Raw genomic sequence first — 412,953 nt, forward strand, 5'->3', positions numbered from 1 at the left:
TGGCCCAGACGGCCCAGCGGAATCTGGGTCAGCAAAGCTTCACGCTGAGCTTCCGGCAGTTCGCGGGTCATATCGGTGTCGATGAACCCTGGGGCCACCGAGTTGACCGTAATCGAACGCGAACCGACTTCACGGGCCAATGCACGGCTGAAACCTTCCAGACCGGCCTTGGCCGCGGCATAGTTTACTTGGCCTGCGTTGCCCATGGCACCCACTACGGAGCCAATATTGATAATTCGGCCCCAACGCGCCTTGGTCATGCCGCGCAAAACGCCCTTGGACAGGCGAAACAGACTGTTCAAGTTGGTATCGACCACGTCGTACCACTCGTCGTCTTTCATGCGCATCATCAGGTTGTCACGGGTGATACCGGCGTTGTTCACCAGAATAGCCGGTGCGCCGAACTGTGCAGTAATTTCAGCCAGCACAGCAGCAACAGACTCGTCGCTGGTCACATTCAGCTCAAGACCGGTGCCCTGTACGCCGTTTTCCTTCAAGGTGGCAGCAATACGCTCAGCGCCCGAAGCGGAAGTGGCGGTGCCGATCACAACGGCGCCTTGACGGCCCAGTTCCAGGGCGATCGCCTGGCCAATGCCACGGCTTGCGCCAGTAACCAGTGCAACTTTACCTTGCAGACTCATGCAGGCTTCTCCTAAAGGGTTTCAGGCCAGTGCCGCGCGCGCGGCAGCGAAGGCATCCGGGGTATTGAGGTTGGCAGTCGACACGCCATCGGCGCAGCGCTTGTTCAGGCCGGCCAGGACTTTGCCCGGGCCGCACTCGACCAACTCAGTGGCACCATTGGCAGCCAGGGTCTGTACCGACTCAACCCAGCGTACCGGCTTGTAAAGCTGCTCCAGCAGGTCGCGCTTGAGGGTGTCGAGGTCGGCGGCAACGGCCGCACTGACGTTCTGCACCAGCGGGATCTGCGGCGCTTGCCAATTGATGGCGGCGATGGACTCGGCAAAACGCTCGGCAGCCGGGCGCATCAGCTCGCAGTGGGACGGCACGCTCACCGGCAACGGCAAGGCGCGCTTGGCACCACGGGCCTTGCAGCCTTCAATGGCGCGCTCGACAGCGGCCTTGGCGCCAGCGATGACCACCTGGCCAGGGGAGTTGAAGTTCACCGCGCTGACCACTTCGCCCTGGGCCGCTTCGGCACAGGCTTCGATCACTACAGCGTCTTCCAGGCCGAGGATAGCGGCCATGCCGCCCTGCCCGGCCGGAACAGCTTCTTGCATCAGCTGACCACGACGCTCGACCAGCTTGACCGCTTCAGAGAGGGTCAGGCTGCCGGCGGCCACCAAGGCGCTGTACTCGCCCAGGCTGTGACCGGCGACGTAGGCCGGGCGCGCACCGCCTTCGGCCAGCCACAAGCGCCACAGGGCGATCGAGGCGGTCAGGATCGCAGGCTGGGTTTTATCGGTTTGATTGAGTTGCTCTTCCGGCCCTTGCTGGGTCAGTGCCCACAGGTCGTAACCCAGGGCATCGGAAGCTTCCTTGAAAGTTTCCAGGATCAGTGGATGTTGCGCGCCCAGCTCGGCCAACATACCGAGGGACTGCGAACCCTGCCCTGGAAAGACGAATGCGAGGGATGTAGACATGTAACAAGCCCCTAATGATCTGGTCGTCAAAAATGCTCGCACCGAAGGTGGGCGCGAACGAAACTGACAGATTGGATGGTCAATTGAACTGGCCGGTCACATTTAAGCACTCCCGGGCCGATTCGCCTAAGGCAACAGATCCTCAAGACGCCCGTGCAAGCGTTGCGGCAGGTTTTCCTGGATCTCGATCAATGCCCGCGCAATCGCACTTTGAAAGCCCTGCACACCTGCAGAGCCGTGGCTTTTTACCACAATGCCCTGCAGCCCCAGAAAACTCGCGCCATTATGCCGTGCCGGTGCCAGGTCGGCCTGCAGGCGGCGCATCAACGGTAACGCCAGCGCGCCGACCATGCGTGAGGCCAGGTTCTGCTTGAACAAGGCCTCGATACGCGTGGCAATCATGGTCGCCAGGCCTTCGCTGGACTTAAGCAGGATATTGCCGACAAAACCGTCGCACACCACTACATCCGCCTCGCCTCGGTACAAGCCGTCACCTTCGACAAAACCGATATAGTTCAAGCCCCGTGCGCCCTGCAACAAAGTCGCAGCCAGCTTGACCTGCTGATTGCCCTTGATGTCCTCGGTGCCGATATTGAGTAACGCCACACGTGGCCGGACCACACCCAACGCCTCAGCGGCCACCGAGCCCATCACCGCGAACTGGAGCAGGTGCTCGGCACTGCAATCGACGTTTGCACCCAGGTCCAGCAGCTGGCAATAGCCTTTCTGCGTCGGAATCGCCGCCACCATCGCTGGCCGATCAATCCCCGGCAACGTCTTGAGCAAATGCCGCGACAACGCCATCAACGCCCCGGTATTGCCGGCACTGACACAGGCTTGCACCTTGCCATCACGCAACAACTCAAGGGCCACCCGCATTGAAGAGTCGGGCTTGCCACGCAAGGCCGCCGCGGGCTTTTCATCCATGCTGATGGTTTCGCTGGCCGCAGTAACTGTCAGGCGCGCGCGATCCACCGCCGGATGGCTGGCAATCAGTTCTTCAAGTAGGGAATGTTGACCGACGAGGGTCAGGTGCAGCGAGGGCGTAGCGGACAGGCTGGCAATGCAGGCCTGAACAATGCTGCGGGGACCGAAGTCCCCGCCCATTGCGTCAATCGCGATGACTTGAGCAGACAAGTGATTACTCGTCAGCGCCCTTGTCGATCACTTTACGGCCACGGTATACGCCTTCTGGCGATACGTGGTGACGCAGGTGAACTTCACCGGTGGTTTTTTCTACGGACAGAGTGCTTGCCGTCAGGGCATCGTGCGAACGACGCATGTCACGGGCAGAGCGGGATTTTTTGTTCTGCTGAACAGCCATAATTGATTAACTCCTAAACGTTTGGGTCACGCTTTAACTGCGCCAATACACTGAACGGGTTGGACCGCGTTACCTCGTCCTCGCTCGGCTCGGCCTCGTCATCAAGGCCCTCCGGCTGCTGGCATTCTTCCGGATGATGAGCAGGCACAATGGGCAAGGCGAGCAAAAGCTCCTCCTCGATCAGTGCATGCAGATCCAAAGGATCTTCGCCCAGTTCCAGCACGTCATAACCTTTCGGCAACGACTGGGTATTCGCACCCTCTTTCACCACAGCATAACTGCATTCGCTGTGGATCGGCAGGGTGACCAGCTCAAGACAACGCTGGCAAACCATTTTGACTTCGGTGTCGATAAAGCTGTGGATTACCACAGACTTACGTTCATCTCGTTCAAAAACGAATTTAGCCTGCACCGTACCGACAGTGTCGGAAAGCGGGTCGCAGAGTCTCTCCAAATCGGCCAGCAGCACTTCACCTTGAAGGGTGGTGCCACGATCAGCCAATTTGCGCGGGTCAACGTGAGGTGGAATCGGGTCATTCAACATAGGCGCAGCATTATAGGGATGCACCCAGCCATGTCAAAGGAAATTCAGCCCTGTGCGTCAGCTGGTCGCCCCGCTAGAATCGGCGGATGCCTCGAGGAGACACCCATGCTGCCTTTATTACTCGCTTCCAGCTCGGTTTATCGCCGGGAATTGCTGGCCCGCCTGCACCTACCGTTCATCTGCAGCTCGCCGGATATCGACGAAAGCCATCGCGCAAATGAATCGGCCATTGAGCTGGTCAAGCGCCTGGCGCAAGAGAAAGCCCGCGCCCTCGCCGCCAGTCATCCAGGGCACCTGATTATCGGCTCGGATCAGGTGGCCGCGCTCGATGGCCGCATTATCGGCAAACCTCATACCTTTGAAAACGCCCGCGAGCAATTGCTGGCAGCCAGCGGCAAACGCGTGAGTTTTTTAACTGGCCTGGCGCTGCTCAACAGTGAGACGGGCCACTGCCAGGTAGATTGCGTGCCGTTTACCGTGCAGATGCGCGAACTGAATGTAGAACGCATCGAGCGTTATTTGCGTGTGGAACAGCCTTATGACTGCGCAGGCAGCTTCAAGGCCGAAGGGCTGGGTGTGAGCCTGTTTCAGAGTACCGAAGGGCCGGATGCGACCAGCCTGATCGGCCTGCCGCTGATTCGACTGGTGGATATGTTGCTGGCTGAAGGCGTGCAAATCCCCTAGGCCCACCCCAAAACCACTGTGGGAGCTGGCTTGCCTGCGATAGCGGTGGGCCAGTCACTTTCAATGTCGACTGACCCGGCGCTATCGCGGGCAAGCCCGCTCCCACATTTTGAACTACCACAAAGCTGATATTTCAGCGCAGCGTCGGGCCCTGGAAGCCCATGTAGTAGGCCAGCTTCTGCGCCACACTGGCGCCGAGTTTCTTGGAGAAGCGATCAAACGGCGATTCCTGAACAGTGAAGTCCACCAGCTCCTTCTCACCAATCACATCGCGCGCCACCGAACTGGCACTGCCCAAGCCATCGATCAAACCCAATGGCAACGCTTGCTCACCGGACCACACCAGGCCGGAGAACAGCTCCGGATGGTCTTTGTCTTTCAGACGATCGCCGCGCCCCTGCTTCACGCTGGCAATGAACTGACGATGGGTGGTGTCGAGCACGCCCTGCCAGAACTGGGTTTCATCGGCCTTTTGTGGCTGGAACGGGTCCAGGAAAGACTTGTGCTCACCCGAGGTGTAGGTGCGACGCTCCACCCCCAACTTCTCCATGGTGCCGACAAAGCCGTAACCGGCCGCTGTCACACCAATGGAACCGACGAGGCTGGCCTTGTCGGCATAAATCTGGTCAGCGGCGCTGGCGATGTAATAGGCACCCGAGGCGCCCAGATCGGAAATCACCGCGTACAGTTTGATGTCCGGGTGCAGCCCGCGCAGGCGGCGAATCTCGTCATACACATAGCCAGACTGCACAGGGCTACCGCCTGGGCTATTGATGCGCAGGATCACGCCCTTGACCTTGGGATCTTCGAAGGCTGCACGCAGGCCGCCGACGATATTATCGGCGCTGGCGGACTCCTTATCGGCAATCACCCCATTCACGTCGATTAAGGCGGTGTAGTTGTTGCCACGGGTGGCGCTTTTTTCCATGTCCATCAGCGGGCTGAACAACGCCAGCATGGCGATAAGCCAGATAAACGTCAGCAGCTTGAAGAAAATCCCCCAACGCCGTGCACGGCGCTGTTCCTGAACACTGGCCAGCAGGGTCTTCTCCAACAACTTCCAGCTTTTATCATCACCGCTTTCGGCCTTTTCGGGCGCTTTCCACTCGTCACTCATGCCATTAACCCCAGCAAAGACTTATCAGGCCCGGCTGAGCCAGGCTTGCAGTTCAGAAAAATGATCAATCGTCAGCCTGGGCTCGTATGCCTGCAAGGCTTCGGCTGCCTGAGCACCGTAGCTGACCGCCACGCTGTCCATGCCAGCATTGCGTGCCATCATCAGGTCGAAGGAAGCGTCACCCACCATCAACGCCTGACGCGGCGCTACGCCGCAATGCGCCAGGATCTGCTCCAGCATCAGAGGGTGAGGTTTGCTGGCGGTTTCATCCGCTGCACGGGTGATACTGAAATAATCTTCAAACCCGTGGGCCTTGAGCACCCGATCCAACCCGCGACGGGCCTTGCCGGTGGCCACGGCCAAGTGATAACCCTCGGCGCGAAACGCTTCCAGGGATTGCCTTACGCCGTCAAACAGCGGCGAAGGCGTGGCCTCCAGCGCGATGTAGTGATCAGCGTAATGATCACGAAAGGTCACCAGTTGCGCATCGCTGATCCGGGGGTACAAGGTACGGATCGCCTCGGGCAGGCCCAGGCCGATAATGCCTTTTACCGCCAGATCAGTGCATAACTCGAAACCCGAACGGGTCGACGCCGCGTGCATTGAGTCGACGATGCGCCCAATGGAATTGCACAGCGTGCCGTCCCAATCAAAAATCAGCAGCTTGTAGTCAGGGTGCGACACTCAAACGCTCCACGGTCTTGGCCCACATCTCATCGACCGGCGCCTGCAACTTCAGCTCGCCGCCATCGGGCAGCGGTACGGTGAGCATGTAGGCGTGCAGGAACAGGCGCTTGCCGCCCAGGTCACGAATTTCCCTGGAGAAATCCTCATCGCCGTACTTGGTGTCACCGGCGATGCAGTGGCCCGCGTGCAGGGTGTGCACGCGAATCTGGTGGGTACGCCCGGTCACCGGCTTGGCCTCGACCATAGTGGCGAAGTCACCGAAGCGGCGCAGCACCTTGAACAGGGTCAGGGCTTCTTTGCCCTCCTCGTCCACTTCGACCATGCGCTCGCCGGAGCGCAGGTTGCTCTTCTGCAGCGGCGCACGCACGCTCTTGATGGAGCTGGCCCAGTTACCACGCACCAATGCCATGTAGCGCTTGTCCACGCCATCGCCACGCAAGGCGGTGTGCAGGTGACGCAACATGCTGCGTTTCTTGGCGATCATCAGCAGGCCGGAGGTGTCGCGGTCCAGGCGGTGGACCAGTTCCAGCTCCTTGGCATCGGGTCGCAACTGACGAAAGGCTTCGATCACCCCGAACGTCAGGCCACTGCCGCCGTGAACCGCAATGCCGCAAGGCTTGTTGATCACGATCAGCTTGTTGTCTTCGAAGACAATCGACGCTTCCAGGCGCTGCAACAGGCCCTGGGCCAATGGCACCGGCTCGTCACGCTCAGGCACGCGCACCGGCGGCACACGGACGATATCGCCCGCCTGCAGCTTGTACTCGGGCTTGATCCGGCCTTTGTTCACGCGCACTTCACCTTTACGCAAGATGCGGTAAATCAAGGTCTTGGGCACGCCTTTGAGCCTGGCCAGGAGGAAATTGTCGATGCGTTGGCCGGCATATTCCGGCGAGACCTCGAGCAGCTGGACGCTGGGGGTCTGGGGGGCGGTATTCGTCATGGCGGCGATGATAACAATTTTTTATGGAATTGAAGCACTTAATCATTGCTGCTATAGTCGCGAACGCCGCCAAAAGCGGCCTGGACAGAGGACTTGCGGCAAACTGCCGGCCCTGACCATCGCAATTCATCAGGACGCGAGGCCGTCCTACGGGGCTTTTGCCACCCTGGAAGGCTCAGGATTGTAACAAGCGCAGGTGACATGAGGCCTGAAGCGAGTGCAGAAAGCAGAGTGAATACTCGCGTTCTGCGCCGATATTTACGGCCAGTTCACAAAGTGCAGTCAGTCTTGAGCCAGACCACGGCGAATGCTTCGGAAACAAAGCCTGTTAAGAGCTGAGTGAGAGCGCAGTCGCCCACACCTAGTCTTGTTTAGCCATGAGCGTGGACTCCCCATTGGAGTACACGGTAAATGCCAACCCGCTGCGGATTCTGCGCGCGGCAGCACCCGAATTATCAGGGATACGTGTAGGGTGGAGATGCACAACCGTCGGACCGTGTAGCATTAGGCTTATAAGACGCTTCATCTCGTCCACAGTCGCCGGTTGATTCCTCCTCCTGACCTTAGCTTTTGTTGAAGTGGTGCCTTTGTCACCACCGCTAACAAGCAGGACGCGTCCGTCGCGATACCGGCCCAATTGGCTCGTTATTGCTGGACACTGGAGTGGCCAACCACTCTTGACGCACCTGACACCGACCGTGAGAAGTCGTGTGTGCCGAACGCCGTTTCCGGCAGCCCGGAAACCGACGGTACAACATGAAAAGAATGCTGATTAACGCAACTCAACCCGAAGAGTTGCGTGTTGCACTGGTAGATGGCCAACGCCTCTATGACCTGGACATCGAATCCGGTGCACGCGAGCAAAAGAAGGCCAACATCTATAAAGGCCGTATTACTCGCATCGAACCAAGCCTTGAGGCTGCCTTTGTCGATTTCGGCTCCGAGCGCCACGGCTTCCTGCCCCTCAAAGAAATCTCCCGCGAATACTTCAAGAAAGCCCCCGAAGGCCGCGTGAACATCAAGGACGTCCTGAGCGAAGGCCAGGAAGTCATCGTTCAGGTCGAAAAAGAAGAACGTGGCAACAAGGGCGCTGCCCTGACCACCTTCATCTCCCTGGCCGGCCGTTACCTGGTGCTGATGCCGAACAACCCACGTGCCGGCGGCATTTCCCGTCGCATCGAAGGCGAAGAACGCAACGAACTGCGTGAAGCGCTGAACGGCTTGATTGCTCCTGCCGACATGGGCCTGATCGTGCGCACTGCAGGCCTGGGCCGCAGCAGCGAAGAAATGCAGTGGGACCTCGACTACCTGCTGCAACTCTGGACCGCCATCAAAGAAGCCTCCCTGGATCGTTCCGCGCCGTTCCTGATCTACCAGGAAAGCAACGTGATCATCCGCGCCATCCGCGATTACCTGCGCCAGGACATCGGCGAAGTGCTGATCGACAGCGTTGAAGCCCAGGACGAAGCCCTGACCTTCATTCGCCAGGTGATGCCGCAGTACGCCAGCAAGATCAAGCTGTACGAAGACAGCGTTCCGCTGTTCAACCGTTTCCAGATCGAAAGCCAGATCGAGACCGCCTTCCAGCGCGTGGTCGAACTGCCTTCCGGCGGCTCCATCGTGATCGACCCGACCGAAGCCCTGGTGTCAATCGACATCAACTCGGCGCGCGCCACCAAAGGCAGCGACATCGAAGAAACCGCCCTGCAGACCAACCTGGAAGCGGCTGAAGAAATCGCCCGCCAGTTGCGCCTGCGTGACATCGGCGGCCTGATCGTGATCGACTTCATCGACATGACCCCGGCCAAGAACCAGCGCGCCGTGGAAGAAAAAGTCCGCGAATGCCTGGAAGCTGACCGTGCCCGCGTACAGGTCGGCCGTATCTCGCGCTTCGGCCTGCTGGAAATGTCCCGTCAGCGCCTGCGTCCCTCCCTGGGCGAGAGCAGCGGCATCGTCTGCCCGCGTTGCAACGGCACCGGCATCATCCGTGACGTTGAATCGCTGTCGCTGGCGATCCTGCGCCTGATCGAAGAAGAAGCCCTGAAAGACCGCACCGCCGAAGTTCGCGCGCAAGTGCCGATCCCGGTGGCCGCTTTCCTGCTTAACGAAAAACGCAACTCGATCACCAAGATCGAACTGCGCACCCGTGCCCGCATCGTCATCCTGCCGAACGATCACCTCGAGACGCCGCACTTCGAAGTGCAACGCCTGCGTGATGACAGCCCGGAAGCCCACAGCGGCCAGTCCAGCTACGAAATCGCTGCTGCCGCTGCCGAAGTGGAAGAAGTCCAGCCAGCCGCCGCGACCCGCACCCTGGTTCGCCAGGAAGCGGCCGTTAAGACCGCACCGGCACGTGCCAACGCTCCGGTACCGACCGAAGTGGCTGCACCGGTTGCCGCGCCGGCCGCCATGCCTGAGCCAAGCCTGTTCAAAGGCCTGGTGAAGTCACTGGTCAGCCTGTTCGCCAGTAAAGAAGAGCCTGCTGCGCCGGTTGTGGTTGAAAAACCGGCCACCGAGCGCCCGGCCCGCAACGAAGAACGTCGCAACGGCCGTCAACAGAGCCGTAACCGCAACGGTCGCCGTGACGAAGAGCGCAAGCCCCGCGAAGAACGTGCACCGCGTGAAGAACGCGCACCACGTGAAGAGCGTGCACCTCGCGAAGCCCGTGAAGAGACCCCGACTGTAGCCCGTGAAGAACGTGCACCGCGCGAAGAGCGCGCGCCACGTACTCCGCGCGCCCCACGTGAAGACCGCAAGCCACGTGGCGAGCGTGAAGAACGTGTGCGTGAACTGCGCGAGCCGCTGGACGCCGCACCAGCGGTAGCTGCCGTCGCTGCCGAAGCCGCCAGCGAAGAACGCCCGGCTCGCCAGCCGCGTGAAGAACGCGCCCCACGTGAAGAGCGCCAGCCGCGCCCACCGCGTGAAGAGCGTCAACCACGTGCCGAGCAAGCCGCTGCCACCAGCGAAGAAGAAGTGCTGACCGGTGAAGAGCAACTGCAGGAAGACGGTCAGGACAACGCCGAAGGCGATCGTCCACGCCGCCGCTCCCGTGGCCAGCGTCGCCGCAGCAACCGTCGTGAGCGTCAGCGTGATGCCAACGGCAATGTGATCGAAGGCTCGGAAGAGACCGGCGAGAACGGCGAAGCTTCAACCGCAGAACCGACGGGCGCCGAACTGGCTGCCGGCCTGGCTGTGACCGCCGCAGTTGCCAGCACCGTGATCAGCGCACCGGCTGAAGCCCAGGCGCATGAGCAAGCTGAACGCGCTACCGCTGCTGTTGAAGAAACGGCTGCTGCAGAAGCACCGGTTGCCGAGACGCCAGTGGTTGAAGCTCCGGTTGTTGAAGCGCCAGTCGTCGAAGCCACTGCCCCGATCGAAGCCCCAGTGGTTCCGGAAGTGGAAGTTGCCTCGCCAGTGCGCGACGTTCAACCAGAAGTCGAAGTGACTGCTGTCGAGCCTGCACCGGTAGTCGAGCCTCAGCCAGTGGTTGAAGCCGTCGTTGAAGCGCCGGTTGTCGAGGAAGCCGCCCCGGCAGTGCGTGAAGTTCGCGAAGAACAGACCGCCTTCCAGTGGACTGCCGAACCAGCTGCACCGGTTGAAGCGCCAGCACCTGCTCCTGTGGTGGAAGAAGCGCCTGCACCGGTTGCCGAAGTGGTTGCCGAGCCCGCCCCAGTCGTTGAGCCTGCACCCGTGGTTGAAGCGCCAGTGGTTGCCGAAGTCGCAGCGCCCGTGGTTGAAGCCGCGCCTGCCAGCGCCCTGACCGAAAACGGCCGTGCGCCGAACGACCCACGTGAAGTGCGTCGTCGCCGCAAGGAAGCTGAAGCCGCCGCTGCTGCAGCCGCTGCCGCACCGGCTGCCGAAGCGATCGAGGCTCCAGCCCCGGTTGAGCACAAGGCCTTGGAAACAGAGCACGAGCCTAAACCCCTCGTCTGATTCCATCCGCTACTAAAAAGCCCCGCCTGAGTGATCAGGCGGGGCTTTTTTATGGGCGTTCAACTTTTGCCTTGTGGAGATCAAAGGTGGGAGCTGGCTTGCCTGCGATAGCATCACCGCAGCGTGTCTGACACACCGAGGTGCCTGCATCGCGGGCAAGCCCGCTCCCACAGTTAGTCCGCGCTGAAACTCAATGCTTGCGGCAGGTCCACATCCCACAGCACACCGGGATCTTCCACTCGCACCTCCTGCACACTCGCCTGGGCGAATAACGGCTTTGCGCCACGATCACCGCTCAATGCCATCATTCGCGGCCCAAGCGCCCGGCCAAAAGCCACCGGATGCCCGTATTTACCCGCCTGCACCGGCACACTGATGCCATCGTCCTGGACCGCATCAACCACCCGCTCAATGGTCGACGGCTGAATAAACGGCATATCCCCCAACACCACCAACCAGCCATCGGTCTCACCACTGGCTGCGACAGCCGCCGCGATGCTGTCACCCATACCGGCCGATTCGAGCAGCAAGACTTCACAGCCATACGCCTTGGCCAAGCGAATAACGGCCAGGCGGTCCGGCGAAGTGACCAGCCAACGCCTTACAACGCGCCCTGGCAAACTCATCAACACCTGCTCAATCACTGGCCGCGTTACGCCGTCAAGCCCGATGCAATCAGCCAGCAGCTTGTCTTGATCAGCTCCGGCCGCAGCGCGAAAGCGACTGCCCTGCCCCGCCGCCAGCACAATCGCCGTCACCATTACTCAGCCTCCACCGGCAACGGTTTCTTCTGCATCGGTGCCACGCCATTCTTGATCGCGACAATTTCCGCCATCAATGACAGAGCAATTTCGGCCGGCGTATGACTACCGATATGCAGACCGATCGGCCCATGCAGACGCGCGATCGCCTCCGCCGACAATCCCAGCGCCGCCAGGGTTTCCCGGCGCTTCTGCGTATTGACCCGCGAACCGAGGGCGCCAATGTAGAACGCCGATGAGTTCAGCGCCGTCAGCAGCGCCATATCGTCCAATCGAGGGTCGTGCGTCAGGCAGACGATGGCCGTGCGCTCATCCGTCTGGATATTCAGCACCGCCTCATCCGGCATGCCGGGCACAAAGCGGCCATGCTGCTCTTCCCAGCCGTAGACGAATTCTTCGCGCGGGTCGCAGATCAGCACTTCGAAATCCAGCAGGCGCGCCATTTCAGCCACGTAGCGCGACAGCTGCCCGGCGCCGATCAGCAGCAAACGCCAACGCGGGCCGTAGATAGCCCGCAGGCGCTCGCCATCAAAGGTCACAATGTCGGTCTTGGCCGCGCCGCTCAGGGTCACCGTGCCACTGCTCAGGTCCAGTTCACGCGCGACGATCTGATGGTCTTCGCAGCGCGCCAGTAGCTGTGAGACCCAGCCAAATTCATCCACGCGTTCCTCAGTCAGGCGCAACGTGCCGCCGCACGGCAGGCCGAAACGCGCCGCCTCATCGCGGGTGACGCCATAGGTCACCAACTGCACCGGCGGGCCATCCTCCGGCAAGCGGCCATCCTGCAAGCGCGCGATCAAGTCGTCCTCGATGCAACCACCCGACACGGAGCCGATCACCACGCCATCGCCACGCAAGGCCAACATCGCCCCCGGCGGGCGTGGGGCACTGCCCCAGGTCTGGACCACGCTGTACAAAACTACTCGGTGCCCGGCACGGCGCCATTCGAGCACGCTGCGCAGGACATTCAGATCCACACTGTCCATCAGGTCTCCTACGGCGAATGAAGTATTCACTTACTGTAAAGCAAGCAAAACCCAAAGCGCCACGCCAGAAACGCAAACGCCCCGAACCAGTCGGGGCGTTTGCAGGCTTTGGGTGTTGTTCACACCTTGGGCAATTTTTTACTTGATAGCAGGAGCAGGGCCTTCAGCCACGCCCAGGTCATCTTCCGGGCGGGTGTCGGAGATACCGGTGCCGCCGGACGCCAGCTCGCTGTGCAGCTTGTCGGTGTCCAGCTCTTTAACCCACTTGGCCACAACGATGGTGGCAACGGCGTTACCGACCAGGTTGGTCAGTGCGCGGGCTTCGGACATGAAGCGGTCGATACCCAGGATCAGCGCCAGGCCGGCAACCGGCAGGTGGCCTACGGCCGACAGGGTCGCAGCCAGCACGATGAAGCCCGAACCGGTCACGCCTGCAGCGCCTTTGGAGGACAGCAGCAGCACCAGCAGCAAGGTAATCTGGTGGGTGATGTCCATGTGGGTGTCAGTCGCCTGGGCGATGAACACGGCAGCCATGGTCAGGTAGATCGAAGTACCGTCGAGGTTGAAGGAGTAGCCGGTCGGGATCACCAGGCCTACTACGGATTTCTTCGCGCCCAGACGCTCCATCTTGATCAGCATGCGTGGCAGTGCGGATTCGGAGGAGGAAGTACCCAGAACGATCAGCAGCTCTTCACGGATGTAGCGAACCAGCTTCAACACGCTGAAACCGTGCGCACGGCAGATGGCGCCCAGCACCACCACCACAAACAGGATGCAGGTGATGTAGAAGCAGATCATCAGTTGGCCCAACTGCACCAGGGAACCTACGCCGTAGGCACCGATGGTGAACGCCATGGCGCCCAGGGCACCGATTGGCGCGAGCTTCATGATCATGTTGATGATGTTGAACATCACGTGGGCGAAGCGATCGATAAAGTCCAGCACCGGCTTGCCGTAGGCACCCAGGCGATGCAGGGCAAAACCAAAGATCACCGAGAACATCAGCACTTGCAGGATGTCGCCGTTGGCGAAGGCACCGACGATGGTGTTCGGGATCACATTAAGGATAAAGCCAACCACGCTCTGGTCTGCACCAGCGGTCACGTAGGCCGCGACTTTAGAGGCGTCCAGGGTTGCCACGTCGATGTGCATGCCGGCGCCCGGTTGCACAACGTTAACGACGATCAGGCCGATCAGCAGAGCAATGGTGGAAACAACTTCGAAGTACAGCAGCGCGTAGCCGCCGGTTTTGCCCACCGATTTCATGCTTTGCATGCCAGCGATGCCGCTGACAACGGTGCAGAAGATGATCGGGGCGATGACCATTTTGATCAGCTTGATAAAGCCGTCACCCAGTGGCTTGAGGGCCACACCGGTCTGCGGGTAGAAGTGACCGAGCAAAATACCGATAACGATTGCGACGATCACCTGGAAATACAGGGATTTGTAGATTGGCTGACGAGTCGTCATTGCAAAGTTCCTCAATCGCACCGTGTGACAAAGATCCGCCATTGCCCACGACACTTGAATTGCGAACCCTCCTGCACTGGAGGGATTTGTTGTTTGCGAGGTCTGTAGGAATAAACCTGCGCTGTAATCCTTATCGCAAACGCCGTGCCACTTTGCTCAAACTGTCTGAAGGCCTTTAGACATCAGGGCCGAGGTCCATGGCCACGCCATCGACGCCGTCGGTGAGGTGGCGGAATTCCGCCCACTCATCCCCTCTCGTCCTACAATTTGGCGGATATCCGCCTTGTCGCCCCACCCGGTGATGGCTAACATCCGCCACTCCATGGACGAGGCCCTCACATGCGTGAACGTACCATCGCCAGTCACTATGCCCGCGCCGCCCTGGGCGGTGCGCGCCGCGCGGGTTACGACTATTCGGGCCTGCTGCTGCAAGTGGGCATCACCCCGGAACTGCTGAGCGAACCCCGCGCCCGCATCGCCCCCGAGCAATTTACCCGGCTGTTGCAAATGCTGTGGCTGGGGCTGGACGACGAATACCTGGGGTTTGCCGAAGGCCCGAGCAAGCGCGGCACCTTCGCCATGATGTGCCACGCGCTGATTCACTGCCGCACCCTGGAGAAGGCTCTGGAACGCGGCTTATTATTTTATAGCCTATTCCCGCAGGGTCCGCGCTGGCAGCTGACCAGAGAAGGCGATTTGGCCCGCTTGAGCCTGGACGATTCGCAGCTGTGGGACCCTGACCACTTTCTCAGCGAGTGCCTGCTGGTGATCTGGCATCGCCTGGGCAGCTGGTTGATCGGCCAGCGCATCCGGCTACAGCAAGCCACGTTCAGCTATCCGATTCCGGTCCATGCGGGCGAATATGACCTGCTGTTCCCCTGCCCTCAGGTATTTGGCGCGCCGAACAGCAGCCTGGTGTTTCCCGCCCGTTACCTGAGCCTGCCGTTGTTGCAGGACGAGCGCACCCTCAAGCACTTTCTCGAGCGCTCGCCCGCTGACCTGTTGTCGCGACCGGATGAGGGCGACAGTTTAAGCAGCCAGCTGCGCCGCTTGCTCAGCCGCGACCGCACGCCCTGGCCGGACCTGGAGGCCGTCGCCCAGCACCTGCACATCAGCCCACAAACCCTGCGCCGGCATTTGCGTGAGGAAGGCACCAGTTTTCAGGCGCTCAAGGATGAGTTGCGGCGGGACATCGCCATTTACCACTTGGGGCGGGCGGATTTGTCGTTACAGGAAATTGCCGAGCAGTTGGGGTTTTCTGAGCCGTCGGCGTTTCATCGGGCGTTCAAGAAGTGGACCGGATTGACGCCGGGGGCTTACCGGGCACAGGAGAGTTAGAGGTGCAGTGCTTGGGCGGGCCTCATCGCGGGCAAGCCCGACTCCCACAGTTGATCGGATTCACACAATCAAAAAGGTGGGAGCTGGCTTGCCTGCGATGGGGCCTGTAAGGACAATAAAGATCAAGCCGCCGGAAAGTGAATCTTGAACGCCGCGCCACCCAAAGGCGAATCCCCAAGGGTCAACCGCGCGCTGTAGCTTTCAATGATGTCCTTGACCACCGCCAGGCCAATGCCCTGCCCCGGATGCTGGCGGTCCAGCCGCTCGCCCCTTTGCAGAATCCGCGCACGCTGATCGGGCGGTACGCCAGGGCCGTCATCTTCGATGCACAGCTCAGTGCCTTCAAGGTTCTCCGTCAGGCTGATGCGCACTTCACTCAGGCACAGGCGATAGGCGTTTTCCAGCAGGTTGCCAAGCATTTCCAGCAAGGCGCCCTTCTCGATCGGCACATCGCAATCGGGCGGCAATTCAAAGGTCACGGTCACGCGCTTGTCGCGGTAAACCTTGTCCAACGTGTCGCACAGGCTTTGCAACACCGGTTCCAGGCGCACCTGGTGCCGCACCAGGCCACTTTTACGCAGGCTGGCGCGCTGCAATTGGTAGCCGATCTGCTGGCTCATGCGTTCGATCTGCGATTGCAGCACCCAGGCCTGGCCGCGTTCTTCCGGGCGCTGGGCCATGTCTTCGCTCACGCCCTGCAACACCGCCAGCGGGGTTTTCAGGCTGTGGGCCAGGTCGTCGAGGGAATCGCGGTAGCGCGCCCGTTGCTCGCGTTCGCTGTGGAGCAAACGGTTGAGCGAGCCGGTCAGGCGCAACAGTTCACGTGGGTGTTCCTCGGTGAGGCTTTCGCGGGTGCCGCCTTCGATCTGGTCTAGCTCCTGGCTCAAGCGCCGCAAGGCTTGCAGGCCCCAGGTCAGGCCCAGCCACAACAGCGTCAACAATACGAGCAAGGCCGCGCCGAAGCCCAGGTAGAGGTTTTCCTGCAGGCCTTCGAGGGTCAGTTGGTATTCACGCACAGGTTGCAGCGCCACGATACTGAACGCCGCGCTCTTGCCGCCCAGCAACTTGACCTCGACGTCGTACACGAAAAACTCCTGGCCATTGGCTTCGCGAATCCGCGCAAATTCATTACCGCGCCCGTCGTAGCGCGGCTTGTAGTTGATGTTTTCTTCCTGGGTCGCCCGCGAGCGCCACACCAGATGCCCCTCACGGTCGTAGATGTAACCGAGCAGGCGACTGTCAGTGAGGTTGAAGCGTTCGTCCGGCAACTGCGCAGGCATCAGCAGGCGGTTGTTTTCGACCCGCGCGGCGGAAATCAGCGTGGTGACATCCGAGGCCAGGCGCTGCTCGATGGAATCCTGCAGCGCCAGGCTGAACGCGCCTTGCATGGCGGGCAACAAGCCCAGCATAAACAGCACGGCCAGGGTGGTGGCCGCGAGCATCAAGCGCACACGTAGCGAGCGAATCAACGGCAGCGCTCATTGAACAGGTAGCCCAGGCCACGCACGGTGTCGATCGGTTTGAACCCGGCCGGGCCTTCCAGCTTGCGGCGCAGGCGACCCACCAACACTTCGATCACGTTCGGATCCCGCTCGTCGTCATCAGGGTAGAGCTGTTCCATCAAGCGGTCTTTGGCGACCACCTGCTGATGGTGACGCATCAGGTATTCGAGAATCCGGTACTCGTAGGCCGTCAGCGCCAACGGTTGCTCATCCAGCGACGCCTGCTTGCGATTGAGGTCGAGCAGCAAAGGCCCGGCGACGATGGTCGACTGGGTGAACCCGCTGGAGCGGCGCAGCAAGGCGTTCATGCGCGCCTCCAGCTCTTCGAACTGGAACGGCTTGACCACGTAATCGTCGGCACCGGCAGCCAGGCCTTCGACCTTGTCTTGCCAGTTGCCGCGCGCGGTGAGGATCAGGATCGGGAAAGTCTTGGCCTGGCTGCGCAGTTGGCGGATCAGGTCCAGGCCGCCCATGCCGGGCAGGCCCAGGTCGATAATCGCCAGGTCATGGTTGAATTGGCCGGTCTGGTAAAGGGCTTCCTCGGCATTGGCCACGGCTTCGACCACGTGGCCGCTGTCGGTCAGGCGGGTGAACAGGTGATGACGCAGCAGCGCCTCATCTTCCACGACCAGCAATTTCATAAGGCTCTCCAAGGCGATTCAACTGTCCGACAGGGGGATATCATAGCGGCCCTGCAAGTCTTGCGGGCGCAGTTTAATGCCATTGTATTGGCCCGTCAGGTGTTCGTAGCCGGTGCGGTAGGCCGGTTGCGGCGTGGTCATGCCCAAAGACTGGCCCCACGGCGCCGCCTGGCCAGCCACCTCTTCGAAGCTCACACGCTGGATCAGGTTGCTGGATTTCCTGGTTTTCTCGCTGCCGAAAGCGGCAAACGCACCGTCCGAAGCCTGAACCCCGGCAGTGGCGCCGAGCATGCTCAAGGCGAGAATCAGCTTTTTGATCGCAGTCATGGGGCTTACCTCTACGCGTTTTGGCTGTTGAAGCCAGACTACGCAGGCGCCCCTGAACTCCCCCTGAACGGGCTCTGAACCAGGCCTGAACCGTTACGGACTATCCACCGGCGCGCCAACTGACGCAAAATACCGCGCATGACGCCTCTACCCGCTTGTTGCACCCCGCTCGATGCCCATTGGCCACTGCCCATCCCGCTGCCGGGCACGGTGTTCTTGAGCACGCGATTCGACCCGGCCTTGTTGCTCGCCGATGACTTCCAGCGCAGCGCCGTGCCGCCTCCGGCCAGCATCCAGCGCTCGGTGGCCAAACGCCAGGCGGAGTTCCTTGCCGGTCGCCTGTGCGCACGGGCGGCGTTGCAACAGCTTGATCAGCTCGATTGCGTACCGGCCATCGGTGACGACCGTGCGCCGGTATGGCCTGGGCATATCAGCGGTTCCATTACCCACAGCACCGGGCACGCGGCGGCCATTGTCGGGCACAAGGCGCAATGGCGCGGTTTGGGGATGGACCTCGAAAATCTGCTGTCACGGGAGCGAGCGGAACGTTTGGCGGGAGAGATTCTGACCGCCGACGAATTGCAGCGCATGTCACTGGGGCCGCGCGAGCAGAATGCCCTGCTGGTGACGCTGACGTTTTCGGTCAAGGAGAGCCTGTTCAAAGCGCTGTATCCGATTGTGCACAAGCGTTTCTACTTTGAGCACGCCGAGGTGCTTGAGTGGTCGCAGGCAGGCCATGTGCGGTTGCGGTTGCTGACGGAGCTGTCTGCTGAGTGGTGTTATGGCACTGAGTTGGAGGGGCAGTTTGCGGTGGAGGGGGAGCAGTTGTTGAGTCTGGTGGCTGTCGGCGCCTGATAGATCGCTATCGCGGGCAAGCCCGGCTCCCACCTTTGATGTGCGAATACATCCAAAATGTGGGAGCTGGCTTGCCTGCGATAGCGGTCTTAAGTCTTGTCCTGATCCCTGGGCCAACTCAAGCTGAAACACGCCCCACCCAGGTTGTTGCTCTTGCTGATCAACGCCCGCCCGCCGTGCCAATAGATAATCCGCCGCACAATCGACAAACCCAGGCCATGCCCGCCTGAAGCTCGCGTGCGACTATCGTCCAGACGCAAAAATGGCGTGAAAATCCGCTCCCAGGCGCTTTCCGGCACGCCCGGCCCGTCATCTTCCACATCGATGCGGCAACGCACCTGCCCCACTTGATAGCTGATCAGCACCCGGCCCTGGGCATGGCGCATGGCATTGCCCACCAGATTTTGCAGGGCGCGGTGCAAGTAGCGCGGCTCGGCGTCGACCCAGGCATCATCCCAGTGTGTCGAAGACAGGCAGATGCCACGGGCAACACTGACCTGCGGGCGCAGTGGCGATAATTCGCCGATCACCTGATCGAGCAAGGCGCTGAGGTCTACCCGCTGGAAATTCAGTTCCGGCGCGCCTTGCTCCAGGCGGGCGTAAGTGAGCATTTCGTCGACCAGGCCGTCGAGGTCCTGGATATCGCTGTCCATGCCGTCCATATATTTACGCCGCGCCTCTGGGGTGGCGGCGTCGCCGATCATCTCCAGGCCGAAACGCAGGCGCGCCACCGGGGTGCGCAATTCGTGGGAGACGGCGCGCACCAGTTCGCGCTGGATCGCCAGCAATTGCTGCAAGTGCTCGGCCATGCCATTAAAGGCGGCGGCCAAACGCCCCACCGAATCGGCGCCCCGGGCCGGTACGCGCACTTCCAGGTTGCCTTTGGCAATGCGCGTGGCCGCCGCCTCCAGGCCTTTGAGGCGGCGCTCAAGCTGGCGCACCAATAAATAGACGATCAAACCGATCAGCGTGAGGCTGATCAACGCGATCAGGATCAGCCACTGCGGCGGGTACGGGTTCATTTGATACAAGGGGCCGATTTCCAGCACCCACGGCGTGCCGACCATGCCGGCGAATACGCGGATGGAGTCGCCGCCCTTGCCCAGGGCCATCACCGTGTCGCCTTCCGCAACCCGGCGGCGCTGGTCATCATCCATATCCGCCTGATCCAGCGTCATCAGGTGCATCTCAAAGCCAAAGCCCTTGGCCTCTTTTATGTCCGCCAGGCGTTGCGGCTGCTCGGCCACCGGAAAACGCACCAGTTCGTCAGCCAACAGGTAAATCGTCGCACGCGCCAGCTGCTCGCTGATCTGCTGCACTTCACCGGTGAGCACAAGCTGCGACTGTTCACTGACCAGGCGCAGCACGCGCGCGGCATGCGGGCCGGTCTGCTCCACCAGCACCTGGCCACGCTGCAGGCGGTTGCGCTGGGTCAGGTCCAACTGCGCGTCCGCCAACGGACGCAGTTCCAGGGGAATGCCGAGCAAGCGCTCCCACACCGCCAGGGCGCGCTGGCGCTCGATCGCGCTCATCGGTTGCAGGTTGTCGCCCATCAGCGCAAAGGTGCCGTGGGCCAGGCGCTCACGGTACTGGCCGCTGCGCACTTCATTGAGCAGGTGCAGGGCCAGCACGCCAAGCAACGCCACCAGGATCAGCGCCGCGCACATGCCGCCGTAGATGCGCAGGAAGATCGAGTTCACAGCGGCATGTCGGCGGCAGCTTCGGGGACGAACAAGTAGCCTTTGCTGCGAATGGTTTTGATCAGGCGCGGGTGAATCGGGTCGTCGCCGATCTTGGGTCGAATACGCGAGATGCGCACATCAATGGAGCGGTCCTGGCCGTCGTAGCCAATCCCGCGCAAGGCAATAAAGATTTCTTCGCGGGACAGGATACGCCCGGCATTCGCCACCAGCAGCCACAGCAGGTCGAACTCGGCACTGGTCAGCTCGATGCCGCCCTCATGCAGCCAGGCTTCGCGCAGGGCGTTGTCCACCACCAGCGGGCCGAATTGCAGGCGCCGCTGGCTTTCCACGGCGGCGGGTAGTACCGGCTCGCTGCGCCGTAACAATGCCTGAATACGCGCCAGCAACAAGCGCGGGCGCACGGGTTTGCACACGTAGTCGTCGGCGCCCATGTCCAGGCCCTGCACCTGGTCCATGTCATCGGTGCGGGCGGTGAGCATCAGGATCACGCCGTCGTAGCGTTCGCGGACTTTGCGGCAGATGCTCAGGCCGTCTTCGCCGGGCAGCATCAGGTCGAGGATCACGAGGTCCGGTTGTTCGGCGACAATGCGCGCCGCCGCCTGGGCGCCGTCGCTCTCCACCGACACCTGCAAACCGTTGCTCTCCAGGTAATCACGGGTCAACTCGGCCAGTCGCTCGTCGTCCTCGACGATCAATATCTGCCAGGCTTCTTGCTCCATGCGCTACCTCGGTTCTCATTATTGTCATGTGCAGCAAACACACTGCTGCCTCTATATGAAGGCCGATTGTAGCCATGGGCCAACCCTTAAACACAAGCCGGGAAATCCATTCGGTGATCGCGTTTTTTTGTGATAGGGTTCGCGCCCTCAAAAAACCAACAGACGGTTTTTGCCTTGGAATATTCGGTGACAAACGGCGTAATCCAGCAGTACTGCGGCCTACACGGGTGTTCCACGTTTCATACACATTTTACCCACAGCGTTATCCACAGGTAGTGCGTTGCTAAGCCCCCCAAAACGCATTATCTTGTACCTCGGCGCTAAAAAAACCCTACATGTAGGGTTTTAAGCAAAAAACCAAACACAAATCAGACAAGAAACTCAAGCGCTTTCTTGCTCCTGTTTGGTTGAACCAAAGCATTTTTTAAAAGCCCAAACCGCGCACGCGGATGGCAACCGTTTTCCAGCCCGATTGGCAGAAAACGGTACGGGTGTTGCAGTGCTTGCAGCGAGCAACTGTCACCCGGCAGGAATACGGCCAAGGGCTCTTTCAAGCCCCGAACCGAAGACTTCGGCATGGAAGCGGCGCGAATAGCTCCCTTCCTCCTGTCCCGAAGTTGTTATGCCAGGCCCAGGCCTGTTGTAAGTGCTTCAGGACGGAACGGTGGGCACCGTGATGGTGCCCAAATAAATATAGAATGTGGAGACAACCCCCCATGCAAACCGACACAACTCGCGAGAACCCGCAAGGCTCCGTGCCGCAGGCCGCTGATTCGAACCTGGATCTGTCCGCCACTGCACCTGGCCAACTGCGTGTGATCAAGCGTAACGGCACTGTCGTTCCTTATACCGATGACAAAATCACCGTCGCCATCACCAAAGCGTTTCTTGCAGTTGAAGGCGGCACCGCTGCTGCCTCGTCGCGCATCCACGACACCGTTGCCCGCCTGACCGAACAGGTTACCGCGACCTTCAAACGTCGCATGCCGTCGGGCGGCACCATCCACATCGAAGAAATCCAGGACCAGGTCGAACTGGCCCTGATGCGTGCCGGCGAGCAGAAAGTGGCACGCGACTACGTGATCTACCGTGACGCCCGTTCCAAGGAACGTGCCGTGCGCTCCCCGGCTGAAGAATCGGCCGTGCAAGCTCACCCATCGATCCGCATCACCCTGGCCGACGGCAGCTTTGCTCCGCTGGACCTGGGCCGCCTGAACACCATCATCACCGAGGCCTGCGAAGGCCTGGAAGAAGTCGACGGTGACCTGATCCAGCGCGAAACCCTGAAGAACCTGTACGACGGCGTGGCCCTGACCGACGTCAACACCGCGCTGGTGATGACTGCCCGTACCCTGGTTGAGCGTGAGCCGAACTACTCGTTCGTGACCGCGCGCCTGCTGATGGACACCCTGCGTGCCGAAGGCCTGGGCTTCCTGGGCGTGGCCGACAGCGCCACCCACCACGAAATGGCTGACCTGTACGCCAAGGCCCTGCCGGCCTACATCGCCAAGGGTATCGAATTCGAATTGCTGAACCCGATCCTGGCCACCTTCGACCTTGAAAAACTCGGCAAGGCGATCAACCACGAGCGCGACCAGCAGTTCACCTACCTGGGCCTGCAAACCCTGTACGACCGTTACTTCATCCACAAGGACGGTATCCGCTTCGAATTGCCGCAAGTGTTCTTCATGCGTGTGGCCATGGGCCTGGCGATTGAAGAGAAGCAAAAAGAAGACCGCGCGATTGAGTTCTACAACCTGTTGTCGTCCTTCGACTACATGTCGTCGACCCCAACCCTGTTCAACGCCGGCACCCTGCGTCCACAGCTGTCGAGCTGCTACCTGACCACCGTGCCGGATGACCTGTCGGGCATCTACCACGCGATCCACGACAACGCCATGTTGTCCAAATTCGCCGGCGGCCTGGGTAACGACTGGACGCCGGTGCGTGCACTGGGTTCGTACATCAAGGGCACCAACGGCAAGTCCCAAGGCGTTGTACCGTTCCTCAAAGTAGTGAACGACACCGCTGTAGCCGTGAACCAGGGTGGCAAGCGCAAAGGCGCTGTATGTGCCTACCTGGAAACCTGGCACATGGACATTGAAGAGTTCATCGAGCTGCGCAAGAACACCGGTGATGACCGTCGTCGTACCCACGACATGAACACCGCCAACTGGATCCCTGACCTGTTCATGAAGCGCGTCTTCGATGACGGCCCGTGGACCCTGTTCTCGCCGTCCGAAGTGCCGGACCTGCACGACCTGACCGGCAAGGCCTTCGAAGAACGTTACGAGTACTACGAAGCCCTGTCCCAGTACCCAGGCAAGATCAAGCTGTTCAAGACCATCCAGGCCAAAGACCTGTGGCGCAAAATGCTGTCCATGCTGTTTGAAACCGGCCACCCATGGCTGACCTTCAAAGACCCGTGCAACCTGCGCAGCCCGCAGCAGCACGTGGGTGTGGTCCACAGCTCGAACCTGTGCACCGAGATCACCTTGAACACCAACAAGGACGAGATCGCCGTTTGCAACCTGGGCTCGATCAACCTGCCGAACCACATCGTCAACGGCAAGCTGGACACCGCCAAGCTGGAACGCACCGTCAACACCGCCGTTCGCATGCTCGATAACGTTATCGACATCAACTACTACTCGGTGCCACAGGCGCAGAACTCCAACTTCAAGCACCGTCCGGTCGGCCTGGGCATCATGGGCTTCCAGGACGCGCTGTACCTGCAGCACATTCCTTACGGTTCGGACGCTGCCGTCGAGTTCGCCGACAAGTCCATGGAAGCGGTCAGCTACTACGCGATCCAGGCTTCCTGCGACCTGGCCGACGAGCGCGGCGCCTACGAGACGTTCCAGGGCTCGCTGTGGTCCAAAGGCATCCTGCCGCTGGATTCGCAACAGATCCTGATTGAGCAGCGTGGCCAGAAGTACATCGACGTTGACCTGAACGAAACCCTGGACTGGGCGCCGGTACGTGCCCGTGTGCAGAAAGGCATTCGTAACTCCAACATCATGGCCATCGCACCGACCGCAACCATCGCCAACATCACTGGCGTGTCGCAGTCGATCGAACCGACCTACCAGAACCTGTATGTGAAATCGAACCTGTCGGGCGAATTCACCGTGATCAACCCGTACCTGGTTCGTGACCTCAAGGCCCGCGGCCTGTGGGACTCGGTCATGATCAACGACCTGAAGTACTACGACGGTTCGGTGCAGCAGATCGAGCGCATCCCGCAAGAACTCAAAGAGCTCTACGCGACCGCCTTCGAAGTGGACACCAAGTGGATCGTCGACGCCGCCAGTCGTCGCCAGAAGTGGATTGACCAGGCTCAGTCGCTGAACCTGTACATCGCCGGTGCATCGGGCAAGAAGCTCGACGTGACCTACCGCATGGCCTGGTACCGTGGCCTGAAAACCACTTACTACCTCCGTGCCCTGGCCGCGACCAGCACCGAGAAGTCGACCATCAACACCGGTAAGCTCAACGCTGTTTCCAGCGGCAACCACGGTGATGATTCGGTGCTGGCTGCTCCAGCCGGCCCGGCACCCGTGCCAAAGGCTTGCGCGATTGATGAGCCGGATTGCGAAGCTTGCCAATAAGCTGAGTGAGTCCCGGGCTTGAACGCCCGGGATGTAAAAAACCGATAAACCTGAATGCATTTGGGTTTATCGGTTTTTTTTGCGCTACACGAATGCGTAGGCGTTGCCTTCCTGGGGCCCTTCACCGCGCCCACCCCACAATTCAATGCGCCCGCCAATCACCGCCATTGAATGGTGGCCATAATCCACAACACCCAGCTTGCCACTTGCCAGCTCGGAACTCGAAGACCGCCTATAGAGGTCTTTCAGGCCAAGCCGGTCCAGCGCTTCCCAACCCATTTCGCCATTGTTCAAACTTTGCATCGCATGAGCGAAACTCTGTTTTGCAGCATTGGGGTTGTCATCGTAGCCATTGCCCTCCATTTGAGCCCGCTTGGCGCTCGCGGCATACATGAAGTTTGCGTCGGTAATCATGCCCGGATTATCGCCCTTGAACTGCGCGTAAGCGGCTGCATGCCTTAACTCACCCTTAGATAAAGTAAGCTCGAAACCGTCTCGCATTTTTACGTAGTAACCCCCTCCCGTCTCCTTCACATCCTTGAAGACGTCGGTAGGTTTTTGACCAAACTTCATCATCGCTCCCTTTATCGCGGAAACGGTGACGCAATTGCCGTCAGGGCCTTGGCTGAAACCACTCCAGATATTGTCCGGCTTTTTACCTGGGTTGCTTGCATCTGGCTTGTAGTTGAAATGCTTGGAACCGTCGGTAATCGGTAGATTACTCATGGGTTCGCTACCGCCGAAATTCTTCGGATTTACCCTGCCACCACCACCACCACCACCACCACCACCACCACCACCACCACCACCACCTGGTGACGGTCCAGGAGCTGGCGCTGGAGACGGCTCATCCGCAAATAAATCCGGAAACAGCCTCTTCAACAACGCGAGCAAATCGGTGGACGCGTCCTTCTTCAACTGCTCAAGGATCTCCTTGAACTTCTCCTCCCCCAGCGCTTTGCGCTTTTCATTGAGCTTGTCCCGCAAGTCCTGGGCGGTTTGGTTTTTGTTGCCCTTTTCGGCGTCATCCAGCTGTTTGAGCATTTGGGCGACGGTTTTTTTATCGGCCTCTATGTCATCCTTTTTTTCCTCTGTAGGGTTAGCGCCCCACAGGTTTTGCCCCGCGCCACTGACGTCATAACGCACACTTCCAGCCCCAGGGCCAGACACCGACAAATTCCACATACCCCGCCCCCTAAGATCCAGCACCTTTAAGTCCGATAAGTGGAAAGAACGGCGAGGTCGGTTCCACAAAGGCCTGTCAGCTCGCAACTGAGCAAAGGGTGGGAATGGTTGCTGATCCAAATAGCAGGCAAAAAAAAGCCCCTCGCTAGAGGGGCTTTCATTCACAGCAGTGTCAGGCCAACCGCATCAGGTCATCTGAATAATGGTCTGCATGATGGTGCTCTGGGTGGAGATGGTCTTGGCGTTCGCCTGGTAGTTGCTCTGGGCCTTGATCAGGTCCACCAGCTCGTTGGTCAGGTTGACGTTGGAGTTTTCCAGGGACTTGGACACGATCGAACCCAAGGTGCCGGATTGCGGGGCGTCATAACCCGGCTGGCCCGAGGCGAAGGTCTCTTTCCAAGTGGTGCCACCCGACGGCTGCAGCCCCTGTTCGTTGTTGAAGCTGGCCAGGGAGAGCTGACCGATGGCCTTGCTCTGCTGGTTGCTGAAGGTGGCGAACAGCACGCCGTTACCGTCGATATTCAGACCGGTGATCTGGCCGGTTGCGTAGCCATCGGTGACCGGTGGGTTACGGTAGGTGGCCGAGTTGTACTGGGTGATGTTGCCCATGTTGATGGCAATACCGCCAGGGTTGGCATTCGCGCCGTTTTTGGTCCACACGCCATTGGTCACTGTACCCGGCACCCAGCCAGTCAGCTGCAAGGTAGTGCTGGAGGTGCCCCCGGTGACAATCCCGGTGAGCTTGCCGGCACCGTCAAAGCTCAACGTCGATGCCACCGGTGGCGTCGAGCCTGTGCCGGTAGGCGCCGAACCGTCTGGGTTACGGCCGTCGATCAGGGTGTAGGACTTCCAGGTATTGGAATCCGTTTTGACCAGGTACTGCACCATCGGGTGCGCGTTACCCTGGGTGTCGTACAGCGTAGTGTTGTACTGGGTGCTGAACGAGCTGGACTCGGTTGGATCGAACGGGTGCGCCGCCTGATCGATCACCGGCGAGGAAGAGTTCAGGTTACTGGTGGAGTCCACTTTGGTGGACGCCTTGGGCGGCAGGTTCGACAGGTTCAATTGCAGGTCGGTCAGCGCGCCCTTGATGATGTTGCCATCGGCGTCCGCGGCGTAGCCTTGCAGGCGCGAGGTGCCGGTGTTGTTGGTGATGTAGCCGTCTTTGTCCGAACGGAAGGTGCCGCTACGGGTGTATTCCAGCGAACCGTCACTGCCCTTCTGCACGAAGAAGCCACCGCCCTGGATCGCCATGTCCAGCAAGCCGCCGGTGTTGTTGACGTCACCTTGGGTGAATTGCTGGGACACCGCCGCCAGGTTCACGCCGCTGCCGACACTGTTCTGGCCAGTGCCCAGTTTGGACGCCGCGTAGATGTCGGAAAACTCCGCACGGGACGATTTGAAACCGGTGGTCGCAACGTTGGCAATGTTGTTGCCCGTCACGTCCAGTTGTTTGTTGGCCGCATAGAGGCCGCTAAGGCCGATGTTAAAAGACATGTTTCTCTCCTTCTGCCGTATTTAGCCGGCTCTATGTACCGATAGTCTGAATTTGCGACAGCTTGACGCTGCCCATGCCGCCTGCAAGGTTGAGCAGCATTTCGCCGCCGGTCTTGCTCAACGTCACGCTGGTGACCGTTGCCGGCAGCGACGTCAACAGGGCAACCGAGTCGCCTTTGTCATTCTTGGTGCTGGCCGCGAAGGTATAAGTGCCGGCGGGGGCGACTTCACCTTTGTCGTTCTTGCCATCCCATATAAAGCTTGAATTGCCGGCGCTTTGGGCGCCCATGTCGATAGTGCGCACCACGTTGCCGTCTTTGTCGGTGATTTTTACCGAGACGTTACCTGTCGCTGCCGTCACCGCCACCGAGCCGGTCATGCTCTTGCTGGTATCAACCATGGCCTTGTCGGTCTGGGTGATGATCGAACGCCCGACCAGTGACGAGGCCTGCAACGCTTGCGAAGAGCTGAAGTTGCTGGAGATCGCATTCACCGAGTCGTTCAGGGTGTTGATGCCTTCCAGGCTGCTGAACTGCGCCAGCTGCGCCACGAACGCGCCGTTGTCTTGAGGCGACAGCGGATTCTGGTTTTTCAGCTGGGTCACCAGCAGTTGCAGGAACGCATCCTTGCCCAGCGCCTGGTTGCCCGTGGCCGCCTTGGCGGCACCATCAAGGCCGCTGTTGTCTGTGGCAGTCTTGACCTTGGAGTTGAACAGGTCCTGAACCGCCGTGTTGGGTGTAGAAGTGGTATCAACAATGGCCATTATTTGGCGCCCCTTATCACTGACCCAGGGTCAGGACCTTCTGCATCATGGTTTTGGCGGTGTTCATCATTTCCGCGTTGGTCTGGAACGAGCGGCTGGCGGAAATCATGTCGGCCATTTCCTCGACCACGTTGACGTTGGGGTAGTACACGTAACCCTTTTCGTTCGCGGCCGGATGGTTAGGCTCGTAGCGGGCTTCCAGGTTGCTCTGGTCTTCGACCACGCCGAGCACCTGCACGCCTTGGCCCGCCGCATCCTGGTTCTGGAACAGCGAATCACCGCTGCCGCTCTGGCCGGCCTGGCCACCCTGGAACATGGTGGCGAACACCGGGTGACGGGCGCGGTAGGTCTGGTCAATGCTCGAAGACACGGTCTCGGCGTTGGCGATGTTACTGGCGACGGTGTTCAAACGCGTGGTCTGCGCGCTCATGCCACTGCCGGCAATATTGAAAACACTGGCGAGGGACATGGCTTACTCTCCGCGCAGGGCTGACATCAGCCCTTTGAATTTGCTGTTAAGCAGGGTGAAGCTGGCCTGAAAGTTCACCGAGTTCTCGGCGTAGGCCGATTGCTCCAGCTGGGCGTCGACGGTGTTCTGATCGATCGACGGCTGCATCGGCGTGCGATACAGCAGCGACTCGTCACCATTGCCCAGGCCTTGCGCTTCGATATGACGGCTGTTGGTCATGTTCAAGGCAAAGGTGCCGTTCTTGGTCTTGTCCTGCTGTGCGGCGAGCACGGCGGAGAAGTCCAAATCCCGAGCCTTGTAGTTCGGGGTGTCGGCGTTGGCAATGTTGTTGGCCAGGACTTCGGCACGTTGGGCGCGAAAGCCCAGGGCTTGTTCGTGGATACCGAGCGCTTTATCGAAGCTGATGCTCATGGCGGAAACCTTTAGGCTGACCTGCTTTTCGTATCTGGGTTATAGCAAGGCCCATGCCAATTCGCCGAAGGCCCGTATTACAAGGGTTTGCGCAAGGTTTGCCGGCGGCAATGCCAGAAAAGCGGCAATGGGCTTCCGCGTGGCGCCAGTAAAGCGGCAATGGCGGTTGCCGCTTTTACACCCGGCGGCAATCCTTCAACAGGCTGCCCCAATGCGCCAGATACCTTGACCGCTCGTCTGCACTGTCATTTCTGACAGTTGTTGCACCTACGTCTTTGCGTGCCTCATCGGGTGACCCCCCACATGCATAAAGCAGAGGCACACCATGCTGACTATTCCCCCCCTCAGATTCGTCCTGCAGGACAACGCGCTACCCATTCCAAACCTCTCGACCAGACTGCTGATCGGCAATGCGGTTGAATTGGTTTGCCCCTTTGCCGTCATGCAGGGTGATTTCGTCAACGCAAATTTGATCGGCGAAAGAGGCAGAACGTACAACCTGAGCTTTGAGGTGGAGAAAGACGAGGCCGAGCTCAACTTTTTGACTCACCGTTCAATCATTGTCGGTAAGTCAGGCACCAATGTTGTTTTAATACTACGCGTTCGACGTGGCAGCGACGTGTACTTTGCGCCGAACGCAACCGTGTCCATCGATGCCGGCGGCATCGTTGTGCCTGTTCCTGGCACAGTGTGGGATTTCGCCGATGGCACCTTCCAGGGCTGGGTACCTCAGTCAGTTTATGCAGGCAGGGTGCTGCACATCGTCAACGGCAGCGTGGTCGTTGACCTGCCCAGCAGCCAGGTAACCAAGGCTCACATCATCACCCAACCCGTATCGGTCATCGCTGGGCGCATCTACGATGTCAGCTTTGACGTCCTGGGTGGTACAGCCGCCGGAGATGGCTCGACGCTGTACCTGACGGTTAACGGCAGCCGAATCGGCGCCAACGTACAAAACATAACCAACGCATCAACACAAACCGGAACCGGGACATTTACCGCAAGCAGTACCGGCACCGTGCATTTGGGTATTTTCAACGAGACCATCCCCAGCAGGAACCATCTTCTATTCTTGGGCAATATCCGAATGACACCCAAACCCTGACCACCGCCCGTAAAAAACTGGCGCTTGGCGCGCATGAAAAACGGGAAGCCTTTGCGGGGCTTCCCGTTTTTTTTATGCTCAAGCCACCTTTATTTGGCCTGATAAATGATCCCGGGGCTGCACTGCACCATCTGGTAATGATCCGGCAAGCCGTTGAGCGCTTCGGATGCACCCAGGAACAAATAACCACCACGCTTGAGCGTACCGTGAATGCGCAACAGGATGTCTTTCTTCACCTCTGCCGAGAAGTAGATCAACACATTGCGGCAGAACACCATGTCGAACTTGCCCAGGCTGGCATAGCTGTCGAGCAGGTTGAACGAGCGAAATTCCACCCGGCTCTTGATCGGCGCCTTGACCGCCCAGCGTCCTGCCCCTTTGGGGTCGAAGAAACGTTGCAAGCGTTCCTGGGACAAACCGCGGCCCAGGGCCAGGCTGTCGTACTCGCCGGTCTTGCAGTTGGTGAGCATGGTGCCGGACAAATCGGTGGCGACAATTTGCGCGCCGGCCTTCAATTGGCCCATGTTCGTGCGCTCGAACTCATCGATGGACATCGAGATCGAGTACGGCTCCTGCCCCGACGAACAGGCGGCCGACCAAATACGCAAGCGCTGGCCCGGACTGGCCTTGATGGCCTCCGGCAGCACTTTGTTCTTGAGCACTTCAAAGGGGTAAGTATCACGAAACCACAAGGTTTCGTTGGTGGTCATGGCATCCACCACCATTTCCTTGAGCCCGCTGCGCGGCTGGCCCTGGATGCGCTGGACCAACTCACCCAGGGATTTAATGCCCTGCTGTTCCATCAGTTTGTTGAGACGGCTGGATACCAGGTACTGCTTGTTTTCACCGAGCAATATGCCACAGGCTTTTTCCAGGAAGACCCGGAACTGTTCGAAATCCAAATTACCCGTAGACAATGATACCGCCTCTTAAATCGTGTGACCGCCAGGAGGAAATCCCCCTAGCCGTGATCTGCTGCCTTGATCCGGTCGACTACCCGGGATGCCAGGTCATCAGGGCGGAATTTGGCCAGGAAGTCATCAGCACCGACCTTCTTGACCATCGCCTGATTGAATACGCCCGACAAGGAAGTATGCAGGATGATATGCAATTTTTGCATGCGTGGATCGTTACGTATCTCGGCCGTGAGGGTATAGCCGTCCATTTCCGGCATTTCAATGTCGGAGATCATCATCAGGAACTCTTCTTCCGGCTTCTTGCCTTCGTCCACCAGTTTGCGCAGGTAATCCAGGGCTTGGCGACCATCGTTCAAGGCCACCACTTCCACGCCGACCGTTTGCAGGCAGCGGCTGACTTGCTTGCGCGCCACCGAGGAGTCATCCACCGTCAGCACACGCAGCGACACCGCCTTGTGTGCGGTTTCGGCGTCTACCACGCCAACCGAAATGGTTTCCGAGGTGGGTGCGACTTCGGCGAGGATCTTTTCCACGTCGATGATTTCGACCAACTGGTTGTCGACCCGCGTCACCGCCGTGAGGTAGTGATCGCGCCCGGTGCCCTTGGGCGGCGGATGGATCTCCTCCCAGTTCATATTGACGATGCGCTCCACCGAGCGCACCAGGAAACCCTGGGTCTTGGTGTTGTATTCGGTGATGATCACAAAGGGGCTTTCGCGGTCCTGCAACCCCGAGGAACCGGTGGCCATGGCCAGGTCGAGAATCGGGATGGTCGCGCCTCGGATATTCGCTACGCCGCAGACCACCGGGCTGGATTTAGGCAATATGGTCAGCTTGGGGCACTGCAGCACTTCCCGCACTTTAAACACATTGATGCCGTACAGCTGCTTGCCGTCCAGGCGGAAAAGCAACAGTTCCAGGCGATTCTGCCCTACCAGCTGTGTGCGCTGGTTTACTGAGTCCATTACTCCTGCCATGCCTTGACTCCTACGCTAAAACCTTTGGCTATACCTACAAGGGCAACGACGCTCACCCAACACTAAACGGCACGGGCTTTGCTATTTATTGGTCTATGAACCTTAAAACGACAGTTTTCCGACGCATCCCACGGTATCGCAGATTGCTCTGCGCAACGATAGCTTTGCTTGCCTTGGGCTCGGGCACCACGGCTCGCGCAGATAATGTCACCTTGCCTGATCTCCTTATCGGCGTCACCCAAGGCTTTCTTGAGTTCACTGTAGAAGATTATCTGGCGACCACCCAAACGCCGGGGCGTTACGAAATCCAGGTCAACCAACTGGACCCGCGCCTGCGCATGCCTATGTGCGACAAGGAATTGACGGCCAGCCTCGAAAGCCCGGCCCAGCCCATCGGCCGCGTGACGGTAAAAGTGCGCTGCGAGGGCGCCTCACCCTGGACCGTGTTTGTGCCGGCGCAGGTCAAACTGTTCCGCGATGTGGTTGTGGTCACACGCCCGCTCAAACGCACCGGCATCATTGGTTTTGAAGACGTGGCCCTGCGTGAACGCGACATCAGCCTGATCAATCAGGGCTACCTCACCGCTGTGGACCAAGCGATCGGGCAGAAACTGACCCGACCAATGGTCACCGACCAGGTCATTACGCTGGTGCATCTGGAACAGGCTGAGGTGATTCGCAAGGGCGACCAGGTGGTGATTTCCGCCAGCAGCGGCGGGCTGATGGTAAAAATGCCGGGGGAGGCGCTGTCCAACGGCGGGATGAGCGAGCAGATCCGGGTCAAGAACCTCAATTCCAACCGTGTGATCAAGGCGCAGGTGACCGCGCCGGGCCAGGTTGAGGTGGCGCTATAGAAGATCACCGCTGTGAGATCACTGGTGTGAAACCCCAGGTTTTCCTACACTGTGCGTGGGATGTCGACCTGTACAGGTTTATTGTCAATCGGGCCTAAAGTTTGTCCGGGTATGGCCGAAAACATGGCAAGCGTCCAAATACCCAGAGGTTTTTTTAACATGGTCATTGATTTCAGTCGTTTAAATAACACCCAGGCTTTGCCGGGCAATACGCGCACCAGCGGGGCAAAGGACGGCGTAGAAGCCAAGTCCCAGCCAGCACCTGCCGCCAAGGCAGAACAGGCCAGCGCCAGCCAGAGCGGGGAATCGGTACACCTGAGCAATGAGGCTCAACAGTTGCAGAAGGTCACTGACTCGCTGCGCGATCAACCGGTTGTCAATAAAGCCCGCGTGGCCGAATTGAAACAGGCAATCGCTGATGGCAGCTATAAGGTCGACAGCAACCGTGTAGCCAGCAAGCTGCTTAACTTCGAAGCCGAGCGCTAGGCAAAGGCCTGCGCAGGGCTTGTGGACGCTTAAAACCCAAGGCCAGCCATGCACCACGACGAACATTTGCTTGAACTGATCATTGATGATCTGGCGCCGACGCAACTTCTGCTCGAGCTGCTCAAAGAAGAATCCCTGGCCCTCTATGGCCGGGACATGCGCTTGCTGGAGGAAATCCTGGCGCGCAAACAGTCGCTGATCGTGCTGCTGGAGCAGCATGGCAAGAAGCGCAGCGAAATTCTCATCAGCCTGGGCCTGCCGGCTGATCATGATGGCCTGGCACAACTGGCCAGCCACTCCTCGGTAGGCGATCAGTTGCTGGCGCAGAGCACCGCACTCAATCAATTGCTGGCCCAGTGCCAGGAAGCCAACCTGCTCAACGGCCAGTCGATCCAGCTGCAGCAGGCTACGACCGCCAACCAGTTGCGCATACTCCACGGCGGAGAGCCTCCGGCGCTGTACAACGCCCAAGGGTCGACCTCGCGCCTGGTCAAGCCAAGCACCCGCAGCCAAGCCTGACACCGGTTTACAGCGCGCCCTATCCAAGGCGCGCTACATGCTGGCAAAATGCCGGTTCTTGCGTGTAGTCGTATTTTGCCTGGAGATGGAAGAACCGTGTTCAACGCCCTTAATGCGGAAGATGCTCCGCAGCCACCCAAGGTGCTCACCACGCCTCTGGAAATCGCCAGCACGTTGCGAATGCTGCAAGAAAGCCATGACCCGCTGATCATCACTTTCCATGAACGCAGCCAGCGGTTCCAAAGCTATCTGGTGGATATAGATCGGGACAGCAAAACGCTCGCCTTGGACGAAATGATCCCCCGCGACGGTGAACGCTACCTTGAGAACGGCGAACCGTTCCGCATTGAAGGTTTCCATGACGGTGTGCGTGTCGCCTGGGAAAGCAACGGCACACTGACCATCAGTGAAAAAGGCGGCCACCGCATCTACACCGGCAGCATGCCCGACGAGGTGGTCTACCATCAGCGTCGCAATGCCTTTCGGGCAGCGTTGAAGCTGGCCCAACTGGTAAGCATCGAGCTGGGTGGCGAAAAGCTCAAGGCACCGATCAGCGGCAAACTGCTGGACATCTCCGCCACCGGCTGCAAGCTGCGTTTTGAAGGCGACATTTCCGATCGCCTGCAGCTGGGCCAGGTCTATGACCGCTTTATCGCCGCCCTGCCCTTTGGCAGCATGACCACCTCGGTGGAGCTGCGTTACCTGCACGTCGAAGACAAGATCAACACCACCTTCGCCGGCGTGCGCTTCCATAACATGAGCGGCTTGGTTCAGCGCCAGGTTGAACGTTTTGTGTATCAGTTGCAGCGTGAAGCGCGGCGCTTTGACAAAGACGACGACCTTTAAGCCTTAAAGGCCGTATGAATAAAAACGGGCAGATCCTGATGGGATCTGCCCGTTTTTGCTTTCAGGGGCGTGCCCTGCTCAAGTCGTGGGGATGCTCGTCCGGCCCCAGAGGCTCCGGCGGCCCTTCAAAAGCCGGTTCATCCGCGGGTTGTTGCGGGTCAGTTTCGATTTCAGGTTCCGGGTCGGGCACCACGCTCTGCATTTGCTCCTGCACCACCGCTTCATCCACCCGCGGGTCAAGGCAGGCCACCAGCGGCGAGCTGGACATGCTGTCGGGCATCGCCACGTGATGCAGCGGCGCATCGTCCACCTGATGCAGGTTAGTCACCGCCTTCGGCCGGATCCGCCACACCAGGACCAATGCACACAGGCTGAAAAAGGCGTACAGCATGTGGCTGCCGAACAGCTTCATCACCACACCCGCCAACAGCGGCCCGACACTCGCGCCGATGCCGTAGGTCACCAGCAACATGGCCGTCAGCGACACGCGGCGATCACCTTCCACATGGTCATTGGAGAACGCCACAGCCAACGGATACAGGCAGAACTGCACCAGGGAACACAGGAAGCCAGCCACGAACAGCACTTCCAGCGGCACTTGGGTCATCACGGCCAATGGCAACGCCGCCACCGCCAGGCACAAGGCAAAGCAGCGAATCAGCAAGGCACGATCATAGCGGTCCGACAACCAACCCAATGGCCACTGCACCAACAGACCGGCAAAGATGCAGCTACCCATAAACAGACCGACCTGCTCGGTGCTCAAGCCTTGCTGCGAGGCATACAACGGCGCCAGGCCGTAGAACGAGCCAACGATCAGCCCCGCGCCCAGCACCGTACTCAGCGACTGCGGCACACGCTTGATAAAGAAGCGTGGCTCCATAGGTGCAGGGTGCAGAGGCGCCGGGTGAATGCGTCGGGTCATGGCCACCGGCACCAGGCATAAGGCAAAGCACAGCGCCACCAGCATGAGCAATTCGAGGCCAAGCTGCGGGTGCATGACCAGAATCAACTGACCCAATACCAGCCCAAGGTAGGAGGCGATCATATAGCCGCTGAATACCACGCCACGCTGCTTGGCGTCCGCCTGCTCATTGAGCCAGCTTTCGATAACCATGTACTGGCACATCATCCCCAGGCCCACGATCATCCGCAGCACAATCCAGGCCGGCAGCCAGTTGATGAGGCCGTGGCCCAACACCGCCGCGCCGACAATCCCGGCACAGGTGGCATACGCGCGAATATGCCCGACGCGGGCAATCAGGCGATGCCCGATCTTGCCGCCCAGCACCAGGCCGAAGTAGTTGGCCGCCATCAGCGCCCCCACCCACAGGCTGTCGACGTGGTCGGCTGCCAGACGCAAGGCAAGGTAAGTGCTGAGCAGGCCGGACCCGATCAACATCATCAAGGAGGCGAAATAAAGGGCTCGAAAAGATTTCCAGATCTGGCGCATCGGCGTTCCGAGCGGCTCCTTGCAGTGAGGGACAGGGCTATCAGCATGATAGTCCGGGGTTGCCGGGAGCGGACAGACGCAGCGGGCCGTTTTCCGGGGAATATTTTGCTTAATCGTTCAGACGCTGCCTGGCCGCATGCAAGGTACATATGCAACGTACAAAAGCGACGAGAAACACACTGCGCACCTGCTGTGAACCCTGATAGGTGGCAAGGTTCGACCGGTGTTGCAGGCACGCACAAAAAAGCCCTGCCAGGACAACCTGTGCAGGGCTTTTGAAGATGGTGTCCCAGGGCCGGTTCGAACGGCCAACCTTCCCCTTAGGAGGGGGATGCTCTATCCAATTGAGCTACTGGGACAAATGACAGCCATCGGGCACGGGGCACAGCGACGGACGGCGTGCATGTTAACGGCCAAGGTGGGTTTTGTCATGTCGTCCGTGGGCTTTTTGAGTGTAGGCCGATCCTTTTCGACCGAGGCCCGCGTTGCCCCGCAGCCACGGGGCCTGGATGCTGTCGTGCAAAATGCACTACCCCAAAATGCCATCATTGCAAATTGCAACCCGACGCCACTTTAAAGTAGACTCAAGTCATTGATTTTAATGAAATAATAGATTGGCACGGGACCTGCAATACTTCTCCTACAAACCCATCCAGCCACGGCGTTTAGCGGAGAACATGACCATGAACAGTGCCCTTCTGTTAGCCCTCAACACCATAGCCTTGGCTGCACTGGTGATGTTTCATTTCCAATCCACCGGCAGTAATGATCCTGCGCAACTTAGCCAGGCCGTGCCGCACCATCTGCAACAACGCCCGCAATTGGCGGTGATGACGCCCAACGCGCAATCGCCGGTACGCCTGACCCAAGGCACCCAGACTGCACCGGCATCCGAACATTGGGTTTTCTAAGGACGCCATTCATGAGCAAATCCGCCTGGCTGTTTTTGTGCCTGACTGTCGCCACTGGCCTCCTGGGCCTGGGCGCCACCTCTGAAGATGGACAAACTGCTGCAATGGTCGCAGCCGGCGTGTTCACGAGCCTGCTTGTGCTGACGCTTTTCATGGGCCGAAAAATCAAATTCGACCCCGTTTTGCGGTAATCTCTGCGCCACCTCCCTCCCTCGACCTTATGTCGCCCCACCCTAGCAAATCGGCAAATTGCCACTAGTCTTAAAGATAAGGGCAAAAGGCCACTTTGCTTTAGGATATGCGGCCTCAATCCCTGCGCGAGCCTGGACTTACGGGAAGTTCCCCTGAGGAATGACGCGTTGAAAAGTTTTCCAACCAGTCCGCAAAAATGCAAATGAGTGCTGGCATTAAGCCTTTAGTCAGTTCAATATTTGTCACAGAATTGACGCCAAGGAAATGTCAAATCTGAGGCATGATGCGGCCTCTTTGCAATTCGGGTTGAACTTTGGTCGTGAGCCTTGTCTTAACACTCATCTTGCGGCCAATTCCAAAAACCGCTCCCCTGAACTAACCGGTTAAATATATGCGCCCATTGAAACAGGCAATTTATTCCAGCCGTACGGCTGACAAGTTCGTCGTACGTCTGCCAGACGGAATGCGGGAACGCATTGCCGAGGTGGCTCGCAATCATCACCGCAGCATGAACTCCGAAATCATCGCGCGCCTGGAGCAGAGCCTTATTCAGGAAGGTGCGTTGGGCGAAGAGTTGAGCATGCGCCTGGACAGCCCTGAGCTGTCACTGCACGAACGCGAACTGCTGCAGCGTTTTCGTCAGCTCTCCCACCGCCAGCAAAATGCTCTCGTCTCGCTTATCGCGCACGACGTTGAGGCGGCCGCAGAAGCCAATTGATCTGCAACTGAAAGCCGAAGCCAGCGCTATGCTGGCTTTTTTTTGCGTGAAATTTGAGGGCACCGCAGAGGGCTTGTGTGGGAGCGAGCTTGCATTTGCTAGCAAGCCCGCCCCCACAGGGGATCAGAGCAGAAAGATCGTCGCCAGGCCCAGGAAGATGAAGAAGCCACCGCTGTCGGTCATGGCCGTGATCATCACACTGGCACCCATGGCCGGGTCGCGCCCCAGGCGTGCCAGTGTCATGGGGATCAACACGCCCATCAACGCCGCCAACAGCAGGTTGAGGGTCATGGCAGCCGTCATCACCACGCCCAGCGACCAACTGCCATACAGCAAGTAAGCCACCACGCCGATGACCCCGCCCCACACCAAGCCATTGATCAGGCCCACAGCCAATTCTTTGCGCAACAGGCGCGAGGAGTTGGCCGTACTCACCTGGTCCAGTGCCATGGCACGCACAATCATGGTGATGGTCTGGTTACCGGAGTTACCCCCAATACCTGCCACGATCGGCATCAGCGCCGCGAGGGCGACAAGCTTCTCGATGGAACCTTCGAACAACCCGATCACGCGCGAAGCGATGAACGCCGTGATCAGGTTGATCGCAAGCCACGCCCAACGGTTATGCAGGGAGCGCCAGACTGACGCAAAAATATCTTCCTCTTCACGCAGACCCGCCATGTTGAGGACTTCGGTTTCACTCTCTTCACGAATCAGGTCGACCATTTCATCGATGGTCAAACGGCCAATCAGCTTGCCGTTCTTGTCGACCACAGGCGCCGAGATCAAGTCATAACGCTCAAATGCCTGGGCAGCCTCGTAGGCGTCTTCATCCGGGTGAAAACTCACCGTATCGCTGGCCATCAGATCCGCTACTTTCTTTTCCGGATCATTGACCAGCAGGCGCTTGATCGGCAACACGCCCTTGAGAATGCCTTCGTAGTCGACCACGAACAGTTTGTCAGTATGGCCCGGCAGCTCTTTGAGCCGACGCAGGTAACGCAAGACCACTTCCAGGCTGACGTCTTCGCGGATGGTGACCATCTCGAAGTCCATCAATGCGCCGACCTGATCCTCGTCATAAGACAACGCGGAGCGCACACGCTCACGCTGCTGGCTGTCGAGGGCCTCCATCAACTCATGGACAACATCACGCGGCAGCTCAGGCGCCAGGTCAGCCAGTTCGTCGGCGTCCATCTCCTTGGCAGCGGCAAGGAGCTCGTGATCGTCCATGTCGGCGATCAGGGTTTCACGGACCGAGTCGGATACTTCAAGGAGGATGTCGCCGTCGCGGTCAGCCTTGACCAACTGCCAAAGGGTCAGTCGATCATCGAGTGGCAAGGCTTCAAGAATATAAGCGACGTCGGCGGAGTGCAGGTCATCGAGCTTGCGTTGCAGCTCAACGAGGTTTTGCCGGTGAACCAGGTTTTCGACGCGGTCGTGGTGCGGACCTTCCTGGCGGTGCGTGAGGTCTTCGACCACGCGCTGACGCTGCAGCAGCTCGATGACTTGAGCAAGGCGATCCTGCAGGCTGTCTTGTGTTTTCTTTACTTCTACTTCGGTCATAGGCGAACTCCACTCCCAGCAGCGGGGCACGCCGGAAGGATCAATCAGTCAATTCATGATTGGTAAAACGGGGTACTGAGCAACTACTGGGTAAGTCCATGGAGGTATTCCACAAGCCCCGGCGGGGCTGACGGGCGCAATGATACACGCTGCGCGCGCTTTAAACGTTAAAAAACTGGAAAGAACAAGCGCTTGCGAGCCAAAGCTGAGCATTGGCTGCATCTATGAACTGCGACGACACAGCCCGAAAGGAAAACACATGAGACAGGAGAAAGAGTTGAAATCCTACACAAACCCCAGACGGCAAAAAGCCCGCACTAGGCGGGCTTTTTGTTTGTATGGTGCACTCGACAGGATTCGAACCTGTGACCGCTCGGTTCGTAGCCGAGTACTCTATCCAGCTGAGCTACGAGTGCAGATTGTGTTTTTAGACCAGATCACAACTGGCTGAAGCCAAGTCACCTGCATTGCTGCAACTGACTCTTAAATGGTGCACTCGACAGGATTCGAACCTGTGACCGCTCGGTTCGTAGCCGAGTACTCTATCCAGCTGAGCTACGAGTGCATTTGTTGCCGCGCATTATAGGCCGTTCAATCTCTATGTAAAGCTATTTTTTCGTTTAATTTCAACAACTTAGCGAAAAAACCAGATTGCAACGTACTAAGCAAATAATGGCGGAGAACGGGGGATTCGAACCCCCGACACCCTTTTGAGGTGTACTCCCTTAGCAGGGGAGCGCCTTCGGCCACTCGGCCAGCTCTCCGCAACACGGGGCGTATATTAACCACGTTCATCCCCGTTTGCAAACATAAAAAACGATAAAAATTAAAGGCTTGGTTCTTCGTCCTTCTCTTTCTTGATCCGCAGGTAGATTTCCTCGCGGTGGACAGCTACCTCTTTCGGAGCGTTAACCCCGATACGTACTTGATTGCCTTTGACGCCGAGCACGGTCACGGTGATTTCGCCATCACCGATAATCAGGCTTTCTGCGCACCGACGAGTCAGAATCAGCATAGCTTTCACCTCACGCATTTCAGTTCAGGAACAACAGTCTGCAAAAAAAAGGCGTTCGACCTACAACCTGATGGCCATAGCCCTAACGACCTAAGTATTGTCGAGCGCACGCAAAAGACCATGCGCTCCACAAAAAATGAAAGGCGCGGTATACCGCGCCTTCCTGGTATCGCATCACTCGCCCGGTCGGGCCGGAGCGTCCAGCTCAAAAGCGGTGTGCAGTGCGCGCACTGCCAGCTCCAGGTACTTCTCTTCGATCACCACCGAGACTTTGATTTCCGAGGTGGAGATCATCTGGATGTTGATGCTTTCCTTGGCCAACGCCTCGAACATGCGGCTGGCAACGCCGGCATGGGAACGCATGCCCACGCCCACGATCGACACCTTGGCAATCTTGGTATCCCCGACCACTTCACGGGCGCCAATCTCGCTCGCGGTGTTCTGCAGGATACGCTCGGCAGCATCGTACTCGTTGCGGTGCACAGTGAAGGTGAAATCGGTGGTGTTATCGTGCGAAACGTTCTGCACGATCATGTCGACTTCAATGTTCGCGCCACTGATAGGGCCGAGGATCTTGAACGCCACGCCCGGGGTGTCTGGCACGCCACGGATCGTCAGCTTGGCTTCATCGCGGTTGAAAGCGATGCCGGAAATGATCGGCTGTTCCATGGATTCCTCTTCATCAATAGTAATGAGGGTGCCCGGACCCTCTTTGAAGCTGTGCAATACGCGCAGCGGAACGTTGTACTTGCCGGCGAACTCCACCGCGCGGATCTGCAACACCTTGGAACCGAGACTGGCCATTTCCAGCATCTCTTCAAAGGTGATCTTGTCCAGGCGCTGGGCCACGGACACCACACGTGGGTCGGTGGTGTACACGCCGTCCACGTCAGTATAGATCTGGCATTCATCGGCCTTGAGCGCCGCTGCCAGCGCCACGCCGGTGGTATCCGAACCACCACGCCCGAGGGTGGTGATGTTGCCCTGCTCGTCCACACCCTGGAAGCCTGCTACAACTACCACGCGGCCGGCTTTCAGATCTGTGCGGATTTTCTGATCGTCAATCTGCAGGATGCGTGCCTTGGTATGCGCGCTGTCGGTGAGGATGCGCACCTGGCTGCCCGTGTAGGACACTGCCGGCACACCACGCTTGTTCAGTGCCATGGCCAGCAAGGCAATGGTTACCTGCTCGCCGGTGGACACGATCACATCCAGCTCACGCGGCAGCGGCTGTTGGTCACCACTGATTGCCTTGGCCAGATCGATCAGGCGATTGGTTTCGCCGCTCATGGCCGACAGCACCACCACCAGGTCATCGCCGGCGTCGCGGAATTTCTTAACCTTGTCGGCGACCTGCTCGATTCTTTCGACAGAACCGACCGAGGTGCCTCCAAATTTCTGTACGATCAAAGCCATTTCTAAGCCGCCTCAGCCCGTAAAGGGGCGCCCAATAAACAAATCGTCCAGCACCCAAACGAGCCCATGACTAGACCATGGGCTCATTAACAGTGCCTTAAATGCCGGCCTCGACAAACGGCACGGTCAGGGCCAGGGCCGCGTCCAGGGAGCCTGCGTCTACACCACCGCCTTGCGCCATGTCCGGACGACCACCGCCCTTCCCGCCCACTGCCGCAGCGGCTTGCTTCATCAAATCACCAGCCTTGAGTTGGCCAGTCAGGTCTTTGGTTACACCGGCAACCAGAACGACCTTTTCCTCATGGACACCGCCGAGCAGGATCACTGCGCGGCCGAGCTTGTTCTTCAACTGATCGACCAAGGCCAACAGCGCCTTGCCGTCCTGGCCGTCCAGGCGCACAGCCAGTACTTTCACGCCCTTGACGTCCAGCGCGGAGGCCGACAGATCGTCGCCCGCTGCGCTCGCCGCCTTGGCTTGCAACTGCTCCAGCTGTTTTTCCAGTGCGCGGTTGCGCTCCAGCACGGCCGACAGCTTGTCGATCAGGTTGTCGCGGCTGCCCTTGACCAGGCCGGCCGCTTCCTTGAGTTGTTCTTCAGCCGCATTGAGGTAAGCCAGGGCCGCAGCACCGGTGACCGCTTCAATACGCCGTACACCAGAGGCCACGCCGCCTTCGCTGATGATTTTCAACAGGCCGATATCGCCCGTACGGTTAGCGTGGATACCGCCACACAGTTCCACCGAGAAGCTGCCGCCCATGCTCAGTACGCGCACTTCGTCGCCGTACTTCTCGCCAAACAGCGCCATGGCGCCTTTCTTCTTGGCGGTTTCAATGTCGGTTTCTTCGGTTTCAACCGGGGTATTCTTGCGAATCTCGGCGTTGACGATGTCTTCCAGCGCCTTGATCTGCTCAGGCTTGATCGCTTCAAAGTGGCTGAAGTCGAAACGCAGGCGCTGGCTATCGACCAACGAACCCTTCTGCTGCACATGCTCACCCAGCACTTGGCGCAACGCAGCGTGCAGCAAGTGAGTGGCAGAATGGTTCAAAGCAGTTGCATGCCGCACGTCGGCATCGACTTGAGTGTCGACCGGCGCACCGACCGTCAGGTTGCCCAACACCAGCACACCGTGGTGCAGGAACGCGCCGCCGGTCTTGGTGGTGTCACGCACTTCAAAACGCCCGGAGGTCGAGCTCAGGAAACCACAGTCACCCACCTGGCCACCGGATTCGGCGTAGAACGGCGTCTGGTCGAGGACCACCACCGCTTCGTCGCCTTCGCTCAATACGTCGACCGACTTGCCATCTTTGTAGATGGCCACGATCTTGGCCGCGCCAACGGTCGCCGCGTAACCGGTGAACTCGGTGGGCACGTCAACCTTGACCAGGGTGTTGTAGTCCAGGCCAAAGGAGCTGGCGGAACGGGCACGCACGCGCTGGGCTTCCATCTCACGCTCAAAACCCGCCTCATCGATGGTCAGCTCGCGCTCACGGGCGATGTCGGCGGTCAGGTCCATCGGAAAACCGTAGGTGTCATACAACTTGAACACTACATCGCCCGGCACCACGGTGCCTTTAAGTTCAGCCAGGTCCTGCTCGAGGATCTTCAGGCCGTGCTCCAGGGTCTTGGAGAACTGCTCTTCTTCAGCCTTGAGCACGCGCTCTATGTTGGCCTGCTGCTGCTTGAGTTCCGGGAAGGCATCGCCCATCTCGGCGACCAGCGCGGCCACGATCTTGTAGAAGAAGCTGCCGGTGGCGCCCAGCTTGTTACCGTGACGGCAAGCGCGTCGAATGATGCGGCGCAGCACATAGCCGCGGCCTTCGTTGGACGGCAGCACACCGTCAGCGATCAGGAAACCGCACGAACGGATGTGGTCCGACACCACCTTGAGCGAAGACTGGTTGTCATTGGCGCAGCCAATGGCGGCCGCCGACGCGCTCAGCAGGTTGGTGAACAGGTCGATTTCGTAGTTGGAATGCACGTGCTGCATCACCGCACTGATCCGCTCCAGGCCCATGCCGGTGTCCACCGACGGCGCCGGCAGCGGATGCAACACGCCATCGGCGGTGCGGTTGAACTGCATGAAAACGTTGTTCCAGATCTCGATGTAACGGTCGCCGTCTTCTTCCGGCGAGCCCGGTGGGCCGCCCCAGATGTCGGCGCCGTGATCATAGAAAATCTCGGTGCACGGGCCGCACGGGCCGGTATCGCCCATGGTCCAGAAGTTGTCGGAAGCGTAAGGCGCGCCCTTGTTGTCGCCGATGCGAATCATGCGCTCGACGGGCACACCGATTTGCTGGGTCCAGATGTCATAGGCTTCGTCGTCGGTCGCGTAGACCGTGACCCAGAGCTTTTCCTTGGGCAGCTTCAACACGCCGGTCAGGAAGGTCCAGGCGAAGGTAATCGCATCTTTCTTGAAATAGTCGCCGAAGCTGAAGTTACCCAGCATCTCGAAGAAGGTGTGGTGGCGAGCGGTATAGCCAACGTTTTCCAGGTCGCTGTTCTTGCCGCCGGCGCGTACGCACTTCTGGCTGCTGGTGGCGCGGGTGTAAGCGCGCTTTTCCTGGCCCAGGAAGCAGTCCTTGAACTGGTTCATCCCCGCGTTGGTGAACAGCAGGGTTGGGTCATTGCCTGGGATCAAGGAGCTGGAGGCTACACGGGTGTGGCCTTGCTCTTCGAAGAAGCGAAGGAAGGCTTCACGGATTTCTGCGCTTTTCATTAGGTTCTTCCACGGAGTCTGCGGCCAAAGGCCAGTGCGCAACATCATCAGACGGAGCGACGGCAAAGGGCCGCATTATATCGGCCCTTTGCCGGTGGTACAGCGTGTTTATGCGATAGAAACAGTCAATTAGACGGTCTGCACGATCATTTTCGGGAAAACTCGACAAATGTCTGCACCACCTGCTCCATCTGCACTCGGCTGACATCCAGGTGAGTGACCATGCGCAGACGCGGCGCGGCGCTCAACTTGATCCCGCGTTCGGCGGCAAAGGCCTTCAGCGCCTGGGCCTGATCGCCAATCTGCACGTACACCATGTTGGTTTGCACCGGCTCCACTTCAAAGCCTGCTTCGCGCAGTGCATCGCCCAGCCATTGGGCGTTGGCGTGGTCATCCGCCAAGCGCTGGACCTGATGATCCAGGGCATACAAGCCCGCCGCCGCCAGCGAGCCGGCCTGGCGCATGCCGCCACCGACCATCTTGCGCAGGCGCCGCGCCTTGGCGATCAGCGCGGTGGAGCCGCACAGCACCGAGCCGATCGGCGCGCCGAGGCCTTTGGACAGGCACACCGACACCGAGTCGAAATGCTGGGCAATCTCCCGCGCATCCACACCGAGCTTCACCGCCGCGTTGTAGAGTCGCGCGCCGTCCAAGTGCAAGGCCAGGCCATGTTCACGGGTAAACGCCCGCGCTTTCGCCAGGTACGCCAGCGGCAGCACTTTGCCCTGCATGGTGTTTTCCAACGCCAACAGGCGGGTGCGGGCGAAGTGGAAATCATCGGGCTTGATCGCCGCCAGTACGTGGTCCAGGTCCAGCGAACCGTCGGCTTGCACCTCCAACGGCTGCGGCTGGATCGAGCCAAGCACCGCCGCGCCACCGCCTTCGTATTTGTAGGTGTGGGCCTGCTGGCCGACGATGTATTCCTCGCCACGCTCACAGTGGGCCATCAAGGCAAGCAGGTTGCTCATGGTGCCGGTGGGCACGAACAGCGCGGCAGCGAAGCCCAGGCGCTTGGCCAGTTCGGCTTCCAGATGGTTGACGCTCGGGTCTTCGCCGTAGACGTCATCACCGCTGACGGCAGTGGCCATCGCGTCGAGCATGCCGGCGGTGGGTTGGGTCACGGTGTCGCTGCGCAGGTCTATGACGGTCATCCGGGGGCCTCTGAATAGGGTTGTCGTATTGACGATTACTGCGGGCAAAGCCACGCAATATCAAGCCCCACGTGCATTCAATCGAATACCAACCAAACAAACCGATATAGGTTATCGATACGGCGATCGTGCAGTTTCTGAAAAAGCATGTTAAAAACTCTCCGCCGCCAGGGTTCTGGCGGCAACGTTCTCAGGGCGGGGTGTAATTCCCCACCGGCGGTAATTGCACGCAATGTGCATAGCCCGCGAGCGCTTGGCGCCTTGAACTGCTCACGCAGGACGGCGACAAGGTCAGCAGACCCGGTGTGATCCCGGGGCCGACGGTCATAGTCCGGATGAAGAGAGAACGGGATTGGCACCCAAGGGCCGCGCGATGAACTCATGCCTGCATGATGCCGCTGTTCGTACCCTTGAAATCCCATTCGATTCATAACGCCCTGTTTTTTTCTTAAACAGGAGTCAGAACATGCAACCCACCGCAATCGACAGCAAAAGCAAAAACCACCACGGCGAGCGCGTCGCGTTTATCCAGGCCTGCTGGCACAAGGATATTGTCGACCAATCGCGCAAAGGCTTCCTCGCCGAAATGATCGCCCAGGGCTACCAGGAATCGGACATCGATTTCTTCGAAGTCGGCGGCGCCTTCGAAATGCCCCTGCACGCCAAGCTGCTGGCCAAGACCGGCCGTTACGCCGGTATCGTTGCCGCGGCATTGGTGGTGGACGGTGGCATCTACCGCCACGAATTCGTCGCCCAATCGGTGGTCAGCGGCCTGATGCAGGTTCAGCTGGAAACCGAAGTGCCGGTATTCTCCGTGTCCCTGACCCCGCACCACTTCCACGCGGGCAGCGAGCACCACACCTTCTTCTACGAGCACTTCGTGCACAAGGGCCAGGAAGCCGCGCGCACGTGCGCCGACACGCTGCACAAGGTGCGTGCGATCCGTCGCAGCGAGCCGCGTGCTGTAGCCGTTTAAGCAACAACACAAAACCCGGCCTCAGAGCCGGGTTTTTTGTGGGCGCTTGCTTGTGTGGGAGCTGGCTTGCCTGCGATAGCGGCAGGTCAGTCAACATCACTGTTGCCTGTGCCTCCGCCATCGCAGGCAAGCCAGCTCCCACATTTGACCGCGGCTGTCTTGGGACCTATATCAGGCCAGCATCCGTGGTCGGCACGATCAATATCCCCGCCCGCAAACCATTCTTGACCTTCGGGTTCGGGAAGATGATGCGCGCGCCCTCCTCCTCGATCACCCAGCGGGTCTTGGCCACGTCTTCGGCCAACAGGTAGCCCTTGGCCAATGGCGAAAAGTTTTCTACATCCGCCGGCAGGTGCAGCAGGAAGGCATCACTGTGCTTGATCACTTCGCGAGAGACGGCAAACAGTTGCAGGCCATCGAGGCTCTCGGTTTCGGGCTCATCACCTTCGATGATCTGCTTCAACCGTGTCTCCAGGCGTGACACATCCACGCCCTGGTTCTGCCCGAACGGTCGGGCCTTGCCCAATTCCAGGGTGAAGGCTTCGGCGTCGAGTTGCTCGTAGGTGAACGCGGTGAACGTGATCGAGGTTTTGTTCTGCAACAACACCGCCTGCATACCGGCAGCGTTCAGGCGCGCCAGCTCGTGGCGCGAATGTTGGCGCCCGTCCTTGAACGGGTACAGCGCGAACTGCTCGATCTTCGAGCCGCGAATGGCCGTGTGCAGGTCGTAATGCAGGCGCGAACGGCCCGGCAGGCTGAAGAAGCTGCGAGCCAGTTGCTCAAGCTCGGCGGCGCGCATGGCCTCCGGGCCGATGTTTTGTTCGTGACGGCCGTTGAACAGCCGGTTGACGTCCAGCTCAAGGTAACGCTCGCCGCGGCGCATGGCCTCGGGGTTGCCGAACAGGAACAGAATACGATTGCGGGGTTTGATCTCCCCACGGGCAATGCCATGCAACAGGCGGTCGAGCAATTCGATCGGCGCGGTTTCGTTGCCATGGATGCCGGACGACAACAGCAGGTCGCCGCCGTTGTCCAAGGCCTGCGGAGGGCGCACTTCAAGCGCGCCTTCGCTGAGCCAGCGCATCTGCACGCCGTCGACAGTCAGTTGAATTTTTTGCGCCGGTTCGCGACCGGCGAGGGTCAGTTCAAGCAGTTTGCCGAGGGCGAGCATAAGCAGCTTCCTTAGTGGTTGCAGCCAGGACCGTGAACGTGATCGTCGTCATCGCCTTCAACGTCGGCCGGTTCCATTTCCAATTGCAGGCTCATCAGGTTGGTGGCCAGTGGGCGCATCAGCAGGTTGGCGTATTCAGCGTCACCTTCTTCCACGTCCACGCCGATCAGCAGTTGGCCACGGCCATCGTGCTGGATCCAGATTTCCTTGCCCTGCCACACCACGGCGACGCGGGTGCAGGAGGTTTCCAACTGGGTGCCGTCGGTGTCTTCAAGGATCAGTTTGAGGGTGTCGGTGGTCATAAATTGTTCTCAGCATAGGGTGTAAAAAGAGGCAGATTTAATTGATCTGGAAAGGATAAACCGAGCCCAGTTTAAGGATTTGCGTCAGTTCATCCAGTGCCGTCCGGCACTCAAGCAGCAATTGCGGGTCAGCCAGGTCGCTTTCACGCAGGCTGTCGCGGTAGTGCTTGTCGACCCATTGGGTCAGCGTTTCGTACAACGGCGCGGTCATGATAACGCCTGGGTTCACCGCCGCCAGTTCCGATTCATTCAAGGCCACGCGCAAGCGCAGGCACGCCGGGCCACCGCCGTTCTGCATGCTTTGCTTGAGGTCGAAGACCTTGACTTCGCGGATCAGCCCACCGGAGGCCGTCAGGCCTTGCAGGTACTGCCAGACGCGCTCGTTGGCGCGGCATTCTTCCGGCACGATCAGCAGCATCGAGCCGTCGGCGCGGGTCAGCAACTGGCTGTTGAACAGGTAGGAACGCACCGCGTCCTCGACGCTGACCTCGGCGCGTGGCACACACACCGACTGGAAGTTGCCACCCAGCTTGCCCAACTTGCCTTGCAGTTCGGCGAGCATCTGCTCGGTATTGAGGAACGCGTCCTCGTGGTAAAACAACACCTCGCCGTTGCCCACCGCGATCACGTCATTGTGGAACACACCGGCATCGATTACCGCCGGGTTCTGCTGGCCGTACACCACGCCGTCATCTTTCAAGCCGTGCAGGCGCGCAACCGCCTGGGAAGCTTCAAGGGTCTGGCGCGCCGGGTATTTTTGCGGCGCCGGGTAACGGGTGTCGAACGCACTGCGCCCGAACACGAAAAACTCAACCCCGGCCTCGCCATAGTCACGGCAAAAACGCGTGTGGTTGGCCGCGCCCTCATCGCCGAACTGCGCCACCGCCGGCAACGCGGCGTGGTGGGCAAAGTGCTTCTGGTCGGCAAACATCGCCCCCAGCACACGGCTGGTGGTCGGGTGCTCGATGCTGCGGTGGTATTTGCAGTTGAGGTTGGCGGCGGTGAAGTGCACGCGGCCATCCGCCGTATCGGCACTCGGGCTGACTGTGGCGGCGTTGGCCACCCACATGCTCGACGCCGAGCAGCTGGCCACCAGCAATGGCATCGCCTGCTTGGCGGCCTGCTGGATCACTTGGGCGTCAGTGCCGCTGAAACCGAGGCTGCGCAAGGCGGCCACATCCGGGCGCTCTTGCGGCGCCAGCACGCCTTGCACAAAGCCCATGTCCATCAGGGCTTTCATTTTCTGCAGGCCCTGCAACGCCGCAACCTTGGGGTTCGAAGACTGCTGGCTGTTGCTCTGGGACGCGACGTTGCCATAGGACAAACCGCCGTAGTTATGGGTCGGCCCCACTAGACCGTCAAAATTGACTTCACAGGATTTCATCGGCGAGGCTCCACGAACATCTGTTTTTATAGGCATCAAGTTACTTGAACACACCACTGACCTTGTGTGGGAGCTGGCTTGCCTGCGATGGCATCACCTCGGTTTTACTGAAAAACCGAGGCGCCTGCATCGCAGGCAAGCCAGCTCCCACATTTAGATCAGCGTTACCCCTGGCGTCAGTGTCGCTGGCAATACCAAACTCGGGGTCTCCAGCGACGCCACCGGGTACGCGCAATAATCCGCCGCGTAATACGCACTGGCGCGATGGTTGCCCGAAGCACCCACACCACCGAACGGTGCGGTACTGGCAGCGCCGGTCAGCTGTTTGTTCCAGTTGACGATACCGGCGCGGCTTTCCAGCCAGAACTGCTGGTAGCGCGCTTCGGAGTCCGACAACAGACCCGCAGCCAAGCCATATTGAGTGTTGTTGGCCTCGGCAATCGCCCCGGCAAAATCAGCGTAGCGGATCACTTGCAGCAATGGGCCGAACAGCTCTTCATCCTCACGCTCGGTCACGCCGGTTACATCAATGATGCCTGGGGTCAGCAAGGCGGCCTGAGCCTGCGGCTGAGTCATTTCCAACAGCGCCACCGCGCCATTGGCCAGCATCCACTCCTGGGCATCCATCAAGGCTTTGGCCGCGCCGAGGGAAATCACCGACCCCATGAACGGTGCCGGCTGCTGGTCGAATGCACCGACTTCAATCGTCGCACTGACCGCCACCAGACGCGCCAGCAAGGCATCGCCCCAGGCGCCTTCGGGCACCAGCAAACGCCGGGCGCACGTGCAGCGCTGGCCAGCCGAAATGAATGCCGACTGAATAATGGTGTAGACCGCCGCATCCACATCGGCCACTTCATCGACCACCAATGGGTTGTTGCCACCCATTTCCAGGGCCAGGATCTTGTCCGGGCGCCCGGAGAACTGCTGGTGCAGATGGTTGCCGGTGCGGCTGGAGCCAGTGAAGAACAACCCGTCAATGCCAGGGTTGGCCGCCAGGGCGATACCGGTTTCCCGCGCACCTTGCAGCAGGTTCAACACGCCCGCCGGCAAACCGGCTTCAACCCAGCATTGCACGGTCAGCTCGGCGACTTTGGGGGTCAGTTCGCTCGGTTTGAACAACACCGTGTTACCCGCCAGCAATGCCGGGACGATATGCCCGTTCGGCAAATGGCCCGGGAAGTTGTACGGGCCGAACACCGCCACCACACCGTGGGGCTTGTGGCGCAATACGGCCGTGGCGTCGCCCAACGGGCCGCTCTTTTCGCCGGTACGTTCGCGGTAGCTTTGCACCGAGATGGCAATCTTGTTGGCCATGCTGGTGACTTCGGTGGCCGATTCCCACAGCGGCTTGCCGGTTTCCTCGCCGATGCAGCGAGCGATTTCATCGGCGCGCGTTTTCAGCGCGGCGGCAAAGGTTTCCAGCACGCTGATGCGTTCTTCCAGCGGGCGGCGAGCCCAGCCTGGAAATGCCTGACGCGCCGCCTGCACGGCCGACTCGACCTGCTCGGCAGTGGCGCCATTACCAGTCCACAGCACCTGCTGGGTCACCGGGTTGCGCGACTCAAACAGCTCACCCTGGCCGGCCAGCCAGCTACCTGCGATATACAGCGAATTCATTATTTCGACTCCCGAGCAGCAGACAACGCAACAGCGCGCACTTGATCACCCACCACCAGTTGCAGGCGTTTGGCGGTTTGCGGATCGACCACCAACGTGCCTGCCGCCAGCCGGGCCGGAGCGGCAGTAATGCGGCACTCCTCGCGCTTGCGGTTATGGATCAGGAACGGCGTAGCGTCGTCCCCCGGCGTGCCGATGGCCAACACCAGCGACTGGCTGTCGCGCACCGCACGGATTTTGCTGGTTTCACATTCCACCGCCGGGCCGGCGTCGAAGATATCGACATAACCCTGGTAGCTGAAGCCCTCACTCTTGAGCATGCTCAATGCAGGCTCGGTGTCCGGGTGGACCTTGCCGATCACATTACGCGCGTCTTCAGACAAGAAGCAGCTGTACAGCGGAAACTTCGGCATCAGCTCGGCGATAAACGCCTTGTTGCCCACGCCGGTGAGGTAATCGGCCTGGCTGAACTCCATCTTGAAGAAGTGCCGGCCCAGGCTTTCCCAGAACGGTGAGCGCCCGGCGTCGTTGGACACGCCACGCATCTCGGCAATGATCTTGTTGCCGAACAGTTGCGGGAACTCGGCGATAAACAGCAGGCGCGCCTTGGCCAGCATGCGGCCGTTGAGGCCGGTGCGGTAATCGGCGTGCAGGAACAACGAGCACAACTCGGAATTGCCGGTAAGGTCGTTAGCCAGGAACAGCGTCGGAATCTCGCGGTAAATGTTCAGCTCCTGGGAAGCGCTGACCGTGAGGCCGACCCGGAAGTTGTACCAAGGCTCACGCAGGCCGACGGCACCGGCAATGGCAGAAATGCCCACCACACGGCCTTCGTCGTTTTCCAGCACGAACAGGTAGTCGGCATCACCCCGCCCGGCTTCACCGCGAAAGGTTTTTTCCGCCCAGCCAACTCGATGAGTCAGGCGCTCCTCGTTGGCCGGCAAGGTGGTGAGGCCGGTGCCGGTGCTGCGCGCCAGATCAATCAGGGCCGGTAAATCGCTGCTGCGTACGGGACGAACGATCATGCTATCTCCTCAGACGGGCCGCTTTGCAGCCACCCGCGAAACTCTCTTTTTAAACCGCTACCAGACGCACACTTGCGCCTTCGCCAACGCCCAGGGCTTCAGCCGCTTCCAGGTCCAGGGTCACCGGCTTGCCGGGCGCGTAGTCCAGTTCCAGCATCACCGCGCGGTAATCCTGCAACTGCGCGTTGCTCACCAGGTACTGGCGGCCGACACCTTTGGCCATCTCGCCGATTTTTACCGGCACCACGCGGCTCTGGGCGATCGAGCGAATGCCCGAAACCCGTGCGTGCAACGTTGGGCCGCCGTCGAAGATGTCGATGTAGTGGTCGGTCTCAAAACCTTCGCGCATGAGGATGTCGAAGGTGATTTGCGCACGCGGGTGCACCTGGCCCATGGCTTCCTGGGCTTCATCCGGCAACAGCGGCACGTAGATCGGGTAATGCGGCATCAGCTCGGCGAGGAAGGTGCGGCTTTTAAGCCCGCACAGGCGCTCGGCGGCGGCGTAATTGAGGTCGAAGAAGTTGCGACCGATGGCGTCCCAGAACGGCGAATCACCGTTCTCGTCGCTGTAGCCGACAATCTCGGTCACCACCGAGTCGGCAAAGCGCTCGGGGTGGCTGGCCACGAACAGCAAGCGGCCACGGGAATTGAGTTCCGACCACGGCGAACCAACCAGCGCAGGCTGCACGTAGAAACTGGTGAGCAGGCTGTTGCCAGTGAGGTCATGGCACTGGGAAAGCACGTGGATCTTGTTGTGGATCTTCAGCTCGCGGGAAGCGTGCACGAAGGTCTCGTTACGAAAGCTGTAGAACGGTTCGGAGTAACCGGCCGACGCGACGATGGCCGAGCAGCCGGCGAGCTTGCCGGTCTCAGTGTCTTCGAGCACGAAGAAATAGCTTTCTTCACCGTTGAAACTCACCTCGGCCGCGAAAGACGCTTCGCTGGCAGCGATTTTATCGCTCAAGCGTTCCACATCGTCCGGCAAGGAGGTGACACCAATCGGGCTATCCGCAGCCAGACGCTGTACCTCGCCCAGATCAGCCATTTGCGCGGGGCGCATCACCAGCATGGTGTCACTCCTTAACTCGAAAAACTCATAGGGGGAAAAATGCCGGACAGGTTTTCAATCAGAGAGGGCTTGTGTGGCGAGGGAGCTTGCTCCCGCTGGGCTGCGTAGCGGCCCCAAGATTTTGGGAGCGCTTCGCACTCCAGCGGGAGCAAGCTCCCTCGCCACACAAGCGGCTCCCACATTTGATCCGGTCCGGCCTTTAGAATTTTTGTTCGACGCCCGGATCACCAGGCGCCAAGCGGTCCATCAAGCTTGCGTCAACGTCTTCACAGCACGCTCGAAGCGGTCCAGGCCTTCGTTGATATCCGCCTCTTCCACCACCAGGCTTGGGGCGAAACGCACCACGTCCGGGCCGGCTTGCAGGATCATCAGGTTTTCTTTTTCGGCCGCGTTGAACACGTCCTTGGCACGGCCTTTGAACGCGTCGCTCAGCACGCAACCAATCAGCAGGCCCATGCCGCGCACTTCGGTGAAGATCCCGTATTGCTTGCCGATCTGCGTAAGACGCGCCTTGAACAGGTCGTGCTTGGCGTTCACACCGGCCAGTACTTCTGGGGTGTTGATCACGTCGATCACCGCCTCGGCGACCGCACAGGCCAGCGGGTTGCCGCCGTAAGTAGTGCCGTGGGTGCCGACCACCAGGTGCTTGGCCAGGTCTTCACGGGTCAGCATGGCTGCGATCGGGAAACCACCGCCCAGGCTCTTGGCGCTGGTGAGGATGTCCGGCGTCACGCCGTAATGCTGGTAGGCGAACAGGTGGCCGCTGCGGCCCATGCCGGTTTGCACTTCGTCGAACACCAGCAGCGCATTATTGGCGTCGCACAGTTCGCGGGCGCCTTGCAGGTAAGCCAGTTCGGCTGGCAATACGCCGCCTTCGCCCTGGATCGGCTCCAGCACCACGGCGCAAGTTTTATCCGACACGGCCGCTTTGAGCGCGTCCAGGTCGTTATAAGGCACGTGGGTAATGCCGGTGATTTTAGGCCCGAACCCATCGGAGTACTTGGACTGGCCACCGACGTTGACGGTGAACAGAGTACGGCCGTGGAAGCTGTTCAACGCGGCGATGATCTCGTACTTCTCGGTGCCGAAACGGTCGAACGCAACGCGACGGGCCAGCTTGAATGCGGCCTCGTTGGCCTCGGCGCCGGAGTTGCAGAAGAACACGCGCTCGGCAAAGGTGGCGTCGATCAGCTTATGGGCCAGGCGCAGAGCCGGCTCATTGGTGAACACGTTGGAGACGTGCCACAGCTTGTTGGCCTGTTCGGTCAGTGCACCGACCAGCGCCGGGTGGGCATGGCCCAATACGTTAACCGCGATGCCGCCGGCAAAGTCGATCAGCTCGCGACCGGCCTGGTCCCAAACGCGCGAACCTGCGCCACGCACGGGAATGAAGGCGGCAGGTGCGTAGTTGGGCACCATCACCTGGTCGAAATCGGCACGTTGCACCGGGGCTTGCTCAACGGACATCGGAGTCTCCTGAAGAGGAACGCCTGCCTGGAACTGGCGGGCGATGCAGGGATTGTAAGGACAGTTTTCAGCGCGGCCTTGCCGCCAAGCGACAACTTCTTATAGCGCCAACCCGCGTTTTTGGCGGGTTTACGCCAATGCGACAAATAGCGTCGCAATGGCGCAGTTTAAACGTTGCATCGTTTGAGAGGCAGGGGCATCGCCTGCTGATTTCGAAGGTTGTATTAACTATCTGCCCCCTGTACGCCAATCAGACTTGCTGTGATGACGGTGACTCAACCCACTGAAGGATCAGCCACGTGCCTCCCCTGACTCAAACCACGCTCACCCAACACCTGACACTCACCGCCAGCAGGGTGCCCGCCGGGGCTCACACCCGCCTGCCGCAATGGCTGGGCAACGCCTCAAGCGCGCGGCGCGAGACTTTGAAAAACACCCGGCTTGAGTTTGCCGATTGGCAGGCCGACACCCGCCGCCAGCAACAAGCCCCCCTCCAGCAAGCCATGGCCGAGAGCTGGGCCACGCAAAACCAGCTCGACACCGCCCTGGCAGCGCTGCAAGCGCCCCAAGCGTTCGCGGCACCCTTGCTGCAACAGGGTCTTACTTCCCGCTTTGGCATTGAGCTGGATGTCACCGCCACTTACCTGCGCCTTTACGCCCCCGTGACGGTTCCGCTGTTCCCTGTGGACTTGGGAGGCGTCAAGGCCTGGACCGTGTCGCTGGTGGATGCAGCGCTGCACAATTTCGACGCCGCCGAAGGCGAAAAAGCCGCTTACACCACCGACTCCACCTTCATCACCCAACCCTCAGCCGCTGGGCAATTCGACACCCTGCCCGCTGTGACCGAAAAAATCAGCATCGCGCAATTCGTCGGACTGTGCCGCGAGCTGGACATCGGCGCGCAGTACCAACGCTACCTCAAAGGCTTTTTCGGCTTCCAGAACGCCACGCTGCAGGCATCGCTGCGCAGCAAGGTGATCGCCAATCTCAAAGCCGAGGCGCAAACCTGCGTGCACATGGCGCGCCTGAAAAAAGACGCGAGCGAATCGACGCTGCGCACACTCCAGGCGCAGCTCGACGGCCTCAGAGGCTTGACACTCCAGGGCAAGGTACTGCTCAACCACGACCTGAGCCTGATGGGCGCACCGCTGACCGGCATAGTGCTGTTCGCCGCCGACCTGGAGCAGCACCGAAGCGCAGTCCCCATAGTGGCGTACATTCCCGGCGACCCACTGGCGCCCCTCAAGTATTACCCCGACGGCACAGCATTCATGCGCGACCTGGCCGACAAGCTGCGCGACGCCGACTACCAGGCGTTTTTCAGCCGCTTCGTCAACCAAGAATACCGCGGCTACTTCTTTGCAGACCTCAACAGCCGGCTATCCAAAGTCGTCTGGCACTCGCCGCAGCCCGGCGACTCACGCCCCGCCTGGCGCGACGAACCGGTGGTCAACCCGAACCTGCAATTCTATGCAACGAAAATCACCGGTGATCTTTACGAACACCTGTACGAGACCAAGCTCGACAAGCTGCTCAATGACGCTCGGGTAACCGCCATCTCCACCGCAGACGCCGACAGCAAGGCACGCTGGCAACGCTGGGACATTGTGCAGAAGGTTGCTAACGCCATTCTCGAAGTCGCCGCCTTCATCGTGACCCCTTTCCTTCCACCACTGGGCGCGCTGATGCTGGGCTACACCGCTTACCAACTGCTCGACGACGTATTCGAGGGCATCATCGATTGGGCTGAGGGCCTCAAGCGTGAAGCCTTCGGGCACCTGATGTCGATCCTCGAGCAAATGGTGCAACTGGGTATGTTCGCAGTCGGCGCACCGATTGCCGAAGGTTTGCTGCGACAGGCACTGCCCAACGAACTGTGGCGCTTTTTTGAGCGGCTCACCCCGGTCACAACTGACGGCAAGACCCGCCTGTGGAAGCCCGACCTGGCGCCCTACACCCATGACATTCAACTACCGCCCGAGTCACGCCCCAATCACGAAGGGCTATATGCCCATGCGGATAAACAGATCCTGACACTCAATGGACAACACTTCTCCATCAAGAAGAAATTGGGTAACACTTTCCTTGCCCACCCTACCCGCGCGCACGCTTACCGCCCGCAAATCATCAGCAACGGCAAGGGCGCCTGGCTGACAGCAACAGATCGCCCGCTGACCTGGGATCGCAGCACCTTGCTGCGTCGACTCGGCCCACCGGCTGACACACTCAGTGAGACGCGCCTGGAATGGGCGCATCGCATCAGCGGCGCCGACGATGCCGCCCTGCGCAAGCTGCATATGGACCGCCAACCACCGCCTCCACTATTGGCCGACACCCTCAAGCGCGTCGCCATTGATCAGCAACTGCAAGACTTTATCGACCAGATGAACAGTGACGACCCTGCGCAGTATCAAAAAGCCGACCCGCAAACCCAGCTTTGGCTGTTGAGTCAGACCGGCCTGTGGCCCGAGTCCAAGACCTTGCGCTTTCTCAACGCGAAAGGTGAGACCGTCTGGGAGCATAAAGGCCAGGAAAACTCGGCGGTGGCGCAGATACATGAAGCCCAGATGAAAAATGGTGATTTTCTCAAAACGCTGCTGGAAACCCTGGACGAATCAGAACGCAAAATCCTGCTTGAGGAAGAATTCGGCACCCCCGCCACCCAACTGCACGTGCGCGCGGCCAAATTGCGTAAACAGCTGGCACGCCAAGCCCAGGCCAAGCGCGCTTCATTGTTTGACTCCCGCTACCGAGGGCTGGAAACCACCGATGACCCGCGCCTGCAAAAAATCATCGACAGTGCGCCCGGCCTGCCCACCAGTGCGGCGCACGAGGTGCTGTTCGGCGCCAGCGGCCAAGACCTGTTGGCCATGGATCAAGGTAGTCTGCCACCCCACCTGGTGGAGCGCGCACGCTGGGCTGCGCATCAGGTCAGGATCAGTCGAGCGTATGAAGGGTTGTACATGGATGCCCTGGAAAGCAACGACACAGAACAACTCGCGTTGCATTCCCTGGAAAAGCTGCCGGGGTGGTCGCCGCAGGTACGCCTGGAAGTGCGCGACTTCAGCCGCACCGGTACGGTACGGGACACCATCGGCCCGCTGCAGGCACCGATCCAACGCACCTTGGTGCGCGCCATTGATGGCGGTTACGTTCCCGAAGACGGCAAGGGCACCCTATTCGGCGAAACCGACCTCTATACCGCTGTGCTCCAGGCACTGCCCGACGCGCAACGCGACGCGCTGGGTATCCACATTGGCCAAGGCCCACTGCTGAAACAGACCTTGCGCCAGTACGCGCTGGCCCGTGAGCCGCTGGGGGAGCTGCTGGCAACTGCGCCAGTGCGCAAGCCCTTTTACGACCCCAAGCTGATGCGCTTGCCAGGCGGCATGGAGGGTTACGACGCGAGTGCCCCTGGCAACACAAATAACCTTGAGGCGCTGTTAGTACACGAACTGTATCCCCGCCTCGCCCCAGCAGAAGTGGACCATGTACTGAACGCCATGCGAAGCCACCCTGGCTCGCCCTTACAGACGCTTCATTATTTGAAGGCTGAATTTTCACGACTGGAAACCGACCTCGCGACCTGGCGCTCCAACCTCTCTCAAACCTTCCTCAACACCGAAGTACCGCTTTTCTCCTCAACCGTTGCCGAAGAGAAACTTAATCGCTGGATCTGGACCCACCAATTGCTCCGTGCCTGGCGGCACGAGACCCCGGAGGACAGCGAGTTTTCTCTTGGCCGCCAACTGCACCTCGACGCCCCCTTGCAAAGCGAACTGCCCACCATCAGTGCCAACTTCGACCACATCTGCAACCTGAGATTGAAGGGTTATCCCACCACCCAAGGCGTACCCGCCTTTTTGGCCCACTTCCCCAACCTGCGCACGCTGGATATCAGCGACATAGCACTCAACACACTGCCTCCCGAGGTCATGGCGCGCACCCAGCTCAATCGGCTGACGCTGAGCAATTGCAACCTTAACCTGACCACACAAAGCCGTGCACAGCTTGCCACTTTGAGCCAATTGAGAAGCCTGGACCTTTCCCGCAACTACCAGCTGTCACTTTCTCCCAACCTTGGGCAAATGCCTGAGTTGCAGACGCTGAACCTTAGCCAGACGCATATTTCGCTATTCCCCGAACACCTGATCAATCGCCCTCAGCTCACGAGCGCCGACCTCAGCGGCAACTACCTGAGCAGGCTACCCGACGCGCTGTTCAGCCTGCCCGCCGAACGGGCTAGAGCGTTTGATTTGTCGGGCAACCCCCTTTCACGCGCCACCCTGGAAAAGATCAAACGTTACTGCCAGAGAACCGGCGAACACTTCGGCGCAGACGCCAACCCATTCGAGCGTCGCTTGGTTCATGAGCTTTACCCCACCTTCACTGAGGACGAGGCGAATAATTTTATCTTCAGGTTGCCCGGTGAGCTGAATGACTCAATGCCCGCACTCCTGCGCTTGAAAACCGACTACGAGCGACTGCAAACAGACTTGCAGGAGTGGGCATTGGATATACCTGAACGGTACCCGTTCATAGACACGCCCATGGACGAAGGCGTACGAGCGCAACAGCAACTGCTTCGCCACCAGCTCAAGGCCTTGCTGGAGGAAAGCTGGCGACGGGAGACCGGTCTGGATTCAAGCCAGGAGCCGCCGACCACCGATCATGAAATGGCGCTGAAACTGCCTTTACTCGGCGATTTACCGGTGCTGAATATGGACTTTAAACATGTGTCGAAACTGGAGTTGAGCGCAGAGCAAGCCACCTCAATTCCCGAAGGCTTTCTTGTGCGTTTTCCCAACCTGGAAACCCTGCATATTCATCGTTATGCCCTGCCGGACATTCCTGCCGATGTGTTCAAGCTGACCAAACTCAAGACACTGATCCTGTCCCATAGCCGTATGCGGTTGACCGCAACCAGCGCCGACGCCTTGAGCGACCTGCAAAACCTTGAGTACCTGGACCTCAGTGGTAACCCCCTGGGAATCACGCCCGACGTCAGCAAGATGTCCGGGTTATCCACCCTGATCATCGAAAATGCCGACCTTACCGAGGTACCCAACGGGACGTTCAACCTGCCATCCCTCGATCAACTGGACCTGAGAAACAACCGGATAACCGAACTTCCCACTGACCTGCTTGAGGTGGCGCCGGACAGGGCCGATGGTTTCGTTCTGGGCGGCAACACGTTCTCGCCTGAAACGATCACCCTGCTGGTGCCGTATTACAACCGCACCGCAGTGGACTTTGGCATCCCGGAGGTCAGGCAGCGCGCGCAACTCAGCCCAACGTCGTCAACCGACGTATCAGAAGAAGAAACCGAACAATAAAAGCCACTCAACCACGCTCGGACGGCACCGACGACAATTCAAACGGGCTGCTGCTACGCCGCTGGTTACGGTCTTCACGCGGGGTGGCGCCAAAGAAGTTGCGGTAAGCGCTGGAGAAGTGCGGCCCCGAGGAGAAGCCGCACGACAGGCCGATCTGGATGATCGACTTGCTGGTTTGCATCAGCATCTGGCGGGCCTTGTTCAGGCGCAGTTCCAGGTAATACTGGCTGGGAACGCGGTTGAGGTATTGCTTGAAGATGCGCTCGAGTTGTCGTCGTGACACGCACACATGCTGGGCGATTTCGTCGGTGGTCAGCGGCTCTTCGATATTGGCTTCCATCAGCAGCACGGCCTGGGTCAGCTTCGGATGGCTGGAACCCAGGCGGTTTTGCAGTGGGATGCGCTGGCGCTCGCCGCCTTCGCGAATGCGCTCCACCACCAGTTCTTCGGAGACCGCACCGGCCAGTTCGGCGCCGTGATCACGGGCCAACACCGCCAGCAGCAGATCGAGTACCGACATGCCGCCACAGGCGGTCAGGCGGTCGCGGTCCCAGTCAAACAGATGGCTGGTGGCGATTACCTTGGGGAAGCGCTCGGCGAAGTCGTCCTGCCAGCGCCAGTGCACGGCGGCGCGGTAGCCGTCGAGCAGACCCAACTGAGCCAAGGGATACACACCGGCCGACAACCCGCCGATCACGCACCCGGCGCGCACCAACTGCTTGAGTGCAGTACTGAGTTGGGACGCAATGACGGTAGGTGGTTCGTCCGCCAGCAGGAACAGCTTCTGAAAGCCTTCAAGCTTGCCGGCCCACGGTTCGCCCGGTAATTGCCAGGCACCTTCGGTGCGCGGCTCGGCCTGCAAGAACGACAGTTCGTACACCACGTCCGGATGCACCCGCTGAGCAACGCGCAAAGCCTCCTCAGCCAGCGCAAGCGTGAGTGCTTTTGTGCTGGGCCAAATTAGGAAACCAATTTTATGGGCGGTCATTTAGGGGCTATCCGAAGCGAGTAACAGTAATGAAGACAAGGGCCAATGCTAGCCGGTAAACGAACACAAATCTCAAAACATATGGAGAACCAATGTGGGAGCTGGCTTGCCTGCGATGGCGGTGGGTCAGTTGCCACACTGGTTACTGATATATCGCTATCGCAGGCAAGCCAGCTCCCACAGGGAACGAGGCGACCTCAAGGCTGCGAAATATGCACTATTTGAGTGCACAAAAGCAGTCTTGATTATTTCAAGCTACCGGAAAGAAACTGCTGCAACCGCTCGGACTGCGGGTTCACCAGCACTTCACGCGGGTTGCCACGTTCTTCGACGATGCCTTTGTGCAAAAACACCAACTGGTTCGAGACTTCACGGGCAAAGCCCATTTCGTGGGTCACCACCACCATGGTGCGGCCTTCCTGGGCCAGGTCCTGCATCACCTTGAGCACTTCGCCGACCAGCTCCGGGTCGAGGGCCGAGGTCGGCTCGTCGAACAGCATCACCTCCGGCTCCATTGCCAGGGCGCGGGCGATGGCCACGCGCTGCTGCTCGCCGCCGGACATGTGGCCGGGGAACGCATCCTTACGATGGCCCACACCAACTTTGGCCAGGTAGTGCTCGGCCTTTTCACGCGCGTCTTTTTTCGACATGCCCAGCACGTGCACCGGCGCTTCCATCACGTTTTCAAGCGCAGTCATGTGCGACCACAGGTTGAAATGCTGGAACACCATGGACAGGCGCGAACGCATGCGCTGCAGCTGTTTCGGGTCGGCGGCCTTCATGGCGCCGTCCTTGTTGGCCACCAGTTTCAGCTCTTCGTTATTGAGCAGAATCTTGCCGGCGTGGGGTTGCTCCAGCAGGTTGATGCAGCGCAAAAAGGTACTTTTGCCCGAACCACTGGAACCGATGATGCTGATCACATCACCGGCCGCGGCGGCCAGGGACACGCCTTTGAGCACTTCATGACTGCCATAGCGTTTATGCAGGTCTTGGACTTCAAGTTTGTACATGCGGTCGGTTCTCACAAAAACAGGTGGTCAGTCGTTGAGCAAGCGCCCGTGGCGCAGCGCTTCGCGCCCCGCCACCTTGGCCAGCCAGAAACCCGCTTGGGCATAACGTAGCCGTTCAACGGCAAACAACACCCCGGACGTCCCCGCGCAAACAATGCTGACGCGGTCGGTCAGAGGGTCAATCACTTCAAAAATCTCATCGCCCGCTTCTACCCGATCACCGGCTTTACGCAGGTAACTGATCACCCCGGCATGGGGCGCAAACAGCAACTCGGTGCCTTCGAAGGGCAAGCCTTCGCACGCGTCGTATTGCGGCGCCGGCCATTGGCCGGTGATCAAGCCTTGCTCGGCGAGGAACGCGAGGATGCCTTCGGCGTGGAAAATCGCTTCATCACGGCCGGTGTCGGCCTGGCCGCCCAATTCCAGGGTAGTCGCCAGGCACGCCAGCGGAACCTGTGCCTCGGGGAACGCCTGTGACAGACGCAACCACGGCAGCGAGCAGGCTTCATCAAACGAACTGCCGCCCGAGTCTTCCGCCAGCAGGCCGACTTTCACACCCAGGTGCGCCGACAACGAGCGCCACTGCGGCCAGTGCTGGGGCAACGCATACATGTGCAACGCGGCTTCGGCGTCGCAATGCAGGTCCAGGACGATATCGGCGGTGCAGGCGTGGCTCAGCAAGATGCGCTGCATGCCTTGCAGCTGGCTGCTCGGCGCGGGCAATGCATTGAGTGCGTCGGTCATCGCCTGGCGGATCATGCGCACATTCGCGTGCGGGTCATCGCCCAGCTTGCCCTTGAGCAACTCGGCAACCGGCGCGCTCAGCTCGACGAAATCACGGTTGAAATTCTTGCCGCTGCCGACTTCGAAACGCCCCTGGTGGCTGCCTTGCAGCAATTGGCCCAGGCCCATCGGGTTGGCCACCGGCACCAGCTCGATCACCCCGTTGAGGGCGCCTTGCTGTTCCAGTTCAGTGAGGCGCTTTTTCAGCTCCCACGCGGCGCGCATCCCCGGCAATTCGTCGGCGTGCAGGCTGGCCTGGATATAGGCCTTGCGCTCGCCACTGCCGAAGCGAAATACGCTCAGCTGACGCTCACAACCCAGGTGGCCCCAGGGCAACAGGTGATCGATACGTTCCATATCAATGCTTCCGTGGAGCCAGGTAGCTCAGCCAGCGGCGCTCGGCCAACTTGAACAGGCGCACCAGGATAAAGGTCAGGCACAGGTAGAACACGCCGGCGGTGATATAGGCTTCGAACGGCAAGTAATACTGGGCGTTCACGGTGCGTGCAGCACCGGTGATGTCGATCAAGGTGACGATGGACGCCAGACTGGTGGTCTGCAGCATCATGATCACTTCGTTGCTGTACTGCGGCAGCGCGCGGCGCAAGGCCGACGGCAGCAGGATGCGGCGGTACAGCTTGTAGCGCGACATGCCCATGGCCTTGGCCGCCTCGATCTCCCCATTCGGCGTGGCCTTGAGGCTACCGGCGATGATTTCGGCGGTGTAGGCGCTGGTGTTGATCGCAAACGCCAGGCACGCGCAGAACGTGGCGCTCGACAGCAGCGGCCACAGGAAGCTTTCGCGCACGGCTTCGAATTGCGCCAGGCCGTAGTAGATCAAAAACAGCTGCACCAGCATCGGCGTGCCGCGGATCACGTAGGTGTAGAGCCAGGCCGCACCGTTGATGACCGGCTGCTTGGACACGCGCATCAAGCCCAGGGGCAAGGCGGCGAGCAGGCCGAAGAACAGCGAAATGGCCAGCAGTTTCAGGGTGGTTGCCAGGCCGCCAAGGTACAGCGGCATGGCTTCCCAGATGACGTTGTAGTCGAAGATCATAGATCAGCCGCCCTTACGCCTACCGAGTAGCGCTTCTCAAGATAACGCAGGGCCAGCAACGACACGCTGGTGATCACCAGGTACATCGCCGCCACTGCGAGGAAGAAGGTAAAAGGCTCACGGGTGGCGTCTGCCGCCTGTTTGGCCTTGAACATCATGTCTTGCAGGCCCACCACCGAGATCAGCGCGGTGGCCTTGGTGAGTACCAGCCAGTTGTTGGTGAAACCGGGGATCGCCAGCCGAATCATCTGCGGCACCATCACCCGGAAAAACACCTGGAAACTGCTCATGCCATACGCAAGGCCGGCCTCGGCCTGGCCCTTGGGGATGGCCATGAAGGCGCCACGGAAGGTTTCCGAGAGGTAGGCGCCAAAGATGAAACCCAGGGTGCCAATACCGGCGGCCAAGGGGTTCAAGTCGATATAGTCGTCATAGCCAAGCATCGGCGCGACGCGGTTTAACAAGTCCTGGCCGCCGTAGAAAATCAGCAGAATCAGCACCAGGTCGGGGATCCCGCGGATCACCGTGGAGTACAAGTCACCCAGCCAAGCCAACCAGCGCACCGGCGACAGGCGTAACGCGACCCCGATCAGACCCAGAACAATGGCCAAGGCCATGGACGACAAGGCGAGCTGAAGCGTCAACCATGCGCCATCGAGGATGACAGCCCCGTAGCCGTTCAACATGATTCAGGTCCTCGAAAAGGGGGATGAAAAAATGGCGCAAACTTCAGAATCTTCTGTTGCTTGCGCCATTTAGGACAGACAGCTGCGACGAGTTACTTAGGGTCAGCGCCGTAAATATCGAAGTCGAAGTACTTGTCCTGGATTTTCTTGTATTCGCCGTTGGCACGGATCGCGGCAATCGCAGCGTTGATCTTGTCCAGCTCGGCCTTGTCGCCTTTACGCACAGCGATACCGATGCCGTCACCGAAGTACTTGGCGTCGGTGAACTGTGGGCCCACGAACGCGTAGCCTTTACCGGCAGGGGTTTTCAGGAAACCGTCTTGCAGCAGGGTGGCGTCGGCCACGGTGCCGTCAAGGCGACCGGCTTCCACGTCCAGGTAGATTTCGTTCTGCGAGCTGTAAGGCACAACCGTGACACCTTTAGGGGCCAGGACTTCCTTGGCGAAACGATCGTGGATCGAACCGCGTTGCACGCCGATTTTCTTGCCTTTGAGTTCATCCAGGCTGTCGCTGACAGTGGTGCCTTCCTTCATCACCAGCTGCGCTGGGCTCAGGTAGTAGCGGTTGGTGAAATCCACAGACTTCTTGCGGTCTTCAGTGATGGACATGGACGACAGGATCGCATCGATCTTGCGCACTTTGAGCGCAGGGATCAGGCCGTCGAATTCCTGCTCGACCCATACGCACTTGACCTTCATCTCTGCGCACAGCGCGTTACCGATGTCGTAGTCAAAACCAACGATGCTGCCATCCGGCGCCTTCGAGGCAAACGGAGGGTAAGCCGCTTCGATACCAATCTTCAGGGGCTTTTCATCAGCGAAGGCCTGCATGGACAGCACGGACAGCGCCAGGGCGCCCAACAGCACAAGTTTCTTCATCTTGGGACTCCATCGGTATAGGGCAAAAAGCAGAATGAGCCGTGGCCCACGATGCGACTTAAGTGAAACCGAATAGCGGTGCTGCGTCCTACCCTGAATTGATACAGGAGACGACGAGCGAGTGATCGGCATTCTAACGACAGGCCGGAAGCCGATATTTCCTCAATGCGACAACAATTTACAGAAGCACTGAGAAAGCGGTTCCAGCACATTGACAGCCTCTGGATTTTATGCAGAGACAAAAGATATTAAACCTGTTGATGCTGCAAATTGCGGGCCTATTATTCGCAAACCCTTCTAGCACGGCAAGTCTGGCGTTTAATCTTATTTCTGAGGGTGTCTAAAACGCGGGTTTTCGGGGCGCAGGCGTAGCACATTGCCTCAGGATTGGGCGTGGGGTTACACATTTAGGCTGGACGGTAACATTCAGAAACCTCCTACGAAAGAAACCGATATTTATTGGCCTACACACAGATCGTTCCCACGCTCCGCGTGGGGATGCATCCTGTGACGCTCTGCGTCACGCCTCAAGAGCAGACGCGGAGCGTGGGAACGATCAGACTCCGGCCATGAAACACATTCCAAATGTGGGAGCTGGCTTGCCTGCGATAGCGGCCTGTCAGCTAACCCACCTGTGCCTGATACGCCCTCATCGCGGGCAAGCCAGCTCCCACAGTGATCCGGTTTCGCCAGTGCTATCGAAATCAAACCCCACAAAAAAGCCCCACCCGGCTCACGCCGAATGGGGCTTTATCCTACCCAGCCCGCCTTACGCGACGTTCATGGTCTTGTGCGTCTCAATCAAATGCGCCACCACACCTGGGTCAGCCAGGGTGGAGATATCCCCCAACCCGTCATACTCAGCCGTAGCAATCTTGCGCAGAATCCGGCGCATGATTTTCCCCGAACGCGTCTTCGGCAAGCCCGGCGCCCACTGGATCACATCCGGCGAGGCAATCGGTCCGATCTCTTTGCGCACCCAGTTTTTCAGTTCCAGGCGCAGCGCTTCGTTAGGTTCTTCGCCATTCTTGAGCGTGACATACACATAGATGCCCTGCCCCTTGATGTCATGCGGTACACCCACCACCGCCGCTTCAGCAACTTTCGGGTGCGCAACCATAGCGCTTTCAATCTCGGCGGTGCCCATACGGTGGCCGGAGACGTTCAACACGTCGTCCACCCGCCCGGTGATCCACCAGTAGCCGTCTTCATCGCGGCGCGCACCGTCGCCGGTGAAGTACATGCCACGGAAGGTCTTGAAGTAAGTGTCGACAAAACGGTCATGGTCGCCATACAGCGTGCGCGCCTGGCCCGGCCATGAATCGAGGATCACCAGGTTGCCTTCGGCAGCGCCCTCGATGATGTTACCGAGGTTGTCCACCAGCGCCGGCACCACACCAAAGAACGGGCGCGCCGCCGAACCCGGCTTGAGCGCGTGGGCACCCGGCAGCGGGCTCATCAAGGTGGCGCCGGTTTCGGTCTGCCACCAGGTATCGACAATCGGGCAACGGGATTGGCCGACATTCTTGTAGTACCAATCCCAGGCTTCCGGGTTGATCGGCTCACCCACCGACCCGAGCAGACGCAGGCTGCTGCCATCCACACCTTCGCAGGCAGCAGTGCCCGAGGCCATCATCGCGCGGATCGCGGTCGGCGCGGTGTAGAGGATATTGACCTTGTGCTTGTCGACGATCTTGCCGACCCGCGTGATATCCGGGTAGTTCGGCACACCTTCAAACAACAGCGTGGTCGCGCCATTGGCCAACGGGCCGTAGACGATATAGGTGTGGCCGGTGACCCAGCCGACGTCGGCGGTGCACCAATAGATTTCGCCTGGGCGGTAGTCGAACACACGCTCGTGAGTCAGGGCTGCGTACAACAAGTAGCCGCCAGTGGTGTGCTGCACGCCTTTAGGCTTGCCGGTGGAACCCGAGGTATAAAGGATGAACAGCGCTTCTTCGGCGCCCATCTCCTTAGGCGCACACACAGTGCCCGCCACTTTCATCAAATCTTCGTACCAAATGTCGCGATGCTGGTTCCACTTGATGTTGCCATTGGTACGCTTGCACACGATGACTTTCTGGATGCTGCTGGTTTCCGGGTTGGTCAGCGCGTCGTCGACGTTGGCCTTCAGCGGAATTTTCTTACCGGCGCGAATGCCTTCGTCGGCGGTGATCACCACCTTCGACTTACAGTCGATAATGCGACCGGCCAGGGCTTCCGGTGAAAAACCGCCAAACACCACGGAGTGAATCGCACCGATGCGGGTACAGGCCAACATGGCGACCACGGCTTCGGGGATCATCGGCATATAGATAGTCACCACGTCGCCGCGATGCACATCCTGGCCGCGCAGGGCGTTGGCGAACTTGCAGACTTCTTCATGCAGCTCGCGGTAGGTGATGGTGCGGCTTTCGGAAGGGTCATCGCCCTCCCAGATGATCGCAGCCTGATCACCACGCTCGGCGAGGTGGCGGTCCAGGCAGTTGTAGGAAACGTTGAGGGTGCCGTCGGCAAACCATTTGATGTCGACATGGTGGTCGTCGAAAGAGGTCTGCTTGACCGCAGTGAAAGGCTTGACCCAGTCAAGGCGCTTGGCTTGCTCGCGCCAGAAGCCATCGGGGTTGACCACCGACTGCTGGTACATGGCCTTGTAGGTCGCCTCGTCGGTCAGCGTGTTGGCTGCTACTTCGGGGCGAACGGGGTACAGGGAAGCCGCACTCATCTTTCTTACCTCGGTGACAATAGTTGTTTTTGTATGCCCTGTTGTAGCCGGGGCGCCCCCATAGAACCATTCGACGATGGTAGTAACAAGCCCCTACAAAATGCCCTGCTATGCCCTTTCAGGGCTCTGGCCCACGGCCTGCGCGGCTTTGGCGCCTGATGAAAAAACCTTTACCACGGGATTGTTACAAAAACCGCCAATAGTGTTTATCAAAAGCACGGGTATATGAATAAAACCCACAGGCCTAAAATCAACTCCGCCAACAAGGCAACGTGATTAACACCGTAACAGCCCCCACGAAGGCAACGTTAATCCGAACTTCCCAACTCTTAAGTTACACACGCGGCCTCATAAGGGCCCCGTGACCCCTTTCGCCCTGAAGAAGGTAAATACAGTAATGAAAGCTCTCGTAGTTATGGCCCTCAGCAGCTTGTGCGCCACCGCCGCCCTGGCCGATGAGGCCCCGACCGAGCTGGCCGGCCAGAACGCCCCGATTGTTGAAGATTACACCTACAGCACACACTTGGATGTGGCCAAAGTATTGTCCATGAGCAACATCCCTGATGTCTGCAACGTTGTACCGGTACAAATGGAATATGAAGACTCGCAAGGTCAGCGTCATATTCTTAATTATCAAGTGATGGGCAATGGTTGCTCTAACGGGTAATAACTTTTTCAGTAAGATTTAAACCCGGATCTTGGTCGCCGCAAGAAATCGTTCTTGCGGCCAAGAACCGCCCTCTGGCCCACCGCCCACCCAATGTGGGAGCTGGCTTGCCTGCGATGGCGATCCCAGCCAAACACACCCCATACAGCCCTCCACCACTCCCCCTCTCTGGCCCTACAAAAACTATCCCACCGCCCGTCAAAAAATTCCTACCCCAGCAAAGCCTTGCAAACACACGCTCTGGCCGAAAACCACAGCATTTTGGCCCTCCATCGTGACCATCGGCCGCAACACAAAGCCGATTTTTTCCCTATAATGCGCGGGTAAATCGGGCCTGCAATATCCCTTTACACCGGGATGAAGAGCCAGACCTGAGGCCTTCGCGCAAGCACGCACCTGTCGCTGCGCACCTCAAGCCTCAAGCAGAACCCGTAACCCTATTCCGTTTAATTGCCTGCGCGAGCTGTTGCAACAAACGATTCCTTAAGATCCACCGCGGCCTCTGGGCCGTGTGAACACCCAACCATCCGGTTTCACACGGGCACCTTTGAGCCCTCACGCAGGAGACGACACGTCATGCTGAGCTGGGACGAATTCGACAAAGAAGAAGAAGGCGAAGTAGCCGCCAAAGGCGCCAACGCCGGCCACGCCACCGAAGCCAACATGGACCGCCTCGACGGTGCCGGCGCTGCCGCCGCCATCGAAGCCCGCGCCGTCACCGCCAATGACTCCGCCGCCATCGTGCGCGCCAAGGCCGCCCTGGACAAACTCGACGTCGCCGAAGGCCTCGCCGAACTCGAAGGCTCCGCCGCCCGCGTCGCCGTTGACGAAAAGCGCATGATCAACTGCCGCGCAGACCTCAACCAACTCGTACCCTTCAAGTACGACTGGGCCTGGCAGAAGTACCTCGACGGCTGCGCCAACCACTGGATGCCGCAAGAGGTCAACATGACCGCCGACATCGCCCTGTGGAAAAACCCCGAAGGCCTCACCGACGACGAACGCCGCATCGTCATGCGCAACTTGGGCTTCTTCTCCACCGCCGACTCCCTGGTTGCCAACAACCTGGTACTGGCCGTGTACCGCCTGATCACCAACCCGGAGTGCCGCCAGTACATCCTGCGCCAGGCCTTCGAAGAAGCGATCCACACCCACGCCTACCAGTACTGCATCGAATCCCTGGCCATGGATGAAGGCGAGATCTTCAACATGTACCACGAGATTCCATCGGTCGCTAAAAAAGCCGCCTGGGGCCTCAAATACACCCGTTCGATCTCCGATCCGAAGTTCGAAACCGGCACCGTCGAAACCGACAAAGAACTGCTGCGCAACCTGGTCGCCTACTACTGCGTCCTGGAAGGCATCTTCTTCTACTGCGGCTTCACCCAGATTTTGTCCATGGGCCGCCGCAACAAAATGACCGGCGTGGCCGAACAGTTCCAGTACATCCTGCGCGACGAGTCGATGCACCTGAACTTCGGTATTGATGTGATCAACCAGATCAAAATCGAAAACCCGCACTTGTGGGATGCTGAAATGAAGGAAGAAGCGACCCAGATGATTTTGCAGGGGACGCAGCTGGAGATTGAATATGCGCGAGATACCATGCCGCGTGGGGTGTTGGGGATGAATGCGGCGATGATGGAGGATTATCTGAAGTTTATTGCTAACCGTCGTCTGTCGCAGATTGGCTTGAAAGAAGAGTATCCAGGCACCACCAACCCGTTCCCGTGGATGAGTGAGATCATGGACTTGAAGAAAGAGAAGAATTTCTTCGAAACCCGCGTGATCGAGTATCAAACCGGCGGCGCGTTGAGCTGGGATTGATTCCTAAGCCAAGCAACATTAAGAAGCCCTGAATTATTCAGGGCTTTTTTATGCCCCCTTGATCTGTATAGGAGCCGTCTTACACCAAAATCATCCATAGAAAGGTTGATACGAATTTCGATGCTGAATAGTCTCGTCTACCGGTGCCTAAGAAACGCCCAACGTAGCTGCTAGCCTCACTCACACAGTCAAAAAATCGCATGGCTAATCATGCGGAATGAATACTGTATCGAGGCCAAGCAAGTTGGAGTTTTTTAAAACCCGCTCTCTACGTTGGGTTCCCACCCTTCTGTAAATCACGTAGAGGTCATAGGAAGTGTCTAGCCAATATCTACTCAACTTGCCTAACGCTGAAGGTATGCTCACATCCGAGCTTTCAATCGCCTTAGTTTTTACTCGTCATAATCTTCAATTACATGCCCTCCTTCTAGAAAACCAAGCGTGGTTCTGTGCGCGTGACCTTGGACGTTTGATGGGGTGGTTCTTAGACGAGCGCACGACTCGCAAGCTCGATGAAGACCAACGAAGAACTCTAAAACTGCTGTTCCACGGTCAGCCCGAAGAAATGCTGATGATCAGCGAATCCGGTGCTTACGCGCTGTTGGTCTATCACTACACACCCGGAAACCGCCTGCTGCGTAGTTGGCTCACTCATGAAGTGGTTCCAATGTTGAGGGACGAGCGTCAGCCACGAACGGTGGAACGACCGTTGTTGAGCATGTTGGATTGGCCGGAGATGTCGTTGAACCTGTTGCATTGGCAAGATGAAGGCTGGATAAGGCTTCGGGATATGCCGTATCTACTGGTTAACCGGACGTACCGGAGGGAGACCATAAAGACTCCATGGTGGCGAAAGCTCACCCAAGTTTTCCGAATAAAGCAGCGAATGTACTGACGCAAACGAACGGCAAGTCCCACCGACTCGTAGGAAATTTCGTAGACGCAATAATGGCTACTCAGTATCGTCCGAGGGTTTTCTACCCTCGGCGGCTGTATGGATACGAAAAAAAGTAATACCGGATGGAGCGATCAGGAGCTTGAAGCGTCCGTCGATGCCTATCTGAAAATGTGGACCCTTGAACGAAGTGGTCAAGCCTTTAAAAAATCAGATGAGAACCGGTTACTGCGAGAGGGGCCACTCAACCTGCGCAGCGCTTCGTCAATTGAATATCGCATGCAGAATATCTCTGCGGTATTTGAACAGCTGGGTTTGCAACGTATCACTGGCTATATGCCTGCGAAAAACATCGGTGCCGGAGTGAGTGAGCGTATTCGCAAGGTGCTAGCAACAAAACCTGGCCTGCACGCTGAGCTTGGTCTGGCAGCCGTAGATAAGCCACTGCCCGGCGAGCGCCCGACTTTTTCGAAGCCTTTCCTTGTAATCGAGCCACAAGGCATTCTGAATCCACGGCAGTTGTTTACTGTCAGTCTTTCTTACGCACGCGCAGAGCATGTACGAAAGCTGGTTCTACAGTTTGCGAATGGGATCTGCGAAGGTTGCGACTTGCCAGCACCTTTCGCTGGAGTTGATGGCCAGCCATTTCTTGAAGTACATCACGTCAAGCACCTCGCCCAGAAGGGTTCGGATCGCACGACCAATGCTGTAGCCTTGTGCCCCAATTGCCATCAGCGTTGTCACCGGTCGAGTGACCGGGAGGCTTTCACTGAGGGGCTTTACTCCAAAGTCGGAAGATTGGCACGGGAGTAAACTCCAGTGGTCACACCTGATGAACGCTCAAAAAACACTAGATAGGACCGAGGCCAACCCGTGAACCCAGACATGCTCGAAGCCGGCCCCATCGACGCCAAAGTACTCTCCGTCTTTGACTTCGACGGCACCCTCACCCACCACGACAGTTTCGTGCCCTTCCTCAAATTCGCCTTCGGCCCCGGCGAGTTCTATGGCCGGATGGTCAAACTCGCCGTGCCTGGGCTGCGTTTTTTGCTGCAGCAAATCAGCCGGGATGAGTTGAAGGCGCAGTTGATCCGCACCTTTATGACGGGCGTGGAGAAGGCGTGGGTGCAGCAGCAGGCTGAGGCGTATTGCCAGCGTTATTGGACCAAGTTGATGCGCCCCAAGGGCTTGCAGTCGGTGGAAGATGAGGTGAAGTCCGGGGCGGTGGTGACGCTGTGTTCGGCGTCGCCGGCGTTGGTGTTGCAGCCGTTTGCGAATCGGCTGGGGATCAAATTGATTGGCACTGAGCTTGAGGTGGTCGACGGCGTGTTGACGGGCAAGCTCACGGGGAATAATTGCCGTTGTGAGAACAAGGTGCTGCGGCTTGAGGCGGTGTATGGGGATTTGGGCGAGTATCGGCTAAGGGCCTGGGGCGATACGCGTGGGGATCGGGAGTTGTTGGCGGCGGCGCAGGATGCGCATTTTCGGCATTTTCATTCGAAGAAGAAGCGCGCCAAGTTGCAGCGGTGATGCGGGTGGGTGGGGTCGGCGGGTGGACCGAGGCGATCCTATCGCTGCCTCGCTGGGGCTCGAGAGCTCCCACAGGTTGATCGGCGTCAGGCTGGACGCACTTAGCATGGGTGCCAAGAGGTCAGCTCACACCCAATCTTCTACCCGCAATCCTGGCACGCGGTCGAACTCGCGTCGATTATTCGTGACCAAAATCAGACCCTGCGAACGGGCATGCCCGGCGATCATCTGGTCATAGGGACCTATCGGAGTACCCGCTCTAGCCAGCTCTGCGCGAAGCTGCCCAGTATGTATCGCGGCGTCTTGGTCGTATTTTAAAACCTCCAGGCGCGCAGCAAACCCTTCTACGTCGGCGAGGTTTCGCTCCGGGTTAGCTGATTTTTCAGCACCGTAAATCAACTCCATCAGGGTCACTGTACTAATACCCAGTTGGCCATGGTGCCTTTTGAAGGTTTCACGCACCTGTTGGGGTTTGTTTTTGATGGTGAAGATGCAAATGTTGGTATCTAGCATGAACTTGAGCATTAAAAAGATTCCCGCTCTTGTTCCGCTGGTTGCTCGCGGTCGGTCATGAAGTCAGGCGTGACCCCCTCGCCATCAAACCAGCTGTCCCATGACTCACCGGCTGGGGTGATGATTCTGGCTCTTCCGATAGAGATGACATCTACGCGCTTTACATCGTCCGGCATGGCAGCAGCTTTTGGCAAACGTACCGCTTGGCTGCGGTTGCTTTGGAATACAGAACCTTGGTCCATGATGGCCTACCTCTAGTGATCGTTTAATATCGCAACGCTACACCACAGCCTGGATATGTCAACGGGATATACATTTCGTTACGGGTCGAACCGCTGGTAATACCCTGCATTCACGAAAACACCAAAGAGCATTTGAATTTTATAAAAAATCCACTCTTCGCGCCAAAAACGTTAATGGCTTACTGAGAGGTGACGCAGGTAAATGGGTTTGGCAGGTTGACCGAGTCGATCCGTTCGCTGTCTCGCTGGGGCTCGAGAGCTCCCACATTTGAACATTGTTGAGGCTTAGGCCGGCGTCTTCAGGTCCACGCCCAGCGCTGTTGCAAAGGCTTTCACCATCGGGCTTCTCGGCGCGTTGTGGCGCAGGATCAGGTTGAACGCGGTGCTCAGGTGAACCTGTTCCGGGCACAGTGCGCGCAGGCGCCCGTCCCTTATCAATGGCGCGGCGTAGTGTTCCGGCAAAAAGCCCAGGAAGCGCCCGGTGAGGATCAGGATGGCGACGGCTTCCACCTGTGAGGCCGAGGCAGACTGACTGTCGTAGGTGACGAAGTTGGCTTTGTCGCGATGGATCGCGTACCGGTGGTTGACCACTTCGTATTGGCGCAGCACGTCTGGGGTGATGTCACTCGCGTTGAACAGCGGGTGTCCTACGGCGCAGTAAGCGTGGGCTTTTTCTTCGTAGAGGGGGAAGTAGTCGAATTCTTCACGGCGCTGGTACACCGGCACGATACCGACGATCAGCCGCCCCTCCACCACGCCGCGTTCAACTTCGTCGAGTTGCGAGGCATGTAGGCGCAATCTAATTTTTGGCGATTCGCTGTGTAATTTCCCCAGCGCGGTAATTAGCGGCGAATTAACGTCGGACACGGTGTTATCAATTACACCGACACTAAGGTCACCAATAAGCTCGTTTTGCGCCGAACTAAGCTTGTCGCGAAAACTGTCCACCGAGGTAAATAGCTCGATGGATGCTTGATACACCAACTTGCCTTCTTCGGTCAGGCCGAACCCTTCGCGGCCCCGCGTACACAAGCGCATGCCGATGCGAATTTCAAGGTCGGAGATCTGTTTGCTGATGGCCGCCAGGCCCACGTTCAGCTCGTTTTGCGCGGCACTGAAGCCGCCGGCTTCGACCACGGCCATGAACACGCGCAGCAGTTTGAAGTCCAGCCCGCTCAGTTGCAGCGGCGGTCGTGTGCCGGGTTTTGGCGGCATGTTTCCAGAAGTGGAAAGTGGGGTTTCCATAATACGCGTTGACCTCAAGTGCCATATTCAACAGGCTTCAACCCAATCCTTGAACATAGCCAGGCGGCGATAATGAACATAAACATCCGCCCTTGGCAACCTTGAATACGGCGCGTCAGACGCTGGTTCAGTCTAGTTGAAATCTTATTTTTACTGCCTCCGACTCTTCTAAAAACAAGCGTGAGGAATACCGATGTCCCAGCCCACCGATCGCCTTTGGGGCGCTCGTTTCAAGACCGGCCCGTCTGCTGCTTTGGCCGCGTTGTCGCGTTGCCCTGAGCGCTATTTCCGCCTGACGCCCTACGACCTGGCCGGTTCGCGTGCCCATGCCCGTGAGTTGCAGCGCGCCGGTTTGCTGGATGAGTCGGAGACCTTGCGTACCCTTGAGGCCCTGGACCGTATCGGTGACGATTTCGCCGCCGGGCGCCTGCATCCGACCCTGGACGACGAGGACGTACACACCTTTATCGAACGCGTATTGACCGAGCGCCTGGGCGCCTTGGGCGGCAAGTTGCGCGCCGGGCGTTCGCGTAACGATCAGACCGCCAATGACCTGCGCCTTTTCCTGCGCGACCATGCGCGCACCATCACCACCGAGGTGTTGAGTTTGCAGCAGGCGTTGGTGGCGCAGGCCGAGCAACACATCGAAAGCATTTGCCCAGGGTTCACCCATTTGCAGCAGGCGCAACCGATTGTGTTTGCCCATCACTTGTTGGCCCACGCCCAGTCGATGTTGCGTGATGTGCAACGGTTGGTGGATTGGGATGCGCGTACGGCGTTGTCGCCGTTGGGTGCGGCGGCGATGGCCGGTTCCGCAATTGCGCGCCAGCCGGAGCATTCGGCCAAGGAAATGGGTTACACCGGGCCATGCGAAAACTCCATTGATGCTGTCGCCAGCCGTGACCATGTGGCGGAGTTTCTGTTTGTGGCGGGCATGCTCGGGGTGAATATTTCGCGGCTGTCGGAGGAGTTTTGCCTGTGGTCGTCGCGCCAGTTTCGCTGGGTGGTGCTGGACGATGCCTACGCCACCGGCAGCTCGATCATGCCGCAGAAAAAGAACCCGGACATTGCCGAACTGGCGCGGGGCAAGGCTGGGCGTTTGATTGGCAACCTGACCGGGTTGATGTCGACGCTCAAGTCGTTGCCGCTGTCGTACAACCGCGATTTGAGTGAAGACAAGCACAGCGTGTTGGACAGCGTCGACACCTTGCTGCTGGTACTGCCGGCGATGGCCGGGATGGTGGCGACCATGAAGGTGCAGGTGGAGGAGCTGCGCAGGCAAGCGCCGATGGGTTTCACCTTGGCAACTGAGGTGGCGGATTGGCTGGCTACCCGTGGCGTGCCGTTTAAAGAGGCGCATGAGATTACCGGCGCGTTGGTGCAAGCCTGTGAGCAGCATGAGATTGAGTTGTGGGAAGCCTCGCCGGCGATGTTGGCGCAGGTGGATGCGAGGTTGCTGCCTGAAGTACGTGAGTGCCTGACCCTGGAGGCCGCGATTGCGGCGCGCAGTGGGTGGGGTGGCACGGCGCCGGAGCGGGTGCGGGAGCAGATTGGGCGGTTGAAGCTGGCGTTGGCGGCTCAGCAAAAATGGGCTGAGAGTTACACCGGATTCCGAATCTGATCGTTCCCACGCTCTGCGTGGGAATGCCGCCCAGGACGCTCCGCGTCCCGTTACATGGCTCCAATTCTGCGCAATGGTGACGCGGAGCGTCACGGGATGCATTCCCACGCAGAGCGTGGGAACGATCGTGCAACACCTATATTTTTTGGAGTAGCACCATGAACCAAACCCCGGCGGAGCGCTTGGAAGCCGAGCGCAAGTTGTCCGAGAACCAGTTCGATATTACGCAGTACGAGCATGTGCCGCGGCGGTATTACGGGCGGATGTTTTTTGCCACGTTGATCGTGATCGCATTGGCCGCGCTACTGCGCGCATTTGCCAATGGCCAGATCGAATGGTCCTACATCGGCCAGTTCCTCACGTCTGAGGCCATCCTCTGGGGGCTGGTGAATACCATTGTCATGTCGATTTTGGCGATGGCGCTGGGTGTGGTGATCGGGGTGATCACAGCGATCATGCGCATGTCGGCCAACCCGATCCTGCGTTATGTGGCCATCACTTACACCTGGCTGTTCCGCGGTACGCCGCTGATTTTGCAGCTGCTGCTGTGGTTCAACCTGGCGCTGATTTTCCCGGTGATCGCGATTCCCGGCCTGTTCAGCATCGACACCGTCGACCTGATGACGCCGTTCGTGGCCGCCCTGCTCGGCCTCAGCATCAACCAGGGCGCCTACACCGCCGAAGTGGTGCGCGCCGGCTTACTGTCGGTCGACACTGGCCAATATGAAGCGGCCAAGTCTATCGGTATGCCGAGCCTGCAAGCACTGCGTAGGGTGATTCTGCCGCAGGCCATGCGCGTAATCATTCCACCGGTAGGCAACGAGTTCATCAGCATGGTGAAAATGACCAGCCTGGCCAGCGTGATCCAGTACTCGGAGCTGCTGCACAACGCGCAAAACATCTACTACGCCAACGCGCGGGTCATGGAGCTGCTGATTGTGGCCGGCATCTGGTACCTGGCGGTGGTGACTGTTCTTTCATTTGGTCAGAGCCGCCTCGAGCGTCGTTTTGCCCGCGGCGCCGGCAAGCGTTCGTAAGTTTGGGTTGAGGAGATTTGCCCCATGAGAAGCATCGTCAAGGCCGTCAACCTGAACAAGTATTACGACCAGTATCACGCGCTGCGCGACATCAATATTGAGGTCGAGCAAGGCGAAGTGATGTGCATCATCGGCCCGTCCGGCTCGGGTAAAAGTACGCTGCTGCGTTGCGTCAACCAGCTGGAAAAAATCGACAAGGGCGGCCTGTGGGTCGACGGCGAGCTGGTCGGCTACCGGGTGGTCGGCAACAAGCTGCATGAGATGAATGAATCGCAGATTGCCCGCCAGCGCCTGGCCACCGGCATGGTGTTCCAGCGTTTCAATTTGTTCCCGCATATGACCGTGTTGCAGAACATCATCGAAGGCCCGGTGCAGGTGCTCAAGCGCTCGCCCAAGGAAGCCATCGAAGATGCGCTGGAGTTGCTGGCCCGCGTGGGTCTGGCGGACAAGCGCAATGCATACCCGGTGGAATTGTCCGGCGGTCAGCAACAACGTGTGGCTATTGCTCGCGCCTTGGCGATGCGCCCCAAGTTGATGTTATTCGACGAACCCACGTCAGCCCTCGACCCGGAGCTTGTGGGAGAAGTGCTGTCGGTGATGCGTGATTTGGCCACCACCGGCATGACCATGATCGTGGTCACCCATGAGTTGGGCTTCGCCCGCGAAGTCTCCAACCGCATGGTGTTTATGGATGCTGGCCAGATTGTGGAAGCCGGCAGCCCCGAAGAAATTCTAATAAGCCCACAAAACCCGCGTACCCAAAGCTTTATTTCTGCCGTTCGCACTTAACTAAAAAACTAACGAGAACGCCCCCATGAAAAAATTGTTTATCCCCACGTTGCTCGCAGGCCTGATGGCCTCCACCTGTGTATTGGCGGCATTGCCGGCAGCAATCAAGGAAAAAGGCGAGATCAGCGCGGCCATCGTGCCGAACTACCCGCCGATGGATTTCAAGGACACCGCCACCAATAAACTCACCGGCCTGGACTTTGACCTGGGCAATGCCCTGGCTGAGCGCCTGGGTGTGAAGATCAAATGGCAGGAAACCGGCTTCGAGCAGATGCTCAGCGGCCTGACCACCAAGCGCGTCGACATTGTGCTGTCGGGCATGAGCGACACCGCCGAACGCCAAAAGGCCGTGACCTTCATCGACTACTTCACCAGTGGCCCGCAGCTGTACACCCTGGCCAAGCGTGAAGACCTTCAGGCATTGACTGACCTGTGCGGTAAAAAAGTCGGCACCAGCCGCCGTACCACCTGGCCGTCGGAGATTGCCGCATGGAGCAAAGAAAACTGCGAAGCGGCCGGTAAGCCAGCCATTGTGGTGATCGGCACCGAAGGCTCGGCAGATGCGCGCGCGCAGTTGCAGCAGAACCGTCTGGATGCGGCGATGCAGGGCAGCGAGACCATTCCTTATCTGATGGCGCTGGACAAGGGTAAGTACAAGCCGGTGGGCCTGGCGATTTCCAAGCAGTTCACGGGGCTGGGGATTGAGAAGAGCAACACTGAGCTGGTGACGGCGATCAGTGAGGCGCTGCAGGGCATGATTGAGGATGGCACCTACGGCAAGATCCTCAAGAAGTGGGATCTGGAGCAGGGTGCGGTGGAAAAAATCTCCATCAATGCGGGCCAGTAAATACACGATCTAGAATGTGGGAGCTGGCTTGCCTGCGATAGCGGTGGGCCAGTAAGAAATATTCAAGCTGACCCACCGCTATCGCAGGCAAGCCAGCTCCCACATTAACTCTGTATTCACATTGGCTCTGTGTTCACTGTTGAGCTGTTTTCACCGTAGATCTGTGTTGTCTTGAAGCAATAACAAGGACGCTCGCCCCCACCGTGGCCACCTATTCCCTGGTAATTCGCCGCCTGATGATCTGCTCGGTGACCATCGTGGTCAGCCGCGCCATGACCAGCCCATTGCTGGCCTTGCTCTTGAGTACCCGACTGGGCCTCAACCAGCAGGACATCGGCCTGTTGATGGGCATTGCCGTGTTTATCGCCACGTTGCTGGGCCTGTATGGCGGCTACATCATCGACCGCCTGGAAAAGCGCAAGCTGCTGATCCTGGCCATGCTCTCCAGCTCCATCGGTTTTCTATTGCTGACGTTCGCCAGCAACCTCTATCTCACCACCCTGACCCTGGTCATTACCGAAGCCGCCTCGGCGCTGTTCCTGATCGGCTCCAAAGCCATCATCAGCGAGAACCTGCCGGTGGGTGATCGCGCCAAGGTGTTTTCCCTGCGTTACACCCTGACCAATGTTGGCTACGCCACTGGGCCGATGATCGGTGTAGTGATTGCCGGGCATATGCAACTGGCGCCGTTCTTGATCGCCAGCGCCATTGCGTTTGGCAGCCTGTTCCTGATGATCGGCATCCCACCGACCCAGCGCGATGACAGCCACAAACCCTTGAGCTTCCTCAGCACGCTGCGCACGTTGCGCAGCGACCGCACGCTGATCCTGTTCACCAGTGGCAGCCTGTTGAGCACCATTGTCCACGGGCGCTACACCCTGTATCTGTCGCAGTTTTTGCTGGTGGCCTACAAACCCGCCGAGGCGCTGAAGATTCTGTCGGCAGTGCTGGCCTGCAACGCCATTACGGTGATTGTGATGCAGTACCAGATTGGCCGGTTTCTCAAGCGCGAACAGTTGCGTTACTGGATCGTGCTGGGCACGTTGCTGTTCATAGCCGGGCTGGTCGGTTTCAGCCAGGCTCACAGTCTGCTCACGTGGTGCCTGGCGATGTTCGTGTTTACCCTGGGCGAGATGATCATTTACCCGTCGGAATTCCTGTTTATCGACACCATCGCCCCCGACGCATTGCGCGGCAGTTATTACGGCGCACAAAACCTGGCGGCGTTTGGCGGAGCGATGAGCCCGGTTATTTGCGGCTATTTGCTGATCAACGCTGCGCCGACCAGCATGTTCTATGCGTTGGGTGCACTGACTGCGATGGGCGGCACTTTGTGTTTCTTGAGCGGCCGCCGTGTAGCTGGCACACCGCTTATCTAAGGTGGGAGCTGGCAAGCCAGCTCCCACATTTTGCTCTCCGTAATGTCTGGTATTTGCGTAGTATCCAGCCATTCATCTCACGGACCCGAGCCCCATGAAATTCGACACGGCCTACAGCCTGAGTCTCGACGACAAGCTGTCGATCTACGACGTTCGAGACCTGAATTTCGACGAAACCGCCGACTTCGACTCCGATAAGGACAGCTTCCTGTGCCCCAACGATGAATGCCGCGCAGCATTCGAAACGGGCAATACGCTGAGCACGTTCAACGCGAAAAACGTCAATTATCAGCGCACGCCGCATTTCAAGAACAAGACCAGCACCCGGCATATCGACGGCTGCCGCTATGCCAGCACGCATAAGACGGCAACCGGTGAAAGTGACGACGAGCGCGAAGACAATTTCCCATCGGAATTTGTACTGACCCGGCGTCAGTACCCGCGCAACACTGCGCTTGTCGGCAGCGAGGGAAGAGCCCCACAAGATTCGGCGAAGGCGCCTTCGACAAGTACCCGTTCATCCCACATCAGCAGCGACACAACCCCGGACAAAACCAGCGTCTTCGCACACCCGGTCGAGTGCTATGTGTCGAATATCGACGACAAGGACAAGCTCAAGTCCATGCCGCTGAAGGTTGGCGAACACTCCGCGAATTACTGGACGTTCTTCAAGAAAATCGAATACCTGCAAGACAATAAAGGCCTGATCTACTGGGGCAAGATCAAAGCGATCAAGGATTACACCAGCAGCTTTCGCATCGACTTCGAAAAAAAGGTGTGGCTCGACAAAAAGCCCTACTCGGTGAACGTCTACCTGAGTAAAAAACTCATCGAAAACTACCGCAAGCGCACCGCATTCCTGGAGCAGATCAAGGCGGCAGCGAGTAGCGAACGGGCCTTGTATTGCTTCTTTTACGGGGTGACGCCGGAGCTCAAACAGGTGCCGAGCAAGAAGAACCCCGAGCAGACATTCGGGGTGTTCAGCGCCAATATCGAGAACCTGGACCACTTGATCATTCGTGAGGCACCGGGAATGCAGGAGCATTAGGCAAGGGCGCGTGATCGCTGAGCTTGCCGGTATTGTTCGCGTGCAGCTCGGGCGGTGGCCGCGTCTATCCCGCCAAATGCTGTCAGCCAGTGAATCAGCATTTCTTCCTCTGGCCAACCATAGCCCTTTATCCCGGGAATGGTTCTGGGTGTACGATTGATGGCTTCGTCATAGCGTCTCGCACTCCACGGCTGCTTCACAAAGTCGAAACCTTCAGCGTCCCATTTAAACACGCGCAGGATTTCATTGATTTGGCCCTGGCTGCTGCGGTCGCTGCGCTGGTACAAGCAATAAGTGCTCCCCAAGCCGCTCAGCAGCGGATCACAAACGGACGGCGAGAGTATGTCCAGCACGCCACACTTCAGCGCTACATTCATCACGCCATCGATCCAGCGATGGGCAAATGTCTTCACAAAACCCGCGTCATCGGCCTTTTTCATATCGAAGAACAGCATGCTATAGCGCGTCTTCAAATGCGTCGCCACCAGCACATGCTTACGCTTAACTATTGCCGCATGGACCAGCCACTGGTTAGGGTCTGTGTGCAGCGCAAGACCCTCGGCGCTCGGTATCGGTGGTTTTTCAACTGGGGTAATTTTCTTACCCTTGTGAATACGGCTGAAAAAGTCGCTGCCGGCTTGTGAGCAATTAAATGTCAGCACACTGTGTTCCTGCGCAAAGTGATCAACGCCAAGTGTGCCCTATTTACTCGCCGGGCAATTGCTCCTCAACCCACTCAAGTTCATAAGGCTGCCTGACGGCATAGCTGATGGCATCAAGCGTTTCTTCGCTGAGTATTGCCAACTCGGCGTCGGTCAACAGGTCATGGTGCACCATCAATGCCAAGCACGGATAGGTTGATGAGCGACTGTAATAGTCGAACATATCGGCCATATCCTTGTTGCGGGCATGAATCACGCCATACAGCATTCCGTACCGGGCGTGAGCGGACAAGGCACCGTGCTCACTGATAGTCCTGGCATCCGCCAGGACACCGAGGCAAAACCGATCAAGGGCCAATGCCCTCAAGCCTTTGAATTTCTTCCAATCACTTTCGGAAATAGACATAGCGTCGTTCTCTCGTCAGCTCAATCGGTCCGCAGATCTTGCTATCGGCGTGCGAGCTTTGCAACGTCCACTGTCCTTCTGGATAGGGCAAGTGAACCCCCGATAAAAAATCCAGTTGATGAACGGCGCAAACAACTGTACAAAAACACAGTATAGTTTGCCTTCCCCCGTCGAACCTGGAGAAACCCCATGTCCTCTCTGGCAATGAGCTCTTTCGTAGAACAGCAGATCGTCCTGCACCAATTCACCGCCAAACACAGCGCACAGGCCCGTGTGATGCTGGGCTGGAGCCGTGAAGACCTGGCCCGCCAGGCCGGGCTGGCGGTGGAGGTGGTTCAGCGTTTTGAAAGCCTGGGTGAGGTGGAGGATGAAGCTCGGTTAGCCCTCGCGTTCCGGCTGGAGGCTGAAGGCCTGGTGTTTTTTCCAGGGTTTGCCCCGGGCTGGGGGATGAGCGCACGCAAGTTTGCAGCCGCCCCTGCCGAGCTCGCGGCACCTGGCCTCATCTCGCGGTTGATGGGCTCAGCAGCGGCATCAAATGACTCACCAACGCCTCAGCCGAATGGTGCGTAGAGTCCAACCGAAGCACCGGGCAGGTCAGCGGTTTCAACCAGCTTTCATGCCGACGCAGGCTGCGTAGGCTGTGGTTGCCGCCGTCGTAACGGGCGGCCCAGGCCAGGAATGCGATGCTGTTGGCGTGGCGGCTGCCGCCCTCCAGGATCTGTTCGCCGTAGCGTTGCACTTCGCGCAGTTGCAAGCGGTGCAGGCGCACATGTGGGTCCAACCGCAGGAAGACTACATGGGTGAACTGCGGGATCATCGCATCGCCCCAACCGCACAGTGAGCCGGACAGTACCCAGCCCTCAAGGCCGGCACTCTGTTCCTGCAACAGGCGGATGCGTTCATCCTTGGGCCGGGCGACCGTGAAAGGCTCTGACGTTTGTTGCCAGTAGAAATAGTCAGAGTCGAAATAGGCGACGCCCAAGCGTTTGGCCAGAGCCTGGCCCAAGGTCGAGGTACCGGCACCTGCAGCGCCGATAATGTGTATTTTGTAGGCCATGCTTGCTCTCCATGGCTTTGAGTGTAATACGCGAGATTTGCAGCACGCAGCGCGTCATTTAAAGCTCGGGTTTTACACCGGCTTGGGCCGCCTGCTCGTACCCATAAGCCACTGCCAGCAAGGTGGGTTCCGACCAGCGAGTACCGAAGAAGTAGGCACTGGTAGGCAGGCCGTCCTCACTCGTCCCAGAAGGTACGGTGACCCCTGGGTAACCTGCTGCGGCAACCCCGAAGTAACTGTTGGTATCGTAGTCCGACACTATGGCATGCAGGTTTTTCTCCTTGATCGGGTCATCCACGCTGCTGCGAAAATCCTGGATAAGCGCGTCCCACAGCGTTTTGCGTTGCTGCGGTGTGAGAGTGGCTGCGTTGACCTTCTTGAGTACAGATTGGTGATCCGTCTCAGTACCATCACGGGTTTCATTGAATGTTATCAACTCGGCCAATGATGTGACCGGCAGGCCCGGACGCTTGGCCAAGTAGGCATTCAGTTCTTCCCTTACATCCGAGAGCAACAGTTCGTCGTAGCGTGAAGCATCTGCCAGCCGCAGGTTGATCGGTAACAACGTAGCGCCTTGCTCACGAAGTACTTGCAGTGTCTTGCTAAATTGCGGGCTGTTGTCCACCGGCAAACTTTCACCGTTGAACGTAAAGGTCGCGGGATAACCGATACGCTTGCCCTTCAAGGCGCCTGGCACCAGCAGTTTGGTGTAGTCGATGCCTTGAGGGGCGCCCAGGCTTTCGGGATCGCCAGGGTCACTGCCGGACATGGCATTGAGCATCAACGCAACGTCATACACCGAACGAGCCATGGGGCCGGGTGTGTCTTGTCGGCGGCTGGCGGGAATAATCCCGTTGCGATCCAACAAGCCAACGCTGGGTTTGAGCCCCACCACACCATTGAGCGCCGCCGGTACGATGATCGAACCATTGGTTTCTGCACCGACCGCCAGGGGTGCCAGCCCGGCCGCTATCGCTGCGGCAGACCCCGAACTGGAGCCACCGACGTCGGCACCCGCACGGTGAGGGTTAAGGGTTTGCCCTCCCCGGCTACTCCAGCCATCGGGGCCACCGCGAAAGCCAGCCAGTTCGCTCATGTTGGTTTTACCCAGGATCACCACCCCTTGCTGGATGAGGTAATCGACAAGAGCAGCATTCTTGCCGGCAGCCGCCCCCACAAGACCAAACGCACCTGCACTGGTTTGCATGCCAGTCGTTTCGATGGTGTCCTTGAGCAAAATGGGTACGCCATGCAACGGGCCACGCACCTTGCCACTGGCGCGTTCACGGTCCAGTTCGCACGCGACCTCGAGTGCCTCAGGGTTGAGTTCGATGACGGAGCACAGTTGAGGGTCCAGCGTGCGGATACGCTCTTGCAGGAAGTTCACCAGATCAACCGACGTAAGCCCGTGCGGCCGAGCCATTTGTTCGCCCAGCTCGCGAACGCTTGCGTATGCAGTCTCTGGCGCCACGGGCTTTGCAGCCGTTGGTGTTTCTACTACAGGCGAGGTCTGCGCCGGCAAGGTTTGCGCAGCCTGGCGGATCATCGAATAGATGCCGTAAGCAACCGTCATAAAGGTCTCTCCTGAGTTCAGAATTCATGCGGGATCAAGTCCGCCATTCTAAAAACCCCAGGTGTTAAAGACCCTCAGGCAGTCTCTGCTCACATCGTAGGAGGGTTCAGCACTTCCTGTAGTTGTTACGAGTTCTTTGACGCGCAGGCGCTGACCTGGCGATAGGCATGCAACAACAGCGGCAATGCATCACGCGACCATTGTGCGCCGTAAAACCACAGTTTCGCCCCATCTCCCAACGGTTCGCAAAGCGACGGATAGCCGCTGATGCAGGCACGATGAAACGCGACGCTCTCGCTGCCAGAAACCAGCGCATCCAGGCGATGCGCGGTCATGAGGTCGTCGATTTCATTGCTTTGCAGGGAAAATTGCAGGCTGCTGTCTTCACGACGCGCGTCCACTGGCACCAAGTGCGCACCGGCCTGGCGCAGAAGGTCGAAGGCTGCACACAAGGCTTCGCTGTGTTCGACGGCCTCGCGATGACCGCCTTGCACATAGCGGTCAGCGAACCCGATACGCCAACCCGATAGCATCTGTGAAGCGGTGAAGCTGGTGTTGTTCAGTACCAGGGGGACTTCCACCATGACCGGCCCAGTAGGGTCGATACCGCTTAAAGCTGCGAGTGATAACGCGGGATCCCGCGCAGGTCTTGCCGGTAGGGCCGGCGCGTTGTAGCCAGGAATGGGCGCCGCGCCAACCACTTGCGCCGCGCCGAAGACGATACCTGCGCGGCTCAGATTCTCGGGTTTAGCATAAACGGACTCGGCCGCGGGCTCTACGCTGCCCGCCTCCTCCGTCACAGGCAAGGAAAGCCCTGGGCGACACGGCATCCCTGATCGCCAATGCGCCCTACAGTTTTTTTCCATCAAAACCCGACCTCCGACAATTGATTGCGCGGGATCATCGCACTCTCATCTGGCGTTTGTCGCAGTCCTGAAACACCCTGAAAATCCTTTTTCCAGGTGGCAACGTTTCAACCCGCTGCGTGTTCTTTTACACCTTGAGTTTCCACCTCCAGCCACCACGCATGCCCGCGCTCCGGCTGGTTCAGGCTGAACGCCTGCCCCATCGCCGGCGTGGTAATCGCCACGTTGCGCTCCCAGGCCAGGGCCATGATGCGATCGAACGGTTCGTGCCAGGCGTGGAAGGCCAGGTCGAAAGTGCCGTTGTGAATCGGTAGCAGCCAACGGCCTTTGAGGTCGATGTGTGCCTGCAGGGTTTGCTCAGGCTGCATATGCACATGGGGCCAGTCGACGTTGTAAGCACCTGTTTCCATCAGCGTCAGATCAAACGGGCCGTATTGTTCGCCGATGCGTGTGAAGCCGTCGAAATAACCGGTGTCGCCGCTGAAAAAGATCCGCCGCGCGCCGTCGATCATCACCCAGGAACACCACAAGGTCTGGTTGCCATCAAACAGGCCACGCCCGGAAAAATGCTGGGCCGGTGTGGCGATAAACCGGATGCCCTCGACTTCGGTGCCTGCCCACCAATCCAGTTGCCGGACTTTGCTGGCATCCACACCCCACTTGACCAGCGTGTCGCCCACGCCCAGCGGCGCAAGAAAATAGCGGGTCTTGTCGGCCAGTTGGATCACCGCGTTGCGGTCAAGATGGTCGTAGTGATTGTGGGAAAGAATCACCGCTTCCAGAGGCGGTAACTCTTCAAGGCTGATCGGCGGCTGATGAAAGCGCTTTGGCCCAGCCCAACTGAAAGGCGAGGCACGTTCGGCAAATACCGGGTCGGTGACCCAGAACTTGCCGCGCATTTTCAGCAGCACAGTGGAATGCCCCAGGCGAAACACACTGTGATCGGGTGCTGCCAACAACTGCTCACGCGTCAGCGGTTGCACCGGGATCTTGCCTACCGGGCGTGTGCTGCGTGGTTTGTTGAACAGCATGTTCCAGAAAATGCGCAAGGTTTTGCCAAAACCACCGTGCTGCACTGGAGCATCGTTGCTGAATTGCCCTGGCGTATGCTCGGCAGCCTTTGGCGCAGCCGGCGCGGGGTCGAGACGGGTTGAAATCGTGGCCATTGCAGAGTGACTCCGGGGTCGGCTCATAAAAGACACTGCGAAGACTAACTACACTGCACAGTGTAGTTTCTAGATTGCAACAAAACCCTGAGCAAGTAAACTACCGAGTGTAATTTCCTTTTAGAGCCTTAGAGCCGACCATGACTGCACCTCTGCGCCTCACCGATCGTAAACGCGAAGCCATTGTGGCTGCCGCTATTACCGAGTTTCGCGCGAATGGATTCGAGGTCACCAGCATGGACAAAATCGCCGCCACCGCCAGCGTTTCCAAGCGCACGGTGTACAACCACTTCCCCAGCAAGGAAGAGTTGTTTGCCGAAATCCTCCACCAGTTGTGGGCCAGCAGCGTTGCCCAACTGGACGTGAGCTACGCCAGCGACCGCCCGCTGCGCGAGCAATTGCGCGGGCTACTGGAGGCCAAGATGCTGATGATGTCGGACGCCAACTTCCTCGACCTGGCCCGTGTCGCGATTGCCGCCACCATCCATTCGCCGGAACGCGCACAAGACATGGTCAACCGCCTGAGCAAGCGCGAAGAAGGCTTCACCCAGTGGGTGCGCGCCGCGCAGGAAGACGGCCGGCTGTCCTGCACCGACCCCGCCTTCGCCGCCCACCAGATACAAAGCCTGCTCAAGGCATTCGCGTTCTGGCCGCAGATCACCCTGGGCCAACCTGTGCTCGACGCCGCCTGCCAGGCCAGCGTGATCGAGTCAGCCATCGACCTGTTCCTGGCCGGTTACGAAGTGCGCACACCAAGGCCGCAGTAAACCCTGTTACAGACGCGACATTCCAGGTCGCTTTTGGCGTATTCCCACGCTGTGCTGCGCAAATGGCCTGGAAGGACACTGATTATTCCCACGCGAATAACTGACAATATTCACCGTTAATATCCGATCAACGGTTCTACCCGCTGACGCACGTTGTCGTACCCGCAAAACAGAGCTGACCCGGAACACTATGGAAAACAGACGAGGCAAAGGGCTTTCATTTGCCAGACGTATCTACAAGCCAAGGATCATCGGCCTGGGTATCGGTTGTATCAGTGTGGCCGGCGCCCTTTATCCCCTGGCGATGCCGGGCTGGGTGTGGGCGTTCCTGCTGTTCAATGGCTATGCCTGGGCGCATGTGGCGTATCAGCTCTCGACCCGTTCGCAGTTTCCCTATCAGGCTGAACAGCGCAACCTGCTCTATGACTCGTTGTTCGGTGGTTTCTGGGCCGCCGCCACCCAGTTCACGCCCCTGACGGCCGTGACCGTGCTGTCGATGATGACCATGAACAATGTCGCGGCCGGCGGCAAACGCCTGTTTCTGCGCGGGCTGCTGGCGCAAGCGGCAGGTACCGCGGTGGCGTGGGGTTTGTTCGGGGTCAAGTTCAACCCCAATGTCAGCCTAAGCCAGGTCTACACCTGCCTGCCGATGCTGACGCTCTACCCGATGGCCATCGGTATGGTCTGCTACCAACTGGCGATCAAGCTCTCGGAACACAAACGCGCCCTCAGCGCCCTGAGCCGTATCGACAGCCTCACCGGCCTGCTCAACCATGGCTCGTGGAAAGACCTGTTGAACCTCAAGTTCCATAAGTGCCAGCAGCAAAGCAGCCACGCCACTATCGCGCTGATCGACATCGACCACTTCAAGCAGATCAATGACACCTACGGCCATATCGTCGGTGATGCGGTGTTGCGCCAACTCAGCCAAGAGTTGCGCCTGCACCTGCGGGAAAACGACTTGGCCGGCCGCTATGGCGGCGATGAGTTCTGTGTGATTTTGCCGCAAATGCCGCTGGAAGAAGCCGCAAAAGTCATGGAACGCATGCGCGAAACATTCGGCAACTATCGTAATGCCCAGATCCCGGAGCTGCGCGTGAGCCTGAGCATTGGCCTGGCCGACTTCCAGCCACTGTTCAGCGATGCCGCGATGTGGCTCAACGCGGCGGACCGTGCACTGTACACAGCCAAGGAAACCGGGCGTAACCGGGTTAATGTCAGCGATTACGTGGTCGCCCATTCCGCTTGAGTTGTCCGATAACACCTCGTCTGAATCTTCCACCCGCGCCTCGCAGCGATAGCATAATGCCGCCACTGGTCGCCTGCCCAAAAATGGTCCTGCCCTAACGGCGAACTTCTTGGCAGGCTGATCACTCTGAACCCCTTGTTCCGCCCCCTCTGTCAGCACCAGGAAGCTGACAATGAGCAAGTCAACCGTAAGGCCCAGGGCCATACGGGGTCAGGCGCCTATTCATGGATACCTCTGACGCGTGCTTCCCCGAGCTCTCGAACATGCTATTTAACGCCCATAAAAAAACCATCAGTACCCTGCAATACACCAATGCCCAGCAGGCCAGCCTTCTCGACGCGATTGAGCGCTCCATGGCCGTTATCGAGTTTGACCTGCAAGGCAGCGTGCTGCGTGCCAATGACAACTTCCTCAAGACCATGGGCTACCGCGCCGAGCAGATCCTGGGCCAGTCACACCGGATGTTCTGCACACCCGCGTTCGCCCGCAGCGCCGAGTACAACCAGTTGTGGACGCACTTGCGCAATGGCCAATTCCAGTCCGGCACCTTTGAGCGGCTGGCCGGCAATGGCCAGTCAGTATGGTTGGAAGCGAGCTATAACCCGGTGCGCGATGACACGGGCCAAGTGATCAAAGTGGTGAAGTACGCCATGGATGTCACCCCGCGCCTGCAGGCCGAAAGCGAAGCCAACGCCAAGCTGGGCGCCATCGACCGTGCCATGGCAGTGATCGAATTCAACCTCGACGGCACCATCATCACCGCCAATGACAATTTTCTGCAGCGCATGGGCTACAGCCTGGCGCAGATCCAGGGCAAACATCACCGCATGTTCTGCACACCGGAGCTGGCCAACAGCGCGGCGTATACCGAGTTCTGGAAACGCTTGAACCAGGGCGAGCTGTTCAACGGCCAGTTCGAGCGCGTTGATAAACACGGCCAGACCCTGTGGCTCGAAGCCAACTACAACCCGGTGTACGACGCCAGCGGGCGCCTGTGCAAAGTGGTCAAGTTCGCCTCTGACGTCACCGCCAGGGTGCAACAGCACGCTGCCGACGCCGCCAGCGCGGCCCAGGCTTATCATATTTCCCTGAACACCCGGGATGTGGCGGAAAAAGGCGCCGACGTGATTCAGCAAACCGCCAGCGGCATGCGCGAAATTGCCGCCGACATCGACACCTCCTCGCAACTGATCGCCAAGCTGGGTGAGCGTTCGCAGCAGATCACCGCCATCGTCAACACCATTCGCGGGATCGCCGACCAGACCAACCTGCTGGCCCTCAACGCCGCCATCGAGGCGGCACGCGCGGGTGAGCAAGGCCGTGGTTTTGCCGTGGTGGCTGACGAAGTGCGGCAACTGGCAGCCCGCACCAGCGGCTCGACGGCGGAAATCTCCAGCATGATCGCGATGATCCAGGACGAGACCCGCCAAGCCATCGAGAGCATGGACAGCACCCGCGACCGCGCGGCGCTGGGGGTCGACCTGGCCAACCGCGCAGGCACGGTGATCCTGCAGATTCGCGAAGGCACCACCGAGGCGGTGCAAGCGGTGAGCGCGTTCGCCAACGAGCGCGGCAACACCTGACCGGTTCTTCATGTGTGTGTGTCGGGGGGCGCGGTCTATAGTGCTAGCTTGTCTTAACGCTTAGGATTCGAGCCCGCCATGACCCCCGACAAGCCAGACGCCGTACCTGTCGATCACCTGCGCTTCCACCGCGGCCACGCCCATCTGGCGCCGACCTTTGGCAACGACACCTTTGCCCTCAAGGCCGAAGCCTTCGCACGCTTCTTTGGCACGCCGACCTTTCTCGGCGCGCAAACCGCGATCGTGGTGGTGTGGGTGGTGCTGAACATCACCGGCGTCACGCATTTTGACGTGTACCCGTTCATCCTGCTCAACCTGGCGTTCAGCCTGCAGTCGGCTTACGCCGCGCCGCTGATCCTGCTGGCCCAGACACGCCAGGCCGCCCGCGACAAAGCCCAGTCCGACGCCGATGCGCAACACCGCGAAGCCCTGGCCATTGCCAATACCGAACGCCAGGCCCAGGCCGCGCAAACCACCAAACAGTTACTGGAGTTGCTGGAGCAGAATACCCGGCTGACGGAAATGACCAAGCAACTGACCGAGCGTATCGAGACGTTGACGTGCGAAATGCATGAGCAGTTTGTGCGAAAACCCTAAAGGCAGACCAAAGAACCCTTGTGGCGAGGGAGCTTGCTCCCGCTGGACTGCGTAGCAGGCCCGCTCTTTAAAACCAAAAGCAGGGCCGCTGCGCGCCCCAGCGGGAGCAAGCTCCCTCGCCACAGTTACCGTCTCGCCCTTGGTTGATAGCCCAGCTCAAGGCAGCCGAATATGCCGCCCCAACTCATCAAACAAGGTCACCACCGAGCGCAGTGCCCGGCAGTCCGGGCGTGTCAGCAGCCATAGCGCCGTATCACGCCCCGCCAGCGCGGGGCCGAGTGGTTGCAAACCGTCCTCCAACAGAAAGTCCGGCAGCGCCGCCACGCCCAACCCTGCCCGCACCAGTTCGGCGACCGACAACATGCTGTTACAGCGATAACTGGGACGCACACCCGGCAGGTGTTCACGCCGCCAGGCTACGGTGGAGTGATCGGGCAAGAAGTCATCCGGCGCGATCCACGCCAGCTCGGCCAACTCACGCCCCTGGTTTTGGCGGGCATAACCCGCGCTCGCGCACACCTGATAGGCCACGGTGCCCAGTCGACGGCCAACCAGATGCTCCGGCGGCGTCTTGGTCAGGCGCAGCGCAATGTCCGCGTCGCGGCGGCTGAGGTTGGCAAAATCATTGGACGTGCTCAACTCCAGGATCAACGCCGGGTAGGCCGGCATGAACTGCGCCAGCGCCGGTAGCAGCAACCCCTGTAGCACCGAGTCGGTGCAGGTCAGGCGCACGGTGCCGCTGATTACTTCACCACCCTGCTCCACCCCGATGCGCGCCGCTTCCAGCGCTTGCTCGGCCTGTTCGGCCTGCTGCGCCAGGTGGCTGGCCAAACTGGTGGGCAGGTAGCCGGCACGGCTTTTTTCGAACAGGGTCTGGCCCAGGGCCGTCTCCAGTCGTCGCACGGCACGGAACACCGTGGACACATCCACCCGCAGCAGCGTCGCCGCCCGCGCCAAGGTGCCGCCACGCACCAGCGCGAGAATCAGCGACAGGTCCGGGTAATCGAGCTGATAGTGCGTGGCTGCATGGAGCATGTGGGCAAACGCCAATTTTGATTGCGTGAGCGCCAATCTATAGTGCGCCTCAGGACACCACAAGCCATGGGAAGTACACAATGAAAACCACCCCTCTGCACCTCGCCCTGATCGGTGATTACAACCCCGACGTAACGGCCCACCAGGCCATCCCCGTGGCGCTGCAACAGGCTGCCGACGCCTTGGGCCTGAACGTGCAGTTGCACTGGCTGGAGACCGACTCGATCACCCCGGCCACCGAACTGCATGCCTTCGACGGCTTCTGGTGCGTGCCCGCCAGCCCCTACCGTGATGCCGACGGCGCACTGCGGGCGATTCGTTTTGCCCGCGAGCAAAAACGCCCATTCCTGGGCACCTGCGGTGGTTTTCAACACGCGGTCATCGAATATGCCCGCAACGTGCTGGGCTGGGCGGATGCGGAGCATGGCGAACTGGCGCCCGAGGCCAGGCGCGCGGTTATCACGCCGCTTGCGTGTTCCCTGGTCGAAGCCACCGGCAGCATCCGCCTGGCGCCCTACACACGTATCGCCGAGGCTTACCCCAGCCTGGAAACGGAGGAAGGCTACCGTTGCAGCTACGGCATCAACCCCGAGTTCGCCCAGGCATTACTCGAGGGCGACCTGATCCCCAGCGGCCACGATTCGGCGGGCGATCTGCGTGCCGTCGAACTGCTGGGCCATCCGTTTTTCGTCGCCACCCTGTTTCAGCCCGAACGCGCGGCACTTAAAGGAATTACGCCGCCACTGGCGGTTGCCCTGCTCAAAGCCTGCCAGGCGCAATCGGTATGATCGCCACCACACCCGCCCCGCCCTATTACGCCGTGATTTTCAGCTCGTTGCGTACCGAAGGCGATCAAGGTTATAGCCAGGCCGCCAACCGTATGTTGGAACTGGCGCGCGGACAACCGGGGTTTCTGGGTGTTGAGTCGGCGCGGGAAGACGGCTTGGGCATCACCGTTTCCTACTGGGAAAGCGAAGCAGCGATTTTGGCCTGGAAGCAACAAACCGAACACAGCCAAGTGCGCGAGCAAGGCCGCGCCAGTTGGTATTCGGCGTTTCACACCCGCGTGTGCAAGGTCGAGCGGGCTTACAGCTTCGAGCGTTGAAACACAGCCTCAAGCCCCCTGCAAAAACCTGTGGGAGCTGGCTTGCCTGCGATAGCATCAACTCTGTGTGCCTGATACACCAAGGTGTCTGCATCGCAGGCAAGCCAGCTCCCACAATTAGACCGAAGTGTCTCAGGACAATGGTGATCGAGCAGGTGGCCGCCTTAGCGAGCAAGCCCCACAGGTTGCTCTCCACTTGCCTGGACCTAGCTCACCAAACTGCGCAACGCACTGATCTGCGGGATCTCCACCCGGCGCATATACACGCGCAACGGCTCGGTGATGTTGATACGGTCATCGATATTCTGGTCCAGCAGCAACTGCAGGCGTTCGCGCGACAGGGTCATAGTGTGGTCGGCGGCCGGCAGCCAGACAAATTCGGCAGTGGGGATGATGCCGTCATCGGCCACGTCCATGCCGAAGGCGTCTTCGCTGAAACGCACGATGTAGTAGCCGGTTTTGCGGTTAAGGCCGACAAAACCCTGGAGTTGGTCGGCGGCCTGGCAGATAAGCTCGGAAGTGATGCGCATGGTAAACCTCACTGAAAAGTCCCACAGGGACTGGAAAGATGGTTTACACGCGTGGCAGAAATTACTGCCCTCTAACGGGGCAGCTTTGGCCAAGAATACTGCAACGCAGCACAAAAAAACCCACAAAAATGCCTCGTGAGTACCTTAATGTCGGTTTGGTGATAGCGCCTTTCGCAATCAATTGTTAAAAAGGACGCCTTCTCAAAGTTACCTCCACGAAAGGACTTCGCATATGCCTGTCACGTTTACCAAGAGCGCCCTGCTGCTCGCTCTGATGCTCGGCCTTGGTCAGGCACAGGCTGCCGACCCGATCAGCCCGGCTGAATTGGCGACAAACGAAGGCATTCCGTACCCGGCTGTCATTGCTCACCGTGGCGCATCCTACGACGCCCCCGAATCCACCGCGGCGTCCTACAAGCTCGCCCGCGACCTGGGTGCCGACTACCTGGAAATGGACCTGCAGCGCAGTAAAGACGGCGTACTGTTCGCCCTGCACGACAACAACCTGCAACGCACCACCGACGTGGCCACCAAGTTCCCCGAGCGCAAAGACGCTCCGGCCAACGAGTTCACCTGGGCCGAACTGCGCACCCTGGACGCCGGCAGCTGGTTCAACGCCGCTTACCCGGACCGTGCCCGCCCGGCGTTTGTTGGCCTGAAAATCCAGAGCCTGGACGAGATCATCAAGATCGCCGAAGGCAACCCGCAGCACAAACCAGGCCTGTACATCGAGACCAAGGAGCCCAAGCAGTTCCCGGGCATCGAAGCCGACCTGAAAAACAAGCTGCTGGATAAAGGCTGGTTGAGCTCCGCCGGTTCCAAGCTGGGCAAGAGCAACACCGGCGTGGGCCAGGGCAAAGGCCGCGTGGTGCTGCAGACGTTTGAAAAAGACAGCTTGAAAGAGCTGCAGAAAGAAATGCCCAACACCCCGAAAATCCTGCTGTTGTGGGTTGGCCCAGGCAGCATCGAGCCTAAATCGGCACAAACCTTCGCTGAGTCCGGCGAAACCACCAAGGCCGCCTACTACGCCAAGCAAGAGCCAAAAGACGCCGCCGAGTTCGAAAAGTGGGTGGACGAAGCCAAGAGCCTCGGCGCCATCGGCACCGGCCCTTCGGCCGAGCTGACCAACCACGGCGACCAGAGCTACACCGACCTGGTGAAGCCTGAGATGAACAAGCTGACCCACGACAAAGGCCTGCTGGTGCACGTCTACACCGTCGATGAGCCCGTGGACTTCGAAAAAGTCATGAAAGCCGGCGTTGACGGCATCTTCACCAACCGCGCCGCCGAACTGCTGAAGTTCTACAAGCGCTGGCCTTCGTCGAGCGTGCAGGACCTGCTCAAGGACAACGGCTACTGAGTAATTGGTGGGTGTCATTGCGCCATTAAGGATGAATTAAGTTGCGCTGGTTAATCTGGCGCCACTTAAACAGCTCACCGAAGAAGGACACACACCATGAAAACCCTGACCGCCCTGTTCGCCGCTACCGCCTTGACCCTGACTGCCGGGTTGGCCCAGGCGGATGTTCGCCCGGACCACATTGAAGGTTTGCTCAAGTCCGGCGCCGTGATGCCGTTCGAAAAACTCAACGCCGCCGCCGTGGCCAAACACGCCGGTGCCAGCATCACTGACACCGAGCTGGACCACAAAAATGGTGTACTGGTCTACGAAGTTGACCTGACCGACACCGCCGGCAAACGGTTTGAAGTGAAGCTCGACGCCAAGACCGGCGCCGTGCTGGAAGACAAACTGGACACCTGAGTCATCGTTTAAAAAAACCGCGCCACGTTTAAAGTGGCGCGGTTTTTTTATGCCTGCTCGCCAGCCATCACGGAGGGTTGATCAAATTACACCGACAAAGCGCAGGCCTGCGCCTGGAAACCCGCTGAGCGAGTTTTCAAACTGTCACAAAATCGTCATCCCGCCTTGCAATGATTCGCCCACGCGAACCTGTGAAACGTCCTACAGGCGCTTTCTCTGCGAGCCTCCATGAACCACAGCATCGACCACAGCCACCAGGATCCCGATCTGTTTGGCTTGCTTTACGGTTTTCGTTTTCGGCCCGGTGAAAAGGGCGAGCAAATTGATTCAGCGACCGCGCTGGCCGCGCTAAAAGCGCCGCAAGACCCGGAAGAATTCCTGTGGCTGCACCTGAACCTGGCCCACGCCGCCTGCGAGCGCTGGATGCAGGCCAACCTGTCATTGCCCGACGAGTTTTTCGAAGCCCTGCACGAAGGCTCGCGCTCCACGCGTATCGAACACGTCGACTCGGCCTTGCTCGCAGTGGTCAACGACGTGGTGTTCAACTTCAGCAGCATGGTTTCGTCGGATATCTCCACGCTGTGGGTCTGCGCCCGCAGCCGTTTGCTGGTGAGTGCACGCCTGCAACCGCTGCACTCGGTGGATAAATTGCGCTCGTCGGTGAAGGCCGGTGAACGCTTTCGTTCGCCCCTGGAACTGCTGGTGCATCTGTTGCGCGACCAGGGTGAGGTGCTCACGCAGATCGTGCGTAAAACCAGTATCAGCGTCGACCATATCGAAGACCAGTTACTGTCCTCGCGCCTGTCCACCAACCGCGCCGAACTGGGTGCCGCACGCCGGGTGCTGGTGCGCCTGCAACGTCTGCTGGCACTGGAGCCGGGCTCGCTCCTGCGCCTGCTCAACCGCCCGCCGCAGTGGCTGCAAAAGGAAGACGTGAAGGAGTTGCGCAAATCCACCGAGGAGTTTGCGCTGATCATCAACGACCTCACGGCCCTGGGCGAACGCATCAAGCTGTTGCAGGAAGAAATCGCCGCCAACCTCAACGAACAAAGCAACCGCACGCTGTTTACCCTCACCGTGGTGACGGTGCTGGCGCTGCCGATCAATATCATCGCCGGTTTTTTTGGCATGAACGTGGGCGGCGTGCCGCTTTCCACCGACCCGGAAGGGTTCTGGATCCTGGTGGCGCTGGTGGCAACGTTTACCTTGATTGCCGGGCGCTGGGCGTTCCGTAAACGCAAAGACTATTGAATTGCAATACAGTCAAATTGTGGGAGCTGGCTTGCCTGCGATGGCTATCTATCAGCCAACTGTTCATTGCCTGATGCACCGCTATCGCAGGCAAGCCAGCTCCCACATTGATTGCACTCTGACATTAGCTTTGCGGGGGTTTATAGATCAACGGTAGGCTCAATTCCTTAAACACTGACCTACCGCAGCATCTCTGTAACATTCTGCAATGATCATCAAGACCATCCTCCCCACACTGGATGCTCCGGCATGGCCACCCCTTCCCTGACCGCTTCCAACACCGCCACACACGCAGACCCCAAACCCCGGCTGGATACAAAACCCGGCCTGCTCACCGTGATCATTTTCTTCGCCGTGCTCGCCATGGGCTTGTTGTTTACCGCCTACAGCCTGATGCACGACATGACCGAACTGGGCACCGTGGTCACCACCTGGACGCCGTTCCTGCTGCTGGGCGTGGCGCTGTTGATTGCCCTGGGCTTTGAGTTCGTCAATGGTTTCCACGACACCGCCAACGCCGTGGCGACGGTGATCTACACCAACTCGCTGCCGCCGCACTTTGCGGTGGTATGGTCGGGCTTTTTCAACTTCCTCGGCGTGCTGCTGTCCAGCGGTGCGGTGGCGTTCGGCATCATCGCCTTGCTGCCGGTCGAGCTGATTTTGCAGGTCGGTTCCTCGGCTGGCTTCGCCATGATTTTTGCGCTGCTGATCGCGGCGATCCTGTGGAACCTCGGCACTTGGTGGCTGGGCTTGCCAGCCTCGTCATCGCACACCCTGATCGGCTCGATCATCGGCGTCGGCGTCGCCAACGCCCTGATGCACGGGCGTGATGGCACCAGCGGTGTGGATTGGAGCCAAGCCACCAAGATCGGTTATGCCCTGCTGCTGTCGCCGCTGATCGGTTTTGCGTTTGCCGCCCTGCTGTTGCTGGCGCTGCGCGCCTTTGTCAAAAACCGCTCGCTGTACAAGGCCCCCAAGGGCGACACCCCGCCGCCATGGTGGATTCGCGGTGCGTTGATCGCCACCTGCACTGGTGTGTCGTTCGCCCACGGCTCCAACGACGGGCAAAAAGGCATGGGCCTGATCATGCTGATCCTGGTGGGGACGCTGCCGATGGCGTACGCGCTGAACCGCACCATGCCGGCCGAGCAGTCCTTGCAGTTTGCTGCGGTGGCTGAAGTGACCCAAGTGGCACTGGTGAAAAGCGCACCGCAAGTATTGCCAGGCGACCCACGGCCGATTCTCTCGACCTATGTACGCACCAAGGAAGCCACCCCGGAACTGGTGCCGGCCCTCGCCGCCCTCGCCGGCCAGATTGGTGACGAAGTAAAAGGCTACGGCTCCCTGGCCAAAGTCCCCGCTGAAGCCGTCGGCAACGTGCGCAACGACATGTACCTGACCAGTGAAACCATTCGCTTGATGGACAAGGGCAAGGTCGGCAACTTCGACGCCGACACCCAAGGCAAGCTGAAACTGTTCAAAGACCAGATCGACGCGTCCACACGCTTTATCCCGCTGTGGGTGAAGATCGCCGTGGCCATCGCGCTCGGGCTGGGCACCATGGTCGGCTGGAAACGCATCGTGGTCACGGTGGGCGAAAAAATCGGCAAGACGCACCTGACTTACGCCCAAGGCGCCTCGGCCGAGACGGTGGCCATGCTGACCATCGGTGCGGCGGATATGTTCGGGCTACCGGTGTCGACGACCCATGTGTTGTCGTCGGGTGTGGCAGGCACCATGGTGGCCAATGGCGGTGGCTTGCAGATGAAGACCATCCGCAATCTGCTGATGGCCTGGGGGCTGACGTTGCCGGCGGCGATTTTGCTGTCGGGCAGCCTGTACTGGCTGTTCACCAAGCTGTTCTGACCTCGATGGGAGCTGGCTTGCCTGCGATGGCATCACCTCGGTTCAACTGACAGACCGAGGCGCTTGCATCGCAGGCAAGCCAGCTCCCACACAAACCTGTTCCCACATGGGTTTTAGGGTGTGTCAGTGATTGAACAATCCAGCCATGGCCTTCAAGCGCTTTTTGTAGATTCGCCGCGCCTCCAGTGCTTCCTCCAGTGTCACCGCCACAAACCCCGCCCGCTGGTTGGGCTGCATCTGCCCGATCAAGTCCAGGTCGGCACTGATCACTGTGCCGATCATCGCGTAGCCGCCACCCGACACAGCATCGCGGTGCAGCACAATCGGCTCCAACCCCGCCGGCACCTGAATCGAACCGATCGGGTAGCAACTGTCGACGATATTCGAGGGGTCCGAGCCAGCACCAAACGGTTGTTCGCGTGGTTGAAAACTCAAGGCGCTGCCGCCCTTGAAGCGATAGCCGATGCGATCCGCCTCGGAGCCCACCGTCCACGGCTCAGCAAAAAAACTGCTTTTTGCCGCATCCGTCAGGCGCTCGTAATACAGCCCTGGCACCACGCGCAGGGTCACGTCGCCACCGACCGAACGGCGCAAGGCCATCGGTAAGCTATTGCCCGCGCGGCCTGTTCCACTGGCCTCGCCGATCGGCAGCTCATCGCCTTCCTGCAAGCGCCGCCCTTCAAACCCACCGAGCGCACCAAGGGTGTACGTCGAGCGGCTGCCGAGCACCCGCGGCACGTTGATGCCACCGGCCACCGCCAGGTACGTGCGCGCGCCGGCCTTGGGAAACTCAAAGCGCAGCACTTGCCCGGCGCGGACCTGAAAGGCGGTGTCCTGATGCACCACTTCACCATCCAGACGCGGCGACATCAGCGCACCACTGAGCGCCACCAATGCGTCCTGGCGAAACTCCAGTTCAGGGCCGATCAGTGTGCACTCCAGGCCCGCCGCACCGGCTGGGTTGCCGACCAAGTGGTTGGCCGCACTCAATGCGTACTGGTCCAGGGCGCCCGAAGGCGGAATGCCCAAGTGGTAATAACCTTCACGACCCAGGTCTTGCACAGAAGTGGCGAGGCCGGGTTTGAGGACCTTGATCATGCCAGCGCCTCCTGCAGGGTTTTCGGGTAGCCGATGGGGTCGGCGAGAAACGCATCCAGGGAAAATTCCACCGGGCGGATACGCAAATCAAAACGCCCTGCCTCCACTTCGGCCACCGCCAAATCGTAGGCGTCGCGGTCCATCGGTTTGAACTGCACGATGTCACCCGGGCGGAAAAACACCATGTGTTCCTTGAGGTACGCCAACTGCTGCGCCGGGTCGTAGATCGGCGCCGGGGTTACGCCAAACATCTGGTAACCACCCGCGCCGCGCACTGAGTAAATGCAACCGAAACAGCCGCCATGGCCGAGGGTCAGTTTGGGCGTGTCGGTGCGCGGGCGCAGGTACTTGGGCACCTGCAATTGCCGCTCGCGCTCGACCATCTGGAACATGAACGGCAAGCCCGCAACAAACCCGACCATCGACACAAACCACGGCGCGCCACTGTGGGCGGCGATAAACGCGTCCACATCGGCCAGGCCGTTGATGCGTGCGGCGTATTCCAGATCGGTGCCGCTGGGGTCTTGGTGGCGGTCGCGAAAGCGCATCAGGGTTTCGTGGGTCCAGGGGTCGTTGTAGAGCACCGGGATTTCGATGATGCGCGTGTGCAAGGTGCGTTCGGCCACCGCCTGGGCTTCGGCACTTTGCACCGCGTCGAGCAGCACATGCGGCGCGATACGGTCGGGGTCGAAGCGAATCTGGAACGATGCATTGGCCAGGCACACATCCAGCACGCCCTCCAACGCCAGGCGCTCCACGGCGCGGGTCACGGCCATGCCTGTGAAAAAGGCTTCCAGGGACATGCTGTCGCTGACCTCGGCAAACAGGTGTTCATCACCGCCGAAGCTGTAGCGGATGGGGGTGGTTTCAGCCATGTCTGTTCCTCTTGGAATCATTGTAGAAAGGCAGGCAAAAAGTGCTGTTGCGATATTTTTATTGGGGTGCTTATTGAGGTGATCTGACTTCAATCCCAGCCTGGTCCAGGGCTTCGCGGGTGGCTTCCACCAGTTCCAGCGCGCCAGGCGTGTCGCTGTGCAGGCAGATGGAGTCGAATTCGATCAACAGGTCTTCGCCTTCTACGGTTCGCACCCGGCCAGTCTGACAAGCACGCAGGACGCGCGCCGCAACGGTTGCAGGGTCCAGTGCACGCACATTGCGGGTAAACACAATGGACCCGCTCAGGTCGTACTCACGGTCGGCGTAAAACTCGCGCACCACCGGTTGCCCCAGTTCCTTGGCCACGCGCCAGATCACCGAGTTGGGCATGCAATACAGCAACAGCGTCGGCTCGATGATTTGCAGGTTCTGCACCAGCAGCCGAGCGGCTTCTTCGTCGCGGGCCAGGTGCATATAAAGCGCGCCGTGGGGCTTGATATGTTGCAATGTCAAACCTTGGGCACGCGCGATTTCGCGCAGCGCGCCGAGTTGGTAGAGGATGTCATCCACCAGTTCCTGGGCCGGTGCGTTGATGTGCCGACGGCCGAACCCCACCAAGTCACGAAAGCCCGGATGCGCGCCGATGCCCACACCCAGTTGCTTGGCGCGTTCGACGGTGCGGCGCATGGTGCCGGGGTCGCCGGCGTGGAAGCCGGTGGCGATATTGGCCGAGCTGATGTAGGCCATCAGGTCAAAGTCGACGCCATCGCCGATGGTCCAGGGGCCGAAGCCTTCGCCCATGTCCGAATTGAAATCCACTGCCTGCATCGAGGTCGCTCCGCCAAAAGAAGATGACTGAAAGTAGGCTGGGGCTTGACCCCTTGGGAAGATCTATTATCAGATGGCCCATCTTCTGAAAATCAGATACCCAAAGATCGTTCCCACGCTCCGCGTGGGAATGCAGCCCAGGACGCTCCGCGTCCCAAAGCGTGACGCAGAGCGTCACAAGAGGCGTTACCACGCAGAGCGTGGGAACGATCGGAGAAAGCCATGTCCCTGACCTTGCGCCAAGTGCGCTACTTCGTCGCCACCGCCGAAATCGGCCAGATTTCCCAGGCCGCCATTCACCTGAACATCTCCCAGTCGGCGGTGACCACCGCGATCAAGGAACTGGAGGCGATGCTCGGCGTGCAGTTGTTCGTGCGCTCGGCCCAGGGCATGAACCTCACTGACGCCGGGCGGCATTTTCTCAACCGCGCCTATGTGATCGTGCGCAGCGTGGACGACGCCCTCAACAGCCCACTGCCCGACTACCGCGCCAGCGGCGTATTGCGGGTAGCGGCCAGCTACACAGTGTTGGGTTACTTCCTGCCGCATCACTTGCAACGCATGGAACACTGGCACCCGGACGTGACCATCGACGTCTTCGAGCAGGAGCGCCAGGCCATTGAACACGGCCTGCTCGACGGCCAGTTCGACATGGCCGTGGTGCTCACCGCCAACCTGACTCACGCGGATATCGTCTCGGAAATCCTGTTCAACTCCGAACGCCGCCTGTGGCTGCCCAGCCATCACCCGCTGTGCGAGCGCGGCGCCGTGAGCCTGGCGGATGTGGCACAAGAGCCTTACATCCTGCTGACCGTCGACGAAGCCGAGCACAGTGCCATGCGCTACTGGGAACAGGCCGGGCAAACGCCGAACGTGCGGCTGCGCACCAGTTCGGTGGAGGCGGTGCGCAGCATGGTCGCCAATGGCAGCGGCGTGGCGATCCTGTCAGACCTGGTGCACCGGCCGTGGTCGCTGGAAGGCAAGCGCATCGAAACCCTGACCGTCACCGACCCGGTCACGCCCATGAGCGTCGGCCTGGCCTGGCACCGCGAGCGCGCATTCACCCCGGCGATGCAGGCGTTCCGCGATTACTTCCACGACGCCTTCCTGGCGCCGCAGCAGTTGTCAGCGCGGCGTTAAATACGCGCCTGCAAGGTCGCCGCCAGCCACTCCATGAACACCCGCACCCGCAACGGCAAATGCCGCTGGCCGGCGTAGAGCATGGAGACATCCAGGGGCGGTGCGAGGTAGTCCCCCAACACCGAAACCAACTCGCCACTGGCCAATAAATCGCGAACGCCGAGCAACGGCACCTGGATAATCCCCAAGCCGCCAAGACACGCCGCCTGGTAGGCATCGGTGCTGCTGACGGTCACGCGCCCGGCCATGGCCACGCGCTGCACCTTGTTACCCAGTAGGTATTCAAACCCGGCCGAGCGCGCACCGAGCGGGCGCACGTAGTGCACCAGTTGATGCTGCGCCAGATCGGCAATGGTTTCGGGCACGCCATAACGTTGCAGGTACGCGGGGCTTACGCAGTTGACCATCGGCATGCTGCACACCTTGCGCGCAACCACGCTTTGATCGGGTTGCGCGCCCACGCGCACCACGCAATCAAAGCCTTCAGCAATCACGTCGACCTGGCGATCCGAACTGCTGATTTCCATCTCCACCAGCGGGTGGCGCGCCATGAACGAGGGCAGCTGCGGCATCACCAGGCCGCGCGCCATGGCGTTGGGCATATCCACCCGAATGCGCCCGGCCAATTGCGCTTCATCCTGGCGAAACAGGCCTTCGAGCTCTTCCATGTGTGCGAGCAAATCCTTGCTGCGCTCATACAACACGCGGCCGTCCTGGGTGGCTTGCACGGTGCGCGTGGTGCGCTGCAACAGGCGCGCACCCAGCAATGCTTCCAGCGCCTGCACGTGCTCGGACACGGTGGAGCGTGGCAGGCCCAGGCTCTCGCCGGCCTGGGTGAAACTCGACAGCTCGGTGACGCGCACGAAGGTGCGCAGTAGCTCAAGTTTGTTCATGGGATTGTTCGCCTTATCCGGCCAGTGATTCCGATATCAGCCTGTTTATCACGTTATAGGCGGACAAATACACTCAGTCCCACTGATCACCCATGAGGACTACCGCATGACTCGTAAAATCGCACTCATCACCGGCGCCAGCCGTGGCCTTGGTAAAAGCGCCGCTTTGCACCTTGCCGCACAAGGCGTGGATATCATCGGCACCTACCACAGCGCCGCCACTGAGGCCCAAGCGGTGGTGGCACAGGTTGAAGCACTGGGCGGCCGCGCCGCCATGCTGCAACTGGACGTCAGCCAGAGCGGCAGCTTCGATGCTTTTGTCGGGCAAATCGCTACGGTGCTCAAAGACGTTTTCGCCCAGCAACATTTTAATTTCCTGATCAACAACGCGGGCATCGGCGCTCACGCAAGCTTTGCCGAAACCACCGAAGAGCAGTTCGACAAACTGGTGGCCATTCACTTCAAGGCGCCGTTTTTCCTCACCCAAAAACTGCTGCCGCTGATCAGCGATGGCGGGCGCATCATCAACATCTCCAGCGGCCTGGCGCGGTTCAGCCTGCCGGGCTACGCCGCCTATGCGTCGATGAAAGGCGCCGTGGAAGTGCTGTCGCGTTATCAGGCCAAAGAACTCGGCCCGCGTGGCATCACCGTCAACACCCTGGCACCCGGCGCGATTGCCACCGACTTCAGCGGCGGCGCAGTGCGCGATAACCCACAGGTGAATGCGATGGTGGCCGACAACACCGCCCTGGGCCGTGCCGGTTTGCCGGACGATATTGGCGGCGCGATTTCGATTCTGCTGGCCGATGGTAGCCACTGGATCACCGGGCAGCGTATCGAAGCGTCGGGCGGCATGTTTCTGTAAGCATTCTGCGCTAGCATCAATACCTTCAGATCACTGACGGGCAATCACCGATGAGTTTTGATCCAGGCTTGGCCGGCGGCATGGGCGTATTGGCCGCCGTAGTCGACAGCGGCAGCTTTGCCCGCGCCGCCAACAGCCTGGAGATGACGCCTTCGGGGGTCAGCCGGGCGATTTCCCGCCTGGAAAAACGCCTCGGCATTCGCCTGTTCGACCGCACCACCCGCTCGGTGCAATTGACCGACGAAGGGCGACGTTTCTACCAGCAAATCGCCCCGCTGTTGGCCGGGCTGCAAGAGGCTGCCGATTCGGCGGCCGACAGCGCCCTTACCGTGCGCGGGCGTTTACGGGTGAACATCGACCCGTATTTTTCGCGGCTGGTCCTTGGCCCTGTACTCGGCGACTTCATGCGCCAATACCCGCAACTGCAACTCGACCTGCACACCCGTGACCAACTCGGCGACCTGGTGGCCGACGGCTTTGACTTGGCCATTCGCTTCGGCATCCCACAGTCCTCCTCGCTGATCGCCCGCAAACTGATGGAAGTGCGCGTGCTCACCGTGGCCTCCCCCACTTACCTTGAACAATACGGCCGACCAGCGATCCCGCAAGACCTGGAAACCGGGCATATGTGCCTGGATTTTCGCGACTCGCAAACCGGTCGCCCGTTTGCCTGGGAATTCCACCGGCCCGGCGAGCAAGTGATTGTGCGCACCAGCGGCCGCTTGGTGGTCAACGACGCCAGCACCTTATACAGCGTGTGTGAACACGGGCATGCCGTGGCGCAGATGCTCGACCTCGGCCTGGACTCGGCGATCCAGGCCGGCAGCCTGGTGGAGCTGTTCCCCGATTGGCCGGACGAGCGTTTCCCGTTGTACGCCTATTACCCGTCGCGGCACTTGCCCGCCGCCAAGGTGCGGGCATTTCTGGAGTTTGTGGCCTCGCTCAAGCTTGGCTAGGTACACGGGACTGTACGATTTTTTCCCGCAGCACGTCATAACCCCAGTGGTACACGTAGGTGTACGGCAGGAAGAACAACAGCACGCCGATGTCGAGGATGAAGGCTTCCAGCAGGCTGATCTTCATCAACGCGGCAATTAATGGCACCGCCAGGATGATCAGGCCGCCTTCGAACAACAGCGCATGCACCACGCGGGTCCAGCCGCCGCTGGTCAGTTGCAGGCGGGCTTTGAGACGGTCGAACAGGCTGTTGAAAATGACGTTCCAGCTCAGTGCCAACAGGCTGATGCCCAGGGTCACCGCGCCCATTTCCAGGGCCGGCCGGCCGGTGATCCAGACCAGCAGCGGCGTACAGATCAATAAGGCCAGCCCTTCAAAACCAATGGCCTGGCAAACACGTTCAGTAATCGACTTGGTAGGGTTCATGACCCGGCTCCTTGAGTGACGATGGTTGCCATGATTACCCTTTGACTCGATACTTCATAACTAATAACCATCGATAAAGGCGATAGTCATGGCCTCCAATGAAGTGCTGCAGGCGTTTGTGCAGGCGGCTACCCAAGGCTCGTTTTCGGCGGCGGCGCGCAAGCTGGGTAAAAGCCAGTCCACCGTCAGCGCGGCGGTGGCGAGCCTGGAGATTGATCTGGATGTGGTGCTGTTTGATCGCAGCAGCCGCAAGCCGACGCTTACGCCAGCCGGCCATGTGTTATTGCAACGCGCCGAGCAGGTGCTGGAGGCCAGCAGCCGCCTGGAGTTGGCAGCGAGCCAGTTGTCACAGGGTTTGGAACCCAAGCTGACCATCGCCATGTCCGATACTTACCAGTCCGACCGCTTTGAAATCGCCCTCAAGGCCTTTGAACAGCGCCACCCGGACCTTGAGCTGGAATGCCTGATCGCCGAATGCGAAGACCTGATCGCCCTGGTGCAAAGCGGCCGGGCGCAGATTGCGTTTATCGAAAAACAAGACACTTACCCGCCCGACCTGACCGGCGCGCCGGTCGAAGAACGTACCGAAATTGCCCTGTTCGCGGCGCCCACGCACCCGCTGGCCAAGCTGAAGAACATCCCGGCGCAGACCTTGCAGCAACACCGCGAATTGCGCCTGGCCAGCATCATCAACCCGACTGAAACCCGCCCCAGCGGGCGGGTGTGGTCAGCGCCCAGTTACTTGATGTTGATGGAGATGGCACAGCTGGGGTTTGGCTGGGCACCGATTCCGCGCTGGTTGGTGGAGCGTTTTGGTGGCGACCACTTGGTCGAACTCAAGGCGCGCAGTTGGCCGCGCTCGGTGGCGGTGGATGCGCTCTGGTCAAGGCACCACCCACCGGGGCCGGCGGGGAGTTGGTTGCTGGGCAAGATGCTGGAATGATCCTGTCCAGACACTGAGGTTCCAGGTGGGAGCTGGCTTGCCTGCGATGGCGGTGAGTCAGTCTAGAATCTGGCGACTGACACACCGCTATCGCAGGCAAGCCAGCTCCCACAGTTTTGATTTTCACTGTATGGGAAGTTTGAGTTCGGCGAGGCGGCGTTCGAGGAAGCGTTTTTCTGGGGTTTGCTGGGTGAGTGAGAGCGCTTTTTCATAGGCTTCCCGAGCCTCTTCCACCCGCTCCAACTGCCGACAAAACTCCCCGCGCGCCGAATGCGCCAAGTGATAATCGCGCAACTCCCCACGCTGCAAAATGCCCTCCACCAACTGCAACCCCGCCAATGGCCCCTGCCCCATCGCCACCGCCACAGCGCGGTTCAGCTCGATCACCGGCGACGGCACTTCGCGCAACAACACATCGTAAAGCCCGACAATCTGCAGCCAGTCCGTGTCCTCTGCCTGGGGCGCTTCGGCATGCACCGCCGCGATCGCCGCCTGCAGGCAATACGGGCCAAAACGTCGTGTGTTCAACGCCTGCTCCACCAGTGCGCAGCCTTCAGCAATCAAGGAGGCGTCCCACACTGCGCGGTTCTGTTCATGCAATAACACCAACTCACCGTCGGCCGAGGTGCGCGTTGCTCGGCGCGACTCATGCAGCAGCATCAGCGCCAGCAAGCCCATGACCTCCGGCTCTGGCAGCAACTCCAGCAGCAAACGCCCCAAACGAATGGCTTCGCGGGTCAGGTCTTCGCGGGTGAGGTCGGCGCCCATGGACGCCGAATAGCCTTCGTTGAACACCAGGTAAACCACGCGCAGCACGCTGTCCAGACGCTCGGGCAACGCGTCCAGGGTAGGCACCTGGTAGGGGATTTTTGCTTCGCGGATCTTGCCCTTGGCGCGCACGATGCGCTGGGCGATGGTGGTGGGCGTGGCCAGAAAGGCGCGGGCGATTTCTTCGGTGGTGAGGTCGCAGATCTCACGCAAGGTCAACGCCGCCTGGGCGTCGGGTGCCAACGCCGGGTGGCAGCAGGTGAAGATCAGGCGCAGGCGGTCGTCTTCCACGTCTTCCTCACTCCAGTCAGCCGCTTCCAGCGCGTCGGCCTGCTCCTGCAGTAACGGGGTAAAACGTGCCTGTCGGCGTAGGCGGTCGATGGCTTTGAAGCGGCCGGTGGAGACCAGCCAGGCCCGTGGGTTATCCGGAACGCCGTCTTGCGGCCAGCGCTGCAGCGCAATAAAAAACGCCTCGTGCAGCGCCTCTTCAGCCATGTCGAAATCACCCAGCAGGCGAATCAGCGTCGCCAGTACGCGGCGTGATTCGCTGCGGTAAATCGCCTCGACCTGCGGGGTCAATCGGGCATGCCCTGGGTCACCAAAGCCACCAGGCGGTCGAGGCTCTGGCCCCAGCCGTCATGGAAACCCATGGCTTCGTGGGCCTGCTTGTCAGCTTCGCTCCAATGCATGGCGCGGGCGGTGTACTGGGTCTTGCCGTCGACGGCTTCGAAGGTCACTTCGGCGGTCATGAACGGCTTGCCCGACGGTACCCAGCCCGGCGCAAAGGCATCGGTAAACACCAGCCGGTTCGGCGCCTTGATTTCCAGGAATACGCCGGAGGTCGGGTATTCGGCGCCATCCGGCGCGCGCATCAAGGTACGAAACAGACCACCGACCCACAGGTTCATTTCGCACTCCGGCGTGGTCATGCCGTGTGGCCCCCACCATTGCTGTAACAGCTCGGGCGTGGTCCAGGCGCGAAACACCTTGCTTGGCGGTGCGTCGATCAAACGGCTGATGGACAGTTCAAATTCAGCGGGTTGGGTATTCATGGGTAAACCTCCTTAAAATCTTGTGGTTGTTGTGTTCAGAGATTCAATTCACGCACGGGGCGCACTTCCACACTGCCGACCCGGGCTGCCGGTATGCCGCCCGCCACCTGGATCGCTTCGTTCAGGTCTTTGGCCTCGATCAGGTAAAACCCGGCGAGCTGTTCCTTGGTTTCGGCAAACGGCCCGTCGGTGATCGACAGCTTGCCATTGCGCATGCGCACGGTGGTGGCGGTGCTCACCGACTCCAACGGCTCGGCGGCGAGCATTCGGCCGCTGGCCTGGATGGCCTCGGCGTAGGCAAAACACTCCGGGTCCGCCGGGCTGTCGGGCGAGGTGTGCAACACCTCTTCGTTGCTGTAGATCAGGCAGAGGTATTTCATGGCGGTCTCCGTTTTCGGACTACTGACTATAGTTCGTGGCGGTCAAGGTTTCAGGTCGAACAATGCCGTGCCGCTTTCCATGTCGAAGGGCGCCGACCAGTGCTCATGCACCACCTTCCACTGCCCGTTGATGCGCTGGTAGCCGGCAGTCACGCGCATCCAGCACGCCTTCACCACGCCATCCGGCCCGGCGCCGCCGCAGTGGGCCAGCCAGTGGGCAAACGCGCTGTCGGGCGCCTCAACGATATGCAGCTCATGAAATTCGAAAATGCCCGGGCCAGGGCAATGCTTCATGCATTCGTCCCAATGGGCGCGGTAGGCGGCCTTGCCCTTGAATTGCAGCGCAGTGACAGCGTCGAACGAGACGATATCGTCGGCGTAATAGCTGACAATTTTGTCGATATCACGATCAAGTACGGCTTGTTTCCATTGCTCGATCAGGGTGTTGATTGCAGTGCTCATGGCGATACTCCTGGGGGTTGGAAAATCACAAAGGACACTCCTGGTCGAATGGCCTTGAATGAAATCGACACGCCACTGAAAAATAATTTCGCGTGCATCAAACCCGCTAGAATCCACGCCTCTTTGTAGGATTTCGGATGCGCCCCCGATGGAAACCCGCCTCGTCGCCTATGAGACGCTGAGCCTTGTGCAAAAACAGCACCTCGACACCCTGCAAGTGCACCCCGAGCAACTGGCGTATTCCGGCGATATCTACTGCGCGCTCAACAGCCTGCTGGTCAACCCCAAGCCCGGCGCAATCAAAGGCTTTGCACTACTGGCCGACGAAATGCCCGTGGCCTTCCTGCTGCTCAAACGCCCACCCTGCCTGCCCCATTGGGCCGATGAACACAGCGCCACGCTGCACGCGTTACAGGTGGACCGGCACCAGCAAGGGCACGGGTTTGGCAAAGCGTGTTTACAGGCATTGCCGGCGGCGGCCCTGCAGGCGTGGCCGCAGATCAGGGCGCTGGAGTTGTCGGTGGACACGGACAATGTGGCGGCGATGGGGTTGTATCTGGCGGCTGGGTGGGTGGACAGCGGGGAGGCGTATAAGGGGCGGGTTGGGTATGAGCGCAGGTTGAGTTGGGTGTTTGGTCGGGATGGCATTGACAGCTTAAAAATGTAACGTATATATGACTTAAATAATCAAAAGTAATGAATACGTGACATGGACACTTCTATTATCACCCAACGCTTAGGCCAACAAGTTCGCTCCATGCGCCTCAACCGTGGCTATACACAAGCGGACCTGGCGAAACTTGCGGGCGTTACCCGGCAAAAACTGATCGAAATCGAGAAGGGCAGCCTCTCTGTTTCCATGAATGCCTATGCTCGCGTGATTGCCGCCCTGGGCAGTGAGGTCAAATTAGTGCCAGTGACTCTGCCGACACTTGAAGAGTTAGAGGACTTGTTCAATGAATAGCCCCGCTCTTAGCGTTCATACGCCTCAGGGCGACAGCGGCAGCGTCTTGGTGGGCGCTGATGATTACCTGTTTCGCTACGACGCTAAGGCACAGGCCCAAAGCGCCATCAGCCTTACCATGCCCGTGCGCGCAGAAGAATATCGCCGCCGCGAATTGCATCCAATCTTTCAAATGAATTTGCCCGAAGGCTACGTACTGGAACAATTGCGTAACCGTCTGGCTAAAACGGTAAAAGTGGACCCGATGCTGTTACTGGCCTTATCAGGTAGCAGTGCACCGATTGGCCGGGTTTTCGTGATTTCCGATCAGATAAACGAATTGATCCAACGCAACGGTCCGCCCGCAAACGGAGAGAACCTGGCAGAAATTCTCGCGTGGGATGGAGCAGAAGACCTGTTCGCCGACTTGGTGGACCGTTACATTCTGCGAGCGGGCATTTCTGGCGTACAGCCCAAAGTGCTGGTGCCAGAAAAACCTCAAACTCCCGAGCAAAAATTCACCTCAAAAACCAACGACCTGATTATCAAAAGCGGGCGCGATGAGTTTCCGGGCTTGGCCATCAATGAATACCTGTGCATGTCCATTGCGCGGGATGCAGGCCTGCCCGTGCCGCCGTTTTATCTGTCGCAGAACCATAAGCTATTCATCATGCGGCGCTTTGATCGCGACGCGCAGCTCAACCCGCTGGGTTTCGAAGACATGACCACACTGATGGGCCTGTCTGCCGAACAGAAATACACCAAGAGCTATGCCGCCATCGCCAAGGCTGTACGCGCGTTTTGCTCACCAGAAAACCAACGCAGCTCGTTGGACCAATTGTTCGATAGCGTGGCTTTGAGTTGCATCGTGGGAAATGGCGATGCTCACCTGAAAAACTTCGGTGTGCTCTACAGTGACCCGATTAAATTTGACGCGCGCCTGGCCCCGGCTTACGACATCGTGAATACCACCGCCTATATACCTGAAGACACACTTGCGCTGGATCTGTCCGGCATCAAATCAATGTTTGCCTCACGCTTGGGCATCCTTGAGTTTGCAAGAACCTGCGAAATTGCAGAACCTCAGGCGCGTATTCAGGCGCTGCTTCAAACCCTTGAGGTCGTGCTCAAGCGCGAAGACGAATACTGTCGGTTAGCGCCTGACGTTGCAAAAGCCATTCGACAATCCGCCCAGAGCTACCAGCAGAGCTTCGGTGGCTGAACGCTTCTGTACTCATCCAAGGACAAGGTGGTGAATATGCTGACAACCCTCGAACAACTCGAAACCCTCTACGGCCTCCCCCACGAGCGGGCGGTGCGCAAGGAGATCGCGTTTCTCAACGAGGACTACCAGGCCATGGTGCGGGCGTCGCCCCTGGTGGTGGTGAGTTCATCCGGGCCGGACGGCATTGATGGCTCGCCACGTGGTGATGTGCCGGGGTTTGTACGGATTGTGGATGAGCGCACCCTGGCGATCCCGGACCGGCCGGGCAATAACCGGCTCGACACCCTGCGCAATCTGCTGCAAGACCCACGCATTGCCTTACTGTTCATCATCCCGGGCATTGGCGAGACATTGCGCGTGAACGGCCGCGCACAGATTTCCATCGAGCCCGAGCTGCTGGAGAGTTTTGCGGTGAATGGCAAACCGGCGCGTTCGGTGATTCTGGTGCAGGTGGAGGCCGCATATTTCCACTGCTCCAAAGCCTTTGTGCGCTCGGATTGCTGGAACCCCGAGAAGCACTTGGACCGCTCGGCACTGCCGTCGGCCGGAGCGTTTCACAAGCGGCTCAATGCTGGGCAGTTTGATGCCGAGGCCTATGACCGAGAGATGCCGGAGCGGGTCAAAAACACGCTGTATTGATACGTCTGTCGGCGCCGGCTTGCCGGCGCTGACAGCACCGCCGTCAGCCCTTTTCGCCAACCGGCAGCCAGATCTCCACCGTCCCCGTACCCTTGCGCGCGTCGAAATCGGCGCTGTAGCGTTCGAAATCCGCGCCCATCACCTTGTAGCCCGAGTGCGGCAACCACTCGAACATGATGCGTTCGTAGGTTTGCTCAAGTGCCTGCACCGGCCCGTAATGTGGGAACACGGCATAGTTGAGCGGTGCAATTTCGATGAACTCGAAGTTGCTCGGCACGTCGCTTTTAGTCGGGACTTCAACCCCGGCCATGTAGTCGAATTCGCCATGGTGGGGGTTATGGCACACACCATAGGTCACGCCACCGACGTGCTGCTTGATTTCTTTGCGGCAGGTATCGAACAACTCCCACAACTTTGGGATATCGCCGATGGTGGCCTTTGAATAACGCCCTTGTACCCCAGCGATTACCAAGGCTTTACCGGCTTCCATGCGTGGCTCTAACGGTTGTTTTGTCTGCTGATCCATACGAACAGTCTCCTTCTTATGAGGGAACAAACCCGCATCGAGTATAGGGGCATATCCAGGCTTCACTCCAAGTAGAAATTTTTCCTACACATCTGGACAACTGGCCATCATCGACCGTATTGTCTGCCCCGCAGGCCACCGCAGTGGCCGACGTCGCTCGGACGGTTCCGGGCGCTTACGTACTTCGAGGCAACAATGGCAGACCAAGGTTCGCCGCGCCGCTTTGCGCGCATAGATCGACTCCCCCCTTACGTTTTTAATATCACTGCCGAGCTGAAGATGGCTGCGCGTCGGCGCGGCGAAGACATCATCGACTTGAGCATGGGTAACCCTGACGGCGCCACGCCTCCCCACATCGTGGAAAAAATGGTCACCGTCGCCCAGCGTGAAGATACCCACGGCTACTCCACTTCCAAAGGCATTCCGCGGCTGCGCCGGGCGATTTCGCGCTGGTATAAAGACCGCTACGAAGTGGATATCGACCCGGAAACCGAAGCCATCGTGACCATCGGTTCCAAGGAAGGCCTGGCGCATTTGATGCTGGCCACCCTCGACCAGGGCGACACCGTGCTGGTGCCCAACCCCAGCTACCCGATTCACATCTACGGTGCCGTGATTGCCGGCGCACAGGTGCGTTCGGTGCCGCTGGTGCCGGGCGTGGACTTCTTCGCCGAGCTGGAGCGGGCGATTCGTGGCTCGATCCCCAAGCCGAAAATGATGATTCTGGGCTTCCCGTCCAACCCCACCGCGCAGTGCGTGGAACTGGATTTCTTCGAACGTGTGATCGCCCTGGCCAAGCAGTACGACGTGCTTGTTGTCCACGACCTGGCCTACGCCGACATCGTCTACGACGGCTGGAAAGCGCCGTCGATCATGCAAGTGCCGGGCGCCAAGGACATTGCGGTGGAGTTTTTCACCCTGTCCAAGAGTTACAACATGGCCGGCTGGCGCATCGGCTTTATGGTCGGTAACCCGGAACTGGTCAACGCCCTGGCGCGGATCAAGAGCTACCACGACTACGGCACCTTCACCCCGCTGCAAGTGGCCGCGATTGCGGCGCTGGAAGGTGATCAGCAGTGCGTGAAGGACATTGCCGAGCAGTACCGCCAGCGCCGTAACGTGCTGGTCAAAGGCCTGCATGAGCTGGGTTGGATGGTCGAGAATCCCAAGGCGTCGATGTACGTCTGGGCAAAAATCCCCGAGCAGTATGCCGCCATGGGTTCGCTGGAATTTGCCAAGAAGCTGCTGCTGGAGGCGAAGGTGTGCGTGTCGCCGGGTATCGGCTTTGGTGAGTACGGGGATGATCATGTGCGCTTTGCGCTGATCGAGAACCAGGACCGGATTCGCCAGGCGGTACGCGGGATTCGCGGGATGTTCCGGGCGGATAAAGCCTGATCCTGAACGACCTGAAGAAACCGAATCAATGTGGGAGCTGGCTTGCCTGCGATGGCGATGGTAAATCCAACACCGCCATCGCAGGCAAGCCAGCTCCCACATTTGATTGGGTTACCACATAGGTTTTGTGGTGCGCCTGTTACACCACCAACGACAGCAACATGATAAAGATCAGCGCCACCACCGACAGAATGGTCTCCATCGCCGTCCAGGTCTTGAACGTCTCGACCACGGTCATATTGAAGTACTGCTTCACCAGCCAGAACCCCGCATCGTTGACGTGAGACAACACCAACGAGCCCGCCCCCGTCGCCAACACCAGCAGCTCACGGTTAACGCCTGGAATCATCCCGACCACCGGCACCACAATGCCTGCGCCGGTAATGGTCGCGACCGTCGCGGAGCCTGTGGCCACACGAATCACCGCCGCCACCAGCCACGCCAGCAAAATCGGGTTGATCTGCGCGTTCACCGCCATGTGGCCGATCACGTCGCCCACGCCGCTGGTCACCAGCATCTGCTTGAAACCACCACCGGCGCCGATGATCAGGATGATCGCAGCGGTCGGCGCGAGGCTGGCGTCGAGCAGCTTGAGGATTTGCTTGGAGTGAATGCCCTGGCGATGGCCAAAGGTGTACAGCGACAGCAGCAACGCCAGCAGCAGCGCAGTGATCGGGTGACCGATCATGTCCATCCAGTTGCGGATGGCATGGCCGTCCGGCAGCGCGACGTCGGCGAAGGTTTTGAGCAGCATCAGGAACACCGGCAGCAGCACGGTGATCAGGGTGATGCTGAAGCTAGGCAGGCTTTTTGACTCTGGCTCGCGGGCCAGTTGGTCGACCAGTTCCTGGGACGGGTTGCCCGGAATGTACTTGGCGATAAACGTGCCGAAAATCGGCCCGGCAATGATGGCGGTCGGCAGTGCGACGATCAGGCCGTACAGGATGGTCTTGCCGATGTCTGCGCCAAACACGCCAATGGCCAGCAGCGGGCCAGGGTGCGGTGGCACCAGGCCGTGTACTGCCGAAAGGCCAGCAAGCAGCGGAATGCCGATCTTGATCAGCGACACGCCGGTGCGGCGCGCGACGATAAATACCAGCGGGATCAGCAGTACAAAACCGATCTCGAAGAACAGCGGGATGCCCACCAGGAACGCAGCGAACATCATCGCCCACTGGACTTTGTCTTTGCCGAAGGCACGGATCAGTGTCTGTGCGATCTGATCGGCGCCGCCGGACTCAGCCATCATCTTGCCGAGCATGGTGCCCAGCGCGAGGATAATGCCGACAAAACCAAGCACACCGCCAAAACCGTCCTGGAATGCCTTGATGATCTTGTCCACGGGCATGCCCGAGGTCAGGCCGAGGAAGCCGGCCGCGATGATCAGTGCAATGAACGGGTGCACCTTGAACTGGGTGATCAGAACGATCAACCCGATGATTGTGACCACTGCGTCTAGCAGCAGGTAGGACTCGTGGGACATGCCAAACATGGGGGGTCTCTCCTGTTTGTTGTTGTTATTAAAGCGGGTATTGAATCTTTCGCCGGGGGTAGCGCTACCTTTTCCGGCAAAAAATTAATGAGTAGGTTCAAAGCCGTGTTGCAGCCACCAGGCATTGGTTTGCTTGGCCAAGTCCTCAACGCTGTCTTCGCTGGCATTGAGCGCCAGGGTCAGCGGCTCGCCCACGGGCGATTCGAGGGTGGCGAACTGGCTGTCGATCAGGCTTGCCGGCATGAAATGGCCGGGGCGATGGGACACGCGGTCAGCAGCCACGGCGCGGGTCAGCTCCAGGAACACAAACCCCAGGCCCGGCGCGGCTTCGCGCAGGTGGTCACGGTATTTCTTTTTGAGGGCTGAGCAGGTGAGCACCGGATGCTCGCCCGCTTTGAGCGAGCGGCGCAGTTCATCGCAGAGGATATCGAGCCAGCCGGCGCGGTCGTCGTCGTTGAGGGGGTGGCCGGCGCTCATCTTTTCGATATTGGCGGCAGGGTGAAAGCTGTCGCCTTCAATGGCGGTGGCGCCGTTCAGGCGGCACAGGGCTTCGCTGACGCTGGACTTGCCACAGCCGGAAACACCCATGATGACCAGGGCGGTAACAGGTTGACTCATGAAACACCTCAGGACGCAGATAGCGCTACCTTTGCACGCTGTAAGGCTAGTGCAAAAACAGGCTTTTCCCGCGCCGACTTGTCATTTTTATGGAGTGACGCGTGCATCCTCTCCAACTGTTTGAACAGGATCAGGCAACCCAACGTTCAATAATTTGCAGCCATTTGGAGACAGCGCTACCTTAGTGCCTCGATTTTTGTTTGGCAACAGCCTGATGACCTCCAAGAACGATAAAAAATTGCGCACCACCGGTCGCCCGACCCTCAATGAAGTGGCCCGCCTGGCGGGTGTCAGCCCCATTACCGCCTCCCGCGCACTGCGTGGCGTCAGCACGGTTGCTACCGAGCTGGTGGAAAAAGTGCAACTGGCCGCTGCCGAACTGAATTACGTCGTCAACCCCGCCGCTCGCGCCCTGGCCTCGGCGCAAAGCCATTCGGTGGTGGTCATCGTGCCGTCGCTGTCCAACCTGTTGTTTATCGAAACCCTCGAAGCCATCCACGCAGTGCTACGGCCCAAGGGCTTTGAAGTACTGATCGGCAACTCGCACTATTCGCGTGATGAAGAAGAAAACCTGCTGCGCAACTACATGGCCTACCAGCCACGCGGTTTGCTGCTGACCGGGTTTGATCGCACCGAAAGCGCACGACGGATGGTCGAGGCCAGCAATGTGCCCTGTGTGTACATGATGGATCTGGACCCGAACGCGGGCGTGAATTGCGTGGGGTTTTCGCAATTGAGCGCAGGCGAAACAGCCGCAGCGCATTTGCTCTCCCGTGGGCGCAAGCGCCTGGCGTATATCGGCGCGCAGTTGGACCAGCGCACGTTGCTGCGCGGTGAAGGGTTCCGCCGCGCCCTGCAGCAGGCGGGTATGTACGACCCGGCGCTGGAACTGCTGACGCCACGCCCCTCCTCCGTGGGCTTGGGTGGTGAGTTGTTTTTGCAGCTGCTGGCGGCGCATCCGGACGTGGATGCGATTTTCTTCGGTAACGACGACCTGGCCCAGGGCGCACTGCTGGAGGCCATGCGACACGGCATCAACGTCCCGGAGCGCGTGGCGGTGCTGGGCTTTAACGACTTGCCGGCATCGTCTTTTATGGTGCCGCGTTTGAGCAGCATCAGCACGCCACGGGAAGCGATCGGGCGGCGCTCGGCGGAGCATTTGTTGACGATCATGGCAGGCAACAAGATTGCCAAGCCGGTGGTGGACATGGGGTTTGAGTTGCAGGTGCGCGAAAGCACGTAACTTTCAAAGCCCAAACACAATCAAACTGTGGGAGCTGGCTTGCCTGCGATGGCGGTAGACCTGTCGGCACATCGTTGCCTGACACACCGCTATCGCAGGCAAGCCAGCTCCCACATTTTTTTACCGTGCTCGCTTGAGATGTAGGAAGGCTGTAGGACGCGGCTGACATTGCCGTAAGCGCCTTGCCCGGTTGCCTACGCTTACGTCAGAATCCGCCGGCTTGTGCGCTTGGGGGGTGGTCTCTAAGGTGGGTCGGTCACTGAATTTCTCGGTGATCGGGTTTAGTAGCCCGAACTTCCCAACACAATATGCACAAGCCAATTATGGCGGCTGTGCGTAGGGCGCCTTCGGGCGCGCCGGGTTTGTGTGGGATTACCGGTCTACTAACCTGCGCACAGCTGCCACCCAACTTGTTTAGTAGCGATGCGGGTGTTGGCACAAACCAGGTACTTCAACCATGCAAAGCGTCAATCCCCCAACTACGCTCTTCACTCTCACACCCGACATACCCATCGAATCCCTACTGATCAACAGCTACGAAACCGTGTGCTCCGTCAGCACCTTGTTGCTCGACCTGTCCAATGACCTCACCGGCAAACACCGCGACGTGGCACTCGCCATTCATCAACTGAGCGAGTTGTCAGTGCTGATGGTAGGCAAAGCCATGGACCAGCAAACACCACGCACCTAAAGCCTTACTCGGTTAAAAATGTGGGAGCTGGCTTGCCTGCGATGGCGGTAGACCTGTCGGCACATCATTGCCCGACATACCGCTATCGCAGGCAAGCCAGCTCCCACATGTTGTCCGTGCCCACTTAAGATATCGCCGTAAAGTCCTGCCCCTGCTAGATTGACCGCTCGCCATCGTCAGGGAAGCACCATGGGACACTCACTGAAAATCCTCGGCCGCACGTCCTCCATCAACGTGCGCAAAGTGCTCTGGACCTGCCAGGAACTGGGCATCGACTACGTACGTGAAGACTGGGGCATCGGCTTCAAGCCCACCCAGTCAGCCGAATTCCTGGCCCTGAACCCCAACGCCCAGGTGCCGGTGCTGATCGACGACCACGGTGTGTTGTGGGAATCCAACACCATCTGCCGCTACCTGATCGGCCTCTACCAACGCACCGACCTGCTCCCCGCCGAACCCGCGCCACGTGCGCGGGTCGAGCAATGGGTGGACTGGCAAGCCGTGGAACTCAACCGCGCCTGGGGCGACGCCTTCACCGCGCTGGTGCGCAACAACCCCGACGGCCTCGACACAACGCAGATTGCCGCCGCCGTGCAGCGCTGGAATGACAAGATGGGCCTGCTGGAACAACAGTTGGCCAAAACCTGCGCCTATGTGGCCGGAGATGAATTCACCCTCGCCGATATCCTGATCGGCCTCTCGGTGCACCGTTGGCAGAACACGCCCATGGAGCGCCCGCCCTACCCTGCCATTGCGGCGTATTACCAACGCCTGAGCCAACGCCAGGGCTTCAAGACCTTCGCCCTCGACGGCCATCACTAAAACAAGGACTCACTGTGAAAGGACTCAACGTACTGCTTACCGGCGCCTGCGGCAGAATCGGCAAGACATTTTTCGAAGCCTCAAAAGAGCGCTACCGCTTCACCCTCACGGACCGCATCGCGCCGGCGTTCGACCTGGGCGAGCACCGTTTTGTCCATGCCGACCTCAGCGACAAAGCCAGCCTGGCTGCGCTGCTTGATGGCATCGACGTGGTCGTGCACCTGTCGGGCATCCCCCACGCCAGCGCGTCGTTCGACGAGTTGCTACCGAACAATATCCTTGCTACGACTTACCTGTTCGAAGCCGCCGTGGCCGCCGGCGTGAAGCGTTTGGTATTCGCCAGCAGCGCACAAACCATCGAAGGCTACCCGGTAGACCGGCAGATCACGCCCGGCATGCAGGTAATGCCCGCCAACCTGTATGGCGTGAGCAAATGCTACGGCGAGGCGTTGTGCGGCTACTACGCAGCCAAGACGCCACTGTCGACCATTGCCCTGCGCATCGGCGCCTTTGAGTTCCCCGAAACCCACGACCTCAACAACGCCCGCGACCTCAGCGCCTGGCTCAGCCCACGGGACGCGGTGCAATTGCTGCAACGCTCGGTGGAGGCCGAGGGCGTGAAGCACCTGATCGCCCATGGCATTTCCAATAACCGTTTCAAGCGCCTGGACCTGAGCGAAACCACGCGGGTGTTGGGTTACCATCCGGTCGATGATGCATTCCAAGCATTTGAAATCCCGATTACTTATTGAGTTCTGCCCATGCCTGCACTCTCCACCGCCGACGGCATCGACCCGATCCGTGCTGCCCACATCAGCGCGCGCATTGACCGCCTGCCCGCCGTCGCCACCGTCTGGCGCCTGGTGGCGCTGCTGTCGATCGGTGGTTTTTTTGAGCTGTATGACCTGTTCCAGACCGCCTATATCAGCCCCGGCTTGATCAGCGACGGTATTTTCCACACCGGCAGCGAGGGCGTGTTCGGCTTCTCGGACCAGGCCGCGTTCGCCTCGGCAACCTTTCTGGGCCTATTCCTCGGCGCCAGCCTGCTCAGCCCTATCGCCGACCGTTTCGGGCGCCGGGCGATCTTTACCTTTGCGTTGATCTGGTACACGGTCGCCACGGTGTTGATGGGCATTCAAACCTCGGCGCTGGGCATTATCGGCATGCGTTTTCTGGTGGGTATTGGCCTGGGGATCGAGCTGGTAACCATCGACGCCTACCTGTCGGAACTGGTGCCCAAGCGCATGCGCAGTTCAGCGTTCGCCTTTGCGTTTTTCATCCAGTTTCTGTCGGTGCCGGCGGTAGCATTGATGTCGTGGTGGCTGGTGCCCCAGGCGCCATTCGGGGTGTCCGGCTGGCGCTGGGTGGTGCTCAGCAGTGCAGTGTTTGCGCTGTTTATCTGGCAACTGCGCAAGCGCCTGCCGGAATCACCGCGCTGGCTGGCGCAAAAAGGTCGCTTTGATGAAGCCGGGCAGATCATGGACAACCTGGAGGCGCGCTGCCAAAAGGATCACGGCAAACCGCTGGAAGAACCTGAACCGCAGGCCGTCAGCGTGCAAGGCAGCGGCCGTTTTGCCGATATCTGGCAACCGCCGTACCGGCGCCGTGCGTTGATGCTGATTGTGTTTCACGTGTTCCAGGCTATCGGCTTTTTCGGCTTCGGCAATTGGTTGCCGGCGTTGCTGTCGGGCCAGGGCGTGAGCGTGACCCACAGCCTGATGTACGCCTTTATCATCACCCTCGCCTACCCGCTGGGCCCGTTGTTGTTTGTAAAAGTGGCCAACCGTTTCGAAAATAAATGGCAGATTGTCGGCTCAGCCATGGGCGCAATGATCTTCGGCAGCCTGTTCGCCCTGCAAACCACGGCGGTGGGGCTGGTGATCTGCGGGGTGATGATCACCTTCTGCAACGCCTGGCTGAGCTTCAGTTATCACTCGTACCAGAGCGAGTTGTTCCCGACCAATATCCGCGCACGGGCGGTGGGGTTCTGCTATTCGTTCAGCCGCTTGTCCACGGTGTTCAGCAGCTTGTTGATCGGTTTTATCCTGGAGCACCTGGGCACGCCGGGCGTGCTGGCGTTTATTGCCAGCAGCATGTTGATTGTGATGATCACCATCAGTTGGTTCGGGCCGCGCACGCGCAATTTGGCGTTGGAGAATATTGCGCACTGACGGCAACAGTTGGCCGCCTGCGGGACAATGATTGCCGCGACGCCCGCGCCATCCCCAACAAAACCGGGGGTGGTGCACTCGGCATGCTATTTGCTCCAGCTGTCGCACCGAACATTTCCACAGGTGACCGATCATGCTGGTTAATAACAACGCCCAAGCCGTATCGACCGTGCAACAGCTCAAGCGTCCCGACATGGACCCGGCCAACGCTGCCGCCAGCACGCTTTACAGTGGTGCCCTGCAAGCGGCGCAGCAAAGTGTGACCGTGCCGGCCGCGCAGAAGGACCTGGACAAAGCCAACGACCGCATCGACGAAGCCTTCGCCAAGACCCGAGTGCAGCTGCAAGCCACCACCGCCGCCCCTACCGCATCGACGGATGTGCCGGCAGCCGGTTCGAGCACCAGCACCGCACGCGCCGACTTCACCGACTACATGAACAAATCCCCCGCCGAACGCATCCGCGAGCAGTTGCTCAAGGAGCAGGGTTTGACCGAGGCGCAAGTGCAAGCAATGCCGCAGGAAAAACAGGACGCGATTGCCAAGCAAGTGGCTGAACGCGTGAAGCAGCAGCAAGATCAGCAGGTAGCGGCGAAGGCCACTGATCCGGCGCAGGCGGTTAAAGAAACCCTGGCCGCGATCTGACCGACACCACTGATGATCGGATGATCGTTCCCACGCTCCGCGTGGGAATGCAGCCAAGGACGCTCCGCGTCCCAAGAGCGGACGCGGAGCGTCCAGTGAGGCATTCCCACGCGGAGCGTGGGAACGATCTTGAGCCCCCAGCCTTACTGCAGTTGCAACGTTGAGTTGAACTGGCTGATCGCATCCACCACATGCCGCGAGCCTTCCTGAATCTCCAGGATCACCTGCCCCGCTTCATTCGCCAATTCCACACCCAGCCCAGTACGGCTCAGGCTCGACTGCATGCTCGACACCGCGCTCAGCGACAGGTCGTGGTTCTTGCGCACTACATCCACAATCTCCACTGTCGCCTGACTGGTGCGTGCGGCAAGGCTGCGCACTTCATCGGCCACCACCGCAAAACCACGCCCATGCTCACCCGCCCGCGCCGCTTCAATGGCTGCGTTAAGCGCGAGCATATTGGTCTGCTCGGCAATGCTGCGGATGGTCTGCACGATGGAGCCGATGATGTCCGATTGCTTGCTCACCGCATCGATACTCTGGGCCGCCTGATTCAAGTCGCTGGAAATCTCTTCAATGATCTGCACGGTTTGCTGCACCACCTCCGAACCTTTGCGCGCACAGGCATCGTTTTGTACCGAGGTGGCATGCGCCGAATCGGCGGCGGTGCGCAGGGTGGTGACCTGGTCGGTGATGTCACTGGCGAATTTCACCACTTTGTACAGGCGCCCGTTGGTGTCGAAAATCGGGTTGTAGGACGCTTCCAGAAACAGGGTCTTGCCGGATTTGTTCTTACGCTCGAAGCGATGGGAATGATATTCCCCACGGTTGAGCGAGGCCCAGAACGCCTTGTAGGCCGGCGACTCAACCTCGGCACGGTGGCAGAACATGCTGTGGTGCTGGCCGATGATTTCTTCGCGTGAGTACTGCACGGTGCGCAGGAAATTGTCGTTGGCGTTGAAAATCTGGCCCTGGGGCGTGAACTCGATCACCGCCATTGAACGGCTGATGGCGTCGATCAGGCTCTGGTTCTCGTGTTCATGATGGACCCGCGCCGAAATATCCGAAGCCACTTTGATCACGCTCTGCACCTGGTTGTTGCTGTCGAGCACCGGCATATAACTGGCTTCGAGCCACACTTCTTCGCCACGCTTGTTCAGGCGCATAAAGGTGCCGCTGAGGGCTTCGCCCCGCGCCAGGTCACGCCATAGCTTGGTGTAGGCCTCGGTGTGGGTGTAGGCATCCTCGCAAAAAATGCGGTGATGCTTGCCGCGAATTTCCTCCACGTTGTAGCCCATGGCTTGGCAGAAGTTGTCGTTGGCATCGAGGATGATGCCGTTGCGGTCGAACTCGATCATTGCCATGGAACGGCTGATGGCGGCGAGTTTGGCGTTGGCTTCGGTGAGGGCACAGGAGAAACGTTCGATTTCTTGCAGGTCGGATTTGTGATGGCGGTTGAACATGGTCAGATCACCCTTGATTCCCGGCGCCTGAAAGGCGCATTCCATTCATTTTTTGGATAGTGCTGGCTAACCTTCATGGGGAAATAACCATCCGAAACGCTTTATATGCCAAACGTCATCAACGGTTCTGGGTGAGCATAGACAGGGCTTGGCGCTATGCAAGGCCACTAGTCAGCCAGCATTTTTAACAATGCGCTTGCCGCGGCTGAAGGCGGCCGGGCGGGCGAGCCGACTAAGGCAAATTCGCGATACAGCGGGACGGTCAGCGGCATCACGCGCAAGCCATTGCGCTTTACCGGCAAGGCCATTTCAGGTACCAGCGTGACGCCGACGCCTTCGCGTACCAGGCTGTAGGCGCTGTTCCACTCGCGTACTTCCACGCGAATATCGCGCAGGGTAAGCCCCGCAGCGCCCGCCAAGCTGCGGGCACTGGCGGTGCAACCGCCGGTGGCAAGTACAAAGGGTTGCTCCAGCAGTTCCTCAAACGACACGCTGGCGTTGGCCGGGCGCTGCGCCAAGGGATGATCGGTCGGCAACACGGCCATCCAGCAATCTCGCCCCAATACGCTGGCGTTGCGCTCGGGCCTGGGGTTGAGCACCACGCCCAGGTCGATCAGGCCGGCGTCAAGCAAGGTGAGCACTTCGCTGTCCGTGACATCCAGCGTGGTCACTTCAATACCGGGGTTCAGCTGACGAAAACGCTGCAGCAGCGGCGTCAGAAAAGTCGCCATCACCATCGGGAAACTGGCGATGCGAATACTCCCACGCAGCAGCGGCCGAGCGTCGTCGACCGTTGTACGAATCGCCTGCAACGCCCCCATCATCACGCGCGCTTGTTCGATCACACTCAACCCGAGCGCGGTGGGCAAGGTCTTGCGCGGCTCGCGCGTGAACAATTGCGCCCCCAAAGTCGCCTCCATGTTGGCCATGGCCTGGCTGGCGGCGGACTGGGTCATGCCCACTTGCTCGGCAGCCGCCGTAATGCTGCCTTGATCGGCCACGGCCACCAGCAAGCGCCAGTGCATCAGGTTCATCATGGCAGTAGCTGTCCTTATGGGTGGGGTCTGAAGGTTTAATTTTACCCACGGTGCCATGCCCGTGAGACTGGCGCAAATTCAACCGAGTAGCCCCACATGAAATTGTATTTCTCCCCGAATGCCTGTTCCCTCGCCCCCCATATCGTGCTGCGCGAATTGGCGCTGCCGTTCGACTTGGTAAGGGTCGATAACAAGGCCAAAACCACTGCCGATGGCGCAGACTTCCTGCAAATAAACCCCAAGGGCTATGTGGCGGCGCTGCAACTGGATAACGGCCAGGTGCTGACCGAAGCCAGTGCGATCCTGCAATACCTGGCCGACCTGAAACCCGCCGCCCGGTTGGCCCCGGCCAATGGCAGTTGGGAGCGTGTGCGTTTGCAGGAATGGCTGAACTTCATCGCCAGCGAGATTCACGGCGGGCTGGGGATTTTCTTCAACCCGGCGATCCAAGGCGAAGTGCGAGCCACGTTTGTGGCCAAGTTGTTCAAGCGCTTTGAGTTTCTGGTGCAGACGCTGGAGCGTCAGGATTATTTGCTGGGCGAGCAGTACTCGGTAGCGGATGCGTATTTGTTTGTGCTGCTGCGCTGGGCGGCGGTTCATGACATTGATCTGCAGCCGTGGCCGGCACTGACGGCGTTTCAACAACGCGTTGGCGCACGGCCTGCCGTGACTGCGGCGCTGGCCGCTGAAAATCCATGACCTGAAATGCAATCCACTGTGGGAGCTGGCTTGCCTGCGATGACTGTGTGTCAGGCAATGATGTGCTGTCTGGGCCAGCGCTATCGCAGGCAAGCCAGCTCCCACAGTTGATGTTCATTGGTTTAGAGCCTTGAAGACTATTTGCTGCACATCGACCTTTTTCGGGATCAGGCCGTTGGCGAAGAACAGGTCGGCGGTGCGCTGCTGATTGGCGATGTCGATGGCCTGCAGCGGCCGAATCGGCTCCGGCGAGCGGTGTTCGAAGTAGCTTTTGACCACCGCCGGCTGCAGGCCCAGGGTCTTGGCCATCAAGGCGATGCTTTCTTCGGGCTGGTCCAGGGACAGGCGCTGGGCCTTGCCGAGCGTCTTGATGATGGTGGCGACGGCGTGCGGGTACTGTTTGGCAAATGGGCTGTTGACCACAAAGAAACTGCCGGCCGGGTTAAGGCCCTGGCCGTCGCCCAATACGCGGGCGGAGCCATCGACCACAGCCGCCGAGTAGTACGGGTCCCACACCACCCAGGCGTCGACTTTGCCTTGTTCAAACGCGGCGCGGCCGTCGGACGGCGACAGGTACACCACATTCACATCCTTCCACTGCAAGCCCGCGCGCAGCAGGCTTTTGAGGAACAGGTTGTGTGCGCTGGAGCCCTTGAGCAGCGCCACGCGCTTGCCCTTGAGTTCGGCCACGCTTTGGATGCTGCTGGCTGTGGGCACCAGCACCGCTTCGGTTTTGCCTTCATTGGGCTCGACAGCGAAGTACTGCAAGTCGATGCCGGCGGCCTGGGCGAAGATCGGCGGGATGTCGCCGATATTGCCAATGTCCAGGCTGCCGGCGTTCAGCGCTTCGATCAGTGGCGGGCCGCCGAGGAATTCAGTCCACTGCACCTGGGTGCCGGGCAGCGCCTCTTCGAACAGTTTGTGCTCACGGGCCAGTACCATGCTCACCGAGCTTTTCTGGTAGCCGATGCGCAAGGTGGACGGTTCGGCCGCAGACACCGCTGCCGAAAACACAAGTGAAGCCAGAACCACACTGAAAAACTTAACCATCTCTACCACCTCGATCGTTCCCACGCTCTGCGTGGGTATGCATCCTGTGACGCTCTGCGTCACGGCGTAAAAACAGGACGCAGAGCGTCCTGGGCGGCATTCCCACGCGGAGCGTGGGAACGATCAGCTACAGGCCAGCTTTGACCTTGGCCGCGACATCCGCAGGCACCCATTGCTGCCACACTTGCGGCTGCTCTTTGAGGAACGCCAGCGCGACCTGGCGCGGCTGTTCACGTTTCTCGCTCATTTGCGCAAGGATGCCGTTGAGCAGGTCGATCGGCAGGTCGACTTTTTCAAAGAAGGTGACTAACTGTGGGTACTGCGCCTTGAACGGCGCCGACACACCAATCGCCAAGTGTGCAGGCATCGAACGGGTGCCAATGGGGTGCGGGTTGTTGGCGTCGGCCAGGGTTTTCCAGGCGTCGGCGTTGAACGGCGGTTCTTCGAGCTTGATCAGCTTGAAGCGGCCCAGCAGTGGCGTCGGCGACCAGTAGTAGAACAACACCGGTTTGCCACGGCGGATCGAGGAGGCCACTTCAGCATCCAGCGCCGCGCCGGAACCGGTGCGGAAGTTGACGAAGGTATCGGTCAGGCCATAGGCCTTGAGCTTCTGGCTATTGACGATTTCCGAGGTCCAGCCGGTGGGGCTGTTGAGGAAGCGGCCTTTGCTCGGGTCTTCAGGGTCGCGAAATACGTCCTTGTAGCGCGCCAGGTCAGCCACTGACTTAAGCTGCGGCGCCAGCGGTTTGATGCCGCGTTCGGCCTCACCCTTGATCACGTATTCAGGCACCCACCAGCCTTCGGTGGCACCTTTGACCGTGTCGCCCAGGCCGAACACTTTGCCTTCGGCCTCGGCCTTGACCCACGCCGGACTGCGCCCGGCCCATTCTTCGCCGATCACCTGAATGTCGTCCTTGGCCAGGGCGGCTTCCAGGCTCACGGTGCTGCCTGGCAAGGTGTCGGTGGGCAGGCCGTAACCTTTCTCGACGATCAGGCGCAGCACTTCGGTGATCAGGCTGCCGCTTTCCCAGGTGATGTCGCCGAAGTGGATGGGTTTGATGGCCTCGGCGGCCTGGGTTGGCTGCGTCAGGACAGCGAGAGCCAGCAGCGAGGCACCGAGCAGGTTTTTAATTGTTTTCATGCAGAACCTCATTTTCCGGAACACAGGAGATCAACGGTGGGAGCTGGCTTGCCTGCGATGGCGATGGTGGCTTCAACATCGCTATCGCAGGCAAGCCAGCTCCCACACTGGATCGGTGTGCCACTCAAGTTGTTTAAAAGTCATAACTGAGCCGCGTGTAGCTGTATGGCTGGCCGGGCGTCTGGCGCAGGCAACGGTTGAGGGCGCGGGCCATGTAGCCGCTGACCGAGCGTTGGGAAATCCCCAGTTCGGCGGCGATCTCGGGATACGTCAGGCCATTGAGCTGCGAAAGCAAAAAGGTCGCCTTGACCTTGGCCGGCAAGCCGTCGAGCAATTGGTCGATGGCCTGCAGGGCTTCGAGCATTTGCGCGAGGTCTTCAGGCGACGGTGCGTTGCAGGTTTCGTCGTTGTCCAGGGCGCCGAGATAAGCGCGTTCCAGGTCACGGCGACGCCACAGTTGGTACATCAAACGCTGAGCGATGGTGGTGAGCAAGGCACGGGGCTGACGAATCGGCAGCACGCCGGGCGAACTCAGCAGTTGGACGAAGGTGTCGGCGGCGATGTCTTCGGCGTGTGCGCGGGAATCGAGGTGGCGGTGCAAACGGCTGCACAGCCAGTCGTAATGACTGCGGAACAATCCGCCCACGTAATCGCTGTGAGAAGTGTCGGCGCCGGACATAGTGGCTCCATCTGAGAAGGTTGCGCGTTATGTCCGGTGTTCCGGTGGAGCGATCCTAGCAAGGCCGCTTATTCTTTAATAATATTTAAAATGCATTCTTATATAACCGATTGTTCGCACGCTGATCGTTCCCACGCGGAGCGTGGGAACGATCAGCGTCGATCAGCGTAGGTGCGGGTAGCCGGCAGTGGCGGCGGCTTGTTGATAGTTCAGCAGGACTTGATAGTCGTCTTCGCTGGCAGGCAGAACTGCCTGGATGCCCAGGGTTGCGACCACGTGCGGTAAATCCTGCAACGCCTGATTCATCACCCCACGAATGTGCGCCACTTGCTCATCGCTCAAGTGCAGCGGGCCGATAAAGGGCAAGGTCGGGCTCGGCGCGCTGCGGGTGACGGTGCGCAGCCCCGCCACTTCTTCGGGGGCGAAACGGGCGAGGTAGTCGTAGGTCACGCTGTCGACGGCGGCAAGGTCGGCGCGGCCTTCGCGCAGCCAGCGCAGGCTTTCGCGGTGGGCGCCGCTGATGCCGACGCTGGCGAAGAAACGGCCGTCGCGTTGCAGCGGGGCCAGGCGTTCACGCAGCAGGTTCATGCCGCTGTTGGAGTCGTGGCCGTTGATCACGCCGCGACTGTCGTAGAAGTCCGCCAGTTCGTTAAGCGAGTTGTCCTCGCGGGTCAGCAGCAGGCTGCAATGTTCGCCCTGGCTGCTGTGGGCCAGCTCATAGCGCGGGCGGCCGATCACGCGCACTTTGCCGCGCAGTTGGGTCATCAGCGGGTAGCCACAGGTTTGCGTCACCAGCAGCTCGGGCGCGAGCCACAGGCCGTGCAGGTCGAGGTGGTCGGCGTTGCGGCGCGTCAGGTTCAGGCGCTCAAAAATACGCGTCAGCCACGCTTGGTTGGCCTGTTGCACCGCTGCGGGCGCGACGTACATCCGCAGCTCGGCGTAGTGGTCACTCATGGTCGTCTCTCACGCAAAAGGGTGCCTTGGGCTGTCGATGGCCTTGAGGCCGTGGCGGCTGATCAACTGGCCATAACCCTGCACCAGAAAGCCGCCACTGCGCGCGACCCATTGTTCACGTCGCGCCCGGTAGACCGTGGGCAGCAGATACCAGGGCAACTTGGGCAAGTCGTGGTGCACCAGGTGCAGGTTGTTATTGAGGAACAGCCAGGTCCACGGCCAGGACGCTTCGTTGAGCACCGTACGCTGTTCCGGCTGCGGGTGCGGGCGGTGTTCATAGTAGGAACGGATCGACGCCAGGGACAAGGCTGGCGCGGTCACCAGCAGCAGGTAATGCCATACCGGGATGGCGCTGGAGTGGGCGATAAAGCTCAGCATCAGGATTGTCACGCCGCCGTGGGCCAGCCACATTGGCCACACCTGGGGCAGGCATCGGAGTTGATGACGCGCCAATCGGGCGATGGCCAGCGGCGATGCCAGCAGAAAACGCCCCAGTAGGGTTTTGGTCAGCCAGTGAACGCCGCGCTTGAGCAACGAGCTGTTATCCCACTGGTGTTGATTGAGGTAGCGGCTTTCCGGGTCGATGCCCGGCAGGGTCAGGTCTTCGTCGTTATGGTGCAACAGGTGACTGTCGCGGTACAGCGTGTAGGGATACCACACGGCAAACGGCGCGTAGCCGAGCAGTTTGTTGATCAGGAGCGAACGGGTGGGATGGCCATGCAGCAATTCGTGTTGCACCGACAGCCAGAGTGTCACCAGCGGGATCAGCAACACCGTGCTCAGCCACAGGCCCAGCCAGTGGCTGGCGAGGATCACGGCGAACCAGCCGATATATACGCCGATCAGCAACAGCCAGGTCGGCCATTCGGTGACTGCGGTAAAACTGCGTGCCAGGGCTTCGATTTCCCGGCGTTGGGTCAGATCAAGGTAGTTGGCCATCGGCAGCTCAGAGCAGGTGTTTCCTGCTCTGTGCAGTGAGGCGCAAAAATCTTGCAGATCGTTTGGTTCTAAGCTTGTAACTCAGTGACCGAACAGGCCGGTTTCAGTCTTCTTGGCTTTTTTGTCGGCGCGTTTTTCATCGGCGGTCTTTGCCGGCTTTTTCTTCGCGGCTTTCTTTGAATCCATACCTTTGGCCATGATGCATGCTCCACGTGAAGGGGATGTAACACTGGGTATACCACCTATTGCCCGGCAGAAGGCGCTTATAATCGGCGGCCCTTGATTACGTTGCTCAAACACCATGCCCGAACTGCACATCCAACTGCTGGCAGAGCCACTGTGGCCGCTGCTGAACAAGTTTTACCGCCGCCATAATTCGCCGATGAAGGCCCTCAAGGGCGGGCGCTTGTGGGTGGCGCGTGACAGCGAGATTGTCGCCGGGTTGTGCCTTACGCCTGTGGTGGGAGGGCAATGGCTGACCGGCGTGTTTGTTGACCCGGCGTATCGCGGCCACGGGCTGGCGGCGCGGTTGATTGCTGCGGCAGTGGCCGATGTGGAAGGCACGGTGTGGTTGCTGTGTCATCCGCAGCTGGAAGGGCTCTATCAACGTATGGGTTTCACCCAGGAAACCACCCTGCCCCAATCGCTGGGTGAGCGCCTGGCGCGCTACAAACGCAACAAGCCAATGATCGCCATGGGCTTAGACCTTTTAGTGAGGTCCACTGCGGATAATGTGTGATCGGCCCGTGCAAGGCCCGTGCTAGCCTCGACAGCACAGTGGCCCCTTACAGGATGATCATGAAAACCACGCTTGCAGCGCTGTCTCTTACCGCCCTCCTCGCTCCGGCTTTAAGCCAGGCAGCGAATGCGCCGATTACCGCCGAGCAATACGCCAGCGTGCTGGCCGGCAGTTGGCGCGACCCGGCCAATAGCGCGCGTGACGGTTACCGCCACCCGCAGCAAACCCTGGAGTTCTTCGGCCTGAGCGCCACACAGAGCGTGATCGAAATCACCCCGGGTGGCGGTTGGTTCAGCGAAATTCTCGCGCCGCTGCTCAAGGACCACGGGCATTACATCGCCGCCGTGCAAGCTGCCAGCAGCAGTGCTTATGCTGCGACGTCCGAACAGAACCTGAAAAACAAATTCGCCGCCGACCCTGCGCGCTATGCGAAGGCCGAAGTCGTCGAGTTCAACCCCAAAGCCCCGGTGCTCGGCAAACCGGCTTCGGTGGACGCCGTGCTGACCTTTCGCAATGTGCATAACTGGGTAGACGCAGGCACCGCGCCAGCGACCTTCAGCGCGTTCTACACCGTGCTCAAACCAGGCGGTGTGCTGGGCGTGGAAGATCACCGGGCCAAAGACGGCGCGGACCTGGAAGCGATCAAGGACAGCGGCTACCTGACCACGGCGCAAGTGGTGAAGCTGGCGACGGACGCCGGGTTCAAGCTGGCCGGGCAGAGCGAGGTGAATGCCAACCCCAAGGACACCAAGGATTACCCGGGTGGCGTGTGGACGTTGCCGCCATCGCTGCGCTATGGGGAGCAGGATAAGGCCAAGTATGTCGCGATTGGCGAGTCGGATCGGATGACGTTGCGGTTCGTTAAACCCGCCCGATAACTCTGTTTGGAATGCATTCCAAATGTGGGAGCCAGCTCCCACATAAGCGCGCTCCGACATTTAGATATGAGTGTGCCTGAGGGTTACTCGTCAGCGTTTGGATCCATATCCGGGAACATCACTTCGATAAACCCGAACTTGCTAAAGTCGGTAATCCGCGAGGGGTATAACCGGCCGATCAGGTGATCGCATTCATGCTGCACCACCCGTGCATGGAAGCCGTCGGCAACGCGCACGATCGGCTCGCCCTTGGGATCGAAACCCTCGTAGCGAATCTGCTGGTAACGATCTACCGCGCCACGCAGGCCCGGCACCGACAGGCAACCTTCATAACCCTCTTCGAGCACCGGGCTGAGCGGCGTGATCAGCGGGTTGATCAGGATGGTCTGCGGCACCGGCGGCGCATCCGGGTAGCGTTCGCTGGCCTCGAAACCAAAGATAACAAGCTGCAGGTCCACACCAATCTGCGGCGCGGCCAGGCCGACACCGCCGACGTGCTCCATGGTCTGGAACATGTCATCAATCAACTGCCACAGCTCAGGGCTGTCGAACATTTCCGGCGGAACCGGTGGCGCGATGCGCAGCAGGCGCTCGTCGCCCATTTTCAGGATTTCACGGATCATCGATCAGACTTCATCGGTAGTGGGCTTGGAGTGGTCCCGGCCCAGGCCTGAGACGTGCTGTTTTTCATTCGTGTGGCTGTCTTCATCAAATTCCTTTTCACCTGGGTCCTTGCCTTCGGCCGACATGTGCTCGATCACGGCATTCATCTCCGCGCCGAGCAACAACACGGCGGCGGAAATATAGAAGTACAGAAGCAGGACGATGATCGCACCGATACTGCCATACATCGCGTTGTAGTCAGCAAAGGTTTTGACGTAATAACCAAAGCCCAGCGAGGCGATGATCCACACCACCACGGCCAGCACTGAGCCTGGGGTGATAAAGCGGAATTTTTGCTCAACATCGGGCATCACGTAGTACATGAGGGCCACGGCGAACATCAGCAGAATCACGATCAAGGGCCAGCGCAGGATGGTCCATAAGGTGACCACGAATTCCTGCATGCCGATCTGCCCGGCGAGCCATTCCATCACTTGCGGGCCGAGCACCATCAGTGCGGCAGCAGCGAGCAACATGCCGGCGATGCCGACAGTGTAGAAAATCGACAGCGGGAAGCGCTTCCAGATCGGCCGGCCTTCGACCACGTCATAGGCGGCGTTCATCGCGCTCATCATCAGGCGCACGCCGGCCGAGGCGGTCCACAGCGCGATCACGATACCCACCGAGAGCAAACCGCCCTTGGACTGCTGCAACTGGTCGATCACCGGGTTGACCTGCTCCAGCGCCTGGGGCGGCAACACCAGTTCCGACTGCATGCGCAGCCAGGTGAAAAAGTCCGGCAGGTGCAGGAAGCCGATCAGGGCAATGAGGAACAGCAGGAAGGGAAACAGCGAGAACAGCATCTGGTAGGCCAGTGCCGAGGCGTAGGTGGGCATTTCGTCATCGACGAATTCCTTGACGGTGCGCAGCAGCACTTTGTGGAGCTTGAGGCCGTCTAGTACCGGAAAAATCATAGCGTCTCCTTTCGCCGCAAAAGGGTGAGGTCGTGGGCGACTCAGGGGCCGTTTTCTACATCAAAGTAGCCCATTTGGCGACTTTGAAACAATTTCCAAACTTTAGTTGCACGCTTCACATAAAAACGGCCATCCGTAGATGGCCGTCGGGCTGCATGAATCCAGCCGGCGATTCAGTGTTACTTGACGGCTTTTTTTACCGCATCTTTGGTGTCGCCGACGGCTTTTTCGACCTGACCTTTCTTCTCCTGCAAAACGCCTTCAGCGTGCAGCTTGTCATTGCCGGTGACTTTGCCGACACCTTGCTTGATGTTGCCGACAAGTTCATCTTTCAAACCTTTTGCCTTATCCGATGTGCTGCTCATGGTATTTCTCCGAAAGAACAATCAAGGGTTTTGGTCATTACCTAAAGATTGACCCGAGGCCGTTCGGCAGAGTTTCAATTATTTTCAGCGCGCATTTCATCGCAGCGAACAGGTTTGGCTTTATGTTTTGCCGCTAACCCATGAGAATGCCCGGCACATTCAGGCTATAACGCTGAATAACAGATCCCGTAGGAAGGTTATGAAACTCAATAAAGCACAGGCTATCGCCCGCAGAAACCAGGAACTGGGCGGTGCCGTACTCGGCGTCAACAACTGCCACTTCACCGACCTGGACAGCAAACGCAACATCTGGTGGTTCGACCTGCCGCTGGTGCGCATTGGTGTGGGCCAGTACGAGTGGGTTCACTTGTTGATGCACAACGCCGAGACTGACCAGTTGCTGCACCTGAAAGTGCCGACGGCGTTCCTGCGCGAACACATCGAAGGGCTGGTGGTGCGCAACGCAGGCAAGCGCAAGCCGGAGATTACCCTGGAGCTGAGCGCGGATAAGGATTCGTTCTTGAAGGATGTGCGCCCGGCAGGTGCTGGCGTGGGCTTCGCGCAGTTTGCCTTGTAAGAACGCGGTAAAACAATGTGGGAGCTGGCTTGCCTGCGATGGCGGTATACCCATCACAGTTGGGCTAGCTGATCCACCGCTATCGCAGGCAAGCCAGCTCCCACATTGGACTGTATTCCAGCTCAAGCTATAAAAAACCCCGCATCAGCGGGGTTTTTTATCGGTTACTTTTTAAGGCCCAGCTTCTTCAGCTCTTCATCGCGCAACTCACGGCGCAGGATCTTGCCCACGTTGGTGGTCGGTAATGCATCACGGAACTCCACGGCCCTGGGCACCTTATAGCCGGTGACGTTGGCGCGCATGTGTTCCATGACCTGGTCCTTGGTCAGGGTCGCGCCTGGCTTGACCACAATAAAGATCTTGATGTGCTCACCGGATTTTTCATCCGGCACGCCGATGGCCGCACATTGCAGCACGCCCGGCAGGCTTGTCAGCACGTCTTCCAGTTCGTTGGGGTAGACGTTGAAACCGGAGACCAGAATCATGTCTTTCTTGCGGTCGACAATGCGGATGTAGCCGTCTTGCTGGATGATCGCGATGTCACCGGTCTTCAACCAGCCTTCACTGTCGAGCATTTCGGCGGTGGAGTCGTCGCGCAACCAGTAGCCCTTCATCACCTGCGGGCCTTTCACACACAGCTCGCCGGTTTCGCCCAGCGCCAACTCGGTGCCATCGTCGGCGATGACTTTGCACAGGGTGGAAGGCACCGGAATGCCGATGGTGCCGATCTGGATATGCTGGATCGGGTTGACGGTGGCCACCGGGCTGGTTTCGGTCATGCCGTAACCTTCACAGATGCCACAGCCGGTCACGGCTTTCCAGCGCTCAGCCGCAGCCAGTTGCAGGGCCATGCCGCCCGACAAGGTCACTTTGAGTGCGGAGAAGTCCAGCTTGCGGAACGCCTCGTTATTGCACAGCGCCACGAACAGCGTGTTCAAGCCGACAAAGCCGCTGAACTTCCACTTCGACAGTTCCTTGACCATCGCCGGCAGGTCGCGCGGGTTGCTGATCAGGATGTTGTGGTTGCCGATCAGCATCATCGCCATGCAATGAAAGGTGAACGCATAGATGTGGTACAGCGGCAGCGGCGTGATCAGGATCTCGCAGCCTTCATTGAGGTTGGAGCCCATCAGCGCCTTGCACTGCAACATGTTGGCAACCAGGTTGCGGTGGGTGAGCATCGCGCCCTTGGCCACGCCGGTGGTGCCACCGGTGTATTGCAGCACGGCCACATCGCCGCTGGCGGGGCTGGCGTCGTTAACCGGTTGGCCGTGCCCCTTGGCCAGCACGTCGTTGAACTTGATCGCCTTGGGCAAGTGATAGGCCGGGACCATTTTCTTCACGTACTTGATGACGCTGTTGATCAGCAGGCGCTTGAACGGCGACAGCAAGTCAGCGACTTCGGTGACGATCACGTGCTTGACGGCAGTCTTGGGCACGACTTTTTCAGCCAGGTGCGCCATGTTTGCCAGGCAGACCAGGGCCTTGGCCCCGGAATCATTGAATTGGTGTTCCATTTCCCGCGCGGTGTACAGCGGGTTGGTGTTGACCACGATCAGCCCGGCACGGATGGCACCGAACACGGCCACCGGGTATTGCAGGACGTTGGGCAGTTGCACGGCGATTCGATCGCCGGGCTTCAAATCGGTATGCTGTTGCAGGTAGGCGGCGAAGGCGCCGGACAATTCGTACAGTTCACCGTAGGTGATGGTCTTGCCCAGGTTGCTGAAAGCCGGTTTGTCGGCGAAGCGCTGGCAGGACTGTTTCAGTACCGCCTGAATATTCTGATACTCGTCTGGATTGATGTCTGCAGCAATCCCGGCGGGGTACTTATCCTTCCAAAAGTCTTCGTTCATGGAAGCCCACTCCTCAGCGACGCGAATTCATCATCGCATTTGATGCGATTATTATTGGTGTATGTTTTTTTAGGTGAATCTGGCGCTTTCAAGCAGGCCGAGAAGTCACAAAGCGCGCCGAGAGTAGCAGCTTTGCCAAGGGCCGCCTAGAGCCAAAAGAAGGCCCCACAGTCATAAACATGACTCAAGAATATCTAATGGTCATTTTTAGAGCAAAGATTCTATAATCCAGGAAATCGCTCTGGAATGGGCTTTACGGAGCGATAAACAGCAATGTGGGAGCTGGCTTGCCTGCGATAGCGGTGAATCAGTCGATAAATCGGGTGACTGATATATCGCTATCGCAGGCAAGCCAGCTCCCACATTTTTTATTGCATTTCACATCAGGCGATGTCGCGCAGCTCCCTGCGCAAAATCTTGCCCACCGGCGTCATCGGCAACGACTCACGCAACACAATGTGCTTGGGCACCTTGTACCCGGTGAAGTTGGTCTTGCAGTACGCCTTCAACTCATCAACGCTCACACCTTGGGCGCGCGCCACCACAAACAGCTTCACCGCCTCGCCGGTGCGTTCGTCCGGTACGCCGATCACCGCGCAGTTGGCCACTGCTGGATGCGCCATCACCACGTCTTCGATCTCGTTGGGGTACACATTGAAGCCCGAGACGATGATCAGGTCTTTCTTGCGATCGACGATGCTGACAAAACCATCGGTGTCGATCACCGCAATATCACCGGTTTTGAGCCAACCTTCGGCGTCTAGGGTCTCGGCAGTGGCCACGGGTTGCTGCCAGTAACCCTTCATCACCTGCGGGCCTTTGATGCACAGCTCGCCGCGCTCGCCCAGGGGCAGCTCGCGGCCTTCATCATCAATCACTTTCATCGCCGTGCCCGGCACCGGAATGCCCACGGTGCCCAGCCGCGACTGGCTGCCGTAGGGGTTGGTGCTGGCCACCGGCGAGGTTTCGGTGAGGCCGTAACCTTCGCCGATGGAGCAACCGGTGAGAGCCTTCCAGCGCTCGGCGGTGGCCTTGACCAGCGCAGTGCCACCCGAATTGGTGATCTTGAGATGGGAGAAATCCAGGGTCTTGAAGTCGGGGTGATCCATGAGCGCCACGAACAGCGTGTTCAACCCGAGCAAGCAGGAGAACCGCCACTTTTTCAGCTCCTTGATAAACCCGCCGATGTCACGCGGGTTGGTGATCAGCACGTTGTGGTTGCCGGTCACCATCATGCACATGCAGTTCGCGGTAAAAGCATAGATGTGGTACAGCGGCAGCGGCGCAATCATCACCTCCTGCCCTTCTTTCACCAGCGGCTGGCCGTCATCGGTGACCTGGGACATGCACGCCCGCGCCTGCTGCATATTCGCCACCAGGTTGCCGTGGGTGAGCATCGCGCCCTTGGCCAGGCCGGTGGTGCCGCCGGTGTATTGCAGCACGGCGATATCATCCAGCGTCACCGGGTGGCGAACCACCGCCTGGCCCGCGCCCATGCGCAAGGCGCGCTTGAACGACACCGCACGTGGCAGGCTGTAGGCCGGGACCATTTTCTTGACCTTGTCGACCACGGTGTTGACCAGCCAGCCTTTGGCGGCGGGCATGAAGTCGCCCATCCTGGCTTCGATCAGGTAGTCGATCTCGGTGTCGGTGCACACGTCCTGCACCCGCGAACCGAACAGGTTGAGATAGACCAGCGCGCGCACGCCGGCATCCTTGAACTGGTGGCGCATCTCACGCGGGGTGTACAGCGGGTTGGTGTTGACCACGATCAACCCGGCGCGCAGCGCGCCGAACACCGCAATCGGGTAATGCAGCACGTTGGGCATCTGCACCGCGATGCGCTCGCCAGGCTTGAGGTCGGTGTGGTTTTGCAGGTAGCCGGCGAACGCGGCACTCTGGCGCTCAAGCTCGGCGTAGGTCAAGGTGATGCCCATGTTGCTGAACGCCGGACGGTCGGCAAAGGCCTTGCAGGAGCGTTCAAAGACCTCGATCACCGATTTGTAGGTAGTGAGGTCGATATCATTGGGAACGCCCGCCGCGCGTTTGTCATTCCAGAAATCAGGTTGCATTATTCTTGTCCTCGTACCTGAGTGTGTCCGGCCGCTTTCTCATTGGTATAAAAAGCGGAGCTTTGGGGACGTTAGCAGCTATGGCCAAACAGGCAAATACGCGCAACTGTGTCATTTATTGTATGAATCTTGCCCCTAACGTGTAGGCAGATACACCAGCCCCGGCCAGATGAGCTATACACTGCAACGACCCTGAGCAAAGGAAGCGCTATGAATCACAGCACCTTCTGGCTGACCGCGAATGACCGCAGCCGCCTGTACGTCAATCAATGGCTGCCGGACGGGCCCGCCAAGGCCATGATCATGCTGTCCCACGGCATGGCCGAACACAGCGGGCGCTATGCACGCCTGGCCGAAGCGCTGTGCGCAGCCGGCTACGGCCTGTACGCGCCGGACCAGCGTGGCCATGGCCGCACCGCCGATGAAGGCACGCTGGGCCTGTACGCCGAAAAGGATGGCTGGAATAAAGTGGTGGGCGACCTCGCCAGCCTCAACCAGCACATCGGCCAGCAGCAGCCGGGCCTGCCGATCATCTTGCTGGGCCACAGCATGGGCAGCTATATCGCCCAGGCGTACCTGTTGCACCATAGCGCGAGCCTGAACGGGGCGATTCTCAGCGGTTCGAATTACCAGCCGGTGGCGCTTTACCGCGCCGCCGGCGTCATTGCCCGACTGGAGCGCGCACGCCAAGGCCTGCGCGGGCGCAGTGCATTGATCGACTTTTTGTCGTTCGGCTCATTCAACAAGGCATTCAAGCCCAACCGCACCGCGTTTGACTGGCTAAGCCGCGACCCGCTGGAGGTGGACAAGTACATCAATGACCCGCTGTGCGGCTTTCGCTGTACCAACCAGTTGTGGATCGACTTGCTCGGCGGCTTGCAGCAAATCAGCAAAGCGTCCAACCTCGCACAGATCGATCCGGGCCTGCCAATTATGATAATGGGCGGCGAATGTGATCCGGTAAGTGAAGGCAAACGTCTCAAAAGCCTGGCCCATGCCCTGCGTGAGGCTGGTTGCCAGAACCTGCAATTGAATATCTACCCGCAGGCGCGTCATGAAGTGTTCAACGAAACCAACCGCGATGACGTGACAGCGGATGTTCTGAAGTGGCTCGACCAGGCCTTGACGTTACGCAGGCCGGCGCGCTGCGAATAACTTTTTCCTTTAAAATCAATCTATTAAATTACCGATTAGCCACAGGATGCACCTTTAGATGACCCAGGTTACCAACACCCCATACGAAGCCCTCGAAGTCGGCCAGACCGCCAGCTACAGCAAGACCGTCGAAGAGCGCGATATCCAGCTGTTCGCGGCGATGTCCGGCGACCACAACCCGGTGCACCTGGATGCCGAGTACGCCAAGGCGACCATGTTCAAGGAGCGTATCGCCCACGGCATGTTCAGCGGCGCGTTGATCAGTGCAGCGGTAGCGTGCGAGCTGCCTGGGCCGGGCACTATCTACATCGGCCAGCAGATGAGCTTCCAGAAGCCGGTAAAAATCGGCGACACCTTGACCGTGCGCCTGGAGATCCTGGAGAAGTTGCCCAAGTTTCGTGTGCGCATCGCCACGCGCGTCTTCAACCAGCGCGATGAGCTGGTGGTGGACGGTGAGGCTGAAATTCTTGCGCCGCGCAAGCAACAGGTTGTTACGTTGACTGAGCTGCCGCCGATCAGCATTGGCTGATAAAAATCTCGAAATCAATACAAAGCAAATGTGGGAGCTGGCTAGCCTGCGATACACACACCTCGGCGTATCAGTTACACCGGGGTGATGCTATCGCAGGCAAGCCAGCTCCCACATTCAGTTACAGCTTAGGCAGTTACAACACAGGGCTTACGAGTTAGCGCGAGCCTGGTTACGCAGGGCTTTCACCTGGTCGTGGTTACGTTGTGCGCCGTGGAACTGACGCTCAACCAGGTCACGAATACCCAGCAGGTTGTGCTTGTTGATTTTCTCGATCGCTTCCTTGTAAGCCTTCAGGGCGTGGTCTTCACCGCGCTCGGCTTCGTTCAGTACTGCCTCTTCATCTTTACCGGTGACCAGCGACTTCACGTCGACCCAGCCACGGTGCAGAGCGCCGGCAACCGAACCGGATTCTTCCGGATCGCCACCCAGGGCACGCACGGCGGTTTGCAGCTCGGCTGCGGCAGTGGCGCAATCGGCGGAGCGTTTCTGGAACAGCGCCTTGAGCTCAGGATGCTTGATGTCTTCAGCACAAGTCGCGAAGCCTTTCTGGCCGTCTTTGCTGGTTTCGATCAGGTCGTTGAGTACGGAGATCGATTCTTTGTTGATGTCAGTCATTTTTCAATTCCTTGTGCAGGTTAGAAGGTTGTCTTAATGAGTGCAGCGCCCGTGCCAGGTTTTGAAAAATTAATTTATTGATATATATCAGCTACTTACAAAATATTGAACCATCTGTATGTACGTTATTTGCATGATCTGTCATTTGGCCTTCATGCAGAATGCCTGTATTTTCCAAGGACTCGACGCCAACCCTTGAAGCCCATGAACCCCGAAAAACTCGAATTGCTGATCACCCGCGAAATGCCCTTCGGCAAGTACAAGGGACGCATCATCGCCGACCTGCCCGGCCCCTACCTGAACTGGTTTGCCCGTGAAGGTTTTCCTCACGGCGAGCTGGGCGGTTTGCTCGCTTTGATGCAGGAAATCGACCACAACGGCCTGTCCGAACTGCTGGAGCCGCTGCGCGTAAAACACGGCAAACCTGCCCCCCGTCATTAAAGAGCGCCCGCTATGCCAAGGAATGCAGACAACGAACGTCACTGGCACGCCATCGCCCAGCGCTATGAGCTGGAGCCTGGCCCGATCAATCTGGAAAACGGCTACTTCGGGCGCATGAGCCGTGCTGTGCAGGCGCAGTATCTGGAGCATGTGGCCTTTATCAACCGCAGCAACTCGCTGTATGTGCGTCAGCGCTTTGAGCAAGGTGAAAATGTCGAGATCCGTCGGCAACTGGCCGGGCTGATCGATGCGGATCCGGAGGCGATCGCTTTCACCCGCAACGCCACCGAGGCTCTGCAATCGCTGATCCGCAACTACAACGGCCTGCAACCAGGCGATCAGGTGCTGATCAGTGATCTGGAGTACGACACGGTCAAAGGTGCCATGCGTTGGTTGGCTGGTGTTCGCGGTGTGGAGGTAGTCGAACTTGCCCACGCCCACCCGGCCAGTTTCGACAGCCTGGTGCAGACCTATCGCGATGCGTTCGTGCAGTACCCGCGCCTCAAGCTGATGGCGCTGACCCATGTCACCCACCGCACCGGCCTGGTGATGCCTGTCGCAGCCATCGCCAAGGCGGCGCGTGAGCATGGCGTGGACGTGATTCTTGATGGCGCCCATGCGTTGGGCCAGATTGACTTCAACCTCGCCGAACTGGGCATTCAGTTCGCCGGGTTCAACCTGCATAAATGGATCGGCGCGCCGCTGACCCTGGGTTTTCTGTACATCGCCCCAGAGCGCCTGGTCGATATCGACCCGGACATGGGTGAGTTTCACTACCCCGCCAGCGACGTGCGTGCGCGCACCTCCTACAGCACGCCGAATTTTCCGGCGTTGATGACCTTGCCGTTGGTGCTGGAGGAACATCGCAACCTCGGCGGCTCGGCGGCCAAGGGTGCGCGCGTCAATTACCTGCGTGATCGCTGGGTCAGCCAGGTGCGCGGGTTGCCGGGGATTGAGGTGCTGACACCGGATGATCCGCGGCTGTATTGCGCGATTACGGCGTTCAAGTTTACTGGGCGGGATCAGACGGCGATGGCGGATCGGTTGCTCAAGGAGTACGACCTGTTTACCACCACGCGCACAGGTGCGGCGTTTGGAACCTGTATTCGGGTGACGCCTGGGCTAGTGACGTCGGCGGCAGACATCGATGTGTTGGTCAACGCAATAACTGAGTTAAGCACGGACTAAAACTGTGGGAGCTGGCTTGCCTGCGATGGCGGTGTATCAGTAGAAACATCCTAACCTGACCCACCGCTATCGCAGGCAAGCCAGCTCCCACAGTTGATCGGAGTTGAATGTGAGTTTTTTGCAGGCAAAAAAAAGCGGTACACCGACCAAGTGCACCGCAAAAATGCCGTTAAGCACAGCAACAACGATTCGGTAAATCAGATCAGTCCAGCAGTGCCAGCGCCTGTGCGGTGACTTCCTGGATACGGGCCCAGTCGCCGTTCTTGACCCATTCAGGGTCCAGCATCCAGCTACCGCCCACGCACATCACGTTTTTCAACGCCATGTAGTTTTTGATGTTGGCCGGGCCAACGCCGCCGGTTGGGCAGAATTTAACTTCGCCGAACGGGCCGCCCAGGGCCTTGATTGCAGCCACGCCGCCGCTGACTTCGGCCGGGAACAGCTTGAAGCGGCGATAACCCAGGCCATAGCCTTCCATGATGCCGGAAGCATTGCTGATGCCAGGCAACAGCGGAATCGGGCTGTGCACCGAGGCTTCCAGCAGGTCACGGGTAATGCCGGGGGTGACGATGAACTGCGAACCGGCAACCTCGGCCGCTTCGAGCATGTGGCGGTCGAGTACGGTGCCGGCACCGGTGCACAGTTCAGGGCGTTGCTCGCGCAGTACCTGAATGGCCTTGAGGCCGAACTCGGAGCGCAGGGTCACTTCCAATGCGGTCAAACCGCCGGCTGCCAGGGCATCGGCCAGCGGCAGGATGTCCTGTTCGCGGGCGATGGTGATCACCGGCAGGATCCGCGCCTTGGCGCAGAGGCTGTCGATCAGGGCAACTTTGTCCGCCATGGACACGGTCGGTTGAGGGCTTTTCATAGCGGCTGATCCTTGGCTCATGGGCACCAGTAAATCTCTAAAGTAGGTTGCAAAAACGCGCGAATCGGCATGGCAGCAACGTCGTCACTGGCCAGCGCGGCGCTCAAGGTGGTCAATTTCGAACTGCCGGAAATCGACAGCACGGTGTAATGGGCCGTGGCCAGCAGCGCGCGACTCATGGTCAGGCGCTGGTGCGGCACAGTCGGCGCCAGCATCGGCCAGCAACGGCGCGTGCCGTCAGGCTTGAGCGCCTCGCCCAGGTTGGGGCTGTTGGGGAACAGCGATGCGGTGTGGCCGTCATCGCCCATGCCGAGTACCAGCACATCGATCGCGGGTAGCTCTGCCAACTGGCGATCGGCCAGTTCGGCGGCGTCTTCCAGGTTCGCGGCAACGTTGTACAGGCTGAGGAACTTGGCCTTGGCCGCCGGGCCCTGGAGCAAATACTTTTTCAACAGGCCGGCATTGCTGTCGGCATGTTCCACCGGCACCCAGCGCTCGTCGGCCAGGGTGATGGTGACCTTGGACCAGTCCAGGCCTTGTTTGGCCAGGTTCTGAAAAAACGCCACGGGGCTGCGGCCACCGGACACGACCAGGGTCGCTTCGCCACGGGCACTGATGGCCGCGCGCAGTTGCTCGGCCACGTCAGTGGCCAGGCCATCGGCCAGCAACACCGGCGTGCGGTACTCATGGGCTGTCACGCCCTGAGGCAGTTTCAATTCAGATATCGCCATACCACGACCTCCCATCCCGCGTGATCAGTGCAATTGAGCTCATCGGCCCCCAGGACCCCGCCGCATACGGCTTGGGTGCATCACCGGATTTTTTCCACCCGGCGATCAACTGGTCACACCACTTCCACGCGGCTTCGATTTCATCTTTGCGAACAAACAGGTTCTGATTGCCGCGCATTACTTCCAGCAACAGCCGCTCGTAGGCATCGGGAATCCGTGCGCTGCGATAGGTGTCGGAAAAATTCAGTTGCAGCGGGCCGCTGCGCAGTTGCATGCCCTTGTCCAGGCCTTGCTCTTTGGTCATCACGCGCAAGGAAATACCTTCGTCCGGCTGCAGGCGGATGATCAGTTTGTTGCTGATCTGCAGGCGCTGCTCGGGGGCGAAGATATAGTGGGACGGTTCCTTGAAGTGAATGACGATCTGCGACAGCTTTTGCGGCATGCGTTTGCCAGTACGCAGGTAGAACGGCACGCCAGCCCAACGCCAGTTGCGGATATCGGCACGCAGGGCGACGAACGTCTCGGTGTCGCTCTGGGTGTTGGAGTTCTCTTCTTCCAGGTAGCCCGGCACCGGCTTGCCGGCGCTGTAGCCGGCGATATACTGGCCGCGCACCACTTGGGTGGTCAGGCCTTCCGGGCTGATCGGCGCCAGGGCCTTGAGCACCTTGACCTTCTCGTCACGGATGCTGTCGGCGGACAGGTCGGCCGGTGGGTCCATGGCGATCAGGCACAGCAGCTGCAGCAAGTGATTCTGGATCATGTCACGCAGTTGGCCGGCCTTGTCGAAGTAACCCCAACGGCCTTCGATACCGACCTGCTCGGCCACGGTGATTTCCACGTGGGAAATGTAGTGCTGGTTCCACTGGGTTTCGAACAGGCTGTTGGCGAAACGCAGCGCAATCAGGTTCTGTACGGTTTCTTTGCCCAGGTAGTGGTCGATGCGGTAGGTGCGGTTTTCCGGGAAAAACTGCGCCACGGCGTCGTTGACCTTGCGCGAGGATTCCAGGTCCGAACCGATGGGTTTTTCCAGCACCACGCGGGTGTTGTCCGCCAGGCCGACCTTGGCGAGGTTCTCGCAGATCGCGCCATACACCGCCGCCGGGGTGGCGAAATAGGCGATCAGGCGTTGGTCGCTGCCGACTTTTTCGGCCAGAGCGACGTAGTCATCGGCTTTCATGAAGTCGACGTGCACGTAGGCCAGACGCGCCAGGAAGCGCGCGGCCACAGCTTCGTCGAGTTCCTTGCCGACGTAGTTACGCAGTTCTTTTTCGATATGGGCCAGGTGCTCCTGCTCGGAACCGGCTTCACGGGCCAGGCCCAGGATGCGCGTATCGTCGTGCAGCAGCCCGGCGCCATCGAGTTGGTAGAGGGCAGGAAATAACTTGCGCAGCGCCAGATCACCCAAGGCGCCAAACAGGGCAAAGGTGCAGGGTTCTACGGTTATCGAAGGCATGATGTTTGTTCTTTTATCAAGTTAAGCTACAAATACCTTTTTTCAAGGCATCACTCAAGGAAAAATGTAGTAATAACCACAACATTTTCCCGAAATACGCATTCCGAGTGGTGGTGTTCAGCTACCCTCAGTAGGATAGGCCACCGCAAAGGGCCACTCGTCGATGGGTTACCGCCCTTTATTTGCATCGTCGCCCGAAGGAAAGACTGAATGGACCGCGTGCGAAATCTTCTGGAACAGATCCGGAACCGCCTCGAAGAATTGAACAAGGCCGAGAAAAAAGTCGCCGAGGTCATCCTGCAAAACCCACAGCAGGCAACCCGCTTCTCGATCGCCGCCCTCGCCCAAGCCGCCTCGGTCAGTGAACCGACGGTCAACCGTTTCTGCCGTTCGTTCGGCGTCAGCGGTTACCCTGAACTTAAATTGCAGCTGGCGCAAAGTCTGGCCAGTGGTGCGGCGTATGTGAGCCGCGCCGTGGAGGCCGATGATAACCCTGAGGCCTACACCCAGAAGATCTTTGGCAGCGCCATTGCCTCTCTGGACAGCGCCTGCCAGGCCCTCGACCCGGCGCTGATCAGCAAGGCCGTGGATTTGTTGATCCAGGCGCGGCAGATCCACTTCTTTGGCCTGGGCGCTTCGGCACCGGTGGCCATGGATGCGCTGCACAAGTTCTTCCGTTTCAACCTGGCCGTGACCGCCCATGCCGACGTGCTGATGCAGCGCATGATCGCGTCTGTGGCGCATACGGGCGAGCTGTTTGTGATCATTTCCTACACCGGGCGTACGCGGGAGCTGGTGGAAGTGGCGCGTATCGCCCGGGAAAACGGTGCGTCGGTACTGGGCGTGACTGCCGAGAACTCGCCCTTGGCCAAGGCCAGTACGGTGAGCTTGAACATTCCATTGCCGGAAGACACTGACATCTACATGCCGATGACGTCGCGGATCATTCAGTTAACGGTGCTGGACGTGCTGGCAACCGGCATGACCTTGCGCCGCGGGGTGGATTTCCAGCCGCATCTGCGCAAGATCAAAGAGAGCTTGAATGACAGCCGGTATCCGGTGGGGGATGAGTTTAACTAGCAGCAATCTCCACCAGCAGTACCGACCCTATCGCAGGCAAGCCAGCTCCCACAGTGGACCGAGCTGCCCATTTGGAATGCATTCCCCTGTGGGAGCTGGCTTGCCTGCGATAGCGCCATAAGCTCCACCACTAAACCCCGGCCCGCGCCTGCAAACTCAAATGCGCCCGCTCCCCCGGCGCCAGACTGGCTGCCGCCATCGCCGACTCCACGCACACAAACCCCGACGCCTCGTTAAAGCTCACGCCCAACAACGGCCGACTGCCTGGATGCCATACCACGGTGTCGGCGCTGTCGCCGGTGTCGATGCACAGCTCACGTTGCCAGGCGTGGTCCTTGAGCTGCAGTTCACCCTCATGCTGGAACACCCGCTGGCATCCACCATCCACCCTTAGCTCGCCTTCCTGCTGGCAAACCTGGCGACTGAGCTGGTCATAACCTTGCGCGCCATCGAGCCCAGACAGCGCTATCTCGTCGACGTGACCAATACGCCAATAAGCGTGCAACGCATGGCTCAACTGGCACGGCAACTCGTCCTGGTGCTCGGTGCTCAGGCGCAGCTCCAGGGTCTCGCCCAGGTGCGCGTGCAGGTCGACCTGCCAGTCGCACAGCTGCAATTGCCAGTGCAGGCGCACGCCGTCGTCGTCGGTGCTGCTGTCGAGCAGTTTCCAGTCGATCAGCCGCGCCCAGCCATGGGACGGCCAGGCGTTTTCGCTCGGATGGCGCCCATACCAGGGCCAGCACACCGGCACGCCACCACGGATGGCGCCGACTTGTGGCCACTTGGCTGCGCACCACAGCCAGGGTTTCTGGCCTGTGGGCTGAAAGTGCAGCAATTGCGCACCCTGGCGGCTGAACACCGCCTGGCACAGCGGATGGTCGATCACCAATACATCGCGCATCTGAAAGCGCTCCCAGGCGAACACCGGTTGTTCACGCAGGGATTTGAAAAAGCGTTGCAGCGGATGCTCATGCATGTGCCACGGTCCTGGAGTTCATTGTTGCTCAAGCTTGGTTACCCTGTGGGAGCTGGCTTGCCTGCGATGGCATCGCCTCGGCCATCCAGGCAGACCGCGTCGTTTGCATCGCAGGCAAGCCAGCTCCCACATGGGTAGTGCAGCGCGCCCCAAAAAAAGCGGGTAGCCATGGCTACCCGCAAAATGCGCACAGAGAGAAGGAGCTTATCGCAACAGCGTTAGAACGTAGACTGAATTTTCAGGCCGGCTACCAACGCGTTGTCGACTTTATCGACGCCACCTGGGTGGGTAACGTATTGCAGGTTAGGACGCACGGTCAGCCAGTTGGTGACGTGGAAGCCGTAGTTGATTTCAGTGTTGTACTCGGTGTCACGCAGCGGCGCGTAGCCCACCTGATCGTAGTCGGTGAAACCACCGGCTGCGTTCAGCAACTCTGCGTTTTTCCTCACGTCCTGGTTGACATGGATGCGGGAGAAACCGATACCGACGTCATCTTTTGGACGCGCATCGAACGGGCCTTTGTAGACCAGCATCAACGACTGATAGTTGTCGACGAGGTTGGTGTCCTTGTCGTGGAAGGTGGCGTTGGCCGCGATGTTCAGGCCGCGCGACGCGTCGCCGTTATGGGTGGTAAGTTGCTGCTGCACAACGCCCCAATAGCCGCTTTTGCTGCTACGGGTACGGTAAGCCAAGCCTGAGGTGGCGGCATCGTTGCCGTTAACGTCTTCACGTACGTCGCTGGCATCCGCGGCGCTCTTGTAGTAACCCACGCGGTATTCGCCCGGCAGGCCATTGACCTTCGGCGACCAGACCAACTCCACCGGAATCACGGTGCCCTTGGTGCCGCTGCCGCTGAGTTTGAAGCCATTGCCGTGCTCAAGCTGCGACGGGTTCTGGTTGTACGCACCGATCTGCGCATACAGCTCAGGCGTGATGTTGTACTTCACGCGGATAGCGGCCTGGGCGACCGGCCAGTTGTACCAGGTGTTTACATAGTTACCCACCTGCGAGCCACAGAACGACAGGTTCTGGAAGTCGCATGGGAAGGTGTTGAAGTCTTCGCCTTCACCGAAGTAACCGAGTTTCACGTCCAGCTTGTTATCGAACATCTGGTGCTGAATCCAGAACTGGGTCAGACGCACCATGTGGCCACGACCATAGACTTCCATCGACGAACTCAGCGTGCCGGCACGCGGGTCACCGATACGGTCGTTGGAGATGTTTTGGCCATTACGGTTGGTCAACTGGATCTTGGCCTGGGTGTTGTCCCAGCCCCACAGCTTTTGCAGATCGAGCGCTACGCCCAACCCGAACTGGTCGGAGTAACGGCCGGTCTTGTCGTCGTTATAGCCGCCGTGCAGGTTGGCGCCCATTTCCCCTACGTAGTCAGCCTTGATGTCGATACCTTGCTCGATCAGCTTGGTACGCTCGCCACCCCAATCACCGGTCATCCACTTGGAATCGGCGCTGAATGCATCGGCCGCCATCGCATTGGCGGACAATACCAGGGCTGCTGCTGCTGACAGTTGGCAGATCAGCCGAGTGTTGTTGTGTTGCTTTTTCATCCCTACATCCTCGTCTTTATTGTTATTTAACTGTTTTTATCTAACGCGGGTTACTTTTTTTAACCAAAACAACAAGTTATCTGCTTCAGCGGCCTTTGAATTGGGCCACGTTGTCGGCATGCCCGTGTGCAGGCAATGAGGCAGCAGTGCCCAAGCGTTCTCCGGTTTTGGCGTCGAACAGCAATACCTTGGCCGGGTCGAATTGCAGGGTCAGGGTCTCACCGACCTGCGGTGCAACGTCCGGCGCGAGGCGGCAGCAGACTTTGGTGTCGTTGAGTTGCACAAACACCAACGTGTCCGGACCGGTTGGCTCAGTGACCTGGACTTCGGCACGAATGCTCGACGACCCATTCGCTTCACCCGTGGCCAGAACAATTTGCTCCGGGCGCAGACCCAGGATCACATCGCGATCTTCAAGCCCAGCATCACTCATACCCAGCGGCAGCTCGCAACGGGCCTGGCCGCTGTCGAGCAGTGCCACCAGGCGACCGTCCTTGCGTTGCAGGCGCAAAGGTATGAAGTTCATTGGAGGTGAACCGATAAAGCTTGCCACAAACAGGTTGGCCGGGTCGTTATAGATTTCTTTCGGCGTGCCAAATTGTTGAATGATGCCGTCCTTCATCACCGCCACTTTATCGCCCAGGGTCATTGCTTCGATCTGGTCGTGGGTGACGTACACGGTGGTGGTTTTCAGGCGCTGGTGCATCAGTTTCATTTCGGTGCGCATCTCGACACGCAGCTTGGCGTCGAGGTTGGACAGCGGTTCGTCGAACAGGTAGATCTTCGGCCGACGTGCCAGGGCGCGGCCCATGGCCACACGCTGTTGCTGGCCACCGGACAACTGACCTGGCTTGCGGTTAAGCAGGTGCTCGATCTGCAGCAGCTTGGCCACGCGCGCCACTTCGGCGTCGATATCCGCCTGGGGCATCTTGCGGATCTTGAGGCCGAACTCGATGTTCTCGCGCACGCTCATGGTCGGGTACAGCGCGTAGGACTGAAACACCATGGCGATGTCACGGTCCTTGGGGCTCATGCCGCTCACGTCCTGGTCGCCGATCATGATCGCGCCGCCGGTGATGGTCTCAAGGCCGGCGATGCAGTTCATCAGCGTGGATTTACCGCACCCCGAAGGGCCGACCAGAATCAGGAACTCACCCTCTTTGATCGACAGTTCGATGTTCTTCAAGGTGTCGGGCAGGCCGGCGCCATAGGTCTTGTTTACATTGCGAAGTTCGAGCGTAGCCATGATTACCCCTTGACCGCGCCGGCCGTGAGGCCGCGCACGAAATACTTGCCTGCGATCACATAGACCAGCAGGGTCGGCAGCCCGGCGATCATCGCCGCCGCCATATCCACGTTATATTCCTTGGCCCCGGTGCTGGTGTTGACCAGGTTGTTCAGCGCCACCGTAATGGGCTGCGAGTCGCCGCTGGAGAACACCACGCCAAACAGGAAGTCGTTCCAGATCTGGGTGAACTGCCAGATCAGGCAGACCATGATGATCGGCGTCGACATCGGCAGAATGATCAGCCGGAAGATGGTGAAGAAACCTGCACCGTCCAGTCGCGCCGCCTTGATCAGAGCATCCGGAATGCTCACGTAGTAATTACGGAAGAACAGCGTAGTAAACGCCAACCCGTAGACCACGTGCACAAACACCAGGCCCGTGGTGGTACTGGCCAGGCCCATCTTGCCGAGGGTGAACGAGGCCGGCAGCAGCACGGTCTGGAACGGCAGGAAGCAGCCGAACAGCAGCAAGCCGAAGAACAGCTGCGAACCTTTGAAGCGCCAGAACGACAGCACATAGCCGTTCAACGCGCCGATGGCGGTGGAGATCAGTACCGCCGGAACGGTGATCTTGATCGAGTTCCAGAAGTAACCGTCAACGGTGGCCCAGGCCTTGACCCAGCCGATGCCGGTCACGACGGTCGGCCAGCTCAGCAGGTTGCCGGTGCTGATATCTTCGGGGGTTTTGAAGCTGGTCAGCAGCATCACCACCAGCGGCACCAGGTACAGCAGCACGGCGAGGATCAGCACCGCGTAGATCGCGATGCGACTCAGGCTGATGGCAGGTTTGGAGGCGAGACTAGTCATTGCGCTTGGTCCTCAGCTCGGAATACAGGTAAGGCACGATGATCGCGAGGATCGCGCCGAGCATCAGGATTGCACTGGCCGAGCCCATGCCCATCTGGCCACGGCTGAAGGTGAACGAGTACATGAACATCGCAGGCAGGTCGGACGAGTAGCCCGGGCCGCCGGCGGTCATGGCCGCTACCAGGTCGAAGCTCTTGATCGCGATGTGCGCGAGGATCATCACCGCACTGAAGAACACCGGGCGCAGGCTTGGCAGCACCACGCTCCAATAGATGCGCGGCAGGCTGGCGCCATCGATTTGCGCGGCGCGCACGATCGACTGATCAACGCCACGCAGGCCGGCCAGGAACATCGCCATGATGAAGCCCGAGGCTTGCCACACGGCGGCAATCACCAGGCAGTACACCACGCGGTCGGGGTCGATCAGCCAGTCGAGACGGAAGCCTTCCCAGCCCCAGTCACGCAGAAGTTTGTCCAGGCCCATGCCCGGGTTGAGCAGCCATTTCCAGGCCGTACCGGTCACGATCATCGAGAGCGCCATCGGGTACAGGTAAATGGTGCGGATAAAGCCTTCGCGGCGGATTTTCTGGTCGAGGAAAATCGCCAGTGTCACGCCGATCACCAAGGTGATGCCGATAAACATCCCGCCGAACAGCGCCAGGTTCTTGCTCGCCACCCACCAACGGTCGTTGTCGAACAACCGCGCGTATTGTGCAAGACCGGCCCATTTGTAGCTGGGCAGGAACGTGGACGTGGTGAACGACAGCACGAATGTCCACAGGATGTAGCCGTAGAAGCCCACCAGCACGATGAACATGCTCGGCGCCAGCACCAGCTTAGGGAGCCAGCGCTGCAGCGCATCGAACGGCGAGGCCTTGCTGAACACAGCAACAGAACTCATGGGAAAATCCAGTACAGGGAAAAAGGACTACAGGAGCAAGCCTTGTGAGGGGTCAGGGGGTTTCCCCTCACAAGGACCAGCCGTGCTAACCGTTACTTGGCAGACTTGATCGCAGCGCCGAGTTTCTTGGCGGTGTCGGCCGGGTCGGCTTTCGGGTCGTTGATGTAGTTGGTCACGACATCAAAGAACGCACCTTGTACCGCCAGGGTAGTGGCCATGTTGTGGGCCATACTTGGCTGCAGGCCACCGGTCTTGGCGTCCGCCAGGAAGTCTTTGGCAGCGGTCTGGGCGCAGGAGTCGAAACCGAGCTTGTCCATTTCATTGAGCATGTCGGTACGAACCGGGATCGAGCCTTTGTTGATGCTGAAGACTTTCTGGAAGTTTTCACCCAGTACCACTTTGGCGATGTCCTTCTGACCTTCCTGAGTGCCCTTGTCTTTAACTTTGAACACCGCCAGGGAGTCGATGTTGTAGGTAAAGGCTTTGTCGGTACCTGGGAAAGCTACGCACTCGTAGTCTTTGCCGGCGACTTTCTTGGCGGCAGTCCACTCGGACTTGGCCCAGTCACCCATGATCTGCATGCCGGCCTTGCCGTTGATGACTTTGCCGGCTTCCAGGTTCCAGTCCTGGCCTTTGCCGTCGACGTCCATATAGGTCGCGACCTTTTTAAGCTCAGTCAGGGCCTTGACCATTTGCGGGCCGGTCAGCGCGTCGTTATCCAGGTCAACCAGGGCTTTCTTGTAGCCGTCGGCACCCATCACCGACAGTACGACCGCTTCAAATACGGTGCTGTCCTGCCAAGGCTGGCCACCGTGGGCGAGCGGGATGAAGCCTGCGGCCTTGAGCTTGTCGCCGGCTGCGTAGAATTCTTCGAGGGTGGTCGGGTTCTTGGTGATACCGGCTTTCTTGAAGACTTCCGGGTTGATCCACAGCCAGTTTACGCGGTGAATATTGACCGGCACGGCAACGTAGTTACCTTCGTACTTCACGGTATCGGAGACTTTCTTGTCGAGCAGCGAGTCCCACTTTTCTTCTTTGGCGACGTCTTTAAGCACCTCGGTGTCGAGCAAGCCAGTGGACGCCCATTCCTGAATGTCCGGGCCTTTGATCTGGGCAACGCCTGGCGGGTTGCCAGCGACTGCGCGGCTTTTCAGCACAGTCATTGCAGTGGCGCCACCGCCACCGGCTACGGCGCCGTCTTTCCAGACGAAGCCATCTTTCTCAACTTGAGCCTTCAGTACGTCTACTGCTGCTTTTTCACCGCCTGAGGTCCACCAATGCACAACTTCAACCGTCCCTTTCGAGTCGGCGGCAAATGCACTGAGGGGAAACAACGAGGCAATGGAAATAGCAACGGCGAGGCGATTAATCGCGTTCATCTGAATACCTTTTCTTGTTGTTATGCATGCAAGTCTAGAGCTTGCGCTGCACGGAGTTTAAACATGGATTTTTAGCGCGCAGGTAACAAAGGGACGCACAAATGTCACCACTTGGTGACATAACATCCTTGGCCCAATGCGCTGGTCATACTCGGTGACAAGGGTAGTGCAGGCAGTACGACCGCTTGCCAGGCATGGTACAGGTCCGGCTTGCCACCCCAGATCTTGCTGCTGGGTTGGTTGTGCGGGCTGAGTTCGTGGTGCCAGCTGCCGTTGATACGGTCGATAAAGTGGCTTTCGCAGAACTCCCAAAAGCGCCGATACCAGGTTTCGTAATGCAGCTCGCCGGTGCGTTTGAGCAAAGCCTGGGCCGCCGCGCTGGCTTCGGCGTGGGTCCAGTGCAGGCGCTCGCGCACCACTGGCTGGTGCTTCCAGTCCAGGGTGTAGACGATGCCGGGAGCGCCGTCCACGGCCCAGGCGTATTCGCAGGCGCTGGCGAACAGGCCGCGGGCGTCGCTCACCAGCCAGTCCGGCGTGGCCAGCCCGGCTTGCAGGCGTGCAGCTTCCAGGTGCAGCACCAAACGTGCCCATTCGAAACCGTGGCCGGGGGTGATGCCATACGGGCGGAAGCCATCGGCAGGGTTGTCTTCGTTGTAGCCGAGCAAGGGTTGCCAGTGCGTGTCGAAATGCTCGATCACCATGAACTGGTTGCCGGCAGCGTGAGTGTGGATAACGCGCTCGGCAATGCGCAGCGCGCGGTCCAGCCAGCGTGTTTCACCGGTGACATCGGCCAGTGCCAGGAAGGCTTCGGTGGCGTGCATGTTGCTGTTGGCGCCGCGATAGGCTTCGACGCCGCTCCAGTCCTGGGCGAAGGACTCGAGCATCACGCCCTCCTCCTCGCTCCAGAAGAACTGGTCGATGATATGCACGGCGTCGTTGAGCAGGTTCTGCGCACCGGGTGCGCCGGCCACTACGGCAGAGCTGGCAGCCAGGGCAACGAACGCGTGCAGGTAAGCGGCTTTGCCACGGTTGCCATCCAAGGCGTTGAGCGCGGCGAACCAGCCGCCGTGTTCGCTATCGTGCAAGGGGCCACTGAGGGCGGCAACGCCATGGGCAACCAGGTCGGCATAACCCGGCACCCCCATGGCATGGGCCATGGCAAAGCTGTGGGTCATGCGCGCCGTGTTCATGGTTTCGGCGTGGGCGTCGGCCGGCAGTTGGCCTGTATCGTCAAGGTTGCCGAAGCCGTCTGGCAGACGTGAGGCTTTGGCGAACGCCAGCAGGCGTTGGCCTTCGCTGGCGAGCCAGGCGTGATGGGCAGGTGCGTTCAGCCAACTGCTGGCAGGCAGTGGTTGCATGGTCATGGGTAGCCCTTTTTATTTTTTATGGGATGACCGGAGTCTAAACAAGGGCGAGACGAGGGCAAGTAACGAAGGGGATGGGAAATGTCACCACCTGGTGACATTTGATCGTTCCCACGCAGAGCCCGTCGATCGTTCCCACGCTCCGCGTGGGAATGCAGCCCGTGGCGCTCTGCGCCACCCCTGCACAACCCGGCAGCGGGACGCGGAGCGTCCATGGCGGCATTCCCACGCAGAGCGTGGGAACGATCATTGGGTTATTGGCCCAGTGGGGTGACCCGCGCTGGCGCGTTGAGCTGTTGGTTAAGGTTCTGCACCTGGCTCTGCAACGTGGTGATGTTGCGCGTGGTCTGGATGCGGAACACATCAAACTCTTTATTGGTTGGCGCATCACTATTGGCGGGCTGGTTCTCCTGCGCGCTTTTGAGCACCACCAGGTCCTGTTCCAGGCGGGCGATGGCCGCGCTCGGGTTGCCTTGCTTTTTAAGGGCCGCCACGTCGGCGGACAGATCCTTGACCTCACCCTGCGCCGCCTTAAGTGTGGCCACGGCATCGGTCAGCGCCTGCACCTGGCCTTGTAGCTTGGCATTCGCGTTCGACAGTTCAGTGGTGCTGGCACTCATCTGTGCCAGGCGCTGGTCGAGTTCGGTTGCCTGCCCGGCCACGCCGACTTGCTGCTTGCCTTGCTCCAGCAATTGGGTTTCCAACTGCTTGATCTGCAACTTGAGGGCTTCGCTGCCGTTGTTGACGTTGGCCTCGCTGGCCACCACCTTGCCGGAAATGTCTTGCAGGCGCCCCGCCGCTTCTTCGCTGATGCGTGCAAAGCTTTCCTGGGTGGCGACCAACTGCTGGCCCATCAGGGAAATCTGCTGGAAGCTCCACCAGGCAAGGCCGGCGAAGGCGATCAGCAGCGCGCCGACCAAGGCCCACAGGGGGCCGGTGCTGGCGCTCTTGACCTTGACCACCTTGGTTGTGCGCGAGCGCACGGAGGTGGCGGGAGTCGGCTCGAAATCATCATCGTCCCCGATGTCGGCCCGCAGGCTGGGAACGTTGTCGAAATCGTCTTTGGCATCGTTACGCATGAATCAACCCTGAATCGGTGAGATGGCGACCGGAAAAGCCGAGCGAGCGGAGTATAAACCCCGTTGGCGCCGCATTGATCGACCCGGAAGCCTGAATTCGGTTCCCGATGTGTTGCTGGTTGTGAGCTTATTTCAGCCCCGGCTCCTGAGCTTTCCACCAACTGCAGAACTCATCGAGCGCCGTCCACAGGCTGACCTTGGGCTCGTAGTCGAGATAATGCCTGGCACGGCTGATGTCCAGGGTGAAATCTTTGTTCATGACCTGCATGCCCAGGCGCGACAACGACGGCTCCGGGCGACCCGGCCACATTGCGCAGAATGCCTCGTTCAACGCCGCCACGCTGTAGGACAAACCGTACGACCGATACCGGGTGACCTGGGGCATGTCCATCTGGCGCATTACATAATTGACCACATCCCACACTGGCACCGGCGCGCCATTACTGATGTTGTAGGCCTTGCCCAACGCCGAGCCGGTGGCGAGCAAGCTGCTGAGCAGTGCCTCATTGAGGTTGTGCACACTGGTGAAGTCGACCTTGTTCAAACCATCACCGACGATAGCCAGGCGGTTCTTGCGCTGCATTTTAAGCAGGCGCGGGAAGATGCTCATGTCGCCGGCCCCGGTGACAAAACGCGGGCGCAGCGCAAGTACTTCGAGGCCGAACTCCTGGGCGCCAAACACCTTCTGCTCCGCCAGGTATTTGGTGGCGGCGTAGGGATGCTTGAAGCGCTTGGGCACTTGCTCCTCGGTCAGCCCCAGGTGGTCGCGGCCATCAAAGTAGATCGACGGCGACGACAAGTGCACCAGGCGCCCGACACGCTCCTTGAGGCAGGCCTCGACGACGTTTTCGGTGACCAGCACATTGCCCTGGTGGAAGTCCTGGTACTTGCCCCACAACCCGACGGCGCCGGCGCAATGCACCACGGCTTCGACATCGCGGCACAGCTCGCGCACCAGGTCGGCATCATTGAGATCACCCTGGATAAACTCGGCGCCGCGCCTTACCAGGTGCTCCACACCTTCGGCGCGCCGCCCGTTGACCCGCACGTCCAGGCCCTGCTCCAGGGCGAAACGCGCAAAACGCCCGCCGATGAAGCCGCTTGCGCCGGTGACCAGAATTTTCATTTGTTACCCCATGCTCTTTCGTTTTTCATCGCTGTTGCCTTGACGCACGCCATCAGTCCAACGGCACCAACCATTGGCCACAGGCCTGGGCCAAGTGATCGGTCAGCAGCCCCAACAATTGCCCACCACTGCGCCAATGATGCCAGTACAACGGCACGTCGATGGGCTTATCTGGCAACAACTCGACTAAAGCGCCGCTTTGCAACTGGTCGCGCACCTGTAATTCCGGCACCAGGCCCCAACCCAGTCCGGCTTCGGTCAGGCGAATAAAACCTTCGGAGGACGGGCACAAATGGTGCTCGAAACCGCCGTCCACGCCCAGCGATGCCAGGTAGCGGTGCTGCAGGAAATCGTCCGGGCCGAACACCAGCGCCGGCGTGCGTGCCAACTGATCGGCACGCACGCCCTCGGGAAAATGCCGCGTTATAAATGCAGGGCTGGCCAACGCACGGTAGCGCATGGCACCGAGCAACAGACTGCGCGCCCCGGCCACCGGGCGTTCGCTGGCGCAGATACAGGCCGCCACTTCACCGGCGCGCATGCGCTTGAGGCCCACGGTCTGGTCTTCCACCACCAGGTCCAGCAACAAATGCTGCTCGGCGCAAAAGTCGCTGACGGCCTCGGCCCACCAGGTGGCGAGGCTGTCGGCGTTCAAGGCGATGCGCAGGCGCTCGGGCATGCCCTCCTCGTCCAGCGCTGGCACCTGGCTTTGCAGGTCGCGCTCGAGCAAGCGCACCTGTTGCACATGGTTGAGCAAACGTCGCCCGATGTCGGTGGGTGTAGGTGGCGTGGCCCGCACCAGCACCGGTTGGCCAATACGCGCCTCCAGTAACTTGATGCGCTGGGAAATCGCTGACTGAGAAAGCCCCAGTACCTGCGCGCCACGCTCGAAGCCGGCCTGCTCCACCACCGCCGCCAGGGCGGAAAGCAATTTATAGTCGAACATCAGTTTCTCTAATGAGCGATCAGCAATATTGGTTTTTCTTATACAGCGTGGGTCCGGAGAATGACCAGCATTGCTTCTCTTTATTAAAGGAATCCACACATGGCTGGCGAAACCGCCCTGGCAACCCTGCTGCGCAGCATGAGCCCTCATCTAAACGAAGGCGACTACGTGTTCTGCACTCTGCCCGACTCACGTATCCCGGCAGGTTGCGAGATCATCGGCAGCTTTCGCGAGCAGGAAGGTTTGACCCTGATTGTGGAGCGTGAGCAGGCGGAACACGCCGGGCTGGCCTTCGACTATGTGGCCGCCTGGATCACCCTGAATGTGCATTCGGCCCTTGAAGCCGTGGGCCTGACGGCGGCGTTCGCCAGTGCGCTGGGCAGCGCCGGTATCAGTTGCAACGTGATTGCCGGGTTTTATCACGACCACTTGTTCGTGGGCCGCGCCGATGCCGAGCGGGCCATGGATGTATTGCGCCAACTGGCAGCAAACGCGGAGTAATGGCTATGTGGCAAAGCTACGTAAACGGGCTGCTGGTGGCTCTCGGCCTGATCATGGCGATCGGCACCCAGAACGCGTTTGTATTGGCGCAAAGCCTGCGCCGTGAACATCACTTGCCGGTGGCGGCGCTGTGCATCGTGTGTGATGCAATTCTGGTCGCACTTGGGGTATTTGGCCTGGCTACCGTGCTGGCGCAAAACCCGCTGCTGCTGGCCATTGCCCGCTGGGGTGGTGCGGCATTCCTGCTGTGGTACGGCACCTTGGCGTTGCGTCGAGCGTGTTCCCGACAAAGCCTGGAACAGGGGGCACACCTCAAGGTGCGTTCATTGCGCGCCGTGTTGCTCAGTGCCTTGGCAGTAACGCTGCTCAATCCCCATGTGTACCTGGACACCGTGCTGCTGATCGGCTCATTGGGCGCGCAACAAACCGAGCCCGGCGCCTATGTGGCCGGCGCTGCCAGCGCCTCGTTCCTATGGTTCGCCACCCTGGCACTCGGCGCGGCGTGGTTGGCACCTTGGCTGGCGCGCCCGGCGACCTGGCGCCTGCTCGACCTTCTGGTCGCGGTGATGATGTTCAGCGTGGCCTACCAATTGATCAGTGCCGGATGAATATTCCAAAACGCTCTGGAACCTCTATCCCACACAGTTGTTGCGTGGTTTTGCCGCACCCCCGGTGCTATGATCCGGACCCTGCGCCGCAAAGAGTACAAACTCCCCGGCGCTTGTTTGGCCGCCCGTGATCGGCCTTGCGCTCACCGCAACTGACCTGATTAGGAGAATCATCATGGCTTTCGAATTGCCGCCGCTGCCCTACGCACACGATGCCCTGCAGCCGCACATCTCCAAGGAAACCTTGGAGTACCACCACGACAAGCACCACAACACCTATGTCGTGAACCTGAACAACCTGGTGCCTGGCACCGAGTTCGAAGGCAAGACCTTGGAAGAAATCGTCAAGTCTTCTTCGGGCGGCATCTTCAACAACGCCGCTCAGGTCTGGAACCACACTTTCTACTGGAACTGCCTGGCGCCAAACGCCGGTGGCCAACCGACCGGCGCACTGGCTGAAGCCATCAACGCAGCCTTCGGTTCGTTCGACAAGTTCAAGGAAGAGTTCACCAAGACGTCCGTCGGCACCTTCGGTTCCGGTTGGGGCTGGCTGGTGAAAAAAGCTGACGGTTCCCTGGCCCTGGCCAGCACCATCGGCGCCGGCAACCCGCTGACCAGCGGCGACACCCCGCTGCTGACCTGCGACGTGTGGGAACACGCCTACTACATCGACTACCGCAACGTGCGTCCAAAGTATGTGGAAGCGTTCTGGAATCTGGTCAACTGGAAATTCGTGGCTGAGCAGTTCGAAGGCAAAACCTTTACTGCCTAAGCAACGTTTGCAGTAGAAAGAGCCCGGCAATTGCCGGGCTTTTTTGTGGCCGACGAAAACTGGACGTAATGCAGAATGTGTGGAACTCACCGAGAGGAACAGGCCACCCAGCATGCGAGAGAAATAACTCTCTCATTTTATCCTGTAGGAGAGTCCGCAATGGATCCGTTATCGATGGGTATGTCAGCTGTGTCTTCAGTGTTGCCACTCGCAGGCAAAGGCATGGACCTGGTGAGCAAGGGCATGGACTTGCTGGGCACGCTGGTCAATTCAGCCAGTCAGGCCGCCGGCAGGGCGCAAGGTAAAATCGGCGGTGATGCCCACCAGAAGAACGAACATCAGATCACGTTCAACAACGTAAACGAAAACTCGATCAAATTATCTTAAGCCCGCAACACTCGATGTCGGGATGTCGAAGGCATTCCCTTCCTTTCCTGCGCGGTACCCGAGGGCGATGGATATCATCGCCCTCTTCCTTCCAGACACGCCCTTTACAGCCTCCAGAAGCCTTAGCAGCAATGTCCCTTTGACTGCCATCCCGAGATTGCCAATACTCATGGCATATTGAGGCTACCCGCACGGAACAAGGAATGACCCTTTGAAGCTGGAACTCAAAAACAGCTTGTCGGTGAAGTTGCTACGGGTTGTGCTGCTCTCGGCATTGATCGTGGGCGTGACGCTGAGCGTGGCGCAGATCGTGTTTGATGCCTACAAGACGCGTCAGGCCGTGGCCGGTGACGCGCAGCGGATCCTCGACATGTTTCGCGACCCCTCGACCCAGGCTGTCTACAGCCTGGACCGCGAGATGGGCATGCAGGTGATCGAGGGCCTGTTTCAGGACGACGCCGTGCGCATGGCCTCCATCGGCCACCCCAACGAAACCATGCTGGCGGAAAAAAGCCGCGCCTTGCAGCAATCACCCACCCGCTGGTTGACCGACCTGATTCTTGGCCAGGAACGCACCTTTACGACTGCACTGGTTGGCAAAGGCCCCTATAGCGAGTACTACGGCGACCTGAGCATTACCCTCGACACAGCCACCTACGGCAAAGGTTTTATTGTCAGCTCGGTGATCATCTTTATTTCCGGCGTGCTGCGCGCCCTGGCCATGGGCCTGGTGCTGTACCTGGTGTATCACTGGCTGCTGACCAAGCCGTTGTCGCGGATTATCGAGCACTTGACCTCAATCAACCCCGACCGCCCCAGCGAACACAAGATCCCCCAGCTCAAGGGCCATGAACGCAACGAGCTGGGGCTGTGGATCAACACTGCCAACCAGTTGCTCGAGTCCATCGAGCGCAATACGCACTTGCGGCATGAGGCGGAATCGAGCCTGTTGCGCATGGCCCAGTACGACTTCCTGACCGGGCTGCCGAACCGTCAGAAGCTGCAGGAGCAGTTGGACAAGATCCTCACCGATGCCGGCCGCCGACAGCGCCGGGTGGCGGTGCTGTGCGTGGGGCTGGATGACTTCAAAAGCGTCAACGAACAGTTCACCTACCAGGCCGGCGACAAATTACTGCTGGCCCTGGCCGACCGCCTGCGCGCCCACAGCGGCCGCCTCGGCGCCCTCGCCCGCTTGGGCGGCGACCAGTTTGCACTGGTGCAGGCCGATATCGACCAGCCTTACGAGGCCGCCGAGCTGGCGCAAAGTATCCTCGACGACCTGGAAGCCGAATTCGCCCTCGACCAGGACCAGATTCGCCTGCGCGCCACCATCGGCATCACCCTGTTCCCGGAGGACGGCGACAGCACCGAGAAGCTGCTGCAAAAAGCCGAACAGACCATGACCCTGGCCAAGAGCCGCTCGCGCAACCGCTATCAGTTCTATATCGCCAGTGTCGACAGCGAAATGCGCCGGCGCCGCGAACTGGAAAAAGACCTGCGCGATGCCCTGGGTCGCGAGCAGTTCCACTTGGTCTACCAACCGCAGATCAGCTACCTCGACCACCGCGTGGTGGGCGTAGAGGCATTGCTTCGCTGGCAGCACCCGGAACACGGCCTGGTGCCGCCGGACTTGTTCATCCCGCTGGCGGAGCAGAACGGCACCATTATTCCGATTGGTGAATGGGTGCTGGACCAGGCTTGCCGGCAGTTGCGCGAATGGCATGACCTGGGCTTCACCGAACTGCGCATGGCGGTCAACCTGTCCACCGTGCAGTTGCACCACACCGAGTTGCCACGGGTGGTCAACAACCTGATGCAGATCTATCGCCTGCCGCCACGCAGCCTGGAGCTGGAAGTGACCGAGACCGGCCTGATGGAGGACATCAGCACCGCCGCCCAGCACCTGCTGAGCCTGCGCCGCTCCGGTGCCTTGATCGCGATTGATGACTTCGGCACCGGCTATTCATCCTTGAGCTACCTCAAGAGCCTGCCGCTGGACAAGATCAAGATCGACAAGAGCTTCGTCCAGGACCTGCTGGATGACGACGACGATGCAACCATCGTGCGCGCCATTATCCAACTGGGCAAAAGCCTGGGCATGCAGGTGATTGCCGAAGGCGTGGAAACCGCCGAGCAGGAGGCCTATATCATTTCCGAAGGGTGCCATGAGGGCCAGGGCTACCACTACAGCAAACCGCTGCAGGCCCGTGAGCTGGCGGCGTTTTTGAAACAGTCCGAGCGCAACAACGCGGCGATTCTCTGAACCGACAAATCGATACCAAATATTTCCCTCGCATAAACCTTTACACAAAATGCAAATCTTTCGCATTATGTCGCAGTTTTTGCGCTTCCCCGCGCGCCCTATCAACAACCGAAGCAGGATGTTCGCCATGATTCGTATGCCCCTGGCCACCGCCAGTCTGCTGGCCATTGCCATTTCTCTCGCCGGTTGCGGCGAAGGTAAAGACAAGGCCGCCGCGCCGACCCCGGCAGTCAGCACCACCGCTCCAGCGGCTGCCACGCCTGCCGGCCAGGTCGACGAAGCAGCCGCCAAGGCCGTTGTCGCGCATTACGCCGACATGGTGTTCGCGGTGTACAGCGACGCCGAATCCACCGCGAAGACCCTGCAAACCGCAATCGACACCTTCCTCGCCAACCCGAGCGACGACACCCTGAAAGCAGCCCGCACCGCCTGGGTCGCCGCCCGTGTGCCGTACTTGCAAAGTGAAGTGTTCCGCTTCGGCAACACCATCATCGACGACTGGGAAGGCCAAGTGAACGCCTGGCCCCTGGACGAAGGCCTGATCGACTACGTAGACAAATCCTACGAGCACGCGCTGGGTAACCCGGGCGCCAACGCCAACATCATCGCCAACACAGAGATCCAGGTGGGCGAAGACAAGGTCGACGTCAAGGAAATCACCCCGGAAAAACTCGCCAGCCTCAATGAACTGGGCGGTTCCGAAGCCAACGTCGCCACCGGCTACCACGCCATCGAGTTCCTGCTCTGGGGCCAGGACCTCAACGGCACCGGCCCAGGCGCAGGCAACCGCCCGGCATCCGACTACATGACCGGCGACGGTGCCACCGGCGGTAACAACGAGCGCCGTCGCACTTACCTGCGCGCTGTGACCCAACTGCTGGTCAGCGACCTGGAAGAAATGGTCGGCAACTGGAAACCCAAGGTCGACGACAACTACCGCGCCACCCTGGAAGCAGAACCTGCCACCGACGGCCTGCGCAAAATGCTGTTCGGCATGGGCAGCCTGTCCCTGGGCGAACTGGCCGGTGAGCGCATGAAGGTTTCCCTGGAAGCCAACTCGCCGGAAGACGAACAGGATTGCTTCAGCGACAACACCCACAACTCGCACTTCTACGACGCCAAGGGCATCCGCAACGTCTACCTGGGCGAGTACACCCGCACCGACGGCACCAAAATGACCGGCGCAAGCCTCTCGTCGCTGGTGGCCAAGGCCGATCCAGCCGCCGACTCGGCGCTCAAGGCCGACCTGGCGTCGACCGAAGCGAAGATCCAGGTCATGGTTGACCAGGCCAACGCCGGTGAGCACTACGACCAACTGATCGCGGCCGGTAACGACAAGGGCAACCAGATCGTGCGTGACGCGATTGCGGCACTGGTCAAGCAGACCGGCGCGATCGAAACCGCCGCGGGCAAGCTGGGCATCAGTGATTTGAACCCGGATAACGCTGATCACGAGTTCTGATTGATCCTGCGCTGAATAAGGCGACCTTCGGGTCGCCTTTTTTGTGCGCGTTCCCCCCTTCCCATATCCACTGTGGGAGCTGGCTTGCCTGCGATAGCGATGGGTCTGCTACGTATGGGTGGCTGACAGGTCGCCATCCCAGGCAAGCCAGCTCCCACAGTCGAACTGCTTCGCCTCGTACACCCCGGTTTACAAGACCCGCACCGCAGGTAGAATGGCGCCACTCTCTCAAACCCGAGCTTTCTTCATGGCGTTGCCGACCCTGCGTATCATCGGTTTCATCATCGGCATCTTCCTGATCACCCTCGCGATCGCCATGGTCATCCCGATGGCCACCCTGGTGATCTTCGAACGCACCAGCGACCTGCCCTCGTTCCTGTGGGCCAGCATGATCACCTTCCTTGCGGGTTTGGCCCTGGTTATCCCCGGCCGCCCCGAACACGTGCACCTGCGCCCCCGGGACATGTACCTGCTGACCGTCACCAGCTGGCTGGTGGTGTGCATCTTCGCCGCGCTGCCGTTTCTGCTGACCCAGCACATCAGCTACACCGATTCGTTCTTTGAAAGCATGTCGGGCATCACCGCCACCGGCTCCACCGTCCTGAGCGGTTTGGACAGCATGTCCCCTGGCATCCTGATGTGGCGTTCAATGTTGCACTGGCTGGGCGGCATCGGCTTTATCGGCATGGCGGTGGCGATCCTGCCGCTGCTGCGCATTGGTGGCATGCGCCTGTTCCAGACCGAATCCTCGGACCGCTCAGAAAAAGTCATGCCGCGCTCGCACATGGTGGCGCGCCTGATCGTGGCAGCGTATGTGGGCATCACCATCCTGGGCAGCCTGGCGTTCTGGTGGGCCGGCATGGGCTTGTTTGATGCGATCAACCACGCGATGTCAGCAATTTCCACCGGCGGGTTTTCCACCTCCGATGAATCCCTGGCCCACTGGAAACAACCGGCGGTGCACTGGGTAGCGGTGGTGGTGATGATCCTCGGCAGCTTGCCGTTCACCCTGTATGTGGCCACATTGCGCGGCAACCGCCGGGCGCTGATCAAGGATCAGCAAGTGCAAGGCTTGCTCGGTTTGCTGATCGTGACGTGGCTGGTACTCGGCACCTGGTACTGGTGGACGACCAACCTGCACTGGCTGGATGCCCTGCGCCATGTTGCCCTGAACGTTACGTCGGTGGTGACCACGACCGGCTTTGCGCTGGGGGACTACAGCCTGTGGGGCAATTTCTCGCTGATGCTGTTCTTCTACCTGGGTTTTATCGGCGGCTGTTCGGGCTCGACGGCGGGCGGGATCAAGATCTTCCGCTTCCAGGTCGCCTACATCCTGCTCAAGGCCAACCTGAACCAACTGATCCACCCACGCGCAGTGATCAAGCAGAAGTACAACGGCCACCGTCTCGACGAAGAGATCGTGCGCTCGATCCTGACCTTTTCGTTTTTCTTCGCTATCACCATCTGCGCCATCGCCCTGGCCCTGTCACTGCTGGGTCTGGACTGGATGACCGCACTGACCGGTGCCGCCAGCACCGTGTCCGGTGTTGGCCCGGGCCTGGGCGAAACCATCGGCCCGGCCGGTAACTTCGCCAGCCTGCCGGATGCGGCCAAGTGGATCTTGTCATTCGGCATGCTGCTGGGAAGGCTGGAGATTATTACCGTGTTTGTTCTGTGCATTCCGGCGTTTTGGCGCCACTGACCGTCGATGCCTGCAGCAGCCGCACCCGGTACTCGCCGGGCGTGACGTCGAACCAGCGGCGGAACGCGCGGAAGAAATTACTCGGGTCGGCAAAGCCCAACAGGTAGGCGATTTCCAGCAAGGTCATACTCGGCTGCGCCAGGTACTGTTCGGCAAGCTCGCGACGCGTATCGTCGAGCAACGTCTGGAAACTGGTGCCCTCCTCCTGCAAACGCCGCTGTAACGTGCGCTGAGACAAGTGCAGGGTCTGTGCCACCACTTCGCGCTTGGGCTCACCCTGGGGCAACAAGCGGCACAGCACCTGGCGCGCCTTGTGGGTCACGCGGCTCTCGGAAAACCGCGCCAGGTATTCACCGGCAAACCGATCATGCAGCAGCGCCATCGCCTCATTGGCGGTGGGCAACGGTGCATCCATGTCGGCCTGTTCGAAAATCAGCGCATCATAGGGCGCATTGAACTCCATAGGCGCATGGAATGCTTGCTTATAGGGCGCCAGATCGGCCGGTTGGTCACCTTGCAACATTACCTTGCGTGGCTGCAGGGTGCGGCCAGTCAGCCAGCCACATAATGCCAGGGCACTGGCCAACGAGGCTTCAGCGCTTTGCCGGGTCGGCGGCAGGTGATCGCCATGCACCGTCAGAATCAGCGCATAGCCTTCAGGTAACAGGCGAAAACTCAAGTCGGCGCTTTCGGCGATGATGCGTTGGTAACGCACCAGGCGCATAAAACCTTCGGCCAGGGTGTTGCTGGACATCAAGGCGTAACCCGCCACATGAAACGACGCCGGGCGCACCACCTTGCCCATGTTCAAGCCGATCGCGGGGTTGCCTGACAGCTCGACAGCGCGCTGCCACAGCCGGGTCATGGAGTCTTGCGCAAAACGTGCATCAGGGTCACTGAGCGCGGCGTAGTCCAGGCCCAGTTGCTTGAACAAGACACGGCAATCCAGGCCGTCCATTTCCAACGCTTTGACGATGCCCATTGCCCAGCTTGCAGAAGTTGTTCGTTCGCTCATGGCGTCTTCTTGAAAAAGGCAGGCTTAAACGGCAGCCAGGAAGCCAAGGATACTAAAGTGGCATCTATTGTCACTGGCTGTTACCACTGATCACTCTAGACTCAAATAAGCTCCCCGCCGAACATCTGTTGGGCGGCATCACCAGCCCAGGGCCGATCACTGTGGAAAACGTCAAGCAATTCAACAGCTTCGCTGAGTTCTACCCTTATTACCTGAGCGAGCACGCCAACAGCACCTGCCGGCGCCTGCACTTTATTGGCACCACCCTGGTGATTGGGATTCTGGCTTATGCCATTGGCCGTGGCTCGTTGGGGTTACTGCTCGCATTACCGGTCGCCGGCTACACCTTTGCCTGGATCGGGCACTTCTTCTTCGAAAAGAACCGGCCTGCAACGTTTCAACATCCCTTCTACAGTTTGCTGGGGGATTTTGTGATGTATCGCGACATGATTTTGGGGAAGGTGCCTTTTTGAGGTCTTTCCAAAAGTGACCCGCTGTAAGAGCGGAACCCTACTCAGCCATCACCCAAATAACGGATATGCCCCCAAACCCAACAGCCACCCAGCCACCCAGCCACCCAGCCACCCAGCCTGCGACCCCATGCCACTTGCGCAAAAAAATAAAAATTCGCACATCCGCCGACATAAAATTCTTTTTGTCATTTTCAGTGCTGTATCCTGCCAAGGCTTTTTGAGAGCGCGGAATCACCTGCGATTGATAAAACAGATCTTGCGAGGAGCGACGACGATGCACGAGATACCTAATCTCCCCTTCCCAAGCCTGCACCCAACTGAGCAGCCAACACCGCAGCAGGCCAGTGACAAACAGCCTGAAGCCAAAGAAGCAAAACCAGTCGACAGCAAACGCCAGGACTGACGCCGTACCAGACCGTGTGGAAAGCGCACTTCAAGCGCTTTCCACACTGCCTGAATCATCGAGACCCCCGCCATGACCGAATCCCTCCCCGACACCCCCGACGCCGCAGTACTGGACGCTGCCTTGCAGATGATCGAAGTCTGGAACCGCCTCAGCGCCGACAAACAAGCCCTGCTGCTCAAGCGTTTTGGCACCCAGGAAAACGCCTTGGCCGCCCTGGTGACCACGCAAATGCTGGCCCCGCCTCAAGCCTGATGTCTTTTTGAGCTGACGTTTTGCTTTTTACCGCCCTGCACAAGCCAAAGCATCGGTATCATTAGCAGCCTATCTTTACCTGCTGCGACGGTGGACCTCCCCCATGCCAGATACCCAGCGCCCCATGGCGGTCACGCTGCAAGTCGTTTCCATCGTGCTGTTTACCTTTATCGGCTACCTCAACATCGGTATTCCCCTGGCCGTATTGCCGGGCTATGTGCACAGCCAACTGGGCTACGGCGCAGTTATCGCGGGCTTGGTAATCAGCGTGCAATACCTGGCCACCCTGCTGAGCCGTCCGTATGCCGGCAAAATCATCGATAACCTGGGCAGCAAGCGCGCGGTGCTGATCGGCTTGGTCGGTTGCGGCCTGAGCGGCGTGTTCATGTTGCTGGCGGCGTGGTTTTCCAGCCTGCCAGGCATCAGCCTGATCAGCCTGCTGATTGGCCGACTGGTGCTGGGCAGCGCGGAAAGCCTGGTGGGCTCTGGCGCCATCGGCTGGGGCATCGGCCGGGTCGGCGCCGCCAACACGGCCAAGGTCATCTCGTGGAATGGCATCGCCAGCTACGGCGCGCTGGCCATCGGTGCGCCGCTGGGTGTGCTGCTGGTCAGCCACTTGGGGCTGTGGAGCATGGGCGTCAGCATCATCCTGCTGGCGGTGCTCGGCGTGCTGTTGGCCTGGAACAAGGAAGCCGCGCCAATTGTGGCCGGCGTGCGCCTGCCCTTCATGAATGTGCTCGGCCGCGTACTGCCACACGGCTGTGCCCTGGCGTTGGGTTCGATTGGTTTTGGCACCATCGCCACCTTTATCACCCTGTATTACACCACCCAGCATTGGGACAACGCGGTGTGGGCATTGAGCCTGTTCGGCGCCAGTTTTATCGGCGCGCGCCTGTTGTTCGGCAATTTGATCAACCGGATCGGCGGCTTTCGTGTGGCGATTGCCTGCCTGTCGGTAGAAGCCCTTGGCCTGTTGTTGCTGTGGCTGGCACCCGACGCGCAATGGGCGCTGGCCGGTGCGGCGTTGAGCGGGTTTGGCTTTTCGCTGGTGTTTCCAGCACTGGGCGTAGAAGCCGTCAACCTGGTGCCGGCCTCCAGCCGTGGGGCGGCGGTGGGGGCTTATTCGCTGTTTATCGACTTGTCATTGGGTATCACCGGCCCACTGGCCGGGGCAGTGGCGGCAGGCTTCGGCTTTGCGTCGATATTCCTGTTTGCCGCCCTCGCGTCGGTCGGTGGTCTGCTGCTGAGTGTTTACCTGTACCGGCAAGCCCCCAAGGCCCGCGAGGCGAGAGGCGCCTAGAAGTCGACCTTGCCGCGCCCGGCCTTGATGCTGCCGCGCTTGGTCTTGGATTCCAGGCGACGCTTTTTCGAACCCAGGGTGGGTTTGGTCGGGCGGCGCTTTTTTTCGACCTTGGTGGCGCTGAGGATCAACTCCACCAGGCGCTCCAGCGCATCGGCACGGTTCTGTTCCTGAGTGCGGTATTGCTGAGCCTTGAGCACCAACACACCTTCACTGGTGATACGACTGTCACGCAGCGCCAGCAAACGCTCCTTATAGAACGCCGGCAACGATGAAGCCGGGATATCAAACCGCAGGTGCACCGCGCTCGACACCTTGTTGACGTTCTGCCCACCGGCGCCCTGGGCGCGAATGGCGGTCAACTCGATCTCGGCATCGGGCAAGTGCACGTTGTTGGAAATTACCAGCATCAATCAAAAACCTTAGGCAACGAGCCACAACAACATAAACAACAAGGACGCAGGAATATGAAAAGGCTATTCATCACTGTGCTCGGCACTTTATCACTCATTCAAACGCCACTGTCCGTCGCGGACACTGCCAACGGCAAAAACCTGTATTCACAGCGATGCGCCATGTGCCACGGCCCGGACCTCAAGGCCTCCGGGCCATTGGCCAGGAAAAGCAGCCCGCCCACGCCCGACCTCACAACGCCTGCTTTCAAAAAACGGCTGGCGGATTATCCGGGCGTTATTGTGTCTTCGGTGATCCTTCGCCCCAATGGCAACCTGATCCCAAAAACCCTGCAAGACAATGGTGTGAAGGTTGCGCCGCATGCCTGGAGCGTCAAGGATTTTCGCGACTTGAACGCCTACATGAGTGGCGTTATTGCAAACAGCCGATGAATCGCATCGCAAAAAAATACCCCTCAATAGAGGGGTATTAATCGCCGATGGAGCGTCGCTTACTTCAGCGCTGCATTTGCCGTGGTCAATGCGGCTTCAGCACTGCGCTTGTTCTTGATCCAGTAACACACCGCCATGAACGCTACCCACACCGGGATTGCGTATACCGACACCTGAATCCCCGGAATCATCAGCATGATCACCAGGATAAACACCACGAACGCCAGGCAGATGTAATTGCCATACGGATACCACAGCGCCTTGAACAGCGGCACCTGGCCGGTGCGGTTCATGTGTTGGCGGAACTTGAAGTGCGAAAAGCTGATCATCGCCCAGTTGATTACCAGGGTGGCAACCACCAGCGACATCAACAACTCCAGCGCGTGTTGCGGGATGAAGTAGTTCATCAACACCGCCACCAGAGTGACCGCTGCCGAGGCGAGGATCGAGCGCACCGGCACGCCGCGCTTGTCGATTTTGGCCAATGCCTTGGGCGCATCACCCTGCTCAGCCATGCCCAGCAGCATGCGGCTGTTGCAGTAGGTGCCACTGTTGTACACCGACAATGCCGCCGTCAGCACCACGAAGTTGAGGATGTGCGCGGCGGTGTTGCTGCCCAGCATCGAGAACACCTGCACGAATGGGCTGCCGCTGTAGGCATCGCCGGACGCGTTAAGGGTCGCCAGCAGGCTGTCCCACGGCGTCAGCGACAACAGCACCACCAGGGCGCCGATGTAGAAAATCAGGATGCGGTAGATCACCTGATTGATCGCCTTGGGGATCACCGTACGTGGCTGATCGGCCTCGGCGGCGGTAAAACCGAGCATTTCCAGACCACCGAACGAGAACATGATGATCGCCATGGCCATCACCAAACCGCCGACGCCATGGGGGAAGAACCCACCGTGGTCCCACAGGTTGCTCACCGACGCTTGCGGACCGCCGCTGCCGCTGACCAGCAAATAGCTGCCCAGGGCAATCATGCCGACGATAGCCACGACTTTGATGATGGCGAACCAGAATTCGGCCTCACCGAAGACTTTGACGTTGGCCAGGTTGATCAGGTTGATCAATACGAAGAACGCCGCCGCCGAGACCCAGGTCGGGATCTCCGGCCACCAGTAGTGCACATACTTGCCGACCGCAGTCAGCTCCGACATGCCTACCAGGATGTACAAAATCCAGCAGTTCCAGCCCGACAGGAAGCCGGCGAAACCGCCCCAGTACTTATGGGCAAAGTGGCTGAAGGAACCGGCGACCGGCTCTTCGACGATCATTTCGCCGAGCTGGCGCATGATCATGAAGGCGATGAAGCCGCAGATGGCATAACCCAGGATCATCGAAGGGCCGGCGGATTTGAGCACGCCGGCCGAGCCCAGGAACAGGCCGGTGCCGATGGCGCCACCGAGGGCGATCAACTGGATATGCCGATTTTTCAGGCCGCGTTTCAGCTCGCCTGAAGAAGATTGGGGTCCACTCATGAAAAGGGTCTCACGCAAGGTTTGAGAATGTCGAATGCAGGTTGCTGCCTTGAATTACCGACTCAAGCAGCGCCGCTCAAACCCCAGCGCAGGCACCAGGAGTACAGCGTCTTTCTAACGGTCATGCGTCACCTGTTTGTTTTTATCTGTGACGAAATCGAACCCGTCCGACTCGTGGCCGCACGGAGTGATCAGGGTGGGTAAACCCTGAGGTCTTGGCCTTTTGCGTGGATACGCAAGGGGGTCACAGTAAAACGCGGCGCATTGTACACCGCTCGACAGCTTCAGCACGCCCCAACAGAGTGCACACACCAAACTGTAAGCTAATCCTTACAGCTGGACGACACTCAGTAACACCCGGACAAACTCGTAAATTAAACGTTACACCCCGGAAAATCAGCGTTACAGGCAGACTTTTTCGTCAGCTAACGGAAAACTGTCAGTGGGAAGTTTTTGAAAAATCGGTTCAGCCAATTTGCTGTTTTTTCTGGATAAAAAAACACACTGAAAAAACAGAAGAAAAAATTCAAATGAGACCGTGTCAATAAATATTTTGCATTTCCAAACACTCTCTCCTAGGTTCTTTCACTTGCCAGCGAAGCCCGTTGGCAAGCCGTTCTCAAACAACGTCCTCTAGGAGAAATACCATGCAAGCACTGGAAAACGACCTGGAAACCGAACTGCAACTCGACGATTGGTTTGAAGCGCCGACCCATGAGGCCGCCGTTGAAATGATGCAAGCCGATGCCGTCGTGCCCTTTGGCACTGCGATGTGGCCTTTCTAACACCCGGCAGGCATCCGGCAGGTGCTGTGCACGGCACCTGCCCCCTTACCCAAGGCACAGAAGGACACCCGTCATGGACAAGGCCCGCGCCGTCGAACACTTCCTCTACTACCTCGCACACCACCCGGCACTCAACGGCCTGAGCCGCCCGACGGTGTTGCTGGGCCATACCGAGCGCTACGACGCCATCGCCGAAGCAATCACCCACAGCAGCGCCGCACGCTTCAACTTCCAATGCCAGCGCCTGGACCTCACGCCCAGCGACACCCTGGCCCACGCCATCGAAGCCTGCGACCTGTACCTGTTTCTGTATGACTCTTCGACCCTGCCCAACCCACGTGCCGAAGGCCCGGATTTTATTCGCGCCCTGCAAGGCGTGATGGCCGAACACTGGAAGAAATCCCTGCTGTTCAAGGATTATGGCGACTATTTCTACGACACCTTCAGCGTCGAGCCGCAGCGCATCGCCGACCTCAACGCTACGCTGATCCGGCGCATGTCCCAGGCCAACGTGCTGAGCTTTACCGACAAGCACGGCTCCCGCCTTGAAGCGCCACTGAGCAGCATCAAGAAGTGGACCAATATCAACGGGGTCGGCAACCACGACCTGGCACCAGGCGAAATCGCCACCCACAGCGAAGCCATCAATGGCCAGGTGCGGTTTGTTGGCACCTTCCTCAGCACCATCCCGTTTGCGCGTAAGTACGGCGTGCTGCAATCACCGCTGGAGCTGTGGATCGAGAACTCGACGGTTTGCAGCGTGGCCAGCGAGGTGCCAGGGCTGGCGGACGACTTCAATAAATACCTGAATGCCAACCCGTCCAACCGCCGTGTGGAGGAATTGGGGATTGGCACCAACGAGGGCGTGAAAGACTTGTATGCACGCAATGCCGGCTTCGAGGAGCGCCATTGCGGGTTACACCTGGGCTTGGGTGGCGGGCAGAAAGGCAGCCATCACCTGGACCTGATCTTCGCCAGTGGCGTGTTGGCACTGGATGACAAGCCGGTGTTTGATGGCAGGTTTGCGTTCTAAACACACCTCGTTGAAACAAAGCGGATCCCTGTGGGAGCTGGCTTGCCTGCGATGCAGACACCTCGGTCCTTCAGTTGAACCGAGCTGATGTCATCGCAGGCAAGCCAGCTCCCACACTTGAAAGCATTTCAAATCAAGGTCCAAAAAAAACGCCAACCCGAGGGTTGGCGTTTTTTTATGCCGCAATCAAATCACTGCGGCTTCTTGCGACCAAAACCCGGACGCTGACCGGAACCGGCCGGCGCGCCACGGCGCTTGCCCGACGGCTCGTCGGCGACCAGTTTCGGACCAGGGCGCTTGTTCGCCGCGGGCTTGGCTGGGCGCTTGGTGCTGGCGTTGTCCGCTGGGCGGTCCGCTTCACCACGGTTGCTACGGCCGCCGCTTGGCGCTTCACCACGGGCAGGACGCGGGGTGCGTGGCGCACGCTCGCCTTCCTGACGCGATGGCGCGGTTGGGCGACGCTCGCCTTCGATGTGCGGCTCACGGGAGATACGCCCACCGGTCGCCGGTGCATTCAGCGCAGGGCGCAAGGTGCGTGCAACACGCTCGGTACGCGCAACAGGGCGCGAAGATTTACGCTGCATACGCTCAAGCTTGTCTTTGCTCTTGGCGTTCATCTGCGGCATGGCCACCGGCGTCAGGCCGACTTCGGCACTGAGGATGTCGACTTCGTACTGGCTCATTTCGCGCCAGCGGCCCATCGGCAGGTCGGAGTTGAGGAACACCGGGCCGAAACGCACGCGCTTCAGGCGGCTGACCACCAGGCCCTGGGATTCCCACAGGCGACGTACTTCACGGTTACGGCCTTCCATCACCACGCAGTGGTACCAGTGGTTGAAACCTTCGCCACCGGGCGCCTGCTTGATGTCGGTGAACTTGGCCGGGCCGTCTTCCAGCACCACGCCAGCCTTGAGGCGTTCGATCATCTCGTCATCGACTTCGCCGCGTACACGTACAGCGTACTCACGGTCCATCTCGTAGGACGGGTGCATCAAGCGGTTGGCCAGCTCACCGTCGGTGGTGAACATCAGCAAGCCAGTGGTGTTGATGTCCAGGCGGCCGATGTTGATCCAGCGGCCTTCTTTGGGCTTGGGCATCTTGTCGAACACGGTCGGACGGCCTTCCGGGTCGTCACGGGTGCAGATCTCGCCGTCGGGCTTGTTGTACATGATCACGCGGCGCACCGATTCGGCGGCCTCTTCACGCTTGATGACTTTGCCATCAATGGTGATTGCATCGTGCAGGTCGACGCGCTGGCCGAGGGTAGCCTCGACGCCATTGACCTTGATGCGCTTCTGGGTGATCCAGGCTTCGACGTCGCGGCGTGAGCCCACGCCGATACGCGCCAGCACCTTTTGCAGTTTTTCGCCTGCTGGGCCGATTTCCTGGCTGTCGTTCTGGTCTTGGTCGTTCATCTTAAGCACCTCCCGGTGGGTCGATTCAGGCGTGGCCTGAAGAGTATTGAAAGCGGGGCTTTGGCCGAATAGATCGGCAAAGGGTCGCGAATCATACGCGCATGGCGCGGGTTTCGCATCACAGACTAGTCGATAAGGCCCAAGTCATTTGCTTTTCCGCCGACCGGTGGCGCCCAGGGCCAGCAGGCGCAGCTCGGCTTCGGCCAGAACGGTGCGTTTGTCGGTTTTGTCGAGCTTCTTCCAGGCGCGGATTTCGCGCTTGCTGCGGCCACAGCCGACGCAGATGTCATCGGCGAATTTGCAGATGCTGATGCAAGGGTCTTTGGTGGAACTCATTTGAATCCTCCCAGTAAGCTGGCTTTTCTGTGGGAGCTGGCTTGCCTGCGATGCAGGCGCCACGGTTTTACTGTTACACCGTGGTGATGCCATCGCAGGCAAGCCAGCTCCCACAGGGTTTCCAGTGTCTGGCAGAGCGGGTCAGTCCTCGAACTGGCGGCGTTCGGCCTCGATGGCCTCAGCCAGCGCCCGGGCTTCGTCTTCTTCATCGCTCAAAGGCGGCTGTTCAAGGGCGGCAACAGCGGCCAGGAGCTTTTCACGGGCTTCGGCCACGCCGAGGATGTCTTCTCCGGGTTCAGGCTCAGGTTCCGGTTCGACTTGCGGCTCAACCTCAACGTTCACCTGGGTTTCAGGCTCAGCCGCGCCATCACGCAGCAAGTCATCAAAGTCAGTCTTGATGCCCTGCTCCATATCATCCAGTTCAAGCAGCAAGGTATGGAAACTGGTTTCGTCCTTCGGCTCTTCCGGCTCGGCGGTGGCGTCGGCCAGCTCCTGCAGGCTGGCCGGCACCGGCGCGTCGTCGAAGTCGAGCACCGGCTCGGCTTCCATCTCGCGCAGTTCGGCAAGCGGCGGCAGGTCGTCGAGGTTTTTCAGGTTGAAGTGGTCGAGAAACACCTTGGTGGTGGCAAACATCGCCGGTTTGCCGGGCACGTCGCGGTAGCCGACAATGCGGATCCACTCGCGCTCCAGCAGTGTCTTGACGATATGGCTGTTGACCGCCACACCCCGCACATCCTCAATCTCGCCCCGCGTGATGGGCTGGCGGTAGGCAATCAGTGCCATGGTCTCCAGCATCGCGCGGGAATAACGCTGCGGGCGCTCTTCCCACAAGCGGCCGACCCACGGGGAAAATTTCTCACGGATCTGCAAGCGATAACCTGACGCCACTTCGCGCAGTTCAAAGGCGCGGCCGTCGCAGGACTTGCGCAGAATCTCCAGCGCCTTCTTGAACACCGGTGGTTCAGGGCGCTCGGCCTCTTCAAACAACTCGAACAAGCGTTCCAGGGATTGCGGTTTACCCGAGGCCAGGAGAAAGGCTTCCAGCAAGGGCGCCAGTTCGCGGGGTTCAGTCAGATTCATCGATTCAGCTCTTTATTCGGCTCGCGCCCGCACGTGGATAGCCGCAAAAGGCTCATTCTGGACCAGCTCGACCAAGGATTCCTTGACCAGTTCGAGGATGGCCATAAAGGTCACCACCACCCCCAGGCGCCCTTCCTCTTTGGTAAACAGCTCGACAAACGGCACAAAGCCGCCGCCCTTGAGGCGCTCCAGCACATCGCTCATGCGCTCGCGGGTCGACAGCGCTTCGCGGCTGACCTGGTGGCTTTCAAACATGTCACCCCGGCGCAGCACCTCGGCCATGGACATCAGCAATTCTTCCAGGCTCACATCCGGCAACAGCTTGCGCGCCCGGGCTTCCGGGGCATCGAGCTTGGGCACCACCACATCACGGCCCACGCGGCTCAAGCCGTCGATGCCTTCGGCGGCGGCCTTGAAGCGTTCATATTCTTGCAGACGGCGGATCAGCTCGGCCCGCGGGTCGTCTTCTTCGGCCTCAATGGTCTCGGAACGCGGCAACAGCATGCGCGACTTGATCTCGGCGAGCATGGCGGCCATCACCAGGTACTCGGCGGCCAATTCCAGGCGTACCGACTGCATCAACTCGACATACCCCATGTACTGGCGAGTGATTTCTGCCACCGGGATGTCGAGGATATTGATGTTCTGCTTGCGAATCAGGTACAGCAGCAAATCCAGCGGGCCTTCGAAGGCCTCAAGAAAGACCTCCAGCGCATCCGGCGGAATATACAGGTCCAGCGGCATTTCCATGACCGCCTGGCCATACACCATGGCAAATGGCAGTTCCTGCTGGGCGCCCGCCTGGGGATCAGCGGTTTCCACGGCCGACATTCAGGCCTCGACCATAAACGGCGTCGGGTCGCCGCAGCCCACGCGCACCACTTCCGGCTCGCCGTCGGCCAGGTTGATCACAGTGGACGCCTTGTTGCCGCCGTAGCCGCCGTCAATGATCAGATCGACGTGTTTTTCCAGCAGGCGGCGCATCTCGTAAGGGTCGTACAGCGGCTCTTCTTCACCGGGCAAAATCAGCGACACGCTCATCAACGGCTCACCCAGTTCTGCCAGCAACGCCAGGGCAATCGGGTGCTCGGGCACACGCAGGCCGATGGTGCGCTTTTTGGGGTGCAGCAACAGGCGCGGCACTTCGCGGGTGGCATTCAGAATAAAGGTGTACGGCCCCGGCGTGTGCGCCTTGAGCAGACGGAAGGTGCCGGTGTCGACTTTGGCGAACAGCCCCAGTTGCGACAAGTCGCTGCAGATCAGCGCAAAGTTGTGGTTTTTGTCCAGGTCACGCAGGCGTCTGACCCGTTCAACTGCGCTCTTGTCGCCGATCTGGCAACCAATGGCGTAGGACGAATCCGTTGGGTAGATCACCACGCCACCGGCGCGAATGATCTCCACGGCCTGTTTAATCAGGCGCGCTTGAGGGTTTTCCGGATGAATCTGGAAGAATTGACTCACGTGTTCTACCTGTTCAGACGGTGGCAATAATGGGGTCATGCTTGAATCGCCCCCACAACAGCGGCAAGTCTTCCGGGACCTGGCGGTACTCGCCAATCTCGGACCAGCCGCCTGGGCCATGAAAATCACTGCCGGCGCTGACCAGCAAACCAAATTCGCGAGCAAGAATCGCCAGGCTGCCCACCTGCTCAGCGGGTTGATGCCCGTTGACCACTTCGATTGCGTGGCCGCCCGCTCCAATATAGTCGGCAATCAGCTTGCGGCGCTTGCTGCGGGTGAAATCGTAATGCCAGGGATGCGCCAGGCTCACCCAGGCTCCGGAGGCACGCAATGTGCCGACTGTATCTTCCAGCGTCGGCCAGTGTTGCTTCACATCACCCAACTTGCCGGCGCCCAGCCATTTGCGAAACGCTTCGGCGCGGTCCTTGACGAAACCTTCACGCACCATCCAGTCGGCAAAGTGCGGGCGGGCCGGCGCGTTGCCGCTGTCGCCCAGCTCTTGCTGGATGGCGCGGGCGCCGTCGAGCGCATTGGGCATGCCTTTAAGGCTGAGCTTGCGGCTTATTTCTTCGGACCTCAGCCAACGGCCATCGTGCAATTGGGCGATGGCCGCCACCAAAGGCGCGGCGTTTTGATCGAAGCCGTAGCCGAGCACATGAATGGTGGCGCCGCCCCAGGTACAGGACAATTCCACGCCGTTGACCAGTTGCATGCCCAAGGCATGCGCCGCCGTGCGGGCCTCGTCGAGGCCTTCGAGGGTGTCGTGGTCGGTCAACGACAAGACTCGCACGCCTTTTTCAAACGCACGCGCAACCAGTACCGCGGGCGCCAGGGCGCCATCGGAGGCCGTGCTGTGGCAGTGCAAATCAACATTCACGGGAGTGTGTAACCTCAAGTCAGCTGGCGCTTTCGCTACCAAGGATGTTTGTTATTATGCCGCCACATCCAGCTTCTGGCTCTTACTGTGAAACAATTCATCGACTTCATCCCGCTGTTGCTGTTTTTCATCGTTACCAAACTCGACCCCAGGGTCATCGATATCGCCGGTCATCCGCTCTCGTTCGGGGGCATCTACAGCGCCACTGCCGTGCTGATCGTCAGTTCTATCGTAGTCTACGGCGCCATTTTCATTTCCCAGCGCAAACTGGAAAAAAGCCAATGGCTCACCCTGGTTGCCTGCCTGGTGTTCGGCGGCCTGACCCTGGCCTTTCACAGCGAAACCTTCCTTAAATGGAAAGCCCCGGTAGTGAACTGGCTGTTCGCGCTGGTGTTTATCGGCAGCCACTTCATTGGTGACCGCTTGTTGATCAAGCGCATCATGGGCCACGCGCTGACCCTGCCGGAGCCGGTATGGACGCGTTTGAACGTGGCCTGGATCGTGTTTTTCCTGTTCTGCGGCGCCGCCAACCTGTTCGTGGCCTTTACCTTCCAGGATTACTGGGTCGACTTCAAAGTCTTCGGTAGCCTGGGCATGACCGTATTGTTCCTGATCGGCCAAGGTATCTACCTGTCGCGCCATCTGCATGACACCGCCCCTACCACGCCGAAAACCGAGGACTGACATGCTCTACGCCATCATTGCCACCGACGTTGCCGATTCGCTGGAAAAACGCCTGAGCGTGCGTCCGGCGCACGTTGAGCGCCTGAAAACCCTGCAAGCCGAAGGTCGCCTGGTGATCGCAGGCCCGCACCCGGCCGTCGACAGCAATGACCCAGGCGCCGCCGGCTTCACCGGCAGCCTGATCATTGCCGAGTTCGCCTCGCTGGCCGACGCCCAGGCCTGGGCCAACGCCGACCCGTACATCGCCGCAGGCGTCTACGCTGATGTAGTGATCAAGCCGTTCAAGCAAGTCCTGCCTTAAGCCCGGCTGCGCTGAACCTAATCGGTTCGGCGCGCTCCTAATTGCTCATTATTCTCGGTAACCTGCCGACAACGTTCTGAATATTCGTGTGGAATCAGGAGTTCCGATGCGCTTACGTCCGTTGTGTCTGTTGGCAGTGTTAATGATCGGGGCGAGCGCCCATGCGGAAGAAACCTCAAACACCGGCAGCTCCACGCCCTTGTCCCTGGGCGCCGGCAGCCAGATCACCGAGTTGCAGCAACGCTTGAAAGAAAGCGAACGGCTGCGTGAAGAATTGAGCAAACAACTGCAAAGCACCGAGAATGCACGTGAAAGCGCTCAACTGAGTCGCTTGCGCCAGGAGAACCAACGCCTGGTCCAGCAACTCAAAGAGACACAAGGCGGCGCCTTGACCCGCTGGCTGACCGAGCAACAACAGTGGTTTGTCACGGGCGCGGCCGTCGCACTGATCGCCCTGCTGTGCGGGATCTTCGCCAGTGGTGGGCACCGTCGCCGTCGACAATGGCTAAATTGAGTGAGTCATGAGCGAGCTGTTACTGATAGATGATGACCAGGAGCTCTGTGAGCTGCTGACCAGTTGGCTGAGCCAGGAAGGTTTCCAGGTGCGCGCCTGCCACGACGGCGTGAGCGCGCGCAAAGCCCTGGCCGAAGCCGCACCCGCCGCCGTCGTGCTTGACGTGATGCTGCCGGATGGCAGCGGCCTGGAGTTGCTCAAGCAATTGCGCAATGACCACCCGGAATTGCCGGTGGTGATGCTCTCGGCCCGTGGCGAACCGCTGGACCGTATCCTCGGCCTGGAACTGGGTGCCGACGATTACCTGGCCAAGCCCTGTGACCCGCGCGAGCTGACTGCGCGCCTGCGCGCCGTGCTGCGCCGCAGCCACCCGGCCGCCGTGTCGACGCAGATGGAACTGGGCGATTTGTGCTTCAGCCCGGTGCGCGGTGTGGTCAGCATCGACGAGCAGGAATTCACCCTCACCGTGTCCGAAAGCCGCCTGCTCGAAGCCTTGCTGCGCCAGCCCGGCGAGCCGCTGGACAAGCAGGAACTGGCGCAGATCGCCCTGGGCCGCAAGCTCACTCTGTACGACCGCAGCCTGGACATGCACGTGAGCAACCTGCGCAAAAAGATCGGCCCACACCCGGATGGTCGGCCACGGATCGTGGCGCTGCGCAGCCGCGGCTACTACTACAGCCTTTAAAGATCGTTTAAAGATCGTTCCCACGCTCCGCGTGGTAATGCCGCCGGGGACGCTCTGCGTCCCGCTGTGTACGCCGGTGACGCAGAGCGTCACGGTATGCATTCCCACGCAGAGCGTGGGAACGATCAATTGCCCAGTGGGAGCTGGCTTGCCTGCGATAGCGCAGGGTCAGCTTGCATCTATGTAGCTGACCCGCCGCATTCGCAGGCAAGCCAGCTCCCACACTTGATCGCATCAATCCGACAGTTTTGTCAGTTCACATCAAAACCCTCTTTACCCAAGCTTTACCCTCCCCTGACCGCCGCTGACCTTGCGCTGCGTAACCTACTCACATCCGGACTCACCGGAATAGAGACAGGAGAAACACCATGCGCAAGACCCTTATCGCTCTGATGTTCGCCGCTGCCCTGCCGACCGTTGCCATGGCCGCAATGCCAGAAGGCCCAGGCCCGATGGGCGGCCCAGAAGGCCACATGATGGGTGGCCCGGGCCACGGCGGTGAACACGGTCCGCGTGGCAAAGGCGGCCCCTTCAGCCAGCTGGACCTGACCAAGGAACAGCGCCAGCAAATCGGCAAATTGATGGGTGACCAATGGCACGCCCGCAAAGACCTGGTCAAAAAGTACCTGGACAAGCTGCCGGCTGCTGACCAGAAAGCCATGCAGGATGAAATCGCCGCCGGCAAACAGAAAACCCAGGCTGACATCCGTGCCGTGCTAAAACCCGATCAACAGAAGAAATTCGACGAGATCGTCAAGAAGCAAGCCGAGCGCCGCGCCGAGTGGAAGGAATTCCAGGCCTGGAAAGCGCAACAGCCGCAAAAAGCGCAATAATGCTCTAGCGTTACCTCCCCAGCCCAGTGGCTCACGCCGCTGGGCTTTTCCTGCTTGAGGGTTTCCTGTGCGTTCATTGTTCTGGCGCATCCTGGCCAGTTTCTGGCTGGCCATCGCCTTGGTTGCCGGGCTGTCGATCCTGCTTGGGCACATGCTCAACCAGGACGCCTGGATTCTCAGCCGCCATCCCGGCCTCAACAACCTGGCGCAAGAGTGGACGCAACTCTACGAAGCCCAAGGTGAGGACGCCGCCCAGGATTTGCTGCAACAACGCAAACGCCAGTACCACATCGACGTGCAGGTACTCAACGAAAGCGGCGACCCGGTGGTACGCGGCACGTTCCCACGTCGCGCCGCCGCCTTCGAAGCCCGCCAGAATGACAACCAGGACAGCCACTTGCCCTGGCGCCGCCTGACCGCCGAGTACACCAGTGAAAAAACCGGGGACACGTACCTGCTGATCTACCGCATCCCCAACCCGGAACTGGACGCCTGGCACCGCAGCAGCCTGCTGTGGCCGTTTAGCGCGCTGGCGATTGCCCTGGTGGTACTGACGTTGTTCAGCCTGCTGGTGACCTTGTCCATCACCCGCCCACTCAGCCGCCTGCGCGGTGCGGTGCATGACCTGGGCCAGACCACCTATCAGCAAAACAGCCTGGCGCAACTGGCCAACCGCCGCGATGAGTTCGGCGTGCTCGCCACCGACTTCAACCGCATGGGCGCGCGCCTGCAAAGCCTGATCGGCAGCCAGCGCCAGTTGCTGCGCGATGTGTCCCACGAACTGCGCTCACCGCTGGCCCGCCTGCGTATTGCCCTGGCCCTGGCCGAACGCGCCAGCCCGGAAGAACGCGAACGGCTGTGGCCGCGCCTGACCCGCGAGTGCGACCGCCTGGAAGCGCTGATCAGCGAGATTCTGGTGCTGGCCCGCGTGGATGCCGACAACGCCAGCGCCGAAGACGTCGACCTCACCCCACTGCTCAGGACCTTGCAAAAGGATGCCCAACTCAGTGCGCCGGAACAGATGGTGCAACTGAGCGCCGAGCCCGAGCTGCACCTCAAGGGCTGGCCGACCATGATCGAGCGCGCCGTGGACAACCTGCTGCGTAACGCCCAGCGCTTTAACCCCGTGGGCCAGCCGATCGAGCTAAGCGCCCGGCACCAGGGCGAGCGCATCCTGATCAGCGTGCGCGACCACGGCCCCGGCGTTGAAGCCGAACACCTGAGCCAGTTGGGCGAGCCGTTTTATCGCGCGCCTGGCCAGGCCGCACAAGGCCACGGGCTGGGCCTGGCGATTGCCCGTCGCGCCGCCGAACGCCATGGCGGCAGCCTGATCCTGGGCAATCACCCGGACGGCGGTTTTATCGCCAGCATCGACTTGCCGTTGGAGCCGGGAGTGGTCACAGCCGTGTGAGGATCTTCTATAGTGGCCCTTCTCTAACGGAGGGCCTTTGATGACTGACCTGCTGACACCCATCCAAGCCGCACTCGATCTACCGCAAACCCCGCTGACGTTTACCGAGGCCGGCGCCCTGCCCTCGACCTTTGCCGTGACCGAACTGGCCAGCGCCAGCCTCGGCGCTGCCGGCCAGGCGGTTGCTCAACTTATCCGGCAACAAACCGGGCGCTTGCCCAGCGTGAGCGTGGACCGGCGCCTCGCTTCCTTCTGGTTCTCCTCCTCGATTCGCCCGGTGGGCTGGCAAGTACCGCCGCTGTGGGACCCGGTAGCCGGCGACTACGCCAGCGTCGACGGCTGGATCCGTTTGCACACCAATGCGCCCCATCACCGTGCCGCCGCCGAGCGCGTACTGGGCAAGGTCAAGGACCGCGCCGAGATGGCCAGTAAAGTCGCGACCTGGAACGCCGCCGAACTGGAACAGGCGATCGTCGATGCCGGCGGTTGCGCGGCGCAGATGCGTACATGGCAGGCCTGGCAAACCCATCCGCAGGGGTTGGCGGTGAATGCCGAGGCATTGGTGCAGCGCCAGGCCTTCAACACCCCCTGCGACACCCCTTGGCTCGGCTCGGTGGCGCGCCCGCTGGCCGGCATCAAGGTGCTGGATTTGACCCGCGTGTTGGCCGGCCCCGTGGCCAGTCGTTTTCTCGCAGGTTTGGGCGCAGATGTACTGCGCATCGACTCGCCGACCTGGAACGAGCCCGGCGTAGTACCGGAAATGACCCTGGGCAAACGCTGCGCACGCCTGGACCTTAAAAGTGCTGAAGACCGCCAGGTGTTCGAAAGCTTGCTCAAGGACGCCGACATCCTGTTCCACGGCTACCGCGCCGACGCACTGGAGCAGTTGGGCTACACCGCCACTGAACTGCAAAACCTCGCCCCCGGCCTGATCGACGTGAGCCTCAACGCCTACGGCTGGAGCGGCCCGTGGCGTAACCGTCGCGGCTTCGACAGTTTGGTGCAGATGAGCAGCGGGATTGCCGACGCTGGCATGGCGTGGAAACAGGCAGATAAACCGGTGCCGCTGCCGTTGCAGGCGCTGGATCATGCGACCGGGTATTTGATGGCGGCCAGTGCGATTCAAGCGTTGAGTGAGCGGCTGAAAACCGGGCGCGGTGGTTCGGCGCGGTTGTCATTGGCGCGCACGGCGAAGTTGCTGGTGGAGGCCGGGCACGTGCCGGAGCAGCCGGCGTTGCGGGCTGAAGAACCGGGCGATCAGGGCTTGGTGGTGGAGCAGACGGCGTGGGGCCAGGCGCATCGTTTGCTGGCGCCGGTGACCATCAGTGGCACGCCGTTGCAGTGGGATTTGCCCGCCGGCGAATTGGGCTCACATCGGGCTCAGTGGTGACTTGAGATCGCTATCGCAGGCAAGCCAGCTCCCACATTGGATGTGTGAACACAGTCAAATGTGGGACCTGGCTCTCACACATTGAAAGTGTGGTCACAGTCAAATGTGGAAGCTGGCTCTCACACATTGAAAGTGTGGTCACAGTCAAATGTGGAAGCTGGCTCTCACACATTGAAAGTGTGGCCACAGTCAAATGTGGGAGCTGGCTTGCCTGCGATGAGGCCCTGACAGCCACCCTCAATCCCCCCGACTCAACGACGTCCACAAATGCTGCGCCGCATACGCCCTTAAAGGCCGCCACGCCTCGGCACGCGCCAACAACTGCCGCGCCGACACCGGCGCGCCTTCCAGTGCCGCCAGCGCATTGATCAAACCAATATCCCCCGACGCAAACGCATCCGGCTCACGCAACTGACGCATGGCGATGTACTGCGCGGTCCAGTCGCCGATTCCCGGCAAGGCCACCAGCCGCGCCACGCCGTCCTTGAGGTTGGCCTTGGGTGCAAATAACTGCGGATCTTCCAGCAACGCCTGAGCCACACCTGACAAAGTACGGCCCCGCGCCTTGGGCATGCCCAAGGTCGCGAGGTCCGCCGCCGCCAAGACTTCGGCAACAGGAAACACATGGGTAATACCGGCATAGGGCGTTTGCAGCGGCTGGCCATACTGCACCACCAATTTACCCGCCAGGCGAATGGCCGCGACCACCGTGATCTGCTGGCCCAGCACCGCACGAATCGCCAGTTCCAAACCGTCCCACGTCCCCGGCACTCGCAGGCCAGGGCGCGCAGCCACCAGTTGTGCCATCAACGGGTCGGCGGCCAGCTGCGCATTGATCAACCCAGGCCGGGCGTCCAGATCGAACATGGCCCGCAGGCGCCGCTCGATCTCGGGCAGCGCCGCCGCGTCGGGGAACTCAACACCCACTTCCAGCCAATCGCCCGCACCCGGTGCCACGCTGATGCAGCCGTGCTGCCCGTTCACGCTGATGCTGCGCCGATACACGCCGGCCTCAACGGTCTCCAGCCCGGTGATCGCCCGCGCCGATAAAAAACCCAGCATTGCCGCCCAGTCATAGGGCGGCTGATACGCCAATCTCACAACGACAACACCCCGCTATACAGCCCATAAGCCGCCAGCCCCGCGCCCGCGATCACGCAGCTGAAAATGCCCTTTTCCATGTGCGTAAACAAGGGCTGGCCCTGCTCGCGCTTGGCCAGGGCAAACAGGATCACGCCGGGCGCATACAACAGCGCCGAGAGCAGCAGGTACTTCAAGCCGCCGGCGTACAGCAGCCAGACGGCATAGCCGAGGGCGATCAGGCCGACCAGCAAATCCTTATAGCGCTGGCGCTGGGCACCGGCATAGGTTTCACCGCGCCCGCTCAACAGCACCGCGTAGGCCGCCGACCACAGGTACGGCACCAGGATCATCGACGAGGCCAGGTAGATCAGGGTGGTGTAGGTGCTGTGGGAAAACAGCGTGATCACCAGGAACACCTGGATCATCAGGTTGGTCAGCCACAGCGCGTTGACCGGCACCCGGTTGGGGTTTTCCTTTTTCAGGAAGGCCGGCATGGTCTTGTCATGGGCAGTGGCGTAGAGGATTTCCGCACACAGCAGCGCCCATGAGAGCAAGGCGCCGAGCAGTGACACGGCCAACCCGATGCTGATCGCCATCGCGCCCCACGGCCCGACGATATGCTCCAGCACACCCGCCAGTGAAGGGTTTTGCAATTGCGCCAGCTCCGGCTGGCTCATGATCCCCAGGGACAGCACATTCACCAGCACCAACAGTGCCAGCACGCCGAGAAAGCCGATCACGGTGGCGCGGCCCACGTCCGAGCGCTTCTCGGCGCGCGCCGAATACACGCTGGCGCCCTCGATGCCGATAAACACGAACACGGTGACCAGCATCATGTTGCGCACCTGATCGACCACGCTGCCAAATTGCGGGTTGCCCAGGCCCCAGATATCACGGGTGAAAATATCCGCCTTGAACGCCACGGCGGCGATCACGATAAACATCAGCAACGGCACGATCTTCGCCACTGTGGTGATCTGGTTGATGAACGCCGCCTCCTTGATGCCGCGCAGCACCAGAAAATGCACGGCCCACAGCAGCAGTGAGGCGCAGCCGATGGCGACTGGTGTATTGCCCTGGCCGAACACCGGGAAAAAGTAGCCGAGGGTGCTGAACAGCAACACGAAGTAACCGACGTTGCCCATCCACGCACTGATCCAGTAGCCCCAGGCCGACGAAAACCCCATGTAGTCACCGAACCCGGCCTTGGCGTAGGCGTACACGCCGGAATCCAGTTCAGGTTTGCGATTGGCCAGGGTCTGGAACACAAACGCCAGGGTGAGCATGCCGACGGCGGTGATGGCCCAGCCGATCAACACCGCGCCCACTTCGGCGCGTGCGGCCATGTTCTGCGGCAAAGAGAAAATCCCGCCGCCAATCATTGAGCCCACCACCAGGGCAATCAGCGCGCTGAGACGTAGTTTCTCGGCCGGTTGGGACATGCAAACTCCTGAAATAAAATAGTTTGAGAGAACAAGCGCGCACTCAACTAATTAAATCAGCGAGTGCAGCGTTTATTAAAGACAGCGATAAAACCGTCACGCTCATAACGCAACGGCATGACAGTTTATAAAGTTTAAGCTTATTTAGATTTTAAATAGAGCAGGCACTTGGCCAGTTTTTGCAGACTTAACCCGTTAATTGAGAAAAGTTTGCACATTCGACAAAGCGGGCCAGGGTCAAACGTCCACACCTCGGACTAAATGCTTGATCAAAACGCAGGAGCCGCTCTGGAAAGCGCCTTTGCGGGGCAAACTATTGCCCCGGGATCTTACCCCTAAGTCATTAATTCACAATGGAATGTGCCAATGACGTGATCTAAGTCAGCTGTTTGATCAGCGCACAGAATTATTCTGTGCTCTCTCTTCTCCTGCATTGGAGTCATGCAATGTCTGACACTCCCGGAAAACTTCGACTCGGCGCCCTGGTTGCGCTGGTCGTGGGCTCAATGATTGGCGGCGGGATCTTCTCACTGCCGCAAAACATGGCCGCCAGCGCCGATGTCGGCGCGGTGTTGATCGGCTGGGTCATTACCGCCATCGGCATGCTCACCCTGGCGTTTGTGTTCCAGACCCTGGCCAACCGCAAACCTGACCTCGACGGCGGCGTGTACGCCTACGCCAAGGCCGGCTTCGGCGACTACATGGGCTTCTCATCGGCGTGGGGTTACTGGATCAGCGCCTGGCTGGGTAACGTCGGTTACTTCGTGTTGCTGTTCAGCACCCTCGGTTACTTCTTCCCGATCTTTGGCGAAGGCAACACACCCGCTGCGGTGATTGGCGCCTCGGTGCTGCTGTGGGCCGTGCACTTTCTGGTACTGCGCGGCATCAAGGAAGCGGCGTTCATCAACCTGGTGACCACCGTCGCCAAAGTGGTGCCGCTGGTGCTGTTCGTGTTGATCGCTGTGTTCGCGTTCAAGCTGGACATTTTCACCGCCGACATCTGGGGCGTGAAAAACCCCGACCTGGGCAGCGTGATGAACCAGGTGCGCAACATGATGCTGGTCACCGTGTGGGTGTTTATCGGCATCGAAGGCGCGAGCATCTTCTCGTCCCGTGCGGAAAAACGCAGCGACGTCGGCAAGGCCACCGTAATCGGTTTTATCACCGTGCTGCTGTTTTTGATGCTGGTGAACGTGCTGTCCCTGGGCATCATGACCCAACCGGAACTGGCCAAACTGCAGAACCCTTCGATGGCTGCCGTGCTGGAGCATGTGGTGGGCCACTGGGGCGCGGTCTTGATCAGCGTCGGCTTGATCATCTCGCTGTTGGGTGCGCTGCTGTCGTGGGTGCTGCTGTGTGCGGAGATCATGTTCGCCGCCGCCAAGGACCACACCATGCCGGAGTTCCTGCGTAAGGAAAACGCCAACCACGTGCCGGTCAATGCCCTGTGGCTGACCAATGCGATGGTCCAGGTTTTCCTGGTCATCACGCTGTTTTCGGCCAGCACTTACCTGTCGCTGATCTACCTCGCCACCTCGATGATCCTGGTGCCTTACCTGTGGTCGGCGGCCTATGCACTGCTGCTGGCGGTGCGCGGCGAGACCTACGAAAACGCCCTGCGCGAGCGCAAGAAAGACCTGTTCATCGGCGCCATCGCGTTGATCTACGCGGTGTGGCTGCTCTACGCCGGTGGCACCAAGTACCTGCTGCTCTCCGCCCTGCTGTATGCCCCCGGCGTGATCCTGTTCGCCAAGGCCAAGCATGAACTGGGCAAACCGATTTTCACCAACGTCGAGAAGCTGATTTTCGCCGCGGTAGTCATTGGCGCCCTGGTGGCTGCTTATGGCCTCTACGCCGGCTTCCTGACTCTGTAACTTTTGTTCACTGGAGGATCTGTAATGACCACGGAAAAAGTGAAGTACGGCGTACATTCCGAAGCCGGCAAACTGCGTAAAGTCATGGTGTGCTCCCCAGGTTTGGCCCACCAGCGGCTGACCCCCAACAACTGCGATGAACTGCTGTTCGATGACGTGTTGTGGGTGGCCCAGGCCAAGCGCGACCACTTCGACTTCGTAACCAAGATGCGCGAGCGGGACATTGATGTGCTGGAAATGCACAACCTGCTGACCGATATCGTCGCCATCCCCGAAGCGTTGGACTGGATTCTGGAGCGCAAGATCACCGCCAATACGGTGGGCCTGGGCCTGGTCGATGAAGTCGGCTCATGGCTGCGCAGCCTGGAGCCGCGCAAAATCAGCGAGTTCCTGATTGGCGGCGTGTCGGCCGATGACCTGCCGAGCAGCTTCGGCGGCCGGACCATCGAGATGTTCCGCGACTTCCTCGGCCACTCAAGCTTCATCCTGCCGCCGCTGCCCAACACTCAGTTCACCCGCGACACCACCTGCTGGATCTACGGCGGTGTGACGCTCAACCCGATGTACTGGCCGGCGCGACGTCAGGAAACCCTGCTGGCCAGCGCCATCTATAAATTCCACCCCGAGTTCACCAACGCCGACTTCCAGATCTGGTACGGCGACCCCGACCAGGAACACGGGGCCGCCACACTGGAAGGCGGCGACGTGATGCCGATTGGCAATGGCGTGGTGTTGATCGGCATGGGCGAGCGTTCTTCGCACCAGGCGATTGGCCAACTGGCGCGCAACCTGTTCAAAAACAAAGCCGTGGAACGCGTGATCGTTGCCGGCCTGCCGAAGTCCCGCGCGGCGATGCACCTGGATACGGTGTTCAGCTTCTGCGACCGCGACCTGGTGACGATCTTCCCCGAAGTGGTCAACCAGATCGTGCCCTTCACCCTGCGCCCGGATGAAAGCAAACCACACGGCATCGACATCCAGCGGGAGAAAACCAACTTCCTCGAAACCGTGGCTGCAGCCCTCAACCTCAAGACGCTGCGAGTGGTCGAGACCGGCGGCAACAGCTTCGCCGCCGAACGCGAGCAATGGGATGACGGCAACAACGTGGTGGCCGTGGAGCCCGGCGTGGTGATCGGCTACGACCGCAACACCTACACCAACACCTTGCTACGCAAGGCCGGTGTGGAAGTCATCACCATCAGCGCCGGTGAACTCGGCCGAGGCCGTGGCGGCGGCCACTGCATGACCTGCCCGATCATCCGCGACCCCATCGACTATTGATTTTTTGGCCCTGGCCGCTGCTTATCCAGGAGCGGCCAGGGGGATAACCGAAACCTAAGGAGATCCATCATGGCTTTTAATATGCGCAACCGCAGCCTGCTCTCGCTGATGCACCACACTACCCGCGAGCTGAACTACCTGCTGGACCTGTCCCGCGACCTCAAACGCGCCAAGTATACCGGCACCGAGCGTCCGCACCTGCAAGGCAAGAACATCGCGCTGATCTTCGAAAAAACCTCGACTCGCACCCGTTGCGCGTTCGAAGTGGCGGCCCATGACCAGGGCGCCCACGTCACCTATATCGACCCGGTGTCGTCGCAGATCGGCCACAAAGAAAGCATGAAAGACACCGCCCGCGTCCTGGGCCGCATGTTCGATGCCATCGAGTACCGTGGCTTTGAACAGGAAATCGTCGAAGAGCTGGCCAAGTTCGCTGGTGTGCCGGTATTCAACGGCCTCACCGCCGAATTCCACCCGACCCAAATGATCGCCGACACCCTGACCATGCGCGAGCACAGCGACAAGCCGCTGCATGACATCAGCTACGCGTACCTGGGCGACGCGCGCTACAACATGGGCAATTCGTTGCTGATGATCGGCGCCAAACTGGGCATGGACGTGCGCATCGGCGCGCCGAAAGCCCTGTGGCCACACGAAGATTTCATCAAGCAGTGCCAGGCGTTTGCCGAGGAAAGCGGCGCACGCATCACCATCACCGAGGACCCGAAAGAGGCGGTCAAAGGCGTCGACTTCATCCACACCGATATCTGGGTGTCGATGGGTGAGCCGGTGGAAGCGTGGGACGAGCGTATCGAGCAACTGCTGCCGTACCAGGTCAACGCCAAGATGATGAAAGCCTCGGGCAACCCGCGCGTGAAGTTCATGCACTGCCTGCCGGCGTTCCATAACAGTGAGACCAAGGTGGGCAAGGACATCGCCGCGCGCTATCCGAACCTAGCCAATGGTGTGGAAGTGACTGAGGAAGTGTTCGAGTCGCCAGCCAACATCGCGTTTGAGCAGGCGGAAAACCGCATGCATACCATCAAGGCAATTCTGGTGTCGGCGCTGGCGGATATCTAACCCCACTCTGATCGTTCCCACGCTCTGCGTGGGAATGCAGCCAGTGACGCTCTGCGTCACAAGAGCGGACGCAGAGCGTCCAGTGAGGCATTCCCACGCAGAGCGTGGGAACGATCCTTCTAAAAGGAATGCATTATGCGCATCGTCGTAGCCCTGGGCGGTAACGCCCTGCTCCGCCGTGGTGAACCCATGACGGCGGACAACCAACGCGCCAATATCCGTATCGCCACCGAACAGATCGCCAAAATCCACCCCGGCAACGAATTGGTGATCGCCCACGGCAATGGCCCGCAAGTCGGCCTGCTGTCGTTGCAGGCGGCGGCTTACACCCAAGTTTCGCCGTACCCACTGGACGTGCTCGGCGCCGAGACCGAAGGCATGATCGGCTACATCATCGAACAGGAACTGGGCAACCTGCTGGACTTCGAGGTGCCGTTCGCCACCTTGCTCACCCAAGTGGAAGTCGACGCCAAAGACCCGGCCTTCCAGAACCCGACCAAGCCCATCGGCCCGGTGTACTCCAAAGCCGAAGCCGAAAAACTCGCCGCCGAAAAAGGCTGGGCCATCGCGCCCGATGGCGATAAATACCGTCGTGTGGTGGCCAGCCCACGCCCGAAACGCATCTTTGAAATCCGCCCGATCAAATGGCTGCTGGAAAAACGCGCCATTGTGATCTGCGCCGGTGGTGGCGGCATCCCGACCATGTATGGCGACGACGGCACGCTGCGCGGCATTGAAGCGGTGATCGACAAAGACCTGTGCTCATCCTTGCTGGCATCACAACTGGACGCGGATTTGCTGGTGATTGCCACCGACGTCAATGCGGCTTTTATCGACTTCGGCAAGCCGACCCAAAAGGCCATCGGCCAGGCCCATCCCGACGACATGGAGAAACTCGGCTTCGCCGCCGGCTCCATGGGGCCGAAGGTACAAGCGGCCTGCGAGTTCGCCCGCCAGACTGGCAAAACTGCCGTCATCGGTTCACTCTCGGATATCGAAGCCATCGTCCAGGGCAGCGCCGGCACGCGTATCAGCACGGCAAAACCTGGCATCACCTACCTGTGAAGTAGAGGAGAAACGCCTATGGCCACCTTTGAACCCGGTCACCTGCACATCGAACGTCACGCACTCAACAAGGATGACTACAGCTACAACCTGTGCATCGACTACGAGGTCAGCCAGGATCCAAAGGAAGGCAAGGGAATGCTCTTCAAGCTGCACGGCTCGGTGCAGGGCAAGGACCTCAAGGAGGAATTCTTTTTACCCAAGGATCAGGCCTTCGACTTTGCCCGGCATGCGATGAACATCGCGCAGAAATATGGAATGCCGAAGGTTGCGACGCTTAACGGCTCGATGCACAAGCAGTACGACTTGATGTTTGAAGATGTAAGGCATCAGCTGGATGTGAAATCCGGCGATCCGGTCAAACCGGAACACCTGGAGTAACAACACCGTAAGTCCAATGTGGGAGCTGGCTTGTGTGGGAGCTGGCTTGCCTGCGATGCGGTCACCTCGGTGTATCAGGTAGACCAAGGTGATGCTATCGCAGGCAAGCCAGCTCCCACATTTTGATCTCCCTGCGCTCCAAGGCATACTTGCCGCCTCCAGTTCCCCAGAATTGCCAGCCCCATGCGTATCCACGTCAGCTTCATCGACCGCGTCGGCATTACCCAGGAAGTCCTGGCCCTGCTCGGTGGGCGCAATCTCAACCTGGATGCGGTGGAGATGGTGCCGCCCAACGTGTACATCGACGCGCCGACGCTGAGCGCCGAGGTGCTCGAAGAGCTGCGCGACGCGCTGTTCAGCGTGCACGGCGTACAGGCGGTCACCGTGGTGGATATCCTCCCCGGCCAACGTCGCCACCTGCAACTCGACGCGTTGCTCGCGGCCATGACCGACCCGGTGCTGGCCCTGGACAGCGCGGGCAAGATCCTGCTGGCCAACCCGGCGCTGATCGCGCTGTATGGCCGCGAACCGGCGGGTGAAAGTATCAGCGCGTTGTTCAATGACCCGGCGTTGCTGGAAACCTTGCTCGAACAGGGCTTTCGTTTGCCGTTGCGCGAAATCAGCGTCAACGGCCAGACCTTTTTGCTCGACGCCACGCCGATCACTGACGCCGGCGCCCTGCTCACTCTGTACCAACCCAACCGCATCGGCGAACAGCTGTCGGCGCTGCACCATGACCATGCCGAAGGTTTTGATGCGCTGCTGGGCGAGTCACCGGTGATTCGCACGCTCAAGGCGCGGGCGCAACGGGTGGCGGCGCTGGATGCACCGCTGTTGATCCAGGGCGAAACCGGCACCGGCAAAGAGCTGGTCGCGCGTGCCTGCCATGCTATCAGCGCGCGGCACAGTGCACCGTTTTTGGCCTTGAACTGTGCGGCGTTGCCGGAGAACCTGGCCGAAAGTGAATTATTCGGTTATGCGCCTGGCGCCTTTACCGGCGCGCAGCGTGGCGGCAAGCCGGGGCTGATGGAGTTGGCCAACCAGGGCACGGTGTTCCTTGATGAGATCGGTGAGATGTCGCCGTATTTGCAGGCCAAGCTGCTGCGGTTTCTCAACGACGGCAGCTTTCGCCGGGTGGGCGGCGACCGCGAAGTGAAGGTCAATGTGCGCATTCTCAGCGCTACTCACCGCGACCTGGAAAAGATGGTCAGCGAGGGCACCTTCCGCGAAGACCTGTTCTACCGCCTTAATGTGCTCAACGTCGAAGTGCCGCCGCTGCGCGAGCGCGGCCAGGACATTCTGCTGCTGGCGCGCTACTTCATGCAGCAGGCCTGTGCGCAGATCCAGCGCCCGGTGTGCCGCCTGGCGCCTGGCACTTACCCGGCGCTGCTCGGCAACCGCTGGCCGGGTAATGTGCGCCAGCTGCAGAACGTGATCTTCCGCGCCGCCGCCATCTGCGAAAGCAGCCTGGTGGACATCGGAGACCTCGACATCGCCGGCACCTCAGTGGCGCGCCAGAGCGACGGTGAAGTCGACAGCCTGGAGCAAGCGGTGGAAGACTTCGAGCGCAACCTGCTGGAAACGCTCTACACCAGTTATCCCTCGACCCGCCAACTGGCCAGCCGCTTGCAAACATCGCACACGGCAATTGCCCATCGCTTGCGCAAGTACGGCATTCCCAATAAGCCCTGAAAATGTAGAGATCAAAATGTGGGGCTTGTGTGGGAGCTGGCTTGTGTGGGAGCTGGCTTGCCTGCGATAGCATCACCTTGGTCTACCTGATACACCGAGGTGCCTGCATCGCAGGCAAGCCAGCTCCCACACAAGCCCCCTCCCCCATGGAGGGCATCCAAGTTTTGGTCTGAGAACGACATCCGCTGTACTGAAAGCGCTACAGCGTAACGATATCGCTACAACCCTGTTTTTTGCGCGCCATGCAAGGCTTTGATCCGCATAGGCTTTTTTTGGTGTGCCCGAGTGTAGCGAAATCGCTACAGCTGAAAATCATATCGTCATAACCAAAATCGTTAAGTATCTGATTTATAACGACTTAATAACATTGGCCGCAATATTGCTAAGTAACTCCCCATTATTCCAATCCCGTCCACCAGACGAATCTGGCCCTGAGGAGTTTCCATGAGCGAGTTGCGTTTCACTGAAGATCACGAATGGCTGCGCGCCGAAGCCGATGGCAGCGTCACCGTGGGTATCACCGCTTTCGCGCAAAACGCACTGGGTGATGTGGTTTTCGTGCAACTGCCGGAGTTGCAGGCTTACGACAAGGGCGCCGAAGCCTCCACCGTGGAATCGGTCAAGGCAGCCAGCGGCGTGTACATGCCGCTGACCGGTGAAGTGCTCGAAGTGAACGAAGCACTCAGCGACAGCCCGGAACTGGTCAACGAAGACCCGATGGGCGAAGGTTGGTTCTTCCGCTTTAAACCCGCCGATGCCGATGCAGTGGCTAAGCTGTTGGATCAGGATGCGTACGACCGCCTGATCAAAGCCAACGCTGAAGCCTGAGGAGCGCGCCATGACCATCAATCTCAGCACCGCCAACGAATTCATCGCCCGCCACATCGGCCCGCGCCAGGAAGATGAGCAGCACATGCTCGCAAGCCTGGGCTTTGATTCCCTCGAAGCCCTCAGCGCCAGCGTGATCCCGGAAAGCATCAAGGGCACCAGCGTGCTCGGCCTGGAAGACGGCCTGAGCGAAGCCCAGGCCCTGGCCAAGATCAAGGCCATCGCCGGCAAGAACCAACTGTTCAAGACCTACATCGGCCAGGGCTATTACAACTGCCACACGCCGTCGCCGATCCTGCGCAACCTGCTGGAAAACCCGGCCTGGTACACCGCCTACACCCCGTATCAACCTGAAATTTCCCAAGGCCGCCTGGAAGCGCTGTTGAACTTCCAGACCCTGATCAGCGACCTCACCGGCCTGCCGATCGCCAACGCCTCCTTGCTCGACGAAGCCACCGCCGCCGCCGAAGCCATGACCTTCTGCAAGCGCCTGAGCAAGAACAAGGGCAGCAATGCCTTCTTCGCCTCCGTGCATAGCCACCCACAGACCCTCGACGTACTGCGCACCCGTGCCGAGCCGTTGGGCATCGACGTGGTGGTGGGCGATGAACGCGAGCTGAGCGACGTCAGCGCATTCTTCGGCGCCCTGCTGCAATACCCGGCCAGCAACGGTGATGTGTTTGATTACCGCGAACTGACCGAGCGTTTCCACGCTGCCAATGCCTTGGTCGCGGTCGCCGCCGACCTGCTGGCCCTGACCCTGCTGACCCCGCCGGGTGAGTTCGGCGCCGACGTGGCCATCGGCAGCGCGCAACGCTTCGGCGTGCCGCTGGGCTTTGGTGGCCCGCACGCGGCGTACTTCTCCACCAAGGATGCGTTCAAGCGCGACATGCCCGGCCGTCTGGTCGGTGTGTCGGTCGACCGTTTCGGCAAGCCGGCCCTGCGCCTGGCCATGCAGACCCGCGAGCAACATATCCGTCGCGAGAAAGCCACCAGCAACATCTGCACCGCGCAAGTGCTACTGGCTAACATCGCCAGCATGTACGCCGTGTACCACGGCCCTAAAGGCCTGACCCAGATCGCCCAGCGCATTCACCAACTGACCGCGATCCTGGCCAAAGGCTTGACCGCCCTGGGCCTTAAGGTTGAGCAGGCAAACTTCTTCGACACGATCACCCTCAACACGGGCGCCAACACCGCCGCCCTGCACGACAAGGCCCGCGCCCAGCGCATCAACCTGCGTGTGGTCGATGCTGAACGCGTTGGCCTGTCGGTCGACGAAACCACCACCCAGGCTGACATCGAAGCCCTGTGGTCGATCTTCGCCGACGGCAAGGCGCTGCCCGCCTTTGCTGCGACTGAAAGCACCTTGCCCGCCGCGCTGTTGCGCCAGTCGCCGATCCTCAGCCACCCGGTGTTCAACCGTTACCACTCCGAAACCGAGCTGATGCGCTACCTGCGCAAGCTGGCCGACAAGGACCTGGCGCTGGACCGCACCATGATCCCGCTGGGTTCGTGCACCATGAAACTCAACGCCGCCAGCGAAATGATCCCGGTAACCTGGGCCGAATTCGGTGCCCTGCACCCCTTCGCCCCGGCCGCACAAAGCGCCGGCTACCTGGAGCTGACTTCCGACCTGGAAGCCATGCTCTGCGCGGCCACCGGCTACGACGCGATCTCCCTGCAGCCGAACGCCGGTTCCCAAGGTGAATACGCAGGCCTGCTGGCCATTCGTGCTTACCACCAGAGCCGTGGCGAAGAACGCCGCGACATCTGCCTGATCCCGTCTTCGGCCCACGGCACCAACCCTGCGACCGCCAACATGGCCGGTATGCGCGTGGTGGTGACCGCATGCGACGCACGCGGCAACGTCGACATCGAAGACCTGCGCGCCAAAGCCATCGAGCACCGCGAGCACCTCGCTGCGCTGATGATCACCTACCCGTCCACCCACGGCGTGTTCGAAGAAGGCATCCGCGAAATCTGCGGGATCATTCATGACAACGGCGGCCAGGTGTACATCGACGGCGCCAACATGAACGCAATGGTCGGCCTGTGCGCACCGGGCAAGTTCGGTGGCGACGTGTCCCACCTGAACCTGCACAAAACCTTCTGCATTCCGCACGGCGGTGGCGGCCCGGGCGTTGGCCCGATTGGGGTTAAATCCCACCTCACGCCATTCCTGCCAGGCCACGCGGCCATGGAGCGCAAGGAAGGCGCGGTGTGCGCGGCGCCATTTGGCAGCGCGAGCATTTTGCCGATCACCTGGATGTACATCAGCATGATGGGCGGCGCGGGCCTCAAGCGCGCCTCGCAGCTGGCGATCCTGAACGCCAACTACATTTCCCGTCGCCTTGAAGAGCATTACCCCGTGCTCTACACCGGCAGCAACGGCCTGGTGGCACACGAGTGCATCCTGGACCTGCGCCCCTTGAAAGACAGCAGCGGCATCAGCGTGGATGACGTGGCCAAGCGTCTGATCGATTTTGGTTTCCATGCGCCGACCATGTCGTTCCCGGTGGCGGGCACCTTGATGATCGAGCCGACCGAAAGCGAATCCAAAGAAGAACTGGACCGTTTCTGTGACGCCATGATCGCCATCCGCGAGGAAATTCGCGCAGTGGAAAACGGCACCTTGGACAAGGACGACAACCCACTGAAAAACGCCCCGCACACGGCGGCTGAAATCGTCGGTGAATGGAGCCACCCGTACAGCCGTGAACAGGCGGTGTACCCGGTGGCATCGTTGATCGAAGGCAAATACTGGCCGCCGGTTGGCCGGGTCGACAACGTGTTTGGCGACCGTAACCTGGTGTGTGCGTGCCCGTCGATCGAGAGCTACGCGTAACCCTGACTGAACTCGGTCAATGTGGGAGCTGGCTTTTGTGGGAGCTGGCTTGCCTGCGATGCAGGCACCTCGGTCTATCAGGTAGACCAGGGTGATGCTATCGCAGGCAAGCCAGCTCCCACACAAGCCCGGTTTCTACACTGAGCGAGCAAGTCTTCCAAAATAATAAGAAACCGGAGAACAACCATGTCCCTTAGCGTGTTCGACCTGTTCAAGATTGGCATCGGCCCCTCCAGCTCCCATACCGTCGGCCCGATGCGCGCCGCCGCTCGATTCGTCGAAGGCCTCAAGCGCGACAACCTGCTGAGCGCCACCAGCGGCATCAAGGTGGAGCTCTATGGCTCGCTGGGCGCCACCGGCAAAGGTCACGGCAGCGACAAGGCCGTGTTGCTGGGCCTGGAAGGCGAACACCCAGACACCGTGAATACTGAAACCGTCGCCGCACGCCTTGCGCAAATGCGCGGTGACGGTCGCTTGAACCTGCTCGGTGAACACAGCATTGCGTTCAACGAGAAAGAACACCTGGCGATGATTCGCAAGCCTCTCGCCTACCACCCCAATGGCATGATTTTTCGTGCCTTCGACGCCGCCGGTATCCAGATCCGCAGCCGCGAGTATTACTCGGTCGGCGGTGGGTTTGTGGTGGATGAAGACGCTGCCGGCGCTGACCGGATTGTCGAAGACACCACGCCGCTGACCTTCCCTTTCAAGCACGCCAAGGACTTGCTTGGCCATTGCGCCACCTACGGACTGTCCATCAGCCAGGTGATGCTCACCAATGAAAGTGCCTGGCGCCCGGAGGCGGAGACTCGCGCCGGCTTGCTGAACATCTGGCAAGTGATGCAGGACTGCGTGGATGCCGGTTGTCGCAACGAAGGCATCTTGCCCGGCGGCTTGAAGGTCAAGCGCCGTGCAGCGGCGCTGCATCGGCAGCTGTGCAAGAACCCCGAATCGGCATTGCGCGACCCGTTGTCGGTGCTGGATTGGGTCAACCTGTATGCGCTGGCGGTCAACGAAGAAAACGCCAACGGCGGGCGCGTGGTCACCGCGCCCACCAACGGTGCGGCCGGGATCGTGCCAGCGGTGCTGCATTACTACATGCGCTTTATCCCCGGCGCGAACGAGGACGGCGTGGCGCGCTTTCTGCTCACCGCCGCCGCCATCGGTATTTTGTACAAGGAAAACGCCTCGATTTCCGGCGCCGAAGTTGGCTGCCAGGGCGAAGTCGGCGTGGCCTGTTCCATGGCCGCAGGCGCTTTGTGCGAAGTGTTGGGCGGCAGCGTGTCCCAAGTGGAAAACGCTGCCGAGATCGGCATGGAACACAACCTCGGCCTGACCTGCGACCCGATTGGCGGGCTGGTGCAGGTACCGTGCATCGAGCGCAACGCCATGGGCTCGGTCAAGGCGATCAATGCCGTGCGCATGGCCTTGCGTGGTGACGGGCAGCACTTTGTCTCACTCGACAAGGTCATCCGCACCATGCGCCAGACTGGCGCCGACATGAAAAGCAAATACAAGGAAACCGCCCGTGGCGGTTTGGCCGTCAACATTATCGAGTGCTGACGCCTACAAGCGCGTCCGCACGTTTTTCAGGAGCTGAACATGTCCACCGAAACCCTGTTGAAAACCCCATTGCACGCGCTGCACATCGAGTTGGGCGCGCGCATGGTGCCCTTCGCCGGCTACGACATGCCGGTGCAATACCCGCTGGGCGTGATGAAGGAACACCTGCACACCCGTGATCAAGCCGGGTTGTTCGACGTGTCCCACATGGGCCAGATCCGCCTGACCGGCGCCAACACCGCCAAGGCCCTGGAAACCCTGGTGCCGGTCGACATCATCGACCTGCCAGTCGGCATGCAGCGCTACGCCATGTTCACCAACGACCAGGGCGGCATCCTTGATGACCTGATGGTGGCCAACCTGGGCAACGACGAGCTGTTCCTGGTGGTCAACGCAGCCTGCAAGGATCAGGACCTGGCCCACCTGCGCAAACATATTGGCGAGCAGTGCAGCATTGAGCCGCTGTTCGAAGAGCGCGCCCTGCTGGCCTTGCAAGGCCCGGAGGCAGTGAAAGTGCTGGCGCGCCTGGCGCCGGAAGTGACCAAGATGACTTTCATGCAGTTCGCCACCCTGCGCCTGCTGGGCGTGGACTGCTACGTGAGCCGCTCGGGCTACACCGGTGAAGACGGTTTCGAGATTTCCGTACCGGCGGCCAATGCCGAGAGCCTGGCGCGCAGCCTGCTCGCCGAAACCGAAGTTCAAGCCATCGGCCTGGGCGCCCGCGATTCCCTGCGCCTGGAAGCCGGCCTGTGCCTGTATGGCCATGACATGAACACCGAAACCACGCCGATCGAAGCCAGCCTGCTCTGGGCGATCTCCAAGGCCCGTCGTGCCGATGGCGCGCGTGCTGGCGGCTTCCCGGGCGCTGACCGCATCTTCACCCAGCAACAAGCCGGCGTAAGCCGCAAGCGCGTGGGCCTGCTGCCACAGGAACGGACCCCGGTGCGTGAAGGCGCAGAAATCGTCGACGAACACGGCACGGTGATCGGCAGCGTGTGCAGCGGCGGTTTTGGCCCGACACTGGGCGGCCCATTGGCCATGGGTTACCTGGACAGCGCATTTGTCGCACTGGACACCGAAGTGTCTGCATTGGTACGTGGGAAAAAGGTGCCACTACGTGTAAGTAAAATGCCATTTGTACCGCAACGTTACTACCGTGGCTGATTGACTGTTCCTATAAGTAACGCGGTTGCGTTAACGCGCACTAATTTGTAACGCAACCGCCATAAAAGAGTGCATTGACGATAGTCATTTTAATAGGCGCAAACCTATAACAAGTGAGCAACGCTATCGAATATGTGGGATCCACTTTTAGTCAACGAAGTGTCATATGGCCGAGCAAAACCTGGGGATTCTCCGGGGCTTGTTTTTTCCATATTAGTTGACGTAGAGTTTAGCCACTGTGTTTGCATGGGTCGCTTTGAACCTGGACCTGGGCAGTAGCCATAAGTTTGCTACAACCCGTTCGACGTCTCTTACTTTCCTGCAACCCAGCCCAGTACTCTTTCATGTGAAAGGGGCTGTCATTAATTTTTAGCGTCAAAGGAAATAAGAAATGTCGAATCGTCAGAGCGGTACCGTCAAGTGGTTTAACGACGAGAAAGGGTTTGGTTTTATCACTCCAGAAAGCGGTCCGGATCTGTTCGTGCATTTCCGCGCTATTCAGGGCAATGGCTTCAAGAGCCTGAAAGAAGGCCAGAAAGTGTCTTTCATCGCCGTGCAAGGCCAGAAAGGCATGCAGGCTGACGAAGTACAAGCAGAAGGCTGATCCTTACTGCGACAAAAAGCCCCTGATGGTGACATCAGGGGCTTTTTTATGTGCGTTTGCTCGTAAAATGGCTTTTTTCTCAAGAGAGACGGCCATGCCCAAACCTTTGTTGAGCCCCCAAGGCGAATTCCCCGCCGTTGGCCTGGGCCGTCGTCTGGCAGCGATGTTCTATGACTTCCTGTTGTGCACCGCGCTGCTGATCGTCACCGCGTTTATCTACAAGCTGGTGTGGATGGCGTTTATCGGCGAAGCCAGGATGCGCACGCTCACCGAGTCCGGCGCGCTGGACGGCGACCCGCTGCTGTCGACGATCCTGTTTTTTGTGCTGTTTGGTTTCTTCGCCAAGTTCTGGACCCATTCGGGGCAGACATTGGGCATGCAGGTGTGGGGCGTGCGCGTGCAGAACGCCGACGGCTCGCGCATCAGCCTGTGGCAGGCGCTGCTGCGCTTTGTGGTGGCGATTGCATCGTGGTTGTGCGTGGGGCTGGGGTTTGTCTGGTCGGTGTTTGATAAGCGCAAGCGCAGCTGGCATGACATCTACTCGGATACGCAGCTGGTGCACATTCCAAAGCAGAAAAAGTAACCCAAGAACACTAGAGATCAAGTGTGGGAGCTGGCTTGTCTGCGATGGCGATCGTTCAGTCACAGCAGCATTGACTGATAAACCGCTATCGCAGGCAAGCCAGCTCCCACATTTTGTTTATGTGTTCAACTTCAGGTCAGGCGTTGCCAGCCAGCTTGAGGCGCGCAGCCTGGGTAAAGTCCAACATGCGTTTGAGCGGGCGCACGGCGTGCGGGATCACCGACGGCTCGACGAAGATCTCATTACTGCCCTCACGCAAACACTGCAGCGTGCGCTCCAGCGTATTCATCGCCATCCACGGGCAGTGCGCGCAACTGCGGCACGCCGCGCCGTTGCCGGCGGTCGGTGCCTCAACGAAGACTTTATCCGGGCACAACTGCTGCATCTTGTAGAAGATGCCGCGGTCGGTGGCGACGATAAAGGTCTTGTTCGGCAAGCGCTGGGCTGCGGCAATCAGTTGGCTGGTGGAACCCACCGCGTCAGCCAATTCAATCACCGCCGTCGGCGACTCCGGGTGCACCAGGATCGCAGCGTCCGGGTACAGCGCCTTCATGTCTTCAAGCTGCTTGGACTTGAACTCTTCGTGGACGATGCACGCGCCGTCCCAGAGCAACATGTCTGCGCCGGTCTGGCGCTGAATGTAAGTGCCCAGGTGCTTGTCCGGCCCCCAGATAATCGTCTCGCCGTTGTCCATCAGGCTTTCGACGATTTCCAGCGCGCAGCTGGAGGTAACAACCCAGTCGGCACGGGCTTTGACCGCCGCCGAAGTGTTGGCGTAAACCACCACCGTGCGCTCGGGGTGCTGGTCGCAGAACGCTGAAAACTCCTCCACCGGGCAGCCCAGGTCCAGGGAGCAGGTGGCTTCCAGGGTGGGCATGAGGATGCGTTTTTCGGGGGTGAGGATTTTGGCGGTCTCGCCCATGAAACGTACACCGGCCACCAACACAGTCTTGGCCGGGTGGGCAGCGCCAAAGCGGGCCATTTCCAGGGAGTCGGAGACACAGCCTCCGGTTTCTTCGGCCAGGGCCTGAATCACCGGGTCGCAATAGAAGTGGGCAACCAGCACCGCGTCCTGAGCCTTGAGCTCGGCGGCGATGGCGCTGCGCAGGCTCGCCTCTTCATCGGCGCTCAGGGCCTTGGGCTGCTTGGCGTCGAGGTGGGCTTGAACCAGTAGGCGTTCGGAAATTTGCGTCATGTTCGCAAGACCTGCAAGCGCAGTAAGCGCGAAAGTCGAGTGTACCACCGGCTCTGGAGCCCTTCGGGCGCCGCCGGACGAAGTGATTGTGTTCATCAAGCACGGTTGAAGCTGCGCAAGGCTACAGAATATCGAATCGATTCAAAAGCCAAATCTGGCATCCAGGCGCACGCCTGTCGGGCAAAAAAAACGGGAAGGCCCCGTGATGAGCCTTCCCGCTTTCATGGCGCGCAACCTCAGCGCATCAGTACAGCGGGATAGTCCTTTAGCAGCACCGAATCCTGCATGGCCGCCAGGGCGTCCTTCAAGGTTGATTGCTCCAGCGCGTCCTTGGACTTTTTAACCTCCTGGGCTGCGTGCTCCAGCAACGCCAGGTAGTCGCGTTTGGACGAGCCTTCTTTCGGCACCACCGTGTCTGACACCAACTGGGCCATCTCGTACTTCTGGGTCCGGGTGTTCTGCACCGCCGACTGCGACACAGAAGCACTCGTCAGTTGGCCATCCTTATAGGAGAAGCTCGCGGTGCTGCTGGCCTTGTCCTGCACTTGCACATACAGGTAGTTCTGCGATTCGCGGGTGCCATCCAACACCGGTGGCTCGCCACCGCTGAGGCTTTTGTGGAAGTTTGCCGACAGCACCGACTGCTGGTTCTGGGTCACGCTGCGGTCCGCGCTGCTGCGGCCATTGACCTGGGTCTTCTGCGACACGGTGTAGGAGAAGCTGTCGACTTCCGTAGGACGCATTGCGTTGAACGCACCGACGGCCTGCTTGATCGAAGCCTTGAAGTCCGCCAGCCCTGTCAGCAAACCTTTGTCGGTCGGGTTGTTGCTCAATGCATTCGTTGCGCCAGCGCCTTGGGGATAGTTGCTGTTCATGGCGCTGAACGCATCCTTGAATATCGCCATCAAATCAGCATTGGCACTACCGCGCTGTTGCACCCGGTCGAACTGGGCGAGGTAGGTTTTCATCGCATTGGCCTGCTGTTTGGAGTCACCCAGGATTGCGCGGTTTTTCAGGTCCACAGACAGGTCGACGTCGCCGGCCGGGCCACTCATACGTGTGGTGCGGCTTTGGCTGTCGGCGTGGAACGCCAGGCTCATGTCCTCGCCCCCCTGGGTTTTGACTTTGGCGTTGAGGTCCACCGACGCCAACACGCTGGTGTCGAACTGGGTCAGTTTGCTCAGGTCGAGTTTCGGCGGTACGGCGGTCAACCCATCGACCGAAGCCTGGAACGCCTTCCCCAATTGGCCGACGGCTTTGAGTTCATCCGCGGTCAAATCGCCGCCGTCGACGGTGGCCTGCACGCCCAAGCCGTCTTTCTGACTGAACAGGCTGAACGTCACCGTCTTACCGCTGGCGGTCTTGATGCTGAGGCTGATTTGGTTGTCGGCCTTGCTGTGCAACACCGCCTGGTCGGCCTTGATCCCGCCCGTATCACCGGCACGCTCTGCCGTGGTGTTGAGTACCGATTGTGAAATCCCCGCCCCGCCGCCCCCGGTGAACTGATCCACCAACGCAGCACCGAGGCCGCTGTAACGGCTGGTCGTGGAGATTGAACCGAAGCGTTGGCTGATCGCCTGGGTGACTGCGTCCTGATTATCGTTTTCCCAGGCCCACACGGTTTCGCGGCCGGGGAGCTGCCCGTTTTTGGAATAGAGATCGATAACGTCGGCCACGGGATTTCCGAGGCTGACCACGGAAGACGGCCGGGCCGGTGAGACGTCGAGGGTGTTCGCAAGCGCTGCCGGCGGTGAGGTCGTGGCGGCGCGAAGAATGAGGGGATTGGTCGCGATGATCGGCGTTAGCGTAGTCATGACAGTCCGTGTCCTAAAAGCTGATTAGCCTTCAATCTAACCAAGACACGCCGCGATTGACAGCATTGAGGTCAAAACTTACGGCAAAGGACCACGCCAAAAAACCGGCCCTTTGCCGTTATCCACAGGTCAGAAGCGGTAAGTCACCGAACCACCAAAACCATTGGCACTGTTTTCATACTTGGCGTCGTAGGTCAGCGCCAACTGAGGATTGTTGTCGCGCACCTTGATGGGCTCTTCCTTCAGGTAGGAATAGGCCACGTCAAAGGTCAGGTTATCCACAGGCGTCCAGCCGGCACCGAGGCTGAAGACGGTGCGGTCGCCCGTCGGAATACGCACCGAACGGTCGGTGTTGTTGGTTGGCGTCTGGTCCACCGAGAAGCCGGTACGCAGCACCAGCTGCTTGTTGAGCTGGTACGACAGGCCTATCGCGTGGGACCAGGTGTCGTGCCAATGCTGCTCTTCGGTGATGGAGCCCAGGCCGGCCAGCTCAGCGGTAATGTCCGACACGCCGGCGTTGTTGACCGTGATCTTCTTCAACTGGCTCCAGCGCGTGTAGGTGCTACCCACGTAGAGGGTCAAGGCGTCGGTCAGTTGGTGCGTGACCGAGAAGTCCACGGACGACGGCGTGGTGACATTCAGCTTGGCGTCATACTTCTGCGCCCCGCCGTCCAGCACATCGGAGAGCACGCCGGAGGCGTTGGTATGGCCGCTCAGGTGATAGACCACTTGCGAGTGGTAGGTGACGCCGACGCGGGTGCTGTCCAGAGCCTGCACCAGGATACCGGCGTTGAAGCCCATCGCGGTGTCGTCACCCTTGATCTTGGCCGTCTCGGTGCCCAAGCCAAACGCCGGGACTTTGGAGTCCAGCTCGCCGCTGATTTTGTTGAAGGTCGGGCCGAAACCTACCGAGACCTTGTCGTTGAACGCATAGCTGACCGTCGGCTGCACGGTGATGACCTGAATCTTGCTTTTGTTACCAAAGCCATTGCCCTGGAACCCGTGTTCATAGTCGGTCACCAGACCGAACGGCGCGTAGACCCCCAGGCCAAAGGCCCAGTGTTCATCGATCGGCGTCACCAGGTAACCCATCGGCACGGCAATGCCGGGGACCATATCGCCTTTGTTGGTGCCAGGATTGTCGACACCGCCTTGAGAGGAACTGGCGTCCTTGATGTTGGATTTGGCATCGAGGTAGGTGGCGCCGATGCTGACTTCATTGTGCTTGATGCGCGACATGCCGGCCGGGTTACCGAACACCGTACTGGCATCATCCGCCGAGGAAGAACGCCCGGCGTAGCCTGTACCCATTGAGCTGACACTTTGCTCATTGAGGGCAAAACCACCGGCGAACAGGTGTGTGGAGGCGAGCGAAATGGAGAGCGCCAAGGCGCTTTTAAGAGTTTTGTTATTCATTATTAGGACTCGAATTATTGGGCAGCGCTGGGGAAACTACCAACGTTCGAGCGAGGCGTTTATGAAGAGTTTTTCATGCTTTTGATTGTCGGACAATCTCAGGATTTTCAAAGACTTCGCCTGATTTTCCGTGTCTTTTTATGACTTTTTAACCGGATCGTGACTGCCTGGTTTCATCGTCGTAAAGCTGTCAATTTGAACGCAAATACCCCTCGATAGCCACGTTGACGACATGGGATGCGTGCATCTCTATAAACACGCCGATTAAGTCATCTTGCTGCAACAATCAAAACCCTCCCACATCGCCTGATCCACATACCCACCCCGTAAATTCAGGGACCTGATAGCCCCCATCAGTCAATTTGCACTGATTTTGTGCATTTATTTGCTGAATAACGCGGCATTCCTCACGTTTTATGTAATAAATCCTACAGACGATGTAACAATCCGTTTAATCATGACTCAAGAGCGGCAAGCCCCCCGAGCTCACGGTTTGGCTCCGGGGCATGAATCGTGTGTATTTCTACGTTAAGGATGTCGAGTGCCGAACCTGCCCTCACTCAAACGCTTGTGCCATCTCCACCCATTGGGTATCGCCCTGCTCTGCGTGTGCGCGCTGCCCGCGTCCGCCGCCGACGGCCCGCAGCCAGGCCAGGAAGCCCTGCGTTTGCAGCAACAGCAGCAGCGCGACCTGCAGCAATTACAGCTGGAGCAACGCCAGCGCCAGCTCCAGAAAGGCAGCTTCGGCACACCGACGGCCGCCCCCACTGTGCCAGCAGACAATGTCAAAGATGAACGCTGCTGGCCGCTGAGCGGCACACGCCTGGCCGGTGTCACGCTGTTCAGCAGGGCCGAGCTAAATAAACACATCGAGCCCTATGTCGCCCCGTGCATGGGCGTCACCCAGATCAACCGCCTGCTGGCCGAGATCACTCGCCTGTACGTCGAGGCCGGTTATATCGCCAGCCGCCCGTACCTGATCAGCACCCCGGCTGCCGGGCAACCGCTGGATATCCATGTCGAAGAAGGCTACCTGGAAGCCATCGAACTGGCCGACCAAAGCTTGCCCGTGTCCCTGGCCGGCGCCTTCCCCGGGCTGCTCGGCAAACCACTGAACCTGCGCGACCTGGAGCAAGGCCTGGACCAGCTCAACCGCCTGCGCTCGGTGGACCTCACCGCGGATATCGCCCCTGGCCGTGAACCTGGTGCCTCGCGCATCATCCTGCGTTCGCGCAGTAGCGCCTCACGTTGGGGGCTGGGCCTGGGAGTGGATAACCTTGGCAGCGCCGGCACCGGGCGTGATCGCAACGCCATCAGCCTGAGCCTGGACAGCCCGCTGCAGCTCAACGATTCACTCAACCTGAGCTTCAGCGACACGCTCAACCACGGCCCGCGTTACAGCCGCAGCAACAGCCTGTTTTATTCGATCCCCTACGGCTACTGGACCTACAGCCTGTTCGCCAGCCATGCCGAATACCGCTCACCGCTCAAGGTCAGCAGCACCACGCTGTACAACAGCGGCCGTACCGATCAGATCAGCCTGCGCACCGACCGCGTGTTGTGGCGCGACCAGGGCCATCAACTCAGCGCCAACCTGCAACTGGCCTACAAGGACGTCGACAGCTACTTGCAAAAGGTCCGCTTGGGCATCCAGAGCCCAACGCTGAGCGTGGCCGAGGCCGGTTTGAACCTGTTCTGGCTCAACAGCGCGGTGTGGAACCTGGACGTCAATTACGCCCAGGGCCTGACCTGGTTCGGCGCTGATCGCGACGCTGACCAAGTGCAGGAAAACCTGCCCCAGGCGCAGTTTCACAAGTACCGCGCCAACCTCACTCAATGGCGCAACGGCCAATGGCGCACGCAACCCTGGCAGTGGCAAAGCCAGCTGTCTGCGCAATACAGCCCGGACCGTTTGCCTGCCATTGAGCAACTGCTGGGCACCGACGATTCGGCTGTGCGTGGCTACCGCGAAAACAGTGCCTCGGGCGCCATCGGTGCGGTGTGGCGCAACACCTTGCGCCTGCCGCTCAACAGCGACCTGCCGGTAAAAATCACCCCGCGCCTGGGCCTGGACAACGGTTGGGTCAAGCGCGAACACGGCGCCCCGGGCCAACGCCTGAGCGGCGCGAGTGCCGGGCTCAACCTGAGCTGGAAGAACGTGCAGCTCGACGTCGATTACCAACGCAATTTGCACACGCCAACAGGCTTTGGCCAGGAGCCGGAGGTCTGGCTGACGCGCCTTAGCTTGCAGATATGAGCGTGCAGATATGAGTGTGCAGATTTAAACCAACACCCGATTAGCCTGAAACAACCGCCGTACCTGACCACCCCAGTAGCGTTGCAACGAACAACGCACGAGGCGGATCAGCCAACATAGAGCGAACTTACTTATGCCGACTGACACCCACACGTTTCACCTTTCACCCCAGGGCAAACTGCGCTGGGCCATCGCCAGCCTGTTCCTGCTGCCGCAACTGGTACTGGCCGCCGGCATCACCGTGGTCGAAGGGCCTGGCGGGATACCGCAACTGCAAAACCAGCAGGGCGTGCCCATCGTCAATATCGTCGCGCCGAATGCCGGCGGCCTGTCCCATAACCAGTTCCTGGATTACAACGTCGACCGCCAGGGCGTGGTGCTGAACAACGCCCTGCAGGCCGGCCAGTCGCAACTCGCCGGGCAACTGGCGGCGAACCCGCAGTTCCAGGGCCAGGCGGCGAGCGTGATCCTCAACGAAGTGATCAGCCGCAACGCCTCGACCTTAAACGGCGCCCAAGAGATTTTCGGTAAGGCGGCCGATTATGTGTTGGCCAACCCCAACGGTATTTCGGTGAATGGCGGGAGCTTCATCAACACCCCGAACGCCAACCTGGTGGTGGGCCGCCCCGAACTCAATGACGGCAAGCTGCAAGCCTTGGACACCCGCGACGCAAGCGGCCAACTGACGGTGCACGGCCAAGGCCTGCAAAACCGCGCGGGCTCGATCAACCTGATCGCGCCGCGCATCGACAGCGACGGGCGCTTGAGTGCCCGCGATCAACTGAACCTCACCGCAGGCCGCAACCAGGTCGACTTCGCCAGTGGGCAAGTGCGCCAGGTCGACCCCGCCAGCAAGACCCAGGACCAGCGCATCGACGCCAGCCTGTTTGGGGCGATGCAGGCCGGACGCATCAACATCATCAGCACGGCCGAAGGTGCTGGCGTGCGCGTAGGCGCGGTGCAGGTGGAAGGTCGTGACGGGGTCAACGTCAGCTCGGCCGGCGACCTCGACATCAGCGGCCAGGTCCACGCCAACAGCCTGGACGCCACCCGTGCCGGCGTGCGAAGCCAGCATGGCGATGTGGACTTGCACAGCGCCAAGGATTTGAACCTGGCCGCCACCGACGTCAGTGGGCGCAACGTCAAGCTCGACGCCGGTCGCAACCTGACCCTCAGTAGCCTGGAAAGCCGCAAACTCCAGGAAAAACGTGAACAGTGGGACAACAGCAACTTCCTGTTCACCTACGAAACCTACGACCGCACCACCACTGATAAAGACTCGCGCCAGCACGGTAACAAGGTCGTAGCGCAGCAGGATGCAACGCTGTCTTCCGGCGCCAAGGCCGAGATCAAGGCCAGCCAAGTCGAAGCGGGCAATGCCTTACGTGTCAACAGCGGCGCCGACCTGCTGGTGAACGCCGCGACTGAAACCCATGAAACCCGCGATCAGGGCAACCATCGCAAACATCTGTGGAAAGCCAACTGGGATAAATCTTCCAGCGAGCAACGCAGCGTCACCAGCAGCCTCAAGGCCGGCAAAACGCTGGAGCTGACCAGCCAGCAGAAACTGCAATTGCAAGGCGCCGAACTGAAAACACCCGGCGATATTCAATTGGCCGGCCGCCAAGTGGAGATCAGCAGCGCCAGCCGCACCCAGGTAAGCCGCGACAACGCTTACTCCGGCGACCTGACCGGCGGCAGCTTCTTTGGCAAGAGCGGCGACGGCGACAAGGGCAAAACCTTGAACACCGGCAGCAAGGTCAACGCCGACGGCAAACTGCTCGTCAAGGCCGACGACGTGCGCATCAGCGGCAGCCAGGCGCGTGGCGGCAAGCAGGCCAGCGTGATCAGCGACAAAGGCTCGCTGGTGATCGACGGCGTAAAAGACACCTCCCACGACAATAGCTACAGCAACGACAGCAAGTTCTTCGGCATTTCCAAGGATGAAAGCCGCAAGCAACTCAAGGACAGCACTGTCGTGGCCAGCAACCTGCGCTCGGACAGCAACCTCAAGCTGCAAAGCGCCAAGGACATTCAAGTCAGTGGCTCTCAGGTCTCGGCCGCCGGTAAATTACAGGCGGACGCCAAGGGCGATATCAAGATCGCTTCGGCTGACAACACCACACACGACACCACCACCACTCACACCCGTGGTTTCGATGGCTACGCCAAGGAAAACGCCGAAGGCACCCGCCAGTACCGCGCTGGCGTGAGCTTTGAGGACCAGCAGCAAACCAGCAAGACCGACACCACAAAACAACAAGCTTCCAGCCTCAGCGGCGCCAGCGTGGCGGTCACCGCCGATGGCAATGTGAGCATCAAGGGTTCCGGCGTCCAAGCCACCCAGGGCGATGCAATTTTGAGCGGCAAAAACGTCGAGTTGCTGGCGACCGATAACAGCACGCGCAACACCACCGACAAAACCACCACCGGCGGTGGCGTGTACTACACCGGCGGTCTGGACAAGGCTGGCAACGGCGCACAGTTCAGCCATCAAAGCAGCCACGACAACAGCAGCAACACCACCGCGCAAACCAGCAACGTGGCAGCGGCTGGCAAACTGACCATCAACGCCGGCAACACCCTCACCAGCCAGGGCGCGCAGGTCAAGGCAGGCTCCGAATTGCAGGTCAACGCCGGCACCGTCGATAACCAGGCGGCGCACAACAGCCAGACCAGTACCCACAAGGAAAACGGTTGGACCGCCGATGTCGGCGTCAATGTCGAATACAAAGGCATCACCCGACCAATCGAAAAAGCCGTCGAAGGTGTGGCCCAGGCCAAATTCCATCAACCCGGTTTGCTCGATGCTTTCGAGCAGCCGAATGTCGGGCTGGACGTGGAAGTCGGTCACACCAACAAGACCCGCACCCAGCAGGACAGCACGGCGGTGGTCAGCCAGTTCAATGGCGCCACGGTGCAGGTCAATGTCGCCGGTAAGTTGCAGGATGAAGGCACTCAGTACCGCGCCACCGATGGCGGGCTGAAGATCGATGCCGGCGAGCATATCGCCAGCGCCGCAGCCAACACCCACAGCAGCAGCGAACAAAGCGTGGACGCCAAGGCAGGCGTGCGGGTCTACACCACCACCGGTGAAGACGTGAACGTGCGCGGCAGCGGCGCAGGCGGCAGCAGCGATGTGGGCGAAGCCAGCAGCACGGCGGTGGTCGGCAGCTACGCGGGCACTCAGGGCGTGAACATCACGGCCAAGGGCGATGCGCGTTACGCGGGCAGCCAGTTCAACGGTGGCCTGGCGGGCGTCAACCTCAAGGCCGGTGGCGAGTTGGCGCTTGATCAGGCCAGCGACACGCAAAGCACAACCAGCAACAGCCTGCGCGGTAATGGTTCATTGACCGTGGGCACCGCACCGGGCACCAACGGTACCAACGTCAACCTCGGTGCTGGTGTGCAACTGGATAACAAGCAGCTGGCCACCCAAGACAGCCAGGCGCGGGTCGCGACGCTTCAAGGCAGCGGGCCGATCAAGCTCAGCAGCGGCGCCGACATGACCCTGCAAGGCACGCAGATCGCCAGCAACGGTGATATCAGCCTGAATGCCGGCGGCAAGCTGGACCTGCAAGCGGCCACCAATACGCATGTCAGCAATGGCAGCAACCTCGGCGGCGGCCTGAGCGTCGGTGCCGGAAAAACCAGTGGCGCCGACAGCAGCGCCAAGACTGGCAGCCTGAGTGCCAACTTCAATATCGGCAAGGTGGCGGAAAACGATCAGGGCGTGGTTGTCGGGCAGTTGCACAGCAAGGGCAACGTGAGCCTCTCCAGCGCCGATGATCTCCATCTGCAAGGTACGCAGATTGCCGCCAAAACGGTCACCCTCGATGCGCAAAACGGCGGCATCCTGCAAGAGTCGGCGCAATCCACCCAGGCTCACAACAGCTGGGGCGTGACCCTCGGCGCGGGTGGCAGCGGCGGTAAAACAACACGGGGCGACGCCGGTGAACACGACACACCCAAGACCCAGCTGGGCATCAATGCCCGCGCCAAGGTCGATGTGGACCACGTGCAAGGCACCACCCAGCACGACAGCCTGATCAAGGCCGATAGCGTAGCCATCAACAGTGCCGGTGATACCCATCTGGCGGGTGCGCGGATTGAGGCGGATCAGGTCAGCGGCAACGTCGGCGGGGATCTTGTGGTCGAGAGCCGCAAAGATCACGTCAGCAGCACTAAGGTCAACGTCGACGCCAAGCTTGATGTCGAAAAAAACCAACCCGGCGTGGTCAACAAGCTCGCCAAGACCACCGGCCCGCTCAAGGACAAGGTGCAAGCCAAGGCCGAGGGCGCGTTCGACAAGCATCGGGAGAAGTTGGAAAACGCCGTCGACAAAGGCACCGAGCACCTCGCTTCGGCCAAGGACAGCGTGATCAACGCCAAGGAGCGCCTGGGCGAAAAGCTCAGCCGCAGTGGCAGCTACGAGGTGAATCCTGAACCCCGTGGCGCCTTTGGCACCCGCGTGGACCAGGCCAAGACCTACCTCGCGGACAAGAAAGATGCACTGGGCACGCGCCTGTCCAGCTTCAAGGACAAAGTCTGGCCAAAAACCAGCGACAGCTACACCGTCAGCGGCAAGGACACCGCCGGCAGCAAGGTGGCCGATACCGCGCAAAACGTACTGTTCGGTGACAAGAGCGGCAACACCAGCTACACGCCGACGCTGAACCTGGACGTCAGCCACGTGGTGAAAGACAGCGTTAATCAGGCCTCGGGCATTCGCGGTGCTCAGGGCGTAAACCTTGAAGTGGCTGGCGACACACGGCTGACTGGCGCGCGGATCAGCGCCGAAAGCGGCAAGGTTGAGTTGGGCGGTTCCAAAGTGACGGCGACGACGTTGGCAGGCAGCGACTATCGCGCCGATGTCGGGCTGAACCTGTCGAAATCGCCGGTCAACCTGGCGCTGGGCGCCAAGGACGAACTGACCCAGAAACAGGACGACGCCACACGCAAGGATCAGGCTTTCAACCTTGGGCCGCTGCGGGTCGGCGGGCACAGTGACCAGCAGGAATTACAGGCGGGGATTGACCAGAAAGGCAGCTAAGTAGCATCGCCTGGGTGACAGCAGCCATGCTCGCTGCCACCCAGGCAAACATTTCTAAATGTTTCTTCATAAAGCCAAACCGTCATTAAACAGCAACATATCAGGAATTAAATCGTCACGTCTTAGACAGGTGGGCCTACCCACTTACCCCTTACCTTGAGGTGTTGTCGTGATGTTGCCGACTAAAAAAAGTCTGTCTGTATTGTTGAGCGCCCTGTGCCTGAGCGGCATGGCCCACGCCACCGACGTTACCGGTGCCGGCTCCAGCTTCGTCTACCCGGTGCTGTCCAAGTGGTCGCAGGACTACAGCAAGAACTCCAGCAACCGCATCAACTATCAGTCGATCGGCTCCGGCGGCGGCATCGCCCAGATCAAGGCAGCCACCGTTGACTTCGGCGCCTCTGACGCACCACTGTCGGCCGACGATCTCAAAGCCGGCGGCCTGGGTCAGTTTCCCAGCGTGATCGGCGGCATCGTGCCGGTGATGAACGTCGAAGGCGTGGCCGCAGGCCAGCTGAAACTCGACGGCGACACCCTGGCAAAGATCTTCCTCGGTGACATCAAGGCCTGGAACGACCCTGCCATCGCCGCGCTCAACCCTGGTGTGAAGTTGCCAAGCGCAAACATCACCGTGGTGCACCGTTCGGACGGCTCCGGCACCTCGTATAACTTCACCAACTACCTGGCCAAAGTCAGCGACAGCTGGAAAACCAAGATTGGTTTCGGCACCACCGTACCGTGGCCGGTCGGTGTGGGCGGCAAGGGCAACGAAGGCGTTTCGGCCTACGTGAAGCAGATCAAGAACTCGATCGGCTTTGTGGAATACGCCTACGCCCTGCAGAACAAAATGACCTTTGCCTCACTGAAGAACGCGTCCGGCAAGTTCGTCGAGCCTAACGCCAAGGCGTTCCAGGCCGCCGCCGACACCGCCGACTGGGCCAGTGCCAAAGACTTCAACCTGATCATGACCAACGCCCCAGGTGAAGGCGCATGGCCGATCACGGCCACCACCTGGATCATCATGTACAAGCAGCCCAAGAATGCCGAGCAAAGCCAGGCGGCGTTCAACTTCTTCAAGTGGTCGCTGGAAAAAGGCCAGGAACAGGCTGCGGCCCTGGACTACGTCGCATTGCCGGGCTCCCTGGTGTCGCGAATCGAAGATTACTGGAAGTCTGACTTCGCCCACTGATTCGCCCTACGACCGCCTTCCTCGATAACTGAGGAAGGCGCTGAGCACCTCTGATATGAACGACACGGTCCACACCCTGGTTATGACTACTCACGCGAGCGACACCGGGGGCGACCGCCGCGCCGCCCGCGATCAACGCCACGACCTGTGGTTCAAACGCTCGATGTTCGGTGCCGCCATGCTGGTACTGGCGCTGCTGGGCGCCATTGCCGCCTCGACCCTGTGGGGCGGCGGGCTGGCGTTCAAGACGTTTGGTTTCGGTTTCATCACCAGCACCGAGTGGGATGCCGTCAATAACCACTTTGGTGCCGTGGTGCCGATTTACGGCACCTTGGTCACCTCCTTTCTCGCCTTGCTGATTGCCGTTCCGGTGAGTTTCGGCATCGCGATTTTTCTGACTGAAGTTGCACCGCCCTGGCTGAAAATGCCGGTGGCCTCGGCGATTGAGCTGCTGGCCGGTATCCCGTCGATCATCTATGGCATGTGGGGTTTGTTTGTGTTCGGGCCTTTCATGGCCGAACACCTGTCGCCGTTGATCAATGACTACCTGGGCGCCCTGCCCTTTGTTGGCTCGCTGTTCCAGGGGCCGCCACTGGGAATCGGCATGCTCACCGCCGGCATTGTGCTGGCGGTGATGATCATGCCGTTTATCACCTCGGTGATGCATGAGGTGTTTCGCAGCGTGCCCACGCAGTTGAAAGAATCCGCCTACGCCTTGGGCAGCACGACGTGGGAAGTGGTGTGGGACATTGTTCTGCCTTACACCCGCTCGGCGGTGGTCGGCGGTATCTTCCTCGGCCTGGGCCGCGCCCTTGGCGAGACCATGGCGGTGACCTTCGTATTGGGTAACGCACAACAGTTTTCCGCCTCGTTGCTGATGCCCAGCAGTTCCATCGCCTCGGTCATCGCCAACGAATTCAGCGAGGCCTACACCGACCTGCATCGCTCTGCGCTGATTGCCTTGGGTTTCCTGCTGTTTATCGTGACCTTCGTCGTGCTCGCGCTCGCGCGACTGCTGCTGATGCGCCTGTCGCGCAAGGAAGGGTTATGAACGCCAACGAACGCCTGTATCGCAAACGCGCATTTAAAAATGGCGTGGCCATGTTCCTCAGTTGCGGCGCCACCGCCTTTGGCTTGCTGTGGCTGACGTGGATTCTGCTGACCACCATTATCAACGGGTTCCAGGCCCTGAACCTGCGCCTGTTTACCCAGATGACCCCACCGCCCGGCACCGAGGGCGGCCTGGCCAATGCGTTTTATGGCAGCGCGTTGATGTCGGGTATCGCGTTGCTGATCGGTACGCCCATCGGGCTGATGGCCGGCATCTGGCTGGCAGAGTTCGCACGCCACTCGCGCCTGGGGACTACGGTGCGTTTCATCAATGACATCCTGCTGTCCGCCCCCTCGATTGTGCTGGGTTTGTTCATCTACACCGGGGTCATCCTGCCGCTGAACCTGCTGACCAATCATCAGGTCGGCTTCTCTGCCATCGCCGGTGCGCTGGCGCTAGCGCTGCTGGTGATTCCGGTGGTGGTGCGCACCACCGATGAAATGCTCCAGCTACAACCCTCCACCATGCGCGAGGCGGCCCTGGCACTCGGTGTACCGCAGTGGAAGCTGACGCTGCAAATCGTGCTGCGGGCGGCCAAGGCCGGCGTAGTCACCGGCATCCTGCTTGCCCTGGCGCGCATCACCGGGGAAACCGCGCCGCTGCTGTTCACCGCCTTTGGCAATCAGTTCTGGAGCAGCAACCTGCTCAAGCCGATCGCCAGCGTGCCCGTGGTTATTTTCCAGTACGCCATGAGCCCGTTCGACGACTGGCATGCACTTGCCTGGGCCGGCGCATTGGTCCTGACGTTGTTCGTGCTGGTACTCAGCCTGGCATCCCGCCTGATTCTTTTACGCAATAGGTCTCACTGATGGACGCCACCGGCATTGCTCCCGACAAAACCAAAATCCAGGTGCGTGGGTTGGAGTTCTTCTACAACAACCAACGCTCGCTCAAATCCATCAACATGGATATTCCGGAAAAGCGCATTACCGCCATCATCGGGCCTTCGGGCTGCGGCAAGTCCACCATGCTGCGGGTGTTCAACCGCATCTACTCGATGTACCCCAAGCAGGAAGCGCGCGGCGAAGTGCTGCTCAACGGCGAAAACATCCTCGCCCCCGGCTACTCGATGAACCGCCTGCGCAGCCACGTAGGCATGGTGTTCCAGAAGCCGGTGCCGTTTCCGATGTCGATCTACGACAACATCGCCTACGCAGTGCGTCACCACGAAAAACTCTCGCGCCGCGAAATGAACGACCGCGTCGAACAGGCCCTGCGCGGCGGTGCGCTGTGGGATGAAGTCAAAGACAAACTCAACCAGAGCGCCCAGAGCCTCTCCGGCGGCCAGCAACAACGGCTGTGCATCGCCCGCACCATCGCGCTGCGCCCGCAGGTGCTGCTACTGGACGAACCAACCTCCGCCCTCGACCCGATTTCCACCGGGCGTATCGAACAGTTGATTACGGAATTGAAGGCGCAGTACACGGTGATCATCGTGACCCACAACATGCAACAGGCCGCGCGGGTTTCGGACAGCACCGCGTTTATGTTCATGGGGGAATTGATTGAGCATGGCAAGACCGATCAGATCTTTACCACGCCGAAGATGAAGCAGACGGAGGACTATATTACGGGGCGGTTTGGCTAAGGCCGGGCAACGAGCCGTCTCTTGGAGGCGGTTTTTTACCAGCGCCAAATTGCAGGCAAAAAAAAACCCGGAAATCCTCACTTACGTGGGCCTTCCGGATTTTCTAAACCGCCAAAAATGGTGGGTCGTGTGGGATTCGAACCTACGACCAATTGGTTAAAAGCCAACTGCTCTACCAACTGAGCTAACGACCCGCTGTGTGGTGGCGCGTATAATACTGATTTCTAAGGATTATTCAACACCTTATTTTAAATAAATCAGAAATAACGCGTTGGGTCCGCAATTGCGGCGTTTTTGAAGCCTTCTGCTCGCAGTCTGCAAGCGTCACATTTCCCACAGGCACGACCGGAATCGTCTGCCTGGTAGCAGGAAACTGTCAGCGCGTAATCGACGCCCAGTCCTACGCCAGCCTTCACGATGTCTGCCTTGCTCATGTTCTGCAGCGGCGCCTGAATGCGGAATCCCTGCCCTTCCACTCCGGCCTTGGTCGCCAGGTTGGCCATGCGTTCGAATGCCTCGACGTATTCCGGACGGCAGTCCGGGTAGCCGTTGTAGTCGAGGGCATTAACACCGATGAAGATGTCGCGGGCTTTCAATACTTCGGCCCAGCCAAGCGCGAGGGACAGGAATACGGTGTTGCGCGCCGGCACGTAGGTCAACGGAATGCCTTCGCTGGGCGCTTCAGGCACATTGATGCTGCTGTCCGTCAGGGCCGAGCCGCCGATGCCGTTGAGGTTGAGGCCGATCACCTTGTGCTCGACCACGCCCAGCTCACGGGCAACACGCTCGGCGGCGTGCAGCTCGGCGCGGTGGCGTTGGCCGTAGTCGAAACTCAGGGTGTAGCAGCTGTAGCCTTGGGCGCGGACCATGGCCACCAGCGTGGCGGAATCGAGACCGCCAGAGAGCAGAATGACCGCGCGCTTTTGCTCGGTCATGTCAGCGCCCCGGCTCGTCGTTCCACAGGTATTTGTGCAACTGCAATTGCAGGCGCACCGGCAGGTTGTCCGCCACGACCCAATCGGCCAGGTCGCGGGCGTTGAGGTCATGGTGGCTCGGCGAGAACAACACCTCACCGGCACGGCGGTCGAGGTTGTACTGGATCAGCTTGGAGGCCGCCCAGTCATAGTCATCCCGCGAACAAATCACGAACTTGACCTGATCGTTGGCCGTCAGCAAATCCATGTTGTCGTAGAGATTGCGGTGCGCTTCCTTGGAACCTGGGGTCTTGAGGTCGACCACCCGACTCACGCGCGCGTCGACCGCGGAGATATCCAGGGCGCCGCTGGTTTCCAGTGAAACCTCATAGCCAGCGTCACACAGCCGCTTGAGCAACGGGATGGCATTCGGCTGGGCCAGGGGCTCACCACCGGTCACACAGACGTAGCGCGGCTTGAAGCCGGCAACCTGCTCGATGATGTCGTCGAGGGTGCGCACGGTGCCGCCACTGAAGGCGTAGGCGCTGTCACAGTATTGGCAACGCAACGGGCAGCCGGTCAACCGTACAAATACGGTAGGCAGGCCAGCGGTACGCGTTTCACCCTGTAACGAGTAAAAAACTTCGGTAATACGTAATGTGTCTTGCATAGTCGCCACGGGCGTAACAGCTAAACAGGCTGTCCGCCTCCGTCAGGCACTTCAAGGAACCCCGCCAACGCGTAGGCCCCAAAAAGCGTGTTTCATAAAAGGGCGTGGATTCTAACGAAAAAACCCGCGCCAGGCGCGGGTTTCTTCTAAACGGGTTGCATCGCTTACAAGCGCTGCAGATCCCGCTGGGCCAACTGGGCTGCGGAGGTACCCGGATATTGGGCAACCACCTGTTGCAAAATGCCTTTGACCTTGTCGGTGTGACCCAGGCGGCGTTCTACATCAGCCAGTTTATACAGCGAGTCAGGCACCTTGGCATGCTTTGGGTACAGCTGGCTGACCTTGGCAAATGCCTGGCCTGCCGCTTGCAAATCACCCTTTGCCAGGTTCACCTCACCCAGCCAGTACTGGGCATTGCCCGCGTATTGGCTGTTAGGGTATTTGCGCAGGAATGCGGTAAAGGCCTGGCTGGCCTTATCGAAATCCTTGGCTTTGATCAGGTCAAAAGCTGCGTCGTAATACAGCTTTTCCTTGGCCGGATCACCCGGTTCGCTGCTGGCAGCAGGCGCTTGGCTAGCCGCTGCGCCTGCTGCTGCACCACCGGCGGCAGCGCTTGGCGCGCCACCGGCAGAAGAATTATCAGGAGTTGCGGCAGGTGTAACACCGGCTCCAATGCGTCGATCAAGATCCTGGTAACGTTCCAGGCCTTCTTGCTTCAGCTGGTTCACTTGGTTCTGCAAGATCTCAATGGTGCCTTGTTGCTGCGACAATTGATCCTGCATACGTTGCAGCTGGTTGAACAGTTCGCCCTGTGCCGAGGGAGCGGCAGTTGCCGGTCCCCCAGCATAGGCGCCGTTCGTGCCATAACCCGCTGGCGGATAACTGCTCCCGCTATTGTTATAGCCAGAGTTGCTATCTTCCACAGGAACCGCAGCCCACACCGCAAGCGGTGCGAGGCTGAGAGCCAATACAGTTAGAGCACGACGGCACGTTCGCATGACGAATTACTTACGCAGTTCGACGCGACGGTTTTGAGCCCACGACTGTTCGTCGTTGCCAGTTGCAACTGGACGCTCTTTACCGTAGGAAACCAGTTCCAGTTGGCCTGGAGCAACACCTTGCAGTACCAGGTAGCGTTGAACGGCTTTCGCACGACGTTCGCCCAGTGCCATGTTGTACTCACGAGTACCACGGGCGTCAGTGTTACCTTCCAGAACAACGCGAGCGCCGTTAGCTTTCAGGTCCTTCGCGTGAACGTCCAGAGCGCGCATGGCTTCTGGCTTCAGGTCAGAACTGTCGTATTCGAAGTAGAAAGTGGTGATAGCGCGCAGAGCAGCTTCTTCGCTCAGGGAGCCGTCAACTGCACCAGTGTTAGCGCCGTAACCAGCGTTTGGATCAACAGCTGCGCCTTCACCGGCATTGTCGCCGCCTTTAGACGAGCAACCAACGGCTACGGACAGAGCCAGAGCCAGAGCAGCAAACTTACCAAACTTCAGCATTTCCATCGTGAAACTCCTAATGAACCCCAGTGTGTTAAGCAATTCTTTTTGTAGCGCCGCGTCAGTTCAGGTAAGGGGACCAGGATGGTTCTCTGACTTCGCCTTGTGCGGTAGGAAGCGGGAGCCTTACGCGTCCATTAATGGACACGAGCATCAAGACTCCCCGGCCCTGCTGGCGGGTGGCGTAGATTACCATGGTGCCGTTGGGCGCAACAGTGGCTGACTCATCAAGGTTGGTATCTGTGAGGATTTTTACCGTTCCACGCTGCAAATCCTGGGCCGCAACCCGGAAATTAGTGAAACCATCCTGACGGTGAATCATCACCAACGTCTTTTCATCGGCCGAAAGCTTAGGGTTGGCATTGTAGTTACCAATAAAGGTCACGCGTTCCGCGCCACCGCCACCTACGCTTGTTTTGTAGATTTGAGGCTTGCCGCCACGGTCGGAGGTGAAGTAGATGGTCGAACCATCCTTACCCCAGAACGGTTCGGTATTGATGCCCGGGCCACTGGTTACACGGCTGATCTGGCGCGAAGCCATGTTCATCACGTAAATGTCCGGGTTGCCGTCCTTGGACAGTACGAACGCCAGGCGCGAACCATCCGGCGACCACGCAGGGGCACCGTTGAGGCCTTCAAAGTTGGTGATCTGCTCACGACGACCCGTATCGATGTGCTGCACGAAAATGCGCGGGCGGCGCTGTTCAAACGACACATAGGCAATACGCTTGCCGTCCGGCGCGAAGCGCGGCGACAGGATTGGCTCACGCGACTGCAGCAAGGTCACGGCGCGGGCGCCGTCGTAGTCCGAACGCTGCAAGGTGTAACGCGTGTTGTCTACGGAGAAACGCTCAGCCGTTACATAAAGCAGACGTGTCGAGAACGCACCCTTGATACCGGTGAGTTTTTCAAACGACTGGTCCGAGATGTAGTGCGCCATGTCCCGCAGTTGTTCGGCGGTGCCCGATACGCTGCCGGTCAAGACCTGCTGCTCGGTGGCCACGTTGAACAACGTGTACTGGATTTGCAGGCGACCGCCGGCCGGCGTAATGCTGCCGACCATCAGGTACTGGGCGCCTACCGCTTTCCAGTCACGGAAAATGACTTCGCTGGCCTGGGTCGGCTGGCTGATCATGTTGCCTTTTGGAATAGGCGCGTAGTAGCCGGAGTTGCGCAGGTCGTCGCTGACGATCTGGGCCATGTCGTCCGGCAGCACGCTGCCGCCCTGCCAACCGAACGGCACTACCGCGATCGGGGTGGCCCGATCGCTACCGCTGGTGACCAGAATGTTCTTTTCATCCGCCGCCGCTATCCCTGCCATACAGCAAATAACGACAAGCATTCCTCGAAGAAGGTTTCTCACAAGGCTAGATCCTCAGGTGTGAATGTCATCTTGAATGAACGATAGGGAGCGAAGTCGCTTGGTTTCATTCCCTGCATCTCGGTCAACCGGCCAATGTTCTTGACCGCGGCAACCGCCGAACTGTCGAACGAACCGTCACCACTGGACTTGGACACGCTGACCGAAGTCACCGTACCGTCCGGCAACATGCCGATCTGCAGCACTACTGTCATGCCTTTACGTGCCGAAGGTGGACGTGTCCAACCTTCCGCTGCCCGTGCCCGAATCAGGTCGTCGAAACTGCCCGCGACTTCATCGCCACGTTCATCGGCCAAGGCTTGCTGACGCTGCGGCGTGTCGGAGAGCAAATCTGCCAAGGCCTGGGCCTTTTTCTCTTCGGCGGATTTACGCGCTGCTTCCTGGGCCTTTTTCTTGCTGGCGTCGGCGGCAGCTTTCTTCTTCGCGTCGTCGGCGACTTTCTTCTTCGCCTCGTCTGCTTCAGCTTTTTTCTTGGCGTCTTCGGCGGCTTTCTTCTTCGCGTCTTCGACTATCTTCTTCTTGGCGTCTTCAGCGGCCTTTTTCTTGGCCTCTTCTTCGGCAGCTTTTTTGGCTTCTTCTTCAGACTTCTTCTTGGCTATATCAGCCAATTGTTTCTCTTCAGCCTTTTTAGCTTCGGCAGCTTTATCGGCTTTTTTGGCTTCATCAGCCTTTTTGGCCTCGTCAGCTTTCTTGGCTTCGTCAGCCTTTTTCGATTCCTCGGCCTTTTGAGCCGCCTCTTCTTTCTTTTGTTCCGCAGCAGCCTTCACCGCTTCCTGCTCGACCTTCTTCTGTTCCATCTGCTCGACTTCGGTCTGGCGCGCAGCCGACTTCTGGGCCTCACCCGCAATCTTTTGATTGGTCTGGGTGGTGGCCTGACTTTTCGATTTCAGCTGATACAGGGTCGCCTGCACGATCGGCTTGGCTGGCGGCAGGTCCGGGGTCATGGCAAAGCTGACGAACAGCATGCCAAACACCAGGACGTGCAGGGCAATTGCCCAGACGCTAGGCCAGAAGTAGCTTTCCGAGGCGGACGGCTCTCGCTGTTGCTGCATCAGGGCGCCTCGGTAATCAAGCCAACGTTACCCACGCCGGCCTTCTGCAGCCCGCCCATGGCGCCCATGACGGAACCATAGTCGACCACTTTGTCGCCGCGAATGAACACTTGCGTGTGCTTGCCGCCTTCGTTGCCGGACCGGATGATCTTGGTCACGGCGTCCGTCATCTGCGGCAAGGTCATGGCCTTGTCCTGCTGTTTCTGGGTGTCGACTTCGCTGCCAAGGTTCCAGTAATAGGTCTTGTCAGCCTTGATCGAAATGGTCAGGACCTGGGTGTTGTTGTCTTGCGGCAAGGCTTCGCTGGAAACCTTGGGCAGATCAACCTTCACGCCCTGATTGAGCATCGGCGCGGTCACCATGAAGATAACCAGCAGCACCAGCATCACGTCGATGTAAGGCACTACGTTCATCTCGGCGACCGGCTTGCGCTTTTTGCGAGCTCGAGCGATTAAAGCCATTGGAAATTACCTGCTTATTCTTCGCTGGTGTGCACTTTACGGTGCAGGATCGCCTGGAATTCATCGGCGAAGGTGTAGTAACGGCTGATCAAGGTTTCGCCACGAGCGGCAAAACGGTTGTAAGCAATTACTGCGGGAATAGCGGCGAACAGGCCGATCGCGGTGGCGATCAACGCCTCGGCGATACCCGGGGCCACGGTGGCCAGGGTCGCTTGTTGCGCCTGGGCCAGGCCACGGAAGGAGTTCATGATGCCCCACACGGTACCGAACAGGCCGATGTACGGGCTCACGGAACCGACGGTGGCGAGGAACGGCAAGCTTTGTTCAAGCTTTTCTTCTTCGCGGGAGATGGCAACGCGCATGGCACGGGCCACGCCTTCCATAACCGCTTCCGGGTCAACACCCGGTTGCTGGCGCAGGCGCGAGAATTCCTTGAAACCGGCGCGGAAGATCTGCTCTACGCCCGAATCCGGGTCCGGGTTGCTACCGGCCTGACGGTACAGCTTGGACAGGTCGATACCCGACCAGAAGCGCTCCTCGAAGCTCTCCAGGGCACGTCGACCGGCACGCAGCAGGTTGCTGCGCTGAAAAATCATGACCCAAGAGGTAACCGATGCGGCTACCAGGACCAGCATCACCAGTTGAACCACAACACTGGCATTGCTGACCAGGCTCCACATGGAGGAATGGTCGACGACGGTAGGTTCCACGCTAAATCTCCTGCTTTGATTGTTTACCCGCGCCGCTTACGTCGGCAAAGGCCGCACGTAGAGCTTCGGGAATGGCCCGGGGTTTCAAACTATTGGTGCGCACACAAGCCACCAGGAACTGCCCCTCACAGAGCAGCGTTGCATCCGTTGCCCGCCTGACCTGCTGTTTAAAGCGCAGGCTGACACGGTTCAATTCGATAACTTCAGCGCTGACCAGCAATTCGTCGTCCAGTCGCGCCGGTGCGTGGTAGCGCGCCTCGCTGGAATGCACGACGAATAACAGGTCCTCCCCTGCCAGCTGGGATTGGGCAAAGCCCAGCTCCCGTAGCCGCTCGGTTCGAGCCCGCTCCATGAACTTGAGGTAGTTAACGTAATAAACGATGCCGCCGGCATCGGTGTCCTCGTAATAAACGCGACAGCGATGTGCGAACGACTGATCCCCGTTTTGCGCGCGCATACTCTAGTGCTTACTCCTCAGGTTGCCAATCCGGCAGGGCAACTGTTTTTGCATTCTATTCAGCATTTCTAACGACTGAATGACGACACCAGCCACTAGGACAGCACAAACTTCAGATAAATCGTCTGGCGTGGTGTTTTTAATCGTCCACTGCATCGAGGAATTCGTCTACTACAGGCATCTCGCCCAATCGTGACGGAATGTTTAACCCGAAGTGCAAATAGGCGTGGCGCGTGACCACGCGCCCCCTTGGCGTACGCATGATGTAACCCTGTTGGATCAGGTACGGCTCCAGCACATCCTCAATGGTATGGCGCTCCTCACTGATCGCCGCTGCCAGGCTGTCCACACCGACCGGGCCGCCGTCGAACTTCTCGATCATGGTCAAGAGTAGACGTCGATCCTGGTGGTCGAAGCCGTGCTCGTCCACATCCAGCAGGTTCAAGGCCAAATCCGCCACGGCCTTGGTGATATGCCCCTTGGCCCGCACTTCGGCAAAATCGCGCACACGACGCAGCAAGCGATTGGCGATACGCGGCGTACCACGGGCGCGGCGGGCGATTTCGAACGCGCCTTCCGGGTCCAGTGGCAACCCCAGGATGCCCGCCGAACGGCTGACAATCGTCGCAAGATCGGCAGTGCTATAGAACTCTAGACGTTGAACAATGCCGAAACGGTCTCGCAGCGGATTGGTCAGCATCCCGGCGCGTGTGGTGGCGCCGACCAGCGTGAACGGCGGCAGGTCGAGCTTGATCGAGCGGGCCGCCGGGCCTTCACCGATCATGATGTCGAGCTGGAAGTCTTCCATGGCCGGGTACAGCACTTCCTCGACGATCGGCGACAGCCGGTGAATCTCGTCGATAAACAGCACGTCGTGCGGTTCAAGGTTGGTCAACAGCGCGGCCAGGTCACCCGGACGCTCCAGCACCGGGCCGGAGGTGGACTTGATCGACACGCCCATCTCCTGGGCGATGATCATGGCCAGGGTGGTCTTGCCCAGGCCTGGCGGGCCGAAGATCAACGTGTGATCGAGGGACTCATTGCGCCCACGCGCAGCCTGGATAAACAGCTCCATCTGCTCGCGCACGGTCGGCTGGCCGATATAGTCGGCAAGGCTGACGGGGCGGATGGCGCGGTCCTGGACTTCTTCACGGTCGCGCGGGCCGGTGGCCGCGATCAGACGATCAGCTTCAATCACTTAAATCATTCCCTTCAGGGCTCGGCGGATCATGTCTTCGCTGCTCAGGTTCTTGTCCTTGATGGCCGATACGGCTTTGCTCGCCTCCTGGGGCTTGTAGCCCAGGGAGATCAGCGCGCTCACGGCATCGCTTTCGGCACTGGCGACCTGGCCGGCCGGCATGTCCGGCTGATTCGGTACCAGCGCGAACATGTTCGGCACCACTTCCCAGGCCTTGAAACGGTCCTTGAGTTCGACCAGCAGGCGCTCGGCGGTTTTCTTGCCGACACCAGGCACCTTGGTTAACGCTGACGTGTCCTGGGCCGAAACTGCGCGTACCAACTCGTCCACTTCCAGGCTCGACATCAACGCCAGCGCCAGCTTTGGTCCCACGCCATTGAGGCGAATCAGCTCACGGAAGAAGTCGCGGTCGCGCTTGCCAATGAAACCATAGAGCAATTGCGCGTCTTCGCGCACCACCAAATGCGTGTGCAATGTTATCGGCTCACCGATCGACGGCAAGCGATACAAGGTGGTCATGGGCACTTCCAGCTCATACCCCAACCCATTTACATCCAGAATCAGGTGCGGCGGCTGTTTCTCAGCCAGGGTGCCGCGCAAGCGTCCAATCACGGTTCAGATCCTTAAAGCTTGGGGTCAGAGCACGGCCTGACCGGAAATAACGATTGCGCTGATGCTATCAGAGACGCAGCCGCCCGCCACGACTGCGTGCGGTGCCCAGGCCATGCGGCAAGAGGCTGGAACGCGTGTGTGCATGGCAAATGGCAATGGCCAGGGCGTCGGAGGCGTCGATTTGCGGCTTTGAGGTGAGCTTGAGCATGTGCATGACCATCATCTGCACCTGCTCTTTATTCGCCGCGCCGGTGCCGACCACGGCCTGTTTGACCTGGGTCGCGGTGTATTCGGCGATTTCCATGCCCTCCTCCGCACCGGCCACAATAGCAGCGCCACGGGCCTGGCCGAGCTTTAAGGCAGAATCGGCGTTTTTGGCCATGAAGACCTTTTCGATGCCCATGGTGACCGGCCCGTAGGTCTGGATCACTTCACGCACGCCGCGGTACACAATCTGCAGACGCTCGGCCAGTTCGCCCGCGCCGGTACGGATGCAGCCCGAAGCGACATAGACGCAGCCACGCGGGGTGTGTTGCACCACGCCAAAACCGGTGATGCGCGAACCGGGGTCGATACCAAGGATTAAAGTCATAACGCCTGCGGGTTGGGAAAAACATGATTCTTGCGGCCAACAACAATCAAATGTGGGAGCTGGCTTGCCTGCGATGCAGACACTTCGGTATTTCCGTCAAACCGAGGTGATGCTATCGCAGGCAAGCCAGCTCCCACAGGCGATTTTCATGGTGCTCAGGTGAGTTGTTCGGCTACGGATTCCGGGATGTCGGCATTCGAGTAGACGTTCTGCACATCATCCAGGTCTTCGAGCATATCCAGCATCTTCAGCACTTTCTGCGCGCCGTCCAGGTCCAGCTCGGCGCTGGTGGTCGGCAACATCACGATTTCTGCGTCGGTGCCTTTGAAACCCGCCGCTTCCAGCGCGTTACGCACGGCGTAGAAGCCGGCAAACGAGGTGAATACGTCGATGGAGCCGTCTTCGTTGGTCACCACATCGTCGGCGTCTGCCTCCATGGCCGCTTCCATCAGGGCGTCTTCATCGGTGCCGGGGGCGAACGTGATCTGCCCCTTGCGCTCGAACAGGTAAGCCACCGAGCCATCAGTACCCAGGTTGCCGCCGCACTTGCTGAAGGCATGGCGCACAGCAGCCGCGGTGCGGTTGCGGTTGTCGGTCATGCACTCAACCATCACCGCCACGCCGCCTGGGCCGTAGCCTTCGTAGCTCAGCTCGACCATGTCGTCGGTATCGGCAGCGCCGGCACCACGGGCCACCGCGCGATCAATGATGTCGCGGCTCATGTTCGCGCCCAAGGCCTTGTCCAGCGCCAGGCGCAGACGCGGGTTGGAACCTGGGTCACCACCGCCTTGACGGGCGGCGACGGTCAGTTCGCGAATCCACTTGGTGAAGATCTTGCCTTTCTTGGCATCCTGACGCTCTTTGCGGTGCTTGATGTTCGCCCACTTGGAATGGCCAGCCATAACACAACTCCGAAATTCTCTAGAAACCTTATCAATCCCGCCCCAGGCAGGAATTCCCTCTTTTAAACGCAAAGGCGCATCCGAAGATGCGCCTTTTTGACTGCGTAAAACCTTATTGCGCTTTCACGCCGCAGCCTTACTCAGCCTTCGGCGTCTCGCGCAGACGGATGTGCAGTTCGCGCAGCGCCTTGGCATCGACCACGCCCGGAGCCTGGGTCATGACGTCCGCAGCACTCTGGGTTTTCGGGAAGGCGATCACTTCGCGGATCGACTGGGCGCCGGTCATCAGCATCACCAGACGGTCCAGGCCAAACGCCAAACCACCGTGCGGCGGTGCGCCGTACTTCAGGGCGTCGAGCAGGAAGCCGAACTTCTCTTCCTGTTCCGCTTCGTTGATGCCCAACAGGCGGAACACCGCTTGTTGCATCTCTTTGCGGTGGATACGGATCGAACCGCCACCCAGCTCGGTGCCGTTGAGCACCATGTCGTAGGCGCGCGACAGAGCGCCCGCCGGGTTGGCTTCCAGCTCTTCAGGCGAGCACTTCGGCGCGGTGAACGGGTGGTGCAAGGCGCTGAAGCTGCCGTCTTCGTTTTCTTCGAACATCGGGAAGTCGACGACCCACATCGGCGCCCACTTGCAGGTCAGCAGGTCCAGGTCGTGACCGAGCTTGATGCGCAGCGCGCCCAAGGCTTCGCTGACGATCTTGGCCTTGTCGGCACCGAAGAACACGATGTCGCCATCGACTGCACCGACGCGGTCGAGGATCGCGTTCAGGTTGTCCAGCGGGATGTTTTTCACGATCGGCGATTGCAGGCCGTCAACGCCATTGGCGCGCTCGTTAACCTTGATGTACGCCAGGCCTTTGGCACCGTAGATGCCGACGAACTTGGTGTAGTCGTCGATCTGCTTGCGCGGCATGCTCGCGCCGCCAGGCACGCGCAGGGCGGCGATGCGGCATTTCGGGTCGTTGGCCGGGCCGCTGAACACCTTGAAGTCGACTGCTTTGAGCTGGTCGGCCACGTCCACCAGTTCCAGCGGGTTACGCAGGTCTGGCTTGTCGGAACCGTAGCGGCGCATGGCTTCTTCGAAGGTCATGTGCGGGAACTCGCCGAATTCCAGGTCCAGCACTTCCTTGAACAGGTTGCGGATCATTTGCTCGGTCAGGCCCATGATCTCTTTTTCATCGAGGAAGCTGGTCTCGATGTCGATCTGGGTGAATTCCGGCTGACGGTCAGCGCGCAGGTCTTCGTCGCGGAAGCACTTGGCGATCTGGTAGTAGCGGTCAAAGCCGGCGACCATCAGCAGTTGCTTGAACAGCTGCGGCGATTGCGGCAATGCGAAGAAGGAACCGGCGTGGGTACGGCTCGGCACCAGGTAGTCACGCGCACCTTCCGGGGTGGCCCGGGTCAGGATCGGCGTTTCGACGTCGAGGAAGCCGTTTTCGTCGAGGAAGCGGCGGATGCTGGTGGTCATGCGCGAACGCAGGCGCAGCTTCTCGGCCATTTCCGGACGACGCAGGTCCAGGAAACGGTAGCGCAGGCGGGTTTCTTCGCCCACGTCGGAGTATTCGTTGAGTGGGAACGGCGGGGTTTCCGACTCGTTCAGCACTTCCAGCTCATAGCCCAGCACTTCGATGGCGCCGGAGGCCATGTTGGCGTTTACAGCACCGGCCGGGCGTAGACGCACCTTGCCGGTGATTTTAACGACGTATTCGCTGCGCACGCGGTCGGCGGCGGCGAAGCTCTCGGCGCGGTCCGGGTCGAACACCACTTGGGCCAGACCATCACGATCACGGATATCGAGGAAGATCACCCCGCCGTGGTCGCGGCGACGGTGAACCCATCCGCAAAGGGTGATTTCCTGACCATCCAGGGTCTCGTTCAGTTGGCCGCAATAGTGGCTGCGCATCATGGTAGTGGTTTCACTTCTCGTAATTCGAAATTCGGTGGAGGCTCGCCTTGTCACCGTACAGTTAAGCAGGGGACGGATAATGCAGGAGCCTGCGCGTAGAGTTCAACTCAGTCTGCTTTGTCGCCGCCCGCCAGATTCTTCTTGGCGCCGGTCTTGAAGTCGGTCTCATACCAGCCGCCGCCGCTCAGGCGGAAGCCCGGCATGGACAACATCTTCTTCAGCTCAGGTGCCTGGCAGGCAGGGCAATCGACCAGCGGCGCAGCGCTGATCTTCTGAATGGCTTCCAACTGATGACCACAGGAAGCACATTGATAATCGTACATGGGCATGGAGATGTCTCGGCGATCAGATCGTAACTGCGCCACGCCCACCCTGTGGATAAGCCAGGGGCGCGCAGCAAAGCGCGGGATTATATCTGGTAAATCGACACAGCGCAGCCGGCTTTCTGCCCGAAGCCTGGCCCGCCTTGACGGTGGGCCTGCTTCGCAACCGGCGGTTTAATCCTGGCCCGTAGCGCTGGCACGATCTTTTAATACGTGGACCACGCACACCACCCGTACCAACCCGCTGAAGTTCTTCACTCCCCCGTAACGCAAATGCACTTCCCGATCGACATACGACAGCAACGCGCTGACTGAACAGGCATTGATCCTGGCTATCTCCGTGAGGATATTCCAGTAGATCTGCTCAAGACGCAGGCAGGTGGAAAACCCATTGAGCCTGACCGACCGGGACAATGGCTTGGCCAGTCCCATGTCGAACCCTTTGGCAAAGGGGTCGACCTTTATCTTGTGAAAACCGGCGGTTTCCATCACTCCATTACCCACTCCGCGTGACATACACCTGACACTCCATTGCCAAACAGCAGCCCATGGGTTTCTCCCATTGGGCAGTGGGCCTATAAAACAGCAGGGCGAGAGGGCCAGCCAGAAGACGCGGATTGGAAAGTTGTAGGACAACGCCAGGAAATGCGGAGAAACAAGCGAGCGGCGCCGGGAAGGCGCCGCTCAGGGGGTGTCTTTACTGGTTTTCAAGCAACGAACGCAGCATCCACGCGGTTTTCTCGTGAACCTGCATGCGCTGGGTCAACAGGTCGGCGGTCGGCTCATCGCTGACCTTGTCGAGCAGTGGGAAAATACCGCGCGCGGTGCGGGTGACGGCTTCCTGGCCGGCCACCAGTTGCTTGATCATCTCTTCGGCGCTGGGCACGCCCTCTTCTTCCTTGATCGAAGACAGCCGGGCATAGATCGAATAGGCACCCGGCGCCGGGAAGCCCAGGGCGCGGATACGCTCGGCAATGGAGTCCACCGCCAGCGCGAGTTCGTTGTACTGCTCCTCGAACATCAAGTGCAGCGTACGAAACATGGGACCCGTGACGTTCCAGTGGAAGTTGTGGGTTTTCAAATACAGTACATAGGTATCGGACAGCAGCCGTGAAAGCCCATCGACGATGGATTTACGATCTTCTTCACTGATACCAATATCGATTGCCATGTTTTTCCCCTTCAATTGACGAACATTCATTGATCAGGTGCAGGACCACTCTAGCAAGAGTGCCGGCGGTGTGCAGCCCGACACAGGCAGACAGCGTGCGACATATCGCCCCTCTCCACGGCTGTGCCTATGAGCGACGGGCCAACCTTTGTGACGAGTCGGAAAACTTTAAAATTACCGCTCGCAAACCCTGCCACTGTCTAGGACAAGGGTTTGACGCAGAAATGCCTTTGCCCTTGCAACGCCCCGAAATGCTTGATTTGAGTAGGCACAGCCTTTGCTGTTAAATAGGCGGCGTGTGGTTACCGTTCATTTCTGCGGTACGCCACATAGGCTGATACCCGCGCACGTGCTCAACGCCTCCCATTGTTCAGAAGCGAACCGTGCCAGTCAGCTCTTCCTTGTGATCCGTCTTAACGTGAGTTAATCAAAATGTTGAAAATCGTCCACCTCCTGACGGGCGTTGCAGCGTTGCTGCTGTCCTTTATTCCGAGTCTGCAGCCTGAAAGCCTGCCGTACCTGGAACAACACGACGCCCTGTACCTGGCCTTGTTCGGCCTTCTTAACCTGACGCTCGCACCGGTAATCCCTTACTGGAACAAAGGCACGCGTCATCAACTGCAAAACCTGGTCAGCGCGCTGTTGGTACTGACCGTTGTCGTGCAAACCCTCACCCTCCTGGCACCTATGCCTGAAGTGGGCGGCCACCCGGCCATCCTGCTCAGTCTGGTGATTGCTGTGGTCGCCATCGTTCTTCACCTGGCCATCAGCTTCTACCGTTCGTCGCCTGCCGCGGCGTCGCAAAACTACGACATGACCAACCGGGATACCGGGACCGTCAAGTGGTTCAACACCTCCAAAGGCTTCGGCTTTATTTCCCGCGATTCGGGCGACGATATCTTCGTCCACTTCCGGGCCATCCGTGGCGAAGGCCATCGCGTCCTGGTCGAAGGCCAGCGCGTGGAGTTCTCCGTCATGAACCGCGACAAAGGCCTGCAAGCCGAAGACGTGATTGCGGCCTTGCCGCGTCGCTGATTCCTACCCGCAGCGCATAAAAAAACCGCGATCCGGCTGAGCTGGATCGCGATTTTTTATGCGCGGCTGTTTAACGAAGGGCCGTTTAATAATGTGGCGGCGGTGCTTCTTCTTCGGAGGTCTCGAACTGCCCGCCCATTTCCTCCTGGCGCTTGAGCAGCGCCGTCATCTGCATTTGCAGGCGCTCAACCGCACGCTGCTGAGTGACCAGGATGTCATTGAGGGTTTCGATGGTGTCGTCCTGGAAGGCCAGGCGGCTTTCCAGATCGGTAACGCGGTCTTGCAGGTCCATGATTCAGTCCTGGCTAAAGATGAAGTCGGCAGGCAATAGCCCGCGCAATTGGCTGCGAATCGCCGCCACTTGCTCTTCGGTATAAGGCCGGGCCGGGTGCTTGCCCCAGACCGGTGCCGGCCAGGCCGCATCGTCACGTTTGCGCACAATCACATGCACGTGCAACTGACTGACGACATTCCCCAGCGCGCCGATGTTCATTTTGTCGGCGGCAAAGCCCGTGTTGAGCTGTTGCGCCAAGACTGTCGTTTCTTGCCACAGTATCTGTTGATCTGCGACATCCAGTTGAAACACTTCGCTGATACCGTTGATGCGCGGCACCAGGATGAACCAGGGGTAATTGGCGTCGTTGGACAGCAGCAGGCGGCAGAGCGGGAAGTCCCCAATGGCCAGTGTGTCTTGTTGCAGGCGTTGGTCTAAGGCGAACACGCGGCACTCCGTTCGGCAGGTCAATTTCAGGTGCCCAGCATACCTTCGAATGCCCGAGGCTTCACGGCGAATGCGGGAGCGTTCAGGCAACCGGGCAAAAAAGCACGCACCCTTTCGAGGCAGGCAAATATTTGAGCTACGCTAAATCGGGCCTCAGCGGGATGCACCAAAATGACCCACCCGTGCCTCAAAGGGATCCGCCAATTACCCACTCAAGGGGTGAACCGGTAACGCTTTACCCTGGCACAGGATTTTTGTACCTCCCAACAGGTGTTTCAGCGGGGCGTCAAGCCCAAACCAAACGACGTAAAAAGCCCGTGCTTATGCGGTTTTTACACGGCCGTAACGTTTTTCACGAAAAAATGACATTCGGTTACCGCTTTGTGCACGCTTGTTGCATTCACACCCGTATCGTCGGCAACGGCACCCGTATGGATACAGGTGTTACGCGATAAGAAACAGTAGCGTTCAGGTGCCTTTCAAGGATGAGTTCAAACTTCGCAAGGGGTATGAATACTGCACTTTAGTTGTCAGCCTGGTCACACTCGGGCTGTGAATTTGCGACAGGGAAATAGCAATTTACGACAGCCTCGTAAAGAAGCTGAAAGGATAGATGAGTAAGTATCGTCAATAGGGTCTGCGTGATATAACTTTGCGCCGACACAAAAAAGAAAGAGCCGCCCAGATAAAAATACAGGTGGGACGGCAGTACTCTTCCTAAAACCAAAGGAGCAAATCACGATGCGCGTGATGAAGTGGAGCATGATCGCCCTGGCTGTATCAGCCGGCGTTTCGCAGTACGCAATGGCGTCCGCCCAGGACGATTCCAAAGGCTTTGTTGAAGACAGCACTTTCGGCATCAATACTCGTATGTTGTATTTCAGCCGTGATTTCCGTAATGAGCCGGCTGGCGGCTACAAAATCATCAATGGCAAGGCTCAAAGCCGTGTCGAAGAAACTGGCCTGGGCTTCAACGCACTGTACCAATCGGGTTTCACCCAGGGCACCATCGGTGTCGGTGTTGACGTGATCGGCCTGCTGGGCGTGAAACTGGACAGCGGCAAGGGTCGCTCGGGCACTGGCCTGTTCCCTACCGGTGCCGACGGTCGCTCGCAAGACGACTACTCCAAAGGCGGCGGCGCCGTTAAGTTCCGCATCTCCGACACCGTGCTTAAAGTCGGCGACCAGTACACCACCGCGCCTGTGTTCGCGTCCGACGACAGCCGCTTGCTGCCAGAGCTGCCGCAAGGTATATCGATCACCAGCAACGAGATCAAGGGTCTGAAACTCGAAGGCGGTCACTTCACCTCGAGCGTGGCACAAGCACAGACATACCGTGACAGCCTGGGCCTGACCAAAACCGACTTTATCGGTGGTGTCTATGCCCTGACGCCGGAAGTCAGCGCCAGCCTCTACTACGCGAAGACCGAAGACTACTGGAAGAAGACCTACGCCAACCTGAACTGGACTCACGCGCTGAGCAACGATCAGTCCCTGGCCGTTGACTTCAACATCTACAGCACCAAAAGCGATGGCGCCGGCCTGCAGCGCGCAGAAAAAGACAACACCACCAAACTGGATAACCGTGCGTACAGCTTGCAAGGCGCGTACACCATCCAGGCTCACACGTTCACCCTGGCCTACCAGAAAGTCAGCGGTGACGGTGACTACGGCTACGGCGTAGACGGCGGCGGCACGATTTTCCTGGCCAACTCCATCGCCCGTTCCGACTTCAACGCTGAAGACGAAAAATCCTGGCAAGCTCGCTACGACCTGAACATGGCCACTTTCGGCGTGCCAGGCCTGAGCTTCATGACTCGTTATGTCAGCGGTAGCGGCGCCAACACTGGCACCACTTCGAACGGCAAAGAGTGGGAACGCGACATCGAAGCCAAGTACGTGGTTCAGAGCGGCCCGGCAAAAGACCTGAGCCTGCGCGTTCGTCAAGCGACCTATCGTTCGTCTGATGGCGTGTACTACGGTTCGGCGTCGATCGACGAACTGCGTCTGATCGCGCAATACCCGCTGAACATCTTGTAATTAGCTGTTTAATTACAATGATGACTTAAGGCGTAAGCCTTAACTAAAAAGCCGCTCCCCTGTTTTGCAAGGGAGCGGCTTTTTTATTTCAGTTTTATTACACAAGAAAAATAACTAGCAAGCTAAGTAACTACATTGGCCTTACGCATCAAACTTGACCTATCGGCCAAGTTCGACAACCCGCGCTTAGTTATTTGGCAAGCGGTTCTTGCATCACGCGAATAACTCGCTGTGGAAACGGAATATCTATACCCGCCCCTTTCAAACGATCACGCGCCAGTTCATTGAGCATAAACACCACATCCCAATAATCCGGGGTATTGGTCCAGCAACGCAGGGAGACAGTGATCGAACTGTCTCCCAAGGTCGACACCACTGCCACAGGCGCAGGGTCAGCCAGCACGCGTGGGTCTTTGGCCAGCTCCAACAGCACTTCACGGGCTTTCTGCAAATCGGCTTCGTAGTCGACCCCCACATCAAACACCACCTTGCGGGTCGGCTGACGGTTGGTGTTGGTGATGAGGCCGTTGGACAGGCTACCGTTAGGGATGATCACGGTTTTGTTGTCGCCGGTGCGCAACACGGTGTGGAAGATCTGGATGCTGTCGACGGTACCGGAAGTGCCTTGTGCTTCGATCCAGTCACCAATGCGAAACGGACGGAACAACAGGATCAGTACGCCACCGGCGAAGTTCGCCAGGCTGCCTTGCAATGCCAGGCCGATGGCCAGAGTAGCTGCACCAATCGCGGCCACGAACGAGGTCGTGGCCACGCCGATCATCGAGGCCACGTTGACCACCAGCATGACTTTGAGCGCGATGTTGGCAAGGTTAGTGATGAAATGTTGCAGCGCCAGGTCGGCATTACGCAGCGCCAGCAAACGCCCCACGCGGTGGGTCAACACGTTAATCAGCCACCAACCGATGGCCAGGGTGACCACGGCCAGCAAAAACCGGCTGCCGTATTCCATAATCATCGGGAGCCAAGACTCAGAGGTCTTGATCAGGTGATCCATTTCAACGTTTAAATCCATCTATCTTCTCCTGTTGCGCGGATGTGCGGCTTAATTGACTGCCTTAAAACGCAAATGAGCCCCGAAGGGCTCAAGTGTAGGCACTGTTTCTGGGGCGTGGGACGTCAAAAACGCCCACAGGTTCCCCAATGTGCCATCAGTCGCGGAAGTTATTGAACTGCAGCGGCATGTCAAAGGTCTTGGCGCGCAGGGCAGCAATGGCTTCCTGCAGGTCGTCACGCTTCTTGCCGGTGATACGTACCTGCTCGCCCTGGATGGCGGCCTGGACCTTTAGCTTGGCATCTTTGACGTGAGCGACGATCTTCTTCGCCAGCTCCTTGTCGATGCCTTCCTTCAGCACGGCTTCCTGCTTCATCAGTTTGCCGGAGGCGTAGGCGTCCTTGATTTCTAGGCATTGCGCGTCGATCTTGCGCTTGACCAACGACAGCTTGAGGATCTCGATCATCGCTTCCAGCTGGAAATCGGCTTCAGCGGTCAGGTTGACGGTCAGTTCCTTTTCCTTGAACTCGAAGCTGCCCTTGCCCTTCAAGTCATAGCGACGGTCCAGTTCCTTGACGGCGTTTTCGACGGCGTTGGTGACTTCGTGTTTGTCCAGTTCGGATACCACGTCGAACGAAGGCATGTCATTTCTCCAATATAAGGGGCGGGCTCAGTAGAGATGGAGCGCGCCCAAGCTAAAATGCCGAGGCATTATAGCGGTTCTTTCGCACCATTCATCGCAGGCGACCCTACGGAGCACAAACTGATGTCGACCACCTGGCATATTCTCGGCGCCGGCAGCCTGGGCACCCTCTGGGCCACACGATTGTCGCGCGCGGGCCTGCCCGTGCGGCTGATAGTGCGGGATGCCGCGCGCCTGGCCAGCTATCACCAGGCGGGCGGCCTGACCCTGGTGGAACACGGCGTAGAAAATACTTACCTGGTGATCGGCGAAACACCTGACAGCCCCGGGCCGATTCATCGCCTGCTGGTGGCGTGCAAAGCCTACGACGCCCAAAGAGCCATCGCACAGCTGCAACACCGATTGGCACCCGACGCTGAGCTGATCCTGCTGCAAAACGGCCTTGGCAGCCAGGATGCGGTGGCCGCGCAACTGCCCCAGGCCCGCTGTATCTTTGCCTCCAGCACCGAAGGCGCGTTTCGCGACGGCGATTGGCGCGTGGTCTTCGCCGGCCACGGCTACACCTGGCTGGGAGACGCGCGGCACCCCACTCCCCCGCTGTGGCTGGACGACCTGCACGCCGCCGGCATTCCCCATGAGTGGAGCACCGACATCCTGACGCGTTTATGGCGCAAGCTGGCGCTCAATTGCGCCATTAACCCATTGACCGTGCTTTACCAGTGCCGCAACGGCGGCCTGCAAGCCCACCAATGCGAAGTCGCGACCTTGTGCGCCGAACTCAGCGAGTTGCTCGAATGCTGCGGCCAACCCGCCGCCGCCCAGGACCTGCACAGCGAAGTGCAACGGGTGATCCAGGCCACCGCGGCCAATTATTCGTCCATGTATCAGGACGTGGCCTCCAGCCGTCGCACCGAAATCAGCTACCTGCTCGGTTATGCGTGCCAGGCGGCAGAGCGCCATCAATTGGTGCTGCCGCATCTGCAACAGTTGCGGGCGCGCCTGGTCGACTACTTGCACACACGCGGATTGGCCAGCGACTGAGGCACGCGCTACCCTGCCTACCTGTCTATCACCTGGAAAAAACCTGATGCCACTGCGCCAGCGTCTAGAAAATCTACCGGTAGGGCAGAAACTGCTGGCCGCCCTGCTGGTGCTGTTGACCACGGTATTACTGGTGGCCAACCTGACGTTTATCAGTGCCGCCTATTGGATCTCCCAGGAAAGCATGGCGCCCCAGGCGTTGCAGGCCATCGGTCGATTGGTGTCCAACCCGTCGCTGGCCGCCGAAGCCCTTGAATCCCCGGCGAAGGCCGACGCCCTGCTCAATGAGCTGACTAGCTATTCGCCATTACGCGCCGCCGCGCTGTACGACGGCGACGGCACCTTGCTGGCGCAGATGCAGCACGGCAACCGCCTGCACCTGCCGGAAAACTACCGGCATATCGAAGCCTGGCGCCTCACTGAGTTTCGCAGCAACCAGGTCATCACCCTGCCCCGCGCTGGCCAGCCGTCCGGGCATTTGCTGTTGGTGGCCAGCAGTGAGCTGCCTATGGCGTTCTATACCGGCACATTGACCGCCAGCCTCGGCATCCTGATTTTCAGCGTATTGCTGTGGCTGATCATCGCCCGCCAGATCAAACGCCTGATCACCCGCCCGATCCATGAGCTGGAAGAACTCTCACGCCAGGTGACGCGCGAAGAGAACTACGCCCTGCGCGCCGGGCGCGGCAACCATGATGAAATCGGCAGCCTGGCCGAAGCCTTCAACACCATGTTGTCGCGCATCGAAGCCCGCGAGCAGCAGCTCAAACGTGCGCGAGACGACTCTCAGGCCGCCTACGACCAAGCCCAGGGCCTGGCCGAAGAAACACGCCACACCAACCGCAAGCTCGAACTGGAAGTGCAGGTGCGCAGCAAGATCGAGAAAAAGCTCACCGGCTTCCAGAACTACCTCAACAGCATCATCGACTCGATGCCGTCGGCGCTGATCGCCCTGGATGAACAGCTTTACGTCACCCAATGGAACCAGGAAGCCACGGCGCTTTCCGGCACGCGCCTGGATGAAGCGCTGAACCAGCCGATCTTCCTCGCCTTCCAGCCGCTCAAACCGTACCTGCCGCAGATAAAAGCCACGGTGGAGCAGCACACGGTGGAGCGCATTGAGCGTGTCACCTGGATCAAGGATGACGAACCCAAGCATTACGCCCTGACCTTCTACCCGTTGATGGGCGGTGCCGGGCGCGGCGTGGTGATCCGTATCGACGACATCACCCAGCGTTTGTCCCTGGAAGAAATGATGGTGCAGTCGGAAAAAATGCTCTCCGTGGGCGGCCTGGCTGCGGGCATGGCCCATGAAATCAACAACCCGCTGGGGGCGATCCTGCATAACGTGCAGAACATCCGCCGGCGCCTGTCCCCCGACCTGCCGAAGAACCTGGAACACGCCGAACAGGCGGGTATCGAGCTGGAGACGGTCAACCACTACCTGCAAAGCCGCGAAGTCCCGCAATTGCTCGATGGCATCCAGCAAGCCGGCGCGCGGGCGGCGAAAATCGTCACCCATATGCTCAGCTTCAGCCGCCGCAGTAACCGCCAGATGGCGCCGTGCGACTTACCGGCACTGATCGACCAGGCCGTGGAAATTGCCGGTAACGACTTCGACCTGACCATCGGCTTCGACTTCAAGGGCCAGGCGATCATCCGCCAGTTCGACCCGCAACTGGGCCCGGTGCCCGGTACCGCCAACGAGCTGGAACAGGTGCTGCTCAATCTGCTGAAAAACGCTGCGCAAGCCATTCACCTGCGTGAAGACGACAGCGAGCCGGGGCGCATCATCTTGCGCACCCGCCTCAACCCGCCGTGGGCGGAGATCCAGGTGGAAGACAATGGCATCGGCATGAGCGAAAACGTGCGCAAACGCACGTTCGAGCCGTTCTTCACCACCAAGGAAATCGGCCAAGGCACCGGGCTTGGGCTGTCGGTGTCGTACTTCATCATCACCAACAACCATAAAGGCCAGATGGAAGTGCATTCCACCCTCGGCCAAGGCACCTGTTTTACCCTGCGCCTGCCGTTGGCCGGCAGCCAGATGCCACCCTATGAACTGACTCAACTGGAGCAATGACCATGGGCTTTCGCCTGTCGAAGATCTACACCCGCACCGGCGACAAGGGCGAGACGGGCCTGGGTGATGGCCGTCGCGTGCCCAAGGACCACCCTCGCGTGGAAGCCATTGGCGAGGTGGATACGCTGAACAGCCAGTTGGGTTTGCTGCTGGCCAACCTTGAAGAACAGAGCGGCCAGCACCCGCAACTCAAGGAGGTGATCGAGGTGCTTACGCCGTGCCAGCACCGCTTGTTCGACTTGGGCGGTGAGTTGGCGATGCCCGTGTACAAAGCGTTGAATGCCGCAGAAGTCGACCGGCTGGAAGCGGCGATTGACCGTTGGAATGAGGAAGTCGGGCCGCTGGAAAACTTCATCTTGCCCGGCGGTTCAGCGCTGATTGCCCAGGCCCATGTGTGCCGCAGCCTGGCGCGCAGTGCGGAGCGGCGGTGTCAGCAGTTGAATGCGATTGAGCCGTTGGAAGGCGTGGGGCTTGCGTATATCAATCGGTTGTCGGATGTGCTGTTTGTGGCGGCGCGGGTGATTGCCAAGCGTCAGGGTGTGGTGGAAGTATTGTGGCAGGCGGCGGCCAAGCCTCACTAAGTTCGTTCCCACGCTCTGCGTGGGAATGCAGCCCTGGACGCTCCGCGTCCCAAAGCGTGACGCGGAGCGTCACAAGAGGCATTCCCACGCAGAGCGTGGGAACGATCATCATGCCTCAGGCCAGAACGCGCGAATGCCTGCCACACCCTGAGCCCCGGCTTCCCAAGCCTGTTCCCGCTCAGCCGGCCCAAGCCCGCCCAGCAGAAACACCGGTTTACTGAACCCACGGATCAACTCTACCGCCTGCTCCCAACCCAACGGCTGGGCATCGGGATGAGTCTGGGTCGGCTGCACCGGCGACAGCGTGACGAAATCCACGTCCATCATCTCTGCCAGTGCCAGCTCTTCGGCGTTGTGGCAAGAAGCCGCCAACCAGCGATCCTTCGGCAGCGGGCGGCCTTTGCTCGCGTATTTACGCAACTGCGCCGAGGTCATGTGCCAGCCGGCGGCAGGGAAATCCCCCAGCCATTCGAACGGCCCTTTAAGCATCAGTTGCGCCTTGCCGGCACACAGGCCCACCGCGTCCACCGCCAGGTCACGGTATTTAGGGTCGTAACCGTTGGGCGCGCGCAGTTGAACCAGCTTGATGCCACCGGCAATGGCTTTCTGGACACCTCGCAACAAGGTGGGGGCTTCCAGTTCGCCTGGTGTGATCAAGTATTCAGCGGGCAAACGGGCAGCCGCAACAATCGGTGCATTCGCCGCCGGGAACTCATAGTTGAGCAAGTCCCGCGGCGTCACCCATTCCAACGGCTGCCCTTCGGCACCATGGGGCTCGCCGGTAAAGGCCGAGACTTCCCAGACATCCAGCAACACCTGCTTGTCCGGGTAGTCATGCTGCACCTTGATCAGCGGGCGCGCCGTGGTGACCTGGATGCCCAGTTCTTCCTGCAACTCGCGGGACAAAGCGCTTGCGACCGACTCATCAGCCTCCACCTTGCCGCCGGGAAACTCCCAGAGGCCGCCTTGGTGCTGGGTATCGGCACGGCGTGCCAGCAGGATCCTGCCGTCGACGCCACGGATCACCGCTGCTGCTACATGCACTCGTTTCACCAGGTTTTCCTCTTGGCTGTCAGGTGCGGTATTCCGCGTTGATCTTTACGTACTCGTGGGACAGGTCGGTGGTCCAGATGGTTTCGCTGCAGTCGCCGCGCCCCAACTCGATGCGGATGGTGATTTCTTCTTGCTGCATCACCGCCGAGCCCTGGGCTTCGGTGTAGGTTTCAGCGCGAGCGCCACGGCTGGCAATGCACACGTCGCCAAGGAACACGTCGATCTTGCTGACGTCCAGGTCCGGCACACCGGCACGGCCGACGGCAGCGAGGATGCGGCCCCAGTTCGGGTCGGAAGCAAACAGTGCAGTCTTGATCAGGGGCGAGTGGGCCACGGTGTAACCGACATCCAGGCATTCCTGGTGGTTAGCGCCGCCGTTCACTTCAACAGTGACGAACTTGGTTGCGCCCTCACCGTCACGCACGATGGCCTGGGCCACGTCCATGCACACCTCGAACACCGCCTGCTTCAATGCGGCGAACAGCGCGCCCTCGGTGGAGGTGATTTCCGGCAGGTTGGCCTGGCCGGTGGCGATCAGCATGCAGCAGTCGTTGGTCGAGGTGTCGCCATCGATGGTGATGCGGTTGAACGACTTGTTGGCGCCGTCGAGCATCAGGCGCTGCAGCACGTCGCGGGAGACTTTGGCGTCGGTGGCAATGTAGCCGAGCATGGTGGCCATGTTCGGGCGGATCATGCCCGCGCCCTTGCTGATGCCGGTCACGGTAACGGTCACGCCGTCGTGTACAAACTGGCGGCTAGCGCCTTTGGGCAGGGTGTCGGTGGTCATGATGCCGGTGGCCGCAGCCGCCCAGTTATCCACAGACAGGTCATCCAGTGCGGCTTGCAGCGCGCCTTCGATTTTTTCCACCGGCAGCGGCTCACCGATCACGCCGGTGGAGTACGGCAGCACTTGGCTGGCATCCACGCCGGTCAACTGGGCCAGCTTGGCGCAGGTGCGCGCAGCGGCAACCAGGCCTGGCTCGCCGGTACCGGCGTTGGCATTGCCGGTGTTGGTCAGCAGGTAACGGATCGAACCTGCCACGCGTTGCTTGGCCAGGATGACCGGTGCGGCGCAAAACGCGTTGAGCGTGAACACGCCCGCAACCGTCGAGCCTTCGGCACAGCGCATCACCACTACATCTTTGCGCCCCGGGCGCTTGATGCCGGCCGAAGCGATACCGAGTTCAAAACCGGCGACCGGGTACAAAGTGGGCAAAGGACCAAGACCAACAGCCATGAATGCGCTCCTTAAAGAATAGGTGATGTCTGTACCGTCGCGATCAACGGTGAAATTAATGGCAAAACGCCGCGACGGCAAAGGCCGGTCGCGGCGCAGGGTGTTGCAGCGTCAGGCAAAAATCTTAGTTGATTTCGCCGTGGCAGTGTTTGAACTTCTTGCCCGAACCGCACCAGCACAGCTCGTTGCGGCCCAGCTTCTGGTCATTGCGGACCGGGGCTTGAGCCAAGGCCACATCGACCTCTTCGCCCAAGGCTTCCGGCGCTTCCAGACCCGGTGCTTCGTCATGCTGGAACTGCATGCGCGCAGCGAGTGCCTCGGCTTCCTGACGCAGGCGGGCTTCTTCCTCGATCGGGTCTTCGCGACGCACCTGAACGTGGGAGAGCACACGGATCGAATCGCGCTTGATCGAATCCAGCAGCTCGGAGAACAGCGTGAACGACTCGCGCTTGTACTCCTGCTTCGGGTTCTTCTGGGCGTAGCCACGCAGGTGGATACCGTGACGCAGGTGGTCCATGGTCGACAGGTGGTCTTTCCACAGGTCGTCCAGCACGCGCAGTACGATTTGTTTCTCGAAGGTGCGCAGTGCTTCGGCACTCGCCTGCTCTTCTTTCTCGTTGTATGCGGCCAAAAGCTCGGTCATCAGCTTCTCGCGCAGGGTTTCTTCGTACAGGTGGTCGTCTTCGTCCAGCCACTGCTGAACCGGCAAGTCCACACCGAAGTCGCTCTTCAACGCAGCTTCCAGGCCGGCAACATCCCACTGCTCAGGCAGGGACTGTGGCGGGATGTGTGCGCTGACGGTAGCGTTGAGCACGTCCTGACGGAAATCGGCAATCGTCTCGCCAATGTTGTCGGCGGCCAGCAACGTGTTACGCATGTGATAAATCACTTTACGCTGTTCGTTGTTGACGTCATCGAACTCGAGCAGTTGCTTACGAATATCGAAGTTACGGCCTTCGACTTTGCGCTGGGCCTTCTCGATGGCGTTGGTCACCATGCGGTGCTCGATCGCTTCACCGGACTGCATGCCCAGGGCTTTCATGAAATTCTTCACCCGATCCGAGGCGAAGATACGCATCAGGCTGTCTTCCAGCGACAGGTAGAAGCGGCTGGAACCGGCGTCACCCTGACGGCCGGCACGACCACGCAGCTGGTTGTCGATACGACGCGATTCATGACGCTCGGAGGCGATTACCTGCAAACCACCGGATTCCAGCACAGCCTGGTGGCGTTTCTGCCAGTCGGCCTTGATCTGGGCGATTTGCTCAGGGCTTGGGTTTTCCAGTGCCGCAACTTCCACTTCCCAGTTGCCGCCCAACAGGATGTCGGTACCACGACCGGCCATGTTGGTAGCGATGGTCAGCGCGCCTGGGCGACCGGCCTGGGCAATGATCTCGGCTTCTTTTTCGTGGAACTTGGCGTTTAGAACCTTGTGCTCGATGCCTTCCTTGTTGAGCAGGTTGGACACGTGCTCGGAAGTCTCGATGGTGGCAGTACCCACCAGGATCGGACGCCCCTGGGCCATGCCGTCCTTGATGTCGTTGATGATTGCCGCGTATTTCTCTTCGGCCGTCAGGAACACCAGGTCGTTGAAGTCTTTACGCGCCAGCGGCTTGTTCGGTGGAATCACCATCACAGCCAGGTTGTAGATCTGATGGAATTCGAACGCTTCGGTGTCAGCTGTACCGGTCATGCCGGACAGTTTGTTGTACAGACGGAAGTAGTTCTGGAAGGTGGTGGAGGCCAACGTCTGGCTTTCGGCCTGGATGTTGAGCATTTCCTTGGCTTCGATGGCCTGGTGCAGGCCTTCGGACAGACGGCGACCCGGCATGGTACGGCCGGTGTGTTCGTCAACCAGTACGACCTGGCCGTCCTGGACGATGTATTCGACGTTGCGATGGAACAGCTTGTGGGCGCGCAGGCCGGCGTACACGTGGGTCAACAGGCCCAGGTTGTGCGCCGAGTAGAGGCTTTCGCCCTCGGCCAGCTCGCCGATCTGGGTCAGCATCTCTTCGACAAACTGGTGACCGGCTTCGTTGAGTTCAACCTGGCGGGTCTTCTCGTCGATGGTGAAGTGACCTTCTTTGGTCACCACGCCTTCCACTTCCTCAACGTGCTGCACCAGGCGCGGGATCAACTTGTTGATCTCGGTGTACAGGCGCGAGCTGTCTTCGGCCTGGCCGGAGATGATCAGCGGGGTACGCGCTTCGTCGATGAGGATGGAGTCGACTTCGTCGATCACGGCAAAGTTGAGTTCGCGCTGGAATTTTTCTTCCATGCTGAACGCCATGTTGTCGCGCAGGTAATCGAAACCGAATTCGTTGTTGGTGCCGTAGGTAATGTCACACGCATAGGCGGCGCGCTTTTCTTCCGGCGGCTGGAACGGCGTGACTACGCCGACGGTCAGGCCGAGGTATTCATACAGCGGGCGCATCCAGTTGGCGTCCCGGCGGGCCAGGTAGTCGTTCACCGTCACAACGTGCACGCCCTTGCCGGACAGTGCGTTGAGGTAAACGCCCAGGGTTGCCACCAGGGTCTTGCCTTCACCGGTACGCATCTCGGCAATCATGCCTTCATGCAAGGTCATGCCGCCGATCAACTGCACGTCGAAGTGGCGCATGCCCATGACACGCTTACCGGCTTCACGGGCGACCGCAAAGGCTTCAGGCAACAGCTTGTCGAGGGTTTCACCTTTGGCTATGCGGGCCTTGAACTCTTGGGTCTTGGCGCGCAATTGCTCGTCCGACAGGGCAACCATCTGCTCTTCGAAGGCATTGACCAGCTGCACCGTCTTGAGCATGCGTTTGACTTCGCGCTCATTCTTGCTTCCAAAAAGTTTCTTTAACAAAGGCGCAAACATATCGGCAGGTTCTTCCACACATAGGGATGGAGGGCGCACCGTGAGTGGCCCGAGCAGCCCTCACGGCCGCATGCGAACGCGCATTCTACCCGGAATCGTGGGTGAGGAAAGTGGCGTTATTCCCCGATGCTGGCATGGCGCTGTGAGAGGGCCTGTTTAAAATAAGGGCTTTTGCTGGAACTTCAACCCATCAAGCGCAGAAGTTACCTATTGATTTCACTCGCATTGCCCTGCTATCGCTTTGCCTGGGGCCGCACAGGCGCTTTCTGCTAAGATGGCGGCTCTGTTACTTAAGGTGTCTAAACATGGCGTTTCGCCCACTTACAGCCCGCGCGCCCAGCGTGTTGCTCCGCGAAGCCAAACCGTTGAAAGCCATCTTCGGCCACGCGCAACGCTTGGGCCATTTGCAACGCCTTGTAGAAAGCCAACTGCAACCTGCCGCCCGCGAACATTGTCATGTGGCGTCGTGGCGCGAAGGCAATTTACTGTTAATTGTCACCGACGGGCATTGGGCCACCCGCCTGCGCTACCAGCAAAAACGCTTGCAGCGGCAATTAATGGCATTTGAAGAGTTTGCCAGCCTGACCCGCATCCAGTTCAAGGTGCAGCCGCCCACCGTGCAGCAAGGTGCAGTGGGCCACACCATGGACCTGTCGCAGAACGCGGCCGAAACCATTCAAGCCACGGCCGACGGCATCAGCGATCCGGGCCTGCGCGCAGCGTTGGAGCGGTTGGCCGCCCACGCCAGGCCCAAGCCCTGAACCGCTACTTGCGTTTACTGCCGCCCAGCAACGAGCCCAACAACCCGCGCACCAACTGCCGTCCCATTTGATTGGCCGCCTGTTGCATGGCGGATTTGAGCGCCTTACCTGCTGTAGTCCCCAGGAACGCTCCGGCCTTGTCGGTAAAGCTCGGCTCTTCGGCGGCCGGTTTGGCCTCCTCGGTCGGGCCAAGCTCCTTGCGCGCCATCAGCACCTCGTAGGCCGACTCACGGTCAATTGGCTTGTCGTAGCGCCCCAATAAAGGCGAACTGGCGATGATCGCAGCACGCTCGGCTTCGCTGAGCGGCCCGATCCGCGATTGCGGCGGCGCCACCAGCACGCGCTGGACCACTTCCGGCGTGCCCTTTTCCTGCAACGCCCCCACCAATGCCTCACCGGTGCCCAACTCAGTCAGTACCGACAAGGTATCGAACGCCGGGTTGGGGCGAAAACCGTCCGCCACCGCACGCAGGGATTTCTGCTCTTTGGTGGTGAACGCCCGCAAGCCATGCTGGATACGCAAGCCCAGTTGCGCCAATACCGTGTCAGGCAAATCCCCTGGGGATTGAGTGACAAAGTACACACCCACGCCCTTGGAACGGATCAAACGCACCACTTGTTCCAGGCGATCCTGCAATGCCTTGGGCGTATCGGCGAACAATAAATGCGCCTCGTCGAAAAACAGCGCCAGCAACGGTTTATCGGCATCGCCACGCTCCGGCAGTTGTTCGAACAACTCGGCCAACAGCCACAGCAGGAAGGTCGCATAGACCTTGGGCGCCTCGTGCACCAAGCGGCTCGCGTCCAGCAGGTGAATGCGCCCACGACCATCGCCGGCAGGCTGCAAGATATCTTCAAGCTGCAGGGCAGGCTCGCCAAACAAGGCTTCGGCGCCCTGCTGCTCCAGCACCGCCAAACGCCGCAACAGCGCCTGGCTGGAACCGGTGGTCATCAGCGCCGCGTCGTCGCCCAGCAGTTCCGGGTGATAACGCAAGTGGTTGAGCAAGGCCTTGAGGTCTTTGAGGTCCAGCAGCAACAGGCCTTCGCGGTCGGCCACCTTGAAAGTCGCATAGAGCGCCGATTGCTGGCTGTCAGTGAGTTCCAGCAGGCTGCCAAGCAGCAACGGCCCCATTTCGCTGATGGTGGTGCGAAGCGGATGACCGGACTGCCCGTGGATATCCCACAGTGTTACCGGATACGCCTTCGCGCTGTAATTGAGGAAGGGCATGCCCGCAATGCGCTCGGCCACCTTGCCTTGAGGGTTGGCCGCAGCGCCAAGGCCGCACAAGTCACCCTTGATATCAGCGGCAAACACGGCCACACCCGCATCGCTGAAGGCTTCCGCCAAGCGCTGCAACGTGACGGTTTTACCTGTGCCGGTCGCGCCGGCAATCAACCCGTGACGGTTGGCCAAGCGCATGGCCTGGGCGATGGGCTGGCCGTCCAGGCCGGCGCCGATAAGGAGTTGCGAGGAATCAGGCATTTCGTCACCTTTGGTTAATCTTTAGTGCCGTCAGGTCGATACAGACAGAGGTAAGACCCACAAAGTCTAAAAATAGGTCAGATAGTTCTCACAGGGACCACCGGAATTATCACAAGCAGTATCACACCTTTTTTGACGCTGTCATTTTGCGCATCCTACAAGGACGCGCTTCGGATATTAAGACCTTAGCGGACCCTACAAGCCATGAATAAAAACCTGCGCTTCAGCCACAAAATCCTGCTTGCAGCCTCCCTTATCGTCATCGCCGCTTTTGCACTGTTTACCCTCTACAACGACTACCTGCAACGCAACGCGATTCGCGACGACCTCAATAATTACCTGCATGAAATGGGCGATGTCACCGCCAGCAACATTCAAACCTGGCTCACCGGGCGTATTGCCCTGGTCGAAAACGCCGCACAGAACATCGCGATCAACCCTGAACCCGCCGTAGTTGCTGGCCTGCTCGAGCAGAAAACCCTGACATCCTCGTTCATGGCCACCTACGTGGGCGACAGCAAAGGCGCCTTCACCATCCGCCCCGACACCAAGATGCCGGACGGTTTCGACCCACGGGTGCGCCCTTGGTACAAAGGCGCCCAAAGCAGTAACGGCTCAACCCTGACCGAACCTTACATCGACGCAGCGACCGGCCAGTTGATCATTTCCGTCGCTACCCCCAGCGCCAAGGCGGGGCAAAGCATCGGCGTGGTCGGCGGCGACCTGAGCCTGCAAACGCTGGTGGATAACATCGGCGCGCTGAACTTCGGCGGCATGGGCTACGCGTTCCTGGTCAGCGCTGACGGCAAAGTGCTGGTGCACCCGGACAAGAACCTGGTGATGAAGACGCTGGCCGACATGTACCCGAAAAACACCCCGAAGATCAGTGGTGATTTCAGCGAAGTCGAAGCCAATGGCAAAGACAACATCGTGACCTTCACCCCCATCAAAGGCCTGCCGTCGGTGAACTGGTACCTGGGTATTTCGGTGGATAAAGATAAATCCTTCGCCATGCTCAGCAAATTTCGCACCTCGGCCGTTATCGCCACGATCATTGCGGTTGTGATCATCATCGCGCTGCTCGGCATGCTGATCCGAGTACTGCTGCAACCCCTGCACGTGATGACCCGCGCCATGCAGGACATCGCCGATGGCGAAGGTGACCTGACCCGCCGCCTGAACATCCAGAATCACGACGAGTTCGGCACGCTGGGTAATGCTTTCAATCGCTTCGTGGAGCGCATTCACACCTCGATTCGCGAAGTGTCCTCGGCCACCGAGCAGGTCAATGAAGTGGCCCTGCGAGTGGTCAGCGCTTCCAACTCGTCGATGGTCAACTCTGACGAGCAGGCCAACCGCACCAACAGCGTGGCCGCCGCCATCAACGAACTGGGCGCTGCTGCGCAAGAAATTGCACGTAACGCCGCGCAGGCTTCCCATCAGGCCAGCGATGCCCGGCACTTGGCCGAGGACGGCCAGCAAGTGGTCGAGCGTAATATCAAGGCAATGAACCAACTGTCCGAGATGATCAGCGCCTCCAGCAGCAATATCGAAGCGCTCAACAGCAAGACCGTGAACATCGGGCAGATTCTGGAAGTGATCACCAGCATCTCCCAGCAAACCAACCTGCTGGCGCTGAACGCCGCCATCGAAGCGGCACGTGCAGGTGAAGCTGGTCGCGGGTTTGCGGTGGTGGCCGATGAGGTGCGCAACCTGGCACATCGCACTCAGGAATCGGCGCAACAAGTGCAAAAGATGATTGAAGAGTTGCAGGTCGGCGCCCGGGATTCGGTCAGCACCATGAGTGAAAGCCAACGCCATAGCCTGGAGAGCGTCGAGATCGCCAACCTGGCCGGCGAGCGTCTCAACAGCGTGACCCAACGCATTGGCGAGATCGACGGGATGAACCAGTCCGTGGCCACCGCCACCGAGGAACAGACTTCGGTGGTGGAGTCGATCAACATGGACATCACCGAGATCAACACCCTCAACCAGGAAGGTGTGGAAAACCTGCAATCAACCCTGCGCGCCTGTACCGACCTGGAACAACAGGCCGCACGCTTGAAACAGCTGGTGGGCAGCTTCCGGATCTGATCCCTGCGCCCGCCGAGCGTTAAGGCGGCGGACCGCTAGGCTTGCTCGGGATCGGTTTTAGTGTGCTCCTGCCGCCACAGCTCGGCGGCACCGGGAAACTCGGTGCCGTCCTCCGCGTCCAGGTCATCCGGGTCAAAACGGCTCAAACACCCTTCGCCCAGCGTCGCTGGGGCCTTGGAGGTGGCTTTATCGAGTGGATCGCTCATCGCTTAATCCTTCATGGCGGACAAAAAAAGGGCCTGGGACGATTTAACGCCCAGGCCCTTTTTTCTTCAACTTAAACGCGGCTGTCAGAACACCACAGTCTTGTTGCCGTGTACCAGCACGCGATCTTCCAAGTGGTAACGCAGGCCACGGGCCAGCACCATCTTCTCGACGTCACGGCCGAAACGCACCATGTCTTCAATGCTGTCGCTGTGGCTGACGCGCACTACGTCCTGCTCGATGATCGGGCCGGCGTCGAGCTCCTCGGTGACATAGTGGCACGTTGCGCCAATCAACTTCACACCGCGCAGGGAGGCCTGGTGATACGGCTTGGCACCCACAAACGATGGCAGGAAGCTGTGGTGAATGTTGATCACTCGACCGGCATATTCGCTGCACAGTTCCGGCGGCAGGATTTGCATGTAGCGCGCCAGCACGACTACATCGGCTTCGTGCTGCTTGACCAGGCGGGAGACTTCGGCGAATGCCGGTTCCTTGTCCTGTGGGTTGACCGGCACGTGGTAGTACGGGATGCCATGCCATTCGACCATGCTGCGCAGGTCATCATGGTTGGAAATCACACAGGCGATCTCACAGTCCAGCTCATCGCTGTGCCAACGGTGCAGCAAGTCGGCCAGGCAGTGGGATTCACGGCTGGCCATCAGCACGACACGTTTTTTCTGCTCGGTGTCGGTGATATGCCAGGTCATCGAAAACTCTTCAGCGATCGGCGCAAACGCCTCGCGAAACGCTTCGAGGCCGAAGGGCAGCGTGTCGGCACGTATCTCATGACGCATGAAAAACCAACCACTGAGATCGTCCGAGTGATGGCTCGCCTCGGTGATCCAGCCGTTGTGGGAGGCCAGAAAGTTACTGACTTTGGCAACGATACCAACCCGGTCCGGGCAAGCAATCACCAGCCGAAAAGTGCGCATTAGGGGGAAACTCCAGAACTTCGCAAAGGCCGCCATTCTAGCGATTACGCAGAAAAACTGCAGTACTCCTTGCACCTTATTCTGTCGCCCGGTCCTGGCGACACCCCTTAATAGCGTAAGGTTTTACCGCCGCTATATGAACGCCCTTCCGAGGCTCAGACAGTTATGCAAAATAAACAGAATTATTTTTACACCTACCACCTATTAATTAACTCGATTGCATAGCATTGCCACAAACATTCAACGTAATTCACATAAATGCCTTCTTAAATGTTTACTTGGGGAAATTGCCTGACTATTATTAGGCCACTCACTGTCAATCAGCGCTCTACATAAGGTAGTCCACATGTCCCTGATCAACGAATACCGCGCCACCGAAGAAGCTATCAAAGAACTGCAAGCCCGTTTGAAGAACCTGTCACAAGACGACAAGCTGCAAACCGAGCTGGAATTCGAAGGCAAACTGCGCACCCTGATGGGTGAGTACTCCAAATCCCTGCGTGACATCATCGCGCTGCTGGATCCGGAATCCAAAGTTAAAGCACCACGTGGCGCTGTGAAAACTACCGGCACCAAGCGTGCTCGCAAGGTCAAGCAGTACAAAAACCCGCACAACGGCGAAGTGATTGAAACCAAAGGTGGCAACCACAAGACTCTGAAAGAGTGGAAAGCCAAGTGGGGCGGCGACGTGGTAGAAGGTTGGGCTACCCTGCTGGGCTAAGCCTGATCGGGCTTCTGCCTGATATGCAACACAATAAAAACGCCAGCTTGCTGGCGTTTTTTATTGTCCGAATATTTTGCAAGTGCCTGACTACAAGCCCAGGCGAGCGGCTAAAGAGTCGGCATACTCTTGCCATTCATCGAGCACCTGGCGCTGAAACGCTGTAGCACTAACAGCCAACTCCTCACGTGCCTGCTTAAATGCCAACAGGGTATTGGGTGCGCCCCACTCCGGGCTCGACAAACGTTGCTGACAGAAAAGTTTCCAGCGTTGTTGCTCATCGTTGTCCAAGGTGTCAGGAAAGTTACGCGCACGGTAACGGAATAATAATTCCGGCAATCGATGATCATCGAAAGGCCACTGCTGACGTGCCAACTGTGACGGTTCAGCCACACGGACTTGTTCGCATAACCGTCGGTCGCGGTCACCGATAAAACCGTCATAGAGCTGCTGCTCCGGGTCTGTGCTCGGTGCAAAGTCTTCCTCGGCATAAATGGCTGCCAACTTGTCGCGCCAAACTTCCTGTGCGTCAGTTAGTCGCAGCGCCCGCGCCTGGCACACGTCCATATCGAAGTTCAGGCGTTCGCGATCCTGTGCGCGCAGCACATTCAATGGCGCGACCACCGGGCAGCGGTTGATATGCAACAACTTGAGCGGCACTGGCAACTCACCTTGCGCCAACTCATCACGGCGCGTGTAAAGCCGCTGGCGTAAGGTTTCGGCGTCCAGGTCGAGCAAACCCTGCGGGTCGAGACCAAGGTCACAGACAATCAACGCATTGCGATTGCGCGGGTGCCAGGCCAGGGGCAGTACCACACCCAGGTAATGACGCTCGGCGGAGAAACGCCCGGAAATATGCACCATGGGCTGCAACAGGCGGATCTGATCCATCACCCGCTGCTTGCTGCGCAGTTGAAACAGCCAGTCATACAACTTTGGCTGCTTGTCGCGGATCAGCCGCGCCAGGGCTATGGTGGCTCGCACGTCCGACAGGGCATCGTGAGCATGGCCATGGTCGATGCCATTGGCTTGGGTCAAACGCTCCAGCTTGAGGGTGACACGCCCGTCCTGCTGCGGCCACTCAATGCCTTCGGGGCGCAGTGCGTAAGCCGTGCGAACCACATCGATCAAGTCCCAACGACTATTGCCCCCCTGCCACTCACGGGCATACGGATCAAAAAAGTTGCGGTACAGGCTGTAGCGCGTCATTTCATCGTCAAAGCGCAACGTGTTGTAACCGGCACCACAGGTTCCAGGCGCAGCCAGCTCGGCGTGCACGCGGGTCATGAAGTCGGCTTCGGCCAGGCCTTTTTCCGCCAGAATGCCAGGGGTGATACCGGTTATGGCGCAGGCAGCCGGGTGCGGCAGGATATCGTCGCTTGGCTGGCAATAAAGGTTGACCGGCGGGCCGACCTCGTTGAGCTCGAGGTCGGTACGAATACCGGCAACCTGCAACGGGCGATCGCTGCGGGGGTTGATACCGGTAGTTTCATAGTCGTACCAGAAAATGGTAGTCACGGGCTGTTCCTGTGCTGAAGATCGACAAAGTCTAGGCGCTGCAAGGCACTCGGGGCCAGCGATAGATTACTGTACAAACATCCAGCAAAACCTTGAAAGGTTGCTTCCACCGTCGACACTGCTAGCATCCGTGTCTTCAAGCCGCCCGCACTGCCAAGGATCGCGATGCCATCAGTTCCATTGGATACCCACTACCCGATCGAGACCCCCGAGGGCATAGACTTGCCCTTGCGCCCGGCCGGCCTGATGCCACGCGCACTGGCTTTTGCTTTCGACCTGGGACTGCGCGGCCTGATCATGGGTATCCTGCTCGTGCCGCTGGCGTTGCTTGGCAATATCGGTATTGGCTTGGGCTCGCTGCTGCTGTTCCTGATCAGTTGGTGGTACATGGTGCTGTTCGAAGTCCTTAACCAGGGCTGCTCTCCGGGCAAGCAGGTCATGGGCTTGCGCGTCATTCAGGACGACGGCACACCCATTGGCTGGCCAGCTTCACTCATCCGCAACCTGCTGCGCTTTGTCGACATGCTGCCTTTGGGCTACTTCCTCGGCGCCATCAGTTGCCTGCAACACCCTCACTTCAAACGGCTCGGCGACCTCGCTGCGGGCACCCTGGTGGTCTACCGCGAACAGCCACTGGCGCGCCCCAAGGTGCCTCAAGCCGCCGCCCTGCGCCTGCCCTTCACGCTGGAGCTGAGCGAACAACGCGCCATACTGGGTTTCGCTGAACGCCAAAGTGAGTTGTCCGCCGATCGGGTGCACGAACTGGCGTCCATCCTGGCAACGCCGTTACACGTATCGCCGGCTCGCGCGGTAGAACAACTCAATGGCGTGGCGCGCGGCTTAGTGGGGCCAGCATGAAGCAGAGCCTGTTCGAGAGCCGCCATCAGCCGCAGTGGCAAGCCTTCACCGCACAACTCATACAGTTGGAGCAAGGCAAGGCCAAGGCCAGCGATATGTCTGACTTCCCCCACCATTATCGACGCCTGTGCCAGCACCTCGCCCTGGCCCAGGAGCGTGGCTACAGCAGCTATCTGATAGATCCCCTGCAACAACTGGCGTTGCGGGGCCACCAGCAGTTGTATCGCCACCGCAGCCAATTGGGCGCGAATGTACTGGGTTTCATCCTGGCGGGCTTCCCGCGCCTGGTGCGCGAACAATGGCGTTTCGTGTTAATCGCCGGCGTGCTGTTCTTCGGCAGCCTGGTGGGCGTTGCGTTGCTGGTCTACCTGTTTCCAGACCTTATCTACAGCATCGTGAGCCCCGCGCAGGTCGCCGAAATGCACAGCATGTATGACCCGGATGCTGGCCACCTGGGGCGTGCCGCCGACCGCGCTTCCAGTGAAGACTGGATGATGTTCGGCTACTACGTGATGCACAACATCGGGATTGCCTTCCAGACCTTTGCCGCCGGTTTGCTATTTGGTTTGGGCAGCGTGTTCTTTCTGATTTTCAACGGCCTGATCATCGGCGCCATCTCCGGCCACCTCACCGAGATCGGCTATGGCCAGACCTTCTGGTCGTTTGTCATCGGCCACGGTGCTTTCGAACTCACGGCCATCGCCCTGGCCGGGGCGGCAGGCTTGCAATTGGGCTGGGCGGTGATTGCTCCCGGGCACCTGACTCGCGGCGAATCCCTGCGGCTGGCGGCACGCACAAGCGTGCGGATGCTTTGCGGCGTCATGCTATTGCTGCTGATCGCGGCGTTTATTGAAGCCTATTGGTCTTCCTCCACCACGATCACGCCCTGGATCAAATACTCAACGGGCGCCGGGCTGTGGCTGCTGGTTGCCGCCTACCTCACGCTTGCTGGACGTACTCACCATGCGCCTGAGTGAGGCCAGCGTGGTAATTCGGCCCCGCACCTCCTGGGAAGCCATGGACCTGGGCGTACTGATGGCCCAGGAACATCGACTGCTGTTAATGAGCAGTTGGGCAATGGTGACGTTGCCGATATTCATTTTGCTGACCGTGCTGCTGTGGCGATACCCGTCCATGGCCATGTTTGTGTTCTGGTGGTTAAAACCGGCCTTTGACCGCTTGCCACTGTACATCCTCTCCAAGGCCTTGTTTGGCGAGACACCCAGCCTCAAGCAGGCTGTGCGCCAGTGGCCGCGCCTGCTCAAAGGCCAACTGCTGGCCAGCCTGACCTGGAGGCGACTGAGCCTGAGCCGCAGCTTTGTGATGCCGGTGAGCCAGCTTGAAGGCCTGGATGGCAATGCCCGTCAAATACGCCTGGGGGTGCTGCTGCAACGCAACGCCGGCGCCGCACGCTGGCTGACCACCATTGGCGTGCATATGGAAATCGGCCTGTGGTTCGGTTGCATGGCACTGTTTTACCTGTTCATCCCGCAGCAACTGGAACTCGATTGGGACTGGCAACGGCTGGCACTGGCAAGCGGCTCGGAAGGGTTGTGGCTGGAGCATTTGAGTAACGCCTTCTACGCACTGATTCTGGTGTTCTGGGAGCCCATTTATGTCGCTTGCGGCTTCAGCCTGTACCTCAACCGCCGCACCGTGCTGGAAGCCTGGGACCTTGAACTGGTGTTCCGCCGATTACGCCAACGCCTGAGCAGCGTCGCAACGTTGCTGCTGGTGGCTGGGCTGATGCTCGTGCCATTCAGCCGCCCCGTCATGGCGGACGAGCCCGGACCGGCCAAACAAGTCACCACCCAGGCCGCCAGCCAATCGATCAAGGCGCTGCTGGACAGCCCCCCGTTCAAGCACCCGGAAACCGTCACTCGCTACCGTTTTGGCGACGAAAAAAACGCCGCGCAACACAAGGTAAAGGGTGACGGTAAACTTCCGGCCTGGCTTCAGGCGCTACTGGACGGATTCAACAGCAATACCTTCAAAAACGCCGCCCTCGGCCTGGAGGTACTGCTCTGGGGCCTGCTGGCGACTGGCCTCGCGCTAGTTGTCTGGCGCTATCGGGAGTGGCTGCACACCTTCGTCAGTCGACGCGGGCCAGCCAAAGCCAAAACCGCCAAAGCGGCCCCTGCACAATTGTTCGGCCTGGCGTTGGGCAGCGAGACCTTGCCTGACGACATTGCCAGCACCGCCGAACAGCTGTGGTCCACCCACCCCAGGGAAGCTCTCGGCCTGCTGTATCGCGGCCTGCTCAACCGACTGCTGCACGACTTCAACCTGCCCCTGAAAAGCGCCGATACCGAAGGCCAGGTCCTGGAGCGCATCCACCAACTGCAACAGCCACAACTGCTGGCCTTCAGTGATGCACTGACACACCACTGGCAAAACCTCGCCTATGGCCACCGCCTGCCGCCGGCTTTGGTACAACAGCAACTGTGCCGCGATTGGCGCGCCCTGTTCAGTACGGGAGCCGCCCAATGAACCGCCCCATGCTGTGGGTCGGCCTGCTGCTGGCCTGTGTGCTTGGAGCAGGTGGGCTTTATGTTTGGCACAAGGCGATCCCCTACGACGAAATAGTCGATCGCGGCCCATCGCCACAAGCCATCGCCAACCCCTACCTGGCGGCTGAATACTTCCTGCGCCAGCAGGGCCTGGCCGTGGAACACGCCAACAGCCTTGAGCACCTGGCCGACCAGCCAGCCAAGGGGCATAGCCTGGTATTGCTGGGCGAGCGCAGCAACATGACCCCGCGCCAGGCTGAGCAACTGCTGGACTGGGCAAAATCCGGTGGCCATTTGCTGCTGGTTGCCGAAGCGCTTTGGGATGAGGAAACCGGTAAAAGCGGCGACCTGCTGCTGGATCAGTTGGGCTTCCACCAGACACTCAGCGAGGGCCTTGACGAGCCTGCTTCCCCACGCAAAAAGAAAGTACCGGACCTGACCAAGCTCTACGTCGACAATGAGACCGCCCCGACCTATTTCAGCTTCGATACCGACTTCAACCTCACCGACCCCAGACACCTGGCGCAGTTCTCCGCCAACAGCGGCAAGTCCAGCCATTTGATGCAACGCAACTTCGGTCAAGGCACCGTAACGGTTGTAACCGACAGCGACTTGTGGAAAACCCCAGGCATCGGCAAACACGATAACGCCTGGCTGTTGTGGTATCTCAACCGGGGGACGGATGTAACACTGCTGTTCAACAGCGACGTAGACGATCTGCTCACCCTGCTAATGCGCAACTTCCCCCAGGCGTTAGTGGCGCTCTGCGCACTGATTGCCCTGGCACTCTGGCACGCCGGCATGCGCCAGGGGCCGACCCAGGCGCCCGCGCCAAAGGCACGTCGCCAGTTACAGGAACATTTGAAGGCCAGTGCCGACTTCCTGCTGCGCCGCAGTGGCCAAGGCACGCTGCTGCACGCCTTGCAGCGTGATATCCAGCGGGCTGCACGACGACGCCACCCAGGCTTTGAACACCTCGACAGCGACGAACAATGGCAGGTCCTCGAACGCCTGACGCGCCAACCCTCCCACGTCATCCGCCAGGCCCTCGACCCACTCCCGGCAAAACGGCTCACCAGCGCCGATTTCAGCCGTCAGGTGGCGAGCCTGCAAACCCTCAGGAATGCCCTATGAGCGAATTTCCATCAGCCACCGCCCCGACTGCCGAAAGCCTTCAAAAGGCCAGCCAGCAGGCACAGGCTCTGCGTGTTGAACTGCGTAAGGCGGTGATTGGCCAGGACCAGGTGATCGACGACGTGCTGACCGCATTGATCGCAGGTGGCCACATACTGCTCGAAGGTGTACCGGGCCTAGGCAAAACCCTGTTGGTTCGCGCGTTGGCACGCTGTTTTGGTGGCGACTTTGCACGTATTCAGTTCACCCCGGACCTGATGCCCAGCGATGTCACCGGCCACGCGGTGTACGACCTGCACAGTGAGCAGTTCAAGCTGCGCAAGGGGCCGCTGTTCACCCACCTGTTGCTGGCCGATGAAATCAACCGCGCCCCCGCCAAGACCCAGGCCGCCCTGCTTGAGGCCATGCAGGAACGCCAAGTCACCCTCGAGGGCGAAGCGCTGCCCATTGGCCAACCGTTCATGGTGCTCGCGACCCAGAACCCCATCGAACAGGAAGGCACGTACCCCCTGCCCGAGGCCGAGCTGGACCGGTTCATGCTCAAAGTACGCATGGACTACCCCGATGCGCAGCAGGAGCTGGAGATGGTCCGCGAAGTCACCCGCTCCTCCAGGGCCGACATGCTGGATGTGCAGCCACTGCGCACGGTGCTGCAGGCAGAGGACGTGTTGCAGTTGCAGCAAATTGCCAGCGAACTGCCGCTGGATGAGCAAGTACTCGACTACGCCGTGCGCCTGGCCCGCGCCACTCGCAGTTGGCCGGGGCTGACCATCGGTGCAGGCCCGCGTGCCTCCATCGCCCTGGTTCGCGGCGCCCGCGCCCGGGCCTTGCTACGCGGCGGCGAGTTTATTACCCCGGACGATATCAAGGGCTGCGCCTTGGCGGTGCTGCGCCATCGCGTGCGTATTGCCCCCGAATTGGACATTGACGGGCTGGAAGTGGATCAGGTGCTCAAGCAACTGCTGGACCAGATTTCGGCACCTCGGCAATGACCCGACCATGAAGCCAACTCGTCTGCTGCTGATCTGGCTCGGCGTCCTCTCGGGTTTGAACATCCTCTTGGGCGCGGCTACAGCGCTCCAGCTCAAAGTGCCCGACACGCTGCATTCAGTGGCGTGGGGCCTGCTGCTGGCGCTGTTTCTATTGGCACTGCTGGACGCCCTGCGCCTGCGGCGCCTTCCCTGCCCACGGGTGCAACGGCAGATGCCCGGCAGCCTGGCCCTGGGCCGCTGGGGTGAGGTACGCCTGACCCTTGAACATGACTACCCGCAGCCGCTGACCGTGCAGGTATTTGACCACGCACCTGACGGCCTGAGCGTGGAGAATATGCCGCAGTCCATCGAGCTTCTCCCGGGCCAGCGAAGCGAACTGGGCTATCGAGTGCGGCCCTTGCGGCGCGGCCACTTCAGTTTCAGTCGCAGTGAGATTCACCTGCCCAGCCCTTTCGGGTTGTGGTCTGCGAGGCGTTTTGTTGCAGCCCGGGATACAACGCGGGTCTACCCTGACTTTGCCCGTTTGTACGGCGCACAACTGCTGGGCGTGGACAGTTGGTTGAGCCAATTAGGGGTTCGCCAGCACCCACGACGCGGGTTGGGGCTGGAGTTTCATCAGTTGCGCGAGTTTCGCGAAGGCGACAGCCTGCGACAGATCGACTGGAAGGCCACCGCGCGCCAGCGCACGCCCATCGCCCGGGAATATCAGGACGAACGCGACCAGCAGATAGTGCTCATGCTCGATTGCGGCCGGCGCATGCGCAGCCAGGACGCGGAGCTCGCTCACTTCGACCACGCCCTCAATGCCTGCCTGTTACTCAGTTACGTCGCCTTGCGCCAAGGCGATGCGGTGGGTCTGTGCACCTTTGCCTGTGACCAGCCACGCTACCTGGCACCCGTCAAAGGCAGCGGCCAACTGAACGTATTACTCAATGCCGTTTACGACCTCGACACCACCCGACGCACTGCCGATTATGCAGCCGCCGCCAGCCAATTACTGGCCCGACAGAAACGTCGGGCATTAGTGATCGTGGTGACCAATCTTCGCGATGAAGATGATGAGGAGTTACTCGCAGCCGTTAAGCGCATCAGCCGGCAACATCGGGTGCTGGTCGCCAGCCTGCGCGAAGACATACTCGACCAACTGCGCCAGGCCCCGGTTCAAACCTTGCCTGAAGCGCTGGCCTACTGCGGGACTGTCGACTATCTCAACAAGAGAAACGATCTGCATGAGCGCTTGAGTGCCCACGGTTTGTCGGTGCTGGATACGCCACCTTCGGGGCTGGGGGCTGCACTGGTGACGCGCTATCTGGGCTGGAAAAAGGCCGGTGTTTTATGACTCAAGCACACGACCACAAGCTCGGCTAACCACGTCCGAGCCGGGTCGACAGCGCGCAACGTCTAGGCGGAAGCCTGCAGAGGATCAAAGGTGAAGTAATGATACAAGGCACTTATCAAGTGCCCGTATGCCTCAGGCGCTTCGACCACGCGAAACCCTGAGTCATAGTGCTGCGGGTTAACATCTTCGTGGCTCCACAAGCACATCGCTGTGAGGTCAATTGCCTGGAAATCACCGTCTGCCAGAGGGATTTTCAAACGCAGTTCAAACGCCACGTCAACCATCATGGGTAATTGGCTGATCAACATCAGCCCATCTTCGGACACGTTCCCCAAGTAGCCAATAGGCTTATCCGTCAGCCGGTTGAACACTTTCAAGAAACCAGACAGCTGATGCCGCTCAATCCTTCGGTCGGTAAACATGATGAAATCGCCATCCATTGGCCAGATCAGTGGCCGCGCCAGTTATTCGGAACGAACACTGAATGTTCGCTCTCCCTGGAAATTGGTGCGAATCCAGCGTGCGCTTGATCGCCTTACAACTGCCAATCCCAAGCAATCCATCCGATTGAACATAAACTTGTACAAACAGACATTCAAAGAATAGCTTAAGACTGGCGACGGGCCAGCTATGGAATGACAAATATCATCAAAGTGATGCGGGCCGTGGCTGCGCGACACTCGCGCCGGAGTAATGGCCCAGTTGCTGCAGGGTGTCGAGCCGAGCACGGGCACGATAGGCGTACTCGCTGGACGGGTACTGATTGATGATGAACTGGTAGGTTTGCACCGCATCGACGAACAGCTTCTGGCGCTCCAGGCATTGCCCGCGCAGCATCGAAACTTCCGGTTGCACATACCGACGGGTACGGCTCTCGCGGTCTACCTGGGACAACTCCAGGGTGACACGCTCGCAGTCACCCACCCCATAGGCGCGGTAAGCGTTGTTCAAATGATGGTCCATCGACCAGCGGGTACAGCCGACAACACTGACGGCCAGGGCAGCAATGAGCAAAATTCGCATGGGGGTTCTCCTGTCTTGAGCAGTGTATCGACCCCGCGTCGAAAATCTTCAAGGATGTTCATCTATTCAATTGGAGCGAAAACAAGCGAATCTTCGATAAGTAGTGCAAACGAACAATGACTACAACCAAAGAGCATAGTAGCCTTCCCCAGCGCTTGAACTCAGGAGTCTGTGCATGTCCGTCCGTCGTACCAAAATCGTCGCCACCCTTGGCCCGGCCAGTAACTCGCCGGAAGTCCTCGAACAGCTGATTCTGGCTGGTTTGGACGTTGCCCGTCTGAACTTCTCCCACGGCACCCCGGACGAGCACAAGGCTCGCGCCAAGCTGGTGCGTGACCTGGCCGCCAAGCACGGCCGCTTTGTGGCACTGCTGGGTGACCTGCAAGGCCCGAAAATTCGTATCGCCAAATTCGCCAACAAGCGCATTGAGCTGAAGATCGGTGACAAGTTCACCTTCTCCACCAGCCATTCGCTGACCGAAGGCAACCAGGAAGTCGTCGGTATCGACTACCCGGACCTGGTCAAGGACTGCGGCGTCGGCGACGAACTGCTGCTGGACGACGGCCGCGTGGTGATGCGCGTCGACACGGCCACCTCGACGGAGCTGAACTGCACCGTGATCATCGGTGGCCCGTTGTCCGATCACAAAGGCATCAACCGTCGCGGCGGTGGCCTGACGGCGCCGGCCCTGACTGAGAAAGACAAGGCCGACATCAAGCTCGCCGCCGAAATGGAAGTGGACTACCTCGCCGTGTCCTTCCCACGCGACGCTGCCGACATGGAATATGCCCGTAAGCTGCGCGACGAAGCCGGCGGTACTGCCTGGCTGGTGGCGAAGATCGAACGTGCCGAAGCCGTGGCCGATGACGAAACCCTCGATGCCCTGATCAATGCATCCGACGCTGTGATGGTTGCCCGTGGCGACCTGGGCGTGGAAATCGGTGACGCCGAGCTGATCGGTATCCAGAAGAAGATCATCCTGCACGCACGCCGTCACAACAAGGCCGTGATCGTAGCGACCCAGATGATGGAGTCGATGATCCAGAACCCGATGCCAACCCGTGCCGAAGTGTCCGACGTGGCCAACGCCGTGCTCGACTACACCGACGCCGTGATGCTCTCGGCTGAAAGTGCTGCCGGCCCTTACCCGCTGGAAGCCGTACAGGCCATGGCGCGTATCTGCGTCGGTGCCGAAAAGCACCCGACCAGCAAGACCTCCAGCCACCGCATCGGCAAAGTGTTCGAAAGCTGCGACCAGAGCATCGCCCTGGCGGCCATGTACACCGCCAACCACTTCCCGGGCGTCAAGGCGATCATTGCCCTGACCGAAAGTGGCTACACCCCGCTGATCATGTCGCGTATCCGTTCGTCGGTACCGATCTACGCGTTCACCCCGCACCGCGAAGCCCAGGCCCGCGCAGCGTTGTTCCGTGGCGTGTACACCATTCCGTTCGATCCAGCTTCGTTGGCCCCTAACGAAGTGAGCCAGAAGGCAATCGACGAACTGGTCAAGCGTGGCGTCGTAGAGAAAGGCGACTGGGTCATCCTGACCAAGGGCGACAGCTACCACACCACCGGTGGCACCAATGGCATGAAGATCCTGCACGTGGGCGACCCGCAGTTCTGAGTGACACGCTGAAAAACAAAAGCCCTGCCATGTGAATGGCGGGGCTTTTTGTATTTAAAGGCCTGGAGATCTGTTGAATTAAAGGGCCTCATCGCAGGCAAGCCAGCTCCCACAGTTGACCGCATTCCAATGTGGGAGCTGGCTTGCCTGCGATGGCGTCATCAACGCCGGGCAATAAACCCCGACAACGCCGCAATCGCCTCCGGTGACTTCAAACGCTGCACAAACAACGCCCCCTCGACCTCAATCACCTGCCGCAACTGTTCACGGTCGACACTTTTCATCAACTGTTTGCTGACCTGCACCGCTCCCGGCGCCAGGGTTTCAAAGCGCTGCGCAACTTCCCGCGCCTTGACCAGCGCCGCTTCACCGCTACCCATCGCCTCAGTAGCAATGCCCCACGCCGCCGCCTGCTCGCCGGTAAAGCCTTCGCCCAACAGCAACAGTTCAGCCGCTTTCGCATGCCCCAGCAGCCGAGGCAGGATCAGGCTGGAGCCAAACTCCGGGCACAGCCCCAGGTTGACGAAAGGCATACGCAAGCGCGCATCGCGACTGATATAGACGAGATCGCAATGCAGCAACAGGGTCGTACCGATGCCGACCGCCGCACCCGCCACCGCCGCGATCACCGGCTTGCGGCAGTTGAGCAGGCTTTTCATGAAGTGAAACGGCGGGCTGTCCAGATCACTGGGCGGCTGTTCGAGGAAGTCGGCTATGTCGTTGCCGGCGGTAAAACACTCATTGCTGCCCTGGATCAGCACCGCACGGATACCTGAGTCCGCATCAGCCTGCTCCAACGCCTCGGCCAGTTGGGTGTACATGGCGCGGGTCAGGGCGTTTTTCTTGTCGGGGCGATTGAGCTGCAGGGTCAGCAGCCCGCCTTCGCGTTGCAGCAGGATGGCGTCGGTCATGGCGAATCTCGCGGCTGGAAAAGTCAGCGCTCAACCACGCGGCAGGAACATATCAGCCAGCAGTTGATTGCGCGGCAAGCCCGCCAGGAACAGGCGTTTGGAAAACGCTTCGACATTGGCGGGGTGCCCGCAGAGTAAGGCCAGAGTTTGCCGCGAAACAAGCCGCAGTTGCGCCAATGCCTGGGCCGACTCAGCCGCCGTCCACAGCTCCACAGTCAGGTTCGCGTGCAGCGCGGCCAATTGCGCCAAGGGTTCGGCCAGATAATGCCCATCGGCATCATGGGCCAGGTGAATCAGGCGGATGGCGCCTTGGTGATCCTGGCGCAGTGCCTCGCGCAGCACGCCCCATAACGGCCCAAGCCCCGTGCCGGATGCCAGCAGCCACAGCGGCCGCGATTGCCAGTCAGGATCGTATTGCAGTGCCCCGCCACGTAATTCGCCGAGGCGCAGGCTGTCGCCCACCTGTAATTGCCGAGCAATATCGCTGAATTCGCCGGGCAGGCGGCAATCGAGGTGAAACTCCAAAAACGGGTCTTCCTGCGGCAAGCTGGCCAACGAATACGGGCGCGCTACCTGACCTGCCCACAGCACCAGATGTTGCCCGGCCCGATAACGCAAGCCACGTTCGGGTTGCAGGCGCAGGCGCAGTACCTCGGGGCTCAACCAGTCGACGCCCACCACTTGCGCGGGCAAACCATCGTGCAGTGGGTCAAATGCTTCAACCTGTAAATCTGCGACAACTTCACACTGGCAGGCCAGACGCCAACCGTCCTGGCGTTGCGCCGGGCTCAGGGCATCGGGCTGCTTATCCACAACCTCACCCCGGCAACGCACCAGGCACGCATGGCAACTGCCCGCCCGGCAACTGTAGGGCACAGCCACACCCGCCAGATTCAAGGCATCCAGCAGGTTGCTGCCGGTGGCTACCGACCAGTGGCGTTCGCCGACGTGCAGTTCAGGCATATAAAGGCTCAATCAGAAGGGACCGGCACAGGGAATCATGCCTGCGACAGTTTGACCATAGTCGGGTGTATCGGCCACCGCGTCGGGTTATACTGCCGCGCCTTTTTAGCGTCGCGCCTTGCACCACTGTGGCGTGCCTTGGAAAGGTGGTTTCAGCCGACCGATGCAACACTGAAGCCACCTTTATTGAATGTTCCCTTATAGAGGAGCGCGACTCATGACCGTGATCAAGCAAGACGACCTGATTCAGAGCGTTGCCGACGCCCTGCAATTCATTTCCTACTACCACCCCGTTGACTTCATCCAGGCCATGCACGAAGCCTACCTGCGTGAAGAATCGCCGGCAGCCCGTGACTCCATCGCCCAGATCCTGATCAACTCGCGCATGTGCGCCACCGGCCATCGCCCGATCTGCCAGGACACCGGTATTGTTACCGTGTTCGTGCGCGTGGGCATGGACGTGCGTTGGGACGGCGCCACCATGGGCCTGGACGACATGATCAACGAAGGCGTGCGTCGCGCCTACAACCTGCCGGAAAACGTCCTGCGTGCTTCCATCCTGGCCGACCCGGCCGGTGCGCGTAAAAACACCAAGGACAACACTCCGGCCGTAATCCACTACTCCATCGTCCCGGGTAACACCGTGGAAGTGGACGTGGCCGCCAAGGGCGGCGGTTCCGAGAACAAGTCGAAAATGGCCATGCTCAACCCGTCCGACTCGATCGTCGACTGGGTGCTCAAGACCGTTCCGACCATGGGCGCCGGCTGGTGCCCACCGGGCATGCTCGGCATCGGCATCGGTGGCACCGCCGAGAAAGCTGCGGTAATGGCCAAGGAAGTGTTGATGGAGTCCATCGACATTCACGAGCTGAAAAAGCGCGGCCCGCAGAACCGTATCGAAGAGATGCGCCTGGAGCTGTTCGAGAAGGTCAACCAACTGGGCATCGGCGCCCAGGGCCTGGGTGGCCTGACCACCGTGCTCGACGTGAAAATCATGGACTACCCGACCCACGCAGCCTCGCTGCCGGTGTGCATGATCCCCAACTGCGCCGCCACCCGTCATGCACACTTTGTGCTCGATGGTTCAGGCCCGGCGTCGCTGGAAGCACCACCGCTGGACGCCTACCCGGAAATCGTCTGGGAAGCCGGCCCGTCGGCCCGCCGCGTCAACCTCGACACCCTGACCCCGGAAGAAGTACAAAGCTGGAAGCCGGGCGAAACCGTGTTGCTCAACGGCAAGATGCTCACCGGCCGCGACGCAGCTCACAAGCGTATGGTCGAGATGCTCAACAAGGGCGAAACCCTGCCGGTGGACCTCAAGGGTCGCTTCATCTACTACGTCGGCCCGGTTGATCCGGTGCGCGAAGAAGTGGTTGGCCCGGCTGGCCCGACCACGGCCACGCGGATGGACAAGTTCACCCGTCAGATCCTCGAGCAAACCGGCCTGTTGGGCATGATCGGCAAATCCGAGCGCGGCCCGACTGCGATCGAAGCGATCAAGGACCACAAGGCCGTGTACCTGATGGCCGTGGGCGGCGCTGCTTACCTGGTGGCGCAAGCCATCAAGAAGTCGCGCGTTGTCGCATTTGCCGAACTGGGCATGGAAGCGATCTACGAGTTCGACGTCAAAGACATGCCGGTCACCGTTGCGGTGGACAGCAAGGGCGAATCCGTACACATCACCGGTCCTGCCATCTGGCAGAAGAAGATCAGTGAAAGCCTGGCGGTCGAAGTGCAGTAAGCACTTCCCCGCAAGGAAAAAGGCGACTGCGGCCCCACGGCCCAGTCGCCTTTTTTATGGCGAACTCGGTCATGTGGGAGCTGGCTTGCCTGCTCCCACAGAAATTCCACGTGCCACAAGTTTGCGGCGGCTCATGCTATGGTGCTTGCCCCTTACCGCGCCTGTTCATCACCGTATGATCGTGATCCCTCGCCCCCTGCGACTGACTTTCTACTCGCTGTTGATCATCGCCGGCGCCGTGCTGGCCGCCGCCTTGGCCACCCGCCATGCCGAACGCCAGGCCTTGGTGGATGACGCCGCTCGCGCCAATCAACAACTGGCGCTCTATGCCAACTCACTGCATACCCTGATTGAACGTTACCGTGCCCTGCCCGCCGTACTGGCGCTGGATTCGGAAATGATCAGCGCCCTTAAAGCCCCGCTGGACACCGCCACCCAGGACTTGCTCAACCGCAAGCTGGAACGCATCAACGGTGCCGCGCAGTCTTCCACTCTGGAATTGATGGACCGTAACGGTCTGGCCGTGGCCGCCAGCAACTGGAACCTGCCCAGCAGTTATGTCGGGCACAACTACGCGTTTCGCCCGTATTTCAGCCAGACCTTGAGCCAGGGAACCGGGCGTTTTTATGCGGTGGGGGTGACCACCGGCATTCCGGGTTATTTCCTCTCCAGCGCCGTGGTCGATGAGCACGAACAGTTCCTCGGCGCCATGGTGGTGAAGCTGGAGTTCCCCGAACTTGAGCGCGAATGGGCCCAAGGTAATGACCTGCTGCTGGTCAGCGATGAGCGTGGCATCGTGTTTATCGCCAATCAGCCGGGCTGGCGTTTCCGCAACTTGCGTCCGTTGTCGGCGAGCGACCTTGCCGAACTCAAGGCAACTCGCCAATACGACAAAAAACAGCTGCAGCCGCTGGACACCCAGACATTGCAGCGTTTTGACGAAAACAGCCATCTGATGCGTGTCAACGGCCCCGACGGCAACGCCAATTACATCTGGGAATCCCTGCCGCTGAAAGCCGAAGGCTGGACCTTGCACTTGCTGCGCAAACCGCAATTCGCCTTTGAAGACCAACGCAACGCTGGCCTTGCCGCCGCCGGTTCATGGCTGGCGCTGGTGTTCCTGCTGCTGTTCCTGAACCAACGCTGGCGCCTGGCCCGTTTGCGCCAACGCAGCCGCGAGGAGCTTGAACAGCTTGTCGAAGAACGCACCCAGGCGTTGCGCACCGCGCAGGATGGCCTGGTGCAGTCGGCCAAGCTGGCGGCCTTGGGGCAAATGTCCGCTGCCCTCGCCCATGAGATCAATCAGCCGCTGACCACCCAGCGCATGCAATTGGCGACCTTGCGCCTGCTGCTCGATCACGGCCGCGTGGACGATGCCTATAAGGCGCTCACCCCGCTGGACGACATGCTCACGCGCATGGCGGCGCTCACCAGCCACCTTAAGACCTTCGCCCGCAAGAGCCCCAGCGGCCTGCGCGAACGGCTGGATTTGGCCACGGTGGTCGACCAATCCTTGCACCTGCTCGACGCCCGCCTGCGCGATGAAAGCATTGGTGTGGTGCTGGACCTGAGCCGCCCCGCCTGGGTGCGCGGTGACGCGATCCGCCTGGAGCAAGTGCTGATCAACCTGCTACGCAATGCGCTGGACGCCATGGCCGACAAACCGCGCAAACGCCTGGAAATCCGCCTGCACGCCGACCAACAGCTGTGGCAACTGAGCGTCAGCGACAGCGGCGGCGGGATTGCCGAAGCCCATTTGAACAGCGTGTTCGATCCATTTTTCACCACCAAACCCGTGGGCGACGGCCTTGGCTTGGGGTTGGCCGTGTCCTATGCCATCGTGCATGAACTGGGTGGGCGCCTGCTCGCCGGTAACCGTGGCGACGGCGCGGTATTTACCCTGACCTTGCCCATCGCGCTGGAGACACCCGACCTATGTTGAACGCAGTGATTGTGGTGGATGACGAGGCGAGTATTCGCACCGCCGTCGAGCAGTGGTTGAGCCTGTCGGGATTCGAAGTGCAGTTGTTCAGTCGCGCCGAAGAATGCCTGGCACAGCTGCCCAAAGACTTTCCTGGCGTCATTTTGAGCGACGTGCGCATGCCCGGCCTCAGCGGCCTGGAGCTGCTGGCCGAAGTGCAGCGGCGTGACGCCGACTTACCGGTGATTTTGCTCACCGGCCATGGCGATGTACCGATGGCCGTGGAAGCCATGCGCGACGGTGCCTACGACTTTCTGGAAAAACCCTTCAGCCCGGACGCACTGCTCAACAGCCTGCGCCGCGCCTTGGATAAACGCGGGTTGATCCTGGAGAACCGTCGCCTGCATCAACAGGCCGACCATCGGGCGCAGCTGGAATCGAGCCTGCTCGGCGTGTCTCGCGGTTTGCAGACCCTGCGCCGGCAAGTGCTGGACCTGGCCAGCTTGCCGGTCAATGTGCTGATCCGTGGCGAAACCGGCAGCGGCAAGGAACTGGTCGCCCGTTGCCTGCATGATTTTGGCCCACGGGCAAAAAAGCCGTTTGTCGCGCTCAACTGCGCGGCCATCCCCGAGCAGCTGTTTGAAGCCGAGCTGTTCGGCCACGAAAGCGGCGCGTTCACCGGCGCCCAGGGCAAGCGCATCGGCAAGCTGGAATATGCCCACGGCGGCACGCTGTTCCTGGATGAAATCGAAAGCATGCCGCTGGCCCAGCAGGTCAAATTGTTGCGGGTGCTGCAAGAGCAAAAACTGGAGCGGCTGGGCTCCAACCAAAGTATCCATGTGGACTTGCGCATCATTGCCGCCACCAAGCCCGACTTGCTCGAAGAGGCCCGCGCCGGGCGGTTTCGCGAAGACCTGGCGTACCGTTTGAACGTCGCACAACTGCGCCTGCCGCCGTTGCGTGAGCGCCGCGAAGATATCCCGCTGTTGTTCGACCACTTCGCCCAAAGCGCCGCCGAGCGCCTGGGCCGCAACGTCGAGCCGTTGAGCGGCGCGCAACTGGGGCGCCTGCTCAGCCACGACTGGCCGGGCAATGTGCGCGAGCTGGCCAACGTCGCCGAACGCCAAGTGCTGGGCCTGGGTGAACCTGAGCCGGAAGGCGTCGAGGCCGGGCAATCCCTGGCGGCGCAACAGGAAGCGTTCGAAGCGCATTGCCTCAAGGCTGCGTTGACGCGGCACAAAGGCGATATCAAGGCGGTGTTGGCCGAGCTGCAACTGCCGCGCCGTACCTTGAATGAAAAGATGCAGCGGCATCGGTTGGTGCGGGAGATGTTTCTTTAGCTATTTTCGATGGCGTTTTCGAAGACGCTATCGCAGGCAAGCCAGCTCCCACAGTTGGAATGCGCATTCCTGTGGGAGCTGGCTTGCCTGCGATGAGGCCAGCAGCCATAAGCGGATTTCCGCTCACCACCCAATAATCATCAGCGACTTTCCGCTCAAAAAAATCTTGTAACCCTTCTATTCCGGGCCTTCATCTGTTTGGCACAGCTCCTGCTATAGCCCAAACCAGGCTGCGTTAGTGCGGCTCCATAAAAACAACTAGATGAAGGATCCTTCAATGGATAACTCCAACGCCCTGCCTCTGGGGTCGGCGGCTGCGCCGGCTAAAGAGCGCACCACTACCAGCCGTATCAAATCGATCTTCAGTGGCTCCGTCGGCAATATGGTCGAATGGTACGACTGGTACGTCTACGCCGCTTTCTCGCTGTACTTCGCCAAGACCTTCTTCCCCGCCGGTGACTCCACCGCTCAGTTGATGAACACCGCTGCCATCTTTGCCGTGGGCTTTATCATGCGCCCGATCGGTGGCTGGCTGATGGGCCTGTATGCCGACTACAAAGGGCGCAAGGCTGCGCTGATGTTCTCGGTATTGCTGATGTGCTTCGGCTCGCTGCTGATCGCGCTGACGCCGGGCTACGACACCATCGGTATCGGCGCGCCGATCCTGCTGGTATTTGCACGTTTGCTTCAGGGCCTGTCGGTCGGTGGCGAGTACGGCACCTCGGCCACTTACCTGAGTGAGATGGCGACCAAGGAGCGTCGCGGTTTCTTCTCCAGCTTCCAGTACGTGACCCTGATCTCCGGCCAGCTCATCGCCCTTGCCGTGTTGATCGTGTTGCAACAAACCCTGACCACCGAGCAGCTGTATGCCTGGGGCTGGCGCATCCCGTTCGCCATCGGCGCGCTGTGCGCAGTGGTCGCGTTGTTCCTGCGTCGTGGCATGGAAGAAACCGAGTCGTTCACCAAAAAGGAAAAAGCCAAGGAAAGCGCAATGCGCACCTTGATGCGTCACCCCAAGGAAGTGATGACCGTGGTCGGCCTGACCATGGGCGGCACCCTGGCCTTCTACACCTACACCACCTACATGCAGAAATACCTGGTGAACACGGTGGGCATGAGCATCTCCGACTCCACCACCATTTCGGCCGCCACACTGTTCCTGTTCATGTGCCTGCAACCGCTGGTTGGCGGGCTGTCGGACAAGGTTGGCCGCCGGCCGATCCTGATCGCCTTCGGCATCCTCGGCACGCTGTTCACCGTGCCAATCCTTACCACCCTGCACACCATCCAAAGCTGGTGGGGTGCGTTCTTCCTGATCATGGCGGCGCTGATCATCGTCAGCGGCTATACCTCGATCAACGCGGTGGTGAAAGCTGAACTGTTCCCAACCGAGATCCGTGCGCTGGGCGTGGGCCTGCCGTATGCGCTGACCGTTTCGATCTTCGGCGGTACGGCTGAAGTGATTGCGCTGTGGTTCAAGAACATCGGCATGGAGACGGGTTACTACTGGTATGTGACCGCGTGTATCGCGGTGTCGCTGGTGGTTTACGTGACCATGAAAGACACCCGTAAACACTCGCGCATCACCACCGACTAAGGGTTTAGCGCGGTAAAAAATGTGGGAGCTGGCTTGCCCGCTCCCACATTTGGTTTCAGGAAACGTCCGCTAATGCGCTACGCCCATACCGACGCTGCGCATATGCCGCCCCGGCAATCATCACCACCAGCACTGCCGCCAGCACCGCCGATGAGCCAACGGTGCCGAAATCCAGCCCGCCTTTTTCAGAGGGTTTGGTCAGAAAATCGCCCAGGGTCGCACCAAACGGGCGGGTCAGTACAAATGCCACCCAGAACAGCAGCACTGACGATATCTGTGTGAAGTATTTGAGTGCGACCACCACCGCAATCGCCGAGCCGATCAGCAAGGCGCCACCGGCAAAGCCCAACCCCGAATCGTCCGCCAGGAAGTCGCCCAACGCGGTGCCCAAGGTGTTGGAAAACAGAATCGCCATCCAGTAAAACAGCTCGCCGCGAAAGGTCTGGACCTTGTTCACGTTCAGCGAGTCGCCGCTCAAGCGCCACAGTGCAAAGATGATCATCAGGATCACGATCAGGATCATCGACCCTGCCGCATAGCCCAGGCCCAACGTGCGGTCCATAAAGTCCGACATGGTGGTGCCGGCCGTGCTGGTGGACAGGATCACGATCCAGTACAGCACCGGGTTGTAGGTTTTCGACCAGAGCTGTGTCAGCAGCGTGACGAGAAACACGCTGATCAGGATCATCGAGCTGATGGCGTAGCCGACGTTAAGGGTCATCGAGAGCAAATCCCCGGCGGTTTCGCCCAGGGTCGTTGCGCAGATTTTCATGACCCAGAACGCCAGGGTGATCTGAGGAAGTTTGTTCATGTGCGAGAAGGCTCCGAAGCTCAGTCTTTCAATCAGCCGACTTAAAGGGGTGCCGACCTGGCGCGCAGACTGAACGCGGGGCTGTGAAAAATAGGTGGGCAATCAATGAAAATTCCATACGCGCGATGGAAATTCATCGCTCTGGATTGCACTATGACAGCCTCCTCCAACGCGCAGCAGGAACCCTGGCCCATGTCCGACGATATCCATTTCTACGAACCCGCCAACGGCCACGGCCTGCCCCATGATCCGTTCAATGCCATAGTCGGCCCACGGCCGATTGGCTGGATCTCGTCACACGACGCCGCTGGCCGCCTGAACCTGGCGCCCTACAGTTTCTTCAACGCGTTCAACTACATTCCGCCGATCATTGGGTTTTCCAGTGTCGGGCGCAAAGACAGCCTGAACAACATCGAACAGACCGGCGAGTTCGTGTGGAACCTGGCCACCCGCCCGCTGGCCGAGCAGATGAACCAGAGCTGCGCGGCCGTATCGCCGGACGTGAATGAATTCGAGTTATCCGGCCTGACGCCGGTGGCCTCGAAAATCGTCGGGGTGCCACGGGTGGGCGAAAGCCCGGTGTCGTTTGAATGCAAGGTGACGCAGATCATTCAACTGCAGCGTGCCGACAAGGGGTTGGTGCCTAGCTGGCTGGTGCTCGGTGAGGTGGTTGCCGTGCACATTGCCAAGTGGCTGCTCAAGGATGGGGTTTACGACACGGCGGCCGCTGAGCCGATTTTGCGCGGCGGTGGCCCGGCGGATTATTTCCAGTTGGGGCCGGAGGCGTTGTTCAAGATGTATCGCCCGCGCTGACCCGATACTGCCCAACACACACAACAGAACCCTGTGGGAGCCGGGCTTGCCCGCGATAGCGGTTTGTCAGCCACCTGATGAGTTGGCTGGCAAACCGCTATCGCGGGCAAGCCCGGCTCCCACATTTGATTTCTGTTGAGCGATATAAAGTGTTCGGCTTCAGCTTGCGGCCGTTGCCCAAGTCAACTGACCGTCTTCGTCCACATCAACCAGACATTCAAGTTGCAGCGTCGCTGCATCGTCGGCGTCGGAGGCGGTCTTGAAGGTCTGGCCATCCAGGATCTTATGAAACTGCGGGGCGCCCATGCCATCGAGCGCCTTGACGGCGACGGCGGCGCTGTAGCCACCCTCTTCTTCACGCACTAATGCAGAAACGGCTTCGTGATGGGCAAATTGTTTACGTGCCATGTTGCAGGTCCTGGCCAATGAAAAGTCGGCCATTCTAACCGCTAACCGGCCAATTGCAGGTACTCACCGTAAGCATGGGCGGCGGATGCGTCGGTGAAGGTCTGGAAGTCCATGCTGCGCACTACCATGTCGTTCAACAGCTCAGTAAAGAGCATCAAGGCAGGGGAACTGAAGTAGGCACTCATCGCCTGCTCGCTGCTCCAGAAGCCCGAGACCAGCCATACATCGGGATCGACCTGGGAATGCTGCAACGAGAATTGCAGGCAACCCTGAGCCTGACGGCCCGGTTCGATCAAACTGCTCAAGCGTGCACCGAGTTCGGTGCTGCACCCGGTACGGGCACGGATAAAGGCCATATGGCTCGCGGGAATGGGGGTGGACATGTTCGACTCTCCCGTTGAGAAGTGATGCTCGGCAAGCACTGTGAGGGCGTGTTGCCACAGGATCAAAGATAGCGGCGCGAAGATGGGCGCAGTTAGTCGATTCCTGCAGGCTTATTGCACAATCCTGCGAGAAGCGTAGATAAGACGTCTGGCCCCAGGGATTTATTCCAACCGCATACTCAGTGTTTCAGGCACATGACAGGCCCTGCACTTGCCTGATTCACGCCTTATCGCAGGATCAGGCAAGGATTGTGCAGAATCGAAGTAACACCTTTTGAAAAGCCGCCGCTAAGCTGGGCCCATCAAAGCAGTCAGTAGAGGACGCCCCATGTCGTCGCCCGAAACCAAGCCAATGCCCCTCGATGCCGAGATGGAAAAACAACGCGCCGAGCTGGCCAGCATTGTTCACCGTCATACCTGGGAAGATGGCTCCTACGGCACGGCAATTACCTCGCTGTATCTGAACCGCCACAACACCCCGCGCGATTTCATGCCGGTGCTGGTGGAACCCGCCCTGTGCATTCTGGCCAGCGGCAGCAAGGAAGTGCGCCTGGCCGACGAGATCTTTGCCTACGACCCGCTCAATTATCTGGTGTTTTCGGTGGCGATGCCGGTCGCCGGGCGGATCATCGACGCCACACCGCAAGACCCCAACCTGTCGGTGCGCATCAATATCGACCCGGCCCAGCTCACCGCATTGATCGCCGAGGCAGGCCCGATGGGCGTGCCCTCCAGGCCGACATCGCGTGGCATGTACGTTGACCGCATCGACAACCAACTGCTCGACGCCGTGTTGCGCCTGGCGCGCCTGCTGGACACACCGAAAGACATCGCCATGCTCGCGCCACTCATCAACCGCGAGATTCTCTATCGGTTGTTACGTGGCCCGCAGGGTTATCGACTGTATGAAATCGCCGTGGCCAACAGTCAGAGCCATCGCGTGAGTCAGGCCATCAAATGGTTGAACGGTAACTTCGAACAACCGCTGCGCATTGATGACCTGGCCAGGGAAGTGAACCTCAGTGTTTCGACCTTGCACCATCGCTTCAAGGCGATTACGGCGATGAGTCCGCTGCAATACCAGAAGCAGTTACGGTTGCAGGAGGCGCGGCGATTGATGATTGCCGAAGGGCTGGAGGCGTCGGCAGCGGGGTATCGGGTAGGGTATGAGAGCCCGTCGCAGTTCAGCCGGGAATACAGCCGGTTGTTCGGGGCACCGCCGCTGCGGGATTTGGCCCGGCTGCGCCAAAGTATCTGACTCAACCGGGATCAAAATGTGGGAGCGGGCTTGTGTGGGAGCTGGCTTGCCTGCGATAGCATCACCGCGGTCTGACTGAAAGAACAGGGTGCCTGCATCGCAGGCAAGCCAGCTCCCACATTAGTCCAGGGTTCGGGGCAACTGTAAGGTCACCCGCAACCCGCCTTCGCGCAAATTCTGCAAGCTCACTTCACCGCCATGGCTGTGGGCAATGTTGCGCGCGATGCCCAGGCCCAAGCCATACCCTTGCTGTTGGCCGGCCAGGCGAAAGTGCGGTTCGAAGACCTGTTCCAAACGCTGCTCCGGCACGCCCGGGCCTTCGTCATCCACATGCAGGATGAACTCCACGCCATCGTCCTCGATATGCAAATGCGCGTTCTGCCCGTACTTCAAGGCATTGTCGATCAGGTTGCCGATGCAGCGCTTGAGCGCCAGCGGTTTGCCCGGATAAGGGGTCAACGCCCGTCCGTGCTGGGTGATACGGCCGTTACCGTTCGGCGCCAGGTACGGTTCCACCAGGCAATCAAGCACGTGGTTAAGGTCGACCGGCTCGATGTTCTCGTGGATGTCGGTGTCTTTGACGCATTGCAGCGCCCCCTTGACCAGCAACTCCAACTCATCCAGGTCGCGACCGAATTTGGCTTGCAGGTTTTCGTCTTCCAGCAACTCCACGCGCAAGCGCAGACGCGTGATCGGCGTGCGCAAATCGTGGGAAATCGCGCTGAACAGTTGGCTGCGCTCGGTGAGGTAACGGCTGATGCGCTCGCGCATGGCGTTAAACGCACGGCCCACTTCCACCACTTCGCTGCCACCGCCTTCGGCCACCGGTTCCACATCGGCGCCCAGGGACATGTCCCGCGCTGCACGGGCCAGGCGCTTGAGCGGCCGGCTTTGCCAGTGCACCAGCAGGCCGATAAACAGCAACAGGAAACCGCTGGTCAGCACGATAAACCACACTTGCTGCGACGGCAGGCCTTGTTCTTCCAAACTGGTGTAGGGCTCGGGCAGCAGCGAGGCGATGTACAGCCATTCGCCGGGTGCCAGCTGGATTTGCGTGACCAGCACCGGCGGGTTCACCGGCTCCAGGGTCAGCGCGTAATGCGCCCAGGAACGCGGCAGTTCATCGAGTTTGAGGCCCGCGTTGAAAATACGCAGGTCCTCGGCGCTGACGAACTCCACCGAGATATGCACGTCGCTGCCCAGGGTCTGGCGCAGCACCTCGTCCACGGCTTGCAGCACCGCCTGCTTGCGCGGGGTCTGCGGCAGAATCTGCATGTCCAATGGGCGGTCGTTGAGGGTCACCACAAACCGCGTGCCGCCCATGCTGCGCAGTTGGTCGAGCACCAACGGGCGGTAGGCAACCGGCAGCGAGCGGAAGTAACTCACGCTGGCCGTCATCGAATGCGCCAGGCTGCGCGCGCTGGTCACCAGGCCTTCGAGCTGGGTGGCGCGCAGTTGCGAAACCCAGATCACGCTGGACAGCGCCTGGGCAAACAGCACCACAAGCAAGGTCAGCAGCAACATGCGCCCAAGCAGCGAACGCGGCACCGGAAAACGCCGGCGGCGCTCGGTCAGCGGCTCAGTGGGCATTGCCGGCAACCACGCTGGCTGCCAGTTGATAACCGCTGCCACGCACGGTGCGGATCAGCCTTGGAGGTTTTTCGGTATCGCGCAGGCGTTGGCGCAGGCGGCTGACGGCCATGTCGACGATACGGTCCAACGGCATCAGGTCGCGGCCACGGGTGGCGTTGCCAATGGTGTCGCGGTCGAGAATCTGTTGGGGGTGATCAAGAAACAGCTTGAGCAAGGCAAAGTCGGCGCCGGAGAGGATTACCTCTTCGCCGTCCACGTGAAACAGGCGATGACTGATCATGTCCAGGCGCCACTCATCGAACACCAGAACGTCGCCGCCACCCGTGCGCTCCTGGCCAAACTGGGCGCGACGCAACAAGGCTTTGATCCGCGCTTGCAGCTCGCGCGGGCTGAAGGGTTTGCCGATGTAGTCGTCGGCCCCCAGCTCCAGGCCGATCACACGGTCGGCTTCGTCGGAACTGGCGGTCAGCATGATGATCGGCACCTGCGCCTGGCGCGGGTGCTGGCGAATCCAGCGGCAAAGGCTGAAACCGTCTTCGTCCGGCAACATCACATCGAGGATGACCAGGTCGCACGGCGCCTCGTTCATCGCCTGGCGGAACCCCGCGCCATCCGGTACGCCACGTACCTGGAAGCCGGCGCGACTGAGGTAGGTCTGCAGCAATTCGCGGATTTCCTGGTCGTCGTCGACGAGGAGAATCGATTTACTGATTACGCTCACGGGGTCCTCCTTGTTGTTATGGCCAAGCTTAAATCATTTGTTGCGTTTGAGGCCCTATCGCAGGCAAGCCAGCTCCCACAGTTGACTGCATTCCAAGGTTGGAACCCGGTCAACTGTGGGAGCTGGCTTGCCTGCGATGAGGCCATCAGCCCCTACGCAAAAGCCTGTTCAAGCGCAACACCGGCCCCGGTCAACCCGGAATACGGCGCCGTCACCAACCACACAGGAATGCCTTTGAAGTAGTCGCTCATGCAGCCCTTGTCGCTGAAACTCTTGGCAAAACCGCTGTTGATAAAGAAGTCGGCAAACCTCGGAATCACCCCGCCCACGATGTACACACCACCACGCCCACCGGTGGTCAGCACGTTGTTACCGGCCACACGGCCCAGCCAGATGCTGAACTGGTTCAACACTTCCATGGCCACCGGGTCGCCGGCCAGGCCCGCTGCCGTGATGGCTTCGGGCGTGTCCAGCACCGGCGTGTGCCCGTCGACCGCACAAATGGCGCGGTACACACGGGGCAGGCCGCCGCCGCTCAGCGCGGTCTCGGCGCTCACATGCCCGATCTCGCTGTGAATGTGCTGCCACAACTGGGTTTCGCGCGGGCTGCTCAGCGGCAGGTCGACATGGCCGCCCTCCCCCGGCAGCGCCGCATAACGGCCTTCGCCCAAGTCCAGCAAGGTGCCCACACCCAGGCCAGTGCCCGGGCCGATCACCACGGCTGGGCGCAAGGGTTCCGGCGTGCCTTGGCACACCACGCGAAACTCATCGGGTTTGAGCCGCGTCATGCCCAGGGCCATGGCCGTGAAGTCATTGACCAGCAGCAGTTCATCAACCTGCAGGGTTTTGCAAAACGCAGTTTTACTCAGCCGCCAGTGATTGTTGGTGAATTTAAATTCATCGCCACTCACCGGCCCGGCGACCGACAGGCACACCGCGCCGATGTCCCCGATTTCCAGGCCTTCCTCCTTGAGGTAAACCTTGATGGCCTCCTCAGGGCTGTGGTGGTCCGCCGTGGCATGCACGCGGATCGAATGCAGTTCCTGATCCCGCCACAACGCAAAACGGGCGTTGGTACCACCAATGTCACCGACCAGCGCAAGCTTCACTTAAGCGTCTCCAAGGCAGAGGTAAAGGCGCTGGCGCCCTGCTCTGCGGAGCTTGCGGCCAAGCGCATAAATGCAAACAGCTCGCGACCGGCCCCCACGTTGTTGCCCAACAGGCCCGTGGCAGGCGTGCGCGCTGCAAATTCTTCGGCGTTCACCTTAAGCTCCAGGGTGCCCTTTACGCCATCGACGCGAATGATATCGCCATCCTTGACCCGCGCCAGCGGCCCGCCGCTCTGGGCTTCGGGGTTGACGTGAATCGCGGCGGGGATCTTACCCGACGCGCCAGACATACGCCCGTCTGTTACCAACGCAACTTTGAAGCCACGGTCCTGCAACACACCGAGGAACGGTGTCATCTTGTGCAGTTCCGGCATACCGTTGGAGCGCGGCCCCTGGAAGCGCATCACCGCGACAAAGTCTTTTTCCAGCTGGCCGGCCTTGAATGCATCGGCCAGATCCTGCTGATCCTGGAACACCACGGCCGGTGCTTCGACTATCTGATGCTCCGGCGCCACGGCCGAAACCTTCATCACACCACGCCCGAGGTTGCCTTCCATCACGCGCAAGCCGCCCTCGGGCGAGAACGCACGGGCTACGGGGCGCAGGATGGTTTCGTCGAGGCTTTCGATCGGGCCGTCGCGCCAGATCAGCTCGCCGTCGACCAGGAACGGTTCCTGGGTGTAACGGCTCAAGCCCTTGCCCGCCACGGTGTTCACATCCTCATGGAGCAAGCCGGCTTCGAGCAGTTCGCGGATCAGGAACGACATGCCGCCCGCTGCCTGGAAGTGGTTGATGTCGGCCTTGCCGTTTGGATACACGTGGGACAGGGTCGGCACCACCTCGGAGAGGTCGGCCATGTCCTGCCAGGTGAGGATGATGCCCGCCGACATGGCGATAGCCGGCATGTGCAGGGTGTGGTTGGTAGAACCGCCGGTAGCGTTTAGGGCGACGATGGAGTTGACGATGGACTTCTCGTCGACGATCTCGCCAATCGGCGTGAAGTCGCCACTGGCTTTGGTCAGGCGCGTGACCTGGTGCGCGGCCTCACGGGTCAGCGCGTCACGCAGCGGCGTGTACGGGTTGACGAACGAAGCGCCCGGCAGGTGCAGGCCCATCACTTCCATCAGCAACTGGTTGGTGTTGGCGGTGCCGTAGAAGGTGCAGGTGCCGGGGCTGTGGTAGGACTTCATCTCCGATTCCAGCAGTTCCTCACGGGTAGCCTTGCCTTCGGCATAACGCTGGCGCACGTCGGCTTTCTGCTTGTTGGAGATGCCCGACGGCATAGGGCCGCCCGGCACGAAGATCATCGGCAGGTGGCCGTAGCGCAGCGCACCCATCATCAGCCCCGGCACAATCTTGTCGCAGATGCCCAGCATCAGCGCGGCATCGAACATGTTGTGGGACAGCGCTACCGCCGTCGACATGGCGATGACTTCGCGGCTGAGCAAGCTTAGCTCCATGCCAGGCTCGCCTTGGGTCACGCCGTCGCACATGGCGGGCGTGCCACCGGCGAACTGGCCGACCGAGCCGACTTCGCGCAGGGCTTTCTTGATCTGTTCCGGGAAATGTTCGTACGGCTGGTGCGCCGAGAGCATGTCGTTATATGACGAAACAATTGCCACGTTGGCGGCATTCATCATGCGCAGACTATTTTTATCTTCAGTGCCGCAACCCGCCACGCCGTGGGCAAAGTTGGCGCATTGCAGCTTGCCGCGCATCGGGCCGTCGCTGGCCGCGCCACGAATGAGCGCAAGGTAAGCCTCGCGGGTTGCACGACTGCGGGCGATAAGCCGTTCGGTGACCTCAAGAACGCGGGGATGCATGTATAGAACTCCAGGCTAACGGATGTGGCGACCTGAGAGTCTATGCTGATCAAACGCCCGCAGCTCATGGGATGGCAGGGTGTCGTTTGAATCATCGGACCAGTTGATTCAGGTCACTCGTTGTAGATTGAACAAAATATTGCCACTAAAAAGGCTTGTTTTCTATTTTTATGCGAATAATCTTGTAATTCTTACAACAAATCGACGACAGGCACTTTCCAATGACTCTTCGTATCGCAATCAATGGTTTTGGCCGTATCGGCCGTAATGTCCTGCGCGCACTGTATACCCAAGGCTACCGCCAGGATTTGCAGATCGTCGCCATCAATGATCTGGGCGACAGCTCGATCAATGCCCACCTGCTCAAATACGACACCGTGCATGGCACTTTCGACGCAGAGGTCGCCCACGATCAGGAAAGCCTGACCGTCAATGGTGACCGGATTGCCGTCAGTGCCATTCGCAACCCGGCCGACCTGCCGTGGGCTGCGCACAAGATCGACGTGGTATTCGAATGCACCGGTCTGTTCACCGACCGCGACAAGGCTGCCGCCCATATTACCGCCGGTGCGCGCAAGGTAATCATCTCGGCCCCGGCCAAAGGCGCTGACGCCACCGTGGTTTACGGGGTAAACCATGACATTTTGCGTCAATCGCACCAGATCATCTCCAACGCGTCGTGCACCACCAACTGCCTGGCACCTGTGGCTCAGGTGCTGCATCGCGAGCTGGGCATCGAAAGCGGCCTGATGACCACCATTCACGCTTACACCAATGACCAGAACCTGACCGACGTGTACCACACCGACCCGTACCGCGCGCGTTCGGCCACCCAGAACATGATCCCGAGCAAGACCGGCGCCGCTGAAGCGGTCGGCCTGGTACTGCCGGAACTGGCAGGCAAGCTGACCGGCATGGCCGTGCGTGTGCCGGTGATCAACGTGTCGCTGGTGGACCTCACCGTGACGCTGAAAAAAGAAGCCACGGCCGAGCAAGTCAACGCACTGCTGAAAGAAGCCAGCCAGCATTCGAAAATCCTCGGCTACAACACCCTGCCGCTGGTTTCGAGCGACTTTAACCATAACCCGCTGTCGTCGATTTTCGATGCCAATCACACCAAGGTCAGTGGCAAGTTGCTCAAAGTGCTGGCGTGGTATGACAACGAATGGGGCTTCTCCAACCGTATGCTGGATAACTGCCTGGCGCTCTGCAACGCCGAGTAAACCGACCCGGTTGTTCCATTGTGTGGACTGGCTTGTGTGGGAGCTGGCTTGCCTGCGATAGCATCACCGCGGTCTGTCTGAAAGACCAGGGCGCCTGCATCGCAGGCAAGCCAGCTCCCACACAAGCCAGCTCCCACAGGAGTCGACGCAGCATCTCAAAGTGCCACTTGCCATTTTAGTTGATGATAAGCATTATCATTAACTGCAAACCGGTCTGGTATCACTGTGAGCCAATCTCGCTTCAACCAAGTCTTTCTCACCCAACGGGTGATTCTGCTACGCACTCTGCAGCGGATGGTGAATAACCACAGCACCGCCGAAGACCTGTTGCAGGAAACCTACCTGCGCGTCACGCGGGCGCTCAGCGAGCGGCCGATCGATCACCTTGAACCCTTCGTCTATCAAACCGCGCGCAACCTGGCGCTGGACCATCTGCGCTCGCGCCGCATCCAGGCCCGCACACTGCAAGAAGATGTGCCGCTGGACGTACTGCAGAGCGTCGCCGCGCCGATCAGCACGCCCGAGGACGCCACCCAGGCCGAGCAATTGCTCGAACACCTGAGCGTCAGCCTCGGCCAGCTGAGTACCCGCCAACAGCAGATTTTCATCCTCAGCCGCCTGCACGGTTGCAGCTACCAGGAGATTGCCGATCAGTTGCAAGTGTCCTTGAGCACGGTGCAAAAGGAACTGAAATTGATCATGGCTATCTGTGTAGGAGTGGCCGAACGGCTGGATCAGCCTTAAGCTTCACCCGACAGAGGTGTCGACCCAGGCTGTAGGAACGATGAATAGAACGTGGCGAAGACCCGAGGAACACCGTGACGGACCCGAATAAGCTGCGCCCCCATGAGCTGGCTCATGAGGTGCTGCAAGACGCGGCCATGGACCAAGCCCTCGATTGGCTGATTGCCTTGCAATGCCCGCAACCCGGGCAGCAAGCCGAGTTTGATGCCTGGCTTGCCAGCGACCCGGCGCACCTGCTCGCCTTCAGCAAGGCCCAGGCCGCCTGGGGCGGCGCGCCGGTTCACAGCGCCGCCGTGGCCTTGGCAGTGCCGCGCAAACCCAGCGCGTGGCGGCGTATCAAGCCGCATTGGAAACCCCTGGCCACCGCCGCTGTGCTGCTGATCGGTCTGTTCAGCTTCAGCAACCTGCCCGTGCGACTGCAGGCCGATCACCTCACTGTGGTCGGTGAACGCCAGCGCCTGCAATTGGATGACGGCTCCAAAGTGTTACTGAACACCAATTCGGCGTTTTCCAGCAGCATCAAGGACCACCAGCGCGTCGCCCGACTGTTCCAGGGCGAAGCTTTCTTTGAGGTGGCGCCCAGCCGTGGCCTGCCGCTGGAGATTGACGCCGGCCCCGTGCGCGCCAGCGTGCGCGACACCGACTTCGCCGTGCGCTACCTCAATGGCGAAGCCCAGGTGCAGGTGCAGCGCGGCGATGTGGACTTGAGCAACACCTTTGACGATGCCCGCGTGCGCTTGAGCGCCGGAGAGAGTATCCGCATCGGCCCCAAAGGCTTCGGCCAACCGGCCAAACTGGATGCGAGTAAAGACTTGGCGTGGGTCCAGGGCCGCCTGGTATTCGAAAACTGCCCGATGAGCGAAGTGCTCGCCGAGTTGCGCCGCTATTACCCCGGCTGGATCGTCAACACCAACGACAAGCTCGCAAGCGTGGCCGTCACCGGCAATTACCGCCTCGACCAACCGCTGGATGTGGTGCGCTCCCTGGCGCACATCACCTCGGCCAAGCTCTCGGAGTACCCGGCGCTGGTCATCTTGAACTAAATGAGAATTATTTTTACTCGATAGTAACCGGCGGTTCGTCTCGTTATAGCCAATGCAACTGATTCCTATTTGATCAGCTCGCAACTATAAGATTCGTATCCCCGGAGCGCTCTCGATGTCCTCTCGTTTCAACCGCCGGTCCTCTTCGCCCGTTCTGTCCTTGCTCACCGCCGCCATCCTGCTGGCCAGCGCGCCGGTGATGGCCGCCACTGCCGCCGAACCGGCCGCGCGCAGCCACGGCAATTACAGTTTCAGTATTGAACAGCAGCCCTTGGTGTCGGCGTTGAATGCCTTTACCAGCGTGACCGGCTGGCAAGTCGGCCTGCCGGCAGAGCTTGGCCAGGGTGTGTCGTCCCCCGGCGTGCGCGGCGCACTCTCGCCGGAAAAAGCCCTGGACCGGTTGTTGCTGGGCACCAACCTGAGCTACCGCAAACTGGGCAATAACAACATCGTGCTGGAAAAGCGCCCGGCCGGCAGCACGCTCAACCTGCAACAGGTGACCATCAGCGCCACCCGCAGTGAGCAGGACGTCAACAGCGTGCCAAGCACCGTTACTGTGCATGCGCGTGAGGAGCTGGACCGCCAGAACGTGAACACCATCCGTGAACTGGTGCGTTACGAGCCCAACGTGTCGGTCGGCGGCGCAGGCACCCGCGCCAGCAACGCCGGCTACAACATTCGCGGCATCGACGGCGACCGCATCCTCACTCAAGTGGACGGCGTGGAAGTGCCGGACAACTTCTTCAACGGCCCGTACGCCAAAACCCGCCGTAACTATGTCGACCCGGAAATCGTCAAGCGCGTCGAGATCCTGCGCGGCCCAGCCTCGGCCCTGTACGGCAGCAGCGCCATCGGCGGCGCGGTGAGCTACTTCACCCTCGACCCGGACGATATCATCAAGCCCGGCCAGGACGTCGGCGCCCGCCTCAAAACCGGCTACAGCTCCGCCGACGACAGCTGGCTGACCTCCGGCACCGTCGCCGGCCGCGTGCAGGACTTCGACGGTTTGCTGCACCTGAGCCAGCGCAATGGCCATGAAATGGAGTCCTACGACGGCAACAACGCCACCGGCCTGGCCCGTACCGGCGCTAACCCGGAAGATGCGCGCACCACCAATATCCTGGCGAAAATGGGTTGGAATTATGGCGATGACAATCGGCTGGGATTGACCTATGAGAAGTTCAAGGATGATCGCGATGTCAATCTGAAGAACGCCGTGGGCGGCCCCTTCGTCGGCGGGCGTGGCTTCAATTTCTACCGTGGGCGTTCGGGTAACGACACCATCACCCGTGAACGCTTCGGCATCGAAAACCGCTTTGCCCTCGACTCGCCGATAGCCGATCAGATCAAGACCAGCCTCAACTACCAGATCGCCAAGACTGACCAGAGCACCGCTGAAATCTACCAGCCATCGCGCCGCGTCATGCGCACCCGCGACACCCTGTACGAAGAGAAACAGTGGGTCTTCGACGCACAGCTGGACAAGGCGTTCAGCCTCGGTGAAACCGATCACCAAGTGACTTACGGCACCACCCTCAAGCAGCAGAAAGTCAGCGGCTCGCGCGAAGGCTCGGCCTACTGCCTCGCCGTCGGCTCAGGTTGCACGGCGATCGGCGCGCCCAGCCCGTCTGCCGGCGACAGCGTGAAAAAGTCCAGCGACTTCCCGGACCCGACCATCAACACTTACTCGCTGTTCGCCCAGGACCAGATCAGCTGGGACAAATGGACCTTCCTGCCCGCCGTACGTTACGACTACACCCGGCTCAAGCCCAAGCTGACCCAGGAATTCCTCAACACCGTCAACCCGACCGGCGCCTACCCGGTCAGCGACAAAGAAAAAACCTGGCACCGCGTCACGCCAAAATTCGGCCTGACCTACGCGCTAACCGATCAGTACACCTGGTTCGGCCAGTACGCCGAGGGCTTCCGCACCCCGTCGGCCAAGGCGCTGTATGGCCGCTTTGAAAACCTCAACCTGGGCTACACCGTCGAGCCAAACCCGAACCTCAAGCCGGAAACCAGCAAGGGTATCGAGACCGGAATTCGCGGCCAGTTCGATGAGGGCTCCTTCGACATCGCGGTGTTCTACAACAAGTACCGCGACTTTATCGACGAAGACGCCTCGGTCGCCGGCGGCGACATCCAAACTTTCGAAGCCAACAACATCAAGCACGCCACCATCAAGGGGGTTGAGGCCAAAGGCCGCCTGAACCTCGATGCGTTCGGAGCGCCACAAGGCCTCTACACCCAAGGTTCGGTGGGCTACACCTACGGCCGCAACGACGACAACGGCGAGCCGCTCAACAGCGTCAACCCGCTTAAAGGCGTATTCGGCCTGGGCTACGAGCAAGAGCAATACGGCGCGCTGGTCAGCTGGACGCTGGTGAAAAAACAGAACCGTGTCGACAGCACCACCTTCCACGCGCCGGATGGCAGCACCAGCGCTCCGTTCAAGACCCCAGGCTTTGGCATCGTCGACCTCACCGGTTTCTACAAAGTCACCAACGACGTGACCATCAACGGCGGCCTCTACAACCTCACCGACAAGAAGTACTGGAACTGGGATGACGTGCGCAGCTACGACGGCGTCGGCGAAGCCGGCGTGACCGCACCGGCCAACCTCGACCGCCTGACCCAGCCGGGTCGCAACTTCGCGATCAACCTGATCTGGGACATCTGACAGCCGCCCTCACCTTGCCGCCCTTTATCAGCAGCGAGGTGAGGTTTTTTTACTGTGCCGCGTCTTCTTGTTCGTCTAGTTGATAACAGCTCTCTTTAGAGCACCCAGGCGCGCCCCTTCTCAAGGATTTTTTCGATGACCGCTTCTCCTACCGCAGAACGCCCAAGCCTGCGCTCCCAGCGCCTGAACCAGATCACCCACGCGCCACACACCAAGCTCGACGCGCTGGTCAAAGCCCACGCGCCGTTTGAAACCCCAGCCAACTTCGCCCGTTTTGTAGTGGCGCAGTACCTGTTCCAGTCGGAACTGGTGGCGCTGTACAACGACCCCGAGCTGATCAAGATCGTCCCGGACCTGGCTGAGCGCTGCCGCGCCGACGCCGCCAAACTAGACCTGGCCGACCTGGAAACCGACGTGCCAGCACCGGTTGCCGGCGCCGTGAAAAACCCGAGCAAAGCCGAAGCCCTCGGCTGGTTGTTCGTGTCCGAAGGCTCCAAGCTGGGCGCTGCATTCTTGATCAAGCGCGCCGTGGGCCTGGGCCTGAGCGAAACCTTCGGTGCCCGTCACTTGGGCGAGCCGGCCGGTGGCCGCGCTGAAGGCTGGAAGCGCTTCACCCGCACCCTCGACGGCCTGGCGTTCAGCGCCGAAGAAGAAGCGGCGGTGGAGAAAGGTGCAATCGATGCGTTTGTGCGCTTCACCGTGCTGCTGGAACAGGCGTACGCTAGCGCCCCTGAACTGGCGTAACAGGCCACGATGGGCGCTGGCTTGTGTGGGAGCTGGCTTGCCTGCGATGCGGTCACCTCGGCCTACCTGTCAGACCGAGTCGATGCTATCGCAGGCAAGCCAGCTCCCACACAAGCCAGCTCCCACATTTGAGCGGATTTCAGTTCGAATAATGTGTAACCCCTCAACAGATAAACTTCAGCATGACCGGCAAAACCCAATCCACCTCAAAAATCGCCCAACTGCTCTTCGGCCTGCTGGCCTACGTCAGCCTGGGCATTGGGTTGGTGGCGATTGTCATACCGGGTTTGCCCACCACCGAATTCATCCTGCTGGCCGCCTGGGCGGCGACTAAAAGCTCGCCGCGCCTGAGCGCCTGGCTGGAAAACCACCGGCTGTTCGGACCGATTCTGTTCAACTGGCGCAATGGCAAGATCATCGCGCGCCGCGCCAAAGTCAGCGCCACCGTGAGCATGCTGCTGTGCGCCGTGTTGATGTTGGTGATGCTCGATCACGGCTGGCCGATCTACCTGGCGATTGCCGGCATGAGCCTGGGCAACCTGTGGATCTGGTCACGCCCGGAACGGCTTGCAGCCCCCGTATAACGCAGCGCGTAGTCCTTTTCCTACCGCTCATCGCCTTTCCCTCATGAAACATCCCGTTACGCCGATGTTCCGGACATAGCGCCGAATGGACTTGGCTCGCCCTGCTTGCCTTTCAACGAGTCCAATCGCGAGTGAACCTATGTTCGACACCCTCTCCATCCGCTTGAAAATCGTGCTGTTGTCCGGCCTTTGTCTGCTGGGGGTGATAGCGCTGATCATCAGTATCAACCTGTACGAGACCGGTCAGAATGACCATTTGATCAGCGATTCAAGCTCGCGAATGCTCACCCAAAGCGTTCAACACCTGCTGCAAGCCAAGGCCGCCGAACAAGCAGTGCAGTTACAGAAAACCTTTGGCGAAAACCTCGTGGTGGTCACCGCGCTGGCCGATCACGTCAAAGACCTGCGTGCCCTCGCCAACAAACGAGCGCTGGAGCCCGGCGCATTGCGAGAAGAGCTCAACCAGAGTGTCAAAACCGCCTTTGAGCGCAACAGCAAGGTACTGGGCATCTGGCTGTCATTCGAACCCAATGGCCTGGATGGCAAAGACAGCGACTTCGTCAACGACAAAACCCGCGTCTCCAATGAAAAAGGCCGTTTCTCCAGCTACTGGAGCCGCGCTGGCGGCGAAGGCCTGAACACCGTGATGGTCGAGGATGACCTGACCAAAACGACTCTCAACCTCAGCGGCACGCCCTACAACATCTGGTACACCTGCCCACGAGACACGCGCTCGGTGTGCCTGCTCGACCCGTATTCCGATGAAGTGGCCGGCAAGCAGGTGCTGATGACCACTATTTCGCTGCCGCTGATCGTAGACGGCAAAGTCATTGGTGTGGTCGGTATCGACCTGGCGCTCAATACGCTGCAGGCGATGACGGACGCGGCGCAAAAAGAACTGTTCGACGGCGCGGCGCACCTGGAGATTCTGTCCAGCACCGGTTTGATTGCGGCCTACAGCGGCCAGCCGGACAAAGTCGGCAAAAACCTGATCGACACCATCGGCGCGGAAGGCAAGGAAATCGTGCAACTGCTGGCCAACGATACACGCACGATCCGTGAGCAAGATGACACGATCCGCGCCGTGTACCCGGTCAAGCCGATTGCCGACGCCAAGGCCTGGGGCGTTGTGATCAAACTGCCCAAGAACGTGATGCTGGCCGACACCTTGAAACTGCAAGACGTGCTCGACAAAGCCCAAGCCTCGGGCACGCTCAAAGCCTTGCTGGTCGGCGCCGCCGCGGCCCTGCTCGGCCTGCTGCTGATCTGGTTGACCGCCACCGGCGTGACCCGCCCGATCAACACCGTTGCGGCCATGCTCAAGAACATCGCCAGCGGCGAAGGCGACCTCACGCAGCGCCTGACCTACGCCAAGAAGGACGAACTGGGCGAGTTGGCAAACTGGTTCAACCGCTTCCTCGACAAGCTGCAACCGACCATTGCGCAGATCAAGCAGAGCATCACTGAAGCGCGTGGCACGGCGGACCAGTCCTCAGCCATTGCCCGCCAGACCAGCGAAGGCATGCAGGTGCAGTTCCGCGAAATCGATCAGGTGGCCACTGCCTCCAATGAAATGAGCGCCACCGCCCATGATGTGGCCAACAGCGCCTCCAACGCTGCCAGCGCCGCCCGTGGCGCGGACCAATCGGCGCGCGACGGCATGTCGATCATCGAGCAGAGCACCCGCGACATCACTACCCTGGCCGAAGAAGTCAGCAAGGCCGTGACCGAAGTGGAAGCGTTGGCGGTCAACAGCGAGCAGATTGGTTCGGTGCTCGAAGTGATCCGCAGCATTGCCGAGCAAACCAACCTGCTGGCGCTGAACGCCGCCATCGAAGCCGCACGCGCAGGGGAAAGCGGGCGTGGGTTTGCGGTAGTGGCCGACGAGGTGCGCAACCTGGCCAAACGTACCCAGGACTCAGTAGAGGAAATTCGCCTGGTGATCGAGCGCATCCAGAGCGGCACCCGTGGCGTGGTGGCGACCATGCATTCCAGCCAGCACCAGGCCCAGAGCAATGCCGGGCAGATCCATCAAGCGGTGCAGGCGCTGGGCAAGATCAGTGACGCGGTAACAGTGATCAGCGACATGAACCTGCAGATCGCCAGCGCCGCCGAACAACAGAGCGCCGTGGCCGAAGAGGTCAACCGCAACGTTTCGGCGATCCGCACCGTGACCGAAACCCTCACCGGCCAGGCCACCGAGTCAGCGGCCATCAGCAGCCAACTGAATGCGCTGGCAACCCAGCAGATGAAGTTAATGGATCAGTTCAAGGTATAAACCCGATCTTCAAAACAATGAAGATCCGCTGTGGGAGCTGGCTTGCCTGCGATGGCGGTGGGTCAGTCAGTACATCCATGACTGACAGGCCATTATCGCAGGCAAGCCAGCTCCCACAATTAGACGCCGGTCCAGGCCTGAACAAACGCCGCTAAATCTTCTTTAGCCGCTGTACGCGGCGGGTTCTGCGGCGTGCCCAAATAGAGGAAGCCAATCACTTCCTCATCCGCCGTCAGCCCCAAGCCTTTAGCCACATGGGCCGAGTACGACAACTCACCGGTGCGCCACACCGCCCCGATCCCCTGCGCATAAGCCGCCAGCAAAATACCGTGTGCCGCACACGCAGCCGCCAGCAGTTGCTCGGATTTAGGCACTTTAAAGTGCTCTTGCAGACGCGCAATCACCACCACCACCAACGGCGCACGCAGCGGGCCGTTCTGGGCCTTGTCGATAGCGGCTTGCGGCGCGTCGGCGTCCTGCAGGCGTGCGGCTTCGGCCAGCAGCGTGCCCATCTGCTCACGGGCGGCGCCTTCTACGGTGAGAAAGCGCCATGGGCGCAGTTGACCATGGTCGGGCGCGCGCATGGCGGCGGCGAACAGCACATCGCGCTGCTCCTGGGTCGGCGCCGGCTCCAGCAAACGCGGCACGGAAACACGGTTGAGCAAAGCGTCGAGAGCCTGCATTGGCCACCTCCAGAAAAAATGTGCGGTCATTCTAGCGGGAATGAATCAAATACCACCAAACGATAATTGCTCTTATTCAATCCGCCCTGCCCTGTTAGACTTTGCGACCCTCTTTTTCGCCTTAGTCGCAGGAAACCCGATGGTCCGTTCGCCTCTTCGTCTGTGCGCAGCATTGATGGCCTTGAGCCTGACCGCCTGCGACGACGCCCCCAGGTTTACCAAGGCAGAGCCGGGTGAATCACGAGCGGGCGGCGCGACGACGGTGAACAAGCGCGACCAGAACGCGTTTTCCCTGCCTTCGGCCAACCTGGCGCCCACCCGTCGCCTGGATTTCAGCGTCGGCAACAGCTTCTTTCGCAGCCCCTGGGTGATTGCGCCGTCCACCACCACCGCGCGTGACGGTCTGGGCCCGTTGTTCAACACCAATGCTTGCCAGAACTGCCACATCAAGGACGGCCGTGGCCATCCGCCGCTGCCCGACGCGCCGAATGCGGTGTCGATGCTGGTGCGCCTGTCGATTCCGGCTGCACCTGTCGATGCCCGGCTCATCGAGCAGATCGGTGTGGTGCCTGAACCGGTTTACGGTGGGCAACTGCAGGACATGGCCGTGCCGGGCGTGGCACCTGAAGGCAAAGTGCGGGTCGACTACACGCCCGTCAACGTGACCTTCAAGGACGGCAGTGTGGTCGAGTTGCGCAAGCCAAACCTGCAAATCACCCAGTTGGGCTACGGCCCGATGCACCCCGAAACACTTTTCTCGGCGCGGATTGCGCCGCCGATGATCGGCCTGGGCCTGCTCGAAGCCATCAGCGATGCCGACATTCTGCGCAACACCGACGCGAAAACCGCCGACAAGGAAGCCCTCGTCGGTCGCGCCAATTGGGTCTGGGATGACGCGCAGCACCAAACCGTACTCGGGCGTTTTGGCTGGAAAGCCGGGCAACCCAACCTCAATCAACAAAATGTTCACGCGTTTTCTGGTGATATGGGCCTCACCACGTCCCTGAGACCCTTTGATGACTGCACCGACGCCCAAGTCGCCTGCAAACAGGCGCCCAATGGCAATGGCCCCGAGGGCGAGCCGGAAGTCAGCGATAACATCCTGCGCCTGGTGCTGTTCTACACCCGCAACCTCGCCGTGCCGGCACGCCGCGGCGTCAACACGCCGCAGGTGCTCGCCGGCAAAAACCTGTTCTACCAGGCCGGTTGCCAGGGTTGCCATAAGCCGACGTTCACCACGGCGGCCACAGCCGCCGAACCTGAATTGGCCAACCAGGTGATTCGCCCTTACAGCGACCTGCTGTTGCACGACATGGGCGAAGGCCTGGCCGACCACCGCAGCGAGTTCAAGGCCGGCGGCCGCGACTGGCGTACGCCGCCGTTGTGGGGCATTGGCCTGACGCAGGCCGTAAGTGGTCACACCCAGTTTTTGCATGATGGCCGCGCCCGTAACCTGCTCGAAGCCGTGCTCTGGCATGGCGGTGAAGCACAAGCGGCGCAGCAGCATGTGTTGTCCTTTAATGCCGAGCAGCGTGCTGCGTTGATGGCGTTCCTGAACTCTTTATAAGCATTGCCACAATTACAGTAGGGAGCTCGACATGTTCCGTCCCAAGTTGCTATTCACCAGCCTTGCCGCCCTCGCCCTCGGCGCCTGCTCGCCCCAGGACCCGCAAGCGGTGACCTCGGCGGCCATCGCCAAGCAAGTGATCCTGCCCACCTACAGCCGCTGGGTTGAAGCCGACCGCCAACTGGCCGTCAGCGCCCTCGCCTACTGCCAGGGCAAGGAAAGCCTGGAGACCGCCCGCGCCGACTTCCTGCATGCGCAAAAAGCCTGGGCTGAGCTGCAGCCGCTGCTGATCGGCCCGCTGGCCGAGGGCAACCGTTCGTGGCAAGTGCAGTTCTGGCCGGACAAGAAAAACCTTGTGGGCCGACAAGTCGAACAACTGGTCAGCGCCCAGCCGCAGATCGACGGCGCGGCCCTGGCCAAGTCCAGCGTGGTGGTGCAAGGCCTGTCGGCCTACGAATACATCCTCTACGACGCCAAGACCGACGTCGCCGACGAAGCCCAGAAAGCCCGTTACTGCCCACTGCTGGTGGCCATTGGTGAGCGTCAGAAAACCCTGGCCGAAGAGATCCTGGCAAGCTGGAACAGCACCGATGGCATGCTCGCGCAGATGACCAAGTTCCCGAACCAGCGCTACGCCGATTCCCACGAAGCCATCGCTGACCTGCTGCGCGTGCAAGTCACCGCACTGGATACCTTGAAGAAAAAACTCGGCACGCCGATGGGCCGCCAGACCAAGGGCATCCCGCAACCCTTCCAGGCCGATGCCTGGCGCAGCCAGTCGTCCCTGCAAAGCCTGCAAGCCAGCCTGGCGGCGGCGCAGACCGTGTGGGTCGGCGTCGACAACAAGGGCCTGCGCGGCCTGCTGCCGTCCGAGCAGAAGCCATTGGCCGACAAGATCGACGCCGCTTATGCAGCCTCGCTCAAGCTGTTCGCCAGCAACCAGCGCACGCTCAACGAATTGCTGGCCGACGATGCCGGGCGCCAACAGCTCAATGACATCTATGACAGCCTCAACGTGGTCCACCGCCTGCACGAAGGTGATTTGGCCAAGGCGCTGGGCATTCAACTGGGCTTTAACGCCAACGACGGTGACTGATGATGCTCAGGCGACAGGCTTTGGCGGTTGGCAGTGTGCTGCTCAGTGCACTCACTTTGGGTGGCTGGACGCTGTTCAAACAAAAGAAGCAGGCACCGCTGCTGCTGTCGGCACGCGATGATGCGGACGGCAAGCACTATGCCGTGGGTTTTCGCCTGGACGGCACGCAAGTGTTTGCCACCCAGGTCGGCCAGCGCTGCCATGACATCATCAACCACCCGATACTGCCGATTGCGCTGTTCGTCGCCCGTCGCCCGGGCACCGAGAGTTACCTGATCGACCTGCGTACTGGCACGCTGCTGCAAACCATCACCTCCAATGCCAATCGCCATTTCTATGGCCACGCGGTGATCCACAACAGCGGCGACTGGCTGTACGCCACCGAGAACGACACCTCCGACCCCGGCCGTGGCCTGCTCGGTGTGTACAGGTTCGAGGGCGAGCGGCTGGTGCACAGTGGCGAAATCTCCACCCATGGCATCGGCCCGCATCAAGTGTCATGGATGCCCGACGGCGAAACCCTGGTGGTGGCCAACGGCGGCATTCGCACCGAAGCCGAAAGTCGTGTGGAGATGAACCTCAACGCCATGGAACCGAGCCTGGTGCTGATGCACCGCGACGGCAGCCTGATCAGCAAGGAAACCCTGGACCAACAGATGAACAGCGTGCGGCATATGGGGATTGCCAGCGATGGCACAATCCTCACCGGGCAGCAGTTCATGGGGCCGTCCCAGGAGCGCTCCGAGTTGCTCGCGATCAAGCGCCCAGGGCAGCCGTTCGTGGCGTTCCCGGTGGCCGATGAGCAACTGCAAGCCATGGGGCATTACACCGCCAGCGTCGCCGTGCACAGCGAACTGCGTCTGGTCGCACTCACAGCGCCGCGGGGTAACAGGTTTTTTATCTGGGACATGGACAGCGGTGCGCTGCGCCTGGACGGACCGTTGCCCGATTGTGCCGGTGTAGGTGCGGTGACGGATGGCTTTGTCGTCACCTCAGGCCAGGGCCGTTGTCGCTTCTACGATTGCCGCCAGCCGCAGTTGGTGGCCAAGCCGCTGGAGCTGCCCTCGGGGCTTTGGGACAACCACTTGCACCTGATAATTTGAGAAAAAAAAGGGCCTCGCATCGCAAGGCCCTTTTGTCGGGGGGGGGTGGAATCTTTCAACTCTGCGGCCTCATCCCTTGGGACATCCCGAACATGAACAACAGCAAGTCATGATCCGGCTTGGCCGCCACACTCGTCTTGGCAACACGTGGCAGCAGGCATTGCCCGCTACCCTGTGCCGCACTGAGCACCTGTGTGCGAGGTTGTTCCCACACAGCCAGCGCCAGGGCTGCAATGCCCAACGCGCCGACCAGGAACACACCTCGTGCTATTTCTAGCTTCATCTAGTTAAGCCCTTGATAGCGCTGCCAAACGCCGTCTCGTAAAAGTAGCTGAGTTTTTCCCAGTCGGTACTGTTCCACGACGAATGGCGACGCAGTTGCAGCATGTCATGGGAAGCGGCCCGATAAGCGGTCAACCGCTGGCGGCACTTTTCAAAATCCAGCAGCGCCACTTCCACGTTGGCCGAGTCGCCTTCGCCGGTCACTCGTACAAAAATGTGCTTGATGTACAGGCAACCATGTTGCCAGCGGCCCTTGTGCATGCGCGCCAGGGTGCCCGCCAATTCCTTGAGCATGCGCTCATGGAGCAACTCGCCGTACTGCTCACGGCCGCCGGCGGCGTACCAGTTTTCGATCTCGTCGAAACCGTCCAGGGACGCCGTGACCAACAAGGCTTTCCATTGGTGCTCGGGGTCACGGCGTGCGCCGCAGAACACCAGTTCCGGTACGCGTACATCCAGCGAACGCAGGCCTTTGAGGGCGTCACGTTCGCGCAACACGGTCGGTCGTCCGAACGGGTGAAGCCAACTGCGGTAGATATGACCGGTCTGACGCTTGCTGTAGAGCAAGCGGCCATTTGGGCTGACCACCCGCTGCACACCGCTTTCACCACCGCGTCGGCGGTTGGGTTCCTCGACCCACTCGCCCTGCTGACGCCAGAAAAAATCAAATCGTTCTTCGGGAGCTACGTGACTGCCTGATACGCACTCAACTGCCATCCTGTTACCTCTTACGCAATACATAGACTCGCCACATGGCGTAGAGCGGCATGAAGTCCAGGGATTCCTGGACCCGGAAACCGGCCTGCTCAAATTCTGCCTCGACAGTAGCAGCCGGTAACACAAACCGGTTTTGGTAACCTTCCTGCTCACCTTTCTTGCGACGCTTGGCTTCGGCGCGCTTGCGTTTCCACGCCTTGAAATTGCCATCCACCCACAACGAAATAATCACGCTGTCGCGGGTAACCCGCTGAAATTCTTTCAGTATTGCCAGCCTGTGCACCGGATCACCAATGTGGTGCATCAAGCGCATGCAAAAAATACTGTCGACCGAGTTATCGGGCAAATCGATATCAAAGGCAGACGTTTGCAAAGGCCGTACCCGCTTCACCACCTCCGCCGGCTGGGCGACGGTGGCAACTTTCAACATCGACTCCGAATTGTCAGCGCCGATAATCACACGGTTGGGCTTCTCCGCCAACAATGGCCAGAACCGCCCGGCACCGCAAGGCAGGTCCAGCACCAGGCCCGGCTCACCCGCCAGGGCCAACGCACCGCGCGCCAATTGCTCGTCGCGTTTGTGGGACAGCCGGCGAGCCAGATTGTCCTGATGCTTGAGCAAATAATTCTGCGCGTGCTGATCGTCGTACTTTTCGGAAAAATCGAGCTTGATTGGGGTAGACATCAACGGATCTCCAGTAGCTGATGCTTACAACCTTAAGCAGCAAACTGTGATCAACAGGTCAACCCGTTGTGAAAAACTTGTCCTGTCCAACCCCATACATTTCAAGACTTTACAGATACAAGCAGTGGCATGGGGCCATCTTCGCCGAAAAGCGGGGTATCTGCCGCAGGATAGCGGCAGGGAAAGTACTCAGGGTTTGACCTGGCTCAACTCGACATGGAAACGGCAGCCATTGGGCTCCATAGTACTAAGGCTGACGCTCCAGCCCTGGCTCTCGCAGATGCGTTGCACCAGCGACAAGCCCAGGCCGAGGCCTTCTCCGCGCTTCTCGCTGCCGCGCACAAAGGGCTCGAACATCGCTTCACGCTTGTCCTCGGGAATGCCCACCCCAGAGTCTTCGACGATAAAGCCACTCGGTTCCAGCGTGAGGCGGATAAAGCCCTGCTCGGTGTAGTGCAACGCGTTGCGCAGCAAGTTGCCCATCACGGCGTGCAAGAAGGTGGTGTTGTAGCGGGTATCCAGGGGATTGCCCGGGTTATAGATCAACTCAAGGCCCTTTTGCTCGATAGGCCCTCGCCAGATGCCGAGTAAGTCCTCCGCCACCTGCGTGACGTTGACCTGCGGCGACATGGCGGCATCATCGTGTTTGGCACGCGCCAGCATGAGGAAGGTTTGCACCAGCTCGCGCATTTCTTCGCACGCACGGGCGATTCGCAGCACTTGGTTGCGGCCACGCGGGTCAATAGCCGGGTTTTCCAATAGCAGCTCGCAGGAACTGGCCAGTACCATCAACGGCGTGCGCAGTTCGTGGCTGACGTCGCTGGTGAACAGCTGCTCACGGGACAAGGCCGCGCGCAGGCGGCCCAGGGTGGCGTCGAACGCCACGGCCAACTCGCCGACTTCATCGGCGGCGTAGTCCGGCGCCAGCGGCGGCGCCAAGCCAAGCAATTGGTCACGATGGCGCACCTGGCGGGCCAGACGCACCACCGGCGCCATCACCTTGCGGGCCAGCACCCAACCAAGGAAAACCGCCAGTGCGAGGCTGAGCACAAAGCCCACCAGCACCACGGCAAACAGCACGCGCTCGCGCTCTTCGAAATCGCTTTGGTCTTGCAGCAACACATACCGTCGGCCATCCACCACTTCAACCATGGCGTGGTACGACAGCGATTCGCGGAATACTTCGTGAAAGCCCGGCTCCAGGTGCCGAAGGTCTTTGGGCAGCTCGAAATCCCCAGGGCCGCCGCTGAAGTAAAACAGCTGGTCGGGCTCGGGCCGGTGGCTCCAGTCCTCGACACTGTCCATCAGCAACAGGCGCTGCAGGTCGCCGCCCAGGCCGGCCGAAATCAGTTTTTCTTCCACCAGGTGCACGGTCGCAATGATGCCCATGGCGAAGGCCCCCGCCACCAACGCACTCATCAAGGCAAAGGCGATGATGATCCGCTGGGCAAGGCTTTGCTTAAACTCCATCACGGCCCTCGGCCAGGCGATAACCCACACCGTGTACCGTTTGCAGCAACGGCTTGGCGAACGGCTTATCGATCACCTGACGCAATTGGTGAACGTGGCTGCGCAGACTGTCGCTGTCCGGGCAATCATCGCCCCACAGGGCTTCTTCGAGGATTTCGCGGCGCAGTACGTGCGGGCTTTTTTGCATCAACACCGCGAGCAACTTCAATCCCACCGGGTTGAGCTTGAGCAGGCGCCCTTCGCGGGTGACTTCCAGGGTATCAAGGTCGTAGCTCAAGTCACCGACTTGCAGGGCACGGCGCCCGCCGCCCTGGGCACGGCGCAAAACGGCTTCGATGCGCGCGGCCAGCTCGGACAAGGCAAAGGGTTTGAGCAGGTAGTCATCGGCGCCGGACTTGAAGCCCTGCAGCCGGTCATCCAATTGGTCGCGGGCGGTGAGCATGATCACCGGCGTATCGCGGCGGGCGTCTTCACGCAGACGTTTGCACAGCGTGTAGCCATCGATACCGGGCAGCATGATGTCGAGCACGATCAGGTCGTAATGCTCGGTGGCGGCCAGGTGCAGGCCCGACAAACCGTCCTGCGCGCAGTCCACGGTGTAGCCTTTTAGCCCCAGGTAATCGGCCAGGTTGGCCAGAATATCGCGGTTGTCTTCAACCAATAGAATTCGCATGGGCAGTGTCTCCGTACGCGGTAACGGCCTTGTTGGCTCGCGCAGCTTAAGGCCAAGTGTGGCTCAGGGATAGACCTTGAGGTCACGTCGATAAAGGTTTTCAACCAATTACATATTCCAACAAGTTTTTCACTATAGCTTCACAAACTGATTACAGTGTCAGGTCGAACATCGCGCCCATCGATATAAGGAATATGGACATGGGGTTTTTCAAAACAGCGCCTATGCGCTTTCTGCTGCTCGTCACCGCCACCTGGCTGGTGATTTTCCTGCTGACCCGCAGCGTGCTGCTGATCACCCATCTGGATGAAGTCGGTGGCAATTTGCTGCCGGTGTTTGGCGTGGGTTTGCTCTATGACCTGAGCTTCCTGGTGTATGCCGCCTTGCCGCTGGGCCTGTATCTGCTGCTGTGCCCGCCCGCGTTGTGGCGCCGCCGCGGCCATCGCTGGTTCCTGCAAGCGGTGCTCACCGTCAGCGTGTTCGCCATGCTGTTCACTGCGGTCGCTGAATGGTTGTTCTGGGATGAGTTCGGTGTGCGCTTCAACTTCATTGCCGTCGACTACCTGGTGTATTCCAAGGAGGTGTTGAACAACCTGCTGGAGTCCTACCCGATCGGCAAGCTGCTCAGTTTGTTGGCGATGCTGGCGATAGTCGTGAGCCTTGCCCTGCGCAAGCCGTTCAATGCGGCGATGAACGCCCCGCTCCCTGCCATGCGCGGCCGCTTGCTGAATGCCCTGTGCCTGTTGGTAGCTGCCGGTCTGAGTGTGCAATTGATCAGCCAGAACAGCCCGCGTGCCCAAGGCGGCAATGCCTACATGAACGAATTGGCGAGCAACGGCCCCTACCAATTTTTTGCCGCCTTTCGCAATAACGAACTCGATTACACGCAGTTCTACAAAAGCCTGCCAACCGAAGTTGTCGCCAAACAGTTGCGCGCAGAACTCAGTGAACCCAATGCGCACTTTATCGGCACAGACCCGCTGGATATCCGCCGCACTATCGACAACCCAGGCACATTGCGTAAACCCAACATCGTGCTGGTGACCATCGAAAGCTTCAGCGCCAAATACATGGGCAGCAATGGCGATGAGAACAACCTGACGCCCAACCTCGATGCGCTGCGTAAACAAAGCCTGTACTTCAATAACTTCTATGCCACCGGCACCCGCACTGACCGTGGGCTGGAAGCGATCACCTTGGCGATTCCACCCACGCCCGGCCGCTCGATCGTCAAGCGCATTGGCCGTGAAAGCGGTTTCGCAAGCCTTGGCCAACAACTCGGTGCCGTCGGTTACGACAGCGTGTTCGTCTACGGCGGGCGCGGTTACTTCGACAATATGAACGCGTTTTTCAGCGGCAACGGTTATCGGGTCGTCGACCAGAGCAGTGTGCCGGAAGCGGAAATTTCGTTTAAGAACGCCTGGGGCATGGCTGATGAAGACCTCTACCGGCAAACCCTGAAACTCGCGGATGCCGACTACGCCAAGCAGCAGCCTTTCCTGCTGCAACTGATGACCACGTCCAACCACCGTCCCTACACCTACCCGGACGGGCGCATTGATATCAAGTCCGGTAAAGGCCGTGACGGCGCCGTCAAATACACCGACCACGCTATTGGCGAGTTCCTCGACGCGGCACGCCAGAAACCCTGGTTCGATAACACGATTTTCGTGTTCGTCGCCGACCACACCGCCGGCAGTGCAGGCAAGGAAGACTTGCCGATCACCAACTACCAGATCCCGCTGTTCATCTATGCCCCCAAGCTGATCGAAGCCCGGGAAAGCGCACAACTGGCCAGCCAGATCGACCTTGCGCCGACCTTGCTGGGCCTGATCAACCTGAGCTACGAGTCGACCTTCTTCGGCCGCAACCTGTTGCAGGACAACCCGTTGCCACCGCGCGTGGTGGTCGGCAACTACCAGTATCTGGGGCTGTTTGACGGCAAGGACCTGGCCATTCTAAGCCCACGCCAGGGCCTGCGTCGCCACGATCAAGCCCTGGGTGAAAGCCAGGAGCTGCGTGTAGGCAGTGATGATCCGTTGATCCAACGCGCAATCACCTACTACCAAGCGGCCAGCTATGGCTACACCCAACAATTGCTGAGCTGGAAGGGGCCGAAGGAAGTGCCCCCCGCAATCAGCGTACGCTGACAGCTGCGCTCTGGCCCTTGCCTACCACAGGGCAAGGGCGTGACACTTGCGCCATCCTCCGGCGATGGCGCCTTTGCATGTCCGACTCCCTGTTGCTGATTGAAGATGACCGCCCATTGGCCGCGCTGACGGCCGAGTTCCTGCGCGCGGAGGGTTTTACCGTCGCCGTGGAGCACCGTGGTGATCGCGCCGCACAGCGCATTCTTGATGAAAAACCGGCACTGTTGATCCTCGATGTCATGTTGCCGGGCGTCGACGGTTTTACCCTGTGCCGCCAGATTCGCGACAGCTACCCCGGGCTGATCCTGATGATGACCGCGCTGGATGAAAACGCCGAGCAATTAACCGGATTTGACGTGGGCGCCGACGACTACGTGGTCAAACCCGTCGACCCGCTGCTGTTGCTGGCCCGGGTGCGCTCGTTGCTGCGTCGTCACCGCCAGGCGCCCAATGCGTCTTATCAGTGGGGCGCGTTTCGGTTGGACCTTAATAGCCATTTCGCCTGGCTCGACGGTACGCCATTGCAATTCTCGGTGGCCGAGTTCGAACTGCTGGCGATTTTCGCCCGCCATAGCGGCGTGTTACTGACCCGCGAGAAACTCCTGCAAAGCTTACGCGGCCTGGAATACGACGGGCTTAACCGCTCCATTGATATGCGTGTGTCGCGCCTGCGCAAAAAGCTGATGACCCTGGCCTGCCCGGTGACCATCCAGACCATCACGGCCCAAGGCTACCTGTTTGTCGAAATCCCCCAGGCGGCCCAGCATGTTTAAACTGCGCCCCTGGATGGTGGCCGTGGCGGGCGCGGGCTGGACGAGCTTGACCCTTTATCTGTTGTGGCTGTGCACCAACGCCTCGGTGTTTGTCGGCGAGGACAGTTTTTTGCGTTTGATGGCCGGCCCAGGCTATTTGGTGGCCGAGCAGCTCAAAGGCTTGCCTGCCGAGAAACGTGAAGCGCGCATGGACATCCTGCGCGCGCACTTCCAGTACCCGGTAGAGCTGATCCCGTATGACGACGTCGAATTGCCGCCCGAAGCCATGGTCATGCTCGAACACCAGCAGCCAGCACTGAACAGCGACGAAGACATCAGCTACTTCCCGCTGGACGACGAAACCGTGATCCGATTCGGCCCTATGTGGGGCAGTGCCGAGGTCAAGGACCTGCTGAAATTTCCGATTTTCTGGATGACCGCCTGCGTCGCCGGCTTGCCGGTTTTGCTGTTGCTCGGCCTCGGTTTGCGTGCGTACCGACGGCATAACAAAGACCTGGCCACACTCAACACGTGCCTGGGCACGCTGGCACGCACGCCAAACGTGATGCTGCCCGCCCTGGGCAAGGAATGGACGCCGTTGCTGCTGACTTTGCAACAGCATGCGCGGGACATCAGCGCCATGAGCGAACGCCATCGCGAAGTCTCTCAAGCCGTCTCCCACGAACTGCGCACACCGCTGGCGCGCATGCGTTTCGCCCTTACGTTGCTGAGCAAGAGCGAAGACCCGCCGACCCGCGCACGCCTTCAGGAGCGCTTGCAAACCGATGTCGAAGAACTCGAAGCCCTGGTTCGCGCCAGCTTGGCCTTTGCGCGAATGGCCGGCGCGCCGACCGATTTGCAGCACGAACCCATCAACCTGCGTGATTGGCTGCACCAGGAGTTCGCCTTACTGGATGGGCACCACCGTCAATTAAGCCTGGAAACCGAGCCTGCACAGCTTGAACTGATCGGCGACCGTGCCCTGCTGCACTTGATCGTGCGCAACCTCTTGAGCAACGCCATCACCTATGCACGTGATCGAGTGTGCGTGAGCGCCACCTATCAGGGTGAGCAGCACTTGGTGCTGCATGTCGACGATGATGGCCCCGGTATATTGGCGGAGAACCGTGAAAAGATTTTCGAGCCTTTTGTGCGGCTTGCCATGGGCGGCGACGAACCCAGTGGCTTCGGCCTCGGCCTGGCGCTGGCCAAGCGCGCAACCCAGTGGCACCACGGTGAGTTGTCGGTAACCCGCAGCCCGCTGGGCGGCGCACGCATGAGCCTGATACTGCCGTTGCGCCCTCTTTAGAGCCATGCCTTTCAAGGTCTTTGGGCTGATGCGTTCAAGTAAGTCGAGTCAGAAATCGCACTGGAGAAAAGTAACCCGTGGCGAGCAGGCTTGCCCTGCGTTGGGCTGCGCAGCAGCCCCAGTCCGTTATAACTGGCTCACCGAGTCGCCTGATTTGGGGCGGCTTCGCCACCCAACGCAGGGCAAGCCTGCTCGCCACAGTGACAGTGTTCGTCCTTATTGAAGGGTATCGCCGGTTGTAGCGCTGTTACAGCCTGTGACAGCGCAGCCATCCCATCGCCCGTAACCTCGCCAACTGAATCCCGGTTGGAGAGCCCTGTCATGCATCCCCGTAAGAAGCATTTGCCCACCTTGATGCTGTCGCTGTGCATCGTTGCCGGCGTGTTCGTGCCCGGTAATGCGTCGGCCTCGCGCCTGGCGGTTACGGACAAGCCATCACCACGGATGGAAGACAAACACGCTGGCGATCACACCGCCAATACGGCACGTCGGCCAACGGCGCAGGATGCGCTCCTCACCCCGCCACCTCGGAGGTGGCCCCGAGCCGCCGGCGTTGAGAAACTCACGCACCTGCCTGTCCCTGGCCCACTCAACCAAGCTGCTGCACCGCAACCCGTGGCACTTATGCCGGCTGCCCAAGTAACCCTGGCAAGGGGCATGACCTTCAGGAAGCTGTTGCGACGTCGTACATTGGGTTGAGATCAACACAGGCGGCCATGTGGGAGCCGGGCTTGCCCGCGATGCAGGCGACTCGGTATGTCTGGTGCACCGAGGTGATGCCATCGCAGGCAAGCCAGTTCCCACATGGGTTCTCCTGCATTTTGAATACCGCACAAAAAAGCCCCGCCTGCATCACTGCAGGCGGGGCTTTTTAATAGCTGGGTAAGGCTGGCTTACATCATGCCGCCCATGCCACCCATGCCGCCCATGTCTGGCATACCGCCGCCAGCTGCGCCTTCAGCCTTTGGCTTGTCAGCGATTGCAGCTTCGGTAGTCAGGATCAGGCTACCGATCGAGGCTGCTGCTTGCAGCGCGGAACGAGTCACCTTGGTAGGGTCCAGGATGCCCATTTCGATCATGTCGCCGTATTCGCCAGTCGCAGCGTTGTAACCGTAGTTACCTTTGCCGTTCTTGACTTCGTTGACCACAACGCTTGGCTCGTCGCCGGAGTTGGCAGCGATCTGACGCAGCGGCGCTTCAACGGCGCGACGCAGAACAGCGATACCGACGTTCTGGTCAGCGTTGTCGCCGGTCAGATCAGCCAGTGCTTCCAGAGCGCGGATCAGCGCAACGCCACCGCCAGGTACCACGCCTTCTTCAACGGCTGCACGGGTTGCGTGCAGGGCGTCTTCAACGCGGGCTTTCTTCTCTTTCATTTCAACTTCGGAACCGGCGCCAACCTTGATCACTGCAACGCCGCCGGACAGCTTGGCCAGACGCTCTTGCAGTTTTTCACGGTCGTAGTCGGACGAAGTCTCGGCAACCTGGGCACGGATCTGAGTGATGCGAGCCTGGATATCCTGCTCAACGCCAGCACCGTCAACGATGATGGTGTTTTCTTTGGAGATGGTCACGCGCTTGGCGCTACCCAGGTTTTCCAGGGTGGCGCTTTCCAGGCTCAGGCCGATCTCTTCGGAGATAACGGTACCGCCGGTCAGAACGGCGATGTCCTGCAGCATGGCCTTGCGACGGTCGCCGAAGCCTGGCGCCTTGACGGCGGCGACTTTAACGATGCCACGCATGTTGTTCACAACCAGAGTCGCCAGGGCTTCGCCTTCAACGTCTTCGGAAACGATCAGCAGTGGGCGGCCGGCTTTGGCAACGGCTTCCAGCACTGGCAGCATTTCGCGGATGTTCGAGATCTTTTTGTCGACCAGCAGGATCAGCGGGCTGTCCAGCTCGGCAACCATGGTCTCAGGCTTGTTGACGAAGTAAGGGGACAGGTAGCCACGGTCGAACTGCATGCCTTCTACAACCGACAGTTCGTTTTCCAGGCCAGTGCCTTCTTCAACGGTGATCACGCCTTCTTTACCGACTTTTTCCATGGCTTCGGCAATGATGTCGCCGATGGAGTTGTCGGAGTTGGCGGAGATGGTGCCTACCTGAGCGATAGCCTTGGTGTCGGCGCATGGCTTGGACAGCTTTTTCAGCTCAGCAACGATGGCGATGGTCGCCTTGTCGATGCCGCGCTTGAGGTCCATCGGGTTCATGCCGGCAGCGACGGCCTTGTAGCCTTCGTTGACGATGGCCTGAGCCAGTACGGTAGCGGTGGTGGTGCCGTCGCCTGCGTCATCGTTGGCACGGGAGGCAACGTCTTTGACCAGCTGCGCGCCCATGTTTTCGAAACGGTCTTCCAGTTCGATTTCTTTGGCTACCGAAACGCCGTCCTTGGTGATGGTCGGAGCGCCGAAGCTCTTCTCGATAACCACGTTACGGCCTTTAGGACCCAGGGTCGCTTTTACCGCGTCGGCCAGGATGTTGATACCGGTGAGCATTTTCTTGCGGGCGGAATCGCCGAATTTAACTTCTTTAGCAGCCATGATCGATATTCCTTAAATACTTTGTAGTAACGGGAAAATGAGCGGGGAATCAGTCTTCCAGAACGGCGAGAATCTCGTTCTCAGCCATGACCAGCAGGTCTTCGCCGTCGACTTTCACAGTGTTGCTGCCGGAGTAAGGGCCGAAAACAACCTTGTCACCCACTTTTACGGCCAGCTCACGTACTTGACCGTTTTCCAGCGTCTTGCCCGGGCCTGCAGCGAGAATCACACCGTGGTTGGCTTTTTCAGCAGCCGAACCTGGCAGAACGATACCGCCAGCGGTTTTCTTTTCTTCTTCGCTGCGACGGATTACGACGCGGTCGTGCAGAGGACGAAGCTTGCTCATTGTCGATCTCTCCTAATTGTGTTTTTCATCGGCCGGTATCGATACCGGCAAGTTGTATTCCGGCGGTGCCGGTCGCGCCTCGCCAAGCAAGACGCGGAAGTCTGTCTGGTGTCGCCACCAGAAACCTTGCGGTGACCGTTACATAAGGGCGCATAAGCTTATTACAAGAGGCCGCGACGGAAATTTTTTACGAATGCCGGGCGGCAAAAGCAACACGGCACCCAAAGGCGCCGTGCAGGTCATGTGGTTATTTGCTGTCGCGGTGTTCGAACTCGCCTTCGATCACATCCCCTTCACGCCCCAACGGCTGGCGTGGCGCCGGGCCGCCACGGGGTTGCAGGTCATCGGCGAAGGCACGCTGGCGGATCGCCGCTTCTTCAGCACGCTGGCGCATCTTGCCGGCCAGCAGCTTGCGGGTGAACGGCAACAGCATGACCAGGCCGACCACGTCGCTGATAAAGCCCGGCAGGATCAACAGGCCACCGGCCAAGGCCATCATCAGGCCTTCCAGCATGGTCTGAGCAGGCAGTTCGCCGCGGTTCAGGCTTTCACGCGCACGCAGCGCCGTGGCCAGGCCGGCGACGCGCAGCACCAGGACGCCGAGCATCGAGCCGAGAATAATCAGCAACAGTGCCGGGAAAAACCCGATGGCACTGCTGACTTGAACAAATACGAACAGCTCCAACACCGGGAACAGCAGAAAGAGCAATAAAAAAGGGCGCATCAAATGGTTCCTCAACGCAAGAATGCCTTGCCAGTCCACCTTAAATGACGTCGCCGTTTCGTGAATTCAAGCGCTGACGGCTTCTTTTTTCGGCCAGACCTCAGCGTGAGCCAATGAAACCAGGGCTTCGCGCACTTGTGTCGGCGTGTTGCAAGGCTCGGCAAACGGCAGCCAATACAAGGACTGGCCGATGCGCAGGTGCATGCCCTCGCCGTCGATACCGGCCAATTGCGCAGGTTCGGTGGTCGGCAGGCCGGTCAGCTCGACATAGTGGGCGATGGCCTTGGTGTGGTCGCTGTTCATGTGCTCGATCATGCTGCGCTCGGCTTTGCCCGCAAACGGGTTGGCCAGGGTGAGCTGGTCGACCCAGTGAATCGCGCCAAAGCCGCCGATGTAACGGTGACGCACCGGTTTGAGCACCCAGAAGTCGAAATCGTGGGCCTTGTGGTAGTTGGCCGAATCCGGGAAGTAGCGGTAATAGCGCTCGGCGGCGGCTTCAATCGCAGCCTCATCCTCAAGTTTTTCGGCTTCGGCCAGATAGGTCAGGCGCCCTACCGCTTGCACGTCATCGGCTTCGCGCTCACCCACCAGCAGCGAGCACTTGGGGTCTTTCTGCAGGTTGTGGGTGTGCTGGGCGATGCGGCTGATCAGGATGATCGGCTGGCCCTGCGCGTCGAGGCAGTACGGCACCACTGAGCCGAAGGGAAAACCCGGCATGGCTTTGGACAATGTGGAGAGCGCTCCACGGTATTCCTTGAGCAACAGCTCTCGGGCGTTCTTGGCAACCTGCGTGCTCACGGTATGACTCCTCGGGTGTTCAGCCGCCCACAGCCTATGGCGTCTATGGGAATGAATCTCAACACAAGGTAATCAATATCGGCGCGGGTTGCCAGAGTGTCCGTTGCTGGTTTTACCGGGTTGCTTTACCAGGCGACGCCGAAGCCTGCGGTGTAACGGGTCTTGTCCAAGCTGCTTTGCGATTCGCCATTAATGATGTCGCGCTCGGCCTTGAGGTTGAGCGACGCCCACTCGGTGACTTTGTAGCGCAGGCCCATTTCCGCATCCAGGGAGTAATCGGACGGCCCGGCCAGCGGCTTGCCCACTTCACCGTTGGTGAAGAATTCCACGGTCTTGCCCACCAGGTAGCGGTTGTAGCTCCACTTCATGGCCAGGGAATAGAAGTTGCTCTTGCGATCGTCCGAATACTGGTAATCGGTGCGGTTGACCAGCGAGCCGAGGGAGAACGCGCCCAGCTCATCGTCCCAGAACTGGTAGCCAGGGCCAGTACCCACGGTGCGCTGGCGGGACAGGTCTTCAACCTTGTCACGCTTGTAGGTCAGGCGGCCCTGCCAGTACCAATGCTCGGTGATGAAGCGGTCCAGGTCATATTCGAGCGACCAGTTATCAGTGGTGGTCACGTCATCCTGGAACTCGCGGTTGTATTCGCCCTGGGCGGTATGCCGCCACTGGCCGTGACGGGCGGTGGTCTTGAAGTCGATGTCGTAGTCGTTGGTGTCCTTGTCGGCGCGTTTGTAGTCCAGCGCCAGGTCGACATTGCCCTTCCACACCAGGTCTTCGATCACAGGCTTTGGCTTGATGATCTGCTGGATGCTGGCCAAGTCCACGGTTTTCGGCGCTTCGCCATTGGTCAGGGTGACCTTGCCATCCTCCGCCGCTTTCAGGGATTTGGCCTTTTCACCGGTGTAAGCGTCCTGCTTGACCAGCAGTTCCTGATCGCTTTCCAGGGTCTTGACCTGCTTCCAATCCACCGGGATGGCCCCTGCGTAGTTGGTCTGAATCAGCAATTTGCCACCGTCGAAGACTTTGATCTTGCCGGTCAGGCGGTCACCGTTCTTCAACCAGATGGTGTCGGCGAGCAGGGGCGTGGAGGCGCTGAGAACAGCAAGGCAGAGCAGGGTTCTGGACAACATAAGCGAATTCGAGGCTCGAAAATGGCGAAAAAGGGGCGTTATCGTGTTAGATAGCTTGGACTGACTCAAGGATTTATATTGAGTTCAATTCTCAACGGCATGATTACAGACGTTTCTTACAAAAACACCTCTTTATAAAGACGCGGCGATGCCCACACCTCACTCACCCGAAGACGCCCCCCAAAGCCCCGCAGACATGCGCCGAACGGCCCTGTACCTGACCCTGGCGCAAGTGCCCGAAGGTTGCGTGGTGAGTTACGGCGAGTTGGCGCACCTGGCCGGCCTGGGCCGTGCTGCCCGCTGGGTCGGGCGCACGCTCAGCCAACTGCCGGAGGACACCCGTCTGCCCTGGCATCGGGTATTGGGTGCCGGTGGTCGGATAAGTCTGCCGGTGGGCAGCGCTTCAGGCGACGAACAACGTGCGCGTTTGCGCAGTGAAGGCGTCAGTATCCTGAACAATCGCGTTGATATTCAGCGTCATGGCTGGCGCCCGGTAGAGCACAGCGGTTAGAGTGCGCGCTTTGTTTCCGCAAATCTGAGGCAGACTCCAGCCCATGCCCCGTAAAACCTGGCGCGCCGCGCTCGCCGCCTATGCCAGCCCTTCGACGTTAGTCCTGTTGTTGCTCGGCTTCGCCGCCGGCTTGCCTTACATGTTGGTGTTTTCGACGCTATCTGTGTGGTTGCGCGAGGCCGGTGTGGCCCGCGAGACCATCGGCTATGCGAGCCTGATCGGCCTGGCCTATGCGTTTAAATGGGTCTGGTCGCCGCTGCTCGACCAATGGCGCCTGCCGCTGCTCGGCAAACTGGGACGACGTCGCTCCTGGCTGGTACTTGCCCAGACGCTGGTGATCCTCGGGTTGATCGGCATGGGTTTCTGCGACCCGCAAAAGCACTTGTCCTGGCTGATCGCCATTGCCGTTATCGTAGCCTTTGCCTCGGCCACCCAAGACATTGCGGTAGACGCCTATCGCCTGGAAATAGCCGATGACAGCCGCCAGGCCGCGCTGGCTGCCAGCTACATGTCCGGCTATCGCATCGCCGCACTGCTGGCCACCGCCGGCGCGCTGTTCTTTGCCGAAGGTTTCGGTTCCACCGGCTTCAACTATAAACACTCGGCCTGGACCGGCACTTACGTGCTGTTCGGCGTGCTGATGATCCCGGCACTGCTGACCACCTTCTTCATGCGTGAACCCGATGTGCCACTGCGCACCCAATTGCAGGCCGGGCGCTACAGCTTTGCGCATCAGCTTGTCTCGGTCTTTGTGCTGATCGTGCTGTTGGTGTCGGTCCCGGCGATGTTCACCCAGTTGTACAACACCGATTTCGCCAGCGTGCTGTTCCACGGCGTGAGCCTGTGGGAGCTGCTGATGGAAGATCGCGCGTTCCTGCGCGCCATCCTGTACATCATCCTCACCACCCTGTGCCTCTCGGCCATGGGCCGCCGGGGTTTGGCGCCGGTGCTGACGCCGGTCAACGACTTTATCCTGCGGTATCGCTGGCAGGCGCTGCTGCTGCTCGGGCTGATTGCGACCTATCGCATGTCCGACACGGTAATGGGCGTGATGGCCAACGTGTTCTACATCGACCAGGGCTTTACCAAGGACCAGATCGCCGGGGTCAGCAAGATCTTCGGCCTGATCATGACCCTGCTCGGCGCCGGTATGGGCGGCCTGTTGATTGTGCGCTTCGGCATCTTGCCGATCCTGTTTATCGGCGGCATTGCCTCGGCGGCCACCAACCTGCTGTTCGTGATGCTTGCCGACATGGGCCCGGACCTGCAGATGCTGATCTTCACCATCTCCCTGGATAACTTCAGTTCGGGGCTGGCCACTTCGGCGTTTGTCGCCTACCTGTCGAGCCTGACCAACCTCAAGTTCTCCGCCACCCAATACGCGCTGCTCAGCTCGATCATGCTGTTGCTGCCGCGCCTGATTGGTGGCTACTCGGGCGTGATGGTAGAGAAGTTCGGTTATCACAACTTCTTCATCATCACTTGCCTGCTGGGTGTGCCGACGCTGTTCCTGATTGCGCTGCACTGGTTTCAGGAAAGCCGACGGGCGCGGTTGAATCCTCCCGCAGAAGACTGACCCACCTCAGCCAATGTGGGAGCTGGCTTGTTGTGGCGAGCGAGCTTGCTTGCGCTGGGGTGCGAAGCGCCCCCAAAAAAGCCGGTGACTGCTGCGCAGTCAAACGGGAGCAAGCTCCCTCGCCACAGCAAGCGCCCTCTCCATAGCAAGCCAGCTCCCACACGCGCTCTACTCAACCAGAAACACCGCCACGACCTCACGCCTGTACTCCAGCGACAACCGCCCGTACAATCCCAAGTCATTTCAAGTCCAAGCAACCGACAACGGCCTACCATGCGTACCAGTCAATATTTGCTCGCCACACAGAAAGAAACGCCTTCCGACGCGGTTGTGATCAGCCATCAGCTGATGCTGCGCGCCGGTATGATCCGCAAACTGGCCTCCGGCCTGTACACCTGGCTGCCCATGGGCTTGAAGGTGATGCGCAAGGTCGAAGCCATCGTTCGCGAAGAAATGAACGCCGCCGGCTCTCTGGAAGTGTTGATGCCGAGCACCCAACCGGCTGAGCTGTGGCAGGAATCCGGGCGCTGGGAAGAGTACGGCCCTGAGTTGCTGCGCTTCAAGGATCGTCATGGCCGCGATTTCTGCGCCGGCCCGACCCATGAAGAAGTGATCACTGACCTGATGCGCAACGAGTTGAGCAGCTACAAGCAGCTGCCGTTGAACCTGTATCAGATCCAGACCAAGTTCCGTGACGAAATTCGCCCACGCTTCGGTTTGATGCGCGGCCGCGAATTCATCATGAAAGACGCCTACTCGTTCCACGCCGACCAGGCGTCCCTGCAGGCCACCTACGACCGCATGCACACCGCCTACTGCAACGTGTTCACGCGCCTGGGCCTGAAGTTCCGTCCGGTTGAAGCGGACAACGGCTCCATCGGCGGCGCCGGCTCCCACGAGTTCCACGTGCTGGCCGAGTCCGGCGAAGACGATATCGTGTTCAGCAACGGTTCCGACTACGCGGCGAACATCGAGAAAGCCGAAGCCGTGCCACGGGAAACGTCCCGCGCCGCACCGGCTGAAGAACTGCGCCTGGTGGACACGCCAGAGACCAAGACCATCGCGGCCCTGGTGGAAAAATTCAATCTGCCGATTGAAAAGACCATCAAGACCCTGATCGTGCGCGCCGAAGAAGAAGGCAAGCTGATCGCCCTGGTGATCCGTGGCGACCACGAACTCAACGAAATCAAGGCTGCCCAGCAACCTGGCGTGGCCAGCCCGCTGGTCATGGCCACCGATGCCGAACTGCGCGACGCCATTGGCGCCGGTGCTGGTTCGCTGGGCCCGCTGAACCTGCCGTTGCCGATCATCATCGACCGTTCGGTCGAGCTGATGAGCGACTTCGGTATCGGCGCCAACATTGATGACAAGCACTACTTCGGCGTGAACTGGGAGCGTGACTTGCCGGTTCCGACCGTGGCCGACCTGCGTAACGTGGTGGCCGGTGACCCAAGCCCGGATGGCAAGGGCACCCTGGAAATCAAGCGCGGCATCGAAGTCGGGCACATCTTCCAGCTGGGCAACAAGTACAGCAAGGCGATGAAGTGCGAAGTGCTGGGCGAGAACGGCAAGCCGATCACCCTGGACATGGGCTGCTACGGCATTGGCGTATCACGCGTGGTTGCCGCTGCCATCGAGCAGAACAACGACGAGAAAGGCATCATCTGGAGTGACGCCCTGGCACCGTTCCAGATCGCCCTGGTACCGCTGCGCTACGACAACGAGCAAGTACGCGAAGCCACCGACAAACTGTATGCCGAACTGACGGCTGCCGGTTTTGAAGTGCTGCTCGATGACCGGGACAAGAAAACCAGCCCGGGCATCAAGTTCGCCGACATGGAACTGATTGGCATCCCGCACCGTATCGTGGTCAGTGACCGCGGCCTGGCGGATGGCAATCTGGAATACAAGAGCCGGACCGAAGCCGAAGCCCAACCGTTGCCGGTGGCTGACGTGCTGTCTTTCCTTCAGGCGCGTATTCGTCGCTGAAAACCAGATCAAGAGAAGTCATGTTCAAGCGAAACACCAGAGCCCTGGGGGGCGCCGCCTTGTGCGGCGCCCTGCTGGTCAGCGGCTGCGCCAATCAAATGTCGCAACGCAGCGAGCACGAGGAGCGGGTCGAGCGAAAGTTGCTCGATCACAGCCTGCAAATCGATGTAGGCGAACCCAAAGTGCTGGAACTGCCGCAACGCCGGGTTCGCATTCACGAGCAGAAGACCTTTGAGGTCACCGAGTTCGAAGTCACCCGCCGTTACGATCGCTACACCCCCTACCAGCCCTGGCGCAAACTCTATGAGATGCCTTTGGGTGCTGTTGCACTGGTAGCGGGCGCGGGCGCCAACGTGGTGAATATCTTCGCCCTCGGCAACCTGCCCACCAGCATGACGCATGACTGGCTGAGCTACGGCGTGGACGGCATCAACCCGTTCATGAACGTGCAATCCCACGGCCGTGCGCAACAGAACCTGGCGGGTATCGATGAAGTGCAGCGCGACAAGCGCACGGAGTATTCGAGCCTGCCCTGGAGCGAGCGCCCGGTGCAAGTTACCGCCGGCAAGCAGACCCATGAGCTGACCACCGACCGCGATGGCGTACTGCGCCTGAACCTGTTGGACAGCCCATTTGCCGAGCAGGACCTGAACCGCGTCAGCACCTTGAAGATCAGCGTGGAAGATGGCCAGGACGATGTGCATTCCGACTCGACCCTGGCGATCAGCAACACCCTGCGCGGCAAGTTGCTCGAAGCCCATGGCCTGATCTACGACGACTTGGAAGATGACGAAGTGAACCAATGGGTGCACCGGGTCAAGCGCCTGTCGGAGCTGGGCCTGGAGGAAGAAGCCAGCGAGCTGGAACAAAGCCTGATCGAATTGACGCGCAATGATCCGGAGTTGCAGCAGGAGTTTCTGCAGGCGCTGACCAAGGATGCGGGAAGACTCGTCGCAGATCCTGGGGCACGCTGAGACTTCAGGCTGGATAAAAATCCAAATGTGGGAGCTGGCTTGCCTGCGATAGCGGTGTATTAGTCACAACATCAGTGACTGACACTGCGCTATCGCAGGCAAGCCAGCTCCCACATTTTTTTGATCCGGTTTCTACCAGGGAAATTGAAGCTGCTCGTTACCGCTGCTCAGGTCCAGCAACCGCACCCCAATCCCCAACAACCGCACCGGCTTCCCGCCCCGGTTAAACGCCTGGGTCAACAGCTGTTGATAACTCTCCAGATCCCGCCCTGCCCCGGCCTGCTCCAGCGTCGTCTGGGTAAAGTCATGAAACTTCACCTTAACGAACGGCTTGCCCGCGCGGTAGCTACTGTCTATACGCGCCATGCGCCCTGCCAGGGTTTCCATCAGCTCAGGCAGCTTCGCCAGGCAACTTGAGAGATCCGGCAGGTCCACGTCGTAGGTATTTTCCACACTGATCGATTGTCGGCGGCTGTCGTTCTGCACCACACGGTCATCAATCCCACGAGCCAGGCCCCAGAGCCGCTCGCCAAAACTGCCGAATTCACGCACCAGCGCCAGCTTGTTCCACTCGCGCAGTTGCAGGCAGTCTTCGATGCCCAGGCGCGCCAGCTTGTCGGCGGTGACCTTGCCGACACCGTGCAGCTTTTTCACTGGCAACTGCGACACAAAGTCTTCGACCTGATCCGGGGTGATCACAAACAGGCCGTTGGGTTTTTTCCAGTCGCTGGCGATCTTGGCCAGAAACTTGTTCGGCGCCACGCCGGCCGACACGGTGATGTGCAACTGGTTGGAGACGCGCCGGCGGATGTCCTGGGCGATGCGCGTGGCACTGCCGCCAAAATGCGGGCAGTCGGAGACATCCAGGTAGGCTTCGTCCAGCGACAACGGCTCGATCAGGTCGGTGTAGTCGCGAAAGATCGTCTGGATTTCCTTCGACGCTTCTTTATAAGCATCCATGCGCGGCTTGACGATGGTCAGGTCCGGGCACAGCTTCAAGGCGTGGCGCGATGACATGGCCGACCGCACGCCATAGGCCCGCGCCTCATAGTTGCAGGTTGCAATCACCCCGCGCCGGTCTGCCGAGCCGCCGACCGCCAGGGGCTTTTGCGCCAGGCTCGGGTCGTCGCGCATCTCGATGGCGGCGTAGAAGCAATCACAGTCGACGTGGATGATTTTGCGCTGCGTCATATAAACAGAGGGTGTAATCCAACGGGCGGCCAGTATCGCACTCACTCCTGTATATAGCACCAGTAGTTTGAATCTGCCGTTTGAGCGGTAGGAAATTTCCCAGATGAATTTATTTTCTCAATCGAAATCTACCCACCAATAGAGCCAAAACCCTTGGCCAGACTGGCCCCGAGGCCGTTTGAAGCCCACTTTGGAGAGCTAACCGCTTGAACCACAAGCGCTTTTCTTCAATTCACAGGTTGACACACCTGCGTTCCTCTGTAGAATGCCGACACACAGACGCGGGATGGAGCAGTCTGGTAGCTCGTCGGGCTCATAACCCGAAGGTCGTCGGTTCAAATCCGGCTCCCGCAACCAAACATCAAAAAAGGCTACTCGAAAGAGTGGCCTTTTTTGTGCGTGCCTGTTTTAGCCCTGTATGAAAATTGTAAGACAGAAAAAACGTTGCCCACCCTGCACTTACCGCACAAGGTGGCTGTGGAGTGACTAATTTCCACTTATTTGACCCATCAGACTATTAACGGTTGACACCTCGCCGTTGGGCTGTAGAATGCCGCCCACAGACGCGGGATGGAGCAGTCTGGTAGCTCGTCGGGCTCATAACCCGAAGGTCGTCGGTTCAAATCCGGCTCCCGCAACCAAACATCAAAAAAGGCTACTCGAAAGAGTGGCCTTTTTTGTATCCGGTGAAAAAGTTCTTCTGAAACAATGGTATGGCATCTTTCATGAAACCGTATTCGGTTTGCAGAGTCCATGTCATTGCAAGCTATGCTCAGTGCTCAAGCTCGACCCTCTACGACCAATGGCCGCTGTCGCCGCCCCCGACGATAAGCGTTAATATTTGTAATTATTTTGTCCATAGGGATTGGTAACTTGGCTGGATACCTCCATCCTGTCGCGCACAATCCACGAGGTGATTGATGCGCGCCAACTCGTCTGAACCACAAGACACCGTCACAGCGGAACAACCGATCACTCCCACCCGTTTGCGATGGCTGGATCTGTTGAGCAAATACCGTCAACCCATTGGGCTGGCCGTCACCCTGTTGCTGTTCGCTATCGCCCTGATCGCCTGCCGACACTTGCTGCTGGAACTGGACCTTTACGCGCTCCACGACTCGATCCTGGAAGTGCCCAAGCCTGCCTTGCTCGGCGCATTTGCCGCCGCGGTCGCAGGTTTCATCATTCTATTGGGCTACGAATTCTCCGGCGCACGTTATGCCGGCGTGAAGCTGCCGGCCAAGACCCTGGCCATGGGTGGCTTCACCGCCTTTGCCATCGGCAATGCCATTGGGTTGTCGATGCTTTCGGGCGGTTCAGTACGCTACCGTTTATATGCACGCCATGGCATCGGTGCCTCGGAAGTGGCGCACATGACCGTGTTTGCCAGCCTGGCCTTGGGCACCGCCCTGCCGCCGTTGGCCGCACTGGCCACCTTGAGCAACTTGCCCGCGGCCTCGACCTACCTGCATTTGTCCCAAGGTTTGCTCGGTGGCATCGCCGGCGCGGTATTGCTGCTGTCAGTCGCACTGTGCATCGGTATTTATCGCCGGCGCCTGCCGGAACAACCTTACCCGGACAACCTGCTGGTCAAGGCCGGGCGTCGCACGCTGCGCCTGCCGGGCCGCCGCCTGACCTTCCTGCAACTGATCATCACCGCGCTGGATGTGGCCGCTGCCGCCACCGTCCTTTATATGTTGCTGCCGGAAGCGCCGCCGTTCGGCCCGTTCCTGCTGGTGTATTTGCTGGCCCTGGCTGCCGGTGTACTCAGCCATGTGCCGGGTGGCGTGGGCGTGTTCGAGGCAATTCTGCTGGCCGCGTTTGCCGACAAACTCGGCGCCGCGCCATTGGCCGCCGCCCTGCTGTTGTACCGGATGATCTACGTGGTTCTGCCGCTGCTGATCGCCTGTATCTTCCTGTTGGTCAACGAAGCCCAGCGCCTGTTCCAGACCCAGCAAAGCCTGCGGGTTGCTTCGGGCCTGGCGGCGCCGGTGCTGGCCGTACTGGTTTTTTTGTCCGGCGTGGTCCTGCTGTTTTCCGGCGCCACGCCGGAAATCGACTCACGCCTGGAAAACATCGGCTTCCTGATTCCCCACCGCCTGATTGATGCCTCGCACTTCGGTGCCAGCCTGATCGGCGTGTTGTGCCTGCTGCTCGCCCAAGGCCTGCGTCGACGTTTGTCGGCGGCCTGGATGCTGACCATGGTGCTGCTGCTGACCGGCGCCCTGCTCTCGCTGCTCAAAGGCTTCGACTGGGAAGAAGCCAGCCTGATGATCATGACGGCGGTGCTGCTGGCGATCTTCCGTCGCTCGTTTTACCGTGCCAGCCGCCTGACTGAGCTGCCGTTCTCGCCCCTGTACCTGGTGGCCAGTGTCTGTGTGCTGGGCGCCTCGATCTGGCTGCTGCTGTTTGCCTATCAAGACGTGCCGTACAGCCATCAGCTATGGTGGCAGTTCACCCTGGACGCCAACGCTCCACGGGGCCTGCGTTCATTGCTGGGTGCGGCGGTGTTGCTGGTGATCGTGTCGTTGACCTGGCTGTTGCGCACTGCGCGCCCGGTCATTCACTTGCCGACACCGGATGAGCTGGAGCGTGCCACCAAGATCCTGATGGCCTCCTCGCAACCCGACGGCGGCCTGGCGCTGACCGGCGACAAGGCGTTGCTGTTCCACCCCAACGATGAAGCCTTCCTGATGTACGCCCGTCGCGGGCGCAGCCTGGTGGCCCTGTACGACCCGATCGGCCCGACTCAGCCCCGCGCGGAGATGATCTGGCAGTTCCGCGACCTGTGCGATATCCATCACGCGCGCCCAGTGTTCTATCAAGTACGCGCCGAGAACCTGCCGTACTACATGGACATTGGCCTCACCGCGATCAAGCTGGGCGAAGAAGCCCGCGTCGACCTCAAACGCTTTGACCTGGAAGCCAAGGGCAAAGAGATGAAGGACCTGCGCTACACCTGGAACCGTGGCACCCGGGACGGCCTGTCCCTGGAGATCTGCGACCCGGGCCAGGCGCCGATGGATGAGCTCAAAGTCATTTCCGATGCGTGGCTGACCGGCAAGAACGTGCGGGAAAAGGGCTTCTCCCTCGGACGTTTCAGTGACGACTACCTCAAGCACTTTCGCATCGCGATCATTCGCTTCGAAGGGCGCCCGGTAGCCTTCGCCAACCTGCTCGAGACCTACAACCATGACCTGGCCAGTCTCGACCTGATGCGTGCGCACCCGGACGCGCCGAAGCTGACCATGGAATTCATGATGGTTGGCCTGATTCAACATTATAAGAACCATGACTACGCCCGCTTCAGCCTCGGCATGGTGCCGTTGTCGGGCCTGCAACCGCGCCGTGGTGCGCCGCTGACCCAACGCCTGGGCTCGATGGTGTTCCGCCGCGGCGAGCAACTGTATAACTTCCAAGGTTTGCGCCGCTTCAAAGACAAGTTCCAGCCTGACTGGGAACCCCGTTATATGGCCGTGCCCGCAGGACTTGATCCGCTGGTGGCACTGGCCGATACCGCCGCCCTGATTGCGGGCGGCTTGACTGGATTGGTGAAACGCTGATGATTCGACGCTCCTGGCGGTATGTATTGGCCTTAGTAGTGCTGCTCGCGCTGATCGCGGCGGGTGGCTTTTGGTACTGGAACCGCCCTGCCCCGCAACCGATCCTGGAACAACTGCCCCAGGCCGACGGTTCGGTGATGACCCGCGTGACGCCTAACGGCTCGGCCAAGGCCCGCGTGGCCGTGGCTGTAATGGCCGATGAGACCTTGAGCGACAGCCAACTGATTGCCCTGAGCCAGGGCGGCTCGGCGCAAATCGTTCAAGTGATCCTGCCAAAAGATGACTGCAAGTTGCAGGAACAAGCCCTGCAAAGCGCCCTGGCCCAGCTTAAAGGCCCGGCGACGCTGGTCAGCGGCATCGGCCCTGGCGCCGCACTCGCCTGGCGCTGGCTGGCCACACAGAACGACGACAAGGCCAACGCCATCTCCGTCGGCTTCGCCCTGGTTCAGGAAGGTTGCAAGGACCCACTGCCGAAGACCTCTGCCCATGGCAATTGGCTGGTGGCGTGGAACGATAACCCTGACGATGAAAGCGCCAGTTTCGTACGCGATACACCGCGCGCGACGACCAGCATCAGCGACTACGACATTCACTACCCACAAGTACTGAACAACGAACTGCGCAAGCAATTGGTCGGTTCGGACAACGGCGGCCTGGCGATTCCGGTGGTCGAAGTACCGGCTGGCCAAGCCAAGGACACCGTTACCCTGTTCCTCTCCGGTGATGGCGGCTGGCGTGACCTGGACCGCGATGTGGCCGGTGAAATGGCCAAGATCGGCTACCCGGTGGTCGGCATCGACACCCTGCGCTACTACTGGCAGCACAAGACCCCGGAACAAAGCGCCAAAGACCTCACCGAGCTGATGCAGCACTACCGCCAGAAGTGGGGCACCAAGCGCTTCGTACTGACCGGCTATTCGTTCGGCGCCGACGTACTGCCAGCGATCTACAACCGCATGCCGGAAAGCGAACAGCAGCGTGTCGACGCCATTATCCTGCTCGCATTCGCACGCACTGGCAGCTTTGAAATCGAAGTGGAAGGCTGGCTGGGCAATGCCGGCAAAGAGGCCGCCACTGGCCCGGAAATGGCCAAGCTGCCAGCCGATAAAGTGGTGTGCATCTACGGAGCTGAAGAAGTCAACGAGAGTGGTTGCACCGACACCACTGCCGTAGGCGAGGCTGTGAAGCTGCCGGGCGGGCATCACTTTGATGAGAACTACCCGGCGCTGGCTCAGCGCTTGGTGGATATCATTGTGAAGCACCAGGCTAAAGACAAAGCTGAGTAATCCAAGGCTGCCCACAAAGCTGAACGTGGGCACCTCTGTGGGAGCTGGCTTGCCTGCGATAGCATCACCTCGGTCTGTCTGATAGACCGAGGCGTCCGCATCGCAGGCAAGCCAGCTCCCACAACAAGCCCGCTCCCACAGTTGTTTTGTGGTGTGGCCCAGACTCAGCGCGGTTCGATATGCGCAATCATCAACTGCACAGTCTCATTGCCACGAAACTCGTTCACATCCAGCTTGTAGGCCAATTCCACCCAACGCACCGTCGGGTTCGGCCACACCTCACGGTCCACACCAAACGCAATGCCGTCGAGCTTCACTGACCCGCATTCGCTCTTGAGCACCACTTTAAGGTGCCGCTCGCCAACCACACGCTGTTCAACCAACTGAAACACACCGTGAAACAACGGCTCGGGAAAGTGCTGGCCCCATGGCCCGGCATGGCGCAGTGCGCGCGCCAACTCGAGGTGAAACTCTTCCACCGCCAACGTGCCGTCAGTCAGCAGGCGACCGGTGAGGTCTTCTTCACACAGCTGCCGGCGCACTTCGGCATCAAAGGCTTCGGCAAACAGCGGGAAGTTTTCCTCGGGCAAGGTCAGGCCGGCGGCCATGGCGTGGCCGCCGTATTTGGCGATCAGGTTGGGATGCTGGCTGGCGACCACCGCCAGGGCATCACGGATGTGAAAACCCTGCACAGAACGCCCTGAGCCCTTGAGCAGGCCATCACCAGCGTCGGCGAAGGCGATGGTCGGACGGAAATACCGCTCTTTCATGCGTGACGCCAGAATACCGATCACACCTTGGTGCCATTCAGGGTCGAACAGGCACAAGCCGTAAGGCATCGACTCCACCGGCAAGTCCTTGAGCTGGGCCAGGGCCTCGCGCTGCATGCCTTGTTCGATGGATTTGCGGTCCTGGTTCATGCCGTCCAACTGCGCGGCCATTTCCCGCGCCGCCGCCACGTCGCTGGTGAGCAGGCATTCGATGCCCAGGCTCATATCATCCAGGCGCCCGGCTGCATTGAGGCGTGGCCCGAGGATAAAACCGAGGTCGGTGGAGGTGATACGCGCCGCATCGCGCTTGGCCACTTCGAGAATCGCCTTGATCCCCGGCCGCGCACGCCCGGCACGAATACGCTCCAGGCCCTGATGCACCAGAATGCGGTTGTTGGCATCCAGCGGCACCACGTCAGCGACGCTGCCCAAGGCGACCAGATCAAGCAGTTCGCCAATATTTGGCTGGGGTTTGTTGTCGTACCAGCCCAGGCTGCGCAACCGCGCGCGCAGGGCCATCAGCACGTAAAAGATCACACCCACGCCGGCCAACGCCTTGCTGGGGAACTCGCAGCCAGGCTGGTTCGGGTTGACAATGGCATCCGCCGCCGGCAATTCATCACCCGGCAAGTGGTGGTCAGTGACCAATACTTGCAACCCGGCGGCCTTCGCCGCCGCCACGCCTTCAACGCTGGAGATGCCGTTATCCACGGTGATCAGCAGCTGCGGCTCGCGCTGCAGCGCCACAGCGACGATTTCCGGGGTAAGCCCGTAGCCGTATTCGAAGCGGTTGGGCACCAGGTAATCGACATGCGCCGCGCCGAGCAAACGCAGGCCCAGCGTGCCCACGGTACTGGCCGTGGCGCCATCGGCGTCGAAGTCACCGACGATGAGGATACGCTGGCGCTGCTCCAGAGCCGTCACCAGCAGGTCTACCGCCGCGTCGATGCCCTTGAGTTGCTGGTAGGGAATCAACCGCGCCAGGCTCTTGTCCAGCTCAGCCTCCGACTGCACCCCGCGTGCGGCGTAGAGACGGGTCAACAGCGGTGGCAATTCACCGAGAAACGGCAGGACAGCGGGCAACGGGCGAGGATCGATACGCATGGGGTAACGGAAGCTTCTCTTCAGATACAACGGTTAAACGACAATTGAGCAATCAACACAGATCAACGCTGGAACCTGTTTGTGTAGCCAGCTCCCACAGAAGCCAGCTTTTCACAGTTTTACTTTTTAGCCGCGTTCGCCGACCAGCCACTCCAGCTGCACTTCATGCTGGCCACGGTCGTCAGTCACGAAAATAGTGCCTTCGCTGATCATCACGTCCCACTTGATCACGCGCGGCATGTCCTTGGCCAGGGTCTCGAGGACTTCCTGCGGCACGGCGGCGATGTGGACGTTCTTGAGGTTCTTGGCCACCGGCACCACTTTGCCTTCCCATACGCGCAGGCTGCCATAGGCCAGCAGGCTGGTGCGCTCGGTACGGCGTGAGCACCAGGTCAAGCGGTCGGCGTCGGGCTGGCCGACTTCAATCCAGTGCAGAACCCGATCATCCAGGCTTTTTTCCCACAGGGCTGGCTCGTCTACATCTGACAGGCCACGCCCGAACGCCAACTGCTCGTTGTACCAAAGGGCGTAGGCCAGCAGCCGCACGGTCATACGTTCTTCGGTTTCCGAAGGGTGGCGGGCGATGGTCTGCTTGACGCTCTCGTACACCGAGCGATCGAGGTCGGTGAGGTTCAGTTCAAATTTGTAGGTCGTGGACGGCTGGGCCATGAACGGGCTTCTAAAGACAGGGAAAGGTCGCCAGTCTAACCGATGGGGCAGCCATTGAACGAATACTGCGCTGCATCATGCTTATCCCTGGGCCGCTCGCCTATGTTAAAAGGCATGACACCACCGCCCCTGCTTGCTAAGGATCCTCATGTCGTTTAATGCCAAACCGCTCTCCGGCCTGAAAGTCATCGAACTGGGCACCCTGATCGCCGGACCGTTTGCCTCACGTATCTGCGCCGAATTCGGTGCCGAGGTGATCAAGGTCGAATCCCCCGATGGCGGCGACCCGCTGCGCAAGTGGCGCAAGCTGTACGAAGGCACGTCGCTGTGGTGGTTTGTGCAGGCGCGCAATAAAAAGTCGCTGACCCTGAACCTCAAGCACCCGGATGGCCTGGCGATTCTTAAACAGCTGCTGGCGGACGCCGACATCCTGATCGAAAACTTCCGCCCCGGTGTGCTGGAAAAACTCGGTTTGAGCTGGGAAACCCTGCACGCGCTGAACCCCAAGCTGGTGATGGTGCGCCTCTCCGGTTTCGGCCAGACCGGCCCGATGAAAGACCAGCCGGGCTTTGGCGCGGTGGGCGAGTCCATGGGCGGTCTGCGCTACATCACAGGCTTTGAAGATCGCCCGCCGGTGCGCACCGGGATTTCCATCGGCGACTCCATCGCGGCTCTGTGGGCGGTGATCGGCGCGCTGATGGCGTTGCGTCACCGTGAGGTCAACGGCGGGCTCGGCCAAGTGGTGGATGTGGCGCTGTACGAAGCCATCTTCGCGATGATGGAAAGCATGATCCCGGAGTTCGACGTGTTCGGGTTTATCCGCGAGCGCACCGGCAACATCATGCCCGGCATCACGCCTTCCTCGATTCATACCAGTGCTGACGGCAAGCATGTGCAGATCGGCGCCAATGGCGATGCCATCTTCAAGCGCTTCATGAGCGCCATCGGCCGCGACGATTTGGCCAATGACCCGGCCCTGGCCAGCAATGACGGGCGCGACAGCCGCCGTGACGAGCTTTACGGGGTGATTGATCGGTGGGTCAACTCGCTGCCGCTGGAGCAAGTGGTCGAGCAACTGAACAAGGCCGAAGTACCCGCCAGCCGTATCTACAGCGCCGAAGACATGCTCGGCGACCCGCAGTTTCTGGCCCGGGAAATGTTCCTCAAGGCGCAGCTGCCAGGTGGCAAGGACTTCAAGATGCCAGGCATCGTGCCCAAGCTCTCCGAGACGCCGGGCAGTTGCGAATGGGTTGGGCCGCAGTTAGGGGAGCACAACAGCACGGTGCTCAATGAGCTGGGTTACGACGCCGCCGCCATCACCCGTTTGCGTGAGGATGGCGCGATCTGATGGTTCGCCCGTACGTCCGCTTGCTCCTTGTAAGCACGCTGTTCGGCGGCTGGTCGCTCTCGGCTCAGGCCGAGGACACACTGACCTGGCTGCTGCGCGACCTGCCGCCAATGACCATCTTCGAAGGCCCGCAAAAAAACCAGGGCGCACTCGACCAACTGTTGCCGATGCTCAGGGAGCACCTGCCGGAGTATCGTCATCAAGTGATGCACGTCAACCGCGCGCGCGGCATTCAAATGTTGCGTGCTCAATCCCTGACCTGTGACCCATCGCTGCTGTGGACGCCGGAGCGCGCCCAGTACGTGGTATTTTCCGCCCAGGCATTCGTGACGGTCAGCAATGGGGTGACGATCCAGCGCAGCCACCAGGCGGCCATGGCGCCCTATATCGTCGAGGGTCAGTTTGACCTGCAAGCCTTTCTCAAATCCCATACGGCGCGCATTGGCGCCACTGCCGAACGCAGTTACGGCCCCGCCGTCGATGAACAGCTAAAGCACGCCGACCCGCACACCCTGGCCCTGCATTACGGCAATGACGCCCTTGGCAGCCTGTTGCAGATGCAGCGCCTGGGGCGGCTGGAGGCGGTGCTGGGTTACCCGCCGGAAATCCGCTATCACGCCCAGCAACAGGGAATTGCGGCCCACGACCTGCTGTTCTTTCCCATCAAGGGCTCAGCGCCTTACCAACGCACGCATATCGCTTGCTCCAACACGCCGCAAGGTCGCCAGGCCATGCAGCGAATCGATCAGGCATTGGGCGAGATTCCACTGGAGCAGGTGCAACAGTCCTACGCCTCGTGGTTAGACCCAGTGATGCGTGAACAGTATTTGTCGCACAACCCGAGTTTCTTCCTCGACTCTCCCGAGCCCTGAGCACCGAGACCTGACCCCCTGCGAGGCAAATCCCAGGCAAAAAGAAACCCCGAAGAGTGGGGAGACACTTCGGGGTTAAACGTGGCCTACAAAGACCAGTACAACAAGCCACAAACACCGGAGCACAATGTTTGCTCTTGCCGTTAAAAAATCTGACCGGGCATGGCGTAGGAAGTTTCGCCAATTAAACAATTCTTCATGCGATCACGCTGCCGCGAGTCTGTGCGGCGTTGCGCAAAGCGGCGATAACCGAGGGTTCCAGGCGCCCTTCGGCGATTTTAAGGTCGCGCAGCAGGCAATCGACCACATCCACCAGCACGCGCTTATCGGTCAATTGCGCGCGATCGACTTCCCGCTCGACGACAATAGCGCCAGCCGGGTTCTTCACGGTCACCAGGCACTCGCCCTGCACACCCGAGGTGGTCAACGTAACCTGATAAGGGCTCAGTGCTTCTTCGAGCAATAGGCTGATACTTTCCATCTCGATCACCACTCAATCATTCGAATAAAGTTCGAAAAACAAAAATGTCACCAAGGTGCTGACATTCAAGTGACCCGTGCCCGCAGCAGAAAGTTCGACCTTTTGTATCGTCGTCTGCCCGAGTCAACCGAGCATGCACGGCAAAGATGACAGAGAGAAAACAACCTCCAACAGGCTAGAATCCCTGGATTATCCTGGGAGCCTGCCTTGAAAGCCGCGTCTGAAGCGCCACTGCGCATCGTCCTCGCCGACGACCACCCGATTTTTCTGATTGGTTTGCGCGCCGTGTTGGAGCGTGACGAACGGGTACGCATCGTCGCCGAGGCCAATTCGCCCCAAGCCCTGATTGAACAGCTGAACACCTGTGCCTGTGATGTGCTGGTGACCGACTTCATGATGCCCGCCGAGCCTCAGGCCGACGGGCTGCGCCTGATAGAACAGCTGCGTCGGCACCATCCCGAACTGCCGATTGTGGTGGTGACCATGCTCAATAACGCCGGCTTGTTTCATTCCATTCTGAAACTGGGGGTCATGGGCCTGCTGAGCAAGGCCAGCTTGGCCGATGAGCTGCCGCAAGCAATTCACCACGTGCGGCAAGGGCGTCCTTATGTGGCCCACGCCATTCGCCAGGCACTGAGCCTTGCCGGCGAAGTCGGCGCTGACCACCTGCAGTCGCAGCAACAGCTGTCACCTCGGGAACTGGAGGTGATCCGCCTGTTGGCTGCCGGGTTGGCGGTGGGCGAGATCGCCGCGCAACTGCATCGCAGCAAGCAGACGGTCAGCGCGCACAAGGTCAGCGCCATGCGCAAGCTGGGCCTGGGCAACGATGCCGCGCTGTTTATCTATGTGCAGGAACACGGACTGGCATAGCCTGAAACGCGATCCATTGCTTGAGCGCCTCGACCTCCATTGGCCGCGCGATAAAACAGCCTTGCAACCAGGCCGCGCCCAATTCTCCGACGGCATGGTAATCGGCGGCGCTTTCCACCCCGGTCACCACCACGCCAATGCCCAAGTGCGCAGCCATGCTCATGGCACCCGCCACCACGGCAGCCTTGCGATCATCCTCGGCCATGCCACTGGCAAACACCGGAGGGATCTTCAGCTCAGTGAAGGGCAACGCCAGCAGGCTCTGCAGGCTGGTGCCACCGACGCCGAAATCACCAATGGACAACTTGCACCCCATCATCCGCAAGCGCAGCAGCCCGGTGAGGTGGGCACTGTCGGTTTTTAACCGTGAGGTCTCCACCAACTCCAGGGTCAGCCCATGGGCCGGCACGCCGTGCAGTTGCAGCAGGCCTTGCAGTACTTGGGGAAAGTGCGGTCGCTCCAGCATGCGCCCGGGAATATTCACCGCTACAGGCAGCAGTTGCCCGGTCTGGCCCATGACCTGGCCAGCCAGGCCCAGTGCCTGCTCCAGTACGTGCCAAGTGAAGGCCTCTTCCATGCCGGCAAACTCCAGCACCGGCAAAAAGTCGTCAGGCAACAGCAGCTCATTTTCATTAGATTGCCAACGGGCCAGGGCCTCGACCCGTTGCAGCACGCCGGCCTGGCTGACGATAGGCTGATACCAAACCCGGCCACAGCGCGCGATGCTGGCCTGGCTGACGTCCGCCGAGGGTGGCAACGGCTCGCGCTCGCTCAGGTCGAGCAGATGACGCACCCGCGCCCATGAGGTCACCGGCGGCCCCGCACGCAAGCGCGCCTGGCAGTCCATCAACACTTGCCCGACCAGCTTGGCCGACGCCGGCTTGGGCAAGCACGCCAGCACATTCAGCCCCTGTTGCCGCGCCATATTGGCCACGCCTTCGAGCACGTCCGGTTCGGCATTGCTGAGCAGGATCAGCACCTGGGCCAGGCTGCGCTCGGCCAGTTCGCGGATCAACTCCAGGCCATCGCCCTGCTCCAGGTACAGATCGCAAATGGCAATGTCCACCGGGCCGGCACTGTCCAGGGACTGGCGGGCGGCGTCGACCGTCTCGGCGGTGAGTACGTTGAACACGCCGTTGGCATTGAGCATCTGGTGCAGTGCCATCAGTTGAAACGGGTTGTCTTCAAGGATCAGCACTTTGAGGGAACGCATGGGCAACTCTGTCGGCAGCGGGCAAAGACCGGCACAGTAACCAAAAGCTGCCGGGCGCCCCATAGGACGTGTCCTAAACGTGAGCGTCCAGGTAGGGTTGCAGGTCGCGACGGAACACCATCAACGCCTGGGACAACCTTGACCACGGCGCCTCAAGTTCGCTGCCGCGCGCCTCACGTGCGCAGCTCTCCAGGGCCATGCACGCCTTGGCCAGCGGCAGCGCATCGACCAGCGAGCAAATACCCTTGAGCCGATGCAACGACGCATTCAGGCGCGCCATGTCTTGCTCGCCCAAGGCCAACCCCATCACTTCATGCTCGCGGTCCAGGCTCCTGGCCAACTCTTGCAGCATGCTGTGCAGCACCGGCCCTTCAGCCTGGGTCATGGTGCGCAGGGTCTGGATATCAAAAGAGCGTGGCGCCGCCCGTTCTGCCAGCACCTGAGCCCAGCGCTGCAACGTGATCGGCTTGACCAACAGCTCATCCATGCCGACTTCCTTGCCACGCTGTTGTTCATCCTGCATGGCATTCGCGGTGCAACCGATCACTGCGCAACGCGGTAACTGCTCAGTGGCTTCAATCCGTCGGATCGCCTGGCTCAGCTCATAGCCGGACATGCCCGGCATCTGGCAATCGGTGACCAGCACGTCAAAGCGTTGCTGCGACCATGCCTGCAACGCGCCCTGCGCTGAATCGACGGCGACCACTTGATGGCCGAGGAACTCCAACTGCTGCACCAGTACCAGACGGTTGGCCGCCAGATCATCGACCACCAGCACCGACAGGCTGCGACCGGCAGGCGGCAATGAAGCACCGACGGGTGCCGGTACGTCGTCAGTGCTGATCCGCGCCAGGTGCAGGTCGATGCACACCACCGTACCTGCGCCCACGACACTGTTGAGGTGAATGCTACCGCCCATCAACTCCACCAACTGCTGGCAGATACTCAAACCCAGGCCAGTGCCGCCATGCTCGGCCGCGGTCGAAGCGCTCATCTGCACAAACGGCTTGAACATCCTCGCTTGCTGATCGGCCCCAATCCCCGGACCGCTGTCTTCCACGCACAGGTGCAGGTATTCGGCGCCGGCCTCATCGTGCCGGCAATCGACACTGATACGCACCCCGCCGTGCTGAGTAAACTTGAGCGCATTGCCCAAAAGGTTGTGCATCACTTGGCGCAAGCGCAGCGGGTCAAACCAGTAATAACCCTGGGCTGCCGGGTCAAACGCCAGGGTCAGGTGCAGGCCCTTTTTTTGCGCCGTGGCCTCGAACAAGCGCTGGATACCTTCGAAAAAGCCCTTCAGCTCAGTCGATTGCGGTGCCAGTTGCATATGGCCCGACTCAATCTTGGCAAGGTCCAGGCTGTCGCCCATCAACGCAATCAGCTCACGTGCCGAGCGATGGGCTACCTGCAAGGCGTCGGACACAGGCTGGCCGGCTGCCAGGCAGCGTTCCTGCTCCAGTTCGAGCAAGCCGATGATGGCGTTCATCGGTGTACGAATCTCGTGGCTCAGGGTTGAGAGAAACGCACTTTTGGCGTAGTTCGCTTCGTCGGCGGCCTGACGCGCGTCCATTAATTGATGCTCCAGGACTTTGCGCTCGTTGATGTCGATCCAGCCACCCAGCAACCCCTGCAAACGGTTCTCGGCGTCAAAGAACGGCACAGTCCATTGGTACACGTGAACGCTGCCGCCGTTGAGTTCCAGCTCCCGGTCGACAAACAGCGGTTGTTGCGTGGCCAGTTGCACCATATGGCCTGCATGCAGGCGCGCGGCGGTGAGTTCGGGCATCACCGCGCTTTCCATCAAGGTCAGGCCCTGGATCTTTTCAAGGCGAGTTGCCAATTGCTGTTCATAACTTTTGTTGCAGGTCACCAGGCGCCCGGCCAGGTCGCGCACGAATAGCGGGTTGGGCATGCCGTCGAGCAAGGCGCGCTTGAAGGCCAATTGGTCATTGAGCCGACGTTCAGCCTCCAGCCGCTGGTGGATCTGGCGCTTGAGCCGGCTGTTCCACACCAGCGACACCAGCACAAACAGGATCGCCATGGCCACCGTCCAGTAAGCCCAGGCAGGGACACGCTGCCAGGCCGGCACCGGAATCGCCACCGCGCCGATCCAGCGCAGGCGCAAGGCGCTCAGCTCGGCGACCGGCAAGGCTTCCAGCGCCTTGTTCAGAATGCTCAACAGTTCAGGCTGGTCCTTGCGCACCGACAGGCTGTTGGCCGACCACTTGCCATCGACGCTGCGGCCAATGCGCAGGCCATCCTGTGGGTAACTCTGCACTTCCACTTCTGTCTGCAGCGTGGCAGCCGCTTCGCCGCGTCTTACCCAATCACGGGCCTGGGTGTAATCAGTGACCAAGCGTAGGTTGATCTGCGGGTACGCCTGGCGAATGTAGGGCTCAAGTACATGCCGTGCCGGCAGCACCAGCACCTTGCCGGCCAACTGATCCAGGCCGGTCAGCGGCGCCGCATCAGCAGGCTCGACAAACACCCAGCCAGAGCCACCGAAACTGTGGCTGAAGTTGAGCAGCGCCTGGCGCTCCTGATTCTCGGCCAAGGTGGTGTTCATGTCCGCCCTGCCCGTTTCCAGCCAGCTCAGGGTTTGCGCAGTGGAATGCGCCTCCTCGAAGACAAACTGTAAACCGGTCATGCGCGAAATCCGGTTGAGCAGGTCAACGTTCAAGCCCACCCAGCGGTCGTCCTTGTCCCTGAACACGTAAGGCGACATTTGCTGGGCCGCCACCACCACATGCGGGTGCTGCAACACCCACGCCCGCTCCGAGGCCGACAGCGCAATGCGCTCAACACCAAAACCGACACCCAGTCCGGTGGTCCAGCGCGCGAGAATTTCGCGCTGCACCGACTCATCGATGCTCGCCAGCGCGCTGTCCATCATGGCACCGAGCAACGGGTCGGCCTGGCGAGTGGCAAACGCGAAGCCGATCGGGGGCAAGCGACTTTCTTCTTTGATCTGCAACCTCAGGTAAGGCCGCAGCGACTTGTAGGCGCGCACGATGACTTCGTTGCCGATAAACGCATCGGCGTCGCCCTGATTGAGCGCCTCCAGCCCACTGTAGAGGTTGGGCGCAAGCATGATGTGGCTGCCGGGGTAGGCGGCATGCACGTTCTTGACGTTGGCATAGCCATCGAGCAACACCAGCTTCTTGCCCGTCAGATCGTCGCCCTGGCTATCGTCGCGACACAGTACTACTACCGACCGGTCGGGCATGTAGTCGCGGGTAAACTGCAAACCGGGTACATCACGCTCATAGCCATTGGCGCTGGTGAGAATGTCAATGGCACCGTTGCGCAACGCCTCGACCGCCTGGGCGCGTTCGGCAAAACCGAGCACCTGCATCGACACACCCAGGCGCGCACCGACCAGGCTCAGGTAATCGGCACTGATGCCCTGGTAGCGATTGCGGTCGCGGGTGATATCAATCGGCTGATAGTCATCAATGGAAATCCCCACCTTCAAGGTCCGATGGGCTGCCAGCCACTGCTGCTGCGCCGGCGCCAGCGGCAACGGCTCCAGCGGGATAAACGCCGGCACCAGTTTGAAAGGCAGGCTGACGGCGGCCAGGCCCATTGGCACTTGGCCAAGCAAGAGCACACACGCCAAACGCACCGTCCATTGGATTACTGCATGCACCGATTGGGTTTCCTTGAGTCTTCGGGTTAAGCGCCTGCGCAAGTATGGCCCGCCAGAATGAAAAAGCCCGTCACGAAGACGGGCTTGATCTGCCGCGCAGCCACTGATGAATCAGAGTGGCTTGCCGCGATTGCCATGCTGGCTGACAAACGCCTGCACAGCTTTCAGATCATTGTCCAGCACGGTGCAGCGCTCTTCGCGCTCGAACAGGTCAGCCAGGTGCGGCGGTAACTCCAGCGCCTTGCCAACGCCGGCCTTCTCCACCGCTTCCGGGAATTTGACCGGGTGGGCGGTGCCCAGAATCACCATCGGGATGTCCAGGCTGCGACGGCATTCGCGTGCGGCCTTCACACCGATAGCGGTGTGCGGGTCGAGCAGCTCGCCGGTCTGCGCATAGACTTCGGCGATGGTTTCGCAGGTTTGCGCATCGTCCACGGCCAGGGAGTCGAACAGCTTGCGGGTTTCGGTCCAGCGCTCTTCATCAACGCTGAAACCACCGCCGCTCTTGAAGGTGTCCATCAAACCGGCAATGGCTGCGCCGTTGCGACCATGCATGTCGAACAGCAGGCGTTCGAAGTTCGACGAGACCATGATGTCCATCGATGGCGACAGCGTGGCGTGCAGGGTTTCCTTGACGTACTGGTTGCCGCTCATGAAGCGGTGCAGGATGTCGTTGCGGTTGGTGGCGACGATCAACTGGTTGATCGGCAGGCCCATGTTGCGCGCCAGGTAACCGGCGAAGATGTCGCCAAAGTTGCCGGTCGGCACCGAGAACGACACCGAACGCGCCGGGCCGCCCAACTGCAGGGAGGCGTGGAAGTAGTAGACGATCTGGGCCATGATCCGCGCCCAGTTGATCGAGTTCACCGCCACCAAACGCGTACCTTTGAGGAAGCTCTGGTCAGCGAAGCTGTTCTTGACCATTTCCTGGCAGTCATCGAAGTTGCCTTCGATGGCGATGTTGTGGATGTTCTCACCGAAGATGGTGGTCATCTGGCGACGCTGCACCTCCGACACGCGCTTGTGCGGGTGCAGGATGAAGATGTCGACGTTCTCGCAGTGCTTGCAACCTTCGATGGCCGCCGAGCCGGTATCACCGGAGGTGGCACCGATGATCACCACGCGCTCGCCGCGCTTTTGCAGCACGTAATCGAGCAGGCGACCGAGCAGTTGCAGGGCGAAGTCCTTGAACGCCAGGGTCGGGCCGTGGAACAGCTCCAGTACCCACTCATTGCCGTTCAGTTGACGCAGGGGTGCGATGGCGTTGTGGGAAAACACGCCATACGTTTCTTCCAGAATCTTTTTGAAATCCGCATCGGGGATGCTGCCGGTAACAAACGGGCGCATCACCCGGAACGCCAGTTCGTGGTACGGCAGGCCGGCCCACGAGGCGATCTCTTCCTGAGTGAAACGTGGCAGGTTTTCCGGCACGTACAGGCCGCCGTCAGTGGCAAGGCCGGCGAGCAAAACGTCTTCGAAGTTCAGGGCCGGTGCCTGGCCGCGGGTGCTGATATAACGCATGACTGGCTCCTCTAGAGCATTCTGAACAAGGGCCGCCGAACGTGTGGGGCCCTTGCCGCTAAACGATTAGTTCAGGTGTTCAACACGGATGCGCACCACCGGCCCAACCACGCCCTGCAACGCTTCAAGCGCGGCAATGGCATCGTTGATGTGCTGCTCGAGCACGCGGTGCGTCAGCAGGATCATCGGCACCAGGCCGTCTTGTTCCTCGACTTCCTTCTGCATGATCGACTCGATGTTGATGCCACGCTCCGAGAGGATGCTGGCCACTTGGGCCAACACGCCTGGGTGATCCTTGGCCTGGATGCGCAGGTAGTAAGCGCTTTCACAGGCTTCGATCGGCAGGATCGGGTGGGCCGACAGTGAATCCGGCTGGAAGGCCAGGTGCGGCACGCGGTTTTCCGGGTCGCTGGTCATGGCGCGAACCACGTCCACCAGGTCGGCGATCACCGACGAAGCGGTCGGCTCCATGCCGGCGCCCGCGCCGTAGAACAGGGTGGAGCCGGCGGCGTCACCGTTGACCATCACGGCGTTCATCACGCCATTGACGTTAGCGATCAGGCGGTCAGCCGGGATCAGCGTCGGGTGTACACGCAATTCGATACCGGCCGGGGTGCTGCGCGCCACACCGAGGTGCTTGATGCGGTAGCCCAGGGCTTCGGCGTAGTTCACGTCGGCGGTGGTGAGCTTGGTGATGCCTTCGGTGTAGGCCTTGTCGAACTGCAGCGGAATGCCAAAGGCAATGGACGCCAAAATGGTCAGCTTGTGCGCCGCGTCGATGCCTTCTACGTCGAAGGTCGGGTCGGCTTCGGCGTAACCCAAGGCTTGAGCTTCGGCCAGCACGTCTTCGAAGGTGCGGCCCTTCTCGCGCATTTCGGTGAGGATGAAGTTGCCGGTGCCGTTGATGATGCCGGCCACCCAGTTGATACGGTTGGCAGACAGGCCTTCACGGATCGCCTTGATCACCGGGATGCCACCGGCCACGGCGGCTTCGAACGCGACAATCACACCCTTTTCACGCGCCTTGGCGAAGATCTCGTTGCCGTGTACGGCGATCAGCGCCTTGTTTGCGGTGACCACGTGCTTGCCGTTTTCGATGGCCAGCAGCACCAGCTCGCGGGCCACGGTATAACCGCCAACCAGCTCGATGACGATATCGATTTCAGGGTTGGTGGCCACGGCGAAGACATCGTTGGTAATCGCAATACCGGTCGTTTGGAACTGAGGCTTTGGCGTACGCGTGGCAATTTGCGCCACTTCAATCCCACGCCCTGCACGGCGGGAAATTTCTTCAGCATTACGCTGAAGTACGTTCAAGGTGCCGCCACCGACGGTCCCTAACCCACAGATGCCTACTTTGACCGGTTTCACTGAAGAACTCCCCATGAAACGGCCGACTCAAGGTCGGCCGTGGTAAACAGCCGCACAACTGCGGCTCTCAATTAATGCCCCGTCGACTGTTCGACGGGGCATGATCGTCAAAGGCTCGACGATGACTGCTTACTTCGCACCCAGTGCCAGTTTGGCAACTTGTGGCGCCGGCTGGTAGCCCGGAATCACTTGGCCGTCAGCCAAAACGATGGCCGGTGTACCGTTCACGCCAATCGACTGGCCGAGGGCGAACTGCTTGGAAACCGGGTTGGCACATTTGGCCGCCTTGATTTCCTTGCCATCGACCATTTTGTCCATGGCCGATTTCTTGTCGGCCGAACACCATACGGCTTGCAGTTGCTCGTCACCCGGCGAACCCAGGCCCTGGCGCGGAAACGCGACGTAGCGCACTTCGATACCGGCCTTGTTCAGCGCAGGCACCTCGGCGTGCAGCTTGTGGCAGTACGGGCACGTGGTGTCGGTGAACACGGTAATGTGGGTCTTGGTCTCGCCAATGGCTGGGTAAACCACGGTCTCAGCCACCGGAATGCCGTTGATCAGCTTGGACACGCCCAGGCGCTCGGCCTTCTCGGTCAGGTTGACCGGCTTGCCGTCTTTAAGCTGGAACAGGTAGCCCTGGACGATGTACTGGCCATCGGCACTGGCGTACAGCACACGGCTGCCCTTGAGCTTGACTTCATACAGGCCGGCCATGGGGCTGGCGCTGATGCTTTCGATCGGGGTGTCGAGCTTCAGGTCCGCCAAACTCTTGCGAATGGTTTGTTCGGCGGCGTCATCGGCGACAACAAAGGTGGAAACCAACGCAATCGCTGCGGCGGCAATAATCTGGGTCAAGCGCATGGGAACTCCTGAAGGCAGATGCAGGGACGGCTGTGGAACACCGCTTGGAAACGCGGGCAGTGGCCGTCCCCTTTGCTAACCGGCAAAGCCTACCACAGTTGGGCGCCAGGGCAGCCCGTGGCGGCATAAATTGGCGGCTTTCAACCGCGTGGGTGGTGCTTGGCGTGCATCTCCTGCAAGCGTGCGCGTGCCACATGGGTGTAGATCTGAGTTGTGGACAAGTCGCTGTGGCCCAGCAGCATTTGCACCACGCGCAAATCCGCGCCGTGGTTGAGCAAATGCGTGGCGAATGCATGGCGCAAGGTATGCGGCGACAGCGCCTTGCCGATCCCGGCGACCTTGGCCTGGTGCTTGATACGGTGCCAGAAGGTCTGGCGAGTCATCTGCTCGCCGCGCAGGCTGGGGAACAGCACATCGCTGGGTCGCCCACCAAGCAGCTCATTGCGGGCGTCACGCATATAGCGCTCCACCCACACAATCGCCTCCTCGCCCATCGGCACCAACCGCTCCTTGCTGCCTTTGCCCATCACGCGCAACACGCCCTGGCGCAGGTTGACTTGCTCCAGGGTCAGGCTGATCAGCTCGGTCACGCGCAAACCGCAGGCATACAAGACCTCAAGCATGGCGCGGTCGCGCTGGCCGATGGCTTCGCTCAGATCGGGGGCGGCGAGCAAGGCATCGACGTCAGCTTCCGACAAGGATTTAGGCAATGGCCTACCGAGCTGGGGCATGTCGATTTGTAGGGTCGGGTCGACAGCAATCAGCTTTTCCCGCAGCAAATAGCGATAAAACCCACGTACGCCCGAGAGAAATCGCGCCGTGGAACGCGGCTTGTAATTCTGCTCCAGGCGCCAGGCCAGGTGATCGAGGATCAACTCACGACCGGCATTGATCAGTTCAAGGTTTTTGTCCTGCAACCAGCCATTGAACAAAGCCAAGTCGCTGCGATAAGCCAGGCGGGTGTTGTCCGACAGTCCTTTTTCCAGCCACAGGGCGTCGAGGAAGCGGTCGATCAGGGGATGGTCAATGGCGGGCATGGGCACTCAAGCAGCGCAGCACAGGGCTTTGCGCAAATTATTTAGTGAACTGTTACAACGGGCACTAGTCTTTCATAGCCCGCTATTTCAAGGAACAGGAAGCTTCAATGAGCGAACAACAGATTCTGCTGGCATTTGGTGGCATTGGCGTGGCCGCGTTGGCCTGCCAATGGCTGGCATGGCGCCTGAAACTTCCCGCCATTCTGTTTCTGCTGGTCAGCGGAGTCCTGGCAGGGCCGGTGCTGGGCTGGCTGAACCCTCAGGAAATGTTCGGTCCGTTGCTGATGCCATTGGTATCCCTGGCCGTGGCACTGATCCTGTTTGAAGGCAGCCTCACGCTGCACCTTTCGGAATGGAAGGAGATCGGCAGCGTCGTGCATCGCCTTGTCACGGTCGGCGCCCTGTCGACATGGGCCGTCATTACCCTGGCTACCCACTGGCTGCTGGGTTTTGACTGGATGCTCGCCCTGCTTTTCGGCACCTTGACGCTGGTGACCGGGCCTACCGTGATTGTGCCCATGTTACGTGTCGTGCGGCCAAAAGCCTCGATCGCCAATATCTTACGCTGGGAAGGCATTGTCATTGACCCGATTGGTGCGTTGCTCGCCGTGGTGGTCTACAGCTTTATCATCGCTCGCGCGTCAGGCGACGGCTTGAGTCACAGCCTGCTGACCTTTGGCGGCGTGATCCTGTGCGGCAGCCTGTTCGGCGTCGCCGGTGGTTGGGTGTTGGGGCAGATCATGCGCCGGCAATGGCTGCCGGAATACCTGCATAACCTGGCTACGCTGGCTGGCGTTCTGGGAATCTTCATCGCCTCCAACGAGGTGATGCATGAGTCCGGCCTGTTGGCCGTGACGCTGATGGGCATGTGGATGGCCAATATGAAGGGCGTTGACGTACGCCACATCCTGCATTTCAAGGAAAACCTCAGCGTCCTGCTGATTTCCGGGTTATTCATTCTGCTGGCCGCGCGCCTGGACCTGAACGCCCTGATTGCCTTGGGGCCGTTCGTACTGATCCTGTTACTGATCATTCAATTTATTGCACGACCTTTGAACGTCGCGCTTTCGACCTTTGGTTCCGGCCTGAACTGGCGTGAACGTGCCCTGCTGTCCTGGATTGCACCACGCGGGATCGTGGCCGCAGCCGTGTCGGCGATTTTCGCCATTCGCCTGGATGAGGCCGGTCATGAAGGCGCACTGTTATTGGTGCCACTGACATTCGCGGTGATTATCGGCACCGTTGTCCTGCAAAGCGCCACGGCCCGCCCGCTGGCACGCCTGCTGAAAGTCGCCGAGCCTGCGCCCAGCGGCTTCCTGATCGTCGGCGCGAACGGCCCGGCGCGCATCCTGGGCAAAGCCTTGCAACAACTGGGCAGCCGAGTGCTGCTGACCGACTCCAGCTGGGAAAACATCCGCGCCAGCCGAATGGAAGGGCTACCCACTTACTTCGGCAACCCGGCATCACAGCATGCCGAATCGCATCTGGATCTGGTCGGCCTCGGGCATTTGCTGGCGCTCTCACCTTCGGGCGAACTGAACACTTTGGCCGCCATGCGCTTTCGCCACGATTTTGGGCATCGTCTGTTCGCCCTGGCCAGCAGCCAGGAAAGCCGTCGCACCGATAAGCACCGGGCCAGCCACGAGCACCGTGGCCATTTGCTGGGCAGCCAACCCCTGAGCTACACCAAACTTGCGAGCCTGCTGGGCCAAGGTGCAGAGCTGTATAGCACCAACCTGACCGAAGGCTTCAGCTGGGAACAGTACCAGGCGCTGCATGGTGACCGCGCGACGCTGCTGTTTGCCCGCGATACCGCAGGCTGGGTACACGTGGTGACCCCGGACAGCAGCTTGAAACCCGTAGCTGGCTGGACCTTGCTGGCCGTGATTCAACCAGAAAACAACACAGCCGAATAAGTCAGTCGGCAAAACCAGGCAATACCGGCACAGGGCGTTTGTCAGCATCAATCGCGACAAAACTGAACACGCCCTGGATCGCCTTTTCACGGCCATCGGCACTCATGCTCTCGACGAATACTTCAACCTCGACCTTGAGGCTGGTGTTACCCACTTTGATTACGCGGCCGATCAACTCGACGATGGAGCCGGCCGGGATCGCGTGGTTGAAGTCGATACGGTCGGTGGACACGGTCACCAGTGGCAAGCGGCAAAAGCGCGTGGCGGTGATGAACGACACTTCATCCATCCACGCCAGCGCAGTGCCGCCGAACAGGGTGTTGTGGTGGTTGGTGGTCGGCGGGAACACGGCTTTGGTCACGTGGGTGACGGACAGGTCGGTGCGACGCTGGATTTCTTCGAGGCGGGTGGTCATGGGCAAATACCGGTAAACAGACAAATTTCAGGCACAAAAAAGCAGCCCGTAGGCTGCTTTTTTCTGCATCGGGAAGCTGGACTTAAGCCAGTTTTTCCTTGATGCGAGCTGCTTTACCGGACAGGTCACGCAGGTAGTACAGCTTGGCTTTACGTACGTCACCGCGACGCTTAACGGCCATGCTGTCGATTTGCGGGCTGTAGGTCTGGAAAGTACGCTCTACGCCAACACCGTTGGAGATTTTACGAACAGTGAAAGCACTGTTCACACCACGGTTACGCTTGGCGATTACCACGCCTTCGAACGCTTGCAGACGCGAACGGTCGCCTTCCTTCACTTTCACCTGAACGACAATAGTGTCGCCCGGGGCAAAGGTAGGGATCTCTTTGGTCATCTGCTCTGCTTCGAGTGCAAGGATGATTTTGTTAGTCATGCTGTGCTCCTAAGGTAAGTCAATGGACCTACCATCGATACGTTGTTAACTATCGTCCCGCGCGAGGATGTATTCCTCGAGCAGCTTCTTCTCTTCTCCAGAAAGCGAGCGGCTTTCCAGAAGATCGGCGCGTCGTTCATAGGTCCGACCAAGGGACTGCTGTAAACGCCAACGCCGGATGTGTGCGTGATTGCCACTTAGCAATACGTCGGGAACACGCTGATCCGCATACACCTCCGGTCGGGTGTAGTGCGGGCAATCCAGCAAACCATCCGTGAAGGAATCTTCCTCCGCGGAGTCCGCATGCCCTAAAGCTCCAGGCAGCAGTCGTGTAACCGCATCTATCAGGACCATCGCCGGCAGCTCGCCGCCAGACAGGACATAGTCCCCAATCGACCACTCTTCATCGACATGCGCTTCAATAAAACGCTCGTCAATGCCTTCATAGCGACCGGCAATCAGGATTAAGGCCTCCTCATTCGCCAGTTCGCGCACGCCAGCCTGTTTCAGCTGACGGCCTTGAGGGGACAGGTAAATTACCTTCGCCTTCTCCCCGGCTGCTGCCTTGGCCTCGACCAACGCATCTTCCAGGGGCTTGATCTTCATCACCATGCCCGGGCCACCGCCAAATGGGCGATCGTCCACAGTGTGATGTCGATCTGTCGTGTAGTCTCGCGGGTTCCAACAGGTGAGCTGCAACAGCCCCTGTTTCACCGCCCGACTGGTGATGCCGTACTCGCTGATGGCGGAAAACATCTCGGGAAACAAACTGATCACTTCAATGCGCAAATTAGCCACGCTTAGAAGTCCGCATCCCATTCCACCTTCATCTCGCCCGCGGCCAGGTCGACGGCCAACACGCATTGCTCGGTATAGGGCAACAGGCGTTCGCGATCATCCAGGCTGCCAGCGCAAGGCTTGACCACCATTACATCATTGGCGCCGGTTTCCAGAAGATGATCGATTTTCCCGAGCAATTGCCCCAGTTGATCAATAACCTTCAGACCTTCCAGCTGGTACCAGTAGTACTCGCCGTCGGTCAATTCAGGGAACAGGTTGCGCGGCACGCAGATCTCATAACCGGCCAGAAGACGAGCTTCTTCACGGTCATCAAGACCCTTGAGCTTTGCGACCAGGAACTTATCGCTCCCGCGTCCACTGACCAGCTCGACCTGTTTCACACTACCTTCGCGCTTGAGCGTCCAGGTTTTGTACTGCAACAGGTTTTCAGTCGGATCAGTAAAGGAATACACCTTCACTTCGCCGCGAACGCCATGAACAGAGTAAATCTTGCCGATAACGATCAAATCATCAGCAACAGCTGGCGTCGCGTTCATATTGCTCAGGCTGCGGCCTTAGCCGAGTCCTTCAACAGTTTTGCAACGCGCTCGGATGGCTGTGCGCCAACGCTCAGCCAGTAGGCTACGCGCTCTTGGTTCACGGACAGACGAACTTCTTGACCACGAGCAACAGGGTTGAAGAAACCAACCTGTTCCTTGTGCGAACCGTCGCGCGGGTTGCGGCTGTCGGTTACGGTCAAGTGGTAAAACGGGCGCTTTTTGGAGCCGCCAAGGGCAAGACGGATTGTTAGCATGTGAACATCGTTCCTGTAGTCGGTGCTGCAAATCTAAATGCACAGCGGGCATAGGTGCCCGAAAGGCCGCATATTCTAAGGAATATCCGGACTTTTGCAAATGTCTTTTTCTGGCGCCTATCAGCGTGCCACTCAGATCTGCTATAGAGCCGTCGGTTAAAACGGCGAGTCAGCTCCCGCTAACCGCGGGTTTGCTGGAGATCCCACGTCCCTGTGGGTCGGAGCGCAAGCAAGCTTGCGCTCGAATACTTTTTACATTTTCGGCATGCCGCCGCCGGGCAACATACCGCCCATGCCGCGCATCATCTTGGCCATCCCGCCTTTGGCGGAGAATTTCTTCATCATCTTCTGCATCTGCTTGTGCTGCTTGATCAAGCGACCGATGTCCTGCACCTGGGTGCCGGAGCCCATGGCGATCCGACGTTTGCGCGAACCACTGATCAGCTCAGGGTCGCGGCGCTCGGCCGGGGTCATGGAGTTGATGATGGCTTCCATCTGCTTGAACTGCTTCTCTGCCGCGCCCTGGGCATTGCCCATTTGCGCCAGGTTCACACCGCCGATGTTCGGCAGCTTGTCCATCAGGCCGCCAAGGCCGCCCATGTTCTTCATTTGTTGCAGTTGGTCACGGAAGTCTTCGAGGTCGAAGCCCTTGCCCTTCTTCAGCTTTTTAGCAAGCTTGTCGGCTTTGTCTTTGTCCAGCGTGGCTTCGGCCTGCTCGATCAGGCTGAGCACGTCGCCCATGCCGAGGATGCGCGAGGCGATACGTTCAGGGTGGAACGGCTCGAGCGCATCGCTCTTCTCGCCCATACCGATGAATTTGATCGGCTTGCCGGTGATAGCGCGTACCGACAGCGCGGCACCGCCACGGGCGTCACCGTCGACCTTGGTCAGGATCACGCCGGTGAGCGGCAGTGCATCGCCGAAAGCCTTGGCGGTGTTGGCCGCATCCTGGCCGGTCATGGCGTCGACCACGAACAGCGTCTCGACCGGGTTGATCGCGGCATGCAACGCCTTGATCTCGCCCATCATCTCTTCGTCGATGTGCAGGCGACCGGCGGTATCGACGATGACCACGTCGATGAATTTGAGCTTGGCTTCTTTAATAGCCGCGTTGGCAATGTCGACCGGCTTCTGGCTCAGGTCGGACGGGAAGAAGGTCACACCGACTTCGCCTGCGAGCATTTCCAGCTGCTTGATCGCGGCCGGACGGTAGACGTCAGCCGATACCACCATGACCGACTTCTTCTTGCGCTCTTTAAGGAAGCGCGCCAGCTTGCCGGCGGTGGTGGTTTTACCCGCGCCCTGCAGACCGGCCATCAGCACAACGGCCGGTGGCACGGCGCTGAGGTTCAAATCTTCGTTGGCTGCGCCCATCAGGCTTTCGAGTTCGGCCTGGACGACCTTCACAAATGCCTGGCCCGGCGTCAGGCTGCGGGACACTTCGGTGCCCACTGCGCGCTCTTTGACCGAGTTGACGAAGTCCTTGACCACAGGCAAGGCCACGTCGGCTTCCAGCAACGCCATGCGCACTTCACGCAGGGTGTCTTTAATATTGTCCTCGGTCAGCTTGGCCTTGCCGGTGACATGGCGCAGCGTCTGCGAGAGACGGTCAGTCAAGTTTTCAAACATGCGCGATCCTTTCAGGCCCTATTCATCGAAATGCAGTGGTGACCGAGGTAATGGCGGCCCAGGCTGTGGTAAATCGCTATTAAAAACAGCGCTCAGCAAGCCTGCGGCGTGGGCAGGTCGCGGATTATAGCGAAGACTGCGCCGCTGCACACGCGCTGTCTGGCCCGGGAGTCTTTCGTGCAGCGCAGGTGTGTGCCAAACTCAGCGCCTTTCGGGCTTGTCTATCAGGATTTATGGTCCCCTTGTCACCCAGTTTGCTACCCAGCCTCGCCGCCGCCCTTTTGTATGCCGCTGCGACTCTCTATCAGGGCACTCGTCTGGCCCAAGGCACTAAAGCGGACAAACGTCTGCTGGTGGGCCTGGGCGTCGTCGCCCTGCTGGCTCACGCCGCGAGCCTGTTCACCCACCTAATGACGCCGGTCGGCTTGGGCCTGGACTTTTTCAGCGCCGCCAGCCTGATCGCCGCTGCCGTTATCGCGCTGACCTTGCTGGCCTGCTACCGCATCCCGGTCGAAAACCTGTTGGTGCTGCTATTCCCGCTGGGAATGCTGACCGTGCTGCTGGCGCAATTCACGCCAACAGGCACCGTGCAGGTCATCGACGAAGAGCCGGGCATCCTGGCGCACATCCTGTTGTCGATCCTGGCCTACGGCATGTTCACCATCGCGGTGTTCCAGGCCTTGCTCCTGCTGCTGCAAGATCACCAACTTAAAAACAAGCACCCGTCCGGGCTGATCAAGAACTTCCCGCCGCTGCAAACCATGGAAAGCCTGCTGTTTGGTTTCCTCTGGGCCGGCTGGACGCTGCTGTCGCTGTCACTGATCTCCGGCTGGCTGTTCGTCGAGAACCTGTTCGCCCAGCACCTGGTGCACAAAACCCTGCTGGCGTGCCTGGCCTGGGTGGTGTTCAGCGTGCTGTTGTGGGGGCGGAACCGTCTCGGCTGGCGCGGGCACAAGGCGATCCGCTGGACCCTGGCCGGTTTCTGCCTGCTGATGCTGGCCTACTTCGGCAGCAAGCTGGTTCGCGAATACATCCTGCATATCTGACGGGCAGCAATAATGGACAACTTGCCCCTTGGGCCGATGCTCGCGGTAATCGCCCTGCTGATCTTATGGGCGGCGCTGTTTACCGCCATCGAAGCCGCACAGCAACACCTGCTGGCCATACGCCCTGGCACACGCCAAGGCGACAAGGCCGCCGCCCGCCTGAACTTCCCACGTAACAGCCTGATCCTGTGCAACAGCCTGTGCCGGGCGGCCGTGGTGATCCTGTGCACGTTGCTGGCGATTTATGCCTGGGCGCAAAACGGCCCGTGGCTCGGCTGGCTGATCTCCTGCGCCATCCTGCTGATACTTGCCGACTATCTGCCCCGTGCGCTGGCCGTTCGTCACCCCCAAGCCGTGCTGGGTTTCGGTAATACGCTGCTGGGCGTCCCGCTGAAAATCCTTTATCCACTGGCCTGGCTGCTCAACGGCATCAGCCTGTTGCTGTTACGCCCCTTCGCGCGCAAATCCGGCGTGGTGAAAAAGAGCGACGAGCCGCTGCCCGAGCATGACGACGAACCGGAGCCCGAGGCCAACGACAATCGCACGCCCGGCCTGCCAGGCATCCACGCCCTGGACAACATCACGGTCAACGACATCCTGGTGCCGCGCAGTGAAGTGGATGGCATCAACCTGGATGACTCGGTCGAAGCCATCATCGAGCAACTGCGCACGTCCCAGCGCACGCGCCTGCCGGTGTTTCACAGCGACATCAACCAGGTCCAAGCAGTGCTCAACACTCGCCAGATCCAGCATTTGCTGCCCGACGCCAGCCTGACCAAAGAAGCCTTGCTCGCCGCCTGCCACGAACCCTACTTCGTGCCGGAAAGCACGCCACTGCAATTGCAGCTGCTGAACTTCCATAAACAGCAACGGCGCCTGGGCATGGTGGTGGACGAATACGGCGAAGTGCTGGGCATCGTCACCCTGGAAGATATCCTCGAAGAAATCGTCGGCGAATTCGAAAGCGATCAGGCGGTGGATAACCCGCACATCGAAGTCCAAGCCGATGGCCGCTACATCATCGACGGCGCCGCCTCGATCCGCGAACTGAACAAAAGCCTGGGCTGGCACTTGCCCAGTGACGGCCCCAAGACCCTCAATGGCCTGGTTACCGAGGCGCTGGAGACTATTCCGGACTGCGCGGTGTGCCTGAAAATCGGCCGCTACCGCCTGGAAATCCTCGAGACCGAGGACAACCGCGTGAGCAAGGTGCTGATCTGGCATACCAGCCGCGTGCCGGTAGCTGCATAACTTCCCCTGACACCACTCGATCCAATGTGGGAGCTGGCTTGCCTGCGATGCAGGCACCTCGGTCATTCAGTTGAACCGAGGTGATGCCATCGCAGGCAAGCCAGCTCCCACACAAGCCAATCCCCACACAAGCCAGCTCCCACATTTAGATTATTTGCCTGCCAACGCCCCCTTGTTGGATCTACAAACCCCTTTCTATAATCGGCTCGGCTTACCCAAGCCCCGCCCGACCGCGTGCTACCCGCACTCAGCGCGTCCAGGCACCGCCTTTTCCGTGTCTGACCGGTGTTTGCTCCCATCCCGAGCCGCTCCGCCTACGCCCCAGATCCATGGGTGTTCGACCAATAATAATCCGCGTCCAAACGCGCAATGACCGTCAGGGATACCGCCATGAGCACCACCTACAACGAGGCCGCACCCGCCGCCCCGCTCAACTCGACCGCACGGGTTGCCACTGCAAGCATCGTCGGCACTGCCATCGAGTTCTACGATTTCTATATCTACGCCACCGCTGCGGCACTGGTGATTGGCCCGGTGTTCTTCCCACAGACCTCCGGCACCGCGCAGATGCTGGCGTCGTTCCTGACCTTCGGTATCGCCTTTATTGCCCGCCCGCTGGGCTCGGCGCTGTTCGGCCACTTCGGCGACCGTATCGGGCGCAAATCCACCCTCGTCGCCTCGCTGCTGCTGATGGGCGTGTGTACCACGCTGATTGGCTTGCTGCCGGGCTATGACAGCATTGGCGCCTGGGCACCGATTCTTCTCTGTGTGTTGCGCTTTGGCCAAGGCCTGGGCCTTGGCGGCGAATGGGGCGGCGCGGCGCTGCTGGCCACCGAGAACGCCCCCAAGGGCAAGCGCGCCTGGTTCGGCATGTTCCCGCAACTGGGTCCGTCAATTGGTTTTCTGGCAGCCAATGGCCTGTTCCTGATCCTGGCCATGAGCCTCAACGACGAGCAGTTCCGCAGCTGGGGCTGGCGCATCCCGTTCATCCTCAGCGCAGCGCTGGTGATGGTCGGCCTGTATGCGCGGCTCAAGCTGCACGAAACGCCGGTATTCGCCAATGCCGTGGCCAAAGAGGCGCCGGTGAAAGTGCCGCTGGTAGAGCTGTTCAGCCAGCATTGGCTGCCGGTGCTGCTGGGCGCCGCGTCGATGGTGGTGTGCTATGCGCTGTTTTACATCACCACCGCGTTTTCCCTGAGCTACGGGGTTTCGACCTTGGGCTACAGCCGTGAGATGTTCCTCGGTTTACTGTGCTTTGCGGTGCTGTTCATGGGGTTGGCCACGCCGCTGGCAGCCTTGGCCAGTGATCGCTACGGGCGCAAGCCGGTGCTGATCGTCGGCGCGGTGCTGGCGATTTTGTCGGGTTTCACCATGGAGCCGCTGCTGACCCACGGTTCAACTTGGGCGGTGGCGTTGTTCCTGGCGCTGGAACTGTTCCTGATGGGCATCACGTTTGCCCCGATGGGCGCGATGCTGCCGGAACTGTTCCCGACCCGCGTGCGTTATACCGGCGCTTCGGCGGCGTATAACCTCGGTGGGATTGTCGGCGCGTCGGCCGCACCGTTTTTTGCAACCAAGCTGGTGGCGATGGGTGGGCTGAGTTATGTCGGCGGGTATGTGTCGGCGGCAGCGTTGCTCAGCTTGATTGCTGTGCTGTGCCTGAAAGAGACGCGGGATAATGATTTGAACAAGGTCGCCTGAAGCCAATCGTTCCCACGCTCCGCGTGGGAACGATCGGGTTGGGTTTACAGCTCTACAACAACAGCCTTCGAAGCACGGGTCGCTTTAGCTCGGGCAGCCTCAATCGACTCATCCCGCGCCAACGCCACACCCATGCGGCGCTGGCCATTCACTTCCGGCTTGCCAAACAGACGCAACGCCGTGTCCGGTTCGCTCAAGGCAGCACCGAGGTTGGCGAACGCTGTCTGAGTCGACTGCCCTTCCACCAGGATCACCGCCGAAGCCGAAGGCCCGAACTGGCGGATCAACGGAATCGGCAAGCCCAGGATGGCGCGCGCGTGCAGCGCAAACTGCGACAGGTCCTGGGAAATCAGGGTCACCAGACCGGTGTCATGCGGGCGTGGCGACACTTCGCTGAACCACACCTGATCGCCCTTGATGAACAACTCCACGCCAAACAGACCGCGGCCACCCAGCGCCTCGGTCACGGCTTTGGCTACACGCTCGGATTCAGCCAGGGCAATCGGGCTCATGGCTTGCGGCTGCCAGGATTCCTGATAATCGCCCTTCTCCTGACGGTGCCCCACTGGCGCACAGAAGGTGGTGCCACCGATGTGACGCACGGTCAGCAGGGTGATTTCGTAGTCGAAGTCGATAAAACCTTCGATGATCACGCGGCCTTTGCCGGCACGCCCGCCTTCCTGGGCGTAATCCCAGGCTTTTTGTACATCATCGGCGCCGCGCAGCAGGCTCTGGCCCTTGCCCGACGAACTCATCACCGGTTTGACCACACACGGGAAGCCCAGGTCTTGCACGGCCTTGCTGTAGTCTTCGAAGGTGTCGGCGAAGTGGTACGGCGAAGTCGGCAGGTCCAGCTCTTCAGCGGCCAGACGACGGATGCCTTCACGGTTCATAGTCAGCGACGTGGCACGCGCGGTCGGGATCACGGTAAAGCCTTCGGCTTCCAGTTCCACCAGCGTTGCAGTGGCGATGGCTTCGATTTCCGGCACGATGAAGTGCGGCTTTTCGGCCTCGATCACGGCGCGCAGGGCGGCGCCGTCGAGCATGTTGATCACGTGGCTGCGGTGCGCAACCTGCATGGCCGGCGCGTTGGCGTAGCGATCCACGGCAATCACTTCAACGCCCAGGCGTTGCAGTTCGATTACCACTTCCTTGCCCAGCTCACCGCAGCCACACAGCAAAACGCGGGTCGCGGTTGGCGACAATGGAGTTCCGATTCGGGTCATCTCAGGTCCTCAGGGGAGCGGATCATGGGGAGAAAGGCCGGCATTTTACATGAACTGTAAAAATTGGCCTCAGTTGGCGACAGCCCGTTTGCGCATACGCCAGGCCATGATCAGCCACACCACCGTGACCCCGGCAAATTTGGACACCAGCGCGGTGCCGGCCACTGCCGGTGTGAGCGCGCCGATCAAGCCGAAGAAGATAAAGGTATCGAGGGGAATGCTCAGCGCCGAACTTATCCACAGGCGGTCGTGCAGCGGGCGCTTGGTGATGCTGAACACCAGCCAGTCGATGCACTCGGACACCGCAAACGCCGTGGCGCTGGCCAGCGCGATGGACGGGTCAGAGGTGATATACGACAGCACCAGCGCTGCCAGCATGGCGATGATTGCGCCATGGCCGAAGCGGGTTTGCACCATGTCACGCAGGATAAACACCAGGCCACCCCAGGCGGACCAGATGACATCCAGGTGCGGGGCGGTGGAGAAAGCGAAGTTGATCAGCACGACGCTGCTGATGTAGGCGATCAGGAAGAGCATGGGGCGAGGACCTGTGGGCAAGGGGCACAGGGTACTTCACATTTTGAAATATGTCGTCTGGGCGGGCCTCATCGCAGGCAAGCCAGCTCCCACATTTGAATTGTGAATACCTTCAAATGTGGGAGCTGGCTTGTCGGGCCGCCGCATCGCTGCGATAGCGGTCGCTCAGGCCCCAGATTTACCCGGCATCATCCACACCAACCCACTCGCCTTCGCCCGCTCATGGCACAACCCCAGCACCACCCGGCGCTCGGCATTGTCCATGCGGCTCCAGCGCGTAATCTCATCCACGGTGCGCTGGCAGCCGGTACAAATATCGTCATCGTCCAGCGCACAAATACTCACGCACGGCGAGGCGACGGGGCGTTCAACCGGGTTCATTCTTCCTGCTCAACCAGGTCACGCGCATACCGCTGCGCGTTATGCACATAGTGCGCGGCGCTGGCTTCGAGCATGCGCTTTTGCGCCTCGGTCAGCTCACGTACCACCTTGCCCGGCGACCCCATCACCAGCGAGCCATCGGGGATTTCCTTGCCTTCGCCAATCAGCGAGTTGGCGCCGATGATGCAATGCTTGCCGATCCTGGCACCGTTGAGGATCACCGCGTTGATGCCGATCAGGCTGTAGTCGTCGACGGTGCAGCCGTGCAGCATGGCGTTATGGCCGATGGTCACGCCGGTGCCCAGGGTCAGCGGGTAGCCCATGTCGGTGTGCATCACGCTGCCGTCCTGCACATTGCTGTTCTTGCCGATCAGGATCAGCTCGTTATCGCCACGCAACACCGCGTTGAACCAGACGTTGGCGCCCTCTTCCAGCTTGACCTTGCCGACCAGCGTGGCATTCGGCGCCACCCAGCTGTGCGGGTGCGTCTCGACGCGGGCGTCGCCCAGGCGGTATTTCATGGTGTGTCCTCACGGCTGGCCATTCAAGCGATGGCTTAGATATTGATAAAGCTTTTAGGCGGCTGGTGCAGGCTGATCTGGGCGTCGTCATAGAGCAGGTTGATCAGCTCGACGATCATGATTGCCGTCAACCCCCAGATCTTGTATTCACCAAATCGGTAGCTGGGCACATACCAACTGCGGCCCTGGTAATCGATGCGGTGGGTGTGTTCGCGCGGGTCCTGGCGGAAAAACTCCAGCGGTACGCTGAACACGGCGGCGATCTCGGCATCGTTGGCCAGGTATTCGACGTAATCGGGGATCACACCGACGTAGGGCGTTACACGAATGCCATGCAGGGAAATCAACGGGCTTAACGGGCCGACCACTTCCACCAGACCGGGCGGCAGACCGATTTCCTCTTCGGCTTCGCGCAGTGCGGTAAAAATCAGGTCCGGGTCTTCGGGGTCGCGCCGCCCGCCAGGAAACGCCACTTCGCCACCGTGGGTCGACAGACCGCTGGCGCGCAGGGTCAGGATCAGCTCGGGTTCGTCGCTGCGGGTGATCGGCACCAACACGGCGGCCTCGGGGAAACGCCCGTCAGTTTCCAAGGTGTGGGGGGTGTGATTGGTTACCCGGCGAAGTAGCTCGTCCAGCATGAGTCATCTCGGTCTGTTGGCTACCTTGTATCATGCACCAAAGCAGGCAGGCGCCCAACCCCAAAACCACCGGCGTGTCGCTAAACGACAACTTGCAGCGCCCTGCCCGCCACGCCAAGATAGACGCACTTTCCAGGAACCCCAGCATGAATTTCTGCAGCCAGTGCGGTAAACCGGTTACCCAACGCATTCCCGAAGGCGACGGCCGCCTGCGCTACGTGTGTGATCACTGCTCGACCATTCATTACCAGAACCCCAATATCGTCGCCGGCACCGTGCCGGTGTGGGGCGATAAAGTGCTGCTGTGCCGCCGCGCCATCGAACCGCGCCTGGGTTACTGGACCCTGCCCGCAGGCTTTATGGAAAACGGCGAAACCGTAGAGCAGGCCGCCGCCCGCGAAACCCTGGAAGAAGCCTGCGCCCGCGTGCGCAACCTGAGCATCTATACCCTGATCGATGTACCGCACATCAGCCAGGTGCATATCTTCTACCGCGCCGAACTGGTCGACCTGGACTTCGCCGCAGGCCCCGAGAGCCTTGAAGTGAAGCTGTTTGATGAGGCCGACATCCCTTGGTCCGAGCTGGCTTTCCGCACGGTCGGGCGTACCTTAGAATGCTTCTTCGCTGACCGCAGGCAACAGCTGTTCCCGGTGCGCAGCGAGTCGGTGCCGCCGATGACGCGGCCGGCCAAATAACTCCAGGCAGCACCTTTTACAAGGGAAACCGTTTTAATGCGTTGGTTGCTCGCTCTGATCTGCCTGTCGTTCGCTAGCCTGTCTTCGGCCTCCACGGTGGAAACCCTCGGCGGCAAACCGGTCGAGAAAATCCTGGTGCTCAAGTCCGCCCATCAGTTGCAATTGATCAACGACGGCAAACCGCTCAAGAGCTACCGCATCTCGCTCGGTAAAAACCCCAAGGGCACCAAACTGATGGAAGGCGACCGCCGCACGCCAGAGGGCTTCTACTGGATCGACTGGCGCAAGACCAGCGACCGCTTCAACCTGGCCATGCACATCTCCTACCCCAATATCAGTGACTCGGCCCGCGCGCGCCGCGAAGGCGTGAAACCGGGCAGCATGATCATGATCCACGGCACGCCCGACACCGAGGAATACCCGGAACAGTGGTTTCACACCCTGGACTGGACCGACGGTTGCATCGGCATGCGCAACGTGGACATGCGCGAAGTCTGGAACCTGGTCAAAGACGGCACCCTGATCGAGATTCGTCCGTAATCGCCTACCGTTTGTAAAATAACTCAAAAATAATTAAAAAAAATCCCTGCCCATGGCAGCGCCTGCCGGTGAATACCAGTTCACTGCGCGGGCTGCGCAATTCTGCGCGCACTCAAGACCTCTCTAATACCACTTGATATCAGGCACCCTTAATGTGCGCTGAAACAGGCTACCGCACTGTTTTCGCTGCATTGACATGGTATTTAAGTGGTATTAATTTCCGGCCAATACCGGGCGACAACATTCCAATAACGCATCGGAAACCTGACAGATGAATCCCATACTGGCGCTGCGCCCCGACGACAAACAGTCCACGCCGCTGTACCTGCAATTGGCCCGCAAGCTCGAAGCGGCGATCCATGCCGGCGAGTGGAAATCCGAACAGGCGTTGCCGTCGGAACGGGTCCTGAGTGAGCAACTGAGCATTTCCCGCGTCACCGCGCGCAAAGCCCTGGAAGTGCTGTTTGCCCAAGGCTTGATTCGCCGTAGCCAGGGTTCCGGGACCTTTATCACCCCGCGTCTGGAGCAGCCGCTGTCGCGCCTGTCGGGGTTCAGCGAGATGTTGCGCCTCAAGGGCTTTGTGCCCACGTCCCAGTGGCTTGAGCGCGACATCACCCCGCCGACCCACGAAGAACTGATCCGCCTGGGCCTGTCGCCGACCGACAAAGTGGCGCGGCTCAAACGCCTGCGTAAGGCTGACGACACCGTAATGGCAATTGAAATGACCGCCATGCCCGCCTCCGTGCTGCCAAACCCGCAAGCCATCGGCAATTCGCTGTACGAATACCTGGAAAGCATCGGCAAACCGGTGGTGCGCGCACTGCAACATATCCAGGCGATCAATGCCTCCGATGAGTTCGCCAAGCTGGTCGGCATCGCCCCCGGCACCGCCATGCTGCTGATGACCCGAGTCGGCTACACCGCCGACAACACGCCGATTGAAATCACCGACACCTACTGCCGCAACGACTACTACGACTTCGTCGCAGAGCTGCGCCGCAATGACTACTCCGCTGAACCGCGAGTTTAGAGAACTGCCCATGTCCGAAGACAACATCCTCACGCCCGGCGGCTGGATTCGCGGCCGCCTGGTGCACGAACACGGCAAGGTGGTCGCCATCGACGGCACGCCGTGCGACCCGAACGACAATGACCTGCCCTACCTGCTGCCAGGCTTTATTGACCTGCACGTTCACGGCGGTGGCGGCAAAGACATCATGGAAGGCACCGACGCCTTCGAGACCATCACCCGCACCCACGTGCGCTTTGGTACGACCTCGCTGCTGGCTACCACCATGACCGCACCGGTGGATGAAATTTCCCGCGTGCTCGGCGAACTCGGCACGTTCTGCGAGCAGCGTCCTACAGGCAGCGCACGGGTTCTCGGCGTACACCTGGAAGGCCCCTACATCAATCCGGGAAAACTCGGCGCGCAGCCCAACTTTGCCCACACCGCATTGATGGCCGAAGTCGAAGCCTACCTGCGCCTGGCGCCGATCCGGGTGATCACCATTGCCCCGGAAATCGCCGGCCACGATGCCTTGATCCGAGCCCTCAGCGAACGCGGCGTGCGCATGCAAATCGGCCACACCCTGGGCAGCTACGAAGAAGGCGTCGCTGCCCTCGCCGCCGGCGCCACCAGCTTCACGCATTTGTATAACGCCATGAGCCCGCTGCATCACCGCGAACCCGGCATCGTCGGCGCCGCGTTGGCCCACGCCAAGTACGCCGAATTGATCCCGGATTTGCTGCATGTACACCCCGGCGCCATGCGCGTGGCGCTGCGCTCAATCCCGTGCCTGTACTGCGTCACCGATTCCACCGCCGCCGCCGGCATGCCCGACGGCGAATACAAGCTGGGCAGCCACACCGTCACCAAATGCCTGGGCGGCGTGCGCCTGGCCGACGGCACCTTGGCCGGCAGCACCCTGACCATGGACCAGGCACTGCGCAACCTGGTGAAAATCGGCCTGCCGATCAGCGAAGCCTCACAACGCCTGTCGCAATTTCCTGCGGACTATTTGGGCCTGGAAGAACGCGGGCGCCTGCAACCGGGCAGCTTTGCCGACTGCGTGCGCATGGACCGCTCCCTGACACTCACCGACGTAATGGTCGAAGGAGAAACCATTGACTTCAAAAATGCTTGAAGAGGCCCTGGCCTCCTGTGACGCCGTGGAGGCCCAACTGCAGCGCCTCAACCCGATACTGGAGGAAGTGGCCGGGCGCCTGCGCCGCCAGCCGCCGCAAGTGGCGATGACCATCGCCCGTGGCAGTTCAGACCATGCCGCCAGCTACTTCGCCTACCTGGCCATGCAGCATGTGGGTATTCCGGTGGCGTCGTTGCCAATGTCGGTGGTGACCTTGCTGCAAGCGCCGTTAAAGGTCAGCGGCCAAGTGGCGTTCGGTTTCTCCCAGTCGGGGCAAAGCCCGGATTTGGTCAACAGCCTGCGCCTGCTGCGCAAACGCGGGGTCTTGAGCATTTCGATGGTCAACGCCGAAGACTCACCACTGGAAGCCGCGTGTGAATTCCATGTGCCACTGTGTGCCGGGCCGGAGCAGAGTGTCGCAGCGACCAAAAGCTTTATCGCCACTTTAAGCGCCAGCGCGCAGTTGATCGGCCACTGGAACCAGGACCTGTTGCTGCTGCAAGCCTGCCAGGCCTTGCCCGACGGCTTGCGCGAAGCCGCCACCCAGGACTGGACGCCCGCCATCGAAGCCCTGCGCAGCAGCCAACGCCTGATTGTAATTGGCCGTGGCGCCGGTTTTGCCATCGCCCAGGAAGCCGCGCTCAAGCTCAAGGAAACCTCGGCAATCCAGGCCGAAGCCTTCAGCAGCGCCGAAGTGCGCCACGGGCCGATGGCCTTGATCGATGAAAACTACCCACTGCTGGTGTTCGCCCCACGCGGCGCCGAGCAAGCCGGGCTGTTGAGCCTGGCCGCCGATATGCGTCAACGCGGCGCCCGCGTCTTGCTGGCCGCGCCGGACGATATCAGCGAGCGCGACCTGACCCTGAGCCGCGCCGAACACCCGAGCCTGGACCCGATCCTGGCGATCCAAAGCTTCTACGTGATGGCCGCAGGCCTGGCGGAGGCCCGCGGCATGGACCCGGACCAGCCGCGCCACCTGAGCAAAGTTACCCGCACTCACTGAGTCGCGTTTTCCTGATGAGTACCGTGCCCATGTCCTACAACAATAATGAATTGACCCTAAGCGCCCCACTCAGTGGCCCGGTGCTGAGCCTGGGCAACGTTCCCGATGAAGTGTTCGCCAGTGGCGCCATGGGCGACGGTATTGCCATCGACCCACTGAACGATTGCCTGCACGCCCCCTGTGATGGCGTGATCATCCACGTCGCCCGCACCGGGCACGCACTGACGATTCGTGCCGACAACGGCGCCGAAGTGTTGATGCATGTGGGCATCGACACCGTGGAATTGAACGGCGAAGGCTTTGCCCTGCTGGTGAAGGAAGGCGCACGGGTGAGCCAGGGCCAGGCACTGGTGCAGTTTGATCTGGATCGCATTGCGCGCCAGTGCAAAAGCCTGGTCAGCCTGATTATCCTGACTAATGGCGAGGGTTTTGAGCTACGGCCGGTTGCAGGAAAAACCGTCAAGGTGGGTGAGCCGTTGCTGCACATTGCCGCGCGTTCGGTAGCGCCGTTGCAGGCGGCTGTGGATAACTCTGTCACCGAAGTGCGCGCCAGCGTGCGCATTACCCACCGTGGCGGTTTGCATGCACGCCCCGCCGCGCTGGTGCGTAAGACCGCGCAAGGTTTCAGCAGCCATGCAGAGTTGCACTTCGCCGGTAAGTCGGCGCCGTGCGATAGCCTGATTGGCTTGATGGGGTTGGGCATTGGTGAAGGTGATGAAGTGCGCATCACCTGTCGCGGCAAGGATTGTGAGGCGGCGTTGCAGGCGCTGGTGGCCGCACTGTCGGTTGCTGTGAGTGAAGAACACCACGCGCCGGTAGTCGTGACACCGCGTCGGGCGAACACCGAAGCCGGTGTGTTGCAAGGCGTGTGCGCCGCGCCCGGCCTGGTCTGCGGGCCGCTGTTTCGCCTCACCGGTATCGAACTGCCGCAAGACACGGGCAACCACATCGCCGACGAACAACTGCAACGCCTGGACACCGCGCTGGAGCACGTGCGCGGAGAAATCCGCAGCACCCTGGCACAGGCACGCCAACGCAAGAACGTCGAAGAAGAAGACATCTTCGCCGCCCACCTTGCGCTGTTGGAAGACCCCACGCTGCTGGATGCCGCCACCCGTGCCATCGAGCAAGGCAGCGCCGCTACCCACGCCTGGCGCGATGCGATCCAGGCGCAATGCGCGGTGTTGCTGGCCCTGGGTAAACCGCTGTTTGCCGAGCGCGCCAACGACCTGCGCGATCTGCAACAGCGAGTACTGCGTGCGCTGTTGGGGGAAGTCTGGCACTTCGAATTGCCGGCCGGCGCGATTGTCAGCGCCCATGAACTGACCCCCTCCGACCTGCTGCAACTGAGCGCACAAAACGCCGTGGGTATCTGCATGGCCGAAGGCGGCGCTACGTCTCACGTCGCGATTTTGGCCCGAGGCAAAGGCTTGCCGTGCGTGGTCGCGCTGGGCGCCGAAGTGCTCGACGTGCCCCAAGGCCAACGCGTGGTGCTGGACGCGGCCAACGGTCGCCTGGAACTGGCACCCAGCGAGGCGCGCCACGCCGAAGTGCAACAGATTCGCGATGCGCAGAAACTGCGCCGTCAGCAACAACAGGCCCAAGCCCAACAAGCGGCGCAAACCCGCGATGGCGTGAGCATTGAAGTGGCGGCGAATGTTGCCTCCAGTGCCGAGGCTAAAGTGGCGTTTGAGAACGGCGCCGATGGTGTGGGTTTGCTGCGCACCGAATTCCTGTTTGTCGACCGCCGCACCGCGCCGGATGAGCAAGAGCAACGCCAGGCCTACCAGGCCGTGCTGGATGCCATGGGTGACAAGTCGGTGATCATTCGCACCATCGACGTGGGCGGCGACAAACAGCTCGATTACCTGCCGTTGCCGGTTGAGGCCAACCCGGTGCTGGGCTTGCGCGGCATTCGCCTGGCGCAAGTACGCCCGGACGTGCTCGACCAACAACTGCGCGCCCTGCTGCAAGTGTCTCCGCTGGCGCGTTGCCGCATCCTGCTGCCGATGGTCAGCGAGGTGGATGAACTGCTGCAGATCCGCCAGCGCCTGGATGAACTCTGCGCGGAGCTGGAGCTGACCCAGCGTCCGGAACTGGGCGTGATGATCGAAGTGCCCGCCGCCGCGCTGATGGCTGAGCAACTCGCCAAACACGCGGACTTTTTATCCATCGGCACCAATGACCTGTCCCAGTACACCCTGGCCATGGACCGCGACCACGCGGGCCTCGCCGCACGGGTGGATGCCTTGCACCCGGCGCTGCTGCGCTTGATCGCGCAAACCTGCGCCGGTGCCGCCAAGCATGGGCGTTGGGTGGGTGTGTGCGGTGCCCTGGCGTCCGACCCGCTGGCCACGCCGGTGCTGGTTGGCCTGGGTGTGAGTGAACTGTCGGTCAGCCCGCCGCAAATCGGAGAAATCAAGGACCGCGTTCGCCACCTGGACGCGGCGCAATGCCGGCAATTGAGCCAAGGCCTGCTCGACCTGAGCAGCGCCAAGGCCGTTCGCCAAGCCTGTCAACACCACTGGCCGCTGAGCTGAAAACAACAAGAATAGGGAGACACGCCATGTACCAACATTTCATCGAAGGCCTGCAACGCCTCGGCCGCGCACTGATGCTGCCGATCGCGATTCTGCCGATCGCCGGCCTCTTGCTGCGTCTGGGCGACACCGACCTTTTGAACATCGCGGTGATGCACGATGCCGGGCAAGCAATCTTCGCCAACCTGGCGCTGATCTTCGCCATCGGTATTGCCGTCGGTTTTGCCCGCGACAATAACGGCACGGCGGGTTTGGCCGGGGCGATTGGTTACCTGGTGATGATTTCCACGCTCAAGGTGATGGACACCACCATCAACATGGGCATGCTCGCCGGTATCGCCAGCGGCTTGATGGCCGGTGGGCTGTATAACCGCTTCAAGGACATCAAGCTGCCGGAGTACCTGGCCTTCTTTGGTGGGCGACGGTTTGTGCCGATTGTCACCGGGTTTTCGGCGGTCGCTCTGGGCGTGATCTTCGGCCTGATCTGGCCGCCGATCCAGCACGGCATCAACAGTTTCGGCGTGCTGCTGATGGAAAGCGGCAGCTTTGGCGCATTCGTGTTTGGCGTGTTCAACCGCCTGCTGATCGTCACCGGCTTGCACCATATCCTCAACAACATGGCGTGGTTTGTGTTTGGCAGCTTTACCGACCCAACCACCGGCGCCATCGTCACCGGCGACCTGACCCGGTATTTTGCCGGCGACCCGAAAGGCGGCCAGTTCATGACCGGCATGTTCCCGGTGATGCTGTTCGGCCTGCCCGCCGCGTGTTTGGCGATGTACCGCAATGCACTGCCGGAACGCCGCAAGGTCATGGGCGGGATTTTCCTGTCGATGGCGCTGACCTCGTTCCTCACCGGCGTGACCGAGCCGATCGAGTTCGCATTCATGTTCCTTGCGCCATTTTTGTACCTGATCCACGCGGTGCTCACCGGCCTGTCGATGGCCGTGACCAATATGCTGAATATCCACCTCGGTTTTACCTTCTCCGGTGGCTTTATCGACATGGTGCTCGGTTGGGGCAAGTCCACCAACGGCTGGCTGGTATTCCCGGTCGGGTTGGCTTACGCGGTGATCTACTACAGCGTGTTCAACTATTGCATTCGTCGGTTCAACCTGAAGACACCGGGGCGTGAAGACATCCAGGTGGTGCAGGCTGAGGTGATGACCGATAACCAGCGGGCCAGTGCCTACATCAGTGCACTCGGCGGTGCAGAGAATTTGCTGAGTGTCGGCGCGTGCACGACTCGTCTGCGCCTGGACATGGTGGATCGTAACAAGGCGGTGGATGCGCAGTTGAAAGCACTGGGCGCCATGGCTGTGGTTCGGCCGGGTAACGGCGGGAGTTTGCAGGTGGTCGTAGGGCCGATGGCCGACAGCATTGCGGATGAGATCCGCCTGGCGATGCCGTCGTTTGTTGCCAGTGCGCCGGTGGCCGCCCAGCCTGTGGATAAACCGGTCGCGGTGAATGTGCAAGAGGCCGAGAAGTGGCTGAATGCTTTAGGCGGCCGCACGAATGTGCGCCAGCTGGAAGCGGTGGCGATGACCCGATTGCGGGTGGAACTGGGGGATGATTCGGTGCTGTCTGAAGCGGACCTGACTGCGCTGGGTTGCCAGGGTGTGAGCCAGCTGGACAGCGGGGTTTGGCATTTGTTGATTGGTGACAAGGCCACTGGATTGGGCGAGGCACTGGAGCGGCTGGTTACCCGACCAATCAACGCCTGACCGATCGTTCCCACGCTCTGCGTGGGAATGCCGCCCCGGACGCTCCGCGTCCAGGCCGTCGCCCTGCACAAGGGTGACGCGGAGCGTCACAGGATGCATTCCCACGCGGAGCGTGGGAACGATCAATGTGGGAGCTGGCTTGCCTGCGATTGGCCCTTACAACCAACAAAAAACCCGCTGACCAAACTGGCCCAGCGGGTTTCTTGTTTCTGCAATCTGCGAATCAAAAATCCGCCAACTGCCACACCTCATACGCCGGTGTCTCATAGGGATGGCTGAGTTTCAACGCGGCTACAACCGCCACGATCAACTCATCCGCCACCACCAGCTCAACCTTCCATTCCTCAACCACTTCAACCTGGCCCACTTGCCCGATAAACGGCTGGCTGCCGTCCATCGCGCGGAATTGGCCCTGGCCCAGCACTTGCCAGGCACAGCTGTCGTAGTTGCCGATGCGCCCGCCGCCGGCTGCGAAGACGGCGGTTTTCACCGTCTCCACATGGCTGGCGGGCACAAAGAAGGCAAGCTTGTACATTGCCTTAGTTCACCCACACGCGAGCGTTGCGGAACATGCGCATCCACGCGCCGTCTTCGTTCCACTCTTCAGGGCGCCACGAGTTTTGCACGGCGCGGAACACACGCTCCGGGTGCGGCATCATGATGGTCACGCGACCGTCGCGGCTGGTAAGGCCGGTGATCCCGCGCGGCGAGCCGTTCGGGTTGGCCGGGTAGCTCTCTGTGACCTTGCCGTGGTTGTCGACGAAACGCATCGCCACACAACCGGACAGGTCGGCTTCGAGCAGGGCTTCTTCGCTGGAGAATTCAGCGTGGCCTTCACCGTGGGCGATGGCGATTGGCATGCGCGAACCGGCCATGCCTTGCAGGAAGATCGAGTTGGATTCCTGCACCTGCACCATGGCGACACGGGCTTCGAACTGCTCGGAACGGTTACGCACAAAGTGCGGCCAGAACTCGCTGCCCGGGATCAACTCGTGCAGGTTGGACATCATCTGGCAACCGTTGCACACACCCAGGGTGAAGCTGTCGTTACGCTCGAAGAAGCCCTGGAACGCATCGCGCGCACGGCTGTTGAACAGGGCCGATTTGGCCCAGCCTTCACCGGCACCCAACACGTCACCGTAGGAGAAACCACCGCAAGCGACCAGGCCTTTGAACTCGTTGAGGTCAACGCGACCGGCGAGGATGTCGCTCATGTGCACGTCGATCGCATTAAAGCCGGCGCGGTCGAACGCGGCCGCCATTTCCACCTGGCCGTTGACGCCCTGCTCTCGCAGTACGGCAACTTGTGGGCGAATGCCTTTCTTGATGTAAGGCGCGGCGATGTCCTGGTTGACGTCGAAGCTGAGCTTGGTGCTCAGGCCCGGGTTGTCTTCTTCCAGGATCACGTCGAATTCCTGCTCGGCGCAGTCGGCGTTATCACGCAGGCGTTGGATCTGGTAGCTGGTCTCGGCCCACTGGCGTTGCAGCAAGCGGCGCTGGCCGGCAAACACGGTATCGCCATTGAAGGAGATATTGATTTCACCGTTATTGATCGGTTGACCGATCACCGCCACACAGTCGTCCAGGCCAGCGGCGCTGAATTGTGCGAGTACGTCCGGAGTGGCGTCCTGGCGAACCTGGATCACGGCGCCCAACTCTTCATTGAACAGGATGCCGTTGATTTCGGCAGCATCCTCGGCAACGCTGTCGAGCACAATGTTCAGGCCGCAGTGACCGGCAAATGCCATTTCGACAACGCTGGTCAGCAAACCGCCGTCGGAACGGTCGTGGTAAGCCAGCAGGTGGCCGTCGGCGTTCAGGCCCTGGATCACGGCGAAGAAGGCTTTGAGGTCTTCGGCGTCATCCACGTCCGGCGCGTGCTTGCCGAGCTTGCCGTGGGTTTGCGCGAGGATCGAGGCGCCCATGCGGTTCTGGCCACGGCCCAGGTCGATCAGGATCAGATCGGTGGTGCCCTTGTCCATGCGCAGTTGCGGGGTCAGGGTCTGGCGGATGTCGGTGACCGGTGCAAAACCGGTCACGATCAGCGACAGCGGCGAGGTCACGCTCTTGTCGGTGCCGTCTTCGTTCCAACGGGTGGCCATGGACATGGAGTCCTTGCCCACCGGAATGGTGATACCCAGTTCCGGGCACAGCTCCATGCCGACAGCCTTGACGGTGTCGTACAGGCGCGCATCTTCACCCGGGTGACCGGCAGCGGACATCCAGTTGGCCGACAGTTTGATGTCGGACAGCTTGCCAATGCGCGAAGCGGCGATGTTGGTGAGGGTTTCACCAATCGCCATACGGCCCGACGCCGGGGCGTCCAGCAGGGCCAGCGGCGTGCGCTCGCCCATGGCCATGGCTTCACCGGTGTACACGTCAAAGCTGGTGGCGGTGACGGCAACGTCGGCCACCGGCACTTGCCATGGGCCAACCATTTGGTCACGGGCAACCAGGCCGGTGATGGTGCGGTCGCCAATGGTGATCAGGAAGCTTTTGCTCGCCACGGCCGGGTGGTGCAGCACGCGTTCGATGCTGTCGGCCAGTTCCAGCGTGCTTGGGTCGAAGTCATCGCCCAGCTCGGTTTCACGCACGGCGGAGCGGTGCATGCGCGGGGCTTTGCCCAGCAGTACTTCCAGCGGCATGTCGACCGGGCTGTTGCCGAAGTGGCTGTCGGTGACCGTCAGCTGTGGTTCGGCAGTGGCTTCGCCGACCACGGCAAACGGGCAACGCTCACGTTCGCAGATGGCCTGGAAGCGCGCGAAGTCTTCAGGGCCAACGGCCAGTACGTAGCGTTCCTGGGATTCGTTACTCCAGATTTCGTGCGGGGCCATGCCCGGCTCGTCGTTTGGAATGTTGCGCAGTTCGAAACGGCCACCACGGTCGCCATCGTTGACCAGTTCCGGGAAGGCGTTGGACAAACCACCGGCGCCGACGTCGTGGATGAAGCTGATCGGGTTCTTGTCACCCAACTGCCAGCAACGGTCGATGACTTCCTGGCAGCGGCGTTCCATTTCCGGGTTTTCGCGCTGTACGGAAGCAAAGTCCAGGTCTGCCGAGCTGGTGCCGGTGTCCATGGAGGAGGCTGCACCGCCGCCCAGGCCGATCAGCATCGCCGGGCCGCCGAGCACGATCAGCTTGGAGCCGACCAGGATCTCGCCCTTCTTGACGTGTTCTTCACGGATGTTGCCCATGCCGCCGGCCAACATGATCGGCTTGTGGTAACCGCGCACTTCATCGCCACGCGGGGTGGTGATGGACTGTTCGAAGGTACGGAAGTAACCGGTCAGCGCCGGGCGCCCGAACTCGTTGTTGAACGCGGCGCCGCCCAGCGGGCCTTCGATCATGATGTCGAGTGCGGTGACGATGCGCTCAGGCTTGCCGTACGGCACTTCCCACGGCTGTTCGAAGCCCGGGATCTGCAGGTTGGACACGGTGAAACCGGTAAGGCCAGCCTTTGGCTTGGCGCCACGGCCGGTGGCGCCTTCGTCACGGATTTCGCCGCCCGAACCTGTCGCTGCGCCCGGGAACGGGGCAATCGCGGTCGGGTGGTTGTGGGTTTCAACCTTCATCAGGATGTGCACCGGCTCCTGCACCGCGCCGTACTGGCGGGTTTCAGGGTCCGGGAAGAAACGGCCGGCGACGGAGCCGACGATCACCGAAGCGTTGTCCTTATAAGCCGACAGAACGCCTTCGCTGTGCATCACGTAGGTGTTCTTGATCATGCCGAACAGGCTTTTTTCCTGGCTTTCGCCGTCAATGTCCCAACTGGCGTTGAAGATCTTGTGACGGCAGTGCTCGGAGTTGGCCTGCGCAAACATCATCAGCTCGATGTCGTGCGGGTTGCGCTTCAAGCCGTTGAAGGCGTCGACCAGGTAGTCGATCTCGTCTTCGGCGAGCGCCAGGCCCAGTTCGGTGTTGGCCTTCTCGAGGGCGGCGCGGCCACCGCCGAGCACGTCAATCGCGGTGAGCGGCTTGGGCTCGGCGTGGCTGAACAGGCCGGCAGCCTGTTCCAGCTGGCTGACGATGATCTGGGTCATGCGGTCGTGCAGGCTGCTGGCGATCAGCTCGGCTTCAGCGTCGCTGAACTGGCCAGCCACGTAGAAGGCGATGCCACGCTCAAGGCGCTGGATGCTCGACAGGCCGCAGTTACGGGCGATGTCGCTGGCCTTGCTCGACCAGGGCGAGATGGTGCCGAACCGCGGCAGAACCAGGAACAAGCGGCCGGTCGGCTCTTGAACGGGAACGCTGGGGCCGTACTTCAGAAGGCGTGCGAGCACTTGCTGTTCGTCGGCGGTCAAGACGCCGGTTACGTCGGCGAAGTGAGCAAATTCAGCATACAAGCCTGTAACAGCTGGAACCTTTTGGCTCAGTTGCTCAAGGAGTTTGCTGTGGCGAAAGGCAGAAAGGGCAGGAGCGCCGCGCAGGATCAACATCTTCGGGACAGCCTCGGGAAGGGGGTGTGCTTTGAGGCCGTGCATTCTAGCGTAAACCTGCGCCAACGGCACTCGAAACGGCACGGCTGGCCGCTGCCGAACGTCAGTTGGCAGCGATTGCACGCTTTCGGGGCGAAATCCTGGGGTTGGCGCGCAGTTATTTTAACCGTCACAAACCCTCGCCAACCCACGTTTCTGCGGGCTGCAGCCCGGTTTTGCGGGTGCTAGCAGACAAGTCCGCTGCTGTCGAGATATGGCGCCGAGGGCCGTTTGCGTATACTGCGCAGATGTTCTCCCCTACTGCTTTACGCCCGCGATGCGCCAAATGGCTGATCGCAACCGGACTCTTCCTGATGCTCAGCGCCTGTGTTGATAAGCCCAGCACGCTCGAGCGAATCAAGGAGGATGGCGTATTGCGGGTGATTACCCGGAACAGCCCGGCCACGTATTTCCAGGACCGCAACGGTGAAACCGGTTTCGAGTACGAACTGGTCAAGCGCTTTGCCGATGACCTGGGCGTGAAGCTGGAGATCGAGACCGCGGATAATCTCGATGACCTGTTCGGCCAGCTGGGCAAACCCAACGGTCCGGTTCTTGCGGCCGCCGGCCTGGTCAGCAGCGAGCAGCGCGCGCAACAGGTGCGTTTCTCCCATCCGTACCTGGAAGTCACGCCGCAGATCATCTACCGCAACGGCCAGTCGCGCCCCACCGGCCCGGCAGACCTGGTGGGCAAGAAGATCATGGTGCTCAAAGGCAGCACCCACGCCGAGCAATTGGCGGCACTTAAAAAGCAGAACCCAGCGATTGAATACGAAGAGTCCGACGCCGTGGAGGTGGTGGACCTGCTGCGCATGGTGGACGAGGGCCAGATCGACCTGACCCTGGTGGACTCCAACGAAGTGGCGATGAACCAGGTGTACTTCCCCAACGTGCGCGTGGCCTTCGACCTCGGCAATGCCAGCAACCAGAGCTGGGCCGTGGCGCCGGGGGAAGACAATAGCCTGCTCAACGAGATCAACAGCTACCTGGACAAGGTTGAGAAAAACGGCACCCTGCAGCGACTGAAAGACCGTTACTACGGGCATGTCGATGTACTCGGCTATGTCGGCGCCTACACCTTCGCCCAGCATTTGCAGCAACGCCTGCCCAAGTACGAGAAACACTTTCGCGCCTACGCCAAGGAAGAAAAGGTCGACTGGCGCCTACTGGCGGCCATCGGCTATCAGGAATCGCTGTGGCAACCGGCCGTCACCTCCAAGACCGGCGTGCGCGGCCTGATGATGCTGACCCAGAACACCGCCCAGGCCATGGGCGTGTCCAACCGCCTGGACGCCAAGCAAAGCATCATGGGCGGTGCCAAGTACCTGGCCAAGATCAAGGATGAGTTGGACGACAGCATTGCCGAGCCGGACCGCACCTGGTTCGCCCTCGCCGCCTATAACGTCGGCACCGGCCACCTGGAAGATGCGCGCACGCTGGCCAAGAAAGACGGCCTGAACCCGAACAAGTGGCTGGACGTGAAGAAGATGCTGCCGCGCCTGTCGCAGAAGCAGTGGTACAGCAAGACCCGCTACGGTTATGCCCGCGGTGGCGAGCCGGTGCATTTTGTCGCGAACATCCGCCGGTATTACGACATTCTCACCTGGGTGACCCAGCCGCAGTTGGAAGGCAACCAAGTGGTGGAAGGCAACTTGCACGTGCCGGGTATCGACAAGACCAAGCCGCCGGAAGATAACCCGCAGTTGTAAACCCAATCTCCCAAACGACCCATAACCCTGTGGGAGCCGGGCTTGCCCGCGATGGCGGCTAGCCAGTCAACATATTCGTTTCCTGACACACCGCTATCGCGGGCAAGCCCGGCTCCCACAGTTGATCCTCGTCGTTTTATAGGCCAGTGAGCAGATGCACGACCCCGCCCGTTAACACCATCACACCCGCAACACCCGCCGCCTTCAGCGCCTGCGCATCCAGCCGCCCTGCATCCTGCAACTGCACCCGCACCCGCGTCAGTGCCACGCGCTGTTGCGACTTGAGGTTATCCACACCGCCCAATGCGCTCAGTACCTCGGTCGACAACAGACCCTGCGCAGGCGCCACCACGGTTTCGGCAATCAAGTCCGGGGTGAGGGCCTTCCAGAATGCGCGCTGTAATTTCTCGAACATGCTCAGTGCTCCACGACAGGTGAGGTTTCAACAGTGGCCGCGTGGTACAGGCGCAGGGCCTCGCGTACTTGGGCGGCTTCTTCCAGGCCAAGCACCTGGCGGGCGATGATCTGGCAGTCGGCCATGTCCAGCTCGCGCACGGTGGCCTTGATGGTCGGGATCAGCGGTACGCTGACCGACAGTTCATCCACCCCCAGCCCGATCAACACCGGCACCGCCAGTGCTTCAGACGCCAACGCGCCGCACACGCCGACCCACTTGCCATGGGCGTGGGCGGCCTTGACCGTGGTGGCAATCAGGCGCAATACCGACGGATGGAAGCTGTCGGCCTGGCTTGCCAGGCGCGGGTGGTCGCGGTCCATGGCCAGGGTGTATTGGGTGAGGTCATTGGTGCCGATGGAGAAGAAATCCACATGCGGCGCGAAGACATCTGCCATCAAGGCCGCAGACGGCACCTCGATCATGATGCCCAGCTTTGGCAGCTCGGTCAGGCTCAGCGCCAGCGCTTCCTCTTCAAGGATCTTGCGCGCCAGATGCAGCTCCGACAGCAGGCTGACCATCGGTAGCATGATATGCAGCCGCGCAAATCCGGCACTCGCCAGGATCGCGCGGAACTGCTCGCGCAGCAATTCAGGGCGTTCCAGGCACAGGCGAATACCACGCAGGCCGAGGAACGGGTTGGTCTCGCGCTCCATCGGCACATAGGCCAAAGGTTTATCGCCGCCCACATCCAAAGTGCGCACCACCAGATTGCGTTCGCTGCCCAGAGCTCGGGCGATGGCGCTGTAGGTGCCGGCTTGCTCCTCGGGGCTGGGCGCGCGATTGCGGTCCAGGTAGAGAAACTCCGAACGCAACAGGCCAACGCCTTCACCGCCCAAGGCCAGGGATTGCTCGACCTCCTGCAACGAGGCGACATTGGCCGTGATCTCGACATGATGACCATCGCGCGTGATACCGGGCAAGGCGGCCTGCGCCACCTCACGCTCACGTCTCAGTATGTGTTGCTTGCGGGTAGCGGCCAGTTGCTCGACAGCGGCCAGGTCAGGCTCCAGGTGCAGCTCGCCTTTGTCGGCATCGAGCAGCACCTGCTTGCCGTTGGCCAGCGCCAGTGCCTGTGCCGGAACGCCGCACAACGACGGCAAACCAAGGGCACGCGCCAGGATCGCCACATGGCTGGTGGCGCCGCCGCCGACGGTGACGAACCCCAACACTTTGCGCGTATCGAGGCCAGCGGTTTGCGAGGGGGTCAGTTGCTCGGCAATCACGATCGCACGATCCGGCAACACCCAGGCGCTGTCCTCAATACCGAGGATCAACTTCAGCACACGCTGGCCAACATCGGCCAAATCCGCTGCGCGCTCAGCCAGCAACGCACTGCCCAGGCCGAGAAATAGCTTGGCGGTTGCGGCCGTGGCGCTGTTCCAGGCAAAGGCAGCACTCTTGCCTTCGGTGAGCAGGCGATGGGCTTGCTCCAACAGGGTCGGGTCTTCAAGCAGTTCCTGATGGGCGCGGAAGATTTCCGCCTGGGCGCTGCCAACCGCTTTGTCTTGCAACACTTGCAGCGCTTCGGTGGCTACCAGTAAGGCGCGGCTCAGCGCAGCGTGTTCAACAGATTCACCCGCGCCCTGTTCCTCGATGTGCAACTCGGGTTCCGCCACTTGAAACACCTGGCCAAACGCGGAGCCGGGCGAAGCACACACGCCGCGCAACAAGGTCGCCGATGACTCGGGTGACTGCGTTTCAACAGGCGCAACAGACTCTTCGACTGCCTCCCCGCAACCTTGCGCCAGCAGGGTTACCAATGCCTTGATGGCCGCATCGGCATCCTCTCCCGCCGCACTCACTTGCAAGGTATCGCCCTGCACGGTTTGCAGCGCCATGATCGCCACCAATGACTTGGCGTTGGCGCTCTGGGTTTGCTTGTGCAGGTAAATGCTGGCGTTGAAACCTTTGGCCGTTTGCGCCAGTACGGCGGCCGGGCGTGCGTGCAAACCGTTGGCATTGGGCAGCGTCAGCGGTTTGGAGAACAGTGCATCGCCTTCCTCCTCGCCCACGGTTTCAGCGGCCTGGCCGGGTGAGACGTGCAACAACGGCTGGCCCACCTCCACCGCGCCACTGCCCGATGCCAGCCACACAAACGGCTCGCCGCTGACCACCAGCATCAAGGTCAGCAAACTGCGCGCATTGAGCGCCACGTAGTCGGCATCAAACTCGATCAACGGCTGCCCGACCTCGACCCGCTGGCCTTCCTCGACCAGACGGGTGAAGCCCTTGCCAGCCAGGTGCACCGTGTCCAGGCCAATATGCATCAGCACCTGCACGCCGTTGTCGCCGGTGACGCTGACCGCATGCCCGGTGTCCTGGATATTGCTGATCACCCCGGCCAACGGCGCGCACAGGGTCTGCGAGGTGGGATCGATGCACAGGCCGTCGCCGATCATGCGGCTGGCGAACACCGGGTCAGGCACCTGGTCCAGCGCCAGCAGCACCCCGGACAAGGGCGCCAGCAGTTCCAGGGGTTGAGTTGTGGTCATGACTTCACCTGCTGTTTTGTTCTGTAAAAATCATAGGGCGAACGACGATCCACTGTGGGAGCTGGCTTGCCTGCGATGCCGGCGACTCGGTGTCTCAGTAAGACCGAGGGGTTGCTATCGCAGGCAAGCCAGCTCCCACCTAAAAAGCGTTCACTTAAAACCGAGCTATTTCCACCAATATTCGACTTGCACACCCACATTCGAGCCATGCCGCGCCGTGCCGTAGGCGCCGGTGTCGGACAACGCCGAGCCCGCCGCCAGTTCGTTCGCCGCGCGCTTGGCCGCTTCGTTCCAGGTTGCATAGGTGTAGTACAACCGCACTTCCGGCCGTGCCCAGAAATCCGGGCCGTTGGGCGACCAGGTCGGGGCGAAGGTGAATTTGCTCAGCTTGCGCGTACCGCCGGCGGCCTCGACTTGATCATGCCCAAGCTCGGTGACCAGTTTGAACTGTTCGCTGATGGCATACGCCGGGCGCACACCGATGGACATCCAGGTCTGGTCCTGGCTGCCCGGGCGAATGTCCTTTTGATACACCGCCTCGACCTGCCCGCCGAAACGCGGCGTCACCTGCCAGTCGAAAAACTCCACGGCGCGGTAGCTTTTGCTGCTCTTGTCCAAGGCGGTATCGCCGGTATATCCCAAACCCGTGCCGGGGCCTTCGCCGTACTGCAAGGCGAATTTGTTCTTGCCGCCAAGAAACGGTTTTTGCACATGCTGCGCGGTGATCGCCCAACCGCTGTTGGCCTCACGCCCGCCGGCTTTTTCTATATAGCTCAAGCCAAACTCCAGCTCACCGCCGGGGTTGGTCTTGAAGCCTGCCACGTTGAAGTCGTGACGGGTGGCGTATTCTTTCTGGTAGAGGTTGTCCTTGCGCGACAGCGCGTAGCTGTATTTGAGGTCGCCGATTTTGACGTCCTCGACACCGCCGCCCGTGGCGCTCTGGTTCCAGTAGTAGAAGTCGGAGATATGGATGTCATTACGCTTGTAGTAACGGCGTCCCGCCCACACCGAGCCACCATTGAGGCTGGGCAGGTTGGACCACTGCGCGTACATCTGCGGCATGCGCGCCGAGCCGTTGTCCTCACCCTGGAACTTCAGGGCTCGGTCGTATTTGTTGTACAGCGATGCCATGGCATCGACGCTCAGCACCGAGCCGTCGTCGAGGGTCAACAGGTCCTGGCGCAACTCGAGTTCGGCGTACTGCTCGCATTCGTTGCCCAGGCGGTATTTGGATTGCGCCCCCGGCAGTTGGAAACACTGTTGCTTGCCACTGCCTGTTGAAGTCCCCGCGCCGCTGCGCAAGTAGCCGGCAAACTCCAGGGCTTGAACGGCAAAAGGTGCGGTAAGACATGAAGCAATGAGGCCCAGCTTTATTGTTGTTTTCATGAAGCACTCCGATATTTTTATTATGTTTTTTGGTGAAGCGCCCCCGCACTCCCATACGGGGGATGCAGCGGGTCTCAGTCCTTGAGGTGCAGCACAAACGATTCATACGGGCGCAACACCACCGTGCTCGAACGCAACGGGCAGTCGGGGTAATTGCTGATCAGCAGGCGTTGCTCGTTCGCCGCACTGATGACGCCTTCCGGCAGTTGGATTTCGCAGGGTGTGCCGTAGAAGTTGTTGAGTACCAACAAGCGCTCGCCATCGCCTTCGCGCAGATACGCCCAGACCTGGAGGTGGTCTTGCAGCAGTTGGCGATAAACGCCCTCCTGGATCAGCGGCTCGTGACGACGCAACGCAATCAGCGCGCGGTAGTGATGCAGCACCGAATCGGGGTCATCCAGCTGGCTTTCGACGTTGATCTGCGCCGCGTTGGCCGGGATGCCGATCCACGGTTCACCGCTGCTGAAACCGGCATTGGCCTGGGTGTTCCATTGCATTGGCGTGCGGCTGTTGTCGCGCGACTTCTGCATGATCGCCGCCATGCTCGACGCCTCGGACTCACCGGCATCACGCTTTAGGCGGAAGATGTTCAGGGTCTCGACATCGCGGTACTGCTCAATCTTGTCGAAACCCGGGTTGGTCATGCCCAGCTCTTCGCCCTGGTACACATACGGCGTGCCCTGGAGAAAATGCAGTGCAGTGGCGAGCATCTTGGCCGAGACCACGCGGTACTCGCCGTCGTTACCAAAACGCGAGACCACTCGCGGCTGATCGTGGTTACACCAGAACAGCGCGTTCCAGCCGCCACCGGCCTGCATGCCCAGTTGCCAGTCGGAAAAAATCTGCTTGAGCTGCAGGAAGTCGAAGTCGGCCTTCACCCACTTTTGCAGGTTCGGGTAATCGACTTTCAAGTGATGAAAGTTGAAGGTCATCGACAGCTCTTTGGACGCCGGATTCGAATAACGAATGCAGTGCTCAAGGCTGGTGGACGACATCTCGCCGACGTTGATCAGGTCGTGCCCTTCGAAGACTTCACGGTGCATTTCCTGCAGGTACTCATGCACGTTCGGGCCGTCGGTGTAGAAGCGGCGGCCATCGGTGTTGTCTTCGGGGAAATCGGCAGGCTTGGAGATCAGGTTGATCACGTCCAGGCGGAAGCCACCCACGCCTTTGTCACGCCAGAAGCGCATCAACTGGTACACCTCGGCGCGCACGTTGGGGTTGTCCCAATTGAGGTCGGCCTGGGTATGGTCGAACAGGTGCAGGAAGTACTGGCCGGTTTGCGCCTCGTATTCCCAGGCCGAGCCGCCGAACTTGGATTGCCAGTTGTTCGGCTGGTCACGCCAGATGTAGAAGTCGCGGTACGGGTTGTCGAGGCTGCTGCGCGCCTGCTGGAACCACTCATGCTCGATGGAGGTGTGGTTGACCACAATGTCGAGCATCAGCTTGATGCCGCGCTTGGCCGCTTCGCTGATCAGCAGGTCGCAGTCGGCCATGGTCCCGTAGCTGGGGTCGATGGCGTAGTAGTCGCTGATGTCGTAGCCGTTGTCGCGTTGCGGCGAGCGCAGGAACGGGGTGATCCACAGGCAATCCACGCCCAGCCACTTGAGGTAATCGAGTTTGTCCACGATGCCCAGCAGGTCACCGGTGGCGTTACCCGCGTGGCTGTGGAAGCTTTTGGGGTAGATCTGGTAGATCACCGAGTCTTGCCAGTCTTGCATGGTGGGTTCCTTCAATTGAGTTGTGTGCTGGCTTTGAGGGCCTCATCGCGGGCGAGCCCGGCTCCCACTTTGATGTGTGAACACATTCAAATGTGGGAGCTGGCTTGCCTGCGATAGCGATCGATCAAGCGACGCGATACCCCGGCCGCACAATCTTCATGCTCAACGCACAGGTCAGAACAAACGGCACGACCATGGCGATGACCATCCCGATCACAAAACTGGGGATGAACTGCGGAATGATCGAAATAAACCCAGGCAAGCCACCCACGCCGATGGCCGAGGCCGTCACCTTGTTCAGCGACAGGAAAATGCTGCCCAGCGCCGAGCCGAGCAGTGCGGCATAGAACGGAAATTTGAAGCGCAGGTTCACGCCGAACATCGCCGGTTCCGTGATACCGAAGTAAGCGGAAATCGCCGAGGTCGAGGCCATGCTTTTGTCCCGCGCGTTGCGGGTCATGTAGAACACGCCCAGTGCGGCGCTGCCCTGGGCCAGGTTGGACATCACGATCATCGGCCAGATAAAGGTGCCGCCCTGGGTGGAGATAAGTTGCAGGTCCACGGCGAGGAACATGTGGTGCATGCCGGTGATCACCAGCGGCGCGTACAACAGGCCGAAAATCGCCCCGCCAACCATCGGCGCCAGGTCAAACAGGGTGACCACGCCTTCGGTAATCAGGATGCCGAGGTGACGGGTCACCGGGCCGATGATGGCCAGCGCCAGCACGCCGGTGACGACGATGGTGGTGATCGGCACCACGAGCAGTTGGATGGCGTTTGGCACGCGTGCCCGCAGCCACTTTTCAATCACGCTCATCACATAGGCCGCCATCAGGATCGGCAGGATCTGGCCCTGATAACCCACCTTCTCAATCTTGAACCAACCGAAAATATCGAAGTACGGCAGGCTCTGACCATCGAGCCCGGCCACCGCCTTGCCGTAGTTCCAGGCGTTGAGCAAGTCCGGGTGCACCAGCATCAGGCCGAGCACGATGCCGAGGATTTCGCTGCCGCCGAAGCGCTTGGCCGCCGACCAGCCCACCAGCGCCGGCAGGAACACAAACGAGGTGTTGGCCATAAGGTTGATCAGGCTCCACAGGCCATCCAGGTTCGGATACGCCTCCAGCAGCGTCTGGCCCTCAATGAACATGCCCTTGGCGCCCATCAGGTTGTTCACGCCCATCAGCAGGCCGGCGATGATCAGCGCGGGCAGGATCGGCATGAACACGTCGGAGAACACACGCACCAGACGCTGCATGGCGTTGGTCTTGTCGGCGCCCTTCTGCTTGACGTCAGCGATGGTCGAAGCCGCAAGACCCGTCTGCTCACGCAGGGCGGCATAGACCTTTTCCACTTCGCCGGGGCCGATCACCACTTGGAACAGGCCGCCGGTGAAGAACGAGCCCTTGACCAGATCGACCTGGTTCAACGCGCTGCTGTTGACCAGGCTCGGGTCCTTGAGCGCCAGGCGCAGGCGGGTCACGCAGTGGGCGGCTTGCTCAAGGTTGTCGCTGCCCCCGAGGTTCTCGAGAATCTCGCGGGCAATATTGGAATAGTCGTGGCTCATGCTTGGTTTCCACTTTGGTTTTTTTATTTGGGGGCAGTCATTGGCAGCACGCCGTGGGCAAAAGTACTCGTATGTACGAGTTAAATCAATAACTCGTCTGTACGAGTTACATAAAGTTTATTTTTCTGAATTTGAAGTCAGACATTTCCCTAATTCCACGCAGGTCCAATGGACAAAGCCCACCTCTGCCACTAAGGTTCCTGCCTTGAACCCGCCGTTCACTTTCATCAAGCCGGCACAGAGCCATCCCCATGAGCAAATACAACCAGATCTATACGGATCTGCTTGCCAGCATCACCACTGAACGCCTGCAACGCGGTACGCGCCTTCCCTCTGAAACCGAACTGATGGACGCCTACCAGGCCAGCCGTGGCACGGTGCGCCGCGCCATCGAGCAGTTGCAGGAGCGTGGTTTTGCGCAAAAAATCCACGGCAAGGGCACGTTTGTGTTGTCGCCCAACCCCATTGAGTTCCAACTGGGCGGCATCGTCAGCTTCCACGAAACCCACGCTGACCTGGGCGATGACGTACGCACCGAAGTAGTCGAATTCAGCCAGTTCCCGCTCGAAGGCTCGCTGCTGCAACACATCGAAGCCGCGCCCGGCGCTCTGATTACCCGCATCAAACGGGTACGGCGCATCGGCGGCAAACGCGTGATCCTGGACATCAACCACTTTGTGGCTGACCTGATCCCCGGCCTGGACCGCGACATCGCCGAGCAGTCGATCTATGCGTTTATCGAACAGACGCTGGAGCTGCAGATCAGTTATGCGCAGCGCACCATCGAAGCCCTGCCGCGCAGCAAGGACGACCAGGCGCATCTGGATCTGGATGGGCAAAGCCATGTGATTGTGGTGAGCAACCAGACGTTTTTGCAGGATGGCAGGCAGTTCGAGTACACCGAGTCGCGGCATACGCTGGATAAGTTTTACTTTTCGGATATTGCGCGGCGGTGAGATGCATACGCAGAGTGCTGGGGGATAAAAGGCCTGAGACTTGAAGCTGCCCTTTAATCGATGGTGTAACCTCGTCGCTGGTCGAAGTCCTGATATTTTTGGGAGATGGCAGGATCGTCGGAACGCCCCTCAACAGTGTCAGTCATCGCCAAGCCGTTGAGTCCCCTGACAGAATGAATAGCCGCTTCCCAGGCGCCAGGTTCCAGCGGCGGCTCAATGAAGTCTTTCAAGTACTCATCGAGGATGCCCTTGTCAGGGGTCTCGATCTCTTTACTCAGTGCTGAGAGATAGTCGGACTTATCAGTTCTGCTCCAGTTAATCGAAAACCCTGCGCGATGACAGAGGACTGAGTGAACCACCAGCATCGTTCGTCCATTACCATCAAGGAACGGGTGGCCGTAAGCGAAAAAGCCCATCACCAAGCCAGGCGACTTTCTCAGCAAAGCCTTACCCTGGCCGAGGCGAAGCCCCTCTTCAACTGCTCTTTTGGCCTCGTGAGGCAGGCAAAAGCAGGTGCCCGCTTTTGAGATGGCCAAGTCAGGAGAAGTCGTCATCCTGTCGCTACCCGCCCAAGGGTAAAGGTCACCAAACAAAAGCCCGTGAACCTGAAGAAAATCGCGATACGTGATCGTTCTTTTATTAGCCAGGTAATCCATCGCATCTGCAAGGTTGGCGGTGAACAGATCATGTTCCAGTTGCTTGACAATATTGAGGTCCTTTTCACCTACAACATTCCTGAGGTAGCCCCTCGTATCAAAATCCTTGAATGGATCAAACACGCTGCTTTTCCCTCAAGTAATTAGTCAGCAAATGAACCGCTTCAAGACCGGTCACTTTTTTCTCTTTCTTCAGCGCGATGACCAGGTTTTCGACGACATCGGTGCGGACATCGTCTCCGGCTAACCGGGAAACACTTTCCGCCCACTCGTCCGCGTAAGTTCTGACATAAGCCACCTGACACGCATCCGCCAGGTCCATTACATATCGCCGTAGGCCAGACGTTGGAATGATCAACGCGCCCGTTTTCGGGTGGCGCCTAACGGAGTTTTTTACTTTCCTAGGAGGCACAACCTCATTGACGTAAACCACCGAACGACCGTCCAGTGACAGCTTGCGACGAATTCGGCGGCGGCCTTTTACGCAGATTTTTGCGTCTTTTGACGCAATCGAATGCCCGGCTCCGGACTTGGCAATCTGCACCGAAGCGCTGACGCCCAGCCGCTGAAACACCTCAACGGCCAGAGCTTCAAGATCTGCGGCGGGGGTGACAACGCCTGTATGCGGGTTACGAGAAGCCTTTGCGTATATACCGATTCCCATTCGGACGATCACGCCCTTGCGCATAAGCTCATCGAGCGCAACAGAAACCTGTGAATGCCCCCCCAGCGCCGCAACGTCAATGCGAAGGACTACGTTTCCCTGCATGCCACGGATTGCGGCCTGCATACGCTTTTCCAACTTCATGTACAGGCCTCCGGCATCAACTCGTAAAAGGCGCACTGCTACTCAGATCGATTATGGGCAATAGCAGATTATTCTCCAACCCCTCCCTCTACTAAACGCAAAAATACAACTCCCCGGCATATGGCTGCTTTTTTGTTATCCGGCACTCATCTGCTACACCCCCTATTATTCTGGCGAAGCAGCTTGTTACGGTTGAGAGACACGACGACCTGACAAACAGCTGCAGCCTGACGTAGGATCTCCTCGTGGCTATGGAACACCTTCCTTCTAACCTCCTATGACCTAGGGGTTTCGCTCTCCACATTGCGCCTGCTTCTTGCAGGCGTTTTTACATCAGTTGTAGAACGATGCAGCAGCTCATCCACGTCGGTGGCCTAAGGAGAATTCAAGTATGAATCAGGACCTGTTCCTACGCCGCCGTAGCAAAGTTCACGTCCCGATAGGAACTGGCGGTGCCACGCGCGCCCAGGTCGCGTCGGCTGTCCGGGAAGTCGCGGCGTTTCGATGCGTACTGTCAGAGCCTTTGATTGAACAAATTGGCACGTTGTCAGCGACGGAGCTTCAGCAATGGCTGCGCGAAATTATCGGAGTTCTTCGACGGGCAACTGGCGCTCATGTACACCACAGGCCGTTCTACCCGGACTTTCCAGAGCAGGTTATGACAGCCTCAGAGGCACAGTTGTACCTTAACGCCGTCATACACTACCTCACGCTTTGGCGTTTACCCCCGACTGAACATGCTCGACCTGCAATACTTGATGGCAATTTAATATCCCGTGTAATCGAACCGGGAGACGTCTCTGAATTTGAATCACTGCTCGAACCGCTGGTTTCTTCGCGCACCTCGCTTTCCGAAGAGGAAACTGCCGATGTCCTCTGGTTTATCCGAAAATACAAAAGCGATACGTTCCGTCTGCTGCCTGAGGCCATTCCGTTCCGAGAGATCCGTGCACAGGTTGGCAGCGCACTAATCCTGCACGTGACCGGCGACGCACGAGTGGATGCATTCCTGGAGCGAAACGTCGAAACGGCAACTGACGTGCTACGACTCGCGGTTGCGCTGAATAGAGGAGACGTATCACTGACGACAGCTTTGACACGTTTCAAAGCTATGAAACGCTCGATCCGCCGTCTGCTATTGCGCCTCCTCAACCGCATACCCAACGCAGCAGAAGACGTAATGCGCCATGCTGAACGATGGAAACGCCTTGCCGAAGTACTGCATCCGGGCGACTACGCCGATAAGTACCCAAGAGCGCTAGCCGCCATCACCGCGGCTCGCCGCAACGATGCGCCAGAGTCGTTTGGATCACGTGTCGAAACATTGCTTGCTCAGCGTCATATCGCCACGCTTACATCCCTATTACAGAGCCGTCCTGGCGAGTTCGCACGACGGCTGGACGCGACACTGCGGCGCGCGGCAGAAACAGAGTCGGTTCTCGACGCGTTCGAGGCAGTTGCAACACAAGTGTCCTCGCCCGTCCTGCTGCAGTTGCTGGCCCAGATACGTGCACCACGCCCCCTCCCCCTGCGAGCCTTCACACCGAAAGGTTCGTTCGCCAAGGTTTATGGCATCAAGGATCGACGGGAACCTCTAGCTCCCGACGTGCTGGAGCGTGCCGCCAGAATCTGCGAGGACGCTCTCGTAAAGCGCTTTGCATCGCTGCCGCCACTAGGCCGCTGTTTTATCGATCCAGTATTACGCGAATACAGGGTGCCGCTGGCGCAGCGTGCTTCTTCGAAGTCGCTACGTACGCTAGTGCGGGGCAGTCGGCTGCCTATGCCTGACACTCGTTTCATTCGCCTGTTCCTATGGTGGAAGAACTGCCGTGGACGCACGGACATCGACTTGTCCGCTGCGTTTTTCGACGCCAACTTCGTGTTCATAGAAACGGTCGCGTATTACAACTTGAAGGGTTTCGGCGGCTATCACAGCGGCGACATCGTCGATGCACCCGATGGGGCTTCGGAGTTCATCGACCTTGACCTGGATGTTCTTGTCGAGAAGGGTATCCGGTATGTCGTTACGTCTATCAACTCATACACCGAGCAGCCGTACTGCGATCTTCCAGAATGCTTCGCTGGCTGGATGGCCCGTGCAGACACGGCGTCGGGTGAAGTATTCGAGCCGCGCTCTGTATTCGACCGTATCGATATCGCGTCCAACACAGGGATCTGTCTACCATTTGTGATGGACTTGCAGGAACGGCGCATGATTTGGGCCGATTTGGGACTCACATCATCCCCCTGGTGGAATAACGTCAAGAACAACCTCAGTGGAGTTTCGCTGATGCTACGGGCTTTGGTACATACACCCAGGCCAGATTTGGAAACCCTGTTCGATTTACACGTTCGAGCACGGGGGGAACGCGTAACGTCACCGCAGCAGGCACAATCGGTGTTTGCACCGGACCAAGGAATAACACCGTTCGATACGGATTTGATTCGATCACAGTTTCTATAACCCCTGTGCCTGCCTTTTCCGTTCATCGAAACGAGAGGTCTTGCTTCGAAGCTTTCGGCCCAAAAACAAAAATGCCAGTCAGCTTAACTGACTGGCATTGGCAAAACCCCTTACTGCGCTAGTACGAATCTAGCGCTGCACTCTAGTCAGTGCCCTGTGACTCATTATTCCCACTCAATCGTCGCCGGCGGCTTGCTCGACACGTCATACGTCACGCGCGAAATACCCTCGATCTCATTGATGATACGGCCGCTGACGGTCTCCAGCAGCTCGTACGGCAGGTGTGCCCAACGCGCGGTCATGAAGTCGATAGTCTCGACGGCACGCAGTGCAACAACCCACGCATAACGACGGCCATCGCCCACAACGCCCACCGATTTCACCGGCTGGAACACCACGAATGCCTGGCTGACCTTGTGGTACCAGTCGGCTTTGCGCAGTTCTTCGATGAAGATGTGGTCGGCGCGACGCAGCAGGTCGGCGTATTCCTTTTTCACTTCACCCAGGATGCGCACGCCCAGGCCCGGGCCTGGGAATGGGTGGCGGTAGACCATGTCGTACGGCAGGCCGAGTTCCAGGCCCAGGCGGCGGACTTCGTCTTTGAACAGTTCGCGCAGTGGTTCTACCAGCTTGAGGTTCATCTCCTCCGGCAGGCCACCCACGTTGTGGTGGGACTTGATCACGTGGGCCTTGCCGCTCTTGGCGCCAGCCGACTCGATCACGTCAGGGTAGATGGTGCCCTGGGCGAGGTACTTGATGTTGTCCAGTTTGTTGGACTGGGCATCAAACACGTCGATGAAGGTGCGGCCGATGATCTTGCGCTTCTTCTCTGGGTCGCTTTCGCCCGCCAGGTTGTTGAGGAACTGGTCCTCGGCGTTGGCGCGGATCACCTTGACGCCCATGTTCTCAGCGAACATGGCCATCACTTGCTCGCCTTCGTGCAGGCGCAGCAGGCCATTGTCGACGAACACGCACGTCAGCTGGTCGCCGATGGCTTTGTGCAGCAGCGCGGCAACCACGGAGGAGTCAACGCCGCCGGACAGGCCGAGCAATACGTTGTCGGTACCGACCTGGGCACGCACGTTGGCGATGGCGTCTTCAGCGATTTTCGACGGGGTCCACAGGGCTTCGCACTGGCAGATGTCGAGGATGAAGCGCGACAGGATGCGGCCGCCTTGCTTGGTGTGGGTCACTTCCGGGTGGAACTGCACGCCGTAGTAGCCGCGCTCGTCGTTGAACATGCCGGCAATCGGGCAGCTCGGGGTGCTGGCCAGGATGTGGAAGTCTTCCGGCATCTTGGTGACCTTGTCACCGTGGCTCATCCACACGTCGAGGCCGAACAGGCCGTCGGCGTCGATGTGGTCTTCGATGCCGTCCAGCAGGCGGCTCTTGCCGACCACGTCGACACGGGCATAACCGAATTCACGCAGTTCGGAACCTTCAACCTTGCCGCCCAGTTGCTCGGCCATGGTCTGCATGCCGTAGCAGATACCGAAGACGGGCACGCCCAGGTCGAATACGGCTTGCGGGCAACGCGGGCTGTTGGCTTCGTGCACGGACTCGGGGCCACCGGCAAGGATGACGCCTTTCGGTGCGAATTCGCGGATCGCTTCGTCGTCCATGTCGAACGGGTGCAGTTCGCAGTACACGCCGATTTCACGCACGCGGCGGGCGATCAGTTGGGTGTACTGGGAACCGAAGTCGAGGATCAGGATGCGGTGGGCGTGAATGTCGAGGGCCATGAAGTCAGTCTCGTCTAATGAATCAGAAACAACTCGGGGCTGAAAGAACAGCCCCGGTTACTTAACGTTTTGCTGGAAGCCTCAACCTACGCGGTAGTTCGGCGCTTCCTTGGTGATCTGCACGTCGTGGACATGGGATTCAGCCATGCCGGCGCCGGTGATCCGTACGAACTCTGGCTTGGTGCGCATTTCTTCGATGTCGGCGCTGCCGGTGTAGCCCATCGAGGAACGCAGGCCGCCCATCAATTGATGGATGATCGCGCTCAGGGTGCCTTTGTACGGCACACGGCCTTCGATGCCTTCCGGTACGAGCTTCTCGGCGCCTGCCGAGGAGTCCTGGAAGTAACGGTCGGAAGAGCCCTGCGCCTGGGACATGGCGCCCAGCGAACCCATGCCGCGGTAAGCCTTGTACGAACGGCCCTGGAACAGTTCGATTTCACCTGGTGCTTCTTCGGTACCGGCGAACATCGAGCCCATCATCACGCAGGAAGCACCGGCTACGATGGCCTTGGACAGGTCACCGGAGAAACGGATGCCGCCGTCGGCGATCAACGGAACGCCCGTGCCTTCAAGGGCAGCAGCAACGTTGGCGATGGCGCTGATTTGCGGCACGCCTACACCGGCGACGATACGCGTGGTGCAGATGGAGCCAGGGCCGATACCGACCTTGACCGCATCGGCGCCGGCTTCGGCCAGGGCCTTGGCGGCTGCGCCGGTGGCGATGTTGCCGCCGATAACCTGTACGTCAGGGAAATTCTGTTTGACCCAGCGAACGCGGTCGATCACGCCTTTGGAGTGGCCGTGGGCAGTGTCGACCACCACCACGTCAACACCGGCTGCCACGAGGGCCGAAACGCGATCACCGGTGTCTTTACCGGTGCCGACCGCAGCGCCGACGCGCAGACGACCTTGGTCATCCTTGCTGGCCAGCGGGTAAGCCTTGGCTTTTTCGATGTCGTTGACGGTCATCATGCCTTTGAGGGCGAATTTGTCGTCGACGATCAGCACGCGCTCGATGCGGTGCTTGTGCAGCAATTCGCGCACATCGTTCTTGTCGGCGCCTTCCTTGACAGTAACGAGGCGCTCTTTAGGCGTCATCACTTCACGGACGGTGACTTCAAGACGGTTCTCGAAACGCACGTCACGGGAAGTGACGATGCCGACCAGGTCGCCATCGTGCAGTACCGGAACGCCGGAGATGTTGTGCAGGCGGGTCAGGTCGAACAGATCACGCACGGTGGCGTCGGCTTCGATGGTGATTGGATCTTTCACCACACCGGCTTCGTAACGCTTGACCTTGCGCACTTCGGCAGCTTGCTGCTCGATGGTCATGTTCTTGTGGATGATGCCAATGCCGCCTTCCTGAGCCATGGCGATTGCCAAACGGGCTTCAGTGACGGTGTCCATGGCAGCGGAAACCAGAGGAATATTCAGCTCGATGCCACGGGTTAGGCGGGTCTTGAGACTGACTTCGTTAGGAAGCACCTCGGAATAACCGGGCACTAGGAGAATGTCGTCGAATGTCAGAGCTTCTTGGCTGATACGCAGCATCGCGGGGGCTCCCGAGCGGGAAAATGGAAGCGCGCCATTATATACATGCACCCTGTCGGGCTCAATGTAAAACTCTGACAAACTTGGTAATACTGATAGATGGATAAAACCTGCAGCGCTAGATCGTTCCCACGCTCCGCGTGGGAATGCCGCCAGGGACGCTCCGCGTCCGGGGTCTTGCGCAATGGTGACGCGGAGCGTCACGGGATGCATTCCCACGCAGGAGCGTGGGAACGATCAGGTTAAAGCTCGACTTTGACCCAACTCATCTTCTGGTCCAACCAGTCGGCAAATTCGTCGATAAAGCTCTGCTTGAACCCCGCTTCCGCCCAGTTGTTGAAGATGAAACCCAGGTTGGAGAAGCCGCATTCCTGCAGGAACAGAAACCCATTGATGTCATCTTCATGCCCACACAACGGGCAAGTGAAGTTATCGGTGTGGCCGGGCATCCAGTCTTCCAGGCTTTCGAACAGCGCCTCGCCGACTTCTTTAAGGCACTCCGGGCAGCCGGCCTCTTCGAGAAAGCCCTTGGCCGGCGTGTAGATGCAGCGCTTGTAGATGATCTCCAGGCCATTGATCGGCTCGTTGAACGGCAGCGCTTCGGGGTGCAGCACCACGGCGCGGGCGCCGTCGGCCAGGGCGTAGGCCATGCGGTTGCCGGTGCGCCCGCAGGTGGTCAGCTCTTCCTTGATGATGTTCTTGCGCACCAGCCAACGCACGATGGCCCGGGCGCGGGGTTCGTGGACGGGCAAGGTGGAGATTTTGGGGACAAGGATGCTTTGGGAGTTCATGGTGCTTGGGAGCCCTGCGGTGTGGCGACTGCCGACATCGCGGGCAAGCCCGGCTCCCACATTTGGAATGCATTCACCTGTGGGAGCTGGCTTGCCTGCGATGAGGCCTTGAAGCCTGGCAGCTTAATCCCTGCCCCACACAGGTCAAGCGCTCAAATACCGCCCAATCAATGCAATCCCACTGGCCAACACCAACCAAGTCACCAAGCGCACAAAGGCTTCGCGGGACATCCGCATCGTCAACCTGCGCCCACACCACAGCCCCAGGGCCATCGCCGGCAACAGGCACAGCGCCAACAACAGCAACGGCAAGTCCGCATACACCCCGGCAATCAGGAACAGACTCAAGCGCACCACCGTGCTGCAACTGATCAACGCACTTTGCGTGGCCCGCGCCGCATCCTTGGGCAAACGGCTGTTGAGGTAGATCGCATATAAAAAGCCGCCGCTGCCGAACAGCGCACCAAACAGGCCGCCGACGGTGCCCATTGGAATCGACCAACCTTTGGAAAGCTGAGTGGGCCGCGCCTTCACCGACAAGCTGTAGATCGCATAGGCGCTGATAAACACCCCCATCAGCAGCAACAGCAGATCCGAATGCAGGTTGAGCAGAAAGATCACACCCAGCGTACAACCGATGGCCATGCATGGCAGCAACCGCAGCAGCTCGGGCTTGTTCACGTCTCGCCGCGATTGCAGCAGATTGCCAAAGGCCGCGACAAAATCCAGCAGCACCAGCAGCGGGATGATCTTCGACAGCGGCATAAACACAATCAGGATCGGCCCCGCCACCAGCGCCGTGCCAAAGCCTGCAATACCGAAGACGATATAGGCCAGCACCACACCCAGGCCGATGACCAGCCAATCGACACCACTGAACGACCACTGGCTCATCAGCTCAACCGGGCTCATGTCGTATTCCTTGAAAGAGATAACCAACACTTTAGCCATCGCCGAGTGTTGCGACTAATATCTTCAAAGCCCTCCACTTATCTTGAAAAGGCATGACAAGTGATCTCGACCCGCCAACTGCGCTACTTCGTAGAGATCGCCGACAGCGGCAGCTTCAGCGCCGCCGCCGAGCGTTTGTTCGTGGCGCAATCGGCCCTGAGCCGCCAGATCAAGGCGCTGGAAACCCAGCTGCAAACTTCACTGTTCGAACGCACCGCGCGCCAGCCCCGGCTGACGGCGGCGGGCGAAGCCTTTTACCCGAGGGCGCGCAACCTGCTGAGCGAGCTGCTCAAGGCCAGCGAGATGGCCACCCTGGTTGGCAAGGGTCAGCTTGGCACCCTGCGCCTGAGCCATTCGAGCACCGTGCCGATGAGCGGGCCATTGCTGCACGGCATCAGCACCTGGCTGCAGCGTTGCCCCGGCGTATCGATGGATATCGTCAAACTGTCTTCCGAGGCGCAACTTGAAGAAATTGCCGACGGGCGCCTGGAAGTCGGCCTTTTACGGTTACCGGTGCTGCGACAGCGCGAAGGCGTGCGCGTGGTGCCTTTATATAGCGAACAACTGTTGCTGGCTGTGCCGCCCAATCACTCGCTGGCCCGCAGTAATAACCCGATCGAACTGGAGCAACTCAAGGACGAAGCGTTTATCTCGATCCCCCATCCCCAACGCGGCGGCCTGAGTTATCTGTCGGCCGAGCTGTGCATGCGTGCAGGATTTTTCCCCAAGGCGGCGCGAGTGATGTCGCGCAAAACCACGCAGTTGCAACTGATCCAGGCCGGATTCGGTATTGCCTTGTTACCAAAATCCATGCAGGACATTGCCCCCGCCAACCTGCACTTTTTGCCCCTGGCCGACCCGGACTGCCTCAGCACCGTGGCCTTGGCCTGTGCGCAGAAGCCAAGCGCGCTGGTGGAGCAATTCTGCCAAACCTTGCGCGAATGCCTATAAACTGCCGCCCATGATTAAAGATCCTTTTGCCCGCTTGGGCCTGGACCGCGAAGTCCTGACTGTCAGCCAGCTCAACGGTCGCGCGCGGGTGTTGCTGGAAGACGTGTTCACCAATATCTGGGTCGAAGGCGAGATCTCCAACCTCGCCCGCCCGGCTTCCGGCCATGTGTATTTCACCCTCAAGGACAGCGGCGCCCAAGTGCGTTGCGCGCTGTTTCGCAACAACGCCGCACGGGTGCGCCAGGCGTTGAAGGACGGCCTGGCGGTGAAGGTGCGCGGCAAGGTCTCGCTGTTCGAAGGCCGGGGCGACTACCAACTGATCCTCGACACCGTGGAACCTGCTGGCGATGGCGCGCTGCGTTTGGCCTTTGACGCGTTGAAGGAAAAGCTCAGCGCCGAAGGCCTGTTCAGCGCCGAGCGCAAGGTGCCGCTGCCGGCGCACCCTCGGCGCATTGGGATTATCAGCTCGCCGACGGGCGCGGTGATTCGCGACATCATCAGCGTGTTCCGTCGTCGTGCGCCGAACGTTGAACTGACACTGATCCCCACCGCCGTACAGGGCCGCGAAGCCATCCCGCAGATTGTGCGCGCGCTGAAAATGGCGGATGCGCGCGGTTTCGACGCGTTGATCCTGGCCCGAGGCGGCGGTTCGCTCGAAGACCTGTGGTGCTTCAACGAAGAAGCCGTGGCCCGCGCGGTGGATGCCTGCGTGACGCCCATCGTCAGCGCCGTCGGCCATGAAACCGACGTGTCGATCTGCGACTTTGTGGCCGACGTGCGCGCCCCCACGCCCTCCGCCGCCGCCGAATTGCTCGCGCCAGATGCCAGCCACTTGGTGCGCCAAGTCGAAAACCTGCACCGCCGCCTGGTGATGCTGATGCGCAACCGCCTGAGCCATGATCGCCTGCGCCTGGAAGGCATGGCCCGCCGCCTGCGTCACCCTGGCGAACGTCTGCGCCAGCAAGCCCAGCGTTTGGACGACCTGGACATGCGCCTGCGCCGCGCCTTCGAGCGCAGCCTCAATACCCGTCGCGAACGCCTGATCCGCCTCGAAACCCGCCTCGCAGGCCAACACCCCGGCCGTCAACTGGCGTTGCTGCGCCAGCGCCTCGATAGCCTCGCAGAACGCCTGCCCCGCGCCATGCGCGAAGGCCTTAAGGCACGCCGCCTGCAACTGCAAAGCCAGGTGCAGACGTTGCAGGTGGTCAGTCCGCTTGCGACTCTGGGCCGTGGCTACAGCATCCTGCTGGACGAGCGCGGCCAGGCGATCCGCAACGCCGCGCAAACCCACACCGGCCAACGCCTGACCGCGCGGCTCGGCGAAGGCCAATTGCAGGTGCGGGTGGAAGATAACCACCTGACGCCCGTCACCCTTTCGTTACTGGATTGATTGATGCCACGTTTATTTAGCCTGCTGATGCTCTTGTGCCTGACCTTCAACGCCCACGCCGACAGCTACATCACGCGGTTGCTGAACAAGCCGGTGCCGGGTGGCGTGGCGGTGGTCGACCTCGGCACTTCGGCCAGCGCGCCCAAAGCCACCTACCTGAACCGGCCGGTGCTTGTGGTCAAGGAACAGAACAACTGGCTGGCGATTGTCGGGATCCCGCTGACCGTCAAACCCGGTACCGAGCGCATCACCAGCGGCGGGCAGAACTTGCCGTTTGTGGTGGGCTTCAAGAAATACCCCGAACAGCACATCACCTTGAAGAACAAAAGCCAGGTGAACCCGGCCCCGGCGCAACTCAAGCGCATCGAGGGCGAACTGGCCGTGCAGCTCAAGGCTTACCGCAGCTTCAGCCCGAACACACCGAGCAACCTGCTGCTGGACAAACCGGTCAACGGGCCACTGTCGAGCAAATTCGGCGTGCGCCGCTTCTTTAATGGCGAGGAACGCAACCCGCATTCGGGCCTGGACTTTGCCGTGGGCGCGGGCACGCCGATCAAGACGCCGGCGGCGGGCAAGGTGATCCTCACCGGCAATTACTTCTTCAACGGCAACACCGTGTTCGTCGACCATGGCCAGGGCTTTATCAGCATGTTCTGCCATATGTCGAAGATCGACGTCAAAGTCGGCGACCAACTGGCACGCGGCGCAGTGGTGGGCAAGGTCGGTTCCACTGGCCGTGCAACCGGGCCGCATATGCATTGGAACATCAGCCTTAACGATGCGCGGGTTGACCCGGCGATCTTTATTGGCGCGTTCCAGCCCTGATAAAAATATTCAACCTACCGGCCTCATCGCGGCATAGGTATCTACGCAACTTTTAAAAGCAGCCTATTTCTCCTGTGGCGAGCAGGCTTGTCCTGCGTTGGGCTGCGAAGCGGCCCCAAAAACAGACGCTGAGTACTTTCAGCAAAATTGCCGTGCCTGTACTGGGGCCGCTTCGCAGCCCAACGCAGGACAAGCCTGCTCGCCACAACAGCCCACCTGCCACAGACTTCGTGTTAACCGGTTGTGTAGATACCTATGCTCATCGCGGGCAAGCCTGGCTCCCACAGGTGAACGCGATTCCCTGTGGGAGCCGGGCTTGCCCGCGATGACGCCAGGCCTGCCAGCCCAATTGCGCGCCCGATAATTACCGCGCAATAAAAAGAAACCCCACACTCAATAACCGACACAAAATATCGAATCCCAGCCAAATATCAGAACTTATCTCAATTTTTCCCGACTGCTTGCCATCTTTCACCCCTGCGGTTAGGGTTGAGCTTATGAAAACCTCTCACACCCTCATTCAGCTCCGCCAGCACCGCAGCCTGTGCCTCGTCAGCGCACGACTGCCAGGCTGAATCGATCTGCCTCGTCCCAAGCTTCGCCCCCAATAACAGTTTTACGGCAGGCCGCCTTTTCTCGGCCCCTACTACAAAGGATTTCCCGATGAGCATGCTCAAAGACCCGTCTTCGAAGTACCGCGCGTTCCCGACCATCGATATCCCGGACCGCACGTGGCCGTCGAAGACCATCACTGAAGCGCCGATCTGGTGCAGCTCCGACCTGCGTGATGGCAACCAGTCGCTGATCGAGCCGATGGACGCCGCGAAAAAGCTGCGTTTCTGGAAGACCCTGGTGTCTGTAGGCGTGAAGGAAATCGAGGCCTCGTTCCCAGCCGCGTCGCAAACCGACTTCGACTTCGTGCGCACCTTGATCGAAGACAACCACATCCCCGCGGACACCACCATCCAGGTGCTGACCCAGGGCCGTGAAGACCTGATCGCACGTACTTTCGAATCCCTGCGCGGCGCTAAAAAGGCCATCGTGCACTTGTACAACGCCACATCGCCGTCGTTCCGCCGCATCGTGTTCAACCAGGACAAAGATGGCATCAAGGCCATCGCGGTCAACGCGGCAAAGCTGTTCGTCAAATACGCCGCCCAGCAGCCGGAAACCCAGTGGACTTTCGAGTACTCCCCAGAGACCTTCAGCGCCACGGAGTTGGAGTTCGCCAAGGAAGTGTGTGATGCGGTGATCGAGGTATGGAACCCGACGCCAGAGCACAAGATGATCCTCAACCTGCCGGCCACGGTTGAATGCGCGACACCCAACATCTATGCCGACCAGATCGAGTGGTTCGGCCGCCATATCAACCGTCGTGACAGCGTGATCATCAGCCTGCACACCCACAACGACCGCGGCACCGGCGTGGCCGCCACCGAGCTGGGCCTGATGGCCGGCGCTGACCGTGTCGAAGGCTGCCTGTTCGGCAACGGCGAGCGTACCGGTAACGTCGATCTTGTGACCGTAGCCTTGAACATGTACACCCAAGGCCTCGACCCGCAGCTGGACTTTTCCGATATCGACGGCGTGCGCAAAGTCGTCGAGGAGTGCAACCAGATTCAGGTGCACCCACGTCACCCGTACGTCGGCGACCTGGTGCACACCGCATTCTCCGGCTCCCACCAGGACGCAATCCGCAAGGGCTTTACCCAGCAGAAAGCCGACGCACTGTGGGAAGTGCCGTACTTGCCGATCGACCCGGCGGATATCGGCCGCAGCTACGAGGCGGTGATCCGCGTAAACAGCCAGTCGGGCAAAGGCGGCATCGCCTACCTGCTGGAGCAGGAGTACGACATCAGCTTGCCACGCCGCATGCAAATCGAGTTCAGCCAAGTGGTACAGGCCGAGACCGACCGCGTGGGCCTGGAGATGACTGCACCACAGATCTACGCCTTGTTGCAGCGTGAATACCTGCAAGCCAACACCCCGTACGCGCTGGTCAGCCATCGCCTGCAGGAAGAAAACGGCAATAGCACCGTGGAAGTGGAAGTCTCGGGCAAGGGCCAGGGCGAAACCAACCTGCGCTGGAACGGCAAGGGCTACGGCACTTTGGAAGCGCTGGTTGCGGCGCTGCCGATCAAGGTTGAGATCATGGACTACAACGAACACGCGATCGGTGCCGGTACCCATGCCAAGGCGGCGGCTTACATCGAGCTGCGCGTGAACGGCGAGCGTCCGGTGCATGGTGTGGGGATCGATGAAAACATCACCACGGCGAGCTTCAAGGCGGTGTTCAGTGCGCTGAACCGCTCGTTGAGCCAGCTGGAAGCGAAGGCGGCGTAAGCACTGTCGCGGTAATGCAAAAGGCCCCTGGGTGAGAATCCAGGGGCCTGATCGTTCCCACGCTCTGCGTGGGAATGCCTGCGGTGACGCTCTGCGTCACAACTCTGAAAGCGGACGCAGAGCGTCCGGGGCTGCATTCCCACGCGGAGCGTGGGAACGATCTGTAGGGCCCCATCGCGGGCAAGCCCGGCTCCCACATTGGAATGCATTCACCTGTGGGAGCGGGCTTGCCCGCGATAGCGGTCTGTCAGACAAACTGAAATCTATCGGCATCCAGATTCGCTGGAAATTTTTCGCGATACATCGCCAACTCTGCCGCATTCAGGCACACCTGAAACACCCCGTCCGCCTCCCCCGCACTCAGCAAGGTCTCACCCTGGAAGTCCAGCACCTGGCTGTCCCCGGTGTAGGCAAAGCCCTTGCCATCGGTACCCACCCGATTGACTGCCGCCACGTAACACAGGTTCTCGATAGCACGCGCCGGCAGCAAGCGGTTCCAGTGCTGACGGCGCGCACCTGGCCAGTTCGCGGTGTACAGCAGCAGGTCAGTGTCCTGGGCATCACGGCTCCACACCGGGAAGCGCAAGTCGTAGCAAATCAACGGGCGTATACGCCACCCCTTCAACTCGAACTGTACCTGGCGCTCGCCGGGCGTGTAATGGTCGTGCTCGCCAGCCATACGGAACAGGTGACGCTTGTCATAGTGCAACACTTCCCCGTCCGGGCGTGCCCATAGCAGACGGTTACGGTGGCTGCCGTCGGCTGCCTGGATGATCACGCTGCCGGTGATCACCGCGTTGTACTTCGCCGCCTGGGCTTGCAGCCAATGATGAGTCGCGCCATGTTCCGGCTCGGCAAGGGTTTGCGACTCCATGGAGAAACCGGTGGTGAACATCTCCGGCAGTACAATCAGGTCGGCGCCTTTGGCCTGCTCCAGCAACAGTTCGAAATGTTCGAGGTTGGCCTGACGGTCATGCCATACCAGGCTGGTCTGGACCAAGGCGATATTCAGGTCGGGCAATGCAGTCAAATCACGCATAGTTTCTCCGCCGCGTGTTGCAGCGTCTCCTCGCGTTTGGCAAAGCACAGGCGCACCAGGCGCTGGCCTTGCGGCGGGCTCTGATAGAACACCGAGACGGGGATGGTCGCCACGCCGTGTTCGCGGGTCATCCACAGTGACATGGCGACGTCATCCAGGTCGGGGCGAATCTGCGAGTAATCCACCAGTTGGAAGTAAGTGCCGGCCACCCGGGTAAAGCTGAAACGCGACGGCGCCAGCAGGTCGCAGAACAGGTCGCGCTTGGCCTGATAAAAGGCCGGCAATTGCTCGACGTGTTCCGGGTGTTCGGCCATGAAGTCAGCCAAAGCGTACTGCAAAGGGGTCACGCCGCAAAAGTTGACATATTGATGCACCTTGCGCAGCTCGGCGGTCAGGGCCGGTGGTGCGACCACGTAGCCGGTTTTCCAGCCGGTGACGTGGTAGGTCTTGCCGAAGGAGCTGACCACAAACGCCCGCTGATACAACTCTTCGTGGGCCAGCACGCTGACATGGGGCACGCCATCGAACACCAAATGCTCATACACCTCATCACTGACCAGGTAGATATCACGGTCGCGGATCAGTTCAGCCAACTGGTCCAGGTCCGCCCGGCTGATCAACGCGCCGGTGGGGTTGTGCGGCGAGTTGAGGATGATCATGCGCGTGCGCGGCGAGAGCGCAGCCTTGATCTTGTCAAAGTCGAGCGCGAAGCCTTGCAGGCTCAATTGCACATGCACGCAACGGCCACCGGCCAGCTCGACCGACGGCTCGTAGCTGTCGTAGCTGGGGTCGAACACGATGACTTCATCGCCGTTGCGGATGACCGCCTGGATCGCGCAAAAGATCGCCTCGGTCGCGCCTGGGGTGATGGTCACTTCGCTGTCGACATCCACTGTGGCGCCATAACTGCGGGCGATCTTGGCCGCCACTTGTTGGCGCAACACGGGCAGGCCGGTCATCGGTGCATATTGGTTATGGCCGAGGGCGATATGCTTGCCCACGGCATTGAGCAACCCTTGAGGGCCATTAAAATCGGGAAAGCCCTGGGACAGGTTAAGCGCGCCGGTTTCGGCAGCCAATTGCGACATTGTAGTAAAAATGGTGGTGCCGACATTCGGCAGCTTGCTGGTGATCATCGGAGGCCCCTGCAGGTGAGCCCCAAGTTTTAAGCTGCCCTAAGCATCGGGTCAAGGCACAAACCACCGCGCACAAAAAAGGGCTCCAAAGGAGCCCTTTTTGCAGCGTGTCGCTCACAACTCAAAGCGGCGCTTATTTCTTGTCGCGGCGCTTCTTGTCGGCCTTTTTGTGGTGAGTCATCAAACGACGCTTCTTGTTCACCTGACGGTCAGTCAGTGTGTTCTTGTTGCCTTCGTATGGGTTCTCGCCACCCTTGAACTCGATACGGATCGGCGTACCGACCAGTTTCAAGACACGGCGGTAGGTGTTTTCCAGGTAACGCACGTAGGACTTGGGCACCTTCTCGATCTGGTTACCGTGGATCACGATAATCGGCGGGTTGGCACCACCCAAGTGGGCGTAACGCAGTTTGATCCGACGGTTGTTGACCATCGGTGGCGCGTGCTCACCGACCGCATCTTCCAGGATCTGGGTCAGGCGGTTGGTCGGCCAGCGGGTAACCGCAGACTTGAACGAGTTCTGCACGGACGCGTAGAGGTTGCCCACGCCGGTGCCGTGCAGTGCCGAGATAAAGTGGATATCGGCGAACTCGACGAAGAACAGCCGACGTTGCAGCTCGATCTTGACGAAATCGCGCTCGCTCGGCGTCATGCCGTCCCACTTGTTGATCGCGATGACCAGGGCACGACCGGCTTCCAGGGCAAAGCCCAGCAAGTTGAGGTCGTGGTCCACCACGCCTTCGCGGGCGTCCATCACGAAGATCACCACGTTGGCGTCTTTGATCGCCTGCAGGGTTTTGACCACCGAGAACTTTTCAACTTCCTCGTGGATCTTGCCGCGCTTGCGCACACCGGCGGTGTCGATCAGCGTGTACTTCTCGTCGTTACGTTCGAACGGGATGTAGATACTGTCGCGGGTAGTACCCGGCTGGTCATACACGATGACCCGGTCTTCACCGAGCATGCGGTTAACCAGGGTCGACTTGCCGACGTTCGGACGGCCGATGATGGCGATCTTGATACCGTCTTTTTCGCTCGGGCCAGGAATGCGCTTGGCTTCCTCACCTTCGGCAACGATCTCTTCCTCGCCCTCTTCTTCCTCAGCGTCATCCTTGGGGAAGTCGCGCAGGGCGATTTCCAGCATCTGGGTGATGCCGCGACCGTGGGCACCGGCGACCGGGATCGCATCGCCCAGGCCCATTGGGCTGAATTCGGCACGGGCCGCTTCAGGATCGATGTTATCGATCTTGTTGGCGACCAGATAGGAACGCTTGTTGCGCTTGCGCAGGTGCTCGCCAATCATCTGGTCGGCAGCGGTGTAGCCCGCACGGGCGTCCACCAGGAACAACACGACATCGGCTTCTTCGATAGCGAGCAGCGACTGCTCGGCCATCTTTTCGTCCATGCCATGCTCGTCACCGGAGATACCACCGGTGTCGACAATAATGTAGGAGCGCCCTTGCCACTTTGCCTCACCGTATTGGCGATCACGGGTCAGACCGGACAAGTCGCCAACGATGGCGTCACGAGTCCTGGTCAGGCGGTTGAACAAGGTGGACTTGCCGACGTTAGGTCGGCCCACCAGGGCGATTACGGGAACCATGCGGCTCTCCACTTCGTTATTTCAGAAAATACAAAAGCCGCTGCAAGGCAGCGGCTGGTGCTCGGGGCAGCATAGTCAAATGCCGCATGCCCCGCCGAAGCGGGGCCGCCTGGGTTTTACCCCAAGCATAGTTGCTTACTTGATGGTCAGGGCTTCCAGCTTGCCGCTGTTGCCAAACACGTAAAGCATGTTACCCACAACCAGCGGACGCGCACGCAGACCGTCGCTGTCGATACGCTCGCGGCCGACAAAACGACCGTCTACCTGGCTCAGCAGGTGCAGGTAACCTTCGAAGTCACCTACCGCTACGTAGCTGGAGAACACTTCCGGTGCCGACAGTTGACGGCGAGCCAGGGAGTCGTTGCTCCACAGCGCAGTGGTGGAACGCTCGTCGACACTTTCAACGGTGCCGGAAGCGAGGCTTACGTAGACGCTGCCGAACCCTTGGGCGACACCGGCGTAGCTGGAAGCATCACGCTGCCAGTTGATGCGGCCGCTTTGCAGGTCCAGCGCCGCAACACGGCCCTGGTAAGTGGCCACGTAAATGGTTTCACCCGACAGCAGCAGGCCGCCGTCGATGTCCACTACGCGGTCCAGCTCGGAGCGACCTTGCGGGATGGCCACACGGGTTTCCCAGGCCGGCACGCCGTTCTGAGTATCCAGGGCGACCACTTTACCGGTCGACAGGCCAGCAACGGCCAGGTTGTTCGTCACAATCGGACCACTGGTACCGCGCAGGGTCAACACCGCCGGGGTGCTGTCATACAACCAGCGCTGGTTACCGGTGGCGGCATCCAGGCCGATCACACGGTCATCCTGGGTCTGCACCACGACAACGTCGCCGTTGGTCGCCGGCGCTGCGAGCACTTCACTGGTCACCCGAGCGCGCCATTTCTCTTCACCCGTTGCCGAGTCCAGAGCCACCACGTCGCCTTTAAGCGTACCGATCAGCACCATGCCGTAGCCGACGCCCACACCACCGGAAACCGGCAGCTCGAGGTCTTTCTTCCACTTCACGTCGCCATTCATACGATCCATGGCCATGACAACGCCAGTGGAGTCAGTGGCCACGATGTTGTCGCCGTCGATTGCCGGCTGCAACAAGTTGTACAGGTCGCCCTGGCCGTCACCGACGGAGCGGCTCCACTGCTTTTGCAGGACCACTTCTTCCTTGAAGCTGGTCAGCTCGGCAGGAGGCAGTTCTTTTTTACTGTTGCTGCTGCAACCCGCGGCCAGAACGGCCAGAGCCAGCAATGCTGCATGTTTCCAACGGATCACGTCACGCATCCCCTTTGGCCAAGTCGTCCAGCTTGATTTGTAAGCCACCGACCGCTGCTTCATCAGACAGCGCCGCCTTGGCTTTTTGGTACGCAGCATGGGCTTCGTCGGTACGACCCAATTGGACCAACAGGTCGCCCTTGAGCTCTTCACGAGTGGCCACAAATGCCTTGTCAGCATCGCCGTCGAGCAGTTTGAGTGCTTCGTCAGCCTTGTTCTGTGCCGCCAATACCTGCGCCAGGCGCTGACGTGCGATTTCACCCAGGGTCGGGTTGGTCGGTTTGTCGGCGATGGCCTTCAGCTCGGTGGCTGCGTCATCCAGCTTGCCGGTGTCGACCGCAACTTTCGCGACGAACAGGCTGCCGTACTGGGCGTAGGTGCTACCGCCAAATTCGTTTTTCAGCTTGCCGGCAAGGTCCGCCACTTGGGCTGGATCAGGCTTGCCGTCCGGCGTCAGCGTGGTTTCCAGCAATTGCTGATAGAGGATCGAGGCGCCTTGGGACTGGTTGGCCTGATACTTGTGCCAGGCTTGCCAGCCGAACACCACCACTAAAGCCAGCAGACCGCCAGTAACCAGGGGCTTGCCGTTACGCTGCCACCAGTCCTTGAACTCGGCCAGTTGCTCATCATCAGTACTCGACACCCCAATACTCCTTAATCGCTAAATTCGGCTGTTCGACAGCTTCAACCCTGCACGACGCAGGTGGCCAAGTGCGCGGCGAGCGCATCAAAGGCAATGTTCTGTTGCTCGCCCTGGCCACGCAGGGGTTTGAAACCTATCACTTGCTGGGCCAGTTCGTCATCGCCGAGGATCAGCGCATACAGCGCGCCGCTCTTGTCGGCCTTCTTGAACTGGCTCTTGAAGCTGCCGGCGCCGGCATTGATCTGCAGGCGCAGGTTCGGCAGTTGGTCACGCACTTTTTCGCTCAGGGCCAGGGCTGCCAGTTCGGCGGCCTCGCCAAAGGCGCATAGGTACACGTCCACCTGACGGGAGATTTCTTCCGGGACCTGCTCCAGGGTTTCCAGCAGCAGGATCAGCCGCTCGATGCCCATGGCGAAACCTACGCCGGTGGTCGGCTTGCCGCCCATTTGCTCAACCAGGCCGTCGTAGCGACCACCGGCACACACGGTGCCCTGGGCGCCGAGTTTGTCGGTGACCCACTCGAACACGGTCTTGCTGTAGTAATCGAGGCCACGCACCAGTTTAGGGTTGATCACGTAGGGAATACCGGCCGCATCCAGGCGAGCCTTGAGGCCCTCGAAGTGCACGCGGGATTCGTCGTCCAGGTAGTCGGCCATTTTCGGCGCGTCGACCAGTACGGCTTGGGTGTCGGCGTTCTTGGTATCGAGGACGCGCAACGGGTTGGTTTTCAGACGGCGCTGGCTGTCTTCATCCAATTTGTCCAAGTGAGCAGACAGATACTCGACCAGGGCAACGCGATAGCGACCCCGGGATTCGCTGGTGCCCAGGCTGTTGAGCTCAAGCTTGACCGCGTCGCGGATGCCGAGCAGGCCCCACAGGCGCCAGGTCAGCACGATCAGCTCAGCGTCGATGTCCGGACCATCGAGGTTGAACACCTCGAGGCCGATCTGGTGGAACTGGCGATAACGGCCTTTCTGCGGGCGCTCGTGGCGAAACATCGGGCCGATGTACCACAACTTCTGCGGCTGGCCACCACCGGTGAGGCCATGCTCGAGCACGGCACGCACGCACGCAGCGGTGCCTTCCGGACGCAGGGTCAGGGAGTCGCCGTTGCGATCTTCAAAGGTGTACATCTCTTTTTCGACGATGTCGGTCACTTCACCGATGGAGCGCTTGAACAGCTCGGTGAACTCGACGATCGGCATGCGGATCTGCTTGTAACCGTAGTTATCCAGCAGGCGCGCGACCGTGCTCTCGAAGTAGCGCCACAGTGGCGTCTGCTCCGGCAGGATGTCGTTCATGCCACGAATGGCTTGCAGAGACTTGCTCACATCTAATCCTTAAATTCGTTCTTAGCCGCGCGCGATCAGCGCTGCGTCAGCCGCAACCTTTTCAGCTGCTTTCTCGCGGATCAGCTTTTCCAGATGATCCACGAGATTCTCATTCGTCAGTTTCTGCGACGGCTTGCCGTCGATGTAAATCAGGTTCGGTGTACCGCCAGTCAGGCCCACATGAGCTTCCTTGGCTTCACCCGGCCCATTGACCACACACCCGATCACCGCCACATCCAGCGGCACCAGCAGGTCTTCGAGGCGCAGCTCCAGGTCGTTCATGGTTTTCACCACGTCGAAGTTCTGCCGCGAGCAGCTCGGGCAGGCAATGAAGTTGATGCCACGGGAACGCAAACGCAGGGATTTGAGAATGTCGTAGCCGACTTTCACTTCCTCTACGGGGTCTGCCGCCAGGGAGATGCGGATAGTATCGCCAATCCCTTCGGCGAGCAGCATACCGAGACCCACCGCAGATTTCACTGTGCCTGAGCGCAAACCGCCCGCTTCAGTGATACCCAGGTGCAGCGGCTGCACGATTTCCTTGGCCAATAGGCGGTAGGCTTCTACCGCCATGAACACGTCGGAGGCCTTTACGCTGACCTTGAAGTCCTGAAAATTCAGGCGTTCAAGGTGCTCGACGTGGCGCAATGCCGACTCAACCAGCGCGGCTGGGGTTGGTTCGCCGTACTTTTTCTGCAGGTCTTTTTCCAGCGAACCGGCGTTGACGCCGATACGGATGGGAATGCCACGGTCACGTGCCGCGTCCACCACGGCGCGCACACGGTCTTCGCGACCGATGTTGCCCGGGTTGATGCGCAGGCAGTCCACACCCAGCTCGGCCACACGCAGAGCGATTTTGTAGTCGAAGTGAATGTCGGCGACCAGCGGAACCTTGACCAGTTGCTTGATGCGGCCAAAGGCCTCGGCAGCGTCCATGTCCGGTACGGATACGCGCACGATGTCCACACCGGCGGCTTCCAGACGGTTGATCTGGGCGACTGTGGCGGCCACATCATTGGTGTCGCTGTTGGTCATGCTCTGCACTGCGATAGGGGCATCGCCACCTACCGGTACGGAGCCGACCCAGATCTTGCGCGATACGCGACGTTTGATTGGAGATTCGCCGTGCATGACTATTGTCCCAACTTGAGGCGAGCAGTCTCGCCACTGGTGAACGGCGCCACGTCCACAGGCTGGCCGTTGTAGGCCACTTGCGCGCCACGGGCAAAGCCCAGACGCAGCGTCAAAGGAGGCTTGCCGCCTTGGTCAAGCGTATCTCCCTTACGCTTCAGACCGCTAAACAGCACTTTGCCATTGCCATCGGTGACTTGCGTCCAGCAGTCAGCGATGAAGGTAATCTGGATATGCCCGTCGCCAGCGATCAATGCCGGGGTGGTGGGAGGCGAAATCACGGCTGGGGCCGGGGCCACTGGTGCGTTAGTCGCTGGGGCCTGCGTCGGAGCAGCCGGAGCAGCTGGCGTATGCGCCTGGGCAACCGGGGCAGCCGGTACGGTTGGAGCCGGCACAGCAGCGGTGGCTGCAGGTGCAGTGCCCGCTTCCGGAGTCGGTTGCTCGGTGGTAGACGGCGCTTCCGAGGCGGCCTGCCCTTGGGCAACCGCCTGGTCTTCCGGTTCATCCAGCGGGTGAATCTGGGTGGTGCCGTCGGCGCTTTCGACTTCGACGTGCTCCATGGCGTTGCTGGTAAGGTCTTTGGTGCGTTGGGAGGCCTGGTCTTGCCACCAGACGAAACCGCCACCCACTACGGCAATCAGCAGCAACAGGCTGACAATCCGCAAAATAGTGTGGGAAACCCGTACCGGCTCCTCGATGCGGCCCAGGCCATGCACATTGCTGCCCTGGGAATCGGTGCCGGTGAACTGGTCAAATTCCTGGACCAGTACCGCCTGGTCGATGCCCAGCAACTTTGCATAGGCGCGGATATAGCCGCGGGCAAAAGTATGCCCAGGCAGCTTGTCGAACGCGCCGGCTTCCAGGTTGCCCAGGGATGTGGCGGTCAAATTGAGCTTGAGGGCCACTTCTGCCAGCGACCAACCATTGCTTTCGCGGGCCTGACGCAAGGTCTCGCCTGGGTTTACGCGATTAGCTGCTACAACTTCCGGGTGCGCCGCTTTCATCATTGCTCCGACAGGTATTGCTGATATTCCGGCGTACCGGGATAGAGTCGTTCGAGTTGCTGGCCAAACTGTGCGGCCGTGTCGCGTTCTTCATGAACCGTCGCCAGGCGCACACCGAGCAATAGACTACGTGCATTTTGCCCGCTGAGCAGGCTAAAACGCTCGTAAAAGTCACGTGCCGGCACATAATGCCTGTCTTCGTAAGACAACTCAGCCATTTCGAGTAAAGCCCGTGGCTGGCGATTGTTCAGGTGCAGGGCTTTTTCCAGTTGCTGACGACCGCTGTCGCGCAGGCCAAGGCGTATCGAGGTCACCCCAAGGTTTTCGAATACTCGCGAACGCTCAGGATAAAGGGTATCGGTACTGGCTTGCTGGAAATAGCGGGACGCCTGGTCGTAACGTTGCTGCGCAAACAGAAAACTGCCGTAGTTGTTCAGCAGCCGCGGGTCGGCAGGACGTGCGGCCAGGGCCTTGTGAAAATACGCGTCGGCCAGTTCAGGCTCGGCCTGGGCCTGGAATACCAGCGCCAGTGCGGCATTGGCATCGGCGTCGTCGCCGTCCAGCTCAAGGGCTTTTTTCAACGGCACCTTGGCCTGCTCGCTCATGCCCTGGCGCAGATAACCCAAGCCCAATTGCACATAGGCAATTCGCGCCTCGTCACGGCCTTTGCCGGTTTGCATGGGGCTGTCATGGCCCGATGAAACACAACCGGCCATCAGACCGGTGAAAAGCAACAGCAGCGCGAGGCGCAAGGGCATAGAGGTCCTCTCTCAGATTCGATTCACAGCAATTTGCGGCAAATCTTCGGCGGCGTTAAGTTCGCGCACGGCGATATAACGCTCACTGCGGCGGGTGCGATCCATCACTTGCCCGACCAGTTGGCCACAGGCGGCGTCGATGTCTTCACCACGGGTGGTGCGCACAGTAACGTTGTAGCCGGCCTGGTGCAGTTGATCCTGGAAACGACGGATGGCGTTGTTGCTCGGCCGCTCGTAGCCAGAATGGGGAAACGGGTTAAACGGAATCAGGTTGATCTTGCACGGGGTGTTCTTGAGCAGTTCGATCATTTCGACCGCGTGCTCAACTTTGTCGTTGATGTCCTTGAGCATGGTGTACTCAATGGTCAACACACGCTTTTCGCCCAGGGTCGCCATGTAGCGCTGGCAAGATTCGAGCAGCATCTTAAGCGGATACTTCTTGTTGATCGGCACCAATTGGTTACGCAATGCGTCATTCGGTGCGTGCAACGACAGCGCCAGGGAGACGTCGATGTGCTTGGCCAGCTCATCGATCATCGGCACCACGCCGGAAGTCGACAGGGTCACACGGCGCTTGGAGATGCCGTAGCCGAGGTCGTCCATCATCAAATGCATGGCGGCCACGACGTTGTCGAAGTTCAGCAGCGGCTCACCCATGCCCATCATCACCACGTTGGTGATGGCACGGTCGACGGTTGCCGGGACGCTGCCAAAGGATTTGTTGGCAATCCACACCTGGCCAATGACTTCGGCGGCGGTGAGGTTGCTATTGAAGCCTTGCTTGCCGGTGGAGCAGAAACTGCAGTCCAGGGCACAGCCTGCCTGGGACGAAACGCACAAAGTGCCGCGCTTGCCCTGGGGAATGTAGACGGTCTCGACGCAGCTGCCGGACGCCACGCGCACCACCCACTTACGGGTGCCGTCGGTGGAAATGTCCTCGCTGACAACCTCGGGACCACGGACCTCAGCAATGGCCTTGAGCTTGTCGCGCAGGGCCTTGCTGACGTTCGTCATGGCGTCGAAATCGTCGACACCAAAGTGGTGAATCCACTTCATTACCTGACCGGCACGGAAACGCTTCTCCCCGATTGAGTCGAAGAATTTTTCCATTTCCTGTTGAGTCAGACCCAGCAGGTTGGTTTTAACAGTCGATGTAGTCATGGATTCACCCTCACTCTTTAAGCCGATGCTTAGCGAGCGGTTACTTCAGTAGCAGCGAAAAAGTACGAGATTTCGCGAGCAGCAGCGGCTTCGGAGTCCGAACCGTGAACAGCGTTGGCGTCGATGGACTCAGCGAAGTCAGCACGGATAGTGCCGGCAGCGGCTTCTTTAGGGTTGGTAGCGCCCATCAGCTCGCGGTTCAGAGCGATAGCGTTTTCGCCTTCCAGAACCTGAACAACAACAGGGCCGGAGATCATGAAGGCAACCAGGTCGCCGAAGAAGCCACGAGCGCTGTGCTCAGCGTAGAAGCCTTCAGCTTCAGCTTTGGACAGTTGCTTGAGTTTCGAAGCTACAACCTTCAGGCCGGCTTTTTCGAAACGAGTGGTGATCTCGCCGATGACGTTTTTTGCAACAGCGTCAGGCTTGATGATGGAGAAAGTACGTTGAACAGCCATGGTGTAACTCCAGAAACGGTAATTTACGAAAAATTAAACCCGCGAATTATACGCGGGTTATTGGGTATTGCCTAACTGCGTAAAAAGTCGGCTCAGTCGTCTGCTTCTTCGATCCACAGACCCTGAATCGCCTCCAGGACCTTTTCGCCACCCCGGTCAGGAATGTCGTCGAATTCCGGCAGCGCCATTACGAGGTCGCGCAATTTGACGAAGTTCACGGTAAGAGGATTGACCTCAGGATGAGCTTCAGCAAGTTGTATAGCGATTTCTTGTACATCAACCCATTTCAGGCTCATGACATTTCCTTGAATCAATGCGGCGCTTCGGCTGCATGGTTGAGGGAATATTTCGGAATTTCGACGGTAATGTCTTCCGTGCCGACCTTTGCCTGACAGCTTAGGCGAGAAGTCGCCTCAAGGCCCCAGGCGCGATCCAGAAAGTCCTCTTCCAGCTCGTCCGCTTCTTCGAGAGAGTTGAAACCTTCGCGAATCACGCAGTGGCAGGTCGTGCAGGCGCAGACACCGCCGCAGGCGCTTTCGATCTCGATGTGGTTGTCATGGGCAACCTCGAGGATGGACTTGCCGGTCTCAGCCTCCACAACCATACCGTCCGGGCAATGCTCGGCGTGTGGCAGAAAAATGACCTGCGGCATTAATTATTCCTCGATTTCATTCAGGTTGCGCCCGGCCAGTGCGGCTTTCACCGTCTGATCCATGCGGCGGGCGGCAAAAGCATCAGTCACTTGCGACAGGCGCTTGGTCTGCTGCTCGATGGCGTAACCATCGTTGCCTTTCATCAGTTCGGCCAGTTCCTGCATTTGCAGGTCGATAACCATGCGCTCTTCAGCATCCAGCAGACGCTCGCCGTCGGCTTCCAGGGCGCCCTGCACAGCTTCGAGCAGGCGCCGGGCATCGACTTGCTGCTCGCGCAGCACGCGGGCGACCTTGTCGTCACCGGCATACTGGAAGGAATCCTTGAGCATCTTGGCGATTTCGCCATCGGTGAGGCCGTAGGACGGCTTGACCTGGATGCTGGCTTCAACGCCCGAGGCCAATTCACGCGCTGCTACGCTGAGCAGGCCATCGGCGTCGACCTGGAAGGTCACGCGAATTTTCGCCGCACCCGCGACCATCGCCGGGATGCCGCGCAATTCAAAGCGCGCCAGGGAGCGACAGTCGCTGATCAGTTCGCGCTCGCCTTGCAGCACATGAATCATCATGGCCGTCTGGCCATCTTTGTACGTGGTGAAATCCTGGGCGCGTGCGACGGGGATGGTCGTGTTGCGTGGAATCACCTTCTCCATCAGGCCGCCCATGGTTTCCAGGCCCAGGGACAGCGGGATCACGTCGAGCAGCAGCAGTTCGCCACCCTCGCGCTTGTTACCGGCAAGCGTGTCGGCCTGGATAGCAGCGCCGATGGCGACTACTTGATCCGGGTCGATTTCTGTCAGTGGCTGGCGACCGAAAGCTTCGGCAACCGCTTCGCGAACGCGTGGGACGCGCGTCGAACCGCCGACCATGACCACTGCGGCCACGTCTTCCAGCTCGATACCGGAATCACGTACAGCCCTACGGCACGCCTTGAGGCTGCGAGCGACCATCGGTTCGATCAGCGCATCAAAGGCTTCGCGAGTCAGTTGAGCCGACCAGCTGCCGTAGGAAACTTCAACAGAATCAGCGTCAGTCAGTGCTTCCTTGGCCGCGCAGGCGGTTTGCAGCAGATTACGCTGCGCGCCCGGGTCCAAGTCAGCCGACAAATCGGCCCTGGTGATGATCCAGCCGGCAATGGCATGGTCAAAGTCATCGCCACCCAGGGCGCTGTCGCCACCGGTGGCCAGCACTTCAAACACACCGCCGGTCAGGCGCAGAATCGAAATATCAAAAGTACCACCGCCCAGGTCATAAATAGCCACCAGGCCTTCAGCGTGCTGATCCAGGCCATAGGCCACCGCCGCTGCGGTCGGCTCGTTGAGCAAGCGCAACACGTTCAGGCCCGCAAGCTTCGCGGCGTCCTTGGTGGCTTGACGCTGTGCGTCATCGAAATAGGCAGGAACGGTGATCACTGCGCCGACCAGTTCGCCGCCCAAGGTATTTTCTGCGCGCTGACGCAGCACCTTGAGGATATCGGCCGACACTTCAACCGGGCTTTTCGGGCCTTGGACGGTGTCGATGAACGGCATATGGGATTCGCCGCCAACAAAGCGGTACGGCAGCTGGTCGCCCAATTGCTTGACGTCGGACAGACCGCGACCCATCAAGCGTTTAACCGACAGCACGGTATTCAACGGGTCACTGGACGCTGCCAGCTTGGCCGACTCACCGACTTCAGTGCGATCAGCGTGATAACGCACAGCGGAGGGCAGGATCACCTGGCCATTAGCGTCGGGCAATGGCTCGGACAGGCCGCTGCGCAAGGCAGCAACGAGGGAATTGGTGGTGCCCAGGTCAATCCCGACCGCCAGGCGACGCTGGTGTGGTTGAGGGCTTTGGCCGGGTTCGGCGATTTGCAGTAGGGCCATGGTAATCAGGTCTTATCTGTCTATCAGGCGTGCATCACGGGCAGCACTGGGTTAATCGTCGAGGCGCTCTTCTAGCTGGCGCACTTCGTAGGTGAGCTTGTCGAGGAACTGCATGCGCCGCATCAGGCGTTCGGCCTGTTCACGCTGCGCTGCATCATCCCAACAGGCTGCGAAGCTTTCATTGAGCTCATCCTGGGCCGTTTTCAGACGACGCTTGAAGACCGCGACACCGGCTATATCAGCCTCGTCCTGCAAGTCTTCGAGTTCTTCGCGCCACTGCATCTGCTGCATCAGGAAGTCCGGGTCGTGCACCGTCACTTCGATCGGCAACTCACCACCGTTCAACGCGAGCAGGTAGCGCGCGCGTTTGGGCGGGTTTTTCAGCGTCTGATAGGCTTCGTTGAGGCTGGCCGATTGCTCCAGCGCCAGGCGCTGCTCACGCTCGGAAGCGTCAGCAAAGCGGTCCGGATGCACCCCACGCGCCAACTCTCGGTAGCGCGTGGCAAGCTGCTCAAGGTCCAGCCGAAAGCTCGGCTGCAGCTCGAATAAAGCGAAATGACAAGGAGTACCCACGAATAGCCTCAGATGTTGAAGCTTTCGCCGCAGCCACATTCACCGCGCACGTTGGGGTTGTTGAACTTGAAGCCTTCGTTCAACCCTTCCTTGACGAAATCGAGTTCGGTGCCGTCCAGGTAGGTCAGGCTTTTAGGGTCGATGATCACTTTCTCGCCGTGACTTTCGAACACCTGGTCCTCTTCAACCACCTCGTCGACAAACTCCAGCACGTAGGCAAGGCCGGAACAGCCCGTGGTGCGAACACCCAGACGAATCCCCTCACCTTTACCGCGCCCATTCAGGGAGCGGCGAATGTGCTGCGCAGCCGCTTCTGTCATGCTGATAGCCATCGTTGACTCCTTACTCGTCGCCAAATGCTTAGATCAAGCCTTTCTTCTGCTTGTAGTCGCGAACGGCCGCCTTGATGGCGTCTTCGGCGAGTACCGAGCAGTGAATTTTCACTGGCGGCAGGGCCAGTTCTTCGGCCAACTGGGTGTTGCTGATGGTGACAGCCTCATCCAGGGTCTTGCCTTTCATCCACTCGGTAGCGAGGGAGCTTGAGGCAATGGCGGAACCGCAGCCGTAAGTCTTGAACTTGGCGTCTTCGATAACGCCAGCGTCGTTGACCTTGATCTGCAGGCGCATCACATCGCCGCACGCCGGAGCGCCGACCATGCCGGTGCCGACATCAGGGTCTTCCGCGTTCATCTTGCCGACGTTGCGCGGGTTTTCGTAGTGGTCGATGACCTTTTCGCTGTAAGCCATGGTACTGAATCCTCACTCATCAGGGCCGCTCTGGAACCCTGTAAAAACGCCTGCGTTTTCCGCCACGTTCTTACAGAGCTTGGGTGGCGGCTTCTATAGTTAGTGTGCCGCCCACTCGATCTTGGAGATATCGACACCGTCTTTGTACATGTCCCACAGCGGCGACAGAACGCGCAGCTTGTTGACGGCTTCGCAGACTTTCTGCGCGGCGTAGTCGACTTGCTCTTCGGTGGTGAAACGGCCGAACGTAAAGCGGATCGAGCTGTGTGCCAGTTCGTCGTTGCGGCCCAGGGCGCGCAGAACGTACGAAGGCTCAAGGGAAGCCGAGGTGCAGGCCGAACCGGACGAAACCGCCAGGTCCTTGAGCGCCATGATCAGCGACTCGCCTTCGACGTAGTTGAAGCTCAAATTCAGGTTGTGCGGTACACGGGCAGTCATGCTGCCATTGATGTACAGCTCTTCAAGGTTCTCGACCTGCTTGTAGAAGCGATCGCTCAGCGCCTTGATACGGATGTTTTCGGCAGCCATGTCTTCTTTGGCTACACGGAAGGCTTCGCCCATGCCGACGATCTGGTGAGTCGCCAGGGTGCCGGAACGCATGCCGCGCTCGTGACCGCCGCCGTGCATGGTCGCTTCGATGCGCACGCGAGGCTTGCGGCTCACGTACAGCGCGCCGATGCCTTTAGGGCCGTAGGTTTTGTGGGCAGAGAACGACATCAGGTCGACTTTCAGCTTGGACAGGTCGATGTCGACCTTGCCGGTGGACTGAGCAGCGTCGACGTGCAGCAGGATGCCTTTGGAGCGAGTCAGCTCGCCAATGGCTGCGATGTCGTTGATGGTGCCGATTTCGTTGTTCACGTGAATCACGGAAACCAGGATGGTGTCTTCACGCAGGGCCGCTTCGATCATGGCCGGCGTGACGATACCGTCGGTGGTTGGTTCAAGGTAGGTAACCTCGAAACCTTCACGCTCCAGTTGGCGCATGGTGTCGAGGACAGCCTTGTGCTCAATCTTGGTGGTGATCAGGTGCTTGCCCTTGGTCGCGTAGAAATGCGCCGCGCCCTTGATTGCCAGGTTGTCGGACTCGGTAGCACCGGAGGTCCAGACGATTTCCCGTGGGTCGGCGCCCACCAGGTCGGCGACTTGGCGACGAGCGTTCTCGACCGCTTCCTCGGCTTTCCAGCCGAATACGTGGGAACGGGAGGCTGGGTTACCGAAGTTTCCGTCAACCAGCAGGCATTCGCTCATCTTTTGCGCGACACGCGGATCAACCGGGGTGGTCGCTGAGTAATCAAGGTAAATCGGCAATTTCATGGACTTTCTCCTAAATCAGGCTGGCTGGCGTGCCGTTAGCTCTTCGGCTGTCACTCGACGGCGGACGCTTCAATCTTGTCCAGACGCGGCGCCTTGGTGTTGCAACGGCGCTGGTCCTGACGCTGGGCTACTTCTTGCACCTCACGGCGAGTCACAAGATCAGCCAAGCTGATACCACTCAAAAACTCATGGATCTGCAGGCTCAAGTCACACCACAAGTGGTGGGTCAGGCAGGTGTCGCCGGCATGGCAGTCACCCAAACCCTGGCATTTGGTGGCATCGACGGATTCGTTCACCGCGTCGATCACCTGAGCTACCTGAATGCCCTGCATATCGCGGGACAATTGATAACCGCCACCCGGCCCACGCACGCTGGAAACCAAGTTGCTACGGCGCAATTTGGCGAACAGCTGCTCGAGGTAGGACAGGGAAATGCCTTGGCGCTCGGAGATATCGGCCAGGGACACCGGCCCAGTTTGCGCGTGCAAGGCCAGGTCAAGCATGGCGGTCACCGCGTATCGGCCTTTTGTAGTCAGTCTCATGGACAAGTACCAAGGTGTTTCAGAATGGGAGCAAGTATGCGATTCCCGAGTATTTAAGTCAACTATAAGACCTAGTACTTTAGTCAGGATTACCCGTAAAAAGGGCGCGCGAATAATAGCAGGGTGGGGTGGGGACGAACAGCGGGAACCGGGCCACGACTCAATCTCAAGACCAATGGAAGCCAAATGTGGGAGCTGGCTTGCCTGCGATAGCGGTGGGTCAGCACCCCCTAAATGAGCTGGCAGACCGCTATCGCAGGCAAGCCAGCTCCCACAGAAGGTTTTAGCGCGCTTAAGATTTAACCAGCCTTGGTGGTGGCAGCTTCAACCTTGATCTCGGCGAAGTCTTCTTCGCGCAGCTCAGGCAGATCTTTTGCGCAGTAGCTACTGCCCAACTCCTTCAATGCGCCGCACATACCGTCCAGCTTGCCATCCACGGCCTGCAGGTGGTCGAGCAACTGGCCAATGGCACGCGCCACCGGGTCGGGCATGTCTTCGCTGACACCGTAGGCATCGAAACCGATCTTCTCAGCCATCGCTTTGCGCTTGGCTTCCTGCTCGTCGCCGAGCTCCGGCTTGACGATGATGCGGCCGGGAATGCCCACCACCGTCGCGCCAGGCGGCACAGCCTTGGTCACCACAGCATTGGAGCCCACTTTGGCACCCGCGCCGACAGTGAACGGGCCAAGCACCTTGGCACCCGCCCCCACCACTACGCCATCGCCCAATGTCGGGTGGCGCTTGCCTTTATTCCACGTTGTGCCACCCAGGGTCACGCCCTGATACAGCGTCACGTCATCACCGATTTCGGCGGTTTCGCCAATCACGATGCCCATGCCATGGTCAATAAAGAAGCGACGACCCACCTTGGCGCCTGGATGAATCTCGATTCCGGTCAACCAGCGCCCAAAGTTCGACACCAGCCGTGCCAGCCATTTCCAGCCCATGCCCCATAAGACTGCGGACAGGCGGTGAATCCAGATCGCGTGCATGCCTGGGTAGCAGGTCAGCACTTCAAAGGCGTTGCGCGCCGCCGGGTCACGGTGGAAAACACTCTGGATATCTTCTCGCAAACGCTCGAACATTTTTAATCCTTCCGCTTAAGAAGCTCACCACGGGCCGCTTTCTGGGTTTCCGTGAGGATGCCACGCAATATGTTCATTTCTGCCCGGCTTACCGAGCTACGGCCGTACAAGCGACGCAGGCGTGCCATCAAGTGCCGTGGTTTTTCCGGATCGAGAAACTCGATGGCCACCAGGGTTTGCTCCAGGTGCTCATAGAATCGCTCCAACTCGTCCATGGTGGCCAACTCGCCACTCTTGGTCGATGCGACCTCATCCTTCTCGACCTTGCTCGGCTGGCCTTCTGCAGCCAGCCAGGCCATGCGCACTTCGTAACTCAACACCTGCACCGCTGCCCCGAGGTTCAGCGAACTGAACTCAGGGTCTGATGGGATGTGCACGTGGTAATGACATCGCTGCAGCTCTTCATTGGTCAGGCCGGAGTCTTCACGGCCAAACACCAAAGCGATTTCAGCGCCACCTGCTGCCTCTTCCACCACCTTGGTGCCGCATTCGCGCGGATCCAGCAGTGGCCAGGGGATTCGACGGTCGCGAGCACTGGTGCCAAGCACCAGGTTGCAGCCGACCAAAGCGTCTTCCAAAGTGGCGACGACCTGGGCTTTTTCAAGGATGTCATTGGCGCCGGATGCACGGGCATCGGCCTCGTGGTGCGGGAACACACGCGGCTCGACCAGCACCAGGCGCGTCAGCCCCATGTTTTTCATGGCTCGCGCCACCCCGCCGATGTTGCCGGGATGACTGGTATTGACGAGGACGACACGGATGTTTTGCAGCAAGGGAGGCGCTCTCGGACACAGGAAAGGGGAGCAAATCTTACAGAACAGCCTAAGGTTATGCCATGAAAGCTAACGTCGTCCTTCACCTGAAGAAAGTTTCTGCTAGAATGCCCGGCTTTCTTTAACAACCTTAGGTGACACATCCATGCAGCCCATGCTGAATATCGCGCTGCGCGCCGCCCGCAGCGCCAGTGAATTGATCTTCCGCTCCATCGAGCGCCTGGATACCATCAAGGTCGACGAAAAAGACGCCAAGGATTATGTATCCGAGGTGGATCGCGCCGCTGAGCAAAAAATCATCGACGCGCTGCGCAAGGCCTACCCTACCCACGGCATCCTCGGTGAAGAAACCGGCTTGCACAAAGGCAGCGGCGAAGGCGAAGACTACCTGTGGATCATCGACCCACTGGACGGCACCACCAACTTCCTGCGCGGCATCCCACACTTTGCAGTCAGCATCGCCTGCAAATACCGTGGCCGCCTTGAACACGCCGTCGTACTCGACCCGGTTCGCCAGGAAGAATTCACCGCCAGCCGTGGCCGTGGCGCCCAGCTGAACGGTCGTCGCCTGCGCGTCAGCGGCCGTACCAGCCTGGACGGCGCCCTGCTGGGCACTGGCTTCCCGTTCCGTGACGACCAGATGGACAACCTGGAAAACTACCTGGGCATGTTCCGCGCCCTGGTTGGCCAGACCGCCGGCATCCGCCGCGCCGGTGCTGCCAGCCTGGACCTGGCGTATGTTGCCGCCGGTCGTTTTGATGCGTTCTGGGAGTCAGGCCTGTCCGAATGGGACATGGCTGCAGGCGCCCTGCTGATCCAGGAAGCTGGTGGCCTGGTGAGCGACTTTACCGGTGGTCACGATTTCCTTGAGAAAGGCCATGTGGTCGCCGGCAACACCAAATGCTTCAAGGCAGTACTGACGGCGATCCAGCCGCACCTGCCGGCTTCGCTGAAGCGCTAAGCGAGCGAGCACAAAAAAAGCACCCCGAGGGGTGCTTTTTTTGTGCCTGGGATTTGCTATCCCAGCAGCCAACACAATCCAATGTGGGAGCTGGCTTGCCTGCGATAGCGGTCTACCAGCTAGCTAATGGGTTACTGACCCACCGCTATCGCAGGCAAGCCAGCTCCCACACTTGGATTGATGTCAGACTTATTGCTGGTTCTGACCCAGGATCAGACGACCTTCCTTATCCACTGGAATCTGGCCGCCCGGATCACGGTCCATACGTACCGAACCTTCCTTACCGTCCAGGTTGTAGCGCACGTCATAACCCACAACCTTGTCACTGATATCGTTGACCGTGCTGCAACGCTGCTGCGTGGTGGTGTAGGTATCGCGGTTCTGCATACCTTCCTGCACCTTGTTACCGGCGTAACCGCCACCGACAGCACCGGCTACAGTAGCCAGCTTCTTGCCATTACCGCCACCGACCTGGTTGCCCAACAAGCCACCGGCCAGCGCGCCAACCACGGTGCCGACGATTTGGTGTTGATCCTGCACCGGCTTCTGCCGGGTCACGGTGACGTCCTTGCAGACCTCACGAGGGGTTTTGATCTGGGTTTTCACCGGCTGCACTGCCAGCACTTGCGCATACTCAGGGCCGCTTTTTACCAGGCTGTAGGTGGCAACAGCACCCCCGGCAGTCACACCGACAGCACCCAATACCGCACCAACCAGTAACGACTTGTTCACGTGAACCTCCTGACCATCACAAGCGGACCGAAACGTCCGCGCTATACCCAGCCTTGGAGCAAAAAAAAAGGCACGAGTTCAATACTCGTGCCTTCTTTGTAACAGCGTATCAACGAACGCCCATCAAGGACGGTCGTCGACCTCCTTGCCGGTAGCGGCAGGCGGGATCAAATCTTCGCTGTTGAGGTTCAGCCAGATCAGCACCACGTTAGCGATGTAGATCGACGAGTAGGTACCCGCCAGAACGCCGATGAACAGTGCCAGGGAGAAGCCCCACAGATTGTCGCCACCGAAAATCATCAGTGCAGCAATCGCCAGCAAGGTGGAGATCGACGTCGCCATGGTCCGCAGCAGGGTCTGAGTGGTGGAGATGTTGATGTTCTCGACCAGCGTAGCCTTGCGCAGTACGCGGAAGTTCTCACGAACCCGGTCGAATACCACGATGGTGTCGTTGAGCGAGTAACCAATGATCGCCAACACCGCCGCCAGCACCGTCAGGTCGAAGGTGATCTGGAAGTACGCCAGGATACCCACGGTGACGATTACGTCGTGGATCAGCGACACAATGGCGCCGACGCCGAATTTCCACTGAAAGCGGAACGCCAGGTAGACCATGATGCCGGCCAGCGCCATCAGCATGCCGAGACCGCCCTGGTCGCGCAGCTCTTCACCCACTTGCGGGCCTACGAACTCGACGCGCTTGACCGACGCCGGGTTGTCACCGCCGACCTTCTGCAAGGCTTCGGCTACCTGATGACCCAACTGCGGATCTTCGCCCGGCATACGCACCAGCAGGTCGGTGGTAGCACCAAAGCTCTGCACGATGGCTTCGTGATAGCCGGCCTTGACCAGCTCGCTGCGCACCAGGGTGACGTCGGCCGGCTTCTCGTAGGTCAGCTCGATGAGCGTACCGCCGGTAAAGTCCAGACCGTAGTTCAGGCCCTTATGGAACCAGCTGAACAACGCCAGAACGGTAAGGAGCACTGTGGCGCCGAACGCAATGTTGCGAACGCCCATGAAGTTGATTGTACGTAACATGGCAGCCCCTTAAATCCACAACTTCTTGAAGTCACGTCCGCCAAAGATCAGGTTGACCATTGCGCGGGTCACCATGATGGCCGTGAACATCGAGGTAAAGATACCGAGGGACATGGTCACCGCAAAACCTTTGACCGGGCCGGTGCCCATGGCAAAGAGAATCCCGCCGACCAGCAGAGTGGTCAGGTTGGAGTCGAGAATCGCGGTAAATGCCCGGCCGAAGCCTTCGTTGATTGCACGTTGTACGGTCATGCCCGCCGCGATCTCTTCACGAATACGCGAGAAGATCAGTACGTTGGCATCTACGGCCATACCCATGGTGAGTACGATACCGGCGATACCTGGCAGGGTCAGTGTTGCGCCCAGCAGCGACATCAGTGCCAGCAGCATCACCATGTTGCCCGCCAGGGCCACGGTGGCGATGACGCCGAAGAAGCGGTAGATGGCGATGATGAACAAGGACACAAACAGCATGCCCCACAAGGCCGCATCGATACCCTTGGTGATGTTGTCGGCACCCAGGCTCGGGCCAATGGTGCGCTCTTCAGCGAAGTACATCGGCGCCGCCAGGCCACCCGCACGCAGCAGCAGTGCCAGCTCGGAAGATTCGCCCTGGCCATTCAGGCCGGTAATGCGGAATTGAGCACCCAGCGGCGACTGGATGGTCGCCAGGCTGATGATTTTCTTCTCTTCCTTGAAGGTCTGCACCGGCACGTCTTTCTCGACACCGTCGACCATTTGTTTGGTGTAGGTGGTGACCGGGCGTTGCTCGATGAAGATCACCGCCATGCTGCGACCGACGTTACTGCGCGTGGCGCGGCTCATCAGGTCACCGCCATGGCCATCCAGACGGATGTTCACTTCCGGAGTACCGTGCTGCGAATCGAAACCCGCCTTGGCGTCAGTCACCTGATCACCGGTGATGATCAAGCCACGCTCGATCAGCGCTGGAGGACGGTTGCCTTCACGGAACTCGAATTCTTCGGCAGTCGCGCGAGTCGCACCCGGCTCAGCCGCCAGACGGAATTCCAGGTTGGCGGTTTTACCCAGGATACGCTTGGCTTCAGCGGTATCTTGTACGCCTGGCAGTTCAACCACGATGCGGTTGGCGCCTTGACGCTGCACGATCGGCTCAGCCACACCCAGCTCGTTGACGCGGTTACGTACCGTGGTCAAGTTCTGCTTGATGGAGTATTCGCGGATTTCCGCGATCTTGGCCGGGGTCATCGCCAGACGCAGCACAGCCTGACCATTCAGGTCAGCCGGTACGATGTCGAAATCATTGAAGTTCTTGCGCACCAGGGCACGGGCCTGTTCGCGGGTCGCTTCATCAGAGAAGCCCAGCTGGATGGCACCGTTGAGCTGCGGCAGGCTGCGATAACGCACCTTCTCTTTGCGCAGCAGGCTCTTCACGTCGCCTTCGTAAACTTTCAGACGCGCGTCGAGGGCTTTGTCCATGTCGACTTCCAGCAGGAAGTGCACACCACCGGACAAGTCCAGACCCAGCTTCATCGGGTGCGCGCCAATGCTGCGCAGCCATTTTGGCGTGGTCTGTGCGAGGTTGAGCGCGACAACGTAGTCATCACCCATAGCCTTGCGCACGACGTCTTTGGCCGGCAACTGGTCTTCGGCCTTGGTCAGGCGCAACAAACCGCCTTTCGCATCAGACGCCAAGGTTGCCGCTTTTACCTGGATACCGGCGTCGGTGAGCGCTTTGCTCGCACGGTCCAAGTCAGCCTGATTGACCTGCAGCGTAGTGCTGGCGCCAGTGATCTGGATCGCAGGGTCATCAGGATAAAGATTGGGAGCGGAATAAATAAAACCGATCGCCAGCACCGCCAGGATCAGTACGTATTTCCACAGAGGGTATTTGTTCAGCATCACGCCGCCCGCTTATAACGCGGGGCGCCTTGCGCGCCCCGTCGATTGGTAAAGGTTGTTACTCAGATCGCTTTGAGCGTGCCTTTTGGCAGCGTGGCGGCGATGGCGCCCTTCTGGAACTTCATTTCTACGGTGTCGGAGACTTCCAGAACCACGAAAGCATCGGAAACCTTGGTGATCTTGCCGGCGATGCCGCCAGTAGTCACAACTTCGTCGCCTTTCTGCAGGCTGCCCAGCAGGTTTTTCTGCTCTTTGGCGCGCTTGGCCTGTGGGCGCCAGATCATCAGGTAGAAGATGACCAGGAAGCCGACCAGGAAAATCCACTCGAAACCACCACCCATAGGGCCGGCGGCGGCAGGCGCAGCGGCGTCAGCCATGGCATTAGAGATAAAAAAGCTCATTTAGCACTCCAGTTGCAAATAGTGAATCTTAGGGTCGGAAAACTCAGTCCAAGGGCGGCACAGGGAGCCCGCGCTTGGCATAGAAGGCATCGACGAAGGCGGCCAATGTACCCTGTTGAATAGCCTCACGCAAACCAGCCATCAGGACTTGGTAGTGACGCAAATTGTGGATGGTATTCAACATGCTACCCAGCATTTCCCCGCACTTGTCCAGATGGTGCAGATAAGCACGCGAGAAGTTCTGGCAGGTGTAGCAGTCACAGGTGGGATCCAGCGGCGAATCATCATGGCGATGGAACGCGTTACGGATCTTCAGCACGCCTGTATCGATGAACAGATGCCCATTGCGGGCATTACGGGTTGGCATCACGCAATCGAACATGTCCACACCGCGGCGCACACCCTCTACGAGATCTTCCGGTTTGCCAACGCCCATAAGGTAACGAGGTTTGTCAGCGGGCATCAGGCCCGGCAGGTAATCCAGCACCTTGATCATCTCGTGCTTGGGCTCACCTACCGACAGACCGCCGATAGCCAGGCCGTCAAAGCCGATTTTGTCGAGGCCTTCGAGCGAGCGCTTGCGCAGGCTTTCGTGCATGCCGCCCTGGACGATACCGAACAGCGCAGCAGTGTTATCGCCGTGGGCGTTTTTCGAGCGCTGAGCCCAACGCAACGACAGTTCCATGGAGATACGCGCGACATCTTCATCCGCGGGATAAGGCGTGCACTCGTCAAAAATCATCACGATGTCGGAGCCCAGGTCGCGCTGCACCTGCATCGACTCTTCAGGGCCCATGAACACTTTGGAACCGTCCACCGGCGAGGCGAAAGTCACGCCCTCTTCCTTGATCTTGCGCATGGCACCCAGGCTGAATACCTGGAAACCACCGGAGTCGGTGAGGATCGGGCCTTGCCACTTCATGAAGTCATGCAGGTCGCCATGCTTCTTGATCACCTCCGTGCCCGGGCGCAGCCACAGGTGGAAGGTGTTGCCCAGGATGATCTCGGCGCCGGTCGCGACGATGTCACGCGGCAGCATGCCTTTTACAGTGCCGTAAGTGCCCACTGGCATGAACGCCGGGGTTTCGACGGTGCCACGCGGGAACGTGAGGCGACCACGACGAGCCTTGCCATCCGTGGCCAACAATTCAAACGACATACGACTCATAGTTGCTCCTCAAGGCCCGCTTCTTTAGGAGCAGTCGGCGCAGGGTTACGGGTGATAAACATCGCATCACCGTAGCTGAAAAAACGGTATCCATTATCGATGGCAGCTTTATACGCCGCCATTGTTTCGGGATAACCCGCGAAGGCCGACACCAGCATCAACAGCGTGGATTCCGGCAAATGGAAATTGGTCACCAGGCAATCGACCACATGGAACGGCCGGCCCGGGAAAATAAAGATATCGGTGTCGCCACTGAAGGGCTTGAGCACGCCATCGCGCGCGGCACTCTCCAGCGAGCGCACGCTGGTGGTGCCCACCGCCACAACACGACCGCCGCGCGCCTTGCACGCCGCCACCGCATCCACGACTTCCTGGCTGACTTCCAGCCATTCGCTGTGCATATGGTGGTCTTCAATATTATCCACACGCACCGGCTGAAACGTGCCGGCCCCCACGTGCAGGGTCACATAAGCGCTTTCGACACCTTTGGCGGCAATCGCGTCCAGCAGCAGCTGGTCAAAATGCAGCCCGGCTGTAGGTGCGGCGACAGCACCGAGGCGCTGCGAGTACACCGTCTGGTAGCGCTCGCGGTCCGAGTCTTCGTCGGGGCGGTCGATATAGGGAGGCAGCGGCATATGGCCGACGCGTTCCAACAGTGGCAACACTTCCTCGGCAAACTTGAGTTCGAACAACGCGTCATGGCGCGCAACCATCTCGGCTTCGCCACCGCCATCAATGAGGATGCTCGAGCCGGGTTTCGGCGACTTGCTGGAGCGCACATGGGCCAGCACGCGATGGCTGTCCAGCACCCGCTCCACCAGAATTTCCAGCTTGCCGCCGGACGCTTTCTGGCCAAACAGCCGTGCCGGAATCACCCGGGTATTGTTAAACACCATCAAATCGCCTGGGCGCAAATGCTCAAGCAAATCAGTGAATTGGCGGTGTGCGAGGGCACCACTCACCCCGTCCAGGGTCAGCAGTCGACTGGCGCGACGCTCGGCCAAAGGGTGGCGAGCGATCAGCGAATCAGGGAGCTCAAAAGTAAAGTCAGCAACGCGCATGATAGGGTTCGTCTAGCAGGGCCGGGGAGTCTAGCGGAAATAGTGAAAATAGACCATGAAACGTGATTGACCAACGGTAATCTCATCTCTATACTTCGCCGCCATTGAGCCCTGATGGCGGAATTGGTAGACGCGGCGGATTCAAAATCCGTTTTCGAAAGGAGTGGGAGTTCGAGTCTCCCTCGGGGCACCATCTTAAAGAAAGACCTTGAATTTCAAGGTCTTTTTTTTCGTCTGTAGAAAAGTGAGATTCCAGCGCTGGCCGCCGCAATGGCGCCCAGAAGGCAAAATCATGACAGAACAAGCCCTATGACCATAAGCCCTTTCAAAACCTCGTGAGCGCCTTCAGAGGCCGTCGGAGCGTTGCGATTATCCTACCGCCCTCGACCTGAATAACGACCTTGCACGATCTGATGAACCTGGGATGCAGCAGAGCGTCGGCACCCATGTCGATATGAGCATCGAGCCAGTCTTCTGGAATGGCAAGGAGGCGAGCTTCTGGAGGCGTCCTGACGCGTGCTGTGCATCCGTTAGTGCGCATTGATGGTGGCTTTTTCGCGGAATAGCTTGCGGGACACTTTTCGAGCGCGCAAAACAAAACCCCATCTGCTTTCGCAAATGGGGTTTCGGAATTTAATCTTGACGATGACCTACTCTCACATGGGGAAACCCCACACTACCATCGGCGATGCATCGTTTCACTGCTGAGTTCGGGATGGGATCAGGTGGTTCCAATGCTCTATGGTCGTCAAGAAATTCGGGTACTGAGTCGTAGCCAGTTGGCTTCGCTTCAGCAAATTGGGTATGTGACAGCTTTCGGTGTTTTGTGAGCGTCGAACTTTCGGTTCATCTCGTCTTCACACACCGCAATCTGATGCTCTTTCGAGTAGTCAAATTGCTTGGGTGTTATATGGTCAAGCCTCACGGGCAATTAGTATTGGTTAGCTCAACGCCTCACAGCGCTTACACACCCAACCTATCAACGTCGTAGTCTTCGACGGCCCTTCAGGG

The 412,953-nt window shown here is 59.9% G+C and carries 379 protein-coding genes, 8 tRNA genes, 2 rRNA genes, 4 pseudogenes and 1 riboswitch (1 of these 394 only partly in view); of the genes and pseudogenes, 167 read left to right on the top strand and 226 right to left on the bottom strand.

Going from position 1 to position 412,953, the window contains the following annotated elements; translation table 11 throughout:
• From fabG to HBO41_RS02570, 5 genes are all read right to left on the bottom strand, one after another.
• Positions 1-641, bottom strand: partial view of a 3-oxoacyl-ACP reductase FabG gene (fabG, locus tag HBO41_RS02550; RefSeq protein WP_015885432.1) — the 5' portion only. It extends 103 nt beyond the left edge of the window; 641 of the gene's 744 nt are visible here — the first part of the coding sequence; the start codon lies at positions 639-641; the stop codon falls past the left edge of the window.
• A gap of 21 nt (positions 642-662) precedes the next feature.
• The gene (gene fabD, locus HBO41_RS02555) at positions 663-1,601 is read right to left on the bottom strand and encodes an ACP S-malonyltransferase (protein ID WP_017138366.1); all 939 of its coding nucleotides are present in this window, start codon (positions 1,599-1,601) and stop codon (positions 663-665) included.
• 126 nt (positions 1,602-1,727) lie between these two features.
• Positions 1,728-2,738, bottom strand: coding sequence for a phosphate acyltransferase PlsX (gene plsX / locus HBO41_RS02560; RefSeq protein WP_169985034.1), 1,011 nt, complete (start codon positions 2,736-2,738; stop codon positions 1,728-1,730).
• A 4-nt stretch (positions 2,739-2,742) separates the two neighbouring features.
• Entirely contained in the window at positions 2,743-2,925 is a 183-nt protein-coding gene (rpmF, locus tag HBO41_RS02565) for a 50S ribosomal protein L32 (RefSeq protein ID WP_004371305.1), read from the bottom strand.
• A gap of 13 nt (positions 2,926-2,938) precedes the next feature.
• Positions 2,939-3,469: a YceD family protein gene (locus HBO41_RS02570; RefSeq protein WP_005790551.1), complete on the bottom strand. Its 531-nt coding sequence runs from the start codon at positions 3,467-3,469 to the stop codon at positions 2,939-2,941.
• A 105-nt stretch (positions 3,470-3,574) separates the two neighbouring features.
• On the opposite strand from HBO41_RS02570, the gene HBO41_RS02575 reads away from it, so the two are divergent.
• Positions 3,575-4,153, top strand: a complete 579-nt coding sequence (locus HBO41_RS02575) for a nucleoside triphosphate pyrophosphatase (protein WP_138449123.1) — start codon at positions 3,575-3,577, stop codon at positions 4,151-4,153.
• A gap of 133 nt (positions 4,154-4,286) precedes the next feature.
• Here the strand turns inward: HBO41_RS02575 and HBO41_RS02580 are convergent, their stop codons facing one another.
• The 3 genes from HBO41_RS02580 to rluC are packed head-to-tail and all read right to left on the bottom strand — an operon-like array spanning position 4,287 to position 6,900.
• The gene (locus tag HBO41_RS02580) at positions 4,287-5,270 is read right to left on the bottom strand and encodes a S49 family peptidase (protein ID WP_017138369.1); all 984 of its coding nucleotides are present in this window, start codon (positions 5,268-5,270) and stop codon (positions 4,287-4,289) included.
• Between the two features lie 24 nt (positions 5,271-5,294).
• Positions 5,295-5,954, bottom strand: coding sequence for an HAD-IA family hydrolase (locus tag HBO41_RS02585; protein WP_017138370.1), 660 nt, complete (start codon positions 5,952-5,954; stop codon positions 5,295-5,297).
• Positions 5,941-6,900, bottom strand: a complete 960-nt coding sequence (rluC, locus tag HBO41_RS02590; protein WP_169985036.1) for a 23S rRNA pseudouridine(955/2504/2580) synthase RluC — start codon at positions 6,898-6,900, stop codon at positions 5,941-5,943. Before rluC ends, HBO41_RS02585 begins: the two co-directional genes overlap by 14 nt.
• 756 nt (positions 6,901-7,656) lie before the next feature.
• On the opposite strand from rluC, the gene rne reads away from it, so the two are divergent.
• Entirely contained in the window at positions 7,657-10,833 is a 3,177-nt protein-coding gene (gene rne, locus HBO41_RS02595) for a ribonuclease E (protein WP_169985038.1), read from the top strand.
• A 173-nt stretch (positions 10,834-11,006) separates the two neighbouring features.
• Here rne and HBO41_RS02600 read toward each other — a convergent pair whose 3' ends face one another.
• The 3 genes from HBO41_RS02600 to HBO41_RS02610 all read right to left on the bottom strand — a co-directional run bounded on the left by HBO41_RS02600 (position 11,007) and on the right by HBO41_RS02610 (position 14,050).
• A complete protein-coding gene (locus HBO41_RS02600; protein WP_169985040.1) occupies positions 11,007-11,594 on the bottom strand; it encodes an NTP transferase domain-containing protein in 588 nt (195 codons plus the stop codon).
• Complete coding sequence (locus HBO41_RS02605) at positions 11,594-12,580, bottom strand: XdhC family protein (RefSeq protein WP_169985042.1); 987 nt, start codon at positions 12,578-12,580, stop codon at positions 11,594-11,596. Before HBO41_RS02605 ends, HBO41_RS02600 begins: the two co-directional genes overlap by 1 nt.
• Before the next feature lie 138 nt (positions 12,581-12,718).
• On the bottom strand, positions 12,719-14,050 hold the full coding sequence (locus HBO41_RS02610; protein WP_017138374.1) for a dicarboxylate/amino acid:cation symporter: 1,332 nt from the start codon (positions 14,048-14,050) through the stop codon (positions 12,719-12,721).
• 339 nt (positions 14,051-14,389) lie between these two features.
• On the opposite strand from HBO41_RS02610, the gene HBO41_RS02615 reads away from it, so the two are divergent.
• Positions 14,390-15,388: an AraC family transcriptional regulator gene (locus tag HBO41_RS02615; protein WP_169985044.1), complete on the top strand. Its 999-nt coding sequence runs from the start codon at positions 14,390-14,392 to the stop codon at positions 15,386-15,388.
• Positions 15,389-15,510: 122 nt separating this feature from the next.
• On the opposite strand, the gene HBO41_RS02620 is transcribed toward HBO41_RS02615, so the two are convergent.
• From HBO41_RS02620 to HBO41_RS02630, 3 genes are read right to left on the bottom strand one after another with little or no spacing between them, the layout of a single operon-like run.
• Positions 15,511-16,857: an ATP-binding protein gene (locus HBO41_RS02620; RefSeq protein WP_169985046.1), complete on the bottom strand. Its 1,347-nt coding sequence runs from the start codon at positions 16,855-16,857 to the stop codon at positions 15,511-15,513.
• On the bottom strand, positions 16,854-17,531 hold the full coding sequence (locus HBO41_RS02625; RefSeq protein WP_017138377.1) for a response regulator: 678 nt from the start codon (positions 17,529-17,531) through the stop codon (positions 16,854-16,856). Before HBO41_RS02625 ends, HBO41_RS02620 begins: the two co-directional genes overlap by 4 nt.
• Before the next feature lie 18 nt (positions 17,532-17,549).
• The gene (locus tag HBO41_RS02630; protein ID WP_017138378.1) at positions 17,550-17,858 is read right to left on the bottom strand and encodes a hypothetical protein; all 309 of its coding nucleotides are present in this window, start codon (positions 17,856-17,858) and stop codon (positions 17,550-17,552) included.
• Between the two features lie 138 nt (positions 17,859-17,996).
• On the opposite strand from HBO41_RS02630, the gene HBO41_RS02635 reads away from it, so the two are divergent.
• Positions 17,997-18,713: a 4'-phosphopantetheinyl transferase gene (locus tag HBO41_RS02635; RefSeq protein ID WP_099548169.1), complete on the top strand. Its 717-nt coding sequence runs from the start codon at positions 17,997-17,999 to the stop codon at positions 18,711-18,713.
• An 89-nt stretch (positions 18,714-18,802) separates the two neighbouring features.
• Here HBO41_RS02635 and HBO41_RS02640 read toward each other — a convergent pair whose 3' ends face one another.
• Together HBO41_RS02640 and HBO41_RS02645 are read right to left on the bottom strand one after the other, a co-directional pair.
• Entirely contained in the window at positions 18,803-20,413 is a 1,611-nt protein-coding gene (locus HBO41_RS02640) for an ATP-binding protein (RefSeq protein ID WP_169985048.1), read from the bottom strand.
• A complete protein-coding gene (locus HBO41_RS02645) occupies positions 20,410-21,135 on the bottom strand; it encodes a response regulator (protein WP_099548170.1) in 726 nt (241 codons plus the stop codon). Before HBO41_RS02645 ends, HBO41_RS02640 begins: the two co-directional genes overlap by 4 nt.
• Positions 21,136-21,851: 716 nt before the next feature.
• Here HBO41_RS02645 and HBO41_RS02650 point away from each other — a divergent pair.
• Positions 21,852-24,746 (top strand): ribonucleoside-diphosphate reductase subunit alpha, encoded by a 2,895-nt coding sequence (locus tag HBO41_RS02650; RefSeq protein WP_099548171.1) that lies wholly within the window; start codon positions 21,852-21,854, stop codon positions 24,744-24,746.
• An 84-nt stretch (positions 24,747-24,830) separates the two neighbouring features.
• Here the strand turns inward: HBO41_RS02650 and HBO41_RS02655 are convergent, their stop codons facing one another.
• The 5 genes from HBO41_RS02655 to flgB all read right to left on the bottom strand — a co-directional run bounded on the left by HBO41_RS02655 (position 24,831) and on the right by flgB (position 29,071).
• Complete coding sequence (locus HBO41_RS02655) at positions 24,831-25,931, bottom strand: hypothetical protein (RefSeq protein WP_178110752.1); 1,101 nt, start codon at positions 25,929-25,931, stop codon at positions 24,831-24,833.
• A gap of 186 nt (positions 25,932-26,117) precedes the next feature.
• A complete protein-coding gene (flgE, locus tag HBO41_RS02660) occupies positions 26,118-27,428 on the bottom strand; it encodes a flagellar hook protein FlgE (RefSeq protein WP_017138383.1) in 1,311 nt (436 codons plus the stop codon).
• A gap of 31 nt (positions 27,429-27,459) precedes the next feature.
• Positions 27,460-28,191 carry a flagellar hook assembly protein FlgD gene (flgD, locus tag HBO41_RS02665; protein WP_017138384.1) on the bottom strand — a complete coding sequence of 244 codons (732 nt, stop codon included), beginning with the start codon at positions 28,189-28,191 and terminating at the stop codon, positions 27,460-27,462.
• Between the two features lie 16 nt (positions 28,192-28,207).
• The gene (gene flgC, locus HBO41_RS02670; RefSeq protein ID WP_017138385.1) at positions 28,208-28,660 is read right to left on the bottom strand and encodes a flagellar basal body rod protein FlgC; all 453 of its coding nucleotides are present in this window, start codon (positions 28,658-28,660) and stop codon (positions 28,208-28,210) included.
• Positions 28,661-28,663: 3 nt separating this feature from the next.
• Positions 28,664-29,071, bottom strand: coding sequence for a flagellar basal body rod protein FlgB (flgB, locus tag HBO41_RS02675; protein ID WP_003214246.1), 408 nt, complete (start codon positions 29,069-29,071; stop codon positions 28,664-28,666).
• Positions 29,072-29,396: 325 nt separating this feature from the next.
• Here flgB and HBO41_RS02680 point away from each other — a divergent pair, with 325 nt between their 5' ends.
• Complete coding sequence (locus tag HBO41_RS02680; RefSeq protein ID WP_169985051.1) at positions 29,397-30,176, top strand: hypothetical protein; 780 nt, start codon at positions 29,397-29,399, stop codon at positions 30,174-30,176.
• Between the two features lie 89 nt (positions 30,177-30,265).
• Here the strand turns inward: HBO41_RS02680 and cheR are convergent, their stop codons facing one another.
• Complete coding sequence (gene cheR / locus HBO41_RS02685) at positions 30,266-31,093, bottom strand: protein-glutamate O-methyltransferase CheR (protein ID WP_017138387.1); 828 nt, start codon at positions 31,091-31,093, stop codon at positions 30,266-30,268.
• A gap of 44 nt (positions 31,094-31,137) precedes the next feature.
• A complete protein-coding gene (locus HBO41_RS02690) occupies positions 31,138-32,070 on the bottom strand; it encodes a chemotaxis protein CheV (RefSeq protein WP_017138388.1) in 933 nt (310 codons plus the stop codon).
• Between the two features lie 95 nt (positions 32,071-32,165).
• On the opposite strand from HBO41_RS02690, the gene flgA reads away from it, so the two are divergent.
• From flgA to HBO41_RS02710, 4 genes are all read left to right on the top strand, one after another.
• Positions 32,166-32,924 carry a flagellar basal body P-ring formation chaperone FlgA gene (flgA, locus tag HBO41_RS02695; protein ID WP_169985053.1) on the top strand — a complete coding sequence of 253 codons (759 nt, stop codon included), beginning with the start codon at positions 32,166-32,168 and terminating at the stop codon, positions 32,922-32,924.
• Between the two features lie 159 nt (positions 32,925-33,083).
• A complete protein-coding gene (flgM, locus tag HBO41_RS02700; protein WP_017138390.1) occupies positions 33,084-33,410 on the top strand; it encodes a flagellar biosynthesis anti-sigma factor FlgM in 327 nt (108 codons plus the stop codon).
• Between the two features lie 48 nt (positions 33,411-33,458).
• Positions 33,459-33,929 (top strand): flagella synthesis protein FlgN, encoded by a 471-nt coding sequence (locus tag HBO41_RS02705; RefSeq protein WP_017138391.1) that lies wholly within the window; start codon positions 33,459-33,461, stop codon positions 33,927-33,929.
• A 96-nt stretch (positions 33,930-34,025) separates the two neighbouring features.
• Positions 34,026-34,775, top strand: coding sequence for a flagellar brake protein (locus HBO41_RS02710; RefSeq protein WP_017138392.1), 750 nt, complete (start codon positions 34,026-34,028; stop codon positions 34,773-34,775).
• A 61-nt stretch (positions 34,776-34,836) separates the two neighbouring features.
• Here the strand turns inward: HBO41_RS02710 and HBO41_RS02715 are convergent, their stop codons facing one another.
• Positions 34,837-36,228: an MFS transporter gene (locus HBO41_RS02715; protein WP_017138393.1), complete on the bottom strand. Its 1,392-nt coding sequence runs from the start codon at positions 36,226-36,228 to the stop codon at positions 34,837-34,839.
• A gap of 282 nt (positions 36,229-36,510) precedes the next feature.
• Positions 36,511-36,587, bottom strand: a tRNA-Arg gene (locus HBO41_RS02720).
• A gap of 324 nt (positions 36,588-36,911) precedes the next feature.
• Between HBO41_RS02720 and HBO41_RS02725 the strand changes: the two genes are divergently transcribed.
• The 3 genes from HBO41_RS02725 to HBO41_RS02735 all read left to right on the top strand — a co-directional run bounded on the left by HBO41_RS02725 (position 36,912) and on the right by HBO41_RS02735 (position 38,049).
• Positions 36,912-37,139 (top strand): hypothetical protein, encoded by a 228-nt coding sequence (locus tag HBO41_RS02725; RefSeq protein ID WP_099548206.1) that lies wholly within the window; start codon positions 36,912-36,914, stop codon positions 37,137-37,139.
• Between the two features lie 11 nt (positions 37,140-37,150).
• Positions 37,151-37,330, top strand: a complete 180-nt coding sequence (locus HBO41_RS02730) for a PA3371 family protein (protein WP_017138414.1) — start codon at positions 37,151-37,153, stop codon at positions 37,328-37,330.
• Positions 37,331-37,722: 392 nt separating this feature from the next.
• Positions 37,723-38,049, top strand: coding sequence for an Arc family DNA-binding protein (locus tag HBO41_RS02735; RefSeq protein WP_003193592.1), 327 nt, complete (start codon positions 37,723-37,725; stop codon positions 38,047-38,049).
• Positions 38,050-38,172: 123 nt separating this feature from the next.
• Here HBO41_RS02735 and mgtE read toward each other — a convergent pair whose 3' ends face one another.
• The 8 genes from mgtE to ltaE form a co-directional block, all read right to left on the bottom strand.
• On the bottom strand, positions 38,173-39,615 hold the full coding sequence (gene mgtE, locus HBO41_RS02740; RefSeq protein WP_017138415.1) for a magnesium transporter: 1,443 nt from the start codon (positions 39,613-39,615) through the stop codon (positions 38,173-38,175).
• Positions 39,616-39,954: 339 nt separating this feature from the next.
• Positions 39,955-40,031: transfer RNA gene (locus HBO41_RS02745), tRNA-Arg, on the bottom strand.
• A 72-nt stretch (positions 40,032-40,103) separates the two neighbouring features.
• A tRNA-Arg gene (locus HBO41_RS02750) sits at positions 40,104-40,180 on the bottom strand.
• Between the two features lie 108 nt (positions 40,181-40,288).
• Positions 40,289-40,379, bottom strand: a tRNA-Ser gene (locus tag HBO41_RS02755).
• Between the two features lie 62 nt (positions 40,380-40,441).
• On the bottom strand, positions 40,442-40,630 hold the full coding sequence (gene csrA, locus HBO41_RS02760) for a carbon storage regulator CsrA (protein WP_003175645.1): 189 nt from the start codon (positions 40,628-40,630) through the stop codon (positions 40,442-40,444).
• A 174-nt stretch (positions 40,631-40,804) separates the two neighbouring features.
• On the bottom strand, positions 40,805-42,046 hold the full coding sequence (locus tag HBO41_RS02765) for an aspartate kinase (protein WP_017138417.1): 1,242 nt from the start codon (positions 42,044-42,046) through the stop codon (positions 40,805-40,807).
• A 97-nt stretch (positions 42,047-42,143) separates the two neighbouring features.
• Positions 42,144-44,762 carry an alanine--tRNA ligase gene (gene alaS / locus HBO41_RS02770; protein ID WP_138450939.1) on the bottom strand — a complete coding sequence of 873 codons (2,619 nt, stop codon included), beginning with the start codon at positions 44,760-44,762 and terminating at the stop codon, positions 42,144-42,146.
• Between the two features lie 146 nt (positions 44,763-44,908).
• Entirely contained in the window at positions 44,909-45,913 is a 1,005-nt protein-coding gene (gene ltaE, locus HBO41_RS02775) for a low-specificity L-threonine aldolase (RefSeq protein ID WP_169985055.1), read from the bottom strand.
• 182 nt (positions 45,914-46,095) lie between these two features.
• A riboswitch (FMN riboswitch) is annotated at positions 46,096-46,265 on the top strand.
• 114 nt (positions 46,266-46,379) lie between these two features.
• Here ltaE and HBO41_RS02780 point away from each other — a divergent pair.
• Positions 46,380-46,889, top strand: coding sequence for a 6,7-dimethyl-8-ribityllumazine synthase (locus tag HBO41_RS02780; RefSeq protein WP_003233516.1), 510 nt, complete (start codon positions 46,380-46,382; stop codon positions 46,887-46,889).
• Between the two features lie 166 nt (positions 46,890-47,055).
• Here HBO41_RS02780 and astE read toward each other — a convergent pair whose 3' ends face one another.
• From astE to HBO41_RS02815, 7 genes are all read right to left on the bottom strand, one after another.
• Positions 47,056-48,060: a succinylglutamate desuccinylase gene (astE, locus tag HBO41_RS02785; protein WP_099548193.1), complete on the bottom strand. Its 1,005-nt coding sequence runs from the start codon at positions 48,058-48,060 to the stop codon at positions 47,056-47,058.
• An 11-nt stretch (positions 48,061-48,071) separates the two neighbouring features.
• Positions 48,072-48,362, bottom strand: coding sequence for a hypothetical protein (locus HBO41_RS02790; RefSeq protein ID WP_003214319.1), 291 nt, complete (start codon positions 48,360-48,362; stop codon positions 48,072-48,074).
• A gap of 37 nt (positions 48,363-48,399) precedes the next feature.
• Positions 48,400-49,746 carry an N-succinylarginine dihydrolase gene (gene astB / locus HBO41_RS02795; RefSeq protein ID WP_017138421.1) on the bottom strand — a complete coding sequence of 449 codons (1,347 nt, stop codon included), beginning with the start codon at positions 49,744-49,746 and terminating at the stop codon, positions 48,400-48,402.
• A gap of 153 nt (positions 49,747-49,899) precedes the next feature.
• A complete protein-coding gene (astD, locus tag HBO41_RS02800) occupies positions 49,900-51,369 on the bottom strand; it encodes a succinylglutamate-semialdehyde dehydrogenase (RefSeq protein ID WP_169985270.1) in 1,470 nt (489 codons plus the stop codon).
• Positions 51,366-52,391 carry an arginine N-succinyltransferase gene (astA, locus tag HBO41_RS02805; protein ID WP_017138423.1) on the bottom strand — a complete coding sequence of 342 codons (1,026 nt, stop codon included), beginning with the start codon at positions 52,389-52,391 and terminating at the stop codon, positions 51,366-51,368. Before astA ends, astD begins: the two co-directional genes overlap by 4 nt.
• A gap of 49 nt (positions 52,392-52,440) precedes the next feature.
• Entirely contained in the window at positions 52,441-53,460 is a 1,020-nt protein-coding gene (gene aruF / locus HBO41_RS02810; RefSeq protein WP_169985057.1) for an arginine/ornithine succinyltransferase subunit alpha, read from the bottom strand.
• A 246-nt stretch (positions 53,461-53,706) separates the two neighbouring features.
• The gene (locus HBO41_RS02815; protein ID WP_017138425.1) at positions 53,707-54,927 is read right to left on the bottom strand and encodes an aspartate aminotransferase family protein; all 1,221 of its coding nucleotides are present in this window, start codon (positions 54,925-54,927) and stop codon (positions 53,707-53,709) included.
• Positions 54,928-55,226: 299 nt separating this feature from the next.
• Here HBO41_RS02815 and HBO41_RS02820 point away from each other — a divergent pair, with 299 nt between their 5' ends.
• The gene (locus HBO41_RS02820; RefSeq protein WP_169985059.1) at positions 55,227-60,263 is read left to right on the top strand and encodes a leucine-rich repeat domain-containing protein; all 5,037 of its coding nucleotides are present in this window, start codon (positions 55,227-55,229) and stop codon (positions 60,261-60,263) included.
• A 7-nt stretch (positions 60,264-60,270) separates the two neighbouring features.
• On the opposite strand, the gene HBO41_RS02825 is transcribed toward HBO41_RS02820, so the two are convergent.
• The 7 genes from HBO41_RS02825 to acs form a co-directional block, all read right to left on the bottom strand.
• Positions 60,271-61,251, bottom strand: a complete 981-nt coding sequence (locus tag HBO41_RS02825; RefSeq protein ID WP_017138427.1) for a GlxA family transcriptional regulator — start codon at positions 61,249-61,251, stop codon at positions 60,271-60,273.
• A gap of 245 nt (positions 61,252-61,496) precedes the next feature.
• Positions 61,497-62,261, bottom strand: a complete 765-nt coding sequence (locus HBO41_RS02830; RefSeq protein ID WP_003214336.1) for an ABC transporter ATP-binding protein — start codon at positions 62,259-62,261, stop codon at positions 61,497-61,499.
• Between the two features lie 27 nt (positions 62,262-62,288).
• Complete coding sequence (locus HBO41_RS02835; RefSeq protein ID WP_099548199.1) at positions 62,289-63,401, bottom strand: succinylglutamate desuccinylase/aspartoacylase family protein; 1,113 nt, start codon at positions 63,399-63,401, stop codon at positions 62,289-62,291.
• 1 nt (position 63,402) lies between these two features.
• Complete coding sequence (locus HBO41_RS02840) at positions 63,403-64,101, bottom strand: ABC transporter permease (protein WP_058422264.1); 699 nt, start codon at positions 64,099-64,101, stop codon at positions 63,403-63,405.
• A complete protein-coding gene (locus HBO41_RS02845; protein ID WP_017138431.1) occupies positions 64,098-64,787 on the bottom strand; it encodes an ABC transporter permease in 690 nt (229 codons plus the stop codon). Before HBO41_RS02845 ends, HBO41_RS02840 begins: the two co-directional genes overlap by 4 nt.
• Before the next feature lie 92 nt (positions 64,788-64,879).
• On the bottom strand, positions 64,880-65,665 hold the full coding sequence (locus HBO41_RS02850) for an ABC transporter substrate-binding protein (protein ID WP_017138432.1): 786 nt from the start codon (positions 65,663-65,665) through the stop codon (positions 64,880-64,882).
• 769 nt (positions 65,666-66,434) lie between these two features.
• Entirely contained in the window at positions 66,435-68,390 is a 1,956-nt protein-coding gene (gene acs / locus HBO41_RS02855; protein WP_056861684.1) for an acetate--CoA ligase, read from the bottom strand.
• 397 nt (positions 68,391-68,787) lie between these two features.
• Between acs and HBO41_RS02860 the strand changes: the two genes are divergently transcribed.
• The 5 genes from HBO41_RS02860 (at position 68,788) to HBO41_RS02880 (ending at position 73,309) form a co-directional block, all read left to right on the top strand.
• Positions 68,788-69,057, top strand: a complete 270-nt coding sequence (locus HBO41_RS02860; protein WP_017138434.1) for a DUF2790 domain-containing protein — start codon at positions 68,788-68,790, stop codon at positions 69,055-69,057.
• Positions 69,058-69,633: 576 nt separating this feature from the next.
• Positions 69,634-70,884 carry a ribonucleotide-diphosphate reductase subunit beta gene (locus tag HBO41_RS02865; protein ID WP_017134657.1) on the top strand — a complete coding sequence of 417 codons (1,251 nt, stop codon included), beginning with the start codon at positions 69,634-69,636 and terminating at the stop codon, positions 70,882-70,884.
• A 358-nt stretch (positions 70,885-71,242) separates the two neighbouring features.
• On the top strand, positions 71,243-71,779 hold the full coding sequence (locus HBO41_RS02870; RefSeq protein WP_017134656.1) for a Bro-N domain-containing protein: 537 nt from the start codon (positions 71,243-71,245) through the stop codon (positions 71,777-71,779).
• Positions 71,780-71,878: 99 nt separating this feature from the next.
• Positions 71,879-72,592 carry an HNH endonuclease signature motif containing protein gene (locus HBO41_RS02875; protein ID WP_080593723.1) on the top strand — a complete coding sequence of 238 codons (714 nt, stop codon included), beginning with the start codon at positions 71,879-71,881 and terminating at the stop codon, positions 72,590-72,592.
• 72 nt (positions 72,593-72,664) lie between these two features.
• Positions 72,665-73,309: an HAD-IB family hydrolase gene (locus HBO41_RS02880; protein ID WP_099550488.1), complete on the top strand. Its 645-nt coding sequence runs from the start codon at positions 72,665-72,667 to the stop codon at positions 73,307-73,309.
• 126 nt (positions 73,310-73,435) lie between these two features.
• Here HBO41_RS02880 and vapC read toward each other — a convergent pair whose 3' ends face one another.
• The 3 genes from vapC to HBO41_RS02895 all read right to left on the bottom strand — a co-directional run bounded on the left by vapC (position 73,436) and on the right by HBO41_RS02895 (position 75,309).
• Positions 73,436-73,834, bottom strand: a complete 399-nt coding sequence (gene vapC, locus HBO41_RS02885) for a tRNA(fMet)-specific endonuclease VapC (protein WP_017134653.1) — start codon at positions 73,832-73,834, stop codon at positions 73,436-73,438.
• Positions 73,834-74,064, bottom strand: coding sequence for a type II toxin-antitoxin system VapB family antitoxin (gene vapB / locus HBO41_RS02890; protein ID WP_017134652.1), 231 nt, complete (start codon positions 74,062-74,064; stop codon positions 73,834-73,836). Before vapB ends, vapC begins: the two co-directional genes overlap by 1 nt.
• A 285-nt stretch (positions 74,065-74,349) precedes the next feature.
• Positions 74,350-75,309 carry a LysR family transcriptional regulator gene (locus HBO41_RS02895; protein ID WP_169985061.1) on the bottom strand — a complete coding sequence of 320 codons (960 nt, stop codon included), beginning with the start codon at positions 75,307-75,309 and terminating at the stop codon, positions 74,350-74,352.
• 193 nt (positions 75,310-75,502) lie between these two features.
• On the opposite strand from HBO41_RS02895, the gene argH reads away from it, so the two are divergent.
• From argH to HBO41_RS02925, 6 genes are all read left to right on the top strand, one after another.
• A complete protein-coding gene (gene argH / locus HBO41_RS02900; protein WP_169985063.1) occupies positions 75,503-76,930 on the top strand; it encodes an argininosuccinate lyase in 1,428 nt (475 codons plus the stop codon).
• Between the two features lie 158 nt (positions 76,931-77,088).
• Positions 77,089-77,967, top strand: coding sequence for an amino acid ABC transporter permease (locus HBO41_RS02905; RefSeq protein WP_017134649.1), 879 nt, complete (start codon positions 77,089-77,091; stop codon positions 77,965-77,967).
• A 24-nt stretch (positions 77,968-77,991) separates the two neighbouring features.
• Positions 77,992-78,756 (top strand): amino acid ABC transporter ATP-binding protein, encoded by a 765-nt coding sequence (locus HBO41_RS02910; RefSeq protein WP_017134648.1) that lies wholly within the window; start codon positions 77,992-77,994, stop codon positions 78,754-78,756.
• Between the two features lie 25 nt (positions 78,757-78,781).
• Positions 78,782-79,603 (top strand): ABC transporter substrate-binding protein, encoded by an 822-nt coding sequence (locus HBO41_RS02915; protein WP_169985065.1) that lies wholly within the window; start codon positions 78,782-78,784, stop codon positions 79,601-79,603.
• Between the two features lie 203 nt (positions 79,604-79,806).
• Positions 79,807-80,982 carry an MFS transporter gene (locus HBO41_RS02920; protein ID WP_058422241.1) on the top strand — a complete coding sequence of 392 codons (1,176 nt, stop codon included), beginning with the start codon at positions 79,807-79,809 and terminating at the stop codon, positions 80,980-80,982.
• Between the two features lie 94 nt (positions 80,983-81,076).
• Positions 81,077-82,030 carry a hypothetical protein gene (locus HBO41_RS02925; protein WP_169985067.1) on the top strand — a complete coding sequence of 318 codons (954 nt, stop codon included), beginning with the start codon at positions 81,077-81,079 and terminating at the stop codon, positions 82,028-82,030.
• On the opposite strand, the gene HBO41_RS02930 is transcribed toward HBO41_RS02925, so the two are convergent.
• Positions 82,027-82,692: a DUF6933 domain-containing protein gene (locus HBO41_RS02930; protein ID WP_099550482.1), complete on the bottom strand. Its 666-nt coding sequence runs from the start codon at positions 82,690-82,692 to the stop codon at positions 82,027-82,029. The genes HBO41_RS02925 and HBO41_RS02930 overlap by 4 nt on opposite strands.
• Positions 82,693-82,735: 43 nt before the next feature.
• Entirely contained in the window at positions 82,736-83,098 is a 363-nt protein-coding gene (locus HBO41_RS02935; RefSeq protein WP_017137865.1) for a hypothetical protein, read from the bottom strand.
• Between the two features lie 189 nt (positions 83,099-83,287).
• Between HBO41_RS02935 and HBO41_RS02940 the strand changes: the two genes are divergently transcribed.
• On the top strand, positions 83,288-83,668 hold the full coding sequence (locus HBO41_RS02940) for a hypothetical protein (RefSeq protein WP_017137866.1): 381 nt from the start codon (positions 83,288-83,290) through the stop codon (positions 83,666-83,668).
• Here the strand turns inward: HBO41_RS02940 and HBO41_RS02945 are convergent.
• The 4 genes from HBO41_RS02945 to HBO41_RS02960 form a co-directional block, all read right to left on the bottom strand.
• Positions 83,598-84,155, bottom strand: a complete 558-nt coding sequence (locus HBO41_RS02945) for an AAA family ATPase (protein WP_099550481.1) — start codon at positions 84,153-84,155, stop codon at positions 83,598-83,600. The genes HBO41_RS02940 and HBO41_RS02945 overlap by 71 nt on opposite strands.
• Positions 84,156-84,213: 58 nt before the next feature.
• Positions 84,214-85,728: an amidase family protein gene (locus HBO41_RS02950; protein ID WP_169985069.1), complete on the bottom strand. Its 1,515-nt coding sequence runs from the start codon at positions 85,726-85,728 to the stop codon at positions 84,214-84,216.
• Between the two features lie 125 nt (positions 85,729-85,853).
• On the bottom strand, positions 85,854-86,312 hold the full coding sequence (locus HBO41_RS29440) for a hypothetical protein (protein WP_017137869.1): 459 nt from the start codon (positions 86,310-86,312) through the stop codon (positions 85,854-85,856).
• A gap of 389 nt (positions 86,313-86,701) precedes the next feature.
• Entirely contained in the window at positions 86,702-87,760 is a 1,059-nt protein-coding gene (locus HBO41_RS02960) for an MBL fold metallo-hydrolase (protein ID WP_099550478.1), read from the bottom strand.
• Between the two features lie 140 nt (positions 87,761-87,900).
• Here HBO41_RS02960 and HBO41_RS02965 point away from each other — a divergent pair, with 140 nt between their 5' ends.
• The 5 genes and pseudogenes from HBO41_RS02965 to HBO41_RS02980 all read left to right on the top strand — a co-directional run bounded on the left by HBO41_RS02965 (position 87,901) and on the right by HBO41_RS02980 (position 91,956).
• Positions 87,901-88,527: a TetR/AcrR family transcriptional regulator gene (locus tag HBO41_RS02965; RefSeq protein ID WP_099550477.1), complete on the top strand. Its 627-nt coding sequence runs from the start codon at positions 87,901-87,903 to the stop codon at positions 88,525-88,527.
• Between the two features lie 190 nt (positions 88,528-88,717).
• On the top strand, positions 88,718-89,776 hold the full coding sequence (locus tag HBO41_RS02970; RefSeq protein WP_017137872.1) for a diguanylate cyclase: 1,059 nt from the start codon (positions 88,718-88,720) through the stop codon (positions 89,774-89,776).
• A gap of 263 nt (positions 89,777-90,039) precedes the next feature.
• Positions 90,040-90,810 (top strand): annotated as a pseudogene (locus HBO41_RS29745) (PAS domain-containing protein); the annotation flags it as partial.
• Positions 90,811-90,924: 114 nt separating this feature from the next.
• Positions 90,925-91,359: pseudogene (locus HBO41_RS29750) on the top strand (methyl-accepting chemotaxis protein); the annotation flags it as partial.
• 78 nt (positions 91,360-91,437) lie between these two features.
• On the top strand, positions 91,438-91,956 hold the full coding sequence (locus HBO41_RS02980; protein ID WP_099550475.1) for a DUF1003 domain-containing protein: 519 nt from the start codon (positions 91,438-91,440) through the stop codon (positions 91,954-91,956).
• 156 nt (positions 91,957-92,112) lie between these two features.
• On the opposite strand, the gene HBO41_RS02985 is transcribed toward HBO41_RS02980, so the two are convergent.
• Entirely contained in the window at positions 92,113-92,991 is an 879-nt protein-coding gene (locus HBO41_RS02985; RefSeq protein WP_169985071.1) for a LysR family transcriptional regulator, read from the bottom strand.
• Between the two features lie 80 nt (positions 92,992-93,071).
• Here HBO41_RS02985 and HBO41_RS02990 point away from each other — a divergent pair, with 80 nt between their 5' ends.
• Together HBO41_RS02990 and HBO41_RS02995 are read left to right on the top strand one after the other, a co-directional pair.
• Positions 93,072-93,779, top strand: a complete 708-nt coding sequence (locus tag HBO41_RS02990) for a CTP synthase (RefSeq protein WP_169985073.1) — start codon at positions 93,072-93,074, stop codon at positions 93,777-93,779.
• The gene (locus HBO41_RS02995) at positions 93,776-94,096 is read left to right on the top strand and encodes an antibiotic biosynthesis monooxygenase (RefSeq protein WP_169985075.1); all 321 of its coding nucleotides are present in this window, start codon (positions 93,776-93,778) and stop codon (positions 94,094-94,096) included. The genes HBO41_RS02990 and HBO41_RS02995 overlap by 4 nt, the downstream gene beginning before the upstream one ends.
• Before the next feature lie 206 nt (positions 94,097-94,302).
• Here HBO41_RS02995 and HBO41_RS03000 read toward each other — a convergent pair whose 3' ends face one another.
• Positions 94,303-94,626: a DUF2025 family protein gene (locus HBO41_RS03000; protein ID WP_017137878.1), complete on the bottom strand. Its 324-nt coding sequence runs from the start codon at positions 94,624-94,626 to the stop codon at positions 94,303-94,305.
• A 232-nt stretch (positions 94,627-94,858) separates the two neighbouring features.
• Between HBO41_RS03000 and HBO41_RS03005 the strand changes: the two genes are divergently transcribed.
• From HBO41_RS03005 to HBO41_RS03020, 4 genes are all read left to right on the top strand, one after another.
• On the top strand, positions 94,859-95,986 hold the full coding sequence (locus HBO41_RS03005) for a glycerophosphodiester phosphodiesterase (protein WP_017137879.1): 1,128 nt from the start codon (positions 94,859-94,861) through the stop codon (positions 95,984-95,986).
• Between the two features lie 96 nt (positions 95,987-96,082).
• Positions 96,083-96,388, top strand: a complete 306-nt coding sequence (locus HBO41_RS03010; protein ID WP_017137880.1) for a PepSY domain-containing protein — start codon at positions 96,083-96,085, stop codon at positions 96,386-96,388.
• 228 nt (positions 96,389-96,616) lie between these two features.
• A complete protein-coding gene (locus HBO41_RS03015) occupies positions 96,617-97,639 on the top strand; it encodes a transporter (RefSeq protein WP_017137881.1) in 1,023 nt (340 codons plus the stop codon).
• 249 nt (positions 97,640-97,888) lie between these two features.
• Positions 97,889-99,505 (top strand): inorganic phosphate transporter, encoded by a 1,617-nt coding sequence (locus HBO41_RS03020; RefSeq protein ID WP_169985076.1) that lies wholly within the window; start codon positions 97,889-97,891, stop codon positions 99,503-99,505.
• A gap of 123 nt (positions 99,506-99,628) precedes the next feature.
• On the opposite strand, the gene HBO41_RS03025 is transcribed toward HBO41_RS03020, so the two are convergent.
• The 3 genes from HBO41_RS03025 to HBO41_RS03035 form a co-directional block, all read right to left on the bottom strand.
• Positions 99,629-100,603, bottom strand: coding sequence for a biotin-dependent carboxyltransferase family protein (locus HBO41_RS03025; RefSeq protein ID WP_017137883.1), 975 nt, complete (start codon positions 100,601-100,603; stop codon positions 99,629-99,631).
• A complete protein-coding gene (locus HBO41_RS03030) occupies positions 100,600-101,478 on the bottom strand; it encodes an allophanate hydrolase subunit 1 (protein WP_017137884.1) in 879 nt (292 codons plus the stop codon). Before HBO41_RS03030 ends, HBO41_RS03025 begins: the two co-directional genes overlap by 4 nt.
• Before the next feature lie 70 nt (positions 101,479-101,548).
• A complete protein-coding gene (locus HBO41_RS03035; RefSeq protein WP_017137885.1) occupies positions 101,549-102,307 on the bottom strand; it encodes a 5-oxoprolinase subunit PxpA in 759 nt (252 codons plus the stop codon).
• Between the two features lie 222 nt (positions 102,308-102,529).
• On the opposite strand from HBO41_RS03035, the gene HBO41_RS03040 reads away from it, so the two are divergent.
• Positions 102,530-103,447 (top strand): LysR family transcriptional regulator, encoded by a 918-nt coding sequence (locus HBO41_RS03040; RefSeq protein WP_169985078.1) that lies wholly within the window; start codon positions 102,530-102,532, stop codon positions 103,445-103,447.
• On the opposite strand, the gene HBO41_RS03045 is transcribed toward HBO41_RS03040, so the two are convergent.
• Positions 103,444-104,340, bottom strand: coding sequence for a LysR family transcriptional regulator (locus tag HBO41_RS03045; RefSeq protein ID WP_169985080.1), 897 nt, complete (start codon positions 104,338-104,340; stop codon positions 103,444-103,446). The two genes, HBO41_RS03040 and HBO41_RS03045, sit on opposite strands and share 4 nt — an antisense overlap.
• Positions 104,341-104,446: 106 nt before the next feature.
• Between HBO41_RS03045 and HBO41_RS03050 the strand changes: the two genes are divergently transcribed.
• Both HBO41_RS03050 and HBO41_RS03055 read left to right on the top strand, forming a co-directional pair.
• Positions 104,447-105,205, top strand: a complete 759-nt coding sequence (locus HBO41_RS03050; RefSeq protein WP_169985082.1) for an SDR family NAD(P)-dependent oxidoreductase — start codon at positions 104,447-104,449, stop codon at positions 105,203-105,205.
• A 50-nt stretch (positions 105,206-105,255) separates the two neighbouring features.
• The gene (locus HBO41_RS03055) at positions 105,256-106,161 is read left to right on the top strand and encodes a LysR family transcriptional regulator (RefSeq protein ID WP_099550468.1); all 906 of its coding nucleotides are present in this window, start codon (positions 105,256-105,258) and stop codon (positions 106,159-106,161) included.
• Here HBO41_RS03055 and HBO41_RS03060 read toward each other — a convergent pair.
• A complete protein-coding gene (locus HBO41_RS03060) occupies positions 106,148-106,588 on the bottom strand; it encodes a multidrug/biocide efflux PACE transporter (RefSeq protein WP_017137890.1) in 441 nt (146 codons plus the stop codon). The genes HBO41_RS03055 and HBO41_RS03060 overlap by 14 nt on opposite strands.
• Before the next feature lie 88 nt (positions 106,589-106,676).
• Here HBO41_RS03060 and HBO41_RS03065 point away from each other — a divergent pair, with 88 nt between their 5' ends.
• A complete protein-coding gene (locus tag HBO41_RS03065) occupies positions 106,677-107,531 on the top strand; it encodes a LysR family transcriptional regulator (protein ID WP_099550467.1) in 855 nt (284 codons plus the stop codon).
• 123 nt (positions 107,532-107,654) lie between these two features.
• Here the strand turns inward: HBO41_RS03065 and HBO41_RS03070 are convergent, their stop codons facing one another.
• Genes HBO41_RS03070 through HBO41_RS03085 form a run of 4 tightly spaced genes read right to left on the bottom strand, consistent with a single transcriptional unit; the run spans position 107,655 to position 110,193 of the window.
• Positions 107,655-108,878, bottom strand: a complete 1,224-nt coding sequence (locus HBO41_RS03070; RefSeq protein ID WP_017135436.1) for an RNA polymerase sigma factor — start codon at positions 108,876-108,878, stop codon at positions 107,655-107,657.
• Positions 108,875-109,351: an SRPBCC family protein gene (locus HBO41_RS03075; protein WP_017135435.1), complete on the bottom strand. Its 477-nt coding sequence runs from the start codon at positions 109,349-109,351 to the stop codon at positions 108,875-108,877. The genes HBO41_RS03070 and HBO41_RS03075 overlap by 4 nt, the downstream gene beginning before the upstream one ends.
• 35 nt (positions 109,352-109,386) lie before the next feature.
• Entirely contained in the window at positions 109,387-109,731 is a 345-nt protein-coding gene (locus HBO41_RS03080) for a YciI family protein (RefSeq protein WP_017135434.1), read from the bottom strand.
• Positions 109,732-109,773: 42 nt separating this feature from the next.
• Entirely contained in the window at positions 109,774-110,193 is a 420-nt protein-coding gene (locus tag HBO41_RS03085; protein ID WP_169985084.1) for a nuclear transport factor 2 family protein, read from the bottom strand.
• Between the two features lie 148 nt (positions 110,194-110,341).
• Here HBO41_RS03085 and HBO41_RS03090 point away from each other — a divergent pair, with 148 nt between their 5' ends.
• From HBO41_RS03090 to HBO41_RS03105, 4 genes are read left to right on the top strand one after another with little or no spacing between them, the layout of a single operon-like run.
• The gene (locus tag HBO41_RS03090; protein ID WP_169985086.1) at positions 110,342-110,860 is read left to right on the top strand and encodes a GNAT family N-acetyltransferase; all 519 of its coding nucleotides are present in this window, start codon (positions 110,342-110,344) and stop codon (positions 110,858-110,860) included.
• Between the two features lie 42 nt (positions 110,861-110,902).
• On the top strand, positions 110,903-111,157 hold the full coding sequence (locus HBO41_RS03095; RefSeq protein WP_017135431.1) for a helix-turn-helix domain-containing protein: 255 nt from the start codon (positions 110,903-110,905) through the stop codon (positions 111,155-111,157).
• Positions 111,150-112,358 (top strand): type II toxin-antitoxin system HipA family toxin, encoded by a 1,209-nt coding sequence (locus HBO41_RS03100; protein WP_169985088.1) that lies wholly within the window; start codon positions 111,150-111,152, stop codon positions 112,356-112,358. Before HBO41_RS03095 ends, HBO41_RS03100 begins: the two co-directional genes overlap by 8 nt.
• Before the next feature lie 36 nt (positions 112,359-112,394).
• Positions 112,395-113,000: a pyridoxamine 5'-phosphate oxidase family protein gene (locus HBO41_RS03105; protein WP_169985090.1), complete on the top strand. Its 606-nt coding sequence runs from the start codon at positions 112,395-112,397 to the stop codon at positions 112,998-113,000.
• A gap of 43 nt (positions 113,001-113,043) precedes the next feature.
• Here HBO41_RS03105 and HBO41_RS03110 read toward each other — a convergent pair whose 3' ends face one another.
• Positions 113,044-113,526, bottom strand: coding sequence for a GyrI-like domain-containing protein (locus HBO41_RS03110; protein WP_169985092.1), 483 nt, complete (start codon positions 113,524-113,526; stop codon positions 113,044-113,046).
• A 195-nt stretch (positions 113,527-113,721) separates the two neighbouring features.
• Here HBO41_RS03110 and alaC point away from each other — a divergent pair, with 195 nt between their 5' ends.
• The gene (gene alaC / locus HBO41_RS03115) at positions 113,722-114,921 is read left to right on the top strand and encodes an alanine transaminase (RefSeq protein ID WP_017135427.1); all 1,200 of its coding nucleotides are present in this window, start codon (positions 113,722-113,724) and stop codon (positions 114,919-114,921) included.
• A gap of 139 nt (positions 114,922-115,060) precedes the next feature.
• Here alaC and HBO41_RS03120 read toward each other — a convergent pair whose 3' ends face one another.
• Both HBO41_RS03120 and HBO41_RS03125 read right to left on the bottom strand, forming a co-directional pair.
• Positions 115,061-116,413, bottom strand: coding sequence for a GntP family permease (locus HBO41_RS03120; protein ID WP_056859617.1), 1,353 nt, complete (start codon positions 116,411-116,413; stop codon positions 115,061-115,063).
• A gap of 84 nt (positions 116,414-116,497) precedes the next feature.
• Entirely contained in the window at positions 116,498-117,031 is a 534-nt protein-coding gene (locus HBO41_RS03125; protein ID WP_169985094.1) for a gluconokinase, read from the bottom strand.
• 211 nt (positions 117,032-117,242) lie between these two features.
• Between HBO41_RS03125 and HBO41_RS03130 the strand changes: the two genes are divergently transcribed.
• The 6 genes from HBO41_RS03130 (at position 117,243) to HBO41_RS03155 (ending at position 122,601) form a co-directional block, all read left to right on the top strand.
• Positions 117,243-118,274 carry a LacI family DNA-binding transcriptional regulator gene (locus HBO41_RS03130; RefSeq protein ID WP_169985274.1) on the top strand — a complete coding sequence of 344 codons (1,032 nt, stop codon included), beginning with the start codon at positions 117,243-117,245 and terminating at the stop codon, positions 118,272-118,274.
• A gap of 457 nt (positions 118,275-118,731) precedes the next feature.
• Positions 118,732-118,965, top strand: a complete 234-nt coding sequence (locus HBO41_RS03135) for a DUF6124 family protein (protein WP_017139214.1) — start codon at positions 118,732-118,734, stop codon at positions 118,963-118,965.
• 189 nt (positions 118,966-119,154) lie between these two features.
• Positions 119,155-119,787, top strand: coding sequence for a glutathione S-transferase family protein (locus HBO41_RS03140; RefSeq protein WP_169985097.1), 633 nt, complete (start codon positions 119,155-119,157; stop codon positions 119,785-119,787).
• Positions 119,788-119,801: 14 nt separating this feature from the next.
• Positions 119,802-120,539, top strand: a complete 738-nt coding sequence (locus HBO41_RS03145; RefSeq protein WP_138452085.1) for an NAD(P)-dependent oxidoreductase — start codon at positions 119,802-119,804, stop codon at positions 120,537-120,539.
• 9 nt (positions 120,540-120,548) lie between these two features.
• A complete protein-coding gene (locus tag HBO41_RS03150; protein WP_138452086.1) occupies positions 120,549-121,958 on the top strand; it encodes an MFS transporter in 1,410 nt (469 codons plus the stop codon).
• A 133-nt stretch (positions 121,959-122,091) separates the two neighbouring features.
• Positions 122,092-122,601, top strand: coding sequence for a hypothetical protein (locus HBO41_RS03155; protein ID WP_017139210.1), 510 nt, complete (start codon positions 122,092-122,094; stop codon positions 122,599-122,601).
• A 143-nt stretch (positions 122,602-122,744) separates the two neighbouring features.
• Here HBO41_RS03155 and HBO41_RS29755 read toward each other — a convergent pair whose 3' ends face one another.
• The 3 genes and pseudogenes from HBO41_RS29755 to HBO41_RS03165 form a co-directional block, all read right to left on the bottom strand.
• Positions 122,745-123,314, bottom strand: a complete 570-nt coding sequence (locus HBO41_RS29755; protein ID WP_371318500.1) for a methyl-accepting chemotaxis protein — start codon at positions 123,312-123,314, stop codon at positions 122,745-122,747.
• Positions 123,288-124,109: pseudogene (locus HBO41_RS29760) on the bottom strand (PAS domain-containing protein); the annotation flags it as partial. The pseudogene HBO41_RS29760 and the gene HBO41_RS29755, both read right to left, overlap by 27 nt.
• A 122-nt stretch (positions 124,110-124,231) precedes the next feature.
• A complete protein-coding gene (locus tag HBO41_RS03165; RefSeq protein WP_169985101.1) occupies positions 124,232-125,101 on the bottom strand; it encodes a LysR family transcriptional regulator in 870 nt (289 codons plus the stop codon).
• 96 nt (positions 125,102-125,197) lie between these two features.
• Between HBO41_RS03165 and gstA the strand changes: the two genes are divergently transcribed.
• Entirely contained in the window at positions 125,198-125,800 is a 603-nt protein-coding gene (gstA, locus tag HBO41_RS03170) for a glutathione transferase GstA (protein WP_169985103.1), read from the top strand.
• 114 nt (positions 125,801-125,914) lie between these two features.
• Here the strand turns inward: gstA and HBO41_RS03175 are convergent, their stop codons facing one another.
• From HBO41_RS03175 to HBO41_RS03195, 5 genes are all read right to left on the bottom strand, one after another.
• The gene (locus tag HBO41_RS03175; RefSeq protein WP_017139207.1) at positions 125,915-126,850 is read right to left on the bottom strand and encodes an aliphatic sulfonate ABC transporter substrate-binding protein; all 936 of its coding nucleotides are present in this window, start codon (positions 126,848-126,850) and stop codon (positions 125,915-125,917) included.
• 127 nt (positions 126,851-126,977) lie between these two features.
• Complete coding sequence (locus HBO41_RS03180) at positions 126,978-127,991, bottom strand: ABC transporter substrate-binding protein (protein WP_169985105.1); 1,014 nt, start codon at positions 127,989-127,991, stop codon at positions 126,978-126,980.
• A 133-nt stretch (positions 127,992-128,124) separates the two neighbouring features.
• Positions 128,125-128,670, bottom strand: a complete 546-nt coding sequence (locus tag HBO41_RS03185; protein WP_169985107.1) for a sigma-70 family RNA polymerase sigma factor — start codon at positions 128,668-128,670, stop codon at positions 128,125-128,127.
• 162 nt (positions 128,671-128,832) lie between these two features.
• Positions 128,833-129,624, bottom strand: a complete 792-nt coding sequence (locus HBO41_RS03190) for a phosphate/phosphite/phosphonate ABC transporter substrate-binding protein (protein ID WP_169985109.1) — start codon at positions 129,622-129,624, stop codon at positions 128,833-128,835.
• A 9-nt stretch (positions 129,625-129,633) separates the two neighbouring features.
• Positions 129,634-130,563, bottom strand: a complete 930-nt coding sequence (locus HBO41_RS03195) for a fatty acid desaturase (protein ID WP_169985111.1) — start codon at positions 130,561-130,563, stop codon at positions 129,634-129,636.
• A 301-nt stretch (positions 130,564-130,864) separates the two neighbouring features.
• On the opposite strand from HBO41_RS03195, the gene HBO41_RS03200 reads away from it, so the two are divergent.
• Positions 130,865-131,302 (top strand): GNAT family N-acetyltransferase, encoded by a 438-nt coding sequence (locus tag HBO41_RS03200; protein WP_017139201.1) that lies wholly within the window; start codon positions 130,865-130,867, stop codon positions 131,300-131,302.
• Between the two features lie 59 nt (positions 131,303-131,361).
• Positions 131,362-132,180 carry a class I SAM-dependent methyltransferase gene (locus HBO41_RS03205; RefSeq protein ID WP_169985113.1) on the top strand — a complete coding sequence of 273 codons (819 nt, stop codon included), beginning with the start codon at positions 131,362-131,364 and terminating at the stop codon, positions 132,178-132,180.
• Positions 132,181-132,263: 83 nt separating this feature from the next.
• On the opposite strand, the gene def is transcribed toward HBO41_RS03205, so the two are convergent.
• The 3 genes from def to HBO41_RS03220 form a co-directional block, all read right to left on the bottom strand.
• Positions 132,264-132,803: a peptide deformylase gene (gene def, locus HBO41_RS03210; protein WP_017139199.1), complete on the bottom strand. Its 540-nt coding sequence runs from the start codon at positions 132,801-132,803 to the stop codon at positions 132,264-132,266.
• A 3-nt stretch (positions 132,804-132,806) separates the two neighbouring features.
• On the bottom strand, positions 132,807-133,757 hold the full coding sequence (locus HBO41_RS03215) for a YihY/virulence factor BrkB family protein (RefSeq protein ID WP_017139198.1): 951 nt from the start codon (positions 133,755-133,757) through the stop codon (positions 132,807-132,809).
• 179 nt (positions 133,758-133,936) lie between these two features.
• Positions 133,937-134,122 carry a CsbD family protein gene (locus tag HBO41_RS03220; protein WP_017139197.1) on the bottom strand — a complete coding sequence of 62 codons (186 nt, stop codon included), beginning with the start codon at positions 134,120-134,122 and terminating at the stop codon, positions 133,937-133,939.
• 199 nt (positions 134,123-134,321) lie between these two features.
• Between HBO41_RS03220 and HBO41_RS03225 the strand changes: the two genes are divergently transcribed.
• Positions 134,322-134,699, top strand: a complete 378-nt coding sequence (locus HBO41_RS03225) for a hypothetical protein (RefSeq protein WP_017139196.1) — start codon at positions 134,322-134,324, stop codon at positions 134,697-134,699.
• A 164-nt stretch (positions 134,700-134,863) separates the two neighbouring features.
• Here HBO41_RS03225 and fadD1 read toward each other — a convergent pair whose 3' ends face one another.
• Both fadD1 and fadD2 read right to left on the bottom strand, forming a co-directional pair.
• Positions 134,864-136,555 carry a long-chain-fatty-acid--CoA ligase FadD1 gene (gene fadD1 / locus HBO41_RS03230; RefSeq protein ID WP_169985115.1) on the bottom strand — a complete coding sequence of 564 codons (1,692 nt, stop codon included), beginning with the start codon at positions 136,553-136,555 and terminating at the stop codon, positions 134,864-134,866.
• Positions 136,556-136,938: 383 nt separating this feature from the next.
• Positions 136,939-138,627 (bottom strand): long-chain-fatty-acid--CoA ligase FadD2, encoded by a 1,689-nt coding sequence (gene fadD2 / locus HBO41_RS03235; RefSeq protein WP_017139194.1) that lies wholly within the window; start codon positions 138,625-138,627, stop codon positions 136,939-136,941.
• Positions 138,628-138,837: 210 nt separating this feature from the next.
• Here fadD2 and HBO41_RS03240 point away from each other — a divergent pair, with 210 nt between their 5' ends.
• Both HBO41_RS03240 and HBO41_RS03245 read left to right on the top strand, forming a co-directional pair.
• Complete coding sequence (locus HBO41_RS03240; protein WP_099550453.1) at positions 138,838-139,782, top strand: alpha/beta hydrolase; 945 nt, start codon at positions 138,838-138,840, stop codon at positions 139,780-139,782.
• A 58-nt stretch (positions 139,783-139,840) separates the two neighbouring features.
• Entirely contained in the window at positions 139,841-140,311 is a 471-nt protein-coding gene (locus HBO41_RS03245) for a MaoC family dehydratase (protein WP_003175719.1), read from the top strand.
• 150 nt (positions 140,312-140,461) lie between these two features.
• On the opposite strand, the gene HBO41_RS03250 is transcribed toward HBO41_RS03245, so the two are convergent.
• A complete protein-coding gene (locus HBO41_RS03250; protein ID WP_017139192.1) occupies positions 140,462-140,929 on the bottom strand; it encodes a PA2169 family four-helix-bundle protein in 468 nt (155 codons plus the stop codon).
• Positions 140,930-141,133: 204 nt separating this feature from the next.
• Here HBO41_RS03250 and HBO41_RS03255 point away from each other — a divergent pair, with 204 nt between their 5' ends.
• Entirely contained in the window at positions 141,134-141,370 is a 237-nt protein-coding gene (locus HBO41_RS03255) for a DUF3820 family protein (protein WP_017139191.1), read from the top strand.
• A 12-nt stretch (positions 141,371-141,382) separates the two neighbouring features.
• A complete protein-coding gene (locus HBO41_RS03260) occupies positions 141,383-142,558 on the top strand; it encodes an aminotransferase class V-fold PLP-dependent enzyme (RefSeq protein ID WP_169985117.1) in 1,176 nt (391 codons plus the stop codon).
• A 202-nt stretch (positions 142,559-142,760) separates the two neighbouring features.
• Here HBO41_RS03260 and HBO41_RS03265 read toward each other — a convergent pair whose 3' ends face one another.
• From HBO41_RS03265 to zwf, 3 genes are read right to left on the bottom strand one after another with little or no spacing between them, the layout of a single operon-like run.
• Entirely contained in the window at positions 142,761-143,426 is a 666-nt protein-coding gene (locus HBO41_RS03265) for a bifunctional 4-hydroxy-2-oxoglutarate aldolase/2-dehydro-3-deoxy-phosphogluconate aldolase (protein WP_026013852.1), read from the bottom strand.
• 17 nt (positions 143,427-143,443) lie between these two features.
• Positions 143,444-144,157, bottom strand: coding sequence for a 6-phosphogluconolactonase (gene pgl / locus HBO41_RS03270; protein ID WP_026013851.1), 714 nt, complete (start codon positions 144,155-144,157; stop codon positions 143,444-143,446).
• Positions 144,144-145,610, bottom strand: coding sequence for a glucose-6-phosphate dehydrogenase (zwf, locus tag HBO41_RS03275; RefSeq protein WP_099550450.1), 1,467 nt, complete (start codon positions 145,608-145,610; stop codon positions 144,144-144,146). The genes pgl and zwf overlap by 14 nt, the downstream gene beginning before the upstream one ends.
• A 219-nt stretch (positions 145,611-145,829) precedes the next feature.
• Here zwf and HBO41_RS03280 point away from each other — a divergent pair, with 219 nt between their 5' ends.
• Positions 145,830-146,690, top strand: a complete 861-nt coding sequence (locus tag HBO41_RS03280) for a MurR/RpiR family transcriptional regulator (protein WP_169985276.1) — start codon at positions 145,830-145,832, stop codon at positions 146,688-146,690.
• A gap of 130 nt (positions 146,691-146,820) precedes the next feature.
• On the opposite strand, the gene HBO41_RS03285 is transcribed toward HBO41_RS03280, so the two are convergent.
• From HBO41_RS03285 to HBO41_RS03330, 10 genes are all read right to left on the bottom strand, one after another.
• A complete protein-coding gene (locus HBO41_RS03285) occupies positions 146,821-147,666 on the bottom strand; it encodes a D-hexose-6-phosphate mutarotase (protein WP_017139187.1) in 846 nt (281 codons plus the stop codon).
• Between the two features lie 218 nt (positions 147,667-147,884).
• The gene (locus HBO41_RS03290) at positions 147,885-149,231 is read right to left on the bottom strand and encodes a carbohydrate porin (protein ID WP_017139186.1); all 1,347 of its coding nucleotides are present in this window, start codon (positions 149,229-149,231) and stop codon (positions 147,885-147,887) included.
• 85 nt (positions 149,232-149,316) lie between these two features.
• Complete coding sequence (locus HBO41_RS03295; RefSeq protein ID WP_017139185.1) at positions 149,317-150,477, bottom strand: ABC transporter ATP-binding protein; 1,161 nt, start codon at positions 150,475-150,477, stop codon at positions 149,317-149,319.
• Between the two features lie 2 nt (positions 150,478-150,479).
• Complete coding sequence (locus HBO41_RS03300; protein ID WP_017139184.1) at positions 150,480-151,325, bottom strand: carbohydrate ABC transporter permease; 846 nt, start codon at positions 151,323-151,325, stop codon at positions 150,480-150,482.
• Positions 151,318-152,226, bottom strand: coding sequence for a carbohydrate ABC transporter permease (locus HBO41_RS03305; protein ID WP_017139183.1), 909 nt, complete (start codon positions 152,224-152,226; stop codon positions 151,318-151,320). The genes HBO41_RS03300 and HBO41_RS03305 overlap by 8 nt, the downstream gene beginning before the upstream one ends.
• 92 nt (positions 152,227-152,318) lie before the next feature.
• A complete protein-coding gene (locus HBO41_RS03310; RefSeq protein ID WP_169985119.1) occupies positions 152,319-153,605 on the bottom strand; it encodes an ABC transporter substrate-binding protein in 1,287 nt (428 codons plus the stop codon).
• 104 nt (positions 153,606-153,709) lie between these two features.
• Entirely contained in the window at positions 153,710-154,969 is a 1,260-nt protein-coding gene (locus HBO41_RS03315; protein ID WP_169985122.1) for an AGE family epimerase/isomerase, read from the bottom strand.
• 254 nt (positions 154,970-155,223) lie between these two features.
• Positions 155,224-156,048, bottom strand: coding sequence for an ATPase (locus tag HBO41_RS03320; protein WP_169985124.1), 825 nt, complete (start codon positions 156,046-156,048; stop codon positions 155,224-155,226).
• A gap of 127 nt (positions 156,049-156,175) precedes the next feature.
• A complete protein-coding gene (locus HBO41_RS03325) occupies positions 156,176-157,174 on the bottom strand; it encodes an NAD(P)-dependent oxidoreductase (protein ID WP_099550447.1) in 999 nt (332 codons plus the stop codon).
• 52 nt (positions 157,175-157,226) lie between these two features.
• Positions 157,227-158,120 carry a LysR family transcriptional regulator ArgP gene (locus tag HBO41_RS03330; RefSeq protein WP_017139179.1) on the bottom strand — a complete coding sequence of 298 codons (894 nt, stop codon included), beginning with the start codon at positions 158,118-158,120 and terminating at the stop codon, positions 157,227-157,229.
• Positions 158,121-158,219: 99 nt separating this feature from the next.
• Here HBO41_RS03330 and HBO41_RS03335 point away from each other — a divergent pair, with 99 nt between their 5' ends.
• The 7 genes from HBO41_RS03335 (at position 158,220) to HBO41_RS03365 (ending at position 165,815) form a co-directional block, all read left to right on the top strand.
• Positions 158,220-158,621 carry an ACT domain-containing protein gene (locus tag HBO41_RS03335; protein ID WP_017139178.1) on the top strand — a complete coding sequence of 134 codons (402 nt, stop codon included), beginning with the start codon at positions 158,220-158,222 and terminating at the stop codon, positions 158,619-158,621.
• A 5-nt stretch (positions 158,622-158,626) separates the two neighbouring features.
• On the top strand, positions 158,627-159,229 hold the full coding sequence (locus HBO41_RS03340) for a LysE/ArgO family amino acid transporter (RefSeq protein WP_099550497.1): 603 nt from the start codon (positions 158,627-158,629) through the stop codon (positions 159,227-159,229).
• A gap of 175 nt (positions 159,230-159,404) precedes the next feature.
• Positions 159,405-160,001 (top strand): superoxide dismutase, encoded by a 597-nt coding sequence (locus HBO41_RS03345; protein WP_003212997.1) that lies wholly within the window; start codon positions 159,405-159,407, stop codon positions 159,999-160,001.
• A gap of 159 nt (positions 160,002-160,160) precedes the next feature.
• Positions 160,161-160,388 (top strand): hypothetical protein, encoded by a 228-nt coding sequence (locus tag HBO41_RS03350; RefSeq protein WP_017139176.1) that lies wholly within the window; start codon positions 160,161-160,163, stop codon positions 160,386-160,388.
• Between the two features lie 211 nt (positions 160,389-160,599).
• Entirely contained in the window at positions 160,600-162,651 is a 2,052-nt protein-coding gene (locus tag HBO41_RS03355) for a bifunctional diguanylate cyclase/phosphodiesterase (RefSeq protein WP_017139175.1), read from the top strand.
• A 127-nt stretch (positions 162,652-162,778) separates the two neighbouring features.
• A complete protein-coding gene (locus HBO41_RS03360; RefSeq protein ID WP_017139174.1) occupies positions 162,779-164,113 on the top strand; it encodes an imelysin family protein in 1,335 nt (444 codons plus the stop codon).
• A 247-nt stretch (positions 164,114-164,360) separates the two neighbouring features.
• On the top strand, positions 164,361-165,815 hold the full coding sequence (locus tag HBO41_RS03365; RefSeq protein WP_017139173.1) for a TrkH family potassium uptake protein: 1,455 nt from the start codon (positions 164,361-164,363) through the stop codon (positions 165,813-165,815).
• Here HBO41_RS03365 and HBO41_RS03370 read toward each other — a convergent pair.
• A complete protein-coding gene (locus HBO41_RS03370) occupies positions 165,772-166,830 on the bottom strand; it encodes an AraC family transcriptional regulator (RefSeq protein WP_017139172.1) in 1,059 nt (352 codons plus the stop codon). The two genes, HBO41_RS03365 and HBO41_RS03370, sit on opposite strands and share 44 nt — an antisense overlap.
• Positions 166,831-166,991: 161 nt before the next feature.
• On the opposite strand from HBO41_RS03370, the gene HBO41_RS03375 reads away from it, so the two are divergent.
• Entirely contained in the window at positions 166,992-167,303 is a 312-nt protein-coding gene (locus HBO41_RS03375) for a DUF962 domain-containing protein (RefSeq protein WP_099550496.1), read from the top strand.
• A 37-nt stretch (positions 167,304-167,340) separates the two neighbouring features.
• Here the strand turns inward: HBO41_RS03375 and HBO41_RS03380 are convergent, their stop codons facing one another.
• Entirely contained in the window at positions 167,341-167,583 is a 243-nt protein-coding gene (locus HBO41_RS03380; RefSeq protein ID WP_169985126.1) for a hypothetical protein, read from the bottom strand.
• Between the two features lie 195 nt (positions 167,584-167,778).
• On the opposite strand from HBO41_RS03380, the gene HBO41_RS03385 reads away from it, so the two are divergent.
• Positions 167,779-167,961 (top strand): hypothetical protein, encoded by a 183-nt coding sequence (locus tag HBO41_RS03385; RefSeq protein ID WP_138453795.1) that lies wholly within the window; start codon positions 167,779-167,781, stop codon positions 167,959-167,961.
• A gap of 103 nt (positions 167,962-168,064) precedes the next feature.
• The gene (locus HBO41_RS03390; RefSeq protein WP_099549416.1) at positions 168,065-169,261 is read left to right on the top strand and encodes an MFS transporter; all 1,197 of its coding nucleotides are present in this window, start codon (positions 168,065-168,067) and stop codon (positions 169,259-169,261) included.
• On the opposite strand, the gene arfB is transcribed toward HBO41_RS03390, so the two are convergent.
• Positions 169,258-169,671 (bottom strand): alternative ribosome rescue aminoacyl-tRNA hydrolase ArfB, encoded by a 414-nt coding sequence (gene arfB / locus HBO41_RS03395; protein ID WP_017139168.1) that lies wholly within the window; start codon positions 169,669-169,671, stop codon positions 169,258-169,260. The genes HBO41_RS03390 and arfB overlap by 4 nt on opposite strands.
• A gap of 57 nt (positions 169,672-169,728) precedes the next feature.
• Here arfB and HBO41_RS03400 point away from each other — a divergent pair, with 57 nt between their 5' ends.
• Positions 169,729-170,106, top strand: a complete 378-nt coding sequence (locus tag HBO41_RS03400) for a cytochrome c (RefSeq protein ID WP_138453797.1) — start codon at positions 169,729-169,731, stop codon at positions 170,104-170,106.
• A 59-nt stretch (positions 170,107-170,165) separates the two neighbouring features.
• Here HBO41_RS03400 and HBO41_RS03405 read toward each other — a convergent pair whose 3' ends face one another.
• Positions 170,166-171,587, bottom strand: coding sequence for an amino acid permease (locus HBO41_RS03405; RefSeq protein WP_017139166.1), 1,422 nt, complete (start codon positions 171,585-171,587; stop codon positions 170,166-170,168).
• Positions 171,588-172,234: 647 nt separating this feature from the next.
• Between HBO41_RS03405 and HBO41_RS03410 the strand changes: the two genes are divergently transcribed.
• On the top strand, positions 172,235-172,372 hold the full coding sequence (locus HBO41_RS03410; RefSeq protein ID WP_003175756.1) for a hypothetical protein: 138 nt from the start codon (positions 172,235-172,237) through the stop codon (positions 172,370-172,372).
• 73 nt (positions 172,373-172,445) lie between these two features.
• Complete coding sequence (locus HBO41_RS03415) at positions 172,446-173,405, top strand: hypothetical protein (protein WP_017139165.1); 960 nt, start codon at positions 172,446-172,448, stop codon at positions 173,403-173,405.
• 191 nt (positions 173,406-173,596) lie between these two features.
• On the opposite strand, the gene rluB is transcribed toward HBO41_RS03415, so the two are convergent.
• From rluB to HBO41_RS03445, 6 genes are all read right to left on the bottom strand, one after another.
• The gene (rluB, locus tag HBO41_RS03420) at positions 173,597-174,820 is read right to left on the bottom strand and encodes a 23S rRNA pseudouridine(2605) synthase RluB (RefSeq protein ID WP_017139164.1); all 1,224 of its coding nucleotides are present in this window, start codon (positions 174,818-174,820) and stop codon (positions 173,597-173,599) included.
• Positions 174,821-174,964: 144 nt separating this feature from the next.
• Positions 174,965-175,156, bottom strand: coding sequence for a DUF1289 domain-containing protein (locus tag HBO41_RS03425; RefSeq protein ID WP_138454185.1), 192 nt, complete (start codon positions 175,154-175,156; stop codon positions 174,965-174,967).
• A 141-nt stretch (positions 175,157-175,297) separates the two neighbouring features.
• Positions 175,298-176,236: an SMC-Scp complex subunit ScpB gene (scpB, locus tag HBO41_RS03430; protein WP_169985128.1), complete on the bottom strand. Its 939-nt coding sequence runs from the start codon at positions 176,234-176,236 to the stop codon at positions 175,298-175,300.
• A 12-nt stretch (positions 176,237-176,248) separates the two neighbouring features.
• Complete coding sequence (locus tag HBO41_RS03435; RefSeq protein ID WP_169875663.1) at positions 176,249-176,947, bottom strand: ScpA family protein; 699 nt, start codon at positions 176,945-176,947, stop codon at positions 176,249-176,251.
• A 120-nt stretch (positions 176,948-177,067) separates the two neighbouring features.
• Positions 177,068-177,697, bottom strand: coding sequence for an L-threonylcarbamoyladenylate synthase (locus tag HBO41_RS03440; RefSeq protein WP_017139161.1), 630 nt, complete (start codon positions 177,695-177,697; stop codon positions 177,068-177,070).
• A 13-nt stretch (positions 177,698-177,710) separates the two neighbouring features.
• Complete coding sequence (locus tag HBO41_RS03445) at positions 177,711-178,574, bottom strand: PHP domain-containing protein (RefSeq protein ID WP_099549411.1); 864 nt, start codon at positions 178,572-178,574, stop codon at positions 177,711-177,713.
• An 87-nt stretch (positions 178,575-178,661) separates the two neighbouring features.
• Here HBO41_RS03445 and HBO41_RS03450 point away from each other — a divergent pair, with 87 nt between their 5' ends.
• From HBO41_RS03450 to HBO41_RS03480, 7 genes are all read left to right on the top strand, one after another.
• Positions 178,662-179,258 carry a septation protein A gene (locus HBO41_RS03450; RefSeq protein ID WP_099549410.1) on the top strand — a complete coding sequence of 199 codons (597 nt, stop codon included), beginning with the start codon at positions 178,662-178,664 and terminating at the stop codon, positions 179,256-179,258.
• A gap of 1 nt (position 179,259) precedes the next feature.
• Entirely contained in the window at positions 179,260-179,559 is a 300-nt protein-coding gene (locus tag HBO41_RS03455) for a YciI family protein (RefSeq protein WP_138453650.1), read from the top strand.
• Positions 179,560-179,665: 106 nt separating this feature from the next.
• Positions 179,666-180,073 (top strand): translation initiation factor 2, encoded by a 408-nt coding sequence (locus HBO41_RS03460; RefSeq protein ID WP_017139158.1) that lies wholly within the window; start codon positions 179,666-179,668, stop codon positions 180,071-180,073.
• Between the two features lie 7 nt (positions 180,074-180,080).
• Positions 180,081-180,758, top strand: a complete 678-nt coding sequence (locus HBO41_RS03465; RefSeq protein WP_017139157.1) for a response regulator transcription factor — start codon at positions 180,081-180,083, stop codon at positions 180,756-180,758.
• A gap of 368 nt (positions 180,759-181,126) precedes the next feature.
• Entirely contained in the window at positions 181,127-181,591 is a 465-nt protein-coding gene (locus HBO41_RS03470; protein WP_017139156.1) for an LTXXQ domain-containing protein, read from the top strand.
• A gap of 67 nt (positions 181,592-181,658) precedes the next feature.
• Positions 181,659-183,002, top strand: coding sequence for a HAMP domain-containing sensor histidine kinase (locus HBO41_RS03475; protein WP_017139155.1), 1,344 nt, complete (start codon positions 181,659-181,661; stop codon positions 183,000-183,002).
• Positions 183,003-183,042: 40 nt separating this feature from the next.
• On the top strand, positions 183,043-184,392 hold the full coding sequence (locus HBO41_RS03480; protein WP_169985130.1) for a CoA transferase: 1,350 nt from the start codon (positions 183,043-183,045) through the stop codon (positions 184,390-184,392).
• A gap of 237 nt (positions 184,393-184,629) precedes the next feature.
• On the opposite strand, the gene HBO41_RS03485 is transcribed toward HBO41_RS03480, so the two are convergent.
• Both HBO41_RS03485 and arcD (HBO41_RS03490) read right to left on the bottom strand, forming a co-directional pair.
• Complete coding sequence (locus tag HBO41_RS03485; RefSeq protein ID WP_017139153.1) at positions 184,630-185,493, bottom strand: DNA-3-methyladenine glycosylase; 864 nt, start codon at positions 185,491-185,493, stop codon at positions 184,630-184,632.
• The gene (arcD, locus tag HBO41_RS03490) at positions 185,490-186,917 is read right to left on the bottom strand and encodes an arginine-ornithine antiporter (protein ID WP_056858596.1); all 1,428 of its coding nucleotides are present in this window, start codon (positions 186,915-186,917) and stop codon (positions 185,490-185,492) included. The genes HBO41_RS03485 and arcD (HBO41_RS03490) overlap by 4 nt, the downstream gene beginning before the upstream one ends.
• Positions 186,918-187,363: 446 nt before the next feature.
• On the opposite strand from arcD (HBO41_RS03490), the gene arcD (HBO41_RS03495) reads away from it, so the two are divergent.
• The 12 genes from arcD (HBO41_RS03495) (at position 187,364) to HBO41_RS03555 (ending at position 201,880) form a co-directional block, all read left to right on the top strand.
• A complete protein-coding gene (gene arcD, locus HBO41_RS03495; protein WP_017139152.1) occupies positions 187,364-188,791 on the top strand; it encodes an arginine-ornithine antiporter in 1,428 nt (475 codons plus the stop codon).
• A 24-nt stretch (positions 188,792-188,815) separates the two neighbouring features.
• Positions 188,816-190,072 carry an arginine deiminase gene (gene arcA / locus HBO41_RS03500; protein WP_017139151.1) on the top strand — a complete coding sequence of 419 codons (1,257 nt, stop codon included), beginning with the start codon at positions 188,816-188,818 and terminating at the stop codon, positions 190,070-190,072.
• 69 nt (positions 190,073-190,141) lie between these two features.
• Complete coding sequence (locus HBO41_RS03505) at positions 190,142-191,152, top strand: ornithine carbamoyltransferase (RefSeq protein WP_015885593.1); 1,011 nt, start codon at positions 190,142-190,144, stop codon at positions 191,150-191,152.
• 135 nt (positions 191,153-191,287) lie between these two features.
• The gene (arcC, locus tag HBO41_RS03515) at positions 191,288-192,217 is read left to right on the top strand and encodes a carbamate kinase (RefSeq protein ID WP_169985132.1); all 930 of its coding nucleotides are present in this window, start codon (positions 191,288-191,290) and stop codon (positions 192,215-192,217) included.
• 18 nt (positions 192,218-192,235) lie between these two features.
• The gene (locus HBO41_RS03520) at positions 192,236-192,598 is read left to right on the top strand and encodes a DUF5064 family protein (RefSeq protein WP_169985134.1); all 363 of its coding nucleotides are present in this window, start codon (positions 192,236-192,238) and stop codon (positions 192,596-192,598) included.
• A 183-nt stretch (positions 192,599-192,781) separates the two neighbouring features.
• Positions 192,782-194,290 carry a sigma-54-dependent transcriptional regulator gene (locus tag HBO41_RS03525; RefSeq protein WP_017139148.1) on the top strand — a complete coding sequence of 503 codons (1,509 nt, stop codon included), beginning with the start codon at positions 192,782-192,784 and terminating at the stop codon, positions 194,288-194,290.
• Between the two features lie 444 nt (positions 194,291-194,734).
• Positions 194,735-195,118, top strand: a complete 384-nt coding sequence (gcvH, locus tag HBO41_RS03530) for a glycine cleavage system protein GcvH (RefSeq protein ID WP_017139147.1) — start codon at positions 194,735-194,737, stop codon at positions 195,116-195,118.
• Positions 195,119-195,128: 10 nt separating this feature from the next.
• On the top strand, positions 195,129-197,966 hold the full coding sequence (gene gcvP / locus HBO41_RS03535) for an aminomethyl-transferring glycine dehydrogenase (protein WP_169985136.1): 2,838 nt from the start codon (positions 195,129-195,131) through the stop codon (positions 197,964-197,966).
• A gap of 186 nt (positions 197,967-198,152) precedes the next feature.
• Positions 198,153-199,529 (top strand): L-serine ammonia-lyase, encoded by a 1,377-nt coding sequence (locus tag HBO41_RS03540; protein WP_169985138.1) that lies wholly within the window; start codon positions 198,153-198,155, stop codon positions 199,527-199,529.
• Positions 199,530-199,568: 39 nt separating this feature from the next.
• Positions 199,569-200,693 (top strand): glycine cleavage system aminomethyltransferase GcvT, encoded by a 1,125-nt coding sequence (gcvT, locus tag HBO41_RS03545; RefSeq protein ID WP_169985140.1) that lies wholly within the window; start codon positions 199,569-199,571, stop codon positions 200,691-200,693.
• Positions 200,694-201,084: 391 nt separating this feature from the next.
• Complete coding sequence (locus HBO41_RS03550; protein WP_017139143.1) at positions 201,085-201,297, top strand: cold-shock protein; 213 nt, start codon at positions 201,085-201,087, stop codon at positions 201,295-201,297.
• Between the two features lie 94 nt (positions 201,298-201,391).
• A complete protein-coding gene (locus HBO41_RS03555; RefSeq protein WP_099549400.1) occupies positions 201,392-201,880 on the top strand; it encodes an RDD family protein in 489 nt (162 codons plus the stop codon).
• A 136-nt stretch (positions 201,881-202,016) separates the two neighbouring features.
• Here the strand turns inward: HBO41_RS03555 and nadA are convergent, their stop codons facing one another.
• The 3 genes from nadA to HBO41_RS03570 all read right to left on the bottom strand — a co-directional run bounded on the left by nadA (position 202,017) and on the right by HBO41_RS03570 (position 206,305).
• Positions 202,017-203,075 carry a quinolinate synthase NadA gene (nadA, locus tag HBO41_RS03560; RefSeq protein WP_017139141.1) on the bottom strand — a complete coding sequence of 353 codons (1,059 nt, stop codon included), beginning with the start codon at positions 203,073-203,075 and terminating at the stop codon, positions 202,017-202,019.
• Positions 203,076-203,311: 236 nt separating this feature from the next.
• Positions 203,312-204,751 carry a lactate dehydrogenase gene (locus HBO41_RS03565; protein ID WP_169985278.1) on the bottom strand — a complete coding sequence of 480 codons (1,440 nt, stop codon included), beginning with the start codon at positions 204,749-204,751 and terminating at the stop codon, positions 203,312-203,314.
• A gap of 267 nt (positions 204,752-205,018) precedes the next feature.
• On the bottom strand, positions 205,019-206,305 hold the full coding sequence (locus HBO41_RS03570; protein WP_017139139.1) for an OmpP1/FadL family transporter: 1,287 nt from the start codon (positions 206,303-206,305) through the stop codon (positions 205,019-205,021).
• A gap of 541 nt (positions 206,306-206,846) precedes the next feature.
• Between HBO41_RS03570 and HBO41_RS03575 the strand changes: the two genes are divergently transcribed.
• From HBO41_RS03575 to pstB, 6 genes are all read left to right on the top strand, one after another.
• Positions 206,847-208,562 carry a ShlB/FhaC/HecB family hemolysin secretion/activation protein gene (locus tag HBO41_RS03575; RefSeq protein WP_017139138.1) on the top strand — a complete coding sequence of 572 codons (1,716 nt, stop codon included), beginning with the start codon at positions 206,847-206,849 and terminating at the stop codon, positions 208,560-208,562.
• A gap of 133 nt (positions 208,563-208,695) precedes the next feature.
• Positions 208,696-213,615, top strand: a complete 4,920-nt coding sequence (locus tag HBO41_RS03580; RefSeq protein WP_169985142.1) for a hemagglutinin repeat-containing protein — start codon at positions 208,696-208,698, stop codon at positions 213,613-213,615.
• 172 nt (positions 213,616-213,787) lie between these two features.
• A complete protein-coding gene (gene pstS / locus HBO41_RS03585; protein ID WP_017139136.1) occupies positions 213,788-214,804 on the top strand; it encodes a phosphate ABC transporter substrate-binding protein PstS in 1,017 nt (338 codons plus the stop codon).
• A 55-nt stretch (positions 214,805-214,859) separates the two neighbouring features.
• Positions 214,860-215,855, top strand: coding sequence for a phosphate ABC transporter permease subunit PstC (gene pstC / locus HBO41_RS03590; protein WP_017139135.1), 996 nt, complete (start codon positions 214,860-214,862; stop codon positions 215,853-215,855).
• Complete coding sequence (gene pstA / locus HBO41_RS03595; RefSeq protein WP_017139134.1) at positions 215,852-216,724, top strand: phosphate ABC transporter permease PstA; 873 nt, start codon at positions 215,852-215,854, stop codon at positions 216,722-216,724. The genes pstC and pstA overlap by 4 nt, the downstream gene beginning before the upstream one ends.
• Positions 216,724-217,503 carry a phosphate ABC transporter ATP-binding protein PstB gene (pstB, locus tag HBO41_RS03600; RefSeq protein ID WP_017139133.1) on the top strand — a complete coding sequence of 260 codons (780 nt, stop codon included), beginning with the start codon at positions 216,724-216,726 and terminating at the stop codon, positions 217,501-217,503. Before pstA ends, pstB begins: the two co-directional genes overlap by 1 nt.
• 118 nt (positions 217,504-217,621) lie before the next feature.
• On the opposite strand, the gene HBO41_RS03605 is transcribed toward pstB, so the two are convergent.
• The 18 genes from HBO41_RS03605 to HBO41_RS03690 form a co-directional block, all read right to left on the bottom strand.
• Positions 217,622-217,697, bottom strand: a tRNA-Lys gene (locus HBO41_RS03605).
• Positions 217,698-217,760: 63 nt separating this feature from the next.
• Positions 217,761-218,438 (bottom strand): 7-cyano-7-deazaguanine synthase QueC, encoded by a 678-nt coding sequence (gene queC / locus HBO41_RS03610; protein WP_099549396.1) that lies wholly within the window; start codon positions 218,436-218,438, stop codon positions 217,761-217,763.
• A 1-nt stretch (position 218,439) separates the two neighbouring features.
• Positions 218,440-219,087 carry a 7-carboxy-7-deazaguanine synthase QueE gene (gene queE / locus HBO41_RS03615; protein WP_017139819.1) on the bottom strand — a complete coding sequence of 216 codons (648 nt, stop codon included), beginning with the start codon at positions 219,085-219,087 and terminating at the stop codon, positions 218,440-218,442.
• A gap of 164 nt (positions 219,088-219,251) precedes the next feature.
• Positions 219,252-220,085, bottom strand: a complete 834-nt coding sequence (gene ybgF / locus HBO41_RS03620) for a tol-pal system protein YbgF (RefSeq protein WP_017139818.1) — start codon at positions 220,083-220,085, stop codon at positions 219,252-219,254.
• Positions 220,086-220,091: 6 nt separating this feature from the next.
• On the bottom strand, positions 220,092-220,592 hold the full coding sequence (pal, locus tag HBO41_RS03625) for a peptidoglycan-associated lipoprotein Pal (protein ID WP_003193861.1): 501 nt from the start codon (positions 220,590-220,592) through the stop codon (positions 220,092-220,094).
• 55 nt (positions 220,593-220,647) lie between these two features.
• Entirely contained in the window at positions 220,648-221,928 is a 1,281-nt protein-coding gene (gene tolB, locus HBO41_RS03630; RefSeq protein ID WP_032865998.1) for a Tol-Pal system beta propeller repeat protein TolB, read from the bottom strand.
• A gap of 17 nt (positions 221,929-221,945) precedes the next feature.
• Positions 221,946-223,019 carry a cell envelope integrity protein TolA gene (gene tolA / locus HBO41_RS03635; RefSeq protein ID WP_017139816.1) on the bottom strand — a complete coding sequence of 358 codons (1,074 nt, stop codon included), beginning with the start codon at positions 223,017-223,019 and terminating at the stop codon, positions 221,946-221,948.
• Positions 223,019-223,471, bottom strand: a complete 453-nt coding sequence (gene tolR, locus HBO41_RS03640) for a protein TolR (RefSeq protein WP_161630238.1) — start codon at positions 223,469-223,471, stop codon at positions 223,019-223,021. The genes tolA and tolR overlap by 1 nt, the downstream gene beginning before the upstream one ends.
• A gap of 23 nt (positions 223,472-223,494) precedes the next feature.
• Positions 223,495-224,190 carry a protein TolQ gene (gene tolQ, locus HBO41_RS03645; protein WP_003209819.1) on the bottom strand — a complete coding sequence of 232 codons (696 nt, stop codon included), beginning with the start codon at positions 224,188-224,190 and terminating at the stop codon, positions 223,495-223,497.
• 1 nt (position 224,191) lies between these two features.
• Positions 224,192-224,647: a tol-pal system-associated acyl-CoA thioesterase gene (ybgC, locus tag HBO41_RS03650; RefSeq protein WP_015885610.1), complete on the bottom strand. Its 456-nt coding sequence runs from the start codon at positions 224,645-224,647 to the stop codon at positions 224,192-224,194.
• A 139-nt stretch (positions 224,648-224,786) separates the two neighbouring features.
• On the bottom strand, positions 224,787-225,845 hold the full coding sequence (gene ruvB / locus HBO41_RS03655) for a Holliday junction branch migration DNA helicase RuvB (RefSeq protein WP_017139814.1): 1,059 nt from the start codon (positions 225,843-225,845) through the stop codon (positions 224,787-224,789).
• Positions 225,846-226,457 (bottom strand): Holliday junction branch migration protein RuvA, encoded by a 612-nt coding sequence (gene ruvA, locus HBO41_RS03660; RefSeq protein ID WP_056858571.1) that lies wholly within the window; start codon positions 226,455-226,457, stop codon positions 225,846-225,848. It abuts the gene before it with no gap.
• A 67-nt stretch (positions 226,458-226,524) separates the two neighbouring features.
• A complete protein-coding gene (gene ruvC / locus HBO41_RS03665) occupies positions 226,525-227,049 on the bottom strand; it encodes a crossover junction endodeoxyribonuclease RuvC (RefSeq protein ID WP_024077147.1) in 525 nt (174 codons plus the stop codon).
• Positions 227,050-227,204: 155 nt separating this feature from the next.
• Positions 227,205-227,951, bottom strand: coding sequence for a YebC/PmpR family DNA-binding transcriptional regulator (locus tag HBO41_RS03670; protein WP_017139810.1), 747 nt, complete (start codon positions 227,949-227,951; stop codon positions 227,205-227,207).
• Between the two features lie 136 nt (positions 227,952-228,087).
• Complete coding sequence (aspS, locus tag HBO41_RS03675; protein WP_169985144.1) at positions 228,088-229,863, bottom strand: aspartate--tRNA ligase; 1,776 nt, start codon at positions 229,861-229,863, stop codon at positions 228,088-228,090.
• Between the two features lie 107 nt (positions 229,864-229,970).
• A complete protein-coding gene (locus HBO41_RS03680) occupies positions 229,971-230,192 on the bottom strand; it encodes an FmdB family zinc ribbon protein (RefSeq protein WP_017139808.1) in 222 nt (73 codons plus the stop codon).
• 168 nt (positions 230,193-230,360) lie between these two features.
• Complete coding sequence (locus HBO41_RS03685; RefSeq protein WP_099549394.1) at positions 230,361-230,702, bottom strand: ribbon-helix-helix domain-containing protein; 342 nt, start codon at positions 230,700-230,702, stop codon at positions 230,361-230,363.
• Positions 230,703-230,883: 181 nt separating this feature from the next.
• Entirely contained in the window at positions 230,884-231,357 is a 474-nt protein-coding gene (locus HBO41_RS03690; protein WP_003193874.1) for a Dps family protein, read from the bottom strand.
• A gap of 432 nt (positions 231,358-231,789) precedes the next feature.
• Between HBO41_RS03690 and HBO41_RS29655 the strand changes: the two genes are divergently transcribed.
• Positions 231,790-232,392, top strand: a complete 603-nt coding sequence (locus HBO41_RS29655) for a cold-shock protein (RefSeq protein WP_003193875.1) — start codon at positions 231,790-231,792, stop codon at positions 232,390-232,392.
• An 85-nt stretch (positions 232,393-232,477) separates the two neighbouring features.
• On the opposite strand, the gene HBO41_RS03700 is transcribed toward HBO41_RS29655, so the two are convergent.
• Both HBO41_RS03700 and HBO41_RS03705 read right to left on the bottom strand, forming a co-directional pair.
• Positions 232,478-232,684: a SlyX family protein gene (locus tag HBO41_RS03700; protein WP_017139805.1), complete on the bottom strand. Its 207-nt coding sequence runs from the start codon at positions 232,682-232,684 to the stop codon at positions 232,478-232,480.
• A gap of 3 nt (positions 232,685-232,687) precedes the next feature.
• Positions 232,688-233,113 (bottom strand): HIT domain-containing protein, encoded by a 426-nt coding sequence (locus HBO41_RS03705; protein WP_017139804.1) that lies wholly within the window; start codon positions 233,111-233,113, stop codon positions 232,688-232,690.
• A 741-nt stretch (positions 233,114-233,854) separates the two neighbouring features.
• Between HBO41_RS03705 and HBO41_RS03710 the strand changes: the two genes are divergently transcribed.
• Positions 233,855-235,153, top strand: coding sequence for an OprD family porin (locus HBO41_RS03710; protein ID WP_017139803.1), 1,299 nt, complete (start codon positions 233,855-233,857; stop codon positions 235,151-235,153).
• A gap of 190 nt (positions 235,154-235,343) precedes the next feature.
• Here HBO41_RS03710 and HBO41_RS03715 read toward each other — a convergent pair whose 3' ends face one another.
• Complete coding sequence (locus tag HBO41_RS03715) at positions 235,344-236,186, bottom strand: mechanosensitive ion channel family protein (RefSeq protein WP_099549392.1); 843 nt, start codon at positions 236,184-236,186, stop codon at positions 235,344-235,346.
• Between the two features lie 136 nt (positions 236,187-236,322).
• The gene (locus HBO41_RS03720; RefSeq protein WP_003209785.1) at positions 236,323-236,808 is read right to left on the bottom strand and encodes a YajQ family cyclic di-GMP-binding protein; all 486 of its coding nucleotides are present in this window, start codon (positions 236,806-236,808) and stop codon (positions 236,323-236,325) included.
• 123 nt (positions 236,809-236,931) lie between these two features.
• On the opposite strand from HBO41_RS03720, the gene HBO41_RS03725 reads away from it, so the two are divergent.
• The 3 genes from HBO41_RS03725 to HBO41_RS03735 are packed head-to-tail and all read left to right on the top strand — an operon-like array spanning position 236,932 to position 240,513.
• On the top strand, positions 236,932-237,849 hold the full coding sequence (locus tag HBO41_RS03725) for a putative 2-dehydropantoate 2-reductase (RefSeq protein WP_169985146.1): 918 nt from the start codon (positions 236,932-236,934) through the stop codon (positions 237,847-237,849).
• Positions 237,850-237,895: 46 nt separating this feature from the next.
• Positions 237,896-239,932, top strand: coding sequence for an ATP-binding protein (locus tag HBO41_RS03730; RefSeq protein ID WP_017139800.1), 2,037 nt, complete (start codon positions 237,896-237,898; stop codon positions 239,930-239,932).
• 2 nt (positions 239,933-239,934) lie between these two features.
• Positions 239,935-240,513 carry a cob(I)yrinic acid a,c-diamide adenosyltransferase gene (locus HBO41_RS03735; protein WP_017139799.1) on the top strand — a complete coding sequence of 193 codons (579 nt, stop codon included), beginning with the start codon at positions 239,935-239,937 and terminating at the stop codon, positions 240,511-240,513.
• 108 nt (positions 240,514-240,621) lie between these two features.
• Here HBO41_RS03735 and HBO41_RS03740 read toward each other — a convergent pair whose 3' ends face one another.
• The 3 genes from HBO41_RS03740 to secA all read right to left on the bottom strand — a co-directional run bounded on the left by HBO41_RS03740 (position 240,622) and on the right by secA (position 245,663).
• Positions 240,622-241,566 (bottom strand): Nudix family hydrolase, encoded by a 945-nt coding sequence (locus HBO41_RS03740; protein ID WP_169985148.1) that lies wholly within the window; start codon positions 241,564-241,566, stop codon positions 240,622-240,624.
• Positions 241,567-241,585: 19 nt separating this feature from the next.
• Entirely contained in the window at positions 241,586-242,803 is a 1,218-nt protein-coding gene (argJ, locus tag HBO41_RS03745; RefSeq protein WP_169985151.1) for a bifunctional glutamate N-acetyltransferase/amino-acid acetyltransferase ArgJ, read from the bottom strand.
• A gap of 124 nt (positions 242,804-242,927) precedes the next feature.
• Positions 242,928-245,663: a preprotein translocase subunit SecA gene (gene secA / locus HBO41_RS03750; protein ID WP_017139796.1), complete on the bottom strand. Its 2,736-nt coding sequence runs from the start codon at positions 245,661-245,663 to the stop codon at positions 242,928-242,930.
• 305 nt (positions 245,664-245,968) lie between these two features.
• Here secA and HBO41_RS03755 point away from each other — a divergent pair, with 305 nt between their 5' ends.
• On the top strand, positions 245,969-246,424 hold the full coding sequence (locus HBO41_RS03755; RefSeq protein ID WP_017139795.1) for a DUF721 domain-containing protein: 456 nt from the start codon (positions 245,969-245,971) through the stop codon (positions 246,422-246,424).
• Positions 246,425-246,428: 4 nt separating this feature from the next.
• On the opposite strand, the gene HBO41_RS03760 is transcribed toward HBO41_RS03755, so the two are convergent.
• Positions 246,429-247,907 (bottom strand): helicase HerA-like domain-containing protein, encoded by a 1,479-nt coding sequence (locus tag HBO41_RS03760; RefSeq protein ID WP_017139794.1) that lies wholly within the window; start codon positions 247,905-247,907, stop codon positions 246,429-246,431.
• A 204-nt stretch (positions 247,908-248,111) separates the two neighbouring features.
• Here HBO41_RS03760 and HBO41_RS29765 point away from each other — a divergent pair.
• Positions 248,112-249,143: pseudogene (locus HBO41_RS29765) on the top strand (cache domain-containing protein); the annotation flags it as partial.
• Between the two features lie 93 nt (positions 249,144-249,236).
• On the top strand, positions 249,237-250,001 hold the full coding sequence (locus tag HBO41_RS29770; protein ID WP_370589484.1) for a methyl-accepting chemotaxis protein: 765 nt from the start codon (positions 249,237-249,239) through the stop codon (positions 249,999-250,001).
• A gap of 35 nt (positions 250,002-250,036) precedes the next feature.
• On the opposite strand, the gene HBO41_RS03770 is transcribed toward HBO41_RS29770, so the two are convergent.
• Both HBO41_RS03770 and purU read right to left on the bottom strand, forming a co-directional pair.
• The gene (locus tag HBO41_RS03770) at positions 250,037-250,207 is read right to left on the bottom strand and encodes a hypothetical protein (RefSeq protein ID WP_017139792.1); all 171 of its coding nucleotides are present in this window, start codon (positions 250,205-250,207) and stop codon (positions 250,037-250,039) included.
• Between the two features lie 84 nt (positions 250,208-250,291).
• The gene (purU, locus tag HBO41_RS03775; protein ID WP_017139791.1) at positions 250,292-251,140 is read right to left on the bottom strand and encodes a formyltetrahydrofolate deformylase; all 849 of its coding nucleotides are present in this window, start codon (positions 251,138-251,140) and stop codon (positions 250,292-250,294) included.
• Between the two features lie 346 nt (positions 251,141-251,486).
• On the opposite strand from purU, the gene mvaT reads away from it, so the two are divergent.
• Positions 251,487-251,861, top strand: coding sequence for a histone-like nucleoid-structuring protein MvaT (mvaT, locus tag HBO41_RS03780; protein WP_005790963.1), 375 nt, complete (start codon positions 251,487-251,489; stop codon positions 251,859-251,861).
• A gap of 90 nt (positions 251,862-251,951) precedes the next feature.
• Here mvaT and sbcB read toward each other — a convergent pair whose 3' ends face one another.
• A complete protein-coding gene (sbcB, locus tag HBO41_RS03785; RefSeq protein ID WP_099549385.1) occupies positions 251,952-253,379 on the bottom strand; it encodes an exodeoxyribonuclease I in 1,428 nt (475 codons plus the stop codon).
• A gap of 165 nt (positions 253,380-253,544) precedes the next feature.
• On the opposite strand from sbcB, the gene HBO41_RS03790 reads away from it, so the two are divergent.
• Genes HBO41_RS03790 through HBO41_RS03815 form a run of 6 tightly spaced genes read left to right on the top strand, consistent with a single transcriptional unit; the run spans position 253,545 to position 260,212 of the window.
• Complete coding sequence (locus HBO41_RS03790) at positions 253,545-254,237, top strand: RDD family protein (RefSeq protein WP_017139789.1); 693 nt, start codon at positions 253,545-253,547, stop codon at positions 254,235-254,237.
• Positions 254,234-255,214 carry a stage II sporulation protein M gene (locus HBO41_RS03795; RefSeq protein ID WP_017139788.1) on the top strand — a complete coding sequence of 327 codons (981 nt, stop codon included), beginning with the start codon at positions 254,234-254,236 and terminating at the stop codon, positions 255,212-255,214. The genes HBO41_RS03790 and HBO41_RS03795 overlap by 4 nt, the downstream gene beginning before the upstream one ends.
• Positions 255,201-256,727: a DUF4129 domain-containing protein gene (locus HBO41_RS03800; protein WP_169985153.1), complete on the top strand. Its 1,527-nt coding sequence runs from the start codon at positions 255,201-255,203 to the stop codon at positions 256,725-256,727. Before HBO41_RS03795 ends, HBO41_RS03800 begins: the two co-directional genes overlap by 14 nt.
• Entirely contained in the window at positions 256,724-257,881 is a 1,158-nt protein-coding gene (locus HBO41_RS03805) for a DUF4350 domain-containing protein (protein ID WP_169985155.1), read from the top strand. The genes HBO41_RS03800 and HBO41_RS03805 overlap by 4 nt, the downstream gene beginning before the upstream one ends.
• On the top strand, positions 257,878-258,873 hold the full coding sequence (locus HBO41_RS03810) for a MoxR family ATPase (RefSeq protein WP_169985157.1): 996 nt from the start codon (positions 257,878-257,880) through the stop codon (positions 258,871-258,873). The genes HBO41_RS03805 and HBO41_RS03810 overlap by 4 nt, the downstream gene beginning before the upstream one ends.
• Positions 258,874-258,880: 7 nt before the next feature.
• Positions 258,881-260,212 (top strand): DUF58 domain-containing protein, encoded by a 1,332-nt coding sequence (locus HBO41_RS03815; protein WP_169985160.1) that lies wholly within the window; start codon positions 258,881-258,883, stop codon positions 260,210-260,212.
• Between the two features lie 62 nt (positions 260,213-260,274).
• On the opposite strand, the gene HBO41_RS03820 is transcribed toward HBO41_RS03815, so the two are convergent.
• Together HBO41_RS03820 and HBO41_RS03825 are read right to left on the bottom strand one after the other, a co-directional pair.
• Positions 260,275-260,634 carry a PilZ domain-containing protein gene (locus HBO41_RS03820; RefSeq protein ID WP_026013902.1) on the bottom strand — a complete coding sequence of 120 codons (360 nt, stop codon included), beginning with the start codon at positions 260,632-260,634 and terminating at the stop codon, positions 260,275-260,277.
• A 226-nt stretch (positions 260,635-260,860) separates the two neighbouring features.
• Entirely contained in the window at positions 260,861-261,235 is a 375-nt protein-coding gene (locus HBO41_RS03825) for a tol-pal system YbgF family protein (protein WP_017139782.1), read from the bottom strand.
• A gap of 175 nt (positions 261,236-261,410) precedes the next feature.
• On the opposite strand from HBO41_RS03825, the gene pyk reads away from it, so the two are divergent.
• On the top strand, positions 261,411-262,862 hold the full coding sequence (gene pyk / locus HBO41_RS03830) for a pyruvate kinase (protein ID WP_017139781.1): 1,452 nt from the start codon (positions 261,411-261,413) through the stop codon (positions 262,860-262,862).
• A gap of 161 nt (positions 262,863-263,023) precedes the next feature.
• Here pyk and HBO41_RS03835 read toward each other — a convergent pair whose 3' ends face one another.
• Together HBO41_RS03835 and HBO41_RS03840 are read right to left on the bottom strand one after the other, a co-directional pair.
• On the bottom strand, positions 263,024-263,773 hold the full coding sequence (locus HBO41_RS03835) for an enoyl-CoA hydratase-related protein (protein ID WP_099549379.1): 750 nt from the start codon (positions 263,771-263,773) through the stop codon (positions 263,024-263,026).
• A 30-nt stretch (positions 263,774-263,803) separates the two neighbouring features.
• A complete protein-coding gene (locus HBO41_RS03840; RefSeq protein WP_169985162.1) occupies positions 263,804-264,736 on the bottom strand; it encodes an iron-sulfur-binding ferredoxin reductase in 933 nt (310 codons plus the stop codon).
• A gap of 217 nt (positions 264,737-264,953) precedes the next feature.
• Between HBO41_RS03840 and HBO41_RS03845 the strand changes: the two genes are divergently transcribed.
• From HBO41_RS03845 to HBO41_RS03860, 4 genes are all read left to right on the top strand, one after another.
• Positions 264,954-266,477 (top strand): fumarate hydratase, encoded by a 1,524-nt coding sequence (locus tag HBO41_RS03845; RefSeq protein WP_010208051.1) that lies wholly within the window; start codon positions 264,954-264,956, stop codon positions 266,475-266,477.
• A gap of 175 nt (positions 266,478-266,652) precedes the next feature.
• Entirely contained in the window at positions 266,653-268,419 is a 1,767-nt protein-coding gene (locus HBO41_RS03850; RefSeq protein ID WP_169985164.1) for an ATP-binding protein, read from the top strand.
• Complete coding sequence (locus HBO41_RS03855; RefSeq protein ID WP_169985167.1) at positions 268,413-269,738, top strand: sigma-54 dependent transcriptional regulator; 1,326 nt, start codon at positions 268,413-268,415, stop codon at positions 269,736-269,738. The genes HBO41_RS03850 and HBO41_RS03855 overlap by 7 nt, the downstream gene beginning before the upstream one ends.
• 277 nt (positions 269,739-270,015) lie before the next feature.
• Positions 270,016-271,335 (top strand): MFS transporter, encoded by a 1,320-nt coding sequence (locus tag HBO41_RS03860; RefSeq protein ID WP_017139777.1) that lies wholly within the window; start codon positions 270,016-270,018, stop codon positions 271,333-271,335.
• Positions 271,336-271,390: 55 nt separating this feature from the next.
• Here HBO41_RS03860 and HBO41_RS03865 read toward each other — a convergent pair whose 3' ends face one another.
• Entirely contained in the window at positions 271,391-272,146 is a 756-nt protein-coding gene (locus tag HBO41_RS03865) for a hypothetical protein (protein ID WP_169985169.1), read from the bottom strand.
• A gap of 192 nt (positions 272,147-272,338) precedes the next feature.
• Between HBO41_RS03865 and HBO41_RS03870 the strand changes: the two genes are divergently transcribed.
• Positions 272,339-272,959, top strand: coding sequence for a flavin reductase family protein (locus HBO41_RS03870; protein WP_169985171.1), 621 nt, complete (start codon positions 272,339-272,341; stop codon positions 272,957-272,959).
• Positions 272,960-273,118: 159 nt separating this feature from the next.
• Here HBO41_RS03870 and HBO41_RS03875 read toward each other — a convergent pair whose 3' ends face one another.
• Together HBO41_RS03875 and HBO41_RS03880 are read right to left on the bottom strand one after the other, a co-directional pair.
• Positions 273,119-273,400, bottom strand: a complete 282-nt coding sequence (locus HBO41_RS03875; protein WP_169985173.1) for a hypothetical protein — start codon at positions 273,398-273,400, stop codon at positions 273,119-273,121.
• Between the two features lie 8 nt (positions 273,401-273,408).
• Positions 273,409-273,750 (bottom strand): antibiotic biosynthesis monooxygenase family protein, encoded by a 342-nt coding sequence (locus HBO41_RS03880; RefSeq protein ID WP_017139773.1) that lies wholly within the window; start codon positions 273,748-273,750, stop codon positions 273,409-273,411.
• Between the two features lie 328 nt (positions 273,751-274,078).
• Here HBO41_RS03880 and HBO41_RS03885 point away from each other — a divergent pair, with 328 nt between their 5' ends.
• Positions 274,079-275,008: an AraC family transcriptional regulator gene (locus tag HBO41_RS03885; RefSeq protein ID WP_017139772.1), complete on the top strand. Its 930-nt coding sequence runs from the start codon at positions 274,079-274,081 to the stop codon at positions 275,006-275,008.
• Positions 275,009-275,128: 120 nt separating this feature from the next.
• Here the strand turns inward: HBO41_RS03885 and HBO41_RS03890 are convergent, their stop codons facing one another.
• The 4 genes from HBO41_RS03890 to edd all read right to left on the bottom strand — a co-directional run bounded on the left by HBO41_RS03890 (position 275,129) and on the right by edd (position 280,254).
• The gene (locus tag HBO41_RS03890; RefSeq protein ID WP_198431518.1) at positions 275,129-276,556 is read right to left on the bottom strand and encodes an ATP-binding protein; all 1,428 of its coding nucleotides are present in this window, start codon (positions 276,554-276,556) and stop codon (positions 275,129-275,131) included.
• Between the two features lie 31 nt (positions 276,557-276,587).
• Entirely contained in the window at positions 276,588-277,322 is a 735-nt protein-coding gene (locus HBO41_RS03895) for a response regulator (RefSeq protein ID WP_017139770.1), read from the bottom strand.
• A 152-nt stretch (positions 277,323-277,474) separates the two neighbouring features.
• Positions 277,475-278,431: a glucokinase gene (locus tag HBO41_RS03900; RefSeq protein ID WP_099485537.1), complete on the bottom strand. Its 957-nt coding sequence runs from the start codon at positions 278,429-278,431 to the stop codon at positions 277,475-277,477.
• Positions 278,428-280,254: a phosphogluconate dehydratase gene (gene edd / locus HBO41_RS03905; protein WP_017139768.1), complete on the bottom strand. Its 1,827-nt coding sequence runs from the start codon at positions 280,252-280,254 to the stop codon at positions 278,428-278,430. The genes HBO41_RS03900 and edd overlap by 4 nt, the downstream gene beginning before the upstream one ends.
• A gap of 221 nt (positions 280,255-280,475) precedes the next feature.
• On the opposite strand from edd, the gene gap reads away from it, so the two are divergent.
• The 7 genes from gap (at position 280,476) to HBO41_RS03940 (ending at position 289,550) form a co-directional block, all read left to right on the top strand.
• Positions 280,476-281,477, top strand: a complete 1,002-nt coding sequence (gene gap, locus HBO41_RS03910; RefSeq protein ID WP_017139767.1) for a type I glyceraldehyde-3-phosphate dehydrogenase — start codon at positions 280,476-280,478, stop codon at positions 281,475-281,477.
• Between the two features lie 225 nt (positions 281,478-281,702).
• The gene (locus tag HBO41_RS03915; RefSeq protein ID WP_017139766.1) at positions 281,703-282,221 is read left to right on the top strand and encodes a sigma-70 family RNA polymerase sigma factor; all 519 of its coding nucleotides are present in this window, start codon (positions 281,703-281,705) and stop codon (positions 282,219-282,221) included.
• Between the two features lie 74 nt (positions 282,222-282,295).
• A complete protein-coding gene (locus HBO41_RS03920) occupies positions 282,296-283,264 on the top strand; it encodes a FecR domain-containing protein (protein ID WP_169985175.1) in 969 nt (322 codons plus the stop codon).
• Positions 283,265-283,379: 115 nt separating this feature from the next.
• Positions 283,380-285,944, top strand: coding sequence for a TonB-dependent receptor (locus HBO41_RS03925; protein ID WP_169985177.1), 2,565 nt, complete (start codon positions 283,380-283,382; stop codon positions 285,942-285,944).
• Positions 285,945-286,079: 135 nt separating this feature from the next.
• Complete coding sequence (locus HBO41_RS03930) at positions 286,080-286,688, top strand: biliverdin-producing heme oxygenase (protein ID WP_017139763.1); 609 nt, start codon at positions 286,080-286,082, stop codon at positions 286,686-286,688.
• Between the two features lie 182 nt (positions 286,689-286,870).
• Complete coding sequence (locus HBO41_RS03935) at positions 286,871-287,272, top strand: YbaN family protein (RefSeq protein WP_017139762.1); 402 nt, start codon at positions 286,871-286,873, stop codon at positions 287,270-287,272.
• A gap of 139 nt (positions 287,273-287,411) precedes the next feature.
• Complete coding sequence (locus HBO41_RS03940) at positions 287,412-289,550, top strand: methyl-accepting chemotaxis protein (protein ID WP_169985179.1); 2,139 nt, start codon at positions 287,412-287,414, stop codon at positions 289,548-289,550.
• 119 nt (positions 289,551-289,669) lie between these two features.
• Here HBO41_RS03940 and HBO41_RS03945 read toward each other — a convergent pair whose 3' ends face one another.
• A complete protein-coding gene (locus tag HBO41_RS03945; protein ID WP_017139760.1) occupies positions 289,670-290,233 on the bottom strand; it encodes an NAD(P)H nitroreductase in 564 nt (187 codons plus the stop codon).
• Positions 290,234-290,372: 139 nt separating this feature from the next.
• Here HBO41_RS03945 and HBO41_RS03950 point away from each other — a divergent pair, with 139 nt between their 5' ends.
• Genes HBO41_RS03950 through HBO41_RS03960 form a run of 3 tightly spaced genes read left to right on the top strand, consistent with a single transcriptional unit; the run spans position 290,373 to position 293,999 of the window.
• Positions 290,373-291,800 (top strand): di-heme oxidoredictase family protein, encoded by a 1,428-nt coding sequence (locus HBO41_RS03950; protein ID WP_169985181.1) that lies wholly within the window; start codon positions 290,373-290,375, stop codon positions 291,798-291,800.
• A gap of 31 nt (positions 291,801-291,831) precedes the next feature.
• Positions 291,832-292,896 (top strand): imelysin family protein, encoded by a 1,065-nt coding sequence (locus HBO41_RS03955; protein ID WP_017139758.1) that lies wholly within the window; start codon positions 291,832-291,834, stop codon positions 292,894-292,896.
• 2 nt (positions 292,897-292,898) lie between these two features.
• Positions 292,899-293,999 carry a DUF1513 domain-containing protein gene (locus HBO41_RS03960; protein WP_099549365.1) on the top strand — a complete coding sequence of 367 codons (1,101 nt, stop codon included), beginning with the start codon at positions 292,899-292,901 and terminating at the stop codon, positions 293,997-293,999.
• Between the two features lie 55 nt (positions 294,000-294,054).
• On the opposite strand, the gene HBO41_RS03965 is transcribed toward HBO41_RS03960, so the two are convergent.
• The 5 genes from HBO41_RS03965 to colR all read right to left on the bottom strand — a co-directional run bounded on the left by HBO41_RS03965 (position 294,055) and on the right by colR (position 297,826).
• Positions 294,055-294,282, bottom strand: coding sequence for a hypothetical protein (locus HBO41_RS03965; protein ID WP_017139756.1), 228 nt, complete (start codon positions 294,280-294,282; stop codon positions 294,055-294,057).
• The gene (locus HBO41_RS03970; protein ID WP_017139755.1) at positions 294,279-294,998 is read right to left on the bottom strand and encodes a lipopolysaccharide kinase InaA family protein; all 720 of its coding nucleotides are present in this window, start codon (positions 294,996-294,998) and stop codon (positions 294,279-294,281) included. Before HBO41_RS03970 ends, HBO41_RS03965 begins: the two co-directional genes overlap by 4 nt.
• A gap of 4 nt (positions 294,999-295,002) precedes the next feature.
• Positions 295,003-295,683: a class I SAM-dependent methyltransferase gene (locus HBO41_RS03975; RefSeq protein ID WP_169985184.1), complete on the bottom strand. Its 681-nt coding sequence runs from the start codon at positions 295,681-295,683 to the stop codon at positions 295,003-295,005.
• 189 nt (positions 295,684-295,872) lie between these two features.
• Complete coding sequence (locus HBO41_RS03980; protein WP_017139753.1) at positions 295,873-297,153, bottom strand: HAMP domain-containing sensor histidine kinase; 1,281 nt, start codon at positions 297,151-297,153, stop codon at positions 295,873-295,875.
• Positions 297,143-297,826, bottom strand: coding sequence for a two-component system response regulator ColR (gene colR, locus HBO41_RS03985; protein WP_003175870.1), 684 nt, complete (start codon positions 297,824-297,826; stop codon positions 297,143-297,145). The genes HBO41_RS03980 and colR overlap by 11 nt, the downstream gene beginning before the upstream one ends.
• A gap of 200 nt (positions 297,827-298,026) precedes the next feature.
• Here colR and HBO41_RS03990 point away from each other — a divergent pair, with 200 nt between their 5' ends.
• From HBO41_RS03990 to HBO41_RS04005, 4 genes are all read left to right on the top strand, one after another.
• A complete protein-coding gene (locus HBO41_RS03990; RefSeq protein WP_099549364.1) occupies positions 298,027-299,976 on the top strand; it encodes an LTA synthase family protein in 1,950 nt (649 codons plus the stop codon).
• 77 nt (positions 299,977-300,053) lie between these two features.
• Positions 300,054-300,749: a response regulator transcription factor gene (locus tag HBO41_RS03995; protein ID WP_169985186.1), complete on the top strand. Its 696-nt coding sequence runs from the start codon at positions 300,054-300,056 to the stop codon at positions 300,747-300,749.
• Entirely contained in the window at positions 300,742-302,037 is a 1,296-nt protein-coding gene (locus tag HBO41_RS04000; RefSeq protein WP_017139750.1) for a sensor histidine kinase KdpD, read from the top strand. Before HBO41_RS03995 ends, HBO41_RS04000 begins: the two co-directional genes overlap by 8 nt.
• A gap of 321 nt (positions 302,038-302,358) precedes the next feature.
• Positions 302,359-302,736 carry a hypothetical protein gene (locus HBO41_RS04005; protein ID WP_138454142.1) on the top strand — a complete coding sequence of 126 codons (378 nt, stop codon included), beginning with the start codon at positions 302,359-302,361 and terminating at the stop codon, positions 302,734-302,736.
• Between the two features lie 194 nt (positions 302,737-302,930).
• On the opposite strand, the gene groL is transcribed toward HBO41_RS04005, so the two are convergent.
• From groL to HBO41_RS04030, 5 genes are all read right to left on the bottom strand, one after another.
• A complete protein-coding gene (groL, locus tag HBO41_RS04010; protein WP_017139749.1) occupies positions 302,931-304,577 on the bottom strand; it encodes a chaperonin GroEL in 1,647 nt (548 codons plus the stop codon).
• Between the two features lie 49 nt (positions 304,578-304,626).
• Positions 304,627-304,923, bottom strand: coding sequence for a co-chaperone GroES (gene groES / locus HBO41_RS04015; RefSeq protein ID WP_017139748.1), 297 nt, complete (start codon positions 304,921-304,923; stop codon positions 304,627-304,629).
• Between the two features lie 247 nt (positions 304,924-305,170).
• Positions 305,171-305,647 carry an FxsA family protein gene (locus tag HBO41_RS04020; protein WP_016975517.1) on the bottom strand — a complete coding sequence of 159 codons (477 nt, stop codon included), beginning with the start codon at positions 305,645-305,647 and terminating at the stop codon, positions 305,171-305,173.
• Positions 305,648-305,713: 66 nt separating this feature from the next.
• A complete protein-coding gene (locus HBO41_RS04025) occupies positions 305,714-306,445 on the bottom strand; it encodes a HugZ family protein (protein ID WP_017139747.1) in 732 nt (243 codons plus the stop codon).
• Between the two features lie 125 nt (positions 306,446-306,570).
• Complete coding sequence (locus HBO41_RS04030) at positions 306,571-307,578, bottom strand: DUF481 domain-containing protein (protein WP_017139746.1); 1,008 nt, start codon at positions 307,576-307,578, stop codon at positions 306,571-306,573.
• Positions 307,579-307,726: 148 nt separating this feature from the next.
• On the opposite strand from HBO41_RS04030, the gene HBO41_RS04035 reads away from it, so the two are divergent.
• From HBO41_RS04035 to HBO41_RS04050, 4 genes are all read left to right on the top strand, one after another.
• Positions 307,727-308,089 carry an MGMT family protein gene (locus tag HBO41_RS04035; RefSeq protein WP_099549362.1) on the top strand — a complete coding sequence of 121 codons (363 nt, stop codon included), beginning with the start codon at positions 307,727-307,729 and terminating at the stop codon, positions 308,087-308,089.
• Positions 308,090-308,132: 43 nt separating this feature from the next.
• Positions 308,133-309,665: an AmpG family muropeptide MFS transporter gene (locus HBO41_RS04040; RefSeq protein WP_017139744.1), complete on the top strand. Its 1,533-nt coding sequence runs from the start codon at positions 308,133-308,135 to the stop codon at positions 309,663-309,665.
• 273 nt (positions 309,666-309,938) lie between these two features.
• Complete coding sequence (locus HBO41_RS04045; protein ID WP_017139743.1) at positions 309,939-311,654, top strand: proline--tRNA ligase; 1,716 nt, start codon at positions 309,939-309,941, stop codon at positions 311,652-311,654.
• A 20-nt stretch (positions 311,655-311,674) separates the two neighbouring features.
• A complete protein-coding gene (locus tag HBO41_RS04050) occupies positions 311,675-312,628 on the top strand; it encodes a hypothetical protein (RefSeq protein WP_169985188.1) in 954 nt (317 codons plus the stop codon).
• 132 nt (positions 312,629-312,760) lie between these two features.
• On the opposite strand, the gene dinB is transcribed toward HBO41_RS04050, so the two are convergent.
• Positions 312,761-313,819: a DNA polymerase IV gene (dinB, locus tag HBO41_RS04055; protein WP_017139741.1), complete on the bottom strand. Its 1,059-nt coding sequence runs from the start codon at positions 313,817-313,819 to the stop codon at positions 312,761-312,763.
• A 280-nt stretch (positions 313,820-314,099) separates the two neighbouring features.
• On the opposite strand from dinB, the gene HBO41_RS04060 reads away from it, so the two are divergent.
• The 4 genes from HBO41_RS04060 (at position 314,100) to HBO41_RS04075 (ending at position 318,668) form a co-directional block, all read left to right on the top strand.
• Positions 314,100-314,176: transfer RNA gene (locus HBO41_RS04060), tRNA-Met, on the top strand.
• Positions 314,177-314,383: 207 nt separating this feature from the next.
• Positions 314,384-314,460 (top strand) — tRNA-Met (locus HBO41_RS04065).
• Positions 314,461-314,739: 279 nt separating this feature from the next.
• The gene (mprF, locus tag HBO41_RS04070) at positions 314,740-317,382 is read left to right on the top strand and encodes a bifunctional lysylphosphatidylglycerol flippase/synthetase MprF (protein ID WP_017139740.1); all 2,643 of its coding nucleotides are present in this window, start codon (positions 314,740-314,742) and stop codon (positions 317,380-317,382) included.
• Positions 317,382-318,668, top strand: a complete 1,287-nt coding sequence (locus HBO41_RS04075; protein WP_138452077.1) for a virulence factor family protein — start codon at positions 317,382-317,384, stop codon at positions 318,666-318,668. Before mprF ends, HBO41_RS04075 begins: the two co-directional genes overlap by 1 nt.
• 164 nt (positions 318,669-318,832) lie before the next feature.
• On the opposite strand, the gene recJ is transcribed toward HBO41_RS04075, so the two are convergent.
• Positions 318,833-320,542: a single-stranded-DNA-specific exonuclease RecJ gene (gene recJ / locus HBO41_RS04080; protein WP_017139738.1), complete on the bottom strand. Its 1,710-nt coding sequence runs from the start codon at positions 320,540-320,542 to the stop codon at positions 318,833-318,835.
• A gap of 126 nt (positions 320,543-320,668) precedes the next feature.
• Complete coding sequence (locus HBO41_RS04085; RefSeq protein ID WP_099549357.1) at positions 320,669-321,211, bottom strand: YaeQ family protein; 543 nt, start codon at positions 321,209-321,211, stop codon at positions 320,669-320,671.
• 148 nt (positions 321,212-321,359) lie between these two features.
• On the opposite strand from HBO41_RS04085, the gene HBO41_RS04090 reads away from it, so the two are divergent.
• Positions 321,360-322,559 carry a CaiB/BaiF CoA-transferase family protein gene (locus HBO41_RS04090; RefSeq protein ID WP_169985191.1) on the top strand — a complete coding sequence of 400 codons (1,200 nt, stop codon included), beginning with the start codon at positions 321,360-321,362 and terminating at the stop codon, positions 322,557-322,559.
• On the top strand, positions 322,559-323,431 hold the full coding sequence (locus HBO41_RS04095) for a TIGR02285 family protein (RefSeq protein ID WP_169985194.1): 873 nt from the start codon (positions 322,559-322,561) through the stop codon (positions 323,429-323,431). Before HBO41_RS04090 ends, HBO41_RS04095 begins: the two co-directional genes overlap by 1 nt.
• A 196-nt stretch (positions 323,432-323,627) precedes the next feature.
• On the opposite strand, the gene HBO41_RS04100 is transcribed toward HBO41_RS04095, so the two are convergent.
• On the bottom strand, positions 323,628-323,912 hold the full coding sequence (locus HBO41_RS04100; RefSeq protein WP_026013896.1) for a DUF3509 domain-containing protein: 285 nt from the start codon (positions 323,910-323,912) through the stop codon (positions 323,628-323,630).
• 207 nt (positions 323,913-324,119) lie between these two features.
• On the opposite strand from HBO41_RS04100, the gene HBO41_RS04105 reads away from it, so the two are divergent.
• Positions 324,120-324,782, top strand: a complete 663-nt coding sequence (locus HBO41_RS04105) for a response regulator transcription factor (RefSeq protein WP_017139733.1) — start codon at positions 324,120-324,122, stop codon at positions 324,780-324,782.
• Here the strand turns inward: HBO41_RS04105 and HBO41_RS04110 are convergent.
• From HBO41_RS04110 to xerD, 6 genes are all read right to left on the bottom strand, one after another.
• Complete coding sequence (locus tag HBO41_RS04110) at positions 324,751-325,995, bottom strand: EAL domain-containing protein (protein WP_138449277.1); 1,245 nt, start codon at positions 325,993-325,995, stop codon at positions 324,751-324,753. The two genes, HBO41_RS04105 and HBO41_RS04110, sit on opposite strands and share 32 nt — an antisense overlap.
• 73 nt (positions 325,996-326,068) lie before the next feature.
• On the bottom strand, positions 326,069-329,647 hold the full coding sequence (locus HBO41_RS04115) for a transporter substrate-binding domain-containing protein (protein WP_169985196.1): 3,579 nt from the start codon (positions 329,645-329,647) through the stop codon (positions 326,069-326,071).
• A 111-nt stretch (positions 329,648-329,758) separates the two neighbouring features.
• The gene (thrC, locus tag HBO41_RS04120; RefSeq protein WP_169985199.1) at positions 329,759-331,168 is read right to left on the bottom strand and encodes a threonine synthase; all 1,410 of its coding nucleotides are present in this window, start codon (positions 331,166-331,168) and stop codon (positions 329,759-329,761) included.
• A gap of 66 nt (positions 331,169-331,234) precedes the next feature.
• On the bottom strand, positions 331,235-332,539 hold the full coding sequence (locus tag HBO41_RS04125; RefSeq protein WP_017139729.1) for a homoserine dehydrogenase: 1,305 nt from the start codon (positions 332,537-332,539) through the stop codon (positions 331,235-331,237).
• Positions 332,540-332,668: 129 nt separating this feature from the next.
• A complete protein-coding gene (locus HBO41_RS04130; RefSeq protein WP_017139728.1) occupies positions 332,669-333,400 on the bottom strand; it encodes a thioredoxin fold domain-containing protein in 732 nt (243 codons plus the stop codon).
• 140 nt (positions 333,401-333,540) lie between these two features.
• Positions 333,541-334,437 carry a site-specific tyrosine recombinase XerD gene (gene xerD / locus HBO41_RS04135; RefSeq protein ID WP_017139727.1) on the bottom strand — a complete coding sequence of 299 codons (897 nt, stop codon included), beginning with the start codon at positions 334,435-334,437 and terminating at the stop codon, positions 333,541-333,543.
• A 107-nt stretch (positions 334,438-334,544) separates the two neighbouring features.
• On the opposite strand from xerD, the gene HBO41_RS04140 reads away from it, so the two are divergent.
• On the top strand, positions 334,545-336,353 hold the full coding sequence (locus HBO41_RS04140; RefSeq protein ID WP_169985201.1) for a sodium:proton antiporter: 1,809 nt from the start codon (positions 334,545-334,547) through the stop codon (positions 336,351-336,353).
• A 1-nt stretch (position 336,354) separates the two neighbouring features.
• Here HBO41_RS04140 and HBO41_RS04145 read toward each other — a convergent pair whose 3' ends face one another.
• The 6 genes from HBO41_RS04145 to ffh form a co-directional block, all read right to left on the bottom strand.
• A complete protein-coding gene (locus HBO41_RS04145; RefSeq protein WP_016977715.1) occupies positions 336,355-336,768 on the bottom strand; it encodes an acyl-CoA thioesterase in 414 nt (137 codons plus the stop codon).
• A gap of 82 nt (positions 336,769-336,850) precedes the next feature.
• A complete protein-coding gene (gene rplS / locus HBO41_RS04150) occupies positions 336,851-337,201 on the bottom strand; it encodes a 50S ribosomal protein L19 (protein WP_003175895.1) in 351 nt (116 codons plus the stop codon).
• 45 nt (positions 337,202-337,246) lie between these two features.
• Entirely contained in the window at positions 337,247-338,020 is a 774-nt protein-coding gene (gene trmD / locus HBO41_RS04155) for a tRNA (guanosine(37)-N1)-methyltransferase TrmD (protein ID WP_017139725.1), read from the bottom strand.
• Positions 338,002-338,538, bottom strand: a complete 537-nt coding sequence (gene rimM / locus HBO41_RS04160; protein ID WP_003175898.1) for a ribosome maturation factor RimM — start codon at positions 338,536-338,538, stop codon at positions 338,002-338,004. The genes trmD and rimM overlap by 19 nt, the downstream gene beginning before the upstream one ends.
• Before the next feature lie 5 nt (positions 338,539-338,543).
• Positions 338,544-338,795, bottom strand: a complete 252-nt coding sequence (rpsP, locus tag HBO41_RS04165; protein WP_003175899.1) for a 30S ribosomal protein S16 — start codon at positions 338,793-338,795, stop codon at positions 338,544-338,546.
• Between the two features lie 252 nt (positions 338,796-339,047).
• A complete protein-coding gene (gene ffh, locus HBO41_RS04170; protein WP_017139724.1) occupies positions 339,048-340,424 on the bottom strand; it encodes a signal recognition particle protein in 1,377 nt (458 codons plus the stop codon).
• 233 nt (positions 340,425-340,657) lie between these two features.
• Between ffh and HBO41_RS04175 the strand changes: the two genes are divergently transcribed.
• The 3 genes from HBO41_RS04175 (at position 340,658) to HBO41_RS04185 (ending at position 344,422) form a co-directional block, all read left to right on the top strand.
• Positions 340,658-341,470: an inner membrane protein YpjD gene (locus HBO41_RS04175; protein ID WP_017139723.1), complete on the top strand. Its 813-nt coding sequence runs from the start codon at positions 340,658-340,660 to the stop codon at positions 341,468-341,470.
• 12 nt (positions 341,471-341,482) lie between these two features.
• Complete coding sequence (locus tag HBO41_RS04180; protein ID WP_017139722.1) at positions 341,483-342,721, top strand: transporter associated domain-containing protein; 1,239 nt, start codon at positions 341,483-341,485, stop codon at positions 342,719-342,721.
• A 390-nt stretch (positions 342,722-343,111) separates the two neighbouring features.
• Positions 343,112-344,422: an MFS transporter gene (locus tag HBO41_RS04185; protein ID WP_017139721.1), complete on the top strand. Its 1,311-nt coding sequence runs from the start codon at positions 343,112-343,114 to the stop codon at positions 344,420-344,422.
• 44 nt (positions 344,423-344,466) lie between these two features.
• Here HBO41_RS04185 and purT read toward each other — a convergent pair whose 3' ends face one another.
• The 5 genes from purT to HBO41_RS04210 all read right to left on the bottom strand — a co-directional run bounded on the left by purT (position 344,467) and on the right by HBO41_RS04210 (position 347,725).
• Positions 344,467-345,648: a formate-dependent phosphoribosylglycinamide formyltransferase gene (gene purT / locus HBO41_RS04190; RefSeq protein ID WP_138449464.1), complete on the bottom strand. Its 1,182-nt coding sequence runs from the start codon at positions 345,646-345,648 to the stop codon at positions 344,467-344,469.
• Between the two features lie 69 nt (positions 345,649-345,717).
• Complete coding sequence (locus HBO41_RS04195; protein ID WP_056858699.1) at positions 345,718-346,185, bottom strand: VUT family protein; 468 nt, start codon at positions 346,183-346,185, stop codon at positions 345,718-345,720.
• Between the two features lie 165 nt (positions 346,186-346,350).
• The gene (locus HBO41_RS04200) at positions 346,351-346,566 is read right to left on the bottom strand and encodes a DUF1289 domain-containing protein (RefSeq protein WP_090368760.1); all 216 of its coding nucleotides are present in this window, start codon (positions 346,564-346,566) and stop codon (positions 346,351-346,353) included.
• Positions 346,563-347,087, bottom strand: coding sequence for a gamma carbonic anhydrase family protein (locus HBO41_RS04205; RefSeq protein WP_017139717.1), 525 nt, complete (start codon positions 347,085-347,087; stop codon positions 346,563-346,565). Before HBO41_RS04205 ends, HBO41_RS04200 begins: the two co-directional genes overlap by 4 nt.
• 35 nt (positions 347,088-347,122) lie before the next feature.
• The gene (locus HBO41_RS04210; protein WP_017139716.1) at positions 347,123-347,725 is read right to left on the bottom strand and encodes a CoA pyrophosphatase; all 603 of its coding nucleotides are present in this window, start codon (positions 347,723-347,725) and stop codon (positions 347,123-347,125) included.
• Positions 347,726-347,871: 146 nt separating this feature from the next.
• Here HBO41_RS04210 and HBO41_RS04215 point away from each other — a divergent pair, with 146 nt between their 5' ends.
• The 7 genes from HBO41_RS04215 (at position 347,872) to nagE (ending at position 356,374) form a co-directional block, all read left to right on the top strand.
• Positions 347,872-348,420 (top strand): NUDIX hydrolase, encoded by a 549-nt coding sequence (locus tag HBO41_RS04215; protein WP_017139715.1) that lies wholly within the window; start codon positions 347,872-347,874, stop codon positions 348,418-348,420.
• Between the two features lie 36 nt (positions 348,421-348,456).
• Positions 348,457-348,960: a murein L,D-transpeptidase family protein gene (locus tag HBO41_RS04220; RefSeq protein ID WP_017139714.1), complete on the top strand. Its 504-nt coding sequence runs from the start codon at positions 348,457-348,459 to the stop codon at positions 348,958-348,960.
• A 271-nt stretch (positions 348,961-349,231) separates the two neighbouring features.
• The gene (locus HBO41_RS04225; protein WP_017139713.1) at positions 349,232-349,990 is read left to right on the top strand and encodes a GntR family transcriptional regulator; all 759 of its coding nucleotides are present in this window, start codon (positions 349,232-349,234) and stop codon (positions 349,988-349,990) included.
• 10 nt (positions 349,991-350,000) lie between these two features.
• Positions 350,001-351,107 carry an N-acetylglucosamine-6-phosphate deacetylase gene (nagA, locus tag HBO41_RS04230; RefSeq protein WP_138449460.1) on the top strand — a complete coding sequence of 369 codons (1,107 nt, stop codon included), beginning with the start codon at positions 350,001-350,003 and terminating at the stop codon, positions 351,105-351,107.
• Positions 351,100-352,110: an SIS domain-containing protein gene (locus HBO41_RS04235; RefSeq protein ID WP_407073956.1), complete on the top strand. Its 1,011-nt coding sequence runs from the start codon at positions 351,100-351,102 to the stop codon at positions 352,108-352,110. The genes nagA and HBO41_RS04235 overlap by 8 nt, the downstream gene beginning before the upstream one ends.
• Positions 352,111-352,139: 29 nt before the next feature.
• Positions 352,140-354,650 (top strand): phosphoenolpyruvate--protein phosphotransferase, encoded by a 2,511-nt coding sequence (ptsP, locus tag HBO41_RS04240; protein ID WP_169985215.1) that lies wholly within the window; start codon positions 352,140-352,142, stop codon positions 354,648-354,650.
• Between the two features lie 26 nt (positions 354,651-354,676).
• Entirely contained in the window at positions 354,677-356,374 is a 1,698-nt protein-coding gene (gene nagE / locus HBO41_RS04245; protein ID WP_017139709.1) for an N-acetylglucosamine-specific PTS transporter subunit IIBC, read from the top strand.
• 223 nt (positions 356,375-356,597) lie between these two features.
• Here the strand turns inward: nagE and HBO41_RS04250 are convergent, their stop codons facing one another.
• Positions 356,598-356,909: an NGG1p interacting factor NIF3 gene (locus tag HBO41_RS04250; protein ID WP_169985217.1), complete on the bottom strand. Its 312-nt coding sequence runs from the start codon at positions 356,907-356,909 to the stop codon at positions 356,598-356,600.
• A gap of 4 nt (positions 356,910-356,913) precedes the next feature.
• On the bottom strand, positions 356,914-360,810 hold the full coding sequence (gene purL / locus HBO41_RS04255; protein WP_169985219.1) for a phosphoribosylformylglycinamidine synthase: 3,897 nt from the start codon (positions 360,808-360,810) through the stop codon (positions 356,914-356,916).
• A gap of 287 nt (positions 360,811-361,097) precedes the next feature.
• Here purL and mltF point away from each other — a divergent pair, with 287 nt between their 5' ends.
• Complete coding sequence (gene mltF, locus HBO41_RS04260; protein ID WP_017139703.1) at positions 361,098-362,558, top strand: membrane-bound lytic murein transglycosylase MltF; 1,461 nt, start codon at positions 361,098-361,100, stop codon at positions 362,556-362,558.
• Positions 362,559-362,694: 136 nt separating this feature from the next.
• On the opposite strand, the gene HBO41_RS04265 is transcribed toward mltF, so the two are convergent.
• The 5 genes from HBO41_RS04265 to treP all read right to left on the bottom strand — a co-directional run bounded on the left by HBO41_RS04265 (position 362,695) and on the right by treP (position 370,181).
• On the bottom strand, positions 362,695-362,973 hold the full coding sequence (locus HBO41_RS04265) for a PTS transporter subunit EIIB (RefSeq protein ID WP_017139702.1): 279 nt from the start codon (positions 362,971-362,973) through the stop codon (positions 362,695-362,697).
• A 2-nt stretch (positions 362,974-362,975) separates the two neighbouring features.
• Complete coding sequence (gene ptsP / locus HBO41_RS04270; protein WP_169985221.1) at positions 362,976-365,507, bottom strand: phosphoenolpyruvate--protein phosphotransferase; 2,532 nt, start codon at positions 365,505-365,507, stop codon at positions 362,976-362,978.
• A gap of 165 nt (positions 365,508-365,672) precedes the next feature.
• Positions 365,673-366,893, bottom strand: a complete 1,221-nt coding sequence (locus tag HBO41_RS04275; protein WP_169985223.1) for a carbohydrate porin — start codon at positions 366,891-366,893, stop codon at positions 365,673-365,675.
• A gap of 74 nt (positions 366,894-366,967) precedes the next feature.
• Positions 366,968-368,614 carry an alpha,alpha-phosphotrehalase gene (gene treC, locus HBO41_RS04280; RefSeq protein WP_138450317.1) on the bottom strand — a complete coding sequence of 549 codons (1,647 nt, stop codon included), beginning with the start codon at positions 368,612-368,614 and terminating at the stop codon, positions 366,968-366,970.
• A gap of 124 nt (positions 368,615-368,738) precedes the next feature.
• Positions 368,739-370,181 (bottom strand): PTS system trehalose-specific EIIBC component, encoded by a 1,443-nt coding sequence (gene treP / locus HBO41_RS04285; protein WP_017139698.1) that lies wholly within the window; start codon positions 370,179-370,181, stop codon positions 368,739-368,741.
• Between the two features lie 251 nt (positions 370,182-370,432).
• Here treP and treR point away from each other — a divergent pair, with 251 nt between their 5' ends.
• On the top strand, positions 370,433-371,137 hold the full coding sequence (gene treR, locus HBO41_RS04290) for a trehalose operon repressor (RefSeq protein WP_017139697.1): 705 nt from the start codon (positions 370,433-370,435) through the stop codon (positions 371,135-371,137).
• 53 nt (positions 371,138-371,190) lie between these two features.
• Here treR and HBO41_RS04295 read toward each other — a convergent pair whose 3' ends face one another.
• Entirely contained in the window at positions 371,191-371,916 is a 726-nt protein-coding gene (locus HBO41_RS04295) for a Fic family protein (RefSeq protein ID WP_169985225.1), read from the bottom strand.
• Positions 371,909-372,601: a hypothetical protein gene (locus HBO41_RS04300; protein ID WP_169985227.1), complete on the bottom strand. Its 693-nt coding sequence runs from the start codon at positions 372,599-372,601 to the stop codon at positions 371,909-371,911. The genes HBO41_RS04295 and HBO41_RS04300 overlap by 8 nt, the downstream gene beginning before the upstream one ends.
• Positions 372,602-372,992: 391 nt before the next feature.
• On the opposite strand from HBO41_RS04300, the gene HBO41_RS04305 reads away from it, so the two are divergent.
• On the top strand, positions 372,993-375,065 hold the full coding sequence (locus tag HBO41_RS04305) for a TerD family protein (RefSeq protein WP_169985229.1): 2,073 nt from the start codon (positions 372,993-372,995) through the stop codon (positions 375,063-375,065).
• Between the two features lie 164 nt (positions 375,066-375,229).
• Here the strand turns inward: HBO41_RS04305 and guaA are convergent, their stop codons facing one another.
• From guaA to HBO41_RS04325, 4 genes are all read right to left on the bottom strand, one after another.
• Positions 375,230-376,807: a glutamine-hydrolyzing GMP synthase gene (guaA, locus tag HBO41_RS04310; RefSeq protein ID WP_017134673.1), complete on the bottom strand. Its 1,578-nt coding sequence runs from the start codon at positions 376,805-376,807 to the stop codon at positions 375,230-375,232.
• Positions 376,808-376,888: 81 nt separating this feature from the next.
• Complete coding sequence (guaB, locus tag HBO41_RS04315) at positions 376,889-378,358, bottom strand: IMP dehydrogenase (RefSeq protein ID WP_016977684.1); 1,470 nt, start codon at positions 378,356-378,358, stop codon at positions 376,889-376,891.
• Between the two features lie 242 nt (positions 378,359-378,600).
• The gene (locus HBO41_RS04320; RefSeq protein WP_015885727.1) at positions 378,601-379,149 is read right to left on the bottom strand and encodes a hypothetical protein; all 549 of its coding nucleotides are present in this window, start codon (positions 379,147-379,149) and stop codon (positions 378,601-378,603) included.
• Positions 379,150-379,293: 144 nt separating this feature from the next.
• Positions 379,294-380,061 (bottom strand): sulfite exporter TauE/SafE family protein, encoded by a 768-nt coding sequence (locus HBO41_RS04325; protein ID WP_169985231.1) that lies wholly within the window; start codon positions 380,059-380,061, stop codon positions 379,294-379,296.
• 99 nt (positions 380,062-380,160) lie between these two features.
• On the opposite strand from HBO41_RS04325, the gene HBO41_RS04330 reads away from it, so the two are divergent.
• From HBO41_RS04330 to leuA, 4 genes are all read left to right on the top strand, one after another.
• Complete coding sequence (locus tag HBO41_RS04330; RefSeq protein WP_169985233.1) at positions 380,161-381,051, top strand: LysR family transcriptional regulator; 891 nt, start codon at positions 380,161-380,163, stop codon at positions 381,049-381,051.
• A gap of 10 nt (positions 381,052-381,061) precedes the next feature.
• Positions 381,062-382,441, top strand: a complete 1,380-nt coding sequence (gene xseA / locus HBO41_RS04335) for an exodeoxyribonuclease VII large subunit (RefSeq protein WP_138450312.1) — start codon at positions 381,062-381,064, stop codon at positions 382,439-382,441.
• Positions 382,442-382,444: 3 nt separating this feature from the next.
• Entirely contained in the window at positions 382,445-383,266 is an 822-nt protein-coding gene (locus tag HBO41_RS04340) for a peptidoglycan DD-metalloendopeptidase family protein (RefSeq protein ID WP_017134679.1), read from the top strand.
• Between the two features lie 663 nt (positions 383,267-383,929).
• Entirely contained in the window at positions 383,930-385,609 is a 1,680-nt protein-coding gene (gene leuA, locus HBO41_RS04345) for a 2-isopropylmalate synthase (RefSeq protein ID WP_017138560.1), read from the top strand.
• Positions 385,610-385,856: 247 nt separating this feature from the next.
• Here the strand turns inward: leuA and HBO41_RS04350 are convergent, their stop codons facing one another.
• The 21 genes from HBO41_RS04350 to trmJ form a co-directional block, all read right to left on the bottom strand.
• Positions 385,857-386,648: an amidohydrolase gene (locus HBO41_RS04350; RefSeq protein ID WP_169985235.1), complete on the bottom strand. Its 792-nt coding sequence runs from the start codon at positions 386,646-386,648 to the stop codon at positions 385,857-385,859.
• Positions 386,636-387,784: a pyridoxal phosphate-dependent aminotransferase gene (locus tag HBO41_RS04355; RefSeq protein WP_169985237.1), complete on the bottom strand. Its 1,149-nt coding sequence runs from the start codon at positions 387,782-387,784 to the stop codon at positions 386,636-386,638. The genes HBO41_RS04350 and HBO41_RS04355 overlap by 13 nt, the downstream gene beginning before the upstream one ends.
• A 133-nt stretch (positions 387,785-387,917) precedes the next feature.
• On the bottom strand, positions 387,918-389,387 hold the full coding sequence (gene der / locus HBO41_RS04360; protein ID WP_053135513.1) for a ribosome biogenesis GTPase Der: 1,470 nt from the start codon (positions 389,385-389,387) through the stop codon (positions 387,918-387,920).
• Positions 389,388-389,522: 135 nt separating this feature from the next.
• Positions 389,523-390,674, bottom strand: coding sequence for an outer membrane protein assembly factor BamB (bamB, locus tag HBO41_RS04365; protein ID WP_017135954.1), 1,152 nt, complete (start codon positions 390,672-390,674; stop codon positions 389,523-389,525).
• Entirely contained in the window at positions 390,667-391,308 is a 642-nt protein-coding gene (locus HBO41_RS04370; RefSeq protein ID WP_017135953.1) for a tetratricopeptide repeat protein, read from the bottom strand. The genes bamB and HBO41_RS04370 overlap by 8 nt, the downstream gene beginning before the upstream one ends.
• Positions 391,309-391,349: 41 nt before the next feature.
• Positions 391,350-392,639 carry a histidine--tRNA ligase gene (gene hisS / locus HBO41_RS04375; RefSeq protein WP_017135952.1) on the bottom strand — a complete coding sequence of 430 codons (1,290 nt, stop codon included), beginning with the start codon at positions 392,637-392,639 and terminating at the stop codon, positions 391,350-391,352.
• A gap of 21 nt (positions 392,640-392,660) precedes the next feature.
• Entirely contained in the window at positions 392,661-393,770 is a 1,110-nt protein-coding gene (ispG, locus tag HBO41_RS04380) for a flavodoxin-dependent (E)-4-hydroxy-3-methylbut-2-enyl-diphosphate synthase (RefSeq protein ID WP_056858733.1), read from the bottom strand.
• 2 nt (positions 393,771-393,772) lie between these two features.
• The gene (locus tag HBO41_RS04385; RefSeq protein ID WP_169985239.1) at positions 393,773-394,774 is read right to left on the bottom strand and encodes a RodZ family helix-turn-helix domain-containing protein; all 1,002 of its coding nucleotides are present in this window, start codon (positions 394,772-394,774) and stop codon (positions 393,773-393,775) included.
• Positions 394,774-395,532 carry a type IV pilus biogenesis/stability protein PilW gene (gene pilW / locus HBO41_RS04390; RefSeq protein WP_169985241.1) on the bottom strand — a complete coding sequence of 253 codons (759 nt, stop codon included), beginning with the start codon at positions 395,530-395,532 and terminating at the stop codon, positions 394,774-394,776. The genes HBO41_RS04385 and pilW overlap by 1 nt, the downstream gene beginning before the upstream one ends.
• 12 nt (positions 395,533-395,544) lie before the next feature.
• Complete coding sequence (gene rlmN, locus HBO41_RS04395; RefSeq protein WP_017135948.1) at positions 395,545-396,693, bottom strand: 23S rRNA (adenine(2503)-C(2))-methyltransferase RlmN; 1,149 nt, start codon at positions 396,691-396,693, stop codon at positions 395,545-395,547.
• Positions 396,694-396,722: 29 nt separating this feature from the next.
• Complete coding sequence (gene ndk / locus HBO41_RS04400) at positions 396,723-397,148, bottom strand: nucleoside-diphosphate kinase (RefSeq protein ID WP_003175956.1); 426 nt, start codon at positions 397,146-397,148, stop codon at positions 396,723-396,725.
• A 92-nt stretch (positions 397,149-397,240) separates the two neighbouring features.
• On the bottom strand, positions 397,241-397,444 hold the full coding sequence (iscX, locus tag HBO41_RS04405) for a Fe-S cluster assembly protein IscX (protein WP_017135947.1): 204 nt from the start codon (positions 397,442-397,444) through the stop codon (positions 397,241-397,243).
• A 14-nt stretch (positions 397,445-397,458) separates the two neighbouring features.
• The gene (gene fdx, locus HBO41_RS04410; RefSeq protein WP_015885743.1) at positions 397,459-397,800 is read right to left on the bottom strand and encodes an ISC system 2Fe-2S type ferredoxin; all 342 of its coding nucleotides are present in this window, start codon (positions 397,798-397,800) and stop codon (positions 397,459-397,461) included.
• A 3-nt stretch (positions 397,801-397,803) separates the two neighbouring features.
• Positions 397,804-399,666: a Fe-S protein assembly chaperone HscA gene (gene hscA / locus HBO41_RS04415; protein ID WP_169985243.1), complete on the bottom strand. Its 1,863-nt coding sequence runs from the start codon at positions 399,664-399,666 to the stop codon at positions 397,804-397,806.
• Positions 399,667-399,717: 51 nt separating this feature from the next.
• Positions 399,718-400,239 carry a co-chaperone HscB gene (gene hscB / locus HBO41_RS04420; RefSeq protein ID WP_017135945.1) on the bottom strand — a complete coding sequence of 174 codons (522 nt, stop codon included), beginning with the start codon at positions 400,237-400,239 and terminating at the stop codon, positions 399,718-399,720.
• A gap of 8 nt (positions 400,240-400,247) precedes the next feature.
• Positions 400,248-400,571, bottom strand: coding sequence for an iron-sulfur cluster assembly protein IscA (iscA, locus tag HBO41_RS04425; protein ID WP_003209680.1), 324 nt, complete (start codon positions 400,569-400,571; stop codon positions 400,248-400,250).
• Between the two features lie 28 nt (positions 400,572-400,599).
• Complete coding sequence (gene iscU, locus HBO41_RS04430) at positions 400,600-400,986, bottom strand: Fe-S cluster assembly scaffold IscU (protein ID WP_003175965.1); 387 nt, start codon at positions 400,984-400,986, stop codon at positions 400,600-400,602.
• A gap of 99 nt (positions 400,987-401,085) precedes the next feature.
• Entirely contained in the window at positions 401,086-402,300 is a 1,215-nt protein-coding gene (locus HBO41_RS04435) for an IscS subfamily cysteine desulfurase (protein ID WP_017135944.1), read from the bottom strand.
• 50 nt (positions 402,301-402,350) lie between these two features.
• Positions 402,351-402,842 (bottom strand): Fe-S cluster assembly transcriptional regulator IscR, encoded by a 492-nt coding sequence (iscR, locus tag HBO41_RS04440; RefSeq protein WP_003194020.1) that lies wholly within the window; start codon positions 402,840-402,842, stop codon positions 402,351-402,353.
• 299 nt (positions 402,843-403,141) lie between these two features.
• A complete protein-coding gene (cysE, locus tag HBO41_RS04445) occupies positions 403,142-403,927 on the bottom strand; it encodes a serine O-acetyltransferase (RefSeq protein ID WP_017135943.1) in 786 nt (261 codons plus the stop codon).
• A 2-nt stretch (positions 403,928-403,929) separates the two neighbouring features.
• Positions 403,930-404,700 carry a tRNA (cytosine(32)/uridine(32)-2'-O)-methyltransferase TrmJ gene (gene trmJ, locus HBO41_RS04450; protein ID WP_003210307.1) on the bottom strand — a complete coding sequence of 257 codons (771 nt, stop codon included), beginning with the start codon at positions 404,698-404,700 and terminating at the stop codon, positions 403,930-403,932.
• A 145-nt stretch (positions 404,701-404,845) separates the two neighbouring features.
• Between trmJ and suhB the strand changes: the two genes are divergently transcribed.
• Entirely contained in the window at positions 404,846-405,661 is an 816-nt protein-coding gene (gene suhB / locus HBO41_RS04455) for an inositol-phosphate phosphatase (protein ID WP_003175971.1), read from the top strand.
• Between the two features lie 189 nt (positions 405,662-405,850).
• Here the strand turns inward: suhB and HBO41_RS04460 are convergent, their stop codons facing one another.
• From HBO41_RS04460 to queA, 6 genes are all read right to left on the bottom strand, one after another.
• A complete protein-coding gene (locus HBO41_RS04460) occupies positions 405,851-406,393 on the bottom strand; it encodes a glycine zipper 2TM domain-containing protein (RefSeq protein WP_017135941.1) in 543 nt (180 codons plus the stop codon).
• Between the two features lie 123 nt (positions 406,394-406,516).
• Entirely contained in the window at positions 406,517-407,431 is a 915-nt protein-coding gene (gene secF, locus HBO41_RS04465; RefSeq protein WP_017135940.1) for a protein translocase subunit SecF, read from the bottom strand.
• Between the two features lie 9 nt (positions 407,432-407,440).
• Positions 407,441-409,312: a protein translocase subunit SecD gene (gene secD, locus HBO41_RS04470; RefSeq protein ID WP_017135939.1), complete on the bottom strand. Its 1,872-nt coding sequence runs from the start codon at positions 409,310-409,312 to the stop codon at positions 407,441-407,443.
• 62 nt (positions 409,313-409,374) lie between these two features.
• Entirely contained in the window at positions 409,375-409,713 is a 339-nt protein-coding gene (gene yajC, locus HBO41_RS04475) for a preprotein translocase subunit YajC (protein ID WP_003175975.1), read from the bottom strand.
• A gap of 43 nt (positions 409,714-409,756) precedes the next feature.
• A complete protein-coding gene (gene tgt, locus HBO41_RS04480; protein WP_003175976.1) occupies positions 409,757-410,872 on the bottom strand; it encodes a tRNA guanosine(34) transglycosylase Tgt in 1,116 nt (371 codons plus the stop codon).
• 5 nt (positions 410,873-410,877) lie between these two features.
• Positions 410,878-411,942: a tRNA preQ1(34) S-adenosylmethionine ribosyltransferase-isomerase QueA gene (queA, locus tag HBO41_RS04485; RefSeq protein WP_169985246.1), complete on the bottom strand. Its 1,065-nt coding sequence runs from the start codon at positions 411,940-411,942 to the stop codon at positions 410,878-410,880.
• 108 nt (positions 411,943-412,050) lie between these two features.
• Here queA and HBO41_RS04490 point away from each other — a divergent pair.
• Positions 412,051-412,135: transfer RNA gene (locus HBO41_RS04490), tRNA-Leu, on the top strand.
• Positions 412,136-412,579: 444 nt separating this feature from the next.
• On the opposite strand, the gene rrf is transcribed toward HBO41_RS04490, so the two are convergent.
• Both rrf and HBO41_RS04500 read right to left on the bottom strand, forming a co-directional pair.
• Positions 412,580-412,695: ribosomal RNA gene (gene rrf / locus HBO41_RS04495) — 5S ribosomal RNA — on the bottom strand.
• 157 nt (positions 412,696-412,852) lie between these two features.
• Positions 412,853-412,953 (bottom strand): 23S ribosomal RNA (locus HBO41_RS04500); the annotation flags it as partial.

It is taken from the genome of Pseudomonas sp. WS 5146, from assembly GCF_012985495.1.
In the GTDB taxonomy this organism is placed as follows: Bacteria; Pseudomonadota; Gammaproteobacteria; order Pseudomonadales; family Pseudomonadaceae; genus Aquipseudomonas; species Aquipseudomonas edaphica.

Coding starts and splice junctions, on each gene's coding strand:
- fabD (WP_017138366.1), bottom strand. CDS start 1,601: ATGTCTACATCCCTCGCATTCGTCTTTCCAGGGCAGGGTTCGCAGTCC.
- rpmF (WP_004371305.1), bottom strand. CDS start 2,925: ATGGCTGTTCAGCAGAACAAAAAATCCCGCTCTGCCCGTGACATGCGT.
- HBO41_RS02570 (WP_005790551.1), bottom strand. CDS start 3,469: ATGTTGAATGACCCGATTCCACCTCACGTTGACCCGCGCAAATTGGCT.
- HBO41_RS02575 (WP_138449123.1), top strand. CDS start 3,575: ATGCTGCCTTTATTACTCGCTTCCAGCTCGGTTTATCGCCGGGAATTG.
- HBO41_RS02580 (WP_017138369.1), bottom strand. CDS start 5,270: ATGAGTGACGAGTGGAAAGCGCCCGAAAAGGCCGAAAGCGGTGATGAT.
- rluC (WP_169985036.1), bottom strand. CDS start 6,900: ATGACGAATACCGCCCCCCAGACCCCCAGCGTCCAGCTGCTCGAGGTC.
- rne (WP_169985038.1), top strand. CDS start 7,657: ATGAAAAGAATGCTGATTAACGCAACTCAACCCGAAGAGTTGCGTGTT.
- HBO41_RS02600 (WP_169985040.1), bottom strand. CDS start 11,594: ATGGTGACGGCGATTGTGCTGGCGGCGGGGCAGGGCAGTCGCTTTCGC.
- HBO41_RS02605 (WP_169985042.1), bottom strand. CDS start 12,580: ATGGACAGTGTGGATCTGAATGTCCTGCGCAGCGTGCTCGAATGGCGC.
- HBO41_RS02610 (WP_017138374.1), bottom strand. CDS start 14,050: ATGACGACTCGTCAGCCAATCTACAAATCCCTGTATTTCCAGGTGATC.
- HBO41_RS02615 (WP_169985044.1), top strand. CDS start 14,390: ATGCGTGAACGTACCATCGCCAGTCACTATGCCCGCGCCGCCCTGGGC.
- HBO41_RS02625 (WP_017138377.1), bottom strand. CDS start 17,531: ATGAAATTGCTGGTCGTGGAAGATGAGGCGCTGCTGCGTCATCACCTG.
- HBO41_RS02630 (WP_017138378.1), bottom strand. CDS start 17,858: ATGACTGCGATCAAAAAGCTGATTCTCGCCTTGAGCATGCTCGGCGCC.
- HBO41_RS02635 (WP_099548169.1), top strand. CDS start 17,997: ATGACGCCTCTACCCGCTTGTTGCACCCCGCTCGATGCCCATTGGCCA.
- HBO41_RS02645 (WP_099548170.1), bottom strand. CDS start 21,135: ATGGAGCAAGAAGCCTGGCAGATATTGATCGTCGAGGACGACGAGCGA.
- HBO41_RS02650 (WP_099548171.1), top strand. CDS start 21,852: ATGCAAACCGACACAACTCGCGAGAACCCGCAAGGCTCCGTGCCGCAG.
- HBO41_RS02655 (WP_178110752.1), bottom strand. CDS start 25,931: ATGTGGAATTTGTCGGTGTCTGGCCCTGGGGCTGGAAGTGTGCGTTAT.
- flgE (WP_017138383.1), bottom strand. CDS start 27,428: ATGTCTTTTAACATCGGCCTTAGCGGCCTCTATGCGGCCAACAAACAA.
- flgD (WP_017138384.1), bottom strand. CDS start 28,191: ATGGCCATTGTTGATACCACTTCTACACCCAACACGGCGGTTCAGGAC.
- flgC (WP_017138385.1), bottom strand. CDS start 28,660: ATGTCCCTCGCCAGTGTTTTCAATATTGCCGGCAGTGGCATGAGCGCG.
- flgB (WP_003214246.1), bottom strand. CDS start 29,071: ATGAGCATCAGCTTCGATAAAGCGCTCGGTATCCACGAACAAGCCCTG.
- HBO41_RS02680 (WP_169985051.1), top strand. CDS start 29,397: ATGCTGACTATTCCCCCCCTCAGATTCGTCCTGCAGGACAACGCGCTA.
- HBO41_RS02690 (WP_017138388.1), bottom strand. CDS start 32,070: ATGGCAGGAGTAATGGACTCAGTAAACCAGCGCACACAGCTGGTAGGG.
- flgA (WP_169985053.1), top strand. CDS start 32,166: ATGAACCTTAAAACGACAGTTTTCCGACGCATCCCACGGTATCGCAGA.
- flgM (WP_017138390.1), top strand. CDS start 33,084: ATGGTCATTGATTTCAGTCGTTTAAATAACACCCAGGCTTTGCCGGGC.
- HBO41_RS02705 (WP_017138391.1), top strand. CDS start 33,459: ATGCACCACGACGAACATTTGCTTGAACTGATCATTGATGATCTGGCG.
- HBO41_RS02715 (WP_017138393.1), bottom strand. CDS start 36,228: ATGCGCCAGATCTGGAAATCTTTTCGAGCCCTTTATTTCGCCTCCTTG.
- HBO41_RS02725 (WP_099548206.1), top strand. CDS start 36,912: ATGAACAGTGCCCTTCTGTTAGCCCTCAACACCATAGCCTTGGCTGCA.
- HBO41_RS02730 (WP_017138414.1), top strand. CDS start 37,151: ATGAGCAAATCCGCCTGGCTGTTTTTGTGCCTGACTGTCGCCACTGGC.
- HBO41_RS02735 (WP_003193592.1), top strand. CDS start 37,723: ATGCGCCCATTGAAACAGGCAATTTATTCCAGCCGTACGGCTGACAAG.
- mgtE (WP_017138415.1), bottom strand. CDS start 39,615: ATGACCGAAGTAGAAGTAAAGAAAACACAAGACAGCCTGCAGGATCGC.
- csrA (WP_003175645.1), bottom strand. CDS start 40,630: ATGCTGATTCTGACTCGTCGGTGCGCAGAAAGCCTGATTATCGGTGAT.
- HBO41_RS02765 (WP_017138417.1), bottom strand. CDS start 42,046: ATGGCTTTGATCGTACAGAAATTTGGAGGCACCTCGGTCGGTTCTGTC.
- alaS (WP_138450939.1), bottom strand. CDS start 44,762: ATGAAAAGCGCAGAAATCCGTGAAGCCTTCCTTCGCTTCTTCGAAGAG.
- ltaE (WP_169985055.1), bottom strand. CDS start 45,913: ATGACCGTCATAGACCTGCGCAGCGACACCGTGACCCAACCCACCGCC.
- HBO41_RS02780 (WP_003233516.1), top strand. CDS start 46,380: ATGCAACCCACCGCAATCGACAGCAAAAGCAAAAACCACCACGGCGAG.
- astE (WP_099548193.1), bottom strand. CDS start 48,060: ATGCTCGCCCTCGGCAAACTGCTTGAACTGACCCTCGCCGGTCGCGAA.
- HBO41_RS02790 (WP_003214319.1), bottom strand. CDS start 48,362: ATGACCACCGACACCCTCAAACTGATCCTTGAAGACACCGACGGCACC.
- astB (WP_017138421.1), bottom strand. CDS start 49,746: ATGAAATCCTGTGAAGTCAATTTTGACGGTCTAGTGGGGCCGACCCAT.
- astA (WP_017138423.1), bottom strand. CDS start 52,391: ATGATCGTTCGTCCCGTACGCAGCAGCGATTTACCGGCCCTGATTGAT.
- aruF (WP_169985057.1), bottom strand. CDS start 53,460: ATGCTGGTGATGCGCCCCGCGCAAATGGCTGATCTGGGCGAGGTACAG.
- HBO41_RS02815 (WP_017138425.1), bottom strand. CDS start 54,927: ATGTCCGTTGAGCAAGCCCCGGTGCAACGTGCCGATTTCGACCAGGTG.
- HBO41_RS02825 (WP_017138427.1), bottom strand. CDS start 61,251: ATGACCGCCCATAAAATTGGTTTCCTAATTTGGCCCAGCACAAAAGCA.
- HBO41_RS02830 (WP_003214336.1), bottom strand. CDS start 62,261: ATGTACAAACTTGAAGTCCAAGACCTGCATAAACGCTATGGCAGTCAT.
- HBO41_RS02835 (WP_099548199.1), bottom strand. CDS start 63,401: ATGGAACGTATCGATCACCTGTTGCCCTGGGGCCACCTGGGTTGTGAG.
- HBO41_RS02840 (WP_058422264.1), bottom strand. CDS start 64,101: ATGATCTTCGACTACAACGTCATCTGGGAAGCCATGCCGCTGTACCTT.
- HBO41_RS02845 (WP_017138431.1), bottom strand. CDS start 64,787: ATGTTGAACGGCTACGGGGCTGTCATCCTCGATGGCGCATGGTTGACG.
- HBO41_RS02850 (WP_017138432.1), bottom strand. CDS start 65,665: ATGAAGAAACTTGTGCTGTTGGGCGCCCTGGCGCTGTCCGTGCTGTCC.
- acs (WP_056861684.1), bottom strand. CDS start 68,390: ATGAGTGCGGCTTCCCTGTACCCCGTTCGCCCCGAAGTAGCAGCCAAC.
- HBO41_RS02860 (WP_017138434.1), top strand. CDS start 68,788: ATGAAAGCTCTCGTAGTTATGGCCCTCAGCAGCTTGTGCGCCACCGCC.
- HBO41_RS02865 (WP_017134657.1), top strand. CDS start 69,634: ATGCTGAGCTGGGACGAATTCGACAAAGAAGAAGAAGGCGAAGTAGCC.
- HBO41_RS02870 (WP_017134656.1), top strand. CDS start 71,243: ATGCTCACATCCGAGCTTTCAATCGCCTTAGTTTTTACTCGTCATAAT.
- HBO41_RS02875 (WP_080593723.1), top strand. CDS start 71,879: ATGGATACGAAAAAAAGTAATACCGGATGGAGCGATCAGGAGCTTGAA.
- HBO41_RS02880 (WP_099550488.1), top strand. CDS start 72,665: ATGCTCGAAGCCGGCCCCATCGACGCCAAAGTACTCTCCGTCTTTGAC.
- vapC (WP_017134653.1), bottom strand. CDS start 73,834: ATGCTCAAGTTCATGCTAGATACCAACATTTGCATCTTCACCATCAAA.
- vapB (WP_017134652.1), bottom strand. CDS start 74,064: ATGGACCAAGGTTCTGTATTCCAAAGCAACCGCAGCCAAGCGGTACGT.
- HBO41_RS02895 (WP_169985061.1), bottom strand. CDS start 75,309: ATGGAAACCCCACTTTCCACTTCTGGAAACATGCCGCCAAAACCCGGC.
- argH (WP_169985063.1), top strand. CDS start 75,503: ATGTCCCAGCCCACCGATCGCCTTTGGGGCGCTCGTTTCAAGACCGGC.
- HBO41_RS02905 (WP_017134649.1), top strand. CDS start 77,089: ATGAACCAAACCCCGGCGGAGCGCTTGGAAGCCGAGCGCAAGTTGTCC.
- HBO41_RS02910 (WP_017134648.1), top strand. CDS start 77,992: ATGAGAAGCATCGTCAAGGCCGTCAACCTGAACAAGTATTACGACCAG.
- HBO41_RS02915 (WP_169985065.1), top strand. CDS start 78,782: ATGAAAAAATTGTTTATCCCCACGTTGCTCGCAGGCCTGATGGCCTCC.
- HBO41_RS02925 (WP_169985067.1), top strand. CDS start 81,077: ATGAAATTCGACACGGCCTACAGCCTGAGTCTCGACGACAAGCTGTCG.
- HBO41_RS02935 (WP_017137865.1), bottom strand. CDS start 83,098: ATGTCTATTTCCGAAAGTGATTGGAAGAAATTCAAAGGCTTGAGGGCA.
- HBO41_RS02940 (WP_017137866.1), top strand. CDS start 83,288: ATGTCCTCTCTGGCAATGAGCTCTTTCGTAGAACAGCAGATCGTCCTG.
- HBO41_RS02945 (WP_099550481.1), bottom strand. CDS start 84,155: ATGGCCTACAAAATACACATTATCGGCGCTGCAGGTGCCGGTACCTCG.
- HBO41_RS02950 (WP_169985069.1), bottom strand. CDS start 85,728: ATGACGGTTGCTTACGGCATCTATTCGATGATCCGCCAGGCTGCGCAA.
- HBO41_RS29440 (WP_017137869.1), bottom strand. CDS start 86,312: ATGGTGGAAGTCCCCCTGGTACTGAACAACACCAGCTTCACCGCTTCA.
- HBO41_RS02960 (WP_099550478.1), bottom strand. CDS start 87,760: ATGGCCACGATTTCAACCCGTCTCGACCCCGCGCCGGCTGCGCCAAAG.
- HBO41_RS02965 (WP_099550477.1), top strand. CDS start 87,901: ATGACTGCACCTCTGCGCCTCACCGATCGTAAACGCGAAGCCATTGTG.
- HBO41_RS02970 (WP_017137872.1), top strand. CDS start 88,718: ATGGAAAACAGACGAGGCAAAGGGCTTTCATTTGCCAGACGTATCTAC.
- HBO41_RS02980 (WP_099550475.1), top strand. CDS start 91,438: ATGACCCCCGACAAGCCAGACGCCGTACCTGTCGATCACCTGCGCTTC.
- HBO41_RS02985 (WP_169985071.1), bottom strand. CDS start 92,991: ATGCTCCATGCAGCCACGCACTATCAGCTCGATTACCCGGACCTGTCG.
- HBO41_RS02990 (WP_169985073.1), top strand. CDS start 93,072: ATGAAAACCACCCCTCTGCACCTCGCCCTGATCGGTGATTACAACCCC.
- HBO41_RS02995 (WP_169985075.1), top strand. CDS start 93,776: ATGATCGCCACCACACCCGCCCCGCCCTATTACGCCGTGATTTTCAGC.
- HBO41_RS03000 (WP_017137878.1), bottom strand. CDS start 94,626: ATGCGCATCACTTCCGAGCTTATCTGCCAGGCCGCCGACCAACTCCAG.
- HBO41_RS03005 (WP_017137879.1), top strand. CDS start 94,859: ATGCCTGTCACGTTTACCAAGAGCGCCCTGCTGCTCGCTCTGATGCTC.
- HBO41_RS03010 (WP_017137880.1), top strand. CDS start 96,083: ATGAAAACCCTGACCGCCCTGTTCGCCGCTACCGCCTTGACCCTGACT.
- HBO41_RS03015 (WP_017137881.1), top strand. CDS start 96,617: ATGAACCACAGCATCGACCACAGCCACCAGGATCCCGATCTGTTTGGC.
- HBO41_RS03020 (WP_169985076.1), top strand. CDS start 97,889: ATGGCCACCCCTTCCCTGACCGCTTCCAACACCGCCACACACGCAGAC.
- HBO41_RS03025 (WP_017137883.1), bottom strand. CDS start 100,603: ATGATCAAGGTCCTCAAACCCGGCCTCGCCACTTCTGTGCAAGACCTG.
- HBO41_RS03030 (WP_017137884.1), bottom strand. CDS start 101,478: ATGGCTGAAACCACCCCCATCCGCTACAGCTTCGGCGGTGATGAACAC.
- HBO41_RS03035 (WP_017137885.1), bottom strand. CDS start 102,307: ATGCAGGCAGTGGATTTCAATTCGGACATGGGCGAAGGCTTCGGCCCC.
- HBO41_RS03040 (WP_169985078.1), top strand. CDS start 102,530: ATGTCCCTGACCTTGCGCCAAGTGCGCTACTTCGTCGCCACCGCCGAA.
- HBO41_RS03045 (WP_169985080.1), bottom strand. CDS start 104,340: ATGAACAAACTTGAGCTACTGCGCACCTTCGTGCGCGTCACCGAGCTG.
- HBO41_RS03050 (WP_169985082.1), top strand. CDS start 104,447: ATGACTCGTAAAATCGCACTCATCACCGGCGCCAGCCGTGGCCTTGGT.
- HBO41_RS03055 (WP_099550468.1), top strand. CDS start 105,256: ATGAGTTTTGATCCAGGCTTGGCCGGCGGCATGGGCGTATTGGCCGCC.
- HBO41_RS03060 (WP_017137890.1), bottom strand. CDS start 106,588: ATGAACCCTACCAAGTCGATTACTGAACGTGTTTGCCAGGCCATTGGT.
- HBO41_RS03065 (WP_099550467.1), top strand. CDS start 106,677: ATGGCCTCCAATGAAGTGCTGCAGGCGTTTGTGCAGGCGGCTACCCAA.
- HBO41_RS03075 (WP_017135435.1), bottom strand. CDS start 109,351: ATGAATACCCAACCCGCTGAATTTGAACTGTCCATCAGCCGTTTGATC.
- HBO41_RS03080 (WP_017135434.1), bottom strand. CDS start 109,731: ATGAAATACCTCTGCCTGATCTACAGCAACGAAGAGGTGTTGCACACC.
- HBO41_RS03085 (WP_169985084.1), bottom strand. CDS start 110,193: ATGAGCACTGCAATCAACACCCTGATCGAGCAATGGAAACAAGCCGTA.
- HBO41_RS03090 (WP_169985086.1), top strand. CDS start 110,342: ATGGAAACCCGCCTCGTCGCCTATGAGACGCTGAGCCTTGTGCAAAAA.
- HBO41_RS03095 (WP_017135431.1), top strand. CDS start 110,903: ATGGACACTTCTATTATCACCCAACGCTTAGGCCAACAAGTTCGCTCC.
- HBO41_RS03100 (WP_169985088.1), top strand. CDS start 111,150: ATGAATAGCCCCGCTCTTAGCGTTCATACGCCTCAGGGCGACAGCGGC.
- HBO41_RS03105 (WP_169985090.1), top strand. CDS start 112,395: ATGCTGACAACCCTCGAACAACTCGAAACCCTCTACGGCCTCCCCCAC.
- HBO41_RS03110 (WP_169985092.1), bottom strand. CDS start 113,526: ATGGATCAGCAGACAAAACAACCGTTAGAGCCACGCATGGAAGCCGGT.
- alaC (WP_017135427.1), top strand. CDS start 113,722: ATGGCAGACCAAGGTTCGCCGCGCCGCTTTGCGCGCATAGATCGACTC.
- HBO41_RS03120 (WP_056859617.1), bottom strand. CDS start 116,413: ATGTTTGGCATGTCCCACGAGTCCTACCTGCTGCTAGACGCAGTGGTC.
- HBO41_RS03125 (WP_169985094.1), bottom strand. CDS start 117,031: ATGAGTCAACCTGTTACCGCCCTGGTCATCATGGGTGTTTCCGGCTGT.
- HBO41_RS03135 (WP_017139214.1), top strand. CDS start 118,732: ATGCAAAGCGTCAATCCCCCAACTACGCTCTTCACTCTCACACCCGAC.
- HBO41_RS03140 (WP_169985097.1), top strand. CDS start 119,155: ATGGGACACTCACTGAAAATCCTCGGCCGCACGTCCTCCATCAACGTG.
- HBO41_RS03150 (WP_138452086.1), top strand. CDS start 120,549: ATGCCTGCACTCTCCACCGCCGACGGCATCGACCCGATCCGTGCTGCC.
- HBO41_RS03155 (WP_017139210.1), top strand. CDS start 122,092: ATGCTGGTTAATAACAACGCCCAAGCCGTATCGACCGTGCAACAGCTC.
- HBO41_RS03165 (WP_169985101.1), bottom strand. CDS start 125,101: ATGATGAACCTGATGCACTGGCGCTTGCTGGTGGCCGTGGCCGATCAA.
- gstA (WP_169985103.1), top strand. CDS start 125,198: ATGAAATTGTATTTCTCCCCGAATGCCTGTTCCCTCGCCCCCCATATC.
- HBO41_RS03175 (WP_017139207.1), bottom strand. CDS start 126,850: ATGGTTAAGTTTTTCAGTGTGGTTCTGGCTTCACTTGTGTTTTCGGCA.
- HBO41_RS03180 (WP_169985105.1), bottom strand. CDS start 127,991: ATGAAAACAATTAAAAACCTGCTCGGTGCCTCGCTGCTGGCTCTCGCT.
- HBO41_RS03185 (WP_169985107.1), bottom strand. CDS start 128,670: ATGTCCGGCGCCGACACTTCTCACAGCGATTACGTGGGCGGATTGTTC.
- HBO41_RS03190 (WP_169985109.1), bottom strand. CDS start 129,624: ATGAGTGACCACTACGCCGAGCTGCGGATGTACGTCGCGCCCGCAGCG.
- HBO41_RS03195 (WP_169985111.1), bottom strand. CDS start 130,563: ATGGCCAACTACCTTGATCTGACCCAACGCCGGGAAATCGAAGCCCTG.
- HBO41_RS03200 (WP_017139201.1), top strand. CDS start 130,865: ATGCCCGAACTGCACATCCAACTGCTGGCAGAGCCACTGTGGCCGCTG.
- HBO41_RS03205 (WP_169985113.1), top strand. CDS start 131,362: ATGAAAACCACGCTTGCAGCGCTGTCTCTTACCGCCCTCCTCGCTCCG.
- def (WP_017139199.1), bottom strand. CDS start 132,803: ATGATCCGTGAAATCCTGAAAATGGGCGACGAGCGCCTGCTGCGCATC.
- HBO41_RS03215 (WP_017139198.1), bottom strand. CDS start 133,757: ATGATTTTTCCGGTACTAGACGGCCTCAAGCTCCACAAAGTGCTGCTG.
- HBO41_RS03220 (WP_017139197.1), bottom strand. CDS start 134,122: ATGAGCAGCACATCGGATAAGGCAAAAGGTTTGAAAGATGAACTTGTC.
- HBO41_RS03225 (WP_017139196.1), top strand. CDS start 134,322: ATGAAACTCAATAAAGCACAGGCTATCGCCCGCAGAAACCAGGAACTG.
- fadD1 (WP_169985115.1), bottom strand. CDS start 136,555: ATGAACGAAGACTTTTGGAAGGATAAGTACCCCGCCGGGATTGCTGCA.
- fadD2 (WP_017139194.1), bottom strand. CDS start 138,627: ATGCAACCTGATTTCTGGAATGACAAACGCGCGGCGGGCGTTCCCAAT.
- HBO41_RS03240 (WP_099550453.1), top strand. CDS start 138,838: ATGAATCACAGCACCTTCTGGCTGACCGCGAATGACCGCAGCCGCCTG.
- HBO41_RS03245 (WP_003175719.1), top strand. CDS start 139,841: ATGACCCAGGTTACCAACACCCCATACGAAGCCCTCGAAGTCGGCCAG.
- HBO41_RS03250 (WP_017139192.1), bottom strand. CDS start 140,929: ATGACTGACATCAACAAAGAATCGATCTCCGTACTCAACGACCTGATC.
- HBO41_RS03255 (WP_017139191.1), top strand. CDS start 141,134: ATGAACCCCGAAAAACTCGAATTGCTGATCACCCGCGAAATGCCCTTC.
- HBO41_RS03260 (WP_169985117.1), top strand. CDS start 141,383: ATGCCAAGGAATGCAGACAACGAACGTCACTGGCACGCCATCGCCCAG.
- HBO41_RS03265 (WP_026013852.1), bottom strand. CDS start 143,426: ATGAAAAGCCCTCAACCGACCGTGTCCATGGCGGACAAAGTTGCCCTG.
- pgl (WP_026013851.1), bottom strand. CDS start 144,157: ATGGCGATATCTGAATTGAAACTGCCTCAGGGCGTGACAGCCCATGAG.
- zwf (WP_099550450.1), bottom strand. CDS start 145,610: ATGCCTTCGATAACCGTAGAACCCTGCACCTTTGCCCTGTTTGGCGCC.
- HBO41_RS03285 (WP_017139187.1), bottom strand. CDS start 147,666: ATGCATGAGCATCCGCTGCAACGCTTTTTCAAATCCCTGCGTGAACAA.
- HBO41_RS03290 (WP_017139186.1), bottom strand. CDS start 149,231: ATGAAAAAGCAACACAACAACACTCGGCTGATCTGCCAACTGTCAGCA.
- HBO41_RS03295 (WP_017139185.1), bottom strand. CDS start 150,477: ATGGCTACGCTCGAACTTCGCAATGTAAACAAGACCTATGGCGCCGGC.
- HBO41_RS03300 (WP_017139184.1), bottom strand. CDS start 151,325: ATGACTAGTCTCGCCTCCAAACCTGCCATCAGCCTGAGTCGCATCGCG.
- HBO41_RS03305 (WP_017139183.1), bottom strand. CDS start 152,226: ATGAGTTCTGTTGCTGTGTTCAGCAAGGCCTCGCCGTTCGATGCGCTG.
- HBO41_RS03310 (WP_169985119.1), bottom strand. CDS start 153,605: ATGAACGCGATTAATCGCCTCGCCGTTGCTATTTCCATTGCCTCGTTG.
- HBO41_RS03315 (WP_169985122.1), bottom strand. CDS start 154,969: ATGACCATGCAACCACTGCCTGCCAGCAGTTGGCTGAACGCACCTGCC.
- HBO41_RS03320 (WP_169985124.1), bottom strand. CDS start 156,048: ATGCGTAACGATGCCAAAGACGATTTCGACAACGTTCCCAGCCTGCGG.
- HBO41_RS03325 (WP_099550447.1), bottom strand. CDS start 157,174: ATGAAAATTCTGGTCACCGGCGCAAGCGGCTTCATCGGCGGGCGTTTT.
- HBO41_RS03330 (WP_017139179.1), bottom strand. CDS start 158,120: ATGTTCGACTATAAATTGCTTTCCGCCCTGGCGGCGGTGGTGGAGCAG.
- HBO41_RS03335 (WP_017139178.1), top strand. CDS start 158,220: ATGGCTGGCGAAACCGCCCTGGCAACCCTGCTGCGCAGCATGAGCCCT.
- HBO41_RS03340 (WP_099550497.1), top strand. CDS start 158,627: ATGTGGCAAAGCTACGTAAACGGGCTGCTGGTGGCTCTCGGCCTGATC.
- HBO41_RS03345 (WP_003212997.1), top strand. CDS start 159,405: ATGGCTTTCGAATTGCCGCCGCTGCCCTACGCACACGATGCCCTGCAG.
- HBO41_RS03350 (WP_017139176.1), top strand. CDS start 160,161: ATGGATCCGTTATCGATGGGTATGTCAGCTGTGTCTTCAGTGTTGCCA.
- HBO41_RS03360 (WP_017139174.1), top strand. CDS start 162,779: ATGATTCGTATGCCCCTGGCCACCGCCAGTCTGCTGGCCATTGCCATT.
- HBO41_RS03365 (WP_017139173.1), top strand. CDS start 164,361: ATGGCGTTGCCGACCCTGCGTATCATCGGTTTCATCATCGGCATCTTC.
- HBO41_RS03370 (WP_017139172.1), bottom strand. CDS start 166,830: ATGAGCGAACGAACAACTTCTGCAAGCTGGGCAATGGGCATCGTCAAA.
- HBO41_RS03385 (WP_138453795.1), top strand. CDS start 167,779: ATGACCGAATCCCTCCCCGACACCCCCGACGCCGCAGTACTGGACGCT.
- HBO41_RS03390 (WP_099549416.1), top strand. CDS start 168,065: ATGCCAGATACCCAGCGCCCCATGGCGGTCACGCTGCAAGTCGTTTCC.
- arfB (WP_017139168.1), bottom strand. CDS start 169,671: ATGCTGGTAATTTCCAACAACGTGCACTTGCCCGATGCCGAGATCGAG.
- HBO41_RS03400 (WP_138453797.1), top strand. CDS start 169,729: ATGAAAAGGCTATTCATCACTGTGCTCGGCACTTTATCACTCATTCAA.
- HBO41_RS03405 (WP_017139166.1), bottom strand. CDS start 171,587: ATGAGTGGACCCCAATCTTCTTCAGGCGAGCTGAAACGCGGCCTGAAA.
- HBO41_RS03410 (WP_003175756.1), top strand. CDS start 172,235: ATGCAAGCACTGGAAAACGACCTGGAAACCGAACTGCAACTCGACGAT.
- HBO41_RS03415 (WP_017139165.1), top strand. CDS start 172,446: ATGGACAAGGCCCGCGCCGTCGAACACTTCCTCTACTACCTCGCACAC.
- rluB (WP_017139164.1), bottom strand. CDS start 174,820: ATGAACGACCAAGACCAGAACGACAGCCAGGAAATCGGCCCAGCAGGC.
- HBO41_RS03425 (WP_138454185.1), bottom strand. CDS start 175,156: ATGAGTTCCACCAAAGACCCTTGCATCAGCATCTGCAAATTCGCCGAT.
- scpB (WP_169985128.1), bottom strand. CDS start 176,236: ATGAATCTGACTGAACCCCGCGAACTGGCGCCCTTGCTGGAAGCCTTT.
- HBO41_RS03455 (WP_138453650.1), top strand. CDS start 179,260: ATGCTCTACGCCATCATTGCCACCGACGTTGCCGATTCGCTGGAAAAA.
- HBO41_RS03460 (WP_017139158.1), top strand. CDS start 179,666: ATGCGCTTACGTCCGTTGTGTCTGTTGGCAGTGTTAATGATCGGGGCG.
- HBO41_RS03465 (WP_017139157.1), top strand. CDS start 180,081: ATGAGCGAGCTGTTACTGATAGATGATGACCAGGAGCTCTGTGAGCTG.
- HBO41_RS03470 (WP_017139156.1), top strand. CDS start 181,127: ATGCGCAAGACCCTTATCGCTCTGATGTTCGCCGCTGCCCTGCCGACC.
- HBO41_RS03480 (WP_169985130.1), top strand. CDS start 183,043: ATGACTGACCTGCTGACACCCATCCAAGCCGCACTCGATCTACCGCAA.
- arcD (WP_056858596.1), bottom strand. CDS start 186,917: ATGTCCCAACCGGCCGAGAAACTACGTCTCAGCGCGCTGATTGCCCTG.
- arcD (WP_017139152.1), top strand. CDS start 187,364: ATGTCTGACACTCCCGGAAAACTTCGACTCGGCGCCCTGGTTGCGCTG.
- arcA (WP_017139151.1), top strand. CDS start 188,816: ATGACCACGGAAAAAGTGAAGTACGGCGTACATTCCGAAGCCGGCAAA.
- HBO41_RS03505 (WP_015885593.1), top strand. CDS start 190,142: ATGGCTTTTAATATGCGCAACCGCAGCCTGCTCTCGCTGATGCACCAC.
- arcC (WP_169985132.1), top strand. CDS start 191,288: ATGCGCATCGTCGTAGCCCTGGGCGGTAACGCCCTGCTCCGCCGTGGT.
- HBO41_RS03520 (WP_169985134.1), top strand. CDS start 192,236: ATGGCCACCTTTGAACCCGGTCACCTGCACATCGAACGTCACGCACTC.
- HBO41_RS03525 (WP_017139148.1), top strand. CDS start 192,782: ATGCGTATCCACGTCAGCTTCATCGACCGCGTCGGCATTACCCAGGAA.
- gcvH (WP_017139147.1), top strand. CDS start 194,735: ATGAGCGAGTTGCGTTTCACTGAAGATCACGAATGGCTGCGCGCCGAA.
- gcvP (WP_169985136.1), top strand. CDS start 195,129: ATGACCATCAATCTCAGCACCGCCAACGAATTCATCGCCCGCCACATC.
- HBO41_RS03540 (WP_169985138.1), top strand. CDS start 198,153: ATGTCCCTTAGCGTGTTCGACCTGTTCAAGATTGGCATCGGCCCCTCC.
- gcvT (WP_169985140.1), top strand. CDS start 199,569: ATGTCCACCGAAACCCTGTTGAAAACCCCATTGCACGCGCTGCACATC.
- HBO41_RS03550 (WP_017139143.1), top strand. CDS start 201,085: ATGTCGAATCGTCAGAGCGGTACCGTCAAGTGGTTTAACGACGAGAAA.
- HBO41_RS03555 (WP_099549400.1), top strand. CDS start 201,392: ATGCCCAAACCTTTGTTGAGCCCCCAAGGCGAATTCCCCGCCGTTGGC.
- nadA (WP_017139141.1), bottom strand. CDS start 203,075: ATGACGCAAATTTCCGAACGCCTACTGGTTCAAGCCCACCTCGACGCC.
- HBO41_RS03570 (WP_017139139.1), bottom strand. CDS start 206,305: ATGAATAACAAAACTCTTAAAAGCGCCTTGGCGCTCTCCATTTCGCTC.
- HBO41_RS03580 (WP_169985142.1), top strand. CDS start 208,696: ATGCCGACTGACACCCACACGTTTCACCTTTCACCCCAGGGCAAACTG.
- pstS (WP_017139136.1), top strand. CDS start 213,788: ATGTTGCCGACTAAAAAAAGTCTGTCTGTATTGTTGAGCGCCCTGTGC.
- pstC (WP_017139135.1), top strand. CDS start 214,860: ATGAACGACACGGTCCACACCCTGGTTATGACTACTCACGCGAGCGAC.
- pstA (WP_017139134.1), top strand. CDS start 215,852: ATGAACGCCAACGAACGCCTGTATCGCAAACGCGCATTTAAAAATGGC.
- pstB (WP_017139133.1), top strand. CDS start 216,724: ATGGACGCCACCGGCATTGCTCCCGACAAAACCAAAATCCAGGTGCGT.
- queC (WP_099549396.1), bottom strand. CDS start 218,438: ATGACCGAGCAAAAGCGCGCGGTCATTCTGCTCTCTGGCGGTCTCGAT.
- queE (WP_017139819.1), bottom strand. CDS start 219,087: ATGCAAGACACATTACGTATTACCGAAGTTTTTTACTCGTTACAGGGT.
- ybgF (WP_017139818.1), bottom strand. CDS start 220,085: ATGCGAACGTGCCGTCGTGCTCTAACTGTATTGGCTCTCAGCCTCGCA.
- pal (WP_003193861.1), bottom strand. CDS start 220,592: ATGGAAATGCTGAAGTTTGGTAAGTTTGCTGCTCTGGCTCTGGCTCTG.
- tolB (WP_032865998.1), bottom strand. CDS start 221,928: ATGCTTGTCGTTATTTGCTGTATGGCAGGGATAGCGGCGGCGGATGAA.
- tolA (WP_017139816.1), bottom strand. CDS start 223,019: ATGCAGCAACAGCGAGAGCCGTCCGCCTCGGAAAGCTACTTCTGGCCT.
- ybgC (WP_015885610.1), bottom strand. CDS start 224,647: ATGCGCGCGCAAAACGGGGATCAGTCGTTCGCACATCGCTGTCGCGTT.
- ruvC (WP_024077147.1), bottom strand. CDS start 227,049: ATGACTTTAATCCTTGGTATCGACCCCGGTTCGCGCATCACCGGTTTT.
- HBO41_RS03670 (WP_017139810.1), bottom strand. CDS start 227,951: ATGGCTGGCCATTCCAAGTGGGCGAACATCAAGCACCGCAAAGAGCGT.
- aspS (WP_169985144.1), bottom strand. CDS start 229,863: ATGATGCGCAGCCACTATTGCGGCCAACTGAACGAGACCCTGGATGGT.
- HBO41_RS03680 (WP_017139808.1), bottom strand. CDS start 230,192: ATGCCCATGTACGATTATCAATGTGCTTCCTGTGGTCATCAGTTGGAA.
- HBO41_RS03685 (WP_099549394.1), bottom strand. CDS start 230,702: ATGTCACGCGGAGTGGGTAATGGAGTGATGGAAACCGCCGGTTTTCAC.
- HBO41_RS03690 (WP_003193874.1), bottom strand. CDS start 231,357: ATGGCAATCGATATTGGTATCAGTGAAGAAGATCGTAAATCCATCGTC.
- HBO41_RS29655 (WP_003193875.1), top strand. CDS start 231,790: ATGTTGAAAATCGTCCACCTCCTGACGGGCGTTGCAGCGTTGCTGCTG.
- HBO41_RS03700 (WP_017139805.1), bottom strand. CDS start 232,684: ATGGACCTGCAAGACCGCGTTACCGATCTGGAAAGCCGCCTGGCCTTC.
- HBO41_RS03710 (WP_017139803.1), top strand. CDS start 233,855: ATGCGCGTGATGAAGTGGAGCATGATCGCCCTGGCTGTATCAGCCGGC.
- HBO41_RS03715 (WP_099549392.1), bottom strand. CDS start 236,186: ATGGATTTAAACGTTGAAATGGATCACCTGATCAAGACCTCTGAGTCT.
- HBO41_RS03720 (WP_003209785.1), bottom strand. CDS start 236,808: ATGCCTTCGTTCGACGTGGTATCCGAACTGGACAAACACGAAGTCACC.
- HBO41_RS03725 (WP_169985146.1), top strand. CDS start 236,932: ATGTCGACCACCTGGCATATTCTCGGCGCCGGCAGCCTGGGCACCCTC.
- HBO41_RS03730 (WP_017139800.1), top strand. CDS start 237,896: ATGCCACTGCGCCAGCGTCTAGAAAATCTACCGGTAGGGCAGAAACTG.
- HBO41_RS03735 (WP_017139799.1), top strand. CDS start 239,935: ATGGGCTTTCGCCTGTCGAAGATCTACACCCGCACCGGCGACAAGGGC.
- argJ (WP_169985151.1), bottom strand. CDS start 242,803: ATGGCTGTTGGTCTTGGTCCTTTGCCCACTTTGTACCCGGTCGCCGGT.
- secA (WP_017139796.1), bottom strand. CDS start 245,663: ATGTTTGCGCCTTTGTTAAAGAAACTTTTTGGAAGCAAGAATGAGCGC.
- HBO41_RS03755 (WP_017139795.1), top strand. CDS start 245,969: ATGGCGTTTCGCCCACTTACAGCCCGCGCGCCCAGCGTGTTGCTCCGC.
- HBO41_RS03760 (WP_017139794.1), bottom strand. CDS start 247,907: ATGCCTGATTCCTCGCAACTCCTTATCGGCGCCGGCCTGGACGGCCAG.
- HBO41_RS29770 (WP_370589484.1), top strand. CDS start 249,237: ATGGTCAACTCTGACGAGCAGGCCAACCGCACCAACAGCGTGGCCGCC.
- HBO41_RS03770 (WP_017139792.1), bottom strand. CDS start 250,207: ATGAGCGATCCACTCGATAAAGCCACCTCCAAGGCCCCAGCGACGCTG.
- purU (WP_017139791.1), bottom strand. CDS start 251,140: ATGCGCACTTTTCGGCTGGTGATTGCTTGCCCGGACCGGGTTGGTATC.
- mvaT (WP_005790963.1), top strand. CDS start 251,487: ATGTCCCTGATCAACGAATACCGCGCCACCGAAGAAGCTATCAAAGAA.
- HBO41_RS03790 (WP_017139789.1), top strand. CDS start 253,545: ATGCCATCAGTTCCATTGGATACCCACTACCCGATCGAGACCCCCGAG.
- HBO41_RS03795 (WP_017139788.1), top strand. CDS start 254,234: ATGAAGCAGAGCCTGTTCGAGAGCCGCCATCAGCCGCAGTGGCAAGCC.
- HBO41_RS03800 (WP_169985153.1), top strand. CDS start 255,201: ATGCGCCTGAGTGAGGCCAGCGTGGTAATTCGGCCCCGCACCTCCTGG.
- HBO41_RS03805 (WP_169985155.1), top strand. CDS start 256,724: ATGAACCGCCCCATGCTGTGGGTCGGCCTGCTGCTGGCCTGTGTGCTT.
- HBO41_RS03810 (WP_169985157.1), top strand. CDS start 257,878: ATGAGCGAATTTCCATCAGCCACCGCCCCGACTGCCGAAAGCCTTCAA.
- HBO41_RS03815 (WP_169985160.1), top strand. CDS start 258,881: ATGAAGCCAACTCGTCTGCTGCTGATCTGGCTCGGCGTCCTCTCGGGT.
- HBO41_RS03820 (WP_026013902.1), bottom strand. CDS start 260,634: ATGTTTACCGACCGAAGGATTGAGCGGCATCAGCTGTCTGGTTTCTTG.
- HBO41_RS03825 (WP_017139782.1), bottom strand. CDS start 261,235: ATGCGAATTTTGCTCATTGCTGCCCTGGCCGTCAGTGTTGTCGGCTGT.
- pyk (WP_017139781.1), top strand. CDS start 261,411: ATGTCCGTCCGTCGTACCAAAATCGTCGCCACCCTTGGCCCGGCCAGT.
- HBO41_RS03835 (WP_099549379.1), bottom strand. CDS start 263,773: ATGACCGACGCCATCCTGCTGCAACGCGAAGGCGGGCTGCTGACCCTG.
- HBO41_RS03840 (WP_169985162.1), bottom strand. CDS start 264,736: ATGCCTGAACTGCACGTCGGCGAACGCCACTGGTCGGTAGCCACCGGC.
- HBO41_RS03845 (WP_010208051.1), top strand. CDS start 264,954: ATGACCGTGATCAAGCAAGACGACCTGATTCAGAGCGTTGCCGACGCC.
- HBO41_RS03850 (WP_169985164.1), top strand. CDS start 266,653: ATGATCGTGATCCCTCGCCCCCTGCGACTGACTTTCTACTCGCTGTTG.
- HBO41_RS03855 (WP_169985167.1), top strand. CDS start 268,413: ATGTTGAACGCAGTGATTGTGGTGGATGACGAGGCGAGTATTCGCACC.
- HBO41_RS03860 (WP_017139777.1), top strand. CDS start 270,016: ATGGATAACTCCAACGCCCTGCCTCTGGGGTCGGCGGCTGCGCCGGCT.
- HBO41_RS03865 (WP_169985169.1), bottom strand. CDS start 272,146: ATGAACAAACTTCCTCAGATCACCCTGGCGTTCTGGGTCATGAAAATC.
- HBO41_RS03870 (WP_169985171.1), top strand. CDS start 272,339: ATGTCCGACGATATCCATTTCTACGAACCCGCCAACGGCCACGGCCTG.
- HBO41_RS03875 (WP_169985173.1), bottom strand. CDS start 273,400: ATGGCCGACTTTTCATTGGCCAGGACCTGCAACATGGCACGTAAACAA.
- HBO41_RS03880 (WP_017139773.1), bottom strand. CDS start 273,750: ATGTCCACCCCCATTCCCGCGAGCCATATGGCCTTTATCCGTGCCCGT.
- HBO41_RS03885 (WP_017139772.1), top strand. CDS start 274,079: ATGTCGTCGCCCGAAACCAAGCCAATGCCCCTCGATGCCGAGATGGAA.
- edd (WP_017139768.1), bottom strand. CDS start 280,254: ATGCATCCCCGCGTTCTTGAGGTCACCGAACGGCTTATCGCCCGCAGT.
- gap (WP_017139767.1), top strand. CDS start 280,476: ATGACTCTTCGTATCGCAATCAATGGTTTTGGCCGTATCGGCCGTAAT.
- HBO41_RS03925 (WP_169985177.1), top strand. CDS start 283,380: ATGTCCTCTCGTTTCAACCGCCGGTCCTCTTCGCCCGTTCTGTCCTTG.
- HBO41_RS03930 (WP_017139763.1), top strand. CDS start 286,080: ATGACCGCTTCTCCTACCGCAGAACGCCCAAGCCTGCGCTCCCAGCGC.
- HBO41_RS03935 (WP_017139762.1), top strand. CDS start 286,871: ATGACCGGCAAAACCCAATCCACCTCAAAAATCGCCCAACTGCTCTTC.
- HBO41_RS03940 (WP_169985179.1), top strand. CDS start 287,412: ATGTTCGACACCCTCTCCATCCGCTTGAAAATCGTGCTGTTGTCCGGC.
- HBO41_RS03945 (WP_017139760.1), bottom strand. CDS start 290,233: ATGCAGGCTCTCGACGCTTTGCTCAACCGTGTTTCCGTGCCGCGTTTG.
- HBO41_RS03950 (WP_169985181.1), top strand. CDS start 290,373: ATGGTCCGTTCGCCTCTTCGTCTGTGCGCAGCATTGATGGCCTTGAGC.
- HBO41_RS03955 (WP_017139758.1), top strand. CDS start 291,832: ATGTTCCGTCCCAAGTTGCTATTCACCAGCCTTGCCGCCCTCGCCCTC.
- HBO41_RS03960 (WP_099549365.1), top strand. CDS start 292,899: ATGCTCAGGCGACAGGCTTTGGCGGTTGGCAGTGTGCTGCTCAGTGCA.
- HBO41_RS03965 (WP_017139756.1), bottom strand. CDS start 294,282: ATGAAGCTAGAAATAGCACGAGGTGTGTTCCTGGTCGGCGCGTTGGGC.
- HBO41_RS03970 (WP_017139755.1), bottom strand. CDS start 294,998: ATGGCAGTTGAGTGCGTATCAGGCAGTCACGTAGCTCCCGAAGAACGA.
- HBO41_RS03975 (WP_169985184.1), bottom strand. CDS start 295,683: ATGTCTACCCCAATCAAGCTCGATTTTTCCGAAAAGTACGACGATCAG.
- HBO41_RS03980 (WP_017139753.1), bottom strand. CDS start 297,153: ATGGAGTTTAAGCAAAGCCTTGCCCAGCGGATCATCATCGCCTTTGCC.
- colR (WP_003175870.1), bottom strand. CDS start 297,826: ATGCGAATTCTATTGGTTGAAGACAACCGCGATATTCTGGCCAACCTG.
- HBO41_RS03990 (WP_099549364.1), top strand. CDS start 298,027: ATGGGGTTTTTCAAAACAGCGCCTATGCGCTTTCTGCTGCTCGTCACC.
- HBO41_RS03995 (WP_169985186.1), top strand. CDS start 300,054: ATGTCCGACTCCCTGTTGCTGATTGAAGATGACCGCCCATTGGCCGCG.
- HBO41_RS04000 (WP_017139750.1), top strand. CDS start 300,742: ATGTTTAAACTGCGCCCCTGGATGGTGGCCGTGGCGGGCGCGGGCTGG.
- HBO41_RS04005 (WP_138454142.1), top strand. CDS start 302,359: ATGCATCCCCGTAAGAAGCATTTGCCCACCTTGATGCTGTCGCTGTGC.
- groL (WP_017139749.1), bottom strand. CDS start 304,577: ATGGCTGCTAAAGAAGTTAAATTCGGCGATTCCGCCCGCAAGAAAATG.
- groES (WP_017139748.1), bottom strand. CDS start 304,923: ATGAGCAAGCTTCGTCCTCTGCACGACCGCGTCGTAATCCGTCGCAGC.
- HBO41_RS04020 (WP_016975517.1), bottom strand. CDS start 305,647: ATGCGCCCTTTTTTATTGCTCTTTCTGCTGTTCCCGGTGTTGGAGCTG.
- HBO41_RS04030 (WP_017139746.1), bottom strand. CDS start 307,578: ATGTTGTCCAGAACCCTGCTCTGCCTTGCTGTTCTCAGCGCCTCCACG.
- HBO41_RS04035 (WP_099549362.1), top strand. CDS start 307,727: ATGCCCACACCTCACTCACCCGAAGACGCCCCCCAAAGCCCCGCAGAC.
- HBO41_RS04040 (WP_017139744.1), top strand. CDS start 308,133: ATGCCCCGTAAAACCTGGCGCGCCGCGCTCGCCGCCTATGCCAGCCCT.
- HBO41_RS04045 (WP_017139743.1), top strand. CDS start 309,939: ATGCGTACCAGTCAATATTTGCTCGCCACACAGAAAGAAACGCCTTCC.
- HBO41_RS04050 (WP_169985188.1), top strand. CDS start 311,675: ATGTTCAAGCGAAACACCAGAGCCCTGGGGGGCGCCGCCTTGTGCGGC.
- dinB (WP_017139741.1), bottom strand. CDS start 313,819: ATGACGCAGCGCAAAATCATCCACGTCGACTGTGATTGCTTCTACGCC.
- mprF (WP_017139740.1), top strand. CDS start 314,740: ATGCGCGCCAACTCGTCTGAACCACAAGACACCGTCACAGCGGAACAA.
- HBO41_RS04075 (WP_138452077.1), top strand. CDS start 317,382: ATGATTCGACGCTCCTGGCGGTATGTATTGGCCTTAGTAGTGCTGCTC.
- recJ (WP_017139738.1), bottom strand. CDS start 320,542: ATGCGTATCGATCCTCGCCCGTTGCCCGCTGTCCTGCCGTTTCTCGGT.
- HBO41_RS04085 (WP_099549357.1), bottom strand. CDS start 321,211: ATGGCCCAGCCGTCCACGACCTACAAATTTGAACTGAACCTCACCGAC.
- HBO41_RS04090 (WP_169985191.1), top strand. CDS start 321,360: ATGTCGTTTAATGCCAAACCGCTCTCCGGCCTGAAAGTCATCGAACTG.
- HBO41_RS04095 (WP_169985194.1), top strand. CDS start 322,559: ATGGTTCGCCCGTACGTCCGCTTGCTCCTTGTAAGCACGCTGTTCGGC.
- HBO41_RS04100 (WP_026013896.1), bottom strand. CDS start 323,912: ATGGAAAGTATCAGCCTATTGCTCGAAGAAGCACTGAGCCCTTATCAG.
- HBO41_RS04110 (WP_138449277.1), bottom strand. CDS start 325,995: ATGCGTTCCCTCAAAGTGCTGATCCTTGAAGACAACCCGTTTCAACTG.
- thrC (WP_169985199.1), bottom strand. CDS start 331,168: ATGCGTTATATCAGCACCCGCGGCCAGGCACCGGCCCTGAACTTCGAA.
- HBO41_RS04130 (WP_017139728.1), bottom strand. CDS start 333,400: ATGCGCTTGACCCAGATTATTGCCGCCGCAGCGATTGCGTTGGTTTCC.
- xerD (WP_017139727.1), bottom strand. CDS start 334,437: ATGCCCGCCATTGACCATCCCCTGATCGACCGCTTCCTCGACGCCCTG.
- HBO41_RS04140 (WP_169985201.1), top strand. CDS start 334,545: ATGAGCGAACAACAGATTCTGCTGGCATTTGGTGGCATTGGCGTGGCC.
- HBO41_RS04145 (WP_016977715.1), bottom strand. CDS start 336,768: ATGACCACCCGCCTCGAAGAAATCCAGCGTCGCACCGACCTGTCCGTC.
- rplS (WP_003175895.1), bottom strand. CDS start 337,201: ATGACTAACAAAATCATCCTTGCACTCGAAGCAGAGCAGATGACCAAA.
- trmD (WP_017139725.1), bottom strand. CDS start 338,020: ATGGGATGCGGACTTCTAAGCGTGGCTAATTTGCGCATTGAAGTGATC.
- rimM (WP_003175898.1), bottom strand. CDS start 338,538: ATGAACGCGACGCCAGCTGTTGCTGATGATTTGATCGTTATCGGCAAG.
- rpsP (WP_003175899.1), bottom strand. CDS start 338,795: ATGCTAACAATCCGTCTTGCCCTTGGCGGCTCCAAAAAGCGCCCGTTT.
- ffh (WP_017139724.1), bottom strand. CDS start 340,424: ATGTTTGAAAACTTGACTGACCGTCTCTCGCAGACGCTGCGCCATGTC.
- HBO41_RS04175 (WP_017139723.1), top strand. CDS start 340,658: ATGGTCCCCTTGTCACCCAGTTTGCTACCCAGCCTCGCCGCCGCCCTT.
- HBO41_RS04180 (WP_017139722.1), top strand. CDS start 341,483: ATGGACAACTTGCCCCTTGGGCCGATGCTCGCGGTAATCGCCCTGCTG.
- HBO41_RS04185 (WP_017139721.1), top strand. CDS start 343,112: ATGAGCACCACCTACAACGAGGCCGCACCCGCCGCCCCGCTCAACTCG.
- purT (WP_138449464.1), bottom strand. CDS start 345,648: ATGACCCGAATCGGAACTCCATTGTCGCCAACCGCGACCCGCGTTTTG.
- HBO41_RS04195 (WP_056858699.1), bottom strand. CDS start 346,185: ATGCTCTTCCTGATCGCCTACATCAGCAGCGTCGTGCTGATCAACTTC.
- HBO41_RS04200 (WP_090368760.1), bottom strand. CDS start 346,566: ATGAACCCGGTTGAACGCCCCGTCGCCTCGCCGTGCGTGAGTATTTGT.
- HBO41_RS04205 (WP_017139717.1), bottom strand. CDS start 347,087: ATGAAATACCGCCTGGGCGACGCCCGCGTCGAGACGCACCCGCACAGC.
- HBO41_RS04210 (WP_017139716.1), bottom strand. CDS start 347,725: ATGCTGGACGAGCTACTTCGCCGGGTAACCAATCACACCCCCCACACC.
- HBO41_RS04215 (WP_017139715.1), top strand. CDS start 347,872: ATGAATTTCTGCAGCCAGTGCGGTAAACCGGTTACCCAACGCATTCCC.
- HBO41_RS04220 (WP_017139714.1), top strand. CDS start 348,457: ATGCGTTGGTTGCTCGCTCTGATCTGCCTGTCGTTCGCTAGCCTGTCT.
- HBO41_RS04225 (WP_017139713.1), top strand. CDS start 349,232: ATGAATCCCATACTGGCGCTGCGCCCCGACGACAAACAGTCCACGCCG.
- nagA (WP_138449460.1), top strand. CDS start 350,001: ATGTCCGAAGACAACATCCTCACGCCCGGCGGCTGGATTCGCGGCCGC.
- HBO41_RS04235 (WP_407073956.1), top strand. CDS start 351,100: ATGCTTGAAGAGGCCCTGGCCTCCTGTGACGCCGTGGAGGCCCAACTG.
- ptsP (WP_169985215.1), top strand. CDS start 352,140: ATGTCCTACAACAATAATGAATTGACCCTAAGCGCCCCACTCAGTGGC.
- nagE (WP_017139709.1), top strand. CDS start 354,677: ATGTACCAACATTTCATCGAAGGCCTGCAACGCCTCGGCCGCGCACTG.
- HBO41_RS04250 (WP_169985217.1), bottom strand. CDS start 356,909: ATGTACAAGCTTGCCTTCTTTGTGCCCGCCAGCCATGTGGAGACGGTG.
- purL (WP_169985219.1), bottom strand. CDS start 360,810: ATGTTGATCCTGCGCGGCGCTCCTGCCCTTTCTGCCTTTCGCCACAGC.
- mltF (WP_017139703.1), top strand. CDS start 361,098: ATGTTCTCCCCTACTGCTTTACGCCCGCGATGCGCCAAATGGCTGATC.
- HBO41_RS04265 (WP_017139702.1), bottom strand. CDS start 362,973: ATGTTCGAGAAATTACAGCGCGCATTCTGGAAGGCCCTCACCCCGGAC.
- ptsP (WP_169985221.1), bottom strand. CDS start 365,507: ATGACCACAACTCAACCCCTGGAACTGCTGGCGCCCTTGTCCGGGGTG.
- HBO41_RS04275 (WP_169985223.1), bottom strand. CDS start 366,893: ATGAAAACAACAATAAAGCTGGGCCTCATTGCTTCATGTCTTACCGCA.
- treC (WP_138450317.1), bottom strand. CDS start 368,614: ATGCAAGACTGGCAAGACTCGGTGATCTACCAGATCTACCCCAAAAGC.
- treP (WP_017139698.1), bottom strand. CDS start 370,181: ATGAGCCACGACTATTCCAATATTGCCCGCGAGATTCTCGAGAACCTC.
- treR (WP_017139697.1), top strand. CDS start 370,433: ATGAGCAAATACAACCAGATCTATACGGATCTGCTTGCCAGCATCACC.
- HBO41_RS04300 (WP_169985227.1), bottom strand. CDS start 372,601: ATGAAGTTGGAAAAGCGTATGCAGGCCGCAATCCGTGGCATGCAGGGA.
- HBO41_RS04305 (WP_169985229.1), top strand. CDS start 372,993: ATGAATCAGGACCTGTTCCTACGCCGCCGTAGCAAAGTTCACGTCCCG.
- guaA (WP_017134673.1), bottom strand. CDS start 376,807: ATGGCCCTCGACATTCACGCCCACCGCATCCTGATCCTCGACTTCGGT.
- guaB (WP_016977684.1), bottom strand. CDS start 378,358: ATGCTGCGTATCAGCCAAGAAGCTCTGACATTCGACGACATTCTCCTA.
- HBO41_RS04320 (WP_015885727.1), bottom strand. CDS start 379,149: ATGAACTCCCAAAGCATCCTTGTCCCCAAAATCTCCACCTTGCCCGTC.
- HBO41_RS04325 (WP_169985231.1), bottom strand. CDS start 380,061: ATGAGCCCGGTTGAGCTGATGAGCCAGTGGTCGTTCAGTGGTGTCGAT.
- xseA (WP_138450312.1), top strand. CDS start 381,062: ATGATTAAAGATCCTTTTGCCCGCTTGGGCCTGGACCGCGAAGTCCTG.
- HBO41_RS04340 (WP_017134679.1), top strand. CDS start 382,445: ATGCCACGTTTATTTAGCCTGCTGATGCTCTTGTGCCTGACCTTCAAC.
- leuA (WP_017138560.1), top strand. CDS start 383,930: ATGAGCATGCTCAAAGACCCGTCTTCGAAGTACCGCGCGTTCCCGACC.
- HBO41_RS04350 (WP_169985235.1), bottom strand. CDS start 386,648: ATGCGTGATTTGACTGCATTGCCCGACCTGAATATCGCCTTGGTCCAG.
- HBO41_RS04355 (WP_169985237.1), bottom strand. CDS start 387,784: ATGATCACCAGCAAGCTGCCGAATGTCGGCACCACCATTTTTACTACA.
- der (WP_053135513.1), bottom strand. CDS start 389,387: ATGGTTCCCGTAATCGCCCTGGTGGGCCGACCTAACGTCGGCAAGTCC.
- bamB (WP_017135954.1), bottom strand. CDS start 390,674: ATGCGTGACGTGATCCGTTGGAAACATGCAGCATTGCTGGCTCTGGCC.
- ispG (WP_056858733.1), bottom strand. CDS start 393,770: ATGCACGGCGAATCTCCAATCAAACGTCGCGTATCGCGCAAGATCTGG.
- HBO41_RS04385 (WP_169985239.1), bottom strand. CDS start 394,774: ATGAAAGCGGCGCACCCGGAAGTTGTAGCAGCTAATCGCGTAAACCCA.
- pilW (WP_169985241.1), bottom strand. CDS start 395,532: ATGCCCTTGCGCCTCGCGCTGCTGTTGCTTTTCACCGGTCTGATGGCC.
- rlmN (WP_017135948.1), bottom strand. CDS start 396,693: ATGACTACATCGACTGTTAAAACCAACCTGCTGGGTCTGACTCAACAG.
- ndk (WP_003175956.1), bottom strand. CDS start 397,148: ATGGCTGTTCAACGTACTTTCTCCATCATCAAGCCTGACGCTGTTGCA.
- iscX (WP_017135947.1), bottom strand. CDS start 397,444: ATGAGCCTGAAATGGGTTGATGTACAAGAAATCGCTATACAACTTGCT.
- fdx (WP_015885743.1), bottom strand. CDS start 397,800: ATGCCGCAGGTCATTTTTCTGCCACACGCCGAGCATTGCCCGGACGGT.
- hscA (WP_169985243.1), bottom strand. CDS start 399,666: ATGGCCCTACTGCAAATCGCCGAACCCGGCCAAAGCCCTCAACCACAC.
- iscA (WP_003209680.1), bottom strand. CDS start 400,571: ATGGCTATCAGCATGACAGAAGCGGCTGCGCAGCACATTCGCCGCTCC.
- iscU (WP_003175965.1), bottom strand. CDS start 400,986: ATGGCTTACAGCGAAAAGGTCATCGACCACTACGAAAACCCGCGCAAC.
- HBO41_RS04435 (WP_017135944.1), bottom strand. CDS start 402,300: ATGAAATTGCCGATTTACCTTGATTACTCAGCGACCACCCCGGTTGAT.
- iscR (WP_003194020.1), bottom strand. CDS start 402,842: ATGAGACTGACTACAAAAGGCCGATACGCGGTGACCGCCATGCTTGAC.
- cysE (WP_017135943.1), bottom strand. CDS start 403,927: ATGTTCGAGCGTTTGCGAGAAGATATCCAGAGTGTTTTCCACCGTGAC.
- suhB (WP_003175971.1), top strand. CDS start 404,846: ATGCAGCCCATGCTGAATATCGCGCTGCGCGCCGCCCGCAGCGCCAGT.
- secF (WP_017135940.1), bottom strand. CDS start 407,431: ATGTTACGTACAATCAACTTCATGGGCGTTCGCAACATTGCGTTCGGC.
- secD (WP_017135939.1), bottom strand. CDS start 409,312: ATGCTGAACAAATACCCTCTGTGGAAATACGTACTGATCCTGGCGGTG.
- yajC (WP_003175975.1), bottom strand. CDS start 409,713: ATGAGCTTTTTTATCTCTAATGCCATGGCTGACGCCGCTGCGCCTGCC.
- tgt (WP_003175976.1), bottom strand. CDS start 410,872: ATGTCGTTTGAATTGTTGGCCACGGATGGCAAGGCTCGTCGTGGTCGC.
- queA (WP_169985246.1), bottom strand. CDS start 411,942: ATGCGCGTTGCTGACTTTACTTTTGAGCTCCCTGATTCGCTGATCGCT.